This window comes from Citrobacter sp. ANG330 (assembly GCF_047467925.1).
GTDB classification, from domain to species: domain Bacteria; phylum Pseudomonadota; class Gammaproteobacteria; order Enterobacterales; family Enterobacteriaceae; genus Citrobacter_A; species Citrobacter_A amalonaticus_G.
In genome coordinates this window covers 1-459,204 of record NZ_JASJUI010000002.1, presented here as the reverse complement: position 1 = coordinate 459,204, position 459,204 = coordinate 1, and the positions used below count along the sequence as shown (strand labels likewise).

Here is a 459,204-nt window from a genome sequence, read left to right as displayed (position 1 = left end):
CCTGGCGCGGCAATGTTCACGGTGCTGGTGCCGAGCCCCGTATTGCCTGTGGTGGACTGTGAGGTGGTGGTGAGCGTGCCGCCGTTAATCTGGGTGGCACCGTTGAAGGTGTTCTCTTTGCTCAGGACCGTATGGCCTGCGTCCTGTATCACGGTACCGTTGCCGGTAATCAGCGGAGTGAACTGGTAAGCGCCCGCCGTGGTCGGGTCCGTCTCGGTATGGTTAAACACCAGGGTGGCGCTGCCGGCCCCCATGTTCACACTGTCAGCACCGGTGATAAACCCGGCACCTGCTGCCGACTCACCATGAGCCGCACCGATATTGAGTGTGCCGCTGCTGCCAGCCTGCATCGCCAGCGCTATTGGATTGTTGGTATCCAGCGTACCGCTGTTGCTCAGGGTGAGGGTGCCGGTGCCTGCCATTCCCAGGTAAACGAGCGGGGATCGAAGCAGGGAGCCCGCGCCGTCCACCGTGATAGTGCCGTTGGTGGTCGCCAGTGCCCCGACGCCGACGACGGTTTGCTCACTGACTACGCCTCCGTTACGGATATTCACGAAGCCGGTTCCTGCCTGCCCGACGGCCAGGCCAACCACACCGTTCTGGATAAGCGTCGAACCTGGCCCCTCCACATTCAGGACACCGGTGCCGGCCCCAGGTTGGGCTGGGCCATTCAGTCCCCCAAGGATGAGACCGTTATTACTGTTTACAGTCCCTCCCTCAGTGATATTCAGTGTGCCGTTACCATACTGCCCTATGACCGCCAGACCATCCATATCCAGATGACCCGTCTGACTGACGTTAATCACACCCGTACCGCCGGCTTGCGCACCAGCCGTAATATCATCAGCAGTGACGCTACCGCCAGCGGTAATAGTGAGCGTCCCGGTTCCTGCATCGCCCACAATCAGCGGGGACAGAGTGCTGCCATCAATAGTCCACTGTCCGTCACTGCTGACAATGACAGAGCCATGACTGCCAGCAAATTGCCCAAGCGAGCCGCCTTTTGATGTCATCAGGCCGCCATTGCTGACCTGTACATCGCCGGTCCCCCTATATCCCACCGCCCAGATCGGGCCTGAAGCGACTCCGGTATTCAGTACGGCATCAGCACCGTCTACAAGGACAGTACCTTCACCTCCGGCACTTACCCCGACCGCGAAGCTGTCTGTGTTTACCGTCCCACCCGCATTGATATTAAGAGAGCCGGTTCCCGCATCGCCAACCTCAATGAGGTTCGTGCTGTCGTTCCACACCGCACCGGAACTGACATTAACCGTGCCATTCCCCCCGGCTGATTTGCCCAGGGAAGCATAACCACTCTGCAGTAACGCGCCATCAGTGAGCGTTACGGTACCGCTACCTGAGCCCCCCACAATCAGGCTGTTAGAAATCCACTGAGAATTCGCTCCTTCCACCGTGGCAGTGCCGTTACCGCCTGCTCCTGCCCCGATTGTACTGATATTAGTGACACTGACTTTGCCACCATTCGTGATGTCCAGTGAGCCCGTACCGGACTGGCCTACCGTCAGGTCAGCGGTATTCAGTACTGAGTCCTGGCCGTCTACCGTCACGGATCCATCGCTGGTTGCGGCATTCCCCAGAATAGCGGAAGAAGACTCAACGACACCGCCGTCATGAATATTGATAGCGCCGGTTGCAGCATTGCCCACCATGAGGCTGGCGCTCTGTCCCGCCGCTAATGCAGTGCTGTCCCACACGGCACCGTTACTGACATCCACCGAACCGTTACCGGCCCCGGTATTACCGACAAAGCCGCCCACGCTGGTCACTACGGCCTCGTTCGTCAGGGTCATGGTTCCGTTACCAGCGGCCCCTGTGGTCAGACTACCGGTCAGGTTCCACTGCGAACCCGCACCGTCGACTGTCACGGTACCGGTACTGCCTGCGCCACTGCCTGTGATGCCGGTGCCGGTCGTATTCACCACTCCTCCATCATTGATGGCAAGTGTGCCCTGACCACTGGCGCCTGTAGTCAGCGATGTCATGTTCATCACGGCATTCACACCGCTGACATTTACCGTACCTGTACCCGCCGCGGCGTTGCCGATCGTGGTGTTACCTGCCGTCACTGTACCGGTCGTGTTGACATTAAGGATGCCTGTACCCGCATCACCGACCTTCAGCGCGCCGATACCGTTATTCCACAGACTACCCGAGCTGATATTCACCGTACCGGTTCCGGTTTCGGTACTGCCCACGATGCCGCCGTTGCTGGTGACGCTGGCGCTATTTGTCAGCGCCATCGTGCCGGTTCCTGCCGCGCCTGAAGTCAGGACGCCGGTCAGGTTCCACTGAGAATTCGCGCCATCAACGGTAACTGCACCGCTACCGTCTGCGGCGTTGCCGATGGTGCCCGTGCCGGTACTGTTCACAACGCCGCTGTCAGTGATGGTGAGTTCACCCTCGCCATTCACCCCCATTATGAGGGCTGCAGTATTCAGTACGGCATCTTCACCTTCCACATTTACAGTACCCACACCGGTCGCCGCATAACCTATATTGGCATTGCCAGCCGTAACGGTAGCGGTGGTGTTGATATTGAGAGTCCCGGTGCCGCCACTGCCCACCGTCAGCGTTTGTCCGGCGCCAGCAGCATTCACTAGATTCCACTGGCCGTCGCTGCTCACATCAACGTCACCCTGGCTACCCGTATCCTGACTGACCACGCCAGCACCTATGCTGTCCACCATACCGCTGTCAGTAATGGTGAGAGTACCTGTACCTGCTCGTCCCACTGTCAGGGCCGCAGTGTTCAGCACGGCATCGGTTCCGGCCACCTTCACCACGCCAGTCCCCGTCACAGTGGCGCCAAGAGCGACAGTCCCGGCAGTGACCGAGCCGGTGCTATTCACGTTGAGCGTACCGGTACCGTTTTGGCCCACATTCAGTGACTGTTTTGCTCCGCTGGCATTGATAAGATCCCACTGAGAATGACTGCTGACATTCACAGTACCTGCGCTGTTCGCGCTGTAGCTGGCATTGAGGGCATTACCGATATAGCTTGCACCGGCGCTCTGTACCAGACCACTGTTGGTAATGTTCAGTGTGCCAACGCCCACGTAACCATTGCTGCCGACGTTCAGGGCGACGGTATTCAGCACCGCATTAGCACCATCCACATTCACGATGCCTGTGCCAGCATCACCATAATAGCCGCTGCCAATATGTGTGGCCCCGGCAGTGACGCTGCTGTCGGCATGGATATTGAGTGTGCCCGTGCCGCCGCCGCCAACTCTCAGACCCTGAAGTGCGCCACTGGCATTAACGGCATTCACAGTGGTTTCACCACTCACATCCAATATGCCTGTGCTGCCTTTCTGCGCGCCAATCGTGATGCCGCCACCGGCAGTCATCAGCGCACCATCCGTTAATGTCACGGTACCAGAACCCTGAAGTCCAATGTTCGTCGTTGATGTTGTCGTCCAGGTGGAGCCATTACCCTCTACCGTAACGCTGGCAATATCCGTCGCAAGCCTGCCAATGTTAATGGTATAGGTACTCAATGCCCCGCCATTAGTGACCTGTATGGCGGTAGGGTCTGCCGGGTTTTTACCTTCCATGTAAAAGGTTCCGCCCGTGATGAGACGAGATCCTGTGCCATCAATCGTAATGAGAGTACGGGAGGTCGCGTCATTAGCCCGCATTTGACCGCCTGCCGTAAGATTGACGACACCTCCGTTTGTAATGGCTATGGTGGAAGTGGTACCTGTTACGTTCCCCATGAAAAAGTTGCCACTGTCCGTCCATACGGAACCAGCACCGTCCACCGTCACCGTACCATTGATCGTATCGCCGGAATTGCCGTGAGAAGCAACATTGCCTCCGTTAGTCACTGCCATTAAGCCGCCGGCAGCCACATTAAAATTTCCGGAGGTCAGTTTAGAATCTATGCCGTCGACCATGAGCGTGCCGCCGCTGCTAACATTGGTTGGGCTAAGATTATTTAAGCCAATGACTTGCCCGCCATCGGTGATAGCGAGGTCGCCATCAATCAGCAGGCCACCGTTTCCGTATGACAAACTGGAACCTGTACCCTCAATAGTGGCTTTACTGCCAGCACCTACTGACGTACCGCTATTACCGGTAATCACTGAACTCCCCCCGGAGATGTTCAGCGTGCCCGTGCCTGCGCTGCCCACAATCAGCTTTTGTCCCGATAAATTCCACTGGCTGCCGCCGCTGACATCAACCACACCTTTGCTGCCTGCCAGTAATCCAATCGTGCTGCCGGCAGTGCTGTTTACAACACCACCGTTCGTAATGGTTAACATCCCCTCACCGGCATGTCCCACTGTCATGGAAACCGTGTTCAGTACCGAGCCTATGCCGTCTACCGTGATGGTTCCTGAGCTTCCGGCTGACAATCCAGCCGTACTGGCACCACCCGTGACGGTGCCACCATTACTGATGGTGAGTTCTCCCGTCCCGCCACTGATACCGCCCACAATAATGTTTCCGCCATCTGCATAAGGATTATCCTGGGTGATGGTCAGATTAGGGGTGCCCAGACTGCTGTCCACGACCAGCTCAGCAAAAGAGGTACCGGGCAGGGCCATCAATACCAGTAGAGAAAGCACACGCAGTCGTGAAGGAAGAGGGTCCGCAAAGAGGGTATTCTTTAAGCAGGGAAGAGGGGAGACCGTCTGGCTGACGGATGAAACCTGATGTTTCCCGTTCACCAGTTCAGAGCAGACCTGGAAGACCCGTAGTGTGTGGTTCCAGATAACACGATAGATTTTGTTCATTGCAGCAACCTCTTACGCCGCATCAGTACGGGGTGTTGGAATTCCGCATTTACCCTAAATTCTTTTGTGGTCTTCACAACGTGATGACCGGGTATTCGTACTTACCGCGAGCAATTCATTAACTTTCCTGGTGAATTTGACCTGAGCAATTCTGTACTCCGGCAGATATGTATTAACCGGACTGGCCTGCATATCGATATATGTTTTATGCATGTTGCGCGCTCATTAATTGTTCAAATCTGTCTGGTGTCGTTGTTTGTTTTTTTTGTAAAAAAATAGGAATATTCGCGTCTCTTCGCTGAACGACAGGAAATACCAACCTTTTCAGTAATATTTTCTGAAAGGCATTTTAGAAAAATGGATAATGACAAAGAATGAGGTGGTTTATTTACTCTCCCCGTTAACAGCTGATACGGATAAATAAAGAACAGGCAGATTACGTGGTAATTTTCCGGTTCTTATTCTGTTGTCTAATCTCTTGATACTTAAACGCTATCACTGGCGAAGCCTTGACGCTACGCAGAAAAAATTAACATAATGGAGACATTGGTATTGTCTGATAGTCTCTGAAAGGTAAACAATTTCAGGGCAAACCCGGCAATATTTCTGAAGCTCTCCAGACTGGCTTCCAGCAGGTATCTTTAGATATAAAGTGGCTACTGGATAACCTTCTGTCATTTTTTAAGCTCAGTGTTGCATTGCGTAAAAAGCCAGTCAATATGCCGGGTTCTTGCCTCGGGAGCACTTACATTTGCGGCTGAATGAGGGATGAGCATAAAATCTTAGATTCGCTTATTCAAAGATCTTGTTTTATCCGGTATTAATTCTAAAGACTTCTCTGCATTCCAGGATATTTATATTTAACGATAAGAATTTTAGACGTTATATTAGCCCCGCTAATTATTTCCCGGATAGCACGTTTTGTTAATTGCAGGGGGCTGAAAAAAAAGATTTTCAATATCCCATTGAATTTAATGGTTATTTTTCCTAACTGCGGATTAGGGGAGCTCGCCATGCTACTGGTTCGGAGGACTCGGCTTTTCGGAAAGGATGTCGGGCAAGAGACAGTCTGGTGAGACGCTCATTCAACGCTTGCCTGTCTGTCAGTAATGAAGAGCGTAAACAACGAACAATGAAGAGGGCGCCAGTGAATCGACGACGCGATCCACTGGCGAGAGGGGAATTAAAGAACCATGCTGGCGAGCAGAATAAATATCAGTCCGCAGATGGATAACAGCGTGGACATCAGCGTCCAGGACAATAGCGTCTCTTTGGTGGTCAGGCCGAAGAAGTCTTTAATCATCCAGAAGCTGGCATCGTTGACGTGGGAACAGATACAGGAGCCTGCCCCGGTGGCCAGCGTAATCAACGCCAGGTTAGTACCGGGATGCACCGCCAGCAGCGGGATAACCAGTCCGGCGGTAGAGATTGCCGCAACGGTGGCAGAACCCAGACAAATGCGCAGGAACGCGGCAACGCCCCAGGCCATCAGAATCGGATTAATATCCATACCTGATACCAGCGTCGAAATGTACTGACCCACGCCAGAATCGATGAGCACCTGCTTGAATGCGCCGCCGCCACCGATAATCAGCAACAGCCCGGCGATACCCGCAATGGCTTTCCCACAGGAATCCATCAGTTCAGGAATTGTCTTTCCGCGCCCCAGACCCATGGTATAAATCGCGAACAGCAGCGAGATCAGCATCGCAATCGTCGAGTTGCCTAAGAACAGCAATACGTTATAGAACGTGCCGGATTCCGCGGCGTTTTTAGCATGAGTCATCTGGATAATGGTGACGACCGCCATCAGGATCACCGGTAGCATCGCCGTGAGAAAACTGATGCCAAAGCCGGGCATTTCGTTTTCGCTGAACCGGCGGGTTGAACCGAGGGAGGCAATATTTCCTTCTTTTTTAAACGCGTCAGGAATAACCCGCTGACAGAATTTATTCAATATCGGCCCGCAAAGAATAAAGGTCGGAATGCCGACAATAATGCCGTAGATCAATACCAGTCCTACATCTGCACCATATTCACGGGCGATGACGGTTGGGCCGGGGTGGGGGGGTAAAAATCCATGTGCGACCAGCAAACCGGAAAGCATGGGGACACACATATACATGGGCGATATTTTTGCTTCGCGAGCAATGGCGAATAAAATAGGGACCAGAAGAATTAAGCCAACTTCGAAAAAAAGCGCAATACCGACGATAAAGGCTGAACAGACGACCGCCCAGTCAAGTCGCTTTTTACCGAAATAATTCAGCATGGTCAGAGCGATTCGCTGCGCGCCACCCGCGTCAGCGAGTAAGCGGCTGAGCATGACGCCAAAGCCAAATATCAGACCAATATGGCCCAGCGTACCGCCAAGACCGGATTCGACCGAGGTGACGACTTTATTCAGATCCATTCCACTGGCGATGGCGACAACAATCGAGACAATAATTAAAGAGACAAAGGTATTGAGTTTAATTTTTATAGTTAAAAGCAGGAGTAAAGCAATCCCTGCCACAACGATAATTAGCGGCATAACGTCCTCTCATTGTAGGGTTGCGACCTCTCATAGCCCGGCTACGCAAAATATAAATACTGCGTAGCGGAGTTATTCAGTGGTCTGGATATTATTATTTTTGCTTTAAGGTGTTATTTAGGTAATCGCTCAGGGCCGCGCCGATTTTATTTACATCGTAAATACAGCCCGTCCATGTTCCGCCGCTCACAGCCTGGAGCATCGCCCAAAGCCGGGTATCATCTGGCAGTTCAGGGTCAGGAAGTAAATCCTGATGGCTGGGTCTGGCGTTTAATATTGCGGTAGCGTCCTCCCGTGATGGTAATGTTTCATCGTTACGGGTTCCGAGGAAATTGACTTCGCCCTGTAGCTCGCGGCAATCAATTTTAATTTCAATAATATCCCCGGTGCGTAATTTACTGATTGGCCCTCCGGCCAGGGCTTCTGGTCCTACATGGCCAATACACGCGCCAGTCGAAACGCCTGAGAAACGTGCATCCGTAATCAGTGAAACATGCTTCCCGTATGACAGATGCTTCAGGGCGCTGGTGACCTGGTAGGTTTCTTCCATCCCGGTGCCGGAAGGGCCAACGCCGATAATGACCAGAATGTCGCCTGCTTTAATCTTGTCGTGCTTGATATCGTAAATTGCGGTTTTCTCGGACAGATAAACCTTCGCCACGCCTTTATGGTAATAGATACCCTGATCATCAATTACCGAGGGGTCAATGGCGGTAGACTTGATCACCGATCCTTGCGGGGCAATATTGCCCACCGGGAAGGTGATCGTTGAGGTGAGATCACGCTCTTTCGCCCGCTGTGGCGACATGATCACCTCGTCGGCGTCGATCTGTTCCTGGTCGCGCAGAAGCTGTTTGAATCGCTGCCGCCGTTCGGAGTGCTCCCACCAGTCGAGGTTCTCCTTCAGAGTGCTGCCGGTGACGGTCATCACGTCTTCATGCAGCAATCCGAGGTTGCGCAGATGCAACATCACTTCCGGCACACCGCCCGCCATGAAAGCATTCACCGTCGGGTGATAAACCGGACCATTAGGGAGTACGCTCACCAGTCGGGGCACACGCTTATTGATGCGGATCCAGTCGTCCACGGTCGGGATATGACAGCCGGCCTGATGGGCAATCGCCGGAATGTGCAGCAGCAGGTTTGTTGAACCGCCGAACGCCGCATGAACCGTCATCGCATTCTCAATCGCTTTATCCGTGAGGATTTCCCGGGTGGTGATACCTTGTTTGCACAAGTTCAATGCCGCCCTTGCGGAGGCTCTGGCGATCTCTTGCCACACTGGCTCACCGGAAGGGGCCAGCGCAGAGTGCGGGATGGCCAACCCCAGTCCTTCGGCCACCACTTGCGATGTCCCGGCGGTGCCCAGAAACTGACAGCCGCCGCCAGAGGAGGCACAGGCCTTACAGCCAGCGCGACGAGCGTCCTGTAGCGATAACTCGCCATTGGCGAAGCGTGCGCCGATGGTCTGCACTTTGCCGTTATCTTCTCCATCCTTCGCGGGCAGCGTCGCGCCACCGGGTACCAGCACTGTCGCTTTGTCATGCTGCGAGGCGAGGGCCATCATGGTGGCCGGGAGTCCCTTATCACAACTCGCCACGCCAATGACGGCTTTCGCATCGGGCAGGGAGCGAATAAGGCGGCGCATCACCATTGCGGCGTCATTGCGGTACGGCAGTGAGTCAAACATTCCCGTTGTACCCTGAGTGCGTCCGTCGCAGGGATCGGAAACATAGACGGCGTAGGGCAGGGCGCGGTTCGCTTTGATCACTTCCGCCGCCGCCTTCATCTGGATGTCCAGCTCGTAGTGGCCCTGATGCAGCGCCAGCGCGATGGGCTTACCGTCTTCTCCGCGTAGCCCTCCCAGCGTGCTGAGCAGCAAAATGCCGTCCCGATCCAGCTCATCCGGAGACCAGCCCATTCCGGCATTCATCGTCATCCCGAACAGGTCCCCGCTCGGGCGGTTGATGAGCATCTCCGCCGTGAGCGGCAGTTCTCCGTCAGGGCCATCAGCGTGCGTTCTGACGGTGTAGATATCGTGATTTTCGTCAGCAAAAATAGAGCGAACAGACATGATTTTCTCCTCAGTCCGATAAAATGCCCTGCGCAACCAGCAAAGCATGGACCTTTTCTTTGGCTTCGTCCGACACGTCAAGAATCGGCGGCAAGCAATACGTCTCCACCGGCAATCCCACGCACTGCATGCTGTATTTGATCAGTGAGACGAACGGCGTTTCCAGAGCATAAATCGCCGGCAGCTGCAGCAGCTTTTTATTCAGGGTGAAGGCGGTTGTCAGATCGCCCTCGCCCCAGGCGCGGTAGATACCCACAGAGAGCTCCGGAGCAAAGTTTGCACTGGCGGATATCGCGCCATCACCGCCCAGTTGCAGGGTGTTCAGTAAATGATCGTCGAAGCCGCAGAACACTGAAAATGAGGGGCGCACAGACTTAACGGTGTTGATCATCGTGCGCAGGTGGCCGACGCTGTCGATGGTATCTTTGATCCCGACGATGTTCTCATTTTGCAGCGCCAGACGCTTCACGGTCTCCGGGGTTAAGTCCTGACCGGTCAGGTCCGGAAAGTTATACAGGATCACCGGCAGCGTGACGCTACGGGCGATCTGCTGGTAATAGTCGTCAAGATTTCGCGGCGCAACCTTCCAGTAATAAGGATTAATGGCAACGACGCCGTCAGCGCCGCAGGCCTGCGCATGTTGCGCCAGTTTGACCGCTTCGTCAGTGGAAGGTGAACCGACGCCAATCAATACCGGAACCCGCCCGCCGACAACGGCAACGGCCTCTTCGGCGAGTGCCATTCGCTGGGCGGTATTCATCTGGCTAAATTCGCCCCCGGTGCCCAGATAAAACAGCCCGTCTACGCCTTTATTGATCAGGAAGTCGGCAACCTGACGCATTGCCGTTTTATCAAGGGTTCCGTCACGATGAAACGTGCTGGAGACCGGTGGAATTATGCCGCTGAATTTTCTCATTACCTCAGTTTCCTTTTCGTAAATACTCATTTTCGTTTCTGTAGCCCAGCCCATAGGATATTTGGCCGGCGCATTTGCGGAGCAATTCCAGATAGCCGTCGATCTTATTTCCTGAATAAACGACCGGATCGCCTGAAAGCGAAATTGCATAGTTAACGCGGTTATACATATTGAATACCGGCATACTTAAACAGACCGCGCCATAGGTTGATTCTTCGCTATCGATCGCCCATCCCCGAAGTCGCGTTTTTTGCAATTCTTCCAGAAATAACTTTTTATCGGTAAACGTATTGCGTGTGTGCGGCGTCAGTGTGATCGCGTCTAAAAAATAATCCAGCTCTTCCCGCGTTTTCCAGGCTAATAACGCCTTACCCAGCGCGGTGATATGTAATTCCAGTTTTTTACCAATCCAGCTCTTGCTTGTTGGCACTGAGTCCGGACTCTCAATTTTGTCGAGATAAATCGCAGAATAGCTCTCCATTGCTCCCAGATGGCAGACCAGACCGCTTTTCAGCGACAACTCCTGCATGGGCCGCTTCGTCACCTCAAAGATGTTTTGACGATGTAGCGCCTGACAACCCAGCTCATAGTTTTTTATTCCCAGCGAATAATGGCCGTTTTTATTTTTAATTAAAAAGCCACACTCCACCATGACATTCAATAAATTGAGCAGGCTGCTTTTGGGATACTGAAATTCTTTTAATAATTCCATATAACTCGCCACGCCGACCCACGCGATGTGGGTGAGTATTTTTTCGGCACGGACTAATGAATTACACCCTTTGCGAACCATCGTGAAACCCTCTTGCTGGTAGAATAAATATTATCGGCATTGCCAGGATCAAAATAGACCTTGTTCAACATGCTGAACCGTAATGCGGTAATTAAATGTGATCGCGTGCGCATTTTAAGGTGCAGTATTATCTCACGGACATTACGCTGAATCGGAATACCTGAAAATGAAAAGACGACAGGACGTCGTGGCATGATAGAGTGGAAGTGCACAAAAAATAATTCGAGGTTTGCACGATGCAACAAATTGATTTCTACATGATCGATGCCTTCAGTACCACGACCTTTGGCGGCAATGCCGCGGCAGTATGCCCGCTAACCGAATGGTTGCCCGATGAGACATTACTGAAGATGTCTAAACAGCATAACCAGTCAGAAACGGCTTTTTTTGTCCCAAATGAAAACGGCTTCGAGTTGCGCTGGTTTACCACGCAGGGCGAAATCAATCTGTGCGGGCATGCTACCCTCGCAGCCGCGCATGTCATCTTTGAGCATTTGAATTTTCCGGGCGACATTATCCATTTTACTACCCGGTTTGTTGGCCCACTGAAAGTCACCCGCAGCGGTGAATGGTTGACACTGGATTTTCCGGCCTGGGAAAGCGAGCCCGTCACGCCGCCGCCTTTACTTCTGAATGCGTTGGGTATCACAGAATATAAAGAAGTGCGCGTGGCACGTGATTACCTTGTGGTGCTGGATAATCAGCAGCAGGTTGACGCGCTGCGCCCGAATATCAACGCTATGCTCCCGCTGGGAAAAATGGTTTGTGTCACCGCGCCGGGCGAAGGGAAATACGATTTTGTCAGCCGTTTCTTCTGTCCTGGAGAAGCCGTCGCGGAGGACCCCGTCACCGGTTCAGCGCATAGTATGCTCATTCCTTACTGGGCGAAAAAACTGAACAAAACGGAGATGCTGGCGTATCAGGGAGCCGAACGCGGTGGGGAGTTACGCTGTCAGAATGTCGGGGAGCGTGTTCATATCGGTGGACAGGCAACCACGTATCTGCTGGGTAAGGTCTTGTTGCGCCAGAACTCGCGGTGATGACGATTTGATATTTATCCTTTCTGATGCGATTCGCGCTGATGCAATCAGACGTGAGCTGATGAGGAGAGGGTGAAATTAATTTCCTGGTGGGATATCGGGTCCCACTGAGATCTTGTTAATATATGTCGCTATCAGCGTCCTGAAATCGGTGTTATTTTTACAGTTTTATAACCGAAAATTCCGAAATATCAGTGCTTGCATGAAGTAAAAATTAGCAAGTCTACAATGCCATAAATGTTAATTAACCTGATGACAACAGCACGGTTCATTTCATCTTATTGAATTTATTTATTTATTCTCTTTATATGTATATTTTATGATATCGGAGAAAAGCGTTTTATATAAAATTCTGAGTATTTTGTTCATTGTGCAGGACGCTGCTTTTTCGTGCGCTGACGATAATATATGAGTTAAAATAATTATCAATTTATTGTTAGTCGCCCACAATAAATAGCTGGATGATCGCTGGCGTTTGACGTAACCCTTAAGGAAAAGGATATCAATGCTAATGGACTATACATCTATACTTCGTTGTTTTAGAAAAAGTTGCCATATTTCTGCTATTGCATTAGCCGTCAACGCTGCCCTGGCATCGTCTCAGGTTCATGCGGCGGTGACCACAACGGTCATCGCCGCGAGTGGGCAGGATATTACTTTAACCACCGGTGAGCAGCACACTACTGATGATCGGTTGGTTTTAAGCGCTTCAAATACGGGGACGATTAGGGGGGAAGATGTGCTTCTCTCTACCACTTACCGCAACAGTGGTCGGTCCGTTATTGCCGCTTATGCCGGGGGACAGGTTATTCTCAAAGGGGCAACGATAAATCATTTAAATGCTATGACGGGTTTTGACCCTGACCGTACGCAAGCTATTCAGGCATATGGCCTGGGTTCGCTTGTTGATATTTCTGACTCCAGAATAGAGAGCTTCAATTATATTGCGCAATTATCGGATGGTGCGACGGCCAGGTTCCATAATACGGAGATGATTGCGCATATGCATGGATTGACCGCTAAGGATATTGGCACAAGCATTCTTGTGACGGATTCTGATATCACGTTCCTTGGCCAGTCGACCGGTTTCAATGCCCGCAATGGTGCACAAATCACTGCCCGGAATACCTATATCCATGGTGATGTCAGTTATGGCTCGGCGGTATCCTGGGATTCAAATTATGCGGTACCCAACCAGACGCTGGCGTCAAAAGGCATTTATGATCATGTTACTATCGAAACGCAACGCAATAACAACGTGGGTTACGGTATCTGGCAAATTGGTCGTTCCCAGGTTTTGATGAACGATTCGCATATTATTACGCATGGTAGTAATACCAGTGGAATATTTGCGGATAAAAGTCAGGAAGTATCAGAAATTCGCAACACAAAAATTGAGACGCTTGGTAGTACAACTACTGCGGTTTCCATGAGAAATGGTAGCCAGATTCTGCTGGCAGATAACAGTGAAATTACCACCTCCGGCAATAACAGTTACGCATTGTATGCCCACCATAATAATAGCGATAACGTTGCGCCTACTACCATTACGGCATCTGATACCACTATTACGCTCAACGGTACAGACAGTTATGGTGCAAGCGTTGAATCTGCGGGGTCACAAATTTATCTCGATAATGTTTTGCTCACTACACAGGGTAATAAATCTACGGGATTGTTGGCGAAAACCGCAGGGAGCATTTTACATACGAACCGTCTTAACGCGAGAATTCAGGGTGATAATTCACTCGGTATGCGGGTACAGAATGGGGCTGATGCTCAACTGAATAACAGCGTATTGAATGTATCCGGGAACAACAGTCATGGCATTGTTTTTAATACCGCGAATACAAACGATAGCAACAGCATGCAAATAACGGGCAGCCATATCGAGACGAACGAGGGTTACGCTATCCTGAATGAAAGCGGGATACTGGATCTGAACCTTAATGGCTCCACGATCGTTGGCCGTTCGGGAGGCGAAAACGGTGTAGCCATCAACGTTAAGGATTTGAGTTCAACAGTTCGGTCAGGCGCGGTGGCTATTACAGCGGATGACTCACATATCGTTGGTGATATTATCTCGCAGTCAAATAATGCGGGTGCAGCATTCGATGTGACATTAAACAATGCCTCATCATTCACCGGCCGGACGCCCGATGTTGACAGTATGACCATCAATGATACCAGCCAGTGGAATATGACTGACAGTTCGACAGTCTCCATGCTGGCAAATAACGGTTCGGTCGTTTTTATGTCCCCAGGCAATAGTGGTGCATTTAAGACATTGACGGTAAACGGCGATTATCACGGTGGTGGTAATGTAGTCATTAACACCACCCTGGAGGATGACGCTTCTCAAACCGATAAACTGGTGATAGAGGGAAGTACCTCGGGTACAACGGGTCTTTTTGTCAATAACCATAATGGCAGTGGCGCACAAACAACAGAGGGCATTGAAGTCATTACTGTCGCGGGCGAATCCGATGGTATTTTCGCACTAAGAAATCGCGTCGTTGCCGGTGCTTATGAATATCACGTCGCGAAAACGGGTAAGAACTGGTACTTAACCAGTTCTGTCTATGAAGAACCGGCTGACCCGGTTACGCCCACAGAGCCGACACCGCCTCTTATTCCATCAGAACCGGCCGCGCCAGCAACACCTGGTACCCCCACTGAACCGGCAGCCCCTTACTATCCGGCTCAGCCCGTAGAGGATAATGGCGATAAGGAAGATGAGGGCGTCAGAGTAATACGTCCGGAAGCCGGGGCTTATGTTGCAAACCTTGCACAAGCGAATACCCTGTTCCTTACCCGTTTACACGATCGGCTCGGTGAAACACAGTACACCGACTTTTTAACCGGTGAGGAAAACGTGACCAGTCTGTGGTTGCGTCAGGATGGGGGGCACAATCGTAGTAACACTCGGTCGGGCCAGTTAAAAACACAGTCCAATCGCTACGTGGTGCAAATCGGTGGGGATATCGCGCAGTGGAGTCAGTCTGGCCTGGATCGTTTTCATTTAGGTGCGATGGCGGGGTATGGCTATGTTCAGGGTCATACCGATGCTAAATACAGTGCGTATCGCGCAAAAAACCGGGTCGATGGCTATTCTCTGGGATTATATGGGACATGGTATGCCAACCAGCAGGATAAGTCCGGATTATATGTCGATAGTTGGGTACAACATGCCTGGTTTAGTAACTCCGTTCAGGGTGAGGGATTATCGGCCGAGAAATATCCTTCACAAGGATGGTTAGCGTCAGTGGAAGCGGGCTACAGTTTTAATCTGAGCCAGAACGATCGCGTAAGTTACTGGCTTCAGCCTAAAGCTCAGGCAGTCTGGATGGGGATCCATGCCGATAAACATATTGAAACGAATGGTACAAGCGTCACGGGCAATGGCGATAATGTGTTGACGCGTTTAGGTCTGCGCGCTTATCGCCAGCAGACAGATGCTGGCTCCGGTCGCACACTGCAACCGTTTATTGAAGTTAACTGGCTACACAATACGAAACACTTCGGCGTCACAATGAATGATGTGTCTGATTATCAGGCCGGTGCACGTCATATCGGAGAGGCTAAAGTCGGTATTGAAGGCAACATCAGCCCAGGGTTGAGCGTTTGGGGAAGTGTCACTCAGCAAATCGGTGACAAAGGATATCGTGATTCTCAGGCATCGTTTGGTTTCAAATACAGTTTCTGATGTGTGGATAAACGTTCCATTGTGCCGCATCGCTGGATTGTCAGGGATATGAGTTCAATCAATCTTTATCGCAGTATTGACCTGATCCATTGATCTGACGCCTCTAACGCCTCGTCATCGTTCTGTATGTTAATTAGACATAGGTAACCTGATGGCAACGCCCGCGGGGAGTCAAAAAGCGGATAATCTCTGCGACAGCAAAAGGAGGAGGGGAATGTTTTCTTACGTCATGCTGGGTACAAACGATTTACCACGCGCGATCGATTTCTACGATCCGTTAATGGAACTGCTTGGGCACCCGAAGGCTGGCCGGGGCGAAGAAGGCGCATCGTGGGGGACGTTCAGTGAGAACCACACCACCGGGCTGTGCGTTGGCAAACCCTTTGATGGTCGAACTGCTGGCGTCGGGAATGGTACGATGGTGGCGCTGAATGCGCGATCCGTCGAACATATCCAGCAACTTCATGCGCTCGCGCTTCGCCTGGGCGGCGCGGATGAAGGCGCGCCGGGTCACAGACCGCAGTATGGACAAGGCTTTCATAGCGCCTATGTCAGAGATCCCGACGGCAATAAGCTGGCGTTTGTCTATTACGCAAACGCGGGCTGAACGAAGCAGGGGATATTCAACATACAGGTCTCCGGTAATGGCCTTTCAATGCTGACTTAGCACAACTGCTGGTGCTCTGCCCATTAACGGCTGTATCGCCACGTCTGCGCTTGTGCACCGGGAGCCAACCCGGCATGAGCGCGATTTCGATATCGATCACATTTTTCCGACCTGTAAATATCCCTGCTGACATTATGTGTTACCATTCACCGCGTAAATACCTTTCAACTCAACCCGAGGCTTTGATGCTGGAGAATGTAATCATCTGATAATCAGCTCCCCGACCTTACAGGCCGGACTGATTATCAATGCGCTGAAATCGAATGCGGACACCGCTGTGTGTTTGCACGTTTTGCACATGATGATTAAACAGGTTTTCCAGTATGAATTTATCCCGTCAGGAACAACGTACCTTACACGTTCTCGCTAAAGGTGGTCGCATTGCGCACGTCCGCGATGCGTCAGGCCGCGTCACCGCCGTTGAATGCTACAGCCGCGAAGGGCTGCTGCTCGCCGACTGTACACTCGCCGTCTTCAAAAAACTCAAAACCAAAAAGCTTATCAAATCCGTGAACGGTCAACCCTACCGCATTAATACCACCGGGTTGAACAATGTTCGTGCTCAACCCGATAACCGCTAAGGAGAGCGTTATGACAACACGCAACTTCACGTTACATATTACCGATGAACGCGATGCCAACGACATCCGGGAAGTCGAAACCCGTGCCTTTGGCTACAGTAAGGAGGCCTGTCTGGTGGCTTCTTTGCTCCAGGACGAAACTGCGCGTCCAACGTTATCGCTGCTGGCCAGAGAAGAGGGCAATGCCGTCGGGCATATTTTGTTTACCCGGGCGACATTCAAAGGAGAAAGAGATTCACCGCTGATGCATATCCTTGCGCCTCTGGCGGTCATCCCGGAATACCAGGGGAGAGGCGTAGGCGGATTATTGATTCGTACTGGCATAGAACATTTACGATCGATGGGGTGCCAGCGCGTCTTTGTTCTCGGTCATGCCACTTACTATCCGCGACATGGATTCGAACCCTGTGCCGGAGACAACGGCTATCCCGCGCCTTATCCCATTGCGGAAGAACACAAGGCCTGCTGGATGATGCAATCCCTCTCAGCACAGCCATTTTATCGTACCGGCCCTGTTCAGTGTGCGCAGGCCTTAATGAAACCGGAACACTGGCGTGAATAACTATCAAACTGAACGATCTCTTATTTACTTCGTGATGAAAGGAATTAACTAATGGATATCCCACGTATTTTCACAATTAGCGAAAGCGAACACCGCATTCATAATCCGTTTACGCCGGAAAAGTACGCCACGCTTGGCCGGGTGCTACGCATGAAACCGGCGACGCGCATTCTCGATCTCGGCAGTGGTTCAGGTGAGATGCTCTGCACCTGGGCGCGCGATCACGGCATTAACGGTACCGGTATTGACATGAGCCCGCTCTTCACCGCGCAGGCAAAACAGCGTGCTGAAGAGCTCGGCGTCAGCGAGCGTGTCCATTTTATTCATAACGACGCGACGGGTTACGTCACGGATGAAAAATGCGACGTGGCAGCCTGTGTTGGCGCAACATGGATTGCTGGCGGCGTTGCCGGAAGTGTCGAATTGCTGGCAAAAAGTCTCAAACCTGGCGGAATGATCCTGATCGGGGAACCTTACTGGCGTCAGGTTCCTGCGACACAAGAGATAGCCCAGGCCTGCGGCGTCTCGTCTATGGCCGATTTTCTCACTCTTCCCGGGCTCGTCGCTTCTTTCGACGAACTCGGTTATGACGTGGTGGAAATGGTACTGGCAGATCAGGAAGGTTGGGACCGCTATGAAGCGGCGAAATGGCTGACGATGCGTCGTTGGCTGGAGGCTAACGCAGAGGATGATTTTGCCGATGAGGTCCGCGCGGAGTTGACGATAGCGCCCAAACGCCACGTCACCTACGCCCGGGAATATTTTGGTTGGGGCGTATTTGCGTTAATCGCACGATGAAGTGAGGACTACGGTATAGCTGCAGGGCTATACCGTTTTTCTCCCTACTTTCCACCTTGAGTTTTCTTCGCTGTTGTTCGCAAGCCTGTTCCGATGGTTCAGTAGCCATTAATTATCAAAGTGCTTTACATCTATCGTTCTTTTGTGTCGAGGCTATACTCTTTTTAATAGTGAGGAAGAGGTGTTTTTAGGATTTTAAATAATGATGGTGTTTTTCATTTAATGCGTTTCATTCTCTTTCTTACTTTTTCAGGATTATTCCTTCATTATAGAAAAATCTTAAAATATATTTTAAGTGATGACTTGAATGAGTGGGAGTGATTTATTTTTTTCGCTAAGAAAGATTAAATAATCCTGATTTTTTAATGAAATAACTGTTCTAAAAGTAAACGCGTCGTTATATGGTTTTTAAATTTATGTTGACGATGTATAAATTTTTCGTCTGGTAACTCATTGATGTTTATAAGTGATATTTCATTTCTGTTAATAATCTGATCTAATGTGACGATGAAAATAAGAATAGTGATAGTTTTTTCCTATCATGAAGTGTTGAATTGAACAGTTATATCATTTGGCAGTTTTTTTTAAGATAAGTGTATATTTGCGAATAGCGATACAAGGAGGGATAACGTGGTTGTCGAAGATAAAGTTTCTCCACTGATCGCTCTTGCGCTAAGTGAAATAATAAAGATGGCAGCGAGGCCGTCAGATCGGAAACCATTCTGTTTTTTTCCTGCTATGTGGGTACAAACACGATGTTGTTGTGACATGCTTTCTGAATATACAGTAGTAAGTATTTCCGAAAAGAAAGATAATTTGTTCCTGAAACAACATATCAATTATTGTGATTCCATCCAGAGGATTATTGAAAAACTTCAGGATGCGCAGGATAACAGTGATGTTCAGACGTGTGAGTTTTGCCAGTTTATGGCAAAGATGAACCGGGCTGACAAGCACACGCTCAATGCGATTGTTTGTCTGGAAACCTATGCTGACGCTTCGCAATATCTGGGGTTGAGTCAGAAGTCGATATATTCAAGATTGTACAGCATCCTTGAACGTATCAATGTCAACGATCGGCGGTTATTTTTTCGCTGGTATAAACATATGTTGATCCATTCAACAACATTCCGCCCTCAAGGCCTGAATATTGTCCTTTCCGTGGCGGATTTACCACCAGGCGAAGAGATGAATGGGATGATCCACGGTTGCTGAAACGTAACAGGAAAGGGAATCTTTACGGATTCCCTTTTCGCGAATAACGCTCCGCTTTTTACAGGGGGCGATCAAAGTTGTTTTTCGTACAGGCGATAACGCTTATAGGCAACCCCGCCGATGCGTTCCAGTATCGTGCGCATTCCGCTGTTGGATTCCAGAATCCAGGACATCTCCAGCGCGTCAATATGGTGTCTGGCAAATGGCTCGCGTAATGCCTCTATTAACAGCAAAGCCATAACTGGGCCAATGCGGCTGAACTGATATTCCTGACGAACGCCCATCAAAGGCACCCGCGCGGTTCGCACGCCGCTCACTTTCAGTCGCCAGAGCAGCCGGGCCCAGCCAAACGGCAACAGCCGACCATTGAGATCGGCGATAGCCTCATTAATATTGGGCAGCCCAACGATAAATGCACAGGGGACGGAATCAATTTCAGCGATGTAAATCATATCGTTCGGGACCAGGAACCTGAGCTGATCACCCATGGTGGCGAATTCGTGTTCCGTGAAGGGGACAAATCCCCAGTTGTGCTGCCATCCGGAGTTGAAAATTTCACGCAGAATCTGTATTTCTTCACTAAACCGCTTACGGTTGATGCTGCGGATGGTCACCTTTTGACGTACCTGATCCATTAGCCGACTCAGCGACGGCGAGAAGAATAAATCCGTCCTCTGCATCCAGTAGGCCAACAGATCGATTCCTTTGGTGTATCCCTGCAGCTTGACGTGGCTTCCATACCAGGGTTTACCGTGCGGCATCAGCGCGCAGGGTGGTGTCCCGAAACCTTCAACCAGCAGACCGCTTTCCTGGTTAATGTTCAGGTTAAAAGGGCCGGTAATTTTTCGTGCACCGTGGGCTTTCAGCCATGTTTCAGCGGTCGCAAACAGCGCGCTAAAGACCTCGGGGTCGTCGATGGCATCGAGCATACCAAAGTGCCCGGTATCGTTGCCGTACAGCTGGCGGTGAAGGGTATCAATCTGTGCCGTGATTCGCCCGACGACCCGTCCTGCTTTTTTAGCGACCCATGCCTGCCATTTAATATGCCCGGAACCCGGATTTTTCGCTGACAGATGCTCTGCGCGTTCAAGGTGCAAGGGTTCGATCCAACTGTCGTCGGCGCAATAAAGTGAAGAAGGGAAAGAGATAAACGCGTTGAGGTCATGTTTATTCATGACTTTTTGTATCTGAATCATAGCTGGCCTTAAATAAAAAGTGCAGAAATAAACTTAATGACATTTATTTGCTTACGGTAACGTCGATACCCCAAAATGGAATAAATTACTGAAGGATTATTTCTTTCTTTTACCACTCTATGCGGTTGATGATAAAACAGGAAGAGAAAAGGTAAAATAATGATCTCCAGAGCGTGGAATGATAAATTTTAATGTTGAAAAAGAAATGAGGTATTATTGTTGAAAATATCATCATTATAAATGTTGGAATGCTTTAATTTATTTGTGTTAATTATGATTCTTTTCAAAAAAAGAAGTATTGTTTAATGGCTATTTAATTTATATTACCTGCTTCTGTTTATTTGTTTCGTATAACCCGCGATTTTAAATTCAAACATTTTCATGGTGTATATGTCCAATAGAATCTCAACTCATTCTCTTCCTATGCGTTATGCTGACTTTTCAACCCTGGTGGAAGCTCTGGACTATGCCGCTTTGGGAAGTGCGGGAATGAATTTTTATGATCGACGCAATCAGCCTGAAGCAGCACTGGAATATCGCCAGCTAAAATGTCGAGCAATGGCGGGAGCGCGGCGCTTACTTTCACTGAATCTGAACAAGGGCGATCGCATCGCGCTGATTGCTGAAACCAGCGTCGGTTTTGTCGAAGCTTTTTTTGCCTGCCAGTATGCAGGCCTGGTGGCGGTACCATTAGCCATTCCGATGGGCGTCGGGCAACGCGATTCCTATTCCGCGAAATTGCAGGGCTTGCTCGCCAGTTGTCAGCCTGCGGCTATTATCAGCAGCGATCAATGGTTGTCGCTGATTAATGTTGTCAACGAACATCAGGCGGGTATCCATATTCTCAGTAATGCGCACTTTAATGCATTACCGGAAAAGGATATCGAGCTGCCATTACCGTCGCCTGACGATATTGCCTATCTTCAGTACACCTCCGGCAGCACGCGCTTTCCTCGCGGCGTCATTATTACCCATCGTGAAGTCATGTCGAATCTGCATGTGATTAGCCATGATGGGATCAAATTACGTGACGGCGACCGCTGTGTTTCGTGGCTGCCCTTTTATCACGACATGGGGCTGGTGGGTTTTCTGCTTACACCTGTGGCGACTCAGCTATCCGTGGATTATCTGCGCACGCAGGATTTTGCCATGCGACCGCTACAGTGGCTGAAATTAATCAGTCAGAACCGCTGCACAGTCTCCGTCGCGCCGCCTTTTGGCTACGATTTGTGCTTGCGTCGTATCAATGACCACGAGCTTGCCGGGCTGGATCTCTCCTGCTGGCGCGTCGCCGGCGTGGGGGCAGAACCCATTTCTGCCGGGCAACTTAATCAGTTTGGCGAATGTTTTGAGCGCGCGGGATTTGACAGCAAGGCCTTCATGCCCTGTTACGGTCTGGCTGAAAATGCGCTGGCGGTCAGTTTTTCTGACGAAGCGTCAGGTGTCCTGGTGAACGATGTCGATCGCGACATACTCGAGTACCAGGGAAAGGCGGTTCCTCCAACGAGCAGTAGCCGGGCAATTTCCACTTTTGTGAATTGTGGCAAGGCGCTTCCCGGCCATCGCATTGAAATTCGTAATGAGATCGGGAACCCTCTGCCTGAGAGGGAAGTCGGCCATATCTGTATCTCCGGTCCGAGTCTGATGAGCGGTTATTTTCAGGATCCGATTTCGCAAAAGGAAATTCAGTCAACGGGATGGATGGATACCGGGGATCTTGGCTATTTGCTTGATGGTCACTTGTATGTGACGGGGCGTATAAAAGATCTGATCATCATTCGTGGTCGGAATATCTGGCCTCAGGATATTGAGTACATTGCGGAGCAGGAACCGGAAATTCATTCCGGCGATGCGATAGCGTTTGTGACGTCTCAGGAACGCATTATTTTACAGATTCAGTGCCGGGTCAGTTGTGAAGAGCGCCGGGCACAGATCGTCCATAGCCTGACCGCCCGGGTACAGAGCGAGTTTGGCGTTTCTGTCAGCATTGAGCTACTGCCACCGCACAGCATCCCGCGGACATCATCCGGTAAACCGGCGCGTGCGGAAGCGAAAAAACGCTATCTGAACCTGTTTGCTGAAACGCTAAATTCACCGATTCCTGTGACGAGTTATTCGCAATGAGTACCACGGTTGCGGTAACCGGCGGAACGGGCTTTATCGGAAGGCATATCATTGATGACCTGCTGTCCCGTGGTTTTACCGTTCGGGCATTAACCCGAACCCCTCACCACGACGAGCGGGATAATCTTGTGTGGAGCTTGGGTTCGCTGGAAGAAAGCGAATCGCTGGCGCAGCTGGTCGCCGGGGTGGATCATGTAGTCCATTGCGCGGGGCAGGTTCGCGGACATAAAGAAGAGGTCTTTACCCGCTGCAATGTCGAAGGCAGCCAACGACTGATGCAGGCTGCGAAAGAGAGCGGCAGTTGTCAGCGTTTTCTGTTTATCTCGTCGCTTGCCGCACGTCACCCGGAACTCTCGTGGTATGCAAATTCCAAATATGTCGCCGAACAGCGGCTAACGGAGATAGCAGGCGGGATTACGCTGGGGATTTTTCGTCCCACGGCAGTGTACGGACCTGGTGATAAAGAGTTAAGCCCATTGTTTCGTGCGATGCTACACGGTTATCTCCCGCGATTTGGGGCTGCGGATGCCCGACTGTCATTTTTGCACGTGAGCGATTTAGCACAAGCGGTCAGTCAATGGCTCCTGGCCGACCAGACGCCGGTTTCTCCTTATGAGTTATGCGACGGTGTTGCTGATGGCTATAACTGGCAGCGTCTTCAGGACATTGCGGTCGCGATACGTAACAGGCCGGTTCGGGTCGTGAGCATTCCGCGGCCGTTACTAAACCTGATGGCGGACACGAGTTCCTTAATCAGTCGACTCGCCGGAAAAGAACCTATGTTAACCCGCAGTAAAGTTTGTGAATTAACCCACGCTGACTGGTCGGCAAATAACAAAGATCTTTACGAGATAATAAATTGGTCTCCCCGAATTAGCCTGGAATATGCATTGCGGCAGGGGTTATTTTAAATATTAATATTACAGGTGTGTTATTTTCTATGTTAAATCATGAAGAAGTAATGGATTACACCCTTCATTGTCTGCAGGGTATGGTTGAAAGCGGCGTAGATATCCATCCGGACAGCGACCTGGTTAATGACCTTGGGCTGGAATCAATTAAAGTCATGGATTTATTAATGTTACTGGAAGATAAATTCGATATTTCTATTCCAATTAACATTTTGCTGGATGTCAGAACACCTGCGCAATTAATGGAAGCATTAATTCCTTATCTGGAGAGCATCAATGAGTCTTTATGATAAATTCTCGCGCCTGGCCAGTGAGCGGGAACAATTTAGCATGACCGGGATTAATCCCTTTGGCACCTGTATAGATGAGGTGTTTTCCGCAACGGAAGGGCGGATAGGCAATCAAAAAATCATTCTGGCGGGAACCAATAATTACCTGGGGCTCACTTTTAACGCGCAGGCGATAGCCGAGGGGCAGGCGGCTTTAGCCCATCAGGGGACAGGCACGACCGGTTCGCGAATGGCGAACGGCAGTTATGGACCGCATTTAGCCCTGGAGCAAGAAATTGCCGAGTTTTTTGACCGACCATCGGCCATTGTCTTCTCCACGGGTTATACCGCCAATTTAGGGATAATCAGCACGCTTGCCAGTCACAATGCTGTGGTATTACTGGATGCTGACTGCCACGCCAGTATTTATGATGCCTGCGCGTTAGGCGGAGCTGAAATTATCCGCTTTCGCCATAATGACGCAAAAGATCTGGAGCGCCGAATGGTGCGTCTCGGCGAGCGCGCCAAAGACGCCATCATTATTGTCGAGGGCATTTACAGCATGCTGGGCGACATTGCGCCACTGGTCGAGATTGTCGATATCAAAAAACGACTGGGGGGGTTTTTGATTGTCGATGAAGCGCACTCCTTTGGCGTGATGGGCGCGAAGGGACGGGGACTGGCGGAAGCCGCCGGTGTGGAGCAGGATGTCGATATTATTGTGGGAACCTTCAGTAAGAGTCTGGCTTCCATTGGGGGTTTTGCCGTGGGCGGCCAGGGAATGGATGTCCTGCGTTACGCCAGTCGTCCTTATATTTTCACCGCTTCCCCATCGCCGTCGAGTATTGCAACCGTCCGCTCTGCGTTGAAAACGATCGCAACACAACCGGAGTTGCGCCAAAAGCTGTGGGATAACGCAGCGCGACTGTATGAAGGGCTTGAGAAACTGGGCTTTGAGCTGAGTTCGCACATCAGCCCTGTGGTGCCGGTGATTATTGGCGCAAAAGAAGAGGGACTGCGTGCCTGGCGCAAATTGATTGACGCAGGCGTTTACGTAAATCTCATTTTGCCACCGGCCGCACCCGCCGGGATCACGCTGTTGCGCTGCAGTGTTAACGCCGCGCATACCTACGAGCAGATTGATGAGATTATTCAGGCCTTTGCACAGCTGAAAAAATAAGGCGCTCTACGCAGCAGATATTCTCAGTAAGTTTATCTGCTGCGACTTTTTACCCCTGCCCATCACGCCGTCTGATAAATGTTGCGATATCAGGGTTGGCGATCGAATCGATAAACCAGTATTAATGCCACCGCCAGGAGCAATATCGGCGGGCCCAGCGCTATCAGTTGTGCATTCAGGGAATAGAGCAGTCCCAGGTTGACGATGATCTGATCGCAGACGTAGGTCAACAGACCCACGATCACGCCGACGGCCAAGCGACTTCCCACTCCGGGAGCGCGGGGGGCGCTAAAGGTGAACGGGATTGCCAGTAAAATCATCGCCAGGATCAAAAGCGGATGACCCAGCTTTAGCCATAACGCCAGCGTAAATTCGAGACTGGGTTGACCTGTGCGCTTCAGATAAGAAATATAATGACCGAGCTGCGTAACCGAAAAACTACTGCCAGGCAGGGTAAGTTCCTCAAGACTCATGCCCGCGAACAGGGGTGACCACATGACGCTCTCTTTCGTCTCTGTTGTCTCCTTGCCGTTGGTCCACTCTTTTTGATTGACGCCCTCAAGCCGCCAGGCACCGTTATCTGAAATGGTGGCGGTTCGCGCATAAATATACCGTTGCAGAGAGTGGTCCGCCCGGTAGTAGAACAGCTCAATGCCCTCAGGCTGATGATGCGCATCCAGCGATTTTACCGTCACAAACTCATTGCCGCGCCGGGCCCACAGAATGTTTCCTGCCATATCGTAATTGTTATAGCGCGTTTTAATCTGCAACGCCTGCTGCTGCATCGGCGAGGCAATCCATTCATCAATGACGCCGAGGGCAACGATTAGCATCACTCCCGCGCTTAGCGTCACCATGGCGATTTTGAAAATTGAACATCCCGTACTGCGTATTGCGGTTAATTCCCCGCTTTTCGACAGCTGTCCCAGCCCAACGATGCCACCGAGCAGGGCAATAAAGGGACCAAGATCGATAAGGGTTCTTGGCAGTGTCATCAACATGACTGTCACCGCCTGCGTCCAGCGATACCCATCAGGATTCACATCATCGAGTTCGCCGATCAGATTAAAGGTGGTAAACAAAGGAAGCAGTAACCCCGCTGCCGCTGAAAATCCCAAAAAGAGATGGCGTATCAAATAGCGGCTGAAGAGGCTCATCGATGTATCTTCCGCAGCAGAGTGCCATCATGGATCAGCAGAAAAAACAGGCCAGTCAGCATAAAGAGGGGAATCAGCCACAGACCTGGCGTCACAGGCAATGCGCCGTTGGCAACCAGCGTGCGGCATATATTGCCACCATAAAAAATGATGACAAATAACAGCGTGAGGGGGAGGAGCGTGGTAAATCGTCCCTGGCGTGGCCTGACGCGGCTAAGTGGGATCGCCAGTAGCGCCATTAGCAATGCGCAGACTCCGCGACTTTCCCGCCATTGCAGTTCAGCGGCATCAGCCGACTCAGAGGAGCGCGAGAGCAATTCCAGAGATTTCGCTTTGCGTTTGACGTCATCATTCCGGGCGAACGGCTTCAGATTCAGTTTGAGATGGCGGAAAACTTGCTCATTATCATCACTGCCCTGATGATCCAGGATATAGGCGGTACCGGAGTGCAACATTACTGAGGGCGTCGTGGGGGAGGGATCAACAACGTCCACGCTGTTGGCCCTGAAGATACTGGTTTTGTTGCCAGAGGCGGTGTAGATCAGCGCATTATTCAAATGAGCCGCGTCGGGGTCAATCTGCCAGGCGAGGATCATCCGTCCATTGTTGTTGACGTTAAACTTTCTTGCCTGCAGGTGACGGACATCCAGCTCTGACTGCGATTGTTGTTCTAACTGATAAATTTGCGCGTAAGCCCAGGGTCTGCCGTAAAGGGACAGCAGCGTCACCAGAATACTCAATGGAATGGCGAGGAACATGACGGCGCGATAAAGGCGTGAAGGTGCGGCGCCAGCGGCGGATATCGCCGTGATTTCCGAATCGGTGTACATTTGTCCGAGGGTGACGCCGACGGCGACATACAGGCCGACAGGGAGCAACATCTCCAGCGCAATCAGCACCTTGTAGAAGACAACATCCAGCACGACGCTCAGGGCTAAAGTACCATTGGCTGCTTCGGTCAGGTAGCGCTGCGCGCAATAGCTGGCGAAAATAACGATCAGAAAACCCACGAGGGTGACGACCAGTCGTTGAATGCCGGCCATGATGTAGTGTTCAATGATTGTCATCACAGGCCTGTGATTCGTTAACCATTTTTTGCACCATCGCGATGACCTGGTGCACCTCTTTCGGCGTCAGATCGCCATCCTTTGCCCACAGAACGCGTCCTTCTTTATCGAGCACCAGAATGGTCGAACTCATTTCATTGAGTTGCCAGGTTTTGCGCCCCAGGCCGCTGCTGTCGATGATAAATTGCGCCCACGGGTAGCGGCGTTTGTTTTTTTCTATCTTGCTGAGGACGAATAAACCGGTGCCAAAAATCACATCATCGGTATTCACGATGGTGGTCGGTTGAAAGCGGTCCTGGGGAAAATTGGCGGCTTTAACCGCTTTAATCAGCATTGCGTTTTTCTTTTTCGCCGATTTCCGCCCGGCGATATACTGAACAATGCGCACCTTTCCCGCCAGTTCGCCGCTACTCCAGTTGCGGTAACTAAACGCATCGTGAGTATCCAGTAGCAATTCGCCGCGATCCGTAATGACAATTGGCTTAACCGGCTGACCGTCGACAAAGTTATGCGCTGACGCCAGCCATGGTGAAAGCAGAAGTGAAATCAACAATAATTGACGTAGCAGCATCGCCGATCCTTTATTTCGCTGGGCCGCAATGGGGAGCCCTGTGCTGTTCCATCTGGAGAGGATAATGGTCGAGCCATTGCTCTATACGTCCGCGGATTTCGCTATCCAACGTGCAGGGCTCGTCGTACGGTGTTCTCATTTCCATTGCAGCGGTCACCATTTCGTCATGTCGGTCCCCCATCAGACCATTAATGGTCGCCAGAAAGCGGGAGATGGCGCGAGCGTTGTGATTGTCCGGATCGAGAGCGCGCAGCGTGTCGAAATAGGAAACCTGTTGGCTGATGATTTTTCGCATGGTGTGGAATTCACTACCGGTCAGTTGTGGTTGGGCAATGAGGTCCCGCAGCGTACGCATTTGCGTCTGGCAATAGAACGCAAATCCGTTTGCCGACTCTGGCTGGCTGTGGCGAAGGGAATACTGGACCACCCACCAGACGGGGCGGCTCAGACACACACGCAGCCGCCTTCCATAAGTGGCAATAATCGTTCTATTCCCGTTACGAAACCCGTCCTGAAAGTGGCCGAGAAAAACAGTGGTTTTGCCAAAAATGAGGCCTGACTGGTGGGTCTTGCGGTAGAGACGCAGCGCAAAACGTAAATGCTTATAACGTGCGCGAATGTATTTGTACTGCATCCGTTCGTTTTCTGACAGCTCGCCGCCTTGTAATTGCTTAAGCACCAGCCGCAGTAACTCGCTGCGGGTAAAACCCTCCTGCCAAAACTGCAGGCAGAGATCATAACAGCGACGCAGAGTGTCCTCCGTGGAGTAAGGGGGAATATGCTCCGGTAGCGCGGCATGGCGATCAATAATGTCATCTTCTTCCACCGCCACGAACAGGCGCTGGAGAACGTCTGGCGAGAATTTTTCGTGCTTCATGAGTGAGTCTCTTTACCCGTGGTAAATGGCAAGCGCTGCCGATGGCGATAGGCGTGTAGCGTCGGGATCAACGAGAGCAGCACATCCAGGCTTTGTCCGGCGAAATAGGCAAATGCCGCGCCGATCACACCGAAGAGATGCGACAGTCCCGGCAACAGGATCATGTAGCCGAGGGAAGCAAGGGTCTGCGCGGTGAGAAAAGCCCGCTGTTTACCGGACATAAGCAGCAGCGATTCCTGAGGAAAACCCAGCATCGACACGATAATCGCGCCGAGCATAATCTGGATGAGGTCATACGCCTGGAGATATTTAACGCCAAAAACCAGCGAAATGAGCGGCTTACCGACAATCACCACCGCAAGCGCCACGATGATGCCAATGCCGCCAGCCAACAGCGCTGATTTAACGCCCAACTGCCACGGCTTTTTGCTGCGCGGATCCAGGCGCATGACTTCGGGATAAAAGCTTTTGGCAAGCAGTTGCGCCGGCGTTCCTGCCGCATCGAAAAAAGTCATCGCAATTTTGAACAGCCCGGCGGCGGCGGGGCCAAGAACAACTCCAACCAACACCGTGCTGCAGGAGTTTCTCGCAGACCAGATCGTGTGAGCAAAATTGGTTGCCCAGACAAAATTCCATGCGCCCGGGAGGCGACGCGCTGATTCAAACAGACGCGGGCGGAGCGCACCGTGAATGTTCCGGCTACGCAGTTCGCGGGCGGCAAACCACCAGTACATTGTGCCGCCGACCAGGCTGGAGGCGTACCAGGCGAACACAAAACCGGCAAACCCAAAGTCGCCGAAATAGGCGACAACGCTGCCAAGTGCGCGCAGGAAAGGTTTGGTCGCCTGCTGGACGGCGATTAAATCAAAGCGGTTCACCGCCCGCAAAATCCCCGTTGGGGTTGATGAGGCCATTGACGGGATCAGCGTACAGTACAACATTGCCAGCCAGAAGCTGTCGGCATCGAGACCTAATGAATGCGAGAGAAACGGCAGTAACCCCATCCCGCAGAGGATCGCTGCCGCGCCGCTGGCAATATCAAGACCGAAGGAAAAAGAGATCACATCGCGAAACTGCTGCAGATTATTGCTTTCCAGCGCGGGTGTCCCGTACTGAACAACCAGTTGCCATGTCTGGAATTTGGCAAAATCGCTGATAGCTTTGGTATACGACTGAATAATGACTAACACGCCAAACATCGCCGGCGTCACCCCTTTACCGGCGCAGGAGAGCGCCAGTAAACCCAGCAGGGCGCTCACTACATTGCTGGAGCCTAAATAGGCACTGTTACGAATGATGGTGCGAAACGCGCCATCGGCAAACCACTTTTTCATGTGTAAAAACCAGCCAGACCAGGTTAATCATCACTCAGCAGGAGCAAACCCGCCCAGCACTAATCTCAGGCTGGCGAATAGCGCAGCGCCTGAGTTCACCGTTTCTTTCGTTATGGGTGCTGCTCCCTGATGTCGGGTGGAGCGCAGGTGTGTGGTGATAAAACGCCTTTGCGCTGAGAATCCCGGGCGACAACGTATGTGGCTGCCAGCGCCTGTTCCAGTACCTCGCGGTAGGGTGCTCTGGAATCCAGTTCAAGAATTCTTGAGCCGTTGTACGTGAGCTTCACCATGACGTCGATTTTGTCGCGCAGCTCGTTGTAGTCGTGGTCGGGTTTACGGGCAAATGCGGTATCAATATCGATGTCAAGACGAATAATGAGTTCAGGCCGATATCGTGCCATCTCCTGATACAGGCGGATTTCGCGTTTCGCCATGCGTGTTTTCACCCAGCCTGCTACGCGCTCAACGCCAATACCGGGTCCGTCATAATGAAAGCCGGAAATTTCAGCCTGAGGGTAACGATCGCTGATCACCAGCACGCCGCTTTGCGCCAGTCTCCGGACCTTACGTAAGTTAGCCATCCGGCGTAGCGAGAACCCGTACATAATTAACGCCGCCCAGAGCGCGGGCGCCCGGGTGCTCATGCTCTGGGTTTTTGATGATTTCTCCGCCAGCCGCCGTTCAAGCCATGATCCGATAAGCGGCAAACGCTTGACTTTGTTGCCATCCTCTCCAGAGACAAGCCCTAAATAGCGACGTTCGGTCACCCATCTCTTTTGCAGGTGTCTGACCAGATCCGCCGTCAGCGTGGATTTACCGGTGCCATCGCAGCCAACCACGGCAATCAGTCCAGGAATGTATTCTGGTAACGACGCATTCAGGGGGGGGAAGTTCTCTGTGTCCATGTCGTTCCGTCTTAAAAAGGACTCGCAAATCCGATCTGGTGCTCGCGAAGTGAGGTTTGAATTGAGTGTAATGACTCAATAAGGATTTTATCCGCAGGTTCCCGACCATTCAGTTCGAGGATCGTCGCCCCGTTGAATGTCAGATGCGGCGTGACCGCGATCTTCTCGTGGAGAACGGACAATGGATGGTCAGGCTTACGTGAGAATGCCGTTTCTTCATCGATATCCAGCCTGATCATCAGCAAAGGACGCCAGGAGGCCATCCACCGGTACAACTGGAGCTCGCGCGCTTTCAGGATGCGCACCCACCAGTTACCGTCAGTGGCTTTGGCCAGTTGCGGCCCGTCAAAGCGAAATCCGGGAACTTCCATCTGAGGGTAACGATCGACGATGAATAACGTACCTTGCCGACTTTGGATCAGCATGTTGCGGAATTTGTACGCTCTCCAGCAGGAGAGGAGGAAGATCACCAGCGCGGCTACGTTTCCTGGCGGTGACGAGGGGCGTTGGTGCACACGTGCCGCTTTACTCCGCAGGTAACGACCCACTGAAGCCCCAATGACCGGCAAATGTTCGATCCATTCGCCAATCCGACCTGAAGACTGCCCGAGATAAAGTTGCTTTGTTGGCAATTGTGATGCCAGAAGAGTGGTCAGGCTGGCAGCCAGGGTTGATTTACCTGAACCATCGCAGCCGACTATGGCAATCACCCGCACGAAAGGGGGATTAATAGTGGAAATAGTAAATTGACTCACGAAAGATCCAGTTTAAATAATTGATTGTATATTGACTGTTGTGTGCTCAGAATATCTGTTCAATAAAGTTGTGACAATATCTAATTAGCGTTTTAGTATTAATAATTATATCTGAAGAGATATCACTTTCATTAAATATTCATGATAAGGATTTTAAGTTGAGGGTATATTTATGGTGTCAATAAAACCTCCGCTAATAGCCGTCATTGGCAGCGATGGTTCGGGGAAAACAACAGTCTGCGAACACCTTGTTCTCTGTTTACAGAAATATGGGCCGACAGAAAAAGTTCATTTAGGTAAACAAGCCGGAAATGTTGGGCGCGCCGTGGTTAAATTACCGTTAATGGGTAATTCATTAGGTAAAGCCATTGAGCGTAATAAAGTTAAAACCGCCAGTAAATTACCAGGGCCTGTACCCGCATTAGTGATTATGTCTTTCGTGCTACGCCGACTATTGCGGTTCCGTCATATGCTGGCGTGCCGACGCCGTGGGTTAATAGTGTTAGCCGATCGATATCCTCAGACGCAAATTCCCGGTGCGTATGATGGTACGGTATTTCCAGCCGATGCTGATGGGAGTCGCTTCGTTTCCTGGCTGGCCGAATTAGAACGTTCGGCGTTTCGCTGGATGGCCAGCCATAAGCCGGATTTAGTGATAAAACTTAACGTTGATCTTGATGTGGCCTGCGCACGTAAACCCGATCACCGAAGAGAAGCGCTGGCAAAAAAAATAGAGATAACGCCGCAACTGACTTTTGGTGGCGCACCGCTGGTGGATATTGATGCTAATCAGCCATTGGGTGATGTGCTGGCAGATGCACAAAAAGCGATAACGGAGTTTATGGTGGCCCGGGGCTATCATTACGCTGGCGGTGATGCTGCCATCGTTGACCTTAACCCTCAGTAAGCATTGATGCCCAGTCTGACTGGGCATTTTCATGCGGGATTTTGCTTATCCGCAACCGCCAATCGGTTCAGAGAAGTTGCAGAGACGTCCAATACAGACACCCGGACAGCAGAATTGCCGCAGGCAACGTGAATATCCAGGCCATCGCGATGCTGGTGACGGTTTTCCGCTGTAATCCCCCGCCATCGACAATCATCGTTCCCGCGACGGCGGAAGAGAGCACATGCGTAGTAGAAACCGGCATCCCGATATAGCTGGCAAGACCGATTGAGATGGCTGCGGTGATCTGCGCGGACATTCCCTGAGCATAGGTCATCCCTTTCTTACCAATCTTCTCGCCAATAGTCGTTGCCACGCGACGCCAGCCGGTCATCGTCCCCATACCCAGCGCCAGCGCGACCGCCATAATTATCCAGATCGGCGCATACTCGATGGTGCTCAGTAAATCAGTCTTCAGTTTCTTCAGCAGATGCACATCGCTACGGCTGATTTCCGGCAGTTTCGCCACTTTATCCGCCGTATCGGAGATACACAGCATGATGCGTCGTAACTGGCTGCGTTGCGCCACGCTTAATGCGTCGTAACGCTCAAGATTGGCGGGCAGCAGCGTTTTGACGCGGCCAATAGCCTCCATCGTGTTCGACGGGTGGCAATGAAACTCCGTCGAGAGCCTGCTCTCTGCGGCAAGCGGCTGAGCCTCGTCAGCGACCTGTTTTAACGAGGCGGAGTGTTGTTGAAAGTACATTTCAAGATTGCTGACAGCATCGCGCGTACGGGTGATTTCGTAACCTGAAGCGTTCATGTTCACCACGAAACCGGCAGGCGCAATCCCCACCAGTACCAGCATCACCAGGCCGATCCCTTTCTGGCCATCGTTCGCGCCGTGAGAGAAGGCCACGCCAGCCGCTGAGGTGATGAGAGAAATGCGTGTCCAGAATGGCGGTTTCTTTTTACCGCCTTTCTTTTTCCGCTCTTCAGGAAGGCGATGGATGCGATCGCGTTTTTTGGTGCCGCTCCAGTAGCGGCGTAGCAGGAAGATCAGGCCGCCTGCGATCACCATTCCGACGACGGGAGACGCGATCAATGATGCAAAAATATTGACCACCGCCGGGATGTTTAATGCATCGACCACCGAGTCTCCAGTCATCAGCGCGTTGGTTAACCCGATGCCAATAATTGCGCCGATCAGGGTATGGGAACTGGAGGCGGGTAAACCAAAATACCAGGTTCCCATGTTCCAGATAATCGCTGCCAGTAACATAGAAAAAATCATCGCGAGGCCATGAGACGACCCCATATTGAGTAGCAAGTCGGTTGGAAGCATATGCACGATGGCATAGGCAACGCTGAGACCGCCCAGCAAAACGCCAAAGAAATTAAAAACCGCCGCCATCATCACCGCCAGTTGGGGTTGCATGGCACGGGTATATATGACGGTCGCGACCGCATTCGCGGTGTCGTGAAATCCGTTAATCGCTTCGTAAAAAAGGACAAAAACCAGCGCAAGTAAAAGCATCAAGCCGGTATATAAATCCAGACCAGCAAATAAATGTAGCATACGGAATATACCGCCATTTTGAGGAGACGAACGGGCGCATTATCAGTGACTTTAACTATTCGGGCAAAGTGAAAAATCACCTTTTTTTGATATGACATCCGGGTTGCGTTATGTTGGAAATGATTATTATATTAAATTCAATCGGATAGGTGATGATTAATCAATGATGCCTGTGTTTATTGAATTGAAATAACGCGGAGAATGCAATAAGCATCTTGATGTGAATCTGCATAAATTCTCAACAATATAAAGACGGGGTCTATAAAAAAATTATAAATATTTATTATATGAATAATTGAGGAGGGTAATTCCTGTTTCGTGGTGATGCTTTTTCGGTATATAATTAATTATTCCATTCAGAATCATGCTGCTTAGAAAAAGGACCGAATAAAATGGATTTCAGGTCAGTAATAATATCATGTGTCACGCTCTCTGTTTTGACGGGGTGCGCATCTCACTCCTCTATTGATGCGAAGAAAACGACATCGCAGGCGGAGAGTCGTACTCTAAATTCGACGTCAACCCCCTTGCTGGAGGATAAGGATATTTTTGGCAATGAAACCACGCTGGTGGTTTCTGAAGATGATATTCAGGCGGCACTGGCAGAGGATAATTTTCGTGTACCGTTGAATTCGGCAGTCATACTGGTTCAGTCTGGCAGTCGGGCACCAGAGACTGTCATGCAGCAGGAAATGAGCCGCTATTACACGATTGCGACGTTCTCAGGCATCCCGGACAGACAAAGAAAAGCGCTTTGCAATAAAGATAAAAGCAAAGACGAAAATCAGGACGCCGCGGTTGCTGAGAATACCAACTGGATGCAGGCGCTACGCTATGTTGCGGCGAAAGGGCATCAGAAAGCGATTATCGTTTATCAGGAGACGTTGCAGTCCGGCAAATTTGACGCCGCGACAAAAAGCATGGTCTGGGCGGATTTCAAAGCAGGGAAACAGCCTGACAGCACCTCGCTACGTTATCTGGTGCGTTTCACGCTGGTGGACGTGGCGAGCGGCGATTGGGCCACCTGGTCACCCTCTAATTATGAGACAAAACTGCTAACCCCGAAGCCTGGTCAAAAGGATACCGCAGACGCGATGACGGAACAGCAGATCACTCAACTTAAGCAACAAACGTATACCGCAATGGTCAAGGACCTTGTGACGCGTTATCAGTAATACACGCCGTCTGCCGCTGGTCATCCCGATGGCAGACGGTTGCTGCCCTGTTCTCGCCACTGTCTATGCTGCGGTCCAGAGAGGCAAACGCAATCTCTTTTGGTCAAACATTGAACACCATCATATTTTGAAAGTGAAGCGCTGGCGGGCGCTTTTCTTCCTGCGGGCTTTGTAAAATCCGCAATCAGTCCTATAGTCCACAGAGTTTCTTTGTTTACAGGATCCTCTGATGCGTTTTAACGGACTGAATAAAGGCTTTTTCCTTTTTCTTCTCGCCATGGTGACATGGGCTTTCTTCGACGTGCTGTCACCGTACTTTTCCGCCATCTTATGGGCCGCGATTCTGACGGTCATCTTCTATCCGGTTAAAAATAAGCTGCGTTCGGCATTGGGAGAGCGCAACGGTGTGGCGTCTCTGCTGACGCTGGGTATTATCTGCCTGATTGTGTTCATCCCGTTAATGCTGATCCTCTCCTCGCTCGCCGTTGAACTGAACGTGGTTTACAACAAATTGCAGCATAACGACGCCCAGTTCCCGGAAGTGGTGGCGAGTTTGTTTGCTCATTTGCCGGAGTGGGCGCGAGCGTTTCTTGCCGATCACTCCCTCGATAACGCCGCTAAAATTCAACAGAAACTGTCTGATGTGGCGCTCAAAGGTGGGCAATATCTGGCGGGCAGCGCCTTCCTGATTGGCAAAGGGACCTTCGGTTTTGCGATCAGTTTCGGCATCATGCTCTATCTGCTCTTTTTCCTGCTCAAGGATGGCCCGTTTCTGGTTCGGCAAATCCTCGACTCGCTGCCGCTGTCAAATTTTGTTAAGCAACATCTGTTCGCCAAGTTTGCGGCGGTCTCCCGGGCGACGGTAAAAGGCACCGTGGTAGTGGCGATCGTTCAGGGGACGCTCGGCGGGATAGCATTTTACATTGTCGGTATTGAGGGCAGCATATTGTGGGGAGCATTGATGGCGTTTCTGTCACTGATCCCAGCCGTAGGTTCTGCAATTATCTGGGTACCTGCGGCTATCTATCTTTTTTCGACGCAGCAACTGTGGCAGGGCTTTTTCATTGTCGGTTTCTTCGTGGTGGTTGTCGGACTGGTGGATAATATTTTGCGCCCCATTCTGGTCGGCAAAGATACCAAAATGCCGGATTACCTGATTCTTATCACCACGGTGGGGGGCATGGAGATTTATGGCATCAATGGTTTTGTCATTGGTCCACTCGTTGCCGCGCTGTTTATCGCCTGCTGGAACATTCTTTCCGGGCGCGATCACGCGGGGAATGCTGAAGAGCTTGATAAAGATTTTATTGAGGATGGCATCGCGGAGGATAATAAATCCAAGTGATGCAAATCCGGATGGCGGCAGATGCCCCATCCGGTCTCCATTAATGACCAATCATTCTTGCTTGCGGAATCAAGCGGAAGTAGAGGTTTTCCGGCACCGGGCTGTCCCAGACGCCCATCAGCATCGCGAATGCGATAATGGCAAACATTATGCCGAGTACCAGCAGCGTCATCGCCATGCCCGATAACGTTCCTCGACGTGTTTCAGCCTTTCCCGTTGGTGTCCGCAGGGAAAATGTCAGCGTAGAGGCCACCGGGCAGGATTCCACGCAGGTCATACAGCCTGTGCATTCAACCGTTCGCACCTGAATCAGCTTATCCACCGGGATCTGCGACGGGCAATTTTTGGCACATTTTCCGCAATCAATACAGCTTTGCGCATTGCGGCGGATTTTGAACGGTGAGAGCAGGGAAAGCAGCCCGAGCAAGGCGCCATAGGGACACAAATAACGGCACCATGCGTTGCGAATGAACAGGCTTATGACCATCAGAAGGGCGACGCTCAGCAGGGTGGTCGTGCCGATATTGCGAAAGAAATCGAGCATCTTCACATCGATGATAATCCCGTAGGCCGACATTAAAAAATACTGAATACCCTGGGCCGGCATCGACAGTGAAATGTAGAGAAAAAAGGCCAGCAGCAGATATTTCAGGCCGCGCAGAGGGATATCCAGCCAACGGGGCAACGTAAAATTACGACCAAACAATTTCTTACCCACATCGGCAATGAGCTCAGACAGCGTACCTACCGGGCACAGCCACGAGCAGAACGATTTTTTGAGTAGCAGACTTACCAGCATAAACGCGACCAGCAACAACATGGCGGCGGCGTGGATCGGAGGAAGCACACCGGTTTCCAGGGTATAGCGAAGGTTCATCAGCCCCGCAATAGGTAGCCAGCCTTCGATACCGCCGGGGCGGGGAAGAGGCAGACTCGATCCGCCGGTTTCGTAGTAACGGACCCAGTAATAAAACGTCACGCCAATATAAATATTGATCGCCAACAGCAGCCACTGCGTGGCTTTACGCCAGGTGGAGGCATTACGCCAGTCGTTCCAGGGCAATTTACCGCCCGTTGTTCCAGGGCGGCCTTGCCAGCGCGTTCGGCTTTTCATACTCATTGCCTGTGGATTTCCATAAAGTGGCATTTTATATGCCACTATCGTACGGCTATCCCTTCAGGCCAGCGTTGATTTATATCATTGCCTGATGAATGGGCGGCGTATGCTGCCCTGAACTTATAGATGATTAATAAAGCGAGCAAGTCGCTGTTGCAACAGGCGGTTTTCCTGGCGTAAACGGGTATTCTCTTCCAGCAGCGTCAGCGCCACGGCGATGCCCGGCCAGTCGAGCGCCAGCTCTTCCCGCAATCGCAAGGCGCGCTGGACCACGGTGGCCGCATGATCGTCAAACTGCCAGCTGTCCGCGGTTTCGGCGTAAGGTTCGATGACGCCCAGACCCACGATCTCGTTCAGGTCTTCCTCCGTCACGCCGGTATGCAGGCAAAACTCGGTAACCGTAAAGGTGATGGTGACGTTAGCCATTATGCTTTCCCCCAATCTTTGCGCGGATCAAAACCTGACTGTGCTTCTGCCAGTTGCTGCCACAGCGTCGTTGCGCGTTCGTCCGGTTTCGGCGGCATCACTATCTTCAGCACGACATACAAATCACCGGTCTGTTTTTTACTGACCAGACCTTTCCCTTTAATGCGCAGACGTTGTCCGGCCTGGCTGCCGGGGGGGATGGTGACCAGAATGCTCTCTTTCAGCGTGGGGACGGCAATCTTCGCGCCCAGCGCCGCTTCCCACGGGGCGAGCGGTACCACAATTTCCAGATCCTGATTTACGATATCGAACAACGGATGCGGCGCGATGTGAATGACCAGCCATAAATCGCCGTTCGGTCCGCCGTTTTCACCCGGCGTCCCCTGGCCTTTCAGGCGAATGCGCTGACCATTGCCGACGCCTGCCGGAATTTTCACGTTCAGGGTTTTTGGAATTTCACGTTCAATCATGCCGAACGCATTATAGACCGGCAGGTTATAGCTAATGGTTCGGCTGTGTTCAGCGAGCGTTTCTTCAAGAAAAACCGCGACTTCAATTTCAATATCATGTCCACGGCTGGCATGGCGCTGGCGCGACTGACGCGCGTGCTGCCCAAAAATGGAGGAGAAGATATCGTCGAAGTCTTCGGCGTTGTAACTCTGGTTCTCGCCCTGCTGGAACTGACGGTTGAATTGCGGGTCATTGCGGTGTTGCCAGAGCTGATCGTATTCGGCGCGTCGTTGTTCATCGCTCAGCACTTCCCAGGCTTCGGCAACCTCTTTAAAGCGGGCTTCCGCATCGGATTCTTTGCTGACATCGGGATGGTATTTACGGGCCAGTCGGCGGTAAGCGGTCTTGATAGTCTTGAGATCGTCCGTCGGTTTCACGCCCATGATGGCGTAATAATCCTTTAATTCCATAGCGTTCTCTCGGGTTAATCAATACAGGCTGAAGGGATCCCTTAAAAGGTGTCACCAGTAAGTGTAGGGTAATCCCGTCGCGAGCGAATGCCAACCAGCGAAACAACATATCTTTACAGCCCAGAGGTTGCGTAAAACACGCCAGCCGCTAAGATAACTCGCGTCAATGAGTGAGGGTGCGATGGCGAAACGTCAACGGATGGGATGGTGGTTTCTCTGCCTGGCATGTGTCGTGGTGATGGTCTGTACCGCGCAGCGCATGGCGGGCCTGCATGCGTTGCAGATGGAGACAACCGCGATCGCGGCGACGGCATCGTCGACATCTGTGACAGAGGAAGCGTCCCCCGTGACCCCGTGCGAGCTTAGCGCAAAGTCGCTGCTGGCCGCGCCGCCGGTGATGTTCGAGGGCGCCATTCTTGCACTCTGTATACTCCTCGCGTTGTTAACGCCGTTCAGATCGGTACGTTTACCGTTCTTTCCGCAACGGGTTATTTCTCCTCCCCGGCTTCGGGTCCATCTCAGATTCTGTGTTTTCCGTGAATGACAGACCGGCTGTTGCAGTCAGTTAATTAATCATTTATGGAGAAAAATCATGATATTTGCCATCAGGCAGGGACTGCTCTGCCTGTTATTCCTCTGGCTGCCTTTGTCATGGGCGGCTGAGAGCGGCTGGCTTCGTTCTGAACAGAACGATCATGCCAGCGTACGACTGCGTGCTGATACGTCCGCACAGGGGGAAACCCGTCTACTCATCGACGTTAAACTGGAAGACGGCTGGAAAACCTACTGGCGTTCGCCGGGGGAAGGTGGCGTTGCGCCATCGGTGAGCTGGAAAGGCGATGTGCCTGCGGTGGACTGGTTCTGGCCGACGCCCGCCCGTTTTGACGTCGCTGGGATCACCACGCAGGGCTATCACCAGCAGGTTACCTTTCCGCTGGTGGTACGTGGACGAGCCCCCGCCAGCCTTTCCGGCGTGCTGACGCTCTCCACCTGTAGCAACGTCTGTTTGCTGACCGACTACCCGTTCTCGCTCACGCCTTCGCAGGAGGATGCCGGGTTTGCGCATGACTATGCACAGGCGATGGGGCGCGTGCCTCTGGCGCATGGTCTGACGCAAACGCTGAGCGCCGGTGCGCGCGATGGTGAGTTGATCATCGAGGCACAGCGCAGCGGTGGCTGGAGTGCGCCGGCACTCTTTCTTGATAGCGCTGAGGATGCGGATTTCGCCAAACCGCTTATCCGGGTCGATGGCGACAAACTCCGTGCGACGGTCCCGGTTCACGATAGCTGGGGGGAAGGGGCGCCGAATCTGCGCGGCAGGACACTCTCACTGGTGCTGGCGGATAACGGCGTGGCGCAGGAAAGCCAACTTATCGTTGGCGACGCGTCGGGGGCGGATCCCGCCGGACAGCCGTTCTGGCAGGTGATTCTGATGGCGTTGGCGGGCGGTCTGATCCTCAATCTGATGCCCTGTGTGCTGCCGGTGCTGGGGATGAAACTGGGATCGATTTTGCTCGTCGAAGAGAAAAACCGTCAACAGGTCCGCCGCCAGTTCCTCGCCTCGGTAGGCGGTATTTTGTTCTCCTTTATGGCTCTGGCGCTGCTGATGACCGTGCTTCGCCTGAGTAATCAGGCGTTGGGCTGGGGGATCCAGTTCCAGAATCCGTGGTTTATTGGCGCGATGGTCCTGGTGATGCTTGCCTTCAGCGCCAGTTTGTTCGGCCTGTTTGAATTTCGCCTGCCGTCATCCATGTCCACCCGACTGGCGACTTACGGCGGCGAAGGCCTGGCGGGGCATTTCTGGCAGGGCGCGTTCGCCACGCTGCTGGCGACACCGTGCAGCGCGCCGTTTCTCGGTACGGCGGTGGCGGTAGCGCTGGCGGCGTCGCTGCCCGTGTTGTGGGGGCTTTTCTTCGCCCTCGGCGTTGGGATGAGCCTGCCGTGGTTGCTGGTCGCCCTGCGTCCGGGTCTGGCGCTTCGTCTGCCGAAGCCGGGACGCTGGATGAACGGACTACGACGCCTGCTCGGCTTAATGATGCTCGGTTCGGCCCTCTGGCTGGCAACGCTGCTTCTGCCGCATCTGGGCTTTACTTCTCAGAGTGCGGCGAAAGAAAGTGTCCGCTGGCAGCCGCTGAGCGAGCAGGCGATCACTGACGCGCTTACGCAGCATCAGCGCGTGTTTATCGACGTGACCGCTGAATGGTGCATTACCTGCAAGGTCAATAAATACAACGTATTGAATACACCTGAGGTGCAAAAAGCGCTACAGCAGTCGGACGTGGTGGCCCTGCGCGGCGACTGGACGCTGCCATCTGATGACATCACCGCGTTTCTGAAATCCCGCGGCCAGGTCGCCGTACCGTATAACCAAATTTATGGCCCCGGCTTACAGCAAGGTCAGGCGCTGCCAACGTTATTATCGCGCGACGGTCTGTTAAAAACGCTGTCCGACGCGAAAGGAGAAACGCCATGAAATTCCTGATAATCCTCCTGTTTTCTCTGTTCAGTCTGTCCAGCGCCGCCAAAGAAGCCGCGCCGTTTACCCCGGAACAGGAAAAACAGATAGAAGCCCTTATTCATGAAGCGTTGTTTAACGATCCGGCCAGCCCGCGCATAGGTGCAAAACAGGCAAAACTGACGCTGGTGAATTTCACGGATTACAACTGTCCGTACTGCAAACAGCTTGATCCGCTGCTGGAGAAAATCGTGATGAAATACCCTGATGTGGTGGTGATCGTCAAACCGCTGCCTTTCAAAGGCGAAAGTTCAGTACTGTCTGCCCGAACGGCGCTTACCACCTGGCGTGAACATCCGCAGCAGTTCCTCGCGCTGCATGAAAAGCTGATGCAAAAGAAGGGATATCACACTGACGTCAGCATTAAGCAAGCGCAGGAGAAAGCGGGAGCCAGCCCGGTCACGCTGGATGAAAAAAGCAATGAAACGCTGAGTACCAATCTGCAACTGGCACGTCTGGTTGGCGTCCAGGGCACACCGGCGACAATCGTTGGCGATGAATTGCTCCCCGGAGCGGTCTCCTGGGAGGTGCTTGAAGAGGTCGTCAAGGAAAAGCTGGCGGTGGCAAATGATCAGTAAGTTACGGCGCTGGCTGCGTGAAGGGCTGATTTTTCTGGCCCTGTTAGCGGGCGGGATGCTGCTGATGGATGCCTGGCGCGCGCCGCAGGCACCGGCTTCTTTCGACAGTACGCCGCTCACCACGCTGGATGGCGAACAGGTGACGCTGGCGGCATTAAGCGAGGAAGAGCCGCTACTCATCTATTTCTGGGCGACCTGGTGCGGCGTCTGCCGTTATACCACGCCGGACGTGGCACGCTTGCAGGCGCAAGGGGAAAACGTGCTGACCCTCGCGCTGCGTTCGGGAGATGACCGGATGCTCGCGGACTGGATGGCGCGTAAAGGGCTCTCTTTCCCGGTGGTCAATGACGTCAGCGGCACGTTCGCCCGCAACTGGGATATCAGCGTGACCCCCACGCTGGTCGTGGTGTCCAAAGGGCAGGTCGTATCAACGACCAGCGGCTGGACCAGCTACTGGGGCATGGTCTTGCGCCTGTGGTGGGCGAAAATGCGTTGAGTGAAGGCCGGGGAAACCCGGCTTTTTTTACACCATAAATAGTCGTAACAACATGCGATTAAAATATTTAAGGCAGAAAGTAAACGGGCTTAATCAATATTTTCTCGGCTTTTGTCATTGCAAATGACGATGAGTGATGGCATATCATGTGGCGATATAACGATGTTAATGCTTACAGGGATTATAAAGAAATGCGCAAAACTAAAATTATTATTGCATCAATGATGGTGCTTTGTGTCCTTATTTTTTTGACCGCGATCGCCTGGTTTATGTTGTTCCAGGGGGAAGTGACTGCGCCGACGGAAGAGGAAAAAAAAGTCGCTGTTTTACAGGCTGCGGGCTTATTTAAGACGGATTCTCAGGGTAAAAAATCGATCGAGAGTTTATATCAGCGCGCGATTGTCATGCGAACGCTGAATCTGGATTCTGGCGAGTGGGTGACGGATAAAACAGCTGCACAGAGTTGTAAAAAACTTATACCGGAGCAGGACCCTGCACAGATTCGTCAGCGCTGTACGCTGGCGGAAGTTTATCTGGTAAAAGATAAGTATAATAAGATTCAGCAGGTTATCATTCCTGTTTCGGGCAAAGGGGCGAAATCGATGATGCACGCATTTCTCTCTTTGGGACTGGACGGCCGTACGGTGAACAATCTGTATTATTATCAGCAGAGGGAGACGCCATTTCTGGGGGCCAGAGTGAAAGATGAAAGCTGGCGTCAACAATGGCCGGGTAAAAAAGTGGCTGATGATAATGGAAGTCCGGCGTTGAAAATAGTTCAAAAAAAATCAGTGAAGCATAACGAATATACCGTTGATGGTATTTCTGGGGCGACGCTGACGTCAACGGGCGTTGAGAGAAGTATTAACTACTGGATCAGTGAACAGGGCTATGGCCCATTTTTGCAGCGACTGAAACAAGACCCGGAGATGTTGTATCGCTGAATAATGTGCGCTTTTGATTAATTTACTTTAAGCCACCAGGCGCAGTATGATTATTTTTTCGGATTCACGCAACGTAATCATTCAATTCCTGACGGTAGGGTGGCGTATATTATCCGCCGTCAGATTTCGCCCTCCATCACATATCGATGAAATAAATTTACATAACTTGTCACCCGTTGACATTTTTATGATCCAGGTCATGTACAACGCCAATAAAAACCGATAATGATAATAATTATCATTTGTGTTATTTGGTGCGTATCGTGCGTAAGTTTTGCCTCTCACTGCTGGTGACTCTCTTCAGTCTGCTCATATGCTTTAGCGTATGGGCTGCGACAAACTATGCTCCGTTTATTGAGGATATTGAGCAACGTCTTGATAAAACAGCAGAACTTTATTCTCAACAGCACACCGATGAGGCGCGACGAACGGTGCAAATGGCCTACTTTGAGGTGTTTGAAAATCTTGAAGGTCCCATCCGTATTAATATTTCCGCCAGTAAAAGTTACGAAATGGAGAGCGCTTTCGGTGAAATCCGGCGGATGATTGGCGAGAAAAAACCGCTCGCTGATGTGCAGTCGCGAATCGACTGGCTGAAGGCATCGTTACGTGAAGTCGAACCGGTGCTGGACGGCGGACACCGACTGGTGGCGGAAGAGCAGCACACCGCGCTGACCCGAATGGATATCGCGGTCCACTGGCAAGAGAGCTTCCGTATTATCGACGATCTGCTGGCCCAGGCGGTGAATGACTATCAGGCCGGGAACTACGCTACGGCCAGTCAGCACGTTCAGCAGGCGCACTATCAGGGATTCAAAAACTCTGAGATGGAAATGTCGGTCAGGCAGAATCGCTCGGCCAAAGATGCCTCCGCCATCAACCAACAGTTTTCCGCACTGATTGCCCTTGCCGCCCAACCGGATCGCCTCAACGACGTCTCTTATCAGGTCACTACGCTGTTACAGGACATTGAGGATATTCTGCCTGGCTTACCGACGACCCGCGACGATCAGCAGATTGCGGCTCCACAAACTGCGGACAACGGTCCGGCGGTGGAGGAGGAGAGCTCGCGCGCAAACTGGGGTGAGGTGGCGGGTGGAATCAATCAGAGCATTCAGGACGCCATTGCTCGGTATCAACGCGGCGAGACACAGAATGCCATTCTGGATGTTCAGGATAGTTATTTCGATCGCTTCGAAGCCAGCGGCATGGAAAACAAAATCGGCTCCCGTGATTCGGCGTTCAAAACCACGCTGGAAGCCTACTTCACCCGTCTGGTCAGCTTAATGAAAGTCGGTCAGCCGGCAGAAAGACTCCAGTCCGAAGCGAGTGCGCTCGAGCTGGATCTGCAAAAAGCGGTGACGATGCTTGGTGAAGGTGAAGAGACGCAATGGAGCCTACTGCTTTACAGCCTGATGATCATCGTCCGTGAAGGGCTGGAAGCCCTGCTGATCGTGGCGGCGATTGTCGCCTACATGGTGAAAAACAATCATCAGGATAAGCTGCCGCTGATTCGCCAGTCGGTGATCGTAGCTCTGGTCGCCAGCGTGATCACCGCAGTGATTTTCCAGTTGCTGTTCACCAACTCGGGCGCCAGTCGGGAACTGCTGGAAGGTATTACGATGTTGATTGCGGTCGTGATGCTGTTCTTCATGAGCTACTGGCTGCTGTCCAAAGTGGAAGCCCGACACTGGAAGGCCTGGCTGGAAGGCAAGCTGTCTCACTCGCTGACGAAAGGGTCGCTGGTGGGGTTGTGGCTGACCAGTTTCCTCGCTGTCTATCGCGAAGGCGCCGAAACGGTTCTGTTCTACTACGCCCTGATCGGCGATGCCAAAGATGTCGCCGGACACATGGCGATTGGCGCGGGCTTTGTCATTGGCTGTGTCGTATTACTGGCAGCGTGGCTGGTCATGCGTTATTCGGTGGTGCGTTTGCCGCTGAAACCCTTCTTTATGTTTACCGGCAGTTTCATGTACCTGATGGCCTTCGTGTTTGCGGGCAAAGGCGTACTGGAGCTGGTGGAAGGCAAACTTTTCCAGCCAACGTTGATTAACGGTTTCCCGGAAATCAGCTGGCTGGGGATTTATCCCTATGTGGAAACGCTGTTACCGCAGGCAGTATTGCTGCTCGCTGCGCTGGTTGCGCTGTGGGTCATGCGGCGAAAAAGCGCCGTTCCAGGGGAAACAATAAAAAACACTCTGTAGTTGTGATTTTAGACGAGAGGATATGTCTGATGACCATGAAGAAAACCCTGATTGCCAGTGCAGTAATGGCCGGAATTTTTACCGCACCAGCAGCGTTCGCCTTTAAAGAGTATCCGGCGGGCGAGCCTGTTGTGATGAATGAAATGGAGCTGGCTGCCGTTTATCTGCAGCCAATTGATATGGAACCGCGCGGCATGGGTTTACCGGCAGCCAAAGCCGATATTCACCTTGAGGCGGATATTCACGCGGTCGAAGGCAGTAAAAACGGCTTTGGCGCAGGTGAGTGGATCCCGTATCTGACCATCAGCTACACCCTGGTCAACAGCGATACCGGTGAAAAACAGGAAGGAACGTTTATGCCGATGGTCGCCAGCGATGGCCCTCACTATGGCGCGAACGTCAAGATGATGGGCGTGGGCAACTATAAAGTGACTTACCACATTGAACCACCGTCAAAAGCGGGGATGCACCGTCACACCGACAGTGACACCGGCGTCGGTCGCTGGTGGAAACCGTTTGATGTGAGCTACGAATTTAAATACGTCGGTCTGAACTAAGAAAACCGATGCGCCGGGATGCTAACTCATCCCGGCCGAGTCAATCCGCTGTTCAGAGTCGATGTCATGAGTTACTTTTTCGTCACCACGTTACAGGTCTTTTTCTGCATCGCGTTACTTTCCGGTGTTCTCTGGAGTCGAAACGCTCCCCCTTCCTTACGCCCTCTGGGCTGGACGCTGCTTATTAGCCTGGTGGCCGGCGTGCTGGCAGGACTGACGCTGCGCGGTTCACAGCCGGTACAGCTATTACTGGTCGGAACGGAAGTGATGGTCACGTTGCTGTTTGTGCTCAGCTTCTGGTGGGCGGGAAACCGTGTGCGCTATCTGTGGCAGGGGATTATGGTCTTTGGCGCAGCGCGTCACTGGGCGCTCGATCCGAATCTCGGTGGCTTAACCAGCACGCATGTCCTGAATACTGAACTGCTGCTGAATTTGACGGCAGTGGTCCTTGCCTTTGCGATCCTCTGTCTGGCGGGTGCGCTTTGCGCCATGCTGCTGCGCCGAATCCGCGTGCTGTACTGGCCGTTCACTCTCATTCTGCTGGTCATGCTATGGCTGCCGTTAAGCGGTAATTTGCTGTTGCTGTTGATGAAGCTACAGGTACTGCCGCTGGCGAAATCGCTGCTGAGCTTTGTGGCGAAAGTGACCAATAATGCGCCAGCCTATAACTGGATGGCGGTGGGATTACTGCTGATTCTGGCGCTGTGCTGGCTGCCGTCGTTGCTAAGCGCCCATCGTCAGACGCGGGCAACAGAAGAACCGATTGCTCATCGCCTGGCGCTGGCGCAGCGGCGTAATGCGCTGCGACTTTGGCTCGTCACCTTCGGCTGTGCCGTGGTGGTGATTGCCGGGCAACTGTGGTGGGACAACGTTGCGTCACAACCGCCGCAGCTTTCGCAAGCCATCCCGGTAACGCTCGCCAGCGATGGCAGTGTCCACCTGCCTGTTGAACAACTGCGGGATGGTAAACTGCATCGCTTTGTCTGGGTGGCTGACGATGGCAAAGCCGTACGCTTTTTCATCATCAACCGTTATCCCGATAAACTGCGCTTTGGCGTGGTGTTTGATGCCTGTCTGCTGTGCGGCGATCAGGGCTATGTGATGGAAGGAAATCAGGTCATTTGCGTCGCCTGCGGGGTACACATTTTTATCCCTTCCATTGGCAAACCCGGCGGTTGCAATCCGGTACCGATTGAAAACTGGCACAACGATGAAAAAGAGTTAGTGATCCCCGGTAAAGAACTGGCCGCTGGCGTGAACTACTTCTCGACGGTGATGACCATTCAGGTCACCGATCCGGTTGACGGTTCAACTCTGACCAATACCTCTGCGGACTTCAAATACAGCTACGGCGGTAAGACCTGGTTCTTCTCCTCCGAAGCAAACTATGACCGTTTCCGTAAAACGCCGGAACAGTTTGTTCCTGCTGAACTGAGGGAGGAGTAACGATGCTGTGGCGAATGTTACGACAATCCTGGGGACGCAACCTGCGGCGTAAAGGACTGGCGATTATCACGGTCTTTCTTGCAGCCAGCTTGATCTCGGCGCTGCTGGCGGTATCGATCGACATCGGTGACAAAATGTCGAGGGAGCTCAAATCCTACGGCGCGAACATCCTGATTGAGCCTGCCGGACAAGCGGCATTGCCTGCGCTGTTTAGTGAAAGCAGTAATCCGCTCTCGGGGCAAGATTTCCTTGATGAAGCTGAATTGCCAAATATCAAAGATATTTTCTGGCGCAATAACATTGTCGGTTTTGCGCCGATGCTGGGCGGTGAAGTCACGATGAACGATAACGTGGTGCGCATTCTGGGGTCGTTCTTCAGTCAGCCGGTCGATATTCCGGATGAAGAGGGATATGAAACCGGACAGAAAACGGTCAGCCCGTTCTGGCAGGTGACCGGCGACTGGCCGCAGGAAGGCGAGAACAGCCCACCGCAAACGCTGGTGGGGCACGCGCTGGCGCGACAAACAGGATGGAAAGCGGGTGATACGCTGGCGCTAAACAACGCGGGTACAACAGTTCATGTCACCGTCAGCGGGATCCTCTCCAGCGGCGGCGAGGAAGATAACCAACTGGTGATGCCGCTCGCGACGGCGCAGACGTTGCTGGGGTTGCCCGGCAAGGTGCAGGCCATTCGTGTTTCGGCGCTCACGGTACCGGAAAATGAGCTTTCACGTCGCGCACGGGAAAATCTGGATGCACTCAATGCGGAAGAGTACGACCTCTGGTACTGCACTGCTTATGTTTCTTCCATCGCCCACCAACTGGAGGAGGCGATCTCCGGGGCGGAGGTACGCCCGGTCTGGCAGGTCGCCGCATCTGAAGGGGTGGTGATTGATAAAATTCAGCTGCTGATGGCGGTGGTGACGATTGCTGCGCTGGCGGCATCGGCAATGGGGATTGCCTCGCTAATGACCAGCACCATTATGGAGCGCGCCAAAGAGATCGGTCTGATGAAGGCGCTTGGCGCGCGCCAGTGGCAGATCATGTTGCTTTTTTACCTCGAAGCCGCCTCCAGTGGGCTGGCAGGCGGAGCGCTGGGCTGCGTTGCCGGATGGGGGCTGGCGAAAGCGATTGGCGTTATGTTGTTCGACGCGCCGCTCGATTTCGCCTGGATTGTGGTGCCGTGTGTACTGGTGGTTGCGGTGTTGATTGCCCTGATCGGAACCTGGTTCCCGGCACGACGTATTGCGCGACTCTATCCCGTGGAGGTGCTCTATGGCCGCTAAACAGACAATGCTCTGGCTGCTGGTGTGGCGGGCGCTGCGCCTGCGCTTTCAGCGGGTCAGCGTGGTTTTTGCCGCGCTGATGGTGGGGGCAACCATCGTGACGGCGCTGAGCGCGGTATGGTTCGACATCAATACTAAAATGAGTGAAGAGTTGCGCACCTTCGGTGCCAACTTCTACATCGGGCCGGGGCACGGCGCGAGTATGCCGCAGCAGGAGCTACAGACCCTTCTGGATGATGCGCCACCAGGGCTGGTTCACGGTGCCAGTCCGTGGTTATACGGCATGGCGCGTACCGAACTGGAAAAAGTGGTGATCGTCGGTGTCTGGTTTGAATCGTTACAAAAACTGGTGCCTTACTGGCAGGTTCAGGGCAGCTGGATTGGTGTCAGCTTCGACGATCGCAACGCGATGATTGGCGTCAAGCTGGCGGAGCGCCTCAACGTTCAGCCCGGCGAGAACGTTACGCTGGTCGATCATAACCAGCGGAAAAATTTGCAGATTAAAGGCATTGTTGAAGCCGGTGACGCCACGGACAACATGCTGATCGTCAGCCTTGACGTGGCGCAAGCCTGGCTGCATCAGCCGGGGAAAATCAGCCACGGCCTGTTGAGCGTAAGTAATGATGTCGGCCAGGTTGATCGCTATGCCAGCCGGCTGCAAAGCCAGTACCCGGATCTGGAGATTCGCCCGGTGCGTAAAGTCTCCGCCTCAGAAGGGCAGGTGCTGGATAAGATCAAAGGGTTGATGGGGCTGGTATCGCTGGTGATTCTGGCGCTCTCTTCCCTGTGCGTGAATACCACCCTGATGGCGATAGTCGGCGAGCGTGCCCGCGAGTTCGCTCTGCAAAAAGCGCTGGGTGCGAGCAATGGCGACATCGTACGGCAAATCTTGCTGGAAACCTGCATTATCGCCCTTGCGGCCGTCGTGTGCGGCTGGTTGTTGGGTTATTTGCTGGCGCAACTGTTGGGACTGACGGTATTCAATGCGGCAATCTCGTTGCGTCTGCCGGTGCTACCCATCACCCTTGTATTGTCTTTACTGGTCGCCATTCTGGCGGCGATTGTTCCGGTACGGCGTGCGGTCAGCGTCGAACCCGCTAACGTGCTGAAAGGAGAGTAGCGCCATGTCCGTGACGCAAATTCCACAGGTAGCGATCGAAACTCGTCATCTTTATAAACGGTTTGGCGATGTTACCGCCCTGGATGATATTAACCTGCGAATTACACAAGGGGAGTTTGTCGCCATTATGGGAGCCTCCGGTTCCGGGAAAACGACGCTGATGAACATTCTCACCTGTCTGGATACCGCAACGGAAGGTCAGGTGTTCCTTGATGGAACGGACGCCGCCGCACTGGACGAAGAAGGAAGGCGTCGTTTTCGCGCCGAGAAGATTGGTCTGGTGTTCCAGCAATTCCATCTCATTCCTTTTTTAACCGCGCTGGAAAATATCATGCTGGCGCAGCACTATCACAGTGTGGTGGATGAAGCTGCGGCCAGAAAAGTACTGGAACAGGTCGGTCTTGGGCACCGCGTCACCCATTTACCCAGCCAGCTTTCCGGTGGGGAGCAGCAGCGTGTCTGTATTGCGAGAGCGCTGGTGAATGAGCCGCCGGTCATTTTTGCGGATGAACCGACGGGCAACCTTGATGAAGAGAATGAACAGCGGGTGTTGGATTTGCTTACCGATTTGCACCGCCAGGGGCGCACGATAGTCATGGTGACGCATAACCCGGCGCTTGGACAGTTTGCCGATCGCATTTTGCGTCTGCAACACGGAAAGTATCAGGGAGAGGAGGCGATGCAACATGCGCTGGCTTAACGTTTTCATTCTCTCACTGGCGGTATTGCTCAGTGGCTGTAAAGAGGAAAAACTGGCCGTTGGCGAGACGGCTCCGGCGCTGGCGGCCTTTGATTTGCAAGGCCAGGAGTCCGGACTGGACCGCTGGCAGGGAAAATCCATCTACCTGAACTTCTGGTCGGCAGGCTGCGGTGGCTGTCTGGCGGAGATGGATTCGCTGGAAACGCTCAGCCAGAAATGGGGCGATAGCGTGGTAGTGGTGGCGGTGAATACCGATCCGGGTACGGTCAGCCTGGATGCGCTGCTGGCGAAGCATCAGGTGTCGTATCCGGTCCTTCGCGATCAGATGAAGATCACTCAGGAACGATATCAGGTCATCGGCACACCGACCTCGGTCCTGATTGACCCCCAGGGCCGGGTGCTGGAGTGGCATCAGGGAATGCGTAAACCGGCGGAATTAGCCGCCACGTTCGCTCGTCTCGCGGGGCGATAAGTTTTCGCTGGAGGGATACCGCTGATGGCATTTATCTGGAACGACGAGAGCCTGGCTCTCCTGTGTGAAAACGCGGGCGTCCTCTCGACGCAACACATTGCGCAGATGCTGTGCACCAATGTGACAGTGGTGCGCAATATGGCTTACCGGCTGAAACTCAGTTTGCGTGTGTCGGCGTATAACCAGAAGAGAATTCAACAGGTTCAGGCATTGTATGAATCCGATGAACCGTTGACCCTGAAGGAGATTGCCGTGCGAACCGGGCTCACGTTCAGCACGGTGCAGTACATCGTCTATGTCAAACTGAAACATAAACCCTATGCCACCCGCGAGTTTATCGCATTCGAAACACAGGATGCGGTGCATTACCGCGTGCAAAAAGAGTTTGTCGATACCGAGCGTTCGCAACTGCAGCAACCGATGGACAACAGCCGTTTTCAGGAATTATATCTCAAAGACGGGACCGCCTACTGCGCGCGTAACATCCGCCATGAAGTCATTATCTCTGAATAGCTGAAACCACATTTCGTTCGCTGGCGAAGCAAGTATCTTCGTGAGCATTCAGGATGGGTCATCTTCTCCTTACAGGACGCTGAAGCATGACCCTTCTTTTTGCATTCGACCCCGACCAGGTTTTGATGATTGCCTTGACCTTTGTTCTTGCGGGGATAGTGAAAGGCGTTACCGGCATGGGTCTGCCCACCGTGGCGATGGGGATCCTCGGTTCATTGATCTCGCCGGTCGCGGCGGCGGCTATGCTGTTACTGCCTTCGCTGGTCAGTAATCTTTTTCAGTTTGGCGGCGGCGGAAACACCCGAACGTTACTGAAGCGGTTATGGCCGATGCTGCTTACCGTAGTGATTGCCACATTGTTAGCCAGCGCCTGGCTAACCGGTGGCGATACCTCCCGTACCCAGTTCGCACTTGGGCTTGCGCTGATAGTCTATGCGCTCTGGACGCTGGCAGGGAAACGGATCGCGGTCAGCCCAAAGCGTGAAAAACCGCTTTCGCTGATTGTCGGATTCACCACGGGGTTGTTGACCGGAGGGACCGGCGTCTTTGTGATGCCGGCGGTGCCGTGGATCCAGTCACTGGGCTTTGAGAAAGATGAACTGGTGCAGGCGCTTGGGATCTCATTTACTTTTTCCACGCTGGCGTTAGCGTTTGGACTATGGTGGCATGGCGCGCTCCCCGTACAGTCGCTAAGCGTGTCGGCCTTCGCCATTATTCCGGCGCTGATCGGTCAGTGGGCTGGCACGCGTATCCGGCGGGTCATCTCCCCCGTGGTCTTTAAGCGCTGTTTCCTGTTTTGTCTGATGGGGCTCGGTGCGGAAATGATACTCCGTGCGGTGACTTAATCAGCCATTCATGCCATCGTTACTTTTTCCCACAGGCACCGAGGCCACCATGACATTATCAGGAATGAATGAAGAAGAGGGCGAACTCGAATCACGAATGGCGCTGACAGCGGCGGTGATGGCGGACAAGTCACGCTCCCGGATGCTGTGCGCGTTAATGGATGGTCGGGCATGGACGGCGACAGAACTGAGTGCGGTGGCGGATATCTCAGCTTCAACCGCCAGTGCGCACCTGGCCCGTCTGTGCGAGCAGCGGTTTGTTGTTTCTCTCGCCCAGGGGCGACACCGCTATTTTCGCCTCGCAAGCGCAGACATAGCGGAACTGCTGGAGCGTCTGATGGGCGTTGCCTGGGCATCAACGGCCTCGCGAAAAATCACCACGCCGCTGAGTTTACGTCAGGCCAGAACCTGTTATGACCATCTGGCCGGAGAAGTGGCGGTGAGACTGTTTGATACGCTGGTCTCCCGACAGTGGCTGACGGCGGATGGCGAAACCCTGACGCCTCTGGGTGAGGAAAAACTGGCGGCGCTGGGGGTCGTGGTTCAGACCGGCTCGTCACGACGCAAATTCAGTTGCGGGTGTCTGGACTGGAGCGAGCGACGTTATCATCTGGGCGGGGTTCTGGGCGCTGCGTTGCTGGACTGGTTTATTGCGCTGCGCGGGATCAAAACGACGCCGGGAAGCCGCCATGTCACCTTTACACCTTCCGGGATCCGCAGGCTGGAGTCGGCATTTGGCATTAAAACGACAGGCTAATCCCTCATTTTGCGGTCTCGTTCCCAAAAAAGTGTCATATATCTGTCACACTTATGAATGACGAATAACAACACGAGGTCGTAGGGATGAACAAATCGTTAATTGCCGCCGCTGTGGCAGGGGTTGTGATGATGTCTTCTGCCGCGCAGGCGCAGACAGCGCCGGAAGGCTATCAGCTACAGCAAGTATTGATGATGAGTCGACATAACTTACGTGCGCCGCTGGCGAATAACGGTAGCGTGCTCGAGCAGTCCACTCCGAATAAGTGGCCTGAATGGGAGGTGCCGGGCGGGCAACTCACCACCAAAGGTGGCGTACTGGAAGTGTACATGGGTCATTACATGCGGGAATGGCTGGCTGAGCAGGGGATGGTGAAGACCGGCGAATGCCCGGCACCGGATACGGTCTATACCTACGCCAATAGCCTGCAGCGTACGGTGGCGACCGCCCAGTTCTTTATCACCGGCGCGTTCCCAGGTTGTGATGTTCCGGTACATCATCAGGAAAAAATGGGCACGATGGACCCAACCTTTAATCCGGTGATCACCGATGACTCGGCGGCTTTCCGCGAGAAAGCCGTGCAGGCGATGGAAAAAGAGCGTAGCCAGATGCAACTTGATGACAGCTACAAGTTGCTGGAACAGATGATCAACTACAAAGACTCGCCATCGTGCAAAGAAAAGCAGCAGTGTTCACTGACCGAGGCCAAAGACACCTTTAGTGCGAACTATGAGCAGGAACCCGGTGTTTCCGGGCCGCTGAAAGTGGGTAACTCGCTGGTGGACGCCTTCACGCTGCAATACTACGAAGGTTTCCCGATGGATCAGGTGGCCTGGGGTGAAATTAAGTCCGATCAGCAGTGGAAGGTGTTGTCGAAACTGAAGAACGGCTACCAGGATAGCCTGTTTACCTCTCCGGAAGTCGCGCGTAATGTGGCGAAACCGCTGGTGAAATACATCGACAAAGCGCTGGTGACCGAACAGGCGAAAGCGCCGAAAATCACTGTGCTGGTAGGCCATGACTCCAACATCGCCTCACTGCTTACCGCACTGGAATTCAAACCCTATCAGCTACATGATCAGAACGAACGCACGCCGATCGGCGGGAAAATTGTCTTCCAGCGCTGGCATGACAGCAAAGCCAACCGCGATCTGATGAAAATTGAGTATGTCTATCAGAGTTCAGATCAACTGCGTAATGCGGATGTGCTGACGCTGAAAGCGCCGGCGCAGCGAGTGACCCTTGAGCTGAAAGGGTGCCCGATTGATGCCAACGGTTTTTGTTCGATCGACAAGTTCGACACGCTGTTGAATGAGGCCGCGAAATAAGGAGTTTCCCCCGCGAAAGCGGGGGAAGTGACGGACTAAACGTTTTTGCGCTCGATGGTTTGTTCGCCCCAGAAGAGCGAATCTTTATCTGTTTTATCAAAGGCTTTGATCAGCACTTCATCACTGCCTTCTTCCCAAATCTTTTCTGCCAGTTTCTCGTCATATCCGGCAACTTCAAATATGGCTTCGGCTATTTCTGGCGACGTATTGCGCAGACTTGCCCACTCACCGACATGATGAGCCTTCGCTTCTTGAGTTGGCATGCTTGTCCTCCTGTTGAAGATTAGCCGTTGAGCTTCACTGCCAGACCGGCAACGTATTCGCCCTGATAACGTGCAATTGAAAGTTCTTCCTGGCTCGGCTGGCGTGAACCGTCGCCGCCAGCAATGGTGGTTGCGCCATAAGGCGTGCCGCCGCGAACCTGTGAAACATCAAAAAGTTCCTGCGCGGCGTAGCCGATGGGCACAATCACCATCCCATGATGGGCAAGTGTAGTCCATGTGGAGGTAATCGTTTGTTCCTGACCGCCGCCGGTGCCAGTGGAACTGAAAACGCTGGCGAGTTTGCCATACAGCGCACCTGACGCCCATAAGCCGCCCGTCTGATCCAGGAAGGTACGCATCTGTCCTGACATATTGCCAAAGCGCGTTGGCGTACCAAAAATAATGGCGTCGTAATCCGCCAGTTCCTGCGGGGTGGCGACGGGGGCGTTTTGCGTTTTGCCGCCGGCTTTGGCAAAAACTTCAGCTGGCATGGTTTCCGGTACACGCTTAATTACGACCTCTGCGCCGTCCACTTTGTTTGCCCCTTCCGCTACCGCGTGCGCCATCGTTTCGATGTGTCCGTACATGGAATAATAAAGCACCAGAACTTTAGCCATTTGTACTACTCCTCGTATTAACCGTGTCTGTAGCGATTCGCTACCCTCTTTAAAGATATGACGTGGCGCTCAGAGTGCAAATATCACTACCATTTCTTTGATTTATAACAAATTTTACGACTACTTGTTTTGTAGCAAAATGATACATTTTTCGTCGCTCAATTTTGTTAATCATAAGAAAGGCTTATTGATTAAGTGTGGCGATTATTCCTTAACGCGGACTTAAGCTGTTGCAGGATATTACCAGCAGCGGGTCAAACGCTCTGTATTGCCTAAGCTTAGGTTCACGCAGCGAGGTGAATGGCATCCGCCATCCGCGGCGTGAGGAGTCACTCCTCAGTACCTATGCAATATGATGTCTAATCAATGACGGAGGTCAGTAATGGCAAACCATCGAGGCGGTTCCGGTAATTTTGCCGAAGACCGTGAAAGAGCATCAGAAGCAGGTAAGAAAGGTGGTCAGCACAGCGGGGGGAATTTTAAAAACGACCCGCAGCGTGCCTCTGAAGCAGGTAAGAAAGGGGGCAAGAGCAGTGGTGGCAGCCGTAATAGCTAGCATTGCCGCACTTGCCGATCATCACGTTCAGCCTCCCCTTACTGCGTGATGACGCCACCGCCGCCGGAAAATCCGGCGGTTTTTTTTGCCCGTCAGGTTGAACTGGAAGGAAACGCCACGCAGACTATGCGCCACTGACAGATTCACCGAACAAGGAAAGGGCATGGCCGAACGTGCTGAGAAAAAAACAGGTAAGCGCTCGCAGGCGGTCAGCGCGAAACGCGAAGCGATTCTGACAGCGGCATTAAATACGTTTTCACAATATGGCTTTCACGGCACCCGCATTGAACACATTGCCGAACAGGCCGGGGTGTCCAAAACCAATCTCCTGTATTACTACCCGTCAAAAGAGGCGCTCTATGTGGCCGTCCTGCGCCAGATTCTGGATATCTGGCTTGCACCTCTGAAAGCGTTTCGGGAAGATTTTGCGCCACTGGCCGCCATCAAAGAATACATCCGGCTGAAGCTGGAGGTGTCCCGTGACTACCCGCAGGCCTCGCGCCTTTTTTGCATGGAGATGCTGGCCGGTGCGCCGTTGTTAATGGATGAATTGACGGGCGATCTGAAAATGCTGATTGATGAAAAGTCTGCACTGATTGCCGGGTGGGTGAAGAGTGGCAAACTGGCGCCGATCGACCCGCACCATTTGATCTTCATGATTTGGGCTTCAACACAGCATTACGCCGACTTTGCGCCTCAGGTTGAGGCGGTGACGGGCGCAACGCTGCGTGATGAAGCCTTTTTTAATCAGACGGTTGAAAACGTTCAGCGCATGATTATCGAGGGGATCCGCGTCCGTTAATTGGCTGGTGGCAGCGGGCAGCTCATATCGCCTTCTTCACACTGTAGCAAAGAGGCAAGAAACGCTTCACGTTCGGCGGTTTTATCCGCCAGGCACTGACTGGCGATCATCGCCTGGGCGCTTCCACCTTCGGTGCCGGAACTGATGAGCGCACAGTCGGCATCACGCACGGCGATCCACGCCGTTTGCGCCTTTTTCAGCAGTTCACGCTGCGGCGGGGCCGCGCGTTTCAGCGCATTCTGGTATGTCTCATTCAGTTCTTTGTCTGCCGTCTTGTATTGCGCGGCGGCACAGGTGTTCATCTCGGTTTGTGTGTTGGCATTCGCGCAATCATCGGCCAGCGCCTGAGCGCTAAGCAGGAGTGCTGCGCAGGTGAGTAGTATTCGTTTCATCATTCCCTCTGGATGTAAAAAGGCCCCGTTTCCGGAGCCTTAATTAACCACAGCCTTAGCCAATTGTCATCAGGCTTGCGTTACCTCCTGCGGCGGCCGTGTTCACGCTTAACGAACGTTCGACGTACAGCCTTTCCAGCAGAATATTGCTTTCCCCGCGGGCAAAACCTTGCACCGAAACAATCGCGCCGTCGCGGGCAGCAACCGCTTCACACAAGGCGCGAAGCTGATCGGAATCACCGTGGAAGATCACCGCATCAAACGCCTGCGTCGTCAGACCGTCGGTTTTCGCAAACGTAATGCGGGCGGAAACCGCTGCCGGCAAACGTTTTGCCAGCTCACGGTGGAAGGCATCGTCCGGCCACAAAATCAGACTACCGACCGAGGTGACGGCGGCAAGTTGCACCAGCGCGTCCTGCTCATCATCGGCAATACAGAGCACGCGCTCACGTGGTAACAGCGTCCAGGTGTTACGTTCTCCGGTAGGGCCTGGCAACAGACGCTGGGTACCGGCCTGCGCCAGTTCGCCAAACTGCTGGCAGAGATGGCGCAACGCAGGACGATCGGCGGCCCACTCACTCAGTGCTTCCAGCGGCTGGATAAGTGCGGCTTTGAGCTGGGCATCCACCGGGTAATCCGCATCCTGACGCGCCAGGGTAATGGACAGCGCATTTTCCGGACGGTTGGCGAGCAGACGGTAGAGATAGAGCGGACCACCGGCTTTCGGCCCGGTCCCCGACAGCCCCTCACCGCCGAACGGCTGAACGCCGACGACCGCCCCCACCATATTACGGTTAACGTACAGGTTGCCTACGTGCGCCGAACCGGTAACCTGGGCGATAGTCTCATCAATGCGGGTGTGAACGCCCAGCGTCAGACCGTAGCCGGAGGCGTTAATCTGCGCAATCAGCGCGTCCAGATTATTGCGGTTGTAACGTACAACGTGCAGAACCGGACCGAAGACCTCTTTTTGCAACTCGTCAATGCTTTCCAGCTCGATAAGCGTTGGCGCCACGAAGGTACCGCTCTGCCATTCACGGACATCTTCACTGTTTTCACGCGCCGCCTGGAACACAGGGCGACCTTTCGCACGCATGGACTGGATATGTTGCTCAATATTGGCTTTGGCTTCACTGTCGATAACCGGACCGATGTCGGTGGTCAGTCGCCCTGGATTGCCCATCCGACATTCAGCCATCGCGCCACGCAGCATTTTCAGCGTGTGGTCAGCGATATCATCCTGCAGACAGAGTATACGCAGTGCGGAGCAGCGCTGCCCGGCGCTGTCAAACGCCGAGGACAGCACATCGACCACCACCTGTTCGGTGAGGGCAGACGAGTCAACGATCATCGCGTTCATGCCGCCCGTTTCGGCGATCAGCGGAATCGGACGCCCCTGTGCATCCAGTCGCGTGGCAATATTGCGTTGCAGCAGCGTCGCCACTTCGGTCGAACCGGTAAACATCACACCACGTACGCGGCTGTCGGAGGTCAGTTGCGCACCCACCGTTTCGCCGCGTCCCGGCAGCAGTTGCACCACGCCCGGCGGTATACCCGCTTCCAGCAAGATTGCAATGCCCTGGGCTGCGATAAGGGGAGTCTGTTCCGCCGGTTTTGCCAGCACGCTGTTGCCTGCCGCCAGCGCGGCGGCAATTTGTCCGCTGAAGATTGCCAGCGGGAAGTTCCACGGGCTGATGCAGACCACCGGGCCGAGCGGACGGTGAGTCTCATTATCAAAATCGTCACGTACCTGACCGGCGTAATAGTGCAGGAAGTCCACCGCTTCACGCACTTCGGCAATGGCGTTAGCGAAGCTCTTACCGGCCTCGCGTACCAGAATGCCGATCAGTTGTTGCATCTGGCCTTCCATCAACACGGCTGCGCGATGGAGGATGGCGGCACGCTCTTGCGGCGGCGTCGCAAACCAGATTGGAGCGTTGTTCACCGCATTTTGTAGTGCCTGTTCCACTTCGGCTTCACTGGCTTCGCGGACAAAGCCAACGATGTCTTTCGGCTCTGCCGGGTTGATGACCGGGCTCATTTCACCCTCGGCTACCGGTGTTTCGAGCATCGGCAACGCCCGCCATTTTTGCAGCGCGCTGTTGAGCAGGGCAGAGGAGAGTGAGGCCAGACGATGTTCGTTGGAAAGATCCAGCCCCGCAGAGTTTTCGCGCCCTTTGCCGTACAGATCGCGCGGCAGCGGAATTTTCGGATGCGGCAGACCGGTCTGACCTTCCTGTTGTGCCAGCTTTTCGACGGCTTCGACCGGATCGGCCACCAGTTCGTCCAGCGGCAGCGTGGTATCCGCAATCCGGTTAACAAAGGAGGTGTTGGCGCCGTTTTCCAGCAGACGACGCACCAGATACGCCAGCAGCGTTTCATGGGTGCCAACCGGCGCATAAATGCGGCACGGACGATTCAGTTTGCCATCCGCCACTTTCCCCGTCACCTGCTCATACAGCGGTTCGCCCATCCCGTGCAGACACTGGAACTCATATTGTCCCGGATAGTAATTCTGCCCGGCCAGTTGATAAATAGCCGCCAGCGTATGGGCGTTGTGAGTTGCAAATTGCGGGTAGATCAGATTCGGCACGGCGAGCAGTTTTTTCGCACAGGCGAGATAAGAGACATCGGTGTAGACCTTGCGCGTGTAAACCGGATAGCCTTCCAGACCGTCCATCTGGGCGCGTTTGATCTCGCTATCCCAGTAGGCGCCTTTGACCAGACGGATCATCAGACGACGACGGCTACGGGTGGCAAGATCAATCAGATAATCAATGACGAACGGGCAGCGTTTCTGGTATGCCTGAATGACGAAACCAATCCCGTTCCAGCCGGCCAGTTCCGGCTCGAAACACAGTTTTTCCAGCAGATCGAGGGAGATCTCCAGACGGTCGGCCTCTTCGGCATCGATATTGATGCCGATATCATACTGGCGCGCCAGCAGCGTCAGCGATTTCAGACGTGGGTAAAGTTCTTCCATCACCCGATCGTACTGGGCGCGGCTGTAGCGAGGGTGCAAAGCGGAGAGCTTGATTGAAATCCCCGGCCCTTCATAGATCCCGCGTCCGTTCGACGCTTTGCCAATCGCGTGAATCGCCTGCTGATAGGAGACCATATAGGCCTGCGCATCGGCTGCGGTCAGCGCCGCTTCACCCAGCATATCGTAGGAGTAGCGGAAGCCTTTTTCTTCCAGCTTACGGGCATTCGCCAGCGCTTCGGCAATGGTTTCTCCGGTGACGAACTGTTCGCCCATCAGGCGCATTGCCATATCGACGCCTTTACGGATCAGCGGTTCGCCGCTCTTGCCGATAATGCGGTTCAGCGAACGCGAAAGACTGGCTTCGTTATGGGTCGAGACCAGACGACCGGTAAACAGCAGGCCCCAGGTTGCCGCGTTGACGAACAGCGACGGACTGCGACCGATGTGCGATTGCCAGTTGCCGTTGCTGATTTTGTCGCGGATTAAGGCATCGCGGGTCGCTTTATCCGGAATACGCAGCAGCGCTTCCGCCAGACACATCAGCGCCACGCCTTCCTGTGAGGAGAGAGAGAACTCCTGCAACAGCCCCTGCACCATACCGGCGCGGCCGCTGGCTGATTTCTGATTACGCAGTTTATCCGCTAACTGGTATGCCAGTTTATGAGCCTGTTCAGCCACCGGTTGTGGCAGACGTGCCTGCTCCATCAGCATCGAAACCGCGTCCGTTTCAGAGCGGCGGTATGCGGCAGTGATGGCAGAACGCGAGACGGACTGAGGGAGGATCTGCTCGGCAAATTCCAGGAAAGGCTGATGGATCTCTTCCTGCGGCGCCGTGGACTCATCGCCTTCGTTGGCGGCGCCAGCTAATAGCGCAGGAAGTTCAGGCAATGCGTCATCGTTTTCCAGCTTTTCCAGGTAATTAAAGATTGCCTGCTTTATCAACCAGTGCGGAGTGCGATCAATACGTGTTGCCGCTGACTTAATCCGCTCGCGCGTGGCGTCGTCCAGTTTAACCCCCATCGTGGTGGTTCCCATGCCTTCTGCTCCTGTTGTTCAGTGAGGTACTGCTTATCGTTATCGAGAAATATCCACTATGTTGCAACTTTGTGCAACCACGTTAAATGTGACCTGTATAACAAGCTTAAAAATGAATGAAATGTTAATAAAAGAAAGATGTATGACGTTGGGAAAAATAATAACGCTATCTTTTTCTCTGCGGCAGTTAACACTTTTAAAAGGTGCAACCGCGAAAAATGTGAGAGAGTGCAACCTGCCAGAAAATAGTGTTCATCTGCATTTAAATTTGATGTAAATGATGTGTTAAATCGATTGTGAATAAACCGCGCTTCCGGCAGGATACGGTCGCCCGGGAAATACAACATGCTTTGCCACGTTCCGGCAGAGCAATAAAACAGAAGAGTCTGGAGATTTTATGGCAATTAGCACACCGATGCTGGTGACGTTTTGTGTCTATATTTTTGGCATGATACTGATTGGTTTTATCGCCTGGCGTTCAACCAAGAACTTTGATGATTATATTTTGGGGGGCCGCAGTCTCGGGCCATTTGTCACCGCATTATCTGCGGGTGCGTCGGATATGAGCGGCTGGCTGCTGATGGGCTTACCGGGCGCGATTTTCATTTCCGGGATTTCAGAAAGCTGGATTGCCATCGGCCTGACGTTAGGGGCGTGGATCAACTGGAAGCTGGTGGCCGGGCGTCTTCGTGTGCACACCGAGCATAATAATAATGCCCTGACGCTGCCGGACTACTTCACCGGCCGCTTTGAAGACAAGAGCCGGGTTCTGCGCATTATCTCCGCGCTGGTGATTCTGCTTTTCTTCACCATTTACTGTGCATCCGGCATTGTGGCCGGGGCGCGTCTGTTTGAAAGCACCTTTGGCATGAGCTACGAAACCGCACTATGGGCAGGCGCGGCAGCGACCATCCTTTATACCTTTATTGGCGGGTTCCTGGCGGTGAGCTGGACGGATACTGTGCAGGCCAGCCTGATGATTTTTGCGCTGATCCTCACGCCGGTAATCGTCATCATCAGCGTCGGGGGCTTTGGCGACTCGCTGGAAGTTATCAAGCAGAAGAGCATTGAGAACGTCGACATGCTTAAGGGGCTGAACTTCGTCGCCATCATTTCCCTGATGGGCTGGGGGCTGGGCTACTTTGGTCAGCCGCATATTCTGGCGCGCTTTATGGCGGCGGATTCCCACCACAGTATCGTTCATGCTCGTCGTATCAGCATGACCTGGATGATCCTCTGTCTGGCAGGCGCGGTGGCGGTTGGTTTCTTCGGCATCGCTTACTTTAACAACAATCCGGCGCTGGCGGGTTCAGTGAATCAAAACGCGGAGCGCGTGTTTATCGAACTGGCGCAAATCCTGTTTAACCCGTGGATTGCCGGTATCCTGCTGTCTGCGATTCTCGCGGCGGTCATGTCGACGCTGAGCTGTCAGTTGCTGGTGTGCTCAAGCGCGATTACCGAGGATCTGTACAAAGCGTTCCTGCGTAAAGGTGCCAGCCAGCAGGAGCTGGTCTGGGTAGGGCGCATTATGGTGCTGGTGGTCGCGCTGGTGGCGATTGCTCTGGCGGCGAACCCGGATAACCGGGTACTGGGTCTGGTGAGCTACGCCTGGGCTGGATTTGGCGCCGCGTTTGGCCCGGTGGTACTGTTTTCTGTGATGTGGTCGCGCATGACCCGCAACGGCGCACTGGCCGGGATGATTATCGGTGCCGTGACGGTAATCGTCTGGAAACATTTCGGTTGGCTGGATCTGTACGAAATCATTCCGGGCTTTATCTTCGGCAGCGTCGGAATCGTCGTCTTCAGTCTGTTGGGTAAAGCGCCATCATCGGCGATGCTCAAACGCTTTGCTGAGGCGGACGCGCACTATCATTCCGCACCACCGTCACGTTTGCAGGAAGGCTAACGCCTCAATTCACTGACGAATCAGGCCCGCTTCGTGCGGGCCTTTTTGTTTTTTTCAGCCATCGCTTCGTGCAATAACCATTAACCCGCTAAGTGTTTACATTCTGACATCATTATCATTACATTCTGCTTGAGTTTTCTTTTGCCGTAATGATAATCACTATCACTGTAATTTACCTTTCTTTGCATCAGTTGACTAAGAATAACGTTTAAGGGTGTCTGGCATGTTTGTTCCGTTTCTAATTATGTTGCGTGAAGGGCTGGAAGCCGCGCTGATAGTCAGCCTGATTGCCAGCTATCTGAAGCGTACCCAACGAGGCCGTTGGATTGGCGTTATGTGGATTGGTGTCTTTCTGGCGGCGGCGCTGTGCCTGGCATTAGGCGTTTTCATTAATGAAACCACCGGCGAGTTTCCGCAGAAGGAGCAAGAGCTGTTCGAAGGTATCGTCGCGGTCATTGCCGTGGTGATCCTCACCTGGATGGTGTTCTGGATGCGTAAAGTGTCACGTAACGTCAAAGTACAACTGGAGCAGGCCGTCGACAGCGCGTTACAGCGCGGCAATCATCACGGCTGGGCGCTGATCATGATGGTTTTTTTCGCCGTAGCACGTGAAGGGCTGGAATCGGTCTTTTTCCTGCTGGCGGCCTTTCAACAGGACGTCGGGATCTGGCCGCCGGTTGGGGCCATGCTGGGACTGGCGACGGCGGTGGTTCTCGGTTTCTTACTCTACTGGGGCGGTATTCGCCTCAATCTGGGCGCGTTCTTTAAGTGGACCAGCCTGTTTATTTTGCTGGTGGCGGCAGGCCTTGCCGCGGGGGCAATTCGCGCCTTCCATGAGGCGGGACTGTGGAACCACTTTCAGGATGTGGCGTTAGATATGAGCGCCACTCTTTCGACGCACTCGCTGTTTGGTACTCTGATGGAAGGCATTTTTGGTTACCAGGAAGCTCCAAGCGTCAGTGAGGTTGCGGTCTGGTTTATCTACTTAATACCCGCGCTGGTGGTATTTGCATTGCCACCGCGTACAAGCACAACCGCGTCACGCACCGCACCTTAACGCTTTGCGACGCAGACGTTTACTTATAGTTACAACATACTTATTTAAAGGGATGGTCATGACGAATCACTTTCGCCGTAGTGCGCTGCTGCCTGGCATGGCTGCGCTGTTTGCTTCTGCTTTTACTGCCCATGCTGCGGATATCCCGCAGGTTAATGTCACAGTAACCGATAAACAATGCGAGCCGATGAGCATTACGGTTAATGCCGGCAAAACGCAGTTCATCATTCAAAACCACAGTCAGAAAGCGCTGGAATGGGAGATCCTGAAAGGCGTGATGGTGGTTGAAGAGCGCGAAAACATCGCGCCGGGATTCAGCCAGAAGATGACCGCCAATCTGCAACCGGGTGAATATGACATGACCTGCGGCCTGCTGACTAACCCGAAAGGGAAGTTGATTGTTAAGGGCAACGCAACGGCCGATGCCGCGCAGAGTGACGCCTTATTGAGCCTGGGCAGTGCCATTACCGACTATAAAGCCTATGTGACCGAAGAGACCGCGCAACTGGTGGCGGGAACCAAAGCCTTCACCGCTGCCATTAAAGCGGGCGATCTGGAGAAAGCGAAGTCACTGTATGCGCCAACCCGTCAGCATTACGAGCGTATTGAGCCAATTGCCGAATTGTTCTCCGATCTCGACGGCAGCATCGATGCCCGTGAGGACGACTACGAACAAAAAGCCGCCGACCCGAAATTTACCGGCTTCCACCGTCTGGAAAAAGCGCTGTTCGGTGATAACTCCACCAAAGGGATGGAGAAGTATGCCGATCAACTTAACAGCGACGTGCTGGATCTGCAAAAACGCATCAGTGAACTGGCATTCCCGCCGTCCAAAGTAGTGGGCGGAGCGGCTGGACTGATCGAAGAGGTCGCAGCCAGCAAAATCAGCGGTGAAGAAGACCGCTACAGCCATACCGATCTGTGGGATTTCCAGGCGAACGTTGACGGCGCGCAAAAGATAGTAGACCTGCTGCGTCCGCAACTGCAAAAAGAGAACAGCGAGCTCTTAGCGAAAGTGGATGCGAACTTCAAAAAAGTGGACGCTATCCTCGCCAAATATCGCACCAAAGACGGTTTTGAGACTTACGATAAACTGACCGATGCGGACCGCAATGCGCTGAAAGGGCCGATTACAACGCTGGCGGAAGATCTGGCGCAATTACGCGGTGTACTGGGTCTGGATTAAGCACTATGCAGCATGATGATAAAAACGGCGTGAGCGAACCGTCACGCCGACGTTTGTTGAAAGGAATGGGCGCGCTCGGTGGCGCGCTGGCACTGTCCGGCGGTTGCCCTGTCGCCCACGCGCAAAAGCCACAAAGCGCGCCGGGAACGCTGTCGCCGGATGCCCGCAGCGAAACGCAGCCTTTTTATGGCCCTCATCAGGCGGGGATTTTGACACCGCAACAGGCCGCAATGATGCTGGTGGCGTTTGACGTACTGGCGTCCGATAAAAGTGAGCTCGAACGCTTATTCCGTCTGCTTACGGCACGTATCGCCTTCCTGACTACCGGCGGACCAGCGCCGGAAACGCCAAATCCGCGCTTACCGCCGATGGATTCCGGGATCCTCGGCGCCTTCATCGCGCCGGATAACCTGACCATGACGTTGTCGGTGGGGCATTCGCTGTTTGATGAGCGCTTTGGATTACAGGCGCAGAAGCCAAAGGCGTTGCAAAAAATGACCCGTTTTCCTAACGATTCACTGGATGCGGCGTTATGTCACGGTGACGTGTTATTGCAGATTTGCGCTAACACCCAGGACACGGTGATCCACGCTCTGCGCGATATCATCAAACATACACCGGATTTGCTGAGCGTACGCTGGAAGCGAGAAGGGTTTATCTCCGACCATGCGGCGCGCAGTAAAGGCAAAGAGACCCCGGTCAATTTACTGGGTTTCAAAGACGGGACGGCGAACCCCGACAGCAGCGATGAAAAGTTGATGCAGGATGTGGTGTGGGTGACGGCAGAGCAGGGGGAACCGGCGTGGGCCATTGGCGGATCTTATCAGGCCGTACGTCTGATTCAGTTTCGCGTCGAATTCTGGGACCGCACGCCGCTCAAAGAGCAGCAAACCATTTTCGGCCGCGATAAGCACACCGGCGCCCCGTTGGGGATGCAGCACGAGCATGATGTGCCAGATTACGCCAGCGACCCGGACGGCAACGTCATTGCGCTGGATAGCCACATCCGTCTGGCCAATCCTCGCACCGAACAGACGCAGTCGAGCCTGATGATGCGCCGTGGCTACAGCTATTCGCTTGGCGTAACCAATTCCGGACAACTCGATATGGGATTACTGTTTGTCTGCTATCAACATGACCTGGAAAAAGGGTTTCTGACGGTGCAGAAGCGATTGAATGGTGAAGCGCTGGAAGAATACGTTAAGCCGATCGGCGGTGGCTATTTCTTCGCACTCCCGGGTGTTAAGCAGGCCGATCGTTATCTGGGGCAGTCTCTGCTTGAAGCCTGACAGCATTACCCCGTCTGCGGGCGGGGGCGTGTTGTGTCTCACGCTGATGAAAATATTCTTTTTTTATATGATCCGTTTTTTGAAATAATTTTGTAGTATTTCCGTAAGAGACTGTTGCCAGCAGGAAATGAGAATTTAGTTAACGCCAGGTGAAAATATTGTTGCGTTATTGCTAAGTTCTGATGTAATTATACGTAATAGCGGTAGTTCCCGGCTGTGATGTTCATTCACTATGGAGATCGCGAATGGTAAAGTCCTCTTGTGGACTCGTTTCTGATAGACGTTGCAGTTCCAGGCGCGGAAGTCTCTCCTCCGGTTGTACCCGTGTCACCGCAAAATTCCTCACCCTTTCCCGACCTATTCCAGATACTGATGCCCTGTTCGGTGCGCGTAGCCGCGTATGGCGTCTTTTCAACCGGCAAGATATGGCTTACAAGGGAGCCACTCCTCGGATGTTTGTGCGCATAATCGCGCTGTCAGCAGCGCGTGTAATGAATACCAACAACTCAAGGTGCTATCCATGGGAAGACAAAAAGCAGTGATCAAAGCTCGTCGTGAAGCAAAACGTGTGCTGAGACGGGACTCGCGCAGTCATAAACAGCGTGAAGAAGAATCGGTCACCTCGCTTGTGCAGATGAGTGGCGTAGAAGCGATTGGCATGGCGCGCGACAGTCGCGACACCACCCCAATCATGGCGCGTAATGAAGCTCAATCGCACTACCTGAATGCTATCGAGAGTAAACAACTGATTTTCGCTACGGGCGAAGCCGGGTGCGGCAAAACCTGGATCAGTGCGGCAAAAGCAGCAGAGGCCCTGATACATAAAGATGTCGACCGGATCATTGTCACCCGTCCTGTTCTGCAGGCCGATGAAGATCTGGGATTCTTACCTGGGGATGTCTCGGAGAAGTTTGCCCCGTATTTCCGGCCGGTTTATGACGTGCTGGTAAAACGACTCGGTGCATCTTTTATGCAATATTGCCTGCGACCTGAAATCGGTAAGGTGGAAATCGCGCCGTTCGCCTATATGCGCGGACGTACATTTGAAAATGCAGTGGTCATTCTTGACGAGGCTCAGAACGTCACTGCTGCGCAAATGAAGATGTTTTTGACGCGCCTCGGGGAGAATGTGACGGTTATCGTGAATGGGGACATCACCCAGTGCGATTTACCCTCTCATGTTCAGTCAGGGCTCAGTGACGCGCTGGCCCGCTTTAAAGAAGACGAGATGATAGGCATTGTCCGCTTCAGTAAAGATGATTGTGTTCGCTCGGCGCTCTGCCAGCGGACGCTGAATGCGTATAGCTAAGTTAGCCACATTTTCGCTCAGAGCCCGGGACGACCGGGCTTTGTTTTTTTAGACGAATGTTGCCGGATGGCGGTGGGGGCGTTAACTCGCTGCGCTCGCCCTGCGGGCAGCCCGTTCACTGCGTTCGCGGTCCGTCCAACGGGCTGCGCCCGTTGTCGAACCCCGGTCGGGGATTCTCATCCCCCCATTGGGGAATATAAAAGAAAAGAGCCGATACATAAGTACCGGCTCTCATCTGAAATATGGCGGTGAGGGGGGGATTCGAACCCCCGATACGTTGCCGTATACACACTTTCCAGGCGTGCTCCTTCAGCCACTCGGACACCTCACCATATTGTTGTTCCGCAATAACTGGAACGGGCGCTAATTTAGGGAAATACACCGCCTGCGTCAATTAACTTTTCTAAAAAATCGTGCATTTACACAAACTTCAAACAACCTGTCGCTTAATTAAGCGGAAAACGCTTTTTTTGCCAGCGCCCGTGAATTTGCTATGCTGATGATCCCTTTGAAAACGATGATAATAAGTGCGCAAAATTCCGCACAACAACCCGCAGGAGTCAATATGGATATCATTTTCTATCACCCTACGTTTGATACCCCCTGGTGGATTAACGCTCTGGAAAAAGCCCTTCCCGGTGCGAAAGTTCGCGAGTGGAAAGAGGGCGATAACGATCCGGCAGATTATGCGCTGGTCTGGCATCCGCCGGTAGAGATGCTGGAAGGCCGCAAACTGAAGGCGGTGTTTGCGCTAGGCGCGGGTGTGGATTCGATCCTGAGTAAACTGAAAGCCCATCCCTCTATGCTTGATATTTCCGTGCCGCTCTTTCGGCTGGAAGATACCGGCATGGGCCTGCAAATGCAGGAGTACGCGGTCAGCCAGGTGTTGCACTGGTTCCGTCGTTTTGATGATTACCAGGCGCAAAAAAATGAAAGCCAGTGGCAGTCGCTACCGGAATATACGCGCGAGGAATTTACCGTGGGGATTATGGGTGCGGGCGTGTTGGGGGCAAAAGTGGCTGAAAGCCTGCAGCCCTGGGGCTTTCCGTTACGCTGCTGGAGTCGCAGCCGCAAGTCCTGGCCGGGCGTTGAGAGTTTTGCCGGTACGCAAGAGTTGGACGCATTTCTGAGTCAGACTCGCGTGCTCATAAACCTGCTGCCCAATACGGCGGAGACGGTCGGCATTATCAATGGCGAACGGCTTGAGCAACTGCAGGACGGCGCGTATCTGCTCAATCTTGCACGGGGTGTTCACGTCAATGAAGATGATTTGCTGGCTGCGTTGAACAGCGGAAAACTAAAAGGCGCGATGCTGGATGTCTTCAGCCGCGAACCGCTGCCAGCGGATAGCCCACTGTGGAAACATCCTCGCGTGGCAATGACGCCGCACATTGCGGCAGTCACACGTCCTGCAGAAGCTGTTGCCTATATATCCCGCACCATTTCACATCTTGAAAACGGTGAAGCGGTGACAGGGCAGGTTGATCGTCAACGCGGTTACTGATCCCCACCCGGCCTCTGCCGGGTTTCGACTAATAAACGCTGGCGATTCCTGCTATCCTTGTCGAAAAATGACTACAGGAGAGAAACATGTATCCCGTTGACCTGCACATGCATACCGTCGCCAGTACCCACGCCTATAGCACCCTGAGCGATTACATCGCGCAAGCGAAACGCCAGGGGCTAAAACTGTTTGCGATTACCGATCATGGCCCGGACATGGCGGATGCGCCTCACCACTGGCATTTCATTAATATGCGGATCTGGCCGCGCGTGGTGGATGGCGTCGGGATCCTGCGAGGCATTGAAGCCAACATCAAAAATATCGAAGGTGAAATTGACTGTACCGGTCCGATGCTCACTTCACTGGATCTGATTATCGCGGGCTTCCATGAACCGGTTTTTGCCCCTCACGATGAAGCCACCAACACGCAGGCGATGATTGCCACCATGGCGAGCGGCGTTGTGCATATCATTAGCCACCCCGGCAACCCGAAATATCCTGTTGATATCACCGCGATTGCCCAGGCCGCGGCGAAATACAATGTTGCGCTGGAGATTAATAACTCTTCCTTCCTTCATTCACGCAAAGGCAGTGAAGCAAACTGTCGCGCGGTGGCGGCAGCGGTGCGCGATGCGGGCGGCTGGGTGGCGCTGGGTTCAGATTCCCATACCGCCTTTACGATGGGGGATTTTAGCGAGTGCCTGAAAATCCTCGAGGCGGTGAACTTCCCGGAAGATCGAATTTTAAACGTGACGCCGAAACGACTACTCAATTTTCTCGAATCGCGCGGCATGCCGACGATCCCTGAATTTGCTGAACTTTAATCACTACGAGCTGGAATATTTGATGAACGAGTTTTCTATCCTGTGCCGCGTCCTGGGATCGCTATATTACCGCCAACCGCAGGATCCTTTATTGGTTCCGCTCTTTACCCTGATTCGCGAAGGTAAACTCCCGGCAAGCTGGCCGCTCGAGCAGGATGAACTGTTGGGGCGTCTACAGAAAAGCTGCGATATGGCTCAACTGGCGGCAGATTACAATGCGTTGTTCGTCGGCGCGGAGTGCGCGGTGCCACCGTATCGCAGCGCGTGGGTAGAAGGGGCGACAGAATCAGAGGTGCGGACGTTCCTCTCCGCACGCGGAATGCCGCTTGCCGACACACCTGCCGATCATATTGGTACGTTGTTGCTGGCAGCATCCTGGCTGGAAGATCAGTCGACAGAAGATGAAAGCGAGGCGCTGGAAACCCTGTTCGCGGATTACATCCTTCCCTGGTGTGACACCTTTCTCGGCAAAGTTGAAGCGCATGCCACGACGCCTTTCTGGCGGACAATGGCACCGCTAACACGCGATTCTATTGGCGCGATGTGGGACGAACTGGAAGAAGAGACAGATGCCTGAATGTGATTCAAATCACATTGCAATGCAACGTGAGTGATTCATTGCATAAATTGTGTGCGTGATCTCATTCACATTGCGCTTTTCTGCTATCATTCGCAGCATGAACATACTTCTTTCCATAGCAATCACAACGGGCATTCTCTCCGGTCTCTGGGGATGGGTGGCCGTCTCTCTTGGCTTACTGAGTTGGGCTGGGTTTTTAGGCTGTACTGCCTATTTCGCCTGTCCGCAGGGTGGGTTAAAGGGGTTGGCCATTTCGGCCTCCACGCTGTTGAGCGGCGTGGTGTGGGCGTTGGTCATTATTTACGGAAGTGCGCTGACGCCACATCTGGAACTGGTGGGGTATGTGATCACCGGCATTGTGGCCTTTCTGATGTGTATTCAGGCAAAGCAAGTTTTATTGTCATTTGTGCCTGGCACCTTTATTGGTGCATGTGCGACGTTTGCCGGACAAGGGGACTGGAAACTGGTTCTGCCTTCTCTGGCGGTCGGTTTGCTCTTTGGCTATGCCATGAAAAACAGCGGCCTGTGGCTGGCGGCACGACGAGAAAGACAAAGCACGCGAACGGTCGCGGAAAACAAAAAAGCGTGAGGTAATCCTCACGCTTTTTTTTATCCTGATGATCAGGATTCCGGTGGTACCGACATATGGCGGTATTTCACCAGGATGTCGTTCTGGCGATCGGTGGTATTCTGCAAATCCCACAGCCCTCTGTCGATACCATCATTGATGAGGAAGATGACGCCCGTTTCAATAGCGGACATCAGGCACAACATCACCGGTTCGTTGGAGGTGTAGCCAATTTCACCTTCCAGCAGTCTCTGGTAATCAATAAAGCGGAACACGCCTGCCTGCACTTCATAAGACAGAATGGTTTTACTGGTGTTGACCGAGGAGAGGATCTCACCGGTGCTGACGTTGACTACGCGCAGGTTCACCGCAATCTGGTCAAGCTGGTACTGCGTGTCGGCGCCAATACCGAAGTAACGGGCACCGACCCCGCCGGATTTCACGTTACTTTCATAACCAATAATCGACCCTTCAACCATGATGTTCGCCGCCGTCAGCGACTGCAACGGAATACGGTTGTTGATGGCGACGGTCCCGTTTTCCTGGGCGGCACGAATGATTTTTCGCTCGTTAAGCAGGTTCTGCAGTCCCTGACGCTCCAGTGGGATAAACCAGCGGGAATCTTTCAGGGCCGTGACCAGCATCGCGGTAGCGCTTTGTGGGACAGCTGTCGAGAAGTTACTGGCCGGATAAGGTTTAAACTGTCCGGTTTCATCCTGAATGTTATACACCGAGACAAAAATTTTGCCCGTTGGCATCGGTAAATGCGTTAAGTCCTTATAACTTTGCGCACGGGGCATTAATGTCGGTTTCGCGGCTTGTTTTGGCGGTGCGGTTAAGCATCCGCTCAGTAAAATAACGGCGACGAATATAAGTAAGCGCTGCATGATGATTGTCCTTACGTTGCGGTGCTTAAAAATCGGTGGATTGCGACTGTAAACCCGACACTTCTATCGTCGATGTTTTCCCCGTTTTCCTGTCCGTCACATTGAGCTGTAACTGACCATCCCGGTTAGCAATATCAACAATGAAATCATTGGTCACCATCCTGCCAGGTTTCCCCGTGTTAATATTGGTCAACAGCCCACCTAATATTTGCGATTGAATAGCCTGAGTGAAGTTATCCAACGCGGAGGGAGTTTCAATTCCGAAATCGTCGTCATAACTGGGATCTTTATACGAGTTTTGCGCCTGGGCGCTATTCAGTAAAAAAGAACCGTTATTGGGGTTTCCACCAAAGTTGGGATTACGGAACTGGAAAGTCATATTTCCGGCCCAACTTAATGGCGAAATAAGCATGAGTACTACTACTGCATGTTTGACACGCATTACAGCCTCCGGACAAAAATCACTCTTTAGAATTCGTCATGCGTTAAATCGCCGGTGCTCAATAGTGTTTGATCTATTTGTCGACGGTTTAAAGCGTCCTCGGTTTGTGCCAGCGCAAAGCCAACAGTTTTCTCGAAGTCTCTTTTCGTTGGAAATAAAAAAGTCTGGAATATAACGTCCTGATTAACCGTTATGGTGATCCAACTTCCCCAACGTGCACTGGGCCGCTCATTGATAGTCAGATTGCCTGGATATTCACTTTCCCATTTGTCGCTAAATGCACGATAAAAATCATGCCCGATAGACGAAACCGTGTGGTCAGTTAAGAGTCCAGGAACTTCAACTTCTACTGCCTGCGTCGTGCCGGCAGCCAGCAGAAACTGTGCTGCTACAAGCCAGGTTAAATAGCATTTCATGGCGTTATCGCCTGAGGTTGTCATTGGCCCACGAAACCGCCTGGGTACGGTTTTTAACGGCTATCTTTTTGAAAAGATTATAAAGATGCGTCTTAACCGTATTTTCACTGATAAACAGTGAGCGCGCGATTTCGATATTAGAGGCGCCGATACGCAGTTTATTCAGAATCTCTTTTTCACGATGAGTCAGGAGGGCAGACTCCGTGCTGTTATAGCGGTAATTGCCTGAGTGTGTGATCAGATAACTGGCCAGTTTCTGTGAGAAGTAACATTCTCCCCGCAGGATCCCCTGTAAACCGTTTACGACACGTTCTTCGTCATCCGCTACGTAAAAAACGCCATTGATATGCGGCCAGTTTTCAATATCCCGATAGGGATAATCATCGGGAGTATTCAACAATAACGTCTTTAAATTGTTGTTTTTCCGACTCAAGTTATCCTGCCAGTAATGGATGAGCTTTTTATCCGCTTCCATCATATCGACTAAAACAATGCAGCTGGAGGATATATCATCCAGAGAACGTTGAATATTATGCAGTTTTCCGGTGAGAGCCAGTGATTGTTTTAAATGCTGCAATAATGCTGTGGCTTGCAGGGATGGTTTAGTGATCAACAATAAAGTATGACCATGAATACTATGGACTTCATTAAACATGATGAAACCCCACTTTTTTAGTCGCACATCTGACAGTTGCCTGCAGAAATGAGGCACCAGAAGTACTGACAGATGTTGCACTGCTGTGTGTAGATAATAAGAATCAGCCCGAACGGGTCAAAATATTAATACAAATGAACTACAACTGATTTCAATCTAGCCATTACAAATCTTAAAGCAAGTGTTAAACATGTAACAAGATGTAAAAATATATATTAATTTGTTATTCTCAGGCTTTTTTTTAGTTTTTATTTGATAGGAAAGTTGTACATCTATCCGTTATTGCACAGATTTAAAAAATCATACAAATTATATTAACTATTTGAATAAAAATAGCTAAATGAAAATTCCGCTAACGATTGCGTTGCTTAAAAATTGCTGCATGATGACTTCCATCGGCGTTGTGCATTTTGGTGACGAAAAAAGTGGTGCTTGTCACGACTTGGTCCATTTCCTCTTCTCAGGCTGCGCAACTGAGCCTGGAAAGCCCACTGTACAGTGGCTGACTGACGGCGCACATATGTATCAACCCTTGACATGAAGAAAATAAAATAAGCGTAAATAACAGCATATTCCCGCCCTGTTTAGTACTTTGGTGTGAGCAAAAATATAAAAATACCACTGGCGGGTGAGTTATTTAAAATGTTTCCGCAGACATACTCTTCATCGTAACGCGGCGTTAACAAATTACGTTCTGCGTTAACAACGAAATTGATGAAAAAGTTATTTTCTCAATGTACATCCAGGTCCAGGGTGACAACATGAAAAACAAATTGTTATTTATGATGTTAACAGTACTGGGTGCGCCTGGGATTGTTTCCGCAACAAGTTATGATCTGGCGAATTCAGAATATAACTTCGCGGTAAATGAATTAAGCAAGTCTTCATTTAATCAGGCAGCCATTATTGGTCAAGTTGGTACTAATAATAGTGCAAAAATACGCCAGGACGGCTCAAAACTTTTGTCGGTTGTTTCTCAAGAAGGTGGAAGCAACCGGGCCAAAGTTGACCAATCAGGAGTTTATAACTTTGCGTATATTGCTCAGTCGGGTAATTCCAATGATGCCAGTATATCGCAAAGTAATTATGGTAATACTGCGATGATTATCCAGAAAGGCTCTGGAAATAAAGCAAATATTACTCAGTATGGTACGCAGAAAACAGCAGTTGTAGTGCAGAGACAGTCGCAAATGGCAATTCGCGTAACTCAACGCTAATACATTGACGACGCTTAAATCAATCCGATGGGGGTTTACCATGAAACTTTTACAAGTGGCAGCATTTGCAGCAATCGTGGTTTCTGGCAGTGCTCTGGCTGGTGCAGTTCCACAATGGGGCGGCGGTGGTGGCGGTGGCGGCGGAAGCAGCTCCGGCCCGGAATCGACCCTGAGTATTTATCAGTCAGGGGTCAACAACGCCGCGCTTGCGCTGCAAAGCGACGCTCGTAAATCCGATACGACCATTCATCAGAATGGCTTTGGTAACGGCGCTGACGTGGGCCAGGGCGCAGATAATAGCACCATCGATCTGACTCAAAGCGGCTTCCAGAACAATGCCACCATCGATCAGTGGAACGGCAAAAACTCGGACATTACTGTGAGCCAGTATGGTGGACATAACGGCGCGTTGGTAAACCAGACTGCGTCTGATTCCAGCGTTCTGGTGCATCAGGTTGGTTTTGGCAACAACGCCACGGCTAACCAGTACTGATTCAGTTAATGTGCTGAATATAAACAGGGCGAAAGCCCTGTTTTTTTTCGGGGGGCATCATGAATACTTTTTTACTCCTTGTGGCGCTTTCTAATCAGATAACCTTCGCGACAACCCAGCAAGGTGACATTTATACCATTACCCCGCAGGTCACTCTGACGCAACCCTGTGTGTGCCAGATTCAGATTTTAGCCCTTCGCGAAGGCGTCGCGGGGCAAAGTCAGTCACGACAGAAAAAGACCCTATCCCTGCCTGCTAATCAGGCCATTGATTTGACCAGACTCAGTTTAAATATCTCAGCACAAGACACCGTCAAAATCGTGGTGACGGTTTCTGACGGTGAGTCGCTGCATTTATCACAACAATGGCCGCCCTCTGCGAAATCGTCATAACGGACTGATAATTTGTGCGTTGATGCTGGCAGAAGCGAGGCAGCTGAACTATGAATAGAGTGACGCAGAATGCGTGACTCCCGGGCTCAGTCGCCGTCAGGGAAAACACTGTCCCTCAAGGATGAATGTTCATTGAGGAAACCTTATGTCGTTATCTGTCGCGCGTAAAACAAGCGTTCCGCTTCTTCGTCTTCTTCTCCTCATTTCATTCACCCCGATGGCGCAAGCGAGCGGGCAGGGTGGGGTCATTCATTTCTCAGGGCAAATTGTTGAGCCTCCCTGTGAGATCAATCACGTTCAACAGCATATAGCGATGTCGTGTGATAATGAGGGGCACACGCAGACCCGCAATTATTCAACGCAGGAGTTGCAAAAGGCGCCAGAGCACTTTAAACAAATCGCTGCAGTCAACCTGCGTTATCTCGACGAAAAGAAAAAACTGGCGGTGATAAACATCGATTACCGCTAAAACGGCAGGTCAGACAAATAGATGAAAAAAGCGATTTCAGGATATCCCCTGCTGTACACTTACAGAATAGAGTGACGTAAGGAGGTACTATGGAATCGCGTATTCATGTTATCCAGGGGGATATCACCACCGTTCCGGTCGATGTGATCGTCAATGCCGCAAACTCGTCATTGATGGGCGGCGGCGGGGTTGACGGCGCTATCCACCGCGCAGCGGGTCCTGCCTTACTGGAAGCCTGCATGAAGGTCAGACAGCAGCAGGGCGAGTGTCCGACGGGTCATGCGGTGGTAACGCTTGCCGGTAACCTTCCCGCCAAAGCGGTCATCCATACTGTCGGCCCTGTCTGGCGTGGCGGCGAGCATAACGAAGCGCAACTGCTACAGGATGCGTATTTCAATAGCCTGAATCTGGCGCTGGCCAATGGCTACAGGTCTATTGCCTTTCCGGCAATCAGTACTGGGGTTTATGGCTATCCGCGAGCGGCAGCCGCTGAAATTGCGCTAAAGACCGTTTCGGAATTTATTACCCGCCGCGCTTTGCCTGAACAGATATACTTTGTCTGTTATGACGATGAAACAGCCCGACTTTACCAGCGTTTACTTACCCAGCAAGGCGATGAATGAGCTGACCCGGCTCGCTCGCGCCACCCGTCCGCTGTGCGAAAATCATCCCGGAGAATGCGGGATCCTTGCACTGGATGACAGTCTTGACGCCTTTGCCGCCCGCTACCGTCTGGCGGAAATGGCGGAGCACTCGCTGGATATTCAGTACTATATCTGGGAAGACGACATGTCCGGCCGTCTGTTGTTCTCCGCTCTGCTGGCGGCGGCAAAGCGGGGCGTCCATGTGCGCCTGCTGCTTGATGACAACAATACGCCGGGGCTCGATGACATTCTGCAACTGCTCGACGCCCATCCCAACATTGAAGTTCGCCTGTTTAATCCCTTCTCTTTTCGCATGCTACGGATGCTCGGTTATCTGACTGATTTCGCCAGGCTCAATCGGCGCATGCATAACAAAAGCTATACCGTAGACGGTGTCATCACGCTGGTGGGCGGGCGAAACATTGGTGATGCCTATTTCGGTGCCGGTGAGGAGCCGCTGTTCTCTGATCTGGACGTCATGGCGATAGGACCCGTGGTCAGGGAGGTGGCGGAGGATTTTGAACGCTACTGGCATTGTGCCTCGGTCTCGACGTTGAAGTCGGTACTGGCGTTGTCGGAACAAGAGATCAGCGAGCGCATCGAGTTACCCGACGCGTGGTACAACGACCCCATCACCCGGCGATACCAGCATAAACTGCAAACCAGCCCGTTTATGACTCATCTCGAACGCGGTGCGCTGCCGCTTATCTGGGCGAAGACCCGGCTGTTGAGTGACGATCCTTCCAAAGGCGAAGGGAAAGCGCAGCGCCACTCTTTACTGCCACAACGACTGTTTGACGTAATGGGATCGCCGACGGAGCGGATTGACATTATCTCTGCCTATTTTGTCCCGACCCGGGCAGGTGTCGCGCAGTTGCTGAAACTGGTGCGTAAAGGTGTCAAAATTGCGATCCTCACTAACTCATTAGCGGCCAATGATGTCGCGGTGGTGCATGCCGGCTACGCGCGCTGGCGCAAAAAATTACTCCGTTATGGTGTCGAACTCTATGAACTGAAGCCCACGCGTGAACGCCAGGTGGTACTGCATGACAGGGGGATTACAGGGAATTCTGGCTCCAGTTTGCATGCCAAAACGTTCAGTATTGACGGGCGGAAGGTGTTTATTGGTTCACTTAATTTTGATCCTCGCTCTACGTTGCTGAACACAGAAATGGGCTTTGTGATCGAAAGCGAGACGCTGGCGACGCTTATCCACCGACGCTTCACCGAGAGTCAGCGCGATGCGGCCTGGCAACTGCAACTCGATCGCTGGGGGCGAATTAACTGGGTGGATCGCCAACAGGACGACGTGCAGGTGCTAAAAAAAGAACCCGCCACAGGATTCTGGAAGCGGGTTCTGGTGCGACTGGCAACATTACTGCCGGTTGAATGGCTGCTTTAGTGTTAACCAGCCACCTTTGTACTTTGTTATTGTCTGACTGGCTTACCGGAGAACAAGAACTTGAGCAGCGGAATGCGCAGATGAATTTCGTATAATACCAGCGCGATGCCAACGACAAAAATCAGTCCGCAGAGAAAGCCCAACAGATTCGACGTAATATGCGGCGTGATCCACGCACCGTAAAACAACGTTAACGGATGATGCACCAGATAAATAAACAGCGACGCATTGACAAAATAGGTCACGCGGGCTGACTGGAAATTAAGCAAGCGGTGGCCAAGGGAAAACACCACATTGACCATCCATAATCCAAGCACCATGGTGATGACATATTCCGTTTCGTACATCCAGGCGTCGCCGCTGCCGTAGCGCTGATTCAGCAAATAAGCGATGAAGGCGAAGGCGGCTGCCAGCGTACATCCCCGGGAAGGCGTGGTAAACAGCGCCTTCAGTTCGGGTGAGATAAAGGCCAGCGCGCCCAGCATAAAGAAAGGCACATAAAACAGCGTTTGCATCACGACGAAATTAAATAAGCCGTCGCTGAGAATCGGCGGGAAAAAAATGAACAACGTCCGGCGTATTACCGCGTAGCCAATACCCAGAAAGAAAAAGATCAGCGTCAGTTTACCCATTGACACGGCGGCAAGGCATTTTTTATCCGCTTTTTCCAGGTTTTTCCTCATCTGGCTAAATACCCACAGACTGACCGTTGTTAATACCACCAGTACCAGTAAAAACCAGAGGTGAGAAATTAACTCCCAGACCAGCGTGTTGTATTTTTCATACAGTGTGAGCGTATGCCAGCTGTCGACCTTTCCCTTAACATATTGCAGCATTATAAATTGCGGCAACGTTAACAGAGGAATAGCGGTGAGCATCGGAATGCCCACGCGTTCAACGCGTACTTTCCACCAGCGTTTCAACGGGTAACGCAGGAATAACATGTACGAAAAATAACCGGAAATAACGAAGAAGACCTGCATTCGAAAGGAATGGATAAAATCGTTAAACAGGGTCAGCCACCATGAAGGTTCGGCGCTGTTGACATGCCAGGTGTGACCGGAATAGATCAATGAGATATGGAAGGGAATACCCAACAACATCAGCCAGGCGCGGATGGAGTCAAGAAAATATTCACGCTGTGCGGGTACGGGATTCATAGAGGTTTCGTATTCTCAGATTCTCAGACTAATCGTCTTATCCTTAAGGCGATGAGTAGTTACAGTCGGGAGCAACCCTACACGAAGTACAACAACCTGTCTCCAGGATAAGCACGCAAAGTGAAAAAGGGCCCGTCGGGGTGCTTAAACCATAAGCCAGCGTGCCGAACAATGGAGGGATTCAGTTGTCCTAATGCCTGATTATCCATTAAAATAGATCGGATCGATATAAGCACACAAAGGGGGAAGTGCTTACTAATTATGAAACATAAATCACAAATGATGAAAATGCGTTGGTTGGGTGCGGCAGTCATGTTAACGCTGTACACGTCGTCGGCCTGGGCCTTCTCCATCGATGACGTTGCAAAGCAAGCTCAATCCTTAGCCGGTAAAGGCTATGAGGCGCCAAAAAGCAACTTGCCCTCCGTTTTCCGCGACATGAAATATGCGGACTATCAGCAGATCCAGTTTAATCGCGATAAAGCTTACTGGAGCAATCTCAAAACCCCATTCAAGCTCGAGTTCTACCACCAGGGTATGTACTTCGACACGCCGGTCAAAATCAATGAAGTCACGGCAACCACGGTTAAAAGAATCAAATACAGCCCGGACTACTTCAATTTCGGCGACGTTCAGCATGATAAAGACACGGTAAAAGATCTTGGCTTCGCGGGTTTCAAAGTGTTGTACCCGATCAACAGCAAAGACAAAAACGATGAAATCGTCAGCATGCTTGGCGCAAGCTACTTCCGCGTTCTGGGCGCAGGGCAGGTGTATGGCCTCTCTGCACGCGGACTGGCCATTGATACCGCGCTGCCTTCAGGTGAAGAGTTTCCCCGCTTCCGTGAGTTCTGGATCGAACGTCCAAAACCGACTGACAAACGCCTGACGATTTATGCCTTACTGGACTCTCCGCGCGCGACCGGTGCCTATCGTTTTGTGATAATTCCTGGGCGTGACACTGTCGTTGACGTACAGTCGAAAGTCTATCTGCGCGACAAAGTCGGCAAACTGGGCGTGGCGCCGTTAACCAGTATGTTCCTGTATGGGCCAAACCAGCCTTCTCCGGCGACAAACTACCGTCCGGAACTGCATGACTCCAACGGCTTGTCGATTCATGCCGGTAACGGCGAATGGATCTGGCGTCCGCTGAATAACCCGAAACATCTCGCGGTGAGCAGTTTTGCGATGGAAAACCCACAAGGGTTTGGTCTGTTGCAGCGCGGCCGTCAGTTCTCTCGTTTTGAAGATCTTGACGACCGTTACGACCTGCGCCCAAGCGCCTGGATCACGCCGAAAGGCGAGTGGGGTAAGGGTAAGATTGAACTGGTTGAAATCCCGACCAATGACGAAACCAACGATAACATCGTGGCTTACTGGACGCCGGATCAACTGCCTGAACCGGGCAAAGAGATGAACTTCAAATATACCCTGACGTTCAGTCGCGATGAGGACAAACTTCATGCGCCGGATAATGCCTGGGTGCAGCAGACGCGTCGTTCAACCGGCGATGTCAAACAGTCTAATCTCATTCGCCAGCCTGACGGCACGATCGCCTTCGTGGTGGACTTTACCGGCACAGATATGAAAAAACTGCCGTCGGATACCCCGGTCACCGCGCAAACCAGCATTGGCGATAACGGCGAGATTGTGGAAACAACGGTGCGTTACAACCCGGTCACTAAAGGCTGGCGTATGACGATGCGGGTGAAAGTGAAAGATGCGAAGAAAACCACTGAAATGCGTGCTGCATTGGTCAATGCCGATCAGCCGTTGAGTGAAACCTGGAGCTACCAGTTACCTGCCAATGAATAAGACAACTGAGTACATTGACGCTCTGCCGCTCTCGGATATCGAGAAAGCGGCTTTGCCGACTACTGACATCCGCGCGGTGCATGAAGCGCTGGATGCCGAGCATCGCCGTTACTCGCGAGAAGACGACTCACCGCAGGGTTCTGTTAAAGCACGTCTGCAACAAGCCTGGCCAGACTCGCTGGGCGAAGGGCAGTTGATCAAAGATGACGAAGGACGCGACCAGCTTCAGGCAATGCCGAAAGCCAAACGATCTTCGATGTTTCCCGATCCCTGGCGTACTAACCCGGTGGGGCGTTTCTGGGATCGTCTGCGTGGACGTGATGTCACGCCGCGCTATCTGGCGCGACTGACCAAAGAAGAACAGGAAAGCGAGCAGAAGTGGCGTACCGTCGGCACTGTTCGTCGCTATACGCTGCTGCTGCTGACGCTGGCGCAGACGGTTGTCGCGACCTGGTATATGAAGACGATTCTGCCGTATCAGGGCTGGGCGCTGATTAATCCGGCGGATATGGTCGGGCAGGATCTGTGGGTTTCGTTCATGCAGTTGCTGCCGTACATGCTGCAAACCGGCATTTTGATCCTCTTTGCGGTGCTGTTCTGCTGGGTTTCCGCCGGGTTCTGGACCGCGCTGATGGGCTTCCTGCAATTGTTGATTGGGCGCGATAAGTACAGCATTTCGGCGTCAACGGTCGGTAACGAACCGCTGAATCCGCATCACCGCACCGCGCTGATTATGCCTATTTGCAATGAAGACGTTGATCGCGTTTTTGCTGGCCTGCGTGCCACATGGGAATCGGTAAAAGCGACCGGTAACGGCGAGCATTTCGATGTCTATATTCTCAGCGACAGTTACAACCCCGATATCTGTGTTGCAGAACAAAAGGCGTGGATGGAGCTGATTGCTGAAGTGCAGGGCGAAGGGCAGATTTTCTATCGCCGTCGTCGTCGCCGTGTGAAGCGTAAAAGCGGTAACATTGATGACTTCTGCCGTCGTTGGGGCAGCCAGTACAGCTACATGGTGGTACTGGACGCTGACTCCGTAATGACCGGTGAATGCCTGAGCGGTCTGGTGCGTTTGATGGAAGCGAACCCGAATGCCGGGATCATCCAGTCATCGCCGAAGGCGTCCGGCATGGACACCCTGTATGCGCGTTGTCAGCAGTTTGCGACGCGTGTATACGGGCCGTTATTTACCGCCGGTTTGCACTTCTGGCAGTTGGGTGAGTCTCACTACTGGGGTCACAACGCCATAATCCGCGTTAAGCCGTTCATCGAGCACTGTGCGCTGGCGCCACTGCCGGGTGAAGGCTCTTTCGCCGGTTCTATCCTGTCGCATGACTTCGTGGAAGCGGCGTTGATGCGTCGGGCCGGGTGGGGCGTGTGGATTGCTTACGATCTGCCGGGTTCCTATGAAGAGCTGCCGCCGAACCTGCTGGACGAACTGAAGCGAGATCGCCGCTGGTGTCATGGCAACCTGATGAACTTCCGGTTGTTCCTTGTGAAAGGGATGCACCCGGTTCACCGCGCCGTCTTCCTGACCGGGGTGATGTCTTATCTTTCCGCGCCGCTGTGGTTTATGTTCCTTGCGCTGTCAACCGCGTTGCAGGTCGTCCACGCGCTCACCGAGCCGCAATACTTCCTGCAACCGCGCCAGCTGTTCCCGGTCTGGCCGCAGTGGCGTCCTGAACTGGCGATTGCGCTGTTTGCCTCGACGATGGTGCTGCTGTTCCTGCCGAAGTTGCTGAGTATTCTGCTCATCTGGTGTAAAGGTACCAAAGAATACGGTGGATTTATTCGCGTAACGCTGTCGCTGCTGCTGGAGGTGTTGTTCTCCGTATTGCTGGCGCCGGTGCGCATGTTGTTCCACACCGTCTTCGTGGTGAGCGCCTTCCTTGGCTGGGAAGTGGTCTGGAATTCGCCGCAGCGTGACGATGACTCTACGCCGTGGGGTGAAGCGTTTATGCGTCACGGTTCGCAACTGCTGCTGGGTCTGGTATGGGCGGTCGGTATGGCGTGGCTGGATCTGCGTTTCCTGTTCTGGCTGGCGCCGATTGTCTTCTCGCTGATCCTGTCACCGTTTGTCTCGGTGATCTCCAGTCGTTCAACGGTCGGTTTGCGTACTAAACGCTGGAAATTGTTCCTGATCCCGGAAGAATATTCGCCGCCGCAGGTGCTGGTGGATACCGACAAGTATCTGGTGATGAACCGCAACCGTTCGCTTGACGATGGCTTTATGCACGCGGTGTTTAACCCATCGCTTAACGCGTTGGCCACTGCGATGGCGACGGCTCGTCACCGTGCAAGCCAGGTGCTGGAGATTGCCCGCGATCGTCACGTTGAGCAGGCGCTGAACGAGACCCCAGAAAAACTGAATCGCGACCGTCGTCTGGTCCTGTTGAGCGATCCGGTGACGATGGCGCGTTTGCACTATCGTGTCTGGAACTCGCCAGAGAAGTACTCGTCGTGGGTGAGTTACTATCAGGGGATCGCCCTGAACCCGCAGACATTGAAAACGCCTTAAGCGCCATCCGGCGAAATCGTCTGAAAAATACCGGCTTGCGCCGGTATTTTTTTATACTGAAGAAAACGAATGAAAGGGCATTACATGCGACTGATTGCGGTGGGCATCATGGTCATGCTGTTAAGCGGATGCGGCAGCATTATTAGCCGGACAATCCCCGGACAGGGGCATGGCAACCAGTATTATCCGGGCGTGCAGTGGGACGTCCGGGATTCAGCATGGCGCTATATTACAGTCCTCGACCTGCCGTTTTCACTGGTGTTTGACACGCTGCTATTGCCGCTTGACATACACCACGGTCCTTATGAGTAATCAGCGCTCATCCCACTCATCGGCTGCGGTTTGTCCTTCTTCCGTATCCAGCGGGGGGTCAAGCTGAAATTCGCCTTCATCCCATTCATGTAGCGTATTCTCTTCCAGCCACTCCTGGCGGATTTCTATCTCATCATAATCGCCGTCAAAGACGCTTTGCGCGGCCTCGCCACTAAGCATCGGCAGGCATTCGCCTTCTTCGCCTTCGTCGGCAAAAAACTCGACCTGCCACATGATGTCGCCATCCTGTAGCACGTACTTCTGCACGTTGAACTGCTGTACATTGGCTTCGTCCTGTTCAAGCTCAGGATGGTCCGCCATAAATTCTTCACGGGCTGAGTCAATGGCTTCTTCCAGCGTTGCATACATGGTCATCTGAGTCTCCCTTTGATTTGATGAGGTATTCAGGGAAAGAATAGCTGATTCTCCGGTTATGCAAGTATGAATGGTGAAAAATCATCCCGCTGTTCGTGAGAGAGCACGGCGACGCAGGCTGTTCCAGGAATAAATGGCGTTAAACAATACCACCCCGGCAGTGACCAGAAAAACGGCGCGAAAACCATAGTTAGCAGAAATTGCTGCACCCATGAGCGGGCCGGTGACGTTGCCAATATCGCGGAACGACTGGTTATAACTGAAGATGCGCCCGGCGATTTGGTTTGTGGAGTTATAGACCAGCAGCGTCTGGACCGCCGGCAGTAACGCGCCGTCGGCAGCGCCCAGTAAAAAGCGTAATACCGCCAGTTGCCACGGGGTCTGAACAAAAGACATCGGGATCAGCAGCAGAACGGAGAAGATTAGCGCCACAATGAGGATTTTCTCCGGCCCGATACGGTCCCCCAGCTTGCCTAATCTCGGCGCGCTGAGCAATGCGGCGACGCCAGGTACGGAGGCAATCATCCCGCTGATAAACGCAATATTGCTGACATTGCCTGCCAGTTCCCGCACATAGAGCGTCAGAATCGGTGCAATGGAACCGGTCGCCACCTGAATAATCAGCGTGGTGACGAACAAGCTCAGGACCAGTTTCGGATTTTTAAGCGTGGCGACGACTTCGCGCACGCGCAGCATCTCTTTTTTGCTGATCGGTTTGAAGTTCTCGCGAATAAAAAACAGCGTCAGTAAAAAACAGATAACCAATACTGTGGCGGTAATGAAGAACACCGGACGCAGGCCATACTGGTCGGCGAGCAGGCCACCTGCCAGCGGGCCAAGTAACGCACCGCTCACGCCGCCGGTAGAAAGCGTCCCCAGCGCCCAGCCGCTTTTATTGCGCGGTACCTGGGTGGCGATCAACGCGTTCGCATTGGGAATGAATCCCCCCAGCAACCCGAGCAGCGCACGTAGCACCAGAAACTGCCAGATGTTCTGGGCAAGGCCCATCAACAACATCACGACTGCCATCCCCAGCGCGGAGCGCAGCAGCATAATCTTTCTGCCTTTGCGGTCGGCGAGGCCCCCCCAGAAGGGGGAGGCGATAGCGGAGAAAAGAAACGTAATACTGAAAACCAGCCCGGACCACATATTGAGCGCACTGTGGCCCGTTACGCCGAGTTGCTCGACGTAGAGCGGTAAGAATGGCATCACCAGGCTGAATGCGGCACCCGTTAAGAAACAGCCGAGCCAGGCGACGGTGAGATTACGTTTCCAGTTTATGGGTATCTCTGAGGGTGACATAGCGATCCGCGTGTGACGCGCTGTTGGCGCGATCGGGCAAAAAACGAATATAAATTAAGCATATTCATTATGCGCCTGTATGCTGATGGTCGCAATGTGGGCAGCTTTAATCGCTAAAAGCGGTGAAAAAGCAGTCCGGAAGGACTGCTTTGCAGGATTTAATAGCGGGAAGGCACTCCGGCAGGACGTGTTTTGAAGCGACGGTGCAGCCACATGTACTGTTCCGGTGCCATCATGATGCACTTCTCAATAACCTGGTTCATCCAGGCAGCTGTGGTCTCAGCGTCATCCAGGGGCGGTGAGCACTCTGGCGGTAACATAATCAACTGGTAGCCTTTACCGTCGGGTTTGCGACGCGGTACAAAGGGTACCAGGCAGGCATTAGACATCCGGGCGAGCATCCAGGTACCGGAGGTGGTGGCGGCCTGCTCTACGGCAAAAAAGGGGACAAAGACGCTGGCGCGTGGGCCATAGTCGTGATCCGGTGCATACCAGACCACTTCACCTTTCTTCAGCGCTTTAATCATCCCTTTGAGGTCTTTACGATCGAGCATCGATTTATTCGAGCGCATACGTCCCCAGGTCTGAAGCCAGTCGATCAACGGATTATCATTCGGACGATAAACGCCGATGCCGGGTTCCTGCAGACCAAACTGACGCGCTCCCAGTTCCAGGGTCAAAAAGTGCAGACCGACCAGCAATATACCGCGCTTTTGCTGCTGAACATCGCGGATATGCTCCATGCCGATCACTTCCGTCCAGCGGGAAACACGACGATCGGACCAGAACCAGGCCATCCCGGTTTCTATCAACCCCATACCGACGGATTCGAAGTTTTTGACTACCATCGCCTGACGCTCTGCTTTGCTCATCTCGGGAAAACAGAGTTCAAGATTTCGCTCCACAATGACGGCGCGACGCTTCATCAGATGACGCGCCAGATGACCCAACATATGGCCTGTGCGGTAGAGTATGGGATAGGGCAATTGCACGATTAACCAAAGAGCGCCAATACCGAGCCAGGTTAACCAATACCGTGGATGCAGTAATGCTGTGGAGAACTTAGGTAAATTCGTCATGTCTTTCCTGTTAAAAATCTTAAAACGGACAATTCTGACCATTGTTGCATTTTTTCGCGCGCAGAAAAAATTTACGGCTCAGAGATGGCGATAAAAGCAACGAATGTTGTTAAATTTTTAGTTAGAAGAAAGAAATGTAGCGCAAAATGTGTGGATGTAAATTGGCAACATTTGCTATATGATGCCGCCCGATTTGATTTTCACTCATTGCAGGACTCGTACACCATGCCAGTGTTACATAACCGCATTTCCAATGACGCCCTCAGAGCCCAGATGCTGGCTGAAACTGAGCCGCGCACAACCATTTCATTCTACAAATATTTTACCATCACCGATCCGAAAGCGACACGCGATGCGTTGTATCAAAAGTTAACAGCGCTGAATGTTTTTGGTCGTATCTATCTGGCGCATGAAGGGATTAATGCCCAAATTAGCGTGCCCCAAAGCCAGGTGGAGGCATTTCGCCAGCAGTTGTATGCTTTTGATCCGGCACTTGATGGCGTACGTCTGAACATCGCACTGGAGGATGACGGGAAATCTTTCTGGGTGCTGCGCATGAAGGTACGCGAGCGGATTGTGGCGGATGGCATTGAAGATGCGAGCTTTGATGCCAGCAATGTCGGCGATTACCTGAAGGCCGCCGAAGTAAATGCAATGCTCGACGACCCGGATGCGCTATTCATCGATATGCGTAACCATTACGAATACGAAGTGGGTCATTTTGAGAACGCGCTGGAAATTCCGGCCGACACCTTCCGTGAGCAATTGCCAAAAGCGGTCGAGATGATGCAGGAACACAAAGATAAAAAGATTGTGATGTACTGCACCGGCGGCATTCGCTGCGAAAAAGCCAGCGCCTGGATGAAGCACAACGGCTTCAGCAAAGTGTGGCACATTGAAGGCGGTATCATTGAATATGCGCGCAAGGCCCGGGAGCAGGGGTTACCGGTGCGTTTCATCGGCAAAAACTTTGTGTTTGATGAGCGTATGGGCGAGCGTATTTCGGATGAGGTAATTGCCCATTGCCACCAGTGCGGCGCGCTGTGTGACAGCCACACCAACTGTAAAAACGACGGCTGCCATCTGCTGTTTATTCAGTGTCCGGCGTGTGCTGAAAAATTCAACGGTTGCTGTAGCGAAGCCTGCTGTGAAGAGAGTGCGTTACCGGAAGAGGAACAGCGTCGTCTCCGTGCGGGGCGCGAAAACGGCAATAAAATCTTTAATAAGTCTCGTGGGCGACTGAATACGAAACTGGGTATTCCCGACCCTTCGCAGTAACAGAACAGGAGAGGGGACTTCCCCTCTCACCATCATTACTTCTGCTGTACACCTTCCACCGAGATAATCAACTCCACCTCCTGCGAGGCAGGACCCAAATCGGTTGTGATGTTGAAGTCCTTCAGCTTAATTTTCCCTTCGGCCTCAAAGCCCGCGCGTTTACCGCCCCACGGATCGTCACCCTGACCGATCATCTTCGCTTCCAGCGTTACCGGTTTCGTTACGCCGTTTAGCGTCAGGTTCCCGGTGATGTCCAGTTCGTCACCGTCTTTCTTCACGCTGGTGGAGGTAAAGGACGCCTGCGGGAATTTCGCAACGTTGAGGAAATCGGCGCTGCGCAGATGCTTATCACGCTCGGCGTGGTTGGTATCCACGCTGTTGGTGTTGATGGTCACATTCACTTTATCTGCGGCGGGATCCTTTTCATCAAAGGTAAAGGTTCCGTCGAAGTCTTTGAACGTTCCGTATAACCAGCTATATCCCAGGTGCTGAATGCGGAAATTAACAAAGGCATGTTGTCCTTCTTTGTCAATTTTATAATCCGCCGCGACGGCAGAACCGGTGGTGAACAGCAGTGAGGCGAGAGTTAAACCCAGCAGGCTTTTTTTCATTTTTGAGCTCCATAGTCAGATGACGACTTACCCAACATGCGATTCAGGGTGTCGTCTTTATCGATAAAGTGGTGTTTAAAGGCCATCAGGCCATGCAGTACGGAAAGAATGACAACGGTCCAGGCCAGCCACAGGTGTACGCTTCCGGCAAGATCGGCCTGAACGGCGGCATCCGCGAAGGTCGCCGGGATATCGAACCAGCCAAAAACGCTGATAGGTTTCCCGTCGGCGGTAGAAATCAAATAACCGCTGATGACAATGCTGAACAGCAGCAGGTATAACGCGAGATGGCCCAGCGCTGCGCCGGCCCGCGTCCATGATGAATAGCTTGTTAATGGCTTCGGCGGCACAGAGAACAGACGCCAGATGACCCGTATGACCAGACCCATCATCAGCAGGATCCCGATGCTCTTATGCAGTTCTGGCCCGCGGTGATACCAGCCATCGTAATAGCTCAGCGTTACCATCCAGAGACCGAGAGCAAACATGCCATACACCGCGATGGCTGTGAGCCAGTGCAGCGCGATGGAAATAAGACCATATCGTTGAGGAGTATTTGAGAACTGCATAAACACACCAGTTTATATTTCAGGAGTGAATGAAAATGGCCTGACGGAGACATAAATGCAACTAATAATTAACAGTGAGACTGATATTTAAAGTTGATTCAATTATTTTGTATTTACTCAGAAATTTGATTCAATGAATTCGGCATAAATGACTGTCTGGTGACAATCGACGGGAAGTGCAGGGGAGACAGGTTATTCAAAAAATCACACAGAAATTTAGATAACTTTCAGTTTTTGTCAATATTTGTCAGTGGTGCTGGCTCAGTAAAACAGGATGTAAATGACATCCAGAATGGCCAGTAACGACCATAAAATAACGTAGAGCATAAAATGCTCGCGAATATTGTTGACCAGATAAAGAAACAGACGACGCATATTTAAATTACCTTAAAAGGCCTCATTGCGAGGCCATTAAACGATTATGCCGTAAATCGGGAGAGGCGGAAGGGGGCCAGGTCAAAGGCGGATGGCTTTCCCTGGGCAAAGTCAGCGGCAATTTCACCCAGCACAGAGGCAAACTTAAAGCCATGACCGCTCAGGCCAGTGACAACCAACGTGTTGTCGTGGCCGGGCAAGGTATCAATGATGAAGTCTTCATCTGGCGAATTGTCATAGGTACAGGCAGCTCCGTGCAGACAGCAACCCACTCCCGGAAGAACATTGCGCAGGAACGGGAACGCTTCAGAACCGTCACTGGCGACGCTGGCAAAGGGTTTACGTTCAGCTTCTGAATGGATAAGTTGCCCACCGTTATGTTTACCGATTTTCAGTTCGTCGTTCTCCGCCGGGAAACCGTAGTACTGATCGCCGTTGGGCAGCTCACCGGTGAAGGCCGGGAATTTATTCTTGATGCTATAGCGCCCATCGGCCTGATACCAGGCAAACACTTTTCGTACTGGCTGGATCGGGAGTTCGGGGAGCAAAGCCTGCACCCAGGTCCCGGCGCTCACCAGCGCTTTCTTCGCACTGTATTCGCCGTCAGCCGTTTCAACGGTGACGCCGCCGTCATCATCATGGTGAATGGCCGTGACCGGACAGTTGAAGAGCTGTGCGCATCCCGCTTCTTCCGCCAGACGGATCCAGGTTTTTATCGCCAGTTCGCTGCGTAAAAAACCGGAATCAGCTTCGAACAAACCGGTGTAATCAGCAGGGACGCGAATTTCAGGCCAGCGTGCCATAATGGCCGAAGCATCCAGTTGCTCAACGTTTAATTGCCACTGCTTCGCGCTGTTGGCGACGTTCGCCAGGAAAGCAGAATTGGCGGGGCCAAGGTTGATGACGCCGGAGCGGACGAAAATCGGCTCTTCATTTTGAGTGGAGAGTTCGTCCCATAGTGCCTGCGCGCGCAGCACCAGCGGAACGTATTTTTCACCTTCGCCATAGGCGTGGCGGATCAACCGGGTGTCACCGTGATGGCTACCCTGTTGATGCGGTGGCATATGCGCATCGGTCATCAAAACGTTTAACCCGGCGCGAGTGGCATAATAACCTGCGGCTGCCCCAACGGACCCGCTGCCTATAATGATTAAGTCGTATTTCATTGGTTTCTCTCTGCTGTCGCGTTTGATGCAGAGTAAATAAGTGAAATGCGTAATACAACCCAGAAATAGCAAAGGCACCCAGAAGGTGCCTTTTTAAGTGAGAATGTCCGTCTCGTTAGTGCCGACGGTATTCGTTGGCCTGGTAATCGCCGGATTCGATTTTGGCTATGCCGGCTTCTAATATCGAAATAAATTGTCTGGCAACATCGGTGGTTAACCAGAGCGTCTGACCGACTTCTGTACCATCGGGTTCGGGACGATTTGGAGTCTGGTAATGCAAACGCAGCATCAGCGCGTCATAGCTATCTACGGTGCTGATGTCCCATCCCACAAGCGGATGAGTCTGAATGACTTCATTATTCTTTTCCATCATGCCCCCTAATTCGTGTTACAAGACAACGGCTTTCGAGGTTCAATGCGTTTTTATCTGAAGCAACTTCAGTATATCAATAAATAAGGGTATTCACTGAGATTTTAAAGAGGGGGGAGCATAAATTTCTGCAAATTAAGAATTTATGAGTAATTAATCGCCATCTTATTCACACTTTTTAAGTATGTTGTGCAATATTTTTGAGCGACCGGTGAAAATATAAACAATTCTTAAGGTTGTAGAGAAATTTAAAATGGATGAAAAATGACAGATTAAAAAAGCCGGGGCGACCCGGCAAAAGAGACTACGGCATAGCATTTTTATTCTTTAATGAACCAGTCGTCGGCGCTTTCCCAGGTTTCCTGAAGAATTTCACTGATCCGTTCTTTATCTTCTTTCGTCGCACCAATGACGGACAAATTATTGGCTGCAGCGTAACGGACGGTGACATTACCGTCATTGTCGGGAAAGGAGTGAGTAATACGGCGGGAGAGTTCGCCTGCCAGGGCATCAATGGCACCGGCAGGCAAAGGTGAAGTTTTAGCAATAGTGACTTCAATACGCATAATAGCCCCCTGTTGAATATACTGTTTATTTATACAGTTGATCTGACCGAATTACAACAGGGAGCGCTGATTTTTTTACTTTTTCATCGTCCAGTGTACCGTTTCGCCTCCGAGGAACGGCACCAGCGTATCGTCGGAGAGCGCAATGCTCTCCGGCACCTGTTGCTCTTCACGTACCAGCTCAATAAAGGTGTCATTCACTGGCAGGCCGTAGAATCGCGGACCGTTAAGAGAACAAAAGGCTTCAAGGTGCGCCAGTGCGTTCATCTCTTCAAACACGGTGGCATAGCTTGCCAGCGCCGTCGGCGCATTAAAGCAACCCGCACAACCGCAGCTTGCCTCTTTACGATGACGGGCGTGCGGCGCGGAGTCGGTGCCGAGGAAGGCGCGTTCAAATCCGCTGGCAACGAGGTCTCGTAGCGCCTGCTGGTGGACATTGCGCTTCAGAATCGGCAGGCAGTAGAGGTGAGGACGAATACCGCCAACCAGCATATGGTTACGGTTAAACATCAGGTGTTGCGGAGTAATCGTCGCGGCCAGTAATTCATTGCCGTCACGGACATACTCCGCCGCATCTTTCGTGGTGATATGCTCAAAGACCACTTTCAGCGCAGGCAGGCGCTGGCGCAGAGGCTCCATCACCGTCTCAATGAAACGCGCTTCGCGGTCAAAGATGTCGATATCGGCGTGGGTGACTTCGCCGTGAACCAGCAGCGGCATCCCGAGTTTTTCCATACGCTCCAGCACAGGCATGATGGCATCAATGGAGGTGACGCCGTGACTGGAGTTGGTGGTGGCATTCGCCGGGTAGAGTTTTGCCGCCGTGAACACACCTTCGCGAAAGCCGCGCTCCAGTTCAGCGGGATCCAGTGTGTCCGTTAAATAGCAGGTCATCAGCGGGGTGAAAGTGTGTCCGGCAGGAACGGCATCAAGGATGCGTTGACGGTAAGCGATAGCCGCATCCACCGTGGTGATCGGCGGCGCAAGGTTGGGCATCACAATCGCACGTGCATAAATGCCGCTGGTGTAGGGCACGACTGCTTTTAACATTTCGCCATCGCGAAGGTGAAGGTGCCAGTCGTCTGGGCGGCGGATCTTTAAAACCTGGGAGGGTGCTATCATCAATATGCTCCGGCTGGGGGATGTCATTTTTGCCGGAAACAAAGGATATGCGGAAACGTTTTCGTTTGCACGTAAAAAAAGGCGCCGTAGCGCCTTTGAGAATGACGACAAACCTCATCCCGATACTGGACAAGCAGAAACAACCTAATTAAAAACGAGGAAAATCAATTGATTGATTTTCGGCTGCTTATCACAAAGAAGGAAAAACCACGTTTTTTCCTTCTTTGCCAGCGATCTGAAAGGCGCCGTAGCGCCTTTGTCGTTTAATCCGTGAACGGGATGATAATTTCACCCGGTTTCACTTCGATTCCTTTGGCATATTTTTTCGCCAGCGCTTCGCCTTTGCTACTGTCTTCGCGCAGAATGTACGCCGGTTGCTGGTTAAAGTAATTGCGCAGCGACTGGTTCAGATAGGGCATTAGCGTTTGCAGCACCGACTGCATTTTTTCCGGCGTCACGGTGGCGTCCACCACTTCCATTTCCTGCAGGAAGATGGCCCCTTTTTCTTTATTAAAGACGGGCAGCGCTTTCAGTTTGAGCTTGATGGTCGCTTTCTGGCTGCCAAACAGGGAATTCATATCCAGATTGGCATCGCCGGTCAGCGTCACTTTGTTCGGCTCTTCACGGCCGATCTGGCTGGAGAGGTTGTTCAGGACGATATGCGCATCGGCGACGCCCGGGAGACCAATATCTTTGGCAAAGTTGTTACGCTTTTCGAGCGCCTGATTAATTTCTTGTTCGCTTACGGTGTACTGCGTGAGCTGATTACAGCCGGTCAACAGGCCGCCAACAATCAATGCGGCAGCAAAAAAAATCTTCTTCATGAGGGTCCTCTACATGATGCGGTCATCATAATCCCGACATAACGCAGCATGTGTTACCAGCGCGAACATCGCCAGTAGAAAAAACTGAAAATAGCGGTGGCCTGGGTCACCCTGCCACCGCCGGTGAACGTTAAATCGCCATAGATGATAACAGATTGACCTGCGTCTGTTTCGCCATATTGTCGCGATAGTCAGCAACGCGTGTCGGCCAGGTGATACCGGCTACCAGCGTCAGATTACGCAACAGGGGAAATAGCTGAATGTCATCTTCGGAAAGTTCACCGTTCACGCCATTAGGCTGCACAATGAGCTTATCGAGTGCGCGCAAATCATCACTGATTTTTTTGGTCAGGCCAGCGGAATGGGCAAGATGGTCGGCAAAACTGCCAATCATCGCCTCTTTCTTCTCAGTAAAGTATTTGCGTGCCGAAGGGGTGGCAAACTCATCAAACGCAGATTTTGCAAAACGCGGCAGCAGCAGGTGATTGGCGTAGCTGTTTACTTTGCGCAGCCACTCGTCAATGGCCGGGTTTTTCTTGCCGGTGAGCAGCGGTTTGCCATCCAGCTTATCGACGTAATGGACGATGTCCATGCTTTCCGGCAGATAACGACTGTCGTCTTTTTGCAGAATGGGCACCATTTTCTGACCAATCATTCGGGTCGGGGTTTCGTCATCATCATTGGCTAAGACATTCAGTTCGACGGGGATATTCTTGAGGCCGAAAATCATGCGGGCTTTGATGCAGAAAGGGCAGTGATCGTAAATATAAAGCTTCACGTTTCTCCTCCATTTGACTGTCAGTTCCCTTTCAGTATGGAGGAGACACGCGCAGGCATCAAATCAGGCGCCGGGTTCCAGCATGCCGCGCGGCGTGCGTTTGTGGCTGAATTGCCAGCCCAGCGCCAGGAAAGTAATGACGCCAATAATCCCCAACATCATCCACGGCAACTCCGGCTGCTGGAGCAGTTTCCCCATATCAAACAGCCAGCCTCCGCCGATATAACCAATTGCGCCACCAATGGCTAAGCCCAGGCGACTAAAGCCCATATAACTTCCGCGCGCACGCGCATCGGCCAGTGAAGCGCTGAGGGTCTCTCGGGCGGGTTCAGCAATAATCGAACCAATATAGAAGGTACAGATCAGCGTAAACAACTGCTGTAAGTCACTCACCAGTCCCACCGGTAACATACTCAGTGACATCAACAGTAAACCCGCCATCAGGCGATGCTCAAGACGAAAACGCTTCTCGCTCCAGCGTGCAATAGGATAGAGCAGCGTTAGTGAAAGGCATGCCTCAATGGCATACATCCATTTCACCGCGGCAGGCGAACCGGCAATGTCATTAACCATAATCGGCAGCATCAGCATCACCTGCACCGCCAGCATGTAATAACCCGCCAGCGTCAGCACGTAGGTGACGAAGCGTTTATCGCTGAGCACCCGACTCATTCCTTCCCGTACCGGAATACGCACGGTAGAGAGTTTCCACGCGGGCAGCAGCCAGGCGTTAAAGGCGGCGCAGAGCACGAACAATAGTGCCCCGGTTGCGCAAACCAGACGGAAGTCATACTGCAACAACCAACTGCCTAACAACGCGCCGATAACGGCCCCTGCGCTGTCCTGCATCATTAATATTGAGAAGAAGCGACCCCGCTGATGCGGGCGAATCAGCTTCACCACCAGCGCCGAGCGCGGTGGATCGAACAACGTCCCGCCGAGACCAGAGAGGAAACAGGAGAACCACAAAAGCCAGGGTTCATGGGCGATACCCATCGTGGCAAACCCGGCGGCGCGCATCAGCATGCCGGTGACGATCATTGGTTTTGCGCCAAAGCGATCGGCAATCGCGCCGCCAAAAATGCCCAGACCCTGTTGAATAAGCTGGCGCAGACCCAGCGCAATGCCGACCATCACGGCGGCCCAGCCCATTTGGTCGACGAAACGAATGGAGATCAGCGGGAACACGACGAAGAAGCCCAACACGACCAGCATATTATCGATGAGCAGGAAAGTTTTACCCAGGTTCCTGGCCTGCGAGACACGCGACATTTCCCCTCCCGGGAAACACTCGTCATTCTTCGGGTTGCGCGGAATTTGCGGCAATCGAATGATTGAGAGTAGACAGAGCGAAGTAACTTCTATTCTGCGGCTTCGCTGCCTTTTTGCCCACCCTCGCCGGGACAATATTTTTTTATCAAAAGTCCGTCTTGATAGAGAGTTTTCATCAAAATGCAGGAATAATTCAAAAAATGGCAAATTGCACTTTTCACAGGGTGGTTTTGCACAGGTATAGTAAGTCAATCAGGGTGTAACGGCGATTCGGGAAGGAGTAGGAATAAATATGTTTGGCTATCGCAGTAACGTGCCAAAAGTGCGCTTAACCACCGACCGTCTGGTCGTGCGTTTAGTGCATGAGCGTGATGCCTGGCGTCTGGCAGATTATTACGCGGAAAATCGTCATTTTTTGAAACCCTGGGAACCGATTCGTGATGAAAGCCACTGCTATCCCTCCGGCTGGCAGGCGCGGCTGAGCATGATTGCCGAATTTCATAAGCAAGGTTCCGCATTCTACTTTGCATTGTTAGATCCCGAGGAAAAAGAGGTCATTGGCGTGGCGAATTTTTCTAACGTGGTGCGGGGATCTTTCCATGCCTGTTATCTGGGCTATTCCATCGGGCAGAAATGGCAGGGGCAGGGGCTGATGTTTGAAGCGCTGAGCGCCGCCATTCGCTATATGCAACGCACGCAACATATTCATCGTATTATGGCCAACTACATGCCGCACAATAAACGCAGCGGCGATTTACTCGCGCGACTCGGCTTTGAAAAAGAAGGTTACGCGAAAGATTATCTGTTGATTGACGGGCAATGGCGCGACCACGTGCTGACGGCGTTAACGACATCAGAATGGACCGCAGGGCGGTGAGGATACCTTATGAAATATGAATTAACGGCCGCTGAAGCGCGCGTGATTGGCTGTCTGCTCGAAAAACAGGTCACGACGCCTGAGCAATATCCGCTCTCGGTTAATAGTGTCGTCACCGCCTGCAATCAGAAAACCAACCGTGAACCGGTAATGAATCTGTCGGAACATGAAGTGCAGGAGCAGCTCGACACGCTGGTGAAGCGTCATTTCCTGCGCACGGTCAGCGGTTTTGGCAACCGCGTCACTAAGTATGAACAGCGTTTTTGTAACTCAGAATTTGGCAATCTGAAGCTGAGCCCGGCGGAAGTCGCGCTGGTTACCACACTCTTACTGCGTGGCGCGCAGACGCCGGGCGAATTGCGCAGTCGGGCATCGCGGATGTATGAGTTCAGCGATATGGCCGAAGTGGAAGCAACGCTGGAACAACTGGCGAACCGCGACGATGGCCCTTACGTTGTCCGTCTGGCGCGTGAGCCGGGTAAACGTGAAAGCCGTTATATGCATCTGTTCTGTGGCGAGGTCGATGAACAGGCGATCGCTGCCGATGCGCCGCAGGCCGCCTCCGGGGATTTACAGGCTCGCGTCGAGGTACTTGAAAGCGAAGTCGCGGCACTCAAACAGCGCCTCGAATCGCTGCTGGAACATCTGGGAGAGTAACGTGACAACATTACGTATCGGGGTCGTCGGTCTTGGCGGCATCGCTCAGAAAGCCTGGCTCCCCGTGCTCGGCACCGGCAGTGACTGGACGTTACAGGCCGCCTGGTCGCCGTCGCGTGAAAAAGCGGAGAAAATCTGCGCAGCCTGGCGTATTCCGTATGCCGGTTCGCTGACGGACCTTGCCGCAGACTGCGACGCCGTGTTTGTCCACTCTAGCACGGCATCGCATTATGAGGTGGTCAGTGAGTTGCTCAATGCCGGCGTGCATGTTTGCGTTGATAAGCCGCTGGCGGAAAATTTGCGCGATGCCGAACGGCTGGTGGCGTTAGCGGCGAAGAAAAATCTGACGCTGATGGTCGGTTTCAATCGTCGCTTTGCACCATTGTATCGTGAGCTGAAGGCGGGTCTGGGGACAGCGACGTCTCTGCGGATGGATAAACACCGCGCCGACAGCGTGGGGCCTCAGGATCTGCGGTTTACGCTGCTGGATGATTATCTGCATGTGGTTGACACGGCGCTGTGGCTGGCAGGCGGCAACGCGCAGCTCAGCAGCGGGACGCTACTTACCAACGACGCGGGTGAGATGCTGTACGCAGAGCACCATTTCGCGACCAGTCAGCTGCAAATCACCACCAGTATGCATCGTCGGGCGGGGAGCCTGCGTGAATACGTGCAGGCGGTGACCGACGGCGGGCTGATTGATGTGACGGATATGCGCGAATGGCGTGAAGAGCGCGGGCAGGGCGTATTGCACAAACCGGTTCCTGGCTGGCAAACCACGCTTGAACAGCGTGGATTCGCCGGCTGCGCGCGCCATTTTGTGGAATGTATACAAAATCAGACGGTTCCGGAAACCGCGGGCGAGCAGGCGATCCTTGCCCAACGCGTGGTGGAAAAGCTCTGGCGCGAGGCAATGAGCGAATAATCCCCCGTAACATCTGGCGGTAGTAATTCACCGTAATCCAGGTAGACTAAGCGCCTCTTCCAACGCCTGCCTTGCAGGCGTTTTGCCGTAGGGTCTGGAATAAAAAAGCAATGAATCTATTAAAATCGCTGGCGGCCGTCAGCTCAATGACGATGTTTTCACGTGTTCTGGGTTTTGCACGTGATGCGATTGTCGCCAGAATCTTTGGTGCCGGGATGGCGACCGATGCCTTTTTTGTGGCATTCAAATTACCCAACCTGTTACGTCGCATTTTTGCGGAAGGGGCCTTTTCTCAGGCTTTTGTCCCTATTCTGGCTGAATATAAAAGTAAGCAAGGTGAGGACGCCACCCGTGTGTTTGTCGCTTATGTTTCGGGACTGCTGACGCTGGCGCTTGCTGTGGTCACCGTCGCCGGGATGCTGGCGGCCCCGTGGGTCATCATGGTGACTGCACCGGGTTTTGCCGATACCGCCGATAAATTCGCATTAACCACCCAACTGCTGCGCATCACCTTTCCGTACATCTTGCTGATCTCGCTGGCGTCGCTGGTCGGGGCGATCCTCAATACCTGGAACCGCTTCTCCATTCCGGCGTTTGCGCCCACGTTTTTGAACATCAGCATGATTGGCTTCGCGCTGTTTGCCGCGCCGTATTTTAATCCACCGGTGCTGGCGCTGGCATGGGCGGTCACCGTTGGCGGCGTGCTGCAACTGGTTTATCAGCTTCCGCATTTGAAAAAAATAGGCATGCTGGTGCTGCCGAGGGTTAACTTCCGTGATGCGGGCGCGATGCGCGTTGTAAAACAAATGGGCCCGGCGATCCTCGGGGTTTCCGTCAGTCAAATCTCACTGATCATCAACACTATTTTCGCCTCCTTCCTGGCGTCAGGTTCCGTTTCGTGGATGTACTACGCAGACCGTCTGATGGAGTTCCCGTCGGGCGTATTGGGCGTGGCGCTGGGGACCATCCTGCTGCCATCGCTGTCAAAAAGCTTCGCCAGCGGTAACCATGACGAATACTGCCGTCTGATGGACTGGGGGCTGCGTCTGTGCTTCCTGCTGGCGCTGCCGAGCGCGGTGGCGTTAGGGATCCTCTCCGGGCCGCTGACCGTTTCTCTGTTCCAGTACGGCAAATTCACGGCTTTTGATGCGTTAATGACGCAACGCGCACTGATTGCCTACTCTGTCGGGCTGATGGGGCTGATTGTGGTGAAAGTGCTGGCGCCAGGCTTCTATTCACGTCAGGACATCAAAACGCCGGTGAAGATCGCCATTGTGACGCTGATTATGACTCAGTTGATGAACCTCGCGTTCATTGGCCCCCTGAAGCACGCCGGGCTGTCGCTGTCGATTGGTCTTGCCGCCTGTTTGAACGCAGGGTTGCTGTACTGGCAACTGCGTAAGCAGAACATTTTCACCCCGCAACCGGGCTGGATGGGCTTTTTCATCCGTCTGGTGATCGCTGTGCTGGTGATGTCAGCCGTGCTGGTGGGGATGTTGCATATCATGCCGGAATGGTCGCTGGGGACGATGCCGTGGCGTCTGCTGCGTCTGATGGCGGTGGTTGTGGCCGGTATTGCGGCGTACTTTGCGGCGCTGGCGGTGATGGGCTTTAAAGTGAAAGAGTTTGCGCGCCGGACGGCATAATCATGTGGCCTGATGGCGTTTTGCTTATCAGGCCTGGTTTGTGCCGCAGGCCGGATAAGTCGCAACGCCGTCATCCGGCAATCATCAGATAGAGATTTTTTTCCCGCCACGAGAGGCCGAAGAGGGTTGACCGTTCGCACCGTACAGTGACGGTTCCTGATACGGCTTTAAAACCTCAAGCGCTTGTCGATTGCGCGCAATCTGATCTTCCAGCAACCAGCCGTTGTGCTGGTTCAGGTCGCGTAAGTGCTGCGTTTTATCGGTAATCGCTTTCCAGCGCTCGGCAACGTTATCGTTCGCGCTACGCTGCGGGTCCTGTTCCTGCCGGCGCTGTTGTTCCAGATAGTCCAGGGTCGCCAGCAGAGAACTTTTTTCTTCTGTAATACGCTGTAGCTGGCTTCCGTGAATGTGACCCATAGAAAGTTGCTGTTGTTCGGCGTCCATAACCGTTTTCAGGTCATTGAGGACCGCCGTCATCTGATCGAGTATTTCTGACAAGCGTGTCATACGGTCAGTTATCCCGGAGATAGCTCTGCGTCTCGCGGATCAGCGAGTCGGCGATTTTGCCAGTGTCCATCTTCAGCTCACCGTTACGAATAGCCGTTTTCAGCGCTTCAACGCGTTCCATGTTGATATCGCCTGCGCCTGGCTGCATCAGTTTTGCCTGAGCATCGCTTAACGTCACGCTGGTGCTGTTTGCCGTGGAGGCTTTTTCCTGACGCGCTTTGAGAACCGGCACATCCGTGGTTTCACGCGCCTGGACGGTGCTAACGGGCTTCAAGGGTGAAGTACGGTCAATGCTCATTTTATCATCCTCATCGAGGGGTTATGCTGTAGCGGCCAGCTATCATTGAATGTGTAATCACTATCGGCAGCCGCAACAGAATCTTTAACTCATTATAGGTTAATAAGAATATTCCCATCAGGATCGACAATACCGCTCACGATCTGACCCGATAACATTCTCACTCGTGCGTTCTGCGCTATCGCCGCATTGTTCAGTGCCTTACCTTCTGCATTGACGCTAAATCCCTCTCCGTTGGCAACGACCTGTACGCGTTGCCCGGCTTTAATGCGCCACGCCTGACGCAACATATTGAGCTGAATGGCCTGTCCTGGCGCGAGATCGCGCAGACTCACCGCGTCCTGAACCTGGCTGATATCCAGCACAGTACGAGGCGGGAGCTGATCAAGGCGTCCACGTTTTTGCGTGACGCTGGCTGGGCCAAGCGTCCCGCCACGGGAAACAGGCACGGCCGCGACGACGTAGTTTCCCGTCGCCTGCACGTTGACCTGCAGATAACGTTTTTCATTGGCGCAACGTGCCAGCACATTCACGTTCCCCCACAGTTTTGCCCCGGTCATGCTGAACGCTGGCGTTTCGCAATGTGGCAACAAATTGGGGGGAGTACGCACGGTCACGACCACATCGTCGCTGAATCCGGCCAGACGCTGAGCGAACCAGTCGTTCAGTTGCGCAGTTAAATCCTGAGCGAACGTCAGGGGGCTGACCAGTAGCGCCAGTATGGCTACTGCGTGTTTTAACGTTTGCATTGTCACCTCCCTTCGTTTTTGCAATGACAGGATTCTACCCGTGTGACGCCACCATCAACGCAACAAATAGCGACCCATTTTGCGTTTATTCCGGCGATAACGCGCGCGTAATGGGATTTAAGCTGTCGGCTGAATTTTGTTATCTGCGGAGGAGATATGCTCGATAAGCTCGACGCCGCCTTACGTTTTCAACAGGAAGCGCTGAATCTGCGCGCCCAACGGCAAGAGGTGTTGGCCGCCAACATTGCGAACGCCGATACGCCGGGGTATCAGGCGCGCGATATGGATTTTGCCAGTGAGTTAAAAAAAGTCATGGTGCGTGGACGCCAGGAAACCAGCAGTGTGTCGCTGGCCTTAACCTCCGCACAGCATATTCCCGCTCAGGCCATCACCGCACCGTCTACGGATCTGCTCTATCGCATTCCCGACCAGCCTTCGCTCGATGGTAATACCGTCGACATGGACCGGGAACGCACGCAGTTTGCGGATAACAGCCTGAAATACCAGATGAGCCTGACCGCATTGAGCGGGCAGATTAAAGGCATGATGAACGTGCTACAGGGAGGGAACTAATCCGTGGCGCTGCTGAATATTTTTGATATTGCCGGTTCGGCATTAACGGCGCAGTCCCAACGTCTGAACGTGGCAGCCAGTAACTTGGCCAACGCCGACAGCGTCACGGGACCGGATGGTCAACCGTATCGCGCGAAGCAGGTGGTTTTCCAGGTGGATGCCGCACCGGGTGCGGTAACCGGCGGCGTCAAAGTGTCTGACGTCATTGAGAGCCAGGCGCCGGACAAACTGGTCTATGAGCCGGGTAATCCACTGGCCGATGCCAATGGCTACGTGAAGATGCCTAACGTCGATGTGGTCGGTGAGATGGTTAATACCATGTCAGCTTCCCGCAGCTATCAGGCGAACGTCGAAGTTCTCAACACCGTTAAAAGCATGATGCTTAAGACGCTGACACTGGGCCAGTAAAAGGAGACAGCCATGTCTATTGCGGTAAACGTTAACGATCCGACAAATACCGGTGTGAAAAGCGCCAGCAACGGGAGTTCCCTGTCGGGGAGCAATGCGGCCGATCTGCAAAGCAGTTTTCTGACGCTGCTGGTGGCGCAACTGAAAAACCAGGACCCGACCAACCCGATGCAAAACAACGAACTGACGACGCAGCTTGCGCAGATCAGCACTGTTAGCGGTATTGAGAAACTTAATACAACCCTCGGGTCGATTTCCGGGCAGATCGACAGCAGCCAGTCATTACAGGCCAGTGCGCTGATTGGCCATGGCGTGATGATCCCGGGTACTACCGTTCTGGCGGGCAAGGGCACCGAAGAGGGCGCCACGACCACGACGACACCGTTCGGCGTCGAGCTGCAACAGCCGGCAGACAAAGTCACCGCGACCATTACTGACAAAGAAGGCAATGTGGTGCGCACGATTGATATTGGCGCGCTGAAGGCCGGTGTTCACACCTTTACCTGGGACGGCACCCTGACGGATGGCACCACGGCGGCGAACGGCTCGTATAACGTGGCGATTCACGCCAGCAACGGCGCGACGCAACTGGTGGCGCAACCCTTGCAGTTTGCGCTGGTGCAAGGGGTGATTCGCAGCAATGGCGGTAACACCCTGGATCTGGGCACTTATGGAACCACCACCCTCGACGAAGTACGGCAAATCATCTAAGCCTTCACACTAATCAGGAGTCATCATGGCTTTTTCTCAAGCGGTTAGCGGCCTGAATGCCGCCGCCACCAATCTCGATGTCATTGGTAACAACATCGCCAACTCCGCGACCTATGGTTTTAAATCCGGTACGGCGTCTTTTGCGGATATGTTTGCCGGTTCAAAAGTCGGTCTGGGCGTAAAAGTCGCGGGCATCACTCAGGACTTTACCGATGGCACGACCACCAACACTGGTCGCGGTCTGGATGTCGCTATCAGCCAGAACGGTTTCTTCCGTCTGGTTGACAGCAACGGCTCGGTTTTCTACAGCCGCAACGGCCAGTTCAAACTCGATGAAAACCGTAACCTGGTCAACATGCAGGGCATGCAACTGACCGGCTATCCGGCAACCGGCACACCGCCGACCATCCAGCAAGGGGCGAATCCGGGTCCGATCACCATCCCGAATACCCTGATGGGGGCGAAAAGCACCGACACGGCGGCGATGCAGATCAACCTGAACTCGACGGACAAAATTCCGGCGAACACGCCTTTCAAACCAACCGATGCTGACAGCTACAACAAACGCGCACCCGTGACGGTGTTCGACAGCCAGGGTAACCAACATGACATCAACCTGTTTTACGTTAAAACGGGTGATAACACATGGGATATCTGGACGCAGGATTCCAGCGTCGCCAACTCGCCGCTGGTAAAGTCCGCACAGATGACATTCGACAAGAACGGCGGTCTGGATAACGTAAAGGAATATACTGAAGTTGCGCCTGTCCCTCCCGCCACCGAACCAACCTGGACGCTTGGCGCGGCGAATGCCACACCGTCATTCTCCATTACCACCGGTACAGTCAACGGCGCGGTTCCTGCGACCTTCACCCTCAGCCTGCAAAACTCCATGCAGCAGAACACCGGGACTAACGCCGTTATCGCCACTACGCAAAACGGTTACAAGCCGGGCGATTTGGTCAGCTATCAGATTAATGACGATGGCACCGTGGTCGGTAACTACTCCAACGAACAGAAACAGGTGCTGGGGCAGATCGTGCTGGCGAACTTTGCCAATAACGAGGGTCTGGCTTCTCAGGGCGATAACGTCTGGGCCGCTACCCAGGCGTCCGGTGTGGAACTGCTGGGAACGGCGGGGACCGGTAACTTCGGTAAGTTGACTAACGGCGCGCTGGAGTCTTCGAACGTGGATCTGAGTAAGGAACTGGTGAACATGATCGTCGCCCAGCGTAATTATCAGTCGAACGCGCAGACCATCAAGACCCAGGACCAGATCCTCAACACGCTGGTTAACCTGCGCTAAGCGCCTGACAGGATAACGTAATGGATCACGCAATCTATACCGCGATGGGCGCGGCCAGTCAGACGCTGAACCAACAGGCAGTGACGGCCAGCAACCTGGCCAACGCCTCGACGCCGGGATTCCGCGCGCAGCTTAATGCGCTGCGTGCCGTTCCCGTCGAAGGGCTGTCATTGCCGACGCGTACGCTGGTCACGGCCTCCACGCCGGGGGCGGACATGACGCCTGGCCAGATGGATTACACCTCGCGTCCGCTGGACGTGGCGTTACAGCAGGATGGCTGGCTGGCGGTACAGACCGCGAACGGCAGCGAAGGGTATACCCGTAACGGCAGCATTCAGGTGGATCCGACCGGACAGTTGACCATCCAGGGGCACCCGGTGATTGGTGAAGCCGGGCCGATTGCGGTGCCGGAAGGGTCGGAAATCACCATCGCGGCGGACGGCACCATCTCAGCGCTGAATCCTGGCGATCCGGCGAATACCATCGCGCCGGTGGGACGTCTGAAGCTGGTGAAGGCCGAAGGGAATGAAGTGCAGCGTGGCGACGACGGAATGTTTCGTCTGACCGCCGCCGCACAGGCCACCCGTGGCCCGGTGCTACAGCCTGACCCGACCATCCGCGTGATGTCGGGGGTGCTGGAGGGCAGCAACGTCAACGCCGTGTCCGCGATGAGCGACATGATCGCCAGCGCCCGCCGTTTTGAAATGCAGATGAAGGTTATCAGCAGCGTGGATGATAACGCTGGCCGCGCTAACCAACTGCTGTCGATGACTTAATACAGGACACTTTATGATCAGTTCATTATGGATCGCCAAAACCGGCCTGGACGCGCAACAAACCAACATGGATGTGATTGCCAACAACCTGGCAAACGTCAGCACCAATGGTTTTAAGCGTCAGCGCGCGGTGTTTGAAGATCTGCTTTACCAGACCATTCGTCAGCCTGGCGCTCAGTCTTCTGAGCAGACCACGCTGCCGTCCGGTCTGCAAATCGGTACCGGCGTGCGCCCGGTGGCGACCGAGCGTCTGCACAGCCAGGGCAACCTGTCGCAAACCAACAACAGTAAAGATGTCGCCATCAAAGGACAGGGATTCTTCCAGGTTCTGCTGCCGGATGGCACCTCCGCGTATACCCGCGATGGCTCATTCCAGGTCGACCAGAATGGTCAACTGGTGACAGCCGGCGGCTTCCAGGTTCAGCCGGCGATAACCATTCCGGCGAACGCGCTGAGCATCACTATTGGCCGTGACGGCGTGGTGAGCGTGACCCAGCAGGGACAGGCGGCGCCCGTTCAGGTGGGCCAGCTTAATCTGACCACCTTTATGAATGACACCGGTCTGGAGAGCATCGGCGAAAACCTGTACACCGAAACCCAGTCTTCCGGCGCGCCGAATGAGAGCACACCGGGTCTGAATGGAGCCGGTCTGTTGTACCAGGGCTATGTCGAGACCTCCAACGTCAACGTCGCCGAAGAACTGGTCAATATGATTCAGGTTCAACGTGCTTACGAAATCAACAGCAAAGCGGTCTCAACGACCGACCAGATGCTGCAAAAACTGACGCAACTTTAAGGCGTTGTCCGGTGAGGCTTGTGTCTCACCGGCACCCTGATTCAGAAGATAAAGGCAATGCAAAAAAACGCTGCGCACACTTACCCGATCATGGCCCTGCTGGTGGTTTCACTGTCAGGATGTGCCTGGATACCTTCCACTCCGCTCGTCCAGGGCGCGACCACGGCGCAGCCGATTCCTGGCCCGACGCCGGTGGCAAATGGTTCGATTTTTCAGTCCGCGCAGCCCATCAACTATGGCTATCAGCCACTGTTTGAAGACCGTCGTCCGCGCAACATTGGCGATACGCTGACCATCGTGCTGCAGGAAAACGTCAGCGCCAGCAAAAGCTCTTCCGCCAACGCCAGTCGAGATGGCAAAACTAACTTTGGTTTCGATACCGTCCCGCGTTATCTGCAAGGTTTATTCGGCAATGCGCGGGCGGACGTCGAGGCTTCTGGCGGCAACACCTTTAACGGTAAGGGCGGGGCGAATGCCAGCAATACCTTTAGCGGCACGCTGACCGTGACCGTCGATCAGGTGCTGGTCAATGGCAATTTACATGTTGTGGGTGAAAAACAGATTGCCATCAACCAGGGCACCGAGTTCATCCGCTTCTCCGGGGTTGTGAATCCGCGCACTATCAGCGGCAGCAACTCCGTTCCGTCTACGCAGGTGGCGGATGCACGTATTGAATATGTCGGTAACGGCTACATCAACGAAGCGCAAAATATGGGCTGGCTCCAGCGTTTCTTCCTTAACTTGTCGCCGATGTAAGCGAGGTCTTCCATGTTGAAATCTGTTATTGGACTGGTTCTGGTCCTCGCCGCCACGCTGGCTCATGCCGATCGCATCCGCGATCTGACCAGCGTGCAGGGTGTCCGTGAAAACTCCTTAATCGGCTACGGCCTGGTAGTGGGGCTGGACGGGACGGGTGACCAGACCACCCAGACGCCGTTTACCACGCAAACGCTCAATAACATGCTCTCGCAGCTCGGGATCACCGTGCCGACCGGGACGAATATGCAGTTGAAAAACGTCGCGGCGGTCATGGTAACCGCCTCCTTCCCGGCGTTTGGTCGCCAGGGGCAGACCATTGACGTAGTGGTGTCTTCGCTGGGGAACGCGAAAAGTCTGCGCGGCGGTACGCTGCTGATGACGCCGCTAAAAGGGGTTGATAGTCAGGTATATGCGCTGGCGCAGGGCAACATTTTAGTTGGCGGCGCCGGGGCGTCTGCGGGCGGCAGCAGCGTACAGGTGAACCAGCTTAATGGCGGGCGGATCACCAACGGGGCGACAATTGAGCGTGAATTGCCCAGTCAGTTCGGTGCGGGTAACACGCTGAACCTGCAATTGAATAATGAAGATTTCACCATGGCGCAGCAGATTGCTGACACCATCAACCGCTCGCGCGGCTTCGGCAGCGCCACCGCACTGGATGCGCGCACGATTCAGGTTCGCGTACCGAGCGGCAACAGCTCACAGGTGCGCTTCCTGGCGGATATTCAGAACATGGAAGTGAACGTGACGCCGCAGGATGCGAAAGTGGTGATCAACTCGCGTACCGGTTCGGTGGTGATGAACCGCGAAGTGACGCTGGATAGCTGTGCCGTGGCGCAGGGGAATCTCTCGGTTACCGTGAATCGTCAGGCTAATGTCAGCCAGCCGGATACGCCGTTTGGCGGCGGACAGACGGTGGTGACACCACAAACGCAGATCGATCTGCGTCAGAGCGGCGGTTCGCTGCAAAGCGTTCGCTCCAGCGCCAATCTGAACAACGTGGTGCGTGCGTTGAATGCGCTGGGCGCCACGCCGATGGATCTGATGTCTATTCTGCAATCCATGCAGAGCGCGGGCTGCTTGCGCGCCAAACTGGAAATCATCTGATGATAAGCGACAGCAAACTGATGGCCAGCGCCGCCTGGGATGCGCAATCGCTGAATGAATTGAAGGCGAAAGCCGGTCAGGATCCGGCGGCGAATATCCGCCCGGTGGCCCGTCAGGTGGAAGGCATGTTCGTCCAGATGATGCTGAAAAGCATGCGTGAAGCCCTGCCAAAAGATGGCGTCTTCAGCAGCGATCAGACGCGTCTGTATACCAGCATGTATGACCAGCAGATTGCGCAGCAGATGACCGCCGGGAACGGGCTGGGGCTGGCGGAAATGATGGTCAAACAGATGACGCAGGGACAGGCGCAGCCTACGGAAGAAACGCCGCAGGTGCCGATGAAGTTCCCGCTGGAAACGGTGACCAGCTACCAGAACCAGGCGCTGACACAACTGGTGCGTAAAGCAATGCCGAAAACGCCGGAAAGCAATGATGAACCGCTCTCCGGCGACAGCAAAGACTTCCTGGCGCAACTGTCATTACCGGCCCGTCTGGCCAGTGAGCAGAGCGGCGTGCCGCATCACCTGATTCTGGCGCAGGCGGCGCTGGAGTCTGGCTGGGGGCAACGTCAGATTCGCCGGGAAAACGGCGAGCCGAGTTTCAACCTGTTTGGCGTGAAGGCTTCTGCTAACTGGAAAGGGCCGGTGACGGAAATCACCACGACTGAATATGAAAACGGCGAAGCGAAGAAAGTGAAGGCCAAATTCCGTGTGTACAGCTCGTATCTCGAAGCGCTGTCGGATTACGTCGGTCTGCTGACCCGTAATCCACGCTACGCGGCGGTGACCACGGCGGTTACCGCAGAACAGGGCGCACAGGCGTTGCAGAGCGCCGGCTATGCCACCGACCCGAACTATGCGCGTAAATTGACCAGCATGATCCAACAGCTGAAGTCGATGAGCGAGAAGGTGAGCAACGCCTACAACACGAATCTCGACAATCTCTTCTAAATGCCTCAAGTCCCGTGACCTGCTGCCGATAATAATTTGTAACTGAAGGATTAAAAGGAACCTCCATGTCCAGCTTGATTAATAACGCCATGAGCGGGCTGAGCGCGGCTCAGGCGGCGCTGAATACTGCCAGTAACAACATTTCCAGCTATAACGTTGCGGGTTATACCCGTCAGACGACGATTATGGCGCAAGCCAATAGTACGCTGGGTGCCGGCGGTTGGGTGGGCAATGGTGTCTATGTTTCCGGTGTACAGCGCGAATATGATTCGTTCATCACCAATCAACTGCGCGCGGCGCAGAACCAGAGCAGCGGGCTGACCACCCGTTATGAGCAGATGTCCAAAATCGACAACCTGCTGGCCAGCAAAACCAGCTCTGTCTCCGTATCCATGCAGGATTTTTTCACCAGCCTGCAAACGCTGGTAAGTAATGCCGAAGACCCGGCGGCACGCCAGACGTTGATTGGTAAAGCCAATGGACTGGTTAACCAGTTTAAAACGACCGACCAGTATCTGCGCGATCAGGACAAACAGGTCAATATCGCGATCGGCTCCAGCGTCGATCAGATCAACAACTACAGTAAGCAGATTGCCAGTCTGAACGACCAGATCTCCCGTCTGACCGGCGTGGGGGCAGGGGCATCGCCGAATGACCTGCTGGATCAGCGTGACCAGTTAGTCAGTGAGCTGAATAAAATTGTCGGCGTGGAAGTCAGCGTACAGGACGGCGGCACCTATAACATCACGATGGCGAACGGCTATTCACTGGTGCAGGGAAGTAATGCCCGTCAGTTAGCGGCGGTACAGTCGCAGTCCGATCCTTCACGAATCACCGTTGCCTATGTCGATTCCATCGCGGGTAATATCGAAATTCCGGAAAAACTGATCACGACCGGTTCGCTCGGCGGTCTGCTGACCTTCCGTTCTCAGGATCTGGATCAGACGCGCAATACGCTGGGACAACTGGCGCTGGCGTTCGCCGACGCGTTTAACCAGCAGCACCGCGAGGGGTACGATGCAAACGGCAAAAATAATGTCGATTTCTTTAGCATCGGCGACCCGGCAGTGTATGGAAATAGCAAGAATACCGGCAGCATCAGCGCGAACGTTAAGACTGCTTCTGAAGTTCAGGCGACTGACTATAAAATGGTCTATGACGGTGCGAAATGGCAGGTGACGCGTCTTGCGGATAACACCTCTTTTGAAGTCACCGAGAGCGCGGGCAAACTGACCTTTGATGGCCTTGAGATTACCGTTGATACCGCTGCCGATAAAAATGACAGCTTCATCGTCAAGCCGGTCAGCGACGCCATCATCAATATGGGCGTTCTGGTGACCAACGAGTCGCAAATTGCGATGGCGAAGGACGCAACGGCGGGTGAAAGCGATAACCGTAACGGTCAGGCGCTGCTGGATTTGCAAAAGGACAGCACAACGGTAGGTGGTTCAAAATCGTTTAACGACGCCTACGCCACGCTGGTCAGCAACGTGGGCAGTAAAACGGCAACGCTGAAAACCAGCAGCACCACCCAGGGCAACGTGGTGACGCAGTTGAGCAATCAGCAACAGTCTATTTCCGGCGTCAACCTCGACGAAGAGTACGGCAACCTGCAACGCTTCCAACAGTATTACCTGGCCAATGCCCAGGTGTTGCAAACCGCCAACTCGCTGTTTGATGCACTGCTGAGTATTCGCTAAGGGAGCAGGAAACGATGCGTATCAGTACCCAAATGATGTACCAGCAGAACATGCGCGGTATCACCAATTCCCAGGCGGAATGGATGAAATACGGTGAGCAGATGTCGACGGGGAAGCGGGTAATCAATCCGTCTGACGATCCCATCGCCGCATCCCAGGCCGTGGTGTTGTCACAGGCGCAGTCGGAAAACAGCCAGTTCGCCCTGGCGAGGACTTTTGCCACGCAGAAGGTTTCGCTGGAAGAGAACGTGTTAAACCAGGTGACGACGGCGATACAAAGCGCGCAGGAAAAAATCGTCAGCGCCGGTAACGGAACGCTGAGTGACGATGACCGCGCCTCGCTGGCGACGGACTTACAGGGTATCCGCGATCAGCTGATGAACCTGGCAAACAGTACTGACGGTAACGGTCGCTATATTTTTGCCGGTTATAAAACGGAAACGGCTCCGTTTGCTCAGGCTGACGGTACCTACAACGGCGGTACGGAGAACATCACTCAGCAGGTGGATGCCTCCCGTTCGATGACCATCGGCCACACCGGCAACAAAATTTTCGACAAGATCACCAGTAATGCGGTTCCGGAACCGAACAACGGGACGTCCGAAACCAACCTGTTCAGAATGCTGGACTCGGCGATTGACTCGCTGAAATCGCCGGTAGGTGATGATCAAACGCTGAAAGAACAGGCAAAAGCGGTGATTGATAAAACCAACCGCGGTCTGAAAAACTCGCTCAATAATGTACTGAGCGTGCGTGCGGAACTGGGGACGCAACTGAAGGAACTGGAGAGTCTGGACTCGCTGGGCACCGATCGCGCACTAGGACAAACGCAGCAGATGAGTAATCTGGTGGATGTGGACTGGAACGCGGCGATATCGTCGTACGTCATGCAGCAGGCGGCGCTTCAGGCATCCTATAAGGCCTTCACCGATATGCAGGGGATGTCGCTGTTCCAGCTCAACCGCTAATACCGATTTGAAACATATCATGAAACTGGGTATGTTTTGTCTGCCCGCTCCAGCTCACCCCGGAGCGGGCATTTTTTTCCGTTCAGACTCGCACCCGCTGATGGGCCGATGAGCGTTTTCCCGCCAGTCTGATGACCAGCGCAATGGCACCACTCAGCGTCGCCAGCGTGACCACGCCCTGCCAGTTTGCCAGTGCATAGGCCTGACTACCGAGCACCGACCCAAGCGCCATGCCAATAAAAATGACGCTGAACAGCAGCGCGTTCAGGCGCCCCCGGGCCTGCGGTTCCAGGCGATAGACCAGGTTCTGATGCGCCACCAGGCTCGATTGCAGCCCCAGATCAAATCCGACGGCGGAGAGCGCAATCAGCACCCACTGACCGTGTACGGACAGGGCGGGTAACAGGAACATCAGCGCAAAAGAAACCGTCACCAGCAACGCCCCCAGTTGCGTCACTTTTTCTGCTCCTGTCTTATCTGCCAGATGACCGGCCAACGGCGCGGCCAGCGCTCCGGCAGCCCCGGCGAGACCAAATGCCCCCGCGGCGGCGCTCCCCATCTGATAGTTTTCTGCCAGCATCACGGCCAGCGTCGACCAGAACGCACTGAACGCGATGGACAGAAAACCTTGCGCCAGGGCGGCACGCCGCAGTGCCGGATAGCGACGCCATATCTGTGCCAGGCTTACCATCAGCGCGGGATAACGCAGCGCGGAATGGACGGCAAACGGGGGCAGAACTTTCCACAGCAGCGCGCCAACCAGCACGATGCTGAGCGCCGCGAGTTGATACATTTCGCGCCAGCCAAAGGCTTCACCCACCAGTCCACTGACGGTGCGTGACAGCAAAATGCCCAACAGCAGGCCGGTCATCACCGTCCCGACCGTTTTCCCCTGCTTGCCTTCTGGCGCGAGAATGGCCGCCGCCGGGACAATATCCTGCGCCATTGTCGCGGCCATCCCCAGTAGCAGACTTACCGCCAGCAGAGAATGTACCTGCCCGGTGATGCTACAGGCCAGCAACAGCAGGGCAAGTGCCGCGCTTTTTGCCAGAATAAGCGTTCGCCGATCATAGCGGTCACCGAGCGGCAATAAAAACAGGATCCCCAACGCATAGCCAGCCTGCGTTAAGGTGGGGACCAGCCCCATACTGGTAAGGCTAAGTGCCAAATCAGTGCCCATTAATGGCAACAGCGGTTGTGCATAATAGATAGCGGCAACGCTAAAGCCCGCGCCCAGAGCCAGAATAAAGATGAGCCAACGAGACGGTGTGTTCATTTAAAAATCCTCAATCACAGGTGTGAGGCTATTTTTCGCTGAACGGCAGTGGTCTGGTAGCCAGTGAAGTGGTAAAACTGTTATACGTAACGCGTATGAGCATCCTGAAAATGATAAAAAACGAGCGTATAGACAGAGTGGAACTGATGCGAACGTTTGTGCGTATCGTAGAAGCGGGTTCGTTGTCGGCCGCCGCCCGTCAGCTAAATACCACTCAGGCGACAATCAGCCGACGATTGCAGTCGCTGGAGACGATGCTCGGGGTAAAACTGATATTACGTACCACGCACGCCATGAAACTGACGGACGACGGTGAGCGCGGGTATCAGCATGCCAAACAGGTTATTGATGCTTGGCTGACGCTGGAAGACGCTCTCAACGTGACGGAGGATGAGCCTGTCGGAACGCTGCGGGTAAGGGCGCCACATGCTTTTGGTCAACAACAACTGCTCACGCCGTTACTGAGCTTTTTAGCTCGCTATCCCAGTCTGTCAGTAGAGTGGATGCTCAATGATAAGACGGTTGATTTTCTTAGTGACAACATCGACTGCGCAATCCGCGTCGGCGCAGAGATTGATCCGGCGACGGTTTCTGTTCTTTTAGCGGAAGTGCCACGTAGCGTGGTGGCGACGCCTGCGCTACTGGCGCAGTTTGCTACTATCACTGTGCCAGAACAGCTTTCGTCACTGCCCTGGATTGCGGTCAACACGTTCTACCAACACACTGTCTCGCTAACCCGCCGCGATAGTCGCGAACCGGTGACCTTTCCGATTACACCGCGGTTAAGTACCGATAGTATTTACGTAGCGCGCAATGCGGCGCTGGCGGGGTTAGGCGTGGTGGTGGTATCAAGCTGGACGGTGACCGAAGACATCGCGCAAGGGAGGCTGGTCGAGTTAGTCCCTGACTGGCAGGCTGCGCCTTTACCGGTACATCTGGTCTATCCGTGGGCGCGTTATTATCCCACTCGCCTGCGTAAATTTCTGGAATTGATGAAAAAGGTGATGCCGGAACTGGCGGGTATGCGGCGACCCGAAGGGGAATAAAAAAAGCCGACCCTGAGGTCGGCTTTTTGGCGCTCTCGATTTTACTCGACAGACTGAGGGCGTGTCGGGCCTGCAGACGCGTGGTGCGTTGCGCTGTGACCACCAGCAGCTCCTTTGCCATCAAAGTCAAAAGCAGGGCGCTGCCAGTCACTGTGGCGCGGCGCTTCCGGTACGTATTCCGGCGCGGGGGCGCGGGTCATCGGTGCCGCTGCATGGCTGTGTTCAGCAACAGGCTCTGCCGCTGACGGTGCTGCGGTTTCTGCGACCGGCGCAACCTTAACGGGCTCCGCGACTGGCGTCGGCGCTGTTGGCGCTTCAACGACCACTGGCGCTTCAACGGGTTCTGCAATGACTTCAGGCTCAACGGCGACAGGTTCAGCCGCAACCACGTCAGGCTCTGCAGTCACTGTTTCAGGCTCTACTGCAACCACGTCAGGTGTTTCTTCAACGACCGGAGCGGTTTCCTGCGCGTCAGCGACAGGTTCTGCCTGAGAGGCAACCTCTTCAGCGACCGGCACATCGGCGTCGGCAATCACCTGCGGCTGTTCAACCACCGGGGCGGCAATCACTTCCGGATGCGTCGTTTCAACTACCGCTTCAGCCTGAACCGGTGCTTCTGCTACCGTTTCAACGACGGTTTCAACGGCTGGTTCGACTGTGGCAACGGTTTCAACGGCGGCTGCCGCGGTTTGCGGTTCGCTCACGACAGGCTGTGCCTGTACCTGTTCGATCTCCTGTGCTTCTGGCTGCGCATCCTGAGAACGGGCTACCGGGTAGCGGATCCACACTTTGCCGGACGCCATTTCTGGCGAGGCGCAGGCGACTGTCAGCGGCATCGGCGACTGCAGCGGGTAACGTTCGTCACGATAACGACGACGACGCTGGCCACTCACACGCAGATGACGTGGGGATCGACGGGAACGACGCGGCATGCCGGCGTTATCACGTGCTTCACCATTGTCGTCCTGCTCCGGGGCTGCTTCTGTCACGACAGGCAGTGGCACTTTCACCAGTTCAGTGCTTTGCGCTGGCGCAGTCTGTGCTGCAACCGGTGCGACAACGCTCTCTTCTGCGGTGGCGGTTTCGACCTCTTCCACTTCCGATGCTTTGTCGTTATAACGAACTTTCTGGTTCAGCTGGCGCTGTTTACGGCGCGGCTGAGGCTGACGAACGCGCTCTTCCTGCTCGGTCTCCGGCGTTTGCTGCTCATCAAGATTCAGCGCTTTCACTTCCTGCTGAGCCTGACGTTTGTCTTCGCTGCGACGGCGGTTACGTTCACGACGCGGCTGTTGCTGCTCGTCACCAGACTTCGCTTTATCCGCTACGTCGCTCGATTGCTGACGGTTATCACGGTTTTCGGCATTCTGCTGCGCGTTGCGGCGGTTACGACGGTTCTCATCGCGGTTATCACCGTTCTCAGAACGCTCGCCACGGTTATCGCGGTTGTCACGACGTTCGCTGCGATCGTTACGGTCACGGCGGTTGTTCTGACGTTTACGGCGATCCTGCTGGCGCTCCGGCTTTTCCGCGGCTTTCGGCGCAGGCTGCTCGGCAGGTTTCACTTCTTCACTACCGCTGAACAGCGATTTCAGCGCACCAAAGAAACGGCTCAACAGACCCGGCTCCGCAGGAGCGGCTGGCGCTGCTACCGCTTTCGGCGCAGCGGCTTTCACTGGCGGTTCGGCAGGCGTCGGCGCAGGCGGAACTTCTGGCATCGCGAAGGTGGCAAGGGCCGGTTGTTCAGGGAGTTTACGCTCGGCGAACTCTTCCTCAGACGGTAACGCCATCGCTTCTTCATGCAGCTTCGGCAGCATGTAGCTTAGGGTTGGGGTTTCTTCACCTTTACGTACGCGCAGCACCGAGTAGTGCGGTGTTTCCATCTGATCGTTTGGCACGATCACACAACGTACGCCGTCCTGACGGGTTTCAATGGCGTTGACTGCCGTACGTTTTTCGTTGAGCAGATACGAGGCGATTGGCACAGGGACAATCGCATGGACTTCCTTCGTATTCTCTTTCAGCGCCTCTTCTTCAATCAGACGCAGAATAGACAGGGACAGCGATTCGTTATCACGTACGGTGCCGGTGCCGCTACAGCGCGGGCAGACGTGATGGCTGGACTCGCCCAGCGACGGACTCAGACGCTGACGGGACATCTCCAGCAGGCCGAAGCGTGAAATATGGCTGATCTGGATACGCGCACGATCCTGACGAACCGCTTCACGCAGACGATTTTCCACCGCACGCTGATGGCGCACCGGGGTCATATCGATGAAGTCGATAACGATCAGGCCGCCGAGGTCGCGCAGGCGCAACTGACGGGCGATTTCATCGGCCGCTTCCAGGTTAGTGTTAAACGCCGTTTCTTCGATATCACCGCCGCGGGTGGCGCGAGCGGAGTTGATGTCGATGGCGGTTAACGCTTCAGTACTGTCAATAACGATGGAGCCGCCGGACGGCAGACGCACTTCACGCTGGAAGGCAGATTCAATCTGCGACTCGATTTGATAGTGGCTAAACAGCGGGATTTCACCGGTGTAGAGCTTGATTTTGCTGCTGAAATCCGGACGACCTAACGCCGCGATATGCTGGCGCGCCAGTTCAAGCACTTTCGGGTTATCAATGAGGATTTCACCGATATCCTGACGCAGATAGTCGCGGAAGGCGCGAACAATCACGTTGCTCTCCTGGTGGATCAGGAACGGAGCAGGGCGGCTTTCAGCGGCTTTCTGAATGGCTTCCCAGTGTTTCAGACGGAAGCTTAAGTCCCACTGCAGCGCTTCGGCAGATTTGCCTACGCCTGCGGTGCGCACGATAAGGCCCATGCCATCAGGCAGTTCAAGGCTTGCCAGCGCTTCTTTTAATTCAGTACGGTCATCACCTTCGATGCGACGAGAGATGCCACCCGCACGCGGGTTGTTTGGCATCAGAACCAGATAGCTGCCCGCCAGACTGATAAAAGTGGTCAGCGCGGCGCCTTTATTGCCGCGTTCTTCTTTATCAATCTGCACAATGACTTCCTGGCCTTCACGCAGTACATCTTTGATGTTGGGGCGACCATGAGCGTTGTAATTGGCGGGGAAATATTCGCGGGCAATTTCTTTTAACGGGAGGAAACCGTGACGTTCAGCGCCGTAATCAACAAAAGCGGCTTCGAGACTCGGTTCAATACGGGTAATTTTGCCTTTATAGATGTTCGCTTTTTTCTGCTCATGTCCAGGACTTTCAATATCCAGGTCGTACAGACGCTGCCCATCTACAAGGGCAACACGCAACTCTTCCTGCTGAGTTGCGTTGATTAACATTCTTTTCATCGTAACTTACTCATTATTCTTACATTGACGACTAAGCTGCGGGCAGAGTATTGCCTTTCCGGGTGTGAACCGATGGCCTCGTGTCTATTCGCGTCGCCAACCTCACGGTTATCGTCAGCTCAAAGAGGCGCAGAGTGTCGGTTGCCTGCATTTCATACGGAAACGCAGCGCAATTATCAGGGGAACCGCCTGGGTATTACTCTCCAGAGAAGATCCGATCTACCGGTAAGGACTGCAACCCGCAGCCCGCTAACTGTCTGAAAGATCAATACGTCTTACGCCATTGCTGCGTGGATGATCGTTCGGACAAAATGGGTCTTTCCGTAAAATTCCTTGTTTTAACAAGATTCAGCACGGAAGCGGTGACATTATTCCACTGCTAACCTCGTTATAGCAAGATGACTTTTACCATTTATCACCCGCTTACTCACAGTTTTTTCACTTATGCGCGGTGATTGGTTTAATAACCACCAAATCAGGCATGAAGCTCGTGAGTGACGACGGATAAAGATAAATATAAGCATAGAAAAATGAGTGGCGCTAATCCTTATGGCTATTTAGAATCGGCCCCCATGAAAACAGAGACTCCATCCGTAAGAATTGTTGCTATTACTGCTGACGAAGCGGGGCAACGCATCGATAATTTTTTGCGCACTCAGCTTAAAGGCGTGCCGAAAAGTATGATTTATCGCATTTTGCGTAAAGGCGAAGTGCGGGTGAATAAAAAACGTATCAAACCCGAATACAAGCTGGAAGCGGGTGATGAAGTGCGTATTCCGCCCGTTCGCGTGGCGGAACGTGAAGAAGAGGCCGTTTCGCCGCATCTGCAGAAAGTGGCGGCGCTGGCGGACGTTATCCTTTATGAAGACGACCATATCCTGGTGCTGAATAAGCCGTCGGGGACGGCTGTGCATGGCGGCAGTGGGTTAAGTTTTGGCGTGATCGAAGGGTTACGTGCATTGCGGCCGGAAGCGCGTTTTCTTGAACTGGTGCATCGCCTTGACCGCGATACCTCGGGCGTGTTGCTGGTGGCGAAAAAGCGCTCGGCGCTGCGTTCTCTGCATGAGCAACTGCGCGAGAAGGGAATGCAGAAAGATTATCTCGCCCTGGTTCGCGGGCAGTGGCAGTCGCATGTCAAAACGGTGCAGGCACCGTTATTAAAGAACATTCTGCAAAGCGGTGAGCGTATTGTACGGGTGAATCAGGAAGGTAAACCGTCGGAAACGCGTTTTAAGGTGGAAGAACGTTACGCGTTCGCCACGCTGGTCCGCTGTAGTCCGGTGACAGGCCGCACGCATCAGATCCGTGTCCATACCCAGTATGCGGGGCATCCTATTGCTTTTGACGATCGCTATGGCGACCGCGAGTTCGATAAGCAACTGGCGGGAACCGGGCTTTCGCGTTTGTTCCTGCATGCAGCCGCTCTGAAATTTACCCATCCGGGTACGGGTGATGTACTGCGCATTGAAGCGCCGATGGACGATCAACTGAAGCGCTGTTTGCAGAGGCTACGTAAGCCGGCCTGATTGCCGCGAACGCAGCTTATCAGGCCTACAAATCATGTGTAGGCCTGATAAGCGTAGCGCCATCAGGCAAGACACGGTTATGCCTTCAGCGGATTCATCTCTTCCCGGCGTAACATTTGGCACAATGCGATCAGCGGTAAACCAACCAGCGTGTTGGGGTCGCGACCTTCTAACCGTTCAAAAAGCGCAATCCCCAGACCTTCGCTTTTAAAACTCCCCGCACAGTGTAGCGGGCGTTCTTTGCGTACATAGTCTTCAATTTCCGTCTCGCTGAGATGGCGGAAGTGAACGTCAAACGGCTCCACCTCGGTTTGCAAATGTCCCGTTGCGGAGTTATACAGCGCCAGACCGGTATAGAACGTAATGATATTGCCGCTGGCTTTAGCTAACTGCTGGCAAGCTTTTTCTTCCGTTAATGGCTTACCGGTGATTTCGCCATCCAGTACACACACCTGATCGGAACCAATAATAAGATGCGATGGAAAGCGGTGAGCCAGTGATTGCGCTTTCTCTTGCGCCAGACGATTGACTAAGTGGCGAGGACTCTCTGCGGGCATCGGCGTTTCGTCTACCTCAGGAGCTGCGCATTCAAAGGGCATCGCCAGTTTTTCCAGCAGGGCGCGGCGCCAGGGAGATGTGGAGGCAAGAATGAGATTCGGCATATTTTTTCCACCAGATATAGCGTATTGATGAGAGCCATTTTAAACTATGCTCTTCGTCTTTCAGGTGTGCCGCTTTGGCGTCTCCTGAGCGAAAATAAGTCTGTAAACCGCAATGTGTGCGAATTATTAGCAAAAGGCAACCGCAGGCTGCCTTTTTCTTTGACTCTATGACGTTACAAAGTTAATATGCGCGCCCTATGCAAAAGGTAAAATTACCCCTGACTCTTGATCCGGTTCGTACGGCTCAAAAACGCCTCGATTATGAAGGTATCTATACTTCTGATCTGGTAGAGCGCGTCGCCGATTCTGTAGTCAGTGTGGACAGTGATGTGGAATGCGCCATGTCGTTCGCTATCGATAACCAGCGACTTGCCGTTATTACCGGTGATGCGAAGGTTTCGGTAACGCTCGAATGTCAGCGTTGCGGTAAGCCGTTTCCTTATCATGTTCACACAACGTATTGTTTCAGTCCGGTTCGTTCTGACGAACAGGCTGAAGCACTCCCGGAAGCGTATGAGCCGATTGAGGTTAACGAATTCGGTGAAATCGATCTGCTTGCAATGGTGGAAGATGAGATTATCCTCTCCTTGCCGGTAGTTCCGGTGCATGATTCTGAACACTGTGAAGTGTCCGAGGCGGACATGGTCTTTGGTGAACTGCCTGATGAAGCGCAAAAACCAAATCCATTTGCCGTATTAGCCAGCTTAAAGCGTAAGTAATTGAGGAGTAAGGTCCATGGCCGTACAACAGAATAAACCAACCCGTTCCAAACGTGGCATGCGTCGTTCTCATGACGCTCTGACCGCAGTCACCAGCCTGTCTGTAGACAAAACTTCTGGTGAAAAACACCTGCGTCACCACATCACTGCCGACGGTTTCTACCGTGGCCGCAAGGTAATCGCTAAGTAATCACGCTTTTGCGTGATGAAGCTTAGTGAGGAACTTCCCCGTTACGACGGGGAAATACCAAACCAGGCGGCGAAACGACTTTGACACGTCTAACCCTGGCGTTAGATGTCATGGGGGGAGATTTTGGCCCTTCCGTGACAGTGCCTGCAGCACTGCAGGCACTGAATTCTAATTCACAACTCACACTTCTTTTAGTCGGGGATCCCGATACAATCACGCCATTACTTGCTAAAGCTGACTTTGAACAACGTTCGCGTCTGCAGATAATCCCTGCACAGTCAGTTATCGCCAGTGATGCCCGGCCTTCGCAGGCAATCCGCGCCAGTCGCGGTAGCTCAATGCGTGTGGCGCTGGAACTTGTGAAAGAAGGGCGAGCACAAGCTTGTGTCAGCGCCGGAAATACCGGGGCGCTCATGGGGCTTGCAAAATTATTGCTCAAACCGCTGGACGGTATTGAGCGTCCTGCGTTGGTGACGGTTTTGCCTCACCAGCAGAAGGGAAAGACGGTGGTCCTCGATTTGGGGGCAAATGTCGATTGCGACAGCAACATGCTGGTGCAATTTGCCATTATGGGCTCGGTGCTTGCGGAAGAAGTGGTCGGAATTAACAACCCACGCGTGGCCTTGCTCAACATCGGCGAAGAAGAAACCAAAGGACTCGACAGCATTCGGGATGCCTCTGTGGTGCTAAAAACAATCCCCTCCATCAATTACATCGGCTATCTTGAAGCCAATGAGTTATTGACGGGGAAAACGGATGTTCTGGTCTGTGACGGTTTTACCGGCAATGTCACATTAAAGACGATGGAAGGCGTTGTCAGAATGTTCCTTTCACTGCTGAAATCTCAGGGTGAGGGTAAAAAACGGTCGTGGTGGCTGCTGATATTAAAGCGTTGGCTACAAAAGCGCCTGGCAAGGCGATTCAGTCACCTCAACCCCGACCAGTATAATGGCGCCTGTCTGTTAGGATTGCGCGGCACGGTGATAAAAAGTCATGGTGCGGCCAATCAGCGAGCGTTTACCGTCGCGATAGAACAGGCAGTGCAGGCGGTGCAGCGACAAGTTCCTCAGCGAATTGCCGCTCGCCTGGAATCTGTATACCCAGCTGGATTTACAATGCTGGACGCTGGCAATGGCGACACATCCCAGCCACACTGATTACGGTGTGGTGTGAGAGCCCCAGCCTCTTAGCCGTTGTGATGCGCGGTATATAACTAAAAAGTGACTGAGCGTACATGTATACAAAGATTATTGGTACTGGCAGCTATCTGCCTGAACAGGTGCGGACTAACGCCGATCTGGAAAAAATGGTCGAGACGTCTGACGAGTGGATTGTCACCCGTACAGGTATCCGTGAACGCCATATTGCTGCGCCGAATGAAACCGTCTCAACGATGGGGTTTACGGCGGCTCAACGTGCGCTTGAAATGGCGGGCATTGATAAAGAACAGATTGGCTTGATTGTGGTAGCAACCACCTCAGCGACACATGCGTTCCCCAGCGCAGCATGCCAGATTCAGAGCATGCTGGGCATCAAAGGTTGCCCGGCGTTCGACGTCGCTGCAGCCTGCGCCGGCTTTACTTATGCGTTAAGCGTCGCCGACATGTACGTTAAATCCGGCGCGGTCAAATATGCGCTGGTTATTGGTTCCGATGTTCTGGCCCGAACCTGCGATCCAACCGATCGCGGCACCATCATTATTTTTGGCGATGGTGCCGGTGCCGTGGTGCTGAGCGCCTCCGACAAGCCGGGCATTATCTCTACCCACCTGCATGCTGATGGTTGTTATGGCGAACTGCTGACGCTGCCAAATGCCGATCGCGTGAATCCGGAAAATTCGATTCATTTGACGATGGCCGGCAACGAAGTGTTCAAAGTGGCGGTAACTGAGCTTGCGCACATTGTTGACGAGACGCTGGAGGCCAATAATCTTGACCGTTCAGAACTCGACTGGCTGGTTCCGCACCAGGCTAACCTGCGTATTATCAGCGCGACGGCCAAAAAACTGGGCATGTCGATGGACAATGTGGTGGTAACTCTGGACAGACACGGCAACACCTCTGCGGCCTCCGTCCCTTGTGCGCTGGATGAAGCCGTGCGTGACGGACGTATCAAAGAAGGTCAGTTGGTGTTGCTTGAGGCCTTTGGCGGTGGATTCACCTGGGGCTCCGCGCTGGTTCGTTTCTAGTATAAGGATTTAAACATGACGCAATTCGCATTTGTGTTCCCTGGACAGGGTTCCCAGACTGTTGGGATGTTAGCCGATATGGCGGCTGAGTATCCTATCGTTGAAGAGACGTTTGCCGAAGCTTCTGCGGCGCTGGGCTATGACCTGTGGGTGCTGACCCAGCAAGGGCCGGCTGAAGAACTGAACAAGACCTGGCAGACGCAGCCTGCATTGTTAGCTGCGTCCGTTGCGCTGTATCGCGTCTGGCAACAGCAGGGCGGTAAAGCGCCAGTGCTGATGGCGGGCCATAGCCTGGGTGAATATTCTGCGCTGGTTTGTGCCGGCGTCATTAATTTTGCTGATGCGGTGCGTCTGGTTGAACTGCGTGGTAAATTCATGCAGGAAGCCGTTCCTGAAGGTACAGGCGGCATGTCTGCTATCATTGGTCTCGATGATGCGTCGATTGCGAAAGCCTGTGAAGAAGCGGCAGAAGGCCAGGTCGTTTCACCGGTGAACTACAACTCACCGGGGCAGGTTGTTATCGCCGGGCATAAAGAAGCCGTTGAACGTGCCGGTGCAGCCTGTAAAGCAGCCGGCGCGAAACGTGCGCTGCCGTTACCCGTGAGCGTACCGTCTCATTGCGCGCTGATGAAACCGGCTGCCGAAAAACTGGCAGTGGAATTGGCTAAAATTACCTTTAACGCGCCATCTGTACCGGTTATCAACAATGTGGATGTGAAGTGCGAAACTGACGCAAATGCCATTCGCGATGCGCTGGTGCGTCAGTTGTACAGTCCGGTGCAGTGGACAAAGAGCGTCGAATTAATGGCCTCCCAGGGTGTTGAACACCTGTATGAAGTGGGACCGGGTAAAGTGCTTACGGGCCTGACGAAACGTATTGTTGATACCCTGACTGCCTCGGCTCTGAATGAACCGGCGGCGATGTCGGCAGCACTTGCGCAATAAAAGAGGAACACCATGAGTTTTGAAGGAAAAATCGCGCTGGTTACCGGTGCAAGTCGTGGCATTGGCCGCGCAATTGCAGAGACGCTCGTTGCCCGTGGCGCGACCGTTATCGGTACGGCGACCAGCGAAAGCGGCGCTCAGGCCATTAGCGATTACTTAGGTGCGAAGGGCAAAGGTCTGATGCTGAATGTGACTGATCCAGCATCTATCGAATCTGTTCTGGAAAAAATTCGCGCAGAATTTGGTGAAGTGGATATCCTGGTCAATAATGCCGGTATCACACGAGATAACCTGCTGATGCGAATGAAAGATGATGAGTGGAACGATATTCTCGAAACCAATCTTTCATCTGTTTTCCGCCTGTCAAAAGCGGTAATGCGCGCTATGATGAAAAAGCGTCATGGGCGTATTATCACTGTCGGTTCTGTGGTTGGTACCATGGGAAATGCGGGTCAGACTAACTACGCTGCGGCGAAAGCGGGTCTGATCGGCTTCAGTAAATCGCTGGCACGTGAAGTTGCGTCCCGCGGTATTACGGTGAACGTTGTTGCTCCGGGCTTTATTGAAACGGACATGACGCGTGCGCTGACTGATGAGCAGCGTGCGGGTACGTTGGCGGCAGTTCCTGCAGGTCGTCTTGGCTCTCCGAAAGAGATAGCCAGCGCGGTTGCATTTTTAGCCTCTGACGAAGCAGGTTACATCACGGGTGAGACTTTGCACGTCAACGGCGGGATGTATATGGTTTAACCACGAGATACGCAAAATCATCCAGATTGTATCACGTCGGCAAGACCGAAAAGCCAGCGAGCATAGATGACTATGTGACCAGGGTTTGAGGACGCAGCCAACACTGAGACACAATTTTAAGGATGACGCGTAGAAAAATATTTGCGTTATTATAGGTCTTGGCCTCAAAATAACGTAAAATCGTGGTAAGACCTGCCGGGATTTAGTTGCAAATTTTTCAACATTTTATACACTACGAAAACCATCGCGAAAGCGAGTTTTGATAGGAAATTTAAGAGTATGAGCACTATCGAAGAACGCGTTAAGAAAATTATCGGCGAACAGCTGGGCGTTAAGCAGGAAGAAGTTACCAACAATGCTTCTTTCGTTGAAGACCTGGGCGCAGATTCTCTTGACACCGTTGAGCTGGTAATGGCTCTGGAAGAAGAGTTTGATACTGAGATTCCGGACGAAGAAGCTGAGAAAATCACCACCGTTCAGGCTGCCATTGATTACATCAACGGCCACCAGGCGTAAGTGAACATCTCCAGGCGGTCATTCGACCGCCTGAGTTTTATCTTTTTGTCCCACTTGAATCAATTATCCCTCCCTGGAGGACAACCGTGTCTAAGCGTCGTGTAGTTGTGACCGGACTGGGCATGTTGTCTCCTGTCGGCAATACCGTAGAGTCTACCTGGAAAGCTCTCCTTGCCGGTCAGAGTGGCATCAGCCTGATCGACCATTTCGATACTAGCGCCTATGCAACGAAATTTGCTGGCTTAGTAAAGGATTTTAACTGTGATGACATTATCTCGCGCAAAGAACAGCGCAAGATGGATGCCTTCATTCAATATGGAATTGTCGCTGGCGTTCAGGCCATGCAGGATTCTGGCCTTGAAGTTACGGAAGAGAACGCATCCCGTATTGGCGCCGCTATCGGCTCCGGTATCGGTGGTCTCGGACTGATTGAAGAAAACCACAGTTCCCTGGTGAACGGTGGGCCGCGTAAAATCAGCCCCTTCTTCGTTCCGTCGACGATTGTTAACATGGTGGCGGGTCACCTGACCATTATGTATGGCCTGCGTGGGCCAAGCATCTCTATCGCGACCGCCTGCACCTCAGGCGTACATAACATCGGTCATGCCGCACGTATCATTGCATACGGCGATGCGGACGCGATGGTCGCGGGTGGTGCTGAAAAAGCCAGTACGCCACTGGGCGTAGGCGGCTTTGGCGCGGCACGTGCGTTGTCTACCCATAATGAAAACCCGCAAGCGGCCAGCCGCCCGTGGGACAAAGCGCGCGATGGCTTTGTACTGGGCGACGGTGCAGGCATGGTTGTACTGGAAGAGTACGAGCATGCAAAAGCGCGCGGCGCAAAAATTTATGCTGAAGTCGTTGGCTTCGGGATGAGCAGTGACGCTTATCACATGACGTCACCGCCGGAAAACGGCGCAGGCGCTGCCCTGGCGATGGTTAACGCGCTGCGTGATGCGGCGATTGAACCGGGTCAGATTGGCTACGTTAACGCCCACGGGACCTCCACACCGGCAGGCGATAAAGCCGAAGCTCAGGCCGTGAAATCGGTCTTTGGCGATGCGGCAAGCCGCGTGATGGTGAGTTCTACCAAATCTATGACCGGTCACCTGTTGGGTGCAGCGGGCGCGGTGGAGTCAATTTACTCTATCCTGGCACTGCGCGATCAGGCTATTCCACCGACCATCAACCTGGATGACCCGGATGAAGGTTGCGATCTGGACTTCGTTCCTCACGAAGCGCGTCAGGTCAGCGGAATGGAGTATACGCTGTGTAACTCCTTCGGTTTCGGTGGAACTAACGGTTCATTGATCTTTAAAAAGGTCTGATCGTCGTTCTGTTCCAGGCTAAAAGGTCCGCTTGTCGGGCCTTTTTTATTGCGTCTTCTTCCCTTGTCCTGCGCCATCCATCCTGCGACACTAACGGGCCATGCATAAGGAGCCACCATGTTCTTGATCAATGGCCGTGAACAAGAATTTCTCCCCGCGAGCGATCGCGCCATTCAGTTTGGTGATGGTTGTTTTACTACGGCGCGTATTGTCGATGGCACGGTTTCGCTGCTGGCGGCGCATCTGCAGCGTTTGCAGGCGGCTTGCGCAACATTGCTGATTGCCTTTGATGACTGGGATGTGCTTGAGCGGGAAATGACCGTGCTGGCCGCTGGCCATTCGCGAGCAGTACTGAAGGTGATCATCAGCCGTGGCAGCGGAGGACGAGGGTACAGCGGTGCGAGTTGTCATGACAGTACCCGTATTCTTTCTGTCTCCGCATATCCGCAGCATTACGACCACTGGCGCGAACAGGGGATCACGCTCGCCTTAAGTCCGGTTCGTCTTGGGCGTAACCCTCTGCTTGCCGGTATTAAACATCTGAATCGTCTTGAGCAGGTGCTGATTCGCTCTCATCTTGAGCAGACGGATGCCGATGAGGCGGTGGTTCTTGACAGTGAGGGTTGGCTTACGGAATGCTGTGCGGCTAATTTATTCTGGCGAAAAGACAATGTAGTCTACACGCCGCGCCTCGATCAGGCGGGAGTGAACGGTATTATGCGACAATTCTGCATCCGGAAACTGGCACAATCGTCTTTTCAGGTTGTCGAACTGAATGCACGCGAAGACGCACTGCACCACGCTGATGAAATAGTGGTCTGTAATGCGCTGATGCCGATCGTGCCTGTGCGGGCTTATGGCGCGAATACATTGTCTTCACGTGCATTATTTACGTTTCTGGCCCCACTTTGTGAGCATCCGAATTAGTCATGAAAAAATTGTTTCGCGTTGTCCTTTTACTGGCTGTTGTAATGGGAATTGCCGCTGGTGCGGGAATGTGGAAGGTTCGTCATCTGGCCGACAGTAAACTCCTGATTAAAGAAGAAACTATTTTTACCCTCAAACCGGGAACCGGTCGTTTGGCTCTGGGCGAGCAACTTTATGCAGACCGGGTTATTAACCGCCCTCGCGTGTTTCAATGGTTGCTCCGTGTCGAGCCGGATCTTTCCCACTTCAAGGCGGGTACGTATCGCTTAACACCGGAGATGAGCGTGCGCGAGATGCTGCAACTGCTGGAAAGCGGTAAAGAAGCGCAATTCCCGCTGCGGCTGGTCGAAGGTATGCGCTTAAGCGACTATCTCAAACAGCTGCGCGACGCGCCGTATATCAAACATACCCTGAGCGACGACAGCTACGAAACCGTCGCAAAAGCGCTGGGTCTTGAGAGTACTGATGGGCTGGAGGGCTGGTTCTGGCCCGATACCTGGATGTATACCGCCAATACCACGGATGTTGCCTTACTTAAGCGCGCACATCAGAAGATGGTAAAGGCGGTAGATCGCGTCTGGGAAGGGCGTGCGGAAGGGCTGCCGTACAAGGATCAAAACCAACTGGTGACGATGGCCTCGATTATTGAGAAAGAGACGGCCATTGCCAGCGAGCGCGATCAGGTCGCCTCCGTCTTTATCAACCGCCTGCGTATCGGAATGCGTCTACAGACCGATCCAACGGTGATTTACGGGATGGGGGAGCGTTATAATGGCAAGATCTCGCGTGCGGACCTGGAAACGCCAACGGCCTATAATACCTACACGATCACCGGACTCCCGCCAGGACCGATTGCGATGCCGGGTGAAGCCTCGCTGAACGCGGCGGCGCATCCGGCCAAAACGCCGTATCTCTATTTTGTGGCCGACGGTAAAGGCGGCCATACGTTTAATACTAATCTTGCCAGCCATAACCGGTCAGTGCAGGACTATCTGAAAGTGCTTAAGGAAAAAAATGCGCAGTAATTATATCGTCATCGAGGGGCTGGAAGGCGCCGGTAAAACGACCGCAAAGAATGTTGTGGTTGAGACGCTTGAACAACTCGGCATTCGCGACATGGTTTTTACCCGCGAGCCGGGCGGTACACAGCTGGCGGAAAAACTGCGTAGCCTGGTGCTGGACATTCGTTCAGTCGGTGACGAAACCATTACCGTAAAAGCCGAAGTGCTGATGTTCTATGCTGCGCGAGTGCAGTTAGTTGAGACGGTTATTAAGCCCGCGCTCGCAGAAGGTAAATGGGTGATTGGCGACCGTCACGATCTCTCAACGCAGGCATATCAGGGCGGTGGTCGCGGGGTCGATCAGCAGATGCTGGCGACGCTGCGTGATGCCGTGCTGGGGGATTTCCGCCCGGATCTCACCCTTTACCTGGACGTCACGCCAGAGGTGGGCCTGAAGCGCGCCCGTGCCCGTGGTGAACTAGACCGTATCGAACAGGAATCGTTTGACTTCTTTAATCGTACGCGCGCTCGCTATCTGGAGCTTGCGGCGCAGGACGCCAGTATCCGCACCATTGATGCGACACAGCCGCTGGAGAACGTGATGAACGCTATCCGCACGACTGTCACCGAATGGGTGAAGGAGCAGGGCGAATGAAATGGTATCCATGGTTACGACCTAACTTCGAAAAACTGGTAGCGAGCTATCAGGTGGGAAGGGGTCACCATGCGCTACTGATTCAGGCTCTACCGGGGATGGGCGACGATGCATTGATCTATGCGTTGAGTCGCTACCTGCTTTGCCAGCAACCGGATGGACATAAAAGCTGCGGTCATTGCCGTGGTTGCCAGTTAATGCAGGCAGAAACACATCCGGACTACTATTCACTGTTCCCGGAAAAAGGGAAAAGCACGCTGGGCATTGATGCCGTGCGTGAGGTGAGTGAAAAACTGTATGAGCGTGCGCGACTGGGCGGAGCCAAAGTGGTCTGGATCCCGGATGCGGCGTTGATGACTGATGCCGCCGCCAATGCCCTGCTCAAAACGCTGGAAGAACCGCCAGCGCAAACCTGGTTCTTTCTCGCCAGCCGCGAGCCCGCACGACTACTGCCGACGCTGCGTAGCCGGTGCCGTTTACATCATCTTGCGCCACCGGCTGAAACATACGCGGTATCGTGGCTTGCGCGGGAAGTGACGGCGTCACAAGAAGCATTGCTGACCGCGCTACGTCTGAGTGCCGGTTCTCCGGGCGCGGCGCTGGCTTTGCTGGAGTCCGAAAGCTGGGCTCAGCGTGACGCGCTGTGTCAGGCGCTGGCGAGCAGCATTCCCGCTGGCGACTGGTATTCATTATCGACGGTGTTGAATCATGAACAGGCGCCTGCCAGATTGCACTGGCTGGCGACGTTAATGATGGATGCGCTTAAACGTCAGCACGGGGCCACCGTGATAACCAACGCGGATGCCGGGCAACTGATCGCCACGATTGCCGGTCAGCTTTCTCAGACGCGTATTCAGGCAATCCTCAATGCCATCTGCCACTGCCGTGAACAACTGCTTAATGTGACCGGAATAAACCGTGAACTGGTATTAACCGATCTTCTTCTGCAAATCGAGCATTACCTGCAACCAGGCACTGTGTTGCCTGTTCCCCACCTGTAAGAGAGACATTATGTTTTTAGTCGACTCGCACTGCCATCTTGATGGTCTGGATTATCAAACGCTACATAAGGACGTGGATGACGTGCTGGCGAAAGCCGCTGCGCGTGATGTGAAATTCTGTCTGGCAGTGGCAACGACGCTGCCGGGTTACCGCGAAATGCGGAAATTGGTAGGCCAGCGCGATAACGTCGTTTTTTCCTGCGGCGTGCATCCGTTAAATCAGGATGAGCCATACGAGGTCGAGGAATTGCGTCGTCTGGCAGCCGAAGAGGGCGTCGTGGCAATGGGCGAGACGGGGCTGGACTATTTTTATACCCCAGAAACGAAAGTACGCCAGCAGGCGTCGTTCATTCATCATATCCAGATCGGCCGTGAACTAAACAAGCCGGTGATCGTCCACACGCGCGATGCCCGCGCCGATACGCTGGCAATTCTTCGCCATGAAAACGTGACGGATTGTGGCGGCGTACTACACTGTTTTACAGAAGACAGAGAAACGGCGGGTAAACTTCTGGATCTGGGGTTTTATATCTCCTTTTCCGGGATTGTGACCTTCCGTAATGCTGAACAATTACGTGACGCTGCGCGGTATGTGCCGCTGGACAGACTGCTGGTGGAGACGGATTCTCCGTATCTCGCGCCGGTTCCGCATCGGGGTAAAGAGAACCAGCCTGCGATGGTCCGCGACGTAGCGGAGTACATGGCCGTATTGAAAGGGGTGGCCGTTGAAGAACTGGCGCAGATCACCACCGATAATTTTGCCCGCCTGTTCCATATCAACGCTTCCCGCCTGCAGTCAGTGTCGTAGTTGAGTTTTTTTAAAGCTCGTAATTAATAACTAAAGCGAGTAAAGTTCACCGCCACAAAGTGGGCGGTGAATGAGCGATCTGACACATTCTGATACCTTTTTTGTCAAAATGTGCAACTTAACGCGCTGTCCAGAGTTGAAACGTGATAGCCGTCAAACTATATTTCGCCGATTTATTTTACTCTGTGTAATAAATAAAGGGCACTTAGATGCCCTGTCCACGGCGGGGTTCTCCCCCCTCGCCAATGCGTGTGAACGTAGAAAGCACAAATACTCAGGAGCACTCTCAATTATGTTTAAGAATGCATTTGCTAACCTGCAAAAGGTCGGTAAATCGCTGATGCTGCCGGTATCCGTATTGCCTATCGCAGGTATCCTGCTGGGCGTCGGTTCCGCAAACTTCAGCTGGCTGCCAGCCGTTGTATCACACGTGATGGCAGAAGCCGGCGGTTCTGTTTTTGCAAACATGCCGCTGATTTTTGCTATCGGTGTTGCGCTTGGTTTTACCAATAACGATGGCGTTTCGGCTCTGGCTTCGGTTGTCGCCTATGGCATCATGGTGAAAACCATGTCCGTGGTTGCGCCGCTGGTGCTGCATTTACCTGCTGAAGAAATCGCAGCAAAACACCTTGCGGACACGGGTGTACTCGGGGGGATTATCTCCGGTGCGATTGCAGCGTATATGTTTAACCGATTCTACCGAATCAAGCTGCCTGAGTATCTGGGCTTCTTTGCTGGTAAGCGTTTCGTGCCGATCATCTCTGGTCTGGCGGCGATCTTTACCGGTGTGGTCCTGTCCTTCATTTGGCCGCCAATCGGTACTGCTATCCAGACATTCTCTCAGTGGGCTGCTTATCAGAACCCGGTCGTAGCGTTTGGTATCTATGGTTTCATCGAGCGCTGCCTGGTACCGTTTGGTCTGCACCATATCTGGAACGTTCCTTTCCAGATGCAGATCGGCGAATACACCAACGCGGCAGGTCAGGTTTTCCACGGCGATATCCCTCGCTACATGGCGGGCGATCCGACGGCGGGCATGTTGTCCGGCGGCTTCCTGTTCAAAATGTACGGTCTGCCGGCGGCTGCGATTGCTATCTGGCACTCTGCGAAACCTGAAAACCGCGCCAAAGTGGGCGGTATCATGATCTCCGCGGCGCTGACCTCGTTCCTGACCGGTATCACCGAACCGATCGAGTTCTCCTTCATGTTCGTTGCGCCGATCCTGTACGTTATCCACGCGATTCTGGCTGGCCTGGCGTTCCCAATCTGTATTCTGCTGGGTATGCGCGACGGTACATCGTTCTCACACGGTCTGATCGACTTTATCGTACTGTCCGGTAACAGCAGCAAGCTGTGGCTGTTCCCGATTGTTGGTGCGGGCTACGCGATTGTTTACTACACCATCTTCCGCGTGCTGATTAAAGCGCTGGATCTGAAGACTCCGGGTCGTGAAGATAATACCGATGACGCGAAAGCGGGCGCGACCAGTGAAATGGCTCCTGCGCTGATTGCGGCATTTGGTGGTAAAGAAAACATCACTAACCTGGATGCGTGCATTACCCGTCTGCGTGTCAGCGTGGCTGACGTGGCGAAAGTGGATCAGGCTGGCCTGAAGAAACTGGGTGCCGCAGGTGTGGTGGTCGCAGGCTCCGGTGTTCAGGCTATCTTCGGTACGAAATCCGATAACCTGAAAACTGAGATGGATGAATACATCCGTAACAGCTAAGACCTAAGAAGTTGGGGAGAACTAAGGCAGCCGAATGGCTGCCTTTTTTACATCCGGTCATGCCCGATGGCGCGATGCTGATCGGGCCTACAGCCGGAAATGATCCGGTATTGACATCAGAACTGATAGTTTGCGGTGATGCTCACATTGCGTGGCTCACCATAAACAATCGACCCTTCAACGTTGGTATCGTAGGTTTTGTCGAACAGGTTATTGACGTTACCCTGCACGGAGAAGTTTTTGGTCACCTGGTAGCGGGTGAACAGATCCACCAGCGCGTAACTGCCTTGCTCTGCTCGGAATGTACCGTATGGCGTCGCGGTGTCGGTGTAGACGCGGTTCTGCCAGTTCACGCCACCTCCCACGGTCAGGTCTGGCATCACCGGCAAACGGTAGCTGGTGAATAGCTTGACGCTGGTACGGGGCAGGTTTGGATTGACGGCGTTGCCTTCATTGTCTTCTGCGACGTAGCGCGTTGCGCCAAAGGTCATCTGCCAGTTATCGGTAATCGCCCCGTTAACTTCGAATTCAACCCCTTTGCTGACGGTCCCGTTCGCCGTTTTATAGGCGACTTCGCCATTGCTACCCGGAATCGGTGAACCGGTCGACTGGGCAACGTTATCCTGCTCAATGCGGAATATGGCGAGAGTCGTGGTCAGTCGGCTGTTCATCCAGTCAGACTTGAGGCCGACCTCATAGTTGTTACCGGTGATGGGCGTGAGGTACTTCCCGCCGCGATCGCGTTTATTCTGCGGCTGGAAGATGGAGGTATAGCTGGCGTAAGTAGACCAGTTATCATTGATGTCATAAACCAGCCCGGCATAAGGCGTGGTGTGGTTTTTCTCCATGCTGTAGCTCAGGGTATCGATACGCCAGTTGGTATAACGCGCGCCGAGGATAAGATGCAGCGGATCAGCCAGCGAGATGCGCGTCGCGGCATACAGCGACTTCATGTGCGTGGTGTCGTCCTGGGCCAACGACTGCGGTGCCCAGTCGGTTTGCGGGAAATTGCCGTTGAAGTTATTGAAACTGCCGATCTCATCCGGGAAGACGTTTGCCCATGAACTGTAATAGCGGTTGTTCTGTTTGCTGTAGCTGCCGCCAAACATCAGATTGTGCTGACGACCGAACAGGTCATAGCCGCCGTCGGCGAAGAGATCCAGCGCATCCACTTTACGTTTACCGCTGTTCCAGCCTGTGCCACCTACGTAGTCATAACCCGGTCCGTAGCTGCTGTAAGGGCCGACAAGCATGCCATCTGCCTTATTCACATACGCATCGACATACATCGTTTTACTGTCGAATTTGATTTCCGAATGGGTTGCATTCAGCGTCGCCTGCCAGGTGTCGGCAAAGCGCTGTTTGAGCGTGAGAAAGACTTTATTAATCTCTTTATCGTTATAAGCCCAGTCTGGCGCGGTACTGCGGGCACGGTCATAGCTATTTTTGCTGCCGTCGGTGTTCCAGCGCGGCAGGCCCCCCCAGGTCGGGCTGTCCACTTTGATTTTTTGGTACTCATACCCGGCGGCAAGGCTGGTGGTTTCCCCCAGGTCAGCATCAATGATGCCCGAGAAGAAGTTTTTCTCGTTGTGATAGCGATCGAGCCACGAATCGTTATCCTGATAGCCTGCCACAATGCGTGCGCGTATGTTGCCATCATCGGTGAGCGGGCTTTGCAGATCCATCACATAGCGCTGTTTATTCCAGCTGCCATATTCCGCCGATACATTGCCTTTAAATTCACGGCTGGTGGCGTGTTTACGGATCATGTTGATGGAGGCCGACGGGTTGCCGGTGCCGGTCATCAGGCCGTTTGCGCCGCGCACCACTTCCACGCGATCATAGAGCGCCATGTCGGTTAGCGCATCGCCCAGATTCCAGCGCGATTCAAACCAGGTCGGAATGCCATCGACCATATAGTTATCTATCTGAAAACCCCGAGAGTAGTAGCTCACGCGATCGGAGTCTGCCTGACTTTTGCTGATCCCCAGCGTGCTGTCCATCACGTCGCCCAGCGTTTGCAACTGCTGATCTTCCATACGTTGTTCACTGATGATGCTGACCGACTGCGGAATATCGCGCTGGGTCATCATCATTTTGGTTCCGGCGGTAGTGGATTTGACGCTGTAATCCTGTTCGTCGCTGTTCGCAGAGGTTGCTGGCGCAGAACCGTCAACAATGACGGTCTCTTCCGGTGTGGTCGCCGCGAAACTCATGGATGGCATCAGTGCCATCGCAATGCAGGCTGCCAGCAAAGAGGGTGTTGCGCCAGCCTGGCGTTGTTCATCCCTGTTGTGTGTTGTAAAAGACATCAGAAAGTCCTTAATAGTGAACGAATCCTGGCTCAGGCCGTGTAAGGTGGCGATGAACCCCTTTTTATTTTTCTAACCATTTAACGTGCATGAAAATGCAAATGCGAAATATACGCATTCATATTTACTCTGTAAACAGATGTAACTTGCTTTCTGAAATCTTGTTTCATAACTTTTTGGCACAGGAGAGGGGATAAATGATTATAAGTGCGCCACTGTGATGGTTTTTTGCTTAAGAAATCGTGGGTTAAGGTTGAAAGAGCGGGTTTAAGTCGATCATACTCTATACTCGCAGTGTGGCTCAGCGTAGCATGACATCACGCATGGCTATTTTTAGAAAAGGAAAACGTCGTGGCAGAAGAGACTATATTCAGCAAGATTATTCGTCGTGAAATTCCTTCCGATATCGTTTACCAGGATGACCTGGTGACGGCATTCCGGGATATTTCACCCCAGGCGCCTACACACATCCTGATCATTCCTAACGTTCTGATCCCGACGGTCAATGACGTCAGCGCAGAGCATGAGCAGGCGCTGGGACGGATGATTACCGTTGCGGCAAAAATTGCTGAGCAGGAAGGCATTGCCGAAGATGGCTATCGCCTGATCATGAATACCAATCGTCATGGCGGCCAGGAGGTGTATCACATCCATATGCATCTGCTGGGCGGCCGTGCTCTCGGTCCTATGCTTGCGCACAAAGGGTTGTCATGATGACCAGAGGATGCATTGCGCTGTCGCTGGGTCTGCTCTTACTTGCCGGATGCCGTTCTCATCCTGAGATCCCGGTAAGCGATGAACAGTCGCTGGTGATGGAATCGACGCTACTGGCGGCGGGGATCACGGCGCAAGAGCCCACGTTGACCACGTCTGATATTCAGCCTTCTGCATCCTCAACGTTGTATAACGAAAGGCAAGAACCCGTTACCGTTCACTATCGCTTTTACTGGTATGACGCCAGAGGGCTTGAGATGCACCCTCTGGAAGCGCCGCGCAGCGTGACGATCCCGGCGCATTCGTCAGTCACGCTGTATGGCAGCGCCAATTATCTGGGGGCGCACAAAGTCAGACTTTATCTTTATTTGTAAGGGGTGAATCTTGAAGACAAAAATGAGTCGCTACGCATTGATAGCCGCGCTGGCGATGTTCCTGTCCGGTTGTGTGGCGCAACGTGAACCCGCACCGGTTGATGAGATAAAACCCGCGCCGGAACAGCCCGCGCAGCCGCAAGAGCCCGCTCCGGTTGTGCCAACGGTTCCCTCCATTCCTGGACAGCCGGGTCCCATTGAGCATGAAGATCAAACGGCAGCGCCGGCACCTCGCGTACGGCATTACGACTGGAATAGCGCGATGCAGCCGATGGTGGGCAAAATGTTGCAGGCCGATGGCGTTACGGCGGGGAGCGTTTTGCTTGTCGATAGCGTGAATAACCGCACGAACGGTTCGCTGAACGCAGGTGAAGCCACAGAAACGCTGCGCAATGCGCTAGCGAATAATGGCAAATTCACTCTGGTATCGGCGCAGCAGTTGTCGATGGCGAAACAGCAGCTAGGGTTGTCTCCTCAGGACAGTCTGGGAACGCGCAGTAAAGCGATTGGTATTGCCCGCAACGTTGGCGCGCACTATGTGCTGTATTCCAGCGCCTCGGGTAACGTCAATGCGCCATCGCTGCAAATGCAATTAATGCTGGTACAAACTGGCGAGATAATCTGGTCAGGTAAAGGTGCCGTTCAGCAGCAATAGCATACCAGGGCGCGACGCGGTGCTGTCGCGCTACTTTCCGCACTATCGTCCCGTAGCCGAAGGTCAGAGTGGCCTTAGCGGCGCAAGTGTGATCATCGAAGGTCCAGCCCAGCGGCTGGTTCTTCGCCATCATCACGATCCTGATGCGCCGCAAGCGCATTTTTTACGCCAGTACCATGCCTTATCACAATTACCCGATGATCTGGCGCCGAAGCCACGGTTCTACGTACCTGGCTGGATGGCGGTGGAGTACATACCGGGTGAGATAAAAACCGGCCTGCCAGATGCCGACGAACTGGCGGGCTTACTGTATTATCTTCACCAGCAGCCCCGTTTTGGCTGGCGTATCCATCTGTTAGCGTTGCTGGAGCAATACTGGCTGGGGAGCGATCCGGCGCGGCGTACGCCATCCTGGCTGAGAACGCTGAAGCGTCTGCGCAAAGAGGGCGAACCGCGGCCTCTGCGCCTTGCGCCGTTGCATATGGATGTCCATGCTGCAAACATCGTTCATGGCCCGGCAGGGCTGCGCCTGATCGACTGGGAATACGCCGGAGACGGTGATGTCGCCCTTGAACTGGCGGCGGTGTGGGTGGACGATGTTCAACAGCATCAGCAACTGGTGCAGGCTTACGCCGTGCGTGCGCGTATGGACGGTCAAAAATTATGGCAACAGGTCAGACGCTGGTATCCGTGGATACTGATGCTGAAGGCCGGTTGGTTTGAATACCGCTGGCGACAGACCGGCGAACGACAATTTATCAGCCTGGCCGATGCAACCTGGCGGCAACTGGCAACAAAGGATTAAGGAGAGCAGTGTGGGCCCAGTCATGTTGGATGTTGAAGGGTTTGAGTTGGATGCGGAAGAGCGGGAGATTCTGGCCCATCCGCTGGTCGGTGGTTTGATTCTGTTTGCACGCAATTATCATGATCCGGCACAGTTACGTGAACTGGTGCGTCAGATCCGTGCGGCATCGCGCAACCATCTGGTGGTTGCCGTCGATCAGGAAGGCGGACGCGTGCAGCGTTTTCGCGAAGGATTTACCCGGTTGCCTGCCGCACAGTCTTTTGCGGCGCTGCACGGGCTGGAAGAGGGCGGCAAACTGGCGGAAGAGGCCGGATGGCTGATGGCCAGCGAAATGATCGCGATGGATATTGATATCAGTTTTGCGCCGGTACTGGATGTCGGGCATATCAGCGCCGCTATTGGCGAGCGTTCCTATCATGCCGACCCGCTCAAGGCGCTGGCGATGGCGACCCGTTTTATTGACGGTATGCACGCGGCAGGAATGAAAACCACCGGCAAACATTTCCCCGGCCATGGCGCGGTAACCGCCGATTCGCATAAAGAGACGCCGACCGATCCGCGTCCTGAAGCAGAAATTCGGGCGAAAGATATGTCCGTGTTCCGCTCACTGATTACCGAAAACAAGCTGGACGCTATCATGCCAGCGCACGTCATATACAGTGATGTCGATCCCCGCCCGGCGAGCGGTTCTCCGCACTGGCTGAAAACGGTTCTGCGCCAGGAGTTAGGTTTTGACGGCGTGATTTTCTCTGATGATCTGTCGATGGAAGGGGCGGCAATCATGGGCAGCTATGCCGAGCGTGGGCAGGCATCGCTGGATGCGGGTTGTGATATGATTCTGGTCTGCAATAATCGTAAAGGGGCGGTCAGTGTGTTAGATAATCTGTCGCCGATCAATGCAGAGCGTGTTACACGTTTGTATCATAAAGGTTCATTTTCGCGTCAGGAACTGATGGATACTGCACGCTGGAAAACGGTCAGCGCGCAGCTCAACCAGTTACATGAACGCTGGCAGGAAGAGAAAGCAGGTCATTAACGCACGTTTGGTGAGGATGCGATGATTATCTATCTACACGGTTTCGACTCTAACAGTCCGGGAAACCACGAAAAAGTCTTGCAGCTGCAGTTTATCGACCCGGACGTCAGACTGATAAGCTACAGCACGCGTCATCCGAAACATGACATGCAGCATCTGCTGAAAGAAGTGGACAAAATGTTGCAGCTTAATGTTGATGAGCGGCCATTGATTTGCGGCGTGGGCCTCGGCGGTTACTGGGCTGAACGCATTGGTTTTCTCTGCGATGTTCGCCAGGTGGTGTTTAATCCTAACCTGTTTCCGTATGAGAACATGGAAGGCAAGATCGATCGTCCGGAAGAGTATGCGGATATCGCCACTAAATGCGTGACCAACTTCCGCGAGAAGAATCGCGATCGTTGCCTGGTCATTCTCTCACGTCATGACGAAGCCCTGAACAGTCAGCGTTCGTCTGAAGAGCTGCACCATTTCTATGAGATTGTGTGGGACGAAGAGCAGACGCATAAGTTTAAGAATATTTCGCCGCACCTGCAGCGAATTAAAGCGTTTAAGACATTAGGCTAAAACCTTTGTTAGCCGGAGTCGTCGAATCAGGCCAGCCTTCGGGCTGGTTTTTTTTGCCTGTCTTTCCTGCGTTGTCTATCTTTTCAGCAGCAAAACTTGATACATATCAATTTTGGTATGACCAATGCACCGCATGTGTTATTCTCATTCTCGAAGGACATTTTCATTGTCGTAACTTGTTGTTAATTAAAGGCTATGTTTATAACGTTTAATTAACAATTGGTTAATCACTTTAAGGGGGTCACGTTGACTACACCACTGAAAAAGATCGTGATTGTCGGCGGGGGAGCTGGCGGGCTGGAAATGGCGACGCAACTGGGGCACAAGCTGGGTCGCAAGAAAAAAGCGAAAATTACGTTGGTTGACAGAAATCACAGCCACCTGTGGAAACCCCTGTTGCACGAAGTGGCGACCGGTTCGCTGGATGAAGGCGTGGATGCTCTGAGCTATCTGGCACATGCCCGTAACCACGGCTTTCAGTTCCAGTTGGGTTCTGTAATGGATATCGATCGGGAAGCGAAAACCATCACCATCGCGGAACTGCGTGATGAGAAGGGCGAGTTACTGGTGCCTGAGCGCAAAATTGCTTATGACACGCTGGTAATGGCGCTGGGCAGTACCTCCAACGACTTCAACACCCCGGGCGTGAAAGAACACTGCATCTTCCTCGATAACCCGCATCAGGCGCGTCGTTTCCATCAGGAAATGCTGAACCTGTTCCTGAAATATTCCGCCAATCTGGGCGCGAACGGTAAGGTGAACATTGCCATCGTCGGCGGCGGCGCGACGGGCGTAGAGCTGTCAGCAGAACTGCATAACGCAGTGAAACAGTTGCACAGCTATGGTTACAAAGGGCTGACCAACGACGCGCTGAACGTGACGCTGGTGGAAGCCGGTGAACGTATCCTGCCAGCGCTGCCACCGCGTATTTCTGCAGCCGCGCATAACGAGTTAACAAAACTCGGCGTGCGCGTCCTGACCCAGACGATGGTGACCAGTGCGGATGCCGGTGGCCTGCATACCAAAGACGGCGAATATATCGAAGCCGACCTGATGGTCTGGGCGGCGGGGATCAAAGCACCGGACTTTATGAAAGAGATTGGCGGTCTGGAGACTAACCGGATTAACCAACTGGTTGTGGAACCGACGTTGCAGACGACCCGCGATCCTGATATCTACGCGATTGGCGACTGCGCTTCCTGCGCGCGTCCGGAAGGGGGCTTTGTGCCGCCGCGCGCTCAGGCTGCGCATCAGATGGCGACCTGTGCGATGAACAACATTCTGGCACAAATGAACGGCAAGCCGCTGAAAGCGTATCAGTACAAAGACCACGGCTCGCTGGTGTCTCTCTCCAACTTCTCGACCGTCGGGAGCCTGATGGGCAATCTGACCAAAGGGTCGATGATGGTGGAAGGGCGCATCGCTCGCTTTGTCTATATCTCGCTCTACCGTATGCATCAGATCGCACTGCATGGCTATTTTAAAACCGGTCTGATGATGCTGGTGGGCAGTATTAACCGCGTGATCCGTCCGCGCCTGAAACTGCATTAATCCCCTCTGACTCAGCATCGCCCGCTGGCGGTGCTGAGTGTCTTCTCTGCCTTGCCTCCGCCTTCAGAGTTCTCTGAATCATCCTGTTTTAACAATGATTAGCGATATTTTCATCCACAGTCTGATGGGCATCTGTGTGCATGGGTTGCAAAATGGTAAGCAATAGCAAAGAAGGAGGATCTCCCGTGAATAAATCGATGTTGGCGGGTATAGGGATTGGCGTAGCTGCTGCGCTGGGTGTGGCGGCGGTTGCCAGTCTGAACGTGTTTGATCGTAGCCCACAGTATGCTCAGGTGGTTTCTGCAACACCGATTAAAGAGACGATTAAGACGCCGCGTCAGGAGTGTCGCAACGTGACGGTGACGCATCGTAAACCCGTCCAGGATGAGAACCGCATTACCGGTTCGGTACTGGGGGCAGTCGCCGGTGGCGTGCTGGGGCATCAGTTTGGCGGTGGACGAGGTAAAGACGTCGCAACGGTGGTCGGGGCATTGGGGGGCGGTTACGCCGGTAACCAGATCCAGGGGTCGATGCAGGAAAACGACACCTATACCTCCACGCAGCAGCGTTGCAAAACTGTCTATGACAAGTCGGAAAAAATGCTCGGTTATGACGTCACCTATAAGATTGGCGACCAGCAGGGCAAGATTCGCATGGATAAAGATCCTGGCACGCAGATCCCACTGGATAACAACGGCCAGTTAATTCTGAATAACAAAGCGTAAAAAAGCTGTACTCTGCACGTTAGCCCCTCATTCGCTCAGGCTGAGGGGCTTTTTTTATCAGAAGGTCAACGCGTAGTTCAGGCCAAAGGTCCGACCCCGACCCTTATACTCGTACAAGGACGGGCTGCCATAGGTTGGGCTGTACAGCAACGGTGCGCGCTGTCCCCACAGGGTGGTGTAATCTTCATCCAGCAGGTTTTCAATGCTGAAGGTCAGTTTACCCAGTGGGAGTTGATAACTGCCAATGAAGTCGACGGTGTTATAGCCATCCAGCTTGTTACCGCTGGCGTCGCTGAGATCAAACGACTGCTGAGTCTGAACTCGCAGCGACCACGGCTCGGGCGCCCAGCCGACCCAGGCGGTGGCTTTGGACGGCGACGCGAGCGTGACATCCCATTTTTCCCATTTTCCGTTCTTTTTCACTTCAGATTTCAGGACGTTAAAGTTCGCCCCAAGACTCCAGTCGCTGTCAGGGATGAAGTAATCTGCTGCGCCTTCCACGCCGTAAATCCGGCGATCGTCAGGCTCCACGCGGATGGTCATGTCGCTACGATTGATGACAATCGACTTATCAGAGGTGGAATAGTACGCCGCCAGTTGGGTACGCAGATTATCGCCGGTGTAGCGCCAGCCCAGCTCATACGAATTGACCTTGATCCCTTCAAGGCGCGAATCCGCCACGTTCACGCTGCGCTGGAGTTGGTAATGATCGCCCACCAACTGGTAAGTACCGTTGCCGTAGTATTTCCCGGGATCCGGCAGCTCAACGCCCTGGGAGAAGTTAAACCACGCCTGCTGGCGTTCAGTTAGATGCGCCAGCAGCCCGGCATTGAACAAGAAGTTGTCGTAATCGGTTTTGCCGCCAGGGATGACATCGGCAGAACTCGCTAAACCGTTGGCAATCCCCTGCTGTTGCGCATAACCGACAAAATCATCAACCCGATTTTCCGTCCACTGATAGCGCACACCACCGCTCAGGGTGAAGATGTCGTTAATGTCGTAACTGCTTTGCAGGAACGGCGCGAAGTTGGTGATGCTGTAGCCCGGATAACGTCCGGTCGTGTAGGCCGTGCGGTTGTCCATTCCGCCTGACGGTACGGACCAGGCCAGATCGAAGAATTTCTGGTTGGAATCGAAAGTTTCATGATCCGCATCGATACCCCACGTCAGCTCCCAGTTATCCATCAACTGGCTGTTGAGGGTGATTTTGGCGCCGAACTGATCGGTATCCTGCTGCGATGCTGAGAAACTGGTCACCTGGCCTTTGCTGAGCGTCGGGAAGGGATAGAATGTTAGCGACTCATCGCGGTAATAGATCTGGCTGACCAGATTCTGACCGAAGAAGTCCGCGTCGGAGTATTGCAGGCTGATCAGATGGCGCTCCGTCCCTGGAATACGGTCAGAGCTCAGCCCGCTGCGGGTGCTGGCGGTTCCGCTACCGGTAACGGCGGACATATTTTCGCCCAGGTACAGTCCGTAGTCTTCATCGCCCTGGCTCTTGTAATACTGGGTGACGACCTGTATCTGACGATTATCATCGATGTCGAGGGTGCCGGTACCCATCACATCCAGACGATCGGAGTGCTGCAGGCCGGTTTGCGTGTTGTCCAGCATCAGGGCGTCGCCATTGCCGTCGTACCAGCCGCCAAAGCGCTGATAGGCCACAGACAGTCGGCCAGACGCGCGATCCGTTCCTCCGCTGACCGCGGCGGCGACGCGCTCGTCGTGATCGTTGCTGTTGTTAAAACCCGATTTGCTGCCCAGTTCAAGATCCACCTGGCGGTCCGGCTGGCCTTTTTTGGTCACAACGTTGATTAAGCCGCCGGTGCTGCCTCCGCCATACAGCGAGGTTGCGCCTGAAATGACCTCAATATGGGCAATGTTAAACGGGTCGATCGCATCCAGTTGGCGGCTGTCGGTACGCGAGGAATTCAGGCGTACGCCGTCGATCAGCACGACAATCGCACGTCCGCGCATGTTCATACCATAATTGGTGCGTCCCTGGCTGCTGACATCGATGCCGGGGATCAGCTGTGCCAGCACATCTTTGAACTCTTTACCGCCCTGAATCTGTTGCTCAATCTCCTGGCCTTCAATCACCCAGGTTGTTTGGGCCATTTCGGCGACGGTTTTCTGGCTGCGGTTGGCGCTGACGATGAGGTTATCTTCTTCTGATTGCGCCGCCGCAGCGGGTAGAGTCAGGGCTAACAGGATCGGGTTGAGGGCCCAAAGACGCTTATTCATTCGCATTCCTTTCAAAATATCTGTGCAGGTGAGTATGGTTATTACCGGACGGATACCGGCTGTTACATTGTGAAACAGATGTAAAATCAAATGCGGATTTTGCTGATAATAATTCCTATTATCAAATGATTTTTGCGAAAATTTGATGCTAACCCAGTGATAGCACTGGTATTTGTAGGGGGATTACGGGGGGCTTAACCGGGAAACGCCGTTTCCCGGTCAATAAAACGATCAGGCTTTAAGCAGTTCAGGCCATAAGCGAAGGGTAGTGCGGGTGATTTGCATCAGTTTGTCGAAACCGGCACCTTCCCGGGCGCTGATGGACATCCCCTGCAAAATGCAGCTCAGATACTCGGCAAGATGTTGCACATTGCAGTGTGCCGGGATCTCACCGCGCTCCTGTCGCTGGCGTAAAAATTGCGTTAGCGTCTGTTCCTGCATGGCGTGACGTGATTTCACCGTATGCGCAATGTCGCGTGACGCGGCGGCAAGCGTCGCGGAGGTGTTAATCATAAAGCAACCCGCGGGAGTGTCCTTACTGGTAAAACAGGTTGCCACCGCGGTGAAGTAATCCTCAAGCGCCGCCTCAACGCTTTTCTCTTCGCAGAATAACTGCGCTTCATGTTTTGCCGCGAAGCGGGCGATGTATCTGTCCAGCACTGCGCGGAATAGTCCCTCTTTATTGGTAAATTCCGCATACAGCGTTGGCGCTTTCGCACCTGTTGCTTCAACAAGATCAGAAAGCGATGTCGCCTCATAACCGTGCTGCCAGAAGAGTGTCATGGCCTTATCAAGCGCGGCTTCCCTGTCGAACACTTTTGGTCGGCCACGGCTTTTTTTAACACAACTTGTCGATTCAGTTGTCATGATGCCGTTGTACCTTAATGGGTTTAGTGAACAACCATTATAAAAATAAACCCGCATGGGCTCCAGCGCATTCGCGAGAAAAATATTTCCAGCTTAGTCGTATGAAAGATAAGCGCTTTTGATTTTATATAACGATCGTTATAAAAAATGGGTTGACGTGTGACCTGGATCACATCTATCATTTACCTATCGATCGTTAAGTAAATGCTTACGACGCCCAATCATCTGCAAAAGGTCACTATTATGAAAAACGTAAAAACACTCATCGCTGCTGCTGTTCTGAGTTCACTGTCATTCGCAAGCTTCGCGGCTGTAGAAGTTCAGTCCACCCCTGCCGGCCAGCAAAAAGTCGGCACCATCTCGGCTAACGCAGGGACTAACCTGAGTTCACTGCAGGATGAGCTGGCGCAGAAAGCGGATGCTATGGGGGCGAAATCTTTCCGTATCACTTCTGTGACGGGTCCGAACAACCTGCACGGTACTGCGGTCATTTACAAATAAGCATTAACCCTCATTAATGCCTGCTACTGCTTAAACGCGACATAAAAAAGCCCCGCTGGATACACAGATTCAGCGGGGCTTTTTCATATCCGGAACGGTTACATCGACTGCTGTTCCACCTCACGATGGCGTCTGACATCGACCGGCATCCCGGAGCGAACATCCATTACATGCTGCATCACCGCTGCGTCTGTTTGTGCAGAATCCTTAAACGCCTGCAGGGTGCTGTTCAGCACAATAGGCAGAACCTGCGGGTCATCATCAATATTCTTCGACAGTGGCTGGTGGACTTCAACCAGACGCGTCCCGTCCGGCTCAACCGAGGCTTTGATCGGGGTATTGATGATATTCACTTTGGTGCCAGGCGTAACCTGTCTGAACAGTGTCTCGATGTCGCCATCTCGCAGGCGAATACAGCCAGAGCTGACGCGCATGCCAATACCGAAATCGGCGTTGGTACCGTGAAGCAGATAGACACCGCCGTACGCGGCTAAGCGAATAGCATGGTGTCCCATTGGGTTATCCGGACCAGCAGGGACAACTGCGGGCAGGTCGATGCCTTGCGCTTTATAGCGGGCGCGAATATTCGCCGTCGGCGTCCAGGTTGGGTTGGCGCGCTTGTCGGAGACGGTCGTGACCATCGTCGGGGTCAGGGTATCACCGCCCAGTTGGCCAATACCGATAGGGTAGACGGTGACCGAATTTTTCCCAGGAGGGTAGTAATAAAGGCGCAGTTCAGCCAGGTTGATGACAATGCCTTGACGCGGGGCATCCGGCAGTAGCGTCTGCAATGGAATGGTCAGCACGCTGCCCGCACGGGGAACGTAAGGATCCACGCCAGGATTCGCCTGCAACAGCGCGAGAAAACCGACGTTATATTTTTTCGCGATGGCTTCCAGCGAACCGCCGTTATTTTCGACAACGTGGTACTTATTTTCTCCGACCACTTTGCTGCCAGGTGGAGGAAGAGGCCAGGTATTCGCCTGTGCGGGAAGCGCAAACGTAATGCTGGCGGTGAGCGCAAAAAATGCCAGCCAGCGGGAGAGTCGCATCTTGTTCATTATCATCACAAATCAAAGGGTTATTATGCCAGAGGAGTCCAATGATAATTATGGCGGGGCGGTGTGTCTTTAAATGCAAGTGAAGTGCAAAGAGTTGTAAAGATCGCGGAGATTTGCCTGATGGCGCTGCGCTTATCAGGCCTACGAACAGGAATCGATGTGTAGGCCGGATAAGGCGAAACCGCCATCCGGCACCACACAATTACGCTACGGCGTTTTCTTCCAACTGCTGCATAAACTGACGCACCCAGTCCATCCGCGTTTTCCGTTCGGTCAGATCCTGGATGAATTTCAGTCGGGTCGGCCCGTCAAGACGGAAGTGCTGCGGCTGTTTTTGCAGCAGTCCAATCAGCCAGCTCGGGTTGACATGGTTCTTCTCGGCAAATTCGATAGTGCCGCCTTTCTCGTTGCCTTCCAGTTTACGAATACCCAGCTTCTGCGCCTGTTGACGCAAGCGGGCGATATCCAGCAGGGTACGCGCCGGATCGGGCAGCAGACCGAAGCGGTCGATCAGCTCCACTTTGATCTCTTCAAGTTCATTCTCGCTCTTCGCGCTGGCAATGCGTTTGTAGAACGACAGGCGCGTGTTCACATCGGGGATGTAATCATCCGGCAGCAGCGACGGCATTCGCAATTCAACTTCGGTTTGCTGGCTGGTGAGATCTTCCAGCGACGGTTCGCGTCCGGCTTTCAGGGCATCGACGGCGTTTTCCAGCAGTTCCATATACAGTGAGAAGCCGATGGTTTCCATCGAACCACTCTGTTCTTCCCCGAGCAGTTCGCCCGCGCCGCGGATCTCCAGATCGTGAGTCGCCAGCGCAAAGCCCGCGCCCAGGTCCTCCAGCGAGGCAATCGCTTCCAGACGTTTTTGCGCGTCGGTAGTCATCGCTTTGGGATGTGGAGTCAGTAGCCAGGCATACGCCTGATGATGTGAACGCCCCACGCGGCCGCGCAACTGGTGTAACTGCGCCAGACCGAAGTGATCCGCACGCTCGATAATAATCGTGTTGGCGGTCGGGATATCGATCCCGGTTTCGATAATGGTGGTACAGACCAGCACGTTAAAACGTTGATGGTGGAAGTCGTTCATCACGCGTTCCAGTTCGCGTTCGCGCATCTGTCCGTGACCAATGGCGATCCGCGCTTCCGGCACCAGTTCCGCCAGCCTGTCGGCGGCTTTCTGGATGTTTTCCACATCATTGTAGAGATAGTAAACCTGGCCGCCGCGCAGCACTTCACGCAGAATCGCCTCGCGGACCACCAGCGCATCGTACTCGCGAACAAACGTTTTCACCGCCAGACGGCGCGCTGGCGGCGTGGCGATAATCGACAGATCGCGCATGCCGCTCATCGCCATGTTCAGCGTCCGTGGGATTGGTGTGGCGGTCAGCGTCAGAATGTCCACATCGGCGCGCATCGCTTTAATGCGCTCTTTATGGCGCACGCCGAAACGGTGCTCTTCATCGACGATCAGCAGCCCCAGATCTTTCAGTTTCACATCGCTTTGCAGCAGTTTGTGCGTGCCGATCAGAATATCAATTTTGCCCTCGGCGACCTGTTCCAGGATCTGCGCCTGTTCTTTGGCGCTGCGGAAGCGGGAAAGCATCTCGATGCGCACCGGCCAGTTGGCAAAACGGTCGCGGAAATTATCAAAGTGTTGCTGAGCGAGCAGGGTGGTCGGCACCAGAACTGCCACCTGCTTGTGGTTTTCGACCGCGAGAAACGCGGCGCGCATCGCCACTTCGGTTTTCCCAAATCCAACGTCGCCACACACCAGACGGTCCATCGCCAGCGGCTGACACATATCGCTGAGCACCGCGTTAATCGCCTGCGCCTGGTCGGGAGTGGTTTCGAAAGGGAAGCCGTCGCAGAACAGTTGATACTGCTCGCGATCGTGTTTGAAGGCAAACCCCTCTTTTGCCGCGCGCTGGGCGTAAATGTCCAGCAGTTCGGCTGCCACATCGCGGACTTTTTCCGCCGCTTTTTGCCGGGCGCGCGACCAGGCGTCGCCGCCGAGTTTATGCAGCGGCGCATTCTCTTCAGCGCCACCGGCGTAACGGCTGATAAGATGCAAAGAGGAGACCGGGACGTAAAGTTTGGCGTCATTGGCGTAGGTGAGCATCAGATATTCACCTTTGATCCCGCCCGCTTCCAGCGTGGTCATCCCGGCATAGCGTCCAACGCCGTGCTCCAGATGCACCACGGGCTGACCCGGATGCAACTCCGCCAGGTTGCGGATCAGCGTATCCGGGTTAATGGTACGGCGCGAATCCTGACGACGGCGCGCCACGCGCTCGCCCAGCAGGTCGCTTTCACAGATGAGTGCCAGATTGCGCGTCGTATCGATAAACCCGTGCTCGGCGGCGCCAATCATCAGATAGCGTCCAACATCCGTCGCTTCATCCAGACGCATAATGCGTTTCGGCGCGACTTTGATTCGGGCGAGCAGTTCACCCAGCGCTTCACGGCGACCTTCACTCTCAACCGAGAAAATCACCGGCCCGTTGAAGGACTCAAGGAATTTACGCAGCGCATCCAGCGGTGATTTTTGCTGCGCCTGAACCGCGAGGTCCGGCAGCGACTGGAAGCCTAAGTTGGTATTTGCCGCTTTGGCGGGAAGGTTGTCGGTTTTGAGCTGCACACGGGGCCAGCGCTTGAGTTCAGAAAAAAGCTCATCCACGCGTAGCCAGAGCGATTCCGGCGGCAGCAGCGGACGCATCGGATCCACGCCACGGTTTTCGAAACGCGCCAGCGTATCGGCCTGAAAACGCTCAGCGCTGTTTTCTAAATCGCCGGTATTGACCACCAGCGTATTGGCCGGGAAATAGCTAAACAGCGGCGGCAGCGGCTCGCTGAAAAACAGCGGCTGCCAGTATTCGATCCCCGCCGGTAAGGTGCCTTTGCTGACCTGCTGATAGATATGCTCAGCGTCGCGCTTCACCTCGAAGGTATCGCGCCACTGGCTGCGAAACAGCTCGATCGCCGTTTTGTCGGTCGGGAACTCGTGGGCAGGCAGCAGATTGATGGCGTCGACTTCTTCCAGCGTGCGTTGGGTATCCGCGTCAAACAGGCGCAGACTGTCAATTTCATCGTCGAAGAAATCCAGACGATAGGGCTGTTCGCTGCCCATGGGGTACAAATCCAGCAGCGCGCCGCGAGTGGCGTATTCGCCATGTTCCATGACCTGATCAACGTGCCGGTAACCCGCGCTGTCGAGCTGTAAACGCAGGGCATCGCGCGATAAACGCTGACCTTTTTTCATCACCAGCGCATGGCCGTGCAGATAGCTGTGCGGGCAGACGCGCTGCATCAGGGTATTGACCGGCACGATCAGCACGCCGCGCTGCATTGACGGCAACTGATACAGCGTGGAGAGACGTGAGGAGATAATTTCCTGATGCGGAGAGAAACTGTCGTAGGGCAGGGTTTCCCAGTCCGCGAGGCTCATGACCATTTGATCGGTAAACTGACGAATTTCATCATGCAGGCGCAGCGCGTTTTGCATATCGGGCGCCACGAGCACGACGGGGCCGGTATGACGTTCGGCAATTTCCGCCACCAGCGTGGCGCAGGCAGCCCCGGTCAGTTCACCCAACAGGCGCTGGTCGCCCGCTTTCACGGGCAGCGTATAACGTTGTTGTACAGGCATTCGGTTGTCAGAATCTCTTGTAGGTAGTCGTCTGATAGCAATGCCCTTTATTATCCGTGATCGCTCCTCATTAGCAAATTGAATCGCCCCCACATGAGGGCGAAAGGTTTAGCGGGAATAGCTAACGGCTTGCGGGCGGGAAGGCGGAGAGAAGAGGATATCGCCGAACAGGTGATGAGACAGTTTACGTACCGCAAGACCTGCCAGTGTACAGATCAACAGGCTGGCAAAGGGATAGATCAGCAACAGAGCCAGTTCCAGTTCGGGGGACCAGACGGCGGCATTGATTTGTGGGATCAATAGCAAGCTGAACGCCTCCACCAGAATGCGGTGCGTGGTATAAATCGCGATGGTGTTCGAACCGATCACATTAAGCAGGCTGGATTCACGCATACCGAAGCGTTGCTCATACTGATAAAACAACTTCATGATCAGCACAATCGAAACCAACGACAGCAGCAATGAGACATTAAACAGCCATGCCGCGAAAGCCAGCACGAAGACTGCCGCGCTGGGCAGCGCATAACGGCGCAACGGCACCTCTTTAATCCATGCCATCAGCGGGACGCCAAACCAGGCGCCGAGGCTGTAATAGGGCAGGTTGCGGATCACGCTGTTCATTCCCCACCACGGTGTGGCAACAAAATTGACCGTCACGCTCAGTACGACAAACAGGGTGAACAGCGGTACAGCCCAGCGGCTGAACATTTTGCAGACCACGAAATAGACAATGAGTGCGTACAGATACCAGAGGCTGGTGCTGGCAGTCAGCATGCCGTGAAGGAACTGGCTGACGGAACCGGCATAAGCCGCGTTGGAGGCGTTATGCAGATCCCGTTCCGGCGCGAGCAAGTTGTTCAGGGCGCTGAGCGCCATCCACTGGGCCACCCCCCACAGCGCCAGCACCCAGAAGATACTCCAGACTCGCTTGTTGACGCTCGCTTTCCAGCTCACGCTGTCGATATAGCGGCGTATCAAAAACCCTGAAATAAAGAAAAATACCGGCATGCGAAACGGGGCGAGATAGAGATTAACGTAAATCCAGCATTTCGACAGCAGTTGTGAAAGGGGCAACTGGAAGTGGGTCAGGTGGGGGTAGAAGGTGATGACCGAGTGATAGATGACGACCAGACAGATACATAATCCTTTGATTTGGTTGATCCACAGTTCTTTTTGTTTCATCAGGACAGCGTGCTCGCGTTATTCAACATAGCCTGTGATCCTGCGGGGTGACGCGGGTGCTGTAATGCGTAACATTCTGCATTTTGATTTTTTAAGAAAAGGATCAGGGTCGGTGAGGACGATATCCTGCGTCTGTCGCACGGTGGATCATTTTCGACTGTGTACTGACGAACACTTACGGTTCAGGCGTTTACCCATGCGGCTTTCGCTTATATACTCGTGACTTTGCTAACAGCAACCAGACGGATTTCATGTACCAACCTGTCGCTCTATTCATCGGCCTGCGTTACATGCGCGGGCGTGCAGCAGATCGCTTCGGTCGCTTTGTCTCCTGGCTTTCCACCATCGGCATTACCCTTGGGGTGATGGCGCTGGTCACGGTTTTGTCAGTGATGAACGGTTTTGAACGTGAACTGCAAAATAACATCCTGGGGTTGATGCCTCAGGCCATTCTCTCTGCGGAGCAAGGCTCCCTGAATCCTCAGCAACTGCCCGAAAGCGCCGTAAAACTGAACGGTGTGAATCGTATTGCGCCTCTGACCACCGGCGATGTCGTGCTGCAAAGCGCGCGCAGCGTGGCAGTCGGAGTGATGCTGGGTATCGATCCGGCACAAAAAGATCCACTGACGCCGTATCTGGTCAATGTGAAGCAAACCGATCTGCAGCCAGGCAAGTATAATGTCATCCTCGGTGAGCAGCTTGCCGGTCAGCTCGGAGTGAATCGTGGCGATCAAATTCGCGTGATGGTGCCGTCAGCCAGTCAGTTCACGCCGATGGGCCGTCTGCCAAGCCAGCGTCTGTTTACGGTGATCGGCACCTTTGCGGCGAACAGCGAAGTCGATGGCTACCAGATGCTAACTAACATTCAGGATGCGTCACGCATCATGCGCTATCCGGCCGGAAATATTACCGGCTGGCGTTTGTGGCTGAATGAGCCGCTGAAGGTGGATTCGCTCAGTCAGCAGACGCTGCCGGAAGGGACGAAATGGCAGGACTGGCGCGAGCGTAAAGGTGAACTGTTTCAGGCCGTGCGGATGGAAAAGAACATGATGGGGCTGCTGTTGAGCCTGATCGTGGCGGTTGCCGCGTTTAATATTATTACCTCGTTAGGTCTGATGGTGATGGAGAAGCAGGGAGAAGTGGCTATTTTGCAGACGCAGGGGCTGACGCCGCGACAGATCATGATGGTCTTTATGGTGCAGGGGGCCAGCGCCGGGATTATTGGCGCGCTGCTGGGGGCCGCGCTGGGTGCGCTGTTGGCCAGTCAGCTCAATACCCTGATGCCGGTTATCGGTATCCTGCTGGACGGTGCGGCGCTGCCGGTGGCGATCGAGCCGCTGCAGGTCATCGTTATTGCGCTGGTGGCGATGGCCATCGCGTTGCTTTCCACGCTTTATCCTTCCTGGCGCGCTGCCGCCACCCAACCCGCTGAGGCTTTACGTTATGAATAATATCCTGTTGCAATGCGACAAACTGTGCAAACGCTATCAGGAAGGTTCCGTGCAAACTGACGTATTGCACGATGTCAGCTTCAGCGTGGGCGAAGGCGAAATGATGGCGATTGTCGGCAGTTCCGGCTCCGGCAAAAGTACACTGCTTCATCTGCTGGGTGGGCTGGATACGCCGACCTCCGGCGATGTGATTTTCAGCGGCCAGCCGATGAGCAAACTGTCGTCGGCGGCGAAAGCGGAATTGCGTAACCAGAAACTCGGCTTTATCTATCAGTTTCATCACCTGCTGCCGGATTTTACCGCGCTGGAAAACGTGGCGATGCCCCTACTGATTGGCAAGCACAAACCGGCCGAAATTGACACAAGGGCGCGTGAAATGCTGAAAGCGGTAGGACTGGATCATCGTGCCAGCCACCGTCCGTCTGAACTCTCCGGCGGTGAGCGTCAGCGTGTGGCGATTGCCCGTGCGCTGGTGAATAACCCGCGCCTGGTGCTGGCGGATGAACCGACCGGTAACCTGGATGCGCGCAACGCCGACAGTATCTTCCAGCTTCTGGGCGAGCTGAACCGCTCGCAGGGCACCGCTTTTCTGGTCGTTACTCACGATTTGCAACTGGCGAAGCGCATGAGTCGCCAGCTGGAAATGCGTGACGGACGCCTGACGGCAGAACTGAGCCTGATGGGAGCGGAGTAATGGCCTCGCCTTTATCGTTATTAATCGGCCTGCGCTTTAGTCGGGGACGGCGGCGCGGCGGCATGGTATCGCTGATCTCGGTGATCTCAACCATCGGTATCGCGCTGGGCGTGGCGGTTCTGATCGTCGGTTTGAGCGCCATGAACGGCTTTGAACGCGAACTGAATAACCGCATTCTGGCCGTGGTGCCGCACGGCGAGATTGAAGCGGTTAATCAACCGTGGACCCACTGGCGCGATGCGCTGGAGAAGGTGCAGAAGGTGCCTGGTATTACGGCAGCCGCGCCGTACATTAACTTTACCGGGCTTGTGGAGAGCGGGGCGAATCTGCGCGCCATTCAGGTGAAAGGCGTGGATCCGCAGCAGGAACAGCGCCTGAGCGCGCTGCCTTCGTTTGTGCAGAATAACGCCTGGGCTGATTTTAAAGCTGGTGAACAGCAAATCATTATCGGTAAGGGAGTGGCTGACGCGCTGAAAGTGAAGCAGGGGGACTGGGTTTCTATCATGATCCCCAACGCTAATGCCGATCATAAGTTGATGCAGCCCAAACGCGTGCGCCTGCACGTTGCCGGGATTTTGCAGTTGAGCGGTCAGCTTGACCACAGCTTCGCGATGATCCCGATGGCCGATGCCCAGCAGTATCTGGAGATGAACAACACGGTTTCCGGCATTGCGCTGAAGGTTAATGACGTCTTCAATGCCAACAAACTGGTGCGTGATGCAGGCGAAGTGACCAACAGCTATGTCTATATCAAGAGCTGGATTGGCACCTATGGCTATATGTACCGGGATATCCAGATGATCCGCGCCATCATGTATCTGGCGATGGTACTGGTGATAGGTGTCGCCTGTTTTAACATCGTTTCAACATTAGTGATGGCGGTAAAAGACAAGAGCGGCGATATTGCGGTATTAAGAACGCTGGGGGCGAAAGATGGCCTGATTCGCGCCATTTTTGTCTGGTACGGCCTGCTGGCGGGGCTGTTTGGCAGCCTGATCGGCGTAGTCATTGGCGTGGTGGTATCGTTGCAACTGACGCCAATTATTAACGGTATCGAAAAACTGATCGGCCATCAGTTTCTTTCCGGGGATATCTATTTTATCGACTTCCTGCCATCCGAATTACATTGGCTGGATGTGATTTACGTGCTGGTCACCGCACTGTTGCTGAGTTTGTTAGCGAGTTGGTATCCGGCGCGTCGCGCCAGTAACATCGATCCTGCAAGAGTACTCAGCGGCCAGTAACCCTAATGGCGTGAGAGATAAACAACATCCTTTATGCCGCCGCACAGAGGTCGCCTGAAGGATGAAGTGCATAAAACAAGGAGCGGCAATGTACTACGGGTTTGATATTGGTGGGACAAAAATTGCGCTGGGCGTTTTTGACAACGAGCGGAAATTACAGTGGGAAAAGCGTGTTCCCACCCCGCGCGATAGCTATGACGCATTTTTAGAGGCCGTATGCGAACTGGTGACCGAAGCCGACCTGCGATTTGGCGTGAAAGGTTCGGTGGGCATTGGCATTCCGGGTATGCCGGAAACCGAAGATGGCACGCTGTACGCCGCGAATGTCCCCGCCGCCAGTGGCAAACCCCTGCGCGCCGATCTCAGCGAGCGACTGGATCGCGACGTGCGGCTCGACAACGATGCAAACTGTTTTGCCCTGTCTGAAGCCTGGGATGACGAGTTCACCCGCTACCCGTTGGTGATGGGGCTGATCCTCGGCACAGGCGTCGGTGGCGGTTTGATCCTCAACGGAAAACCGATCACCGGGCGGAGTTATATTACCGGCGAGTTCGGTCATATGCGTCTGCCGGTTGATGCGCTCGCGCTGATGGGGCTGGATTTCCCGCTGCGTCGCTGTGGATGCGGTCAACTTGGCTGCATTGAAAATTATCTCTCCGGGCGGGGATTTGCCTGGTTGTATCAGCATTACTATCATCAACCGCTACAGGCGCCAGAAATCATTTCGCTGTGGGAACAGGGAGATGAGCGGGCGCGGGCGCACGTTGAGCGTTATCTGGATTTGCTGGCAGTGTGTCTGGGAAATATCCTGACTATTGTCGACCCGGATCTGGTCGTCATCGGCGGTGGATTGTCGAACTTTACGGCCATTACCACCGAACTTGCGGACAGACTGCCGCGTCATCTGCTTCCTGTGGCACGAGTGCCCCGCATCGAGCGAGCACGACACGGTGATGCCGGTGGGATGCGTGGTGCTGCCTTCTTACATCTTACCGATTAATCAAAAGAGGTTGCTATGCTGTCGCGTCGGGGTCATCGGTTAAGTCGATTTCGGAAAAACAAACGCCATCTGCGCGAGCGCCTTCGTCAACGGATCTTTTTCAGAGACAGAGTGGTACCGGAAGTGATGGAAAAACCAAGAGTTTTGGTGCTTACAGGAGCAGGGATTTCTGCGGAGTCTGGTATTCGTACCTTCCGTGCCGCAGATGGTCTGTGGGAAGAGCACAGGGTTGAAGATGTGGCGACGCCGGAAGGCTTTGCGCGTAATCCCGCGCTGGTGCAGTCTTTCTATAATGCCCGTCGTCGGCAATTGCAACAACCTGAAATCCAGCCTAACCCGGCGCACATCGCGCTGGCAAAGCTGGAAGAGGCGCTGGGCGACCGCTTTCTGCTGGTGACACAGAATATCGATAACCTGCATGAGCGAGCGGGCAACCAGAATATCATCCATATGCATGGCGAGTTGCTGAAAGTGCACTGTTCGCAGAGTGGGCAGATTCTGGAGTGGACGGGAGATGTGACGCCGGAAGACAAATGCCACTGCTGTCAGTTCCCGGCACCGTTGCGCCCGCACGTGGTGTGGTTTGGCGAGATGCCGCTCGGAATGGATGAAATCTATATGGCGCTGGCGATGGCGGATGTATTTATCGCCATTGGCACCTCCGGACACGTTTATCCGGCGGCCGGGTTTGTTCATGAAGCGAAACTGCACGGCGCGCATACCGTTGAACTGAATCTGGAACCGAGCCAGGTCGGCAGCGAGTTTGAAGAGAAATATTACGGGCCGGCCAGTCAGGTGGTGCCAGAGTTTGTGGAGAAGTTACTGAACGGGCTGTGACGGAATTACTGTGCCGGATAAGCGAAGCGCCTTATCCGGCATCAACAACACTACGCGCGTTTCGCCGTTAATTCAGCAATTCGCACAATCACCTGCACCGCTTTCTCCATACCTTCCAGCGTCACAAACTCATGTTTACCATGATAATTGTAGCCACCGGTGAACAGGTTAGGGCATGGCAATCCCATGAAAGAGAGCTGCGCGCCGTCTGTACCGCCGCGAATCGGTTTCATATCCGGCTGAATATCGCAGTCTCGCATCGCCTGCTGCGCGATATCCAGAACATGCGGATGTTCAACCACTTTTTCGCGCATATTGTAGTAACTATCTTCGATCACCAGTTCAATGTAGCAGTCCGGATGCAACCCTTTTCCAACCTTCCTTGCGATTTCCATCATCTTACGCTTGCGCGCTTCAAACTGTTTGCGGTCGAAATCGCGAATGATGTAGTGCATATCAGCGCGATCCACGGTGCCTTTCATGCTCGCCAGGTGATAAAAACCTTCATACCCTTCCGTCATTTCAGGGCTTTCATCCGCCGGAACCTCGGCGTGAATGCGCGCCGCCAGAGATAATGCGTTAACCATGACGCCTTTCGCCGTTCCCGGATGCACGTTATTGCCGACAATTTTGATATTCACCGAAGCCGCATTGAAGTTTTCAAACTCCAGTTCACCCACGCCACCGCCGTCAACGGTGTAGGCCCATCTGGCGTCAAAGGCTTCTACATCAAAGTGCTTCGCCCCTTTACCAACCTCTTCATCCGGCGTAAAGGCGACGCGAATATCGCCATGCGGAATATTTTTATCCTTCAGCACCGCCAGCGCGGTCATGATTTCCGCTACACCCGCTTTGTCATCCGCCCCCAGCAGCGTTTTACCATCGGTGGTGATCAGCGTTTGTCCGAGCAACTGATGTAGCACCGGGAACATCACCGGCGACAGCACTTCATCACCGATGCCCAGGGCAATATCTCCGCCGCGATAGTTCTCAACGATCTGCGGATTCACGTGCTTACCGCTGAAATCCGGTGAGGTATCCACATGGGAAATGAAACCGATAGCAGGGATATCGCCAGGGACATTCGCTGGCAAGGTGGCCATCAACGTCCCTTTGTCACTTAATGTCACATTGACCAGCTCCATCTCTTCGAGCTGCTGTTTGAGCAAATTTAATAACTTCCATTGTCCCTCAGTACTGGGAACCTGTCTCACACCCGCTTTCGATTGGGTATCCAATGAAACGTAGTGTAGAAAACGCTCAAGTAGTTTATCCATGCAGTCACCCTCACTATTTGTGACAACATTATCAGTAAGCCACAAAAGACAAATATTGCGTCAGGTCACTTTTATCCCCGCAAACGAGAATATTTCGCTTCAGACCCGCCTTATTCACGAAATGTATACAAAACGTATCAGGCAGCATTACAGCGCCAGGCCCCGAACGGGCCGGTAACATGCAGCCAACAAACAGGCAGCCTGAAGAATGAAGTGTAGAGTAATTGGCAACAAACATTGGCGATGACAACGGTTTGCCGTAGAATTACGGCCCTCATTAAGAGTCACCAAGGTGGTCAACCACAAACCCCGCATCGGTCAGCCATCCGTTGCGTCTACATGGGACAGAGTAAAAAATTGAATAAACAACCGCGTTCGCTTTCACCGCTGGTTCTTTTGTCAGGTATCAGCAAAAGCTTCGATGGAAAAGAGGTCATTTCTGAACTGGATTTGACCATCAATAATGGCGAGTTCCTCACGCTGCTTGGCCCTTCTGGCTGCGGTAAAACAACCGTTTTGCGCCTGATTGCCGGTCTGGAAACCGTAGATTCCGGGCACATCATGCTCGATAACGAGGATATCACCCACGTACCGGCAGAAAACCGCTATGTGAATACCGTCTTTCAAAGCTATGCGTTATTCCCCCACATGACTGTTTTTGAAAATGTGGCGTTCGGTTTGCGCATGCAGAAAACGCCTGCGGCAGACATCACGCCGCGCGTACTGGAAGCGCTGCGGATGGTGCAACTGGAAGAGTTTGCCCAGCGCAAGCCACATCAACTCTCCGGCGGCCAACAGCAGCGCGTGGCGATTGCCCGTGCGGTGGTGAATAAACCCCGCCTGTTGCTGTTAGATGAATCGCTCTCTGCGCTGGACTATAAGCTGCGAAAGCAGATGCAGAACGAACTGAAAGCCTTGCAGCGTAAGCTCGGCATCACGTTCGTGTTCGTGACGCACGATCAGGAAGAAGCCCTGACGATGTCCGATCGCATCGTCGTGATGCGCTATGGGCGCATTGAACAGGACGGCACGCCGCGTGAAATTTATGAAGAGCCGAAAAACCTGTTTGTCGCTGGATTCATTGGCGAAATCAATATGTTTAACGCCACGGTGATCGAGCGTCTGGACGAACAGCGCGTCCGTGCTGACGTCGAAGGCCGTGAATGCAATATCTACGTCAACTTTGCCGTTGAGCCAGGGCAGAAACTGCACGTTCTGCTACGCCCGGAAGATCTGCGCGTGGATGAAATCAACGACGACAACCACATTGACGGCCTGATCGGCTACGTTCGTGAACGTAACTATAAGGGCATGACGCTGGAGTCCGTGGTTGAACTGGAAAATGGCAAGATGGTGATGGTCAGTGAATTCTTCAATGAAGATGATCCGGACTTTGACCACTCTCTCGATCAGAAAATGGCCATTAACTGGGTAGAAAGCTGGGAGGTCGTACTGGCTGATGAAGAGCACAAGTAAATTCCAGAATGTGGTGATTGTCACTATCGTCGGTTGGCTTGTGCTGTTTGTCTTTCTGCCCAACCTGATGATCATTGGCACCAGCTTTTTGACCCGTGACGATGCCAGCTTCGTTAAAATGGTCTTTACGCTGGACAACTACGCACGCCTGCTCGATCCGCTCTATTTCGAAGTGCTGCTGCACTCGCTGAATATGGCGCTGATCGCCACTCTCGCCTGTCTCGTGCTCGGCTATCCATTTGCCTGGTTTCTGGCGCGATTGCCACAAAAGGTCCGTCCGCTATTGCTGTTTCTGCTGATTGTTCCTTTCTGGACCAACTCACTGATCCGTATCTATGGGCTGAAAATTTTCCTCAGTACCAAAGGGTATCTCAATGAATTTCTGCTCTGGCTGGGCGTTATTGATACGCCGATGCGCATTATGTTTACCCCGAGCGCGGTCATTATCGGTCTGGTGTATATCCTGCTGCCGTTTATGGTGATGCCGCTGTATTCCAGCATTGAGAAACTCGACAGACCGTTGCTGGAAGCGGCAAAAGATCTGGGTGCCAGTAAATTGCAGACCTTTATTCGGATAATCATTCCGCTGACCATGCCAGGGATTATTGCCGGCTGTCTGCTGGTGATGCTGCCGGCGATGGGGCTGTTTTACGTCTCGGATCTGATGGGCGGTGCAAAGAACCTGCTGATCGGTAACGTGATTAAAGTTCAGTTCCTGAACATTCGCGACTGGCCGTTTGGCGCGGCGACCAGCATTACGTTGACGATCGTGATGGGTCTGATGCTGTTGGTTTACTGGCGAGCCTCCCGACTGCTGAATAAAAAGGTGGAACTCGAATGATCGGTCGACTGCTTCGCGGCGGTTTTATGACCGCTATCTACGCGTACCTGTATATTCCTATCATCATTTTGATTGTGAATTCCTTTAACAGCTCGCGCTTTGGCATCAACTGGCAAGGTTTTACCACCAAATGGTATGGCCTGTTGATGAATAACGACAGCTTGCTCCAGGCCGCACAGCACTCGCTGACAATGGCCATTTTTTCCGCGACGTTTGCCACGATGATCGGTTCGCTGACCGCCGTTGCGCTATATCGCTACCGTTTTCGCGGTAAGCCGTTCGTCAGCGGAATGCTGTTTGTGGTGATGATGTCGCCGGATATCGTCATGGCGATTTCACTGCTGGTGCTGTTTATGCTGCTGGGTATCCAGTTAGGCTTCTGGTCACTGCTGTTCTCGCATATCACTTTCTGTCTACCTTTTGTGGTGGTCACGGTCTATTCGCGGCTGAAAGGGTTTGACGTACGGATGCTGGAAGCGGCAAAAGATCTGGGTGCCAGCGAAATCACCATTCTGCGAAAAATCATTCTGCCGCTGGCAATGCCCGCCGTCGCGGCAGGCTGGCTGCTGAGCTTTACCCTGTCGATGGACGATGTGGTGGTTTCATCGTTCGTCACCGGGCCTGGCTATGAAATTCTACCGTTGAAGATCTACTCAATGGTGAAAGTCGGCGTTTCACCAGAGGTGAATGCGCTGGCGACCATTCTGTTGGTGTTATCGCTGGTTCTGGTGATCGCCAGCCAACTTATTGCTCGTGATAAAACAAAAGTTCAGGGGACGTTAAAATGATGAAATGGTCACGCCACCTGCTCGCGGCAGGCGCTCTCGTAATGGGTATGAGCGCTGCGCACGCGGACGACAGTAAAACACTCTATTTCTACAACTGGACCGAGTATGTTCCGCCAGGACTGCTGGAACAGTTCACTAAAGAGACCGGCATCAAGGTTATTTACTCGACCTACGAGTCGAATGAAACCATGTACGCCAAGCTCAAAACCTATAAAGACGGCGCATACGACCTGGTCGTGCCCTCGACGTATTACGTCGATAAAATGCGTAAAGAAGGCATGATTCAGAAGATTGATAAGTCGAAGTTATCCAACTTTAACAATCTCGATCCGGAGATGCTGAACAAGCCGTTCGATCCCAACAATGACTACTCCATTCCGTACATCTGGGGCGCGACGGCTATCGGCGTGAACAGCGACAGTATTGACCCGAAAACTGTCACCCGCTGGGCTGACCTGTGGAAGCCGGAATACAAAGGCAGTCTGCTGCTGACCGACGATGCGCGCGAAGTGTTCCAGATGGCGTTGCGTAAACTGGGCTATTCCGGCAACACCACCGATCCAAAAGAGATTGAAGCGGCCTATAACGAGCTGAAAAAGCTGATGCCTAACGTTGCCGCGTTTAACTCCGACAACCCGGCGAATCCGTATATGGAAGGCGAAGTGAATCTGGGGATGGTGTGGAACGGCTCTGCGTTCGTTGCGCGCCAGGCCGGTACGCCGCTGGAAGTGGTATGGCCGAAAGAAGGCGGCATCTTCTGGATGGACAGCCTTTCAATTCCTGCAAACGCCAAAAACAAAGAGGGCGCGCTGAAGTTGATCAACTTCCTGCTGCGCCCGGATGTCGCGAAAGAGGTGGCAGAGACCATCGGCTACCCGACGCCAAACCTTGCGGCACGTAAGCTGTTAAGCCCGGAAATCGCCAACGATAAATCGCTCTATCCGGATGCGGAAACCATCAGCAAAGGCGAATGGCAGAACGATGTGGGCTCCGCCAGTGCGATTTATGAAGAGTATTATCAGAAGCTGAAAGCAGGACGCTAACTCAGCGCTATGCCGGGTGACGACGTCGCTTTACCCGGCCTACATGTAATGCGTGTGTCAATGGGCACTGCGCCATAGGCCGGATAAGACGCGTTAGCGTCGTCATCCGGCCTGATTTCAGTCTTACCCTTCGAAGAACCAGTATCCGCTGTTGACCAGGGCGGCCAGCATGGCGAGAAACGACGGGTCTTCCAGCGCGTCACCAAAGTTTTCGGCAGTCAACACAATATGGCTGGCGAGCGCTTCCAGCGCCGGACGGTGCGGCGAATCAATTCTCTCGCCATTGGCATAAACGTCATCCCCCACACGCAGAACCCGTAATCCCCCAAGACGCACCAGCACATCGCCTTGTTTCAGGGCATCGTAGATTTCATCAGGCTGATACGGCGGCTCCGGCGGCGCAATATCCAGTTCATGACGCGACTGGGAGATAAACTCACCAAACCACTGTTTAAAATGCTCCGGCTGATTAATCAAATCCAGCATCATAGTGCGCAGTTTGTCCATCTCCTGCGGCAGGATGTCAGCAGGATGCTCACGCGACGGCAGGTCCGGGTCGCTGTAATAAGTACTGCCCAGCTCACGTTGCAGGACGTAGTCGGCAAACCCGCTGATCAATTCGCGGGTATTCGGCGCACGGAAGCCAACGGAGTAGTTCATCGCATTTTCCAGCGCATAGCCTTCATGCGGGAATCCCGGTGGGATATAGAGAATATCACCTGGCTCCAGTTCTTCATCGATGATGGCTTCAAACGGATCGACCTGCAGCAGGTCCGGATGTGGGCAGTGCTGTTTCATCTGCAACTTTTCACCCACGCGCCAGCGACGACGACCGGTTCCCTGAATGATAAACACATCGTATTGATCGAGATGTGGACCTACGCCGCCGCCGGGAACCGAGAAGGAGATCATCAGATCGTCAATTCGCCAGTCGGGCAGGGCGCGGAAGGGGCGCATCAGCGCGGCAGTCGGCTCATGCCAGTGGTTCACCGCCTGCACCAGTAACGACCAGTTATTCTCGCCGAGATGGTCATAGCTTTCGAACGGGCCGTGGCTGACCTGCCATTTGCCATCCTGATGGCTTACCAGACGGCTGTCGACTTCGCTTTCCATCGCCAGTCCTGCGAGTTCGTCAGGGGAGAGGGGATCGATGAAGTTATTAAAGCCGCGTTTTAACACCACCGGGCGCTTTTGCCAGTGACGTTCAAGAAATTCGGGCCAGTTGAGTGTTAATTGGTATTCCATATTGAGCTTCCACAGGCTGGGGCGGGTATCTGTCACCGATTATAACGGATGCTTAACCAGATGCGTGCAGTTGGCTCATATTTATTACATTTTGGTTTAGTCGTCTTTCTGTCCCGGCTGTTGATGACCAAAAATGACTTCCATACGCGCACCGCCGAGCAGGCTGTCGCTGGCAGTAATTTTTCCGTCGTATTGCTCGGTAATTTCTCGTGCTACTGCCAAACCGACCCCTTGCCCCGGACGCATCGTATCCACACGTTGACCGCGGTCAAAGACCAGATCACGCTTGCTGTGCGGGATACCCGGGCCGTCATCTTCCACCACGATGTACAGATGATCGTCGGTCTGGCGGGCAGAAATCTCGACAAACTCCAGACAGTATTTACAGGCGTTATCCAGCACATTGCCCATCACCTCGACAAAGTCGTTCTGCTCGCCGACAAAGCTGATTTCCGGCGAGATATCGAGGCTAATGTTCACCCCTTTACGCTGATACACTTTGTTCAGCGCCGAGGTGAGATTATCCAGCAACGGCGCAACCGGATGTAGTTCGCGGCTCAGCAATACGCCCCCGCCGCGCATACTGGCGCGATGCAGATAGTAGCCAATTTGCTGAGAAATCCGGCTGATCTGTTCGAGCATTACCGGTTCAGCCTCACTGACGCTCATCTTGTCGCTGCGCATTGAGCGCAACGTACTTTGCAGTACGGCCAGCGGCGTTTTCAGGCTGTGAGTGAGATCGGTCAGCGTGGTGCGGTATTTGTCATAACGCTCGCGCTCGCTTTTCAACAGGCGGTTCAGGTTACGTACCAGGCTGGTCAGTTCACGCGTCGTCGCCGGGTTAAGCTGTTCGCGGTGGTGCTCTTCCAGTTCCCGCACTTCGCGTGCCAGCGCTTCGATAGGTCGCAGGCTCCACCAGGCCGCGACCCAGAGCAGGGGAATGACCAGCAGCAGATTGGCCGCCAGCACATAGATAAACCAGCTCCAGACCATATACGAGCGTTTAAGCTCAATCGGAATGGTATCCACCACCACAATCGTCAGTTGCGGCATGCGCGCAGTGGCCGGGTAGACGTTCACCGCTACCGAGTGAGTCATTTCGGCGTCGTCGTCGTCCTCGCGTACCTCTTTCAGGCGTTCCTGAACGGAGTGATCGTCATTAAGCAACGAGCTGGTGGCGCTGATGTCGGCTTCTATCTCATGAAAACCATTACTTTTCAGCCAGTCGGGCTGTATCAGTCTGACCAGCCAGGGGACGTCACGCTGAGCCCACAGCAATTTCCCGTTTTCATCATAGATGAGCGACATTGTGGGACTCTGCATGTCGAGGTGCTCGGGAAGTTCGACGTGGATCGTGTTGTCTTCCCATTTTGCAAGCGTATAGAAGAGGTTGCTCTCGCCGCGCAGCAGGCGAAACGTGGTTTTATCAAAGCTCACGCTATAACCGACCAGCGCGACCATGCCATAAGCCAGAGAGAGCACCAGCACGACACCGGCGGTAGCCAGCAGAAAGCGCAGACGCAGTGACAGCGGGAAAAGATGACGCAACAGTTTATTCATCAGCGCAATTCAAAAAGATAACCCTGACCGCGCACGGTGGTAATGACTTCATCCGGATACTGCGCCTGTATTTTTTTACGCAGGCGACCCATCAGCACATCAATGGTGTGACTTTCGCGTAGCTCGGCGTCAGGGTACAACTGCAACATCAGCGAGTCTTTGCTGACCACTTTGCCATTATTGCGGATTAGCGTTTCCATGATGGTGTACTCAAACGCGGTCAGTTTAATCACCTCATCATTAACCGAAAGCTCGCGGCGAGAGAGATCAACCTGGAAGGGGGGGATAGAGATAATCTGTGAGGCATGGCCGCTGTTACGGCGCATCAGTGCCTGTATCCGCGCGGCGACTTCCTCAATATGGAACGGCTTGGTGACGTAGTCATCCGCACCCGCACTCAGCACTTCCACTTTATCCTGCCAGCTTTCACGGGCGGTCAGCACAAGGACCGGGAGGGACACGTCATTACTCCGCCAACGGCGGATCAGTGAAAGCCCATCTTCATCAGGAAGACCCAAATCGACGATAGCGATGTCAGGCAGGTGTTCGTTAAGGTAATAGTCGGCCTCTTTGGCATCTTCAGCATCGTCAACCTGATGTCCGGCATCCTGAAGCTGAACTTTCAGGTGATGGCGTAATAACGCATTATCCTCAACAACCAGTATACGCATCATCTCTTCTCACTTTATTTACGGTATGAATAGTTTAACGCTGATTATGTAAGTTGGAACCAGCGCAATGAAATTAAATGACTTTTTTTCATCAGTACCCGCCCTTGGGGGCACCTGGGGGCAATGCTGTTGGCATTTGATTATTTAGCATGCTGACCTGGTCCTCGTTCATGTCACCAATCCACTTAGCATAAACCTCGTACACTATGCGGGGATTTTTGAGCCTCGATATATATCCATAAGGTGCATCTAATATAAACTGACTTCTGTTCGCAAGCTTTAGTATTTCCGATAAAACTGCCATTTGTTTATTTACTGTTGAAGGGGAGCGATCTTTTTGATGAGGTCTGACATTGCAAGGTTACCTTATATTAGCACGCAGACGGCCAGGCATTATGAGCAGAACTGTCCGGGGAAACATACGGTCAGGTTACAGCATTCACGGTTACTTAATTTTTCTCACAGATAACTGAGGGAGTGAAACTTCATCGTAAAATCTCACCTGGTTCTCCAGGATTTAGAGGTTGTGGTGAGAGTGGTAAGATCATCAAAGTATGCTGGCTGCCACTTATCAGCGACAGCCCAGCAGATATTGTTGGCTGGTAATTAAAAGAAGAAAGTCACAGCACCATTGATAAATGAATAATCTTTTCCAGTTTTAAACTCCGGCGATACACGATTAAAAGATAAGGTGAAAGCTACAGGAGAATAACCTAAAGTGGCTCCGATCCGATATTCATCAACGGTATGATTAAGGGAGACGGTTTCATTTTTAGTCTGAAGCGTTTTTCCTTGTAATGTATAGTTACGGTCAACTTCGCGGCGTTCCATTCCGGCAAATATCTTGTATATTAAACCATCATTTTTTGATGTGTGCATTAACCCACGAGTTGCAAACAGACCATACCCATTATCTGAGTTCAGGGTTTTGTCATTACCTATGGCAAGCGTTGCACCGTACCCTACATATTCAAAAAGATTTCCACTTACCGCTGATATTTCGGGATAAATGCCAATATTTGTTCCCATGATATCCACATTAGGAGTAAGTGATAGCATTCCTTTAACGGTGTATCCATAACGATTTTCGATTTGATCATCCCATGCCTGGTATTTTTCAGCATTTATAATTTGATGAGCTTTATTCTGGACTTTTTGACCGCCAGCATCCGGTCCTATTACGCCGAAGTCTGTACCCAGGCGATAGCGAAACCAACTATTCGCTAAGGAATTCCATTCAACACCAGTGTATAGAAATGCACTAAAAGCTCTGTCTCCACGTATAGCTGTTGATAACCTCTTATTGTCTCCTGAAGGTGAGTAAATGTCTTGTGCTATATGAAGCGATAACTGGCTTGACTCTGTAACATCATGACTATAACCCAGGAAGAGACCTTGAGTATAATCATCGCGAGCTTCATCTTTATGACTATATATTTTGTTAAGCGCAGTCTGAAAGACACCTGCATCATCATTTGACAATGATAATGCGATGCTATCAGCCTGAACAATGGGGGTCATTAAAAACATTGTGAATAACGCAATGCTGGTTAATGACTTATTCATAAGCATCCTCCTGAAAATTTACCTTTTTTATTAATCGGCCAGGTATTACTTTGTTCATAAATTAACATAAAATAAACATCCTATTTTCTGCAATAAAATGTTGCGAATGTGTTATTTTTTTATCATTTTATATGCCTGATGTGTGGTAAAACAGTATTCAGGTGAGATGTATATGAACAGTAATGCACTTTTGATAAACTCCTGAATATTTATTGCATTTATGGGGTGTCCAGGAGGGTGGGGGCATATTTAAACGGTTGGGTATTCATTTTTCTGTAAGTCAGAAAGATAATAGAGTGTTACTTATGTCCTGAAGAGCAGGATATAATGTATGTTATCGACTCTACTGCAATGATCAGGTTCAATTTGGTTATGCTTTTTTATGCAAAAAAAACCGCATATTACTATGCGGTAAACCATTGGGAAGAATATTAAACACATCTGAATTTCGCAAGTACACTGTAATAAATAACTAAAGTTTGTTCAATATGCCATATGCTCATTGTGATGATCTTTGCATATTATTATCATCTTGTATCTTTTTTATGCGATTATAGGGTGTAACATGAGCACGAGTACAAACTATTTTATCAATCCGTACGGGCAGATGGCTATTCTGCAGTGTATAGCACTTGTACATCGGACTCCTTTAATGCTTGTTCTTCCAGGACATTCATTACTTTGTTCGATTATTTTCCAAAAGGTTTTGTTAAAGGGCGTGACATTATAAATTGTCAATGGAAAGAATTTTCCGTCAATATAAATTCCTGAGTCAGTCTGCATGACACTGGAACCAGGAGGAAGAAAAACATCAGATTCATACCAAATAATGAGCTTTATTTTACACCAAAGGGTTGAAAATGAAATACCACTGGAAGAACATACAATAGTATCGACAACTAACCATTCCATATTAGATACCTTAGCATTGTTAATGGGAGTCTTTCATAGAGGAAAAGTGTAGTTGTTTTTCTTATAACTCATTGAAAAAGATCGATTTTTCTATGTCCTTCTTGTTCGTGAGTTATTGATTTTCTTATTATAAGGATCCTGTGTTGAATCTTTTTGTTTCACTTTTTTAATTTTTGTGTTCATTTTTTATAAATGATTATAGGATCATTGGTTAAATCGTAAGCATCAGTTTTGTCATCATGAGATGAAATTATTCAATCTATGGTATCTATATTTGTTATTGTGTATAGTTACATTCCTGATTATTTTAATCCTTTCCTTCAGAAGCCTGTATTTTTAAGAGCTATTCTCATAACCAGTAGAAACTATGTCAAACCTGGGAGGCCAGTTATCTCAATGAATCGTGGTTATGTCTCTCGTGTGCAACGATGGAAAAGTTTTCGTTTAGTGAAAAATAACGAAGTTGGATTGGTAGTGGTCTTACTTTTTTATGCGATGAGGTTCATTGGAAAAGTGGCGTGGTATGAATGTTTATGTGATAAGATGATTATACAGTGATACCTATGTTAACTATTTATGGTTTATTAACTATAAGGTTGGCTGGCAATGAATACACTACTTTTTCGATTATTAATGTTTATTCTCATGTTTGGTTCTTTCCCATTACAGGCGGAGGTGCCAGATGAAATGAAGCTTGAACGAGTTGTGATAGTAAGTCGCCACGGTGTAAGAGCACCCACAAAGTACACACCATTGATGCAGGAAATCACACCTTACCATTGGCCGCAATGGGATGTTCCGCTAGGCTGGTTGACGACTCGGGGTGGTGAGCTCGTCACCGAATTGGGACGATATCAACAAAAAGTCTTAATCGATAAAGGCGTTCTGGAAAGGAACGGATGTCCGTCACCAGAGCAGGTGGCAGTTATAGCAGATACCGATCAGCGCACTCGTAAAACCGGTGAGGCATTTCTGGCTGGATTTGCGCCGGGATGTAAAAATAAGGTTCATTATCAAAAAGAGCACGATAAAAAAGATCCTCTTTTTAATCCAGTAAAAATGGGGCTGTGCTCTTTTAATGTTTTAAAAACTCAGGAAGCGATTTTGACACGTGCCGAAGGGAACATTGAACGGTACACTCAGCGTTATGACTCTGCATTCCGTACTCTGGAACAGGTTCTCAATTTCTCCCGGTCAGCAGTATGCAGATCAACAAAACAGTCTGGTTGTACGCTACCAGGTGCCTTACCTTCAGAACTTAGGGTTTCTTCGGATAACGTTTCATTATCTGGCGCATGGAGTCTTTCTTCCATGCTGACGGAAATATTTCTATTGCAAGAGGCGCAGGGAATGCCAGAGGTTGCATGGGGGCGAATTCACGGGGAGAAAGAATGGACAGCGTTATTAAGTCTGCATAATGCTCAGTTTGACCTTTTGCAAAGAACTCCCGAAGTTGCCCGTAGTAGAGCAACACCATTACTCGATTTGATCAGTGAAGCATTAGTGAGTAATGAGTCAACAGAAAACTATTACGGAATTAAATTACCCGTCTCATTATTATTTATTGCTGGTCATGATACCAATCTGGCAAATCTCAGTGGGGTATTCGATCTCAACTGGTCTCTTCCTGGGCAGCCTGATAATACACCTCCTGGCGGGGAGCTGGTTTTCGAAAGATGGAAGCGAGTGAGTGACAACACTGACTGGATTCAAATTTCGTTTGTTTATCAGACTCTTCGACAAATGCGTGAATTTAAACCTTTTTCATCTTCATCTCTCCCAAACAAGATTGTGCTTACGCTGCCCTCTTGTCAGGATAAAAGTCCTGAGGGGATGTGTTCATTAAAACGCTTTATTGACCTGGTGCAGACAGCACGTGTTCCAGAATGTGCAGTAATGGCTGATATGAGCCATTAAATATAATGCGCAGAGCGTTGGGTGATCAAGAACGGTAATGACAGACAGGTGAACGTTTAAAAGCGAATTTTGGGGGATTTAAGGTGTGCATCTTCGGGGCTGATTTGAGGGCAAACTATACCTCAAGGGGAATGGGAAAAGTAAATGCCGGATAAGCGTCTGCGTTATCCGGCACAGGTGGTGTATTTACTTCAGCTCATCCACCATCATGACGGCACGGCCAATGTAGTTGGCCGGGGTCATGGCTTTAAGACGGGTTTTTTCGTCTTCTGGCAGCGGCAGGCTATCGATGAATTGCTTCATTCCTTCAGCGTCAACGCGCTTACCGCGAGTTAACTCTTTCAGCTTCTCATACGGTTTTTCAATTCCGTAACGACGCATCACGGTCTGGATCGGCTCAGCCAGTACTTCCCAGTTGTGATCCAGTTCGTCCAGCAGATGGTCGCGGTTCACTTCCAGTTTGCTCACGCCTTTGAGTGTGGACTGGTAGGCGATCAGCGCATAGCCAATACCCACGCCCAGGTTACGCAACACGGTGGAGTCAGTCAGATCGCGCTGCCAGCGGGAAACCGGCAGTTTGCTCGCCAGATGCTGCAGGACCGCATTGGACAAGCCCAGGTTACCTTCGGAGTTTTCGAAGTCGATAGGGTTCACTTTGTGCGGCATGGTGGAAGACCCAATTTCACCGGCAATGGTTTTCTGCTTGAAGTGGTTCAGCGCGATGTAACCCCATACGTCACGATCGAAGTCGATCAGAATGGTGTTAAAGCGGGCGATGCAGTCAAACAGTTCGGCAATGTAGTCGTGCGGCTCGATCTGTGTGGTGTACGGGTTCCACTGAATACCCAGTGAGGTGACGAACTCTTCGCTGAACTGATGCCAGTCCACCTCCGGATAGGCGGCGATGTGGGCGTTATAGTTACCGACGGCACCGTTGATTTTACCGAGAATTTCCACCTGGTTAAGCTGGCGGAACTGACGCTCCATACGATACACGACGTTCGCCATCTCTTTACCCAGCGTTGACGGCGTAGCCGGCTGACCGTGGGTGCGGGAGAGCAGAGGGATATCGCGATACTGCACGGACAGATCTTTAACCGCGTCAATCAGTTGACGCCAGTAAGGCAGAACCACTTCATCACGGGCGGTCTTCAGCATCAGCGCGTGAGACAGGTTGTTGATGTCCTCAGAGGTGCAGGCGAAGTGAATAAATTCGGAAACCGCGTGCAGTTCCGGGACATTCGCCACTTTTTCTTTCAGGAAATACTCAACCGCTTTGACGTCGTGGTTGGTGGTGCGCTCGATAGTTTTAATCCGCGCGGCATCTTCTTCATTAAAATTCGCGACGATAGCATCGAGGAAACCGATTGCGTCGGCAGCAAAAGCAGGAACTTCCTTGATCGCTGCGTGCGCGGCCAGTTTTTGCAGCCAGCGTACTTCTACCTGTACACGGTATTTCAGCAAACCGTATTCGCTGAAAATCCCGCGCAGCGCGCTGACTTTATCGCCGTAGCGTCCATCGACAGGGGAAACGGCGGTCAGTGAGGATAATTCCATAGATCACAACTCCGGGGTTAAATGAGCAAGAATTTGTTTTGCCTGAGTGGTCAGGCGATTACGAGAAAACATGAGCTGCAGACGGCCACCGCCAACCTGATGCCAGAGCACCGCGGCGCGAATGCCAGCGAGAAGGGAAGCGCGAACTTTGGCCTGCACCTGCGGGCTCTGCAACACGGCAGGAGAACCAGTCACCTGAATGCGCGGACCGAGCGGGCTGATGACATCGACATAGATACCGGCCATGGCGCTCATCAGTGTTTCAGATTGCAGATCAAAGTGATCGAGCTGGCGTTGCAGACCGTTGATTCGTTCGCCCAGGGTATCGAGCGCGCCTTTGGCGGCGCTAAGTTTACGTTCGAGCACCATCAGGCTAAGTGTGTAGCGGGTCAGCTCCGCATTCAGCCCCTGACGGCTACTGGCGTTCAGCACGCCGAGCAGGGTTTCCAGGCCGAGGCGCAGATTCGCCTCGCTGCCGCCAAACACGCCCAGCGTAGAGCTGGGGTTCATATCGATAACGCTGTTCAGTGAGACGTGGAGCGCATCGGCATCACAATGTCCCTGGTGCGCCAGTTGTTGCACCAGGCGTGCTGACTGGCAGATCCCAGCCAGTGCGAGGGTGATGTCATAATAATTCTTTGCCACGGTCACTGCTTCCTTGTATCAGTCTGTTAAGAATAATTATACCGGCAGGGGCAGTCGCTGCTCGATAATACCGCCGCCGAGGCACACTTCGCCGTCGTAAAAGACCGCTGACTGGCCCGGCGTAACGGCGGAAACCGGCTCGTCAAACATCACTTCGACGCGTTCGGCATCCAGCGCTTTGACGGTGCACGGAATGTCAGTCTGGCGATAGCGGGTTTTCACCGTACAACGCATTGTGCCGGTAAAAGGCAGGCGATCGACCCAGTGAAGCTGCTGCGCAATCAGGCCGACAGACATCAGACGAGGATGCTCATGACCCTGAGCAACCACCAGAATATTGTTCTCGACGTCTTTATCCACCACGTACCACGGATCTTCTGTGCCTTCTTTGGTGCCACCGATGCCCAGACCTTTACGCTGACCCAGCGTGTGGTACATCAGCCCCTGATGCTGACCAATCTCTTCGCCGTCCACGGTAATGATTTTGCCCGGTTGCGCCGGCAGATAACGGCCCAGAAATTCGCGGAACTTACGTTCGCCGATGAAGCAAATGCCGGTCGAATCTTTTTTCTTGGCCGTGACCAGCCCCAGCTCTTCGGCAATTTTACGCACCTGCGGTTTTTCCAGCTCGCCCACCGGGAACAGACTTTGTGCGATCTGCTCATGGCCCAGCGTGTAGAGGAAGTAGCTCTGATCTTTATTGCTATCTAAGCCGCGAAGCAGGCGACTTTTGCCATCGACATCCGCCCGGCGAACATAATGCCCGGTAGCGATATAGTCAGCGCCCAGATCTTCTGCGGCGAACTCCAGGAAGGCTTTAAATTTGATCTCTTTGTTGCACAGAATATCCGGATTCGGCGTACGGCCCGCTTTATACTCTTCAAGGAACAGTTCAAAGACGTTATCCCAGTATTCCGCCGCAAAGTTTACGGTGTGCAGTTCAATGCCGAGCTTATCGCAGACGGCCTGAGCGTCGGCCAGATCGGCAGCCGCTGTGCAATATTCCTCACCGTCGTCCTCTTCCCAGTTCTTCATGAACAGGCCTTCTACCTGATAACCCTGTTGTTGCAACAGCCAGGCGGAAACGGAGGAATCGACACCGCCGGACATGCCGACGATCACTTTTTTTGGGCTTTCAGACATTGGAATACTCACGACATTGAACTTCAAGGCGGCGTATTCTATCACGCCCCCCTTTTAGTTGACACCCTCTGTAAACGGCCAGTTAAATTCGCCGATGACCTCCAGCGGATAACGCTTGCCGCTTTGATAGCAGCGGATACTTTCGGCAACCAGCGGAGAGCGCAGGTTTGGCGCGGTCAGAATCGTTTCGGCGCTCACCCAGTGACAGCAATCGATATCACTGTCTTGAGGTCTGGTGTCGCACATATTGGCAAGTTCAATGGAAAACAGGAAACGCAAAAATGGCGTGTTGTCTGGCGCGATCCACTGATGCATGCGGATAAGGTGCTGAGGCAGCGCCTTAATGCCGGTCTCTTCCCACAGCTCGCGCGTGGCGGCCTGGATTAACGTTTCGTCGGCTTCCAGATGTCCGGCAGGCTGATTCCATAGTGCTTTACCGTTGATTGTTTCTTCAACGACGAGGAATTTATCTTCTGCATGAACGATGCAGGCGACCGTGACGTGCGGTTTGAACATGACTTATCCTTTTTTCTCATCAGTAACATCCCGCCATTCACCGTTGGCCAGGTTTTCCAGAGTGTAATTACCCATCGCGTAGCGGATCAGCCGCAGCGTGGGGAAACCAACGTGCGCGGTCATTCTTCGCACCTGGCGGTTACGCCCTTCATATAAGGTCACTTTCAGCCAGGCGGTGGGGATGCTTTTACGTTCGCGAATTGGCGGGTTGCGCGGCCACAGCCATTCAGGTTCCTCGACAACCTCCACACCGGCGGGCAGGGTAGGGCCATCATTTAGCGTCACGCCATTGCGCAACGCTTCCAGCGCTTCCGCGGTCGGTTCACCTTCCACCTGAACATAGTAAATTTTACCGGTGCGTTTGCCGGGCTGCGTCAGTCGTGCCTGCAATGCGCCGTCATTGGTGAGCACCAACAGTCCTTCGCTGTCTCTGTCGAGACGACCTGCGGCATACACGCCCTGCACAGGAATAAAATCTTTTAGCGTGCGGCGTCCGGCCTCGTCAGTAAATTGTGGCAAAACATCGTAAGGTTTATTGAACAAAACCACGCGTTTTGGCGGGTTATCTTTGCGGCGCTTAGTGACTTGTCGCTGGCTGAATCGCTCAACCCGGTGATTTCTAAAAGAAGTTTTTTGCATGGTATTTTCAGATCTTATCAATTGCCGCATTATAGCCTAATAACGAGTGTCTTTCATGGCAGCGAACATTAGGGTAGTATTGACATGCTCATTACAAAACATTAACAAAAAATTGCTCTAACGCAGTCGTGCAGCAGGACGCAAAGGCACATGCAGCGCGATGACAGACGAGCAAACCAGAAGCGCTCGAAGGAGAGGTGAATGGAAAGCAAAGTAGTTGTTCCGGCGGAAGGTAAGAAGATCACCCTGCAAAACGGCAAACTCAACGTTCCTGAGAATCCGATTATCCCGTTTATCGAAGGCGACGGTATCGGTGTTGACGTAACCCCTGCCATGCTGAAAGTGGTCGATGCCGCTGTCGAGAAAGCCTATAAAGGCGAGCGTAAAATCTCCTGGATGGAAATTTACACCGGTGAGAAATCTACCCAGGTCTACGGTCAGGACGTCTGGCTGCCAGCTGAAACGCTGGATCTGATTCGTGACTACCGTGTGGCGATAAAAGGCCCACTGACCACCCCAGTTGGTGGCGGTATTCGCTCTCTGAACGTTGCGCTGCGACAGGAACTTGACCTGTACGTCTGCCTGCGTCCTGTTCGTTACTATCAGGGCACCCCAAGCCCGGTTAAACATCCGGAACTGACCGACATGGTTATCTTCCGTGAAAACTCAGAAGACATTTACGCTGGTATCGAGTGGAAAGCGGACTCTGCAGATGCAGAAAAAGTGATCAAATTCCTGCGTGAAGAGATGGGCGTGAAGAAAATTCGCTTCCCTGAACACTGCGGTATCGGTATCAAACCGTGCTCCGAAGAAGGGACTAAGCGTCTGGTTCGCGCGGCGATCGAATATGCGATCACTAACGACCGTGACTCTCTGACCCTGGTTCACAAAGGCAACATTATGAAGTTCACCGAAGGCGCGTTCAAAGACTGGGGTTACCAGTTAGCGCGTGAAGAATTCGGCGCTGAACTGATCGATGGCGGCCCGTGGATGAAAATCAAGAACCCGAACACCGGCAAAGAGATCGTGGTGAAAGACGTGATCGCCGATGCGTTCCTGCAGCAGATCCTGCTGCGTCCGGCGGAATATGATGTGATTGCCTGTATGAACCTGAATGGTGACTACATTTCTGACGCCCTGGCAGCGCAGGTAGGCGGTATTGGTATCGCCCCAGGCGCTAACATCGGTGACGAGTGTGCGCTGTTCGAAGCAACGCACGGTACAGCGCCGAAGTATGCAGGCCAGGACAAAGTGAACCCGGGCTCTATCATTCTGTCAGCTGAGATGATGCTCCGCCACATGCAGTGGTTCGAAGCCGCAGACCTGATTGTTAAAGGGATGGAAGGCGCGATTGCCGCGAAGACCGTGACCTATGACTTCGAACGTCTGATGGAAGGCGCTAAGCTGCTGAAATGTTCAGAATTTGGTGACGCGATCATCGCGAATATGTAATCGCGATAATTGTTAAATCTATTAACGGGAGCTTAGCGCTCCCGTTGTTTTTTGTCAGGCTGCTAACGGCTATCAAAATTTTATCAAAACTAGTTATCAAAACCCCCTTGTTGTTGGGGGAGGCTGGTTGGTCTGAAGGCAGTACTATTCCCAGGTTCCCATTAGGCATTCATCAGCTTTTTAGTATTGTTGTGAGCGCTCGTTAATATTTGAGGTCCGCTCCGTGCCAATAGCGGACGTTGCTAACTTCTATCTGCAGCAATTTGTGGGGAGCAGGCTAGCGTTATTATTGCATTTTAAAAGTTTTTCTATGCTTTAAATAAATTTTGAGCTTGATAAGCTTTTGATGTTATGCTTTGGCATAAGAAGTATTTTACAGGTCTGGAGGAAATTTATATGACGCCAAAAGAAATACTTTGCCAATGGGTTGATGCATTTAATAATGCAGATGTAGAAATTATTTCAGAATTATATGATGACAATGCAATAAACCATCAGGTAGCCAATGAGCCAGTTATTGGGAAAGAGGCTATAAAGAAAATGTTTGAACAAGACTTTTCTATTCCAGAAATGGTTTGTATCGTTGAAAATATTTTCGAAGATGGACAGTGGGCAATTTTAGAGTGGCGTGCCCCATTGGGGTTGAGAGGTTGCGGTTTTTTTCAAATAGTAAACAATAAAATTGTATTTCAAAGAGGATATTGGGATAAGCTATCTTTCTTAAAACAGCACAATTTGCCTATTGTGTAAAATACTCATATACCTGATATGAATAGTTTTCGAATTTCATAAAGTGTGCATTAAGGGAAGCATAATAACTTCCCTTAAAAGTTTCTATAATATCTTTTTCGTCGAGTCAATGACTGGTGGCAATTGACAGTTACTCTAAGTGCGGGCGATTCCCTAAGCCCATGCTGATGTTGAATAAATAGTTTGAAGGTCCTCTCCTCGCTCACAGCAGACTATCAATCATACAAGAGGACCGCAATGGCCGGGATATTTGTATATTGAGGTTATAAGGAAACTAAGAGCTGTAACCTGGGATAACGTTCCAACCACTGCTTTGTCGTGACCCGTTGTTTAAAAGAGTCCAATTTTTCACGTTCAAATGCTGGAGTCGGTCGTAAACGCAGTTCAAATAAGTCAGATAGTCCGTAAGGCGCAGTGATATCGAGACCTTCCTTCCCCAATCTGACAGCTACGGCCGTAGCTGTTTCAGGCCAGTGCAGTAAAGCATTTCCCGTTGAGGTGTAGGGATGATCACCATTACGTTGATGCATTCTGGCTTGATTCTTAACCGACCAGTCTAGCGAAGGTAATTGTTGCTTAAGCCTGTCTTCCAGATAACTATCATGGTCTGGGCTACAGTGCTCACAGTCAAACCAGACGACATCTACATCACCAGAAACAGGACTTAGCCCATACCCATGTAAGTGATCCCAGACAGCGTCTCGTACAAATCCCGCGCCAATCCAACCGTCATTGAGTTCCAGTGCTCGAACCGCATATAGGATCTTCATTCTTACAGGGTCATCTGACAATATTTTCTGCAATGACTTTTGGTATTCCATTCTTCCCCCTGTTGGAAACAGTAATCCACTGGTGGAAATATTATCAGCATCCTCCTGTCCATGTCCGCTCCTCGCTCAGAGCGGACCTTCTGCTCAGTGCGTTAGTCCGCTCCGTGCCAGGAGCGGACATAAAATTGTCAGTGCAAGTGGTTAAAAAGATGGCAGAATGAAAGAAGAATGTGCCAATATTGCTGAGGTTTAAAGGGATTGAGAGGCAAGAAATGGGATTGTCTAAAACGGTAAAGAAAATCGTTATGCTAACCATTGCGGTCAGCCTGGTCGCGGGATGCGCACCGTTGCATCCTTCCGACTGCCATAAGACCACAGCTACGGGTAATTGCAGTTCAGGGCGCTGGGATGATCAGGATGAATGGGGTGCGCAAGCGCGGGCAATCAGGGCGGCAATAAATGCAAAAATTGATGAGCCACAGAACTGGAAGGGAAAAAAATGCAGGTTGCATATTGAATTTGCTCAGGATGGCACGGCTTTAAATATATCAACCAGCAATGGTAATAAAGCCTATTGCGAAGCGATTGAATCAGCAGCCCATAAAGCTAAATTCCCGGCCTTCAACAATCCGGAAGTCTACAGAGATTTTCAAAAATCCGGCTTTAATATGGGCGGATAGCAAGGCGACGCCTATCTAAATGTCCGCTCATTGCGCATGGCGGACCTATAGCTTAATTAGTTTGTGCGCTATTTGCCAAAAGCGGACGTCTTAATGTTTTTTTAGTTAACACAAGTTGATCGTTTCATAATGATATCTCTTTGCAGATCAGTCCCAACCTGGAAGATATGTTCACCCACCTCGATAAACCCAAGCTTACGGTAAAAAGAGATTGCCCTTGGGTTATGTTCCCAGACACCTAACCAGACAACGTCCGATCCCTTTGCCTCAAATTCAGCAAAGCACTTTCGCATAAGTGCTTGTGCAAATCCTTTGCCGTGATAAGGGTCATCGACATACAGACACAGAATTTCCCCGGCGTGAATGCTATTTATACAGGGTGGAAACTCCTCCCACCTCAGTTGGGCGTACCCTATTATTTTGCTCTCGTATTCGCAGACTAATGTAATCCAGTCTTGTCTGAGGATTTCTTTCAACTGAATTTCTGTTGAATAACTTGCCTGGCAGTGGAGCTCCATATCCTCCTGAGTATTACCATCCTCAAAAGTTTTTCTGAACGTTCGTTCGGCTAAAATGGCAAGTTCTTCTGCATCAGTGGGACCGGCTCTACGGATTAACATTTGTCATTACTCTCTGGAAGATATTCTTATTTTTGTCCGGGTTTACGATAAATATCGGGTCGATTGATTTGCCAGACAAAGTCTGGTCGGTTCAATGGGTTATATCCCAGCTTCTGGTATAGCCAGGGTGCGCTGTCGGTTACCAGCATTATCCGTCGCAGGCGTGACAACAGCGGATGGGCGTGACAGCATTCAATCAGCCAACGGCCGAGACCGCTCTTCTGATAATCATTTAGCACGTAGACGTCGCACAAATAACCAAAAGTGGCATGGTCTGTGACCAGACGGGCCAAGCCGATTTGTCTTGTTCCATCCAGAAGCGCAAAACAAAGGCTGTTCTGGATGGATATTCTGACCGTTTCAGCATCAATACCAGGAGCCCAGGACGATTGCGAGAGGTAATCGTGAATGGCTTCCAGTTGAAAAAAAGCGGGATCGGTTGTGACGGTAAACGGGCCGTTGGTAAAACTCAGATGCTGATTATCCACTGAACCACTCCTTGCAAACTCACTCTGATAAGCATACCGGGTAACACTCAGGATGCTTTCTCATGTACTGTCATGATGAAAACCAGTGGACTTTCCTCCCGGTTTTCATAGAAATGAGGAACGTCCGTTCTGGCCGTTGCTGAACAGCCAGTTTTTACCTGATACAGATGGTCCTGTACGCCCAGTGTGAGCGTACCCGTCTGAACATAAAACAGTTCAAGCGTTCCTTCCGTATGGCCGGGTGACGCAAACTGTTCCCCTGGCTGCATTTCCCACATCCAGAGCTCGGTCATCTCCGGGCCACCCGACCCAGCAAGTAACCTTGCTCTCCCACCTTTTTCACCTGCCCACAATTCAGGGATCTCATCTTCAGCAATGAGATGTACGGTCGGTTTGGAACTGACATCCACAAAATCAGCCACCGAAACGCCCATCGCGGCAGCCAGGCGGCATAACAGGGCTATGCTGGGATTCGCCCGGCATCCCTCAATCTCAACCAGCGCTCCTTTGCTGACGCCTGCCCGACGGGAGAGTTCATCGAGGGAAATTTTCTTTTGCTTACGATACAGTTTAATTCGCTGAGATACGGCTTCATTCACCGTGTTGACGATCGCATTTGCATCGGTCATTAAATTGACTTTTTTGGTCATCGGTCATTATCATAGAATAAATTGGTCATTACAGGATTATCACGTGATAATAGTATCTCCGTCAATTACCCCTGAAATTTATCGTATTGCTCCAGGTTTTCGGGCACTCAGTATCTGCGTAAAAGCTGCGCCAGTGCTTAATCCCGACACTGGAGAAACGGCTCTGCGAGAAGCCTGTAAAGCAGTTCTGGCCGGTGAACCTGAATGGGCAGAATCTCATCTGGCCGCATGGGCAGACGTTTTTCAGAAGTTTGGTGCTAAACCGAAACGTACCCCTTGCTCAGCTGATGCGCTACGTAAGCGCGTATTACGTGACGGAACGATGCCAGCGCTCGATCCCATCGTTGATCTTTATAATGCTGTTAGTCTCCGCTACGCCGTACCGGTTGGTGGAGAGAATATTTCTGCCTATCAGGGTTCGCCACGTCTGGCTGTGGCAAAAGGAACAGAGCCTTTTGATACCGTTAAAGAGGGTGAAACGGTCATTGAATATCCTTCACAGGGTGAGGTTATCTGGTGTGATGACATCGGCGTTACCTGTCGCCGCTGGAACTGGCGACAGGGGATCAGAACCCGTTTAGACGTGGAAGCTCAGCAAATGTGGTTTATTCTGGAAAGCCTGCCGCAGATGCCGCTGGAGAGACTTCACGAAGCAGGGAAGATGCTGACCGACGGCCTGGAAAAAATGATGCCTGGTCTGTGGTTTGATGTTGCTCTCATCGAAGAACAGCACCAGTAATATCATTCAGGAGAAACATGTATGTTTACCGGTTTGTCGGCGTTTCCATTAACCCCAGTTACCGCCAGCGGCGTCGATGAACAGGGGTTCATTAAAATTCTGGCCCGCCTTACGGCGGCACGTGTTGATTCTATGGGCATCCTGGGGTCAACCGGCAGTTACGCTTATCTGACCAGGGAGCAGCGCAAGCGCATCGTTACGCTGGCAAAACAGCATGCCGGGGATATCCCAATGATGGTGTGTGTGGGGGCGGTCAGTACCGATGCTATTTTGCATCTGGCAGATGATGCGCAGGCAGCTGGCGCGAATGCCCTGTTACTCCCGGCGGTTAGCTACCAGCCACTGCGTGACGAAGAAGTCTTCTCACTCTTTGAGACTGTTACCCGGCACGTGTCTGTACCGGTGTGTATCTATGATAATCCGGGCACTACGCATTTTACCTTTACGGACGAACTACACGGTCGTCTCTCATCACTTGAGGGTGTTCGCTCAGTCAAGATCCCTGGTGTCCCGGATAGCCCCGCTGCAGCAACTGAGCGGGTGAATGCGTTACGTCAACATCTGCGCCCTGGCGTAACCATCGGTATCAGTGGCGATGCGTATGCGGGGCTGGGATTAAACGCCGGTTGTGAAGTCTGGTACTCCGTGTGCGGTGGGCTGTTTCCTGAAATGGCGAAACAAATCACTGAAGCTGCGGCGGCAAACGCTCATCAACGCGTTACTGCCCTGACAACCCGCCTTGAGCCATTGTGGTCGCTGTTTCGTCAACATGGCGGAAGTCTCCGCGTTATTGCCGCTGCTGCTGGTGTGCTTGGGCTTACCGACATAGATTGCCTGCCTCGACCTCTGCAACCGTTGTCAGCAGGCGATATCGCGGATATTGCCCATGTGATAAGGGCGCTGGATCTGAAATAACCTACCCGCAGGACTGGCAGTTTGTCGGTCTTTTGAAACCAGGCAGGAGATCAATCATCATGAAACAACATCTTTAGGGCCGTTTTTCGCTCATAAGGGACTATCCCGCTCATATCTCCCACATTGCAGGAGACTGAAGTATGAACACCGCCACTCAGGATGAGGTCACGGACGGGTGATGGCATCAGGGGTGGTGAAAGACCAGCGAATAACCCTGCTCGTGCCAATGCTGAAGCAATTCCTGCTGGCGGCGGGTCGGTTCGATGCCGGTCCAGACAAACAGCTGTTGTCCAGGAAAGAGCTCCGGACGTGGAGAATCCAGCGGCTCAGCCAGTACGGCGATGTGCCAGCCTTGCTGAGACAAACGCCAGGCTTCCAGCCACAGACGTGCGCGGTCTTCGGTATCCCAGCCAATCAACAACGCATCTTTGCCTGCTTTTTTGCGGGCTTCGGACAAACAGGCGGTCACAAATTCAATCAGTACGCCATCAAGCAAACTGCACATGATGCGGGCCGTATTATGGTCGAGGCTAAGGCGTTGGCGTACGGGAACGAAAATGTGATCGATAAGATCGTCTGAAGTATGCTCACGGGCAAGCGCACTGATTTTGGCCCGCAGCCTGTCCGGATGAGCAAAACGCAGCACGCCCATCATTTCTTCCTGCAGAGTGGTCCAGTCATTATTAGTTGCCACAGTGCTTTGTTCCAGCAACGCTTTGACTTTGCTTACCGGCACACCGCTTTTAATCCATCGCTTGATCTCTTCAATGCGCTGGATATCTTCTTCATCAAACTGACGATGGCCGCCTTCGCTGCGCTGGGGCTTTAACAATCCGTAGCGCCGTTGCCAGGCGCGCAGGGTAACGGGGTTGATACCGCATCGTTCTGCGACATCGCCTATGCTGTAAAATCCCATAGTGTCCCTCATACGTGAACCGAAACGTTCCTTGCAAACTAACGAATCAGCCGTCTTTGTACAATTTATTATTTATTGTACAGCAGCCTCGTTGTTAGCATAGCTAAAAATATTGAACGTCAGGTAAATAAGACTGATGAAGGAGTAAACTTGTACAGCATCCCCCTGATGGTGTAGCGAGGTTCACCTGCCGCTATGAATACAGCAGGTGAAATAAGAGGATTACAGCGGTGTTTTTTTCTCCGGCCATGCAACCGGTGGAATTCCACAGAAGCAAGGCGCTGCAAAAAGATGCCCCTGGAACTGAGAAATTCCCGCCGATTCCAGCCACATCCACTCTTCGGGCTTTTCAACGCCGACGGCTGATATCGCAATTTCCAGAGATGCACAGCACTTAATCATTGCCTGGATGATGGCCTGTCGTGGGCCGCTTTTATGAACATCGCAAATGAGGTCGCGATTAATTTTGATGCGATCGGGTTGGAACTGCGCCAGCAGTCGCAGACCGCCAAAACCGGCACCAAAGTGATCGAGGGCGATACTGATGCCAGAGGATTTCAGCGTTCTTACCGTCTCCGTAAAGGCTTCAAACTCGGAGATAACCTCGCGTTCAGTGAACTCAACGATGATCTGTTCCGGAACAAGACCACTGTCAGCAATTGCATTGAGCAAATAGCTGGCGGCATCCGGTACCTTCACCAACGTCATGGGCAACAGATTCACGGACAAAACCTGATCGCGCAGACCCAGTGAGGTTGCCAGTGTAAAAGCGACTTTCTTACTTTCCAGGTCGGCCAGATAAATATCGTCGCCCTTAATATTGTCAAAATAGCGCTGCGGCGAATCACCCGAACGGGTACGCAGCAGCGCTTCCAGAGAGACAATTTCCTGAGCAAAAGGATCGATTATGGGCTGAAATGCAAAGCTGCAATTGGCCTCTTCGCTGACTGACGTCAGGGGGATCGTACGAGCGGATTCGGTCGCGATAAAATCCCACGTGTCAGCGGGAGGGATCTCAAAATAGTTCTCTTTTTCAGTGGCTTCCACGAAGGTGCGGAAGAACTGCAGCGCACGGTCGTTGTAGGTTAGTTGATATCGGGATGTGCCCTTATCGAGAATGGTCTGTAACACCTCCTCCCGATCATGTTCCCGTAAATCAAAGAGCTCCATTCCCACTTTCCCAAAGCGGCGGGAGGGACCGTGATCGCACAGCAGTTCGACCACATTATAGTGGCGCTTGTCTTCACAAATGGCCTGATAAATAGCCTTTACGTTTTGATCAGGGCCTTCAAGCAGCTGAAAAAAATGTGTGCCGTTAAACAGCAAAATGCCTGTCACATCAGCACGCCCATTTGTAAGGTTAGCGGCGGCGACCATACTTTCGAGCGCTTTCACCGGGACGTCATCACAGAGATGACTGCGGTAGATAATGGTAGTGAGCATGATTTTCCGGCATTGAGGAGTGATGTTTAACCCTAACAGAATGGAGGTGATATAACACATTAAATTAACGAAAATTTTACTTAAAAGTGGCAGGTGCTGTTGGAAGTGAAGGATAGCGATGGCATCACCAAAAATGAGCATCAAAGTAGTGTACAGATAACTTTCAGAATAATACCCATGTATAGTTTGTAACTGATTGAAAATAAAAGCTTAGCACTTTTTGGTAAAAATGCAATCATGCATTTGTACAAGTTTTGTGTACAATTTTTCTAACTTTGAATAACGCAGCATTAACCTTTTACTGATTCGCACAGGAGAGACCCATGCAGCAAAATGGTTACATTTCAGATACAGCTAACGCCATTGCACAGTATTTCAGTAAGGCCAATTTGCCGACTCAGCAGGAAACATTGGGGCAGATTGTGGTGGAAATTCTAATGGACGGGCGCAATCTGAATCGCAAAACCCTGTGTACAAAACTACTTGGTCGTCTGGAAAGAGCGACCTGTGTAGAAGAGGAGGGTCATTATAATGCGCTGATTGGTTTGCTTTTTGAGCGCTGAACCCTCGTATTAAAGTCGTGAATCAATATGATGCTATGTTCCAGATCCTGGCAACACGGCAGAAGAGAGAATGATGATGAACAGAAGTGACATTGAACAACTCACAGACGAACTTATCGGCCAGGCAGTGTTGACGCTGCTGAAACGTAAAGCGGCGGTGAATTCAATGGCCCTGGTCACTCAACTCCGCGTTATGCAGGAAACTGAAATGGATGCCCGTCGTCGAGAGGTTTTGCCGCAAATCATTGCTTATATCGAAGCGGTGATGGCTGATAAAGCGACGTCAGCACCGACATCCAGACGCAGCGGTCAAATGGACACCGTCCGCTCGCTTTCAGGGACAACCCTGAAGCCGGGAAAAGGAAAAATTCACTAAACGCTTAACTTTTAATGATGGTGGAAATGATGAATACAGCAATCACACAACAACCTGATATTTATAGTGCTTTGCCTGATCACGTCCTTTCAGATTATTTTCGTCATGCCGGCGATGCCCTTGCTGAAGAAGCAATGGTTTTGGGCGCGGCTATACGCCATATTCTCATTAAGGGTGAGTATATTAATAACAAAAATATCATTTTATCTTTGATACAAACGCTGGAAGCCACAGATGACGTCGTACATGCAGATGTGATAAGAAAAACCCTGGAAATTGTTGTCGGACATACTATAGACGATATTTAATGTATTTAACGGGGGAGTCAATTTTCTGCTCTATTTAAATGCTCAGCGGTGGGGCAGTCGAACATAGCCGACCTTATCTTCCTGGGTTTCCTGAACTGGAAAATAAATGATGCGTAGCGAAAACTATGTGCAGTGAGCGCATGCAGACCTAATGGAAGCGTTAAGGATATATTCTAACGCCTCCATTGAGCCTGCCACTTTGGTGAGGTAATTCTACCTTAAAAAAGACTTCGGGGGGGATTTTACTCAGCTAAATAACCGCCATCGATTGGATAAACTCCTCCGGTACAGAACGCTGAATTGTCAGACAGCAAAAACAATATGAAGTCTGCTATTTCTTGCATTTTAGCCATCCTTTTCATAGGGTGGCTATCTGCGAAACTCCTTACGATATTTTCAGGGAACTCACTCATTCGTTGAGTCTGGACATAGCCCGGAGCGATTGCATTGATTCGAATATTTTGACATGCAAACTCTAGCGCTGCGGTTTGAGTTAAACCGATTATACCATGTTTAGCCACGGTGTAAGGGGCTAATCCAGGAATACCAACCAGACCATTTACTGCAGATAAATTAACTATAGAACCACCAAACTTCATCATCTGGGGTATTTCATATTTTAGGCAGTAAAAAACTCCACTCAATGAGGTGGCAATAACCTTATCCCAGTTTTCAACTGTCTGCTCTGTTATATTTTTACCATGTTCACCCGTTAGGCCTGCATTATTTACAGCATAATCAAGTCTGCCAAAATGTTTGATAACCTCATCTATCATTTGCCGCACTTGCTCGGGTTGTGACACATCACATCCGATCCCCATGGCTTGTTGCCCCAGTGAAGATAATTGTTCCGCTTTTTGTTTAGCCTGTTCTGACGAGCGGGATACAATGACGACTTTTGCACCATGCTTATGTAATTGCTCTGCGACAGCCTCACCTATACCGGTAGTGCTTCCTGTTATGACAGCAATTTTATTCTGGAAATTCATAACCACCCCTATGAAGTAGATTTGAGTCTTTCATCCGGGATAGTATACAAACCAGTTGTGACAGTTTTTGTCAGTACTCTTTCCCCTCGCAGATCCCTTCTTTTATTCTCCATTTTTTTAATAAAACTGTCCTGCTTTCACCATATGTGGTGTCCAATTGCACAATATCTTCAATTTTATCAGTCCTGAAATGACGAAAATCATTTCTCATCTCGCACCATGCAACCAAAAGCCAACACGACTCCATGTATACCAATCCGATGGGCCATATGACTCGAGAAGTATAAGTATCTTTCTTATCACAATACTTTATTTTGATTCTCTTTCTATTTTTAATGGCATTGCGAATGTCTTCAAAAAAAACCTCATTGTTTTCTGAAGGACCGATCAGATAGGATTGACTCTCAATAAGATTTTTTAATCCACTGGGAATGACAGCGTGTATTTTTGCAAGCGCATTCTTTGCGGTAATTTTGAAATTATAATCCGTATTATGAGATACCCAATTTAACCCTAGTGTAATAGCATTGATTTCTTCATGAGAAAGGTTTAAGGGCGGCAAATGAAAGTCCGATTTAATGATATAACCAATTCCAGCACCGCCCTCAATGCATACGCCTTGATGCTGCAGCGTTTTTATATCTCTGTAAAGGGAGCGTACACTTATTCCCAATCTTTCTGAGAGGATCGATGCGGTGATCGGATATCTTTGTGCCCTTAATATCTGTAGTAATTCGAGCAGCCTTTCTGTTCTGGTCATGTTGATAAATCCATCTTGAGACGATTTCTTAAAGCATCTGCTTGATAAGTATCTTAGTACAAAGCAAGTGTACATTGCTAAATTGAACTGCTACCGATGATCAATACAGCGCTATGTTCGTGATGCGTACATAAGGGTGATCATGAGTGTGAATGTCTGCTCCTCGTTGTGAGTTCAGCTCAGGTAACTTGTCCGCCCTGTGCCAGGAGTGGATATTGTTTTACCAGAAAGCAGCATGCAGGAAAGCGCTTCACCTGTGAGAATAAATGCCTGAATGCATACCTGTTTCCCACTTTGATCGTAAGGATGTTAAAGAAGGCATTATGGATACGCTCAGGCTAAAACCCTGCCAAGTCGCTGGAACCTCATTACTTATGGCACCCTGAATGAGACCTACTAAGAGGGGGCCAAAAATCAACGTGTTTGACGGTGACGGCCTGATTCGACGAATCGCTCCCCTCTCAAAAAGAAGGAAGGAAAACTGGTATTTCAGGTATACAAGTACCGGTGGGTATGAAAAGAACCAAAATAAGCTCTGGGACATATCCTTACCTTTCCCACGCAAAAGCCAGAGTCTACGTGATGAATAAACACCTCTCTTTACTGGCAAATGGCATTGTTCGCCAGGTCGATCATAATATTAAAGCTAATGATTTAAAGAGTGCCACTACCACTTTCGCTACTTCTCCCCATTCTTAAACCACCAGTGAGTCCAGCATAAAAGACCGTGAATTGTCGAAACCTTAAACTAAAAACTTTAAATCCCCTTAAATAACAGAGTAACAAGCCTTATTTTAAAATAAGAGTATTTCACTCGAAAGTTTTCTAGCTAAAGAAGAAAATGACAGGGTAGAACAGTAACCTCGCCAGTAAAGGTTAAAACCCGACGGTGTTCCTGTCTCCACATAGATATCTGAATACTCCGGCTGAATTTCATTATAGCCTACGAGTTCTGAATTAGCGGGTTCAGTGATGCATCAGTGTTAATATATGGAATAGCTTCAGATGAGTAACAAATTTCGGGCTAAGCAATAACAAATGAAAACAAGAATATAAAATATAGTTCTGAAAATTCCAATGGTGTCAACAATCTCCTGACAAGGAATGTCACTATGAGGGATGTCAGCGATTAAACCAATATCATGATATAAATAACTCAGTGGTACATACATTATCTGAGCATAACACGCCGGTTAAAAATTGTTACTACCGGTATTACTGCCATTACTCATTATAAGTTGAGCACGATATTTATTTTGTGGGTGATGTTTATCGGAACGGTTTTATCTTATTGCACCTACCAACACATAAAATAATATATGTAAAGCGGTTCAATTTTAAATAGATATGGATACTATGTTTAAATTAAAATCTATTGCACTTTTTGTTAGTGCAGCATTACTGGTACCTGGCGTTTACGCCGCAAATGGAACCGTCCGGAATACAACCACTATCGATGACCATTCGGTAATAAGCTCATTCACGGAGGTTATTTCGGGTGATTCTCTTATCGTGGATGGAAGCGCGGTTTTTAATTATGAGAGCACATATGCGCTCCCCGGGGCGATATATATTTATGGGAACGCTGATCTTGGCAACGGTTCGAAAATAAACTTCTCAAGACCTGTGTGGTACGATGCAACGAGTGCCTACAGAGGCGCGATAATGGTTAGGGCAGGAGCTAAACTTGTCGCGGAAAATCTAACGCTGGAAAGCAGCGGATTTAGTATGGATGGAATTGACGGATATGGTGATGCCCACATTGAGCTTAAAGGTACCACCAATATCATTATGCATGCCACGCAGCAGGATGATAGCTCCCAACAGCAGTGGTACGGAATTGGCTATGGCTCCTTCGTTAGTGAGCCATATAATAATATGTCGCTCAAGGCAGAGGATCTTAACATTACTTTTGAGACTAATGGGCTGGACGATACTGATAAGATGAATGCATCCGGTATTTCGCTCGGGAATAATGAAGGCACCATCTCCCTTACCGGAAAAACTAATATTGATTTGCAGACAAAATTTGATGGTGATTTGACAGGTGTTGATTTAAATAGCGCTTCTTCCGCCATCCCAGCTAAGCTGGTTTATATGAATGATGTAAATGTAAAATTGCGAAGTGATGTTGCTTATAAAACCACCAGCAATCCAACACTGAATAAAATGAGTGGAGTTCTCATATCATTAGCAAAAACAGATGCGCTTATTAATAAACTTAATATAGATCTGTATGGCAATCAGAATGTAAACGGTGCTGATATATACATTGATGATGACTCGCAAGATACCAGCGGCATGGTAATTAATGATGCTTATATTCATGTTGCGGGTGGAGAAAAGGCAGCACTGACAGGCCTGACTGTTGGTGGAAAGGTAACCATAGGCAATTTAAAAGTCGATTCTGAAGGTGGAAAAAACACCATATTGCTTACCTCATACTATAACTCAATCTATCCCTACCGAATTTTAGGCGATGTTATTTTAGGTAGTCAGAAAGCCTACGATACGGTTAATGAAACCTTATATGCAATAGATGGTTCAGTGACGTTATCCGACAATAAGCTGGTTTCCTGGGGAAGGATATATGCGGCTGGTTCTGATAATTTGATAACGATTAACACCAGAGATAATTCTTATATCTTTGGTGACATCCAGGCAGAAGCTAATGGTCAGATCAATCTGGCGCTGAACGGTAGCAATAGTCGCTGGGACATGGTAGCGGATTCGAATCTGACCAACCTGACGTTGAAAGATTCTACACTAAACTTTTTATCCGCCGGCACGAATACTTATAAGCTGACGCGAAGCCCTTCTATCTTCAAGACTCTGACGGTAAATGGCGATTACACTGGCGACAACGGTAATATCGTGATGAACGCCCAACTGGGTGACGATACTTCTCCGACCGACCGTTTAATTATCGCGGGTAATACCACAGGCACCACCCGTGTGACGGTGGTGAACGCGGGCGGCATGGGCGAACGGACCACTGACGGCATTGAACTGATCAGTGTGGCGGGAAATTCCGACGGTGTGTTTACCCAGAACGGGCGTATCGTGGCGGGGGCATATGATTACACCCTGTCGCGTGGCGAAGGCCAGAACGAGAAAAACTGGTATCTCACCAGCGGTCTGACTCCGGAACCACAACCGCAGCCGGACCCGGTAGATCCGGTTGAGCCCATAATCCCGCGCGGCCCGGCACAGCCAGCTCCGGCCCCGCGCGAGCATGCGGTACGTCCGGAAGCGGGCCTGTACGGTATGAACCTGCAGGCGGCCAACACGATGTTCAATACCCGTCTGCATGACCGCCTTGGCGAGATTCACTATGTCGACGTGTTGACCGGCGAGAAAGCCGTCACCAGCCTGTGGCTGCGTAACGTTGGCGGCCACGCCCGTCAGCAGGACGGCAGCGGCCAACTGGGGATGCAGGCTAACCGCTACCTGATGCAGCTTGGCGGCGATATTGCGCAGTGGTCTTCCGACAACACTGACCGTTTCCACCTCGGACTGATGGCGGGCTATGCCAGCCAGAAAGCGCAGGCGGAAAACCGGCGTAACGGCAACCGCGCCGACAGCCGCATCAGCGGTTACAGCATCGGTCTGTACGGCACCTGGCTGCAGGACAACGCCACGTATGAAGGCGCGTATGTCGATTCCTGGGCGCAGTACAGCTGGTTTGACAACACCGTTTCCGGTCACGGCGTGGAAACGGAAGAGTATGACGCGAAGGGCTTTACCGCGTCGGTGGAATCCGGCTACACCTGGAAACTGCTGGATCTCAGCGAGCGTAGCGCGCTGTACATCCAGCCGAAAACGCAGGTCACCTGGATGGGGGTGAAGGCAGATGAACACCGTGAAACCAACGGTACCCGTGTAACCGGCCACGGCGACGGCAACGTGCAGACTCGCCTCGGCGTGCGTCTGTTCGGCAAGGGCCACAATAAACTGGACGACGGCAAAGATCGTACCTTCCAGCCGTTTGTGGAAGCGAACTGGATCCACAACAGCAAAGACTTCGGCACCGCGCTGAACGGTCAGAACGTGAGTCTGGACGGCACCCGCAACGTGGGCGAACTGAAGGCCGGTGTGGAAGGGCAGTTGACGAAGAGTGTCACCCTGTGGGGCAATGTCGGTCAGCAGGCTGGCGACAAGGGTTACCGCGATACCGCGGCGATGATGGGTATTAAAGCGTCGTTTTAACGGCACAGCCCGGTGGCGCTAACGCTTACCGGGCCTACAAAGCCGCAAATAGCGCGAGCCTGTAAGCCGGATAAGTTGCAACGCATCTATAAATATTTATAGACCTGCAACAACAATGCAGGATGATTCCAGAAACAACCCTTACAGCTTCTCCATACATTTGCTTAATCGTGACCGGGGTTTACCCTCCGCATTCACGGACCGACCGTCCGGCAGCCAGCGCCCGGTCTCTCTTTTAAGCTTTCCCTGTTCATAATATTATCGCAGCGCTCGAGAGCCGTCGGGATAGAGCTGTTCACTGTACTGACGCGGCCTTCAGCAGTCGTGAAGAAGCTTATCATCAGCTCAGACAGGTTGTGACGCACCGAACCGCACAGCCCGGTACCTTATCTGCTACAGCGCGCCTTCGCGTGGGGCATACGCCGCTGCCGGAACTGATGTAAACGTCCGGTGAATTCGCATTGCGCGAACATCGGTGTTATGGCAGGGAGTATTCTGTCCTCCAGCGTGCTCACCGGCAGTTGTACTCCTTCACGGGCATCTGACTTCGGCTGCGCCACATGAAGTGGTTCGAAGCTGCAAACCTGATTGTTAAGGATATGGAAGGCGCTTAGCTGCTGAAATATTCAGAGTTTGATGATGCGATCGTCAAAAACATGTCATCCAGATTCTGGGTTTAATAAGAACGGGCGCCAATGGGTTCCCGTTTTTCATGTTTCAGGCCGGTATTCAGGACACGCTTCTCACGAGGATATTCCGTTTATCCTCTTGAGACGCTTTGGTGTCGTTACGCTTTTTGTTGGGGAAAGGAGAGTAAGTTGACGATTCTCTCTGTGAGTTTTTCCTCATAGCCTTCCTGAACGGGGTGGTTGAACTTCACAAGGGGCGCTGAACTTCTGGTTTGCTCGTACGATCGCTCAAGCAAACCCGGTTCACCGCTCATGCTGGTTATTACCGTAGATAAAACGTTGATAGCAACCTTTGATGCGTGAAGATCGAGATTCATGTCATCAAGGGTTCTCTCAAGGATTTCAATGCGTTCGTTTAAGTCAGCCATTTGATCTCCTGGGTGTCGGGAATGGATTGTGTTATTGCGGATTGCCCGGCAGGCAGGTAGTTGAAAGCGGCAACCGGACCTTTCCACGCATAGCAGTCGCACGGTCAATGTCTGAATCACCATCAGTGATGAATCCTTTCCTGCCAGTAAGCCTGCCGCTTCCCTGCCAGCGTTCTTCACTTGCGCCGGGACGATGTTGCATTTTTCCGGTCAGAACTACTAAGCGTAGAACAAAATGATGACTATTTTCCCCGGAAAGCAAAAACGGGAACCGAAGGGTTCCCGTTTATCCGTTCATTGCGCTAGCCAATCGCCTCGCAAAGTCGCGTTTTCATGTCACGATAGCTCTGCGCGGCATAGCGTTCGGCCCATGTCTGATCGTCGATCTTCTCGACTTTAACCGCACAATACTTGGTTTCAGGCGTCTTTGAGATAGGGTCGAGATTATCCTGCGTCAGTTCATTACACGCGCCAATCCACCATTGATAGGTCATATACACCGCACCGTGGTTGATGCGCCCGGAGACATCTGCCCGACTGATGACTTTTCCCCGACGTGAACTGACCCACACCAGATCGCGATGGCGAATACCCGCTTTTTGCGCATCGAACGTGCTGATCTGCACATAACCGGGCTCATCGGCAAGTGCCTGCAGGGCGGCACAGTTGCCGGTCATCGAACGGCAGGAGTAGTGACCGACTTCGCGCACCGTGCAAAGAACCAGCGGATAGGCGTCGTCAGGCACTTCTGCCGGCGCGCGCCATGGGGCGGCAAACAGCTTGCCTTTACCGTCTGGTTTATCAAAGCGGCTGTTTTCATACAGATAGGGTGTGCCGGGGTGGTCGAGGTCGGGGCAAGGCCACTGGATGTGCCCCATATCGCCCATCTTTTCCCAGGTGACCCCATAGAACAGCGGGCACAGTTCACGCATTTCATCCCAGATCTGCTGATTGTTTTCATAGTGCATGGGATAGCCCATTTCACTGGCGAGCAGGCTGATGATTTCCCAATCGCGCTTCACGTCGCCAGTGGGGTCGATGGCTTTTTCAAAACGCTGGAAGCCGCGATCGGCGCAGGTGAATACGCCGCCGTGCTCACCCCAGGAGGTGGCGGGTAGAATGACGTCCGCCATCTCGGCGGTTTTGGTCATAAAGATATCCTGCACCACGACAAAATCCAGCGCCGCAAAACCGTCGCGTACCAGTCCCAGATCGGCTTCCGTTTGCAGCGGATCTTCCCCCATGATGTAGTAGGCTTTGATTTTCCCTTCCAGAGCCAGATGCGGGACTTCGGTGATACGTGTACCGACCTTGTCATCCATCCGGTTGACGTCGATCCCCCAGGCCTTCGCGAACTTCTCTCTGACCGTCGCATCGGTGACATCCTGATATCCCGGAAAGAGGTTGGGTAATACGCCCATATCGCAGGCTCCCTGGACATTGTTCTGACCACGAACCGGGCCGACGCCTACATGAGGGCGACCCAGATTACCGGTCAGCAGGGCAAGGCTCGATAATCCGCGCACCACGTCCACGGCCTGGCCGAACTGCGTCACGCCCATTCCCCACATCACGGTCGCCGAAGGGGCGGATGCAAAGGTTCGCATCGCCTGACGTACCTGTGAGGCCGGAACACCGGTCAGCTGCTCGACAGCTTCCGGGGCATAGTTCTTAACCGTCTGCCAGTAGGCATCCAGGCCTTGCGTATGCTTGCGGACGTACTCCTTGTCATAAAGCTGTTCGTCAATGAGGACATAGCCAAACGCATTCACCAGCGCCATATTGCAACCGTTGTTGAGTTGCAGATGCTGGTCAGCAATACGGGCGGTTTCTATGCGGCGAGGATCGCAGACGATAATCTTCGCGCCATTCTGCCGCGCCTTGATCACCCGACGCGCCACAATTGGGTGGGAATCAGCGCAGTTGTAGCCGAAGATCAGCAGACATTTTGAATTTTCAATGTCGCTGATGGAATTACTCATCGCGCCATTGCCCAACGTTTCCTGGAGACCCGCCACAGAGGGGCCGTGGCACACGCGGGCGCAGCAGTCCACGTTGTTAGTGTTGAGGACCGCACGCGCAAATTTCTGCATCACATAGTTGGTTTCATTGCCGGTACCGCGTGAGGAACCGGTGGTCATAATGGCGCGGGGGCCTTCGCTGTCGCGAATTTCCAGTAACCGTCGGGCGGTATAGCGGATGGCTTCATCCCAGGTCACCGGGGTTAATTTGCCGCCTTTTTCATAGCGGATCATTGGGCGGGTGAGGCGGGGAGTCAGAAGGCGGGTATCGTTAAGGAAATCCCAACCATAGTACCCTTTCAGACACAGCTGGTTCTGGTTGGTTACGCCCTCCGCCGCTTCGGCGCGGAGGATTTTGTTATTTTCAACGACAAGCTTGAGCTTGCACCCGGCCCCACAATAGGGGCAAACACTGGTGATTTTTTTCATCAATAACAGACCTGTTAAAAGCTGAAATAGCGCGAATTGTGGCGAAGCCTGAGCGCAAAGGCGGAAGCTTCGGTTGTCATCTTGACGCAGGGGATAAGCACAATACGTGCCAGAGTGGCAAAGCTAGCGCTGACGCGAAACGAGACACAAGCAGCAGGAAAAATGACACTCGATTCGACATAAATGACGAGCTGATGGCAAAAAAAAGCCCGCACAGAGGCGGGCAAGAAATACTGGAAGCAATGTGAGCAATGTCGTACTGAATACCTGAGTTATTTACTCAACTACTCAGTGATGAGAAAGATAATCTTTATCATCTAAGTTTGCAACCCCATCTTTTATGGGAGAAATCATTACGCTCAATTAAGTGATGTTCATCACAAATCTCAATTTCCTGATGATGTGCTATCCTTTTTAACGGCGAATAAACCGCTACTGTAAAATCGATAAGTGAGGAAAAAATGGGCATTATTTCATGGATTATTTTTGGTTTGATTGCAGGTATTCTGGCGAAGTGGATTATGCCTGGTAAGGATGGTGGTGGATTCTTTATGACGATCATCCTGGGGATCGTCGGTGCTGTGGTAGGGGGCTGGATCAGTACGCTGCTTGGCTTTGGGAAAGTGGACGGCTTTAATTTTGGCAGCTTCGTGGTGGCGGTTATTGGCGCGATCGTTGTACTGCTTATCTATAGAAAAATCAAAAGTTAAGCTGCAAAAATTGACTGACAAAGGCGACCTGAGGGGGGCCTTTGTCATTTTTAGCCTGGCGCTACCACCAGCCCAGTTCCGTACCCAGCACCACGACAACGGCAACAACAATCATAATCAACGTTGTTTTTTTCATAATTTACGCCCCCGGCGCGGCATAGCCACCGATAAAAAACCAGGCCAGAAAAACCACAGCCGTAATGAAAATGACGACGGGAAACAGTATGCCCAGTCTCATGCGATCACCTGTCTGAATTATGCAAAGAGGTGCAAGGATAACAGGGGTTAATGGGTGACAAAAGGAGTTTTGTCCTCGCGTTTTCGCTTATTCTACAAGCCATCCGGGCGTGACAAGTGAGCGTCCGGCAGGCTATTATTTCTCGGAATTATCTTAACCAGAGTCGCAAAAGCGCAACGAGAAAAGTATGTTCCAGCTAAAGCCGGGTTCCCTGGCGCTCATTATTGGTGCGAAAACCCAAACCGGGCGCAGCAACATAGGCAAATCGGTCGAATTATTTCATCTCTGCCAGCCAGGTGAGGTGTTTATTAACCCTGTGAATGGATTTACCACGATGCTGCCGCAAGAGACGCCGCGCGCGCTCTGGCTGGTGACGGGGAACGTGGTATCGGCAAGCGGACAGCAGGGTTTTGCCTGGGTGCGAGCGGAACACCTGATGCCGCTAATACCCGATACTCAGCCTGATTCCGCAGATACCCGCGATTCACAGCTCGCGTAGCCACTCGGCCAGCACCAGAGCGTGATTCTGCTCACGTTCTTTTGCGGCGTACAACAGGGTGAGTGTCTGCTGGCGGGCAATCTGCGCCAGCCGTTCGCCTTCCTTCTTCTGCCTGGCCAGTTCCGCGCGGTACAGCTCAGTAAAGTGATGAAAATCGAGCGTTTCTGCGTGAAAGGCTTTGCGCAGTTCTGTCGAGGGAGTGAGTTCTTTGACCCACTCATCGAGCACGAGATCCGCTTTTTTGATCCCGCGTGGCCACAGTCGGTCAACCAGAACCCGGTAACCGTCACTCTCCTCTGCCGGGTCGTAGACGCGTTTACACTGAATATTCATGCTTGTCTCTCTCCTCAATCCAGGCGCAAAACTCATCGAGCTGTTGGTCGGAAAAAACCGTTATTCCGTGCTGGCGTAGCAGCGCCGTGGCAACTCCCATGCCGGGATGACGCTGTCCGCTGAAGCTGCCGTCGTAGATAAACTGACTGCCGCAGGTTGGGCTGCCGTCGGTGAGTAGTGCTACGTCACAACCGGTCTCCAGCGCAGTGCGAAGGGCCAGCCAGGCGGCAAGCTGATAGTGCCCGGTGACATCTTGACCGCTTTTTTCCACAATGGACGCACGTCCTTGCATGACATCGTTGCCATTAGCCTGGACAATTTCTGCCGGTGGGCGCGGTGTTGGCAATCCCGCAGCCAGTTCAGGACAGTGGACAACCAGACGCTGTTCTGCCTGTAGGTGAGCTAACGTCACCGCGAGCTGCGCTTTCTCACTCCCGTTATAACGCACCTTCAGCCCCATCAGGCAAGCGCTCACTAAAACCTTATTTTTCATCGCATTTGCCGTCGCCACGCAAAAAATCGTTCCCGATCACTATATCACTTCGCACGCGTTCATCCCTAAATTAAGGGATTGTGATGGCAGTAAAAGATCGGTAGGCTGAGGTTCCTTATGTTGTCCCCAATTGTTCTGACGTAAGGAATTCTCCATGGAAATATCCCCTGTAAAAGATACGCTGCGGATTGCGCTGGTGGGTGATTATAACGCTGGCATCACGGCGCATCAGGCGATTCCTCTGGCCATCGACGACGCCGCTGCGGTTCTGGAACTGGTGGCGGATTACGACTGGCTTTCCAGCACCGAAATCACCAGTACAGAAGATCTGGTTGGCTATGACGCCATCTGGGTGGTGCCTGGCAGTCCATACAAAAATACCGAAGGTGCGCTGATTGCCATTCGTTATGCCCGCGAAAACAGCATTCCCTTCCTGGGAACCTGCGGCGGTTTTCAACATGCGATTCTGGAATATGCCCGTAATGTGCTGGGCTGGACGGATGCCGCCCATGCGGAAACGGATACCACAGGCCGGATGGTCATTGCGCCGCTTACCTGTTCGCTGGTGGAAAAAACCGATGATATTGAACTGCGCCCCAACACGCTGATCGCTAAAGCCTATGGTCTGCCGGTGATTTCGGAAGGTTACCACTGCAACTATGGCATTGCTGAGGCGTTTGCAACTGAACTGGAAAGTGGCGATCTGCGGGTGACCGGCTGGGATGAAAACGGGGATATTCGTGCGGTCGAGTTGCTCACTCATCCTTTTTTTGTGGCGACGCTCTTTCAGCATGAACGCGGCGCGCTGGCAGGGAAACCGGTTCCTCTGGTGCAGTCGATGCTGCGCGCTGCCCGAGGCTAATGAGCAGGGCAGACTCAGCGTCTGCCCTGAGTTCATCAGGCGGTAATCTCTTTCTGACGCCCGGCATAGAGGCCGAATATCGCCATCACGATCGCCAGGGCAGCAACAGCCAGCAGCGGGGTTTGCCAGTCTCCCTGGGCGTCATGGATCCTGCCCATCAACGGTGGCCCGCAAGCGGCTAACAGATAGCCGACGGATTGCGCCATGCCGGAAAGCGCCGCGGCCTGATGAGCCGAGCTGGCGCGCAGGCCGATGAAGGTCAGCCCCAGAATCATCGTGGCGCCGGAGCCGAAACCAAACAGCATTGTCCACAGCACCGCCTGTTCCGGCATAAACCAGAAGCCGGCGGCACCGGCAGCGCACATCAACGATACCAGTGCGGCGATACTGCGCTGATCGTGAAAGCGGTGCAGCACCAACGGGATAAGCAAGCCGGGAGCGGCGGTCGCCAGTTGCAACAGACCGTGCAGCGAACCAGCCTGCGCTTCGCTGTAGCCGTGGCTGATTAATATCGCCGGTAGCCAGCCGATAATCACGTAATAGATAAGTGAGTTAATCCCCAGAAACAGCGTCACCTGCCAGGCCAGCGGTGAACGCCAGATGCCGCGCGCGTGCAGGGTGCGTGAAGTCGTGAGGTTCGTGTGGGTAGTACTGCGCCACTGCGGCAGCCACACCAGCAACGCCAGCAGAGGGAACACCATCAACATCAGCAGCGCACCGTGCCAGCCAAACCCGCTCAGCGCCAGAGGAACCACCAGCGCGGAGCCCAGCGCGGCGGCCGCGCCCATCGTCAGGGAATAGGCACCGGTCAGTCTGGCGACATGTTGTGAAAAATCGCGCTTGATAAGCCCCGGCAGCAATACGTTACCGAGGGCGATACCACATCCGATGATGGCGGTACCGAGAAACAGTAATGAGACGCAGGGCAGTGAACGCACGGTAATACCGGCGCAAATCAGCAGCATCGCGGCACAAAGGCTGCGCTCCATGCCAATACGTCGGGCGATGCCCGCCGCAAGCGGTGAAATCAGCGCAAATGCGAGCAGCGGCAGGGTTGTTAACAAGCCGGTCTGAGCGGTCGTAAGACCATAGTCGGTGCGGATGGCATCCAGTAGCGGTGCAACACCGGTAAACGTCACGCGCAGCGTGGTGGCAATCATCAGGATACCCGCAATCAGCAGGGCACCGCGGTTGCCGCGTGGTGAAGAAGACGTCATTGTTATCTCATGTCAACAGGTGAGGCCGTACCTTACCGCGTTTATCTGTGTTGTGAATCAAGCTAAAATGACAGTTTATCGCTAAATTCGGACAAAATAATGTACAGCCTGCACCTCGACGGATATGAACCTGATCTGCACCATGACGCCGCCGTGGCGTTTCGTATTCGCGCTCGCGCAGATGAGCTGTTCAGCGCACAGCATCAGCATCGTAAAGGGCAACTGATCATGGCGCTGCATGGAGCGATTACCTGTGACGTTGAGCGCGCGATGTGGATGGTGCCGCCGCAGTACGCGGTCTGGATCCCCGGCGGCGTTCCTCATAGTAACCACGTAACGGCAGGCGCGGAGCTCTGCTTTCTCTTTATCGAACCGGATGCAGTCACTCTGCCGGGACGTTGCTGTACGTTAAAAATTTCTGCACTTTGCCGGGAGCTGATCCTCTCTCTGGCAGCGCGTAGTGACGCTCAGCGGGCAGAGCCGCAGACCCAGCGGCTGATACAGGTGTTATTCGATGAACTCCCGCAGCAGTCGCAGGATCAGATGCAACTGCCGGTTTCTGCGCATCCGAAAATTCGCAGGATGGTTGACACGATGGCGCGCGAACCTGCGCAATGGCAAACGCTGGGGCAGTGGGCCAGCGTATTTGCAATGAGCGAACGCAATCTTGCCCGACTGGTCGTTAAGGAGACGGGACTGAGCTTTCGCCGTTGGCGGCATCAGCTCCAGCTTATTCTGGCTTTACAGGCTCTGGTCGGCGGACTCAATGTCCAGCAAGTGGCGCAACTGTTGGGGTATGACTCGACCACAGCGTTTATCACCATGTTCAAAAAAGGCCTGGGACAGACGCCAGGCCGTTATCTGGCGGGGTTGACTACTGCCTTCCCACAATAAGCGAGACGAGGCCCGCGGCAATAAGCGGCCCGACAGGTACTCCACGAAACAGGGCCACGCCAAGTACAGTGCCGACAAGCAACCCTGCGACCAGCTGTGGCTGACTGCCCATCAGCGTCACGCCGCGACCGCCGAGCCATGAGACCACCACGCCAACCACAATCGCCACCAGTGATTTCCAGTTAAGGAAAGAGTGGATCAAGGTGGAAGGGGGCAGCGTCCCGCTGGCGATGGGCGCCATCACGCCAATCGTCAGGATGATAATCCCGATGGTCAGCCCCTGTTTTTCAATCCAGGGGAAAAAGGTATTGAGAGGGGTAACGCGGACAATGATCAACACCAGAATTGAAACGGCGACAGTGGTGTTGTGGCTGACAAAGCCCAAAGCTGCCAGTCCAAGCAGGATCAGCAGAGTGACATCAAACATCGTGATTTCCTTGCCAAAAAAGTTAAGCCTGCTTACTTTACGCCCAAACGCAAAGGTGAACAGACTTTTTTCAACGCCGCCGCGATTTCAGGCAAATGCATGATGACGAAAAAACAGCGCATGCCGGTCTCACTGTCATCAAATTGCCATTATCGCGGGCTATCAATAACAGGTGAGCCGTTATCCCTATGACGAGGTGCTGCCATGTACGATCAAATGTTCGTTGAAACGCTGATCATTACCTCATCGTTCTTTGCCATTGCCGCGGTGATTGTGATTTCTGTTCTGATTCTCGAACGCGGTAGCTAACGCTTACGAGGTGCGACGAAATACCCGCTGCTCAGGCTGGGCAATACGCAGGTAATCGTCAGTGTTAAGAATGATCGATTTCGTAAGCACACCGGCGTTAAAGGCGATTTCGTTATAGCGCTCGAACAACAGCGGATCGGCGATCAGCTTGAGCGCTGGATGAAAACTGAAAGGCGGGATCGCGCCAAATACGCAACCGGTGAGTGCGTCCACTTCTGCCGGGCTGGCGAGGGATGCCCGCAGGCCGCCAAGGTGCGCCGCCAGTTGACTGAGATCGGCCTGTTGATCGGCTGGCAAAATTGCCAGTACATGCTGATTCATGCCATTCCCTTTGACCTTGCAGACCAGCGCTTTTGCTCCCTGACCCAGTGCAGTGCCCCGAATTTCAGACACAGCCTCGCATTTCCCTACGGCCTCATGGCTGACTACACGAAAGCGTGCACCCTCCAGAGACAGCAAATCGAGTAAACGCTGGTGGGTCTCGCTGCCTTTCTCCATTTCGCTCATTTATCACTCCTGTTTGCGCGAAAAAACACGCTAAAGAGTATCATGACCGCTGGCGGTTTTGGTGTTTGTTGAGGTAAAGCTGTTCGTCAGACGCAGTGTAGGCATTATGCAGCGTATCGTTCGGTTTCATGCTGTAACTTCCTGATGAAAAACGAATATCCTTTTCCGGTGCAACGGTACGCAGATGGCTGGCAATCCGTTCCGGCAGGCGTGTGTCCATGTCAGGTTCGGCATCAACAAGAATGACGCAAAACTCATCGCCGCCCAGGCGGATGGCGTAATCGCTTTTACGTATCGACGCCTCAATCGCATTTGCCAGCAGGGTGATCGCGATATCGCCCTCATGATGTCCCAGCGTATCGTTAATCATCTTCAGTTTGTCGAGATCGATGGCGATAAAGGTCACCGGCGTTCCGGTGCTCACAAGACGTTGCAATCGCTGTTCAAGCGTCGGGGTTAAGATTTTACGGTTATACAGGCCTGTCATCGCATCGCTGATATTTTCGCGAGTCACATTATGATAAAGGCGGAAATGCAGACGGACCATATTGAGGAGCAGAGCGGTCGCCAGCAGATAAAACAGAAAGAGTTTCCAGGAGGTGACAATAAAATACAAAATATCCAGCGACAGTTCGACGTGCAAACCGCCAGGAAGATCGCTGATGTAATTGACGTACGGGAAAAGATTATTCTCGCTTTGATGAATAATAATCGTCTTATTCGAGTCGGTATCCGTGACGCTGGCATCGAGATAACGCCAGACCCGCGGGCGGTCATGAGTAAAAACAATATTCTGCAAATTGTGCTTATTAATATCCACCATAACGATGCCTTTTAACTTCCCGTCCAGATAGACTGGCGTTAAAAAACTCATCACGTTAAGTTCAGTGCGATCATCCTGATAGATACTTGAAAGAACCGTGCGACCGGTAAACACATTATCAATATCGGCCTGATGAAGCCCCAGCGAGCCTTTTTGTAAAAAGGTCCAGTGATGCATGGCAAACTGGTGGGTATTAATCAACGAGAAAAAGTAAATATAATGATTCTGCAAATCCACATAATAACGAAATTTATCCTCTGAGGTGGCAAGCCCTTTACCGTAATCAGCCTGTTCGCGGTTAATGATGACGGCCTGATCGAAAGCAGGCAGCAGCAGGGCGTCACGGGCAATACTGTCGCAATCTGGCAGGGAGGTTTGCAGCGTGCCGTGGAGGGCGGGATAATTATGCGCGACCAGGTTGAGCCCATAAACGCCATCGACACTGTCGAATGCCTGACATACCGCCTTACGTTTTTCTTCAGGAAGGGGATTAGCCGCCGTGGGGAATGTGCGCATCAGGTGAGTGGCAATACTCTGATTCTGATATTTATCATACAAAAAAGAGGAGTCTGCTTTTTCGATGATATAACGCATATAGGCATTCATTGCCTTATGGCTGGCAATCAGTTCATAAATTAAAAAGGATGAAGTCAAAACAACAACCGTCGCGGAAATAAAGAGCCTTAGCGCTTTATGAGGCAATTTCATGATTTACGGCAACCCTCCAGGTCAGATAATGAATGTTATCACATGGCGCAGGGGCAACCTAATGGCCCGGAGGTAGCGGGTTACAAAAAGCATCCTGTGAACCAGCCAGGCTCTGCTGCTACCTGACTGGTCATCATTTAATTGGCGCTGGTGGCACCTTGTTTATGAAAAAGCTCGCGGAACACCGGATAAATATCATCCTGATCGCGAATATGTTGCATCGCAAAATTATCAAAAGTGGCTTGCAGATGCTCATATTCGCGCCATAAGGTCTGATGCGCGCGGCGGGTAATTTCGATGTAACTGTAATAGCGAACCATCGGTAGCAGTTTTTTCGCCAGAATCTCATGGCACAACGGGGAGTCATCCGCCCAGTTATCCCCATCCGACGCCTGCGCCGCGTAAATGTTCCACTGTGCAGGATCGTAGCGCGCTTTCACCACCTCATCCATTAGCTTCAGGGCGCTGGAAACAATCGTGCCCCCGGTTTCCTGAGAGTAGAAGAACTCATGCTCATCGACCTCTTTCGCCTGGGTGTGGTGACGGATGTAGACGACTTCCACGTTCTTATAGGTTCGGCTTAAGAACAGATAGAGCAGAATATAAAAGCGCTTGGCCATGTCTTTTGTCGACTGATCCATGGAGCCGGAGACGTCCATCAGGCAGAACATGACCGCCTGGCTGGAAGGGTCCGGGCGTTTCTCGTAATTTTTGTAACGTAAATCAAAAGTGTCGATAAACGGTACGCGTTCGATTTTGGCCCGCAGTTCGGCAATTTCTTTGCGTAGCCGCTCTTCTTCCAGCAGTTGCGCCGGTTCGCTCTTACTGATGATTTCGAGGTTGTCTTCAAGCGCGTGCAGTTCGCGTCGTTTGCCCGCCGTCATCGCGGTGCGTCGCGCCAGCGAATTTTGCAGCGAGCGCACCACGCTGATATTGGCCGGCACGCCATTCGAGGTGTATCCCGCACGGTGCGTTTTATACTCCGTCAACTGGCGTTGCTGATTTTGCTTCAGGTTAGGCAACGCTAAATCTTCGAAAAGCAGATCCAGGTATTCATCTTTGGAGATCTGAAAGACGAATTCGTCCTGACCTTCACCGTCCTGGCTGGCCTGGCCCTGTCCGCTTCCTGAGCCGCCACCCTGGCCCTGTGGGCGTTCAATACGGTCATTCTGCACGAAATGATCGTTTCCCGGGTGTACGCGATGGCGCAGGCCGCCGCGTCCCTGATGAAACATCGGTTCGCTGATATCTTCCGTCGGAATGGAGACAGATTCACCGCTGTCTACATCGGTCACCGAACGCTTGTTAATGGCCTCGGAGATCGACTGTTTAATTTGTGCTTTATAACGGCGCAAAAAGCGCTGGCGGTTAACCGTGCTTTTATTTTTGCCGTTAAGTCGTCGGTCAATGAACCAGGTCATATGCCCCCCGTACTGCATTTGCCAACTTTACGCTTCATCCTTCAAGTTATCCCGGCGTTGGCTGCATTCGCTCACCCCAGTCACGTACTTATGTACGCTCCTGGGGATTCACTCATTTGCCGCCTTGATACGCCTTGAATGATTTCGCGTACAAACGAATTATTGGCCCGGTAAACGGATAAAATCTTCCGGGTCATTTATGTTGCTAAGACGATTTACGTACGCGCAGATACCATTCGCACAGTAAACGCACCTGTTTACGGGTATAGCCTTTCTCCATCATTCGATCGACAAAGTCGTCGTGTTTCTTCTGCTCGTCGGTTGAGGTTTTGGCATTGAACGAAATCACTGGCAGCAGCTCTTCGGTATTGGAGAACATTTTCTTCTCAATGACCGTACGCAGTTTCTCATAGCTGGTCCAGTTCGGATTGCGGCCGCTGTTGTTCGCTCTTGCACGCAGCACAAAGTTGACGATTTCATTACGGAAATCTTTCGGATTGCTGATCCCCGCCGGTTTCTCAATCTTCTCCAGCTCGGCGTTCAGTGATTCACGATCGAACAACTGGCCGGTATCCGGGTCACGATACTCCTGATCCTGAATCCAGAAGTCAGCATACGTGACATAACGGTCGAAAATGTTTTGTCCGTATTCTGAGTAAGATTCGAGATAAGCCGTCTGGATCTCTTTACCAATAAACTCGGCGTATTTCGGGATCAGATAGCCCTTCAGGAACTCGAGATAGCGTTCAGCCTGCTCTTGCGGGAACTGTTCGCGCTCGATCTGCTGTTCCAGCACATAGAACAGATGAACCGGGTTAGCGGCGACCTCAACATGGTCAAAGTTAAAGACGCGTGAGAGGATCTTAAACGCGAAACGGGTCGACAGACCGTTCATGCCTTCATCGACGCCGGAGTAGTCGCGATACTCCTGGTACGACTTCGCTTTCGGATCGGTATCTTTCAGGCTTTCACCATCATAAACGCGCATTTTGGAGTAAATGCTCGAGTTTTCAGGATCTTTGAGGCGAGAAAGAATCGAGAAGCGCGCCAGCGTTTCCAGCGTCCCCGGCGCGCATGGCGCATGGGTCAGTTCGCTGTGATTCAGCAATTTCTCGTAGATTTTAATCTCTTCGGAAATGCGCAAGCAGTACGGCACCTTCACGATGTACACACGGTCGAGGAAGGCTTCGTTGTTCTTGTTGTTGCGAAACGTCACCCATTCCGATTCGTTCGAGTGGGCGAGGATAATACCGTTAAACGGCAGGGCAGAGATCCCCTCGGTGCCGTTATAGTTACCTTCCTGTGTGGCGGTCAACAGCGGATGCAGGACTTTAATCGGGGCTTTGAACATCTCCACGAACTCCATGATCCCCTGGTTAGCCCGGCACAGGGCGCCGGAATAACCATACGCATCCGGATCGTTCTGCGCGTGATGTTCGAGCTTACGAATATCCACTTTCCCGACCAGCGCGGAGATATCCTGGTTGTTCTCATCACCTGGTTCTGTTTTAGCAATCGCTATCTGTTCCAGGATCGACGGCCAGACTTTGACCACGCGGAATTTGGTGATATCGCCGCCGAATTCATGCAGGCGCTTGGCGGCCCACGGCGACATAATCGTGCCGAGATAGCGGCGCGGGATACCATACTCTTTTTCCAGAATCTGAGCGTCTTCCTGCGGATTGAACAGACATAACGGGTGGTCATTCACCGGGCTGCGTTCCCCGTTGGCGCTCAGTACGTAAATCGGGACGCGCTGCATCAGCGCTTTCAGCCGCTCGGCAAGCGACGATTTCCCGCCCCCAACAGGCCCCAACAGATACAGAATCTGTTTCTTCTCCTCCAGCCCCTGAGCCGCGTGTTTCAGATAAGAGACAATCTGTTCGATCGCGTCTTCCATGCCGTAAAACTCTTCAAACGCCGGATAACGTGCGATGACCCGGTTTGAGAAGAGTCGAGAAAGTCGGGGTTCCTGGGCAGTATCGACCATGACGGGGTCACCAATAGCCATCAATAGCCGTTCTGCCGCATTGGCATAAGCACTGCGATCTTGCCGACAAGTGGTAAGAAACTCCTGCAGTGTGAACTCTTCGTCCTTGGCAGCTTCATAACGCTGGCGATAGTGATCGAATATATTCATGATATGCCGTCCTTTCGTTTTTTAGCACAGGATAAGAGCCGTTCATATGAATAGTAGAGGCTCCCGGAAGAGGTAGACTGAACGACGTCATTGACTGTCTCGTATCAAAAAAACAGCAACTCTCATGCCAGCTTTCACAGCGTGAGACCAACGTGCCCGGCGATACAACTTCTAAAGTAAAGCGTAGATGGCATTTGCAAAACTTGCATGCACTGGCAAATGATTTTCAATGGCATATCAATAACTCATCCGCAAAAAGTGCATAGGTAATGTAAAGAATGCCGCCGGAGATCACACCATTTTCATCCCGCTGTAAGGCGAATGTCATCTCAGCCTGCAAAATTAGACGGTTACATTCTTTTATTAATTTGTAAAATGGTTGGGCTATAACCTATTGGCGGTTACACTTTTGCCGCTGAACATTTGAATAAGGAAAGATGGATTGTGACCAAACTCAAACTTCTGGCACTTGGCGTGCTTATCGCATCGTCTGCTACCGTGGCGCACGCTGAAAGCAACCTGACGCTTGGCGCTGGCGTGGGTGTGGTTGAACACCCTTATAAAGATTACGACGCGGATGTTTACCCGGTTCCGGTGATCAACTACGAAGGCGACAACTTCTGGTTCCGCGGTCTGGGCGGTGGGTACTACCTGTGGAATGATACAGCGGATAAGCTGTCGATCACCGCCTACTGGTCCCCGATGTATTTCAAGCCGGGCGACAGCGACGATCGCCAGATGCGTCGTCTTGATAAGCGTAAGAGCACCATGATGGCGGGCTTGTCTTACTCTCACCATACCGAATATGGTTTCCTGCGCACCACGCTGGCGGGCGATACGCTGGACAACAGTAACGGTATCGTCTGGGATCTGGCCTGGTTGTATCGCTATACCAACGGCGGCCTGACGTTGACGCCGGGTATCGGTGTTGAATGGAACAGTGAAAACCAGAACGACTACTACTACGGCGTGTCGCGTAAAGAGTCTTCCCGTAGCGGTATGCGCGGCTATAACCCGGACGACAGCTGGAATCCGTACCTGGAGCTGAGCGCGAACTATAACTTCCTCGGTGACTGGAGCGTTTACGGTACTGCCCGTTACACCCGTCTGTCCGACGAAATTACCGACAGCCCGATGGTCGACAAATCCTGGACTGGCCTGATTTCAACCGGGATCACCTATAAGTTCTGATTCTGCATTCTCGCATTGCAATCGATAAAAGCCCGCAGCGCGGGCTTTTTTGTCACAGGCTCATTCGTCCTCTTTGGCATGTTGCTTTGCTTTTTCAATGGACTGCCTGTCAAATATAAAGTGCTCATAGCCATCGGTGATGTTTTTGACTCTATAGATTTTCCATCTCCGATCTTCTTTCTTCAGGTAGACGCCTATTTGATAGGTTTGGTCGTTTTCGCATCCAAGCCAAACATTAACGTATTTACCACCGTCAACGTCTTGTGCTTTGCCCACCTTCAATAAAGGGATCCAGTCGACTGAATAGTCCTGCGCGTACGTATAATAGTCAGTATCGATGATTTCTTGCTCATAAATATGTGAAATAACATCAAGTTGAGTTAACGTTTCGCGGGAGACGTAATCATGCATTTTCTCAGGATCTGGCTTTATTTTGCCGGGGCTATTGGCAAAAACAGGTAAATAGTAGTGATAAAAATCAGCTACGCGTTTTTCGGCATCATCGCTTCCTGAAACGCAGGATATGAGTAAATACACCATGAATACGACATAAAAGAGACGCATCAATTTTTCCTGTACATTTGATAAGGCGGTTTAGATGAGCGATAGCCTGGGCCTCCCCCAAATCCTTTTGCCTGAAGCGAAAGCGTGCGGGATTAAACACTAAACCTCATCGCTAACGAGCACCGTTAATCATTTTGTGCCGGATGGTATTATGGGGGATGATCGTGATAAAAATTGCCAACATAAATAGAGCTCCCCTGGAAGTGTGAATATGCCTAAGTTTTAACCGAGCCCTGGGAGTGCAATCTATGCATCAAAACAGGGCGCTTGCGCCCTGTTTTGCATTACGGTGGTGCACAACACAGGAGGATGTGATGACAGATAAACAGATTATCTTTACCAAAGAGGTGACGCTGCCCGCTATTGGGCAGGGAACGTGGTATATGGGTGAAAATGCCAGCTATCGACGAGCGGAAGTTTCCGCGCTCAGAGCCGGCGTGGAGCACGGGCTGACGCTCATCGACACCGCCGAAATGTATGCCGATGGCGGTGCGGAAGAGGTAGTTGGCGAAGCGCTGAACGGCATTCGCGACCGCGTTTTTCTGGTATCGAAGGTTTATCCGTGGAATGCGGGTGGGCGAAAAGCAATTGCCGCCTGCGAGGGCAGCCTGCGACGTCTGCGCACCGACTGTCTGGATCTCTATCTTTTGCACTGGTCGGGCAGTTTTTCCTTTGAAGAGACGGTCGAGGCAATGGAAACGCTGATTGCGCAGGGGAAAATTCGCCGTTGGGGCGTCTCTAATCTCGACGTCGATGAGATGCAGGCGTTGTGGCAGGTGGCCGGAGGCAATCAGTGCGCGACAAACCAGGTGCTGTATCATCTGGCATCACGCGGCATTGAATACGATTTGCTGCCGTGGTGCCAGCAACATCAACTGCCGGTCATGGCCTACAGTCCACTGGCACAGGCCGGGCGACTTCGTAGCGGATTACTGAACCATCCTGTTGTGAATGATATTGCCCGATTGCACAGTGCGACGGCGGCACAAATCCTGCTGGCGTGGGTCATCAGCCATCAGGGCGTAATGGCGATCCCTAAAGCGGCGAGTGTGGAGCATGTGCAGCAAAATGCGGCAGCGCTGAGCATTACGCTCTCTGCGCAAGAACTTGCCGCACTGGATAAGGCGTATCCTGCGCCGAAAGGAAAAACGGCGCTGGATATGGTGTGATGAAATCCGGTTTTGACTCGTAGGCCGGATAAGATGCGCAAGCATCGCCATCCGGCAAACAAGGCCTGATAAGGCTAGCGGCTTATCAGGCCTGTGACGTCTTAAAAAGCATTCTTAACGCTTCGTGACGCGAATCGTCTGCGCCAGGCGAGAAGGCTTCTCTTCGGTGGTTTTCTGCGATGCGGTAGCGCAGGCTGTTTCCACACACACAAAGGTTTTGTAGCCATCATCCGGCATATCACCCATGCTGACAGACAGCGCCGGGCCTGGGTTCCAGCCAACAACGTTCAGGTGGTGATGGTGCACCACGTCGATGTTGCGATTGAGTGCGGCATCATGGATCACGCTGCAGGCTTCCGGGTTCAGATAGACACGGTCAGTGCGATCCGGGAACGTCTGTATGCCATCGGTCAGGACGTCTTCTTTCGCATCATTCACTTTATCGATGAATCGATCGCCCAGTCCGCTGACTTTTACCGCCGCGATATCGCCAACGTTAAAATAGGTGTGCAGCGCTGAGGTGGTTTCAAACTCACCGTGCGCCTCCAGTTCGATCTCGCAGGTTTTGCCCACTTTAAAGCGTGCCAGCAGAGTGAAATCATGCGGCCAGTACTGGCGAGTCGCATCACTGCTTTGCAGCTCAAACGTCAGCACGGCGCCATTGTCGTCTTCATTATGCGCTTTCAGCGTCCACGGCAGGTTACGGGCAAAACCATGAGACGGCAGACCCTGCTGTGCCGCTGGGCCAAACCACGGCCAACAGATTGGCACGCCGCCGCGCAGCGCGACGCCATTTTTAAAGGGAGTGTTGTCGCTTAACCAGAGAACTTCTTCTTCTCCCGCGGGTTTCCAGGAAAGCAGGTGCGCACCCTGCAAAGCGAAAGAGGCTTTGACCTGCGGATGGTCGACGACAATCACCTCAAGCTCGTCAAGCTGGCGGCGGGAGAGGACAGGGGTAATGTGTTCAATTACCGGAAGTGCAAAAATTTTAGTAATCATGATGCAATCCTTGTTTCAACCGTAGCGAAAACCATAAAAAAAGGCGACCGAAGTCGCCTTTTTGGATCAGTGTCTCATCTCAACTTATTTGGAGATGTGAGCGATCAGGTCCAGAACTTTGTTGGAATAACCGGTTTCGTTGTCATACCAGGAAACCAGTTTCACGAAGTTGTCGTTCAGTGCGATACCCGCTTTAGCATCGAATACGGAAGTGCACACTTCGCCGTTGAAATCGGTAGAAACAACGTCGTCTTCGGTGTAGCCCAGAACGCCTTTCATTGCGCCTTCGGAAGCAGCTTTGATTGCTTTCTTAATTTCTTCATAAGAAGCAGCTTTTTCCAGACGAACAGTCAGGTCAACAACGGATACGTTCGGAGTCGGAACGCGGAACGCCATACCGGTCAGTTTGCCATTCAGTTCTGGCAGTACTTTACCTACAGCTTTAGCTGCGCCGGTAGAGGACGGGATGATGTTCTGAGCCGCGCCACGGCCGCCGCGCCAGTCTTTGTGAGACGGGCCATCAACGGTTTTCTGCGTAGCGGTGGTTGCGTGAACAGTGGTCATCAGACCTTCGATGATGCCGAAGTTGTCGTTGATAACTTTAGCCAGCGGAGCCAGGCAGTTGGTGGTGCAGGATGCGTTGGAAACGATGTCCTGGCCAGCATATTTGTCAAAGTTAGCGCCTTTAACAAACATCGGGGTGTCATCTTTGGACGGGCCAGTCAGTACGACTTTTTTCGCACCAGCGGTGATGTGTTTACGTGCTGTTTCGTCGGTCAGGAAGATACCGGTCGCTTCAGCCACTACGTCAACACCCACTTCGTCCCATTTCAGGTTAGCCGGATCACGTTCAGCGGTAACACGGATTTTTTTACCGTTAACGATCAGATGACCGTCTTTCACTTCAACGGTACCGTCGAAACGGCCGTGAGTGGAGTCATATTTCAGCATGTAAGCCATGTATTCAGCGTCTAACAGGTCGTTGATTGCAACGATCTCGATGTCAGAACGTTTCTGAGCAGCACGGAAAACAATGCGACCGATACGGCCAAAACCGTTGATACCTACTTTGATAGTCATATATTCCACCAGCTATTTGTTAGTGAATAAAAGGTTGCCTGTAAAATTACAAAAACCTTACGCAGCGTCAAGCGGAATCGTGTCAATCATTGCGACAAATCAATCCTCTGTACAAGCTTTGCACGGCTGACTCGCCTCACTCTTCCATTGGGCTTGAAACCACATGGGGGCGGCGCCCCGAATTTTAAAGGGCAACTGAGATAAAAATGTGATTTTTGTCACGATTCGCAAGCTGCCATTTCGCAAGGATCAAGTTTAGAACAAAAGTCTGCACTGAGGTGTTAATGTTTTGTTAGAATCTGTCGTGCAATGTCAGCGTCATGAAAAGTGAGATGTGAGCAAATGGCGAACAAACCTTCCGCAGAAGATCTGAAAAAAAACCTGTCTGAAATGCAGTTCTACGTAACGCAGAATCACGGCACAGAACCGCCATTTACCGGGCAGTTGCTGCATAATAAGCGTGACGGCGTCTATCACTGTTTGATCTGCGACGCGCCGCTGTTTACCTCCGGAGCCAAATACGATTCAGGCTGCGGCTGGCCCAGCTTTTACGAGCCGGTAAGTGAAGAGTCGATCCGTTACATCAAAGATTTTTCACACGGTATGCAACGTATTGAAATTCGCTGTGGAAACTGTGATGCGCATCTGGGGCACGTCTTCCCCGATGGTCCACAGCCCACCGGCGAACGTTACTGTGTCAATTCAGCTTCTCTGAGTTTTACCGACGATGAAAACGGCGACCAGATTAAGGGTTGAAAAAACGATTCAGCAAATTATTCCACAGGAGCGGACTTATCGTGAATCTTGATGAGATAGTTAACAGCATGACGTCGGAAGTGTATCAGCGTTTATCCACCGCCGTTGAGCTGGGAAAATGGCCGGATGGCGTCGCGCTGACCCCGGAGCAAAAAGAGAACAGCCTGCAACTGGTGATGCTCTGGCAGGCGCGCCACAATACTGACGCTCAGCATATGACGATCGATACCAACGGTCAGATGGTAATGAAGAGTAAACAGCAGCTGAAGGTGGATTTTGGCATTACGCCAGCACCGATTGCGACGTTTAAATCCTGATAGCGCACTGAGGCCCGGCATTCTGTCGCTCTGCCGGGCTAACGCGGCAGATTACTTTTTATTCAACATGGCTTTCAGATCGGCAAAAGGGTTGTACGTGGCTTCGCCGACGCTTTTTTGCGCATCCTCACCCGCTACCACCGTAGAACCATATTGATCGGCTTCCGTGTATTTGGAATGCTCATGATCGTGGCAGTACAGGCACAGCATCTCCCAGTTACTGCCGTCTTCCGGGTTGTTGGAATGATCGTGATCGATATGATGTACCGTCAGTTCGCGAAGATTGGAATAGACAAACTCGCGGGAGCAGCGACCGCAGACCCACGGGAAGAGCTTAAGCGCTTTTTCCCGGTAGCCAACTTCCAGACGGGCGTAATTTTTAGGGATAAAAGCCATACAATCCCATGCCTCCAGTTGAAAATGAAACGATGCGTCAAACGCTGACGCAACGGGTTAGCGCTATCATAACCGATCCTGCACTGTAAATGCCCTGCAAAAAGCGCAGGCCCTCATCTCGCGAGAGGTTAACTCTGAGTTTCTTCCCAGTCAGCGAGGGTATAGAGCGTGGCGCCTGTGGCGGCCATCTCCATGAAGGCACGAGCACTGTCCTGTGGCTGAATGTTCACGCCACGGCAGCCATCGGTAATCACGTTCACCTTGTAGCCCAGTTGCAGTGCATCCATGACGGTAAACCTGACGCAATAGTCGGTCGCCAGCCCCATGACGATCAGTTCATTCACGTCATGCTGGCGAAGCCATGCGTCGAGACCGGTTTTCTGTCGGCGTCCGTTGTCAAAAAAAGCACTGTAGCTGTCGACTAACGGGTTTTCCCCTTTGTGGAAGACCGCCGCAATGGCTTTATGATTCAGCAGCGGATGAAACGCCGCGCCCTCGGTTTCTTGCACGCAGTGATCGGGCCAGAAGGTTTGCGGCAGGCCGTCGAGTTGCCCCTGGCTGTAAGGTTCTGCCTGATGCTGACTGGCGAAGCTCCCGTGGTTTGCCGGGTGCCAGTCCTGACTTGCGATCACCGAAATACTGCGCGACTGACACCAGTCAATCAGGCGATTAGCGATATCAACCGTACTGTCGCCCTCCGGGACCGCCAGCGCGCCGCCGGCGCAGAAATCGTTTTGTAAATCGACCAGTAACAATGCACGATGAGTCATCGGTTCCTCCTTAGTCATCCGGCGTGAGTTCGCCACGGAGATTTTGCGTCATTGCCTTGCGAATCGCATCCGTATCCAGCCCTTTGCTGAGCAGGTAATGCAGTTTGGTCAGGGTCGCTTCAACGGTCATATCCGCGCCGCCAATCACGCCCGCATGCGCCAGCGCGTTGCCAGTGGCATAGCCGCCCATGTTCACTTTTCCCGACATGCACTGCGTAAGATTAACCACCACGATACCGCGCTCGCTGGCCTCACGCAGTTCCTGCAAAAACTCTTTATTCTGTGGGGCATTCCCGACGCCGTAAGAGCGCAGGATCAGCGCTTTTACTGGCTGGCGCAGGAAATTGCGCACCACATCGGCGGAGATCCCAGGATAAATGGTAACGACGCCAATCGGCTGGGGCGTGATAGGGTGAACAGTCAATTCACCTTCACCACGAGGAGCCGATGGCGTACCCAGACGGCGGATATGAATACCCGCTTCCAGCAGCGGCGGCAGGTTAGGGGAGGCGAAAGCGTTAAAACCGTCGGCGTGCGCTTTTGTTGTGCGGTTGCCGCGAAACAGGCGGTTGTTGAAAAAGAGGGTGACTTCGCTAATCGGATAATTTGCCGCCACGTACAGCGCATTGAGCAGGTTTATTTGACCATCAGAACGCAGCTCTGCAAGCGGGATTTGTGACCCTGTCACAATGACCGGTTTACCCAGATTCTCCAGCATAAACGAGAGTGCAGAGGCTGTGAACGCCATCGTGTCGGTGCCATGTAGGATCACAAAACCATCGTACTCATCGTAATGGGTTTTTATGTCATCGGCGATATGCTGCCAGTCTTCCGGCGTCATGTCCGATGAATCCATCAGCGGAGCATATTCATGAATGGTGAAGTCGGGCATTTCAGGGCGGTGGAATTCGGGCATCAGCGCTAACTGGCGCTGAAGATGCCCGGAGACCGGAATATAACCCTGTTCGGAGCGCTGCATACCTATGGTCCCGCCGGTATAGGCAACGTAAATCGATTTTTTCTGCATGGCTGTAATCTTGTCGCTCAGAGAAAAATCCCTCTTCGCCGGAAGAGGGATTGGGGATTAACGCACGTTTGCGCAGGTCAGGCAGAACGCATAGCGGTTTTGCGGATCGTTGAATGCCGCGAGCTTATCGCCCTCCGCTTTAACTGCGCTAGCCGCGGAGGCCAGTGGTGCAGGGAGTATCGCCTGAATGGCCTGCGGTAGCATCGCGCGGATGGAACCTGACATATTGTCCATCACCATATCGAAAAAGGTTGGTGCATCCTGATAATAGTCGATATGCCACTGTTTGAGTTTCGCCAGCTCAGCGGCTTTAGCGACCGCGTCGTCGAAGTCACCCAGGCTGTCGACCAGACCGTTGGCTTTGGCGTCCTGACCAGTCCAGACGTGGCCCTGGGCGATTTTATCAATCTGTTCCGGCGTGGATTTACGCGCCTGCGCGACCAGAGTGATAAAGCGCTTATAACCATTCTCAATGCTCAGTTGCATCATTTGCTGCGCTTCTGGCGGCAGCGCTTTGGTGACAGAAATATCCGCCAGCGGCGAGGTCGCTACGCCGTCGGTGTGTACGCCGATGGAATCAAGGCTGTTTTCGACGGTGTTAATCACGCCAAAGATGCCAATCGAGCCGGTCAGGGTGCTCGGGTTGGCGACAATGTAACTGGCCGGCGTAGAGATCCAGTAGCCACCAGAGGCCGCCATTCCGCCCATCGATACCACGACAGGTTTGCCGGATGCACGTGCGGCGGCCAGTTCTGAACGAATCACTTCAGAGGCCGTCACGCTACCGCCAGGGCTGTTGACGCGCAGGACAATGGCTTTCACTTTCGGATCCAGACGCGCATCGCGAATCTGCGAAGCGGTAGTATCTCCGCCGACATTCCCCGGCGTTTCTTCACCATCCATGATGGCTCCGTTAGCAAAGACGACAGCGATGGAACTGCCTGTATCCGCAGGAGGATTAAGCGTGTAATCGTAGTAGCTGATCGCGCGATAGTTATTTTCAGCCTTGCTCCAGCCAAACTGTTTGGTCAGCGCTTTTTCCACTTCGGCGCTGGAAAGCAGGGCGTCAACCAGTTTGCTGTCGAGGGCATACTTCGCCGTATCACCATCCGCTTTCGTCAGCTCATCCAGAACGCCCTGAGCGCCAGGGAAGACCTGTTCCGCCGGGATTTGACGGTTGGCAGCAATGGTATTCAGGTAGTTCTGCCACAGCTCGCCAATCCAGCGGCTGTCAGCTTCCCGCGCGGCAGGCGACATGTCGTCACGAATAAACGGCTCGACGGCTGATTTATAGGTGCCGACGCGGAACACATGGGTGGACACTTTCAGCTTATCCAGCAGGGATTTGTAATACAGCCCGTTGGTGGCAAAACCGTGGATATCAACGGAACCCTGCGGCGACAACCAGATTTTATTGGCGAAGCTGGCGAGGTAATACTGGCCCTGGCTAAAGTTATCGCCGACGGCATAGACAGGCTTGCCGCTGTCGCGAAATTCGCGCAGCGCTTTGCCGATGTACTGCATTGACGGCTGATCGGCACCCGCGAAGTTTTTCAGATCCATCACAATACCGGTGATATTGCGATCGTCTTTGGCCTGACGAATGGTATTGACGATATCGAACAGGGAGTTTTCCTGCAGACGATCGGAACTGGCGCCCAGCAACTGGCGGCTCAGAGCGCCGAGACGACTGGCACTGGACGGTTTATCGACGATCACCCCGGAAATATCTAACAGCAGGGCACCACGACCGACTTTATCGCTGGTGTTATTGCTGCTGACCTGCATCCAGATCCCCACGCCGACCAGGACAAGGAAAATAAAGAACAGGTTAAGCACCATCTCGCGGACAAAATTAAGCAGTCGCCACGTCCATTTAAAAAAACCGGCAATGAATCGCCACAGGGTTCGCATGTATTCTCCCTACCGTTACCAATACTACGCCTGAGTCAGGCGTATGAGATGTGGCTATCCTAATGACCCTGCCGTCTCTTGTCAGCAGGAATCACCGTCTGCGCTGTAACAAAATCTGCTCTCGTGTTAATTTTGTGAATATTCACCCTGACAGGAGTTAACCAAATGGATGCACTTGAATTACTTGTTAACCGCCGTAGTGCTTCTCGCCTGGCCGAGCCTGCACCTGCCGGTGAGCAACTGCAAAATATTCTCCGCGCGGGGATGCGCGCGCCGGACCATAAAACCCTGCAGCCGTGGCACTTCTTCGTCATTGAAGGCGAAGGTCGCGAACGCTTCAGCGCCGTGCTGGAAAAGGGGGCAATCGCTGAAGGAAGCGATGAAAAAGGGATCGAAAAAGCGCGCAGCGCCCCGTTCCGCGCACCGCTGATCATCACTGTGGTCGCTAAATGCGAAGAAAATCATAAAGTTCCGGTCTGGGAACAGGAGATGTCTGCCGGCTGTGCGGTCATGGCGATGCAAATGGCAGCCATCGCCCAGGGCTTCGGCGGGATCTGGCGCAGCGGTGCGTTAACCGAAAGTCCGGTAGTGCGCGAGGCGTTTGACTGCCGCCCACAGGATAAAATTGTCGGTTTTCTCTATCTCGGCACACCGCAACTGAAAGCCTCCACCACCATTAGCGTGCCGGATACTGTGCCTTTCGTGACAAAATTTTAGTTAACCAGGCAAAACTGTCTGGATTCTGAGCAAAGACGCCGGAATTCGGACACTCTCTCTTACCACTTCATGGAATGAGCGCTACCATAGCCCGATTGCAATGACAGGAGATGTCCATGAGCGAGCATGCTATTCGTTTAACGCAGTACAGCCACGGAGCAGGTTGCGGTTGTAAAATTTCCCCGAAAGTGCTGGAGACTATCCTGCACAGCGAGCAGGCGAAGTTTGTCGACCCGAACCTGCTTGTGGGCAATGAAACCCGTGACGACGCGGCGGTATACGATCTGGGCAACGGCACCAGCGTCATCAGTACCACCGACTTCTTTATGCCGATTGTCGATAATCCGTTTGATTTTGGCCGCATTGCGGCGACCAACGCCATCAGCGATATTTTCGCTATGGGCGGCAAACCGATTATGGCGATCGCGATTCTGGGCTGGCCCATCAGCAAACTCTCCCCGGAAATTGCCCGAGAAGTGACTGAGGGCGGGCGCTTCGCCTGTCGGCAGGCGGGCATTGCGCTGGCGGGCGGCCACTCCATTGACGCGCCGGAACCAATCTTCGGCCTCGCCGTCACCGGCATTGTTCCCACTGAACGCGTGAAGAAAAACAGCACCGCCCAGGCGGGTTGTAAACTGTTCCTGACCAAGCCGCTGGGGATTGGCGTACTGACCACCGCCGAGAAAAAATCGCTGCTGAAACCCGAGCATCAGGGGCTGGCGACGGAAGTGATGTGCCGGATGAACATCGCCGGGGCCTCCTTTGCTAATATCGAAGGTGTCAAAGCGATGACTGATGTCACCGGTTTCGGTCTGCTGGGACACCTCAGTGAGATGTGCCAGGGCGCAGGCGTACAGGCGCAAATCCGCTACCAGGACATCCCGAAACTGCCGGGCGTAGAAGAGTACATTCAGCTTGGCGCTGTACCGGGCGGCACCGAACGTAACTTCGCCAGCTATGGGCATCTGATGGGCGAAATGCCGCAGGCGGTACGCTCTCTGCTTTGCGATCCGCAAACCTCCGGTGGGCTGCTGCTGGCAGTGACGCCAGAGGCCGAAGACGAAGTGAAAGCCACCGCCGCCGAGTTTGGCATTGAGCTGACGGCGATTGGTGAACTGGTTGAAGCCCGTGGCGGTCGCGTCATGGTTGAGATCCGTTAACATAATGCGGTTGTTTATTGCCGAAAAGCCGAGTCTGGCTCGCGCCATTGCCGATGTGTTGCCTAAACCGCACCGCAAAGGCGATGGCTTTATTGAATGCGGTAACGGTCAGGTGGTGACCTGGTGTATTGGTCACCTGCTGGAACAGGCGCAGCCTGATGTCTATGACAGTCGCTATTCGCGCTGGAACCTGGCCGATCTGCCGATCGTGCCTGAGAAGTGGCAATTGCAACCGCGTCCTTCCGTGACTAAACAGCTCAACGTGATCAAGCGCTTTTTGCATGAGGCCAGTGAGGTTATCCATGCAGGCGACCCCGATCGCGAAGGGCAGTTGCTGGTGGATGAGGTGCTGGATTACCTGCAATTGGCGCCGGAAAAGCGTCAGCAGGTGCAGCGCTGTTTAATTAACGATCTCAACCCGCAGGCCGTTGAGCGCGCGATTGAACGTCTGCGCTCAAACAGTGAATTTGTGCCGCTGTGCGTGTCGGCGTTGGCCCGCGCTCGTGCGGACTGGCTTTACGGTATCAACATGACCCGTGCTTACACCATCCTCGGGCGCAACGCCGGTTACCAGGGCGTGCTCTCTGTCGGCCGTGTACAGACGCCGGTGCTTGGGCTGGTGGTGCGGCGTGACGAAGAGATCGAAAACTTCGTCGCCAAAGATTTCTTTGAAGTGAAAGCGCATATCGTGACCCCTGCGGATGAACGCTTTACCGCTATCTGGCAGCCGAGCGAAGCGTGTGAGCCGTATCAGGATGAAGAGGGGCGGTTGCTGCATCGTCCGCTGGCGGAGCATGTTGTCAACCGCATCAACGGGCAGCCAGCCATTGTCACCAGCTATAACGATAAACGGGAATCAGAATCCGCGCCGCTGCCGTTTTCTCTGTCAGCCTTGCAGATAGAAGCGGCAAAACGCTTTGGCCTGAGCGCACAGAATGTGCTCGATATCTGCCAGAAACTGTATGAAACCCATAAACTGATTACCTATCCGCGTTCTGACTGCCGCTATTTGCCGGAAGAGCACTTTGCCGGTCGTCACGCGGTAATGAACGCCATCGGCGTGCATGCGCCGGATCTGCTGCCGCAGCCTGCCGTTAATCCTGATACCCGAAATCGATGCTGGGATGACAAAAAGGTCGATGCGCACCACGCCATCATTCCTACCGCACGCAGTAACGCCATCAATCTGACGGAAAACGAAGCAAAAGTGTACAACCTGGTCGCCCGTCAGTATCTGATGCAGTTCTGCCCGGATGCGGTATTCCGTAAATGTGTGATTGAACTGGATATCGCAAAGGGTAAATTCGTCGCCAAAGCACGGTTCCTTGCAGAAGCGGGCTGGCGAACGCTGCTCGGCAGTAAAGAGCGTGATGAAGAGAACGACGGCACGCCGCTGCCGGTAGTCGCGAAAGATGATGAACTGCTGTGTGAAAAGGGCGAAGTGGTTGAGCGTCAGACCCAGCCGCCGCGCCATTTTACCGACGCCACGCTGTTGTCAGCGATGACCGGTATTGCACGCTTTGTGCAGGATAAAGATCTGAAAAAGATCCTGCGCGCAACGGACGGGTTGGGTACTGAAGCTACCCGTGCCGGGATCATCGAACTGCTGTTTAAGCGCGGTTTTCTGGTCAAAAAAGGGCGCTATATCCACTCCACCGATGCCGGAAAAGCGTTGTTCCATTCGTTGCCGGAGATGGCAACCCGTCCGGATATGACCGCCCACTGGGAGTCGATACTGACGCAAATCAGCGAAAAGCAGTGCCGCTATCAGGATTTTATGCAGCCGCTGGTGGGAACGCTGTATCAGCTTATTGATCAGGCGCGGAGCACGCCGGTGCGTCGGTTCCGTGGCATTGTGGCGCCAGGCGACGGCGAGAAGAAAAAGAGCGCGCCCCGCAAACGCGCGGCGAAAAAAAGCCCGCCATCAGCAGAGGCGGGCCTGTAAACCGGCATCGGGCGGTGAATTAAATCACGCCCTGGCCAAACATCGCATCGGCAATCTTCACGAAGGCAGAGATGTTCGCCCCACGGACATAGTTAGTCTGCTTGCTTTCGCCGCCGTACTCGACGCAGGCATGGTGAATATCCAGCATGATGTGGTGCAGACGGGCATCCACTTTTTCCGCCTTCCAGCTCAGACGCGCCGCGTTCTGCGCCATTTCCAGACCGGAGGTGGCGACGCCACCGGCGTTCGCCGCTTTACCTGGCGCAAACAGCACGCCGGCTTCGAGGAACAGATCGGTCGCTTCGATGGTGGTTGGCATGTTTGCCCCTTCCGCCACGGCCTTCACGCCATTAGCAATCAGCACGCGAGCCGCTTCGACGTCGAGCTCGTTCTGCGTGGCACACGGCAGAGCGATATCGACCGGCACTGACCACGGTTGTTTGCCTTCCAGATAGGTCAGGCCAAATTCCCGGGCGTAGTCCGCCACGCGACCGTCGCGGCTGGCTTTGATTTCGCACAGACGCGCCAGTTTTTCTTTCGTAAAGCCGCTTTCATCCACGACGGTGCCGCTGGAGTCGGAGGCCGTCACTACGCGAGCGCCAAATTCCATCGCTTTTTCGATGGCAAACTGCGCCACGTTGCCGGAACCGGAAACCGCTACGCGCATCCCTTCAAAGCCCAGACCATGACGCTTGAGCATCGCTTCGGTGAAATAGACCAGACCGTAACCGGTAGCTTCCGGACGGATCAGACTGCCGCCGAAGGAGAGGCCTTTACCGGTAAACACGCAACTGCTGTTGTTGGAAAGCTTACGCATCATCCCGGCCATAAAGCCCACTTCACGGCCACCCACGCCGATATCACCGGCAGGAACATCCGTATCCGGGCCCAGATGGCGATACAGTTCCGTCATCAGCGCCTGACAGAAACGCATCACTTCGCCTTCACTTTTGCCTTTCGGATCAAAATCGCTACCGCCTTTACCACCGCCCATCGGCAGGGTGGTCAGTGCGTTTTTAAAGGTTTGTTCAAAACCGAGGAACTTCAGGATCGACAGGTTAACGGAAGGGTGGAAGCGCATCCCGCCTTTGTACGGGCCAATCGCCGAGTTGAACTGTACGCGCCAGGCACGGTTAACCTGGACCTGATTACGATCGTCCAGCCACACGACGCGGAACTGAATCACACGCTCTGGCTCAACCAACCGTTCCAGCAACGACATTTCACGATAGCGCGGGTTTTGCTCAATGAACGGCCACAGGGTGGTCATAACTTCACGGACGGCTTGCGCGAACTCGGTTTGATTCGGGTCGCGCTTTTGTACATGGTTGAGGAATGATTCCAGAGAGCATGTCTGATCCATAGATATAAAAGCCTCTTATATTTAAATGTGGTTGTAATTGTGTTTTTTGTGGATATGTGTTTGCAGTTTTTGACTATACCATCAGGAATGTGACGGATAGCAAGAAAAAAATGCCGGTGCCAGACAAATTAATAACCAGACGGCTCTCATAACAAAAAGCGATGGCAGAAGAGAGTAAAGTTTCCCGCACGGGTTACCGTTATACTAAGAACAGTCCCGGAAAAGTAAGGAAACCCTATGCGTTATATCGCGATGGCGGCAGCGCTGATGACATTCTCATTATCCACCCAGGCAAATCAAAACATTCGCCCGGACGTTCAGGTGAACGTGCCGCCTGAGGTGTTCAGCTCAGGCGGACAGCGGGCGCAACCCTGTAATCAGTGCTGCATTTATCAGGATCAGAATTATTCAGAAGGGGCGGTGATTAAAGCCGATGGCGTGCTGTTGCAGTGCCAGCGTGACGAGAAAGCCATTAGCACGAATCCGCTGGTCTGGCGTCGCGTAAAAGCATAAAGGCGTTAAGCAAAGGGATATCGGCAGGAGCGAGCGGGTAATCCAGCGCGGCGTGCGGCTCGCACCACACCAGTTGCTGATGCTCATGCGCCATCATTTCTCCGCTGAACGCGGGCACATGCCAGGCATACAGACGAATCATCCGCCCGGAGACTTCGCGCTGATGGCTGGCAATATAGCGTCCCACCGTGGCCTCAATGCCTAACTCTTCGCGCAGTTCGCGGACCAGCGCCTGCGGCTGCGTTTCTCCCGCTTCCACCTTGCCGCCGGCAAACTCCCATAATCCAGCCTGATCCGCCTGCGGCGGGCGCTGGGCGAGCAAAATTTTGCCATCACGTTCAATAATCGCGGCAACAACGTCGAGGGTTTTCATCATATTCGTCAATGTTCAACAGCAGAAAGTGACATACTATCGTCATCTTTGATTGACCTGAAGTCCCAGGAGTCTTCCTTGAACGATCCGCAATCATGGGTCACGCCGTTGACCCGTCTTCCTGCCACCCTTAAGCCTCTCGTGATGACACAAAAAAAACACTACGGCGAGGTATTGCATCCGACGCGCTGGTGGGGACGTGTGCCGTTTTTGTTCTGGCTGGTCGCGCTGTTTGTCGGTTTTCTTGAGCGTAAACGTGCCCGTCTCACGCCGGTGATGCGGGCGCTGTTAATGACCCGCGTGTCGCAGGTCTGCTGCTGCGCATTTTGCGTGGATGCCAACAGTCTGCGGCTGGCAGAACGCTGTGGCGCGATGGATAAAGTGCTGGCCGTGGCGGACTGGCGGACATCGCCGCTTTTTACCCCAGAAGAGCGCGTTGCGCTGGCCTATGCTGACGCGGTGACCGCCACGCCTCCGCAGGTTGATGAGACCCTGAAAGTGCAGATGAAGCAACACTTCAGTGATGACGTCATTAGCGAGATGACCGCGCTGCTGGCGTTCCAGAACCTCTCGGCGCGTTTCAATGCTGCGCTGGACATTCCTTCGCAAGGGCTGTGCAACAGCCTGAAAGGAGAGCCGCGTGCTTGACAGACATCTCCATCCGCGGCTTAAACCGCTGCTGCACCGCTGTGTGGGCGTGCTCGACAGACCGGGGATTTCCCCGGACGGCCTGACGCTGGTTGGCTTTGCCTTTGGCGTCCTGGCGCTGCCGTTTCTGGCGCTGGGCTGGTATCTGGCGGCACTGGTGGCGATTGTCCTGAACCGATTGCTGGACGGGCTTGACGGCGCGCTGGCACGGCGTCGTGGGCTTAGCGATGCGGGCGGTTTTCTTGATATCTCGCTTGATTTTCTGTTTTACGCGCTGGTGCCGTTCGGCTTCATTCTGGCCGACCCGCAGCAGAATGCGCTGGCAGGGAGCTGGCTGTTGTTTGCGTTTATCGGCACCGGCAGCAGTTTTCTCGCCTTTGCCGCGCTGGCCGCGAAGTACAACATTGACAACCCTGGGTACGCGCATAAATCGTTTTATTATCTGGGGGGATTGACCGAGGGAACGGAAACGATCCTGGTGTTTGTATTGGCGTGTCTTTTCCCGGAGAAGTTTGCCGTGCTGGCATGGATCTTCGGGGCGCTGTGCTGGATGACGACGTTGATGCGCGTCTGGAGTGGCTATCTGACGCTGAAGGGGTTACAGGGGAAAAAGGCGGGGTGAATGCCGGATGGCGGCAAAATACCTTATCCGGCCTACGTACGCGCAATGTGTAGGCCGATAAAGCGCAAGCGCTGCCATCCGGCAATCCATTACAGAGTGCTGTCCGGGCCGCGTTCGCCGCTTGCGACCGGGTTTTTTGGATCGCTGCTCCACTCATACCAGCCGCCATCATAAACGGAGACGTTTTTCCAGCCCATCGCGCGGGCATACATAAATGTCTCTGAGGCGCGCCAGCCGGTGCCACAGTAAAAGGCAACCTGCTGATCCGGCAGAATGTGCCACTGCTTCCACATATTGGCGATATCCTGCGCGCTGCGCATGGTGCCGTCCGGATTATGGAAATCTTCCATATGCGTCGAGTCGCTGCCGGCATGTCCCCAGCGCGCCCCGGCAATCTCACCTTTTGGTTTGATATAACTATAGCCGCTGGTGGTGCCGATAAATTCCGGCCAGGAGCGAATACTGACCAGCGACGCGTCCTGACGATGCAATAGCCCGCGAGCCTGCTTCATATCCAGCATCAGCTGTGGTTGCGCCGGAAGGGGCACGCCAAAATCGGGCTCCGGTTTAACTTTCGCAGGGGTGCCGCGCTCGACCGGTAATCCGGCGTCGGACCAGGTCTGCCAGCCGCCATCGAGCAGACGGACGTCTTTCACACCGGCATACAGCATGATTTGCGCCACCCGCGCGGCTGCGTATACATCGCGTCCGTACAGGATCACCGTCGTGTCATGACGAATACCGTGTTTCGCCAGCATCGCTTTCAGAGCGTCGTCAGGCACTTTGTTCCATAGCGGCTCGCTTTCCACCTCGTTGGTGTCGATGTAATCCGCACCCGGAATATGGCTCAGCAGATAAAACTTCGGCGCGCCCCAGGCCGCTTCGATAACCTTCCAGTCGCCGGCAGGTTTCGCGGTGACCTCTTTGCCCTGTTGCAGGTCATGCAACCATTGCGGATAAACCAACTGCTCGAAATGCGCCAGTCGTTGCAGACGCGCCGGATCCTGCAGCGCATCGCTCAGCGTGGCAATCTGTTGCAGTCCTGCCTTTTGCAGTCGGCTTTTCACCGCCTGGATGTCGCTTTCGTTACCGTACAGCGCGACAAGGGAGTCAGTCTTGAGTTGATGCTGTTGGATCCAGGCCGCAAGCTGTTCGTCGCTCATGTTATCGAGCCAGCGGGCAGAGAGGTTGAGGGCGGAAGGTTCGTGTCCGGACGGACCGTTTACTGACTGCGGCCAGCCATTGTAAAACGCGGAGGGACGGGTATCGATTGATGTCCCCTGTTTTTGCGCCAGTTGTTGGAAGTTGAGCGCCTGTGCCATATCAGCAGCCCAGGTGGAAGCGCAAGCGAGCCCTAAAGCCAGAGCCAGCGCGGTCATTTGAGAAACACGTTTCATCGAATTGCCCGACGTTGAAATAAGGAGGCGCCATTCTGTGCTCGCTGTAGCGGAAAAACTTTGCGTTAACGCAGTATGTGCGCAGTTTCATGAGGCGGGAGGGAGTTGCAAAACGAGGCCGCCTGGCGGGACATCCTGCGCGTCATGGGTTACCTGAACAACGGGAATGTCCAGCCGACGCACTTCGTCAAAGACCCACTGACGAAAGTCTGCCCGCCGGTCTGCATCAAGACGGCTGAACGGCTCATCCAGCAGCAATGTTTTAGGCTGCGCCAGCAGGGCGCGAAGCAACGCAACCCGTGCGCGCTGACCACCGGATAGTGTGGCGGGATCGCGAGAAGATAATCCCGCCATGCCCGCTCGTTCAAGCGCGTGTGAAACCGCATCCTGTCGCGCTGTGCCTTTCAGACTGGCAGGAAGCGCTAATAGCAGGTTTTGTCCCACCGTAAAGTGATCAAACAGCAAAGCATCCTGGAATAAAATGCCGGTTTGCCGCCGTGCCGTAGGCATCTGATCCAGGCGTTGTTCATCCCGCCACAGTTCACCGCTGGCGTGCAGGGGGGATGGCAGTGCACCCACCATCCAGGCCAGCAGTGAAGACTTACCGCAACCGGAAGGTCCCATTAAGGTGACAATGTCACCTTTTGCCACATCAAAGGTTAGCGGACCCAATAGCCGGGTCTGGTTAAGAAACAGAGAAAGATGGCGAACGGTGAGCATCAGCGCAGTCCTTGTCGGCGGTGGCCGATCCATAATGAAAGCCCTGCCATTAGCGTGAACACTAACAGCGGTAAGAGCAATTGCCAGAGCGCCTGCGCGGCCAGAATGCCGGTGCTGCCGCCGCTGCTAAGGGCCACTGCTTCTGTCGTCAGCGTCGGAAAACGGCCTGCACCCAGCCACAGCGTCGGCATGTATTGCGCGATACTGACGGAGAAGCCCACCGCCAGTGATACCAGCGCAGGACGTAAAATCTGCGGACATTTCACGAGACAAAAAATTTTTACCGGCGACCAGCCCAGCGTTTGCGCAATCACGAGCAGACGACAATCAATACGCTGCCAGGCTGGTTTGAGGACAAACAACATCCACGGCACTACCCACAGCAGATGCCCCCAGATGATCGTGGCAAACTGACCATCCTGTTTGAGTTGCAACGCCAGCGTATATTGCCCCATCACCAGCGGCAGCGCCGGAAGAAGGATCGGCAGCCAGACCCAGCGATGCCCGCGCTGCGGTCCCCATTCCAGCCAGAGCAGTAAAATGACAAGCCCCAGCACGCTGGCGGCCACGCCTGCCACGACGCTGTGGATTAACGCCTGAGAATGAAGTGCAGATTGCTGTGCGAGCAGGGCCAGTAATACCGTGCACAGTACACCTGTTGCGGGGAGCGACAGTGACAGCGTTAGCCCCGATACGGGCGAAACCCGGCGTTGACGCACGCCGCTGACGTCGGGAAGCGTGCGCCGCCAGCCACGCCAGAGCAAATAACCCGCAAGGGCGAAAAGAGCGAGCAGCGCCAGCAGAAGCAGGCTCGCCAGCGCGCCTTTGGTCTGCTGTTCGCCGTCCCCCTGACTGAGCCATTGCCAGGCAAGGACCGCCAGCGTCGGCGGGTTACCGGGGCCGAGGATTATGGCAACATCCACCGCTGAAATCGTCCACGCCACCACGGCCAGCATCACCGCACCCAGTCCCGGAGCGATGGCGGGCAATAACACCAGGCAGAGCGCCTGTCGGCGGTTATAGCCCAGCGAATCCAGTACCATGACCTGCTGTGTAAGCCGCTTCTCACTCAGCAGGATCGACAAAATCCACAGCACGAAGGCGCTCTCTTTTATCGCCATCGTCACGCCCAGCCCAATACCGTAGCGATCAAGCGCAGGTGAGAGAAACGGCAGCCCGCGCCAGAGCAGCCCGCCTTCGGCGAAAAGCAACAGCGCGGCGCTGGCAAACGCCACATGCGGAATGGCTAACAGCCACGGCAGGCGAGTACTCAGTCGGCGCCAGCGCGCACCGGGCCAAATCGCTACGATAACCGTTAGTGCAATAAGCAACGCACCCGCGGCGGCAATGAGCACCGACACCACGGTCGCCAGCAGCGCCTGCGGCAACTGGGGATCGGCAAAAAGTGCCTGCCAGTTCGCCAGTGACAGCGCGGGCGCGATCAGCAACATACCGGCAGGCAGTATTGGCGCGTAAATCGCCGCCATACCCAGCCAGGCGAGAAGCGTTAGCGCGAGCCGTAGCGGCGAAGCCATTCTTGCTCCAGCCTGTTTACCCAGCCGGCATGAGGCTCAGGCAGCACGGCGGGCAGTCCGTCCGGAACGCGTGCCTCCAGTGCCGCTTGCTGAGCGGCAGGCAGTTTTTTTGCATCCAGAACTGACGGATCGCCCCAGACTGCCGGATCGGCCTTACGCAACTGGGCTTCAGGCGAGAGCAGGAAGTTGGCGACCAGCCTGGCTCCGGCGCTGGCACGGGCGTTAGCCGGAATCGCGACAAAGTGCACGTTGCCAATCATTCCGTCGGTAAAACCAAAGCTGTAGCTGCTTTCTGGCAGATCGCCGCTGGCGACTTTTTGCTGAGCGTGCGCGGGGTTGAAGGTCAACGACAGACGCAGCGTCCCGCTTTTCAGTAAGGCATCCATGCGTGCCGGAGACGGCGGGAAATCCTTGCCTTCCCGCCACAGACTCGGATGCAGCGCGTCAAGATAGCGCCACAGCGGCGCGGTCACATCGGCAAAGGTGGCGGCATCCGGCGCGACGGTAAGGGCATGCGGATCGTCAGTCAGTAAGATCAGCAGTTGTTCGAGAAACGCCGTGCCGGTAAAGTCCGGCGGACGCGGGTAGGTCACGGTGCCCGGATGTGCCTGAGCAAATGTCAGCAGCGCCTGTGGACTCTGCGGCGGCTGTGGCGTCACGTTGCGATCCGCAATAAACGTCAGCTGCGCGCCGCCCCAGGGAGATTCAGCCCCGTCAGTGGGAATCGAGAAATCTTCACGCACCGGTTTTTGGGTATCAACATAGCGCCAGTTGGGCAGCGTTTCCGCCCACCGGGTCTGCAATAATCCCGCTTCTTTCAACGTGCGGAAGTTTTCGCCGTTGACCCACAGCAGGTCGACAGAACCGCCGGTTTTTCGCCCGGCGGCCGCTTCCGTCTGGATGCGCTTTACGGCATCAGCGGCATCGGCTAAGCGCACGATGTTAACATTGACCGCATAGTGGGTTTTCATTTCATTGCTGACCCAGTCAAGATACTGGTTAACGGCGGTATCACCACCCCAGGCGTTGAACCAGACGGTCTGGCCTTTGGCCTCATTTTTGATCTGTTGCCAGTTTTGTTCAGCGTGTCCTGGTGCGGTAAGCAACAGGCCCGCGAATAGTAATCCCCAACGCATCGTTACTCCTGAAAAAAACGTGTCACCAGCCAACGGGAGGCCAGTGGTAATAACCCCAACAGGGCAAAGGCGGCCAGCATAGCGGGAGAAATAATGTCACGTATGGATGTTAACTGGCTTAGCTGGCGTCCTGCATTCAGATAGACCACCGTGGCAGGTAGCATTCCCAACTGGCTGACCCACCAGTAACGGCGCACGCCAACGGCGGTGAGACCGGCCAGCAGGTTAACGACAACAAACGGAAACAGGGGCATCAGTCGTAATGCAAAAAGATAATAGGCGCCGTCTCGCGCCATTCCATGATTCACTGTAGTCATATGCCGGGCAAAACGCCGTGACACCCAGTCACGCAACAGATAACGGCTGGTGAGCATGGCGAGCGTGGCGCCCAGCGTCGACGCAAAAGAGACCAATAGCGTGCCTTGCACGAGGCCAAACAGTGCACCACCCAGCAGCGTCAGTAACGCCGCGCCGGGAATCGACAGCGACGCGACGGCGGTATAAAGCAGGAAATAGAGACTGGCACTGAGAAAAGGGGACTGGCGTTGCCAGTCCGCCAGCAGTAAATGTTCGCGCTTAAGCGTCTGCAGCGTGAGCAAACCGGGAGGTAACGCCCAGAGGACGCCGACGAGACAGCATAGCAGTACGCCTGTTAACGCAATTTTTCTGGCGATCACGACGGAACATCAGACCTTGAATGTTGCCCACACGGGCGCATGGTCAGACGGTTTTTCCATGCTGCGAATGTCATAATCAATACCGGTTTCCACGCAGCGCTCTGCCAGCGGATGGCTTGCCAGCAGCAGGTCGATACGCAGACCCCGGTTATCATCGAACCCTTTCGAGCGATAATCAAACCACGAGAATTTATCGGCGGTTTCCGGGTGCGCATGGCGGAAGGTGTCAACCAGCCCCCAGCCCATCAGGCGGTCCATCCATTCACGTTCTTCCGGCAGGAACGAACATTTACCGGTGCGCAGCCAGCGCTTGCGGTTCTCTTCGCCAATGCCGATATCCCGATCGGATGGGCTGATATTCATATCGCCCATGATCAGTACCGGGTTGTCGCGCTTCAGTTCGTTGTCGAGATAGTTTTGTAAGTTCTGATAAAACTGCGCCTTGGCCGGGAACTTAATCGGATGGTCACGGCTTTCGCCCTGCGGAAAATAGCCGTTAATCACCGTCACGTTACCGAGTGGCGAGGGGATCTCCGCCATAATGATGCGGCGCTGAGCCTCTTCGCCATCACCGGGAAAACCCCGGCGCACGGCGATGGGAGTATCTTTGGTCAACAGCGCGACGCCATAGTGACCTTTCTGTCCATGATAGAAAACGTTGTAGCCAAGTTTTGCGACATCTTCGAGTGGGAACATGTCGTCGTGAACTTTTGTCTCCTGCAGGCCAATTACATCGGGTTGGTGTTTTTCGACGATGGCTGCCAGTTGATGAGGTCTGGCGCGCAGGCCGTTGATATTAAAAGAGACAAATTTCATAGTCGCTGCCACTTTGCTGGATGAATAGTGCATGGATGGTAGCAGAATTTCCGCAGACTGACTGCCCATAATGGTGAGATTCCTGCAATGGGTGCGAATGGTATTAACAATGGGGCAATGCCTGCCCTTTTTTAGGGCAGATTGCGTCAGAATGGCGCAGTAATTTCCTGTAAATTTCGTATATGATCACATTTCCAGAATTATATCTGGGATGTGCATAATTTTGCGGTTTTTCCTCTATTTTACTCTCGTTAATGCAAACATATTCACTTTCTATGCACGCATAGTGAATACCGATGGGTTGTAACTCATTGATTTTCCGTTTCACACAACCGTTTATGCATTTTTTGCGCTGGCTGGCACGAAGAGTGCAATCTACATTTACAGCGCAAACACTACTTTTTATTAACATATAAATAACTATTCATTTACCGATGAGGTCGCTATGTCTCAGTCAATTACGCGTGAAAATTTTGATGAATGGATGATGCCCGTTTATGCGCCGGCGCCTTTTATTCCGGTTCGTGGCGAAGGTTCACGCTTGTGGGATCAGCAGGGTAAAGAGTATATCGACTTCGCGGGCGGCATTGCCGTCAACGCGCTGGGACATGCGCATCCGGAACTGCGTGAAGCGCTGAATGTACAGGCGAGCAAATTCTGGCATACCGGCAACGGCTATACCAACGAGCCGGCACTGCGACTGGCGAAAAAGTTAATCGACGCCACCTTTGCCGATCGCATCTTTTTCTGCAACTCCGGGGCGGAGGCGAACGAGGCGGCGCTGAAACTGGCGCGCAAATATGCGCACGACCATCACGGCAGCAATAAGAGCGGTATTGTGGCGTTTAAGAACGCTTTTCACGGTCGTACGTTGTTCACCGTGAGCGCCGGGGGGCAGCCCGCCTATTCGCAGGATTTCGCGCCGCTGCCGCCGGATATCCGCCACGCCGTCTATAACGACCTTAACTCTGCCAGCACGCTGATTGACGATACCACCTGTGCGGTCATCGTCGAGCCGATGCAAGGAGAAGGTGGCGTGGTGCCTGCGACCCAGGCCTTCCTGCAAGGACTGCGCGAGCTGTGCGATCGGCATAACGCGCTGCTGATTTTTGATGAAGTGCAGACTGGCGTAGGGCGCACCGGCGAACTCTACGCTTATATGCACTACGGCGTGACGCCGGATCTGCTGACGACTGCCAAAGCGCTGGGCGGCGGTTTTCCGATCGGCGCGCTGTTGGCCAGTGAAAAATGCGCCAGCGTCATGACCGTTGGCACACACGGCACTACTTATGGCGGAAACCCTCTGGCAACCGCAGTCGCCGGAAAAGTCCTCGATATCGTTAATACCCCGGCGATGCTGAACGGTGTGAAACAGCGCCATGACTGGTTTGTGGAGCGTCTGAACGCCATTAACCTGCACACCGGTCTGTTCAGTGAAATTCGCGGGCTGGGTCTGCTGATTGGCTGCGTACTGAACGACACGTTTGCCGGTAAAGCCAAACAGATCTCCCAGGAAGCGGCGAAAGCGGGCGTAATGGTACTGATTGCCGGGGGCAACGTGGTGCGTTTTGCACCGGCGTTGAACGTCACGCAGGAAGAGGTTTCCAGCGGTCTCGACCGTTTTGCGCTGGCCTGCGAACAGATTAAAGCCGGAGGTTCATCATGATGGTGATCCGCCCCATTGAACACGCCGATATCGGCGCGCTGATGCTACTGGCCAGTAAAACCGGCGGTGGACTGACCTCATTGCCCGCTAACGAAGCCACGCTGGCGGCGCGTATTGATCGCTCCCTGAAAACCTGGCGGGGCGAGTTGCCGAAAAGTGAACAAGGCTATGTCTTTGTGCTGGAGGATCTGGAGAGCGGGACCGTGGCGGGGATCTGCGCGATTGAAGTCGCCGTGGGACTTAACGATCCCTGGTACAACTATCGCGTCGGGACGCTGGTGCATGCCTCAAAAGAGCTGAACGTCTATAACGCGCTACCGACGCTGTTTCTCAGTAACGATCACACCGGCAGCAGTGAATTATGCACCCTGTTCCTTGACCCGGACTGGCGCAAGGAGGGCAACGGTTATCTGCTGTCCAAATCACGCTTCATGTTTATGGCGGCGTTTCGCGACAGATTCAATGAAAAGGTGGTTGCGGAAATGCGCGGGGTGATTGACGAGCACGGCTATTCTCCGTTCTGGCAAAGCCTGGGGAAACGCTTTTTCTCGATGGAATTTACGCGAGCTGATTTTCTCTGCGGCACCGGGCAAAAGGCGTTTATCGCCGAACTGATGCCCAAGCACCCGATTTATACCGACTTTCTCTCCAACGAGGCGCAGGCAGTCATTGGCCAGGTGCACCCGCAAACCGCCCCGGCGCGAGCGGTGCTGGAGAAAGAAGGGTTTCGCTATCGTAACTATATCGACATTTTTGACGGCGGTCCGACGCTGGAGTGTGACATTGACCGGGTGCGGGCAATCCGCAAAAGTCGCCTGATAGAAGTTGTCGAAGGGCAACCCGCAACCGGCGATTTTCCGGCCTGCCTGGTGGCGAATGAAAACTACCACCACTTCCGCGTCATGCTGGTCCGCGCCGATCCGAATACACAACGTCTGGTGCTGACCGCCGCGCAACTGGATGCCCTGAAATGTCATGCGGGAGACAGGGTGCGTTTTGTCCGTCTTTGCGCTGAGGAGAAAACGGTATGACTTTATGGATTAACGGCGACTGGGTGACCGGTCAGGGTGAGCATCGGGTAAAAAAGGATCCGGTACGAGGCGACGTGCTCTGGGAAGGCCAGGATGCCGATGCCGCACAGGTGATGCAGGCGGCTCGCGCTGCCCGCGCGGCGTTTCCGGCCTGGGCACGACGCCCCTTCAGCGAGCGGCAGGTGATTGTGGAAAAATTCGCCGGGCTGCTGGAGAACAATAAGGCGGATCTGACCGCCATTATTGCCCGTGAAACCGGCAAGCCGCGTTGGGAAGCGGCGACGGAAGTCACGGCGATGATCAACAAAATCGCGATTTCCATCAAGGCCTACCACGCCCGCACCGGTGAACAGCAGAGTGAGTTGCCCGACGGCGCGGCGACGCTTCGCCACCGTCCGCATGGCGTGCTGGCGGTATTTGGCCCCTATAACTTTCCGGGACATCTGCCGAACGGGCACATTGTGCCGGCATTGCTGGCGGGTAACACCTTACTCTTCAAGCCCAGCGAACTGACGCCGTGGACCGGGGAAGCGGTGATTCGACTCTGGGAACAGGCGGGTTTGCCGCATGGGGTGCTGAATTTGCTACAGGGCGGGCGGGAAACCGGGCAAGCGCTCAGCGCGCTGGACGCCCTCGACGGACTGCTTTTTACCGGCAGTGCGAATACCGGTTATCAACTGCATCGCCAGCTTGCCGGACAGCCGGAAAAAATCCTTGCCCTCGAAATGGGCGGCAACAACCCGTTGATTATTGAAGATCCGGCCGATATCGATGCGGCGGTGCACCTGACTATTCAGTCTGCGTTTGTCACGGCGGGACAGCGCTGCACCTGCGCGCGTCGGCTGTTGGTGAAGAAAGGCGCGCAGGGCGATGCATTTCTCGCTCGCCTGGTGGAGGTTAGCCAGCGTTTACAGCCGGGACGTTGGGATGATGAACCGCAGCCGTTTATGGGTGGACTTATCTCCGAACAGGCGGCGCGTAATGTGTTTGACGCGTGGCAACAGTTTGAATCACTCGGCGGACAGACCCTGCTGGCGCCGCGCTTGTTACAGCCGGGTACCTCGCTGCTAACACCGGGGATTATTGAACTGACGGGCGTGACGAATTTGCCTGACGAAGAGGTCTTCGGACCGTTGCTTGGTGTCTGGCGCTATGAGCGCTTCGACGAGGCGATCGCGATGGCGAACAACACCCGCTTTGGCCTGTCCTGCGGCCTGGTCTCGCCCGACCGCGCACAGTTCGACCAGTTACTGTTGGAAGCGCGGGCGGGGATCGTCAACTGGAATAAACCGCTCACCGGCGCCGCCAGTACCGCGCCGTTCGGTGGGGTAGGCGCATCCGGAAATCATCGCGCCAGCGCGTGGTATGCCGCCGATTACTGTGCATGGCCGATGGCCAGTCTGGAATCCCCGGCACTGACGCTGCCCGCCACGCTGAGTCCCGGCCTCGACTTTTCGCGTGAGGCGTCCATATGAAAGCACATGAGGTTAATTTCGATGGGCTGGTGGGGTTAACGCACCATTATGCCGGCCTGTCGTTTGGCAATGAGGCGTCCACCCGGCATCGTCATCAGGTTTCGAACCCGCGCCTGGCGGCGAAGCAAGGGTTGCTTAAAATGAAGGCGCTGGCGGACGCAGGATATCCGCAGGCTGTGATCCCGCCGCACGAGCGTCCTTTTATTCCGGCGCTGCGCCAGTTGGGTTTTAGCGGTAGCGATGAGCAGGTGATCGAGAAAGTGGCGCGTCAGGCGCCGCACTGGCTCTCCAGCGTCAGCTCCGCGTCGCCGATGTGGGTGGCGAACGCGGCGACCGTAGCCCCGTCGGCGGACACGCTGGATGGCAAAGTGCATCTGACGGTCGCAAACCTCAATAATAAGTTCCACCGATCGCTGGAAGCGCCTGGTACGGAGGCGCTGCTACGGGCAATCTTCCGTGATGAGCGATATTTCGCGGTGCACGCTGCGCTGCCGCAGGTGGCGATGCTCGGTGATGAAGGCGCGGCAAACCATAATCGCCTCGGCGGTGAATATGGCGAGCCGGGGATGCAGCTCTTTGTTTACGGGCGGGAAGAGGGCGGTAATACTCGGCCTTCCCGCTATCCGGCGCGGCAGACCCGTGAGGCCAGCGAGGCGGTGGCTCGCCTGAATCAGGTGAATCCGAAGCAGTGTATTTTTGCCCAGCAGCATCCGGAGGTGATTGACCTCGGCGTGTTTCACAACGATGTCATTGCAGTCGCGAACCGGGAAGTGCTGTTCTGCCACGAACAGGCCTTTGCGAGGCAGGAAGACGTTTTACAACAACTGCGCGAACGCGTGCCAGGCTTTACCCCCATTGTGGTGCCAACGTCTGACGTGTCGGTCCCGGATGCGGTCGCGACGTATCTGTTTAACAGCCAGTTGTTGAGCCGAGACGACGGTTCGATGATGCTGGTTTTGCCGCAGGAGTGCCGCGAACACGCGGGCGTGTGGCGTTATCTGACGAATCTGCTGGAAGCCGATAACCCGATCCGCGACATGCGGGTGTTTGACCTGCGCGAAAGTATGTCAAACGGCGGTGGGCCCGCCTGTCTTCGCCTGCGGGTGGTGTTGACCGCAGAAGAATGCCAGGCGGTCAATCCGGCGGTAATGATGAATGACGTTCTGTTTACTTTGCTCAACGACTGGGTGGATCGCTACTATCGCGACCGCCTGACCGCAGCGGATCTTGCCGACCCGCAACTGCTGCGAGAAGGCCGTGAAGCGCTGGACACGCTGACACAGCTGTTACAGCTTGGATCTGTCTATCCGTTCCAGCAATCGGGAGGCGGACATGGATGATTTCCTCGCCACCACGCTGGCGACCGGGATACCAGCGAGTCAGGAAGGTGAAAGGCCAGGCTTTCGCTGGCGCTGGGTGGAGGCGGGGATACTTGAACTCTCACCTGTAGCCCCGCCTGCTGGCGCACTGGTGATCTCTGCCGGCATTCACGGCAATGAAACTGCGCCGGTGGAGATGTTAAACGCGCTGTTGAAAGCTCTTTCAACGGGACAGATTACGCTGCGCTGGCGATTGTTGCTGATCCTCGGTAACCCACAGGCGCTGGCGGAAGGGAAGCGCTTTCTCCATAGCGATATGAACCGGATGTTCGGCGGGCGCTGGCAACTCTTTGCTGAAAGTATTGAGACGCAGCGCGCCCGGCAACTGGAACAGTGTCTGGAGGATTTCTTTTCGCAAGGTCAAGAATCGATACGCTGGCATCTGGATCTGCATACCGCCATTCGTGGTTCTCACCATTTGCGCTTCGGCGTGTTGCCGCAACGCCAGATTCCCTGGGATGAGACGTTTCTCGGCTGGCTGGGTGCCGCCGGGCTGGAAGCTTTAGTGTTTCATCAGGCGCCGGGGGGCACCTTTACCCACTTTAGCGCGGAACATTTCGGCGCGCTCGCCTGCACGCTGGAGCTGGGCAAAGCGTTGCCGTTCGGTCATAACGATCTCCGTCAGTTTGCGCCGACGTCTGCCGCACTGACTTGTTTACTGTCAGGGCAAATTGACCAGGCAGACGGCACTCCGCCAGCCCGCTACCGTGTGGTATCGCAGATCACCCGCCGCAGCGACGCGTTTGTGTTGCACATGGACAGCCAGACGCTCAACTTCACCCCGTTTACCGCAGGAACGCTGCTGGCGGAAGAGGGTGACGAGCGTTTTGTCGTCACCCATGATGTGGAGTACGTTTTATTTCCCAATCCCGGCGTGGCACTGGGATTACGTGCGGGTCTGATGCTGGAGAAGATAAACTGATTTATTTCCCGCAGTTGAAGGACTGCGGGTTTTATTTCATCGTGCGGCAGGGAATAAATCCGGATAATTCCTGGAAAGCTGCTTTATTTATCATCACTGCTCAGGTATAGTTCTCCATATTTCCTGCAAAATCATCAGGTTGTCATTTTTTCTTTCAACTCTTCGCAATAATTTCTTTTTTTCTCCACAATTGGCGAAAAAATGTTTTTTACCCTTTCATTGTTTTACCGATGCTCTGACAAATTGACGATTAAGTCGTTAAAGTTAATCTCGTCAACACGGCACTGTACTTCTTCGGAGGTGACAAGAAAGCCGTAAAATAACTGAAAGGAAGGATAAAGATTATGCGTAAATTAACTGCACTGTTTGTAGCTTCAACTCTGGCACTGGGCGCTGCGAACCTGGCTCATGCAGCGGATACCACCACCGCCGCACCGGCAGACGCCAAACCGATGATGCAGCACAAAGGCAAATTCGGTCCACATCATGACATGATGTTTAAAGACCTCAATCTGACCGATGCGCAGAAACAACAGATCCGTGACATCATGAAAGGCCAGCGTGACCAGATGAAACGTCCGCCAGTTGAAGAACGCCGCGCAATGCACGACATCATCGCCAGCGATACCTTTGATAAAGCGAAGGCAGAAGCGCAGATTGCGAAGATGGAAGAGCAGCGCAAAGCTAACATGCTGGCGCACATGGAAACGCAGAATAAGATCTACAACATTCTGACCCCGGAACAGAAAAAGCAGTTTAATGCCAATTTTGAGAAGCGTCTGACAGAACGTCCGGCGCGTGACGGTAAAATGCCTGTGCCTGCTGAGTAATCGCTTAGCAGACCCATTCGAAGACCGCCGGTCTTGTCCATCCTCTCCACTGAGGCGATGGGCAGGATCGGCGGTTTTTTCTTTTTAAGGCCCTAAGGAAAATCATTGTATCTGCCGATAACAACGTTGTGCTTTATTGTGCCGCGCGATGCTTATCAGGAGCGAAGATGGAATACTTTGATATCCGCAAGATGCCGATCACTCTCTGGCGTAACGGCGCCGGGGAAACGCGTGAAATTTGCTGTTTTCCACCGGCGACTCGCGATTTTCACTGGCGTGCCAGCATTGCGTCTCTCGCCGGTAATGGCGAATTTTCGCTCTTTCCTGGTATTGAGCGGGTGATTACGTTGTTGGAAGGCAGCGAAGTGACGCTGGAAAGTCAGGGCGCGTTCAGCCACACCCTCAGGCAGCATCAACCATTTAGCTTTGCTGGCGAGCGCGTGGTGAAAGCGACGTTAACCGAAGGGCAGATGTCGATGGATTTTAATATCATGACCCGGCGCGACTCCTGTCAGGCGAACGTTCGGGTGGCCGATCGCACTTTCACCACCTTTGGCTCGCGTGGCGGCGTGGTGTTCGTGATTAGCGGCGCCTGGCAACTGGGCGATAAACTCCTGACTGCCGATCAGGGAGCCAGCTGGCACGACGGAAAGCATACGATTCGGCTACTGAAGAGAGAGGGAAAGCTGCTGTTTAGCGAGATTACCTGGCGTCAGGGACATTCCCCGGATTCAGTTCAATAATCTCACAGGCACCGGAAACAAGCGGCTTACAGAGAATTTTGTAACCGTCATGATCAAATCCCGCGGGGGTTTGCACCAGGGTTGCTGCATCCTCCAGTGATTCCACCGCCCCCAGCCATAGCCAGTTGTTAATGATGTGGTATTGCGTCATTTGCGCACGACTCTCTTTAAGCGCAATGGCGTTTTTCCACGGCCAGCAGATAACCCGCAGTTTTTCCAGCGATGCCAGTAAACGGGCGTCGTGCTCCTGCGGATGCTCTTTGCCACAGCAAACACCGGCGCAGCGTTTTAGTGCAGAGCGAAAACAGGCGCGACCACGGTTCAGTGGCTCAAGCCCCAGCCTCCCGTAACACAATTTCTGTTCATCAGCGAGTGACTGCAAAGCGGCAAGCGCGGCGCGGCGATTGGCAAAAAGGCCGAACAGATCCGGTGCGTGGGAGAAATCAACGTCGCGGGAATAGACGACGTCTACCTTTCCCTCTGCGAGCTTTAGCGCACAGAGCTGGCGATTTCGGCGCAGACGTTTATTAAACAGCGGCTGCTGTTCCTTGATTAGACGAGCCTCGAGTAACAGCGCGCCGATTTCACCGGCAGTGCCGATCCAGGAAATCCGTCGGGACTGGCGCAGCATGGCGGCTTCTTCTGGCGTGCGTAAATGCGACAGTACCCGACTGCGGATATTGACACTTTTACCAATGTAGAGCGGCAGGGTGTCGCTGTCGCTGTGAAACAGATAAACACCGGGTACGGTCGGAAGTGACTCCAGGAAGGGGCGCAAGTGTTCGGGATATTCATAAACTGCTGCTGCTTCAAACTCAAGACGAGGAACTGATTGACGCCGTGCCACTGTAAACTCCGGATGCTGGTTATTCATCCAGTATAGCAGTGCGGTTACGATTAAAAAAGAGGCGAAGCGGTCAATGGCGAGGTGAAGGCCGGATGGCGTTTCCACCCGGCCGGTTTGACTTTACTGCTTCCAGAAATCGTCAAAGACGGTAATCGGCGGACGGCGCTTATGCTCCGTCTTCAGATACCAGCCTTCGATCGTTTTGGCGATAGCGGGATCGACCGGTTTACCTTCCAGATAGTCATCGATGTTTTCGTACGTGACGCCCAGAGCGGCCTCATCCGGCAGAGAAGGGCGATCGTCTTCCAGATCGGCGGTAGGGGCTTTCTTATAAAGATGTTCCGGGCAACCTAATGTCGCCAGCAGTTGTTTACCCTGGCGCTTGTTGAGGCGAAACAGTGGGTTGATGTCCGTACCGCCGTCACCGTACTTGGTGAAGAATCCGGTGATGGCTTCCGCGGCATGATCGGTGCCAACCACCACACCGCTGGTCATGCCGGCGATGCTGTACTGCGCTTTCATGCGCTCACGGGCTTTTTCATTGCCGCGGACAAAATCACTCAGTTCGATCCCCGCTTCACGAAGAGCTTGTTCGCTTGCCAGCACTGAGGCTTTGATATTGACGGTCAGCACGCGGTCCGGCTGGATAAAAGCAAGGGCATCCTGACAGTCCTGCTCGTCGAACTGCACACCATAGGGAAGGCGAACGGCAATAAATTGCAGCGCGTCATTCCCGGTCTCTTCGCGCAGTTCGCTAATTGCCATCTGGCATAGTTTGCCAGCCAGCGTTGAGTCCTGTCCGCCGCTGATGCCTAATACCAGGCTTTTCAGGAAGGGATAGCGTTGCAGATACGCTTTAAGGAAATCGACGCTACGGCGAATTTCCTCTTCTGGATTAATGTGCGGTTTTGCGCCAAGCGCTTTGATGATCTCGTGTTGCAGAGTCATTTACCCCCTCCCCAATCGTTAAAGAATAAAATCAAACAGTGATAAAGCTAACTGTTTGCAGTGAAAACGACAAGGGAACACAGCCTGAATGGCGCTTAAAACGACATCCTGCCGCCTGAATGGAATCTGACGAAATATTCGCGTGCTAAGCGTTGGCTTGAAAAATGTCATAATGTATTCCAGGCTTATATAACACGCTGATAAACAAGAGGACGGAAAATGAACAAGAACATAGCAGGAATTTTAAGTGCAGCGGCGGTAATGACGATGCTGGCAGGATGTACGGCGTACGATCGTACCAAAGACCAATTTGTCCAGCCTGTGGTCAAAGATGTGAAAAAAGGCATGAGCCGTGCGCAGGTTGCACAGATTGCCGGGAAACCGTCGTCTGAGGTGAGCATGATCCACGCGCGTGGTACGTGCCAGACCTACATCCTGGGTCAACGTGATGGTAAAGCTGAAACCTATTTCGTGGCGCTCGATGACACTGGCCATGTGATCAACTCAGGCTATCAGAGCTGCGCTGAGTACGATACCGACCCGCAGGCAGCTAAGCAGTAATAACTGTCTACTGCCTGTACAGCTTAACGAACCGGCCACTGGCCGGTTTTTTTGTAACGAAGATGATCTTATTTATTGATGCGAATTATTTGCCCGAAGTGTGAGGGGAGTCATAACGCCAGGTCAATGAGAGACAATTTAGTGGGTCAAGGAAATACCATCAGCCTGTGCGATGCCGTATACTCATTTCAGACACAGAAATAAGTTTTCGGTTACGCAGGTTATCCAGAGCATAGAAGCAGGTAGAGACTTGCGACGTGTCTGGTTGACAGATAATCGCACATGAGGAAGGTCTTAATGGAAAAGAAACACATTTATCTGTTTTGCTCTGCGGGTATGTCTACCTCTTTGTTAGTGTCAAAGATGCGTGCGCAGGCGGAAAAGTATGAAGTCCCGGTTATTATTGAAGCATTCCCGGAAACGCTGGCTGGTGAAAAAGGACCCCATGCTGACGTCGTATTATTAGGTCCACAAATTGCTTATATGTTGCCCGAAATTCAGCGTTTGTTACCCAACAAGCCTGTTGAAGTGATTGACTCGCTGCTGTATGGCAAAGTCGATGGTTTAGGCGTGCTTAAGGCTGCGGTTGCAGCAATTAAAAAAGCCGCGGCAAATTAATATTTTAAATTTTCCCGTCAAAGAGTTATTTCATCTACATATACCGCAATAATTAATTGCGGTTTTTAAGGGTATTTTTCTATGAGTAACGTCATTGCTTCACTTGAAAAGGTACTCCTTCCTTTTGCTGTCAAAATAGGAAAGCAGCCACACGTTAATGCAATCAAAAACGGTTTTATTCGTTTAATGCCATTAACCCTCGCGGGGGCCATGTTTGTATTAATTAATAACGTTTTCCTGAGCTTTGGGGAGGGGTCGTTTTTTTATTCCCTCGGTGTTCGGCTGGATGCTTCTACTATTGAAAACCTCAATAGTCTGAAAGGCATCGGCGGAAACGTCTATAACGGTACGCTGGGCATTATGTCACTGATGGCGCCATTCTTTATCGGGATGGCACTGGCGGAAGAGCGCAAAGTCGACGCCCTGGCGGCCGGTCTGTTATCGGTCGCGGCCTTTATGACCGTCACGCCTTATAGCGTGGGCGAAGCTTATGCGGTAGGGGCGAACTGGCTGGGCGGCGCGAATATCATCTCCGGTATTATTATCGGTCTGGTTGTCGCGGAAATGTTTACCTTTATTGTCCGTCGCAACTGGGTCATTAAATTACCCGATAGCGTACCGGCATCCGTTTCTCGTTCATTCTCAGCACTGATTCCTGGCTTTATTATCCTCTCTATCATGGGGATCATCGCCTGGGCACTGACGACCTGGGGAACTAACTTCCACCAGATCATTATGGACACCATTTCTACACCGCTGGCCTCGCTGGGCAGTGTCGTTGGCTGGGCGTACGTGCTTTTTGTTCCGCTGCTGTGGTTCTTTGGTATTCATGGTTCCCTGGCGCTGACGGCGCTTGACAGCGGCATCATGACGCCCTGGGCGCTGGAAAACATCGCCATCTATCAACAGTACGGTTCGGTGGATGCTGCACTGGCTGCCGGTAAGACGTTCCACGTCTGGGCGAAGCCGATGCTCGACTCCTTTATCTTCCTCGGCGGCAGTGGTGCAACGTTGGGTCTGATCCTTGCCATCTTTATCGCCTCTCGTCGTGCGGATTACCGTCAGGTGGCCAAAATGGCACTGCCACCCGGAATCTTCCAGATTAACGAACCGATTATGTTTGGTCTGCCTATTATCATGAACCCGGTGATGTTCATTCCGTTCATCCTGGTACAACCCATCCTGGCCGCGATTACGCTGACTGCCTACTACCTGGGCATCATCCCGCCGATTACCAACATCGCGCCGTGGACCATGCCAACCGGGCTGGGGGCCTTCTTTAATACCAACGGCAGTATTGCAGCGCTGCTGGTCGCGTTGTTCAACTTAGGGGTTGCGACGCTGATTTACCTGCCGTTCGTGGTCGTTGCGAACAATGCGCAGAATGTTATTGACGAAGAAGAGAGCGAAGAAGATATCGCTAACGCACTGAAATTCTAAGTTTAACCCGGCATGTGGCAACGCATGCCGGGCCGTCAAAGAGGAATGATTTATGATGGATCTCGATAATATTACCGATACGCAGTCCGAAGCCGAAGAGCTCGAAGAAGTGGTGATGGGGCTAATCATCAACTCCGGGCAGGCACGTAGTCTGGCCTATGCGGCGCTAAAGCAGGCGAAGCAGGGTGACTTCGACGCGGCGAAAACGATGATGGAGCAGTCGCGCATGGCGCTTAACGAAGCGCATCTGGTGCAGACGAAACTGATTGAAGGCGATCAGGGTGAAGGTAAAATGAAAGTCAGTCTGGTGCTTGTTCATGCGCAGGATCACCTGATGACGTCAATGCTGGCACGCGAGCTGGTGGCAGAGTTGATTGAGCTTCATGAGAAGCTGAAATAGTAAGGAGATGATGATGCAACACCAGGCGAGCGCACCGGAAATCACCATTGCCCGTGAACAGCAGTTGTTTAACGGTAAAAATTTCCATGTCTTTATTTACAACAAGACAGAGAGCGCCTGTGGCCTGCATCAGCATGATTACTATGAATTTACGCTGGTGCTAACGGGTCGCTATTACCAGGAGATTAACGGTAAGCGCGTGCTGCTGGAACGGGGGGACTTTGTGTTTGTTCCGCTCGGTTCGCACCATCAGAGCTTCTACGAGTTCGGCTCGACGCGCATTCTCAACGTTGGCATCAGTAAACGTTTTTTTGAACAGCACTACAGCCCGCTCATGCCGTTCTGTTTCGTGGCATCGCAGGTTTATCGCACCAACAGCGCATTTTTAACCTATGTCGAGACGGTTATCGCATCGCTCAATTTTCGTGATACCGGGCTGGAAGAGTTTGTGGAAGTGGTCACCTTCTACATTATCAACCGCCTGCGCCATTATCGTGAAGAACAGGTTCTGGATGATATTCCGCAGTGGCTGAAAGCCACCGTGGAAACTATGCATAATAAAGCGCAGTTTGGTGAAAATGCGCTGGAAAATATGGTTTCCCTGTCGGCAAAATCTCAGGAATATTTGACGCGAGCGACCCAGCGTTATTACAGAAAAACGCCGATGCAGTTAATTAATGAAATTCGCATTAATTTCGCCAAGAAACAGCTGGAGATGACAAACTACTCCGTCACGGATATTGCGTATGAAGCGGGATACAGTAGTCCAAGCCTGTTTATTAAGACGTTTAAAAAAATGACGTCATTTACACCCAATAGCTATAGAAAAAAACTCACGCAATATAACCAGTAATTTTTTTACTCAACAACCAGGTTTACGCTTGCCCATTATAGACGCGGGACGCCCGCGTCATACCTGACAGAAGGGCAGAGCATCATTCACGCCAGTGTTAAGCACTGAAGGGAGAAACGATGAGCCAGAAATTAAAAGTCGTCACTATTGGTGGCGGGAGCAGCTACACCCCGGAATTGCTGGAAGGTTTTATTAAGCGCTATCACGAATTGCCGGTTTCCGAATTGTGGCTGGTTGACGTTGAAGGCGGTGAAGAGAAACTGGATATTATTTATCAACTTTGCCAGCGCATGATCGAAAAAGCGGGCGTGCCGATGAAGGTGTTTAAAACCCTGGACCGCCGCGAAGCATTGAAAGATGCCGATTTCGTGACCACACAACTGCGTGTTGGCCAGTTGAAAGCTCGCGAGCTGGATGAGCGTATTCCGCTGAGCCACGGCTATCTGGGCCAGGAAACCAATGGTGCCGGTGGTCTGTTCAAAGGGCTGCGCACCATTCCGGTAATTTTTGACATCATTAAAGATGTGGAAGAACTGTGCCCGAATGCCTGGGTGATCAACTTTACCAACCCCGCGGGCATGGTGACGGAGGCGGTCTATCGTCATACGAACTTCAAACGCTTTATTGGCGTATGCAACATCCCGGTGGGCATGAAAATGTTTATCCACGATGTGCTGGCGCTGAAAGAGAGTGACGATTTATCGATCGACCTGTTTGGCCTCAACCACATGGTGTTCATCAAAGATGTGATCGTCAATGGCCAGTCACGCTTTGCTGAACTGCTGGACGGCGTGGCTTCGGGTCAGCTCAAGGCGTCTACGGTGAAAAACATTTTCGATCTGCCGTTCAGCGAAGGGTTGATTCGTTCACTGAATCTGTTGCCATGCTCGTATCTGCTGTATTACTTCAAGCAAAAAGAGATGCTGGCGATTGAGATGGGTGAATACTACAAGGGCGGCGCACGGGCGCAGGTCGTGCAACAGGTTGAGAAACAACTGTTCGATCTGTATAAAAACCCGGAACTCAACGTTAAGCCGAAGGAGCTGGAACAGCGCGGAGGGGCGTACTACTCTGACGCCGCCTGTGAAGTCATTAATGCGATTTTCAATGACAAGCAGACCGAGCATTACGTCAACATTCCGCATCACGGCCACGTCGATAATATTCCGGCTGACTGGGCGGTGGAAATGACCTGTACGCTGGGCCGCGACGGGGCAACGCCGACGCCGCGTATCACTCATTTTGACGAGAAAGTGTTGGGTTTAATCTATACCATCAAAGGCTTTGAAGTGGCGGCCAGCAACGCGGCGCTGAGCGGCGAGTTTAACGACGTGCTGTTGGCACTGAACCTGAGCCCGCTGGTGCATTCGGACCGCGATGCTGAAAGTCTGGCGCGTGAGCTGATTCTGGCGCACGAGAAGTGGCTGCCGAACTTTGCCCAGTGCATTGCGAAGCTGAAAGGCGCACAACACTAAAAGAGGCTGGCTATGGAACGCTTATTGATAGTAAATGCGGACGATTTTGGCCTGAGCAAAGGGCAAAACTACGGCATCGTCGAGGCCTGCCGCCACGGCGTGGTAACCTCGACCACGGCGCTGGTAAACGGTGAAGCCATTGAGCATGCGGTTACCTTAAGCCGCGATCTGCCAACGCTTGCGGTGGGTATGCATTTTGTTCTGACGTTAGGTAAACCGCTGACCGCGATGCCGGGGTTAACCCGCGAAGGACGTCTGGGAAAATGGATCTGGCAGATGGCAGAAGACGATACGCTGCCGCTGGACGAAATCGCCCGTGAACTTGCCTGTCAGTACCAGCGTTTCATCGACCTGTTCGGGCGGGAGCCGACGCATCTGGATAGCCATCACCATGTGCATATGTTCCCGCAGATCTTCCCTCTCGTTGCCCGTTTCGCCGCCGAGCGCAATATTGCGTTGCGTATTGACCGTCAGCCGGCATTGCAGGCTGAGAAACTTCCGCAGACGCTGCGCAGCTCGCAAGGGTTCAGCAGTGAGTTTTACGGAGAAGAAATTACGGAAGCGTTGTTTTTGCATGTTCTCGACGAATCCGTAAAGCGTGGAGAGTCCTCACTGGAAGTCATGTGTCACCCGGCGTTTATCGACAATGTTATCCGTCAGAGCGCCTATTGTTACCCCCGTTTGACTGAACTGGACGTGCTGACGTCGGCATCGCTTAAATATGCGATCGCTGAACGTGGTTACCGTCTGGGCAGTTTTCTTGATGTCTGACTCCTGAGTTTGCGGCGCACGGGTGCGCCGCATTTTTTTACCAGGACCCGCCTCAGGCTGGTACGTTCGGGATTTTCGGTGTGCGTGACCAGACGCGATGGGCAGCCATTAGCGTGAACAATTCATCCATAAAATGGTTGTCCGCGCTGTCCGCTTCAACCACGCCTTCTTCCCCCTGACTCTCTACGTTCAGTACCGCTTTAAAGCGTCGGGCATCACCCGCGAGGGCAATGGGTTTGAGGTGCTTATACGCCTCCAGCAGGTAGTAACGAGCGTCACCGCTGTCTTCGATATCGGCGATATCGCCACACGGCACAATTACCGCATCCACCGTAAGCGAAGGCGCTCCGGCAAAGGTGGCGGCAATGGTGAGCGTCGAACCATCATCGGCAACCACCTCGCCCATTCGCGAATAGAGCAATTTCGCATGGACACCCTTTGCCTTAAGCGCCTGGAGTATAGAAAGCAGATCGGCGGATTTCACCTTGTCGTTAAGCAAAATCCCGACCACGCGACCTTTGATATCGCCGTCCGGCACGGCATAGAGGCTAAGCGAAGGATCTTTGTTCAGTCCGTTGACCTCTTGCGGCGGCGCAATTTGTGTCTGTTCATCGGTTAACGTGATGCCGAGATTTTTCCCGACCGCCTGTGCGAGCTTAATGTCGATATGCGCCAGCTGATCGACCACCCGTTCGCGAATGTAAGCACGGACCACTTTACTCAGCTCAAAGCTGAAGGCATCAATAATATGCAACTGCTCAACGGGCGTCTGGCTAAGCCAGAACAGGCGAGGGTGAGCATAATATTCGCCGAACGAAGGGCTGCGCTCGCGGACTTTATTACCATCCACGCGCTCCTGATAAGACTCAAAGCCACCGCGCTTCGGCCCCGGCGGCGTTTCGCGCGGCCAGTTGTCGTTAATCGAGTTGGGTTCGTAATTCGCTGGGTTGGTATCAATATCCTGGCGGTGCATGCCGTCGCGCTGGAAATTGTGATACGGGCACGTCGGGCGATTGATTGGGATTTCGTGGAAGTTAGGCCCACCAAGACGGCTAATCTGCGTATCGGTATACGAGAACAGACGCCCCTGCAGCAGCGGATCGTTAGTGAAATCAATACCGGGGACGATATGACCCGGGTGGAAGGCAGCCTGTTCGTTCTCGGCGAAGAAGTTGTCAGGGTTACGGTTTAGCACCATTTTGCCGACACGTTGTACCGGAACCAGCGCTTCCGGGATGAGCTTGGTGGGATCCAGCAGGTCGAAGTCGAACTTAAATTCATCTTCCTCCGGGATAAGCTGTAAACCCAGCTCATATTCCGGGAAGTCACCGGCTTCAATCGCCTCCCACAACTCCCTGCGATGGAAGTCCGGGTCACGACCGGTCAACTTTTGGGCTTCATCCCACACCAGCGACGCTTTGCCCGCCAGCGGTTTCCAGTGAAAACGAACGAAGGTGGCTTTGCCTTCAGCGTTAATCAGGCGGAACGTATGGATACCGAAACCTTCCATTGTGCGATAACTGCGTGGGATACCACGATCGGACATCGCCCACATGACGTTGTGCAGGGTTTCTGGTTGTAGCGAGACGTAATCCCAGAAGGTATCATGCGCGCTTTGTCCCTGAGGGATGGCCCAGTGCGGCTCCGGTTTTACGGCGTGGACGAAATCAGGAAACTTGTGCGCATCCTGAATAAAAAAGATCGGGGTGTTATTGCCAACCAGATCAAAAATCCCTTCCTCGGTGTAAAACTTGGTGGCAAAACCACGGATGTCACGCACTGTATCCGCCGAACCCGCGCCGCCCTGAACGGTAGAGAAGCGTACGAAAACCGGCGTAATTTTATCCGGATCACAGAGAAAATCGGCTTTGGTGATATCGCTCAGATTTTTATAGGGCTGGAAATAGCCGTGGGCTGCAGAGCCGCGCGCATGGACGATCCTCTCAGGAATGCGCTCATGGTCAAAATGGGTGATTTTTTCACGCAGGATGAAGTCTTCAAGCAGCGTCGGACCACGGCTGCCCGCACGCAATGAATTCTGATCGTCAGCAATGCGTACGCCCTGATTAGTGGTGAGCGCAAAATTTTCGCTGCCCTTGCGTACCGTTTCCAGATCGCTCAGCTTTTTATTCCCGGTCTCCGGGGCTTTCAGACTGCCGGGCGCTGTGGGTTGCGCGCCTGGAGGCGTCGGTTCAGGTGTAGGGCGGTGTGACCCATCGTCAGGCGCCAGAGAGTCCAGACCAGGTTTTGCTTCACGCTGATCGTGTACCGGTGATTGATGCGGATGGGGATTTTTCTCGCTATGCGACATTGAACTCGTCTCCTTTTTTCATTGCTGAAAGGGTCGTTGCTTTTGTCAAAACCCTCTAACTATAGTCCACACGCGTGATCCCGCCGGGCAGAATGCGGATGACGATGTCGGCAGACAGCGCAAAGCGCACGGCCAGAGCAGGACGGGCGGGGGTAAAATCGGCTAAGATAGTTCTTTTCTGATTTTTGAATTTGTCTTAGTGAAGCTATTAATGATGAAACCTCTTCGCCAACAAAATCGCCCGGTTATTAGCTATGTTCCGCGTGTTGAACCTGCACCGCCCGAACATGCGATAAAAATGGACGCGTTTCGTGACGTGTGGATCTTGCGCGGGAAATATGTCGCGTTTGTCTTAATGGGGGAGTCGTTCAGGCGTTCGCCAGTGTTCAGCGAGGCGGAATCGGCCCAGCGTTGGGCAAATCAGATTCGTCAGGAAAACGAAATAGCAGATTAATTCCGACATAAAAAAACCGCCCTGATGGAATAGCCTCGCCCTGGGAGACAACTTCTCCCCCCCACGGCGAGGTCTGTCCATGCTTCCCGTTAATCCTCCTCCTGGTGCTCAAACTTCCAGAACAGAGCGCTCTCAGGGCTCAGAGGCTCTCCACTTCACCATTATCTCTGTTACCTAATCGGGGGCCAGAAAGGCCGGACGTTGGAAACAAAAGCGCACTATGCCGCGCAAGCAGTGTGGTACATAAAATAATCTATACAAAGTGTATAAAATAATACATAGTGTATTAAACATGACGCGCAGGAGAGCCGCATATGCACCCGGATATCACAGTAAACTCAACGTCCTGTGGACTTCCCCCCGCTGGTCACTACTCGGCGAGCGTGACAGCAGGGGGATTTGTTTTTATCTCAGGACAACTGCCCGTTACCCGGCTCGGTGAGAAAAAGGCGGAGGCCTCTTTTGACGAACAGACCAGACTCGTTCTGGCAAATATTGATGCCTGCCTGGAAGGCGCTGGCGTATCCCGTCAGCATCTGGTTTCTGTCCGTGTCTATGTGACAGATATCAGTCTCTGGCCGACGTTTAATGAAATCTACGCCGAATGGATTGGTGATTTCCGTCCATCTCGTGTCGTTGCAGGGGTTGCAGAGCTGCATTACGGCTCTGCCTTAGAAGTGGAAGCTATCGCGCTGGCGCAATAAGCCCGACGCTTAACGTTATACAGGTGAAAATATGACTGAGACGACACGCCCGGAATATGCTGATATTGCCGCTGCCGCCGAACGCATTGAAGGATATGCAAACAAGACGCCGGTGATGACCTCCCGGACCGTCAATGAGGCGTTTGGCGCCGAGGTTTTCTTTAAATGTGAAAACTTCCAGCGTATGGGGGCCTTTAAGTTTCGCGGGGCGATGAATGCGTTACGCCAGTTTACGCCGGAACAGCGGGCTGCTGGTGTGGTGACATTTTCTTCCGGAAATCATGCCCAGGCGATAGCGCTGTCAGCAAAATTGTTGGGTATTCCGGCGACCATCATCATGCCCCATGATGCGCCAGCTGCGAAAGTGGCGGCGACCAAAGGATATGGCGGCAACGTTGTGATGTACGATCGCTATACGGAAGATCGTGAACAGATTGGCCGCGAACTGGCTGAAAAACAAGGCTTGACGCTCATCCCTCCTTACGATCATCCCCATGTTATCGCCGGTCAGGGCACTGCAACCAAGGAGTTAATTGAAGAGGTTGGCTCACTGGATGTTCTTTTTGTCTGCCTGGGTGGCGGTGGGTTGCTTTCTGGTTCAGCGCTGGCCGCCCGGCAACTCTCGCCAGATTGCATTGTTTATGGCGTGGAACCTGAAGCCGGTAATGACGGACAGCAGTCTTTCAGAAGTGGCAAAATCGTTCACATCGATACGCCAAAAACCATCGCTGATGGTGCACAGACGCAACATCTGGGGCACTATACATTCCCTCTGATTCAAAAATACGTGAATGACATTCTGACCGTTTCAGACGATGAATTAATTGCCGCGATGACGTTTATGGCCGAGCGTATGAAAATTGTCGTGGAACCCACCGGCTGTCTTGGTTTTGCCGCGGCAAGGGCGAGAAAAACAGAACTCCGTGGGAAGAAAGTCGGCATTATCATCAGCGGCGGCAATGTGGATATCGCGCGCTACGCTGAATTCCTGGCCAGGAAAGCCGTCTCGTGAGGCTGTAAACGGAGAGCAATAATGACAACGGGCATCACTGTGGGAGACCGGCATGCCAAAAAACGACGAGAATTCGCTTCTCAGCCAACTTGACACGATCGCGAAGGGATTAAGCGAAACGTTTTCTCCCTTTTGCGAAGTCGTTGTGCATGACCTCCAGGATCCTGAGCACGCGATTATGTCGATACATAATAATTTATCCGGACGTGAGGTTGGGCAACCGGCCACGGAACTCGGGCTGGCAAGGATTGCGTCTTCTGATTTCCCTGAAATTATTGCGAACTACGGCAATCAGTTTGCCGATGGACGTCCGGTAAAAAGTACGTCCATTGGGATTAAAAATGAAAAGGGCAAATACGTTGCAGCGTTATGCCTTAATGTCGATATGACGCTTTTCCGGGGGATGCAGAGCGCGCTGGCGCGTTTTACCGAAACAGCGAGCTCACCGGTGCGTGAACATCTTGACCCCGGGAGTACGGAAGTTATTCGCCAGCGAATCGATGATTTTGCCGCAAAGCGCGCCACCACAGCGCGCGCACTTAAAATGGAAGACAGAAAGATTCTGATCCAACAGTTACGCAAAGAAGGGCTGCTCAATGTCCGTAAATCTATGGATACGGTGGCGCAATATTTAGGCGTCTCTCGGGCGACAGCCTATCTTTATGCGCGACAGTCCGGGTGAATACGCTGGTGTGCAATATATCATCTCCTATTTATTGTCCTGCATGAATAATGAGCAAACGAACGGTCGTAATAAGGGAAAGTCATCCACACCTATTGCAGGGGTAATTTGAGTTATGTATTATCTCGCCCGCTTCTGATAATGAGTAGATTCTCAATCAGAAATAAAAACCGACAGACCGCCATTAGCTCATCTGGAAGAGCGAACGACTTTTGTTGTAGGGAACGGGGTTCGAGGCCTCGATGGCGGCCCAAATTTGAAGGCCCGGACGTTTGTCCGGGCTTTTTGCATCTTATTCTGCTTGCGTCACAATCTTCGCGGCGGCGGCCAGAACATCTTTACGCCCTTTGGCATCCTGCTGCGGCTGTGTAAAGTAGGTGACGAGGATCAGCGGCGCACGACCTTCGGGCCAGATCACCGCGATATCATTGGTTGTGCCATAGTCGCCGCCTCCGGTTTTATCGCCAACCACCCAGTTTTCAGGCAGTCCGGCACGAATACTTTGCCCACCGGTCGTGTTGCCTTTCAACCACGCAACCAGCTGCGCGCGCTGTGCATCTGCCAGCGCATCGCCCAGCGTCAGCTTGCGCAGGCTTTGCGCCATCGCCAGCGGTGATGTGGTATCTCGCTCATCACCAGGGAGAGCGGTGTTGAGTTCAGGTTCTGTTCGATCCAGACGAAAGGTGGTGTCGCCAATTGAGCGGGCAAAGGCCGTAACGTTGCCGGTTCCACCCAGATGCTCAAGCAATTTATTCATTGCCGTATTATCGCTGTATTGCAGTGCGGCTGCGCTTAATTCCGCCAGGGTCATCTCTTTATTGACGTATTTTTCCGTCACCGGATTCCAGTTCGTCAGATCGGAATTTTTGATGGTCATTTTCTGCTGCAAAATATCATGCCGGGTTTCACTTTGTTTCAATACCGCAGCGGCGACCATCGTTTTACTGGTACTGCACATAGGAAAGCGTTCGTTACCACGATAAAGGATTTGCGAACGATCGGCGGTATTAATCAGCGCAACGCCCAGTCGACCACCTGATTGTTTTTCTAATGCAGCCAGCTTTTGTTGAACGGGGGTGAAGTCTCCCTTATCACGAGCCAAAAGCGGTGAACTAACGGTAAAGCAAGCGAGCAGGATGGGAAGTAGTACAATCTGATGGAGTCGTTTTTTTAGCATAAGTCACTACCTTAATAATCAGTAAATTAATAAACACATGCACTTTATTTTTCCCACTCAGACGGACAAAAAAGAAAGAGAGTTAAAGGCGCATGATATGTCTGCAATGCCAGAACTATCCGCTCACGGCGCTTGCTTAACAAGCGAGAAGAATTTACCCTGGGTTAAAGAAAATCTTATGAGTCTTTATTATGCGCTCTAATCTTCCGCTTAATGCCCTACGGGCCTTTGAGGCTTCGGCTCGCCATTTGAGTTTCACTCGTGCGGCACTGGAACTTTGTGTCACGCAGGCCGCCGTCAGCCAGCAGGTGCGTATTCTGGAAGATCGCCTGAACAGAGTGCTGTTTAAACGTCTCCCCAGAGGGCTGGAGATGACGGATGAGGCGCAGGCGCTGTTTGCCGTCCTGACCGACGCTTTTAGCCAAATCGATACTATTTTCCGTCAGTTTGAGGGCGGAGAGTATCGTGAAGTGCTTACGGTCGCTGCGGTCGGTACTTTTGCCGTTGGCTGGTTACTGCCGCGTATTGAGCAATTCCGCCAGGCGCATCCGTTCGTTGAGTTACGCTTGCGCACAAATAACAATGTTGTGAATCTGGCGGCAGAGGGGCTGGATTTCGCCATTCGCTTTGGCAGCGGCCAGTGGCCTGCAACCCATAACGAAATATTGTGTGATGCCCCGCTGACCGTCCTGTGTACGCCAGAGACCGCGCAACGGCTTAATCATCCAGCCGATCTCCTGCAAGAGAATCTTCTGCGTTCATATCGGGCAGATGAGTGGGATAGCTGGTTTGCGGCTGCTGGCGTGTCGGCAGAGCGGATCAATGGCGCCGTTTTTGATTCCTCACGCCTGATGATTGAAACGGTCATTCATACCGGCGGCGCGGCACTGGTTCCGGCAATGATGTTTGCCAGAGAACTAACGGCCGGACTACTCGTTCGCCCCTTCGCGATTGAGATCAATATGGGCAGTTACTGGCTCACCCACCTGAAGTCAAAACCGATGACACCCGCGATGGATATTTTCCGCGACTGGATCGTGAAAATGACATGAACGGGAGCCAGCAGGCTCCCGTTTGCGGCTCAGCGAACGACCAGAACCGGACAGTGCGCGTGGCGCACGACGGCTGCGGCGGTAGAACCCAGCAGGTATGTAGAGATCCCGGGCCGGTGTGATGCGATGATCACCAGGTCAGCACTGACGGAATCCGCCAGTTTCAGGATCTGATCTTTAGGGGGGCCGTATACCACATGCTGCTGTATCCGACCTTCAGGGATATCGAATTGTTTCACAATCTCGTTGAGTTTTTGCGATGCTTTCGTCTGCAGCCCATTTTTATCCGGGAGTTCGCCAGAGTAAGCGAGCCCCAGGGAGGCATAAAAGGGGACTGAGGGAATGACCGCCAGGAAATGGACTTTCGCCGTTTTAGCGTGGGTTTTAACCTGAGGAATAAGTTGCCGGGTGAGATCGGCTTCTGAGATATCAATGGGTACCAGAACAGAACGATACATAGTCATTACCTCCTGTTTTTTGTCTCCGGTTTCAGTATATCGAATCTCTTTTTTGCATAAAAAGTGACCAGATCAAGTTTCCTTCATTTACGTCAACGGTGTTGAATAAATTGCATTGTTATAATATAACATTTCATCTTATTCATCTGATTGAGGGTACGACGTTGGCAATTCATTGGAAAAAATTATCTGTTTCTCTGGGAATGTTGTGGTTTAGCAGTTATGCCTTCGCCCACGGCGATCACGCGCATGGCGTGCCGTTGACGGAGATGGAACAGAAAGCGGCGGAAGGCGAATTTGCAGATAGCAATGTTAAGGACAGGGCGCTTACCGACTGGGATGGTATGTGGCAATCCGTATATCCGTATCTGGTTAGCGGTGAGCTGGATCCGGTTTTTAAACAGAAGGCAGAAAAGGGTAAGGGCAAAACGGCAGAGGAGGTGAAAGCCTATTACCGGAAAGGCTATGCGACGGACGTTGATACCATTGGCATCGAAAATGGCGTGATGGAGTTTCATACCGGTAAGCAGGTGGCCTCCTGCCAGTATGACTACGCCGGGTACAAGATCCTGACCTACACCTCAGGGAAAAAAGGAGTGCGTTATCTGTTTGAATGCAAAGACGCAAACAGTAAAGCACCGAAGTTTGTGCAGTTCAGCGATCATATCATTGCGCCGCGGGCGTCGGCCCACTTCCATATTTTTATGGGCAATACCTCACAACAGGCACTACTGGAAGAAATGGACAACTGGCCAACCTACTATCCTTATCAGCTCAAGGCGCAGGCCGTGGTGGACGAAATGCTGCACCACTAAATTCAGGCTCAGCTCGCTGCTTGTCGGCGGGCTTCCTGTCGCGCTAAGGTGACTCCAGGCAGAAATGGTATGTTGACGGTGAGGCAATGACATTGAGGATTGCGGATACCCTTAGGGAACAACTGGAAAAGGTGAAAGCCATCATTGAACGGATCCTTGAAGAGGATCTGTTGGCCATTCATTTGTACGGTTCTGCCGTTGAGGGTGGGTTAAAACCGCACAGCGATATTGATTTGCTGGTCACCACGCGTGTGCCGCTGACGACGGCAAAGCGAGAAGCGCTGATGCAGGAACTCCTGTCGGTGTCAGCCTGGCCTGGCACGTCGACGCTCTGGCGGGCGCTTGAGGTGACGGTTGTGGTGCATGCTGATGTGGTACCCTGGCGTTTTCCTCCCCGACGAGAAATGCAGTTTGGCGAGTGGTTACGCGAGGATATTCAGGCGGGGAAGTATGAACCGGTACAGCAGGATAGCGATCTGGCGATTTTATTGACCCAGGCACGTCATGCCAGCATAGCCCTGACCGGCGAGCGCGCGGATTCGCTTTTTGAGCCGGTGCCGCAAAGCGACATTCGGGAGACGTTCCGTCAGACGCTGATGCTCTGGCAGGACAGCTGGGATTTGCAGGGCGACGAGCGCAATATCATGTTGACCCTGGCGCGCATCTGGTACAGCGTGGCGACAGGCGGTTTTACCGCGAAAGACCGCGCTGCTGACTGGTTAATGCCTTATCTCCCGGATGAACACGCTTCTCTACTTGCGACCGCACGGCTCGACTATCTGGGGCAGGTAAGCGTTGACTGGGCAAAGATTATGCCCGCCGTCTCGCGCTTTGTCTGCTATGCAAAAGCGAAAATAGCCGAACAGTTATCGCTCGTGGATAAGTGACAACCTGTTTCAGACATCGTGATTCCCGCAACAGGAAAATGGCTGATAATAATAAAGGCAGATCGCTCTGCCTTTTTTTCCAGGAATTATCTCACTAAAGCGTTTATTTCGACTCTTCAGCTTCCGGCAAGGTAACGTTAAGTTCAAGAATGGAAATATCACCGTCTTTTTGTTCAAGCTGAACGGTGACCATTTCCGGATCAATTTGTACGTACTTACAAATGACTTCAAGAATATCTTTACGTAACTGCGGTAAATAATGTGGCTCGGCGTCACTACGACGACGCTCGGCGACAATAATCTGTAATCGCTCTTTCGCGATGTTCGCTGTACTCTTTTTCCGCGAGAGAAAAAAATCCAGTAATGCCATAACTTATCCTCCGAACAGGCGTTTGAGGAAACCTTTCTTCTCTTCGTCAATGAAGCGGAAAGGACGTTCTTCTCCCAACAGACGGTCTACCGTATCGGCATACGCTTTACCTGCGTCTGCATTGATGTCCAGAATGACCGGTTCGCCCTGGTTAGAGGCGCGCAGAACAGACTGATCTTCCGGGATAACTCCGACGAGTTTAATGCGCAGGATCTCCAGCACATCTTCCATACTGAGCATGTCGCCACGGTTAACACGGCCTGGGTTGTAGCGCGTCAACAGCAGATGTTCTTTAATCGGATCTTCACCGTTTTCGGCACGGCGAGATTTAGACGCCAGAATCCCCAGGATACGGTCAGAGTCGCGTACCGAGGAGACTTCCGGGTTGGTGGTGATAATCGCTTCGTCGGCGAAATAGAGCGCCATCAGCGCGCCGGTTTCAATCCCCGCAGGGGAGTCGCAAACGATAAATTCGAAATCCATTGCTTTCAGATCGTCGAGAACTTTTGCAACGCCTTCGCGCGTTAATGCGTCTTTATCGCGCGTCTGAGAGGCCGGAAGAATGAAGAGATTCTCAGTACGCTTGTCCTTGATGAGCGCCTGATTGAGCGACGCATCGCCCTGAATGACGTTGACGAAATCATAAACAACCCGACGTTCACACCCCATGATCAGATCGAGGTTACGCAGGCCGATATCAAAATCAATAACGACAGTTTTCTTTCCCTTCTGGGCCAAACCAGTAGCGATGGCCGCGCTGGAGGTGGTTTTGCCAACGCCCCCTTTACCCGAAGTAACTACAATAATGCGTGCCATAGAAATTCCTTGTTAAAAAGGGATCAATTCAACGGTTGAACTGTCAAAGCGTTATCTGCCAACTGCAGACGTGCCGCTTTGCCATAAAATTCTGCTGGGATTTTATCACTCAGCCAGTAAACACCTGCAATAGACACCAGCTCTGCCGTCAGATGGGTACAGAAAATTTGCGCATCACGGTCGCCACTTGCGCCCGCCAGCGCGCGGCCTCTCATCATGCCATAGACATGAATATTGCCATCGGCGATCAGCTCAGCGCCAGCACTGACGTGACTTGTAACAATCAGATCACATTGTGGTGCATAAATGCGTTGACCGGAACGAACCGGTATATCAATAAATCGCGTTTTTGTGACGGGAGTAGCGTTTTGCGCTACAGCGGCGGGAGCAACGGGTTCTGACGGCGCACAGCGGACCACTTTCTCTTTACCTTCAGTGAGTAAAGGAAGGCCCATCTGGTCGATTTCGGCTTTCAGTCGGGCATCTTTGCAACCGCTGACGCCAATAATACGCAACCCCGTCGACGCCACGATCTTCTGCAACTGCGGCCAGTTCACCGGCGCGTCAAGATTACTGACATTCACGACCACAGGAGCATGTTTTAAAAAAGCAGGAGCCTGAGCGATTTTGTCTTCTAACGCCTGACGAATAACCTCGGGTTCTGCTTCATGTAAATGAACCACTGATAAGGTGAAGCTACTGCCTTTAAGTTCGATGGGCGTGTTTGACATCCTGGCCTTACTCAATTTGCTATTTATCATCCCCGGTGTGGAGTGATATTCCGAAGTCCAGAAGGCATGTTATAGTCACTATTATATTGAGGCAAGTCGCCATCCGTTTAATTCAGAGTAAAAAGTATGTTTTGTGTGATCTACAGAAGTGCTAAGCGTGACCAGACCTATTTATATGTCGAAAAAAAAGACGATTTCTCACGTGTGCCTGAAGAACTGATGAAAGGATTTGGTCAGCCGCAGCTGGCAATGATATTGCCGCTGGATGGCAGCAAAAAGTTAGTTAACGCCTCGCTGGATAAAGTTAAACAAGCCTTAACGGAGCAGGGATATTATTTACAACTGCCTCCGCCGCCCGAAGATTTATTGAAGCAACATCGTTTCAACGCCTCACAGAACAATCCAGAAACCGATAAATAAACGGTGCCCGGCGTCATGCCTGTCGGTGCCATTCCTGAAGTCGACGATGACAAATTAGGGGAAAATGAATGTATCAACATCATAACTGGCAGGGTGCGCTGCTTGACTACCCGGTAAGTAAAGTGGTGTGCGTGGGCAGCAATTACGCCAACCACATAAAAGAAATGGGCAGCGTCACGCCGGATGAGCCGGTGCTGTTTATCAAGCCGGAAACCGCCCTGTGCGATTTGCGCCAGCCGCTGGTCATTCCGACGGATATGGGCTCGGTGCACCATGAAGTCGAACTGGCGGTGCTCATCGGCGCAACGCTGCGTCAGGCGACCGAAGAACATGTGCGTAAGGCTATCGCCGGATATGGCGTGGCGCTCGATCTGACGTTACGTGATATCCAGGGCAAAATGAAGAAGGCCGGGCAGCCGTGGGAGAAAGCGAAAGGATTCGATAACTCATGCCCGCTGTCCGGGTTTATTCCAACTGCGGAATTTAACGGCGATCCGCAGGCGACCCCCCTGGGGCTGACGGTCAATGGCGAGGTTCGCCAGCAGGGTACAACGGCGGATATGATCCATAAGATCGTCCCTTTAATCGCCTACATGAGCAAATTCTTTACGCTCAAAGCCGGCGATGTCGTGCTGACCGGCACGCCGGAAGGTGTCGGGCCGCTCGCCAGCGGCGACGAGCTGATGGTCAGTTTTAACGGTCACTCCCTGACGACCCGCGTCCTGTAACGCCTGCTTGCCGCCTTTTTAGGCGGCAAAACTTGCATCAGCGTGCCAGACTGGTTATAAGGTGCAGCTTTATAGCAATGGCGGATACCCTGATGAGCGATTTACCTTTCTGGCAACGTAAAACCCTGGATGAAATGACCGATGCCGAGTGGGAGTCGTTATGTGATGGCTGCGGTCAGTGCTGCCTGCATAAACTGATGGACGAAGACACCGACGAAATTTACTTCACCAACGTCGCCTGCCGCCAGCTCAACATCAAAACCTGCCAGTGTCGCAATTACGAACGTCGGTTCGAGTACGAGCCTGACTGCATCAAGTTAACGCGTGATAACCTGCCGACCTTTGAATGGCTGCCAATGACCTGCGCCTATCGGCTACTGGCGGAAGAGAAAGGGCTGCCGAAATGGCACCCGCTGCTGACGGGGTCGAAAGCGGCAATGCACGGCGAGCGAATTTCGGTACGTCATATTGCCGTGAAAGAGTCAGAAGTGCATGACTGGCAGGACCATATTTTAAACAAACCGTCATGGGCGGACTGAACTGCATGGTCTGATTTCAGGCTTACGGCAAAAAAACGCTCCCGGCAGGGAGCGTGAGGGTGATGACAAACCTCATCACTATACTGGACAAGCAGAGATCACCTTATTTAAAACCAGGAAAATCAATTGATTGATTTTCGGCTGATAACCACAAAGAAGGAAAAACCACGTTTTATCCTTCTTTGTCAGCAGTTAGACGCTCCCGGCAGGGAGCGTCTGAGATTAGCGACCAAACAGATCGCGTCTTTTCGGTTTAAGCGGCTGAGCAATCAGCACCAGAACCGCGACGACCAGATAGGCCACGAAAATGCCCAATAGCCATTGCGGCATTTCCAGCGACAAGAATTCCCACTGACGCTCAGCGCAATCACCAGAGGCGACAAACACCTGCGGCAACCATTTGTCCAGCGGCAACCAGCTCGGGAAGCGCGCCATAAAATCACATGTCATGAACGGAGAAGGATGCAACTGGATCATGGTGTGTTCCCATGTCAGTTGCACACCGCGCCATGCGCTGTAAATCCAGATAATCAGCGCTACATAACGCAGCGACGTTTTAGGCGCGATCGCACCCACCAGTCCGGCACCCATGATGCCAAACAGCGCACAGCGCTCATAAATGCACAGTACACACGGCTTAAGCAGCATAACGTGCTGAAACCACAGCGCGACAAGTTCAAGCGCCAGGGCAGTAAAAGCCATCAATAACCAGGCGCCGCGACCCCGTGAGCACTGGTTTAAATATCGCAACATAATCATTTCCCTGCAACATGCGTAGACACGGCAGTGTAAACCAATTCGATCACAGCGCCACCAGGAGAAACTTAAATATTGTGTAATTGGATAAATATCACGCAAAAAGGCAAACCGGGCAGTGAAATGCCCGGTAAGTTGTTATGAAAGTGTAGCTAACCAACCGGTTTGCATCATCCACTCGGTCATCGGCGTCAGGGTAAATTCAACGCACAGCAGACCGACCAGTGTCAGTACAATGGTATAGGGCAGCGCCATCCAGACCATCCGACCATAGGAGAGACGAATCAGCGGCGCCAGTGCGGAGGTGAGCAGGAACAGGAATGCCGCCTGACCGTTTGGCGTCGCGACGGACGGCAGGTTCGTCCCGGTGTTGATCGCAACGGCTAACAGCTCGTACTGCTGCAGGGAGATCGCGCCGCTTTCCATGGCCGCTTTGGCCTCGTTAATGTAGATAGTACCGACGAAGACATTGTCCGAGATTGACGAGAGCAGACCGTTGAAGAGATAGAACAGCGTCAGCTGCGCGTGCTCTGATGCCTGCAACACATACTGAATAATCGGCGAAAAGAGATGCTGATCGATGATCACCGCGACAATGGAGAAAAAGACCGTCAGAAGCGCAGTGAATGGCAGAGATTCGGTGAACGCTTTGCCGATCGCATGCTCATCAGTCACGCCGGTCAGCGACGTGGCGAGGATAATCACAGAGAGGCCAATCAGACCCACTTCCGCCAGATGCAGCGCCAGGGCAATCACCAGCCAGACGCCGATTATCGCCTGCACAATCAGTTTGACTCTGTCCTGACGGGAACGCTGATGGCGGCTCTGATCGTCAAACTGCTGCAATACGTCACGCACTTTTTCCGGCAACGTTTCGCCGTAGCCAAACCAGCGCATTTTTTCCACCAGCACGCAGGTGAGCAGGCCACAAATCAGCACCGGAATGGTGACCGGGGACATCCGCAGGAAGAAATCACCGAAGTGCCAGCCAGCGGCTTTGGCAATAATCAGGTTCTGCGGTTCCCCCACCATCGTCATCACACCACCCAGTGCGGTGCCGACCCCGGCATGCATCATCAGGCTACGCAGGAAGCCCCGGAACTGCTCAAGCACAGTTTTGTAGTGTTGATCAATATGGCTGTCATCCAGGATGTCGCTATCATCGCCGCGGGAAGAGGCCACGCGGTGATAAATGCCGTAGAATCCGACAGCGACGCTTATCACCACTGCGACCACGGTCAGCGCGTCCAGGAAGGCGGAGAGAAACGCCGCCGCCACACAAAACGCCAGCGACAGTAGGGTTTTGGAACGAATGCTCAGCAGCAGCCGGGTAAAGATAAACAGCAGTAACTGCTTCATGAAATAAATGCCCGCGACCATAAACATCAGCAGCAGCAAGACTTCAAGATTGTTTGCCACCTCTTCGCGAACGTGCGCGGCGCTGGTCATCCCAATAATAACCGCTTCGATGGCCAGCAAACCGCCCGGCAGCAGCGGGTAACACTTCAGGGCCATCGCCAGCGTGAAGATGAATTCGGCTACCAGCAGCCAGCCGGCGACAAACGGATTGATAATGAAAATCAGCGGGTTAACTATCAGGAAGATCAGTAGTGCGAGTTTGTACCAGTCAGGGGACTGACCTAAAAAATTGCGCCAGATGGCACGGCCCCATGAGAGTTCCATTATGGTTTCCCTTACCTTATTTATTGAAATGATGTTTTTATGGTTAGCCACAAAGAGTAACGGTCAGTCTGAAAGCAGGCAAGCCTTTACCCCTCAACAGTTTGTGTTATCAAGAAAATGAAGCCTTGATCCCCTTTTTCTTCATTGCGTCTGCTATCGGGCGTGAAACCCGTCTGGTATGATGAGTGTAACTATGTTTTGCTGTGTAATGGAAATCTCACTATGGTCATTAAGGCGCAGAGCCCGGCGGGTTTCGCGGAAGAGTATATCATTGAAAGTATCTGGAATAACCGCTTCCCTCCTGGCACTATCCTGCCTGCAGAACGAGAACTCTCTGAGCTTATCGGAGTGACGCGTACCACGTTACGTGAAGTGCTGCAGCGTCTGGCGCGAGACGGTTGGTTGACTATTCAACATGGCAAACCGACGAAGGTGAATAACTTCTGGGAAACGTCCGGGCTTAATATTCTTGAAACGCTGGCGCGTCTCGATCATGAAAGCGTTCCGCAACTGATTGATAATCTGCTGTCGGTGCGCACCAACATCTCCACCATCTTCATTCGCACCGCGTTTCGTCAGCATCCCGATAAAGCGCAGGAAGTGCTGGCGACCGCGCAGGAAGTGGCCGATCACGCCGATGCGTTTGCCGATCTTGATTACAACATTTTCCGTGGTCTGGCGTTTGCCTCAGGCAACCCGATTTATGGCCTGATCCTGAACGGGATGAAAGGGCTGTATACCCGCATTGGCCGTCACTACTTTGCCAATCCGGAAGCGCGTAGCCTGGCACTGGGTTTCTATCATAAACTGTCGCAACTGTGTCTGGAGGGCGCGCACGATCAGGTGTACGAAACGGTGCGTCGTTATGGACATGACAGTGGTGAAATCTGGCACAGAATGCAGAAAAACCTGCCTGGTGATTTAGCCATTCAGGGCCGCTAAAAATGGACCCCCTCATCATGAGGGGGTTCTTGTATTACAGGCTGTTCATCCTGGGAGGACAGCGCTCCAGCAGTTCTATGCTTCCGTCCTCGTTTTGCTGTTCCAGCATCACATCAAATCCCCACAGCCGATGCACATGCTTGAGCACCTCTTTGCGGCCTTTATCCAGCGGCGCGCGATTATGCGGGATATAGCGCAGGGTAAGGGAACGATCGCCCCGCAGATCCACGTTCCAGACCTGAATATTCGGCTCTACATTGCTCAGATTATATTGTGACGAGAGGCGGTTACGGATTTCACGGTAGCCTTCTTCGTTATGAATGGCGGAGATCTCCAGATAGTTATGGCGGTCGTCATCCAGCACCGTGAAGAGACGGAAATCACGCATCACCTTCGGCGACAGGAACTGGCTGATGAAACTCTCATCTTTGAAGTCACGCATGGCAAAATGCAGCGTTTCCAGCCAGTCAGAACCGGCGATATCCGGGAACCAGTATTTATCTTCTTCCGTCGGCGACTGGCAAATCCGCTTGATGTCCTGGAACATGGCGAAACCCAACGCGTACGGGTTAATGCCACTGTACCACGGGCTGTTGTAAGGCGGCTGAAACACCACATTGGTATGGCTGTGCAAAAACTCCAGCATAAAGCGTTCAGTGACTTTTCCTTCGTCATACAGGTGGTTCAGGATGGTGTAATGCCAGAAGGTGGCCCAGCCTTCGTTCATCACCTGCGTCTGTTTTTGCGGATAGAAATACTGGCTGACTTTGCGCACAATGCGCAGGATTTCACGCTGCCATGACTCCAGCAGCGGGGCATTTTTTTCCATAAAGTAGAGCAGGTTTTCCTGTGGCTCGGAAGGATAACGCCGCGCTTCGGCAATCGTCTTCTCTTCCTCTTTCTTTGGCAGCGTACGCCACAGCATGTTCACCTGGCTTTGCAGATACTCTTCGCGGCTCTGTTGGCGGGCCTTCTCTTCCTGCAACGAGATTTTCTGTGGGCGTTTATAGCGGTCAACGCCGTAGTTCATCAGCGCGTGGCAGGAGTCGAGCAATCGCTCAACCTCATCCACACCGTATCGCTCTTCGCACTGGGTTATGTAGTTACGTGCGAAAATCAGGTAATCAACAATGGAACTGGCGTCCGTCCAGCTACGGAACAGATAGTTGTTTTTGAAGAAGGAGTTATGTCCATAACAGGCGTGCGCCATCACCAGCGCCTGCATGGTAATGGTGTTCTCCTCCATCAGATAGGCGATACACGGGTTAGAGTTGATGACAATCTCGTAGGCCAGTCCTTGCTGACCGTGCTTATACAGCCGTTCGGTCTCAATGAATTTTTTGCCAAACGACCAGTGAGGATAGTTAATCGGCATCCCGACGCTGGAGTAGGCATCCATCATCTGCTCGGAGGTGATGACCTCAATCTGGTGCGGGTAGGTGTCCAGTCTGTAGAGTTTTGCCACCCGGTCAATTTCGGCCAGATAGACATCCAGCAGATCAAACGTCCAGTCGGGTCCATCGCTCAACCGTGTGGTGTCCTTGTTCATGGAATCAATCGTAGCCATTCGCGCACCCTCATTGTTGGCGGCACTCTCTGTGTGGAGCACCTCATTTCAAGCATAGAACACCCGGTTAAAAACCGTGTCAGTGAAGAAATATTTTCTTTGGGATTTCCGCTGGTCAGCTCGCCAGATTTCGGGAATATGACGACATTTTATGCTGGATAAAAATAAGCCACAGCAGGAGATGCCAAAGCAGAGAGTTCAATGATCTGCCTGCTATCTGTGAAGTGTGTCACCATAAAAAAGCCATATGTTGAATAATATTTTCAACTGAGTTATCAAGATGTAATTAGATGATTGTTCTTTTACTGTTAACGGAGTGGCTATGCGAGTTGTCATACTGGGAAGTGGCGTCGTTGGCGTGACCAGCGCCTGGTATCTGAGTCAGGCTGGACATGATGTCACCGTCATCGATCGTGAACCGGGTCCGGCGCTGGAGACCAGCGCGGCGAATGCGGGGCAGATCTCTCCGGGCTATGCCGCGCCCTGGGCAGCACCAGGTGTCCCGTTGAAAGCGATTAAATGGATGTTCCAGCGCCATGCGCCGTTGGCGGTTCGTCTGGACGGCACACAGTTCCAGTTGAAGTGGATGTGGCAAATGCTGCGCAACTGCGACACCAGCCACTATATGGAAAACAAAGGGCGGATGGTGCGTCTGGCTGAATACAGCCGTGACTGTCTGAAAGCGCTGCGTGCGTCGACGGGTATCCAGTATGAAGGGCGGCAGGGCGGCACATTGCAACTGTTTCGCACCGAACAGCAGTATGAGAATGCCACGCGCGACATCGCCGTACTGGAAGACGCCGGCGTGCCGTATCAGTTGCTGGAAGCCAGTCGACTGGCGGAGGTTGAGCCTGCGCTGGCTGAAGTGGCGCACAAACTGACCGGTGGCTTACGTCTGCCGAATGACGAAACCGGCGATTGCCAGCTCTTTACCCAGCGTCTGGCGCAAATGGCCGAACAGGCGGGCGTCAAATTCCGCTTTAATACGCCAGTGGATAAACTGCTCTGCGAAGGTGAGCAGATTTATGGCGTGAAATGTGGTGATGAAATCATCAAAGCAGATGCGTACGTGATGGCGATGGGATCTTATTCCACGGCGATGTTGAAAGGGATTGTTGATATCCCGGTCTATCCGCTGAAAGGTTATTCGCTGACGATTCCGGTAGCGGAAGAGGATGGCGCGCCGGTTTCGACTATTCTTGATGAAACTTACAAAATCGCCATTACCCGTTTTGATCAGCGTATCCGCGTTGGCGGTATGGCGGAAATTGTCGGTTTCAATACGGAATTACTCGAGCCTCGTCGGGAAACGCTTGAGATGGTGGTACGCGATCTCTACCCGCGTGGGGGACATATTGAACAGGCGACGTTCTGGACCGGTCTGCGGCCGATGACGCCAGACGGAACGCCGGTCGTGGGGCGTACCCGCTTCAAAAATCTTTTGCTGAATACCGGACACGGAACGCTGGGATGGACGATGGCCTGCGGTTCAGGACAGTTGCTGAGCGATATTCTGTCGGGTCGCACGCCCGCCATTCCCTATGACGATCTGAGCGTGGCGCGTTACCGCGCAGACTTTACGCCTTCGCGTCCCCGGCATCTGCATGGCGCACATCACTAAGAAGGACGATAAATGACCCGCCCTATACTGGCCAGCATTGACCTGCAGGCGATGAAACAAAACCTGAGCATAGTGCGTCAGGCCGCACCGGACGCCCGCGTCTGGTCTGTAGTGAAAGCCAATGCTTATGGACACGGCATAGAACGAATCTGGAGTGCGCTCGGTAGCACCGACGGTTTTGCTCTCCTCAATCTGGAAGAGGCAGTTACCCTGCGTGAGCGCGGCTGGAAAGGGCCTGTCCTGATGCTGGAAGGTTTTTTCCACGCTGAAGATCTGGAACTGTACGATACCTGGCGTTTGACCACCTGCGTTCACAGTAACTGGCAACTCAAAGCGATTCAGAATGCAAAGCTAAAGGCGCCGCTGGATGTCTACGTGAAAGTCAACAGCGGCATGAACCGTCTGGGCTTTCTGCCGGATCGACTGCAAACGGTCTGGCAGCAACTGCGCGCGATGCCGAACGTCGGTGAAATGACTTTGATGTCGCACTTCGCCGACGCCGAGCATCCTGACGGGATCAACAATGCAATGGCGCGTATCGAGCAGGCAGCGGAAGGGCTGGAATGCCGTCGTTCACTGTCAAATTCTGCGGCCACGCTGTGGCATCCCGATGCGCACTTTGACTGGGTACGACCAGGCATTATTCTCTATGGCGCTTCGCCGTCAGGTCAGTGGCGTGATATCGCCAATACGGGGCTGAAACCGGTGATGTCGCTCAGCAGTGAAATCATTGGCGTCCAGACGCTGAAAGCGGGAGACCGCGTCGGTTACGGCGGGCGCTATACCGCCAGGGGCGAACAGCGTATTGGTATCGTGGCGGCAGGCTACGCGGACGGCTATCCACGCCATGCGCCGAGCGGTACGCCGGTGCTGGTGGACGGTGTGCGCACTACAACCGTAGGGACGGTGTCGATGGATATGCTGGCGGTTGATTTGACGCCATGCCCGCAGGCAGGCATCGGAACGCCGGTAGAACTGTGGGGGAAAGAGATCAAAATTGACGACGTGGCGCAATCAGCAGGAACGGTGGGTTATGAGCTGATGTGTTCACTGGCGCTGCGTGTGCCTGTTGTGACAGTGTAACTTAATGTATGTTGCCGGATGGCGACGCGATGCGCCTTATCCGGCCTACAGCAAACTCTACGCGGAGTCTTCAGTAGGCCGGATAAGCGTAGCGCCATCCGGCAGGGCCACTATTCTTCGTCTTCTTCCCCGGCGACGCGGACACCGACTTTACGCACCTGATTGTCCTCTTTTTCTGCGACCGTCCAGATCATGCCAGCAAATTCGACCTGGTCGCCAACAACCGGGGCGGCGCCCAGCAGTTGCTGAACAATTTCGCCCAGCGTTTGCTGCTTATCGCGATACTCTGCCCCATCTTCCAGACCATAAATCAGCGCCACATCGGCATACCTGGCACTGGCTTCCAGAATAAAGTCACCAAAGAAGCGCTGATCCAGCGCCACCGGAGGCGACTGGCTGAACAGCTTACCCAGTGCAGGGAGGTCACGTTCCCGGCCGATGACGCACAGCACGTCGCCCTCACGCAGACGGGTGCTGCCGGTAGGGTGAAACAGCTCATTGTCACGAAACAGCGCCGCAATACGCGTTTCCTGGGGCATATGCAGATCGCGCAGCGCCGCGCCGACGCACCATTTATCGGCGCTGAGCTGATAGATAAACTGCTCCCACGGATTGTCCGGATGAATATCCAGACCCACGCGTGAAACCGGCCAGCCGACGGGCGGAACCACCACCTTCGCTTTTTTCGCCGCCCAGGAGAGGGACGTCCCCTGCAACACCAGTGAAACCAGCACCACGAAGAAAGCGACATTAAAGAACAGGCGGGCGTTTTCCAGACCCGCCATCATCGGAAAGACGGCGAGGATGATTGGTACGGCGCCGCGCAGACCCACCCAACTGATGAACATGCGCTCACGCAGATTAAAACCGCGGAACGGCAGCAATCCAATAAACACCGAGAGAGGACGGGCAATGAAAATCATCCCGGCGGAGAGAATCAGAGCCGGAATGGCGATCGGCAGCAGGTCGGAAGGATTCACCAGCAGTCCGAGCACAAGGAACATGCCGATCTGTGCCAGCCAGGCCAGGCCGTCAAAGTTTTGCAAAATGCCATAGCGGTTGCGGATTGGGCGATTGCCCAGCAAAAAACCGCACAGATAGACCGCGAGAATCCCACTGCCTTCCAGCGCCGTGGTCAACGCAAACACCAGAATCCCGCCGCTCAGGGCTAACAGCGGGTAGAGTCCGGCGGGCAGGGAGATACGGTTAATCATCTGCTGCAGCAAATAGCCACCGCCTAATCCCAGCAAAATACCCAGGCCGAACTGCTGAACAATGTGCACTGCGAACATCCAGCTTAAGCCGGTTTCGTGCTGCTGAATCATCTCGATCAGCGTAATGGTCAGGAACACCGCCATCGGATCATTACTGCCGGATTCGATTTCCAGTGTTGCGCCGACACGCTCGTTCAGCCCTTTGCCGCCAAGCAGGGAAAAGACTGCCGCGGCATCTGTTGACCCCACAATGGCGCCAATTAACAGACCCTGAATCAGATCGAGATTAAACAACCAGGCGGCGATCATACCGGTTAAACCGGAGGTGATCAGGACGCCAACGGTCGCCAGTGAAAGCGCCGGGCCCAGCGCGACGCGAAACGAACTGGCTTGCGTACGCATCCCGCCATCAAGCAGGATAATCGCCAGCGCAAGGTTACTGACCATATAGGCAAAAGGATAATTATCGAACGGAATGCCGCCGACGCCATCGACGCCAGCCAGCATACCAATTGCCAGGAAGATAACCAGAATCGGAATGCCAAGGCGTGATGAAAATGAACTGAGTAAGATACTGCTGGTAACGAGGACGGACCCCAAAATGAAAAGACTGATTATTGCCGCGGCGTCCAACGTTCGGTTACTCCTCAATTACGCATTTTCTTATTTATTGACATTAACATATTAACGGCGACATACGGGCGTTACTTAGCCCCTGTGCCCGTTTTTTTTACGATTTAAGAAAGGGATGACCCGAGACGGTGAGCTGGGTGCCCGCTTGATCGTGTTGCAGCACAGCATGCGCACCTAACGCCAGCGTGACGGTTCGCTGCTCATGGCCAAAATCGAGTCCGGTAATCAGCGGAACAGACAGACGCTCACGTAAAAACGCATATACGGTGTTGAGATCGTAACCCGCATCATACTCATTCGGGGTGCTACCGCTAAAACTGCCCAGCACAATGGCGCTCTGCCGGTTCAATATACCGGCGTCAACCAGTTGCAATAACATGCGCTCGACGCGAAAAGGGTGCTCGTTAATGTCTTCCAGTACCAGAACACCGTTTTCTATTTTGGGCATCCACGGAGTGCCAATCAGCGAAATCAGCATCGCCAGATTACCGCCCCACAGCGTTCCTTCGGTGTGACACGCCGGGCCATCGCCGTTCCATTCCACCGTGTACTGCGCGTTGCGCAGCGCCTGCCAGAAATGGGTTTGCGTAAACGTATTCAGCTCCGGCGCGCCAAAATTTGCCGCCAGCATCGGACCGCTGAAAGTGATGACATTACCCAGCGCCAGCAGACCGCACTGAATTGCCGTAAAATCGCTGTGCCCGCAAATGAGTAGCGGATCCTGTCGTTGCCGGGCGATCAAGGCCTGCCAGTCGATGTGCCCCAGCAGGCGACTGGCACCATAGCCGCCGCGTACGGGCATCACAATCGTGTCGGTTGCCGTGAGCGTCGCAAGGCGGTTCACGTCCGCCAGACGCTCTGATTCCGTACCCGCAAAGCGTTGATCGCGGCGACTGATCACTGCCGTATTATCGACCTGGTGCCCCGCCTCCTGAAGGCGCTGGATACCAAGCAAAGCCGCGTGCTGATTGATGCAATAGCCCGAGGGGGCAATTAAGTGAAACCGGGACATGGCAATTCCTTGCTACAACAGAAACCAAATGTATATCATGCCGCCTATAGTAGAACGTTTTGCCGGATGGCGCTTTGCTAATCCAGCATACAACGGTGATTATAGTAACGAAGCGTTGCGGTGATAAGGACAGAAGACGTGAAATTGAGATGGTTTGCTTTTTTGATTGTGTTGCTTGCGGGTTGTAGTTCAAAACAAGATTATAAAAATCCGCCGTGGAACGCGGAAGTGCCGGTGAAGCGGGCCATGCAATGGATGCCGATCAGCGAAAAAGCCGGTGCGGCGTGGGGCGTTAGCCCACAATTGATTACGGCAATCATCGCGATTGAGTCAGGTGGAAATCCCAATGCCGTCAGTAAATCGAATGCAATAGGGCTGATGCAGCTGAAAGCGTCGACGTCAGGGCGCGATGTCTATCGTCGGATGGGCTGGAGCGGTGAACCCTCCACCAGCGAACTGAAAAATCCGGAACGTAATATTTCTATGGGGGCCGCCTACCTGAGTATTCTGGAGACGGGTCCGCTCGCTGGTATTGAGGATCCGCAGGTGATGCAGTACGCGCTGGTGGTCTCCTACGCAAACGGTGCGGGCGCGCTGCTGCGTACGTTCTCCTCTGACCGGAAAAAGGCGATTAACAAGATCAACGATCTCAGTGCCGACGAGTTTGTTGAGCACGTTGCCGATAACCATCCGGCCCCCCAGGCGCCGCGCTACATCTATAAATTGCAGCGTGCGCTGGATGCGATGTAATCAGCCGCGCACTTTGTTCGACCTCTCCCGTGCTTCGCGCTCAAGGGAAAAGATAATCCGCTGAAGTTCCCTCTCCGCCGCCGGGCCTACGTTGAGAAAACGAAAGCTCAGGCGGGGAGTGGAAATTGTTTCATTTTTCCCGTCAATCACTTTGCGTTCTGTCACAGAGATCAACTGTGCATCAAAGTGAAACAGGCCCCATTCCCCCATATCCAACGCCATCTGCGAAAAACGCATGCCTTCCGCGAGCCCTGGTGGCCTCGGACCTTCCAGCAGTGCGCCCATTCCGCCGAGAGAAAGATCGAACAAACGAAAACGCAGGGTGCTGTTATCCGGCATCTGCGCTGTACACCCGTAGGGAGGATGAAGCGGCGCGCTGATGCGAAAGTATTCCCGTCGCTGCACAAACCACAACGCCGGTGGAAGCGGGGTAATAAAGGCCGGAAGCTGCTGATATTCACCGCTCTGCAACTGCTCAAGGGTAAATTCGACCTTCGCACCCTGGGTTTCGGCAGTGATGGTAATATTGCGCGCCTTCTGCACGGCGAGGTTTTCGTTTTGCTGACTGCCAAAGTCCATCACCAGTCTTTGTGCCGAGACGTCAAGGATCTTGCTGATGAATTGCCCGCCGGACCAGGAAATGCGCAATGGCACCTGGTTACTGTTTACGTCGCGAAGAACGCCCAACACCGCTAACGGATTTTGCTTCAGGAACTGCTCATTATAATGACTCACGCGAAATGACCCCTGGATGCCTGACAGTCTATCGAACGTTTATCGGCAAGACGCAAAAGAACTTAATACAAACGCGTGATTTTTTTACCAAAGACAAATAATTCAGTCCCAAAGAAACAGCGAGGATCAAGGGGTTGCCTATACTTAACGGACAAGCGCAAGAATCTGTTGCGTATGGTTTCCCTGAAAAGAGGGTCTGAATATGGGAATTATTGCCTGGATTGTATTTGGTCTGATTGCCGGTGTTATCGCCAAATTGATCATGCCGGGGCGTGATGGCGGCGGCTTCATCCTGACCTGTATTCTCGGCATCGTGGGTGCTGTGGTGGGCGGGTGGCTGGCGACCATGTTTGGCATTGGCGGCACGATCAGTGGCTTTAATCTTCACAGCTTCCTGGTCGCCGTGGTCGGCGCCATTGTGGTGTTGCTGGTGTTCCGACTCGTGCGCCGTGATTAACAACCCGATTTCGGCGGGAGTAATGCCAGCCAGCTAAGCCGCGGGCTGGCAGTATTACCCGCTTCGCTCTATTCCTCAGAACGCTTACACAGCCACAGGGGCGGCATTACGTCCGCGGACGCGCTTTTTTACGCCTGCGCCCGGGGTTGCGTGATGCGTAGACCGCTCACTACCGCGGCCACGGTCGCCAGAATCCCTGCCGCCAGCAGAGAAACGTGCGTGCCGTTATCCCCAAACTGGTTCAACAGCAGTGCGACCAATGCTGCGCCTGAGCTTTGTCCCAGCAGACGGGCGGTTCCCAACATACCGCTGGCGCCACCGCTGCGTTCGCGCGGCGCAGAAGTAATGATCGTGTGGTTATTGGGGGATTGAAATAAGCCAAACCCGGCACCGCAAAGGATCATTGGCCAGATGATATTGAGATCGGAGGGTATAGCAGGTAGCAACACCAGAGCAAAAAGTCCGCTTGCCATCACCAGCAGGCCCAGCGCGCCCAGCAAACCGGCATGGACGCGTTCAATCAGATACCCGGCCAGCGGAGCCATAACCATCGTTGCCAGTGGCCAGGGAGTGAGTAGCAGTCCCGTTTCAACTTCGCTACGTCCCAGCACCGTTTGCAGATAGAAGGGAAGGGAGACCATCGCCAGCATCTGTGCGCAGAAGGAGCAGATTGACGTGCCTATCGACAGTGAAAATAGCGGAATACGCAGCAGGTCGATCGGCAATAACGGCACCGGTAATGAAAGTTGACGGCGGATAAAGAAGAAGCCCACCACGATCAGCGCCACCAGTTCAGCACCGACCAGCGTCAGGGACTGCCCCTGTGCAAAACCGCTCAGCGCGGTGATCAACAAACCAAACGTCAGTGCGTTCATCACGGCGCTGGGGATATCAAAACGTGGTTTATGGTTGCGCGAACCATTGGGAGGAAGAAAGCGCATGGCCAGAATCAACGCAATAACCCCTAACGGCACATTAATCAGAAACAGCCATTTCCAGGAAGAAATGGAGAGGATCGCCGCGGCAATGGTTGGGCCAGCGGCCGCAGAGACGGCGACGATAAAAGAATTGATGCCCATCCCACGCCCCAGATGGCGCTGAGGATAAATCAGACGGATTAAGGCGGTGTTGACGCTCATCAGCGCCGCGCCGCCAAACCCTTGCACAACGCGCGCCATCGTCAACATCTGTAGCGAGTCCGCGAGTGCGCAAAACAGTGAGGCCAACAAAAAAACCACCAGTCCGCATTTGTAGATGCGTCGATAGCCAAACATATCGCCCAGAAATGATAGAGACAGTAATGAGACGACAATGGCTATCTGATAGGCGTTGACGACCCAGATTGAGCTGGCAGCCGAGGCGTGCAAATCAGTGGCTATGGTGGGGAGCGCCACGTTGGCAATGGCACCGTCCAGCACCGCCATCGAAATACCGATAACGATGGTTAAAATTGCGCCATATCGCTGCGGAAGCGGCAGACCGTCGGTCTGGGATTTATTCATATGATTGATGGTTTTTGCGAAGAATATGATCAGGGTAGTGATTTTAGCATTGATATTCAGGCGTTATATCGCAGATTTGTAACGAAGTAAGCAAAGATGGATTGCGGGCGCCATGCCATGAAATTATAATAAAAAATCGTTCTGATTTTTATAAAACACTCGTAATGAGGTGATAGATGGCTAACGCAGATCTGGATAAACAGCCTGATTCTGTATCTTCCGTGCTGAAAGTTTTTGGCATTCTGCAGGCGCTGGGTGAAGAGCGCGAAATAGGGATTACCGAGTTATCACAACGCGTCATGATGTCAAAAAGCACCGTTTATCGCTTTTTACAGACCATGAAAACACTGGGATATGTGTCACAGGAAGGGGAGTCTGAGAAATATTCTCTGACGCTGAAGCTGTTTGAACTGGGCGCTCGCGCGCTACAGAATGTTGACCTTATCCGCAGTGCGGACATCCAGATGCGCGAACTCTCTCGTCTGACGAAAGAGACGGTGCACCTCGGCGCGCTGGACGAAGACAGCATCGTTTACATTCATAAGATTGATTCGATGTACAATCTGCGCATGTATTCTCGTGTTGGCCGCCGTAACCCGCTCTACAGCACCGCGATTGGTAAAGTGTTGCTGGCCTGGCGCGATCGTGATGAAGTGAAACAGATTCTGGATGGCGTCGAATACAAACGCAGTACCGGGCGTACTATCACCACCACGGAGGCATTGCTGCCGGTGCTGGATAAAGTCCGCGAACAGGGTTATGGCGAAGATAACGAAGAACAAGAAGAAGGTTTACGCTGTATTGGCGTACCGGTATTCGATCGTTTCGGCGTGGTGATTGCCGGTCTGAGTATCTCGTTCCCGACGCTGCGTTTTTCCGAAGAAAACCTGCATGACTACGTATCGATGCTGCATACTGCGGCGCGCAAAATTTCAGAACAGATGGGTTACAACCATTATCCGTTCTGATGACGTCATGGGATCGACAGTAAAAGAAACGGCCGGCATTTTCGCCGGCCGCTTTAATCCTGCTTAAGAAAACCGTATAGCGCTGATCGCGTTGTCGGGATATTAACCGTTATCAACGACCACGGTACTCTTACGCAATATCGGACAATCCGTTAACCCGATGATGCCGCTATCGGTATGAACATATTGCGCAGTTGCTGTGCCTCGCGCGGTGAGATACTTGCATTGCAAACCCAGTCCGGCCGCATTCTCCTGACTGCCTATCAGAACACCATACCCACTGAGTAATAATCCAATCCAGACAAGCGCAAACAATACGATAGCGCGAACAATCAAACGCATTATGACCTCTTTTCTTCTATAAGTTAGACTGAGCTTAGCGCTTACGCTCACTGATACAAGTAAATGATTCTTAAAAAAACGCGAATGTCTACTGTAGTTAGCCCTGGTTTAAGATACGCATGATAATTTGGTGGCATAAGATGTTGATGCGGAGAGTGGAGTGAAAAAGTTTCGATGGATAATCCTGGTCGTGGTGGTGCTCGTGTGCCTGCTGTTGTGGGCCCAGGTGTTCAACATTATGTGTGACCAGGATGTACAGTTTTTCAGCGGAATTTGCGCCATCAATAAATTTATCCCCTGGTGAGATGATTTTTTCATCCGTTGATTTCCTTCCTGTGGCGCGGTGGTAAAATGGCGCGTCTACATTGAGGTGGTGAAATGAACGAAGTAGTGAATTCCGGCGTGCTTAATTTTGCGTCGTTGATTGTATCGGTGGGGGTTCTGGTTATTGGGCTGGTGCTGTGGTTCTTTATCAACCGTGCGAGCTCGCGAACCAATGAGCAGATTGAGCTGCTTGAAGCGTTGTTAGACCAGCAGAAGCGACAAAATGCATTATTGCGTCGTCTCTGTGAAGCGAACGAGCCGGAAAAAGTGGCTGGGGTGTCGGCTGAGGCCAATAACCCGCAAGAGGATGAGGATATCATCCGTCTGGTCGCAGAACGTTAATCTCCTTGTCAACAGGAAGCGAATGGGCTGGCGCCTCGCCGGTCTTTGCTTCCTGTTTTGTTATCCTGCACGCTATTAGTGCAGTCGCCTGTCGCTTCGCTATATCCGTTCCTTCTTATCCATTGCGCGGGTTATTGTCTGCACACACTTAATTATATTTATCCATACGTTATAAATGTGATCTTCTCCGTTTTGTGAGAATGATCGGTTTTATAATAAGCGAAACGTTTCTTTCCCTATTTTTGTGCATTGTCATCATTCTTTCATTAAATGAGTGCATAAGAACAGTGGATATCAAGATGGAGCGAAATGCGGCGTTATTATGATACCGGGTCATTTTGCGTTGAAACAAATTAGGCATAACAAAGCAGAATTTGTGATAACGGTAGATCGCCACATTTTGTCATCGCGACTACCTGGAATTCGCGAGCTTATTGAGCTATGGTTGAAAAGTCCCCGCTGCGTTGCGGGTCTGACACGGGTTCAGCACGGGCGCGGGAATATATCGGTTTAGAATTGACGCATAACTATGCTGATGTTCTGTATCGACTGGCGAGATTTGTGCGACCGATCGAGACACGTTTAAAAATGGCTTGCCATAATTAACGTTGTATGTGATAACACGTTTTGGGTTAAACGAGGTACAGTTCTGTTTATGTGTGGCATTTTCAGTAAAGAAGTCCTGAGTAAACACGTTGTCGTTGAATACCGCTTCTCTGCCGAACCTTATATTAGTGCCTCAAGCAGTAATGTCTCAGTTTTATCTATGTTATGCCTGCGGGCGAAGAAAACACTCTAAGGAATTTTGCAAATGGCAAAGATTAAAGGTCAAGTTAAGTGGTTCAACGAGTCTAAAGGTTTTGGCTTTATTACTCCGGCTGATGGCAGCAAAGACGTGTTCGTACACTTCTCCGCTATCCAGGGTAATGGCTTCAAAACTCTGGCTGAAGGCCAGAACGTTGAGTTCGAAATTCAGGACGGCCAGAAAGGTCCGGCTGCTGTTAACGTAACAGCTATCTGATCGACACCACTGATTTGAAGCGCATCTGCGCATCAACCTCAGATTTAAAGCCTCGCTGATGCGGGGCTTTTTCATTCATCTTCCTTCAAAGTATGTCTGAATGCCTCCTTCGTTAGCGCTTTGTTGCAAAGCCGTGATGTTATTAGCATAGTTTTCACCGCTTTTCCGCCGTTATTCCCGTTAAATCAGTCACCTGAATATCATTTTTCCGGAGAACAGGTGAAAAAGAAAAGTGATGGTACGGTGCGAAGTTTCACACCGCTACGCTTTGCACTACTTTGTATCGCCATACTGCTGAGTCTGGGGTTACTCCTGGGACGCGTCGCATGGTTGCAGATTGTCGAACCCGATCGCCTGGTCAGGCAAGAAGATATGCGCTCATTGCGTGAAGTTACCATAGCATCGCCGCGGGGAATGATCACTGACCGACAGGGGCGGCCACTGGCGGTCAGTGTACCGGTAAATGCGGTCTGGGCTGACCCCAAAACGCTGTTGAGCAAAGGGGGCGTTGGCGTCAACGAACGCTGGCAGGCGCTGGCGAATACGCTGCATCTTTCGCTCACGACCCTGGCGGCACGCGTTAACCACAATCCGTCGGCACGGTTTATCTATCTTGCACGCCAGGTCTCTGCGCAACAGGCAAAATGGATCGATAAGCTGGATCTGCCAGGGATTAACCTGCGCGAAGAGTCCCGGCGGTTTTATCCGGCAGGGCATGTCGCGGCGAATCTGATTGGCTTCACGAATATTGATGGGCAGGGTATCGAAGGGGTTGAGAAAAGCTTTAACGCCCAGTTAACGGGAAAGCCAGGTTCTCGACTGGTGCGCAAGGATAAATTCGGTCACGTGATTGAAAACATCACGGAAGTGAATCCTGTGCCGGCACATCAACTACAACTTAGCATCGATGAGCGCCTGCAGACGGTCACCGAGGATGCGCTGGACAACGCGGTTAGCTGGAACAAAGCGGAGTCCGGCGCTGCTGTGCTGGTAGACGTTGCCACCGGCGAGATTTTATCGATGGCCAGTTACCCTGATTTTAATCCAAACAACCGCGAGGGGGCGGGGCTTGATGATTTTCGCAATCGTGCGATTAGCGACACCTTTGAGCCGGGTTCGACGGTGAAACCGCTGGTTGTTATGACGGCGTTAGAGCAGGGGATTGTCCAGCCAGATAGCGTGATCGACACGCATCCGTTTTTCCTCGACGGGCATCGCATTCGCGACGTAGGCTTTTACCCGGAACTGACGCTGACCGGTATTTTGCAAAAATCGAGCGACACCGGGGTTTCGCATCTCTCATTAGCGATGCCCATCCAGCGATTAGTGGATACGTATCAACGGTTTGGCTTCGGACAGCCCACAGGTCTGGGACTGACCGGCGAGAGCCAGGGGCTAATGCCACAGCGTCGCTACTGGAGCGACCTGGATCGCGCAACCTTTGCCTTCGGCTATGGCCTGATGGTGACGCCGCTGCAACTGGCGCACGTCTATGCCACGATTGGCAGTTTTGGCCTGTATCGTCCGCTCTCAATTACGCGTATCGATCCGCCCGTCATTGGCAAGCGTGTGATGTCGGAAGCGCTGGTCAGACAGGTAGAACATATGATGGAAAGCGTTGCACTGCCGGGTGGCGGCGGGACGAAGGCGGCGGTCCGGGATTATCGCGTGGCGGTTAAAACCGGGACGGCGAAGAAAATCGGCGATGACGGGAAATATGTGGACAAATATGTGGCTTACACCGCAGGAGTGGCACCGGCAAGCAACCCGAAGTTTGCGCTGGTGGTGGTGATCAACGATCCGCAAAACGGGGCCTATTACGGCGGCGCGGTGTCGGCACCGGTTTTTAGCCAGATAATGGGCGATGTGCTGCGACTGGAAAACGTTAAACCAGATGGCATGTCCGCCGACTCCCGTCATCTGCTGGTGATGCAGGGCAATCCACAGACATTCCACATGCGCTAAGTGATTCTCCCAGGGCGTAAATCGCGTTACACTTGCGGCCTGAATTTACCTGCCGGAGTTGTTATGTCGTTTTCCTGCCCACTTTGTCACCAACCCCTTGCGCACGTAACGAACAGCTTTGTCTGTCCGCAGCGGCATCAGTTTGATGTGGCTAAAGAAGGCTACGTCAACCTGTTGCCGGTGCAGCATAAACGTTCGCGCGACCCGGGTGACAGCGCGGAGATGATGCAGGCGCGGCGTGCGTTTCTGGATGCCGGACACTATCAGCCATTGCGTGACGCCATCGTTGAACACCTTTCCACACGCCTCGACGCGTCGGCGACCTCGATTCTCGACATCGGTTGTGGGGAAGGGTATTACACGCATGCTTTTGCTGATGCGCTGCCGACGGCGACTACCTATGGGCTGGATGTGGCGAAGGTTGCGATTAAAGCGGCGGCCAGACGCTATCCGCAGGTGACATTCTGCGTCGCCTCGAGTCATCGTCTACCGTTTGCGGATGCCTGCCTGGACGCGGTTGTGCGGATTTACGCGCCGTGTAAAGCTCAAGAGCTGGCGCGCGTGGTTAAGCCGGGCGGTTGGGTAATCACGGCAACGCCGGGACCGCGGCATTTAATGGAGTTGAAAGGGCTGATTTACGACGAGATCCGGCTCCATGCGCCGCATACAGAGCAACTGGAAGGCTTCACCCTACAGGAAGACATCACGCTGGCATACCCGATGGGCCTGAGCGGGAAGGAAGCGGTGGCGTTATTGCAGATGACGCCGTTTGCCTGGCGGGCGAAGCCGGCGGTCTGGGAACAACTGGCGAGTAGAGAAACGTTTGACTGCCAGACGGATTTTCGACTTCACCTCTGGCAGCGTGCGGATTAACCGTGAAAGTGCGTCCAGAGGATTTGGACGCCGATACCGATCAGTACCACCCCACCGAGGATTTCAGCGCGTTTGCCAAGCAGCGGGCCAATGAAGCGACCGACCATCATCCCCAGTGTGGACATGATCAGCGTGGCACAACCGATAGCTAATGCGGTAGCGATAATGTTGACCTGCAGGAATGCCAGCCCTACGCCGACCGCCATAGCATCGAGGCTGGTGGCGATGGCGGTAGTGACCAGTAACCAAAAACCGTGACGGCGCAATGGTTCGTTGTCTTCATCATCCGCGCCGCGCAATCCCTCAATAATCATACGCCCACCCAGAAAGACCAACAGAATGAAGGCAATCCAGTGATTCCATTCCAGCACGAATTTGCTGGCTAACATCCCCAGCGCCCAGCCGATCAGCGGCGTCAACGTTTCGACTGCGCCGAAAATCAAACCTGTGCGCAACGCTTCAGAGAATTTAGGTTTATGCAGGGTGGCGCCTTTGCCAATTGATGCCGCGAAAGCATCCATCGACATGCCAAAAGCGAGAATAATGGTGGCGGTGATATTCATAGCAGCGTCCTGACCGGGGTTTCCATAAAACACACCACTGCCCCCAGTAAACATGCGCACCTGAACTTGCGTTCATATGGTATGCATAGCAGTTGATGTGCCTATGGTCTCGCCTGACTGAAAGGGATTTCAGTCCGTACGTGCCACGTTTTGCAACGAGTATGTTGACACGTACATTTCCGGAGTCTGGAAATCGGCTACTCCCCAAATGACGGCGCAACCTTAACATATTTTGAGAATATAAAACAACTGCGGAGAAATATTATTTGACTCCTTACTGAAAACGATTTTCATTTAGGTTTGTGGGTTGCCAGAACGTTAAAATAAATAACTTTACTGTGGCTGGGTTATAGCCTTAGCTATGTTTTTAATTGTATTTAAATCGTGAAAAACAAAGCACAGGCTATGTTACTAACTCACTGAGATGAAACAAGAAGCTTATATATCTTTTCCAGATCGTCGATATTTCGTACGCGAATAAGCAGGCGCCGTTGTTCTAATTGCATCACCAGAACACCATCTTCCGATAAATTCATCTCTTTAATACGGTTATATTCTATCCAGACGTTGGCGAAGAAAAATCCATCCTGTTTGAAGAGGATCTTAGGAACCCTAATCCAGAAAATATAAAACCCCATCAACGCCAGTGCACATAATAGCCAGGTAGTTATGATCGCCCCATGGCTGGTGACATTGTTATAGATAAGGATCGCGATGAGGCCGATGAAAATGACGCTGTCGACGCGGCTTCGACGCAGCAGGGGGATGGCAAGCAGTGTCGGGCCATTGCGGCGTGGCATGATGAACTGATCGTAAATGGCGTAAGCCAGTAACGCGGTAATAAAGAAAACCAGCACCAGGTCCGTGATAGTCATTAATCCTTGTTCCTCCAGATAAAAAACGGGGCCTTATAGGCCCCGGGAGAGTGATGACAAACTTCATCCCGATACCGGGCAAGCAGAGATCACCTAATTAAAAACCAGGAAAATCAATTTATTGATTTTCGGCTGATAACCACAAAGAAGGAAAAACCACGTTTTTTCCTTCTTTGTAAGCAGTATGACGGGGCCTTACAGGCCCCGGTAGTGTACTACAGTCTTACAGACCTAACAGGCCAACCGCGTAACCCGCGATACCGATGACGAAGAAGCCAACGATAATCCACAGCGGGTTCACTTTCTTACGCAGCAACCACATACAGGCGAAGGTAAGGAGCAACGGAACCAGACCCGGCATCAACTGGTCGAGAATGGTCTGTACGGTGGTGACACGTGTCTGACCATCCTGACCGGTGATGGTTGAAACCACCAGTGGGATGTTCACGTGTGTCCACTTGTTCACCAACGCCCCCATGACAAACAGGCCGAGGATTGACGCCCCCTCAGTCAGTTTCTGCAGGAAGCCGCCGCCCATATCCTTAACGATATCGACACCTTTACGGTAACCGTAGGCAACACCGTAGTAGCGGGTCAGCAGACGGACGGCGTTGAACAGGATGAAGAACAGCAGTGGGCCGAGCAGGCTGCCGCTCATCGCGATACCCGCACCTAACGCGGCGAATACCGGACGCACAGTCCCCCAGAAAATCGGGTCGCCCACACCTGCCAGCGGACCCATCAGACCGACTTTGATACCGTTGATGGCACCATCGTCAATCTCTGCGCCGTTAGCACGCTGTTCTTCCATCGCCAGGGTTACGCCGAGAACCGGTGCCGCAACGTACGGATGGGTGTTAAAGAATTCCAGGTGACGCTTAATGGCTTGCTTACGCGCATCGTTGTTCTCTGGGTACAAGCGACGAATCGCCGGTACCATGGAGAAGCAAAAACCCAGCGCCTGCATACGTTCGAAGTTCCATGAACCCTGAAACAGGTTAGAACGAATGAACACGCCACGAATGTCACTCTGTGTGAGTTTTTTCTCAGTGGTAGTTTTAGTCATATCAACCATTTCGCTCACCTGTTAGTCCAGTTCGTTATCGAGGTCGTTATTACCAGCAGCCTGCGCTGGTGCACCTGCCACGCGGTTATATTTCGGGCTCAGTTGGATGTAGAGGATGGCCATTACTGCACCAATCACACCCAGAGCAACCAGGTTGAAGTTAGTAAATGCGGCGGTCACGAAGCCAAGGTAGAAGAACGGCATCAGGTAGCCTGCACGCATCATGTTGATAACCATCGCGTAACCGACCACAACGATCATGCCACCGGCGATGTTCAGACCGCCAGTTACCACTTCCGGAATCGCATTCAGCATGCTCTGAACTTCGCTGGTGCCGACGGAAATCGCAACAATAACGGCCGGGATAGCGATACGCATCGCCTGCAGGAACAGGGAGGAGACATGCAGCCAGGAGAGCGCTGTCAGGTTACCGTTTTCCGCCGCTTTATCCGCCGCGTGCTGGAATGCCACGGTGATAGTACGAACGATAATGGTCAGAACCTGGCCTGCCGCCGCCAGCGGAATCGCCAGCGCGATACCGGCACCGATGCTTTGGTGGCCTGCGATAACCAGAACGGTAGAGATAATGGACGCCAGTGCGGCATCAGGTGCAACGGCTGCACCGATGTTCATCCAGCCCAGAGCGATCATTTCCAGGGTACCACCGATGATAATACCGGTTTTCATATCCCCGAGAACGGCGCCAATCAGCGTACAGGCCACCAGTGGGCGGTGGAACTGAAATTCATCGAGTACCGACTCCATACCCGCGATACATGCGACGATGAACACCAGCACAATCTGAAGAGTGGTAATCTCCATTGTACTTCTCCTATTGCTATAACAGCCTTAAGTGTGAAAGCTCATTCAATGCCAGGGGTTACTTGCCCACTTTGGCAATCAAATCCATCATTTTCAGTTTCTGATCGGTTGACACTTTACGCGCCTCAAGCTCAATACCGCGGGCATTGAGTTTGTTAAAGGCCTCGATGTCCTTCTCATCGACAGAGATGGCGTTGTTGACCTGCGTTTTACCCTGACGGTAAGCCATACCGCCAATGTTCACCGAAGTGATTTTCACGCCGCCTTCGACAATGCGCTCAACATCGGTCGGGTTAGTGAACAGCAGCATCACACGTTCGCCAGCATATTTCGGGTTGTTGTAGACGCGAATCATCTTGGCGACATCGACCACGTGAGCGGTTACGCCAGGAGGCGCTACCTGCGTCAACAGCGTCTTACGCACGTTGTCTGCGGCCACTTCATCGCTGACCACGATAATGCGGGTCACATTGGTTTCTTTAGTCCAGCGGGTAGCCACCTGACCGTGGATTAAACGGTCATCGATACGCGCAAGACCGATTTTCATGTAATCGTTCGGTCCCATTGGTTTCGCCGGAGATGCGGCTTTGGGGGTAGCTGCGACAGGGGCAGGAGCCGCTTTTTCAGCCGGTTTCGCTTTCAGCGCCTTCACGCCTTCGCGACCGGTTTCAACGGCCAGCGCTACCAACTCATCGAAGCTCGGGTTATCGTCACGCGCCATCAGCGTTTCGACCAGCATGGGGATGTTGACTCCAGCAATCACTTCATACTGTTCTTTATCGACGACAATGCGGCTGGCAGCGTTGAACGGACTGCCTCCCCAGGTATCAACGAGAAACAGCACGCCTTTACTGGTATCGAGTTTTGCTAACTGAGCGTTGTACTTTTCAATCAGCGTTTCAGCATTCTCGCCGGGCACGAAATCGATCCAGCCGACGTTCTCCTGCTCGCCTAACAGCATTTCTGCTGTCTTGAGTAACTGCTCTGCAGCCCAACCATGTGTGCCTATAACAATAGCAATGGTCACTTGCTACCTCCTTTATTATCGTTAACACATCAACGTGAGAGATGTATTTGAATCGCCGTCCGCAACAGAATCGATTCAGATAAGGGTTACAATGAAAAACATATGATGTCCGTGAATTATTTTAGATATCGAAAAAAATATTTTATGTGATGAAGATCCGTAATTTAGCTTTCGCCAATGAGAAATTTCGTAGAGTAAAATATCCCTGTTACAACTCTTTGCAAAGGAAGGTAAATCTTTGCCAAAAACCCGTTGCCTCTGTTATGTTTACGTTCTGTTTAACTTACCAGGAGTATAGGGCACTAGCCCGCTGTATGGATCGTCACCGACGTCATTTCATCTTAAGGTCGCATCGCGCCTGCCAGTCTGGCATGTCTTGCCACACGTTTTGTCTGCACTGTGTTTCATCGCCTGTTAACCATTCCTTAAGCAGGAGCTTGTCATGGAATTCTTAATGGACCCCTCGATTTGGGCGGGTTTGCTCACGCTTGTTGTCCTGGAAATTGTTCTGGGTATCGATAACCTGGTTTTTATTGCGATTCTTGCGGATAAGCTGCCGCCAAAGCAGCGTGACAAAGCGCGCCTGATTGGTTTATCCCTGGCGCTCGTTATGCGTCTGGCCCTGCTGTCCATTATTTCGTGGATGGTCACCCTGACTAAACCGCTGTTCAGCGTCATGGATTTCACCTTCTCCGGTCGTGATTTGATCATGCTGCTGGGAGGGATCTTCCTGTTATTTAAAGCCACTACCGAACTACATGAACGGCTGGAAAACCGTGAACATGACGCCGGGCACGGTAAAGGGTATGCCAGCTTCTGGGTCGTTGTGACGCAGATTGTGATTCTGGATGCGGTGTTCTCGCTGGATGCGGTAATTACGGCCGTCGGCATGGTAAACCATCTGCCTGTGATGATGGCGGCGGTAGTCATTGCGATGGCGGTAATGCTGTTAGCGTCCAAGCCGCTGACACGGTTCGTCAACCAACATCCGACGGTGGTGGTGCTCTGTCTGAGCTTCCTGCTGATGATTGGTCTGAGCCTGGTCGCCGAAGGTTTTGGTTTCCATATTCCGAAGGGTTACCTGTACGCCGCGATTGGCTTCTCGATAATCATCGAAGTGTTTAACCAGATTGCGCGTCGTAATTTTATTCGCCATCAGTCAACGCTGCCGCTGCGTGCGCGTACGGCTGATGCGATCCTGCGTCTGATGGGCGGAAAACGTCAGGCTGTGGTTCAGCAGGAAAGCGACAGCCAGACGGCGATACCGATCCCGGAAGGGGCATTTGCGGAAGAAGAACGTTATATGATTAATGGTGTTCTGACGCTGGCACAGCGCTCGCTGCGCGGCATTATGACACCGCGAGGCGAAATCAGTTGGGTGGATGCCAGTCTGAGTGTTGATGAGATCCGCGAGCAACTGCTCTCCTCGCCGCACAGCCTGTTCCCGGTGTGTCGTGGCGAACTGGATGAGATCATCGGTATCGTGCGCGCAAAAGAGCTGCTGGTGGCGCTGGAAGAGGGCGTTGACGTGGCGGCTATCGCGTCGGCATCACCGGCCATCGTGGTGCCGGAAACGCTGGATCCTATCAACCTGCTGGGTGTTCTGCGTCGCGCGCGCGGTAGCTTTGTTATTGTCACCAACGAGTTCGGGGTGGTGCAGGGGCTGGTTACGCCGCTGGATGTGCTTGAAGCCATTGCCGGTGAGTTCCCGGATGCTGATGAAACCCCGGAAATTACCGTTGACGGCGATGGCTGGTTAGTCAAAGGCGGCACCGATCTGCATGCCCTGCAACAGGCGCTGGCGGTGGATAACCTGGTTGATGAAGATGAAGACATCGCCACGGTGGCGGGACTGGTGATTGCAGCGAATGGGCACATTCCCCGCACGGGTGATGTGATTGAGGTTCCTCCGCTGAGCATTACCATTGTCGACGCCAATGATTACCGCGTGGATTTGGTCCGAATTGTTAAAGAGCAACCTGCGCAAGACGAAGAGGAGTAATCTCCTCTAGCGCAAGGGTATAACGGGCGTCATGCGTCCGTCATGCCTGGGCGGCGGCGGGCAACTGCCCGCCAGCCACTGCGGAAAGTCGCGCAGCGGCATGGGTTTCGCAAATAAAAATCCCTGCAGTAAATCCACACCGTGGCGGCGCAGATACTGCGCCTGCTCTTGTGTCTCAACCCCCTCCGCAACCAGTTCGATATGCAGACGCTGTCCGAGCGCGATGATGATGTCGGTCACCGTCGAGTTGACCGCATCAGTGCCAATTGCGTTAGTAAATGACTTATCAATTTTCAGAATGTCAGGACGCAGCTTTTCCAGCCATGACAGCGAACTGTTGCCGGTACCAAAATCATCGATCGCCAGCTTGATATTTTGCTGTTGTAACTCACGCACGACACGATAATCGACCTCCCGCAACGCATCCCGCTCGGTAAGTTCAATCACCAGTTGCTGAATGGGCTGCTGACTGAACCAGTACTGGTCGAGATCTTTCAGTAACTCACCCCGCTGAAAATGGCTGGCGGCGACATTAATGCCAATATGAAACTGACTACTCATGGGGAAAAAGTGACGTTGTCGAAGGGTCTCTGCTATCACGTAGCGCGTCAGGGGTGCGATTTGATGCTGCTCCTCGGCAATCGGAATAAACACGTCCGGTGAAATCCACCCCTGACGAGGGTTATTCCAGCGCAGCAGGATTTCCACTCCCATACATTGTTTAGTCTGTGCGTTCAGCAGCGGCTGGCAAAACAGCTCAAATTCGCGCTGTGCCAGGGCGAGATTAATCTCCCAGGAAAAACTCATTCGGTTAGCGGTGGCCAGCCACGCCAGATATCCCACCAACAGACTGAGCATCAATGCCAGCGGCAATTGCGCAGGCAGCGCTTTGAGCGCCAGTGTGTCTGCATCAGGTCCGGTAACGCTAATGGTAAAAGGATAATGTTGCGAGGCGAGCTGATAGCGTTGTTCATCGTTGAGCGCGGGCAGCGTTTCGACCACGCCTTTCCCGTAAATCAAATGTCGGTTGCCGACCGTTAGGCTGGCACCGGTAATCAGCGGCTTACGCGGTTCCAGCAGCATCCTGGTAAGCAGATCGATATTGACAACTTCCAGTATACCGTCCTTACCGTCAGGAGTGGCCGGGTACCACTGGATAAGAATCGGACTGCCTTTAATCAGCAGCGGATCGGTGGACAACAGCAGTCGCGCATTCACAGTGGGGAGCTCTGGCTGAAGCTGATGAACCGGGATATTGCGATAACCAAAAACGCTTGAACAGTAGAGTATGCCGCGCTGGATAAGGGCAATTGCGCGTACCGTTTGCAGCCTGGCGGCCTGTTTTCGCAAAGGAAGATGCGTAACCGAACAGGGAAGACCAATCAGCGGTAACAGAATTTCGCGGCCATTTTGCAACGGGCGCAACGCTTCATCGAGCGTGGCAACGGCCCTGGAGGCAAAGGAAACCGTGTAATGATGATTTAAATTGCGCTGTGAAATAAATCGGAAGCCCAGGGTAAGGATGAGCGTCATTAGCGCGCAAAGTACGCAGAGGATAAAACGTTTGCGACGATATTTTTTAATGATCCGTTGTGCTGTCTGCATGCGGGCCGCCTGATAACCGTCAGCCACAAAAGCCAACCGTAACAGAGCAAGTGTAGTGGGGAAACGGCGAGCAGACGAGAAAGGAGGCAAAATTTCGCCCATCCGTTGCAGATGGGCGAAGAAAAGCATTAGTGTGGCCAGGTCACTTATTTAGTCACACTGAACTTTGATCGCCAGACCGCCGCGCGAAGTTTCGCGGTATTTGGCGTTCATATCCTTACCGGTTTCGTACATCGTTTCGATGACTTTATCCAGTGACACGCGCGGTGCGCTGGTACGACGCATCGCCATCCGCGCGGCATTGATCGCTTTTACAGAGGCAATCGCATTACGTTCAATGCACGGAACCTGCACCTGACCGGCAACCGGGTCGCAGGTCAGTCCCAGGTTATGCTCCATGCCAATTTCAGCCGCGATGCACACCTGTTCCGGGCTTGCGCCCAGCAGTTCTGCAAGACCCGCCGCCGCCATTGAACAGGCCACGCCGACTTCGCCCTGACAGCCAACTTCCGCACCCGAAATCGAGGCATTCATTTTATATAACGCACCGATGGCGCCCGCGGCCAGGAAGTAACGGGTATAGATATCCGGGCTGACGGATTCGATAAAGTGATCGTAGTACGCCAGTACGGCGGGCACGATACCGCACGCGCCGTTAGTGGGCGCAGTGACCACCCGGCCACCGGCGGCGTTCTCTTCGTTGACCGCGAGGGCGAACATATTCACCCAGTCGATCACGTTCATTGGGTCGCTAGAGAGCTTATCGCTGGAAACCAGCATCCGACGCAGCGCAGAGGCGCGACGGGGGACGCGCAGCGGACCCGGTAACACGCCTTCGGTATTCATACCGCGATCGATACACGCCTGCATGGTCTGCCAGACGTGACCGAAATATTCTTCAATCTCTTTTTTGTCGTGCAAGGCCAGTTCGTTTTGCATCGCCAGCCCGGAAAGGGACAGGCCGGTACTGTTGCAGTATTCCAGCAACTCGGTTGCGGATTTGAACGGATAAGGGACACTCACCTCATTCGCTGCATCCTGGCCGAAGTGCTCTTCATCGACGATAAAACCACCGCCGATGGAGTAGTAGGTTTTGCTGTAAACAACGGCATCACCGTTATACGCATGGATCTGCATGCCGTTTTCGTGCAGCGGCAGGTTGCCGTTATGAAAACGCATGCCGTCATTGTGCGGGAAATCGACCTCATGCTGACCATGTGCCAGCAGCAGGCGACCGCGCGTTTCTACGTCGCGAATGAAGCCCGGGATACTGTCAATATCCACGGTGGCTGGCTCATTGCCTGCCAGACCCATAATAATGGCGATATCGGTGTGGTGACCTTTACCCGTGAGCGACAGTGAACCATACACGTCAACGGCAACACGAGTAACGCTGTCCAGTAATCCTTTTTCGACCAGGTCATCGACGAACTGTTTACCCGCCTTCATAGGCCCTACAGTATGGGAAGATGAGGGACCAATCCCCACCTTAAACATGTCGAATAGACTAATCACGATAATACTCCTGACAGGGTGACTGGAAACTTCCAGAAACGATGTAATAACTGCGCATAGTGTAAGAGGGAACGCGGGGATCGGCTTAACTATTCACATGAATTAAACTAATGAGTAACCGCGTTTTTACTAATGTTGTGACGGGAGTTTCAGGTTGTGTCTGTTGCGCGTAAAGATAAGTATAGTCAGGGCTTCACGCCAATTTGTAGCGCCAGTTCACGAATAATTCCAGCGGTCATGCCCCAGACGAAATAATGCTCATACCAGGAAAGCCACACGCGATGGGAATCACCGCGACGCCACACATCCAGCGGGTGATAGCGGCCTAAATGCAGCGCCTGCGCCAGCGGCATTTCAAAAACAGCAGACACTTCGTCTTCGCTGGCGCGGTAAGGCAGATTTGGCGGGATAATGCCAACCACCGGTGTAACCTGGAAGCCGGTCACGCTGTCAACCGGCGGTAGTACGCCGATCACCTCAACGGCCTCGGGCGGGATCGCCACCTCTTCTTCGGCTTCACGCAGCGCGGCGGCGATGAGCGAGGCGTCTGTACTGTCAACGGCGCCGCCGGGAAAGGCCACCTGTCCGGCGTGCTTGCGTAAATGCACCGAACGCTGGGTCAACAGCAGTCCAGGTTGTGGTCGGCGAACCACGGGAATGAGCACGGCGGCCTGGCGCAGATTCAGCGACTCACGGTTAATTTGCGGGCGCAAAAGCTGGAAACGCGATAAAAAATCATCCAGCGTCAGACTCTTGTTTTCCACGTCTCAGTTCTCCAGTTGTTGCAGGATACGATTAACTTTATCAAAGGTTTCCTGATATTCCGCCTGCTCCTCGCTATCCGCCACAATACCGCCACCTGCGGAACAGTACAATTGACCGTCGACGGCAGTCAGAGTACGGATGGTAATGCTGGTATCCATATTGCCGCAGACGCTCAGATACCCGATGCTGCCACACCAGGCGCTGCGCCGATGGGGCTCCAGTTCATCAATAATTTCCATCGCACGCACTTTCGGCGCACCGGTAATCGATCCGCCCGGAAACGCGGCGCGAAGCAGGTCGCAGGCATGCCGTGTGGGTGGCAAGCGCGCAGTCACGGTGCTGACCAGATGATGCACCGCCGGGAAGGGTTCAACCACAAACAGCTCCGGCACTTTCACGGAACCAGGTAGCGCCACACGACCAATGTCGTTGCGCATCAGATCGACAATCATTAAATTTTCAGCCCGGTCTTTCGGCGAGTTCGCCAGTTTCTGCGCCTGTTCCCGGTCCGCCGCGTCCTGTGGGAGTCGCGGCAGGGTGCCTTTAATCGGGCGAGTCTGAATGTCGCCGTCCGCCAGCAGAATAAACCGTTCTGGCGACAGGCTCAGAATAGCGCCTTCTTCCAGGCGTAAAAAGGCGCTGAACGGGGCGCGGTTCGCCTGATTGAGCCGCTCGAAGGCCAGCCACTCATCGCCCTGATAAGACGCCTGAAAACGCTGGGCCAGATTGACCTGGTAGCAGTCGCCACTGTGCAGATACGCCTGCACCTGGCGGAATTTCTCGCCATATTGCCCACGCGTCATATTTGAGCGCCAGTCGGTGGTTAATCTGAACGGTACTCGCGCAGGGGATTGCTGGCTTTCCAGCCAGGCGAGTCTGGCCTGGGCATCTGTGTGGCTGAGCAGGCTCACGGTCTGGTGCTGATGATCGACAATCAGCGCCCAGTCGTAGAGGCCCACCGCCATGTCCGCCAGCACGATATCCTGCCGGGCATGGCTCGGCAAGGATTCGAAGCGGCGTCCCAGATCGTAGCCAAATAACCCCAGCGCACCGCCCTGGAATGGTAAATCGGCGTTCACTGGCGGCTGAAGATTCAGCGCCATCAAGGCGTTTTGCACTACGGCCAGCGGATCGTCGTGAGTGGACCGGCTGCCCTGAGCATCGCAAATCTGCGTGGTTTCGCCATACGTTTTCACGGTGCAAAGCGGATCGGCGACCACAATGTCAAAACGGCTGTACGGGTGATCCGCATGACCGGAATGTAGCAGCATCGCCCACGGCAGATGGCTTAATGATGCAAAGTAGTGTTCTGCGGCGTCGTGACGCCAGGGGAGCGTAATAATCGCGGGAGATAACGTCTTCATTGATCCTGACTGTACTGGCTATGTTGCGGGTAGCATGAAATAATTAGCGCAAACAATTTAGCAGGAGTTAACGATGTTTGCAGGTTTACCTTCACTCAGTCACGAACAGCAGCAAAAAGCGGTCGAACGTATTCAGGAACTGATGTCCCAGGGAATGAGCAGCGGTCAGGCGATTGCGCTGGTGGCAGAAGAGTTGCGCGCCACCCATACCGGCGAGCGGATTGTGGCGCGTTTTGAAGACGAAGACGAATAGCGCGGGCTTATACCGCCGCGATAATCTTAATTTCCACTTTGTATTTCGGGTTCATTAACCCAGCCTGAACGGTACAACGCACCGGCGCATGGCCCGCGACAACCCAGGCGTCCCAGGCTTTGTTCATCGCCGCAAAATCGCTTTTATCGGCAAGAAAAATGGTGGCATCCAGAATACGAGACTTGTTGCTGCCTTGCTGTTCCAGCGCGGCATCAATTTGCGCCAGCGTGTTGGCGGTCTGCTCGAATGCATCGGCATCAAGGTTTGCCGGCACGCCGGTGTAGTAAAGCGTGTTGTTGTGGATCACGACGTCAGACCAGCGATCTTCAGCATCGATACGGATGATAGTCATAAAGCCTTCCTCTTTAACGTTTGGCGTAAAATGGCAAGACTGCCATATTGTCAGGGCGTCGTCACCTCTTCAACTGGCGTAAGCCGCTGCAGCCTGACATAATCCCTGTTCAAATCAACAGGGGGTAGTGTGACGGACGATTTTGCACCAGAGGGCCAACTGGCTAAAGCGATACCGGGATTTAAACCGCGCGAACCGCAGCGGCAGATGGCAGTGGCCGTCGCTCAGGCCATAAAAAAAGCACAGCCTCTGGTGGTCGAAGCCGGAACGGGAACCGGGAAAACCTACGCCTATCTGGCACCGGCGCTACGCGCCAAAAAGAAAGTCATCATCTCAACGGGCTCTAAGGCGCTGCAGGATCAGCTTTACAGCCGCGATCTGCCGACGGTGGCGAAAGCGCTGAAGTACACCGGACGGCTGGCGCTGTTAAAAGGGCGGTCAAACTATTTATGCCTCGAGCGCCTCGAACAGCAGGCGCTGGCGGGCGGCGATCTGCCCGTTCAGACCTTAAGCGATGTTATCCTGTTACGTTCGTGGTCGAATCAGACCGAAGATGGCGACATCAGCACCTGTGTCAGCGTAGCGGAAGATTCCCAGGCCTGGCCGCTGGTCACCAGCACAAACGACAACTGCCTCGGCAGTGACTGCCCGCTGTATAAAGACTGTTTTGTGGTGAAAGCGCGAAAAAAAGCCATGGATGCCGATGTCGTGGTGGTCAACCATCATCTGTTTCTGGCGGATATGGTGGTCAAAGAGAGCGGATTCGGCGAACTGATCCCGGAGGCAGAGGTGATGATTTTCGACGAAGCCCATCAGTTGCCGGACCTTGCCAGCCAGTATTTTGGTCAGTCGCTTTCCAGCCGCCAGTTGATGGATTTGGCAAAAGACATCACCATTGCCTATCGTACCGAGCTGAAAGATACCCAACAATTGCAGAAATGCGCCGACCGTCTGGCGCAAAGCGCGCAGGATTTCCGTCTGCAACTGGGCGAGCCGGGATATCGCGGCAACCTGCGTGAACTGCTGGCCGACCAGCGAGTGCAGCGCGCTTTTTTACTGCTCGATGATACGCTGGAGCTGTGTTACGACGTGGCGAAACTGTCACTCGGACGTTCGGCATTGCTCGATGCCGCCTTTGAACGTGCCACGCTCTATCGCGCCCGTCTCAAGCGGCTGAAAGAGATCAACCAGCCTGGCTACAGCTACTGGTATGAATGTACCTCGCGTAATTTCACCCTTGCCCTGACGCCGCTGACGGTGGCGGATAAATTCAAAGAGGTGATGGAACAAAAGCCCGGAAGCTGGATTTTCACCTCCGCGACGCTGTCGGTGAATGATGATTTGCACCACTTTACGGCGCGTCTGGGGATTGAACAGGCGGAATCGATGTTGCTGCCGAGTCCGTTTGATTACACCCGTCAGGCGTTGCTCTGTGTGCCGCGAAATCTGCCACAAACCAACCAGCCGGGCGCGGCACGACAACTGGCAGCAATGTTAAGACCGATCATCGAAGCGAATAACGGGCGCTGCTTTATGCTTTGCACCTCGCATGCGATGATGCGCGACCTGGCGGAGCAATTTCGTGCCACCATGACGCTGCCGGTATTACTGCAGGGCGAAACCAGCAAAGGTCAGCTTTTGCAGCAGTTCGTCAGCGCGGGCAATGCCCTGCTGGTGGCAACCAGTAGCTTCTGGGAAGGGGTGGACGTACGCGGCGATACGCTTTCGTTGGTGATTATCGACAAGCTGCCGTTTACCTCGCCAGACGATCCGCTACTGAAGGCGCGGATGGAAGACTGCCGTTTACGCGGCGGCGACCCGTTTGACGAGGTGCAGTTGCCCGATGCGGTCATTACGCTTAAACAGGGTGTCGGCCGTTTGATCCGTGATGCCGATGACCGTGGCGTACTGGTGATTTGTGACAACCGCCTGGTGATGCGGCCTTACGGTGCGACGTTTCTTGCCAGCTTGCCACCTGCGCCGCGCACCCGGGATATCGCCCGTGCCGTGCGATTCCTGGCGATACCGACAGCCGAGTAATTTGTGACTGAGTATGTTAAGATGCGGGCCATTTTCTTGATCTAAGCACGAAAACTCATGCGAATTCTGGCTATCGATACCGCCACAGAAGCCTGTTCTGTGGCGCTGTGGAACGACGGTACTCTCTCAGCTCATTTTGAGCTTTGCCCACGAGAACATACTCAACGCATCCTGCCGATGGTGCAGGATATCCTTGCCGCCAGCGGCGCCTCCCTGACAGAACTTGATGCACTGGCCTACGGTCGTGGACCGGGCAGTTTTACCGGTGTGCGTATTGGCATTGGTATTGCGCAGGGACTGGCGTTAGGCGCAGACCTGCCGATGCTGGGCGTCTCCACGCTGGCGACGATGGCGCAGGGCGCCTGGCGTAAAACCGGCGCGACCCGCGTTCTGGCGGCCATTGATGCGCGAATGGGGGAAGTTTACTGGGCCGAGTATCAGCGCGACGATAACGGCGTCTGGCACGGTGAAGAGACCGAGGCCGTGTTAAAACCTGAGCAGGTAACCGGGCGTTTGCAACAGCTTTCTGGCGAATGGGTGACCGTAGGAACCGGATGGCCCGCCTGGCCTGAACTCGGCAAAGAGAGCGGACTGGCGCTGCGCGACGGGGACGTCCTGCTGCCCGCCGCGGAAGATATGCTGCCGATCGCCTGCCAGATGTTGGCTGACGGCAAAACCGTCACGGTCGAGCAGGCAGAACCGGTTTATTTACGTAACAATGTGGCCTGGAAGAAACTTCCCGGAAAAGAGTGAATCTCAGTAGTATGACCTGTAAAAGATCGGGTCAGACGTTTGAGAGAAGGAGTCGCAGTATGGCGGTTCAAAAACAAGTTGTGAAAGGCTTGCTCGCGGGCGCCATCGCCCTCATGTTAAGCGGGTGCGTTACGGTTCCGGATGCGATTAAGGGCTCCAGTCCCGCGCCGCAGGACGATCTGGTGCGGGTGATGAATGCCCCGCAGCTGTATGTCGGACAGGAAGCGCGCTTTGGCGGTAAAGTGGTGGAGATTCAAAACCAGCAGGGCAAAACCCGTCTGGAAATTGCCACTGTTCCGTTGGATAGCGGCGCGCGACCGATTCTGGGCGAACCGTCGCGTGGCCGTATTTACGCCAGTGTGAACGGGTTCCTCGATCCCGTCGATTTCCGCGGTCAACTGGTCACCGTCGTTGGGCCGATTACCGGAACTGTCGACGGTAAAGTGGGCAGCACGCCATACAAATTCATGACGATGGACGTGACGGGCTATAAACGCTGGCGTCTTGCCCAGCAGGTGGTGATGCCACCGCAGCCGATCGACCCGTGGTTCTACGGCGGGAGAGGGTGGCCATACGGCTACGGCGGCTGGGGATGGTATAACCCAGGCCCGGCACAGGTTCAAACGATAGTCACAGAGTAACCCTTTGTATTATCAGTAAAAGAAACAGCGGCTGGTCCGCTGTTTCTGCATTAGTCATGTCATAACAAAAATAAATAGTGACGCGCTTCGCAACCTTTCAGATGAGTAATTAATAAACTGGTACGCTGAGTTAATATTATGTTAACGACTTGTTTATTATCTGGGGTTGAGATGACGACGAACACTCATTTTAGAGGTGATGCAGTGAAGAAGGTTTGGCTAAACCGTTATCCCGCAGATGTGCCTGCGGAGATCAATCCTGACCGTTATCAATCCCTGGTAGAACTGTTTGAACAGTCTGTCGCGCGTTATGCCGATCAACCTGCCTTCGTTAACATGGGGGAGGTGATGACCTTCCGTAAGCTGGAGGAGCGCAGCCGCGCCTTTTCTGCTTACCTGCAACAGGGACTGGGGCTGAAAAAAGGCGACCGCGTCGCGCTGATGATGCCGAACCTGTTGCAATATCCGGTGGCGCTGTTTGGTATATTGCGTGCCGGGATGATCGTGGTGAACGTCAACCCGCTTTACACTCCGCGTGAGCTGGAGCATCAGCTAAACGACAGCGGCGCGGCGGCGATTGTAATTGTCTCCAACTTTGCCCATACCCTGGAAAAGGTGGTAGACAAAACCAGCGTGAAGCACGTCATTCTGACGCGAATGGGCGATCAGCTCTCGACAGCCAAAGGCACCCTGGTGAACTTCGTTGTGAAGTACATCAAACGCCTGGTGCCGAAATACCATCTGCCGGATGCGATCTCTTTTCGCAGTGCGCTGCACGCCGGTTACCGTATGCAGTATGTTAAGCCGGAAGTGGTTTCTGAGGATCTGGCGTTTTTGCAGTACACCGGCGGAACGACCGGGGTGGCGAAAGGGGCGATGCTGACGCACCGCAACATGCTGGCCAACCTGGAACAGGTGAAAGCCACTTACGGACCGCTTTTGCATCCAGGTAAAGAACTGGTGGTGACTGCGTTGCCGCTGTACCACATTTTTGCCCTGACCATGAACTGCCTGCTGTTCATTGAGCTGGGCGGGCAGAATCTGCTGATCACCAACCCGCGTGATATTCCGGGTCTGGTAAAAGAGTTGGCGAAGTACCCGTTTACCGCGATGACTGGCGTCAACACCCTGTTTAATGCGCTGCTGAACAACAAAGAGTTCCAGCAACTGGATTTCTCCACGCTGCATCTTTCTGCGGGCGGCGGCATGCCGGTACAACAGGCGGTGGCAGAACGCTGGGTGAAGCTGACGGGACAATACTTGCTTGAAGGATATGGACTGACCGAGTGCGCGCCGCTGGTCAGCGTTAACCCGCACGATATTGATTATCACAGCGGCAGCATTGGCCTGCCGGTGCCATCGACCGAAGCTAAACTGGTGGATGACGATGACAATGAAGTCTCACCGGATCAGCCGGGAGAACTGTGCGTAAAAGGGCCACAGGTGATGCTGGGCTACTGGCAGCGTCCGGATGCGACTGATGAAATCATTAAAAACGGCTGGCTGCACACCGGGGATATCGCCGTGATGGACGATGAAGGCTTCCTGCGCATTGTCGATCGTAAGAAAGATATGATTCTGGTCTCCGGCTTTAACGTTTATCCGAACGAGATCGAAGATGTGGTGATGCAGCATCCGGGCGTGCTGGAAGTGGCTGCGGTCGGTGTCCCCTCCGGCAGCAGCGGTGAAGCGGTGAAGATTTTTGTGGTCAAGAAAGACGCGTCGCTGACCGATGAGGCGCTGGTTACGTTCTGTCGCCGCCAGCTTACTGGCTATAAAGTGCCGAAGCTGGTGGAATTTCGCGATGAACTGCCGAAATCAAACGTCGGCAAAATTTTACGTCGAGAATTGCGTGACGAAGCCCGCGCCAAAGTGGACAATAAGGGTTGAGCGTTTAACCACAAAGAAGGAAGAACCACGCTTTTTCCTTCTTTATCAGCAATCTGACGCCGGGTGAATCCGGCGTTTTTTTTGGCGTAAACCGAAGAGAATGCAATTTGAATTACCAAATGATCACCACTGACGACGCACTGGCGACCCTGTGCGAAGCGGTCCGTGCGTTTCCTGCGATTGCCCTGGATACCGAATTTGTTCGTACCCGCACCTATTATCCGCAACTGGGTCTGATCCAGCTGTTTGACGGCGAACATGTCGCACTGATCGATCCACTCGGCATTAACGACTGGTCGCCACTGAAGGCGATTCTGCGCGATACCGCCATCACCAAGTTTTTGCACGCGGGCAGTGAAGATCTGGAAGTCTTTCTGAATGCATTTGGCGAACTGCCGCAGCCGCTGATCGACACCCAAATCCTGGCCGCATTTTGCGGCCGTCCGCTGTCGTGGGGATTTGCCTCGATGGTAGAAGAGTACACCGGCGTGGCGCTGGATAAGAGCGAGTCACGTACCGACTGGCTGGCGCGTCCGCTCAGTGAACGTCAGTGCGAATATGCTGCTGCCGATGTCTGGTATTTGTTACCGATTGCCGGGAAACTGATGGCGGAAACCGAAGCCGCAGGCTGGCTGCCTGCGGCGCTGGATGAGTGTCGCCTGATGCAAACCCGGCGTCAGGACATCCTGGCGCCCGAAGAGGCCTGGCGCGATATCACCAACGCCTGGCAGTTACGCACGCGTCAGTTGGCCTGTCTGCAACTGCTTGCCGACTGGCGTTTACGTAAAGCGCGCGAGCGCGATCTGGCCGTTAACTTCGTGGTTCGTGAAGAGCATCTGTGGGCCGTGGCGCGCTATATGCCGGGCAGCATGGGCGAACTCGACAGTCTGGGGCTTTCCGGTAGTGAAATTCGCTTCCACGGCAAAACGCTGCTCTCGCTGGTTGCCAAAGCGCAGGCGTTGCCGGAAGAGGCGCTACCGGAACCGCTGCTGAATCTGATGGACATGCCGGGTTATCGCAAAGCGTTTAAGGCAATTAAAGCACTGGTGACCGACGTGAGTGCGGAACATCACGTCAGCGCAGAGCTGTTGGCCTCGCGTCGCCAGATTAACCAGTTACTCAACTGGCACTGGAAATTAAAACCGCAAAGTACGCAACCCGAACTGATCTCTGGCTGGCGGGCGGCGTTAATGGCAGAGAAGCTCACCGCGTTGCTGCAGGAGTATCCGCAGTAAGCGACTCTTGCCGCCGGATGCCGTTAACCGCATCCGGCGCGATGGCTTTACGACGTCAGCACCTTACAAATCGCCTCGCCGACCTGCTGCGTTGAGGCGCTGCCCTTCAGATCCGGCGTTTTCGGTCCGTTGGTAATCACCTGTTCAATCGCGGCCAGAATCCCGTCATGCGCGGCGGTGTATTTCGCTTCTCCTGCGCCGAGGAAATCCAGCATCATCGCCCCCGCCCAGATGGTCGCAATCGGATTCGCGATATTCTTGCCGTAAATATCTGGTGCTGAACCATGCACCGGTTCGAACAACGACGGGAACGCGCGTTCAGGATTCAGGTTGGCCGAGGGGGCAATGCCGATGGTGCCGGTACAGGCCGGGCCGAGATCGGAAAGAATGTCACCAAACAGGTTCGAGGCGACCACCACGTCGAAGCGCTCCGGCTGCATCACAAAACGGGCGCAAAGAATATCAATGTGCTGCTTGTCCCAGCGGATATCGGGATAGTGCTGCGCCATGGCCTCTACGCGTGTATCCCAGAACGGCATACTGATTGCCAGACCGTTGGATTTGGTCGCCGACGTCAGCGTTTTCCGCGGGCGACTTTGGGCTAATTCAAACGCATAGCGCAGAATGCGATCCACGCCCCGGCGGGTGAACACGGACTCCTGAATGACCACCTCATGCTCGGTGCCCGGGTTAATATGTCCGCCCAGCGAAGAGTATTCCCCTTCGGTGTTTTCACGCACGACGTAGAAATCGATGTCGCCCGGTTTCTTCCCGGCCAGCGGGCAGGGCACGCCGGGGAAGAGGCGGACCGGGCGCAGGTTCACGTATTGATCAAATTCCCGACGAAATTTCAGCAGTGAGCCCCACAGGGAAATATGGTCCGGAACCGTCTCCGGCCAGCCGACGGCACCAAAGTAAATGGCGTCAAAGGAGGATAACTGCTCGCGCCAGTCATCCGGCATCATTTTCCCGTGCTCAAGGTAATAATCACAGCTGGCCCATTCGAACGTCTCAACGCTGAGCGAGAGGTCCCAGCGTCTGGCGGCGGCCTGCAATACGCGGAGGCCTTCAGGCAGCACTTCCTTACCGATTCCATCACCGGCAATGGCGGCAATACGACAGGTTTTCTTCATACCAGTTCTCACTTGTAGGGTAGCGAAATTGACTTCTCCCTTATCCTATAATTGACTGAACGACAGTTAATCTCCCTAACTGGTGAAACATAAAACACAGATCATGAATAATCCTCCTTTGCTGACTGATTTACGCGTCTTTCTTCTGGTCGCCCGTCGGGCAGGATTCGCTGCCGTCGCCCAGGAGCTGGGCGTCTCACCAGCGTATGTCAGTAAACGCATTGCGCTGCTTGAGCAGAACCTGAATGTGGTTTTGCTGCACCGCACCACGCGTCGCGTCACCATTACGGAAGAGGGGGAGCGTATCTATGAGTGGGCGCAGCGTATTCTGCATGATGTCGATCAGATGATGGATGAACTCTCTGATGTCCGTCAGGTTCCGCAAGGGATGCTGCGAATCATCAGTAGTTTTGGTTTTGGTCGACAGGTTGTGGCACCTGCGCTGTCCGCCCTGGCAAGACAGTATCCGCAACTGGAGTTGCGCTTTGATGTGGAAGACCGGTTGGTGGATTTGGCCAATGAAGGTGTCGATCTCGATATCCGTATTGGCGATGACATTGCGCCGAATTTAATCGCCCGCAAGCTGGGGACTAACTATCGAATCCTCTGTGCATCCCCCTCGTTCCTGGCGCAGCACGGTACGCCAAAGCAGCTTGCCGATCTTGCTACCAGTTCCTGCTTAGTGATCAAAGAGCGCGACCATCCCTTCGGGATCTGGCAATTGCAGAATAAAGAGGGGGCGCACGCCATTAAGGTGACCGGGCCGCTGTCATCGAATCATGGTGAGATTGTGCATCAATGGTGTCTGGACGGACAGGGGATTGCGCTGCGCTCCTGGTGGGATGTCTGCGATAACATTGCCAGCGGTCATCTGGTGCATGTCCTGCCGGAGTATTACCAGCCGGCCAATATCTGGGCGGTGTATGTTTCACGACTGGCGACGTCGGCCAAAGTGCGTATTACGGTGGAATTTTTGCGCCGCTATTTTGCCGAGCGCTATCCGACATTCTCGCTGAAATAAAGCTGCTGGCGTAAGCGCTTCCCTTGAGCGGGTGCATCCGTTAGCATATTGTTTCGCGGCTAAGCGCAAAAGTGGTCTAAGGAAGAAGAGGTTAACGTGTTTGCAGAGTATGGCGTACTGAATTATTGGACTTACCTGGTCGGTGCTATTTTTATTGTCCTGGTTCCGGGGCCGAACACGATATTTGTGCTGAAAAACAGCGTCGGACGTGGCGTGAAGGGCGGTTACCTGGCGGCAAGTGGTGTATTTATTGGCGATGCGGTGCTCATGTTTCTGGCGTATGCCGGAGTGGCGACACTGATTAAAACGACGCCAGTGCTGTTTAATATCGTCCGTTATCTCGGTGCCTTTTACCTGCTCTATCTGGGGGCAAAAATCCTCTATGCCACGCTTAAAGCCAAAGCCGGCGAAACGGCGGAGGAAGCGGTTCCTTTTGGCGCCATTTTTAAACGCGCGCTGGTCTTGAGCCTGACGAACCCAAAAGCCATTCTGTTCTACGTCTCTTTCTTTGTGCAGTTCATTGATGTGAATGCCCCCCATGCGGGACTGTCATTCTTTATTTTAGCGATCACGCTTGAAGTGGTGAGCTTCTGCTACCTGAGTTTCCTGATTATCTCAGGGGCTTTTGTCACCCAGTACATTCGTACCAAAAAGAAACTGGCGAAGGTCGGAAACTCACTGATCGGCCTGATTTTTGTCGGTTTCGCTGCGCGACTGGCAACTCTACAGTCGTAATCCTTGTGGCCCGCCTGGCGGCGGGCTATCGTATTGTTCGCTCATAAATTCCTCCCCTGCTATGTAAAAATAGATAACTAATAAAAGGTATTTTAAATGCCATTTATGAAGCGTAACCTTTCCGGAACAGCGGTTTACTCACGACCGCATCATACCGACGGGAAGAGGGAAGGACATGCTTCAGATTCCACAAAACCATATCCACACACGAGCTACTCCGTTCTGGAACAAAGAAACGGCACCTGCCGGAATTTTCGAACGCCACCTTGATAAAGGAACCCGACCGGGCGTTTACCCACGTCTGTCGGTGATGCAGGGAGCGGTCAAATATCTCGGGTATGCGGATGAACACAGTCCAGAAGCCGAAACAGTGATGATCATCGAAGCGGGCCAGTTTGGCGTGTTCCCACCACAAAAGTGGCACAACATTGAAGTGATGAGCGATGACACGTATTTCAATATCGACTTTTTCGTCGCGCCGGAAGTTCTGATGGAAAGCGCGAATCAACGAAAAGTCATTCATAGCGGGGAAAAATAATCATGAGTAAAGCAACCTATACCGTCACCGTGACGAATAACAGCAATGGCGTCTCTGTTGATTACGAAACCGAAGCACCAATGACTTTACTGATACCTGACGTCGCCGCTGAAGTGGTGAAAGATCTCGTCAATACCGTGCGTTCCTACGATACGGAAAATGAGCACGACGTCTGCGGCTGGTAAGCGGCGCCACGCAGAAAAATCCAACGTGGCAACTGCCGTGATAATGCGATGGCAGAAATATTCTTCAGTTCACTCAAAAAGAACGTATCCGCAAGAGGATAGATAAAACCCGGGACATGGCCCGGGCGGATATTTTCGAAAACATTGACTGTGTTATAACCGGTCCCGACGCCACAGTCACCCTGGTGGCGTCAGCCAGGAGGCCTTCGAAAAGGCCTCAGCGTGAGAACAGAAACGGCCTGGCGGAGCGAGGTTACTCTTCAGGGCGGTTTTCTGTTTCAGGGACGTTTAGTGATGCGCCAGTTCGGCGTCGTCTTCACTATCCAGAATGGCTTTATCGGTTTGCTTCAGCCACTGGCTGGCCAGCGTACCGGCAGTCATCGAACCGCTGACGTTCAGCGCGGTACGTCCCATGTCGATCAGCGGCTCAACGGAGATGAGCAGCGCCACCAGCGTGACAGGCAATCCCATCGCCGGCAGAACGATCAGCGCCGCGAAGGTGGCGCCACCACCGACACCCGCTACCCCGGCGGAACTTATCGTCACAATCCCGACCAGCGTTGCAATCCAGACAGGATCCAGTGGGTTAATGCCTACCGTCGGCGCCACCATCACTGCCAGCATCGCCGGGTACAAACCGGCACAGCCGTTCTGACCAATCGTCGCACCAAAGGAGGCCGCGAAGCTGGCGATAGATTCTGGCACGCCCAGGCGGCGGGTTTGCGCTTCCACATTCAGCGGAATAGAAGCCGCGCTGGAGCGGCTGGTAAAGGCGAAGGTCAGAACCGGCCACACTTTGCGGAAGTACTTGAGCGGGCTTACGCCGTTTACGCCCAGCAGTATGCCGTGGACGACGAACATAATGCCCAGACCGAGATAAGAGGCGACGACAAAGCTGCCCAGCTTAATGATGTCCTGCAGGTTGGAACCGGCCACCACCTTAGTCATCAGCGCCAGGACCCCGTAAGGGGTTAACTGCATGACCAGACGAACCAGTTTCATCACCCAGCTTTGCAGTGTGTCGATTGCGGTCAGCACGCGTTCGCCTTTCGGCGCGTCATCTTTCAGTAATTTCAGTGCCGCGACACCGAGGAAGGCGGCAAAAATGACCACGCTGATGATAGACGTCGGGTTCGCGCCAGTCAGATCGGCAAACGGGTTTTTCGGTACAAACGAAAGAACCAACTGCGGGACACTGAGATCGGCCACTTTGCCGACATAGTTCGTTTCAATGGCATTCAGACGCGCCGTTTCTGCGCCGCCCTGAACCAGACCTTCAGCAGTCAGACCAAACAGGTTAGTGACCAGCACGCCGACCAGCGCCGCAATCAGCGTGGTAAAGAGCAGAGTACCGATGGTCAGGAAGCTGATCTTACCTAACTGCGAGGCGTTATGCAGACGGGCAACCGCGCTCAGGATCGAGGCGAAGACCAGCGGCATGACGATCATTTGCAGCAGTTGAACATAGCCGTTACCGACAATGTTGAACCACTGAACGGAATCTTTCAGAACCTGACTGTCGGAACCATAAATGGTATGCAGGGCAAGGCCAAAGACCACACCCATTACCAGACCGACCAGTACTTTCTTTGCCAGACTCCACTGTTTGTGGCGGGTTTGCGCCAGCACAAACAGCAGAATAACGAACACCACGATGTTCGCGATTAATGGAAAATTCATCCCCGTTCTCCTGATTTTATTATTCGTCTCGCTGTGTCACAGCGATCCTGTTGCCGCAAGGTTAGCAGAACTGTGACCTGGCTCTTATATTCAAATGGAATTGTTTATATCAAAAACGCGTATTTCGCCGATTTACTCATCAATTTGATGCTTTATAAAGCGATTGAACTGCCATTGCAGTGTGTTAATCATATCGGAAGACCAGCGAACTGCACTGTTCTGGGGCAGAGTTTGTGGCATCCATACCGCCCAGGCAAACAGCGCCATACAGAGAAATCGCTCCAGTTGATTGCCTTTCTGCGGGACCAGAATGGGCAGGCGAAAGCGCCAGCGGCAGGGCCATAGCAGGGGGACACCGGCAGGCGTCAGCATATCCGCGGCAATGTGGCTCAGATAACCCACCACCATCCCCTGTAGCGCATCGGCAGGGATAACCCAGGTCTCCGGGACTTTCAGATAGAAGGTAGCCAGCAGCGCAAAGACCGCCAGCAGGCTGTGAGTGAAGCCACGGTGCCCGAAGGCGCGCGCGATCGGTTTCGAAACCCATTTCAGACGCTGTCCAAGAAACGACTTTGGGTGATCGATATCCGGCAGCAGACAGGTCAGAATAGCGGAGGGAACAATATGCCACCAGTCACCCTGTGCAAGCACGGGCGTTAGCTCCGCGTTTTTAGCGAACACCGCGCAGGCAATGGAAAAGAGGAGGTGACCTTCCGCCGTCATGATAAAACCTGATAAACTGTGAATTCGTACAGTATAGGATTTTTATACAGTGGGCGGAAGTGGTGACGTTGTAACTCTTTGTCAATAATGCGCGTTTATCGCGCTAACCAACCGCCGTCGACGGCAAGCGTAAAGCCGTTAATGTAATCTGCTGCCTTCGAGGCGAGGAAGACGACCGGGCCCTGGAGATCGTCCGGCGTTCCCCAGCGACCTGCCGGGATCCGATCGATAATCTCTTTATTGCGTTCTGCATCTTCCCGTAGCTGTTGGGTATTGTTGGTCGCCATATAGCCGGGGGCAATGGCGTTAACGTTAATCTGATGCTGCGCCCACTCGTTGGCTAACAATCGGGTAATGCCCAGCACGCCGCTCTTTGAGGCCGTATAAGACGGAACGCGAATGCCGCCCTGAAATGACAGCATCGATGCAATATTAATGATTTTACCGCCCTGACCTTGCGCGAGGAACTGCCGCGCCACGGCCTGAGAGAGAAAAAAGAGCGACTTGAGATTCAGGTTCATCACGTCGTCCCAGTCCTTTTCACTAAAATTGAGCGCGTCTTCGCGACGAATGGTTCCGGCGTTGTTCACCAGAATGTCGATGCGCCCGAATTTCTCTACCGCCTGGGCGACAACGCTCGCAATGACTTCCTGCTGGCTTAGATCGGCCTGGATGGCAAAGAAGCGGCGCCCCAGCGCTTCTACCCTGGCGGCGGTGTCATGGGGAACCTTGCGGTTTACGCCAACGATGTCACAACCGGCTTGCGCCAGTGCAACCGTCATCCCTTGTCCAAGTCCGGTATCGCAACCCGTGACAACAGCGACTTTACCTGCAAGACAAAATGCATCCAGAATCATAATGACCTCGGCTAACTGTTTTTATCTGTTATGTGCCCTGAAAGAAGGATAGGAGAGGCGCGTGAGGAATGCAATTAAAATGAAACGCTGTTTTAATTTTAATTGAGAAAACGGGCAAGAGTAACATTGCCCGTTGCCGATCAGCCGCGTAAATCGGTGACGGTCAATTCCGTGAGTGAATTAAGTTTGACGTCAGCAAGAATGTACCGTGGATCGTGCCGTACTTCTTTGTCGGGTACGACGATGGAGCGCATCCGTGCGGCTTTAGATGCCACCATACCGTTGACGGAATCTTCCAGCGCCACACAGCATAACGGGTCAACGCTCAGTTTAGCCGCGCAGTCGATGTAAACCTGTGGATGCGGTTTGCTGTAGGGCAGTTTTTCCGCCGAGGCGAGGGCATCAAAGCTTTCCCGCAGGTCGAACATAGCCAGAACTTTTTCCAGCATATGCAGAGGAGACGCTGATGCCAGTCCCACCTTCAGTCCTTGCGCTTTACACAACGCGATAGCTTCTTTGACGCCCGGTAACAGTGGACGTGTCTCTTCGACCAGAGCAATAGCACGCGTAATAACGCGATCGGTCACCTCCTGGCGACTCGGCCCGTTCCACGGTTGCTGAGCAAACCAGAGATCGACAACCATATCGATGCGCAGCCCCAGCGTATCCGGGAGCTCATATCGACGAGTGATATCGACGCCGACACTGGCCAGCACCTCCAGTTCTGCACGATCCCACAGCGGTTCGGAATCAATCAGCAATCCATCCATATCAAAGATTGCCGCAAGAATTTGACGCGGGGTTGACATCACAACCTCTCCTGTTAAGCATTTTATGTAAGGTATTCGGCATTAAAGCCTATCATAACGTTTTTAAAGATCGGGCGAAAACGGTAATCACCGGGTAGACTTAAGCCAAAACGACGCGTCTTTATCAAGGGGAACTCATGACGTATCAACAAGCTGGACGCATAGCAATACTAAAAAGGATCTCAGGATGGGTGATATTTATTCCGGCGCTTCTTTCCACGCTCATTTCAGCCCTGAAATTTATGTATGCGCACAGCGAAAAGCAGGAAGGGATTAACGCAGTGATGCTCGATTTTACCCACGTCATGATTGATATGATGCGGGTAAATACGCCGTTTCTGAACCTGTTCTGGTACAACTCGCCGACACCGGATTTTCAGAATAGCCTGAACATTCTGTTCTGGTTGATATTTGCGCTGATTTTTGTCGGGCTGGCGATGCAGGATTCCGGTGCGCGGATGAGCCGCCAGGCGCGGTTTTTACGGGAAGGCGTCGAAGATCAGTTGATTCTTGAAAAAGCCAAAGGCAGCGAAGGACTTACGCGCGAACAGATCGAATCACGGATCGTGGTGCCGCATCATACGATTTTTCTGCAATTTTTCCCGCTCTACATTTTGCCAGTGATTATCATCATTCTCGCCTATGTGTTCTTTTCTCTGTTAGGGTTTATCTAAGTGCGAAGGCCGCCAGCAGGCGGCCTTATATGGCTTCGGGATTTGCCTATGCGGCTAACAGCCTGTCCATGGCCTTCTGCGCGATCACCAGATGTTGACCGCCAAACAGTCTTGCCCGATTGAGTAAGGTATACAGTTGATACACCGGTTGCCGGTCGAGAAAATCTACCGGCAGCGGCGATACCGACTGATAACCATCATAAATCTGCGGCGGCTGTTCGGTATGCAGCGGCAACATCGCCAGATCGCACTCTCTGTCGCCCCAGTAACAGGCCGGATCAAACAGATACGGTCCGTCCGGCCCCAGCGCGCAGTTACCGGACCACAAATCGCCGTGCAACAACGACGGCTGTGGCTGATGGGAGGAGAGACGCTGCTGAACGTGTTCTACGATGGCGTCAATATTGCCAAAGGCAATGCCTTTTTCCGCTGCTAGCTCAAGTTGCCAGCCAATACGCTGTTCGGCAAAGAAGGTCGACCAGCGGCGCTGCCATGCATTGGGTTGTGGGGTAGTGGAGAGCGCGTTATCAAAATCTAGCCCAAACTGCGGCTGATCGCTCCATTCATGCAGGTGGGCAAGCTGCTGCCCCAGAATAAACGCGCTATGCGCATCCAGCAGGCGGGGAGGGAGATAATCCATCACCAGAAAGCTGTAATCACGGTCTGCGCCCACCGCCCACACTTTGGGGACCGTCACCGTATGGCTGCGTGATAACAGTTCTAATTGATCGGCTTCTGCCGTGAAGCCAGGAAGCAGTTCCCGCTCATCACATTTAACGAAGAAATCGCGTCCCGCGTAGCGCAAATGCCATGCGGCATGAATTTCTCCGCCAGGCAGTTCGTTACGCAGTTCGATTTCGCCTTCACCGAGTTGCTCGCTTAAAAGACGACTGATAGCCTGCCACATGATGTCTCTCCCCATGTTGTCTGCCAGATCATAAGGTTAGCGCAAAGATGCGGTTAAAAAACACGAACTAACGCACACCGTGGACGTGTTTTCGTGGTAATGGCATTTATTTTTCCCCGGGCTCCCACTCTTCCCATGTTTCAACGGTTAACTCTGGCGCTTTCTTTAGCGCGCTTTCTGCAAGGCCGGCAGCGAGCGCTTTTACCTCTTCTTTGCTCTGGGCGCTAATTAGCCCAAAGGTATTGGTTCCCAGCTCATGAATATTTCCCTCATCGTCCGTAAGGGTGAGCAGGAAACCGGCGCGGGTGAGATGGTTATTCAGTTCGTTAATTTCCGTTAAGGAGTCTTCGTGAAACCTGACGGTAATGACATATCGGGTAACATCGCCACTGGCCATTTGGCACCTCTTTGTAATCTCATGAGTTTGTAGCATAGACGCTGAACGCGTATGCCGACAGGTTTGGCTGAGATTCCCCCTCGAAAAGAGGGGGATACATTATGGCTGATTCAGGTAAGCGTAGATTTTTTGCGTATCGTCGTGGGAACACAGACGCGTTCCCTGGTTGAGGGTCGCGGCACTGCCAGCCGCAACGCCAAAGCGCACCATCTCCTCAAGCGAGGCGCCTTCAGCCAGTTTGAGGGTCATCGCGCCTACCATGCTGTCGCCCGCGCCAACGGTACTCTGGCTTTTTACCGGCGGGGGAACCACCTGCACACAGGTTTTGCTGTCCACGCCGAGCGCCCCCTGAGGACCGAGGGAGACGACAACGCGCTTTGCTTTACCACTGTGGATGATTTCCTGCGCCGCTTTACGGACATCGTCAGGTTGCGTCAGTTCACGATTAACCAGCGCACTCAGCTCTTTCTGGTTGGGTTTCACCAGTTCAATGTTGCCAATCGCCAACGCTGCCGTCAGCGCGTCGCCGGAACTGTCTATGATGCAGCGAATCCCCTGTTTCTGTGCGGCGGTAATTAACTGGCTGAGCTTTTCGACTTTTATACCCGGCGGTAAACTGCCGCTGATCACCAGAATGGCGCCGGACTCAATTTCCAGCACCTGTTCTTCTATCTGGCGAAACTCATCATCATTCAGCGCCGCGCCGGGCATCACAAAGCGATACTGCTCGCCGCTGGATTCAACATGAACGTGCAGGTTCTGACGCGTCCAGTCTTTTGCATCAATGGTCGCGACCGGAACGTTTTCATCAGCGAGCAGGGCCACCAGATGTTCACCGGTTGCGCCGCCAACGGGGAAAATGGCGGTCGCCGTTCCGCCCAGATGGGCAATAGCGCGGGCGACATTAATGCCACCGCCGCCAGGTTCAAATACCGGGGCCGTACAACGGAGTTTCCCTTCGGGATAGATTTGCGGGGTGATCGTTGCGCTATCGAGAGAGGGCGCAAGCGTCAACGTATAGATACGTACCATGGTTACCTCCTGTTAGGCTGCATTCAGTCTGGCACCGAATAGCCCCAAAGTGAAGACATTAACAATATGATTAATTAAAGCTTATTTATTTAATTTGCCGTAAGGTTATATAAATATTTAATTGTTTTGAGAGCGTTCTTATTCAAAAAATGAAATAAGAATTCATTGCTATGTTATTCGAGCCTTTTTATAATTTGTTACCTTTCCTGGGTCGTTTGTCATTGATCCCTCTGAAAGTTTCCGGGACCGTTATGGTCTCTTTTTTTGTTGTACGGACTCTTTATAAATGAAGCTTTTAAAGACAGTTCCCGCTGCCGTTTTGCTGGCGGGGGGCGTGTTTGCGTCGTTGTATGCAACTGCCGATGATTCCGTTTTTACTGTCATGGATGACCCCTCAAGTGCGAAGAAACCTTTCGAAGGCAATCTCAACGCCGGTTACCTTGCACAGTCAGGCAACACGAAAAGTTCTTCCTTGACCGCAGACACTACGATGACCTGGTATGGACAAACAACAGCCTGGTCACTGTGGGGAAATGCGAGCAATACGTCTTCCAACGATGAACGCTCTTCAGAGAAATATGCAGTGGGGGGGCGTAGCCGTTACAATGTGACCGATTATGATTACCTTTTCGGCCAGGCGAGTTGGCTGACGGACCGTTATAACGGCTACCGTGAGCGCGACGTCTTCACCGCCGGTTATGGTCGCCAGTTCCTTAATGGTCCTGTACATAGCTTCCGTTTTGAATTCGGTCCGGGTGTACGTTACGACGAACATACTGATGGCACGACGGAAACGCAGCCGTTGGGCTATGCTTCTGGCGCGTACGCATGGCAGATTTCAGACAACACGAAATTCACGCAAGGCGTGTCGGTATTTGGTGCCGAAGATACGACGCTGAACTCCGAAACGGCGCTGAATGTGGCAATTAACGAGCATTTTGGCCTGAAGGTGGCGTACAACGTGACGTGGAACTCCGAACCGCCGGAAACGGCGCCAGAGCACACAGACAGACGTACAACCGTCTCTCTGGGCTATCGGATGTAAGCTGAGGCCAGACTGTTCTCCAGTCTGGCTTTTTTTATTACAGAGCACGGATGATGAGTTGCTCATCATTACCTGATATCCAGAATGTCTACTTCGCCAGAATCTTAACAACTGACACCACGGGTCGTAGTTCCGACTCTATCCCCAAATCATTGCCGCCCAGCGTAGTAATAACATTGCGCCACAGATGACGATCAGGACGACCACCATTTTCCAGTGTTTTTTGGCGAAGCGATTTGATGGCATCATTTATTTCCTGACGGTTTCAGACGGTTAATCCTAGTGTAACAAATCTGTCAGGCCAGCAGTGAAGGGATATGCATGTTGTCTCCTGGCAAATTGTGAGGAAAACGAGAGAGACAGCGAAAACGTCATGATTCAGCCCAATATAAAACAGAAGGGTGCATTCTCCCTTTTTTTAGTGTTACCATCGTTCGACCACATTACCTTATTCGCGCAGCGAAAGCGGATGTGTTCCAGATTGTGTACCAATTTAGCAATTGTTGGTTAGATGGCTGCACAACTCACTGTAAACAAATAAATTTTCTCTTTGTATGTGATCTTGCGTATGGGTCACCACTGCAAATAAGGACATAACATGCCAGTTATTACTCTTCCTGATGGCAGTCAACGCCATTACGACCACGCTGTAAGCCCTATGGATGTTGCGCTGGACATTGGTCCAGGTCTGGCGAAAGCTACCCTCGCTGGCCGCGTTAATGGCGAGCTGGTTGATGCTTCTGACCTGATCGAAAATGATGCGACGCTCTCTATCATCACCGCAAAAGATGAAGAAGGGCTGGAGATCATTCGTCACTCCTGTGCGCACCTGTTAGGTCATGCGATCAAACAACTTTGGCCGAATACTAAAATGGCTATCGGTCCGGTTGTCGACAATGGTTTCTACTATGACGTGGATCTTGACCGAACGTTGACCCAGGAAGATATCGATGCGCTCGAGAAGCGGATGCACGAGCTCGCTGAGAAAAATTACGACGTCATTAAGAAGAAAGTCAGCTGGCACGAAGCGCGCGAAACCTTCGTGAAGCGTGGCGAGATTTATAAAGTCTCTATTCTTGATGAAAACATTGCCCATGATGACAAACCTGGTTTGTATCATCATGAAGAATATGTCGATATGTGCCGCGGTCCGCACGTGCCGAATATGCGCTTCTGCCATCACTTTAAACTGATGAAAACCGCAGGCGCGTACTGGCGTGGCGATAGCGACAACAAGATGCTGCAGCGTATCTACGGAACGGCCTGGGCAGATAAAAAGGCCCTCAGCGCTTATCTGCAACGTCTGGAAGAAGCGGCAAAACGTGACCACCGTAAAATCGGTAAGCAGCTTGACCTGTATCACATGCAGGAAGAAGCGCCGGGTATGGTGTTCTGGCATAACGACGGCTGGACTATTTTCCGCGAACTGGAAGTCTTTGTGCGCTCCAAGCTCAAAGAGTATCAGTATCAGGAAGTGAAGGGCCCGTTCATGATGGACCGTGTGCTGTGGGAAAAAACCGGGCACTGGGACAACTACAAAGATGCGATGTTCACCACCTCTTCTGAGAACCGTGAATACTGCATCAAGCCGATGAACTGCCCGGGTCACGTGCAGATTTTTAATCAGGGCCTGAAATCCTACCGCGACCTGCCGCTGCGTATGGCGGAGTTCGGTAGCTGCCACCGTAACGAGCCGTCAGGCGCGCTGCATGGTCTGATGCGTGTACGTGGCTTCACCCAGGATGATGCGCATATCTTCTGTACTGAAGAGCAAATCCGCGATGAAGTTAACGCATGTATCCGTATGGTCTACGATATGTACAGTACATTTGGCTTCGAGAAGATCGTCGTCAAACTTTCCACTCGTCCTGAAAAACGTATTGGCAGCGACGAAATGTGGGATCGTGCTGAGGCGGACCTGGCTGTCGCACTGGAAGAAAATAATATCCCGTTTGAATATCAACTGGGTGAAGGTGCGTTCTACGGTCCGAAAATTGAATTTACCCTGTATGACTGCCTCGATCGTGCATGGCAGTGCGGTACTGTACAGCTGGACTTCTCTCTGCCGTCTCGTCTGAGCGCCTCTTATGTGGGCGAAAACAACGAGCGTCAGGTGCCGGTAATGATTCACCGCGCAATTCTTGGGTCTATGGAACGTTTCATCGGTATCCTGACTGAAGAGTTCGCAGGCTTCTTCCCAACCTGGCTTGCGCCGGTTCAGGTAGTGGTCATGAACATTACCGATTCACAGTCTGAATACGTTAACGAATTGACGCAGAAACTACAAAATGCGGGTATTCGAGTAAAAGCAGACTTGAGAAATGAGAAGATTGGCTTTAAAATCCGCGAGCACACTTTACGTCGTGTCCCTTATATGTTGGTCTGTGGTGATAAAGAAGTGGAAGCAGGCAAAGTTGCCGTTCGCACTCGCCGCGGGAAAGACCTGGGCAGCCTGGACGTAAGTGAAGTGATTGAGAAGCTGCAACAAGAGATTCGCAGCCGCAGTCTTCAACAACTGGAGGAATAAGGTATTAAAGGCGGAAAACGAGTTCAAACGGCACGTCCGAATCGTATCAATGGCGAGATTCGCGCCCAGGAAGTTCGCTTAACAGGTCTGGAAGGTGAAGCTCTGGGTATTGTGAGTCTGAGAGAAGCGATCGAAAAAGCTGAAGAAGCTGGAGTAGATTTAGTTGAAATCAGCCCTAACGCCGAACCGCCAGTTTGTCGTATCATGGACTACGGCAAGTTCCTTTATGAAAAGAGTAAATCTTCTAAGGAACAGAAGAAAAAGCAAAAAGTTATCCAGGTTAAGGAAATCAAATTCCGTCCTGGTACCGACGATGGCGATTATCAGGTAAAACTCCGCAGCCTGATTCGCTTTCTGGAAGATGGCGATAAGGCCAAGATCACACTGCGTTTCCGCGGTCGTGAGATGGCCCACCAACAGATTGGTATGGAAGTGCTGACGCGCGTCCGTGACGATCTGAGTGAACTGGCAGTAGTCGAATCCTTCCCAACGAAGATCGAAGGCCGCCAGATGATCATGGTGCTCGCTCCCAAGAAGAAACAGTAGGCCTTCAAGTAGTATTTCCTGTGGAGCCTTTGGGCTTCACAGGTTTTTCTCGCCTGGGTTTCATTTATTAACAATGCGAAGTGGAAGTTATTAAAATGCCAAAAATTAAGACCGTACGCGGTGCTGCTAAGCGCTTCAAAAAAACCGGTGGTGGTGGATTTAAGCGTAAGCACGCAAACCTGCGTCATATTCTGACCAAAAAATCAACTAAGCGTAAACGTCACCTGCGTCCAAAAGGCCTGGTTTCTAAAGGCGATCTGGGTCTGGTTATCGCGTGCCTGCCGTACGCATAAGCCGTTAACGATTTTTTAATTTTTTACGCCCAATAGATTTCGCATTATCGCAAGGCAGTCAACGCCGCGAGAATGTGAAGGATGAAGGGCAAATCAGAATAGATACAGGAGAGCACTATGGCTCGCGTAAAACGTGGTGTAATTGCACGCGCACGTCACAAGAAAATTTTGAAACAAGCCAAAGGTTACTACGGTGCGCGTTCTCGCGTATACCGCGTTGCCTTCCAGGCCGTCATCAAAGCAGGTCAGTATGCTTACCGTGACCGTCGTCAACGTAAGCGTCAGTTCCGTCAACTGTGGATTGCGCGTATCAACGCAGCAGCACGTCAGAACGGTATTTCTTACAGCAAATTCATCAACGGCCTGAAAAAAGCCTCTGTTGAAATCGACCGTAAGATCCTGGCTGACATCGCCGTATTCGACAAAGTAGCGTTCACCGCGCTGGTCGAAAAAGCGAAAGCAGCTCTGGCTTAAGCCAGTGAAAAGAGGGAGCCTGGCTCCCTCTCTTTTATTTGTTGTGCCGTCAATGAGTTGACAATTGATCCGTAACCCTTTTCAATAAAGGTTCTCCGGTTTTACCATACAAGGTAACGCAAGCATGAATGCTGCTATTTTCCGCTTCTTTTTTTACTTTAGCACCTGACTCCGGGAGGCTAGCGCGTGAAAGAAGAAACGAAAAACAGCGCAAAAAGCCTCCTGATGGAGGCTTTTTTTGTGCCCGAAATAGAGAGATTACGTTCAACGAACCGGTGTCTTCACCGACACAATGAGGAAAACCATGTCACATCTCGCAGAACTGGTAGCCAGTGCGAAGGCGGCCATTAACCAGGCGTCAGATGTTGCCGCATTAGACAATGTGCGCGTCGAATATTTGGGCAAAAAAGGGCACCTGACCCTTCAGATGACGACTCTGCGCGAGCTGCCAGCTGAAGAGCGTCCTGCAGCCGGTGCGGTGATTAACGAAGCGAAAGAGCAGGTACAGCAGGCGCTCAATGCGCGTAAAGCGGATCTGGAAAACGCCGCGCTGAATGCGCGTCTGGCAGCGGAAACCATTGATGTTTCACTGCCGGGTCGCCGCATTGAAAACGGCGGCCTGCATCCGGTTACCCGTACCATCGATCGCATTGAAAGCTTCTTTGGTGAGCTTGGCTTTACCGTGGCAACCGGCCCGGAAATCGAAGATGACTACCACAACTTCGATGCGCTGAATATTCCTGGTCACCACCCGGCTCGCGCCGATCACGACACCTTCTGGTTTGACGCGACGCGTCTGCTGCGTACCCAGACATCCGGCGTACAGATCCGTACCATGAAAGATCAGCAGCCGCCGATTCGTATTATCGCGCCGGGTCGCGTGTATCGTAACGACTATGATCAGACGCACACCCCGATGTTCCATCAGATGGAAGGCCTGATTGTCGATACCAATATCAGCTTTACCAACCTGAAAGGGACGCTGCACGACTTCCTGCGTAACTTCTTTGAAGAAGATCTGCAGATTCGCTTCCGTCCTTCTTATTTCCCGTTCACAGAACCGTCTGCAGAAGTGGACGTGATGGGTAAAAACGGCAAATGGCTGGAAGTGCTGGGTTGCGGGATGGTGCATCCGAACGTACTGCGTAACGTCGGTATCGACCCGGAAATCTACTCAGGCTTTGCGTTTGGGATGGGGATGGAGCGTCTGACCATGTTGCGTTACGGTGTCACGGACCTGCGTGCGTTCTTCGAAAACGATCTGCGTTTCCTCAAACAGTTTAAATAAAGGCAGGATAAAACAATGAAATTCAGTGAACTGTGGTTACGCGAGTGGGTTAACCCGGCTATCGATATCGACGCGCTGTCGAATCAAATCACCATGGCAGGTCTGGAAGTTGACGGTGTTGAAGCGGTCGCCGGTGCATTTAACGGCGTCGTCGTGGGTGAAGTGGTTGAATGCGGCCAGCACCCGAATGCGGACAAACTGCGCGTGACGAAAGTTAACGTTGGCGGTGAGCGTCTGTTGGATATCGTTTGCGGCGCGCCAAACTGCCGCCAGGGGCTGAAAGTGGCCGTGGCGACCATTGGCGCAGTTTTGCCGGGTGATTTCAAAATTAAAGCGGCTAAGCTGCGTGGTGAACCGTCTGAAGGCATGCTCTGCTCCTTCTCCGAACTGGGTATCTCCGACGATCACAGCGGCATTATTGAACTGCCGGCCGATGCGCCGATCGGCACCGACATCCGCGAATACCTGAAGCTTGATGACAACACTATCGAAATCAGCGTCACCCCGAACCGTGCTGACTGCTTAGGCATCATCGGTATCGCCCGTGACGTGGCGGTGCTGAACAAAGCGCCGCTGGTTGAGCCGGAAATCACGCCAGTTGCGGCAACCATCAGCGATGTTCTGCCGATTACCGTAGAAGCCACCAACGCCTGCCCGCGCTATCTGGGCCGCGTAGTGAAGGGCATCAACGTGAAAGCGCCAACACCGCTGTGGATGAAAGAAAAGCTGCGTCGCTGCGGTATCCGCTCCATCGATGCGGTGGTTGACGTGACCAACTATGTGCTGCTCGAACTGGGCCAGCCGATGCACGCCTTTGATAAAGACCGCATTGAAGGCGGGATTGTCGTTCGCATGGCGAAAGAGGGTGAAACGCTGGTGCTGCTTGATGGCAGCGAAGCGAAGCTGAATGCGGATACGCTGGTGATTGCCGATCATAATAAAGCGCTGGCGATGGGCGGCATCTTTGGTGGTGAACATTCTGGCGTGAATGATGAAACGCAAAACGTGTTGCTGGAATGTGCGTTTTTCAGCCCGTTGTCGATTACCGGTCGTGCGCGCCGTCATGGCCTGCATACCGATGCGTCTCACCGCTATGAGCGCGGTGTGGATCCGGCTCTGCAGTACAAAGCGATGGAACGTGCCACCCGTCTGCTGATTGACATCTGTGGCGGCGAAGCTGGCCCAATCATTGATATGACGGATGAAGCGACGCTGCCGAAGCGCGCCACCATTACGCTGCGTCGTAGCAAACTGGATCGCCTGATTGGTCATCATATTGCCGATGAGCAGGTGAGCGACATTCTGCGTCGTCTGGGTTGTGACGTGACGGAAGGCGAAGGCCAATGGCAGGCTGTGGCGCCGAGCTGGCGTTTCGACATGGAAATTGAAGAAGACCTGGTTGAAGAAGTCGCCCGCGTTTATGGCTACGACAACATCCCGGACGAACCTATTCAGGCTGGCCTGATCATGGGGACGCACCGTGAGGCGGACTTGTCGCTCAAGCGTGTGAAAACGCTGTTGAATGACAAAGGCTATCAGGAAGTCATTACTTACAGCTTTGTTGACCCGAAAGTGCAGCAGTTGCTCCATCCGGGTGAAGAGGCGCTGTTGCTGCCAAGTCCAATCTCCATCGACATGTCGGCCATGCGCCTGTCGCTGTGGACAGGATTACTGGCAACGGTAGTGTATAACCAGAATCGCCAGCAGAACCGTGTGCGTATTTTTGAAAGCGGCTTGCGCTTTGTGCCAGATACCCAGGCCAACCTGGGCATTCGTCAGGATCTGATGCTGGCGGGCGTTATTTGCGGTAATCGTTACGATGAACACTGGGACCTGGCAAAAGAGACCGTTGATTTCTATGATTTGAAAGGCGATCTGGAAGCCGTGCTGGATCTGACCGGTAAACTTGCTGACGTTCAGTTCCGTGCAGAAGTCAATCCGGCACTGCATCCTGGACAGTCTGCAGCGATTTATCTGAAAGGTGAACGCATTGGTTTCATTGGTGTTGTTCATCCTGAGCTGGAACGTAAGCTGGATCTCAACGGTCGTACACTGGTGTTCGAACTGGAGTGGAACAAGCTCGCAGACCGCGTGGTGCCTCAGGCGCGCGAGATTTCACGCTTCCCGGCGAACCGTCGCGACATCGCTGTGGTCGTCGCAGAAAACGTTCCCGCTGCCGATATTTTATCCGAGTGTAAGAAAGTTGGCGTAAATCAGGTAGTTGGCGTAAACTTATTTGACGTGTACCGTGGTAAGGGTGTTACGGAGGGGTATAAGAGCCTCGCCATTAGCCTGATCCTTCAGGATACCAGCCGTACACTCGAAGAAGAGGAGATTGCCGCTACCGTCGCCAAATGTGTAGAGGCATTAAAAGAGCGATTCCAGGCATCATTGAGGGATTGAACCTATGGCGCTTACAAAAGCTGAAATGTCAGAATATCTGTTTGATAAGCTTGGGCTTAGCAAGCGGGATGCCAAAGAACTGGTCGAACTGTTTTTCGAAGAGATCCGTCGTGCTCTGGAAAACGGTGAGCAGGTAAAACTCTCTGGTTTTGGTAACTTCGATCTGCGTGATAAGAATCAACGCCCGGGACGTAACCCGAAAACGGGCGAAGATATTCCCATTACAGCACGGCGCGTGGTGACCTTCAGACCCGGACAGAAGTTGAAGAGCCGGGTCGAAAACGCTTCGCCCAAAGATGAGTAATCAGATCTAACTAAAAAGGCCGCTTTTGCGGCCTTTTTTCTTTTCTGCGGGGATGTCGCACCGTAGAATCAATGACATCCTTTTCAGTTGAACGGAAATCATGCTGACTTTTGCCCGTCAACAACAGCGACAACATGTGCGCTGGATCCTGAGCCTGTCGGTACTGATGTTACTGACATTGTTGTTAAGCCTGTGTGCCGGAGAGCAGTGGATATCACCGGCTGACTGGCTGACGCCGCGTGGTGAACTTTTTGTCTGGCAAATACGCCTTCCGCGGGCGGTAGCTGTTTTGCTGGTGGGCGCGGCGCTGGCTTTGTCCGGCGCAGTGATGCAGGCGCTGTTCGAAAATCCGCTCGCAGAGCCGGGGCTACTTGGCGTCTCCAACGGTGCGGGCGTGGGGCTGATCGCTGCCGTGCTGTTAGGCAAGGGCATACTGCCGCACTGGGCGCTGGGGCTCTGTGCGATTGCCGGTGCGCTGGTTATCACCCTGATCCTCCTGCGCTTTGCCCGCCGTCATCTTTCGACCAGTCGCCTGCTGCTTGCCGGGGTGGCGCTGGGGATTATCTGTAGTGCCCTGATGACCTGGGCCATCTATTTTTCAACGTCATTTGATCTGCGCCAGTTGATGTACTGGATGATGGGCGGATTTGGTGGCGTTAATTGGGAGCAGTCCTGGCTAATGCTGGCCCTGATCCCGATGCTGGTGTGGATCTGCTGTCAGTCGCAGGCGATGAACATGCTGGCGCTGGGGGAAACGTCTGCCCGACAACTGGGACTTCCTCTGTGGTTCTGGCGTAATCTGTTGGTGGTTGCCACCGGATGGATGGTCGGCGTGAGTGTGGCGCTGGCCGGAGCGATTGGCTTTATTGGGCTGGTCATTCCCCATATTTTACGCCTGTGCGGCTTAACGGACCATCGCGTTCTGCTGCCCGCCTGCGCGCTGGCGGGCGCGATTGCGCTGTTGCTGGCGGATGTGGTCGCTCGCCTGGCGCTGGCCTCCGCGGAGTTGCCAATTGGCGTGGTCACCGCAACGCTGGGAGCACCGGTCTTTATCTGGTTATTGCTCAAAGCCGGGCGTTAGAGGCGGCAAGACGGTCTATGATTAGAAGCTGGTAGTGAAACACTCATGATTCTGGAGAGGCTATGCAAGACTCGATTCTGAACACGGTAGTGACAACGATTGATGGCGAAGTGACCACGCTTGAGAAATACGCAGGAAATGTTCTGCTGATTGTTAATGTGGCCTCAAAATGTGGCCTCACCCCACAGTATGAGCAACTGGAAAATATTCAGAAAGCGTGGGCCGATCGTGGCTTTATGGTGCTGGGCTTTCCCTGCAATCAGTTTCTTGGGCAGGAACCTGGCAGCGAAGACGAGATCAAGACTTACTGCGCGACAACCTGGGGCGTGACCTTTCCGATGTTCAGCAAGATTGAGGTAAACGGGGAGGGGCGTCATCCGCTGTACCAGAAGCTGATTGAGGCGGCACCGACGGCAGTGGCCCCTGAAGAGAGCGGCTTCTATGCGCGAATGGCCAGCAAAGGGCGTGCGCCGCTTTATCCGGACGATATCCTGTGGAACTTTGAGAAGTTCCTTGTAGGCCGTGACGGCAAGGTGATCCAGCGTTTCTCTCCGGACATGACGCCGGAAGATCCGATTGTGATGGAAAGTATCAAACTCGCCCTGGATAAATAATGTCTTCACTGATGCAGTTACAGGATGTGGCGGAATCGGGCCGGTTAGGGCCTCTGTCCGGCGAGATTCGGGCAGGAGAGATCCTGCATCTGGTGGGGCCGAACGGCGCCGGGAAGAGCACGCTGCTGGCGAGAATGGCAGGGTTAACCAGCGGAGCGGGCGCGATCACTCTGGACGGTACGGATCTGGCATCGTGGCCCGCAGCCAGACTTGCCCGCCATCGCGCTTATCTGGCGCAGCAGCAGAATCCGCCCTTCGCGATGCCGGTATGGCACTTCCTGACGCTGCATCAGCCGGACAAAACGCGCACTGACCAGCTTACAGCAGTGGCCGAGTCGCTGGGGCTGGCAGACAAACTCGGGCGTAATGCGAAGGAACTCTCCGGCGGTGAATGGCAGCGCGTACGTCTTGCTGCGGTGATCCTGCAAATCGCGCCGGAAACCAATCCGCAGGGGCAGCTCCTGCTACTCGATGAGCCCATGAACAGCCTTGACGTCGCGCAGCAAAATGCGCTGGATCGCATTCTGAGCCGCCTGTGTCAGCAGGGAATTGCCATCGTGATGAGCAGTCATGACCTGAATCATACTTTACGTCATGCGCACCGGGCGTGGCTGCTCAAACATGGGGAACTGCTCGCCAGCGGTCCGCGTGATGAAGTACTAACCCCTGTACATTTAACGCGTGCTTATGGTCTGCACTTCCGACGCCTTGACATCGAAGGCCACAGAATGCTTATATCAACCACTTAAACGAAATGGTTTCTTGAAAAACCGCGTAATGACCCGCCATGACGGGTGAAGAATAAAAATACAGAGGATTCGCCTGAATGCGTTTCTGGTTTCTTTTTTGCACAGCACTGTTGTTGGCAGGATGTAGTAGCCACCGAGCGCCGCCACCCAATGCCCGGCTCTCTGATTCCATCACCGTGATTGCCGGGTTAAATGACCAGCTCCAGACCTGGCGCGGAACACCTTATCGTTACGGCGGTATGAGCCGCGGTGGCGTGGATTGTTCTGGCTTTGTACTGATGACCATGCGTGACCAGTTCTCTTTGCAATTACCGCGTGAAACCCGTCAACAGGCAAAACTGGGGACGCAAATTGATAAAGACGAATTACTGCCCGGCGATCTGGTCTTTTTTAAAACCGGATCGGGAGAGAGTGGTTTACATGTGGGTATTTATGATACCAACGGTCAGTTTATTCATGCCTCAACCAGCCGTGGTGTGATGCGCTCGTCGCTGGATAATGTGTACTGGCGGAAAAACTTTTGGCAGGCGAGACGGATTTAGTCGCAGGCCGTTATTTCTGATTAAGGGCGCACCTCGCTTTTATTGTCGGGAAAAGAACAATACTGGATAAGCGTTTATAATCAGGATAAGCTCAAAGCTAAGGAACCGGGTCTCCGGGTGAAAAGGACAACATGAACATTTCTCCTCTGGCATTAAAAAAGATGGATGACGACATCCTGTGTAATAGGTTGCCGAATCACTCCCTGTGTGTGGGGCTGCCGTGATGAATATTTCACTGGATAATGTGTATCATTCTGAACTCTATTTTCAGCCCGCCCGCAATGTTCAACGTAAACTTGTCGGTTTAAGTATCATCGCAAACTTTGTCAGTGAAGATAGCCAGATTCGCATTCCAACGGAACTGGTGCTCCCGCGGCTTTCTCCCGAAGAACAATGTCAGCTTTTTATCGAAAAACTGGCCCTGCTCGAAACGTGCCAACATTTTTTTATTCAGCATAAGCTTACTGCCTGGATTTATATAACCCCGGAGGTTGTGCCGTTATTAATAATGGATAACGAAAGCATTTCTGCCGTCAAACGATTTTCATTTCTTGAACTCATGATTAATGAGAGTTTTCCCGAACTGGTTAACGGGAAAGCGAATAAAACGCTGAATGCGCTGGCCGAACGTTTTCCGCTGGTACTGGCCAATTTCGGTGCAGGAGAAAGTACCAACAAAGCCATATTTGATGGATTATTTAAACGTATTATCCTGGACAGGAATTTTGTCCATCGTCGGGCCACGCAACTCTCTTTCGAACCGTTCATGCGCGCTATCCTCACGCAAGTTTCCCCCTATTGTGAATCGCTGATGATTGCGGGTATCGACAGCGAGGCGATGTTGACCCGCGTAACGCCATTTGGTTTTGGTGCGATGCAGGGCGGTTTGTGGCCAGCCGTCACCGCCAGTCAGATAACCCAGTTACTCCACGGATAACCTTTCTGTTTGCTGGTGTTTATGCCGGTATTAACCGTCTACACTACAGACAGGAGGCCCTATGACCCTGTCTTTTACCGCCCGCTGGCGCGATGAACTGCCGGCAACATTTACCGCCCTGTCGCCAACGCCGCTGCAGAACTCGCGGTTGATTTGGCACAATGAAGCACTTGCCGAAAAACTGGGCATTCCCGATTCACTTTTTCATCCTGACAGCCCGGCGGGTGTCTGGGGCGGCGAAGCGCTGTTGCCGGGGATGTCTCCGCTGGCGCAGGTCTATAGCGGTCATCAGTTCGGCGTCTGGGCGGGACAACTGGGCGACGGACGCGGCATTCTGCTCGGTGAGCAGCTGCTTGCCGATGGCAGCACGATGGACTGGCATCTGAAAGGCGCGGGTCTGACGCCGTATTCGCGTATGGGCGATGGCCGTGCGGTATTGCGTTCCACGATCCGTGAAAGCCTTGCCAGTGAAGCGATGCACTACCTGGGGATCCCGACCACCCGTGCGCTGGCAATGGTTACCAGTGAGACGCCGGTGTACCGCGAAACGGTGGAGGCGGGGGCGATGCTGATGCGACTGGCGCAAAGCCACCTGCGCTTCGGTCATTTTGAGCATTTCTATTATCGCCGCGAGCCGGAAAAAGTTCAGCAACTGGCGGATTTCGCCATTCGCCATTACTGGCCGCATCTCCAGCAAGACGCCGATAAGTACATTCTCTGGTTTCGCGACGTGGTCGCGCGGACCGCGTCACTGATCGCAGACTGGCAAACCGTGGGTTTCGCGCACGGGGTGATGAACACCGATAACATGTCGATCCTCGGGCTGACGATGGACTACGGTCCGTTTGGTTTCCTGGATGACTATGAGCCGGGGTTCATCTGTAACCATTCTGACCACCAGGGGCGCTACAGCTTTGATAATCAACCGGCGGTAGGTTTATGGAATCTCCAGCGCCTTGCGCAAAGCCTGTCGCCATTCATCACCGTTGAGGCGCTCAATGATGCCCTCGACGGGTACCAGGTGGCGCTACTGACGCGCTACGGTCAGCGGATGCGCCAAAAACTGGGCTTCATGACCGAACAAAAAGATGACAACGATCTGCTGAACGAATTGTTCAGCCTGATGGCCCGCGAGCGTAGCGACTATACCCGTACTTTCCGCATGCTCAGTGTCACCGAACAGCAGAGTAGTGCATCGCCCCTGCGTGATGAATTTATCGATCGTGCTGCCTTTGACGACTGGTTCTCACGTTACAGAACGCGCCTGCAGCGTGATGGCGTCGATGATGCCGAACGCCAGTCGCTGATGCTGAACGCCAATCCGTCCGTGGTACTGCGCAACTGGCTGGCGCAACGCGCCATTGAGACGGCGGAAAAAGGCGATATGAGCGAGCTACATCGCCTGCACGTCGTACTGCGGGAGCCTTTTCGCGAACGCAATGATGACTACAGCCATCGTCCGCCGGACTGGGGCAAACGTCTGGAAGTCAGTTGTTCAAGCTGAGCAATGAGATGATGAGCGAAAAGGGGGGGAAGCGTTGCCCACCCTGGCCGGATGGGCAAACGTTCAGAAGCGGCTGTCCACCGCTGAAGCCAGTTTGCTCAGCAGCAGTTCAGTGTCTTCCCAGCTAAGGCAAGGATCGGTGATCGACTGACCGTAGACCAGCGGTTGCCCGCTGACGATTTTCTGCGTACCTTCGCGCAGGAAGCTTTCCGCCATAATTCCGGCAATGGCCGTTGAACCGTTACGGATCTGCTGGCAAATGTCATCACAGACCTCCAGTTGGCGGCGGTGCTGTTTCTGGCAGTTGCCGTGGCTGAAATCGACGACCAGATGCTCCGGCAAATCGAACTCATGCAGCGTATCGCAGGCTGCGGCAATATCGTCAGCGTGGTAATTCGGTTTTTTGCCGCCGCGCATGATGATATGACCATACGGGTTGCCGCTGGTCTGATAAATGGTCATCTGCCCGGTTTTATCCGGCGAGAGGAACATATGGCTGGCGCGAGAGGCACGGATCGCATCAACGGCAATACGGGTATTTCCGTCGGTGCCGTTTTTAAAGCCGACCGGGCAGGAAAGTGCGGAGGCCATTTCACGGTGGATCTGGCTTTCGGTGGTACGCGCGCCAATCGCGCCCCAACTGATCAGGTCTGCAATAAATTGCCCGGTCACCATATCGAGAAATTCCGTGGCGGTCGGGATGCCGAGCTCATTGACCTGCAACAGCAGTTTGCGCGCCAGTTCAATGCCGTGGTTCACGCGATAGCTGCCGTTGAGGTCCGGGTCGGAGATGAGACCTTTCCAGCCGACAACAGTACGGGGCTTTTCGAAATAGGTGCGCATGACGATTTCAAGACGCGCCTGATGCTGCGTGCGCAGTGCCTGTAAACGCGTGGCATACTCCAGTGCGGCATCGAGATCGTGAATGGAGCATGGGCCGACAATAACCAGCAAGCGGCGGTCTTCACCATTCAATATTTTTTCTATCCGGCGTCGGGAGTCAGTGACGTGGCTGGCGACGGCGGACGACACAGGATGCCGTTGCGCAAGCTCAGCGGGCGTGACCAGACTGTCTATACGCGCGGTACGCAGTTCATCGGTTCTGTTCATGACAATTCTCAGAAATTTGTGGCTTCTACGGCAGAGGTACCGGGAAGTGATGGGCACAACCTTAAACCAATCCCTGCTGATTTCAAGTGCGAGGTGTGTCACACCTCGCGGCAGAACAGTATGATAACAAAAAAACAGAACTCGCGAACTAGTTTGTTAGTACATGCGTCGACTCAGACCCATGATATCGAGGATTTTGGTAGCGATCTCTTCAACCGAATAGTTGGTACTGTTCAACCATGGGATCTGGTTCTTACGATAAAGCGCCTCGACTTCAGCCACTTCCATACGGCATTGACGCAGGGAGGCGTAGCGACTGTTTTCCCGGCGCTCTTCGCGAATGGCGGCCAGACGTTCAGGGTCAATCGTCAGGCCAAACAGCTTATGCTGCAGGGGTTTTAACGATGCAGGCAGAACCAGATTGTCCATGTCGTCGGCTATAAAAGGATAGTTCGCCGCACGGATGCCAAATTGCATCGCCAGATAGAGGCTGGTGGGCGTTTTTCCACAGCGTGAAACACCTAACAAAATCACCTGCGCCTGGTCGAGGTTGCGCAACGAGATGCCATCATCGTGGGCAAGGGTGTAATCGATGGCGGCGATACGCGCATCGTACTTGTTCAGGTTACCCGGGTTCAGCCCATGCGTGCGATGCGCAATCGGCGTGGGGTAGAGCTTCATTTCGTGTTGCAGGGGGGTGATCAGCGCCTGCACAATATCCTGACAAAAACCCTGGCTTTGCAGGATGATGGCGCGAATTTCTGGCAACACAATCGAATAGAACACCAGCGGACGCACGCCCGTTTGTTGAAAAATCGCGTCGATCTGGTCCTTAACGGCACGGGCGCGGTTCTCATTTTCGACAAACGGCAGCGTAATGCTGCTGATAGTGACGGGAAATTGTGACATTACCGCATGACCCAGCACTTCAGCGGTAATAGCCGTTCCATCAGAAATATAAAATACATGACGATCTACAGCATTATCCATTTTCACACCCTGAAAGGCAGTCATAATTCTCTGAAAGCATAAATTAAAATTCCTCTGAAGCGTAGAAAATAACGCTTATTTTGAAAATGAAATGGTATTTTTATATTTTATGAAAAGTACATTTCATTCTCTGGAACAGAAGTTTATACCGACACATTTTGTGGGGATCGCCCGTCATTCGCGGGTTTGCGCAAATGGGTAAACTGTCCGAAAAAATAAAAAAGTTATTTGCTTGAACGATTCACCGTTTTTTTCAGCGGATTAAATATGCAAAGATAAATAGGTAATTAAGCTTTTCCTAAACTCGTTCATTTATCACAAAAGGATTGTTCGATGTCCAACAATGGCTCGTCACCGCTGGTGCTTTGGTATAACCAACTCGGCATGAATGATGTAGACAGAGTTGGGGGCAAAAATGCCTCCCTGGGTGAAATGATTACTAACCTTTCCGGTATGGGCGTTTCGGTACCGAATGGTTTTGCAACCACCGCCGATGCGTTTAACCAGTTCCTGGACCAAAGCGGTGTAAACCAGCGCATTTATGAACTGCTGGATCAGACGGATATTGACGATGTTACTGCGTTAGCGAAGGCTGGCGCGCAGATCCGCCAGTGGATTATCGACACTCCTTTCCAGCCGGAGCTGGAAAATGCCATCCGCGATGCCTACGCGCAGCTCTCGGCGGATGATCAACATGCGTCTTTCGCCGTGCGTTCTTCCGCAACGGCGGAAGATATGCCGGATGCCTCTTTTGCCGGTCAGCAGGAAACCTTCCTCAACGTCCAGGGATTTGATGCCGTACTGGTCGCCGTGAAGCACGTGTTCGCCTCGCTGTTTAACGACCGTGCGATCTCCTATCGTGTTCACCAGGGTTACGATCACCGTGGTGTAGCGCTCTCTGCGGGGGTTCAGCGGATGGTGCGCTCCGATCTGGCCTCCTCCGGGGTCATGTTCTCTATCGATACCGAATCCGGTTTTGATCAGGTAGTGTTCATCACCTCGGCATGGGGTCTGGGTGAGATGGTGGTGCAGGGCGCGGTCAACCCGGATGAGTTCTATGTCCATAAACCGACCCTGGCGGCTAATCGTCCGGCGATAGTGCGCCGCACAATGGGCTCGAAAAAAATCCGTATGGTCTATGCGCCGACCCAGGAACACGGTAAGCAGGTCACCATTGAAGATGTGCCGCAGGAAAGCCGCGACATTTTCTCCCTGACCAACGACGAAGTGCAGGAACTGGCGAAGCAGGCGGTACAGATCGAGAAACACTACGGTCGTCCGATGGACATCGAGTGGGCGAAAGATGGTCATACCGGCAAGCTGTTCATCGTCCAGGCGCGTCCGGAAACCGTGCGTTCTCGCGGTCAGGTGATGGAGCGTTATACGCTGCACGCGCAGGGCAAAATCATTGCTGAAGGGCGTGCTATCGGCCACCGTATCGGGGCGGGTGAAGTTAAAGTTATCCATGATATCAGTGAGATGAACCGCATTCAGCCTGGCGATGTGCTGGTCACCGACATGACCGACCCGGACTGGGAACCGATCATGAAAAAAGCGGCGGCGATTGTGACCAACCGCGGCGGTCGTACCTGTCACGCCGCGATTATCGCCCGTGAGCTGGGGATCCCGGCGGTCGTGGGTTGTGGCGATGCGACCGAACGCATGAAAGACGGTGAAAAAGTCACCGTTTCCTGTGCGGAAGGGGATACGGGCTACGTCTATGCAGACCTGCTCGACTTCAGCGTGAAAAGCTCCAGCGTCGATACCATGCCGGATCTGCCGCTGAAGGTGATGATGAACGTCGGTAACCCGGATCGCGCGTTTGACTTCGCCTGTCTGCCAAACGAAGGCGTTGGCCTTGCGCGTCTGGAATTTATCATCAACCGTATGATTGGCGTCCACCCGCGTGCGTTGCTGGAGTTTGACGATCAGGATGCCAAACTGCAGAACGAAATCCGCGAGATGATGAAAGGTTTTGATTCTCCGCGTGAATTCTACGTAGGTCGCCTGACGGAAGGGATCGCCACCCTCGGCGCCGCGTTTTACCCGAAACGGGTGATTGTGCGTCTGTCAGACTTTAAGTCGAATGAGTACGCGAATCTGGTGGGGGGTGAAAGCTACGAGCCGGAAGAAGAGAACCCGATGCTGGGCTTCCGCGGCGCGGGCCGTTATGTCTCAGACAGCTTCCGTGACTGCTTTGCGCTGGAATGCGACGCGGTGAAACGCGTGCGTAATGACATGGGGCTGACTAACGTCGAAATCATGATCCCATTCGTACGTACCGTTGAGCAGGCCAAAGCGGTAGTGGAAGAGCTGGCGCGTCAGGGGCTGAAACGCGGCGAAAACGGACTGAAGATCATCATGATGTGTGAGATCCCATCCAACGCCCTGTTGGCTGAACAGTTCCTGCAATACTTCGACGGTTTCTCGATAGGCTCAAACGACATGACGCAGCTGGCGCTGGGTCTGGATCGTGACTCTGGTGTGGTGTCTGAGCTGTTTGATGAGCGTAACGATGCGGTGAAAGCGCTGCTGTCGATGGCGATTCGCGCTGCGAAGAAGCAGGGCAAATACGTCGGGATTTGCGGTCAGGGCCCGTCTGACCACGAAGACTTTGCCGCATGGCTGATGGAAGAGGGGATCGACAGTCTGTCGCTGAACCCGGATACCGTCGTCCAGACCTGGCTGAGCCTGGCGGAACTGAAGAAGTAACATAATGCCTGATGGCGCTACGCTTATCAGGCCTACAGCGATTCACCTCGATGCCTGATGGCGCTACGCTTATCAGGCCTACAGTGATTCACCTCGATGCCTGATGGCGCTACGCTTATCAGGCCTACAATGATTCACCTCGATGCCTGATGCGCTACGCTTATCAGGCCTACAGTGATTCACCACGATGCCGGATGGCGCAACACCGCCATCCGGCAATTTATCCCTCAACAGGTTCTGCCGCTAATCGCTGAATGATGTCCTGGCGCAACAGAAACTTCTGGATTTTCCCGGATGCCGTTCTGGGTAATTTATCAACCACCACGACGTGTTCCGGATACTTATATTTCGCCACCCGTTTACGGCTAAAGAAGGCAACCACTTCTTCCAGCGATAATGAATGATGCGGCGCTTTTAGCACGATGTAAGCACAGGAACGCTCGCCTAATCGCTCATCCGGCATAGCAACCACACAGGCATCGTGAATGCGGGGATGCTGCAACAGAATGTCTTCCACCTCGCGACTGCTGATGTTTTCACCGCCCCGAACGATAATATCTTTCTTGCGACCGGTTATCTTAATGTAACCCGCCTCGTCCATGCGACAAAGATCGCCGCTATAGTACCAGCCCTCACTGTCCAGCGCCCTGGCGGTTAATTCTGGCTCATCGAGATAGCCCATAAACACGTTCGGCCCACGCGACGCCTCTTCCCCTTCAACGCCCGCCGGGACGGGGTTACGCGCGTCGTCAACAATCCTGATCTCCACGCCCGCCGCCGCATAGCCGTCGGAATTCATCACACGGGACGGCGGATCGTCAAGATTCACCACCGCATGCGGTGAGCTTTCGGTTGAGCCATAGACGCTGAGCAGTTTGATGCCGCGCTGTTGGCAGTCGCGTGCAATGCGCTTCGGAATAGTCGTTCCGCCGCACAAAAAGAAACGCAGCGAAGAGAGATCGGCTGGCTGTTGTTCCATAACGCACAAGAGATCGTAAACGAACGGCGTAGCCCCTAACACGCAGGTACAGCGCTGTTGTTCCAGCAGATCAAGGCAGGCTTTTGGGCTAAATATATCCAGCAGCACGCTGCGCGCGCCGATCAGAAACGGTGCCGTCACGCCATGTAAAAAACCGGTGGCGTGTCCCAGCGGCGCCGGCATCAAAAAGACATCAAGCCAGGTCAGATTCAGCCGGGCGCAGTAGGCCCGCTCGCTGGCGAGAATATTGTTGTGGCTGAGCATGACCCCTTTTGGTAATCCCTCGGTGCCAGAGGTAAACAGCACCGCGGCCAGTTGGTCACCGTGAACCTGAATGTGACGGGCAAGTGGCGCGTTGTTCGCCACTATCTGGCTGAGGGCGAGCGAGGTCGTCGCCGGCGCCAGTTTGTCGACGCCAACCACGTGTTGCAGATGGGGCAACTGGCTTTGCAGAGGCAGGATCAAATCGACCGGACGCGTCTGTTTAAACACGGTCGGGGTGAAAAACAATCTTGCCTGACACTTGTTCAGCACCCAGACCAGCTCGGCTTCACGCCAGGCGGGCAGAAGGGGAACGGATACCGCGCCGGTTTTCAGGCAGGCGAGATAGATAACGGTAAATTCGCACCAGCCAGGAAGTTGAAAAGCGACGCGATCGCCGGGCTGAATGCCATTCGCCAGCATCCAGCTCGCCAGACAGCTTGCCGCATGATCGAGTGCGGCGTAGGTGAATGTCGTACCGTGGTTATCCACGACGGCGATTTTATCTGGCACGCTGCGCGCGGTATGCTGCCAGTAGTCTCCCAGCGAGGCATCGCCCCAAAAGCCAAGCTTGCGGTATACGTCACGCCGCCCGGCATTAAACGTTAATGTGACACTCATCGGAGGTTCCCGGTCAATCCAGTGGGTAAAAAGGTCTCTGTCAGCCGGATAAGACGCCAGGCGTTACTTTCCGGCATGAGTGTTCATCAGCCGTAGCGGAAATCCACGCCAAAGGTACCAGCGGGATATTCCCATTTTTCGAGGATCGTCTCACCACACAGCACCCGGCAGGTTCCGCACTCCAGACAGCCTGCGTAATCGAAGTGAATCGTGCCCGCTTCATCCTGCTTATAGAGTCCGGCTGGGCAGGCGTTCAGCAATTTTTGAAACTCTTTGTTGTCCGGGTTTGCCGCCAGAATGATGTGCGGATGCCCCTCATCCACATGGAATTTATTGACGCCAAGTTTGACGTCGACGTTAACGAGATTTTCCTGACTCATAGTGCCGTGACTCCCTTAATGCCATCTTTCAGCAGATTCATCAGCCCGACCTGCTTTGCATGCGACAGGATCATTTTGCGCATCGGCTGATTCGGGCTGCCATCTATGGTGAACATGTCATTCATGATGTCCGCCACCATTCGCGGGTACTGGGTGAACAGGCGCGGATTCTCCATCAGCGCCGGGATCTTACGGAAATGCTGCATATCACGCATAACGCACCCTTTCTCCAGCTCGCGTTTGTAGTGCGCCAGCGTGCGGGCTGAGAAGTCCTTGCGCTCTTTGGCGGTAATCGCTGCCTGTGCCGCCGCTTCGGCAGAGGCGATGGCTAAATCCATTCCGCGCACCGTGAATCCGAGGTTCAGGCAAAAGCCTGCGGCATCACCGACAATCATCACGCCGTCGCCGACCAGTTCCGGCACCATTGCCAGCCCGCCTTCCGGCACCATGTGCGCCGAGTACTCCAGCAGCTTGCCACCCTGAATCAACGGACGAACGGCAGGATGTTGTTTAAAATCTTCCAGCATCTGCGGCACGCTTTTCTGCGCGTGAGCCATGTCGCCCAGTCCGCATACCAGCCCGAGAGAGACGGAGTCGCGATTGGTATAGAGAAACCCGCCACCCATCAGGCCGTTTGACGGTGAACCGGCGAACAGCCACGCCGCGCCTTCATTTCCGGACAGGTTAAAACGGTCGTTGATTTGCTCCGGGGAGAGGCCAATCAACTCTTTTACGCCCACGGCGTAATGGTGCGCTGACGAGGCCGGAACCATGCCCAGCGAACGCCCCAGCATCGAATTGACACCATCGGCGAGGATCACCACGTTGGCTTCGAGGATATCGTCCCCGGCCTGCACGCCCGTCACCTGGTTGCCCTCACGAATCAGCGCGTCCACGCGCACGCCGGGGATGAACTGTGCGCCAGCCGCTTCGGCTTGCTCCATCAGCCATGGATCGAGACGGTTGCGCAACACGGTGTATGATGCCTGCGCAGGGGCATCTGCCTGTTCGCGATGGTAGTCCAGCGTGGTCGCGCTTTCCTGCGTCATAAACGAGATTTTTTCGCGGGTGACGGTGCGTTCAACGGGTGCCTTCTCGCCAAATCCGGGCATAATGCGCTCAATCACGTGGGCGTAGAGGCGACCTCCGGTCATATTTTTACTGCCCGCGCTATTGCCGCGCTCGATGACCAGAACATCGAGTCCGGCTTTTGCCATGATGTACGCCGCCACCGTTCCCGCTACGCCAGCACCGACGACGATGGCATCAAATTTTTCATCCGACATGTTTTGCTTCCTTCCCGCCGGGAGTCCGGCGGGATATCTGGGTGAGAGTTAGCGCAACTGCGCGATCAGGGCAGGGACCACTTTGTAGATATCGCCCACCAGCCCGTAATCGGCATAGTTGAAAATTGGCGCGTTCTTATCTTTATTCACAGCGACGATCACTTTGGCGCCGTTGCCGCCAACCATGTGCTGGATCTGTCCGGAGATACCCAGCGTCAGATACAGTTCGGACTTCAGCAGCACGCCGGAAACACCGATATAACGCTCGCGTTCCATCCAGTTTTCCCCTTCGGCGATAGGACGTGAGCAACCCACTTCCGCACCGAGTACGGCGGCCAGTTCACGCACCATGTTCAGGTCATCCTGCGCCACCAGACCGCGACCCACACCCACCACGCGTTTGGCTTTACTCAGATCAACGCTGCTGAGCGATTTAGCACGACGCTCCTGACAGGTGATTTCATGTTGCGGAGCAATCCATTGCGCGGAGACCATCGGGCAGTCATGCGTGGGATCCGCCGCGATCGGCTCCAGCACGCCCGGCGCAAGGGTGATAATCGCCAGCGGGCTGTTCAGCTTTTCTTTGCCAAACGCCAGCCCGCCATACATACGATGCTCGGCAAACAGCGCATTCTCTTCGACACTGATTGCCGTCGCATCGTTAACCATCGCCGCATCCAGTTGAATACTCAGACGCGCGCCCAGCGCTTTGCAGCGTTTGGTTGCCGCCATCAGCAGCAGCCCGTTGCCTTTTTCCCGGATCTGGGCGGCCAGCGTTTCGGCGTAATTTTCGATTCGCTGCAGGTCGGAGGTCTTATCCAGTACGATGATGCCGTCAGCGCCGAGCGGTTTAACCTGTGCCGCCTGTTCACCGCCCTGAACAATGGCATAAACCTGTTGACCCCACTGACGCGCACCGGTCATCAGCTCTGCGTAGCGTTCAACGTTATCGCTAAATACCCAGACATGGGTTAATTGACTCATGATTATGTTCTCCGTTGGGCTCAGTTCAGGGCTTTTTTCAGGTGTTCAGCCAGTTCGGCAATGGCTTCCGGTGAATCGTTATCCAGAATGATGTGCTTACGCGCCGTTTGCGGCGGGACGCTAATGGCGACCAGTTCTGCCTGTGGCGTACCCCGGCTCCAGCCGATGTCGCTTGCCTGCCAGGTATGTACCGGCTTTTTTCCGGCGCCAAGGATGGCTTTCATGGAGGGGATGCGCGGGGCGTTAATATCCGAGGTGACGCAGATAACTGCAGGAAGTGACAGCGAGATCACTTCAACGTCCTCTTCCAGCGTACGTTCCACAATCAGCTTATCGCCCTGGCGCTGGAGGTTGCTGACAGCGTTAACCGTTGGCAACTGCAGGATCTCACCGACCAGCAGGCCAACCTGCTGCGCGTAAAGGTCGCCAGACCCTTCGCCAAACAGGATCAGATCGAAGCCGATTTTTTCTACCGCGGCGGCGATGGCCTGAGCGGTATCTTTTGGCAGGGCATGCTCCAGCTGCGCATCCTGCATCAAATACAGTGCGTGCGGCCCACGGGAGAGCACATCCTTACGTACTTTCGAGTTCTGCAATAACGAACCGCCCACCGTCAGCGCCGCGATCTCATCCTCCGCTTCGGTGGCCAGTTGCGTTGCGGCCTCGACCGCATTGAGGTCGAATGGGCTGATTTTGGTGTCCGCATTGTCAAAGCTGAGCGCTTGCTCTGGCGTAACAACAATGTCCTGTTCTTCTGGCACCAGCTTAAAGCAGGTTATTATTTTCATGGCATCTCCTGTGAATCGCATACCGACAGTGACCATCAGGCCACTCCGGCGGAAAGTGAAAATTAACTGGAAGTAGTGTGCGACAGACGGGGGCTTTTTATCGACGGAGCAATCTGTTTTCGTTACCAGGTATCTTGCAAAAAAAGTGGGATCGCGGATGCAAAAGAAATGAGCTGAAAATCATTTGAGAAAATTAAACATATTATCTTGCAGGTGAGGGAAATAATCTTGTTTTACCCTTACTAAATACAGTTGTATAACCGCCGTACTCGCTTTATTTTATCCTTATTATATTGTTCAGGATGATTATCTGTTTGTGGAGGTTGTCATGTATCAACGCTGTTTTGATAATGCCATGGAAAGCCTTTTTGACCAGGGCAAAACCCCGCGATTTTCCCGTTTTGTGATTAGTGATGATCCCCGTTGGGAGTCTGGTCATCATGTTCATGACAATGAGACGGAGCTGATTTACGTTAAAAAAGGGATTGTCCGGTTAATCATCGACTCTTCACTTTATGTGGCTCATGAGGATGATATCGTCGTTGTGGAGCGGGGACGGCTGCATGCGGTGACATCGGACGTGAATGCGCCGGCAACCACTTATACCTGCGCGCTGTATGGCTTTCGCTTTCAGGGCTGGGAAGAGAATCAGCTGCTGCAATTGCATTCCTGTCCGGTGGTTTCCGTCGGCCAGGGAAAAGAAGTGATCAAAAGTATTTTTAATGAACTCAGCGTAATGTTGCCACAGAGTAAAAATGGGCTGACGTCGTCCGTCTGCGATGCTTTTGCCTATGCGTTGACGGTGCTTTTCTTTGAGAACTTTAAAAATGCGTATCGTTCGGAACAAGGACATATTAAAAAAGATGTTTTGATTAAAGATATTCTGGTCTATCTCAATAATAATTATCGGGAGAAAATTACGCTTGAGCAGTTATCAAAAAAATTTCGTGCCAGCGTCAGCTATATTTGTCACGAATTCACCCGCGAATACCATATTTCACCGATCAATTATGTGATTCAGCGGCGAATGACCGAAGCGAAATTTGCCCTGACCAATACCGACGCTTCGCAGGCTGAAATTTCCTGGCGCGTTGGCTATGAGAACGTCGATCATTTCGCGAAACTGTTTTTGCGTCACGTCGGCTGTTCGCCAGGCGATTACCGGAAACAGTTTAAAAACAGCCTGGCAGAGCAGGCCTGCCTGTTATCCGATGCCTGAGTTTATGTTTCATCCTCGGTAAGCGTATGAATTGCCGGATACGGTGTAAGTACCGTATCCGGCCTGTCGCTTACTTGTTCTGATAATCCTTCAGGATCTGCCGACCTGCGACATAAATCATGATCTCATCCGTCCCGCCGCCGATCCGTTCACAACGTACATCGCGCCAGAACCGGGAAACACGCGCCTCGTCGGTATAGCCCAACCCGCCCATAATCTGAATCGCATCATCGATCACTTCCATCGCGGTACGGGCGCAGTACAGTTTCGCCAGCGCGGCGCTGGTACGCAGAGACTGCTCCTGATCGGCCTGCCAGGCCACCTTCAGCACCATATTGCGCATGTTGTCGACTTTGATTGCCATCAGCGCCAGTTTTTCCTGGATCATCTGGTTGTGTCCAATCGGCTTGCCAAACGCAATGCGCTGGTTGGCATAACGCGCGGCATCCTCAAAGGCACATTCGGCGAAGCCGGTACTGCGCGCAGCGTTGATCAGACGTTCCATCTCAAAGTTGTACATCACGTTGAGAAAGCCCATGCCTTCTTCGCCCACCATGTCGCTTTCATCCACCTCAACATTGTCGAGATAGACTTCGCAGGTGCTGAGCATATGCCAGCCGATTTTGTGCAGCGGGTTGATTTTAATGCCCGGTTTGTTGGACTCCACCCACCAGAGGGTAAAGGCTTTCTTCGGATCTTTCGGCTCCGGATCGCGCGCCAGCACCAGCATGTACGGGTACTCTTTGGCGCCGGTAATAAACGTCTTCTGACCGTTCAGGTACACCTTGCCGTCTTTGCGCGTGTAGCTGGTGGTGGCGCTGTTGTTGTCAGAACCTGCACCTGGCTCGGTTAACGCCAGGGCATAGGCCGGGTCGCCGGTCTCCAGCGTGCTTTCCGCCGTTTTGCGTAACTGCTCCGGCGAACCGAAACGACGCATGCTGTGAATACACTGCCCGTTGGTGATCAGAAAGGCCGGGGCGCCGCATTTTGACACTTCCATCAGGGCCAGCATTTGCGTCACGTAATCTGCCGGAATGCCGCCGAACTCTTCCGGTACGCCCAGCATGGAAATCCCGTTATCCGCCAACGCACGCATAAATTCTCTGGGGTAGGTTGCCGTCTGATCGCAGGTGCGAAAATACTCTTCCGGAAAATTGCTGGTGATCAGTTCCCGGATACTGGCAAGCAGCAGCTCTTGCTCTTCGGTTAAAGAAAAGTCCATCATCGTACTCCTTTTAATTCGCCGCTTCCGGCAGTTCAAAACCCATGGTGGCGTCGATAAATAATCTTTCATCCATCAGTTTCAGGTCTGGTGAAATAACCGGTGCGAAATCCATTTTCGCCAGAATATCGCGTTCGAGATCGACTCCAGGGGCAATCTCAATAAGATGCAGGCCGTCTTCTTTTAGCGTAAATACGGCGCGCTCGGTGATGTACCGCACGTCCAGCCCGCGTTCGAGGGCGATCTTTCCGCTGAAGGTAATTTCCGGCAGCTCATGGATGAATTTATTCACCCGGCCTTCCTGGACGATGGTTAATTTACCGTCGGCGACCTCAGTTTTCAGACTGCCGGCGGTTAGCGTGCCGCAGAAAACAATTTTCTTCGAGGTGGCGCTGATATCGATAAAGCCGCCGGTACCCATGATTTTACCGTTGAATTTATGCACCCCGACGTTGCCGTGGCGATCCACTTCCGCAAAGCTCAGATAGCAAACGTCCAGCCCTCCACCGTGGTAGAAGTCAAACTGTGAGGTCATATCAAGAATGGCGCGGGTGTTGACGTTCGCACCGAAGGCGACGCCCTGAGAAGTGATACCGCCAACGGGGCCGGTTTCAACGGTCAGTACAAAGTCATCTGCACAACCTTCCTCACGGGCTACCAGTCCAATGCCATCCGCGATGCCGACACCGACGTTACCCACGGCACCTTTACGCATCTCAAACAGGGCGCGGCGGGCAACCAGTTTGCGCTGGTTAAGGGGCAGGGCAAGTTGCGTGCTGTCGTCAAGGGTGAAATCGCCCGAGATAAACCGGTTCACCGGCGCGCCGCCATACAGTTGCGTCTGGTCAGGGTCGACCACCACAATATCAACCAGATAGCCGGGTATACGCACGGATTTAGGATGCAGCGTGGCTTTTTTGACCATCTTCTGCACCTGCATCATCACAATACCGCCGTGGTTGTGTACCGCCTGGGCCAGCACCAGCGCGTCAAGGTACATCACCTCGTCTTCAAACGAGGCATAGCCTTCGCTGTCGCAGGTAGTGGCGCGAATAAATGCCACGGTGGGCGCAATCGCCTTGTAATAAAGATATTCTTTGTTATCAATCTCAACCAGCTTGATAAGGTCCTCTTTGGTGACCTCATTAAGCTTGCCACCCTGTTGGCGCGGGTCGACGAAGGTACCGATTCCGATATCGCTGAGGATCCCCGGCTGGTGGGCGGCAGAGGCGCGCAGAGCCTGGGTCAGCACCCCTTGCGGATAGTTATAGGCGGCAATTTTATTTTGTTCCGCTAAGTCCGAAATCCGCGGCGACTGCCCCCAGTGCCCGCAAAGAGCCCATTTCACCAGGCCTTCCTGGGCCAGCGGGCTGATTCCGCGATCGGCGCGATCGCCCAACCCCGTCGGACTAATAATCGATAAATTCCGCGGCGTTTGCGTTTGCTTATATTTATCGGCTAAAGCGGTAATTAAGGTGGTGGCTTCCAGAATGCCGCCGCCTGCCCCTAATATACACAGTACATCTTCATCTTTAATATAATTTACCGCGTCCTGGGCCGAGAGCACAGGCACGCGACCATTAACGCGTGGTGGTCTTTCAGGTTTCATATTAACTCCTGATATCCGGCAGAAACCTTGCGCCGCTGTGTTCAGGCGCAGGCCTCCGCTGAATATTCATGTGGAATATTCACTGGGGAATAAAATTTATATTTACTGGCGGGAGGGAATCCTTCCCGCCTTTATTTCGCGTATTACGCCTGATGTAATATCGTTAATACTGTACGCAGGTCGCTAACGGATATTTGTCCGGGCGCCGACGCTTTTTTAACCGCGCCAAAGGTCGCCGCGGAGCCGAAGACTTCACCAGCCAGACGCGAAATCACACCGGTTTTCGACATCGACATGGTGATCACCGGACGGTCAGCGTACTGTTCCTGCATTTTCAGCGTGGCGGAAAGCAGCGTCAGAACATCGCTGTGGTTTTGCGGCATAAGGGCGATCTTCGGAATATCGGCGCCCAGTTCCTGCATTTTGCGCAGCCGTGCAACAATCTCGTCTTCTGCCGGCGTCTTGTGGAAATCATGGTTAGACATGATCACGCTGACGTTTTTGCTGTGCGCGTAGTCTACCGTCGCCTTGACCTGCTCATCACCGGTAAACAGTTCGAGATCGATCATATCCACCAGGCCGCTGTCGATCGCCGCGCGATTCAGCGCGAGATAGGCGTCGGTTGAAATAGCCTGTTCACCGCCTTCATTCGCGCTGCGGAACGTAAACAGCAGGGGAGTCTGGGACATTTCAGCGCGGATCGCGCGGACAGCCTCCAGCACGGCATCGGCAGAAGCGACATCGGCGAAATGGTCAACGCGCCATTCCAGAATGTCGAAATCCGCGTCGCGATAGGCCTGCGCTTCTGCGCGGACGCTGGCGATATCTTTGCCCATCAGCGAAACGATTATTTTTGGAGCCCCTTCGCCAATCACGAGGTTTTTTACGGTTACGGTTTTCATTTAATACCTTTTATCAGTCTGAGTGCCTGGCCGTCAGGCGGCAAACCCCATCACCTGTTTTACGTATTCCAGCGGGAAATCTTTGCCGGTCCACAGTTTGAACTGTTCAGCCCCTTGCCACAACAACATGCCGTAACCATCGATTGTTTTGCAACCGGCTTGTTGCGCCTGTTGCAATAACTTCGTCATATGCGGATTGTAAACGCATTCGGTAACCAGCAGTTCCGGACGCAGCAGGCTCACGTCGCTCACGATGGATTCATTCTCCAGCGGCTTCATGCCGACTTTGGTGCCGTTAGTCAGGATATCCGCCGTCGCCAGCGCATCGGCGAAGGCCTGCTGGTCGGCAAGATCGGTCACCGTCACCACGCAGTCGGTGTTTTCATTTACCCGTTTAGCGAAGTCCAGCGCTTTCTGGAAGAACTCATCATTGCGGTTAAAGAGTTTAATCGCTTTGATCCCTTCAATGGCCGCCTGTGCGCCGATTGCCGTAGAGGCGCCACCCGCACCCAGTAATACCATGGTTTTACCCTTGATATCGAAACCGCTCTCTTTAATCGCGCGAATGTGACCGGTGCCGTCGGTATTGTAACCACGCAGGTAGCCGTCATCATTGACGATGGTATTAATGGCGCCCACCAGTTTTGCCGCCGGAGTCAGTTCATCAACAAACTCACAGGCCAGTTGTTTATTGGGCATCGATACGCCGGTACCGCGCATTTTCAGGGCTTTCAGCCCCTCAATTGCCCCTGCGAAGGTGCTGTTATCGACTTCAAAGGCCATATAGGTAAACGGCAATCCTGCTTTCTCTAACGCCTTATTTTGCATTTCAGGCGATAAACTGTGTCTGATGGGATAAGCCATTAAGCCGATCAGTTCATATTTCGCGGTGACATCCATAACATAACTCCTTAAATTGTCGCTTAACTTTTTGTTGAAAAATAACGTTCACCCAGACGGATATCGTTTTGTGGAATATTGAAGACCCGGTAATAGCGAACAAAAACGATAATGGCGGTGATAAAGGCCAGCAGGGCAAAAGCGAAATCCAGTAAAATGATGTATTGCAGGCCGATGGTGGAGAGGTAGCCGGTAATCAGCGGAATCACAAAATTCGCCAGGCCACCCATCATCATGTACACGCTGGTGACTTTGGCTTTGCTCTTCGGAAAGAACTCCGACATTACCGACACACCCAGTTGTAAAATCCCGCCGGCCGCGGAGAAGCCAATCACAAACGCGCCAGCGTTACATACCAGCGGTGACGGCCAGAGATAAATGACGGCGGCGGTCACGGTGGCCAGTCCGGCATTAAAGACGTTAGCCCAGATGGGGCGGACCTTTTTCTTCAGCAACGCGGCAAAGATAAAGACGCAGACCAGGGAACCCAGGCTGTAATAGGTGATGGTTTTCAGCGCATCCGCTTCTTCCATTCCGGCGAAGGCCATGGCGTATTTCGGCATCCAGACCACGATGACATAGAAGGTAGAAAACGCCGCCACGCCAAACATGACGGAAGCCACGCCTTCCAGCCAGACCAGCGGTTTGCTGTTCATCTGTGGTAACTCTTTAGCGACGCTGGCATCTACCAACTGACCGGGGAATTGACTGCGCAGCAGCATCAGGGTGATCAGCACAAACAAAATGCCAGGAATGATCACGCCGTAGCCGTACCAGATGTTGTTGAGCAGCATATAGCCGACCAGCATCGGATAGAGCATCTGCCCGAAAGAGACCATTGCTTTGACCAGGATCACCGCCGAACCTGACGCTTTCGGGAAACATTCCATCAGCGCCGGATAGCCTCCGGTATCAAGCGCAGAGTTAGCCACGCCAACGCAGACGGCGAGTATAAAGGCCACCATCAGGTTGGGGCTGGCGGGGATGCCAAAGAAAAAGAGGATATATAACGCCACACCCAGCAGAATGATCGCCCGACGGCCAAATTTATCTGACAGCACGCCAAAAAAGAGAATACTCACCAGCCGACCGAGCCCGATACCGGAAATTAAATAGGCGATCCCCGCGCTGTCGGTCGAAAACTTCGCAGCGAGTGAAGTCATATTTTGCGCCAGCGTAATGACGCTAATGCCGTGGAGAAAATAGCTGAGATAAATACAGATGACCGCCAGGATAAATGGCGAGCTGAAAGCCTTATTCTGAGACATTTTTCAAAGCTCCTTGCCGGTTAATTTAATTCTTTTTTCGTCGGCATTTTTATATCCGGCGATTTTTGATTAATATACGGCGGTGAAACGGCATGAACCACATAACATGACGTTTTCATTACCAGGTATATTGCAGACAAAAGTGTGAAAGCCCACTTTTCCTGCGATGTTTTGTTGATGCTTTTGACGTTATACAAACTATATTGCATTCAGCGATAACAATATTGCATTCGCCGAATACCGGCCTATTCCGCTAAAGGTGAAATGAGTAACTGACGTTTGGTTTCGAGACGACTGCGATAGCCGATAAACAGCGCCAACAGGAAACCCACGGCGGCAATACCGGTATCAAACCACATAATATCGGCGATGCTCCTTTGCGCAAGGTGGGCTGTCACCAGCGGGATAGTGAAGGTCGCAATGCTGCCTGCACTGTAATAAATACCGGTGGCTTTGCCTTTGGCATACGGAAAACGGGCTGCCATCAGGGTCAGACCTATTTGCACTACGCCCCCGGCTGACGAAAAGCCGATCACAAAGGCGAAGACAATGACGACATAGACCGTGGGATGCAGACACACTGTCAACAGCGCGACAAACGAAACAAAGGTGTACAGCATCAGCAAGGTGGTTGAACGCACCGTTTTGCGTACCAGCGGAGCGGTGATGAATACACAAAGTAGCGAACCGCAGGTGTAGATGCTCAGCAGTTTGATCGACAGGGTATACGACATCCCGGCGACAAACTGACCGTACTGCGCCAGCCACTGGCTGATGAGATAAAACGTGGCCATTGAGATGTAGCCGTACAGCGTATAGCTGGCCAGGTCGATAAATGCGCAGCGATGCTTTTCTGTCAGGGGCCGTTCGTGCGCCGGGGTGATCGGCGCGACGCGACGTCCAGGATGCGGTGGAAAAGAGCAGCGCAGTAAAAACAGTCCGTTAATCAGCATGATTGCGGCGGCAACAATAAATGACCAGCCAAACCACAGTTCTGCCCAGACGAGAAGACTGATGATAAGGGGCAGTAAAAACTGGCCGCCGGAGACAAAGGCCTTAATCAGAATGTTGGCGGTACTCGGCGAAGAGGGAAAGGCCTCCATCAGACTTGGGTAAGTCCCGGCGTCCAGAAAGCTATTTGCCATCCCCGCAAGGACGCCGAACGTATAAGCGATAATGATGTTGTGGGTCGTCAGAATACCGAAAAAGAACGTCATATAGCAGAGCATCCCCAGAATAATAAAGGGTCTGCGACCAAACCGGTCGGATAATAATCCGGCACAAAACAGCACGCTTAAGCGTCCGATACCTAATGAGGAGATCACGACAGATACCCCAGCGGCATTTGTCTGCCACTGTTGCTCGAGCGATGCCATGTTGAGACTCATCAGGATGACGCCCATCCCGTGCACCAGGTAATTGAGATACAGCCCCATCGCAGTGGGGAAATAGTGATTTTTCATGATGCCTGCTCAGCGAAATTGCTCATTATTTTCCCTGGTGCGGGTTAAATGCCCGCGCCATAAAAGTACAATTAATCTGTATATTTGTTGTGTCTTAGTCAGCGTCGCCAGTGGCAGGAAATATGTGGTTTAGCACAATTGTTCCAGGTCGTGGGCATAGAGTTCGGCAGCAACGGATTGATAAATTTTCCAGTCAAGAAAACTGCCATCACGATAGACTGACTGGAAGTCTCTTAAATCAGAAAAGAAACGCATGGTATTATTGCCAATCCGATTGTTTATCTTCTCAATAATGGCATTAATACGTAATTTTCTTTTTCTACGCATATCCAGCAGTGTTTCAACAACGGCAGAAGGAGGCTCACTTTCGCCATTTTCCCACCGCTGCCAGTCGGCGACATTATAATCTGGTGCGATCCATGACACGCACTCCTCAATGGTCATTGCAAATACATGCCGTAATGCCTGTAGTTCATAAGCATTCATTATTTAATGACCTCTACGAAAAAATGATAAAGCATAAATAACATTATCAGGCTGATTTCGGCGTGAAGAGAGTCGCAGTATCTTGTGCAATATTATTTGTTATCGGCATGTGAAAAAGGGGATTTCCCTGGAAAAAAGAGGGATACAGGTGAAGGGAAGGATTATTTTGCGGTTAGACAGACGCAATGTCAGAACAAAAAAAAAAGCCCATCGTGGGAGATGGGCAAAGACTACACACAGCAATTCGTTGTTTCACTCAGGGGATTTCCATACTTATAAATCAATGTCTTGATCTATAACCGTGAGCTAATAGTAGGGCATGGGGCGTTTTAGCGTCGATCAGATTCGTCTCAATAGTTTAAAAACTGTAAAGAATTTGCGACACAAATCAGGGATAACGAAGCGGGAATAAGGGGGACAGAGTCAACGCGCTACGCTATTGATTAGCTGCGCTTAACATTCAGGCGACCGAAGTCGCCTGTCATTGCGTTATTTTTTGAGGTTTTCGATTTCACCCAGTTCTTCGAGGATCTCTTCGGGTTCGCTGGACGGCACAGGCGCTTCGTTAACCCAGGCGGAGAATAGTCGCCATGAAACGGCCAGCAGTACCGGACCGATAAACAGCCCTATCATACCAAATGCAATCAGCCCGCCAATGACACCGGAGAGGATCAGGATCAGCGGTAAATCGGCACCCATACGGATAAGCATTGGGCGAATCACATTATCCAGCGTCCCCACCACGCAACTCCAGGCCAGCAACACGCTGCCCCAGGTGGTATCGCCGGTCCAGTAAAGCCAGATAATGGCCGGAATCAACACCGGCAGCGGCCCCAGTTGAACCAGGCAGGAGAGGATCATCACCACGGAGAGCAGTGTGGCGTAAGGTACGCCGGAAACCGCCAGACCAATCCCGCCGAGCACCGCCTGCACCAGAGCAGTGACGACCACGCCCAGCGCCACCGCACGGATCGCCTGGGCGGCCAGCAGCATCGCCGCGTCGCCACGTTTTGCTGCCAGACGGTAGGCGAAATGGCGAATACCTAGTGCTACGGTCTCACCACGCCAGTAAAGCAGGGCGCTAAATAACAGCATCAGGCCACAGTGCATCATAAAGCGGCCAATGTGAGCGGCCTGGCCAACAAACCAGGTCGTCGTCGTGCCGATGTACGGACGAACCTTCGCCATAATAGCCGTACCGCCCATATCCAGCAGGTTATGCCAGCCGGCATACAGTTTCGCCCCGACCAGCGGGATGCTGTTCAGCCAGGCCAGGTCCGGCAACGTCATATCCCCGCTCGTGACGGCGTGAATCAGCGGTCCGCTGCCATCAACGATACTGTTGACCAGCAGCGCAATCGGGATCACAAACAACAAAACCAATAAAAGCGTCATCACCAGAACCGCCAGTGAACGGCGACCCCAGAGTAATTTTTGCAGGCGCAGTAGAACCGGCCAGGTCGCAATGACGATCGTCCCGGCCCAGGCAAAGCCCAGAATAAAAGGTTGAACAATCCAGAGACACGCCACAATCATGATGGCTAAAAACAGCGCCGACAGCAGCACTTGCGCGATATCCCTGGGCTGACGAATATTGACCATAAACACTTTCACCTATGTAGTGCGTCAGAACGTTGACGCGACGCGACCGCGTGAAACACGTCTCATAATGATGAGCAATTTCAGCGGTTTTTGACAGGCGGATTCTGCCAGTATTTCTGTTGGGTGTATTAGAAAAAAATGTGATACAACAATAAGCAAACGATTAACTCTCACAACACACAGACCGCAGGAAAGGGTCACGATAATGATTCCACAAATTTCTCAGGCACCCGGCGTCGTTCAACTGGTGCTCAATTTTTTGCAAGCGCTGGAGCAGCAAGGATTTACCGGCGATACGGCAACCAGTTATGCCGATCGTCTGACAATGTCGACAGATAACAGTATCTATCAACTTCTCCCCGATGCCGTGGTTTTTCCCCGATCAACGGCCGATGTGGCGCTGATTGCCCGCCTGGCAGCAGAGCCGCGCTTTTCCTCACTGATTTTCACTCCGCGTGGCGGCGGCACCGGCACCAACGGACAGGCGCTTAATCAGGGCATTATTGTCGATATGTCCCGCTATATGAGCCGCATTATTGAAATCAACCCGGAAGAGGGCTGGGTGCGGGTGGAAGCGGGGGTGATTAAGGATCAACTGAATCAGTATCTGAAGCCGTATGGCTATTTCTTTGCCCCGGAATTGTCCACCAGTAACCGGGCAACGATTGGCGGGATGATCAATACCGACGCCTCCGGGCAAGGGTCGCTGGTCTATGGAAAGACGTCCGATCACGTGCTGGGCGTGCGGGCTGTGCTGCTCGGCGGCGATATTCTCGACACGCAACCGTTGCCGGTTAATCTTGCGGAAACGCTTGGTCAGAGCAACACCGCGATTGGCCGTATCTATCGCACTGTGTTTGAGCGCTGCCGCGATAATCGTCAGTTAATCATTGATAAATTTCCCAAACTGAACCGGTTCCTGACGGGCTACGATTTGCGTCATGTCTTTAACGATGACATGAGCGAATTCGATCTGACCCGTATTCTCACCGGTTCGGAAGGGACGCTGGCGTTCATTACTGAAGCGCGGCTGGACATTACGCCGCTGCCGAAAGTGCGCCGGCTGGTGAACGTGAAGTACGACTCTTTTGACTCTGCCTTGCGTAATGCGCCGTTTATGGTGGATGCGCGCGCGCTGTCAGTGGAGACGGTTGACTCAAAAGTGCTGAACCTGGCGCGTGAAGACATCGTCTGGCACTCGGTGAGTGAACTGATTACCGATGTCCCGGACAAAGAGATGCTCGGTCTGAATATTGTCGAATTCGCCGGGGATGATGAAACGGTTATCGACGGACAGGTGGCTTCCCTGTGCGAACGGCTTGATGAACTGATTGCCCGAGAAGAGGCGGGCGTGATTGGCTGGCAGTTATGTACTGAACTGGCGGGCGTTGAACGTATCTATGCAATGCGTAAAAAGGCGGTGGGCCTGCTGGGTAATGCGAAAGGGGCGGCAAAACCGATTCCTTTTGCCGAAGATACCTGCGTACCGCCGGAACATCTTGCTGATTACATCGCGGAATTTCGCGCTTTGCTTGATGGCCACGGACTGAGCTACGGTATGTTCGGTCACGTCGACGCCGGGGTGCTGCACGTGCGTCCTGCTCTGGATATGTGCGACCCGCAGCAGGAGATGCTGATGAAGCAAATCTCCGATGAAGTGGTGGCGCTGACGGCGAAATATGGCGGTCTGCTGTGGGGGGAACACGGCAAAGGCTTTCGCGCCGAGTACAGCCCGGCGTTTTTCGGCGATGAACTTTTCGCGGAACTGCGTAAGGTGAAAGCCGCGTTCGATCCGCAAAACCGGCTGAATCCAGGGAAAATTTGTCCGCCGGAAGGCATCGACGCGCCGATGATGAAAGTCGATGCGGTCAAACGCGGCACCTGGGACCGACAAATTCCGCTGGCCGTGCGTCAGACCTGGCGCGGCGCGCTGGAATGTAACGGCAACGGTCTGTGCTTTAATTTCGATGCGAAGAGCCCGATGTGTCCGTCGATGAAAATCAGCCTCAACCGCATCCATTCGCCAAAAGGACGCGCAACGCTGGTGCGTGAATGGCTTCGCCTGCTGGCAGATCGCGGTGTCGATCCGGTGCGACTGGAAAATGCGCTGGCAAGCAAACGACCCAGCCTGCGTTCACTGATCGCGCGCACTCGTAACACCTGGCATGCCAGGAAAGGTGAATATGATTTCTCGCATGAAGTGAAAGAGGCGATGTCAGGCTGTCTGGCCTGCAAGGCATGTTCGACACAGTGTCCTATCAAAATTGACGTGCCGGAATTCCGCTCGCGCTTCCTGCAGCTTTACCATACCCGCTACCTGCGTCCGCTGCGCGACCATCTGGTGGCGACGGTCGAAACCTATGCGCCGCTGATGGCGCGGGCGCCAAAAACCTTTAACTTCTTTATTAATCAACCGCTGGTGCGCAAGCTGTCGGCAAAGCATATCGGCATGGTCGATCTGCCCCTGCTTTCGGTGCCATCATTGCAACAGCAGATGGTCGGGCATCGCTCGGCGAACATGACGCTGGAACAGCTTGAAGCGCTGACAGATGCGCAGAAAGCCAGGACGGTGCTGGTGGTGCAGGACCCGTTTACCAGCTATTACGACGCGCAGGTGGTGGCCGATTTTGTCCGGCTGGTGGAAAAGCTGGGGATGCAGCCGGTTCTGCTGCCGTTCTCGCCAAACGGCAAAGCGCAACATATCAAAGGCTTTCTGACCCGTTTTGCAAAGACCGCCAAAAAAACGTCCGAGTTTTTGAACCGCGTGGCGAAACTGGGCATGCCGATGGTTGGTGTCGATCCGGCGCTGGTGCTCTGTTATCGCGATGAGTACAAACTGGCGTTGGGTGAGCAACGTGGCGATTTCCATGTGCAGCTCGCCAATGAGTGGCTGGCAACCGCCCTGGCGTCGCACGAACCGCGCGATGTCAGCGGTGAGTCATGGTATTTCTTCGGCCACTGTACCGAAGTGACTGCGCTGCCTGGCGCCCCTGCGCAATGGGCATCGATCTTTGCCCGCGTTGGCGCAAAGCTGGAAAATGTCAGCGTGGGCTGCTGCGGCATGGCCGGTACTTACGGTCATGAAGCGAAGAACCACGCGAGTTCGCTGGGTATCTACGAATTGTCATGGCATCAGGCGATGGAACGGCTGCCGCGTAGCCGTTGCCTTGCAACGGGATATTCCTGTCGCAGTCAGGTGAAACGTGTGGAAGGTACTGGCGTGCGCCATCCTGTACAGGCATTACTGGAGATTATTGGATGATCTGGAAACGTAAAGTGACCCTCGATGCGCTCAATACGATGGGCGAAGGTAATATGGTGGGTCTGCTGGATATTCGCTTTGAGCATATCGGTGACGATACGCTTGAGGCGTCAATGCCCGTCGACGGGCGTACGAAGCAGCCGTTTGGTCTTCTGCACGGCGGCGCTTCCGTTGTGCTTGCAGAGAGCATGGGGTCTGTTGCCGGTTACCTGTGCACCCAGGGGGAGCAGAAGGTGGTGGGACTCGAGGTTAACGCTAACCATGTTCGTTCGGCGCGGGAAGGGCGCGTGAAGGGGATTTGTAAGGCGATTCACACCGGCGCCCGGCATCAGGTCTGGCAGATCGACATCTTCGATGAGCAGCAGCGACTATGCTGTACCTCACGGCTGACCACGGCGATTGTGTGACGTTGTCACCAAAAAAAGTGTGATCAGTATTGCTTTTGGTCATAATCTGCACAGTAAAAGGTGATATACTGTGCAGGTTTTGACCCTAAGCGAGGATGATATGACTAGCCAACTAGACCCGGCCCAACTGGCAATTGAGTTTTTACGTCGTGATAAAACAGCGCTCTCTCCAGCCCAATATCTTAAAAAATTAAAACAACTCGAGCTTGAGTTTGCCGATTTACTGACGCTCTCTTCCACTGAGCTAAAAGAAGAGATCTATTTTGCCTGGCGCCTTGGTGTGCATTGATTCTGCGATTGTTCGCGTAACGAGAAACCCGACCCTGTTGTCGGGTTTTTTGTCTGTCAGTCTCAGACGGCCTGTGAGAATACAACGTACTAAAAATTGATCTGACGTATAAATCGCTCGATAGCAATTTGTGTTAAAAATGATTTTCGTCAGCATGAGACTATTCTTATCGCCCCTTCAAGAGCTAAGCCATCGTGAGTGCCGGAGATAAGCGCCGGATGGGGCTGGAACCCTTAAGGTTGTTACTGACAACCTTAAGGGTTTTTTTGTAGTTCCCCTTCGCCACGTCTTTCCTATTCCTGAAATAGTCATTTTCTATACATCTTTACGATTTTGACCAGTTGAGTCGATGACTAATTTTAAAGTCATTATTAATCAATGCATTGAACAAATTCATCCATTCCTTTTAACCCGCGTGGCAGGGTCTATGCTTAATAAAAGCGGTCAAAACAGATGAAACACCGTAATGCCCCTGCTGTTGAGGGGTTGAAGTGAGAATCGTTATCACTAACATGGTGTTATAGCCTGATGGCTCATTTTGCGAGGTAACTCTATGGAATTGCATTCAGGAACATTTAATCCGGGCGATTTCGCCTGGCGCGGATTGACGCTAACCCCAGCGGCTGCGGCGCATATTCGCGAACTGGTCGCAAAACAGCCGGGCATGCTGGGCGTGCGCCTGGGTGTTAAGCCGACGGGATGCGCGGGTTTTGGCTACGTGCTTGATACCGTCAGCGAGCCGGAAAAAGACGATCTTCTGTTTGAGGCTGAGGGCGCGAAGCTTTATGTCCCGTTACAGGCGATGCCGTTTATCGACGGCACGGAAGTGGATTACGTCCGCGAAGGATTAAACCAGTTATTCAAATTTCATAACCCGAAAGCCCAGAACGAATGCGGCTGTGGCGAAAGCTTTGGGGTATAGGCGGTACTATGTCTCGTAATACTGAAGCAACTGATGATGTGAAAACCTGGACCGGCGGCCCGTTGAATTATAAGGAGGGGTTCTTTACCCAACTGCAGACGGACGAACTGGCGAAAGGGATCAATGAAGAGGTGGTTCGCGCCATTTCGGCCAAACGTAATGAACCGGAGTGGATGCTGGAGTTTCGCCTTAATGCGTACAGAGCCTGGGTCGACATGCCGGAGCCGCATTGGCTGAAGGCGCACTACGAGAAGCTGAATTATCAGGATTACAGCTACTATTCTGCACCTTCATGCGGCAATTGCGATGAGACCTGCGCCTCCGAACCCGGTGCGGTTCAGCAAACCGGGGCAAACGCCTTTCTCAGTAAAGAGGTCGAAGCCGCATTTGAACAACTCGGCGTACCGGTACGCGAAGGCCGCGAAGTCGCGGTGGATGCCATTTTTGACTCCGTCTCCGTTGCCACCACCTATCGTGAAAAACTGGCTGAACAGGGGATCATTTTCTGCTCTTTTGGCGAGGCGATTCACGATCATCCCGAACTGGTGAAACAGTATCTTGGCACCGTCGTACCCGGCAACGATAACTTCTTCGCCGCGCTGAATGCCGCCGTCGCCTCTGATGGCACCTTTATCTACGTGCCGAAAGGCGTGCGCTGCCCGATGGAGCTTTCAACCTACTTTCGTATCAACGCCGAAAAGACCGGGCAGTTTGAACGTACGATCCTGGTGGCGGATGAAGGCAGCTATGTAAGCTATATCGAAGGCTGCTCTGCGCCGGTACGCGACAGCTATCAGCTTCACGCGGCGGTCGTGGAGGTCATCATCCACAAAGACGCCGAGGTGAAGTACTCCACCGTCCAGAACTGGTTCCCTGGCGATAATAACACCGGCGGCATTCTGAACTTCGTCACCAAACGCGCGTTGTGTGAGGGGGAGAACAGCAAAATGTCCTGGACCCAGTCGGAGACGGGATCAGCCATCACCTGGAAATACCCCAGTTGCATTCTGCGCGGCGACAACTCCATCGGCGAATTCTATTCGGTGGCATTGACCAGCGGTCATCAACAGGCGGACACCGGCACCAAGATGATCCACATCGGCAAGAACACCCGCTCGACCATTATCTCGAAGGGGATTTCCGCCGGACACAGCCAGAACAGCTACCGCGGGCTGGTCAAAATCATGCCGACCGCCACCAATGCCCGTAACTTTACCCAGTGCGACTCGATGCTGATTGGCGCCGACTGCGGAGCGCATACCTTCCCGTATGTCGAATGCCGCAACAACAGCGCGCAACTGGAGCACGAAGCGACCACCTCGCGGATTGGTGAAGATCAGCTGTTCTACTGCCTGCAACGCGGCATCAGCGAAGAGGATGCGATCTCAATGATCGTCAACGGATTCTGTAAGGACGTGTTCTCCGAGTTGCCGCTGGAGTTTGCCGTCGAAGCACAAAAATTACTAGCCATCAGCCTTGAACACAGCGTCGGTTAAGGAAGCAACATGTTAACGATTAAAGATTTACAGGTCAGTGTGGAAGAGAAAGCGATCCTGCGCGGGTTGAGCCTTAACGTTCGTCCGGGGGAAGTGCATGCCATTATGGGACCGAACGGCTCCGGGAAAAGTACGCTCTCTGCGACGCTGGCAGGGCGTGAAGATTACGAGGTCACCGGCGGGTCGGTAACGTTTAAAGGCAAAGATCTGCTGGAGCTGGCGCCGGAAGAGAGAGCGGGGGAAGGCATTTTTATGGCCTTCCAGTATCCCGTGGAAATCCCCGGCGTCAGCAACCAGTTTTTCCTGCAAACGGCGCTCAATGCGGTACGAACCTATCGTGGCCAGGAATCGCTCGATCGCTTCGATTTTCAGGATTTGATGGAAGAGAAAATCGCGCTGCTGAAGATGCCGGAAGATCTGTTAACTCGCTCGGTGAACGTCGGGTTTTCCGGTGGCGAGAAGAAGCGCAATGACATTCTGCAAATGGCCGTGCTGGAGCCGGAATTGTGCATCCTCGACGAATCGGACTCCGGGCTGGATATTGACGCTTTAAAAGTGGTTGCTGATGGCGTTAACTCCCTGCGTGACGGTAAACGCTCGTTCATTATTGTCACCCACTATCAGCGAATTCTTGACTATATCAAACCGGATTTTGTCCACGTCCTGTATCAGGGGCGAATTGTGAAGTCTGGCGATTTCACGCTGGTCAAACAACTGGAGGAGCAGGGATATGGCTGGCTTACCGAACAGCAGTAATACGCTGCAACAATGGCACCATCTGTTTGAAGCGCAGGGTGAGGAGCGTTCTGAACAGGCGCAACAGCATCTCCAGCAGGTTTTGCGCCTGGGCCTGCCCACGCGCAAGCATGAGAACTGGAAATACACGCCGCTGGAAGGCCTCAGCAACAGCCTGTTCGTCAGCCGTTATGCCGATGTCACCCCGGCGCAGCGTGATGCGCTAGCGCTTAACGTTGAGGCGTTGCGGCTGGTATTTGTTGACGGTCAGTTCAGCCCGGCGCTCAGCGACAGTATGGAAAACAGCGGCTTTGAGGTGACAATTAACGACGAACGCCAGACCCTGCCAGCGGCGGTGCAACCGGAGGTGTTTTTGCATCTTACCGAAAGCCTGGCGCGTCGCGTGACCCATATCCGCGTTAAGCGTAACCAGCGCCCGGCAAAACCGCTGCTGTTGATGCATATCACGCAAGGGGTGAGCGCAGAAGAAGTGAACACGGCGCACTATCGCCACCACATTGAACTGGCGGAAGGGGCGGAGGCGACGATTATCGAGCATTACGTCAGTCTGAATGATGCCCGACATTTCACCGGCGCGCGCCTGACCATGAGCGTGGCGGCAAACGCGCACCTGCATCACATCAAGCTGGTATTTGAAAACCCGCTCAGCCATCACTTCGCCCATAACGATATTTTGCTGGCAGCGGATGCGTCGGCGCACAGCCACAGCTTTCTGCTTGGCGACGCGGTGTTGCGTCACAATACCAGCACACAACTGAACGGCGAGAACACGACCCTCAGGATCAACAGCCTGGCGATGCCGGTGAAAAATGAGGTCTGCGATACCCGCACATGGCTTGAGCACAACAAGGGCTATTGCAACAGTCGACAGTTGCATAAAACCATCGTCAGCGATAAGGGGCGGGCGGTATTTAACGGACTGATTAACGTCGCTCAGCACGCGATCAAGACGGACGGGCAGATGACGAACAACAATCTGCTGCTCGGCAAGCTCGCGGAGGTGGACACCAAACCGCAACTGGAAATCTATGCCGATGACGTGAAGTGCAGCCACGGGGCGACGGTAGGGCGCATTGACGATGAACAGATGTTCTACCTGCGTTCGCGCGGGATTGCTCAGCAGGATGCACAACAGATGATCCTTTATGCCTTTGCCGCTGAGTTGACGGAAGCGATTCGCGACGAGGCGCTGAAACAACAGGTGCTGGCGCGAATCGGCCAGCGTCTGCCGGGAGGCGTAGCATGACATTTCCCATCGACAAGGTGCGTGCGGATTTCCCCGTTCTCACGCGTGAGGTGAACGGTCTGCCGCTGGCGTATCTCGACAGCGCCGCCAGCGCGCAAAAACCGGCGCAGGTGATTGACGCGGAAGCCGAGTTTTATCGTCACGGCTATGCGGCGGTACACCGGGGGATCCACACCCTCAGCGCTCAGGCGACCGAAAAAATGGAGAACGTGCGCAAGCTGGCATCGCTGTTTATTAACGCACGCTCTGCGGAAGAACTGGTGTTTGTGCGCGGTACGACGGAAGGCATTAATCTGGTTGCCAACAGTTGGGGGCCAGAGAACGTCCACGCGGGCGATAACATTATCATCAGTGAGATGGAGCACCATGCCAATATTGTGCCGTGGCAGATGCTGTGCGCGCGGGTGGGCGCCGAGCTGCGGGTGATCCCGCTGAACGCTGACGGCACACTGCAACAGGAGATCCTGCCCACGCTGTTTGATGAGAAAACCCGGCTGCTGGCGATTACCCACGTCTCAAACGTGTTGGGCACGGAAAATCCGATTGCGGAAATGATCGCGCTGGCGCATCAGCATGGCGCGAAGGTGCTGGTGGACGGTGCGCAGGCGGTGATGCACCACCCGGTAGATGTTCAGGCGCTGGACTGCGATTTTTACGTCTTCTCAGGTCACAAGCTGTATGGCCCGACCGGTATTGGCGTGCTTTATGTCAAAGAGGCGCTGTTGCAACAAATGCCTCCCTGGGAAGGGGGCGGGTCGATGATCGCCACCGTCAGCCTGACGCAGGGTACAACCTGGACGAAAGCGCCGTGGCGTTTTGAAGCCGGGACGCCGAACACCGGCGGGATTATCGGTTTTGGTGCCGCGCTGGAGTATGTTTCAGCGCTGGGGCTGGAGGTGATTAGCGAATATGAACAGAACCTGATGCACTATGCGCTGGAGCAACTGAAGGCGGTGCCGGATCTCACGCTGTATGGCCCCACTGACCGGCTGGGCGTAATCGCTTTTAATCTCGGGAAACATCACGCCTATGATGTCGGCAGTTTTCTTGACAATTACGGGATTGCCGTGCGAACCGGACACCACTGCGCGATGCCGCTGATGGATGTTTATCAGGTGCCGGCGATGTGCCGGGCGTCGCTGGCAATGTATAACACCCATGAAGAAGTGGATCGCCTGGTGACAGGTTTGCAGCGGATTCATCGCTTACTGGGATAACAGGGAGGCACTATGGCTGCGTTGCCGGATAAAGAAAAATTGTTGCGTAATTTTCAGCGTTGCGCTAATTGGGAAGAGAAGTATCTGTACATCATTGAACTGGGACAGCGACTGCCAGAGATTTCCGCGGCGGATCGCTCCCCTGAGAATACGATTCAGGGATGTCAGAGCCAGGTCTGGATAATCATGCGCCAGAATGCGCAAGGCGTTATCGAACTGCAGGGCGACAGTGATGCTGCCATTGTGAAAGGACTGATTGCGGTCGTCTTTATTTTGTATCATCAGTTGACGGCTCAGGATATTGTGAATTTTGATGTGCGCCCGTGGTTTGAACAATTGGCACTCGCGCAGCATCTTACCCCGTCTCGTTCACAGGGGCTGGAAGCGATGATTCGCGCGATCCGTACCAAAGCAGCCACTCTTAGCTAAACTCAACAGACAGCTTTCATCCTGTCAGGTAAGGCAGCAGGGCTGTCTTACAGGATTATCAGCATTCTGGCTATGCCAGTGAATACAGGAGGTTGGGTATGAAACGCGCGTCTCTTATTACATTACTGCTTATCGGCGCTTACAGCGCCGTACAGGCCGCCTGGGCGGTGGATTACCCCTTACCGCCAACGGGCAGCCGTCTTGTCGGGCAGAATCAAACGTACACGGTGCAGGAAGGTGATAAAAACCTTCAGGCGATCGCCCGTCGTTTTGACACTGCCGCCATGCTTATTCTGGAGGCGAATAATACCATTGCTCCTGTGCCAAAGCCGGGCACTTTAATCACGATTCCTTCGCAACTCTTGCTGCCCGATGCGCCACGTGAAGGCATTATCGTTAATCTGGCAGAACTGCGGCTGTACTACTATCCGCCGGGAGAAAACATTGTCCAGGTGTATCCGATCGGCATCGGTTTGCAGGGACTGGAAACGCCGGTGATGGAGACCCGCATCGGACAGAAAATCCCGAATCCGACCTGGACGCCCACCGCAGGCATTCGTAAGCGCTCTCTGGAGCGTGGGATTACGTTGCCGCCGGTGGTCCCCGCGGGGCCGAATAACCCGCTGGGGCTCTTTGCACTGCGTCTGGCGCACGGGAACGGTGAGTATCTCATTCATGGCACCAGTCAGCCTGACAGCGTAGGGCTGCGCGTCAGCTCCGGTTGTATCCGCATGAATGCCCCGGACATCAAAGCGCTGTTCTCCCAGGTCAGATCGGGAACGCCGGTGAAAGTGATTAACGAACCGGTGAAATATTCTGTGGAGCCGAATGGTTTGCGCTACGTTGAGGTCCATCGTCCACTGTCGCCAGAAGAAGAGCAAAACGTGCAGACGATGCCGTATGTGCTGCCTGCCGGGTTCAGCCAGTTTAAGGCGGAGAAAGAGGTGGATGACGCTCTGGTGGATAAAGCGCTTTATCGCCGCGCGGGTTATCCTGTTGCGGTTTCCGCCGGACAAACGCCCACTGCCGTAACAACACCGGCTGTACAGTCAGCGCAAAATGGTTCAGTACAAGCAGAGACGCAGACGCAGTAGTGGTGAGAAAAACAAGAGGCAAAAAAATGGCGCACAATGTGCGCCATTTCTATTACACAGGTACTATTACTTACGGTATTTAGTAGCCTGGTTGTCCAGACGCTGGTTAGCGCGAGCTGCGTCGTCTTTAGCAGCCTGAACGTCGGAACGCATTGCGTTCACGTCGTTGCTCAGCTGGTCAACTTTAGCGTTCAGAGTCTGAACGTCAGAAGACAGCTGATCGATTTTAGCGTTGCTGGAGCAACCAGCCAGCAGAGTAGAACCCAGGATTACCGCGCCCAGTACCAGTTTAGTACGATTCATTATTAATACCCTCTAGATTGAGTTAATCTCCATGTAGCGTTACAAGTATTACACAAACTTTTTTATGTTGAGAATATTTTTTTGATGAGAAGACGCTTATTTTTGATCGTTCGCTCAAAGAAGCATCGAAATGGACAAAAAGGGCTAAAAAACTGAGTGAAAACAGGCTGCTTCCATCGGATTCGTCTTAGATAATCAGCAATTAGATAGCTCAATCCGATTTGCTTTTTTATTAATAGTAGCTATTGGAAAAATAAAAAAAGCGCCGCGAGGGCGCTTTTATAATCGAATTAATTCACACGGGAATTATTACAGTACGTGAACAGATGCCGTGTTAGTCGTGCCGCTCGGTACCAGTGCACCAGAAACCATCACCACAACGTCACCTTTCTGAGCCAGACCGCTCTGCTGAGCAACCTCTTTACCCAGACGGTAGAAATCATCAGTAGAAGCGATTTCTTTTACCAGATGCGCCACAACGCCTTTGCTCAGAACTAACTGACGAGCTGTCACTTCATTGGTAGTCAGCGCCAGAATGGTGGCGTCCGGGAAGTATTTACGCACAGCGCGAGCCGATTTACCGCCCTGGGTGGCAACCACGATCAGCGGCGCTTCCAGTTTTTCAGCGGTTTCAACAGCGCCACGGCAGACGGCTTCGGTGATGCGCAGTTTACGGCTGTCGTTGTTGAAGTCCAGACGGCTGGTCATCACGCGGTCGGTACGCTCACAGATGGTTGCCATGATAGAAACGGCTTCCAGCGGATACTTACCTTTTGCGGATTCGCCAGACAGCATCACTGCATCGGTGCCATCGAGGATGGCGTTCGCCACGTCGCCCGCTTCAGCGCGAGTCGGACGCGGGTTTTTGATCATGGAGTCCAGCATCTGAGTCGCGGTGATAACCACTTTACGTGCGCGGATACATTTTTCGATCATCATCTTCTGCGCGAAGATAACCTCTTCAACCGGGATTTCAACGCCCAGATCGCCACGTGCAACCATGATGCCGTCAGAGGCTTCGAGGATTTCGTCGAAGTTGTTCAGGCCTTCCTGGTTTTCAATTTTGGAGATGATTTGGATCTTCTCGCCGCCGTGCGCTTTCAGGTGCTCACGGATTTCAACCACGTCTGAACGCTTACGGATAAAGGATGCCGCAACAAAGTCAACGCCTTGTTCGCAGCCAAAAATCAGGTCCTGTTTGTCTTTTTCAGCCAGTGCCGGCAGGGCGATAGAGACGCCAGGCAGGTTAACGCCTTTGTTTTCGCCGAGGTCGCCGTTGTTCAGAACCTTACAGACCACTTTGTTGCCTTCGATCGCGGTAACTTCCATCCCGATCAGACCATCGTCAACCAGTACGGTGTTACCGACAGACAGGTCGGAGGTGAAACCTTCGTAGGTGACTGCAACGATTTCGTTGTTACCGACTACGGATTTGTCAGTAGTGAAGGTAAAGGTCTGACCGGCTTTCAGGGAAACGTCGTTGCCGCCTTCCAGCTTGATGGTGCGGATTTCCGGACCTTTCGTGTCGAGCAGAATTGCGGCTTTCTTGCCGGTTTTGCTCATTACGTTGCGCAGGTTCTGGATACGCTGACCGTGTTCTGCATAATCACCGTGAGAGAAGTTCAGACGCATGACGTTCATGCCCGCGTCCAGCATTTTGGTTAACATCTCTTCAGATTCGGTTTTCGGACCGATGGTGCAAACAATTTTCGTCTTTTTCATGACAGTCTTAGTCTTTAAGTTGAGAAGGATTGGAGAAGCTGACTTCCGGGGCGTCTTGCCTGGAAGTTAAACCGGTACTACGAAAGTGGTGATGCCTCGCACTAAGGATAGGTGACATCGTTAGAGCGTGCAGAGGAATGTGTGCTCGACGTTCAGCCCGACAAAAAGGGACGTTTTGTAGTCTCTGAGTATGACAGGTCAATGTGCTGAAACCATTCAAGTGACAATTGTCACGCATTATACGCTGAAACGGACGCAAAAGGAAAATGGAAACAGCGTTTCAGAATATATCAAGACAGTTGCACAACAATTTGTTATTAAACAAGTCGTGACTGCCAATTGCGCAAACGCAAAAAGCGGGATCTGTTGCGCAACTCAACTTATTCCTTCGAGTTATAACAAATGACTTTTAAATCATTTCAAATCTAAACTACCCTGATTACACTCGTTTAGACATCCATACTGCTAAATAGCCGAAAGCGCTGGCAGGATAACAATAAGCAGCAGCGGATACCCAACGACATGATTGTCCTGAAAAATATTTCGAAAGTGTTCACACCAGGCCGGCTCGCCATTACTGCGGTGGATAACGTTAATCTGACCGTGGAACAGGGGCAGATTTACGGGATTATTGGCTACAGCGGTGCCGGGAAAAGCACCCTGATTCGTCTGCTCAACGGCCTGGAAAAGCCGACTGCGGGCAGCGTGACTATAAACGGTCATGACATTTCTGCCGCCCGTGGCGAATCGCTGCGTCAGGCGCGCCTGAAAATCAGCATGGTATTTCAGCATTTCAATCTGCTGTGGTCGCGTACCGTGCGCGAAAACATTGCCTTTTCCATGCAAATCGCCGGCGCGCCAAAAGCGAAAATTCAGGCACGTGTGGCGGAACTGATTGAGCTGGTGGGGCTGACGGGGCGCGAGAACGCGTATCCGTCACAGCTAAGCGGTGGGCAAAAGCAGCGCGTCGGGATTGCGCGTGCGCTGGCGAACAGCCCGGATGTGTTGCTGTGCGATGAAGCCACGTCGGCGCTGGACCCGCAAACGACCGATCAAATTCTTGATCTGCTGCTCGATATCAACCGTCGCTTCCAACTGACGATCGTACTGATCACCCATGAAATGCACGTGGTGCGCAAAATCTGCGATCGCGTGGCGGTAATGGAGAACGGCCAGGTAGTAGAAGAAGGCGATGTGTTGAGCGTTTTCACCCATCCGCAGCAGCCGATTACGCGTCAGTTTGTCCGCCAGGTGGGGCAGTACGCCGATGAAGAGGCCTTCAACCCGCAACTGGCGAGCGAGCTGGGCGGCACGGTGATTAAATTAACCTTTACCGGGCACAGCACCCATCAGCCGATTGTTGGCGAACTGACGCTTCGCTACGGTCTGCCATTCAATATCCTGCACGGCAAAATGACCCAGACGGCGCACGGCGTGTTCGGTCAGCTGTGGTTGCACGTGGTGGCGTCGGAAGAGCAACTCAATAACATTCTGGACGACCTGCAAAAAAGCGGTATTGACGGTGAGGTGATTCAACATGGCTGAGAATCTGTTTCCCCATCTGAAATGGGATCAACTTTTTGCCGCCACTCAGGAGACGCTGTACATGACCGCGCTCTCCGGGATTGCGACCTTTATCCTCGGTATCGTCCTCGGACTGGCGCTGTTCCTTACCGCGCGCGGCGGGCTGTTCCAGAACCGTGCGCTGTACAGTGGTATATCGCTGGTGGTGAACATCTTCCGTTCGATCCCGTTCATCATTTTGATCGTCTTACTGATCCCGTTTACCAAAGCGATTGTCGGCACCATTCTTGGCGCTAATGCCGCCTTACCGGCGCTGATAGTCGGTGCTGCACCATTCTATGCGCGCCTGGTTGAGATCGCCCTGCGCGAAGTGGATAAGGGCGTCATTGAAGCCACACGTTCAATGGGCGCTCGTCTTGGCACCTTAATTTTTCGGGTTTTGTTACCTGAATCGTCACCCGCTCTGGTGTCCGGTATCACCGTGACGCTGATTGCGCTGGTCAGTTACAGCGCGATGGCTGGGGTGATCGGAGCAGGGGGTTTAGGGAATCTGGCTTATCTGGAAGGATTCCAGCGCAACCACAACGACGTCACGCTGGTGGCGACAGTGACTATTCTGGTCATCGTCTTCATTATCCAGTTCTGCGGCGATGTGATCACTTCTCTGTTAGATAAACGCTAATAAAATACGGAAACCATTATCATGAAAAAATCACTGACACTTCTCGCCGCAGCTACCTTAAGTGCCCTGAGCTTCGCCTCCTGGGCGGACACGCTGACCGTGGGCGCGTCCAACGTACCGCATGCCGAAATCCTTGAGCAGGCCAAACCGATTCTGGCGAAACAGGGTATCGATCTGGAGATTAAACCGTTCCAGGACTATATCCTGCCGAACACTGCGCTGGCGGGCCGTGAGATTGATGCCAACTACTTCCAGCATATTCCCTATCTGAACAGCGTGCTGAAAGACCATGCCGGGGATAAGACCTACGATTTCGTCAGCGCGGGTGCTATCCACATTGAACCTATCGGTATCTATTCGAAAAAGGTGAAATCGCTGAAGGATCTGCCGGAGGGCGGCAAAATTATCATGCGTGATGCGGTGTCGGAAGAGGGGCGTATCCTGTCTATCTTTGAGAAAGAGGGCGTGATCAAACTGAAGCCGGGCGTGGACAAAGTGACCGCACGCATCAGCGATATCGTCGAAAACCCGAAGAAGCTGAAGTTCCTGCCTAACGTTGAAGCCGCACTGTTACCACAGATGTATAACAACGATGAAGGTGACGCGGTGGTGATTAACGCCAACTACGCCATTGATGCCGGTCTGGATCCAGTACACGATCCGATCGCGGTGGAAAGCGGTGAGAACAACCCGTATGCCAATATCATTACCGTGCATCGTGGCGACGAGAAGAAAAAGGATATCGTCGCACTGGTTGACGTCCTGCACTCAAAAGAGATTCAGGACTGGATCCGCACCAAATACAAAGGCGCGGTCATTCCGGTGAATAACTGATTCGCTTTTGCCGGGAGACGGCTTCGCCTTACCCGGCCTACAGGACATCGTAGGCCGGATAAAATGCGCGAGTCCTGTAGGCCGGATAAAACGCGTTAGCGTTGCCATCCGGCGCGAGTGTCAGACCCGCTCAATTCTCGCAGGCAGCCCCTGGCGTACTGCGGAGCCGGACACCCAGTCCAGCCAGGTGTTGGTCACTTTTCGCGTTGGATCGGCAAACCCCAGATCGTTCAGGTTAATACCCGATTTTACTTTTTCATCAAACGCCAGCGGCTCCCCGTCGAGCGTATGCGAAGCCGCCCCCATCTCCCGGTGCCCGTAGCCGTGCTCAATAGCAATGACTCCCGGCATCACCCCTTGCAGCAAACTGATTTGTGCTTCAACCTGCCCACCCGGCGTGGTGATTCGTACCCTGTCACCATGCGACAAACCGTAACGCTGCCCGTCCTGCGGATTCAACGCCACCAGGTTGAGCGGTTTGACGTGGTGCAAGCGCGGGATCACCGTCGACGCACTGGCCATAGTGTTTGATTTAAACGAGATAAGTTTGAGCGGCCACTGTGCCAGCGGGAAAAGCTCGTCCACCGGGCGTCCGTCAGACAGCCTCGCCGGATACCATGCCGGACAACCGCTGTAGCGCTCGCCGGTGATGGCGTGGCGATGAGCGGCGACCCCGGCATTCCAGATTTGCAGCGGCTTTTCCCAGGCATTGCCAACCCGATTTTCAGTCCGTCCGCTTTTATCCGGTGCGAAACGTCCACCGCGTGAGTAGATAAACGCCACCCGACGAACTTCTTCCGCTTTCAGCGTCTGCTCAATGACAGGCATAATGCGGCTGACGCCCGTGAGTTCAATGTCTTCTGCCACCGCCTCGGCGACCGGGGATTTCCCCATAAAGGCGATATTGGCGGCGACGCGCAGATAGTAGTCTTCTGCACGATTCAACGGGTAGTGGTTCCCTGCGCTGTCGGAGATTGCATTGTCACCAAATCCCGGCAGATTGAGTTGTCTGGCCACGGCAATACAAAATGCCTCCATCGAAACCGGCTGACCGTCGGCGGTTGTGGCGGTGGCGGAGTCGACAATGGGCCAGCGTGCGGTCGTCGCTTTACTGGCGACACCGGCCCACGGCGCGCTGAATCCCCAACTTTCGAAGTTATGCGTGTCCGGTACGATGTAATCCGCCATGGCGGTGGTCTCATTCATATACGCATCGATAGCTACAAAAAGGGGTAACCGCGCCGGATCCTTGAGTTTTTCCTCGGCAACGGCGCGCAGACCGGGTATGCCATACAGGGGATTGGTCATATTGGAGATCCACGCCTTGAGCGGGTAGGGATAACCCTCCAGTGCGGAGCTGAGAAGCTCGGTTAGCTGACCGGCGACAAACGGATACCACGGCGCTTTAGCCGGATAGGGTGACACTCCGGCGGCGACTTTATTCCGATACTCTTCGGAAGATTCATACGCTGTTTTGCTTCGCGCAATACTCAGCCCTTTGGGTTTTACCTTGCCCGGAAAACTTGCCATGTTGTAGCGTGGGCCGTCTGTTGCGCCGTTAAACTTGCCGCCGCCGACAAAAACGCCGCCTTCCAGGCTGAGGTTGCCGATCAGCGCATTCAGCATCATCACCGCCCAGGCATTATAAAAGCCATTTCCTGCCATCATCCCGCCGTGGGTGATGACCGCGGCTTTACGTCCGTGGCGGGTAAAAGCATCTGCCAGCGCGATGATTTTGTTCTCAGCTACGCCGCATTGTTGGCTGTACCGGGCGAGCGTCATTTTTTGCGCAGACTCTTTCAGGCACTGAAAGCTGCTTTTCACCGTTACGTTGCGACCGTCGGCGAGCGTGACCTGGCGCGTGACAAACAGCGCAGCGCGCAGACAATCCCTGGCGGGAACCAGTTCGTTGTGCTCATTTACGACCAGAGGATCATTGGTCGCGGAAGGGTCCAGATGTGTGTGTGTCAGGTGCTGTCCGGCCAGCCCGGGGAGATCGTCGGCGATCACCAGATGCGTGGCGTTGGTCCAGCTTTTCTCATCAGCATGCTGCATCGCCAGTGCGCCCGGCAGCGCCAGATAATCGGCGTTATAGCGCTGATTGTCGATAATCCAGCGGATCATCGCCATCGCCAGCGCGGCGTCGCTGCCGGGGATCACCGGTACCCAGTGTCCGTGGTCGTCTGCAAGCACAGTGGTTAAGGGCAGCGCCGGAGCGACGACCACATAACTGAAATTATCGCGCAGTCGCGCGCTGGAAAGCTGTCTGGCCTGACGTTTAAACGGGTTACCGGACTGTGCGGGCGAGGTGCCCATAAACAACGCGAACTCCACATTGTCCCAGTCAGGTTTCACGTGCGTGTTTTTATCAAGATCGCCCATCAGCGCGCCGGATCCGGCGCGATAGGCCAGTCCACAATAGGAGCCGTGTGCGCCAAAGTTTTTGCTACCGAAACTGTTGAGGGCAAAGCGACGCAGGAAGGTGTCTCGCCCGTCGTCGCTGGTATTGGTGACCAGAAGCTGATTGGATTTTGGACCGAACCCCGGATGCTGAGGATCAATCGGGGTTGTCGGGGCGTAAATGGCGCGCAGGCCGTCGACATGACCCTCGCCAAACAGATCGCCGCCTTCCACCACCTCAGTGACCAGTTGTTCAAAGCTGATGCGCTGCCATTTGCCTTCGCCGCGTTTGCCCACGCGCTTCATCGGCTCCAGAATACGCAGCGGGCTGTAGAGTCCTTCCAGTTGCGTTGCGCCCCTGGCGCAGGCCGTCGAGCGGGCATCAAGACCGCTCTCGCCCGCCAGTTGCGCCATCGCCGTGCTGAAGGGGACTGACGCGTCAATATGATGTTCATGAGAAAGCGGATGATAGGGATTGCCGGCAATGCGCAGCACCCGGTTGGTTTGTTGATCGACGCGGACTCTGACGCCGCATTGTGTCCAGCAGCCGAAACACTGGGTCATGGCGATGGTTTGTTGCGTATTTTGTTGCCAGCGCGGGTGTGCGCTGGCTTCCGGGATCAGCGCGTTGCCTGTGATGTGGTCGCGGGTGATTTTGCCGGAGGTGCCGTTGATCAAGCCATCAATGGCACGTTTTGCCACGTCACGATAGCTGAGGGCGAACGTCGCCATACCGCCTACGGCCAGGCCGACTTTGAGCCACTGACGACGGGTTAAATTAGCCATGTTGCAGTCTCCTTGCGAGTCCGTTCACGCTTTCGCGAACAATAATAAGCAGCGCAATCCACAGGCCGAAGGTGCCGAGGATGGCAAGCCATCCGTCAGTCCCGCCGGGCAGGGTGTACGGGTTAAACTGAGCGTTAAATTTCGGCAGCGTCTGCCCCTGAATCAGCAGCGTCCAGCGCATGAGCCAGCACAGCGCCATCGCACTCAACGCCAGCAGGCTTCGCAAAGGCAATGACAGCGGACGACGCTGGGCGATAACGTTAAACAGCAATGAGAGCAGCCAGAATGCCAGCCAGCCTGAGGCGTAATGGCGCGCCGATGCGGAGATTGCCAGCCACTGGCGGATGGCCATACCGGAAAGCGTATCGCCGCTGACCCAGAAAACGATGACGACCGCGAGGGCAAGCAACGACAGCAGTTGTCCGAGTGCGAGACGCTTTTGCGTCGGGAAATCATCACGCATTCCGACGATTAACAGGGCAAAAAAGGTCTGCAGGGCGCTCAGGAACATTGCCAGCACAAAGGCATAACTGAACCAGACGGGGCGAGCCTCAATCACGGAGACTTCCCGCCCGGTATAGAGCAACAATCCCGTTGCGGCGAGCGCGCTGGCAAAAGCGAGCCATTTTGTGACCATGTAACTTTTACCGGTAAGCTGACGGTAAACCTGCGCCAGAAACCAGAGTCCGAGGAATGTGGTGAACAGCGGTAAAAAAAGGGCGCCCCATGGCATCCATGACCAGGGTGTTGGATATGCATAGAAATGCCAGACGCGGGCCGTCTGATGGAGATCGGCGGTCAGCGCCAGCGGTGCGGTGATTGCGCAGGTTAGCGTAATCAGCAGCGTCAGGCTTTCCAGCGCGGGATTCTCCTTTTTCCGCCAGTGCAGTATGCAACCCAACAGCGCGCCACAGGCGGCAATGCCGATAAAAAAGAAATACTGTACTGCCCAGGGAAGCCAGCTTACCGCCTGCGGACGGGCTAACACCTCTTCGATGAGTAAAGGTTGCATTCTCAGACCTCCTGCCAGAGTGCGGGTTGCGCGCGTCCCATCAACGGGGTGACAAACGCCTCGTCCAGTCCCAGATAAAAGACGTGGGGCGTGGTGTTATTTTCCGGCTTAAGGACCTTGATGGTGTCGTGATGGGTGCGGATCAATTGCGATATCCGGCTTTGCGGATCGCGGATGTCGCCGATAATGCGTGCGCCGCCTACGCAGGACTCCACGCAGGCGGGGAGAAGGCCGACTTCAAGACGGTGGACGCAAAACGTGCATTTATCGGCGGTCTGTGTCTCATGATTGATAAAACGGGCGTCATAAGGACACGCCTGAACGCAGTAGGCGCAGCCAACACAGCGGGTATTATCGACCACCACGATGCCATCTTCGCGCTGAAATGTGGCCTGCACCGGGCAAACCGGCACACAGGGCGGATTGTCACAGTGATTACAAAGACGCGGTAACAGCACGTTGGTCACTTCATCCGCTATCCGGACCTGATATTGATTCACATGGGTACGAAACTCACCCTGTGGCGTCTGATTTTCTATCGCACAACTGACGGTGCAGGCCTGACAGCCTATGCAGCGGCGAAGATCCACGAGCATCGCGTAACGTTGCTGCGTGGAACCGCCGTGGCGTTCAGGTGAAAAAGGAAATTTCGCCTGCGCCAGTGGAACCAGTGAAGCGCCTGCGGTCAGGACGCCCAGCTGCTGGAGAAACTGCCGTTTACTGTTGTCCATTTTTTCTCCCGTCTCAAGGCAACAACGAAACATTTGTCACGCCGTTGGGTTGCGTGTGATGAATAAAGAATGTCGATGATTTACAGTGTAAAAATCGTGGCGGGGGCAGCTCTATTGTGGTTAACCACATACCCGGCGGGTTGTTGATCTAAAACAACATAATCAACAGGGATATCGGCGTGAGAGGTGAAACGGTAAAGAGGCTGGCGCTGCTGGTGTCGGCCTTAATGTTCAGCAGTAGCACGCTGGCGGGCTCATGGCATATCGGGATTCTGGCGATGCGTGGAGAAGTCGCTACCCGCAGCCACTGGCAACCGCTGGAGGAGCTGCTTAATCAGCAGCTTCCCGGAGAACAGTTCCACATTGTACCGCTGGATCTGCACCAGATGCAGGCGGCGGTCAATAACGAAAGCGTGCAATTTGTGGTAACCAACCCGGCGCAGTTTGTGCAACTGAATAGCCGTGCGCCGCTGCGCTGGCTGGCGTCTCTGCGTTCTGCGCGCGGAACAGGTAATGTCATTGGCAGTGCGATCCTTGCCCGACGCGACAGCGGTATCACTGGCGCGCACGATCTGATCGGTAAAACAGTGGGGGCCATTGACCCTCAGGCGTTCGGCGGCTACCTGCTGGGATATAAAGCGTTGAGCGACGCCGGTCTGCGCCCGGAGCGCGACCTCAACCTGCGTTTTAGCGGTTTTCCAGCCGATGCGCTTCTTTATTTACTCCGTGAAAATGCGGTGCAGGCGGTGATTGTTCCGGTCTGCCTGCTGGAAAAAATGGACGAAGAGGGACTGGTTGATAAAACCGATTTTGTTGCGGTGCTCAACCGTCCCGGAAATATTGCCTGTTTAGCCAGTACGCCGCTCTATCCTGACTGGTCGTTTGCCGCGTTGCCTGCAGTCAGTGATACGCTGGCCGATCGTGTCACCCGTGCGCTGCTGGCTGCGCCTGACACCTCCGCGTTCCATTGGGGCGCGCCGGCGTCGACCAGCCAGGTAGAGGCGTTACTGCGCGACGTTCAGCAGCATCCACAGCAGCGACGCTTATGGCTGGATGTGAAAAGCTGGCTGATACAGCATCAGTGGCTGATGGGCGGGACTGCGCTGATCCTGCTGCTGCTGACCCTGAACTATATCTGGGTGATGTTGCTGGTGCGTCGTCGTGGTAAACAACTTGAACGCAACGGCGTCCAGTTGCGCCAGCAGGAGCAGGCGCTGGAAACGGCCAGGCAGATGAGCGTTCTCGGCGAAATGACCTCGGGATTCGCGCACGAACTGAATCAACCGCTTTCGGCCATTCGCCATTACGCGCAGGGCAGTCTGATTCGCTTGCAGTCGCAGGATCCGGCGCACGCGTTACTGCCTGCGCTCGAGCATATTGATAGGCAGGCACAGCGTGGGGCTGAGACGCTGCGTAATCTGCGGCGCTGGGTGAGTCAGGCCCAGGGAAGCCCGATCCGCACGGAAGAGTGGGAGAACATCAACATCCACGAGGCGGTTCAATATGTCTGGCAACTGTTGCGCATGGCGCAGCAGTTTCCGATGTTAACCTTACACAGCAATATCGATCGCGCGTTGACGATTTTGCTGCCGCCGGTTTTGCTCGAGCAGGTGCTGGCTAATCTGCTCCTCAATGCGGCGCAGGCGGGTGCCACCACACTGTGGATTGATGCCTCAGCGTCGACACAGGGCGTACGCATGACGTTGCAGGATAATGGCGGCGGCATCAACGATGCCTTATTGCATCAGGCGTTTCAGCCCTTTAAAACCAGTCGGAAAGAGGGGATGGGACTGGGGCTGGTGATTTGTCAGCGGCTGGTGCGTTACGGTCAGGGAGAGATTCATCTGCGAAATCAGACCGCGCCTGACGGGCAGTCTGGCGTGGAGGTGGTACTGGATTTTACTCAACAGCAGGACAGGAGCAGCAATGGCGATAGTTCATTTACTGGATGATGATGCAGCGGTCACCGACGCCTGCGCCTTTCTGCTGGAGAGCCTGGGCTACCCGGTCACGTGCTGGGAAGAAGGGGCGGTTTTTCTTGAGCAGGCTGATTTGTATGACACGGGCGTGCTGTTGCTGGATATGCGGATGCCGGTGATGGATGGTAAGCATGTCCATACGGTGTTGCGCCAGCGCGAAAGTACGCTGGCAGTGGTGTTTCTTACCGGACATGGCGACGTGCCGATGGCCGTCGAGCAGATGAAACAGGGTGCGGTAGACTTCCTGCAAAAACCGGTCAGCGCCAGACCGTTGCAAACAGCGCTGGAGCGTGCGCTGGTGGTTTCACAACAGGCCGTAGTCCGACAACAGATCGCCTCCTGTTACCGGACCCTTACGGCAAAAGAACGTGAGTTAGCGGGTTTTGTCGTTAAGGGATTGATGAACCGCGAGATTGCGCAGGTGATGAACATCGCGGTACGCACGGTAGAAGTCCATCGCGCCAGGGTGATGGAAAAAATGCAGGCGGCCAATCTGGCGGAACTGGTCAACAAATGGCAACAATTGAAAGAAACGCATATCGTTGAATAGTACCGTGAGTTATTTATTTGATTTTCTTTGTTTTTTGTCATCCCCTCCAGTCTGATATATGCTGTTTAACTGGACCTGCAATGAGAGACAATAATGGGAAACCTGACAAAAGACGATGAACTGTACCGTGAGATGTGCAGAGTGGTTGGCAAAGTGGTGTTGGAAATGCGCGATCTGGGACAGGAACCCAAACATATCGTGATTGCCGGGGTACTGCGAACTGCACTGGCGAACCAGCGTATTCAGCGTAGCGACCTCGAAAAGCAGGCAATGGAAACGGTAATCAAAGCGCTGGCCAGCTAACCGCAATAGGGGATGAACACATCCCTTATTTCCTGTAACTCGAATTATTCAGGGGACAGTATTACTGCTATGGGTAATTCGCTATATTTTTAAATATATCACGAACGTTTTTTAATTTATAGTTGGGAACAAATTCACATTTATTTGTAATCTGGCGGAACAGTGTTTCACTGTCTTTATGATAATAAATATCACTACGCATTTAATATTTTTCTTCCCGTTTTTAATTGATGACGATCAAAGTTATACCCGCCAATAACTCACATTATTTATTTCGCCTAACCCTAAAGGATTAGTTTATTTGCGTTAAGTTGCGTTATTTATGCAATCCGGTTAAGGCGGAACTTCAGCTGTGGGAGGCAACATCAGAGGCTCTGTTTCAGCATAATTAGCATCAGCCTGGGACGTGTTGTCGGCACTGCGTTTGCGAAGAGGATGCAAAATAAATGAACCAGGTTGATCGTCCATTATTAGATACGGGCTTAACGCGGCTGGAATTTCTGCGTATATCGGGAAAAGGCCTGGCAGGGTTAACCCTCGCGCCCGCGTTATTATCGCTTTTTGGCTGCAAGCAAGAAGATATCGATAGCGGCACTGTCGGGTTAATCTCCACGCCGAAAGGGGTGTTAGTCACCCAACGCGCCCGCTGTACCGGGTGTCATCGCTGTGAAATTTCCTGTACCAACTACAATGACGGCGCAGTCGGCACCTTCTTTTCCCGCATTAAAATTCACCGTCACTTCTTCTTCGGCGACAAAGGTCCAGGCTCCGGCGGCGGCCTGTATGGCGATCTGAACTACACCCCGGACACCTGTCGACAGTGTAAAGATCCGCAGTGCATGAAGGTTTGCCCGATTGAGGCAATTACCTGGAACCAGGAAGACGGTTGCATTGCCGTTGATCACCGACGTTGTATCGGATGCAGCGCCTGTACCACCGCGTGTCCCTGGATGATGGCTACCGTTAATACCGAAACGAAGAAATCATCGAAATGTATTTTATGCGGTGAATGCGCCAGTGCCTGCCCGACCGGGGCATTAAAAATCATCGAGTGGAAAGATATTACTGTTTGAGTCTTGCAAAGGAAAACATTATGGCTAACGGTTGGACAGGTAATATTTTACGGGTCAATCTTACAACAGGCGATATTACCCTTGAAGATTCCAGTAAATTTAAAAAATTTGTCGGCGGTATGGGGTTCGGCTACAAAATTATGTACGACGAAGTTCCCGCTGGTACTAAACCCTTTGATGAAGGCAACAAATTAGTCTTTGCGACGGGACCGCTTACCGGATCCGGCGCCCCGTGCAGTTCTCGCGTTAATATCACGTCGCTCTCTACATTTACAAAAGGCAATCTGGTTGTCGATGCGCATATGGGCGGTTTTTTTGCGGCACAAATGAAATTTGCAGGCTATGACGCCATCATCATTGAAGGCAAGGCGGCATCCCCCGTCTGGCTCAATATTAAAGACGACAAGGTCACACTTGAAAAAGCCGATTTCCTGTGGGGGAAAGGTACCCGTGCAACCACAGAAGAAATATGCCGAATGACCTCGCCGGAAACCTGCGTGGCGGCAATTGGCCAGGCGGGTGAAAACCTCGTGCCGCTATCCTGCATGCTCAATAGCCGCAACCACAGCGGTGGCGCGGGGACGGGCGCGGTGATGGGCTCGAAAAACCTGAAAGCGATCGCCGTGGAAGGGACCAAAGGCGTCAACATTGCCGACCGCAAAGAGATGAAGCGGTTAAATGATTACATGATGACGGAGCTGATTGGCGCCAATAACAACCATGTTGTACCCAGTACCCCGCAGGCATGGGCGGAATATTCCTCTCCCGCTTCCCGCTGGACCGCACGCAAAGGACTGTTCTGGGGCGCGGCAGAAGGCGGGCCAATCGAGACTGGCGAGATCCCGCCGGGTAATCAGAATACCGTTGGTTACCGGACCTACAAATCGGTCTTCGATTTAGGTCCGGCGGCAGAAAAATACACCGTTAAAATGAGCGGTTGCCACTCCTGTCCGATTCGCTGTATGACACAGATGAACATTCCCCGCGTGAAGGATTTTGGCGTGCCGAGCACCGGCGGAAATACCTGCGTGGCGAACTTTGTCCATACCACCATTTTTCCGCATGGCCCCAAAGACTTTGAAGACAAAGACGATGGCCGCGTCATTGGCAATCTGATTGGCCTGAATCTGTTTGATGATTACGGCATCTGGTGTAACTACGGGCAGTTGCACCGCGACTTTACGTACTGCTACAGCAAAGGGGTGTTTAAACGCGTCCTGCCGGCAGAAGAGTATGCTGAAATCCGCTGGGATCAACTGGAAGCGGGCGATCCAAATTTCATCAAGGATTTCTATTATCGCCTGGCGCATCGTGTCGGTGAACTCAGCCACCTGGCGGACGGTTCGTATGCTATTGCCGAGCGCTGGCAACTGGGTGATGAATACTGGGCGTATGAAAAAAACAAACTGTGGTCGCCGTTTGGTTTTCCGGTTCACCACGCCAACGAAGCGTCGGCGCAGGTGGGGGCCATCACCAACTGCATGTTTAACCGCGACTGTATGACCCACACCCACATCAATTTCATCGGCTCGGGTTTGCCTCTGAAACTGCAGCGCGAAGTGGCGGCGGAACTGTTTGGCTCGGAAGACGCCTATGATGAAACGAAAAATTACACGCCAGTCAACGCGGCAAAAATCAAATATGCCAAATGGACGCTGCTGAAAGTGTGTCTGCATAACGCGGTTACGTTGTGTAACTGGGTCTGGCCGATGACCGTGTCACCGCTGAAAAGCCGCAACTATCGCGGCGATCTCGATCTGGAAGCCAAATTCTTTCAGGCCGTAACCGGTGATGAAACCACTCAGGCCAGTCTCGATTTAGCCGCAGAACGTATCTTCACGCTGCACCGCGCTTATACGGTGAAACTGATGCAGACCAACGATATGCGCAATGCGCACGACCAGATCTGCTCATGGGTGTTTGATAAGGATCCGAAGATCCCGGCCTTTAGCGAAGGCACCGACAAGATGGATCGCGATGACATGCGTGAATCCCTGACGCTGTTTTATAAAGAGATGGGCTGGCACCCTGAACTGGGCTGTCCGACGCGCGAGACGTTGAATCGACTGGGTCTCGAAGATGTCGCTGATGACCTGGCCGCGCAGAATCTGTTGCCGGCGTAAGGAACATCACATGAACCAACCAGAGGATGTGAGTCAACTTGCCGCGCCGGAGGTCGATCTCGAAAAGCGGCAGTGGCTGCAGGGGCGACGTGAGCCAGTAGCCTGCGAGGATGAACAGGCGGAAGAAAGCCCCGTGGAGATACTGGCGGATTTTATCCGCCAGCATTCGGCGAACGGTCAGCTCGTTGCACGCGAATTGTTCTTGCAGCCGCCTTATTCGCTGGAAGAAGCGGAACTTACACCGCTGCTGGAGACGCTCAATGAGGGGCTTGCCGGGGAGGATATCGCCCGGGTGCAGGGCTCTTTGGATGAATATTACTACTCAACCCAGACCATGACCGCCAACTATGCCGATATGTGCGTTCAGGTGGTGGAAAAGGATATCTGTCGGGCAATTGCGCAGGCGGTGCGCTTTGACTGTCAGACTTATCCGCGTCCGTACAAAGTCGCCATGCTGGAACAGTCGCCTTACGGTTTCGCGCCTGAGCAGATAGAAGCCGCGTTGGCTGCGATTGAAACGCATCCCGACTATGCCGATATTCGCCCGGTCGCGTCGTCGAACGAGGTGCCGTACTTATTCAGCGAACGCTTTATGAGTTATGGCAAAGCGTACGGTTTGTGTGAATGGCTGGAAGTTGAGCAGTTTCAGAATCCCTGAATTCATGGAAAGCGTGGACGAGCGCGATCACAGCATTAGAGGATAACAAGATGTCCTTCACTCGACGAAAATTTATGCTTGGCATGGGAACGGTCATTTTTTTCAGCGGACCCGGCCAGACGCTGCTGGCGAAAACATCGGCCAGCAGCTCCGTTCGTTACGTCATGATCCATGATGAATCGCGATGTAATGGCTGTAACATCTGTACCCGCGCCTGCCGCAAAACGAATCATGTTCCTGCGCAGGGGAGTCGCTTGTCGATCGCGCATATTCCCGTTTCAGATAATGACAACGAAACGCTGTATCACTACTTCCGTCAGTCCTGTCAGCACTGCGACGATGCGCCCTGCATTGAGGTGTGCCCGACCGGCGCGTCGTGGCGTGATGAGAACGGGATCGTTCGCGTCGACAGTTCTCGCTGCATTGGCTGCAGTTATTGCATTGGTGCCTGTCCTTATCAGGTGCGCTACCTGAATCCGCAAACCAAAGTGGCGGACAAATGCGATTTTTGCGCCCAGTCCCGGCTGGCGAAAGGGTTCCCACCTATCTGTGTGTCGTCCTGTCCGGAGCATGCGCTGTTGTTTGGTCGCGAGGATAGCCCGGAGATCCAGCGCTGGCTTCAGGAGAATAATTATTATCAGTATCAACTTCCGGGCGCGGGTAAGCCCCATCTGTATCGTCGGTTCGGTCAACATTTGATTAAAAAGGATAATGTATGAACGCGTCGCAGAATGCTGAACAGTTCCAGGCGCAACTGGCAAACTATGTGCCGGTGTTTTCCCCCGAGTATTGGCCCGTCTGGCTGGTGATCGCCGGACTGCTGCTGGTGGCGATGTGGCTGGTGTTGGGATTGCACGCCTGGCTGCGTTTTCGCTCAGCCAACAAAGCTGCCGCCGGACATGGCGAGAAAGTCTATCTGTACTCGAAAGCGGTTCGCTTGTGGCACTGGTCGAATGTGCTGTTGTTTGTGCTCCTGCTGGGCAGCGGGCTCGTCAATCACTTTTCACTGGTCAGCACAGCGGCGATCAAAAGCCTGCTGACGGTGCACGAAGTCTGCGGGTTTCTCCTGCTGGCGTGCTGGGTCGGGTTTGTACTGATTAACGCGCTGGGTGGCAACGGCCACCACTACATTATTCGGCCAGAGGGCTGGATAGCACGGGCGCAGAAACAGACCCGCTTTTATCTGTACGGCATTATGCAGGGCGAAGCGCATCCGTTTCCGGCTACGCCGCGTTCGAAGTTTAATCCGTTACAGCAGGCGGCCTATGTCGGCGTGATGTACGGATTATTGCCGCTGTTGTTGTTGAGCGGTCTGTTATCCCTCTATCCGCAGGTTGTGGGGGATGTGCTTCCCGGTGTGCGCTACTGGTTGCTGCAGGCGCACTTCGCGCTGGCAATCATTAGCCTGTTCTTTATTTTCGGCCACCTCTACCTGTGCACTACGGGGCGCACGCCTGGCGAGACGTTCCGCTGCATGGTCGACGGTTATCACCGGCATTAACGTATGCTGATCACACGAGAGGACTTACGCAACTGGCGGGTTGGCGCGGTGATGTACCGCTGGTTTCTGCGCCGTTTTCCCGAGGGCGGCAACTACGCTGATGTGCATCGGGCGTTGAGTCGCGAAGGGTATCTCGACTGGGCGAACAGTCTGGTGGAATACGCCTGGTCGCGCTGGCTGGATGAAGAGAACTTTGCTCGCCAGGACATCTCTGCCATGTCGCGACTGGCACGACCTGACGCCTTAATAGGCGATCAGCAGGTGGCAAACGCCGGTGATAACGCGAATCTGGGCTGTGCCGGCGATAACATGAAGATTGCCAGCGCAGGGTACGCGTCACAAATTGCCAGTGCGGGCTACTGCGTGCGCATCGGTAGCGTAGGCTATAACAGCCATATCAGTAGCTCGGGCGATCGCGCGCGGCTGGCTGTCGCAGGAAACTCTACGCGTATCAGCAGCGCCGGTAACGGAACGCGGATCGCCTGCAGCGGTATGCGTGTGCGGGTGAGTACCCTGGGTGAGAGAAGCCATATCGCCAGTAACGGTGATCTGAGCCAGATAGTCAGTTTTGGTGCAGATGCAAAAATCGCCAACAGCGGCGACAATGTGCATATCATCTGCAACGGCGACAATGCGATTGTTGCCAGTACAGGTACGGTGGACTCCGTGGTGCTGGGGCCGGGTGGTTGCGCGGCGCTGGCGTATCACGACGGCGAACGTATGCGCTTTGCCGTTGCGGTTGAAGGGGAAAAGGGGATCCGCGCCGGCGTGAAATACCGACTCGACGACGCGCATCAGTTTATTGAATGTTAACAGGTTAGCACGGGGCAAATCGCCGCCGGGTCGTTTTCTCCAGTCCGTAGCAAAGCAGATAGTAGACCAGACCCGTAAAGATGAAGATAGCCGCCGGGTAAATCTGTTCCCGGCTGTTAACCTGTCCCGCCACCGTCGTCAGTTCCGGCACGTTGACGATAAATGCCAGCGAAGTGTCCTTCAGCAGTCCAATGCATATCCCGGTCAGGGAAGGCAGGACATGACGTAAAACCTGCGGCAGTAAAACCCCTCTCAGGGCCTGAACAGGACTGAATCCCTGTGATACGGCTGCATCATATTGTCCGGTGGGCAACGCGTTGAGCCCTGCGTACACCGAATGCATCACCGACGCGGTGGTAAACCAGGCCAACGCCAGCGTCACGGTTGCCGCACCGGGGAGATCGCTGCCGGTCAGCATGGGCAGCAAATACCACATCCAGAAAATAACGAAGATCAGCGGGATCCCGCGTATAAATTCTGCCCAGATGAACAATCCTTTACGGATAACGCCGGGAAAACGCCAGGCGATAGCGGCAAGGGCAATACCGCCTGGTAAGGCCAGCACCGCCGCACCCAGCGCCATCATCAGGGTCAGCAGCACGCCGCCGGGTTGACCGTCGGCCAGTCGTCCCCACAGGAGATAATCCAGGTTGTCGGTTATCACCGTAATATTAGCGATCATGCTGGGGACTCCTGAACCGGAACCGGCGGGTTTGCGGTTTTTTCTCCTGTCGGGGAGCGGGCCCCAGATGGGTCAACAGCAGACCGAGCGCCACGCCGGTAAACAGATAAAGCGCAGTGCCCACGGCAAAGGCCTCCAGCGCATGGGCGTTATAGCTTTCAATCTGGCGAACCTGGTAGGTCAGTTCCGCAAAGCCAATACCGCTCGCTAATGACGACAGTTTCATCAGATTGAGATATTGTCCCACCACCGGTTGCCAGGCGTTGGTTAAACCCTGTGGCAAGAGGATGTGGCGAAAGGTCAACCACGCGGAGAACCCTTGGGAGACGGCGGCTTCGCGCTGTCCCGCGGAAACCGCGTGTAAACCGGCGGCGATCTCCTCAACCAGAAACGCCGAGGTGAACACCCCGAGTCCCCACGCTGAGCAAAGAAACTCAGGCGTCAGCCACCAGACGTTGCCGGGCAGGATTGACCAGCCATGCTCTGCGTTGACAAAAGCAATAAAACCGCGCGGCAGCAGGTTCCAGCCTGCGAAGTACCAGAACAGCAACTGGACCAGCAGCGGGGTGTTACGAAACAGCGATACCCAACCTGCCACCAGGCGACGGCCCGTACGATGGCCGGAAAGACGAAGGGCTAACAAAAAAATGGCCAACAGCGTGGCGAGGAAAATGCCTGCGGCGCTGACCCACAGCGTGGTGAGAAATCCGGAGAGGATCCATTGCAGGGGCAGGCCGGTAAGCACTCCCTGCCAGTCCATTGATAGCATTATCGTGATAACTCCTGATGCAACGGATCTAACACTTTTTGCAGAAAACGCTGGGTGCGCGGATGCTGTGGTCGGGTAAAAAAGTCACCCGGAGGCGCGACCTCGAGAATATCGCCGCCGTCAATAAACACCACCCGGTCAGCAATTTCGCGGGCAAAATGCATCTCGTGGGTCACCACTATCATCGTAATACCGCTGTGAGCCAGACGTTTCATGACCTGTAACACCTCACCGATCATTTCCGGATCGAGTGCAGAGGTCGGCTCATCAAACAGGAGAATTTGCGGCGAAGAGGCCAGCGCGCGGGCAATCGCCACCCGCTGCTGTTGGCCGCCGGAAAGTTGCGCCGGATAAGCGCCAGCTTTCTCTCTCAGCCCGACTTGCTCCAGCAGGGCATACGCGCGCTGGGTCGCGTCGGTTCTATTCCAGCCGTGGACGTACTCCAGCGCGAGGGTGATATTCTGCTGCGCCGTCAGGTGCGCATACAGATTAAACTGCTGGAAAACAAAACCGATTCGGCTGCGTAGTTGTCGCAACGCACGGCCCTTAAGTTGACCGACGGGTTTATCATCAATAAAAATATCGCCGCCACTCAATGATTCCAGTTGGTTAATCAGGCGAATCAGGGTTGACTTGCCCGATCCCGAGGGGCCAAGAATAGTCACAACTTCACCGGGGTCGACGGTAAGGCTGACGCCGTTGAGCACCCGGTGATCGCCGTACGTTTTCACCACCTCGCGTAATTCAACCCGTGCCTGGCGTAACTGGCTGAAATCCGCAGCGCCGGCTGCACAAGGGGTGAATAAACCAGCCAACATCTTATCTGGCCTCTATTTTAAAGGTGCGCGGCTGCGGATTTTTCGTTTCCGGGTCAAACCAGACGTCATAAATTTTGCCTGCCTGCCCGCTGGATTCGAGTCGCAATAATTCATCGTTAACCGCTTTCAACAACGCCGGTTCGCCTTTCTTCACCCCCACGCCAATCTCCTCTTTGCTGAGTAAATCCGGCAGGATTTTGAACTGGGCTTTGTCCGGTGCTCCGCCGAGTAAACCCGCCAGAATGGTGGAGTCCTGCGTAATAGCCTGTACGTTGCCGTTGCGCAGGGCGGTCAGCGCCAGCGGAATATCGTCATAGGCCAGCACGCGGGATTGAGGGAAGCGCTGATGTAACGCCTGTTCACCGGTGGTTCCCTTCACTGCGCCAATGCGGGCACGGCTGTATTCCTCCAGTTTATCGGGAGACGAAACCGGCACCAGGAACTGTTGCCCGGTAACAAAGTAGGGCACGGAGAAGTCGATAACCTGAGCACGCTCAGGGGTTATCGTAATATCAGCGACGATCAGATCGGCTTTTCCCGATTGCAGCAGCGGAATACGGTTAGCGGGATTGGTGGCGACCAGTTCCAGCTTCACGCCCAGTGACTTCGCCAGCGCCTGGGCAAAATCAACATCGTAACCAACGATCTGATGGGTTTTCGCATCGACGGAGCCAAACGGCGGGTTAGCGTCAAACGTCGCAACCTTGACCACGCCTGCTGCCTTGATATCAGCGAGCTGATCGGCCTGCGCCTGAACGCTCATAAAACTCGTGGCGAGTATGACGCCGAGGGCGAGAATCGTTTTTTTCGTACTTTGTGTTTTCGTTGCCATCATTTTCTTTGATATCCCTGGAATTATTGGTTTGTCCTTTTACGCTCCCACAACCCGAACCCGCTGCAAAAGAAGAAAAAAGTCTTATTTATATGCAAAAAGTTATTAGTGAACAGTGTGTTAACGAAGGGTTGCTAATGAACAAAAACAGATAACGGCGCGCAGAATTCGCATTTCATTTTTTGTGCGGTTTGCGCTGCAATGAAAGGCACCTGACAAAACAGAGGAGCGGGAGATGGAGAAGATAAAAATGCGGATGGCGCGTCTTTGGGCGCGTGTAGTCATCATGCCTGACCCGACCCGACAGCCCGGTGCAGAGGTCAATCTGCAGCGCGTTGTGGAGTCTGTTCTTCCTGTCGCCAGCCTGTACGGCGTGGACATTGCCAACATTGACCCGGAGTGGTTTCGTGATCAAACAACACGCTGAACATCGTCGGACGCGGGAGGTGTACTGGAATGAAATCTGCACTCACCGGCCAAATAGTGAGGCATTAAAAAGACGTTGACAGAACTGCCGCGCAAAATTGCGCGGCAGGTTGAATCCAGTCAGATTTTGCAGGCGTCGCCGCAGTCATCATCGGCGATCACCGATTCTGCTTTTTTATCCGCATCTTCCAGACGTTCTGCATTACGTTCCTGGGCTTCTTCCAGTCCGTTAAAGACCAGATTGTCGAGATCAATTTCCATTGTTCACCTTACTGTATGCATTTTTGACATCCGATAAGTATAGGGCAAGAGAGGGGTCTGATGCATCCACAATGCGTGCGGCGTTACCGATCATAAAGGGATAAACGTCTGCGCAGTCGGGAAGCGGGTTTTGATACTGCCCTGGCCATCGCCATGCCAATTTCCTGGCAAGCGACTAACCCCTGGATAAAGGGCCGGTCATGCATTAAATAGGGCAAGGCGCCGAAGGCAATTCGCCCACGAACGTTCTCTGGCGCCTGAAGCGTGTAATCATCGCCAACGTCCGGAATCGCATCCCCACACGACAGTAACTGTCTGCGCAATCGCGGGAAGGGCAAGTCTGTTGTCTTCAGCGGCTTTTGCCCTCGCGCGTCAATGAAAACGTCAAACGTCAGGCGATCGTTGTGTGTTGTAATCTCGGTTCGATCCGCTTTTATCTCTTTCTCGTAATCCTGTCCCAGTGCAAGAACGCGCAGAATACCGGCTTTGTGCAGCGCCAGCATGCGGCGAATTGACTCTGACGGGATTGCCGCATAATTATCAATAAACACCCGAGCAAGTCCCGAACTGAATCGCTGACTATCCTTTTCATCCAGGTGGGCAACAATATCCTGAACAACTTCATGTAAACGCAGCAGGGTATAGCGCCAGGCAACGGTGCGTTTGTCACGCTTATTTGCCTCGACCTCTTTCAGATTTGCGGCCGCCCATTCGAACGGATCGCTGTGCGCTCTGTCGGCAAACAATGCCACTGGAAAGCTATCCGCATCCAGTGAGGAGAGCGAGATTTGCTCTGCCCATTTAGGGTCGGCTAAGGCGAGTTCTTTCTGCATCAATCTAAAAACGCGATCGAGAAGTTCTGTTGAACCCGCATCGATCTCGCGCTTAATGGCCTCATCGGTAACGTACTCTAGTGGTTCATAGGGGATGGGGCAGTAAAAGTCGGCTTCCGGCAAAATGCCGGAACGGGACATCAGCGTAATCTCCAGCGCTTCACTGTCTTTATTCAGTGAGAAATGAACCTGACTTTCCTGCGTTTCGTGAAACATTCCGTGTTGTACCGCAACCGCCATTGCCGCATCCAGGCCGCTTAGTGAAGTCCCAAGAATACCCACTCTGACGGCTGGTACCTTAGCTTCCATCAAGCCGGACCAGGGGCTGGGATAAAATGCGCGTGTTGATTCGTCTTCGTCCGGCCAGACGTGACCCGTGGCGATAACCGCGAAGTCGACATGCAGCGGCACCGTGTGTTGATCGGTCCAGAGTTGTACGCCAGCGGGCGTCGCTTCAACATCTGTGACTTCACAAGATTCATACAGCGTGACCATAAAACCACGATCCTGGGCGTGGCGAACGGCTTGTAAAAACTGCGCGCGGAAATAATCCCCCAGTAAAATGCGCGGCAGAAACTGACGCTGGTGTAGCGTTTCCTTGTTTACGCCATACTGCGCCAGATAATGGTCGTCCTGGGCCTGCAACCACGCAAGCCAGGTGTCAAAAAGCGGAGGAACCTCGATACTGGCAATATTCGCCAACATCATTGGGTTATTTTCAGAAAGACTATAAGGCATGCCAATTCCCGCTTTATTCCCGCGTTCAAAAACGGCGATCTCCAGTGTCTGCGCCTCTTTGAGCAATGAATAAAAGGTATAGACCCCCGTTGGGCCAGCCCCGATAATCGCGATTTTTTTCATGTCCTTATCCATCCTGTTATTTTTATTGCCATCGATACTTCAGTTACATCCTGTAAGTGTAGATGAGGAAGGTAAGGATGCTTCGGTCTGGCAAAGCCGCGTTCTGCCATACTTAACGCATTTCTTATCAGATCAGGAGAGACGATGATAACGCTGTGTAAAACCTGTGGCACCTCGTATGACGACAGTCAGAACCCCGTCGAAGGCTGCAAAATTTGTCAGGATGAGCGCCAGTATGTACCCGTTTCCGGGCAGGCGTGGATAGACTTTGACGAGCTTATCGCCAGCCATACCAATAAGTGGCAGCAGCACACGCCGCAACTTTTCAGCCTGAAAACGGTTCCTTCCTTTGCCATAAACCAACGGGCGTTTCTGCTCAGAACGCCGGTGGGAAATATTCTTTGGGATTGCATTGCGAATCTGGACCCGGCAACGCATACGCTCATCCGCGCATTGGGCGGATTGAGCGCCATTGCGATTTCGCATCCTCATTACTACACCACAATGCAGGACTGGGCGAATGCGTTTGACGCTCCCGTCTGGCTCCATGCGGCTGACCGCGCCTGGGTAATGCGCGACAGTCCCTGGATTCGGCTATGGGAAGGCGAAGAACACAACGTCCTTCCAGGCGTCACCTTAATGCGTCTGGGCGGTCATTTTGCGGGGGGAACGGTTTTGTATCTGGAGGAGGGGGAAGGGACGATCCTCGCCGGAGATATCTTGCAGGTCACTCCTGGAGCTGACGCGATTTCGTTTATGTGGAGCTATCCGAACATGCTGCCGCTGTCATCGAAAACCGTCGCCGGGATCATACAGCGGTTAAACACGGTGACGTTTTCCAGTCTGTACGGGGCATTTGAAGGGCAGAATATTACCCGCAATGCCAGTCAAATCGTGCAACGTTCGGGAGAAAAATATCTCTCCAGCCTGGCGTCACGTTAAATGCGCAGAGGGGAAAATCCCCCTCTGCGGCATTGCTAACCCACTCTGGCGTTGTTGATTTCGCTCAACGGAATATTCACGTCAAACACTTTCGCGATGACTTCGTCAACGCCAAGATTTTTTAAACGTGCGGTATGTTTATCCAGATAAGCCCGCGCAGTCTCCTCGCTTTCGAAAAGATAGATCCCGCCCGCCTCCTGATTTTGCTCGCTTTCCGTCCACACCTTCCAGATAAATCCCGGCTCCTGGTTAATCGACTCCGCCAGCCCCCGCAGTTGCTCAGCCATTTCAGCGCCAAACGGGCCAGTAAAAGCAAAGTGAAGTTGTAATAATTTCGGCATATCCATTCTCCATTCAACAACGTAATGATCATTCACAGTGACAATGAACTGGACTCTTCTCCCTGACACTATTTATGGGATTGTACCAGAATCAGGACGCTCGAAACCCATTCATGCTGCGGTGGAGGGAATGGCAAGCGATGAGTGAAAGTCGTTAACAGGCTGAATCAGTATATGGCGGTTAATGGGAAGATAAGCGAAGACTTCCCCACATCAGCAAGTCAGGAATAAAAATCAATGAACGGGTAATTTACTGATTTGCATAACGCGAAGCTGAATGACGAGAAATAATTGCAGAGAAAATAAGAAAATAGCGAAAGGAAAACAGGCACCGTATCACCAGACGGTGAAATGGTGCGTCCGAGTGGACTCGAACCACCGACCCCCACCATGTCAAGGTGGTGCTCTAACCAACTGAGCTACGGACGCAGAATGGTGCGTTCAATTGGACTCGAACCAACGACCCCCACCATGTCAAGGTGGTGCTCTAACCAACTGAGCTATGAACGCAATGTTGTGTGTGACAACGGGGACGAATATTAGCGGCAGAGCCGGGAGGTGGCAAGAGGGAAATGGTAATTTTCTTCCGGATTTCACTCGATTGCGGAGGAAGTGCGCAAAATGTCGAGAGAATAGCCGCCAACAGGCGGCTATTGCCGTTTTATCGCGCAGCGCGTTGCAGAATCACCGTGGAAGGCTGACGTTGCAGGAAGCGCATGCGCAGCATCATCATTATCGCCGCAGACGTCAGGCCGATGATAAAGCCCATCCAGAATCCAGCCGGCCCCATCCTGTCCACCACCAGGTCGGTCAGGGCAAGAATATAACCGCTCGGTAATCCCAACACCCAGTAGGCGGTAAAGGTAATAAAGAAAATCGAACGCGTATCCTTATAACCACGCAGGATCCCGCTGCCGATGACCTGGATGGAGTCCGAAATCTGATAAACCGCCGCCAACAGCATCAGTTGCGCCGCCAGCGTCACCACTTCAGGATTGTCGTTATAGAGCAGGGCGATGTGCTCACGCAGCGTTACGGTAAAGATAGCCGTCAGGCACGCCATGCAGACGCCAACGCCTAAACCGGTACGCGCGGCGGTTTGAGCATCCAGCGTTGAGCCTTGTCCCAGACGATAGCCCACGCGAATGGTGACCGCCGCCGCCAGCGACATCGGCAAAACAAACATCAGCGAACTGAAATTCAGAGCGATCTGGTGACCGGCGACATCCACAATGCCTAACGGCGATACCAGCAGCGCCACCACGGCGAACAAGGTGACTTCAAAGAACAGGGCCAGCGCAATCGGCAAACCCAGTTGTACCAGGCGCTTCATCACCACGTTATCCGGCTTGCTGAAACGCTGTTCATTGCGGATATCGCGCATTGAACGCGCATGCTTCACGTACCAGAGCATGGCGCTAAACATCACCCAATAGACCGCCGCAGTCGCCACGCCGCAGCCGACACCGCCGAGTTCCGGCATGCCGAAGTGACCATAGATAAAGATATAGTTCACCGGGATGTTGACCAGCAGCCCAAGAAAACCCATCACCATGCCGGGTTTAGTTTTCGCCAGACCTTCACACTGGTTACGCGCAACCTGGAAGAACAGATAGCCCGGCGCCCCCCATAACAACGCACGAAGGTAACCGACGGCTTTATCCGCCAGGGCCGGATCGATGTTATGCATCGAGCGGATGATATAACCGGCGTTCCACAGCACAACCATAATCAGCACCGAGACGAAACCCGCCAGCCAGAAGCCCTGGCGCACCTGATGCGCAATGCGATCGCGGCGCCCTGAACCGTTGAGCTGAGCAATCACCGGAGTCAGCGCCAGTAGCAATCCGTGACCGAACAGAATAGCCGGCAGCCAGATGGAGGTCCCAATAGCGACGGCCGCCATGTCGGTGGCGCTGTAACCGCCTGCCATCACGGTATCGACGAACCCCATTGCGGTTTGGGCGATTTGCGCAAGAATCACCGGTATTGCCAGAGCCAATAACTGACGCGCTTCACTGATATACTTCTGCACGTGTACACCTATCATTTTGTTTTTATTTGAGAGACTAAAAAAGCCGCCACGGGTGGCAGCAAGAAGAAGATGTAAGGGGAAATTTCAGTCTATTGTAGCGATGAATGCTAATTTCACCAGTGAAAAAACAGGTCAAGGGGCACTTCACTGGCAACCTGATTTTCCAACTGCTATTGTGGCAGGCAGAAATGGCTTAACTGAATTCAGGAGTTGCAGGTATGTTTACAGGTATTGTGCAGGGCACCGCAAAACTGGTGTCGATCGATGAAAAACCCAATTTTCGCACCCATGTAGTGGAATTACCTGAATACATGCTGGACGCGCTGGAAACGGGCGCATCGGTGGCCCACAACGGTTGTTGTCTGACCGTGACCGAAATTAACGGTAATCACATCAGTTTTGATCTGATGAAAGAGACGCTGCGTATTACCAATCTGGGCGATCTGCAAGTGGGCGATCTGGTGAACGTCGAACGCGCGGCAAAATTCAGTGATGAGATCGGCGGGCATCTGATGTCCGGTCACATCATGACCACCGCGGAAGTGTCAAAGATTTTAACCTCTGAGAACAACCGTCAGATCTGGTTCAAAGTTCAGGATCCGGCGTTAATGAAATATATCCTGTATAAAGGGTTTATTGGCATTGATGGCATTAGCTTGACCGTCGGAGAAGTCACCGCGACGCGCTTCTGTGTGCATCTCATTCCGGAAACACTGGAACGCACGACGCTGGGTAAGAAAAAACTGGGCGCGCGCGTTAACATTGAAATCGATCCGCAAACGCAGGCGGTGGTGGATACGGTAGAACGCGTGCTGGCTGCACGTGAAGCGGCGGTAACGAAAACCGCCAGCGAAGCGTAAGACAATCCAGCCCCCGCGAGACGGCGGGGGCATGAGAAGGTTTAGCGGGCTACGCGCAGGCCGTCTTCAACGCCGCGCGAGAACACCACCTGCCAGAGCTGAATATCGCGAGCGCGAAACGCCCCGGCGCAGGCATTCAGGTAATAGCTGAACATCCGTTTAAAGCGCTCGGAATAATTATCGGCAATTTCAGGCCATGCGGCGAGAAAACGCTCGTACCAGGCCATCAGCGTCGTGTCGTAATCCGCGCCGAAGTTATGCCAGTCTTCCATCACAAAATGCGCTTCGCTGGCGTTGGCTATCTGGCGCACTGACGGGAGACAACCGTTCGGAAAGATATACTTATTGATCCACGGGTCGACATTATTGTCGGTTTTTTTCGAACCGATAGTATGCAGTAAGAACAGACCATCCGGTTTCAGATTGCGATCAACCACTTCAAAATAGGTCGGGTAATTTTTAGGGCCGACGTGCTCAAACATGCCCACGGAAACAATGCGGTCGAACTGATCGTGCAAATCACGATAATCTTCCAGCAGAATCGACACATCCAGCCCGGCGCAACGTTCCTGCGCCATTTTTTGCTGCTCGGCGGAAATCGTCACACCCACCACGCTGACGTCATAATTCGTCGCCATGTAATGCGACAACCCACCCCAGCCGCAGCCAATATCCAGCACCCGCATACCCGGTTGCAGCTGCAATTTTTCGCAGATTAGCTTCAGTTTGGCCTGTTGCGCCGCTTCCAGGGTATCCGCGTCTTTCCAGTACGCGCAGGAATACTGCATATAGGGGTCAAGCATACGACTGAACAGATCGTTACCGAGATCGTAATGCTCTTTACCGACTATCCACGCGCGTTTTTTACTTTGCAGATTGAACAGGCGGGCGGTCGCGATGCGAAGGGTATCCTTGAAGTGGTGTGGAAGTTGGTTTTCCAGCCCTGCTCGCAGGACTTTACTAAAAAACTGGTCCAGCCGATCGCATTCCCACCAGCCATCCATGTAACTCTCACCCAGACCGAGCGACCCCTCTCGTAAAACACGTTTAAAAAAATCGGGGTTTTTGACGCGTATATCTGCTGGTGAAGAGCCGTTGATGGCAATGCCCGCGCGGCTTAATAATTCGTTAGTGATACGGTACCAGTCGTCATCCGGTACGCTGACTTCTTCTATACACGATGAACTCATAGTTTCTCCATCACTGGTCGGTGATCAGAACCTTAAAACAGCGTAGACGCTTTTTGGGCTTTGTGAGAAATCTCACGGAAACATTCCGCGAGTCTATTATCCGACGTAGAACAGAGGAAGGGAGAACCCCTTGCCGAAAAGGCCATCCATGGGGAAACGGGAACGCTCCGGTTCCCGTTAGCACATAATAATTATCGTAATTTTTAACAACCGAAATTTAGTATAGGCCTCAAAAAACGATGATACAACCAAAAATTGTTAGCCGACTAATTAACGATGATTATGAGTGATATCAATGGGATTCGCCGTGGGCAATCTCGCGATCCGTCTGAGGTTCATTGGTTTCTGACTGCTGCAGTTGCATCTTATAACCCAGCCCCGCCAGGACAACCGTCGACAGCATTACGCTGGTCGTGGTCAGCAGCGGTGTGCTGATAAGCCAGGAAACCACCAGGCTTGCCAGGAAGCACAGACCCAATTGCAGAGTATTTTGTAGCGCAGCGGCACGACCTGTCGCCTGCGGGAATGGGCGCAGCGCCTGAGCGACCACAATCGGGTAGATAGCCCCATTGGCTACCGCCATCACGCAGAAGGGGATCAGGATCTCTGCAAGCGTGATGTGATGGATAAAGCTTGCCGCCCAGGTTGCCACTACGCTCAGCGCATAGATAACTAGCAGCCAGGGCAGGAGCTGTTGACCCTGCCATTTTTGCAGTGCGGCGCGACAGCCGTAGCCACCCACCAGAAAAGCGATGGTCTGCGGCACATAGCTCAGTCCAATTACCGCCGGACTGTAGCCCATATCACTCAGAATAAATGGCGAACCGGTCAGCCATGCAAAGAAGCTGGCAGAACAGGCGGCGTAGATCAGGACGTTGCCACGGTACGCTTTTGCGCGCAGCAAGGTGGTGAAGGTCAGTTTGTCCTTGCTGTCGTCACGCGCCCGGGGGCTGGGTTTTAAAAACAGCGCAGGCACCATCAGCAGCAGCGTGATGAAAAATAGCGTGGCAAAGATCGCCTGCCAGGAAAGATGAGTCAGGATCCAGCTGCCTAATAAGGGCGCCAGTGCAGGGGACAGCCCGACCAGCGGCATTATCGTCGCGAAAATACGGTTAATTTTATGCGAAGGATAGTAATCAGTCACCAGCGCCTGCCAGATGACGGTCGCTGCACAGACACCCACCGCCTGAATAAAGCGCAGAACTAACAGGCCGGTTGCGCTTTCGACCCACAGCATACCCAGACTACCCAGGGCAAAGACAGACAGCCCCAGCAGCAGGATCGGTTTACGTCCGTAGCGATCTGAGAGCGGGCCCCACAGCAGTTGTGCGATGGCAAAACCCGCTAAAAACAGACTCAGGCTGGCGCTGACGGCAGATGCCGGTGTTTGCAGGTCAGATTGAATGGTGGCAAAAGCGGGCAAATACATGTCGGTCGCCAGAAAACCCAGCACGCTGAGTCCTGCCAGCCAGACTAAAAACCCTTTTCCAGGTTGCATAGTTGTTCTCTAATTTTTGATTAATCACACTGGCGCAGAGTGTAGGGAGTGAATTTCGGCTTGTGAAACGCTAATATTTGTTTATTGCATTCAAAAATTTTGTAGGCAGATTATGTGGTCAGAATATGCGCTGGAAGTGGTCGATGCCGTGGCGCGCAACGGGAGTTTCAGTTCCGCGGCCCAGGAGTTGCACCGGGTACCCTCGGCGGTCAGTTATACGGTTCGCCAGATGGAAGAGTGGCTGGCCGTCCCGCTTTTTGAACGCCGTCATCGTGATGTCGTGTTAACCCCGGCAGGCGCCTGGTTTTTGAAAGAAGGGCGTTCTGTCATCAAAAAAATGCAGATCACGCGCCAGCAGTGTCAGCAAATCGCCAATGGCTGGCGGGGGCAACTCCCCATCGCGGTGGATAACATCGTGCGCCCGGAACGCACGCGGCAATTGATCGTCGATTTCTATCGCCACTTTGATGACGTAGAGCTGCTGGTCTTTCAGGAAGTGTTCAATGGCGTCTGGGACGCGCTGTCAGATGGCAGGGTTGAACTCGCTATCGGTGCGACCCAGGCGATCCCGGTCGGCGGACGATATACCTTCCGCGATATGGGTAAACTGAGCTGGTGTTGTGTTGTTGCCAGCACACATCCACTGGCCGCCATGAGTGGACCCTTAAGCGATGATACGTTGCGCAACTGGCCGTCACTGGTGCTGGAAGATACTTCCCGCACTCTGCCGAAACGGGTGACCTGGCTGCTGGACAACCAGAAGCGGGTGGTGGTCCCGGATTGGGCATCCTCCGCAACCTGCATCAGCGCCGGACTTTGTATCGGCATGGTGCCGACACATTTTGCCAGGCCATATTTTAATAAAGGACAGTGGGTGGCGCTGAATCTGGAAAACCCCTTCCCGGATTCGGCCTGTTGCCTGACCTGGCAGCAGAACGATATGTCACCTGCGCTAATCTGGCTGCTGGATTATCTGGGAGATAGCGAAACGCTGAACAAAGAATGGTTGCGGGAGCCTGACGAGGCTCCCGCAGAAGAGGCTTAACGACGGTAATCGCGGAAGGGGCCATCGGCAACAGAGCGGCGCTCAACCAGACGCGGGTGAACTTCAATGGATTGTGACTCTTCACGTTTATTGACGATGCGGTCAAGCAACATGTTAAAGGCCGTCTCACCCAGTGAATCTTTCGGCTGGTGGATGGTGGTCAGAGCTGGCGTAAAGAAGCGGGCGTTGCGCACGTTGTCATAGCCTATCAGCGACACGTCCTGAGGGACGCGCAGACCCATTTCATCAGCGGCGCAAAGGGCACCCATTGCCATGACATCGCCACCGCAGAAAACCGCTGTCGGGCGATGCGCCTGTGACAGAATTTGCTGCATCGCACGGTAGCCGGATTCTGGTTCGAAGTCGCCTTGCACAATCCAGTTTTCAGGCACTTTAATCAGCGCTTCTTCCATCGCTTTCATAAAACCGGCCAGACGGCCTGCGCCGGTGTTGCGCTCCATCAGTCCCGGGATCACGCCAATTTCGCGATGTCCGCGTTCAATAAGGTAACGGCCAGCCATATAACCGCCCTCAAAGGCGTTATCAATCACGGTATCAGTGAAATCGGCTTTGGCCTCGCCCCAGTCCATCACAACCATCGGGATATGACGATACTCTTCCAGCATCGAGAGCAGAGGGGCGGGATATTCGGAACACATCACCAGCAGGCCATCCACGCGTTTTTGCGCCATCATGGACAGATAGGCACGTTGCTTTTCCAGGTTGTTCCAGACATTACCGAGGATCAGGGTATAGCCTTTCTGAAAGCAGTTTTTTTCAACTGCTTCAATAATTTCAGCAAAGTAGGGGGCTTCGCTGCTGGTCGCCAGCAACCCGATAGACTTGGTATGATTCACCTTCAGACTACGGGCTACCGCGCTGGGGGAATAGTGCAATTCTTTGATTGCCGCCCACACTGCATTGCGTGTTTCTTCAGCGACGAAACGCGTTTTGTTAATTACGTGTGATACGGTTGTAGTGGAAACGTTTGCGCGCTTCGCTACATCTTTAATTGTTGCCATTAAATCTCACTCCAGACCCAACCTGAACAGTCAAATATGCTAAGTAAACGTTTGCCTTTACTCATCCTGTGCGCAACGTCAGGGTTGCAGCATGCCGGGAAAACGCAACAGAGCATCAGGAAGGGGTCAATGGCCGGTACGCTAATCAAGTAAGCGTCGAATTTTGGCTGATCTTAACGAAAAGGGGAAGTATTAAAAGCACATATCACGCTAAATCGTGGGAGATTTTCGCACGCAAGTGTGCAAAAATGCGCTATATCACTTTTTGTGTGGGAATAAAAAGGAGAAAAGTTGATGAGCACCGATCTTAAATTTTCATTAGTAACTACGTTTATCGTTCTGGCTTTAATCGTTGCTGGCGGTCTGACAGCGGCACTGCATTGATTTCCCGTCGGGGGAGTCTCTGCTCCCTCGTCACTCCCGCCATATTGTTATTGAATCTGCAAAAGTCTTTTGTATTTTTGTTAACTTCTCTTTTTTTGTGATTGATGTCATGCTTTTGACTCTTAGTTACGCATCGCGCCTCGACGCGAAGAGCCGGAGTCATCACTGCATGAAAATTAATTATCCTTTACTGTCGCTGGCTATCGGCGCGTTCGGCATCGGTACGACCGAGTTTTCGCCAATGGGTCTGCTACCCGTCATCGCGCGTGGCGTCGATGTGTCTATTCCCGCAGCAGGTATGCTAATCAGCGCCTACGCTGTCGGTGTGATGGTCGGGGCACCGCTAATGACGCTGCTGTTGTCACATCGCGGACGTCGCAATGCGCTGATTTTTCTGATGGCTATCTTTACGCTTGGCAACGTGCTGTCGGCCATTTCCCCGGACTACACAACACTGATGCTGTCACGCATTTTGACCAGCCTTAACCACGGCGCGTTCTTTGGCCTGGGCTCCGTTGTGGCAGCCAGCGTGGTGCCGAAGCACAAGCAGGCCAGCGCGGTGGCGACCATGTTTATGGGGCTGACCATCGCCAATATTGGCGGCGTTCCGGCGGCAACCTGGCTGGGTGAGACCATCGGCTGGCGGATGTCGTTTATGGCAACGGCCGGTTTGGGCGTCATTTCGATGCTGAGTCTCTTTTTCTCGTTGCCGAAAGGTGGGGCTGGGGCACGTCCGGAGGTGAAAAAAGAGCTGGCGGTACTGATGCGTCCCCAGGTGCTTTCTGCTCTGCTTACCACGGTACTGGGGGCGGGGGCCATGTTTACGCTGTACACCTATATATCGCCAGTCCTGCAAAGCATCACTCATGCCACGCCGGCCTTTGTGACCGGAATGCTGGTTCTGATCGGCGTGGGCTTCTCCATAGGTAACTATTTGGGTGGCAAACTGGCCGATCGCTCGGTTAACGGTACGCTAAAGGGCTTCTTGCTGCTGCTGATGGTGATTATGCTGGCTATTCCCCTGTTGGCGCAGAATGAACTGGGCGCGGCGATAAGTATGGTGGTCTGGGGGGCAGCGACCTTCGCGGTGGTTCCTCCGCTGCAAATGCGCGTTATGCGTGTGGCTCACGAAGCACCGGGTTTGTCATCTTCCGTGAATATCGGCGCTTTTAACCTCGGTAATGCTTTGGGTGCCGCTGCGGGCGGGGCCGTCATTTCTGGTGGGTTAGGCTACAGTTTTGTTCCTGTCATGGGCGCGATTGTGGCAGGTATGGCGCTGTTGTTGGTGTTCATCTCGGCGAGAAAACAGCCTGAACAGGTGTGTGTCGCAGGTTAATGGCAGGGCAAAAACGCAGAAGGGTGCCCCTTCTGCGTTATCTCTCTTACGCGGCGAAGTTCTTCGCGACAAACTCCCAGTTTACCAGCGCCCAGAAGTGCTCCAGGTAACCAGGACGCGCATTACGGTAGTCAATGTAATACGCATGTTCCCACACGTCGACGGTCATCAGCGGCGTGGCGTCGGTGGTCAGCGGTGTACCGGCGTTGGAGGTTGAAACGATAGCCAGCTTGCCCTCTTTTCCTTTTACCAGCCAGGTCCAGCCTGAGCCGAAGTTTTTGATAGCCGCATCGGTAAACTGCGCCTTGAAATCCGCAAAACTGCCGAAAGAGGCGACAATCGCGTCAGCCAGTTTGCCCGTCGGCTCGCCACCCGCATTCGGTGCCAGGCAGTTCCAGTAGAACGTGTGGTTCCAGACCTGAGCGGCGTTATTGAACACACCACCTTCCGAGCTACGCACGATCTCTTCGAGTGATTTCCCTTCGAAGGCGGTGCCTTTGATCAGGTTGTTCAGATTGGTGACATAAGTCTGGTGGTGTTTGCCATAGTGATATTCCAGCGTCTCGGCGGAAATGTGCGGCGCAAGCGCATCTTTGGCATACGGTAGTGCAGGTAATTCGAACGACATTGCTTCTCTCCTTATTATTAATAGTATTTCGCGCAATAACCTTATTGTGCGTAAGGATAGGGTAGCAAATTGAAAGGTTATACAAAAGATGAACTTACCCTGTTGCGTTAACAACAGGGTAAAGTTTTAACGAATGGTTTTGGGCGTCATGACCCGGCGAGCGCCGACGTAGTGGCGTTGCCAGTAATCTTCGCTGAGAGACGTTATCTGGATTTCCTGACCGCTGCGTGGTGACTGGATAAATTTGCCGTTGCCGACATAAACGCCGACGTGATCGGCGGTTCCCCGCCCCTGAGTGCGGAAGAACACCAGATCGCCATTTTTTAATTCACCCCGATCAATCGGCGCGGCATCACGCAGGTGATACATTTCATTTGCTGTGCGCGGAATACGGAATTTAACCAGATCTTTATAAGCGTAATAAACCAGACCGCTGCAATCGAAACCCGTGCGCGGAGACGTACCTCCCCAGCGATACGGCTTGCCAATCTGACTCATTAATTTGTTCATCGCCGTGCTGGTCGCTTTTTGCACTTTCACTTTATGCGCATCCGCAACCTTTGTTGGCGCCATGTTCTTAACTTTTACGCACGTCGGCTTGTGCCCTTTACGCGAGGTGCACTTTTCGCTCCAGCTGACAGCGGCCGTCTTTTTCGCAGTAACAGTTTTTCCTTTGCGACTGGCTGTTTTGCTGGTTTTTGCCGCAGTGGTGAGTTTTTTCTTAGCAGAGGAGGCGGTTTTCGTGTTGGTTTTGTTGGTGGTTTTCTTGACGGTTTTTTGACTGGTTTTATTCGATTTTTTCGCTGTTGCCGTACTTTTCTTTTTGTTGCTGGTTTTCTTACTATCCGTAAGACCAGCCGTATCCCTGGCTTGCTTGGACGCATGCGCCATCGGCATAAAGGGAATGGTTGTAAATAGTAAAGCACAGAGCGTGAGGGAAAGTCGGTTTATCCGCGCCACTGAGCATTCCTCTGTTAAGGCAGGTCGCAATCATACCTGCGTGTGATTTACAAAACCTGATGATTCTAATCTATAGAAACGAATAAAGTTAATAGCTTTTATTGTTAAAAATGCGGTTTCGTTATTGAGTGCAAAAAAAAACAGCAGCCAAAGCTAAATCTGGTTACTTGCCGCACACTTCGGAATATGCCGCGGGGAAACAATTATTGCGAATGCAACTTATGTATTCAGAGGTTAAAATAATAAAGCGTAATGAAAATGTTATTTTCCGATGTCGCTCTGAACCGCTACAATGTCAGACGACTGCCGTAAAAGAAGTTAAGGAAGCAAGACAATGAGCACCACTATCGAAAAAATCCAGCGCCAGATCGCTGAAAACCCGATTCTCCTGTACATGAAAGGTTCTCCAAAACTGCCAAGCTGCGGCTTCTCCGCCCAGGCTGTGCAGGCGCTTTCCGCCTGTGGTGAGCGTTTCGCCTATGTGGATATCCTGCAAAATCCGGATATTCGCGCAGAACTGCCGAAATACGCAAACTGGCCAACCTTTCCCCAGCTGTGGGTTGACGGTGAACTGGTTGGCGGCTGTGACATTTTGATCGAAATGTACCAGCGCGGCGAACTGCAGCAGTTGATCAAAGAGACCGCTGCAAAATACAAATCTGAAGAATCTGATGCTGAGTAATCAGTAGACGGTAAAAGGGGAGCTTTTCCTGCCTCAGGTTAAGCTCCTTTTTATTTCTGATTTCCTACCCCCAGTCCAGACCTTGTGGCGAACTGGAAAACCCAACCTCCCGCAACAGAGTAAACAGACTGGTTTGCCGTACCGGTTTATCGTTGACTTCCGACAGCGTGAAACGAAGTCGCGGTTCACGGCGTAAGGCACTTGCCAGCGCCCTGAATATCTCTGGCGACGGGGTCTCTTCATCTTTCATCCAGACCATCATCTTCTTCCCACCCTGCGCGAGATATAGCCGCAATTCACCGGCGGAAATCACCACAAATGCGCCATTCCGCCGGCCGGGAACCAGAGATGACGGATGCGCTGGCCACGGCAAAAGCGAGCCCCAGGGACTGGCCGGGTCGTTTGCGGATAGCGCCACTGCCGTAAATGCCTGTGTCTCAGTATTTGAAGCGCTCAGATCGCGCAGTCGATCGATGGTATGTCGTTCGGCAAACTGTGCACCGCCCATTCCTTCAACGAAACGCCCGCGCAGAATACGTCCCGAATCCTCCATGCTCCGGCACAGTGTCTGCATGGCGGGGAAGCCCCCCGGGATATTCTCGGCAATCACCGCCTGGCGACCGATCACACCGTAGCGATCGAGCATATTCTCCGCGCAGGCCAACATCCGCTCGGTATCATTTAGCTTCTCTCGGGGCAGCAGTGACCAGCGTCCAGCCAGTGCAGGGGTGGTGTAAGAAACCGGGATAGTGGTGGACGGAAGGCGCGGGGCGCTATAGGTCGGACGTCCACGACGCATACGCGGCGAGCGTCGTGACGGCTGGCGCGATGCGGCGACCGTGCGCGACAAGCCACGTAATGGAGCCCAGATATCGGTCGTGATGTACCCTTGCCAGACCAGCCCCCAAAGCGCCTCATGTAACATCGCTGGCGTTATCCACTCATCACCGCCAGATCCTTGCTTCCGGGTCTGAATCAACGTGCTGAGTTGTTGCGCAAACCATGCGCCACCGCCTGAGAGCACGTCTAAAATTGCACGCTGTAAGTCTGTAAGCGCCTCGCTGTCCCCAGTGGGTGGGGACAGCGTTTCCGCCAGGTAATCCCGCAAATGCAGCACCACCCGTCCATCATCGTCGCCCATTTTCTTTTGCCCTGACCAGATAACTTCACCCGTCGCCAGCAACTCATCGAGCATATCCGGTGAATAATCGCGAACACGAGCAGGCAAAATCTGGCTTTCCCATAACGAAGCGGGCAGACCGACGCCGGCCAGTTGCTCAATCACTCTCGTGACACCGTCACTTCCTTCGAGCGTACCTGTGGAGACCGCCGGAAGGCGTGCCGGGCTGCCATCAGCGGGTGAAAGAAGTCCCTGGCGTTCCAGCAGCAGTCGGGTATAACTCGCCGCCGGGACCGGGCGAGTGGCTTCCCTGGCGGCATGCAGCGAACGGATGCGCAGCCGGTGAAATACGTCTTCATTCACCCACGTTGACGCTTCGTCAGGCGTGGATGACGTACCTGTACGCAACGAAATAAGAACACCTTCATCGCGTAACTGGCGCAGAAAGTCATCGGCGACGGCCACCCCTAATCCGAACGCCTGTGCGACCTGAGCGCCGGTAAATAGGGTATGAGTACGGCTGAAGCGCAAGAAGAGATCCCGCAACGGCGCGTTTACCGGATGTAGCCACGCGGGCGAAATCGTCGCGGGCAGGCGGACACCCAGCGCGTCACGAAGCCTGGCCGCATCGTCCATGCAGGCCATCTGCGCCGTGTCAGCAATCATAACCGGGAAAATCCGCTTGTCAGCGGAAAGGTCATCAAGCCAGCCCTGGATGTCAGCGGGCGTTCCCTCGTGCCTGGCGGCAATATCCTCGACGGTCATTGGCCCCAGTTCACGCAATAAGTCGTAAATACCTTCTTTACCCTGAGCTTTTCTGTCCGCCGCCCGTCGCTGAAGTTCATCTTCAACCTGGCGGATAATTTCCGGGTCGAGTAACTCCAGTGGATCGCCCTGACCTAAGAGGTTGCCAAGAAGTTCACTGTCCAGCGCCAGTACCGAAGCCCGACGTTCCGCCAGCGGCGCATCGGTGGCGTACATAAATTCCGCGACATAACCGAAGAGTAGATCGGTGGCGAACGGCGAGGGGGTGAGCGTGGTGACTTCAGAAATCTGGATCTCGCCGGTGTTCAACCGGCGTATGACCTGCTCAAGTGCGTCAAGATCGTACACATCCTGGAGACATTCACGGGCGGTTTCCAGGATAACAGGAAAATCAGGATAGCCCGCCGCGATTTCCAGAAGCTGGCCGGCGCGCAGACGCTGCTGCCAGAGTGGTGAACGGCGCCCTGGCGTTCGGCCTGGCATCAGCAGGGCGCGGGCGGCGCATTCTCTGAAGCGGGCGGCAAACAGCGCTGTGCTGCTGACGGCTTCCCTGACTATTCGCAGCAGTTTTTCCGGTTCAAACAGGAAAATGGCGGCATCAGGCAGTTTGCCGTCGCTATCCGGAATGCGGGCGACAATCCCGTCATCACTGGCGACAATCGACGCATCTGCTCCCCACTGCGCGTGGAGACGTCCGGCAATTGCCAGCGCCCAGGGGGCATGCACCCGTCGGCCATACGGAGAATGCAGAATAACCCGCCAGTCACCGACCTCGTCGCGACAGCGCTCAAGTACCAGATGACGACTCCACGGGAGTGCGCCGGTGGCATTTTTCTGATCGGCAATTAATCCCTTGATATTCGAAAGAACATTGTCATCGCGCAGTCTCGGGGAGAGCGTCAGCTCTGCGTTATCTTCGGACATCGCATGGATAAAATCACCAATGCGTTCCCCCAGTTCAGCCGGACGCCCAACGCCTTCGCCGTGCCAGAACGGGAGTCTCGCCGAGCGTCCGGGCGCCGGGACGACGATAACCTGGTCGCGGGTAATCTGCTGAATACGCCATGAACTGGCACCGAGCGTGATGATGTCGTTGACGCGTGACTCATAGACCATTTCTTCATCCAGTTCGCCCACGCGCCGCGATCCGGCTTGTTCATCCCCTTCGGGGAGCAGTACGCTGAACATGCCGCGGTCCGGGATGGTTCCGCCGCTGGTCACCGCCAGAAGCTGAGCACCAGGGCGGGCGGATAATAATCCGCTTTCTCGGTTCCAGATAATACGCGGTCTGAATACCGCAAAATCGCCAGAAGGATAGCGTCCTGCCAGCATATCCAGCGTGGCGTCAAACGCGCTTCTCGGCAGATCTTTCCACGGAGAAGCCCGGCGCACGAGAGCATACCAGTCATCAACATTGACGGGATCCATTGATACGGCGGCAACGGTCTGTTGCGCCAGAATATCCAGCGGGTTGCGTGGCGGCGTCAGCGTTTCCAGTTGCCCGGCATACATACACTCGACAATGACGGCAGAGTCAATCAGATCCCGTCGGGTTCGTGGGTAAAACAGCCCCTTTGATACGCCACCAACCTGATGACTGGCCCGCCCGATCCGCTGCAGGCCGCTGGCAACGGAAAGGGGCGTTGCCACCTGAATCACCAGATCGACCGCGCCCATGTCGATCCCCAGTTCCAGACTTGACGTCGCGACCACGCAGCGAAGTTCACCCGATTTCAGAGCATGCTCCGTCACCGCCCGTTGCTCTTTAGACACTGAACCATGATGCGAACGGGCAATGTATTCTGCGGCGTCCTGTACCCGATTGCTGGAGGAACCGGTAAACGAGTCGTAATGCACCGGTTCCGCCTGGGGTTCCGGGCGCGTTTGTTGTCGCGAGCGATACAGTTCGTTCAGACGGGCTGTCAGTTTTTCTGCCAGGCCGCGTGAATTAGTGAAAACAATGGTAGAGCGATGGCTAAGGATTTGATCGAGAATAGCGGATTCAATGCGCGGCCAGATGGAGCCTTCTCTGCCTTTGTGAATGGCCTCGCTGCTGTCGAGATTATCGGCCTGCACGTCATCGAGATTGGCGGCAGGTGCGACAATATGGATATCCGGGTGACGGGTCGCGGGTGGATTCACGACAGTCACCGGGCGATCGCCGCCCAGAAAAGCGGCAACTTCAGTCACCGAACGCACGGTCGCCGAAAGACCGATGCGCTGTGCCGATCGTGCCAGAAGCGCATCCAGCCGTTCGAGGCTGAGGGCGAGGTGCGCACCGCGTTTTGTACCGGCCACAGCGTGCACCTCATCAATGATCACCGTTTCAACTCCGCGCAGAGTCTCTCTGGCACGGGAGGTGAGCATCAGATAGAGCGATTCCGGCGTGGTGATCAAAATATCGGGCGGATGACGAGTGAGCTTTGCACGCTCCTGTGGCGGCGTATCTCCCGTGCGAATACCCACCCGGATGGCGACTTCTGTTGCACCACAGTTCTTGCGTGCTTCGCTAATTCCATGAAGGGGAATTTGCAGGTTACGTTGGACATCGGTACCCAGGGCTTTTATCGGGGAAATATAGAGGATCCGGGTGATTTTCTTTTCTTTGGCGCAGGGGGCCGTCGCCTGCTTTTCCTCACCTTCACGAAACAGGCGATCCAGCGCATAGAGAAATGCCGCAAGCGTTTTCCCCGAACCGGTCGGGGCGATCACCAATGCATGCTGATTCGCCGCGGTAACCGACCACGTTTGCGATTGCACCGGTGTGGGGTGCTGAAATGCTGAGGTAAACCAGTCGCGTGTCGCCTGCGAGAAAATATCCGGCAGCGGAGGCGGCGCATTTTTTGCTGACATGTTCCCTGTCCCTTTTGCGGTATTGACGGATCAAGACACTTTTAAAGAATAGCGGGAAATGCGCGGGCTGTATTGATACTGGTCAAATATACAGTGTTGGCGAGGGTGAGGCAGGGCCTGATAAATCGCGTTATCAGGCCCTTTAAATCAGGATTCTTCAGGCAGGGGTAACGGCCAACCGCCCAGACGCTTCCAGCGGTTGACTATTTCACAAAACAGCACGGCGGTGCGCTCGGTATCGTACAGCGCTGAGTGCGCCTGAGTACCGTCAAACTCCATGCCAGCCGCCAGGCACGCTTTGGAGAGTACCGTTTGTCCCAGGGCCAACCCGCTCAGCGCAGCAGTATCGAATGTCACGAACGGATGGAAAGGGTTGCGTTTGAGCGAGGCGCGCTCGGCTGCAGCCATCATAAAGCTATGATCAAATGTCGCGTTATGGGCAACCATGATAGCGCGGCTACAACCGCTGTCTTTAATACCTTTGCGGACCATTTTGAAAATGGCATGCAGGGCGTCATATTCACTGACCGCGCCGCGCAGTGGGTTAGACGGGTCGATGCCGTTGAAGGCCAGCGCTTCGGGCTGTAAATTCGCGCCTTCAAACGGTTCCACGTGGAATTGTAGCGTGCTGTCCGGCATCAGCCAGCCTTGTTCATCCATTTTCAGCGTGATGGCGGCGATCTCAAGCAGCGCATCGGTTTTGGCGTTAAATCCGGCCGTTTCAACATCAATGACGACAGGATAGAAACCACGAAAACGGTCGCACAGACCGGTAAGTTGAGCGTTATCGGACATCAGGGTCTCTTAGTACGGAAAAATTGCAGCGCGCATTATGCCAAAAAAAGCGGAGTGATGCAGTAAAACTACGGGCGCAGAAAGTTACTGCGCCCGGCAGGAATCAGTTACCGAGACCTTTCCCGGCGTCTTTTTCTTCAATCAGTTCGATTTTGTAACCGTCCGGATCTTCAACAAAAGCAATCACGGTCGTGCCGCCTTTGACCGGGCCGGCTTCACGAGTGACGTTACCGCCATTCTGACGAATGCGCTCGCAGGCTTCAGCCGCGTTATCCACGCTCAGGGCGATATGACCGTAAGCGTTACCGAGGTCGTAGTGATCGACGCCCCAGTTATAGGTCAGTTCAATCACCGCCTCGTCACTCTCTTCACCGTAGCCGACGAACGCCAGAGAGTATTTGTATTCGGTGTTTTCACTGGTGCGCAGCAGCTTCATGCCCAGCACTTTGGTGTAAAAATCAATAGAACGTTGCAGATCGCCGACGCGCAGCATCGTGTGAAGTAAACGCATGTTTTGTCCCCTTAAAAATGGTCAATACATTCAAAATGTTGTTTTAGTATAGCGGCGTTTTTACGCCGCTATCAATGAAGGAATCCGAAGGCGGGAGATCAAAGGGTCGGATAATCGGTATAGCCTTCCGCGCCGCCGCCGTAGAAACTTTCGCTACGCTGCGGATTGAGTTCGGCTTTACGTTGCAGGCGTGTGACCAGGTCCGGGTTAGCGATGTAATCGCGACCAAAGGCAACGGCATCGATCAGGCCTTTCTCAATTAAGGTTTCTGCTTTTTCAGGCGTATAGGCACCGGCACCGATGATTGGTCCGTGGAAACGGGCACGTACTTTTTCACGGAACGCGTCATTGTATGGCTTGCCGCCCGCCCAGTCGGGTTCCGACATGTGCAGATAGGCGATGCCGCGTTTACCCAGTTCCTCAATCAGATACAGGGCGTCGGCTTCTTCGTTCGGACCATTGTCGACATTCTGGAAGGTGCCAACAGGCGAAACGCGAATCCCGATACGATCCGCACCCCATTCCTTAATGCCTGCATCAACCACTTCCAGCACCAGACGTGCGCGGTTCTCCACGCTACCGCCGTACTGATCGGTACGATGGTTGGAAGAAGGGGAAAGGAACTGATGCAGCAGATAACCGTGAGCGGAGTGCAGTTCAACCAGATCGAAACCGGCTTCACGCGCGTTGGCGATCGCCTGGCGGAAATCATTGACGATTCCTGGGATCTCATCGGTTTCCAGCGCACGCGGCATGGAGGTATCCACACGAATTGCCTGACCCTTTTCATCGCGCAGGGAAGTACGAGTACCGGCGCTGATTGCCGACGCCGAGACCGGCGGTTGACCGCCTGGTTGCAGACTGGAGTGAGAAATACGGCCTGTGTGCCACAGCTGAACGGCAATATGGCCGTTTTCAGCATGGACGCCGGCAGTAATTTTCTTCCATGCGGCGATCTGCTCATCGCTGTGCAGACCCGGGGCGCCAGCGTAACCCTTTGCCTGCGCGGAAATCTGCGTGGCTTCACTGATAATAAGACCTGCACTGGCGCGTTGGCGATAATATTCGGCCATCAATGGAGTCGGGATGTCGCCGGGCTCAATGCTGCGCAGACGCGTCAGCGGGGCCATGAAGATACGGTTTGGTGCGGTGATCGCGCCCACTTTCAGTGGGGTAAACAGTTTATCAGATGACATAGTGTTTTCCGTTATGAATAGACCGGTCGTCTAGTGAGAAATTAAATAAAACGCCTGTTAAGCACCAGGCGTTGCGATGATACTTTTCACGTGTGCCAGCGCATTTTCCAGCGGGGTGGCACTGCGAGAAATTTTGGCCTGCAGATTCGCCCCCAGCCACAGCGCATAAAGAATTTGCGCCTGCTGTAACGGCTCACCTGCAAACGTCAGGCACTGACTGTCACGACCTTTTTCCAGCGCCTGCGCCAGGATGACCATAATTTTCCCGGCCCCCTGGTCCATCGCGGTACGCATATCCTCCGACAGGTCGCACACTTCGGCGGAGAGCTTGACGGTCAGACAGCCGCTGATGATCCCTTTTTGGCAGAACTGGTTCAGTGTTTCCTGATAATAAGCCAGAATGCGATCCCGATAATTGCCCGGCCCCGTCTCAAAATGTACCGTCAGTCGCTGATGATAACCGGCAAAATGCCGTTCCAGCATCGCGACGCCAAAGGCTTCTTTGGAACGAAAATAGTGATAAAACGATCCTTTCGGCACCCCGGCGGTTTTGAGCAGTTCGCTCAGTCCCATGCCGGTAAAGCCTCGCTGCATACAAAGATGCTCACCGGTCGCCAGTAAGTGTTCGCGGGTATCGTATTCAGTTTGCTTGTTCATGCCAGGAGTGTAATAGACCAGTCGGTCTAATGCAAGTCAGGTTGCCAGAAAGCGCGTTTACGTCTTCAATAGAGTGAAGACCTTGAGAAGAGGAAAGGGCGTGGCAGAGCAGTTAGAGTTTTTCCCCGTACAGAGCCCGTGTCGGGGAATATGCCAGTCAGATGAACGCGGTTTTTGCCGGGGATGCCTGCGCAGCAGGGATGAGCGGTTCAACTGGCAAAAGATGAGCGACGGGCAAAAACAAGAGGTGCTGCGGTTATGCCGCCAGCGTCTGCTGCGTAAATTACGCGCAAATAAACCCGCCGCGCCGGAAGAACCTCAACAGCCTTCACTCTTTTAAGCCACTAATTGTATATACTCGCTGTAATTTACTTCACGAGGAAGCAGTTATGGTTCAGCGTATTACTCTTGCGCCACAAGGCCCGGAATTCTCCCGCTTTGTCATGGGATACTGGCGACTGATGGACTGGAATATGTCCCCCCGGCAGTTGGTGAGTTTTATTGAAGAGCACCTGGATTTAGGTGTCACGACCGTGGACCATGCGGATATTTACGGCGGCTATCTGTGTGAGGCCGCATTTGGCGAAGCGCTGAAACTGGCTCCTCATCTGCGCGAGCGCATGCAGATCGTCACTAAATGCGGTATTGCCACCACTGCCCGTGCGGAAAACGCTCTCGGTCATTACATCACCGATCGCGATCATATCGTGAAAAGCGCGGAACAGTCGCTGACCCACCTGGCGACCGACCATCTGGATCTGCTGTTAATCCACCGCCCGGACCCGCTCATGGATGCCGATGAGGTGGCGGAAGCCTTCAAACATCTCCACCAGAGCGGAAAAGTGCGTCACTTCGGCGTTTCCAACTTTACACCTGCGCAGTTTACGCTGTTGCAGTCGCGACTGCCTTTCACGCTGGCGACTAATCAGGTAGAAATTTCCCCGGTACATCAGCCGTTGCTGTTGGACGGTACGCTCGATCAGCTTCAGCAACTGCGCATTCGCCCGATGGCCTGGTCCTGCCTCGGTGGCGGACGTTTGTTTAATGACGATGCGTTCCAGCCGCTGCGTAACGAACTGGCGGTGATTGCAAAAGAGCTTAACGCCTCCTCTATTGAGCAGGTGGTTTATGCCTGGATCCTGCGCCTGCCGTCACAGCCGCTGCCAATCATTGGCTCCGGTAAAATCGAACGCGTGCGTGCGGCGGTGGAAGCGGAGTCTCTGAAAATGAGCCGTCAGCAGTGGTTTCGTATCCGTAAAGCCGCGCTGGGTTACGACGTACCGTAAGCGTAAAATCGCGGATCTCCGTTCAAAATGGTGTCACTGGTTTACACTTAACCGACATACATACAGAACGGAGGTCCTATGAAACGATTGAGTCTGGCTGTGTTAACCCTGTTAGCCTGTGCGGGTGCGCAAGCCGCCAGTGAAAAAGTGGAGATGAATCTGGTGACTTCGCAAGGCGTCGGGCAGTCTATCGGCGAGGTGACCATTGCGGAAACAGAGAAAGGGCTTGAGTTTACGCCCGATCTGAAAGCGCTGCCGCCGGGCGAGCATGGCTTCCACATTCACGCCAACGGCAGTTGCCAGCCCGCCATTAAAGACGGCAAAGCCTCTCCTGCTGAGTCTGCTGGCGGACACTATGATCCCCACAAAACCGGTAAACATGCCGGACCGGATGGCGAAGGCCACCTGGGCGATCTGCCCGTGCTGGTCGTGAATGACGAAGGTAAGGCCATTATTCCCGTCACGGCAACGCGCCTGAAATCCCTTGATGACATCAAAGACAAAGCGCTGATGATCCATGTCGGCGGCGATAATATGTCCGATCAGCCCAAACCGCTGGGTGGCGGAGGGGCGCGCTTCGCTTGTGGCGTGATCAAGTAATCAGGATGTCAGCGTGCCTTCTGGCGGTGCTTGTTCCAGTTGGGAAAGCGAGCAATACAACCGCCAGACAATCGCCGCCAGTTCCCGCGCGGCCGGTTGATGATGATGTGACAGCGTCTGGCAAATCCTCAGGAGTTCGGTTAGCGTCGCGGCAAGCGAGCGCTGCTGAACGCCGCGTTCACTCATCACATCATGCAGTAGTGAAATACAGATATCCCTGACCCGCGACAGCGGATCGGAGCGCGCTTCCCAGCCGCGAAGTTGCCAGACAACGTGCGAGCAGTTGAGTAACACCACGCCCCAGCGCAGTAACCATCGGCGTGCCAGCGCATCCTGGCTGTTGCTTAACTGGCTGATATGGTGATAGGTCAGCGATTCGTACTCGTTTTCGCTGTATGTCGGATAACGGCTCAACTGATCGACAAAGCTGCGGCGCAGCGCCCGAATATGGCGGCGACTCTTACGCTTATCGGAACCGGGACGCAAAATCGCGAAAGCCAGCCAGGAGAATGCCACGCCGACGATCTTCGCCGTATTGTCATTCAGAAAATCGGCAAAGTCATAAACAGGGGGATTGGTGACAGCGATAAACGAGCCCATAAACACGATCAGTTGCCCCCAGAGTCCCGCCAGTTTGGGCATCTGCAGTTTCAGCAATTGCATGGTCGTCAGCAGAGGGAACAGAAACAGCAGGAATTGCCAGAGATCGCTAATCTGCACCATCAGCCCAAACTTCACTACGAAACTGAACAGCGAAAGCAGTACCAGCGTGCGCATCAGCAGTGAGAGTGATTTAAACGGCGTGGCGACGACTGAGTAAAGCACGCTGCTGATGGCCGCCAGCGTCAACGCCGCCGATCCGGATTCCCACTGTGAAACAATACTCCAGGAGCCAATGACCACCAGCGTGACGAAGGTGCGCAGTCCGCTCCAGAGCGCTTCCGCGTGGTCGGTATGTCTCGCCAGCGCCGGCGTGCGGGGAATGTTTACTGTGGTCAGCGGCTCGCCATTTTCGATCAAGCGAAGCTGATGACTGGTTCGCAGATAAAGGCGGCAGAAGTAGCGCAGCCGCTGCCAGAAGGCGACATGACGATAATCGGCCATATTTTCAGGAGCAAGCGGGGCAATAATTCGCGCGACGGTGTAACCATCAGTTTGTGAGCGGGCCAGTGCCGTCAAAAGTTGGTCAATGATCTCCCGCGTGTGGGCAGGAGGATTTGGCCAGTTCAGCAACATTCTGCGCAGGCTTGAGATGACGCTGGTCAGGCGCAGCTGTTGATGCAAAAGGGCATTCAACAGCGCGTTCTGGCGACGAAAACGATAATGACTCCAGAATGCCTGAATACGCAGTAAGTTCATGGTCAATATTTGTCCGATCACGCCTTCATGGGCAGAGCGGATAGCATCGGTTGTCTCGGGCTGCCACAGCAGGCTGGCATGTTCGAGCAGGCGCGCATGCATATTTTTCAACGCCGTCAGCAACGCCGTGCCGTCGGAAGTGCTGGGCAGAATCATCATCATCGTGCCGCCGCAGAGGATCCCAACAATCACTTCACAGACACGCGCCTGTGCGATATCCCAGAGTTGCGTGATTTCGACGATATTGACCATGGGAAAGGCGATGATCGCCGCCGTGTATCCCGCCAACTGGAAAGCATAGGCCACATTATTGGTAAATTGCGCGCAGGCCCAGGTACAGAAGCCAATCCAGGCGGACATGCTCAGCAGAAACAACCATGGCTCATTGAGCGTGTGACCGGCGAGAATCAACGCGGCGGTTGCACCGAGCAGACTGCCGGCAATGCGCCCGAGGCTTTTGCTTATCACGCCGCCGACGGTGGGAAAACTGACCACCGCGGCAGATGTCATCGCCCAATAGGGTTCATCCAGATTGAGATAATAGGCAAACGTCAGCGCCAGACACATGGCGAAGGTATTACGCAATGCATATCGCCATTGCCCGCTCGTCGCTTTCAACCAGGGCGTGTTGCCCAGGCTCAGGTGCAGACGCTTCATTTACTTGCCGATCGCGACGCTACAGGTCGTGCCGGAAACGAGCGTCACGTCATGCGGAAGCTGGTCAAACTCGATGCGCACGGGCACACGCTGCGCCAGGCGAACCCAGGGCACGTTAGGCTTGATATCCGGTACCAGTCCGGAATCGCTCTCCACACTTTGGTCATAGATGGCGCGACCTATACTGGACACGTGACCCTGTAACTTAATATTGCCGCTATAAAGGGTGATTTGCGCAGGTGCGCCCTCGCGGATATGACGCAGCTTGGTTTCCTCAAAATATCCCATCACATAGAAAGAGTGGCTATCCACCAGGGCGAACAGCGGTTGTCCGGTCGTGGCGAAGTTACCGGCACGCGTCGACAGGTTAGTGATCCAACCAGAAACCGGGGCATAGACATCCGTCTGCGCCAGTTGCCACTGCGCTTGTCTGAGCGTCGCCTGGGCGACGTCTACGCTTGCCTGCATCGCTTTGACATTCAGATTGGCGGTGTCCAGCTCTTCTGCGGAGATAAAATTCTGCGATAAGTGACGGCGGCGATTGGCTTCGTTGTTGGCTTTCGCCAGTTCAGATTGCGCTTTAGCCAGTTGTGCCTGCGCATTAAGTTCGGCGATATGAAAAGGGGTCTTATCGATACGAAAAAGCAGATCGCCGGCGTTGACGAACTGGTTATCCTTAACCTGGAGATCAACGATGGTGCCGGATACCTGGGGCGTAATGCTGACTTGTTCGGCACGCACCTTCCCGTCACGCGTCCAGGGGGATTGCATGTAATAATTCCACATAAACCATCCCGCCAGAACGGCGAGGGCAGCAATCAAAATTGTGGAGAAATACTTTATTGTTTTCAGCGACATAATTACCACGCAACCAATAGCAAAAGACCCGAACAGACGCAGAGAGCAAAAATCGACAGATCCATTAATAAAGGGTGCCAGATTTCGCCGGAATAGATGTGCTCACGCAGCAGGCGATGGATGAAAAGCCAGAGGAGAAAGCCCAGCGCAAAGGCTTTAAACAGCGGCGGGAAGTAAACAGATGCGCCAATCATCATGTCTTGTAAGGGCATCCCTGTTGTATTGAGTGTGGAGGTCACAAGCAATCGTCCTTTGCGTCAGGCTACGTGTATACAGGTTTAGCAAAAACCGGTTCGACGCGCGCTTTTTTCGCGTAATGTCTGAAAAATATGTCTGTCAGTAACCAATTGCAGCAATACATTTGTTTTAGCAATACAATTGCTGCACACTATTCTAAAATCAGTATAATATCTTAGCAAGCTAATTATAAGGAGATGAAATTGGAATCGCCATTAGGTTCTGATCTGGCACGGTTGGTGCGCATTTGGCGTGCTTTGATAGACCACCGTCTTAAGCCTCTGGAATTGACGCAGACACACTGGGTAACGCTGCATAATATTCATCAACTGCCACCGGATCAATCACAGATACAACTGGCAAAAGCGATTGGCATTGAACAGCCGTCACTGGTACGTACGCTGGATCAGCTCGAAGAAAAAGGGCTCATTTCACGTCAGACCTGTGTCAGCGATCGCCGTGCCAAGCGTATTAAACTCACGGAAAAGGCAGAGCCGCTGATTGCCGAAATGGAAGCGGTTATCAATAAAACGCGTGGTGAGATTCTGGAAGGGATTTCTGCACAGGAAATTGAGCTGCTGATTAAACTGATCACCCGACTTGAACACAATATTATTGAGCTCCAGTCGCACGATTAATATCATGAAACGTGTGGTCAGCACCTGACCACACGTTAATTCACTTAGCGCGGAGAGACGGTTACCTGACGACCGTTGCTGGCCAGCACGACACGCTGTCCTGCGGAGAAACGCGTATCGCCTTGTTTCTGAACAACCATGATGGTGTTGCCATCATCTTTACGGATTTCCAGCTCGACGCCCTGCGTTTTGTTCATCGCGCCCTGTACGCCTTGTCCAGCGACGCCACCGGCGACAGCACCGGCCGCAGTTGCCAGGGAACGACCTGTACCGCCACCGACAGTATTACCCAGGAAGCCGCCGAGAACAGCGCCGCCAATGGCGCCGATCACGTTTTCATTATCACCAGCCTGAATTTTTACCGGACGGACGTTTACAATCGTACCGTAGGTGACATTCTGTACCTGCTTTGCTTCTGATGCGGTGTAGACATCGCCAGAAAGGCTGTCAGTGTTAGAACAACCTACCAGGGACAAGCCTGCCAGTGAAACGATCAGCACACGTTTAATCATCTAAAAATCTCCTGTTCACCATGAAACGCTACCCAAGCATCCCTCATGGTCAAATTATATGGCATATATGCGTTTAAGGTCACATGTTCTGTCTTAACGATGCAGAAATCATAATAACAGCCTGGTTAACCAACTTTAAACGAACTATTCAGTGAATTTATTAAATCAGCACGGCGAGGGCGCTTTCGGGAAAACATGAATGAAGCGTAGCATTGACTGCGCGTTTATGATGGAGTGTTAGCGCAACGTTATGCTTAAAAAGGAACACGTATGAAATCGGGCCGTTATATTGGCGTGATGTCCGGCACCAGCCTTGATGGTGTCGATGTTGTACTGGCGACGATAGATGACACGATGGTGGCTCAACAGGCGAGCCTCACTTGGCCGATGCCGGTATCCCTCAAACAGGCGATTCTCGATATCTGCCAGGGGCAATCCCTGACGCTTTCTCAGTTTGGTCAGCTTGATGTCCAACTGGGCAGGCTGTTCGCAGACGCAGTTAACGCGCTTCTGGCACAGGAAAAACGGCGTCCGCAGGAGATCGTCGCTATCGGCTGTCACGGGCAAACGGTGTGGCATGAACCCACCGGCGCTGCGCCGCATACGCTGCAGATTGGCGATAACAACCAGATTGTTGCCCGTACTGGTATCACGGTGGTCGGCGACTTCCGCCGTCGGGACATCGCGCTGGGCGGGCAGGGGGCGCCACTGGTGCCCGCATTTCATCAGGCACTGCTCGCGCATCCGACAGAGCGCAGAATGGTGCTCAACATTGGCGGCATTGCGAATCTGTCGCTGCTGATACCGGGGCAACCCGTTCGTGGATACGACACCGGGCCGGGCAATATGCTGATGGATGCCTGGATCTGGCGGCAGTGCGGTAAACCCTATGATAAAGATGCGCAATGGGCAAGCGGTGGAACGGTGATTATTCCCCTGCTGCAAAATATGCTCAGCGACCCCTGGTTCTCGCTACCCGCGCCGAAAAGTACCGGGCGGGAATACTTCAACTACGGCTGGATTGAACGCCAGTTGTCGGCATTCCCGGGAATTGCCCCTTGCGACGTGCAGGCGACGTTAACAGAACTGACAGCGGTTTCCATCTGCGAACAGGTGTTGTTGAGCGGAGGCTGTGAGCGTCTGATGGTTTGTGGCGGCGGCAGTCGTAATCCTTTGTTAATGACCCGACTGGCGAGACTGCTGCCGGGAACCGAAGTGACCACCACCGATGAGGCCGGGATAAGCGGCGACGACATGGAAGCGCTGGCGTTTGCCTGGCTGGCGTGGCGCACGCTGGCTGGACTTCCGGGCAATTTGCCCTCGGTGACCGGTGCCTCTGAAGCCAGCGTTTTGGGCGCTGTTTTTCCCGCCAACCCGCGAACTCAGAGTTAACTGAATTTTTCTTTCGTCTTCTGCCGTTACACTGTGGAGATTACGGAGGGGGAATTCTCCCTCCCGGACCAGGAAAGTCTTCAGGATACGGCTATGAAAAAACTGTTACTCATCTGTTTCCCGCTTATGTTGTCCGGTTGCAGCGTCTACAACCAGTTTGTGGAACGCATGCAGACGGACACGCTGGAATACCAGTGTGATGAAAAACCGCTGACGGTGAAATTGAATAATACCCGTCAGGAGGTGAATTTCGTTTATGACAACAAACTGCTGAATCTGAAGCAGGGTATTTCGGCGTCAGGCGCGCGCTATACCGACGGAATCTATGTGTTCTGGTCGAAAGGCGACGGCGCGACCGTCTATAAACGTGACCGTATCGTACTGAATAACTGCCAGTTACAAAACCCGAAGCGTTGAGATTTCCAGCAGGGCGGCGCACAATAGCGCCACCCACTGACAATCCGTAGCGAACCCCATGTCTGATAACGACGAATTGCAGCAAATCGCGCATCTGCGCCGTGAATACACCAAAGGCGGTCTGCGCCGCCGCGATCTTCCCGCTGAGCCGTTAACGCTTTTCGAACGCTGGCTGGCTCAGGCATGTGACGCCAGACTGGCGGATCCCACCGCCATGGTCGTGGCGACCGTTGACGAAAATGGCCAACCGTATCAGCGTATTGTGTTACTGAAACACTACGATGAAAGAGGGCTGGTGTTCTACACCAACCTCGGCAGTCGTAAAGCGCATCAAATCGAAAAAAATCCGCGCATCAGCCTGTTGTTTCCCTGGCATATGCTGGAACGGCAGGTGATGGTGACAGGCAAAGCCGAACGCTTATCGACGCTGGAAGTGGTGAAGTACTTCCACAGCCGTCCGCGTGACAGCCAGATCGGCGCCTGGGTCTCGAAACAGTCCAGCCGCATTTCCGCGCGCGGGATCCTCGAAAGTAAATTCCTCGAATTAAAACAGAAATTCCAGCAAGGCGAAGTGCCGCTGCCCAGTTTCTGGGGTGGATTTCGCGTCAGCATTGAACAGATGGAGTTCTGGCAGGGCGGCGAACACCGACTGCATGACCGCTTTTTATACCAGCGTGAAAATAACGCATGGAAAATTGACCGTCTCGCGCCATAAACCCGGAAAATTGTTGTGTTAAGCGCTAGCGCTGTGTGCGCCAGCGCTTTATTCTATAGAACTTTCGCGTCTGGCGAAAAGTCGTGTACCGGCAAAGGTGCAGTCGTTTTATACATGGAGATTTTGATGGCAAGCAGTAACTTGATTAAACAATTGCAAGAGCGGGGGCTGGTCGCCCAGGTGACGGACGAGGAAGCGTTAGCAGAGCGACTGGCGCAAGGCCCGATCGCGCTCTATTGCGGCTTCGACCCTACCGCTGACAGCTTGCATTTGGGGCATCTGGTTCCCTTGTTATGCCTGAAACGCTTCCAGCAGGCAGGTCACAAACCTGTGGCGCTGGTCGGTGGCGCGACCGGTCTGATTGGCGATCCGAGTTTTAAAGCTGCCGAGCGTAAACTGAACACCGAAGACACCGTTCAGGAGTGGGTAGACAAAATCCGTAAACAGGTTGCTCCGTTCCTGGATTTCGACTGCGGCGACAACTCCGCTATCGCGGCGAATAACTATGACTGGTTCGGCAACATGAACGTGCTGACCTTTCTGCGCGATATCGGTAAGCACTTCTCTGTAAACCAGATGATCAACAAAGAAGCGGTGAAGCAGCGTCTGAACCGTGACGATCAAGGGATCTCCTTCACCGAGTTCTCTTACAACCTGTTACAGGGTTATGACTTTGCCTGTCTGAATAAACTGCATGGCGTGGCGCTGCAAATCGGCGGTTCCGATCAATGGGGTAACATTACCTCCGGGATCGACCTGACGCGTCGCCTGCATCAGAATCAGGTCTTCGGCCTAACCGTTCCTTTGATCACCAAAGCGGATGGCACCAAGTTCGGGAAAACCGAAGGCGGCGCAGTATGGCTGGATCCGAAGAAAACCAGTCCGTACAAATTCTACCAGTTCTGGATCAACACGGCGGACGCCGACGTGTATCGCTTCCTGAAGTTCTTCACCTTCATGGACATTGAAGAGATCAATGCGCTGGAAGAAGAAGACAAGAACAGCGGTAAAGCGCCGCGTGCGCAGTACGTGCTGGCCGAACAGGTCACGCGTCTGGTGCATGGCGAAGAGGGCCTTATCGCGGCAAAACGCATCACCGAGAGCCTGTTCAACGGTACGCTGAGCGATTTGAGCGAAGCGGACTTCGAACAACTGGCGCAGGATGGTGTGCCGATGGTTGAGATGGAAAAAGGCGCAGACCTGATGCAGGCGCTGGTGGATTCCGAACTGCAACCGTCTCGTGGTCAGGCGCGTAAGACTATTGCGTCAAACGCGATCACCATTAACGGTGAAAAGCAGTCAGATCCGGAATACACCTTCGTCGAAGGCGATCGTCTGTATGGCCGCTACACGCTGCTGCGTCGCGGTAAGAAGAATTACTGTCTGGTGTGCTGGAAGTAATCGAAAGTCAGCAGGGGCGTGGGAAACCACGCCCCTTTCTATTTTCAGGGTTGTGGTAAGTAAAAAATGAAGAATATTCTCGCCATTCAGTCCCACGTTGTTTTTGGACATGCTGGCAATAGTGCCGCGGAGTTTCCGATGCGCCGCCTTGGTGCCAACGTCTGGCCCCTCAATACGGTTCAATTCTCTAATCACACACAGTACGGCAAATGGACCGGCTGCGTTATGCCGCCCTCGCATCTGACCGAGATTGTGCAGGGTATTGCCGATATCGACCAACTCAAGCGCTGCGATGCGGTGCTAAGCGGTTATCTGGGGTCAGCGGAGCAGGGCGAGCATATTCTGGGGATCGTGCGTCAGGTGAAAGCGGTTAATCCGGCGGCAAAATATTTCTGTGACCCGGTGATGGGACATCCGGAAAAGGGGTGCATTGTCGCGCCTGGCGTCGCTGAATTTCATGTTCGCCACGCGTTACCTGCCAGCGATATCATCGCCCCGAATCTGATTGAGCTGGAAATTCTCTGTGAGCACGCGGTGAACAGTGTGGATGAGGCGGTTGCCGCCTCCCGCGAGCTCATTGCACAGGGGCCGGAGATTGTGCTGGTCAAACACCTGGCGCGCGCGGGTTACAGTCAGGATCGTTTTGAAATGCTGCTGGTTACTGCCGATGACGCATGGCACATCAGTCGGCCGCTGGTGGATTTCGGTGCCCGGCAACCGGTGGGCGTTGGTGATGTGACCAGTGGCTTGTTGCTGGTGAAGTTGCTGCAGGGCGCGACCATCCAGCAGGCGCTGGAGCATGTTACTGCGGCGGTGTATGAGATTATGATTGCCACCAAATCGATGCAGGAATATGAACTGCAGGTAGTGGCCGCACAGGATCGTATCGCTCAACCAGAACATTACTTTAGCGCCACACAGCTCTGACTCTCTTGCCGGATGACGGCCTTTACCGCCGCCATCCGGTCTGATTTGGTTACTGTATTCCTTCCGCCTTCAGCGCAGCCGCAACGCCCGGACGTTCAGTCATTCGCTTCATATATGCCGCAATATGGTCTACTCCATCCATATTAAGTTTCACCGCATACGCCCAGCGCAGTACGGTGAAAAGATAGGCATCCGCGATAGTGAAACGCGAGCCACAAATCCATTGTCCCTCTTTGAGCGCGGCATCAACGTACTGCATTTTCTTCTCAAGAAGCGCACGAACGGTCGGTTTATACTCTTCTGGGGTGTCAGGGCGAAACAGCGGCGTGAAGCCTTTATGCAGTTCAGTCGCAATGTAGTTAAGCCATTCCAGCGTCTTATAGCGTGAAATGCTGCTCACGGGAGCCAATAACTGGCGGTCAGGAACGCTGTCGGCGAGATATTGCATAATTGCCACGCCTTCGGTCAGCAGCGTACCATCATCGAGCAGCAGGGCGGGAACCTGTCCTTTTGGGTTGACTGCGAAAAAATCATCGCCGTTTTCCAGGCGCTTCTTCATCAAATCCACGCCTTCCAGCGTGAAATCTTTTCCACTCTCGCGAAGGGTAATATGGGAAGCAAGAGAGCAGGCGCCTGGCTTGTAGAACAGTTTCATCGATAACTCCTTTCAACTGAGGTTTAACGTATCCTGGTTCGGGTTCAGGCAAAAAAAAAGCCGCTAACGCAAAGTTAGCAGCTTCATTATGCGTTTCCCAGAAATTTACGCGGCAGCGGTTTTAGACGCTTCTTCGCGGGGTTCGTCGTCCTGAGTCATGCGGTTCAGTTTCGGCGCCGTCAGCAACATCAGAACAGCGATCACTGCGGTCGCCACGCCAATCTGCAGGAACACACGACCATACACTTCCAGAGACATCAGCGGGTCGGTTACGTTTTCCGGAACAGCCATCATGCTGGCGACATAACCACCAATGATGTTGGCGCCGGCAGTGGTCAGGAACCAGCTACCCATGATGAAGCCCATCAGACGTTGCGGAACCAGCTGTGCCACCATGGCCAGACCCAGACCGGAAATCATCAGCTCACCGATACTTTGCAGACCGTAGCAGATGATCAGCCAGTTAACGGAAACGATACCCGCATCGGTCGCGAATTTGGCACCCAGCGGCAGGATCAGGAACGCCCCTGAACAGAGCACCATACCAATGGCAAACTTCGTCGGCATCGGCAGGGTGTCACCCATCTTGTTATAGATAGCGGCGAGGATAGGGCTACCAATGATGATCCAGAACGGGTTCAGCGCCTGATACTGTTCAGGTTCGAACGCGATGCCAAGAATGGAGTGTTCAACGTTACGGATAGCGAAGAAGTTCAGCGATGTCGGCATCTGGCTGTACAGCACGAAGAAGATGATCGCTTCCAGCATCAGAATGAACGCCACAATCATTTTACGACGAGCCGCACCCTGCATAGAGAAGGCTTCTTTACCGAAGATAATCACAATACCCAGCGCGATGACACCCAGAACCATGCGGGCGATTTGCTGGTTGTGCAGCAGCCAGGTGGCGATCGCGATGAGTGCGACAACGCCGACGATGGTCAGCAGCAGGTTGCGGAAGTTGATCGGCTCGAAGTCAGGTTTAGAACCGTAGTTTTTCACCCAGCGCTGGCAGAACGCGAAGTTCACTACGGTTATCAGCATACCGACAACGCTCAACGCGAACGCGGTGCTCCAGCCGTAATGGGCGGCCAGCCACGGCGTTGCCAGCATAGAGAAGAATGAACCAATATTGACGGACATGTAGTACATCGTAAATGCACCATCAAGACGCGGGTCATCTTTTGCATAGCAGGTCGAGAGCAGCGAGGACGGGTTAGCTTTAAACAGACCATTACCCACGGCAATGGCGGCCATCCCCATATAAACGACGCCGGCGTCGTGCCCGGACCATGCCACCAGGGCATAACCAATGGCCAGTACCACCGCACCGAGCATAATGACGCGCTTGGTACCCAGAACTTTATCGCCTAACCAGCCACCAATGGCGACCAGACCGTAAACCAGGGCGCTAAAGGACGAGAAAAGAGTGATTGAATCCGCTTCAGACATACCCAGTTGTTTAACCAGGTAAACGGCCATAATTCCTTGTAAGCCGTAATAACCGAAACGCTCCCAGAGCTCAATCGAGAAGATGAGATAGAACGCCTTCGGTTGTTTGAAAGCGTTAAGACTGACGCTTTCCGTTGGTTTCTTGTTTGCAGTAGACACTTTAGCCTCTTTTTTTACATCCCATATTAACGGGGGTGTTCTGTCACGTGATACCACTGGGTAGCCGTGAATTGTTATAGTGGGAGGGGGAAACGGCGAGTAATGTTCACTATCTTGCACTTTCAGACAAGTCTTTTGTAATAACCTGTTACATATCTCTCGCGTGGTGGATTCGACGGGGTTGATAAATGTTAGCCAGCGTTAAATTTCTCTAAATGCATAATGGCAGTTTTTTACGCTATCGTGAGGCCCTGAAAATCGCTGTATGGCGATATGTTCTGCTATTTCAGGTGTGATGCAGTGATAAAGGCCAGCATCTAAAAAATAGCCAGTGTAATGTTTTGTGTATAAAAACTGACTCATTGTCATTTGATTGTAGAATTAACCAAAATGAACACAAAATTTTACATGGGTTTATCACTATGATCGGGATCACAGTTGGATAGAAATTTTCGTTATTAAAAAAATGATTAACCTGAATAAGCGCTAATCACCAGGATTATTCATTTGTCTACGCCGATGAGAGTGGAATCATTAACGGGCTGAGAGGAAAGAAGCAGAGGATAACAAAAAGTGATGGCGGGGCGGATGGGGTTGCCCCGACTGGTCAGATATCGACCTTCTCTTTGAACTCACAAAGATCTTCGATGATACAGGAGCCACAACGCGGTTTGCGGGCGATACAGGTGTAACGACCGTGCAGGATAAACCAGTGGTGGCAATCGACCTTAAACTCTGCGGGGACCACTTTCAGCAGTTTCTCTTCCACCTGCTCAACGTTCTTGCCGGGCGCAAACTGGGTACGATTGCAGACGCGAAAGATATGCGTGTCGACGGCGATGGTGGGCCAGCCGAAGGCGGTATTCAACACGACGTTTGCCGTCTTGCGACCCACGCCTGGCAGAGCTTCAAGCGCAGCGCGATCTTCTGGCACCTCGCCATGATGCTGCTCAAGCAGGATGCGGCAGGTCTTAATCACGTTTTCGGCTTTACTGTTAAACAGGCCAATCGTTTTGATATAGGACTTCACGCCCTCAACGCCGAGTTCCAGCATGGCGGCGGGGGTATTGGCAACCGGATAGAGTTTCGCCGTGGCCTTGTTCACGCTGACATCTGTCGCCTGCGCCGATAACAGCACGGCGATCAGCAGTTCAAAGGGCGAGCTGAAATTCAGTTCGGTCGTCGGATGCGGATTGTTCGCGCGTAATCGGGTTAAAATTTCTAACCGCTTTGCTTTATTCATGAGACATTCCCTGGTTCACCGGAGGGCAACTCCGTTGTGACAGACGCACTGGCGCGACGTTTTTTCATCTTCTCATCAATGAGATATTTTACCGCCAGCATGAGTCCCAGGCCAATAAAGGCGCCGGGTGGCAACATTGCCAGCAGGAAAGGAGAGTCGGTGTGGAAAATTTCCACGCGCAGAACCTTCGCCCAGTTACCCAGCAGCCCATCCGCGCCGTCAAACAAGGTTCCGTTGCCGATGATCTCACGCAGAGAGCCCAGCACAAACATAGCGCCGGTTGCGCCCATCCCGATGGAAAACCCGTCGAGCGCAGAGAGCGCCGGACCCTTTTTAGCGGCGAAGGCTTCAGCACGTCCCACCACGATGCAGTTGGTGACGATGAGTGGAATAAAAATCCCCAGCGACTGATAGAGGCCAAAGGCATAGGCGTTAATCAGCATCTGTACCACACTGACGACCGACGCGATAATCATTACATAAATTGGGATACGAATTTCTGCCGGCGTCCAGCGACGTAATGTCGAGACCGCCAGGTTAGTCAGGGTCAACACCAGCGTGGTGGCAAGACCCAGCCCCAACGCATTGGTCGCCGTAGAGGTTACCGCCAGCAGAGGGCACAGCCCCAACAGTTGCACCAGCGCCGAGTTGTTTTTCCACAATCCCTGAACGATGACGTCTTTTATTTCGCTCATGGCTTATTCTCCACAGGCCGGAAGTTGAGAAAGTTGCGCCGGTAGCGTGCGGGCATATAGCCCCGCACGCTTGACGGCATTCACCACTGCACGCGGCGTGATTGTCGCGCCGGTGAACTGGTCAAAATCGCCGCCGTCTTTTTTCACCGCCCAGTGACTGTCATTATCACCCTGAATCTTTTTACCGCTGAAACCGGTGATCCAGTCAGACAGTCGCAGTTCAATTTTATCGCCCAGACCCGGCGTTTCATGGTGTTCCGTCACGCGGGTGCCCAATACCGTGCCGCTGAAATCGGCACCGACCAGCAACTGGATAGCGCCGGAATAGCCATCCGGCGCTGTCGATTCAAGTACGGCCGCCACGGGCGTACCGTCCTGCTCAGCAATATAGACGCGATGTTCACCTTTCCCCAACGCGGGCGCGCTCACCACGAAGCAACGATCCTGCAAGCGGTTATTGTAGCGATTGGCCGGCAGGACCTGATCAAACAGCGCTTTTTGTTGAATGGCTGCCTGCTCATCAATGGTGGTTTTAGTCATCAGGTTAATGGCGGCGGTCAGTCCGGTCGATCCTGCCGCAAACAGCGCCAGGGTGATGCCATGTTTACGAATCGTTTTCAGCATGGATTATCCTTTGCGGTGTCCGTACACGCGAGGACGCGTGTAGTAGTCAATCAGCGGGACCGTAATATTGGCCAGCAGCACGGCAAAAGCCACGCCATCCGGATAGCCGCCGAAGCTGCGGATTAACCATACCAACAAGCCCGCCAGCGCGCCGAACACCAGACGACCGCGATTGGTCGTCGAGGCCGTCACCGGATCGGTCAAAATAAAGAAGGCGCCGAGCATCGTCGCGCCCGAGAGCAAGTGAATTTGCGGGGAAGCAAGCGCATCAGGCGCAAATAGCCAGCCCAGCGTCGCACAGACGCCCAATGAGAGCAGGAAGCTTACCGGAATATGCCAGCGAATGGCTTTTTGCTGTAGCAGGAAAATACCGCCCGCCAGCCAGGCCAGGTTGACCCATTGCCAGCCCGCACCGGCAAAGATGCCGCTATAAATGGGGTATTGCATGATCTGCGCAACGGAATGACCTGCATGAAGGGACGTCTTGAACGTATCCAGCGGTGTCGCCTGGCTTACCCCGTCAATCCCCATGCGTAATGTGTTCATGTCGCCGCCGCTTACCGTGTGGCCGGTAAAAATGACCTGCAAAGCGTCAATCAGACCAGGCGTGTTTGCGGCAATCTCATGCGGTGGCAGCCAGCTTGTCATCTGAACAGGGAAGGAGATCAGCAGCACCACATAGCCAATCATCGCCGGGTTGAACGGGTTTTGTCCCAAACCGCCATATAACTGCTTGGCAATGACCACGGCGAATACCGTACCGAGGATAACCATCCACCACGGTGCGAGCGGGGGAATACTGACGGCAAGCAGCAGACCGGTCAGCAGCGCGGAGTTGTCTTTTAAAATTGTCAGCACCGGTTGCTTACGTAATCTGAGCACGGCGGCTTCCGCCAGCAGCGCACTGGCGCAGGCGAGGATGATCTGAAACAGCGTTCCCCAGCCGAAAAACCACCCTTGCACAGCAATGCCCGGCACCGCGGCCACTAAGACCAGCAGCATAATGCGCGAGGTTTGACGCTGATTATGCGTATAGGGAGAGCTTGCGATTCTGAATACCATTTATTCCTCGTTAACAACCTGCTGCAGAGCGTCTTTTTTAGCTTTAGCGCGAGCAATAGCGGCGGCAATGGCGGCTTTGCGCGGATCCACGGGTTCAGCCGGAGCGGCGGGTTCCCTGCTGGCCTGCTGCTCCTGTTTACGCGCTTTGGCACGGGCGATAGCGGCTTCGACAGCGGCTTTGCGCGGATCCACCGGTGCGGCGGGTTCACTGGTGGCCTGCTGTTCCTGTTTACGCGCTTTCGCACGGGCGATAGCGGCTTCGACAGCGGCTTTGCGTGGATCCACTGGTGCGGCGGGTTCACTGCTGGCCTGCTGCTCCTGTTTACGCGCTTTGGCACGGGCGATAGCGGCCTCGACAGCGGCTTTGCGTGGATCCACCGGTGCGGCGGGTTCACTGCTGGCCTGCTGTTCCTGTTTACGCGCTTTTGCACGAGCGATAGCGGCTTCGACAGCAGCTTTGCGCGGATCGGCGTCAACCGCGGTTGTATTCTCTGTCTGTTTTGCCCGGGCCAGCGCTTTACGCGCTTCGCGAGCGGCAATCACCGCGCTATTGTCTGGTTTTTCACCGGCTTTGATCATCACCGGTTGCGTCGCCTGCGCCTGTTTCTCTTTGACGCGAGCCAGGGCGGCGGCAATGGCATCCTGATCTTTTGCCGCAGGTTGTACGGCCGCTTTTTTATGACGTTCCAGACGCGCCGCTTTTTCCCGCTCCAGACGAGCCTGCCGCGCTTCGAAACGCGCTTTAGCCTCTGCTGCGCGTTTCTCTTCCTGGCTTATTGCATTAAGTTCGGCTTTTTCCTGACGGAAATATTGCACCAGGGGAATATTACTCGGGCAGACCCAGGCGCAGGCACCGCACTCAATGCAGTCGGCGATATTGTGCGCCGTGGCTTTGTCATGCTGCTGCCCCTTACTGAACCAGTAAAGCTGCTGGGGCAAAAGATCGGCCGGGCAGGCGTCGGCACAGGCGCTACAGCGAATGCAGCCTTTCTCTTCCTGAGGTTCACCCATCTCTGTCGCTGACGGCGCCAGCAAACAGTTGGTGATCTTTACTACCGGCACATCGAGCCAGGGCAGGGTGAAGCCCATCAGCGGACCGCCCATAATCACCATCTGATCGGCAGACGGGCAGAAACCGGCATCATTTAACAGATGTTTCACCGGTGTCCCGAGTCTTGCCCAGACGTTGCCCGGACGACTGACCGCCTCACCGGTGAGGGTCACAACGCGCTCGGTAATCGGTTCGCCGTCAACGATGGCGCGTTTCACCGCATACGCTGTGCCAACGTTTTGCATCAGCACGCCGATGTCGGAGGACCGACCGCCGTGCGGAACCTGCTTACCGGTCAGGATTTGGGTTAACTGTTTAGCGCCGCCCGACGGATATTTCGTCGGGATCACCCGCAGCGCAATGTCCTGCGCGTCGGCCAGCACCGCACGCAGCATTGAGATCGCCTGCGGTTTGTTATCTTCGATACCGATCAGGACTTCACGCGGTTGCAGAATATGCGCCAGGATGCGGATACCCTCAACGACCTGCGCCGCGCAATCCTGCATCAGACGATCGTCGGCGGTGATATAGGGTTCACATTCCGCCGCGTTAATGATCAACGTTTCAATTTTGTCGCCGCCACCCTGCAATTTATTGCCGGTTGGAAAGCCAGCGCCGCCGAGACCCGCCACGCCAAACTGGTGAATGCGGGTAATGAGTTCTTCACGGGTACGGGCGCGGTAATCCTGCCAGCCGTCACGTTCCGTCCAGCGGTCTTCGCCGTCGGCATCGATGATCACGCTCAGCTCGGCCAATGCCGAAGGATGCGCCGTTGAGTGGGGGGCAATCGCGACGACCGTCCCGGAAGTCGGCGCATGAACAGGGAGCATTCTTCCCCAGCCACGGGTTAACGGCTGTCCGCGCAAAACGTGTTGCCCTGCGGCGACGCACAGTTCACCTTCGGCACCGATATGTTGTTTGAGCGGAATCACAAAGCGCTGCGCGAGGGGAACCTGACGCAACGGCGTACCGTTTGACTGGGATTTCATTTCCGGCGGATGGATACCACCGTTGAAATCCCAGATCTTATCTTTTCTGAAAGCAGAGAATAACTTAAGCATGTTGTTCCACGGGGATATTACGCACGGGGATCGTGTTCAAATCCCACTTCCAGCTGTCAGGTGTTTCGGCGACCGGGCGCAGTTCAATGCAGTGAGTCGGGCAGGGGTCAACACACAGATTGCAGCCCGTGCACAGCTCGCTCATTACTGTGTGCATTGCGCGCGTTGCGCCAATAATGGCGTCCACCGGACACGCCTGAATACATTTAGTGCAGCCGATACAGTTGGCTTCATCAATCACCGCCAGCATGCGGACCGGCGCAAGTTCTTGCTCACCGCCATCAATCGGCTGGGGGTCCACGTTGAGCAATTCCGCAATTTTGAGCATGACGGCTTCGCCACCAGGCGCACAGCGGTTAATTTTTTCACCCTGACTACCAATCGCCTCCGCATAGGGGCGACAGCCAGGATAACCGCATTGCGCACACTGGCTCTGCGGCAGAATTTCGTCAATTTTTTCAACAACAGGATCATCCTCTACCGCGTAACGGCGGGAGGCGTAACCCAGGATAGCGCCGAACACCAGGCCCAGCAGGCTCACGGCGGCAACGGCAATCCAGATAGCATTCATTACAACTTCACCAAACCACTAAAGCCCATAAAGGCCAGAGACATTAACCCGGCGGTAATCAGCGCAATGGCGTTACCACGAAAAGGAGCAGGAACATCCGCGACGGCAAGACGCTCGCGGATCGCCGCAAACAGCACCATCACCAGCGAGAAGCCGACAGCGGCGGAAAAACCGTACAGCGCCGACTGTAAAAAATTATGACCGAGATTGATATTCAGCAGCGCCACGCCGAGAACCGCACAGTTGGTGGTGATCAGCGGTAAAAAGATCCCCAACAGGCGATAGAGCGCCGGGCTGGTTTTACGCACCACCATTTCAGTAAATTGCACCACGACCGCGATAACCAGAATAAAGGCCAGCGTGCGCAGATAAATAAGATCGAGCGGAATCAGGATCCAGGTGTCAATCAACCAGGCGCAGATTGAGGCCAGCGTCATCACAAATGTGGTCGCAAGCCCCATTCCCATTGCGGTTTCCAGTTTTTTGGAAACGCCCATAAAGGGACAAAGGCCCAGAAACTTAACCAGTACAAAGTTATTGACCAGTACAGTTCCGACAAACAGCAGCAGGTAATCAGTCATTTTTCGGCCTGAAATAAAAAAGCCGCCTATTATCTGACAATCTACAGCAGGCGACAACAGGTTAACTGTAGGGTTATTACGGGTTCACAAAGGTGCTTTTCACACGCCTTGAGCGTTTGAAATAGGGCACCAGGAGCGCCGCAGCCAGCAAAGGGAAAATCAGCTGACGCACCGCTAACGCATCGGGTACAGGCGAAAAGGCGAACGCTTTGATCGCCAGCAAGACCGAGACGAGTAGCCAGATAATATAGTGTTTGGGCACACTGCGTCTGCGCTTGAAGAACGCAATCGTCAGCCACAGGGTGTAATACCACATGGCGATCGCGGTGAGAAAAGAGACGCCCCACAACAGCAGATTGCCGGTACTTTGCTCGGCCAGCATCGCAAACGTTTTGGGCGAGGCGAGAGCAGTGGCATACAGAAACAGGGCCAGCGTTGCGCTCAACAAGGCGACTAAAAGCCAGGCCAGTGGGCCCAGTAACCAACCGCCAATGCGCTGTGCCGGTGTTGTGGTCATAAAATCTCCGGAATTGCCAGACGTACCGTTCTTTTTGGGGCAATTATTATAAAGCTTTTACCGGCAAGCGCTACTTTCTTATTGCACGTAGTGCCAGACGGATTTCGGTACCTGGCCGACATCAAAAAGGCGACCGCCGGAGACCAGTTCTGCGCGGCGATGATCGGCTGCGCGATACATATTGATAATGTCACGATCGTCGGTCAGGGTGTAATGCAGATGGTCAAACAGTTTTTCCAGGCTTTCCAGTGAGCTAATTTTGCGAAATTTTAATAAATAATCCTGAACAGTCATAAACAGGGATCCCTATTATAAAAATAAAGCTTACGTGTGGTGAACGAAAATAAACCTTCGGTGATGAAAACCGACAGGTAAATGCAAATAAGTATTTTCTAAAATGGTGTTTGACGTGTCAGACGACATCAGAACGAAGGGTAACGTGCTTCGCCATGACTGGCAACATGCGCAGGCCCAGGAAGGCGCACAATCGGCTTTTTCAGATAATTTTACCGCTTTTTTTTACACTCAACAGGGAAAACAGACTCGCCAGGCGACAAACGCCGCCTGGCTTGTTATTTCTGCTGTACTGCGGCGGTGGGTTCAGGGGGCTGATAATTATCAATATGATTAGCGACGCCCAGGAGGACCACGGAGACCGCAAGAACCACCCAACCTGTTAATTCAATAAGACGATCGATGACTGACGACATTTGCGTTGATTTATCCTTAAATACAGGTTGCAGATGTTACTCAGCAATAATTTTTCCGGCAAGTGTTTTGGGAACGATTTCAGTGACTTTATAATGGCAAAATGCGCGAAAGTGACATTTATTTGACTTAAGTTAATTAACGGCCTTTTTCGCTGCGGGGTGATTAAACTATTGTGAGTGGTTCATGGATAGTGTGAAATAGTTGCAGACTGAAACGAGAGGCATAGATATGAGTGACAACATCCGTGTAGGACTGATTGGCTACGGATACGCCAGTAAAACCTTCCATGCTCCCCTGATTGACGGCACGCCGGGACTGGAACTGGCGGTAATATCCAGTAGCGATGCAGCGAAAGTGAAGGCGGACTGGCCTTCCGTGGCCGTTGTCTCTGAGCCGAAGCATCTGTTTAACGACCCTAATATTGATCTGATTGTTATTCCCACGCCTAACGATACCCACTTCCCGTTGGCCAAAGCGGCGCTGGAAGCGGGTAAACATGTCGTTGTGGATAAACCTTTTACCGTGACACTGTCACAAGCGCGTGAGCTGGATGCGCTGGCGCGCAGCCTGGGGCGGGTGCTCTCTGTTTTTCACAATCGTCGCTGGGACAGTGACTTTTTGACCCTGAAAGCGATGCTCGCAGAAGGTGTATTGGGTGAGGTCGCCTATTTTGAATCCCATTTCGACCGTTTTCGTCCGCAGGTACGCGATCGCTGGCGTGAGCAAGGGGGACCGGGAAGCGGTATCTGGTACGATTTAGCGCCGCATCTCCTTGATCAGGCGATCAATTTGTTCGGTCTGCCGGTCAGTATGACGGTGGATTTAGCCCAGTTGCGACCCGGCGCTCAGTCAACCGACTACTTCCATGCCACGCTTTCCTACCCGCAGCGCCGGGTTATCTTGCACGGAACGATGCTGGCGGCGGCGGAATCTGCTCGTTACATCGTACATGGTTCGCGCGGCAGCTACGTGAAGTACGGTCTGGATCCGCAGGAAGAGCGCCTGAAAAATGGCGAACGCTTGCCGCAGGAAGACTGGGGCTATGATATGCGTGATGGCATTGTCACACGTGTTGAAGGCGAAACGCGGGTAGAAGAGACCTGGCTGACCGTGCCGGGAAATTATCCGGCGTATTATGCCGGGATCCGTGATGCGTTGAACGGTAACGGTGAAAACCCGGTGCCGGCGAGCCAGGCCATCCAGATTATGGAACTGATTGAGCTGGGAATTGAGTCGGCGAAACATCGTTCGACATTATGTCTTGCCTGATGTCAGAAAAACCCGATGAAGTTCATCGGGTCTCCTTTCTTTATGCGGCCGCGACTTTTTCACGCAGCGCTTGTTTATCCGCCGCGCTCAGGAAGGCGCTTTCCAACCCGTTAATCTGCGCCTGGCGAATCTGCTCGCGGCTCAGTCCTGCTGCCGGCGCCGCGACCGTATATTCATGAATAATATCCACGCCCTGGACGGCCGGGTCGTCTGTGTTCAGGCTGGCGATGACGCCATGTTCCAGGAATGTTTTCAGCGGATGGGCGGACAGCGACGCCACGGTGCTGGTCTGAATATTTGACGTCAGACAGGATTCGATCCCGATACGCTGTTCCGCGAGGAAATCCATCAGCGCCGGATCCTCAACTGCTTTCACGCCGTGACCGATGCGCTCTGCACCCAATTCGCGAATGGCCTGCCAGATACTTTCCGGACCGGCGGCTTCACCGGCGTGCACCGTAATATGCCAGCCCGCGTCACGCGCGCGGTTGAAATGGGACAGGAACAGACTGCCCGGGAAACCCAGTTCATCACCGGCGAGGTCGAGCGCGGTGATCCGATCGCGGTGCGCCAGTAGGGCGTCGAGTTCCTGCAGGCAGGCGGCTTCGCCGAAGGTCCGGCTCATGATGCCGATCAGTTGCGCCTGCACGCCAAAGGTTTTGCAGCCTTCACGCACACCGGCAATAACGGCCTCCACCACGCCCGCGACCGGCAGTTGATGCGTCATCGCCATATAACCCGGCGAAAAACGCAGTTCAACGTAGTGCAGACCATTGCGTGCAGCATCTTCAATATTTTCAAATGCCACGCGGCGGCAGGCGTCGAGAGAGGCTAAGACTTTAACGCCCCAGTCCAGTTTCGACAGAAAGCTCACGAGATCGGGTTCCGTTGCCGTAACCTGCACATGCGGGATCAACGCGTCAAGGGTTTGTGCGGGGAGAGGTAAATTGAACTGGCGGCCTAGATCCAGAATGGTTTGTGCCCGGATGTTACCATCAAGGTGGCGATGAATATCAGTTAACGGCAGGGAAGTATCAATCATGGTCGCACTCTTTATTCGTATGTAAAAGTGCGCGCTATTATAAAAACAAAAGCAGGGGAAAAGCTATGTTGCGCAATGATTAATTCCATTGCGCAACGTTCGGTCAGCGTACTGAACGGATCGCGTTAATTAATCCATTCACGCCTTTTTCCAGCTTTGAACGGGGACATCCGGCATTCAGACGTACAAAACCGCGTCCTTCATCGCCGTAGGTATCGCCCGGCATAATGGCGACTTTTTCCTGTTGGATCAGCGCATTTTGCAATGCCTTATCGTCAATGTTCAATGCGCGCAGATCGATCCAGGCCAGATAGGTTGCCTGCGGTATCTGCCAGTTGAGTTCAGGAAACGCGTGGTTCAACGTATCCGCAATGTAGCGCAGATTCTCCCTGAGATACTCCCGCAGCGCATCCAGCCACGCCGCGCCCTGTTCGTAAGCGGCAATATGCGCGGTCAGCGCCAGTACGGCGGGAGAGGACAGGCCATCGCGGCCTTTTAACGCATTGAGATACGCATCGCGACTGTCTGCGTCTTCGATCAGCCCCCAGGCGCCGGTCAGTGCCGGAATATTGAAGCTCTTGGAGGCGGAGGTGAACAACGCCCAGTTGCCACGTGCCACGTTGCTCCAGGGAATATGCGCCTGTTCGCTCCAGACCATATCCATATGGATTTCATCGGAAATAACCCGTACGCCGTGGCGCTCACAAAGCGCTGCCATCGTGTCCAGTTCTGCACGTGTCCAGACTTTGCCGGTCGGGTTATGTGGGCTGCACAGCAGCAGGATCTTGCTTTCCGGGCGTGCCAGCGCCGCTTCCAGTTTGTCCATGTCGCAATGCCAGTCTCCATCTCGCTGTTCCAGCGCCACCGGGATAGCACGGCGCTGATTGCCATCGATGGCTTTATAAAATGCGTCATAGGCCGGAGTATGGAGGACCACGCCATCACCAGCAGCAGACCACTGACGGATAAGCTGTGACACCATATAGATCACGGAAGGACCATACACCAGCGATCCGGTATCGATGCGCGTATTGTGACGTTGTGCAAGCCAGTGGGCGACCGCGCCGAGAAATTCGTCGTTTTTCCAGCGACTGTATCCGAGCACGCCATGAGCGAGGCGCTTATTCAGCGCCTCCAGGATGCAGGGAGCCGTCGCGAAATCCATATCAGAGATGGTAAACGGCAGCAGGTCGGCAGTGCCGAAGCGATCGGCCACGTAATCCCATTGCGTGCACCACGTACCGTGACGATCAACGACCTTTGAAAAATCAAACATGCTCGCGTCCTTATGCCTGAACGGTGTTCATCAGGCCTGCCATTTCGTCTTTAACCGACTGGACCTGAGGGCCAATCACTACCTGAAGATTATGCTGATTCAACTGTACGACACCAATCGCACGGTTGTCTTTCAGCGCCTGCACATCGACCCGCGACATATCCTTAACAGAAAGACGCAGGCGGGTAATACAGTTATCAAGGCTGACGATATTATCCGCACCGCCCAACGCGGCCAGAATGGCTGGCACGTTATAACCTGATTTACCCGGCGTACCGGCAACGACTTTTTCAATAGAACTGGCGACTTCACTGTCGCGACCCGGCGTTTTGAGATTAAAGCGTGTAATCGCGAAACGGAAGATGGCGTAATACACCACGAACCACACCGCCGCCACAACCGGTACGAGATACCATTTCGTCGACAAGCCGTGCAGGATACCGAACACCACGAAGTCAATAATATTGCCGTCGGTGTTGCCGATAGTCACGCCCAGAACTGACATGATGGTAAAGCCGAGGCCAGTCAGCAATGCGTGAATGACATACAATACCGGAGCGACAAACAGGAACAGGAATTCCAGCGGTTCCGTGGTCCCGCCAACGACGCAGGCGATCAGCCCAGAAATCAGCAGTCCTTTGATTTTATGACGATTTTCAGGGCGCGCGCAGTGATACATCGCTAACGCCGCACCGGGCAAACCACCCAGAAACGCGGGCATTTTACCCTGCGACAGGAAGCGGGTGGCGCTTTCTGAGAAGCCCTGAGTGGTCGGGCAACTCAGTTGCGCCTGGAAAATGGTTAATGCACCGCTTACCGTATGACCACACACTTCTTGTGTACCGCCAGCATCGGTAAAGCGAATCAGGGCGACCAGAATATGGTGCAAACCAAACGGCAGCAGCAGGCGTTCGCCCGTACCAAACAACATCGGACCAAAATCACCCGCGCTGTTGATCATATGACCCAGGCCGCTGATACCCATCGCGAAAACCGGCCACACCAGAGGGATCACCAGACCGACCAGACCCATCACCACCGAGGAGACGATCGGGACAAAGCGGGTGCCACCGAAAAAGGCCAGCGCATCCGGCAGACGGATGTTATGGAAACGCTCGTGCAGCATCCAGACGATGATGCCGGCGATTACCGCACCGAGGATCCCGGTGTCGATAGACTGAATGCCGAGGATATTCTGGATGTTATTGGCTTTCAGAACCGCCGCATCGGTGGTGGGCAGGATACCTTTTGCGGTCAGCCAGAAGTTGACCGCCAGGTTCATCACCGCGTAACCCACAAAACCGGCGAACGCTGCCACGCCTTTGTTTTCGCGCGCCAGCCCGAGCGGGATAGCGATACAGAACATCACTGGCAGGAAGCTAAAAGCAAAGGAGCCGACTTTACTCATCCAGATAAAGATGGCCTGAAGCACCGGATTTCCCAGCGCCGGGAGCAGGGTTACTACATCGTGACTGCTTAACGAACTGCCGATCCCGAGCATAATCCCGCAAAACGAAAGCAGCGCCACGGGCAGCATGAACGTTTTCCCTAACTGCTGGAAAAATTCCCACAGCGTAATTTTTGGTGTTGTTTTCGCCGTCATCTAACGACTCCTTGTGCAAATCCATGGGTAATGAGAAAATTTGAGCAAGAAGATAAAACGTTTTACCCAATTTTAGTGCGGCAGAAATCACATTATCGACGGATGATAGCGCGTATAAATATAAGTTATAGGTAAAACGTTTTATCTGTCACATTCTCAGGGAGTCTGGCGTTTTTATGGCTATAGCCAAAAAAATTACTATCCACGATGTCGCTCATGCGGCAGGCGTCTCCGTCAGTACGGTTTCACTGGTGCTCAGCGGAAAGGGGCGCATTTCAACCGCCACCGGCGAACGGGTCAATGCGGCAATAGAAGAACTGGGCTTTGTGCGTAATCGTCAGGCCTCAGCGCTACGGGGCGGACAGAGCGGCGTGATTGGGCTGATTGTCCGCGATCTCTCGGCACAGTTCTATGCGGAACTAACGGCGGGGTTAACGGAAGCGCTGGAAGCACAGGGCCGGATGGTATTTTTGCTGCACGGCGGTCAGGATGGTGAGCAACTGGCGCAGCGCTTTTCCATGTTGCTGAATCAGGGCGTTGACGGCGTGGTGATTGCCGGAGCGGCAGGCAGTAGCGACGACCTGCGCGTGATGGCGGAAGAAAAGGGCATTCCGGTCGTTTTTGCCTCGCGGGCCAGCTATCTGGACGACGTGGATACCGTGCGTCCGGACAATATGCAGGCTGCGCAACTGTTGACGGAGCATCTGATTCGTCACGGTCATCAGCGTATCGCCTGGCTGGGAGGACAGAGCTCTTCCCTGACCCGTGCGGAACGTGTCGGCGGCTACTGCGCGACGTTGTTGAAATTCGGTTTACCGTTTCACAGTGAGTGGGTGATGGAATGCGCCTCCAGCCAGAAGCAGGCCGCCGAGGCAATAGGCGCGCTACTCGGCCGAAATCCTACCATCAGCGCCGTGGTGTGTTACAACGAAACCATTGCGATGGGGGCGTGGTTTGGCCTGATGCGTGCAGGACGGCAGAGTGGTGAAGTGGGGGTTGATCGCTACTTTGAACAACAGGTCTCATTAGGCGCTTTTGCTGACGTGACGGAAAGCGCACTGGACGATCTGCCGATAGTCTGGGCAACAATGCCGGCGCGGGAAATGGGGTACAGCCTGGCGGAGCGGATCCTGCAACGTGTTGCGAACGAAGAGAATCACTCCCGCACGCAAACCTTATCAGCACGACTGGTGGTGCAAAAATAACCCCCCTCATGGAGGGGGGGCGCATTACTGCTGCGGCAGAACCATGCCGAACATACCAACAAACTCGTCCAGCGGCATTTTCTTACCGTTTAAGGTCACCTGACCGTTGGCGTACTGCAGGCTGGTGCCAATGGTGTTGTCCTCAAGCGTAGTGATACGGAACATCTGTCCCATCGCCGCCAGACCATTCACCTGCTGGTTGGCCAGCTTAGCGGCTTCATCCTGTTGATAGCCTTCCAGTTTCGCCACCTGCGTCATGAATTCAACCGCCATGTCCACCGGAATGGAGAGCTTACCGTCGAGCGATTTCACCGAACGGTCGACTTCGTCTGCCAGCGTCTGCGGCTCGCCCTGCGCGGTGGACGGATCCTTCAGGAACAGGGATAAATTCAGCGCTGTTTCGCCCTTCGCGTTTTTCCAGCTCAACGGCGCAATGGTAATGACCGGTTCGCCTTTCATGAGCAGCGGCAGGGAGCCGAAGAAAGCTTCGGTCACTTTTTGCTGATACAATTCCGGGGTGTCCGCCACTTCTGGCTGCGACAACAGCGCCTGGGTCTGGGCGTTATACTGCTGGCTGAACTGATGCCAGGCCGCACCGTCAATCTGACCAACCTTCAACGTCAGCTTGCCGCTTCCCAGATCCTGATTCTGAACCTTCAGGCTGTTCAGGACGTAATCGAGTTGGCTGTTGATGGTTTTACCGTCATTTACGAGATCGGTTTTACCGCTGATCTCCATGCCTTCCAGTAACGCCATCTCTTTACCTTCGACGGTGATCGCCATTTTGCCAATCGTGACTTTCTGATCGCCGACGCGCTCACCAAAGCTGGCTAACGTGCTGGAGCCTTCCGTTTTCAGGTCGTTAAAGGAGACCTGAACTTTCTGATCGTACTCATTCACCGCATCGACCAGACCGCTCTTCGCTTCACCGGAAAGGGAAACCACTTTGCCTTCTTTATCGGCATTGAAGATAAATTCGCCGCCGCTGAACGCGACTTTCTCTGCCCCATTTTGGTAGTTCAGCGGTTTTAGCGACAGTGCAGAACGGGTATCTCCGCTGTAGCTAATACGCGAGTTGACCTCAAACGGCGTTTCACCTTTCGCCATCTCAAACAGCGGTTTGCTGACGTCATTGTTCACCAGGGTGGTTTTCACCGAGGCCATCGCCGGCAGGAGATTAAAGGTTTTCAGCTGAGCAAACGGGAAGGGACCATGATCGACCGATTCGTCAAACACCACACTCTGACCGGCTTTCAGCCACGGATTCTCTTTTCCGGCAACCGGTTTAAGCACCAGCTGCAACTGGCTGCTGAAGATGCCGCGCTGATAGTTCTGATAAGCCAGTTCCACGTTTGCTTCCGGCGCGGTGAGTTTAATCTGCGCGTTGGCCTGGCTTACCATTTCAGCAAGATGGGTTTCCAGCTTTTTACCTGTATACCATGCACCGCCCGTCCAGACGACGCCGAGTGCGACAATCACACCTGCAGCTACCAGCGATTTCTTCATATTGTTTGTCCATAAAATGAAGCCAGGCGGTAAGAACCGCCTGGCAAAGTCATAAGCCGTTTACAAGCTTAGCAAGAGTGACTAAAAAATTCAGTAAGTTGCTAGAGTTTGTTGTAAACCCGCGCCACACGGCCGACACCGCTGACGCTCACCGGCGACTCTTCGGCGCTAATGAACGCTGATTCACCCGGTTTTAGCACCAGACGCTGCTCGCCTTTGCTCAGGATAGCTTCGCCCTCGACACAGAAGAGTATCGCGGCGCTTTGCTGGTCAATCGTGGTTTCTTGTGCAGACAGGTCGTGCAGGGAAAATGCGAAATCATCGACCGGAATGGGAAAATCGAGTTCCGCGCCGTTTTTCACCGGTGTGGTCAACAACTGATTTGCCGGTTTCGCTTCGAACTTCACGTTGGCGACCAGTTCCGGGATGTCGATGTATTTCGGCGTCAGCCCCGCACGCAGCACGTTATCGGAGTTCGCCATCACTTCCAGCGCCACGCCCTGCAGATATGCATGCGGCGTTTCGGCGAACAGGAACATCGCTTCACCCGGGTTCAGCTTCACGACGTTCAGCAGCAGAGGAGAGAAGAGGCCGCTGTCGTCCGGGTAAAACGCCGCGATAAGACGGATAGTCTGCCACGGCTCGCCTTGTTGGGTTTCCAGCGCTGCTTTCAGAATTGCCAGCGCACGGGATTTTTCCTCGCCCTGCATATTCAGCAGACCTGCAAACAGCTGGCTCAGACGCTCAGCGTTGGGTTGCTCAAGGAAATGAGCGATGGCGGTGTGCGCGCCAGCTACCGGTTGCAACAGTGAAACGATCTCAGAAAACTCGCGAAACGCGTTCATGGCAAGGAACGGCGTCAGCGCAAAAACCAGTTCCGGCTTGTGATTGGGATCTTTGTAATTGCGTTCTGCGGCATCCATCGGGATACCGGCGGCGTTTTCTTTAGCAAAGCCAATTTCAGAATTACGCTTGTTCGGGTGCACCTGAATGGACAGCGGTTGTGCGGCGCACAACACTTTAAACAGGAACGGCAATTCGCCGAAGCGCTTTGCCACGGCATCGCCGAGCAGCGCGGATTGATTCCCGTCAATCACGTCACGCAACGAGACAACCTGGCCGCTGGCGTCTTCCACTTTTGAACTGCTTTTTGGGTGCGCGCCCATCCACAATTCGGCCATGGGTAACTGTTGCGGATTCGCCAGACCATAGAGTTCCGTTAGCGCCGTTTTACTTCCCCAGGCGTAGTTCTGCACGGAGTTGATGAGTTTTTGCATGTTCAATGCCCTGTTTCAATATGGAATTTGGTGGAACTTAATTCGGTTATTAAAGCAAGAAACCTGCGGGAAGTAACCTCCGGGTGCAAAAAGTCGTACTTGTCTCAGTTTTTGTTAAAAAATTGTGTAGGATAGTGTAACTCGCTTTTAACGAGGGCAATGGAACATCTGCCCTGAAGCCTAAGAAAATCAGACCGAGCAGTAAGTGAGAGAACAATGTCAAACAAACCCTTTCATTATCAGGATCCTTTTCCCCTTAAAAAGGATGATACCGAATACACCCTGCTGACCAGTGAATACGTTTCCGTCGCCGAATTTGAAGGACAAGAGATCCTTAAAGTCGACCCGGAAGCATTGACGCTGCTCGCGCGTCAGGCCTTCCATGATGCCTCATTTATGCTGCGTCCTGCGCACCAACAGCAGGTGGCCGATATTCTGCACGACCCGCAAGCCAGCGAGAACGACAAGTATGTTGCACTGCAGTTCCTGCGTAACTCCGACATCGCGGCGAAAGGTATTTTGCCAACCTGTCAGGACACCGGCACGGCGATTATCGTCGGCAAAAAGGGCCAGCGTGTCTGGACCGGCGGGGGTGACGAAGCGGCGCTGGCGCGTGGGGTGTACAACACCTACGTCGAAGATAACCTGCGCTATTCGCAAAACGCCGCACTGGATATGTATAAAGAGGTGAACACGGGCACCAACCTGCCGGCACAAATTGATCTCTACAGTGTCGATGGCGATGAATACAAATTCCTTTGCATCGCGAAGGGCGGCGGCTCTGCGAATAAGACCTATCTTTATCAGGAAACCAAAGCGCTCTTAACCCCAGGGAAACTGAAAAACTACCTGGTTGAGAAGATGCGTACGCTGGGCACTGCAGCGTGTCCGCCTTACCACATCGCCTTTGTGATCGGCGGAACGTCAGCGGAAGCGAACCTGAAAACCGTGAAACTGGCATCGGCGAAATACTATGACGAACTGCCAACCGAAGGGAATGAGCACGGTCAGGCTTTCCGCGATGTTGAACTGGAAAAAGAACTGCTGGTGGAGGCGCAAAATCTCGGTTTAGGTGCCCAGTTCGGTGGCAAGTACTTTGCCCACGATATTCGCGTGATCCGTCTGCCACGTCACGGCGCGTCCTGTCCGGTTGGGATGGGCGTCTCCTGCTCGGCGGATCGAAACATCAAAGCGAAGATCAACCGCAAAGGCATCTGGATCGAGAAACTCGAGCACAACCCGGGCAAGTATATCCCGCAAGAACTGCGCCGGGCGGGCGAGGGGGAAGCGGTACGCGTTGACCTGAACCGCCCAATGAAAGAGATCCTGGAACAGCTCTCGCAATATCCGGTGTCGACCCGTCTTTCTCTGAACGGCACAATCATTGTCGGTCGTGATATCGCGCACGCTAAATTAAAAGAGCGGATGGATAATGGCGAAGGGCTGCCGCAGTATGTGAAAGACCACCCGATTTACTACGCCGGCCCGGCGAAAACACCGGAGGGCTATGCCTCAGGTTCGCTCGGTCCGACCACCGCCGGGCGTATGGACTCGTATGTTGATCAGCTTCAGTCGCAGGGCGGAAGTATGATCATGCTGGCGAAAGGCAATCGCAGCCAGCAGGTCACCGACGCCTGTAAAAAACATGGCGGATTCTACCTTGGCAGCATTGGCGGCCCGGCCGCCGTTCTGGCGCAGGGCAGTATTAAGAGCCTGGAGTGTGTGGAATATCCGGAACTGGGAATGGAAGCTATCTGGAAAATCGAAGTCGAAGATTTCCCGGCCTTTATTCTCGTTGACGACAAAGGAAACGATTTCTTCCAGCAGATTCAGACGTCGCAGTGCGCACGCTGCGTTAAGTAACGTCAGCCGCCCTTCGGGGCGGTTTTTTTATCGCACGAACCACCAAACGGTGGTGCTGTCATCGTTAATACTCATAAGACCGCAAGCAAGTGGGCAATGTCGAACATCACCTAATCAATTCATTCTTTAAGGAGCAGGTCATGGTAACGGTACGCCGCGAGAAAGATTCGATGGGCGCGATTGATGTCCCGGCAGATAAGCTGTGGGGCGCGCAAACCCAGCGTTCGCTTGAGCATTTTCGTATTTCCACCGAGAAAATGCCCGTCTCGCTGATCCACGCGCTGGCGCTCACCAAGCGTGCAGCGGCAAAGGTTAACGACCATTTAGGTCTGCTGGACGCCGACAAAGCCGCCGCTATTATGCAGGCTGCCGATGAGGTGCTGGCAGATAAACACGCAGAGGAATTTCCTCTGGCTATCTGGCAAACCGGGTCAGGTACGCAAAGCAATATGAACATGAACGAAGTGCTGGCGAACCGGGCCAGTGAACTGCTTGGCGGCGTCCGTGGCATGGAGCGAAAAGTCCATCCTAATGATGACGTCAACAAGAGCCAGAGTTCGAACGATGTCTTTCCAACGGCGATGCATGTCGCTGCGCTACTGGCGCTGCGCAACCACCTTATTCCGCAGTTGCAGGTGTTAACAAAGACGCTGAATGAAAAATCACATGCCTTCGCCGATATCGTCAAAATTGGCCGTACTCACCTCCAGGACGCCACGCCGCTGACGCTGGGGCAGGAGATTTCCGGCTGGGTGGCGATGTTAGAACATAACCTGCGGCACATCGAAAACAGCCTGCCGCACGTGGCGGAACTGGCGCTGGGCGGGACGGCCGTCGGCACCGGGTTGAATACGCATCCGGAATATGCCCGCCGTGTCGCCGACGAACTGGCGGCGATCACCGGGGCACCTTTTGTCACCGCGCCGAACAAGTTCGAAGCGCTGGCGACCTGCGATGCGCTGGTTCATGCCCACGGCGCGCTGAAAGGGCTGGCGGCGTCACTCATGAAAATCGCCAACGACGTGCGCTGGCTGGCGTCGGGGCCGCGCTGCGGCATTGGCGAAATCGCCATTCCGGAAAATGAACCGGGCAGTTCAATCATGCCGGGCAAGGTCAACCCGACCCAGTGTGAAGCGTTGACGATGCTATGCTGTCAGGTGATGGGGAACGATGTGGCGATCAATATCGGCGGCGCATCAGGCAATTTCGAGCTGAACGTCTTCCGTCCGATGGTGATCCATAATTTCCTGCAATCGGTGCGTCTGCTTGCCGATGGTATGGAGAGTTTTAACGAACATTGTGCGGTCGGTATCGAACCTAATCGTGAGCGTATTCATCAGTTGCTCAATGAGTCGCTGATGCTGGTCACCGCGTTGAATACCCATATCGGCTACGACAAAGCGGCGGAAATTGCCAAGAAAGCGCATAAGGAGGGGCTGACGCTGAAAGCGGCGGCGCTGGCGCTGGGCTATCTCACCGACGCGGAGTTCGACAGTTGGGTGCGACCAGAGCAAATGGTCGGCAGCATGAAACCCGGCCTTTAATCTGCTACATACAGGTGCAGCCGTGGAATCATCAGACGCAGCGGCTGCGCCTGCGGTTTAAAGCGATGCTGTACGTTTTCGGCATCGTAGTTCAGTAGCTCGCCAATATCCGGCATGCCTGCGCCGTTTTCCGTATTAATTAGCGCGATAAGCGGCGTCGGGCAGGCATGTTGTACCTGCTTTTGCTCACCTTTGTACCAGACCCGGGCGATGGGCTGGACCTTTACCGGACGCTTAATTTTGAGTTTTGCCTGCTGTGGCAGGGCGGCGATGTCCTGATATTCACGCTCCAGTTTTGCCTGCCACTCCTCACGAGTCCAGGGATGTACGCTGCGCGGCGTGTTCAGACTCTTTTCCAGTTGCGCCAGCACCTCATCGCGTCTCAGATTCTTGATGATATGTTTGTTTGCCCAGCCAAAACGCAGGGTTGCCGGATCGTTTATCACCGTCAGCGTCCGGTAGGCATTGAGCGTAATCAGCCCAGGCAGATGGCGATGGACCCATTCAAAGCGCGCAGCAGACGGCAAACCGGATTCCACGGTGACAATATGCTCAAAGGTGGTTTTCAACTGATTGATGCGCTGTACCTGATTTTCCAGCGCGGCCTGGCTGGTACTGTCAACCTGATAACACAACACGCCAGGAAGACGTACCGCTGCTTTACTGCTGCGATTTTCGGACTGCTGCTGAATAAACAGGTGGCGATAGTGCGCCAGCGCCAGCGCTTCGGCCTCCTGTCCCAGATGTTGCTTCACCGCAATGGTATCCAGCGGAGCATGCTCGGCCTCTTTGGTCACTTCCGGCAATGAAAAGACGCGGCCAATCATCAGATGATGTTCAGCGAGCGTTTGCGTCAGTTCAGCCAGCGTCTGCTCCATCTGGCGAAACGTGGTATTCAGTCTGTCGACAAGATCGTAACGGGCCATTGCGCACCTCAGTAGTTACAACATACTTTATATATAGCACCATTTTGCATCTGCGGCTACGGTGCCAATGGCGTCAGCCAGCGGGAAATTCCGCAAGTGTGTGCCAGATCGGCCAACAAAAGCTGAAGCGGGCACCGCCCAGTTCGCTTTCCCCGCAACTCACTGTGCCACCCATCGCCTGGCCGATGGAATAGACAATCGCCAGACCCAAACCGCATCCGCCGGTGGCGCGATCCCGACTCGGGTCCAGACGAACGAAAGGCTCAAAAACAGTCTCCCTGGCTTCCGGGGCGATGCCCGGCCCGTCATCTTCGACGGTCAGCGTGGCGAAACGATCGCTGAGCTGCAGGCTTATCTGCACAGTGGACTGACAGTAGCGCAGTGCATTGTTTAACAAATTATCCAGCACGCGCTCCATGAGTCGCCTATCCAGCGCGCCGTAATCGCCGCTGTCGAGGTGTGAAATCTGAAGCGTCCGTTCAGGGTTCACGCTTTGCACATCGTCAATATGCGCTGTGAGCCAGAGGGGAAGATCAGGCTTACTGAGATGCAGTTCATTCTGCGGCCTGTCGAGGCGAGCGTAAGTTAACAGTTCTTCAATTAACGCTTCGAGTTGCCCGATATCGCGATTGAGCGCCAGAGACTCCTGTTCACTCAGATTCTCGCTCATCTCGAGTCGATAGCGAAGGCGCACCAGCGGGGTCCGAAGTTCATGGGCAATCCCGTCAATCAGCTGTTTTTTACTGACGATCAGCGCATTGATATTGTCCGCCATCTGATTAAACGCAATACCCAGACGTTCAAAGCTTGAGCCGCTATCAAAATGCAGACGTTCGCTGAGATGACCTTTACCAAACCGCTGTGCGGCGGCCTCCAGGCGCAGCATTTCCTGCCAGTGGGGACGCATCCAGATAAACACCGGAAAGGCCAGGGAGATGGCGATAAACGCCATCAGCGCGATATCCAGCAGGCGCATTTGATGGAGAAAATAGAGATACGGCACGGGACCTACGGCCAGCACATAATGGCTGCGTGGAATACGCTGGATGAAGGTGTACTGATCGTCGAGCGCAATGATGTCGCCTTCACGCAGGCGCTGCATACTTTGGGCATCCAGCGTGAATTTCGTCAGCGGCTCAACGCGCAGGTCAAAAGAGAGATTAAGGTCCATCTCTTTGAGCGTTTTACCCCAGTCTCGCGGCGGGATCTCGCGCAATTCGCTGCGCATCAGATAGAGCGAGCTTTTCATCAAATCATCAAGCGATTGCCTGCCAGCCCGCTCCGCGGTGAACTTATATACCAGGCCGACCAGCAGGGTCATCACCAGAAAGCAGACAAACAGCAGGAGATAAAACTGCACGAACAGTTTTTTCATTCATATCCCCGGTGAAGTGACGGTTCATCATCCCAGGCATGCGGGGCAAACAGATAGCCCTTGTTTCGCACGGTTTTAATCCGGTAAGGCTCTGCCGCATTATCAAGCAGTTTCTTACGCAGACGTGAGATGGCGACGTCCACGCTGCGGTCCATGCCATCGTAGCTCACGCCGCGCAGATTTTTCAGCAGCGCATCGCGGTCCATAATCTGACCGGCGTGGGTGGCGAGTTCCCATAACAGTTCAAAGTCGGCGGTAGACAGGATGATCTGCTCACCGCCGAGCAAGACGACACGGTTGATGGGATCGATAGTCAGGGAACCAAAGCGCAGCGTTTTATGCGGCGTGACGCTGGCAGGCTGAAACCCTTTGCTTTGACCAGACTGATCGCTCTGGCGCAGGTGGAGTCGCAGGCGGGCCAACAGAACCGCCGGCGGTGTGGTTTTCAGAATATAGTCGCAGGCGCCCATTTCCAGCGCCAGAATGTGGTTCATGTCACTGTCCAGCGAGGTGAGCAGGACGATCGGTCCCTGCCATTGTCCTTGCAGGTCTCGACAGAGGGTCATGCCGTCTTTGCCGGGGAGCATAATATCCAGCAGCACCAGGTCCGGCTGAATCTGCAGGATCCGCGCCTCCGCCAGATCGCCACGCGGTTCGACGACCACGTCAAAATCATGTTTTGCCAGATAGGCCGCAATAAGCGCGCCGACCTCAGGATCGTCTTCAACAAATACAATCGTGTTCATCGTCTTGATTGCCGAACAGAAAACGTCAACATACACCGCCGGGACGTTGCCTTCCATTAATCTTTCCTAAACGTCGATGCTTCCGCTATGCTGGTTGCCGATGTTATTGATGTGTAAAGGCAGGGTAATGGGACTCGTGATTAAAGCCGCGCTGGGTGCGCTGGTGGTGGTGTTGATTGGGTTGCTCGCAAAAACGAAGAATTACTACATCGCAGGATTAATCCCGCTGTTCCCGACATTCGCGCTGATCGCCCATTATATCGTGGCCAGCGAGCGGGGCATTGAGGCCCTGAGAACGACTATCGTGTTCAGCATGTGGTCAATTATTCCCTATTTTGTCTATCTCGTTTCACTGTGGTATTTCACTGGTTTTCTGAAGTTACCGGTGGCGCTGGGCGGGGCGGTGATCTGCTGGTGCCTGAGCGCCTGGCTGCTCATTTTTTGCTGGGTCAAACTGCACTAACGCAGATGACGGCCGCCGTCCACGGCGAAACTGCGACCGGTCACAAAGCAACTGGTCAGCAAATAATCGATTAAATCGATCACCTCTTTTTCGCCCGGTGCCGTTTTCATCAGCGATTTGTTCAGTGCCTGCTGACGGTATTCGGCGTCATCGCCTTCGTTAAACAGGATCAGCGAGGGGGCAATGGCATTTACCTTCACCTCTGGCGCGAGCTTGCGGGCAAATGAGCGGGTCATGTTATCCAGTGCCGCTTTGCTGGCTGCATAGGCAATATGCTTGTCGCTGCCTTTTTCCACAACGTAATCGGTAAAATGAATAATGTCACCGGCGGCGTGTCCGTGCCCACGCAGCATGCCTTCGAGTGCATGATTGAGCAGATAAGGGGCATTGACGTGGATTTGCATCATGCAGGCCAGTACATCAGAGAGCGGCGTTCCGGGCTTCTCTGCCATCCATGCGCTGGCATTGTGTATTATGGCGCGCAGACCGCGAGCTTGCGCTTTCACGCTATCGGCGAAAGCCAGAATGCCTTCATCGGTGGAGAAGTCGGCCTGAATACACAGGGCGCCCGCTTTAGTCAGCCCGTCAATCGCCGGGTAATGCGTACGGTAGCTGACGATCACCGGCTGTTTCTGGTTGAGAAAGTGCCAGGCAATGGCGAGGCCGATACGGCGGCCACCACCGGTCACTAAAATGGGCAGAGGGTGTTGGGTTCCCATCGAAAAACTCCTCATGCGCCTGCAAATCAGGCTATTAGCGTCAAACGATGGGGTGCGTTTACCCCACCAGCAGCCAGGTCGCCGGTACGGCGGCAACCAGCAACAGACCAATCAGAACCATTTCCTGTCGGTTCAACACGTTATCATGCGTATGCGTTTTGCGTGCATACAGGAACACCAGCAGACCCGGCGCATAAAGCACCACGGAGAGCAGCAGGTGCATCGGGCCAGAGGCGTACAATAACCATAAGCCATAAATGCACGCACCGACACCTACCGCCTGATGAAGCGGACGGGTGGCGATTTTCAGCAGGAAGGCGCCGACGAGGAAATAGGGGACCAGAATCATCTCTGAGGCGATGGTCAGCAGTGTGTTGTAATCCGAACCGGTTAGCCAGATCAGCACCAGACAGACCTGAACGCAGAGGTTGGTGAGCCACAGCGAAGCCGATGGCGCGCCTTGCACATTCTGACGGGCAAAAATGCGTGGGAAGGCCTTATGCGTTGAGGCAAGGAACGGGACTTCCGCCGCCATAATCGTCCAGCTCAGATAGGCACCACAAACGGAGACAATCAGCCCCGCGGCAATGATAATCTCACCCCACGGTCCCATCATTTTGACCATCAGGCCCGCCATTGACGGGTTACGGATTTCTGCCAGTTCTGGACGGGCAACCACGCCAAGCGAGAGCAGGGTGACCAGCAGATAAACGGCAAGCGCGGAGAGCACCGCCAGCAGCGTAGCGCGACCCACATCATGCTTGTTGCGTGCCCGCGCTGAAACCACCACCGCACCTTCCACACCGATGAAAACCCACAGCGTGATGAGCATTGTGTTCTTAACCTGTTCCCAGACCGGGACGCCCAGCGCGAGACCGGTAAAGTCGAGGCTAAAGACTTCAAGCTTAAACGCCATAAAGGCCAGCAGGATAAACAGACCGAGCGGCAGCAATTTAGCCAGCGTCGCCACCAGATTGATGCTGGCTGCCGTCTGCACACCGCGTAGCACCAGAAAGTGCACCACCCACAGCAGCACCGAGGCGCCCACGATGGCCTGCCAGGTATTGCCGTCGCCAAACAGACGCAACGACGGCGTATCGGTAAAGAAGCTGAGGGCAGAGAAAACGATGACGAGGTAGGAGACGTTGGCAATTACTGCGCATAACCAATAACCCCAGGCAGAACAAAAACCGATCAGCTCACCGAAGCCTTCGCGGGCATAGGTGAAGATACCACCGTCAAGTTCGGGGCGAATACGGGTCAGAATCAACATGGCAAACGCCAGCAGCAATATCCCGGCCCCGGTAATCGCCCAGCCGATAAGTAATGCCGACGGGCTGGCGACAGCGGCCATATTCTGCGGCAGACTGAAAACACCTGCGCCAAGCATTGAGCTTAAAACCAGCGCGGTGAGCGCGCTCAGTCCCAGTTTTTTTTCCATGGTTATCCCGTGGTACAAACGATCGATGGAGAATAATTATTGTGGCAAAGCGCATAAAAATGGTGAAAGCCACTAAGGCGCGGGATTTTACGGAGAGAAGAGACTGCATGCAATGGCAAGCGGGATATTTGTGACTAATAAAGCGAAAGGCGGCATAAAGCCGCCTTGAGAGTGATGACAAACCGCATTCCAACACAGGATAAGCAGAGATCACCTCATTAAAAACAAGGAAAATCAATTTATTGATTTTCGGCTGATAACCACAAAGAAGGAAAAACCACGTTTTATCCTTCTTTGTCAGCAGTCAGAAGGCGGCATAAAGCCGCCTTATTTTTACAACCGGAGCGCGTTACTTATACAGATCGGCGCTGATGGTCATGTTATTACCACGTTCCTGCCACTGGCGGGTGATGTGATAATACTTAGCCCCTTGCTTCGCGGCACGCTTAGCGACCTGATAAGAGACATCGGTCATGCTGCTGTAATTGCCAGTGAACTTGATACTGTCGAACGGTACCATCATCGCTGCGGTGGCTTTATTGAGTTCTTCGACCTTGGTGCCATCCGGAAGGGTGACAGTGTAACGTCCGCCTTTAGTGGATTGTGTTTCGAAGAAACGGCCCACTTCAGAACTCGGAGACGCGGTGGTGGCGACGCCTGGAATTTCGACGTTCTTCGCGGCTTCACCGCCGGCGGCTAACGCGGCGCGACCAGCATCAGAATCTGCCGGGATCGCATCAGGGCTCTGCACTACGCGTTTCTTCGCATCTTCTTTGTAGATAAAGGCGGTTATACGCTGGTTGCCACCCTGGTTTGCATCAATCTGACGCACGATATAGAAGGAGTACGCGCCTTTTTCACGTGCAGCTTTGGTGATGGCGTCATTGACTTCCGGCTGGCTACGGTAGAAACCCTGTACCGTAACGGTATCAAACGGTTCCAGCATCACCGCTTCTGATTTCGGCAATTCCACCACGCCATTGATTACGCGGTTTTTGCTGACTTCCGCTTTCTCGGCGTCGGCTTTGTAGAAGTCTGCAACAACACGCCAGTTACCGCTGTTACCAAAATCAGATGTATCAACGACATAAAATGAGGCGGCGCCTTCTTTATCTGCGCGGCGGTTAACGGCCTTCACCGCATCGCCAATCGCATTAAAACGGCCTGTGACCGTGACACGGTCGTAAGGTTTCAGTGCTGCCGCTTGCTCCGGCGTCAATTCTGTTGCTGCGTTTACGGAAAAAGCCGTCGCAGAAAGAAGTGCGGACGCCAGGAGAGTGTTCTTAAGCTTCATAAAAATAATCCTTCGCCTTGCGCAAACCAGGTACTGGTATTGTTATTGACTAGAAACGTGGCTGATTATTGCATTTAAACCCGGTGACTGTCTGCGTGATTTTTCAATCGACACAGCAGATGAGGTCACAAGGTCGATAACAAATTATGATATGTCGAAAAAATGGTCATTTCACAGTAAAAACTGATGAACAGACTGAATTTTATAAGTTAATTTAATGTTAATTAGTTGATCTGCGGTGGCGCTTAATCATGTTTTGCTGCGTTCTCTGAGCGATTTATGGGCCTTTCGTAGGGAATTGGAGGTCATTATCCCGGCCAGAGGGCTGAATCGTTCCTGTTTTGCTGATAAACCGACAAATACTGTTTTTTGGCGCTAGATCACAGGCGCTATTTTCAGTACGTTATATGGAGTTTGTTACTGTTTTATTTTACCGGGGTAACCTATACCTCCTGCGTGGAATTGCCTGTGTAATTTCACGTTAACTGGCAAACCATCATCAAAAATACCGATGGAAGGGAACATTATGCGAATTGGCATACCAAAAGAACGGTTTACCAATGAAACCCGTGTAGCAGCAACGCCGAAAACGGTTGAGCAACTGCTAAAGCTGGGTTTCACCGTCGCGGTAGAGAGCGGCGCGGGTGGACTGGCGAGTTTTGACGATAAGGCTTTTGTAGAAGCGGGCGCGGAAATTGTCGATAGCAGCGCAGTCTGGCAATCAGAGATCATTCTGAAGGTCAACGCACCTGAAGATGAGGAAATTCCGTTACTCAATCCGGGCACCACGCTGATTAGTTTCATCTGGCCTGCGCAGAATCCAGAGTTAATGCAAAAGCTCGCCGAGCGTAATGTCACGGTGATGGCGATGGATTCCGTTCCGCGTATTTCACGTGCGCAGTCGCTGGATGCCTTAAGCTCAATGGCGAATATTGCCGGTTATCGGGCGATCGTGGAAGCAGCGCACGAGTTTGGTCGCTTCTTTACCGGGCAAATCACCGCGGCGGGTAAAGTGCCGCCTGCCAAGGTTATGGTGATTGGGGCAGGGGTTGCGGGTCTTGCCGCCATTGGTGCGGCGAACAGCCTGGGCGCAATTGTGCGTGCCTTTGATACCCGCCCGGAAGTCAAAGAGCAGGTCCAGAGTATGGGCGCTGAATTCCTTGAACTGGATTTCAAAGAGGAAGCGGGCAGCGGTGACGGTTACGCCAAAGTGATGTCCGAAGCGTTTATCAAAGCGGAAATGGCGCTGTTTGCCGCACAGGCAAAAGAGGTCGACATTATTGTCACTACCGCGTTGATCCCGGGCAAACCGGCACCGAAGCTGATCACCCGTGAAATGGTTGATTCGATGAAAGCGGGCAGTGTCATTGTCGATCTGGCCGCCCAAAACGGTGGTAACTGTGAATACACGGTTGCCAATCAGGTCACAACCACGGCTAACGGTGTTAAGGTGATCGGCTATACCGACTTGCCTGGGCGTCTGCCGACACAGTCTTCGCAACTCTACGGCACCAACCTCGTTAATCTGCTCAAACTACTGTGCAAAGAGAAAGACGGTAATATCACCGTTGATTTCGATGACGTGGTCGTGCGTGGCGTAACGGTGGTGCGTGACGGTGAAATTACCTGGCCTGCGCCGCCGATCCAGGTGTCTGCGCAGCCACAGGCCGCCGCGAAAGCCGCGCCGGTCGCAAAAGAGCCGGAGAAACCGGCATCGCCGTGGCGTAAATACGCGCTGATGGCGCTGGTGATCATTCTGTTCGGCTGGCTGGCAGACGTCGCGCCAAAAGAGTTCCTCGGTCACTTTACGGTGTTTGCCCTGTCCTGCGTGGTGGGCTACTACGTGGTCTGGAACGTTTCTCATGCTCTACATACGCCGCTGATGTCCGTGACCAACGCCATTTCAGGGATCATCGTGGTTGGCGCGTTATTGCAGATTGGCCAGGGCGGCTGGGTTAGCTTCCTGAGCTTTATCGCGGTACTGATTGCCAGCATCAATATTTTCGGTGGCTTCACCGTGACTCAGCGCATGCTGAAAATGTTCCGGAAAAACTAAGGGGTAACACATGTCTGGAGGATTAGTTACAGCTGCATACATTGTTGCCGCGATCCTGTTTATTTTCAGCCTGGCGGGACTTTCAAAACATGAAACGTCTCAGCAGGGTAACAACTTCGGTATTGCCGGGATGGCGATTGCGCTGATTGCCACGATTTTTGGCCCGGATACAGGCAACGTTGCCTGGATTCTGGTGGCGATGATCATTGGCGGCGCGATTGGTATTCGTCTGGCGAAGAAAGTCGAAATGACCGAAATGCCGGAACTGGTGGCGATTCTGCACAGCTTTGTTGGTCTGGCGGCGGTGCTGGTCGGCTTTAACAGCTATCTGTATCACGAAGCGGGCCTTGAGCCGATTCTGGTCAATATTCACCTGACCGAAGTGTTCCTGGGCATCTTCATCGGTGCGGTGACCTTCACCGGTTCGGTGGTGGCGTTTGGCAAACTGCGCGGCAAGATCTCTTCTAAACCGCTGATGCTGCCGAATCGTCACAAAATGAACCTCGCAGCGCTGGTGGTCTCTTTCCTGCTGCTGGTGGTCTTTGTCCGTACCGAAAGCGTGGGGCTGCAGGTTCTGGCGCTGTTGGTGATGACCATTATCGCGCTGGCATTTGGCTGGCATCTGGTTGCCTCCATCGGCGGTGCGGATATGCCGGTCGTAGTCTCTATGCTGAACTCCTACTCCGGTTGGGCGGCAGCGGCGGCGGGCTTTATGCTGAGCAACGACCTGCTGATCGTGACCGGTGCGCTGGTGGGTTCTTCGGGGGCGATTCTGTCTTACATCATGTGTAAGGCGATGAACCGCTCATTCATCAGCGTGATTGCAGGAGGATTTGGTACAGATGGTACGGCCTCCAGTGGCGATGAAGAAGTGGGTGAACATCGTGAGATCAGTGCGGAAGAGACCGCAGAGATGCTGAAAAACTCACAAACGGTGATCATCACTCCGGGCTACGGCATGGCGGTCGCGCAGGCGCAATATCCGGTGGCGGAAATTACCGAGAAACTGCGTGCGCGCGGCATCAAGGTCCGTTTTGGCATCCACCCGGTGGCGGGACGTTTGCCAGGCCACATGAACGTACTGCTGGCGGAAGCGAAAGTGCCTTATGACATCGTGCTGGAAATGGACGAAATCAACGATGATTTCGCCGATACTGACACCGTGCTGGTCATTGGTGCGAACGATACCGTCAACCCGGCGGCGCAGGATGATCCAAACAGCCCGATTGCCGGTATGCCCGTGCTGGAAGTCTGGAAAGCGCAGAACGTTATCGTTTTCAAACGCTCAATGAATACCGGTTACGCCGGCGTGCAGAACCCGCTGTTCTTTAAAGAGAACACCCATATGCTGTTTGGCGATGCCAAAGCCAGCGTGGATGCGATTCTGAAATCGCTGTAATCGGCGTATAAGTGAAACGGCCTCTGCGCAGGCCGTTTCTATTTTCATCACTCTTTGTTTGCGTCGCCTAGCAGGATGGCGATACTTTGCCCGCCAACAGATTGTTCCAGTGCAATCTTGACGATAATGGTCAGCGGTACTGACAACAGCATACCCACCGGACCTAACAGCCAACCCCAGAAGATCAACGACAAAAACACCACCAGTGTAGACAGCCCCAGACCACGTCCCATGATGCGAGGCTCAAGGATATTACCAAACACCAGGTTGATGATGAGATAACCCGCCAGCACCACCAGCGCATCGTACAGGCCGCCAAACGCCAGCACCTGGATGATAGGGGGGATCGCAGCCAGCACCGAACCGATATTCGGGATATAGTTCAGCGCAAAGGCCAGCAATCCCCAGATAAAGGCGAAACGGACATCCAGCGCGGACAGCATGCCCCAGACGATCAGCCCGGTGACCAGACTGATTGCCGTTTTCAGCACCAGATAATGCGATACGCTATCAATGGCGCGTTGAATGGCCGCCATCCCTTCAACTGGACGGATCATGATTTGCTGAAATTTAGTGGGCAGTTGCGGCACTTCCAGCAACATAAATACCACCGTCAGCAGTAGCAAAAATATTGACGACATGGCATTAGTTAACTGCGTCAACAAATTGGTGATAAGCGTCATGGCCGCATTGGGATCGATGTACTTCACCATCTCATCCACAGAAACACCGATCCCCAGTCGAACGAGCCAGGGCTCGAGATTTTTCAGGGGGATGACCAGTGAGGAACGATATTGGGGCAGCGTGCGCGCCAGTTCGTTAAGAGACGTTCCGAGGTAGGCCAGCAGAAGGACCATCGCCATAACGATAATGATCACCAGTAAAGAGATCGCCAGCACGCGGGGAACGCGCAGTTTCACCATCCGCTGTACCAGAGGGTTAAGGACAACGGCAATAAACAGGGCCAGAATAAAGGGAACAATAATATCCGCCGCAAAACGGATACCGGTAAGAATGATCACCAGCATTCCCAGCATAATGACGATCTTGAGACCGTTTAGCGTGATGATTGGTTTTGCCATGGAGCGTCCTGTATTTTTTTGCTTGCCGCGTATAATAATGTGATTGCTGTCGAGTCGTCCCGAAAAAAATCAACCGATTCGGGTAAAGAAGTGAAAAGGTTTTGAGTTAATTCCTGGCCTATGGTACAAATCAGGCGTGTTCAACTACCGAGGACAATTATCATCCGCGATGACGAGAAGCAACACTGCGGATAATTGTAATATTATGGACAATATGTTCAGGACGTTTTTTTCTACCCAAACTCTTCTTCGCACTTCCTCCTCTTTCCTGCTGGCAGGTGAGCAGCACTGGCGTAACGCGCTGTAGTCCCTTCTTCTGTCGAGCTAACGCTGCGCGTTTAGCTAACTGATTTTATTTTCTGGTTTGCTGCATCCGGCAAGCCCAAAGGATTATATTCTCAAGCAGGAGAAGTATCATGTTTTACTGGATTTTATTAGGTCTGGCGATTGCCGCTGAAATTACCGGCACATTGTCGATGAAATGGGCAAGCGTGAGCGAGGGTCACAGCGGATTTATTTTAATGCTGGTGATGATCGCGGCCTCCTATATTTTTCTCTCTTTTGCCGTAAAAAAAATTGCCCTTGGTGTGGCGTATGCCCTGTGGGAAGGTATCGGTATTTTATTTATTACGCTGTTTAGCGTGCTGTTATTTGACGAACCCTTGTCGGTGATGAAAATTGCCGGGTTGGTGACGCTGGTTCTGGGGATTGTGTTGATTAAATCCGGTACCCGCAAACCACGTAAGTCAGCGAAAGAGGTGTCCCATGCAACAGTTTGAATGGGTTCACGCCGCCTGGCTTGGGATGGCGATCGTGCTGGAAATCGTGGCTAACGTCTTTTTAAAATTCTCTGACGGTTTTCGCCGCAAACTGTACGGCATTCTCTCGCTGGTTGCGGTTCTCGCCGCGTTTAGTGCGCTTTCTCAGGCGGTAAAAGGCATTGATCTGTCCGTGGCGTATGCGCTGTGGGGTGGATTTGGTATCGCCGCGACGCTGGCCGCTGGCTGGATACTGTTTGGTCAGCGTTTAAATCACAAAGGCTGGATCGGCGTCATCCTGCTGCTCGCAGGCATGGTGATGATTAAGCTCGCGTGACGTCCTGCTGCCCGCGGTGGCGGGCAGCGTGAAATCCTATTGCTGCTCCGCCAGCGTCGCCAGTTTGTCCCGAAAACCGGTGACTGAAATTGCCCGATTATCTGCCCGCCAGCGATCCTTTGCCGCTGGCGCGGAACTCTGTACGCCAATCAACTGCCAGCCCGCCTCGGTTTTCAACATAAGCGGTGAGCCGCTGTCGCCCGGCAGGGTGTCACACTGATGTGATAAAACAGAATTTTGCGCCCAGCCGGTGACGATACAATCCTGATGAGAATAGAGCGTATCCAGATGATCTTCCGGGTATCCTGACTGCGTCACTTTACGCCCCGCATCCTTGAGCGCAGCAGTCAGCGCGGCTTTATCACCCTCAAAAAGCGGTAACGGCGTGATGCCGGAAGGGGGATAGCGCAAAACAATGAGACCAAAATCCCACGGTGCGGCAGCCGGCGGCACAATCCAGCCGTCACCATCGGGTTTGAGACGCTTTCCCAGACCCGCATCAACCCGACCCTCAATACCATGTATTTCGTAACGCCAGAGCCCTTTTTGCGAGATAAAGCGCAGCACCATGGCTTTATCCGGTTTCCCTTTAGGGGGCGTTAACAGGCAGTGTCCGGCGGTAAGCGCCAGATGCGGGGAGATCAACGTCGCGGTGCACAGGTTTCCGCTGGCGGTTTCCAGTTGCCCGATAGCATCCCACGGCGATTGCGTAGGATTGCTCACCGGCGCGCGATCGTCCTGACCAAAAAATAACGTTTTGACTTCACTGGTTCCGGTATCCGCCTCAGGCTTATCCGCATGCGCAATACCCGATGAAAAGCACAACGAACCCAGTAATACAGCAACGGTTTTACGCATATCACACTCTGTGTGGGTAATTATGATTATTAAAAGAGAACCCTCAGCCATAACTATAGACGCAACGGTGGGAAAGTGAGAGTAAAATCAGAGTACTACGATCAGGAAAGATAAAAGCGGGCTGTTATGAGGGCACATAAAATAAGCGTGATAAGAATGAACTCAAAACGATAACGGCGCACCCTGTTACCTCCGAAAAGACGGCGCTAAACCGGAAAGGCGTTCAGCGCCGTTGAAGAATGGCGCGAGGGGGCGCGCCAGTTTACCGTTTCAGGACTTAAGCGGCGGGTTGAGCTGCAGGTTTAGCGGCCAGCTTTTGGCTGTGTTTTTTGGTGTGCTTTTTCGCGGCTTGTGCCTTTTGCTCTGGCGCTTTTTGCTCAGTGGTGGCCTGGGCTTTTTTCGGGTGTTTTTTAGCGGCCTGCGCTTTTTGTTCAGGCGCTTTCTGGGTAGTCGCTTTGTGATGTTTTTTATGGTGGGTAATTTTTGCCGGAGCCGCTTTTGCAGCAGGTGCGGCAGCCGGTGCTGTTGTTGTGTCAGCGGCAAACGCAGCAGAAGACAGACCCATAGCAGCGGCAACAACCAGAGCTAATACTTTTTTCATTCTCATACCCTCGATTTGGTTTTTCATTCAACCCCACTGCGGGGCCGTTGAAATGACTATATCGCTGGAATGAAAGGGCTTCCGTGAGTCATTGGTTTCGGCGTGTAACGATATGTACAAAGCCGGGCACAGCGGCCCGGCAAGGTTATTTACAAATAGCGAGATTCAAGATGGGCGCGGAAATGGCGGCTGCTCAGGGCTTCTCCTGTCGCCTGAGTGATCAATTGCTCCGTAGTAAAGCGACTGCCGTGCTGCCAGATATTCTGGCGCAGCCAGTCAAACAGCGCACTGAAATCGCCATCGGCAATCTGCTGACTGAGCCCCGGTAACGCGCGATTCGCGGCGCTGAACAACTGTGCGGCATACATCGCGCCCAATGTGTAAGAAGGGAAGTAGCCAAACCCGCCATCGGTCCAGTGAATATCCTGCATGCAGCCGTCGCGATAATTCCCTTTTGTCGACAAGCCCAGCCATGCCTGCATTTTTTCATCCCACAAAGCCGGAATATCCTCCACCTCAATGTCGCCATTGATTAAGGCGCGTTCAATTTCATAGCGCAGGATGACGTGTGCCGGGTAGCTGACCTCATCTGCATCCACGCGGATAAAACCGGGTTTTACCCGCTGGTTCCAGGCGATAAAGTTTTGTTCTTCAAAGGCGGGCTGATCGCCAAAATGGCGCTTCACGGCAGGTAGCAACTGCCTTAAAAACGCATTGCTGCGACCTACCTGCATTTCAAAAAACAGGCTCTGGGATTCGTGGATCGCGGTGGAGCGGGCAAGGGCAACCGGTTGACCCAGCCAGTTACGCGGCAGGTTTTGCTCATAGCGGGCGTGTCCGGTTTCGTGAATCACGCCAAACAGGGCGCTGAGTAACTCGTTTTCGTCATAGCGTGTCGTGATCCGCACATCTTCCGGCACGCCGCCGCAGAATGGATGCGCGCTGATATCCAGGCGACCGGCGTTAAAATCAAAACCGAGCACAGACATCGTCTCCAGCCCCAGCTCGCGCTGAATGGCTGTCGGGAAGGGACCGACGGGGGCCACCAACGACTGTTTCGATTGTCTGGCAACCACGCGGCTGAGCAGGTCCGGCAGCCATGATTTGAGATCGGCAAACAGGCTATCCAGTTGTGCGCTGGTCATGTCCGGCTCGTAAATATCCAGCAGTGCGTCATAGGGCGAACAACCTTTCACCTCGGCGCGCAGTCTGGCCTCTTCGCGGCTCAATTTCACGACTTCTTTTAAATTCGCAGAGAATCCCTGCCAGTCGTTGGCAGGACGCTGGCTGCGCCAGGCGTGCTCGCAGCGACTCCCGGCGAGAGATTTGGCCTCTACCAGCGACGCCGGTAAAAGCGCGGCCTGGGTATGCAGTCGCGTCATTTCCCGCAGGTTGGCCTGCTCCACATCATTGAGATCCTCCGCGGCAGCAGCGGCAAGCCATTGCGCCACTTTCGGTTCGGTCAGGACGTGATGTTCCAGTACGCTCAGTTCTGCCAGCGCTTCACCCCGTGCTGCGCTGCCGCCTGGCGGCATCATGGTAAACATATCCCAACTGGCGATGGCAGAAAGGTGAGAGAAGCGGGAGAGCCGCAGGAAGGTATGAGCAAGTTGTTGATAGTTTTTGTTATCCATGTAACCTCTTCGACAAAACGGGCAGGTTGAGCTCCCCACCATAATGGGTAGTTATGTTAATCGATAGCCTTTTTTATAGTAGCCGACGGGAACATCGTACCCGTTCAATAACAATAAACACACACAGCAAAATGAATCCACTCCACTGGGTTGTCTTTGCTCTTCTGGCGCTGGATGCCGTCAGAGAATTGATGGGGTATTCATCAATCTTAGGAATTTGGTAACCACTGTTGGTCGAGAGACGAGAAGCCCGGTGACCCCGGGCTTTTCTTTCAGGCTAGACGTGAAGACGATGATGCAGACGTGTACCAACCAGAATGGCCAACACCAGCATCATCGCGATAAATCCCCCGACGCCATTCCAGCCATAGTTATGCCAGAACACGCCACCGAGCGTACCGGCGATACTGGATCCCAGATAGTAACTGAACAGATACAGCGAAGAGGCCTGGCCTTTGGCGCGACGCGCACGCGGACCAATCCAGCTACTGGCGACAGAGTGAGCGCCAAAGAAACCCGCAGAAAAGAGCAGCATGCCGGCGAAAATCAGCCACAGCGAACTGAATAAGGTCATTAGCAGACCGATCAGCATCACGGCGGTGGAGAAGAGCATTACCGGGCCGCGCCCGTAGCGCACTGTCATCGAACCGGCTTTCGGCGAACTCCAGGTACCGGTCAGATAGGCGACAGAAAGCAAGCCTACCACCGCCTGGCTGAGTTCCCACGGTGAAAGCATCAGGCGATAGCCGATGTAATTAAACAGGGTGACAAACGACCCCATCAGCAGAAAACCTTCGGCAAACAACAGCGGCAGCCCCTGATCGCGCCAGTGGAGTCGGAAGTTAATAAACAGTGTTTTGGGGCGCAGCGACGTCGGACGGAAATGGCGTGATTCCGGCAGGATTTTCCAGAACATCAGGGCCGATGCCAGTGCGAAGCAGCCAATGGCAGCCAGCGCAATGCGCCAGCTAAAGAAATCAGTAAACACACCGCTGATTAAACGTCCACTCATCCCGCCAATCGAGTTTCCGCTGATGTACAACCCCATTGAGAACGCGACGAAGCTGGGATGGATCTCCTCACTCAGATAGGTCATCCCAACCGCCGCCACGCCGCTGAGTGAAAGGCCAATCAGCGCACGCATCACCAGAATGCCGTGCCAACTGGTCATCATCGTTGAAAGTAGCGTACAGCAGGAAGCGAGGAGCAGCGCGGTCACCATGACCGGTTTGCGCCCAATGGCATCCGATAGCGGGCCGGTAAACAGCAGGCCAACGGCTAACATGCCAGTGGAGATCGACAGTGAAATACTGCTGCTGGCGGGGGACACGCCAAACTCATGGGACAGCACCGGCAAAATAGGCTGAACGCAGTAAAGCAGGGCGAAGGTCGCCAGTCCGGCAGAAAAGAGCGCCAGCGTGACGCGCATGAAGGCAGAAGTACCGCGTTGAATAAACTGAACCGGCTGAGAAATGCGTTGGTCGTCAATATCGCTCGCCGTGGCGTCATTGACTGTAGTTGTACGACTCACTGGAAATCCTTGCGCAACAAACCCGTGTTTTGAGGGGACGGGCATAACCTTGTTAAATAGAGTAGGAAAACCCAAATATTCTGTCTAATATATTAATAGTCTTAAATAATACTTTTAAAATATGAATATTGAACTGCGTCACCTTCGCTACTTCGTCGCTGTGGCGGAAGAACTGCACTTTGGGCGCGCCGCGGCCCGGCTGAACATCTCGCAGCCGCCGCTAAGCCAGCAAATTCAGATGCTTGAGCAACAGGTCGGCGCACGTCTGCTCGCGCGAACGAACCGTAGCGTCGCGTTGACCGCCGCAGGCAGGCAGTTTCTTGCCGACAGCCGCCAGATCCTTGGCCTGGTCAACGATGCCGCCGCCCGTGCGGAGCGTCTGCATCAGGGTGAGGCCGGAGAACTGCGAATCGGCTTTACCTCCTCGGCGCCGTTTATCCGTGCGGTGTCGGATACCCTGTCGCTGTTCCGGCAGCAATACCCGGGCATGCATTTGCAGACCCGTGAAATGAACACCCGCGAGCAGCTGGCACCGTTGAGTGAAGGGGCGCTGGATCTGGGGCTGATGCGCAATACGCCGTTACCAGAGAGCTTACATCATGAGGTGATTTTGCATGAACCGCTGATGGCGATGATCCCGCGAGTGTATCCGTTGTCGCAAAAGCCGGTGGTCACGCTGGCTGAACTGGCGAAAGAACCGTTTGTCTTCTTTGATCCGCACGTTGGAACCGGTCTTTATGACGATATCCTCGGCATGATGCGCCGCTATCAGTTGACACCCATGATTACTCAGGAAGTCGGTGAGGCAATGACCATTATCGGACTGGTCGCTGCCGGCCTGGGCGTGTCGATACTGCCGGCGTCGTTTAAAAAAGTGCAGCTCAATGAGATGTGCTGGGTACCGATTGCGGAAGACGATGCCGTCTCGGAAATGTGGCTGGTCTGGTCGGCGCATCATGAACAGAGTCAGGCGGCGCTGCGCTTTCGGCAGCAACTCATTCAGGCCGTCAGGCGTGCTTAAATTAATTTAATAACGACTGAAAATGTGCAGTTAATCACACGGCTAAGTAAAAAGTTGACGTTGTGTATTGAAGTACTTCACCATAGCCTACAGATTATTTCGGAGCGCGAAAATAAAGGGAGTCAGAGGTGGTTGCTGATAGTCAGCCTGGGCACATCGATCAAATAAAGCAGACCAATGCGGGGGCCGTTTACCGCCTGATTGATCAGCTGGGACCGGTATCGCGTATTGATCTTTCGCGTCTTGCGCAGCTGGCGCCCGCCAGCATCACAAAGATAGTGCGCGAAATGCTTGAAGCGCACCTGGTCCAGGAACTGGAGATTAAAGAAGCCGGTAGTCGTGGACGCCCTGCGGTCGGTCTGGTTGTGGAAACAGAAGCCTGGCACTATTTATCCCTTCGTATCAGTCGTGGGGAAATTTTTCTCGCCCTGCGCGATCTCAGCAGCAAACTGGTGGTGGAAGAGTGTCTTGAACTGCCGCTGAATGATGAGATGCCGCTGTTGACGCGTATTCTTACGCTGGTCGATCAGTTTTTTATTCGCCATCAGCAAAAGCTCGAACGTCTGACCTCTATTGCCATTACCTTACCCGGTATTATCGATACCGAGAACGGGATCGTGCATCGCATGCCGTTTTATGCCGATGTGAAAGAGATGCCGCTTGGCGATACGCTCGCGCAACACACCGGTGTGCCGGTCTATATTCAGCATGATATCAGCGCCTGGACGATGGCAGAGGCGCTTTTTGGCGCGTCTCGCGGTGCACGAGATGTGATTCAGGTAGTTATCGATCATAACGTCGGGGCCGGGGTGATCACCGACGGTCATTTACTGCATGCGGGCAGCAGCAGCCTGGTGGAGATTGGTCATACCCAGGTCGATCCTTACGGAAAGCGCTGCTACTGCGGCAACCATGGCTGCCTGGAAACCATTGCCAGTGTGGAAAGCGTGCTGGAACTGGCGCAACTGCGACTGACGCAATCCATGAGCTCCATGCTCCACGGCCAGCCGTTGACGGTCGATTCGCTGTGTCAGGCGGCGATACAGGGCGATCTGTTGGCTAAAGACATTATTAGCGGCGTGGGAACCCACGTCGGCCGTATCCTCGCTATCATGGTTAATCTGTTTAACCCGCAAAAAATACTGATTGGATCGCCGCTCAACCAGGCGGCTGATGTGTTGTTCCCGGCCATTGCGGACAGCATTCGTCAGCAGGCGCTACCGGCCTACAGCAAAAATATGGTTGTGGAGAGCACGCAGTTTTCTAATCAGGGAACAATGGCAGGGGCCGCGCTGGTAAAAGACGCGATGTATAATGGTTCTTTGTTGATTCGTCTATTACAGGGTTAACATTTTTAAACTGTTCTACCAAAAATTGCGCTAACTCAAGCTGATTCTACCTGGCATACCTTAGACTTTCTCCACTGTATTATTTTCCTGGCTTATATTTTCGAAGCATAACGGTGGAGTTGGTGATGCTGAAGCGTTTCTTTATTACAGGTACAGACACTTCTGTCGGGAAGACGGTTGTTTCCCGCGCATTGCTACAAGCGTTAGCATCGGGTGGTAAAAGCGTAGCGGGATATAAACCGGTCGCGAAGGGCAGCAAAGAAACCCCTGAAGGGTTGCGCAACCGGGATGCGCTGGTACTGCAAAACGTATCAACGCTGGATTTACCCTATGAGGTCGTGAACCCCATCGCACTCAGCGAAGATGAAAGTAGCGTAGCCCATAGTTGCCCGATCAATTACACCTTACTGTCTAACGGGCTGGCTAGTCTGAGCGAGAAAGTTGATCACGTTGTGGTTGAAGGCACCGGCGGCTGGCGCAGCCTGATGAACGATCTGCGTCCATTATCCGAATGGGTGGTGCAGGAACAATTACCGGTATTGATGGTAGTGGGGATTCAGGAAGGTTGCATTAATCATGCGCTACTGACAGCCCAGGCCATTGCTAACGACGGCTTACCGCTGCTCGGCTGGGTCGCCAACCGTATCAACCCGGGTCTGGCGCACTATGCGGAAATTATCGATGTTCTCAGCAAAAAGCTGCCTGCGCCTTTGATTGGTGAACTGCCTTATTTGCCGCGTGCCGAGCAGCGTGAGCTGGGGCAGTATATTCGTCTCTCAATGCTGGGGAGCGCGCTGTCAGTAGACAGAATCTCTGCCTGATGGGCACATTATAAAAACGGGGAGTCCTGATGGCTCCCCTTTTTTTTCGCAATTAATTGCTTTCGTGAATGTTCAGCGCCCGGCGGGTGCGTCCCGAGCTGAGATAATCGGCAATATAATCCTGTGAGATCTCGCCGTTGTAGCGGCCATCCTCGTCAACGATCGGCATCCAGCTGGTATTACTTTCATACAGTTTAGACAGCACAATACGCAGGTTATCTTCGGCCTTGCCGGTAATGCGGAAGGGATGAAGAATATCGGCGCAGGTGCCGGTAGCCTGTCGCGCTTCGCGGCGTTTCACAAAGCCCAGCGGTTTACCATCGACATCGACCACGGTAATCGCGCGAATATCATGGTCATCCATAATGCCAAAGGCGTCATTCAGCGACGTAGAGGGTCTGGCGGTCAGCGTCGGTTGCTGATCGGTCACGTCGCCCGCCGAAACCAGCAGCAGACGCTTGAGCGTGCGGTCCTGACCGACGAATGAGCCGACGAAATCGTTGGCGGGTTTGGCAAGCAACTCATCCGGGCTGGCGCACTGGACGATGCGCCCCTGGCGAAAGACGGCAATGCGATCGCCGAGCTTCAGGGCTTCATCGATATCATGGCTCACCAGCATCACGGTTTTTTTCAGTGCGCGCTGCATGTCAAGGAACTGATTCTGAATGACTTCGCGGTTGATGGGGTCGACGGCGCCAAACGGCTCATCCATCAGCAGAACCGGCGGATCCGCTGCCAGGGCGCGAATGACACCAATACGCTGCTGCTGACCACCGGACATCTCTTTCGGATAGCGATGCAGAAACTTCTTCGCATCCAGCGCCACCATTTCCATCAGCTCTTCGGCACGGCTTTTACAACGGGCTTTGTCCCAGCCCAGCATACGTGGAACGACCGTGATGTTCTCTTCAATTGTCATATTTGGAAACAGGCCAATCTGCTGGATCACATAGCCAATGTTGCGGCGCAGGGTCACGGTATCCATCTGATTGGTATTTTCGCCGTTAATCAGAATGTTGCCGCTACTTGGCGTAATCAGGCGGTTAATCATCTTCAGGGTAGTGGTCTTGCCGCAGCCCGACGGCCCCAGCAATACGCACATTTCGCCTTCTGGTACGTTCAGATTGACGTTATCGACGGCCTTCAGCGGCTGTCCCTTTTTCTGCGAAAATTGTTTGGTGAGGTTTTCCAGTTTTATCATTATCGTATCCCCTTAGGTGTCAGGACGACTTGCAGGCGGTGTAACAGCCAGTCGAGCACAATGGCTAAAAGACAAATCATTAATGCGCCGGCAACAAGCATACGGATGTCGCTGCCGCCGATGCCGTTCAGTAACAGTAATCCCAGACCACCAGCGCCAATGACCGCAGCAATCGCCATTACGCCGATATTCATAACCACCGCAGTGCGGATCCCACCGAAAATTACCGGTAGTGCCATCGGGATCTCCACCCAGCGCAGACGCTGCCAGAACGTCATGCCAATTCCGCGGCCCGCTTCACGTAAGCCAGGCGGAATACTGTCCAGCGCGGTATGGGTGTTTCGCACGATAGGCAACAGCGAGTAAAGAAACACGGCGGTAATTGCAGGCAGTGCGCCAATACCGTGACCGATCAGCGAAAACAGGGGGATCATCAGGCCGAACAGGGCGATGGAGGGAATCGTCAGCAGCAGCGTGGCGATACTCAGAACCGGGGTTGCCAGCCATTTGTGGCGGACAATCAGGATCCCCAACGGCACGCCAATCACAATCGCCAGCCCAACCGCCAGCGCCACCAGCCAAAGATGCTGAAAAGTGAGCGTCGCCAGATAACCTGCGTTCTCTGTCATGTAGTGAATCGTATCCATATGCGCTCCTTACAGCAGGTTCTTTTGTTGCAGGAATTCACGAGCGACCTGCTGCGGTGACTGATGATCGATGTCGACCTTCGCATTCAGGGTGCTGATCACGTCATTGTTCAACTGAGCAGAGAGGGTATTGAGCGCCTCGGCGAGTCCCGGATTGGCCTCAAGCGTATCTTTGCGCACCACAGGCGTGACAGCGTAACTTGGGAAGAAACCTTTATCATCTTCCAGTACTTTGAGATCAAAACCCTTCACGCGACCGTCAGTGGTGTAGATGAGACCAGCGTCTACGAAGCCATCACGCACGGCGTTGTAGACCAGTCCGGGGTCCATCTGACGGATTTGCGGTCGGTCGAGATCCATCTGATAGGCCTGCTGCAACGGTTTCATCCCGTCGCTGCGTCCGGCAAACTCCAGGTCGAGTCCCAACAGCCAGTTGTTATCGGGATCGGTCTGGCGGATATGTTCAATTTTCGCCACCATCTCTGACATAGTATTGATGTTCTCCGCTTCGGCACGCTTGCGTTGCATGGCGAAGGCGTAGGTGTTGTTCATCTCTGCCGGTTTCAGCCAGACCAGGCCCAGTTTGGCATCAAGACGTTTTACCGTGTCGTACGACTCCTGCGGGCTCATACGCTTATTGATGTGGTTGAAAATAATCAGTGACGTGCCGGTGTATTCCCACGTCATATCAATCTGCTTATTGATCATCGCATTACGTGAGATCACTGTGGCGATATTGGTCTGCGGCTGAACCTGAAATCCTTTTTTTTGCAGATACTGAACGGTCATGGCCGAGAGAATGTGCTGCTCGGTAAAACTTTTGGTTGCCAGAATAAGGGGAGCCGCCTGGGCCTGTGTGCTGATGAACAGTGCGGCGGCGAGCCATCCCAGCCATTTTTTCGTATGTTTCATTGATCGCTCCTTGTTTTTATCGTTGCCATCAGGCCGTGTGCGGGCTCATAACACGCCCAAGCCAGGCGAGCAGGCAGTCGAGGATCAGGGCGAACAGTGCAGTAGCGGTGGCACCCAGAATCAATGTCGGGAAGTCGTTAAGATAGATGCCAGGGAAAATCAGTTCGCCGTAGCTGCTGGCGCCAATCAGAAACGCCAGCGGGGCCGTACCCACGTTAATCGCCGTGGCAATGCGGATCCCGGAAAGCATCACTGGCCAGGCATTGGGGATTTCGACCTGACGCAACCGTTGCCATTTCGTCATACCAATGCCGTTTGCCGCTTCAATCAGTGACGGCGGAACAGAACGCAGCCCCGTATAGGTGTTACGTACAATAGGCAGTAGTGACGCCAGAAACAGCGCAATGATGGCAGGCAGGTCGCCAATCCCGATAACGACCATTGCCAGCGCGAGAACGGCCAGCGGAGGTAACGTATTGCCAATATTGAAAATCTGCATGACATATTCGGCAACGCCTCTGGCGGCGGGGCGACTGAGCACGATACCGCCTGGAATGCCGACCAGCAGGGCGAAGAACATTGAGGTAAGGACTAAAATCAGGTGCTGTTGACCGAGATAAAGTAAATCGACCTGACGCGCTTTCAGGGTGTCTATGCCAATTCCCCAGACCAGCAGCGTCAGTAGCAGAATGATGACAAAACTAAAGCCCAGCACGCGTGTTAACGTGGATGTGTGCATTGCAGTGTGTCTCCCTGTTTGCATGCGTTATGGCGGCGAAAAATCGTCGCATGTTGTTATGCCATGTTTCGGCAGGGTGTTTTGAGCTATAGCAACAGGTTGGGAAGGATTCCAGCGTGGCGGTAAATTAGATTCGCAGACGATGAATCGCCAAAAGCAATTGAGCCTTATGGCGTAAAGGTTAAGCCGGGTATGTAAAGAATTGTCTTAAAAACCTGAAATAAAAGTGACGGTGTAACATTTTAGGATAATGCAGATAGCAGAAAAGGCAGGAAAAACCTGCCTTCAGAAGTTTAGCGGTACAGCGTTTTTTCTGCCACCGGCGTGAGCAACTGAGACCGCCACTGTGCCAGGGTGTGATGGGCCAGTTTACCGAGCGCCTGGTAAAAAGGATGCCCAGCGTTCTCAATAAATACCTCAAGAAAGCGCGATGACCAGGGAAACAGATGCCACGCCAGCAGTTGTTCACATTCGCGGTGTCGACCGCTTTCAGCCAGCCATGCCGCCATCAGCAACAATGAGCCAAAATGATCCTCGGGTTCATTTTGCTCTGTCTCGACGTGAATACCGTTATCGCGCATCCACTGACGCAGGGCCAGCGTGGACTCGCCAAACAGGACATTTTCACGATCTAACCAGACGGATCCCCAGGGCGGTGACGGTAACGCATACGGCCCCACGAAAAGACGCTGGAATGCCTCGGGAAGGGATTCTTCGCTGTCGCGTGTAAAATCAGTCGCCAGCGGGGCCAGTGTCTCTGCTGCCAGCGGCCATTGTGCCTGCCAGCCATCAGCGGTTAACGCCGACACCAGCGGAGTGGCTTCGGCGCTGTCGGGGGCGTAGTAAAACAGAGCCCCGAGCACGCGTGCCGTCATCGCAAAATCATCACGTTGAGTAAAATCAGTCATCTGAAACATCCTGAAAAGTGCGGGTTTCCCCGCACGGATTCGTTAACCTGCCACCGCCATACCGACGGTCATATGCAGGCCATAAAACAGGCCGCGGCCAATGATTTCGCCGCCGAGCACGAGGAGCAACCCTAACAGCAACCCGGCGACATGCGGTTCTTTACGGCGCACCAGCGGGCATATCCAGCAGCCGAGACCGGCGGCAAGCAGCACTACGCGCCATACCTGCAAAGAGGCATAATCCGGCACCAGCGCAGAAGCCTGCTGAACCGAACTGTGAATCGTCGCCAGCGACATGCCTTGCAGGACGATAACCGCTACGCTGACCAGCAGCGCCAGCACGCTGATACTGGCGAACAGGGTTCCATTAAAGGTGACGCGGGACGCCCGCAGCAGTAATGCTGCGAACAGGGGGCCGCTAAGCAACACCGTCATGAAGAACGCCAGTGTCGTATAGCCAGTATACCAGGTCGGCACCGTATCGATCAGGTAAACGCGGGTCATTGCCCATACGAAGACGATCCCCAGTACCATGCTGACCAGCAGCCAGAGTTTGCCCAGTGCGGGTGGCATTTTACCCAGAACGGCGATCAGCCACCAGATTCCGCCTACGGCGAAAAAGAGGGAACCCGCGGCGATTTCATTGCTCAACCCGGATGCGCCAATGCGGTTGAGTGAGTTGAATGCCCGCATCGGCGATCCCAGGTGCATGATGGATGCCAGGAAACCCAGCCCCATTACCAGCCAGAGAAAGAACATGCTGCGAACCAGACGCTGCCGGGCGGCAGCATCGTCTTTCATCGCCAACCAGCCTGCTCCACAGACAATCAGCGCGCCCACGACGCACTGGCCGAGTACCGTAAACAGCACCAGCGGCCATTCATGCCATCCAT

Annotated in this window: 448 protein-coding genes, 4 tRNA genes, 1 other RNA gene, 5 pseudogenes and 1 other annotated feature (1 of these 459 only partly in view); of the genes and pseudogenes, 246 read left to right on the top strand and 212 right to left on the bottom strand. The window is 53.3% G+C overall.

The window, feature by feature from the left end:
• From QNN88_RS07960 to QNN88_RS07940, 5 genes are all read right to left on the bottom strand, one after another.
• On the bottom strand, nt 1–4,766 hold the 5' portion of the coding sequence (locus QNN88_RS07960; RefSeq protein ID WP_414239730.1) for an autotransporter outer membrane beta-barrel domain-containing protein. It extends 4,393 nt beyond the left edge of the window; 4,766 of the gene's 9,159 nt are visible here — the first part of the coding sequence; the start codon lies at nt 4,764–4,766; its stop codon lies beyond the left edge, outside the window.
• A 1,183-nt stretch (nt 4,767–5,949) separates the two neighbouring features.
• Nucleotides 5,950–7,299 carry a GntP family permease gene (locus QNN88_RS07955; protein WP_414239729.1) on the bottom strand — a complete coding sequence of 450 codons (1,350 nt, stop codon included), beginning with the start codon at nt 7,297–7,299 and terminating at the stop codon, nt 5,950–5,952.
• 94 nt (nt 7,300–7,393) lie between these two features.
• Nucleotides 7,394–9,373 carry a xylonate dehydratase YjhG gene (gene yjhG / locus QNN88_RS07950; protein ID WP_414239728.1) on the bottom strand — a complete coding sequence of 660 codons (1,980 nt, stop codon included), beginning with the start codon at nt 9,371–9,373 and terminating at the stop codon, nt 7,394–7,396.
• Between the two features lie 10 nt (nt 9,374–9,383).
• Nucleotides 9,384–10,289: a dihydrodipicolinate synthase family protein gene (locus tag QNN88_RS07945; protein ID WP_414239727.1), complete on the bottom strand. Its 906-nt coding sequence runs from the start codon at nt 10,287–10,289 to the stop codon at nt 9,384–9,386.
• A 4-nt stretch (nt 10,290–10,293) separates the two neighbouring features.
• A complete protein-coding gene (locus tag QNN88_RS07940; RefSeq protein ID WP_414239726.1) occupies nt 10,294–11,082 on the bottom strand; it encodes an IclR family transcriptional regulator in 789 nt (262 codons plus the stop codon).
• A 236-nt stretch (nt 11,083–11,318) separates the two neighbouring features.
• On the opposite strand from QNN88_RS07940, the gene QNN88_RS07935 reads away from it, so the two are divergent.
• The 7 genes and pseudogenes from QNN88_RS07935 to QNN88_RS07905 all read left to right on the top strand — a co-directional run bounded on the left by QNN88_RS07935 (nt 11,319) and on the right by QNN88_RS07905 (nt 19,651).
• Entirely contained in the window at nt 11,319–12,122 is an 804-nt protein-coding gene (locus QNN88_RS07935) for a PhzF family phenazine biosynthesis protein (RefSeq protein ID WP_414239725.1), read from the top strand.
• A gap of 511 nt (nt 12,123–12,633) precedes the next feature.
• Nucleotides 12,634–15,828, top strand: a complete 3,195-nt coding sequence (locus tag QNN88_RS07930) for an autotransporter outer membrane beta-barrel domain-containing protein (RefSeq protein ID WP_414239724.1) — start codon at nt 12,634–12,636, stop codon at nt 15,826–15,828.
• Between the two features lie 214 nt (nt 15,829–16,042).
• Entirely contained in the window at nt 16,043–16,435 is a 393-nt protein-coding gene (locus QNN88_RS07925) for a VOC family protein (protein WP_414239723.1), read from the top strand.
• A 383-nt stretch (nt 16,436–16,818) separates the two neighbouring features.
• On the top strand, nt 16,819–17,076 hold the full coding sequence (locus QNN88_RS07920; protein WP_043001077.1) for a YjhX family toxin: 258 nt from the start codon (nt 16,819–16,821) through the stop codon (nt 17,074–17,076).
• Between the two features lie 10 nt (nt 17,077–17,086).
• Nucleotides 17,087–17,634: pseudogene (locus QNN88_RS07915) on the top strand (GNAT family N-acetyltransferase).
• A 55-nt stretch (nt 17,635–17,689) separates the two neighbouring features.
• On the top strand, nt 17,690–18,436 hold the full coding sequence (locus QNN88_RS07910) for an SAM-dependent methyltransferase (protein WP_414239722.1): 747 nt from the start codon (nt 17,690–17,692) through the stop codon (nt 18,434–18,436).
• Nucleotides 18,437–19,066: 630 nt separating this feature from the next.
• Nucleotides 19,067–19,651, top strand: a complete 585-nt coding sequence (locus tag QNN88_RS07905) for a hypothetical protein (protein WP_414239721.1) — start codon at nt 19,067–19,069, stop codon at nt 19,649–19,651.
• 71 nt (nt 19,652–19,722) lie between these two features.
• On the opposite strand, the gene QNN88_RS07900 is transcribed toward QNN88_RS07905, so the two are convergent.
• The gene (locus tag QNN88_RS07900; RefSeq protein WP_414239720.1) at nt 19,723–20,847 is read right to left on the bottom strand and encodes an N-acetyltransferase; all 1,125 of its coding nucleotides are present in this window, start codon (nt 20,845–20,847) and stop codon (nt 19,723–19,725) included.
• A gap of 390 nt (nt 20,848–21,237) precedes the next feature.
• On the opposite strand from QNN88_RS07900, the gene QNN88_RS07895 reads away from it, so the two are divergent.
• From QNN88_RS07895 to spt, 4 genes are read left to right on the top strand one after another with little or no spacing between them, the layout of a single operon-like run.
• Nucleotides 21,238–22,971 carry a fatty acyl-AMP ligase gene (locus QNN88_RS07895; protein ID WP_414239719.1) on the top strand — a complete coding sequence of 578 codons (1,734 nt, stop codon included), beginning with the start codon at nt 21,238–21,240 and terminating at the stop codon, nt 22,969–22,971.
• Nucleotides 22,968–23,882, top strand: coding sequence for an NAD-dependent epimerase/dehydratase family protein (locus QNN88_RS07890; protein WP_414239718.1), 915 nt, complete (start codon nt 22,968–22,970; stop codon nt 23,880–23,882). The genes QNN88_RS07895 and QNN88_RS07890 overlap by 4 nt, the downstream gene beginning before the upstream one ends.
• A gap of 29 nt (nt 23,883–23,911) precedes the next feature.
• Nucleotides 23,912–24,172 (top strand): acyl carrier protein, encoded by a 261-nt coding sequence (locus tag QNN88_RS07885; protein ID WP_046497751.1) that lies wholly within the window; start codon nt 23,912–23,914, stop codon nt 24,170–24,172.
• Complete coding sequence (spt, locus tag QNN88_RS07880; protein WP_414239717.1) at nt 24,159–25,331, top strand: serine palmitoyltransferase; 1,173 nt, start codon at nt 24,159–24,161, stop codon at nt 25,329–25,331. The genes QNN88_RS07885 and spt overlap by 14 nt, the downstream gene beginning before the upstream one ends.
• An 89-nt stretch (nt 25,332–25,420) precedes the next feature.
• Here spt and lptG read toward each other — a convergent pair whose 3' ends face one another.
• The 7 genes from lptG to QNN88_RS07845 form a co-directional block, all read right to left on the bottom strand.
• Nucleotides 25,421–26,488 (bottom strand): LPS export ABC transporter permease LptG, encoded by a 1,068-nt coding sequence (gene lptG / locus QNN88_RS07875; protein WP_414239716.1) that lies wholly within the window; start codon nt 26,486–26,488, stop codon nt 25,421–25,423.
• Nucleotides 26,485–27,555 carry an LPS export ABC transporter permease LptF gene (lptF, locus tag QNN88_RS07870; protein ID WP_414239715.1) on the bottom strand — a complete coding sequence of 357 codons (1,071 nt, stop codon included), beginning with the start codon at nt 27,553–27,555 and terminating at the stop codon, nt 26,485–26,487. The genes lptG and lptF overlap by 4 nt, the downstream gene beginning before the upstream one ends.
• Nucleotides 27,542–28,126, bottom strand: a complete 585-nt coding sequence (locus QNN88_RS07865) for a YtfJ family protein (protein WP_414239714.1) — start codon at nt 28,124–28,126, stop codon at nt 27,542–27,544. Before QNN88_RS07865 ends, lptF begins: the two co-directional genes overlap by 14 nt.
• 10 nt (nt 28,127–28,136) lie before the next feature.
• Nucleotides 28,137–29,003 carry a hypothetical protein gene (locus tag QNN88_RS07860; protein WP_414239713.1) on the bottom strand — a complete coding sequence of 289 codons (867 nt, stop codon included), beginning with the start codon at nt 29,001–29,003 and terminating at the stop codon, nt 28,137–28,139.
• Nucleotides 29,000–30,337 carry a lipopolysaccharide biosynthesis protein gene (locus QNN88_RS07855; protein WP_414239712.1) on the bottom strand — a complete coding sequence of 446 codons (1,338 nt, stop codon included), beginning with the start codon at nt 30,335–30,337 and terminating at the stop codon, nt 29,000–29,002. Before QNN88_RS07855 ends, QNN88_RS07860 begins: the two co-directional genes overlap by 4 nt.
• Before the next feature lie 110 nt (nt 30,338–30,447).
• Nucleotides 30,448–31,242, bottom strand: a complete 795-nt coding sequence (locus QNN88_RS07850; protein ID WP_414239711.1) for a hypothetical protein — start codon at nt 31,240–31,242, stop codon at nt 30,448–30,450.
• An 11-nt stretch (nt 31,243–31,253) separates the two neighbouring features.
• On the bottom strand, nt 31,254–31,997 hold the full coding sequence (locus tag QNN88_RS07845) for a hypothetical protein (protein ID WP_414239710.1): 744 nt from the start codon (nt 31,995–31,997) through the stop codon (nt 31,254–31,256).
• A gap of 172 nt (nt 31,998–32,169) precedes the next feature.
• Between QNN88_RS07845 and QNN88_RS07840 the strand changes: the two genes are divergently transcribed.
• Nucleotides 32,170–32,904 carry a dTMP kinase gene (locus QNN88_RS07840; RefSeq protein WP_414239709.1) on the top strand — a complete coding sequence of 245 codons (735 nt, stop codon included), beginning with the start codon at nt 32,170–32,172 and terminating at the stop codon, nt 32,902–32,904.
• Between the two features lie 67 nt (nt 32,905–32,971).
• Here QNN88_RS07840 and pitA read toward each other — a convergent pair whose 3' ends face one another.
• Nucleotides 32,972–34,462: an inorganic phosphate transporter PitA gene (gene pitA / locus QNN88_RS07835; protein ID WP_414239708.1), complete on the bottom strand. Its 1,491-nt coding sequence runs from the start codon at nt 34,460–34,462 to the stop codon at nt 32,972–32,974.
• A gap of 392 nt (nt 34,463–34,854) precedes the next feature.
• On the opposite strand from pitA, the gene QNN88_RS07830 reads away from it, so the two are divergent.
• A complete protein-coding gene (locus tag QNN88_RS07830) occupies nt 34,855–35,637 on the top strand; it encodes a hypothetical protein (RefSeq protein ID WP_414239707.1) in 783 nt (260 codons plus the stop codon).
• Nucleotides 35,638–35,866: 229 nt separating this feature from the next.
• Entirely contained in the window at nt 35,867–36,982 is a 1,116-nt protein-coding gene (locus QNN88_RS07825) for an AI-2E family transporter (protein ID WP_414239706.1), read from the top strand.
• Between the two features lie 40 nt (nt 36,983–37,022).
• Here the strand turns inward: QNN88_RS07825 and QNN88_RS07820 are convergent, their stop codons facing one another.
• From QNN88_RS07820 to cbpA, 3 genes are all read right to left on the bottom strand, one after another.
• Nucleotides 37,023–38,102, bottom strand: coding sequence for a 4Fe-4S binding protein (locus tag QNN88_RS07820; RefSeq protein WP_414239705.1), 1,080 nt, complete (start codon nt 38,100–38,102; stop codon nt 37,023–37,025).
• Nucleotides 38,103–38,219: 117 nt separating this feature from the next.
• The gene (cbpM, locus tag QNN88_RS07815; protein ID WP_414239704.1) at nt 38,220–38,525 is read right to left on the bottom strand and encodes a chaperone modulator CbpM; all 306 of its coding nucleotides are present in this window, start codon (nt 38,523–38,525) and stop codon (nt 38,220–38,222) included.
• Nucleotides 38,525–39,445, bottom strand: a complete 921-nt coding sequence (cbpA, locus tag QNN88_RS07810) for a curved DNA-binding protein (RefSeq protein WP_414239703.1) — start codon at nt 39,443–39,445, stop codon at nt 38,525–38,527. Before cbpA ends, cbpM begins: the two co-directional genes overlap by 1 nt.
• A gap of 181 nt (nt 39,446–39,626) precedes the next feature.
• Between cbpA and QNN88_RS07805 the strand changes: the two genes are divergently transcribed.
• The 16 genes from QNN88_RS07805 (at nt 39,627) to agp (ending at nt 55,206) form a co-directional block, all read left to right on the top strand.
• Entirely contained in the window at nt 39,627–39,989 is a 363-nt protein-coding gene (locus QNN88_RS07805) for a copper resistance protein (RefSeq protein ID WP_414239702.1), read from the top strand.
• A gap of 48 nt (nt 39,990–40,037) precedes the next feature.
• Nucleotides 40,038–41,918, top strand: coding sequence for a protein-disulfide reductase DsbD family protein (locus QNN88_RS07800; protein WP_414239701.1), 1,881 nt, complete (start codon nt 40,038–40,040; stop codon nt 41,916–41,918).
• Complete coding sequence (locus QNN88_RS07795) at nt 41,915–42,538, top strand: DsbA family protein (protein ID WP_414239700.1); 624 nt, start codon at nt 41,915–41,917, stop codon at nt 42,536–42,538. The genes QNN88_RS07800 and QNN88_RS07795 overlap by 4 nt, the downstream gene beginning before the upstream one ends.
• Nucleotides 42,528–43,034 carry a protein disulfide oxidoreductase gene (locus QNN88_RS07790; RefSeq protein WP_414239699.1) on the top strand — a complete coding sequence of 169 codons (507 nt, stop codon included), beginning with the start codon at nt 42,528–42,530 and terminating at the stop codon, nt 43,032–43,034. The genes QNN88_RS07795 and QNN88_RS07790 overlap by 11 nt, the downstream gene beginning before the upstream one ends.
• A gap of 191 nt (nt 43,035–43,225) precedes the next feature.
• On the top strand, nt 43,226–43,978 hold the full coding sequence (nqrC, locus tag QNN88_RS07785; protein WP_414239809.1) for an NADH:ubiquinone reductase (Na(+)-transporting) subunit C: 753 nt from the start codon (nt 43,226–43,228) through the stop codon (nt 43,976–43,978).
• 263 nt (nt 43,979–44,241) lie between these two features.
• On the top strand, nt 44,242–46,182 hold the full coding sequence (locus QNN88_RS07780) for an FTR1 family iron permease (protein ID WP_414239698.1): 1,941 nt from the start codon (nt 44,242–44,244) through the stop codon (nt 46,180–46,182).
• Nucleotides 46,183–46,211: 29 nt separating this feature from the next.
• Entirely contained in the window at nt 46,212–46,739 is a 528-nt protein-coding gene (locus QNN88_RS07775; RefSeq protein WP_042319779.1) for an iron transporter, read from the top strand.
• Between the two features lie 66 nt (nt 46,740–46,805).
• A complete protein-coding gene (locus QNN88_RS07770) occupies nt 46,806–48,185 on the top strand; it encodes a Fe-S-containing protein (protein WP_414239697.1) in 1,380 nt (459 codons plus the stop codon).
• Nucleotides 48,186–48,187: 2 nt separating this feature from the next.
• Nucleotides 48,188–49,471, top strand: a complete 1,284-nt coding sequence (locus tag QNN88_RS07765; RefSeq protein WP_414239696.1) for an ABC transporter permease — start codon at nt 48,188–48,190, stop codon at nt 49,469–49,471.
• Nucleotides 49,461–50,591 (top strand): ABC transporter permease, encoded by a 1,131-nt coding sequence (locus tag QNN88_RS07760; protein WP_414239695.1) that lies wholly within the window; start codon nt 49,461–49,463, stop codon nt 50,589–50,591. The genes QNN88_RS07765 and QNN88_RS07760 overlap by 11 nt, the downstream gene beginning before the upstream one ends.
• 4 nt (nt 50,592–50,595) lie before the next feature.
• Nucleotides 50,596–51,291, top strand: a complete 696-nt coding sequence (locus QNN88_RS07755) for an ABC transporter ATP-binding protein (RefSeq protein ID WP_061077124.1) — start codon at nt 50,596–50,598, stop codon at nt 51,289–51,291.
• The gene (locus QNN88_RS07750; RefSeq protein ID WP_414239694.1) at nt 51,278–51,763 is read left to right on the top strand and encodes a TlpA family protein disulfide reductase; all 486 of its coding nucleotides are present in this window, start codon (nt 51,278–51,280) and stop codon (nt 51,761–51,763) included. The genes QNN88_RS07755 and QNN88_RS07750 overlap by 14 nt, the downstream gene beginning before the upstream one ends.
• A gap of 24 nt (nt 51,764–51,787) precedes the next feature.
• Nucleotides 51,788–52,276, top strand: coding sequence for a hypothetical protein (locus QNN88_RS07745; protein WP_414239693.1), 489 nt, complete (start codon nt 51,788–51,790; stop codon nt 52,274–52,276).
• Between the two features lie 86 nt (nt 52,277–52,362).
• Nucleotides 52,363–53,121, top strand: coding sequence for a sulfite exporter TauE/SafE family protein (locus tag QNN88_RS07740; RefSeq protein ID WP_414239692.1), 759 nt, complete (start codon nt 52,363–52,365; stop codon nt 53,119–53,121).
• Between the two features lie 49 nt (nt 53,122–53,170).
• On the top strand, nt 53,171–53,878 hold the full coding sequence (locus QNN88_RS07735) for an ArsR/SmtB family transcription factor (protein ID WP_414239691.1): 708 nt from the start codon (nt 53,171–53,173) through the stop codon (nt 53,876–53,878).
• An 86-nt stretch (nt 53,879–53,964) separates the two neighbouring features.
• Entirely contained in the window at nt 53,965–55,206 is a 1,242-nt protein-coding gene (agp, locus tag QNN88_RS07730; RefSeq protein ID WP_414239690.1) for a bifunctional glucose-1-phosphatase/inositol phosphatase, read from the top strand.
• A 35-nt stretch (nt 55,207–55,241) separates the two neighbouring features.
• Here agp and QNN88_RS07725 read toward each other — a convergent pair whose 3' ends face one another.
• Together QNN88_RS07725 and wrbA are read right to left on the bottom strand one after the other, a co-directional pair.
• Nucleotides 55,242–55,469, bottom strand: a complete 228-nt coding sequence (locus tag QNN88_RS07725; RefSeq protein ID WP_336218631.1) for a YccJ family protein — start codon at nt 55,467–55,469, stop codon at nt 55,242–55,244.
• A 20-nt stretch (nt 55,470–55,489) separates the two neighbouring features.
• Complete coding sequence (gene wrbA, locus QNN88_RS07720) at nt 55,490–56,086, bottom strand: NAD(P)H:quinone oxidoreductase (RefSeq protein WP_414239689.1); 597 nt, start codon at nt 56,084–56,086, stop codon at nt 55,490–55,492.
• Nucleotides 56,087–56,468: 382 nt separating this feature from the next.
• Between wrbA and QNN88_RS07715 the strand changes: the two genes are divergently transcribed.
• Together QNN88_RS07715 and rutR are read left to right on the top strand one after the other, a co-directional pair.
• Nucleotides 56,469–56,642 (top strand): general stress protein, encoded by a 174-nt coding sequence (locus tag QNN88_RS07715; protein WP_043001044.1) that lies wholly within the window; start codon nt 56,469–56,471, stop codon nt 56,640–56,642.
• Between the two features lie 163 nt (nt 56,643–56,805).
• The gene (gene rutR, locus QNN88_RS07710; RefSeq protein WP_414239688.1) at nt 56,806–57,444 is read left to right on the top strand and encodes an HTH-type transcriptional regulator RutR; all 639 of its coding nucleotides are present in this window, start codon (nt 56,806–56,808) and stop codon (nt 57,442–57,444) included.
• On the opposite strand, the gene QNN88_RS07705 is transcribed toward rutR, so the two are convergent.
• Nucleotides 57,441–57,836 (bottom strand): lysozyme inhibitor LprI family protein, encoded by a 396-nt coding sequence (locus tag QNN88_RS07705; protein ID WP_414239808.1) that lies wholly within the window; start codon nt 57,834–57,836, stop codon nt 57,441–57,443. The two genes, rutR and QNN88_RS07705, sit on opposite strands and share 4 nt — an antisense overlap.
• Before the next feature lie 55 nt (nt 57,837–57,891).
• The gene (gene putA, locus QNN88_RS07700; RefSeq protein WP_414239687.1) at nt 57,892–61,854 is read right to left on the bottom strand and encodes a trifunctional transcriptional regulator/proline dehydrogenase/L-glutamate gamma-semialdehyde dehydrogenase; all 3,963 of its coding nucleotides are present in this window, start codon (nt 61,852–61,854) and stop codon (nt 57,892–57,894) included.
• 397 nt (nt 61,855–62,251) lie between these two features.
• Between putA and putP the strand changes: the two genes are divergently transcribed.
• From putP to phoH, 5 genes are all read left to right on the top strand, one after another.
• Nucleotides 62,252–63,760, top strand: coding sequence for a sodium/proline symporter PutP (putP, locus tag QNN88_RS07695; RefSeq protein WP_414239686.1), 1,509 nt, complete (start codon nt 62,252–62,254; stop codon nt 63,758–63,760).
• Nucleotides 63,761–63,983: 223 nt separating this feature from the next.
• Nucleotides 63,984–64,817 (top strand): iron uptake transporter permease EfeU, encoded by an 834-nt coding sequence (gene efeU / locus QNN88_RS07690; protein WP_414239685.1) that lies wholly within the window; start codon nt 63,984–63,986, stop codon nt 64,815–64,817.
• A gap of 58 nt (nt 64,818–64,875) precedes the next feature.
• A complete protein-coding gene (gene efeO / locus QNN88_RS07685) occupies nt 64,876–66,003 on the top strand; it encodes an iron uptake system protein EfeO (protein ID WP_414239684.1) in 1,128 nt (375 codons plus the stop codon).
• Nucleotides 66,004–66,008: 5 nt separating this feature from the next.
• A complete protein-coding gene (gene efeB, locus QNN88_RS07680) occupies nt 66,009–67,292 on the top strand; it encodes an iron uptake transporter deferrochelatase/peroxidase subunit (protein WP_414239683.1) in 1,284 nt (427 codons plus the stop codon).
• 520 nt (nt 67,293–67,812) lie between these two features.
• The gene (gene phoH / locus QNN88_RS07675) at nt 67,813–68,601 is read left to right on the top strand and encodes a phosphate starvation-inducible protein PhoH (RefSeq protein ID WP_414239682.1); all 789 of its coding nucleotides are present in this window, start codon (nt 67,813–67,815) and stop codon (nt 68,599–68,601) included.
• 243 nt (nt 68,602–68,844) lie between these two features.
• Here the strand turns inward: phoH and QNN88_RS07670 are convergent.
• Nucleotides 68,845–68,932, bottom strand: a tRNA-Ser gene (locus QNN88_RS07670).
• Between the two features lie 234 nt (nt 68,933–69,166).
• Between QNN88_RS07670 and ghrA the strand changes: the two genes are divergently transcribed.
• From ghrA to QNN88_RS07650, 4 genes are all read left to right on the top strand, one after another.
• Entirely contained in the window at nt 69,167–70,105 is a 939-nt protein-coding gene (gene ghrA, locus QNN88_RS07665; RefSeq protein WP_414239681.1) for a glyoxylate/hydroxypyruvate reductase GhrA, read from the top strand.
• 86 nt (nt 70,106–70,191) lie between these two features.
• Nucleotides 70,192–70,929 (top strand): phosphatase, encoded by a 738-nt coding sequence (locus QNN88_RS07660; RefSeq protein WP_414239680.1) that lies wholly within the window; start codon nt 70,192–70,194, stop codon nt 70,927–70,929.
• Between the two features lie 22 nt (nt 70,930–70,951).
• The gene (locus QNN88_RS07655) at nt 70,952–71,506 is read left to right on the top strand and encodes a molecular chaperone (RefSeq protein WP_414239679.1); all 555 of its coding nucleotides are present in this window, start codon (nt 70,952–70,954) and stop codon (nt 71,504–71,506) included.
• 100 nt (nt 71,507–71,606) lie between these two features.
• Nucleotides 71,607–72,098 carry a DUF1097 domain-containing protein gene (locus QNN88_RS07650; protein ID WP_414239678.1) on the top strand — a complete coding sequence of 164 codons (492 nt, stop codon included), beginning with the start codon at nt 71,607–71,609 and terminating at the stop codon, nt 72,096–72,098.
• A 32-nt stretch (nt 72,099–72,130) separates the two neighbouring features.
• Here the strand turns inward: QNN88_RS07650 and csgG are convergent, their stop codons facing one another.
• The 4 genes from csgG to csgD are packed head-to-tail and all read right to left on the bottom strand — an operon-like array spanning nt 72,131 to nt 74,477.
• Complete coding sequence (gene csgG / locus QNN88_RS07645; protein ID WP_414239677.1) at nt 72,131–72,964, bottom strand: curli production assembly/transport protein CsgG; 834 nt, start codon at nt 72,962–72,964, stop codon at nt 72,131–72,133.
• A 25-nt stretch (nt 72,965–72,989) separates the two neighbouring features.
• Nucleotides 72,990–73,406 carry a curli production assembly/transport protein CsgF gene (csgF, locus tag QNN88_RS07640; RefSeq protein WP_414239676.1) on the bottom strand — a complete coding sequence of 139 codons (417 nt, stop codon included), beginning with the start codon at nt 73,404–73,406 and terminating at the stop codon, nt 72,990–72,992.
• Between the two features lie 26 nt (nt 73,407–73,432).
• Nucleotides 73,433–73,822, bottom strand: a complete 390-nt coding sequence (gene csgE, locus QNN88_RS07635) for a curli production assembly/transport protein CsgE (protein WP_414239675.1) — start codon at nt 73,820–73,822, stop codon at nt 73,433–73,435.
• A gap of 4 nt (nt 73,823–73,826) precedes the next feature.
• On the bottom strand, nt 73,827–74,477 hold the full coding sequence (gene csgD / locus QNN88_RS07630) for a biofilm master transcriptional regulator CsgD (protein WP_414239674.1): 651 nt from the start codon (nt 74,475–74,477) through the stop codon (nt 73,827–73,829).
• 761 nt (nt 74,478–75,238) lie between these two features.
• Here csgD and csgB point away from each other — a divergent pair.
• From csgB to QNN88_RS07600, 6 genes are all read left to right on the top strand, one after another.
• Nucleotides 75,239–75,694 carry a curli minor subunit CsgB gene (gene csgB, locus QNN88_RS07625; protein ID WP_414239673.1) on the top strand — a complete coding sequence of 152 codons (456 nt, stop codon included), beginning with the start codon at nt 75,239–75,241 and terminating at the stop codon, nt 75,692–75,694.
• A gap of 40 nt (nt 75,695–75,734) precedes the next feature.
• Nucleotides 75,735–76,187: a curli major subunit CsgA gene (csgA, locus tag QNN88_RS07620; RefSeq protein WP_414239672.1), complete on the top strand. Its 453-nt coding sequence runs from the start codon at nt 75,735–75,737 to the stop codon at nt 76,185–76,187.
• 59 nt (nt 76,188–76,246) lie between these two features.
• Nucleotides 76,247–76,579 carry a curli assembly chaperone CsgC gene (gene csgC, locus QNN88_RS07615; protein WP_414239671.1) on the top strand — a complete coding sequence of 111 codons (333 nt, stop codon included), beginning with the start codon at nt 76,247–76,249 and terminating at the stop codon, nt 76,577–76,579.
• A 145-nt stretch (nt 76,580–76,724) separates the two neighbouring features.
• Nucleotides 76,725–77,048: a type 1 fimbrial protein gene (locus QNN88_RS07610; RefSeq protein WP_414239670.1), complete on the top strand. Its 324-nt coding sequence runs from the start codon at nt 76,725–76,727 to the stop codon at nt 77,046–77,048.
• An 89-nt stretch (nt 77,049–77,137) separates the two neighbouring features.
• Entirely contained in the window at nt 77,138–77,671 is a 534-nt protein-coding gene (gene ymdB / locus QNN88_RS07605) for an O-acetyl-ADP-ribose deacetylase (protein WP_414239669.1), read from the top strand.
• The gene (locus QNN88_RS07600; RefSeq protein WP_414239668.1) at nt 77,613–79,094 is read left to right on the top strand and encodes a phospholipase D family protein; all 1,482 of its coding nucleotides are present in this window, start codon (nt 77,613–77,615) and stop codon (nt 79,092–79,094) included. Before ymdB ends, QNN88_RS07600 begins: the two co-directional genes overlap by 59 nt.
• A gap of 26 nt (nt 79,095–79,120) precedes the next feature.
• On the opposite strand, the gene mdoC is transcribed toward QNN88_RS07600, so the two are convergent.
• Complete coding sequence (gene mdoC / locus QNN88_RS07595) at nt 79,121–80,254, bottom strand: glucans biosynthesis protein MdoC (RefSeq protein WP_414239667.1); 1,134 nt, start codon at nt 80,252–80,254, stop codon at nt 79,121–79,123.
• A 279-nt stretch (nt 80,255–80,533) separates the two neighbouring features.
• On the opposite strand from mdoC, the gene mdoG reads away from it, so the two are divergent.
• The 3 genes from mdoG (at nt 80,534) to QNN88_RS07580 (ending at nt 84,902) form a co-directional block, all read left to right on the top strand.
• Nucleotides 80,534–82,069, top strand: a complete 1,536-nt coding sequence (gene mdoG / locus QNN88_RS07590) for a glucans biosynthesis protein MdoG (protein WP_414239666.1) — start codon at nt 80,534–80,536, stop codon at nt 82,067–82,069.
• Nucleotides 82,062–84,590, top strand: a complete 2,529-nt coding sequence (gene mdoH / locus QNN88_RS07585) for a glucans biosynthesis glucosyltransferase MdoH (RefSeq protein ID WP_414239665.1) — start codon at nt 82,062–82,064, stop codon at nt 84,588–84,590. The genes mdoG and mdoH overlap by 8 nt, the downstream gene beginning before the upstream one ends.
• 84 nt (nt 84,591–84,674) lie before the next feature.
• Nucleotides 84,675–84,902, top strand: a complete 228-nt coding sequence (locus tag QNN88_RS07580; protein ID WP_414239664.1) for a YceK/YidQ family lipoprotein — start codon at nt 84,675–84,677, stop codon at nt 84,900–84,902.
• Here QNN88_RS07580 and QNN88_RS07575 read toward each other — a convergent pair whose 3' ends face one another.
• From QNN88_RS07575 to QNN88_RS07565, 3 genes are all read right to left on the bottom strand, one after another.
• On the bottom strand, nt 84,903–85,277 hold the full coding sequence (locus tag QNN88_RS07575; RefSeq protein WP_414239663.1) for a MysB family protein: 375 nt from the start codon (nt 85,275–85,277) through the stop codon (nt 84,903–84,905). It lies immediately after the preceding gene.
• Between the two features lie 81 nt (nt 85,278–85,358).
• Complete coding sequence (mdtG, locus tag QNN88_RS07570; protein ID WP_414239662.1) at nt 85,359–86,579, bottom strand: multidrug efflux MFS transporter MdtG; 1,221 nt, start codon at nt 86,577–86,579, stop codon at nt 85,359–85,361.
• Nucleotides 86,580–86,737: 158 nt separating this feature from the next.
• Nucleotides 86,738–87,658: a Kdo(2)-lipid IV(A) acyltransferase gene (locus tag QNN88_RS07565; protein WP_414239661.1), complete on the bottom strand. Its 921-nt coding sequence runs from the start codon at nt 87,656–87,658 to the stop codon at nt 86,738–86,740.
• A gap of 225 nt (nt 87,659–87,883) precedes the next feature.
• On the opposite strand from QNN88_RS07565, the gene QNN88_RS07560 reads away from it, so the two are divergent.
• A complete protein-coding gene (locus QNN88_RS07560) occupies nt 87,884–88,936 on the top strand; it encodes a rhodanese-related sulfurtransferase (protein WP_414239660.1) in 1,053 nt (350 codons plus the stop codon).
• A gap of 35 nt (nt 88,937–88,971) precedes the next feature.
• Here the strand turns inward: QNN88_RS07560 and QNN88_RS07555 are convergent, their stop codons facing one another.
• From QNN88_RS07555 to mdtH, 10 genes are all read right to left on the bottom strand, one after another.
• Entirely contained in the window at nt 88,972–89,547 is a 576-nt protein-coding gene (locus tag QNN88_RS07555; RefSeq protein WP_414239659.1) for a YceI family protein, read from the bottom strand.
• Entirely contained in the window at nt 89,544–90,116 is a 573-nt protein-coding gene (locus QNN88_RS07550) for a cytochrome b (RefSeq protein WP_414239658.1), read from the bottom strand. Before QNN88_RS07550 ends, QNN88_RS07555 begins: the two co-directional genes overlap by 4 nt.
• Before the next feature lie 261 nt (nt 90,117–90,377).
• On the bottom strand, nt 90,378–90,491 hold the full coding sequence (locus QNN88_RS07545; RefSeq protein WP_043001014.1) for a YceO family protein: 114 nt from the start codon (nt 90,489–90,491) through the stop codon (nt 90,378–90,380).
• A 44-nt stretch (nt 90,492–90,535) separates the two neighbouring features.
• On the bottom strand, nt 90,536–91,657 hold the full coding sequence (solA, locus tag QNN88_RS07540) for an N-methyl-L-tryptophan oxidase (protein ID WP_414239657.1): 1,122 nt from the start codon (nt 91,655–91,657) through the stop codon (nt 90,536–90,538).
• A gap of 115 nt (nt 91,658–91,772) precedes the next feature.
• Nucleotides 91,773–92,027 (bottom strand): biofilm formation regulator BssS, encoded by a 255-nt coding sequence (gene bssS, locus QNN88_RS07535; RefSeq protein WP_414239807.1) that lies wholly within the window; start codon nt 92,025–92,027, stop codon nt 91,773–91,775.
• 320 nt (nt 92,028–92,347) lie between these two features.
• Nucleotides 92,348–92,593, bottom strand: coding sequence for a DNA damage-inducible protein I (gene dinI / locus QNN88_RS07530; RefSeq protein ID WP_414239656.1), 246 nt, complete (start codon nt 92,591–92,593; stop codon nt 92,348–92,350).
• A gap of 75 nt (nt 92,594–92,668) precedes the next feature.
• Nucleotides 92,669–93,715 (bottom strand): dihydroorotase, encoded by a 1,047-nt coding sequence (pyrC, locus tag QNN88_RS07525; RefSeq protein ID WP_414239655.1) that lies wholly within the window; start codon nt 93,713–93,715, stop codon nt 92,669–92,671.
• 263 nt (nt 93,716–93,978) lie between these two features.
• Entirely contained in the window at nt 93,979–94,539 is a 561-nt protein-coding gene (locus tag QNN88_RS07520; protein ID WP_414239654.1) for a lipoprotein, read from the bottom strand.
• A gap of 130 nt (nt 94,540–94,669) precedes the next feature.
• The gene (gene grxB, locus QNN88_RS07515; protein ID WP_414239653.1) at nt 94,670–95,317 is read right to left on the bottom strand and encodes a glutaredoxin 2; all 648 of its coding nucleotides are present in this window, start codon (nt 95,315–95,317) and stop codon (nt 94,670–94,672) included.
• A 63-nt stretch (nt 95,318–95,380) separates the two neighbouring features.
• A complete protein-coding gene (gene mdtH, locus QNN88_RS07510) occupies nt 95,381–96,589 on the bottom strand; it encodes a multidrug efflux MFS transporter MdtH (protein WP_414239652.1) in 1,209 nt (402 codons plus the stop codon).
• A gap of 292 nt (nt 96,590–96,881) precedes the next feature.
• Here mdtH and rimJ point away from each other — a divergent pair, with 292 nt between their 5' ends.
• From rimJ to murJ, 4 genes are all read left to right on the top strand, one after another.
• Nucleotides 96,882–97,466: a ribosomal protein S5-alanine N-acetyltransferase gene (gene rimJ / locus QNN88_RS07505; RefSeq protein WP_414239651.1), complete on the top strand. Its 585-nt coding sequence runs from the start codon at nt 96,882–96,884 to the stop codon at nt 97,464–97,466.
• Between the two features lie 9 nt (nt 97,467–97,475).
• A complete protein-coding gene (locus tag QNN88_RS07500; protein ID WP_414239650.1) occupies nt 97,476–98,123 on the top strand; it encodes a YceH family protein in 648 nt (215 codons plus the stop codon).
• Between the two features lies 1 nt (nt 98,124).
• On the top strand, nt 98,125–99,048 hold the full coding sequence (locus QNN88_RS07495) for a Gfo/Idh/MocA family protein (protein ID WP_414239649.1): 924 nt from the start codon (nt 98,125–98,127) through the stop codon (nt 99,046–99,048).
• Between the two features lie 110 nt (nt 99,049–99,158).
• Complete coding sequence (murJ, locus tag QNN88_RS07490; RefSeq protein ID WP_414239648.1) at nt 99,159–100,694, top strand: murein biosynthesis integral membrane protein MurJ; 1,536 nt, start codon at nt 99,159–99,161, stop codon at nt 100,692–100,694.
• A gap of 84 nt (nt 100,695–100,778) precedes the next feature.
• Here the strand turns inward: murJ and flgN are convergent, their stop codons facing one another.
• The 3 genes from flgN to flgA form a co-directional block, all read right to left on the bottom strand.
• Nucleotides 100,779–101,201, bottom strand: coding sequence for a flagella biosynthesis chaperone FlgN (flgN, locus tag QNN88_RS07485; protein WP_414239647.1), 423 nt, complete (start codon nt 101,199–101,201; stop codon nt 100,779–100,781).
• A gap of 4 nt (nt 101,202–101,205) precedes the next feature.
• Nucleotides 101,206–101,499 (bottom strand): flagellar biosynthesis anti-sigma factor FlgM, encoded by a 294-nt coding sequence (gene flgM / locus QNN88_RS07480; protein WP_414239646.1) that lies wholly within the window; start codon nt 101,497–101,499, stop codon nt 101,206–101,208.
• Nucleotides 101,500–101,591: 92 nt separating this feature from the next.
• Nucleotides 101,592–102,248 carry a flagellar basal body P-ring formation chaperone FlgA gene (flgA, locus tag QNN88_RS07475; RefSeq protein ID WP_414239645.1) on the bottom strand — a complete coding sequence of 219 codons (657 nt, stop codon included), beginning with the start codon at nt 102,246–102,248 and terminating at the stop codon, nt 101,592–101,594.
• A gap of 156 nt (nt 102,249–102,404) precedes the next feature.
• On the opposite strand from flgA, the gene flgB reads away from it, so the two are divergent.
• The 11 genes from flgB to flgL all read left to right on the top strand — a co-directional run bounded on the left by flgB (nt 102,405) and on the right by flgL (nt 112,302).
• A complete protein-coding gene (gene flgB / locus QNN88_RS07470; protein ID WP_414239644.1) occupies nt 102,405–102,821 on the top strand; it encodes a flagellar basal body rod protein FlgB in 417 nt (138 codons plus the stop codon).
• 3 nt (nt 102,822–102,824) lie between these two features.
• Complete coding sequence (gene flgC, locus QNN88_RS07465) at nt 102,825–103,229, top strand: flagellar basal body rod protein FlgC (RefSeq protein ID WP_414239643.1); 405 nt, start codon at nt 102,825–102,827, stop codon at nt 103,227–103,229.
• A 12-nt stretch (nt 103,230–103,241) separates the two neighbouring features.
• A complete protein-coding gene (gene flgD / locus QNN88_RS07460; protein ID WP_414239642.1) occupies nt 103,242–103,940 on the top strand; it encodes a flagellar hook assembly protein FlgD in 699 nt (232 codons plus the stop codon).
• Between the two features lie 25 nt (nt 103,941–103,965).
• Entirely contained in the window at nt 103,966–105,246 is a 1,281-nt protein-coding gene (flgE, locus tag QNN88_RS07455) for a flagellar hook protein FlgE (protein ID WP_414239641.1), read from the top strand.
• Nucleotides 105,247–105,266: 20 nt separating this feature from the next.
• Nucleotides 105,267–106,022 carry a flagellar basal-body rod protein FlgF gene (gene flgF, locus QNN88_RS07450; protein ID WP_414239640.1) on the top strand — a complete coding sequence of 252 codons (756 nt, stop codon included), beginning with the start codon at nt 105,267–105,269 and terminating at the stop codon, nt 106,020–106,022.
• Nucleotides 106,023–106,035: 13 nt separating this feature from the next.
• Nucleotides 106,036–106,818, top strand: coding sequence for a flagellar basal-body rod protein FlgG (gene flgG, locus QNN88_RS07445; RefSeq protein WP_042319653.1), 783 nt, complete (start codon nt 106,036–106,038; stop codon nt 106,816–106,818).
• A gap of 57 nt (nt 106,819–106,875) precedes the next feature.
• Nucleotides 106,876–107,574 carry a flagellar basal body L-ring protein FlgH gene (flgH, locus tag QNN88_RS07440; protein WP_414239639.1) on the top strand — a complete coding sequence of 233 codons (699 nt, stop codon included), beginning with the start codon at nt 106,876–106,878 and terminating at the stop codon, nt 107,572–107,574.
• 12 nt (nt 107,575–107,586) lie between these two features.
• Nucleotides 107,587–108,684 carry a flagellar basal body P-ring protein FlgI gene (locus QNN88_RS07435; protein ID WP_414239638.1) on the top strand — a complete coding sequence of 366 codons (1,098 nt, stop codon included), beginning with the start codon at nt 107,587–107,589 and terminating at the stop codon, nt 108,682–108,684.
• Entirely contained in the window at nt 108,684–109,634 is a 951-nt protein-coding gene (flgJ, locus tag QNN88_RS07430) for a flagellar assembly peptidoglycan hydrolase FlgJ (RefSeq protein ID WP_414239637.1), read from the top strand. Before QNN88_RS07435 ends, flgJ begins: the two co-directional genes overlap by 1 nt.
• Nucleotides 109,635–109,699: 65 nt before the next feature.
• Nucleotides 109,700–111,334, top strand: coding sequence for a flagellar hook-associated protein FlgK (gene flgK, locus QNN88_RS07425; protein WP_414239636.1), 1,635 nt, complete (start codon nt 109,700–109,702; stop codon nt 111,332–111,334).
• A gap of 14 nt (nt 111,335–111,348) precedes the next feature.
• On the top strand, nt 111,349–112,302 hold the full coding sequence (gene flgL, locus QNN88_RS07420; RefSeq protein WP_414239635.1) for a flagellar hook-associated protein FlgL: 954 nt from the start codon (nt 111,349–111,351) through the stop codon (nt 112,300–112,302).
• A gap of 82 nt (nt 112,303–112,384) precedes the next feature.
• Here the strand turns inward: flgL and QNN88_RS07415 are convergent, their stop codons facing one another.
• Nucleotides 112,385–113,578: an MFS transporter gene (locus QNN88_RS07415; protein WP_414239634.1), complete on the bottom strand. Its 1,194-nt coding sequence runs from the start codon at nt 113,576–113,578 to the stop codon at nt 112,385–112,387.
• 110 nt (nt 113,579–113,688) lie between these two features.
• On the opposite strand from QNN88_RS07415, the gene QNN88_RS07410 reads away from it, so the two are divergent.
• Nucleotides 113,689–114,624: a LysR family transcriptional regulator gene (locus QNN88_RS07410; RefSeq protein WP_414239633.1), complete on the top strand. Its 936-nt coding sequence runs from the start codon at nt 113,689–113,691 to the stop codon at nt 114,622–114,624.
• A gap of 41 nt (nt 114,625–114,665) precedes the next feature.
• Here the strand turns inward: QNN88_RS07410 and rne are convergent, their stop codons facing one another.
• Complete coding sequence (gene rne / locus QNN88_RS07405; RefSeq protein WP_414239632.1) at nt 114,666–117,938, bottom strand: ribonuclease E; 3,273 nt, start codon at nt 117,936–117,938, stop codon at nt 114,666–114,668.
• Nucleotides 117,939–118,510: 572 nt separating this feature from the next.
• Between rne and rluC the strand changes: the two genes are divergently transcribed.
• Nucleotides 118,511–119,464: a 23S rRNA pseudouridine(955/2504/2580) synthase RluC gene (gene rluC, locus QNN88_RS07400; protein ID WP_414239631.1), complete on the top strand. Its 954-nt coding sequence runs from the start codon at nt 118,511–118,513 to the stop codon at nt 119,462–119,464.
• Nucleotides 119,465–119,541: 77 nt separating this feature from the next.
• On the opposite strand, the gene QNN88_RS07395 is transcribed toward rluC, so the two are convergent.
• A complete protein-coding gene (locus QNN88_RS07395) occupies nt 119,542–120,126 on the bottom strand; it encodes a Maf family protein (RefSeq protein WP_414239630.1) in 585 nt (194 codons plus the stop codon).
• Nucleotides 120,127–120,323: 197 nt separating this feature from the next.
• Here QNN88_RS07395 and yceD point away from each other — a divergent pair, with 197 nt between their 5' ends.
• From yceD to ptsG, 14 genes are all read left to right on the top strand, one after another.
• On the top strand, nt 120,324–120,845 hold the full coding sequence (gene yceD, locus QNN88_RS07390) for a 23S rRNA accumulation protein YceD (protein WP_414239629.1): 522 nt from the start codon (nt 120,324–120,326) through the stop codon (nt 120,843–120,845).
• Between the two features lie 16 nt (nt 120,846–120,861).
• Nucleotides 120,862–121,035, top strand: a complete 174-nt coding sequence (gene rpmF, locus QNN88_RS07385) for a 50S ribosomal protein L32 (protein ID WP_000290724.1) — start codon at nt 120,862–120,864, stop codon at nt 121,033–121,035.
• An 80-nt stretch (nt 121,036–121,115) separates the two neighbouring features.
• Nucleotides 121,116–122,192, top strand: coding sequence for a phosphate acyltransferase PlsX (gene plsX / locus QNN88_RS07380; protein WP_414239628.1), 1,077 nt, complete (start codon nt 121,116–121,118; stop codon nt 122,190–122,192).
• A gap of 77 nt (nt 122,193–122,269) precedes the next feature.
• Entirely contained in the window at nt 122,270–123,223 is a 954-nt protein-coding gene (gene fabH / locus QNN88_RS07375; protein WP_414239627.1) for a beta-ketoacyl-ACP synthase III, read from the top strand.
• Nucleotides 123,224–123,238: 15 nt separating this feature from the next.
• Nucleotides 123,239–124,168, top strand: a complete 930-nt coding sequence (gene fabD, locus QNN88_RS07370) for an ACP S-malonyltransferase (protein WP_414239626.1) — start codon at nt 123,239–123,241, stop codon at nt 124,166–124,168.
• A 12-nt stretch (nt 124,169–124,180) separates the two neighbouring features.
• Nucleotides 124,181–124,915 (top strand): 3-oxoacyl-ACP reductase FabG, encoded by a 735-nt coding sequence (fabG, locus tag QNN88_RS07365; RefSeq protein ID WP_414239625.1) that lies wholly within the window; start codon nt 124,181–124,183, stop codon nt 124,913–124,915.
• Nucleotides 124,916–125,194: 279 nt separating this feature from the next.
• Nucleotides 125,195–125,431, top strand: coding sequence for an acyl carrier protein (acpP, locus tag QNN88_RS07360; RefSeq protein WP_000103754.1), 237 nt, complete (start codon nt 125,195–125,197; stop codon nt 125,429–125,431).
• Nucleotides 125,432–125,517: 86 nt separating this feature from the next.
• The gene (fabF, locus tag QNN88_RS07355; RefSeq protein ID WP_414239624.1) at nt 125,518–126,759 is read left to right on the top strand and encodes a beta-ketoacyl-ACP synthase II; all 1,242 of its coding nucleotides are present in this window, start codon (nt 125,518–125,520) and stop codon (nt 126,757–126,759) included.
• A gap of 117 nt (nt 126,760–126,876) precedes the next feature.
• Entirely contained in the window at nt 126,877–127,686 is an 810-nt protein-coding gene (gene pabC / locus QNN88_RS07350; RefSeq protein ID WP_414239623.1) for an aminodeoxychorismate lyase, read from the top strand.
• 2 nt (nt 127,687–127,688) lie between these two features.
• Entirely contained in the window at nt 127,689–128,711 is a 1,023-nt protein-coding gene (yceG, locus tag QNN88_RS07345) for a cell division protein YceG (RefSeq protein WP_414239622.1), read from the top strand.
• Nucleotides 128,701–129,342, top strand: a complete 642-nt coding sequence (gene tmk / locus QNN88_RS07340) for a dTMP kinase (protein WP_414239621.1) — start codon at nt 128,701–128,703, stop codon at nt 129,340–129,342. The genes yceG and tmk overlap by 11 nt, the downstream gene beginning before the upstream one ends.
• A complete protein-coding gene (gene holB / locus QNN88_RS07335) occupies nt 129,339–130,343 on the top strand; it encodes a DNA polymerase III subunit delta' (protein ID WP_414239620.1) in 1,005 nt (334 codons plus the stop codon). Before tmk ends, holB begins: the two co-directional genes overlap by 4 nt.
• A gap of 10 nt (nt 130,344–130,353) precedes the next feature.
• Entirely contained in the window at nt 130,354–131,151 is a 798-nt protein-coding gene (locus QNN88_RS07330; protein ID WP_414239619.1) for a metal-dependent hydrolase, read from the top strand.
• A 292-nt stretch (nt 131,152–131,443) separates the two neighbouring features.
• Nucleotides 131,444–132,877 (top strand): PTS glucose transporter subunit IIBC, encoded by a 1,434-nt coding sequence (ptsG, locus tag QNN88_RS07325; RefSeq protein WP_414239618.1) that lies wholly within the window; start codon nt 131,444–131,446, stop codon nt 132,875–132,877.
• 116 nt (nt 132,878–132,993) lie between these two features.
• Here ptsG and fhuE read toward each other — a convergent pair whose 3' ends face one another.
• Entirely contained in the window at nt 132,994–135,189 is a 2,196-nt protein-coding gene (gene fhuE / locus QNN88_RS07320) for a ferric-rhodotorulic acid/ferric-coprogen receptor FhuE (RefSeq protein ID WP_414239617.1), read from the bottom strand.
• A gap of 351 nt (nt 135,190–135,540) precedes the next feature.
• Between fhuE and hinT the strand changes: the two genes are divergently transcribed.
• The 8 genes from hinT to QNN88_RS07280 all read left to right on the top strand — a co-directional run bounded on the left by hinT (nt 135,541) and on the right by QNN88_RS07280 (nt 141,613).
• Nucleotides 135,541–135,903 (top strand): purine nucleoside phosphoramidase, encoded by a 363-nt coding sequence (hinT, locus tag QNN88_RS07315; protein ID WP_043000975.1) that lies wholly within the window; start codon nt 135,541–135,543, stop codon nt 135,901–135,903.
• A complete protein-coding gene (locus tag QNN88_RS07310; protein WP_046479573.1) occupies nt 135,903–136,277 on the top strand; it encodes a YcfL family protein in 375 nt (124 codons plus the stop codon). The genes hinT and QNN88_RS07310 overlap by 1 nt, the downstream gene beginning before the upstream one ends.
• A 22-nt stretch (nt 136,278–136,299) precedes the next feature.
• On the top strand, nt 136,300–136,932 hold the full coding sequence (gene lpoB, locus QNN88_RS07305) for a penicillin-binding protein activator LpoB (protein WP_414239806.1): 633 nt from the start codon (nt 136,300–136,302) through the stop codon (nt 136,930–136,932).
• Nucleotides 136,913–137,737 carry a thiamine kinase gene (gene thiK / locus QNN88_RS07300; protein ID WP_414239616.1) on the top strand — a complete coding sequence of 275 codons (825 nt, stop codon included), beginning with the start codon at nt 136,913–136,915 and terminating at the stop codon, nt 137,735–137,737. Before lpoB ends, thiK begins: the two co-directional genes overlap by 20 nt.
• A 10-nt stretch (nt 137,738–137,747) precedes the next feature.
• Nucleotides 137,748–138,773, top strand: coding sequence for a beta-N-acetylhexosaminidase (gene nagZ, locus QNN88_RS07295; RefSeq protein ID WP_414239615.1), 1,026 nt, complete (start codon nt 137,748–137,750; stop codon nt 138,771–138,773).
• A 21-nt stretch (nt 138,774–138,794) separates the two neighbouring features.
• Nucleotides 138,795–139,337, top strand: coding sequence for an alpha/beta hydrolase YcfP (gene ycfP / locus QNN88_RS07290; RefSeq protein ID WP_043000970.1), 543 nt, complete (start codon nt 138,795–138,797; stop codon nt 139,335–139,337).
• Between the two features lie 246 nt (nt 139,338–139,583).
• Nucleotides 139,584–140,888: an NADH-quinone dehydrogenase gene (gene ndh, locus QNN88_RS07285; RefSeq protein WP_414239614.1), complete on the top strand. Its 1,305-nt coding sequence runs from the start codon at nt 139,584–139,586 to the stop codon at nt 140,886–140,888.
• 185 nt (nt 140,889–141,073) lie between these two features.
• On the top strand, nt 141,074–141,613 hold the full coding sequence (locus QNN88_RS07280; protein ID WP_414239613.1) for a glycine zipper 2TM domain-containing protein: 540 nt from the start codon (nt 141,074–141,076) through the stop codon (nt 141,611–141,613).
• A gap of 57 nt (nt 141,614–141,670) precedes the next feature.
• On the opposite strand, the gene QNN88_RS07275 is transcribed toward QNN88_RS07280, so the two are convergent.
• Both QNN88_RS07275 and comR read right to left on the bottom strand, forming a co-directional pair.
• Nucleotides 141,671–143,857: a TonB-dependent siderophore receptor gene (locus QNN88_RS07275; protein WP_414239612.1), complete on the bottom strand. Its 2,187-nt coding sequence runs from the start codon at nt 143,855–143,857 to the stop codon at nt 141,671–141,673.
• A 231-nt stretch (nt 143,858–144,088) separates the two neighbouring features.
• Entirely contained in the window at nt 144,089–144,724 is a 636-nt protein-coding gene (gene comR, locus QNN88_RS07270; RefSeq protein ID WP_414239611.1) for a TetR family copper-responsive transcriptional repressor ComR, read from the bottom strand.
• A gap of 243 nt (nt 144,725–144,967) precedes the next feature.
• Here comR and bhsA point away from each other — a divergent pair, with 243 nt between their 5' ends.
• Complete coding sequence (bhsA, locus tag QNN88_RS07265; protein ID WP_043001950.1) at nt 144,968–145,225, top strand: multiple stress resistance protein BhsA; 258 nt, start codon at nt 144,968–144,970, stop codon at nt 145,223–145,225.
• A 98-nt stretch (nt 145,226–145,323) separates the two neighbouring features.
• Here bhsA and ldtC read toward each other — a convergent pair whose 3' ends face one another.
• The 3 genes from ldtC to QNN88_RS07250 all read right to left on the bottom strand — a co-directional run bounded on the left by ldtC (nt 145,324) and on the right by QNN88_RS07250 (nt 151,117).
• Nucleotides 145,324–146,289, bottom strand: coding sequence for a L,D-transpeptidase LdtC (gene ldtC / locus QNN88_RS07260; protein WP_414239805.1), 966 nt, complete (start codon nt 146,287–146,289; stop codon nt 145,324–145,326).
• A gap of 199 nt (nt 146,290–146,488) precedes the next feature.
• On the bottom strand, nt 146,489–149,935 hold the full coding sequence (gene mfd / locus QNN88_RS07255; RefSeq protein ID WP_414239610.1) for a transcription-repair coupling factor: 3,447 nt from the start codon (nt 149,933–149,935) through the stop codon (nt 146,489–146,491).
• 108 nt (nt 149,936–150,043) lie between these two features.
• The gene (locus tag QNN88_RS07250; RefSeq protein WP_414239609.1) at nt 150,044–151,117 is read right to left on the bottom strand and encodes an acyltransferase family protein; all 1,074 of its coding nucleotides are present in this window, start codon (nt 151,115–151,117) and stop codon (nt 150,044–150,046) included.
• 251 nt (nt 151,118–151,368) lie between these two features.
• Between QNN88_RS07250 and lolC the strand changes: the two genes are divergently transcribed.
• From lolC to cobB, 5 genes are all read left to right on the top strand, one after another.
• Nucleotides 151,369–152,568 carry a lipoprotein-releasing ABC transporter permease subunit LolC gene (gene lolC, locus QNN88_RS07245; RefSeq protein WP_043000963.1) on the top strand — a complete coding sequence of 400 codons (1,200 nt, stop codon included), beginning with the start codon at nt 151,369–151,371 and terminating at the stop codon, nt 152,566–152,568.
• Entirely contained in the window at nt 152,561–153,262 is a 702-nt protein-coding gene (lolD, locus tag QNN88_RS07240) for a lipoprotein-releasing ABC transporter ATP-binding protein LolD (RefSeq protein ID WP_414239608.1), read from the top strand. The genes lolC and lolD overlap by 8 nt, the downstream gene beginning before the upstream one ends.
• Nucleotides 153,262–154,506: a lipoprotein-releasing ABC transporter permease subunit LolE gene (gene lolE / locus QNN88_RS07235; protein ID WP_414239607.1), complete on the top strand. Its 1,245-nt coding sequence runs from the start codon at nt 153,262–153,264 to the stop codon at nt 154,504–154,506. The genes lolD and lolE overlap by 1 nt, the downstream gene beginning before the upstream one ends.
• A gap of 88 nt (nt 154,507–154,594) precedes the next feature.
• Entirely contained in the window at nt 154,595–155,506 is a 912-nt protein-coding gene (gene nagK, locus QNN88_RS07230; RefSeq protein ID WP_414239606.1) for an N-acetylglucosamine kinase, read from the top strand.
• Nucleotides 155,507–155,521: 15 nt separating this feature from the next.
• Nucleotides 155,522–156,343 (top strand): Sir2 family NAD+-dependent deacetylase, encoded by an 822-nt coding sequence (gene cobB, locus QNN88_RS07225; protein ID WP_414239605.1) that lies wholly within the window; start codon nt 155,522–155,524, stop codon nt 156,341–156,343.
• A 50-nt stretch (nt 156,344–156,393) separates the two neighbouring features.
• Here cobB and pepT read toward each other — a convergent pair whose 3' ends face one another.
• A complete protein-coding gene (gene pepT, locus QNN88_RS07220; protein ID WP_414239604.1) occupies nt 156,394–157,620 on the bottom strand; it encodes a peptidase T in 1,227 nt (408 codons plus the stop codon).
• A 339-nt stretch (nt 157,621–157,959) separates the two neighbouring features.
• Between pepT and potA the strand changes: the two genes are divergently transcribed.
• The 4 genes from potA to potD are packed head-to-tail and all read left to right on the top strand — an operon-like array spanning nt 157,960 to nt 161,768.
• Complete coding sequence (gene potA / locus QNN88_RS07215; RefSeq protein ID WP_414239603.1) at nt 157,960–159,096, top strand: spermidine/putrescine ABC transporter ATP-binding protein PotA; 1,137 nt, start codon at nt 157,960–157,962, stop codon at nt 159,094–159,096.
• The gene (potB, locus tag QNN88_RS07210) at nt 159,080–159,937 is read left to right on the top strand and encodes a spermidine/putrescine ABC transporter permease PotB (protein ID WP_414239602.1); all 858 of its coding nucleotides are present in this window, start codon (nt 159,080–159,082) and stop codon (nt 159,935–159,937) included. Before potA ends, potB begins: the two co-directional genes overlap by 17 nt.
• Nucleotides 159,934–160,725: a spermidine/putrescine ABC transporter permease PotC gene (potC, locus tag QNN88_RS07205; protein WP_414239601.1), complete on the top strand. Its 792-nt coding sequence runs from the start codon at nt 159,934–159,936 to the stop codon at nt 160,723–160,725. Before potB ends, potC begins: the two co-directional genes overlap by 4 nt.
• A complete protein-coding gene (potD, locus tag QNN88_RS07200) occupies nt 160,722–161,768 on the top strand; it encodes a spermidine/putrescine ABC transporter substrate-binding protein PotD (RefSeq protein ID WP_414239600.1) in 1,047 nt (348 codons plus the stop codon). Before potC ends, potD begins: the two co-directional genes overlap by 4 nt.
• A 123-nt stretch (nt 161,769–161,891) precedes the next feature.
• Here potD and roxA read toward each other — a convergent pair whose 3' ends face one another.
• The 5 genes from roxA to iraM form a co-directional block, all read right to left on the bottom strand.
• Nucleotides 161,892–163,013, bottom strand: coding sequence for a [50S ribosomal protein L16]-arginine 3-hydroxylase (gene roxA, locus QNN88_RS07195; RefSeq protein WP_414239599.1), 1,122 nt, complete (start codon nt 163,011–163,013; stop codon nt 161,892–161,894).
• 96 nt (nt 163,014–163,109) lie between these two features.
• Entirely contained in the window at nt 163,110–164,573 is a 1,464-nt protein-coding gene (gene phoQ, locus QNN88_RS07190; RefSeq protein ID WP_414239598.1) for a two-component system sensor histidine kinase PhoQ, read from the bottom strand.
• Complete coding sequence (gene phoP / locus QNN88_RS07185) at nt 164,573–165,244, bottom strand: two-component system response regulator PhoP (RefSeq protein WP_414239804.1); 672 nt, start codon at nt 165,242–165,244, stop codon at nt 164,573–164,575. Before phoP ends, phoQ begins: the two co-directional genes overlap by 1 nt.
• A gap of 606 nt (nt 165,245–165,850) precedes the next feature.
• Entirely contained in the window at nt 165,851–166,774 is a 924-nt protein-coding gene (locus tag QNN88_RS07180; protein ID WP_414239803.1) for a lipid A deacylase LpxR family protein, read from the bottom strand.
• A 618-nt stretch (nt 166,775–167,392) separates the two neighbouring features.
• Nucleotides 167,393–167,722: an anti-adapter protein IraM gene (iraM, locus tag QNN88_RS07175; RefSeq protein ID WP_414239597.1), complete on the bottom strand. Its 330-nt coding sequence runs from the start codon at nt 167,720–167,722 to the stop codon at nt 167,393–167,395.
• A gap of 606 nt (nt 167,723–168,328) precedes the next feature.
• On the opposite strand from iraM, the gene QNN88_RS07170 reads away from it, so the two are divergent.
• A complete protein-coding gene (locus QNN88_RS07170) occupies nt 168,329–169,639 on the top strand; it encodes an AppA family phytase/histidine-type acid phosphatase (RefSeq protein ID WP_414239596.1) in 1,311 nt (436 codons plus the stop codon).
• A gap of 186 nt (nt 169,640–169,825) precedes the next feature.
• Here the strand turns inward: QNN88_RS07170 and purB are convergent, their stop codons facing one another.
• Genes purB through rluE form a run of 5 tightly spaced genes read right to left on the bottom strand, consistent with a single transcriptional unit; the run spans nt 169,826 to nt 174,169 of the window.
• A complete protein-coding gene (gene purB / locus QNN88_RS07165) occupies nt 169,826–171,196 on the bottom strand; it encodes an adenylosuccinate lyase (RefSeq protein ID WP_414239595.1) in 1,371 nt (456 codons plus the stop codon).
• Between the two features lie 3 nt (nt 171,197–171,199).
• Nucleotides 171,200–171,841, bottom strand: coding sequence for a high frequency lysogenization protein HflD (gene hflD, locus QNN88_RS07160; protein ID WP_414239594.1), 642 nt, complete (start codon nt 171,839–171,841; stop codon nt 171,200–171,202).
• Nucleotides 171,842–171,877: 36 nt separating this feature from the next.
• The gene (gene mnmA, locus QNN88_RS07155) at nt 171,878–172,984 is read right to left on the bottom strand and encodes a tRNA 2-thiouridine(34) synthase MnmA (protein WP_414239593.1); all 1,107 of its coding nucleotides are present in this window, start codon (nt 172,982–172,984) and stop codon (nt 171,878–171,880) included.
• A gap of 54 nt (nt 172,985–173,038) precedes the next feature.
• On the bottom strand, nt 173,039–173,500 hold the full coding sequence (locus QNN88_RS07150; protein ID WP_414239592.1) for an NUDIX hydrolase: 462 nt from the start codon (nt 173,498–173,500) through the stop codon (nt 173,039–173,041).
• A gap of 3 nt (nt 173,501–173,503) precedes the next feature.
• Nucleotides 173,504–174,169: a 23S rRNA pseudouridine(2457) synthase RluE gene (gene rluE / locus QNN88_RS07145; protein WP_414239591.1), complete on the bottom strand. Its 666-nt coding sequence runs from the start codon at nt 174,167–174,169 to the stop codon at nt 173,504–173,506.
• 171 nt (nt 174,170–174,340) lie between these two features.
• Here rluE and icd point away from each other — a divergent pair, with 171 nt between their 5' ends.
• On the top strand, nt 174,341–175,591 hold the full coding sequence (gene icd, locus QNN88_RS07140) for an NADP-dependent isocitrate dehydrogenase (RefSeq protein WP_042319560.1): 1,251 nt from the start codon (nt 174,341–174,343) through the stop codon (nt 175,589–175,591).
• Nucleotides 175,592–175,987: 396 nt separating this feature from the next.
• Nucleotides 175,988–176,341, top strand: coding sequence for a nuclear transport factor 2 family protein (locus QNN88_RS07135; protein ID WP_414239590.1), 354 nt, complete (start codon nt 175,988–175,990; stop codon nt 176,339–176,341).
• Between the two features lie 263 nt (nt 176,342–176,604).
• Here QNN88_RS07135 and QNN88_RS07130 read toward each other — a convergent pair whose 3' ends face one another.
• Nucleotides 176,605–177,162, bottom strand: coding sequence for a nucleotidyltransferase family protein (locus QNN88_RS07130; protein WP_414239589.1), 558 nt, complete (start codon nt 177,160–177,162; stop codon nt 176,605–176,607).
• Nucleotides 177,163–177,383: 221 nt separating this feature from the next.
• On the opposite strand from QNN88_RS07130, the gene QNN88_RS07125 reads away from it, so the two are divergent.
• Nucleotides 177,384–177,791: a cell envelope integrity TolA C-terminal domain-containing protein gene (locus tag QNN88_RS07125; protein WP_414239588.1), complete on the top strand. Its 408-nt coding sequence runs from the start codon at nt 177,384–177,386 to the stop codon at nt 177,789–177,791.
• Between the two features lie 101 nt (nt 177,792–177,892).
• Here the strand turns inward: QNN88_RS07125 and QNN88_RS07120 are convergent, their stop codons facing one another.
• Genes QNN88_RS07120 through QNN88_RS07110 form a run of 3 tightly spaced genes read right to left on the bottom strand, consistent with a single transcriptional unit; the run spans nt 177,893 to nt 179,549 of the window.
• Complete coding sequence (locus QNN88_RS07120; protein WP_414239587.1) at nt 177,893–178,411, bottom strand: N-acetyltransferase family protein; 519 nt, start codon at nt 178,409–178,411, stop codon at nt 177,893–177,895.
• A 26-nt stretch (nt 178,412–178,437) separates the two neighbouring features.
• Nucleotides 178,438–178,899: a GNAT family N-acetyltransferase gene (locus QNN88_RS07115; RefSeq protein ID WP_414239586.1), complete on the bottom strand. Its 462-nt coding sequence runs from the start codon at nt 178,897–178,899 to the stop codon at nt 178,438–178,440.
• Between the two features lie 47 nt (nt 178,900–178,946).
• On the bottom strand, nt 178,947–179,549 hold the full coding sequence (locus QNN88_RS07110) for a helix-turn-helix domain-containing protein (RefSeq protein WP_414239585.1): 603 nt from the start codon (nt 179,547–179,549) through the stop codon (nt 178,947–178,949).
• A 43-nt stretch (nt 179,550–179,592) separates the two neighbouring features.
• Between QNN88_RS07110 and QNN88_RS07105 the strand changes: the two genes are divergently transcribed.
• Together QNN88_RS07105 and QNN88_RS07100 are read left to right on the top strand one after the other, a co-directional pair.
• Nucleotides 179,593–180,288, top strand: a complete 696-nt coding sequence (locus tag QNN88_RS07105; protein ID WP_414239584.1) for a B3/4 domain-containing protein — start codon at nt 179,593–179,595, stop codon at nt 180,286–180,288.
• Between the two features lie 21 nt (nt 180,289–180,309).
• Nucleotides 180,310–181,203, top strand: coding sequence for a dihydrodipicolinate synthase family protein (locus tag QNN88_RS07100; protein ID WP_414239583.1), 894 nt, complete (start codon nt 180,310–180,312; stop codon nt 181,201–181,203).
• 184 nt (nt 181,204–181,387) lie between these two features.
• Here the strand turns inward: QNN88_RS07100 and QNN88_RS07095 are convergent, their stop codons facing one another.
• Together QNN88_RS07095 and QNN88_RS07090 are read right to left on the bottom strand one after the other, a co-directional pair.
• Nucleotides 181,388–182,119, bottom strand: coding sequence for a MerR family transcriptional regulator (locus tag QNN88_RS07095; protein ID WP_414239582.1), 732 nt, complete (start codon nt 182,117–182,119; stop codon nt 181,388–181,390).
• A gap of 222 nt (nt 182,120–182,341) precedes the next feature.
• A complete protein-coding gene (locus QNN88_RS07090) occupies nt 182,342–183,562 on the bottom strand; it encodes a diguanylate phosphodiesterase (protein WP_414239581.1) in 1,221 nt (406 codons plus the stop codon).
• A gap of 323 nt (nt 183,563–183,885) precedes the next feature.
• Here QNN88_RS07090 and ycgZ point away from each other — a divergent pair, with 323 nt between their 5' ends.
• The 3 genes from ycgZ to QNN88_RS07075 all read left to right on the top strand — a co-directional run bounded on the left by ycgZ (nt 183,886) and on the right by QNN88_RS07075 (nt 184,809).
• Entirely contained in the window at nt 183,886–184,125 is a 240-nt protein-coding gene (ycgZ, locus tag QNN88_RS07085) for a regulatory protein YcgZ (RefSeq protein ID WP_414239580.1), read from the top strand.
• A 70-nt stretch (nt 184,126–184,195) separates the two neighbouring features.
• Nucleotides 184,196–184,501, top strand: a complete 306-nt coding sequence (locus tag QNN88_RS07080; protein ID WP_414239579.1) for a hypothetical protein — start codon at nt 184,196–184,198, stop codon at nt 184,499–184,501.
• Nucleotides 184,502–184,542: 41 nt separating this feature from the next.
• A complete protein-coding gene (locus QNN88_RS07075) occupies nt 184,543–184,809 on the top strand; it encodes a biofilm development regulator YmgB/AriR family protein (protein ID WP_414239802.1) in 267 nt (88 codons plus the stop codon).
• Between the two features lie 242 nt (nt 184,810–185,051).
• Here QNN88_RS07075 and QNN88_RS07070 read toward each other — a convergent pair whose 3' ends face one another.
• Nucleotides 185,052–185,798 (bottom strand): SDR family NAD(P)-dependent oxidoreductase, encoded by a 747-nt coding sequence (locus tag QNN88_RS07070; RefSeq protein ID WP_414239578.1) that lies wholly within the window; start codon nt 185,796–185,798, stop codon nt 185,052–185,054.
• A 70-nt stretch (nt 185,799–185,868) separates the two neighbouring features.
• The gene (locus QNN88_RS07065; RefSeq protein ID WP_414239577.1) at nt 185,869–186,558 is read right to left on the bottom strand and encodes a helix-turn-helix transcriptional regulator; all 690 of its coding nucleotides are present in this window, start codon (nt 186,556–186,558) and stop codon (nt 185,869–185,871) included.
• Between the two features lie 386 nt (nt 186,559–186,944).
• Between QNN88_RS07065 and QNN88_RS07060 the strand changes: the two are divergent.
• The 3 genes and pseudogenes from QNN88_RS07060 to QNN88_RS07050 all read left to right on the top strand — a co-directional run.
• Nucleotides 186,945–187,227 (top strand): annotated as a pseudogene (locus tag QNN88_RS07060) (integrase arm-type DNA-binding domain-containing protein); the annotation flags it as partial.
• A gap of 1,941 nt (nt 187,228–189,168) precedes the next feature.
• Nucleotides 189,169–190,767: an autotransporter outer membrane beta-barrel domain-containing protein gene (locus tag QNN88_RS07055; protein WP_414239576.1), complete on the top strand. Its 1,599-nt coding sequence runs from the start codon at nt 189,169–189,171 to the stop codon at nt 190,765–190,767.
• A gap of 545 nt (nt 190,768–191,312) precedes the next feature.
• Nucleotides 191,313–191,381, top strand: a pseudogene (locus tag QNN88_RS07050) (hypothetical protein); the annotation flags it as partial.
• A gap of 173 nt (nt 191,382–191,554) precedes the next feature.
• Here the strand turns inward: QNN88_RS07050 and QNN88_RS07045 are convergent.
• Nucleotides 191,555–191,824, bottom strand: coding sequence for a hypothetical protein (locus QNN88_RS07045; protein ID WP_414239575.1), 270 nt, complete (start codon nt 191,822–191,824; stop codon nt 191,555–191,557).
• A gap of 302 nt (nt 191,825–192,126) precedes the next feature.
• On the bottom strand, nt 192,127–194,274 hold the full coding sequence (fdhF, locus tag QNN88_RS07040; protein ID WP_414239574.1) for a formate dehydrogenase subunit alpha: 2,148 nt from the start codon (nt 194,272–194,274) through the stop codon (nt 192,127–192,129).
• Nucleotides 194,275–194,735: 461 nt separating this feature from the next.
• Here fdhF and QNN88_RS07035 point away from each other — a divergent pair, with 461 nt between their 5' ends.
• Nucleotides 194,736–194,984, top strand: a complete 249-nt coding sequence (locus QNN88_RS07035; RefSeq protein WP_043000937.1) for a GlsB/YeaQ/YmgE family stress response membrane protein — start codon at nt 194,736–194,738, stop codon at nt 194,982–194,984.
• A 139-nt stretch (nt 194,985–195,123) separates the two neighbouring features.
• Here the strand turns inward: QNN88_RS07035 and QNN88_RS07030 are convergent, their stop codons facing one another.
• Nucleotides 195,124–195,222 carry a YoaK family small membrane protein gene (locus tag QNN88_RS07030; RefSeq protein ID WP_042287604.1) on the bottom strand — a complete coding sequence of 33 codons (99 nt, stop codon included), beginning with the start codon at nt 195,220–195,222 and terminating at the stop codon, nt 195,124–195,126.
• A 187-nt stretch (nt 195,223–195,409) separates the two neighbouring features.
• Between QNN88_RS07030 and QNN88_RS07025 the strand changes: the two genes are divergently transcribed.
• Entirely contained in the window at nt 195,410–195,721 is a 312-nt protein-coding gene (locus tag QNN88_RS07025; RefSeq protein WP_414239573.1) for a hypothetical protein, read from the top strand.
• Here the strand turns inward: QNN88_RS07025 and QNN88_RS07020 are convergent.
• A complete protein-coding gene (locus QNN88_RS07020; RefSeq protein ID WP_414239572.1) occupies nt 195,707–196,054 on the bottom strand; it encodes a DUF488 domain-containing protein in 348 nt (115 codons plus the stop codon). The genes QNN88_RS07025 and QNN88_RS07020 overlap by 15 nt on opposite strands.
• Nucleotides 196,038–196,547, bottom strand: a complete 510-nt coding sequence (locus QNN88_RS07015; protein ID WP_414239571.1) for a DUF523 domain-containing protein — start codon at nt 196,545–196,547, stop codon at nt 196,038–196,040. The genes QNN88_RS07020 and QNN88_RS07015 overlap by 17 nt, the downstream gene beginning before the upstream one ends.
• A 154-nt stretch (nt 196,548–196,701) precedes the next feature.
• Between QNN88_RS07015 and QNN88_RS07010 the strand changes: the two genes are divergently transcribed.
• Nucleotides 196,702–197,409, top strand: coding sequence for a CTP synthase (locus QNN88_RS07010; protein WP_414239570.1), 708 nt, complete (start codon nt 196,702–196,704; stop codon nt 197,407–197,409).
• Between the two features lie 35 nt (nt 197,410–197,444).
• Here QNN88_RS07010 and QNN88_RS07005 read toward each other — a convergent pair whose 3' ends face one another.
• Nucleotides 197,445–198,626, bottom strand: coding sequence for a CynX/NimT family MFS transporter (locus QNN88_RS07005; RefSeq protein WP_414239569.1), 1,182 nt, complete (start codon nt 198,624–198,626; stop codon nt 197,445–197,447).
• Between the two features lie 99 nt (nt 198,627–198,725).
• Between QNN88_RS07005 and QNN88_RS07000 the strand changes: the two genes are divergently transcribed.
• Entirely contained in the window at nt 198,726–199,520 is a 795-nt protein-coding gene (locus QNN88_RS07000) for an AraC family transcriptional regulator (protein WP_414239568.1), read from the top strand.
• Here the strand turns inward: QNN88_RS07000 and QNN88_RS06995 are convergent.
• Nucleotides 199,501–199,947, bottom strand: coding sequence for a DUF441 domain-containing protein (locus QNN88_RS06995; protein ID WP_043000929.1), 447 nt, complete (start codon nt 199,945–199,947; stop codon nt 199,501–199,503). The genes QNN88_RS07000 and QNN88_RS06995 overlap by 20 nt on opposite strands.
• A 204-nt stretch (nt 199,948–200,151) precedes the next feature.
• Here QNN88_RS06995 and yoaI point away from each other — a divergent pair, with 204 nt between their 5' ends.
• Complete coding sequence (yoaI, locus tag QNN88_RS06990) at nt 200,152–200,256, top strand: small membrane protein YoaI (RefSeq protein ID WP_414239567.1); 105 nt, start codon at nt 200,152–200,154, stop codon at nt 200,254–200,256.
• A 3-nt stretch (nt 200,257–200,259) separates the two neighbouring features.
• Here the strand turns inward: yoaI and QNN88_RS06985 are convergent, their stop codons facing one another.
• The 4 genes from QNN88_RS06985 to yeaG form a co-directional block, all read right to left on the bottom strand.
• Nucleotides 200,260–200,763 carry a YbaK/prolyl-tRNA synthetase associated domain-containing protein gene (locus tag QNN88_RS06985; RefSeq protein WP_414239566.1) on the bottom strand — a complete coding sequence of 168 codons (504 nt, stop codon included), beginning with the start codon at nt 200,761–200,763 and terminating at the stop codon, nt 200,260–200,262.
• A gap of 40 nt (nt 200,764–200,803) precedes the next feature.
• A complete protein-coding gene (gene dgcJ, locus QNN88_RS06980) occupies nt 200,804–202,294 on the bottom strand; it encodes a diguanylate cyclase DgcJ (RefSeq protein ID WP_414239565.1) in 1,491 nt (496 codons plus the stop codon).
• 137 nt (nt 202,295–202,431) lie between these two features.
• Nucleotides 202,432–203,715, bottom strand: a complete 1,284-nt coding sequence (locus QNN88_RS06975) for a YeaH/YhbH family protein (RefSeq protein ID WP_414239564.1) — start codon at nt 203,713–203,715, stop codon at nt 202,432–202,434.
• A gap of 205 nt (nt 203,716–203,920) precedes the next feature.
• On the bottom strand, nt 203,921–205,855 hold the full coding sequence (yeaG, locus tag QNN88_RS06970; protein ID WP_200050628.1) for a protein kinase YeaG: 1,935 nt from the start codon (nt 205,853–205,855) through the stop codon (nt 203,921–203,923).
• A 444-nt stretch (nt 205,856–206,299) separates the two neighbouring features.
• Here yeaG and QNN88_RS06965 point away from each other — a divergent pair, with 444 nt between their 5' ends.
• Complete coding sequence (locus QNN88_RS06965; protein ID WP_414239563.1) at nt 206,300–207,046, top strand: MipA/OmpV family protein; 747 nt, start codon at nt 206,300–206,302, stop codon at nt 207,044–207,046.
• 60 nt (nt 207,047–207,106) lie between these two features.
• Here the strand turns inward: QNN88_RS06965 and QNN88_RS06960 are convergent, their stop codons facing one another.
• Nucleotides 207,107–207,610 (bottom strand): YbjP/YqhG family protein, encoded by a 504-nt coding sequence (locus QNN88_RS06960; RefSeq protein ID WP_414239562.1) that lies wholly within the window; start codon nt 207,608–207,610, stop codon nt 207,107–207,109.
• 314 nt (nt 207,611–207,924) lie between these two features.
• Between QNN88_RS06960 and QNN88_RS06955 the strand changes: the two genes are divergently transcribed.
• Complete coding sequence (locus tag QNN88_RS06955) at nt 207,925–208,779, top strand: aldo/keto reductase (protein WP_414239561.1); 855 nt, start codon at nt 207,925–207,927, stop codon at nt 208,777–208,779.
• 114 nt (nt 208,780–208,893) lie between these two features.
• On the opposite strand, the gene QNN88_RS06950 is transcribed toward QNN88_RS06955, so the two are convergent.
• Complete coding sequence (locus QNN88_RS06950) at nt 208,894–209,778, bottom strand: D-hexose-6-phosphate mutarotase (protein ID WP_414239560.1); 885 nt, start codon at nt 209,776–209,778, stop codon at nt 208,894–208,896.
• Nucleotides 209,779–209,862: 84 nt separating this feature from the next.
• Nucleotides 209,863–210,858, bottom strand: a complete 996-nt coding sequence (gene gapA / locus QNN88_RS06945; protein ID WP_414239559.1) for a glyceraldehyde-3-phosphate dehydrogenase — start codon at nt 210,856–210,858, stop codon at nt 209,863–209,865.
• Between the two features lie 342 nt (nt 210,859–211,200).
• Between gapA and msrB the strand changes: the two genes are divergently transcribed.
• Complete coding sequence (msrB, locus tag QNN88_RS06940; RefSeq protein ID WP_414239558.1) at nt 211,201–211,614, top strand: peptide-methionine (R)-S-oxide reductase MsrB; 414 nt, start codon at nt 211,201–211,203, stop codon at nt 211,612–211,614.
• Nucleotides 211,615–211,655: 41 nt separating this feature from the next.
• Nucleotides 211,656–211,931 carry a YeaC family protein gene (locus QNN88_RS06935; RefSeq protein WP_414239557.1) on the top strand — a complete coding sequence of 92 codons (276 nt, stop codon included), beginning with the start codon at nt 211,656–211,658 and terminating at the stop codon, nt 211,929–211,931.
• Between the two features lie 51 nt (nt 211,932–211,982).
• Here the strand turns inward: QNN88_RS06935 and yajD are convergent, their stop codons facing one another.
• The 4 genes from yajD to sppA all read right to left on the bottom strand — a co-directional run bounded on the left by yajD (nt 211,983) and on the right by sppA (nt 216,038).
• Entirely contained in the window at nt 211,983–212,327 is a 345-nt protein-coding gene (gene yajD, locus QNN88_RS06930) for an HNH nuclease YajD (protein WP_042319478.1), read from the bottom strand.
• A 128-nt stretch (nt 212,328–212,455) separates the two neighbouring features.
• The gene (gene pncA / locus QNN88_RS06925; protein WP_414239556.1) at nt 212,456–213,097 is read right to left on the bottom strand and encodes a bifunctional nicotinamidase/pyrazinamidase; all 642 of its coding nucleotides are present in this window, start codon (nt 213,095–213,097) and stop codon (nt 212,456–212,458) included.
• A 10-nt stretch (nt 213,098–213,107) separates the two neighbouring features.
• The gene (gene ansA / locus QNN88_RS06920; protein WP_414239555.1) at nt 213,108–214,124 is read right to left on the bottom strand and encodes an asparaginase; all 1,017 of its coding nucleotides are present in this window, start codon (nt 214,122–214,124) and stop codon (nt 213,108–213,110) included.
• Nucleotides 214,125–214,181: 57 nt separating this feature from the next.
• Nucleotides 214,182–216,038, bottom strand: coding sequence for a signal peptide peptidase SppA (gene sppA / locus QNN88_RS06915; protein WP_414239554.1), 1,857 nt, complete (start codon nt 216,036–216,038; stop codon nt 214,182–214,184).
• A 165-nt stretch (nt 216,039–216,203) separates the two neighbouring features.
• Between sppA and QNN88_RS06910 the strand changes: the two genes are divergently transcribed.
• The 3 genes from QNN88_RS06910 to topB all read left to right on the top strand — a co-directional run bounded on the left by QNN88_RS06910 (nt 216,204) and on the right by topB (nt 219,860).
• Nucleotides 216,204–216,755, top strand: coding sequence for an NAD(P)H nitroreductase (locus tag QNN88_RS06910; protein WP_414239553.1), 552 nt, complete (start codon nt 216,204–216,206; stop codon nt 216,753–216,755).
• Nucleotides 216,756–216,871: 116 nt separating this feature from the next.
• Nucleotides 216,872–217,915 (top strand): selenide, water dikinase SelD, encoded by a 1,044-nt coding sequence (gene selD / locus QNN88_RS06905; protein WP_414239552.1) that lies wholly within the window; start codon nt 216,872–216,874, stop codon nt 217,913–217,915.
• 4 nt (nt 217,916–217,919) lie between these two features.
• A complete protein-coding gene (topB, locus tag QNN88_RS06900; protein WP_414239551.1) occupies nt 217,920–219,860 on the top strand; it encodes a DNA topoisomerase III in 1,941 nt (646 codons plus the stop codon).
• Nucleotides 219,861–219,879: 19 nt separating this feature from the next.
• Here topB and gdhA read toward each other — a convergent pair whose 3' ends face one another.
• Nucleotides 219,880–221,223: an NADP-specific glutamate dehydrogenase gene (gdhA, locus tag QNN88_RS06895; RefSeq protein ID WP_414239550.1), complete on the bottom strand. Its 1,344-nt coding sequence runs from the start codon at nt 221,221–221,223 to the stop codon at nt 219,880–219,882.
• Nucleotides 221,224–221,475: 252 nt separating this feature from the next.
• Here gdhA and QNN88_RS06890 point away from each other — a divergent pair, with 252 nt between their 5' ends.
• The gene (locus tag QNN88_RS06890) at nt 221,476–221,736 is read left to right on the top strand and encodes a YnjH family protein (protein ID WP_414239801.1); all 261 of its coding nucleotides are present in this window, start codon (nt 221,476–221,478) and stop codon (nt 221,734–221,736) included.
• Here QNN88_RS06890 and QNN88_RS06885 read toward each other — a convergent pair.
• Nucleotides 221,696–222,109: a pyrimidine (deoxy)nucleoside triphosphate diphosphatase gene (locus tag QNN88_RS06885; protein ID WP_414239800.1), complete on the bottom strand. Its 414-nt coding sequence runs from the start codon at nt 222,107–222,109 to the stop codon at nt 221,696–221,698. The two genes, QNN88_RS06890 and QNN88_RS06885, sit on opposite strands and share 41 nt — an antisense overlap.
• Nucleotides 222,110–222,187: 78 nt before the next feature.
• On the opposite strand from QNN88_RS06885, the gene QNN88_RS06880 reads away from it, so the two are divergent.
• Complete coding sequence (locus QNN88_RS06880) at nt 222,188–222,757, top strand: carboxymuconolactone decarboxylase family protein (RefSeq protein WP_414239549.1); 570 nt, start codon at nt 222,188–222,190, stop codon at nt 222,755–222,757.
• The gene (locus tag QNN88_RS06875) at nt 222,750–223,379 is read left to right on the top strand and encodes a CDP-alcohol phosphatidyltransferase family protein (RefSeq protein ID WP_414239548.1); all 630 of its coding nucleotides are present in this window, start codon (nt 222,750–222,752) and stop codon (nt 223,377–223,379) included. Before QNN88_RS06880 ends, QNN88_RS06875 begins: the two co-directional genes overlap by 8 nt.
• 89 nt (nt 223,380–223,468) lie before the next feature.
• Here QNN88_RS06875 and QNN88_RS06870 read toward each other — a convergent pair whose 3' ends face one another.
• From QNN88_RS06870 to xthA, 6 genes are all read right to left on the bottom strand, one after another.
• Nucleotides 223,469–224,776 (bottom strand): sulfurtransferase, encoded by a 1,308-nt coding sequence (locus QNN88_RS06870; protein WP_414239547.1) that lies wholly within the window; start codon nt 224,774–224,776, stop codon nt 223,469–223,471.
• A gap of 87 nt (nt 224,777–224,863) precedes the next feature.
• Nucleotides 224,864–225,496, bottom strand: a complete 633-nt coding sequence (locus QNN88_RS06865; RefSeq protein ID WP_414239799.1) for an ATP-binding cassette domain-containing protein — start codon at nt 225,494–225,496, stop codon at nt 224,864–224,866.
• Nucleotides 225,496–227,031, bottom strand: a complete 1,536-nt coding sequence (locus QNN88_RS06860) for a thiamine ABC transporter permease (RefSeq protein WP_414239546.1) — start codon at nt 227,029–227,031, stop codon at nt 225,496–225,498. The genes QNN88_RS06865 and QNN88_RS06860 overlap by 1 nt, the downstream gene beginning before the upstream one ends.
• Entirely contained in the window at nt 227,004–228,167 is a 1,164-nt protein-coding gene (locus QNN88_RS06855) for an ABC transporter substrate-binding protein (RefSeq protein WP_414239545.1), read from the bottom strand. Before QNN88_RS06855 ends, QNN88_RS06860 begins: the two co-directional genes overlap by 28 nt.
• A 2-nt stretch (nt 228,168–228,169) precedes the next feature.
• Entirely contained in the window at nt 228,170–228,844 is a 675-nt protein-coding gene (locus QNN88_RS06850; protein WP_414239544.1) for a TVP38/TMEM64 family protein, read from the bottom strand.
• A gap of 9 nt (nt 228,845–228,853) precedes the next feature.
• Nucleotides 228,854–229,660: an exodeoxyribonuclease III gene (xthA, locus tag QNN88_RS06845; protein WP_414239798.1), complete on the bottom strand. Its 807-nt coding sequence runs from the start codon at nt 229,658–229,660 to the stop codon at nt 228,854–228,856.
• A gap of 445 nt (nt 229,661–230,105) precedes the next feature.
• On the opposite strand from xthA, the gene QNN88_RS06840 reads away from it, so the two are divergent.
• The 7 genes from QNN88_RS06840 to ves all read left to right on the top strand — a co-directional run bounded on the left by QNN88_RS06840 (nt 230,106) and on the right by ves (nt 237,706).
• On the top strand, nt 230,106–231,326 hold the full coding sequence (locus tag QNN88_RS06840) for an aspartate aminotransferase family protein (protein WP_414239543.1): 1,221 nt from the start codon (nt 230,106–230,108) through the stop codon (nt 231,324–231,326).
• On the top strand, nt 231,323–232,357 hold the full coding sequence (gene astA, locus QNN88_RS06835) for an arginine N-succinyltransferase (protein ID WP_414239542.1): 1,035 nt from the start codon (nt 231,323–231,325) through the stop codon (nt 232,355–232,357). Before QNN88_RS06840 ends, astA begins: the two co-directional genes overlap by 4 nt.
• Entirely contained in the window at nt 232,354–233,832 is a 1,479-nt protein-coding gene (gene astD / locus QNN88_RS06830) for a succinylglutamate-semialdehyde dehydrogenase (protein WP_414239541.1), read from the top strand. Before astA ends, astD begins: the two co-directional genes overlap by 4 nt.
• Nucleotides 233,829–235,172: an N-succinylarginine dihydrolase gene (gene astB / locus QNN88_RS06825; protein WP_414239540.1), complete on the top strand. Its 1,344-nt coding sequence runs from the start codon at nt 233,829–233,831 to the stop codon at nt 235,170–235,172. The genes astD and astB overlap by 4 nt, the downstream gene beginning before the upstream one ends.
• Nucleotides 235,165–236,133, top strand: a complete 969-nt coding sequence (gene astE / locus QNN88_RS06820) for a succinylglutamate desuccinylase (protein WP_414239539.1) — start codon at nt 235,165–235,167, stop codon at nt 236,131–236,133. Before astB ends, astE begins: the two co-directional genes overlap by 8 nt.
• Nucleotides 236,134–236,477: 344 nt before the next feature.
• Complete coding sequence (spy, locus tag QNN88_RS06815) at nt 236,478–236,963, top strand: ATP-independent periplasmic protein-refolding chaperone Spy (RefSeq protein WP_414239538.1); 486 nt, start codon at nt 236,478–236,480, stop codon at nt 236,961–236,963.
• A gap of 167 nt (nt 236,964–237,130) precedes the next feature.
• The gene (gene ves / locus QNN88_RS06810) at nt 237,131–237,706 is read left to right on the top strand and encodes an environmental stress-induced protein Ves (RefSeq protein WP_414239537.1); all 576 of its coding nucleotides are present in this window, start codon (nt 237,131–237,133) and stop codon (nt 237,704–237,706) included.
• Here the strand turns inward: ves and cho are convergent.
• Together cho and nadE are read right to left on the bottom strand one after the other, a co-directional pair.
• The gene (cho, locus tag QNN88_RS06805) at nt 237,666–238,553 is read right to left on the bottom strand and encodes an excinuclease Cho (protein WP_414239536.1); all 888 of its coding nucleotides are present in this window, start codon (nt 238,551–238,553) and stop codon (nt 237,666–237,668) included. The two genes, ves and cho, sit on opposite strands and share 41 nt — an antisense overlap.
• 120 nt (nt 238,554–238,673) lie before the next feature.
• Entirely contained in the window at nt 238,674–239,501 is an 828-nt protein-coding gene (nadE, locus tag QNN88_RS06800) for an ammonia-dependent NAD(+) synthetase (protein WP_414239535.1), read from the bottom strand.
• A gap of 219 nt (nt 239,502–239,720) precedes the next feature.
• Here nadE and osmE point away from each other — a divergent pair, with 219 nt between their 5' ends.
• From osmE to chbG, 7 genes are all read left to right on the top strand, one after another.
• The gene (gene osmE / locus QNN88_RS06795; protein WP_414239534.1) at nt 239,721–240,062 is read left to right on the top strand and encodes an osmotically-inducible lipoprotein OsmE; all 342 of its coding nucleotides are present in this window, start codon (nt 239,721–239,723) and stop codon (nt 240,060–240,062) included.
• Between the two features lie 297 nt (nt 240,063–240,359).
• Entirely contained in the window at nt 240,360–240,680 is a 321-nt protein-coding gene (gene chbB / locus QNN88_RS06790; RefSeq protein WP_414239533.1) for a PTS N,N'-diacetylchitobiose transporter subunit IIB, read from the top strand.
• A gap of 81 nt (nt 240,681–240,761) precedes the next feature.
• A complete protein-coding gene (gene chbC / locus QNN88_RS06785) occupies nt 240,762–242,120 on the top strand; it encodes a PTS N,N'-diacetylchitobiose transporter subunit IIC (protein ID WP_414239532.1) in 1,359 nt (452 codons plus the stop codon).
• A 52-nt stretch (nt 242,121–242,172) separates the two neighbouring features.
• Nucleotides 242,173–242,520: a PTS N,N'-diacetylchitobiose transporter subunit IIA gene (gene chbA, locus QNN88_RS06780; protein ID WP_414239531.1), complete on the top strand. Its 348-nt coding sequence runs from the start codon at nt 242,173–242,175 to the stop codon at nt 242,518–242,520.
• Nucleotides 242,521–242,530: 10 nt separating this feature from the next.
• On the top strand, nt 242,531–243,373 hold the full coding sequence (gene chbR / locus QNN88_RS06775; protein WP_414239797.1) for a transcriptional regulator ChbR: 843 nt from the start codon (nt 242,531–242,533) through the stop codon (nt 243,371–243,373).
• A 119-nt stretch (nt 243,374–243,492) separates the two neighbouring features.
• The gene (locus QNN88_RS06770) at nt 243,493–244,848 is read left to right on the top strand and encodes a 6-phospho-beta-glucosidase (RefSeq protein WP_414239530.1); all 1,356 of its coding nucleotides are present in this window, start codon (nt 243,493–243,495) and stop codon (nt 244,846–244,848) included.
• 12 nt (nt 244,849–244,860) lie between these two features.
• Nucleotides 244,861–245,619 carry a chitin disaccharide deacetylase gene (gene chbG, locus QNN88_RS06765; RefSeq protein WP_414239529.1) on the top strand — a complete coding sequence of 253 codons (759 nt, stop codon included), beginning with the start codon at nt 244,861–244,863 and terminating at the stop codon, nt 245,617–245,619.
• A 52-nt stretch (nt 245,620–245,671) separates the two neighbouring features.
• Here the strand turns inward: chbG and katE are convergent, their stop codons facing one another.
• Entirely contained in the window at nt 245,672–247,930 is a 2,259-nt protein-coding gene (gene katE, locus QNN88_RS06760) for a catalase HPII (protein ID WP_414239528.1), read from the bottom strand.
• A 199-nt stretch (nt 247,931–248,129) separates the two neighbouring features.
• Here katE and cedA point away from each other — a divergent pair, with 199 nt between their 5' ends.
• The 5 genes from cedA (at nt 248,130) to QNN88_RS06735 (ending at nt 251,035) form a co-directional block, all read left to right on the top strand.
• The gene (gene cedA, locus QNN88_RS06755; protein WP_414239527.1) at nt 248,130–248,384 is read left to right on the top strand and encodes a cell division activator CedA; all 255 of its coding nucleotides are present in this window, start codon (nt 248,130–248,132) and stop codon (nt 248,382–248,384) included.
• A 314-nt stretch (nt 248,385–248,698) separates the two neighbouring features.
• Complete coding sequence (locus QNN88_RS06750; RefSeq protein WP_414239526.1) at nt 248,699–249,088, top strand: RidA family protein; 390 nt, start codon at nt 248,699–248,701, stop codon at nt 249,086–249,088.
• A gap of 31 nt (nt 249,089–249,119) precedes the next feature.
• On the top strand, nt 249,120–250,100 hold the full coding sequence (locus tag QNN88_RS06745) for a threo-3-hydroxy-L-aspartate ammonia-lyase (RefSeq protein WP_414239525.1): 981 nt from the start codon (nt 249,120–249,122) through the stop codon (nt 250,098–250,100).
• Nucleotides 250,101–250,152: 52 nt separating this feature from the next.
• Nucleotides 250,153–250,782 carry a transcriptional regulator gene (locus QNN88_RS06740; protein ID WP_414239524.1) on the top strand — a complete coding sequence of 210 codons (630 nt, stop codon included), beginning with the start codon at nt 250,153–250,155 and terminating at the stop codon, nt 250,780–250,782.
• Nucleotides 250,783–250,960: 178 nt separating this feature from the next.
• Nucleotides 250,961–251,035 (top strand) — tRNA-OTHER (locus tag QNN88_RS06735).
• A 39-nt stretch (nt 251,036–251,074) separates the two neighbouring features.
• On the opposite strand, the gene blaSED is transcribed toward QNN88_RS06735, so the two are convergent.
• Entirely contained in the window at nt 251,075–251,959 is an 885-nt protein-coding gene (gene blaSED, locus QNN88_RS06730) for an SED family class A beta-lactamase (RefSeq protein ID WP_414239523.1), read from the bottom strand.
• Nucleotides 251,960–252,150: 191 nt separating this feature from the next.
• Here blaSED and QNN88_RS06725 point away from each other — a divergent pair, with 191 nt between their 5' ends.
• Entirely contained in the window at nt 252,151–253,011 is an 861-nt protein-coding gene (locus QNN88_RS06725; protein WP_414239522.1) for a LysR substrate-binding domain-containing protein, read from the top strand.
• A gap of 29 nt (nt 253,012–253,040) precedes the next feature.
• Here QNN88_RS06725 and uspF read toward each other — a convergent pair whose 3' ends face one another.
• On the bottom strand, nt 253,041–253,469 hold the full coding sequence (gene uspF / locus QNN88_RS06720; RefSeq protein ID WP_414239521.1) for a universal stress protein UspF: 429 nt from the start codon (nt 253,467–253,469) through the stop codon (nt 253,041–253,043).
• Nucleotides 253,470–253,633: 164 nt separating this feature from the next.
• Between uspF and zinT the strand changes: the two genes are divergently transcribed.
• Complete coding sequence (zinT, locus tag QNN88_RS06715; protein ID WP_414239520.1) at nt 253,634–254,284, top strand: metal-binding protein ZinT; 651 nt, start codon at nt 253,634–253,636, stop codon at nt 254,282–254,284.
• Nucleotides 254,285–254,370: 86 nt separating this feature from the next.
• Nucleotides 254,371–255,171, top strand: a complete 801-nt coding sequence (locus QNN88_RS06710) for an aminoglycoside adenylyltransferase family protein (RefSeq protein WP_414239519.1) — start codon at nt 254,371–254,373, stop codon at nt 255,169–255,171.
• Nucleotides 255,172–255,274: 103 nt separating this feature from the next.
• On the opposite strand, the gene minE is transcribed toward QNN88_RS06710, so the two are convergent.
• Genes minE through minC form a run of 3 tightly spaced genes read right to left on the bottom strand, consistent with a single transcriptional unit; the run spans nt 255,275 to nt 257,088 of the window.
• Nucleotides 255,275–255,541 carry a cell division topological specificity factor MinE gene (minE, locus tag QNN88_RS06705; RefSeq protein WP_001185666.1) on the bottom strand — a complete coding sequence of 89 codons (267 nt, stop codon included), beginning with the start codon at nt 255,539–255,541 and terminating at the stop codon, nt 255,275–255,277.
• Between the two features lie 3 nt (nt 255,542–255,544).
• A complete protein-coding gene (minD, locus tag QNN88_RS06700) occupies nt 255,545–256,357 on the bottom strand; it encodes a septum site-determining protein MinD (RefSeq protein ID WP_043000437.1) in 813 nt (270 codons plus the stop codon).
• A gap of 23 nt (nt 256,358–256,380) precedes the next feature.
• Nucleotides 256,381–257,088 carry a septum site-determining protein MinC gene (minC, locus tag QNN88_RS06695; RefSeq protein WP_414239518.1) on the bottom strand — a complete coding sequence of 236 codons (708 nt, stop codon included), beginning with the start codon at nt 257,086–257,088 and terminating at the stop codon, nt 256,381–256,383.
• 126 nt (nt 257,089–257,214) lie between these two features.
• On the opposite strand from minC, the gene QNN88_RS06690 reads away from it, so the two are divergent.
• From QNN88_RS06690 to QNN88_RS06680, 3 genes are all read left to right on the top strand, one after another.
• Nucleotides 257,215–257,508, top strand: coding sequence for a YcgL domain-containing protein (locus QNN88_RS06690; protein WP_043000439.1), 294 nt, complete (start codon nt 257,215–257,217; stop codon nt 257,506–257,508).
• A gap of 68 nt (nt 257,509–257,576) precedes the next feature.
• Nucleotides 257,577–258,236 (top strand): fumarylacetoacetate hydrolase family protein, encoded by a 660-nt coding sequence (locus tag QNN88_RS06685; protein WP_414239517.1) that lies wholly within the window; start codon nt 257,577–257,579, stop codon nt 258,234–258,236.
• 92 nt (nt 258,237–258,328) lie between these two features.
• Entirely contained in the window at nt 258,329–258,775 is a 447-nt protein-coding gene (locus QNN88_RS06680) for a YcgN family cysteine cluster protein (RefSeq protein ID WP_414239516.1), read from the top strand.
• A gap of 222 nt (nt 258,776–258,997) precedes the next feature.
• On the opposite strand, the gene dsbB is transcribed toward QNN88_RS06680, so the two are convergent.
• Nucleotides 258,998–259,528 (bottom strand): disulfide bond formation protein DsbB, encoded by a 531-nt coding sequence (gene dsbB, locus QNN88_RS06675; protein ID WP_414239515.1) that lies wholly within the window; start codon nt 259,526–259,528, stop codon nt 258,998–259,000.
• A 141-nt stretch (nt 259,529–259,669) separates the two neighbouring features.
• Nucleotides 259,670–261,214: a Na(+)/H(+) antiporter NhaB gene (nhaB, locus tag QNN88_RS06670; protein WP_414239514.1), complete on the bottom strand. Its 1,545-nt coding sequence runs from the start codon at nt 261,212–261,214 to the stop codon at nt 259,670–259,672.
• Nucleotides 261,215–261,436: 222 nt separating this feature from the next.
• Here nhaB and fadR point away from each other — a divergent pair, with 222 nt between their 5' ends.
• Nucleotides 261,437–262,156, top strand: coding sequence for a fatty acid metabolism transcriptional regulator FadR (gene fadR / locus QNN88_RS06665; RefSeq protein WP_414239513.1), 720 nt, complete (start codon nt 261,437–261,439; stop codon nt 262,154–262,156).
• Between the two features lie 34 nt (nt 262,157–262,190).
• Here the strand turns inward: fadR and QNN88_RS06660 are convergent, their stop codons facing one another.
• Nucleotides 262,191–263,723, bottom strand: a complete 1,533-nt coding sequence (locus tag QNN88_RS06660; protein WP_414239512.1) for a SpoVR family protein — start codon at nt 263,721–263,723, stop codon at nt 262,191–262,193.
• Between the two features lie 322 nt (nt 263,724–264,045).
• On the opposite strand from QNN88_RS06660, the gene QNN88_RS06655 reads away from it, so the two are divergent.
• Nucleotides 264,046–265,344, top strand: a complete 1,299-nt coding sequence (locus QNN88_RS06655) for a D-amino acid dehydrogenase (RefSeq protein ID WP_414239511.1) — start codon at nt 264,046–264,048, stop codon at nt 265,342–265,344.
• A 12-nt stretch (nt 265,345–265,356) separates the two neighbouring features.
• Nucleotides 265,357–266,427: a catabolic alanine racemase DadX gene (dadX, locus tag QNN88_RS06650; protein WP_414239510.1), complete on the top strand. Its 1,071-nt coding sequence runs from the start codon at nt 265,357–265,359 to the stop codon at nt 266,425–266,427.
• 110 nt (nt 266,428–266,537) lie between these two features.
• On the opposite strand, the gene QNN88_RS06645 is transcribed toward dadX, so the two are convergent.
• Both QNN88_RS06645 and ldcA read right to left on the bottom strand, forming a co-directional pair.
• Complete coding sequence (locus tag QNN88_RS06645) at nt 266,538–268,274, bottom strand: potassium/proton antiporter (protein ID WP_414239509.1); 1,737 nt, start codon at nt 268,272–268,274, stop codon at nt 266,538–266,540.
• Between the two features lie 97 nt (nt 268,275–268,371).
• Nucleotides 268,372–269,286: a muramoyltetrapeptide carboxypeptidase gene (gene ldcA, locus QNN88_RS06640; protein ID WP_414239508.1), complete on the bottom strand. Its 915-nt coding sequence runs from the start codon at nt 269,284–269,286 to the stop codon at nt 268,372–268,374.
• Between the two features lie 138 nt (nt 269,287–269,424).
• Here ldcA and emtA point away from each other — a divergent pair, with 138 nt between their 5' ends.
• Complete coding sequence (gene emtA, locus QNN88_RS06635) at nt 269,425–270,036, top strand: membrane-bound lytic murein transglycosylase EmtA (RefSeq protein WP_195293670.1); 612 nt, start codon at nt 269,425–269,427, stop codon at nt 270,034–270,036.
• Here emtA and ycgR read toward each other — a convergent pair whose 3' ends face one another.
• Nucleotides 270,037–270,771 carry a flagellar brake protein YcgR gene (ycgR, locus tag QNN88_RS06630; protein ID WP_414239507.1) on the bottom strand — a complete coding sequence of 245 codons (735 nt, stop codon included), beginning with the start codon at nt 270,769–270,771 and terminating at the stop codon, nt 270,037–270,039.
• A gap of 202 nt (nt 270,772–270,973) precedes the next feature.
• Here ycgR and QNN88_RS06625 point away from each other — a divergent pair, with 202 nt between their 5' ends.
• Nucleotides 270,974–271,228, top strand: a complete 255-nt coding sequence (locus tag QNN88_RS06625) for a GlsB/YeaQ/YmgE family stress response membrane protein (RefSeq protein ID WP_414239506.1) — start codon at nt 270,974–270,976, stop codon at nt 271,226–271,228.
• 128 nt (nt 271,229–271,356) lie between these two features.
• Here QNN88_RS06625 and QNN88_RS06620 read toward each other — a convergent pair whose 3' ends face one another.
• On the bottom strand, nt 271,357–272,730 hold the full coding sequence (locus tag QNN88_RS06620) for an MFS transporter (protein ID WP_414239505.1): 1,374 nt from the start codon (nt 272,728–272,730) through the stop codon (nt 271,357–271,359).
• 176 nt (nt 272,731–272,906) lie between these two features.
• Between QNN88_RS06620 and kdgR the strand changes: the two genes are divergently transcribed.
• Nucleotides 272,907–273,698 (top strand): DNA-binding transcriptional regulator KdgR, encoded by a 792-nt coding sequence (gene kdgR / locus QNN88_RS06615; RefSeq protein ID WP_046481145.1) that lies wholly within the window; start codon nt 272,907–272,909, stop codon nt 273,696–273,698.
• A 102-nt stretch (nt 273,699–273,800) separates the two neighbouring features.
• Here the strand turns inward: kdgR and QNN88_RS06610 are convergent, their stop codons facing one another.
• Nucleotides 273,801–274,040: a YobH family protein gene (locus QNN88_RS06610; RefSeq protein ID WP_414239504.1), complete on the bottom strand. Its 240-nt coding sequence runs from the start codon at nt 274,038–274,040 to the stop codon at nt 273,801–273,803.
• A gap of 160 nt (nt 274,041–274,200) precedes the next feature.
• On the opposite strand from QNN88_RS06610, the gene mgrB reads away from it, so the two are divergent.
• The 6 genes from mgrB to rlmA all read left to right on the top strand — a co-directional run bounded on the left by mgrB (nt 274,201) and on the right by rlmA (nt 278,565).
• Nucleotides 274,201–274,344: a PhoP/PhoQ regulator MgrB gene (gene mgrB, locus QNN88_RS06605; RefSeq protein WP_042318479.1), complete on the top strand. Its 144-nt coding sequence runs from the start codon at nt 274,201–274,203 to the stop codon at nt 274,342–274,344.
• A gap of 74 nt (nt 274,345–274,418) precedes the next feature.
• Complete coding sequence (locus QNN88_RS06600) at nt 274,419–274,706, top strand: YebO family protein (protein WP_414239503.1); 288 nt, start codon at nt 274,419–274,421, stop codon at nt 274,704–274,706.
• Between the two features lie 655 nt (nt 274,707–275,361).
• A complete protein-coding gene (locus tag QNN88_RS06595; protein WP_043000402.1) occupies nt 275,362–275,505 on the top strand; it encodes a DUF2627 domain-containing protein in 144 nt (47 codons plus the stop codon).
• Nucleotides 275,506–275,517: 12 nt separating this feature from the next.
• A complete protein-coding gene (cspE, locus tag QNN88_RS06590; RefSeq protein ID WP_001062678.1) occupies nt 275,518–275,727 on the top strand; it encodes a transcription antiterminator/RNA stability regulator CspE in 210 nt (69 codons plus the stop codon).
• Nucleotides 275,728–275,946: 219 nt separating this feature from the next.
• Complete coding sequence (ftsI, locus tag QNN88_RS06585; RefSeq protein ID WP_414239502.1) at nt 275,947–277,692, top strand: peptidoglycan glycosyltransferase FtsI; 1,746 nt, start codon at nt 275,947–275,949, stop codon at nt 277,690–277,692.
• 63 nt (nt 277,693–277,755) lie between these two features.
• Nucleotides 277,756–278,565: a 23S rRNA (guanine(745)-N(1))-methyltransferase gene (rlmA, locus tag QNN88_RS06580; protein ID WP_414239501.1), complete on the top strand. Its 810-nt coding sequence runs from the start codon at nt 277,756–277,758 to the stop codon at nt 278,563–278,565.
• On the opposite strand, the gene mntP is transcribed toward rlmA, so the two are convergent.
• The 5 genes from mntP to manX form a co-directional block, all read right to left on the bottom strand.
• Nucleotides 278,562–279,128 carry a manganese efflux pump MntP gene (mntP, locus tag QNN88_RS06575; protein WP_414239500.1) on the bottom strand — a complete coding sequence of 189 codons (567 nt, stop codon included), beginning with the start codon at nt 279,126–279,128 and terminating at the stop codon, nt 278,562–278,564. The two genes, rlmA and mntP, sit on opposite strands and share 4 nt — an antisense overlap.
• Before the next feature lie 416 nt (nt 279,129–279,544).
• Entirely contained in the window at nt 279,545–280,003 is a 459-nt protein-coding gene (locus QNN88_RS06570; protein WP_414239499.1) for a DUF986 family protein, read from the bottom strand.
• 223 nt (nt 280,004–280,226) lie between these two features.
• Nucleotides 280,227–281,078 (bottom strand): PTS mannose transporter subunit IID, encoded by an 852-nt coding sequence (locus QNN88_RS06565; RefSeq protein ID WP_042318485.1) that lies wholly within the window; start codon nt 281,076–281,078, stop codon nt 280,227–280,229.
• Between the two features lie 12 nt (nt 281,079–281,090).
• Complete coding sequence (gene manY / locus QNN88_RS06560) at nt 281,091–281,891, bottom strand: PTS mannose transporter subunit IIC (RefSeq protein ID WP_012906092.1); 801 nt, start codon at nt 281,889–281,891, stop codon at nt 281,091–281,093.
• A gap of 58 nt (nt 281,892–281,949) precedes the next feature.
• Nucleotides 281,950–282,918 (bottom strand): PTS mannose transporter subunit IIAB, encoded by a 969-nt coding sequence (manX, locus tag QNN88_RS06555; RefSeq protein WP_414239498.1) that lies wholly within the window; start codon nt 282,916–282,918, stop codon nt 281,950–281,952.
• Nucleotides 282,919–283,067: 149 nt separating this feature from the next.
• On the opposite strand from manX, the gene QNN88_RS06550 reads away from it, so the two are divergent.
• Together QNN88_RS06550 and yoaE are read left to right on the top strand one after the other, a co-directional pair.
• The gene (locus QNN88_RS06550) at nt 283,068–283,373 is read left to right on the top strand and encodes a protein YoaL (protein ID WP_414239796.1); all 306 of its coding nucleotides are present in this window, start codon (nt 283,068–283,070) and stop codon (nt 283,371–283,373) included.
• Nucleotides 283,361–284,920 (top strand): CNNM family cation transport protein YoaE, encoded by a 1,560-nt coding sequence (gene yoaE / locus QNN88_RS06545; protein ID WP_414239497.1) that lies wholly within the window; start codon nt 283,361–283,363, stop codon nt 284,918–284,920. Before QNN88_RS06550 ends, yoaE begins: the two co-directional genes overlap by 13 nt.
• A 6-nt stretch (nt 284,921–284,926) precedes the next feature.
• On the opposite strand, the gene QNN88_RS06540 is transcribed toward yoaE, so the two are convergent.
• The 4 genes from QNN88_RS06540 to pabB all read right to left on the bottom strand — a co-directional run bounded on the left by QNN88_RS06540 (nt 284,927) and on the right by pabB (nt 290,169).
• Nucleotides 284,927–286,525, bottom strand: a complete 1,599-nt coding sequence (locus QNN88_RS06540; protein ID WP_414239496.1) for an EAL domain-containing protein — start codon at nt 286,523–286,525, stop codon at nt 284,927–284,929.
• 150 nt (nt 286,526–286,675) lie between these two features.
• Nucleotides 286,676–288,040 (bottom strand): L-serine ammonia-lyase, encoded by a 1,365-nt coding sequence (gene sdaA / locus QNN88_RS06535; RefSeq protein ID WP_414239495.1) that lies wholly within the window; start codon nt 288,038–288,040, stop codon nt 286,676–286,678.
• A 185-nt stretch (nt 288,041–288,225) separates the two neighbouring features.
• A complete protein-coding gene (locus QNN88_RS06530) occupies nt 288,226–288,804 on the bottom strand; it encodes a CoA pyrophosphatase (protein WP_414239494.1) in 579 nt (192 codons plus the stop codon).
• Nucleotides 288,805–288,807: 3 nt separating this feature from the next.
• Nucleotides 288,808–290,169 carry an aminodeoxychorismate synthase component 1 gene (gene pabB / locus QNN88_RS06525; protein ID WP_414239493.1) on the bottom strand — a complete coding sequence of 454 codons (1,362 nt, stop codon included), beginning with the start codon at nt 290,167–290,169 and terminating at the stop codon, nt 288,808–288,810.
• Between the two features lie 73 nt (nt 290,170–290,242).
• On the opposite strand from pabB, the gene QNN88_RS06520 reads away from it, so the two are divergent.
• Nucleotides 290,243–290,422 (top strand): YoaH family protein, encoded by a 180-nt coding sequence (locus QNN88_RS06520; protein WP_043000413.1) that lies wholly within the window; start codon nt 290,243–290,245, stop codon nt 290,420–290,422.
• Between the two features lie 7 nt (nt 290,423–290,429).
• Here QNN88_RS06520 and QNN88_RS06515 read toward each other — a convergent pair whose 3' ends face one another.
• Entirely contained in the window at nt 290,430–290,774 is a 345-nt protein-coding gene (locus QNN88_RS06515) for a RidA family protein (protein ID WP_414239492.1), read from the bottom strand.
• A 129-nt stretch (nt 290,775–290,903) separates the two neighbouring features.
• Here QNN88_RS06515 and QNN88_RS06510 point away from each other — a divergent pair, with 129 nt between their 5' ends.
• The 5 genes from QNN88_RS06510 to rnd all read left to right on the top strand — a co-directional run bounded on the left by QNN88_RS06510 (nt 290,904) and on the right by rnd (nt 297,333).
• Nucleotides 290,904–292,814, top strand: coding sequence for an ATP-dependent DNA helicase (locus QNN88_RS06510; RefSeq protein WP_414239491.1), 1,911 nt, complete (start codon nt 290,904–290,906; stop codon nt 292,812–292,814).
• Between the two features lie 57 nt (nt 292,815–292,871).
• Nucleotides 292,872–293,567, top strand: coding sequence for a tRNA (adenosine(37)-N6)-threonylcarbamoyltransferase complex dimerization subunit type 1 TsaB (tsaB, locus tag QNN88_RS06505; protein WP_414239490.1), 696 nt, complete (start codon nt 292,872–292,874; stop codon nt 293,565–293,567).
• Between the two features lie 59 nt (nt 293,568–293,626).
• Nucleotides 293,627–294,208 (top strand): Slp/YeaY family lipoprotein, encoded by a 582-nt coding sequence (locus tag QNN88_RS06500; RefSeq protein WP_414239489.1) that lies wholly within the window; start codon nt 293,627–293,629, stop codon nt 294,206–294,208.
• Between the two features lie 204 nt (nt 294,209–294,412).
• On the top strand, nt 294,413–296,098 hold the full coding sequence (gene fadD, locus QNN88_RS06495; protein WP_414239488.1) for a long-chain-fatty-acid--CoA ligase FadD: 1,686 nt from the start codon (nt 294,413–294,415) through the stop codon (nt 296,096–296,098).
• A gap of 107 nt (nt 296,099–296,205) precedes the next feature.
• Nucleotides 296,206–297,333: a ribonuclease D gene (rnd, locus tag QNN88_RS06490; RefSeq protein WP_414239487.1), complete on the top strand. Its 1,128-nt coding sequence runs from the start codon at nt 296,206–296,208 to the stop codon at nt 297,331–297,333.
• A 47-nt stretch (nt 297,334–297,380) separates the two neighbouring features.
• Here the strand turns inward: rnd and QNN88_RS06485 are convergent, their stop codons facing one another.
• Nucleotides 297,381–298,466, bottom strand: coding sequence for a tartrate dehydrogenase (locus QNN88_RS06485; RefSeq protein ID WP_414239486.1), 1,086 nt, complete (start codon nt 298,464–298,466; stop codon nt 297,381–297,383).
• A gap of 103 nt (nt 298,467–298,569) precedes the next feature.
• On the opposite strand from QNN88_RS06485, the gene QNN88_RS06480 reads away from it, so the two are divergent.
• The 5 genes and pseudogenes from QNN88_RS06480 to QNN88_RS06460 form a co-directional block, all read left to right on the top strand.
• The gene (locus tag QNN88_RS06480; RefSeq protein WP_414239485.1) at nt 298,570–299,487 is read left to right on the top strand and encodes a LysR substrate-binding domain-containing protein; all 918 of its coding nucleotides are present in this window, start codon (nt 298,570–298,572) and stop codon (nt 299,485–299,487) included.
• A gap of 96 nt (nt 299,488–299,583) precedes the next feature.
• Nucleotides 299,584–300,222: a leucine efflux protein LeuE gene (gene leuE / locus QNN88_RS06475; RefSeq protein ID WP_414239484.1), complete on the top strand. Its 639-nt coding sequence runs from the start codon at nt 299,584–299,586 to the stop codon at nt 300,220–300,222.
• A 175-nt stretch (nt 300,223–300,397) separates the two neighbouring features.
• Entirely contained in the window at nt 300,398–300,760 is a 363-nt protein-coding gene (gene yeaR, locus QNN88_RS06470) for a DUF1971 domain-containing protein YeaR (RefSeq protein WP_414239483.1), read from the top strand.
• A 2-nt stretch (nt 300,761–300,762) separates the two neighbouring features.
• Nucleotides 300,763–300,945, top strand: coding sequence for a DUF1869 domain-containing protein (locus tag QNN88_RS06465; protein WP_414239482.1), 183 nt, complete (start codon nt 300,763–300,765; stop codon nt 300,943–300,945).
• Between the two features lie 21 nt (nt 300,946–300,966).
• Nucleotides 300,967–301,171, top strand: a pseudogene (locus QNN88_RS06460) (IS3 family transposase); the annotation flags it as partial.
• A gap of 62 nt (nt 301,172–301,233) precedes the next feature.
• Here the strand turns inward: QNN88_RS06460 and tcyP are convergent.
• From tcyP to hxpB, 4 genes are all read right to left on the bottom strand, one after another.
• A complete protein-coding gene (gene tcyP, locus QNN88_RS06455) occupies nt 301,234–302,625 on the bottom strand; it encodes a cystine/sulfocysteine:cation symporter (protein ID WP_414239481.1) in 1,392 nt (463 codons plus the stop codon).
• Between the two features lie 132 nt (nt 302,626–302,757).
• Nucleotides 302,758–303,348, bottom strand: a complete 591-nt coding sequence (locus tag QNN88_RS06450) for a metal-dependent hydrolase (protein ID WP_414239480.1) — start codon at nt 303,346–303,348, stop codon at nt 302,758–302,760.
• 95 nt (nt 303,349–303,443) lie between these two features.
• Complete coding sequence (gene kduD / locus QNN88_RS06445) at nt 303,444–304,205, bottom strand: 2-dehydro-3-deoxy-D-gluconate 5-dehydrogenase KduD (protein WP_414239479.1); 762 nt, start codon at nt 304,203–304,205, stop codon at nt 303,444–303,446.
• Between the two features lie 140 nt (nt 304,206–304,345).
• Entirely contained in the window at nt 304,346–305,014 is a 669-nt protein-coding gene (hxpB, locus tag QNN88_RS06440) for a hexitol phosphatase HxpB (protein ID WP_414239478.1), read from the bottom strand.
• Nucleotides 305,015–305,151: 137 nt separating this feature from the next.
• On the opposite strand from hxpB, the gene QNN88_RS06435 reads away from it, so the two are divergent.
• Nucleotides 305,152–305,688: a YniB family protein gene (locus QNN88_RS06435; protein ID WP_414239477.1), complete on the top strand. Its 537-nt coding sequence runs from the start codon at nt 305,152–305,154 to the stop codon at nt 305,686–305,688.
• Nucleotides 305,689–305,734: 46 nt separating this feature from the next.
• Here the strand turns inward: QNN88_RS06435 and QNN88_RS06430 are convergent, their stop codons facing one another.
• From QNN88_RS06430 to pfkB, 3 genes are all read right to left on the bottom strand, one after another.
• Nucleotides 305,735–306,595: a fructosamine kinase family protein gene (locus QNN88_RS06430; protein WP_414239476.1), complete on the bottom strand. Its 861-nt coding sequence runs from the start codon at nt 306,593–306,595 to the stop codon at nt 305,735–305,737.
• A gap of 106 nt (nt 306,596–306,701) precedes the next feature.
• Nucleotides 306,702–306,992 (bottom strand): type V toxin-antitoxin system endoribonuclease antitoxin GhoS, encoded by a 291-nt coding sequence (gene ghoS / locus QNN88_RS06425; RefSeq protein ID WP_414239475.1) that lies wholly within the window; start codon nt 306,990–306,992, stop codon nt 306,702–306,704.
• A 99-nt stretch (nt 306,993–307,091) separates the two neighbouring features.
• Entirely contained in the window at nt 307,092–308,024 is a 933-nt protein-coding gene (pfkB, locus tag QNN88_RS06420; RefSeq protein ID WP_414239474.1) for a 6-phosphofructokinase II, read from the bottom strand.
• A gap of 286 nt (nt 308,025–308,310) precedes the next feature.
• Between pfkB and QNN88_RS06415 the strand changes: the two genes are divergently transcribed.
• Nucleotides 308,311–309,069, top strand: coding sequence for a YdiY family protein (locus tag QNN88_RS06415; protein WP_414239473.1), 759 nt, complete (start codon nt 308,311–308,313; stop codon nt 309,067–309,069).
• Between the two features lie 138 nt (nt 309,070–309,207).
• Here the strand turns inward: QNN88_RS06415 and yniD are convergent, their stop codons facing one another.
• Nucleotides 309,208–309,315: a small membrane protein YniD gene (gene yniD, locus QNN88_RS06410; RefSeq protein WP_086512613.1), complete on the bottom strand. Its 108-nt coding sequence runs from the start codon at nt 309,313–309,315 to the stop codon at nt 309,208–309,210.
• Between the two features lie 352 nt (nt 309,316–309,667).
• On the opposite strand from yniD, the gene thrS reads away from it, so the two are divergent.
• From thrS to selO, 14 genes are all read left to right on the top strand, one after another.
• Nucleotides 309,668–311,596: a threonine--tRNA ligase gene (gene thrS / locus QNN88_RS06405; protein WP_043000876.1), complete on the top strand. Its 1,929-nt coding sequence runs from the start codon at nt 309,668–309,670 to the stop codon at nt 311,594–311,596.
• Nucleotides 311,597–311,599: 3 nt separating this feature from the next.
• A complete protein-coding gene (gene infC / locus QNN88_RS06400; RefSeq protein WP_071843507.1) occupies nt 311,600–312,142 on the top strand; it encodes a translation initiation factor IF-3 in 543 nt (180 codons plus the stop codon).
• 95 nt (nt 312,143–312,237) lie between these two features.
• Complete coding sequence (gene rpmI / locus QNN88_RS06395; RefSeq protein ID WP_003030583.1) at nt 312,238–312,435, top strand: 50S ribosomal protein L35; 198 nt, start codon at nt 312,238–312,240, stop codon at nt 312,433–312,435.
• A 117-nt stretch (nt 312,436–312,552) separates the two neighbouring features.
• Nucleotides 312,553–312,909, top strand: a complete 357-nt coding sequence (rplT, locus tag QNN88_RS06390; protein ID WP_000124850.1) for a 50S ribosomal protein L20 — start codon at nt 312,553–312,555, stop codon at nt 312,907–312,909.
• A gap of 119 nt (nt 312,910–313,028) precedes the next feature.
• Nucleotides 313,029–313,151: a sequence feature (Phe leader region), on the top strand.
• Nucleotides 313,034–313,078, top strand: a complete 45-nt coding sequence (gene pheM / locus QNN88_RS06385; RefSeq protein ID WP_001386830.1) for a pheST operon leader peptide PheM — start codon at nt 313,034–313,036, stop codon at nt 313,076–313,078. (Overlaps the previous feature by 45 nt.)
• A gap of 62 nt (nt 313,152–313,213) precedes the next feature.
• A complete protein-coding gene (gene pheS / locus QNN88_RS06380; protein ID WP_044265459.1) occupies nt 313,214–314,197 on the top strand; it encodes a phenylalanine--tRNA ligase subunit alpha in 984 nt (327 codons plus the stop codon).
• A 15-nt stretch (nt 314,198–314,212) separates the two neighbouring features.
• On the top strand, nt 314,213–316,600 hold the full coding sequence (gene pheT, locus QNN88_RS06375; RefSeq protein WP_414239472.1) for a phenylalanine--tRNA ligase subunit beta: 2,388 nt from the start codon (nt 314,213–314,215) through the stop codon (nt 316,598–316,600).
• Nucleotides 316,601–316,604: 4 nt separating this feature from the next.
• Nucleotides 316,605–316,904: an integration host factor subunit alpha gene (gene ihfA, locus QNN88_RS06370; protein ID WP_001229265.1), complete on the top strand. Its 300-nt coding sequence runs from the start codon at nt 316,605–316,607 to the stop codon at nt 316,902–316,904.
• A 100-nt stretch (nt 316,905–317,004) separates the two neighbouring features.
• Nucleotides 317,005–317,985 (top strand): vitamin B12 ABC transporter permease BtuC, encoded by a 981-nt coding sequence (btuC, locus tag QNN88_RS06365; protein WP_414239471.1) that lies wholly within the window; start codon nt 317,005–317,007, stop codon nt 317,983–317,985.
• A gap of 62 nt (nt 317,986–318,047) precedes the next feature.
• Complete coding sequence (locus tag QNN88_RS06360; protein WP_414239470.1) at nt 318,048–318,599, top strand: glutathione peroxidase; 552 nt, start codon at nt 318,048–318,050, stop codon at nt 318,597–318,599.
• Nucleotides 318,599–319,348 (top strand): vitamin B12 ABC transporter ATP-binding protein BtuD, encoded by a 750-nt coding sequence (gene btuD, locus QNN88_RS06355; RefSeq protein ID WP_414239469.1) that lies wholly within the window; start codon nt 318,599–318,601, stop codon nt 319,346–319,348. The genes QNN88_RS06360 and btuD overlap by 1 nt, the downstream gene beginning before the upstream one ends.
• Nucleotides 319,349–319,425: 77 nt before the next feature.
• Nucleotides 319,426–319,890, top strand: coding sequence for a C40 family peptidase (locus QNN88_RS06350; protein ID WP_414239468.1), 465 nt, complete (start codon nt 319,426–319,428; stop codon nt 319,888–319,890).
• Nucleotides 319,891–320,113: 223 nt separating this feature from the next.
• Nucleotides 320,114–320,827, top strand: a complete 714-nt coding sequence (locus QNN88_RS06345; protein ID WP_414239467.1) for an EAL domain-containing protein — start codon at nt 320,114–320,116, stop codon at nt 320,825–320,827.
• A 61-nt stretch (nt 320,828–320,888) separates the two neighbouring features.
• Nucleotides 320,889–322,331, top strand: coding sequence for a protein adenylyltransferase SelO (gene selO / locus QNN88_RS06340; RefSeq protein WP_414239466.1), 1,443 nt, complete (start codon nt 320,889–320,891; stop codon nt 322,329–322,331).
• A 63-nt stretch (nt 322,332–322,394) separates the two neighbouring features.
• Here the strand turns inward: selO and aroH are convergent, their stop codons facing one another.
• Nucleotides 322,395–323,441, bottom strand: a complete 1,047-nt coding sequence (aroH, locus tag QNN88_RS06335; protein WP_414239465.1) for a 3-deoxy-7-phosphoheptulonate synthase AroH — start codon at nt 323,439–323,441, stop codon at nt 322,395–322,397.
• A 156-nt stretch (nt 323,442–323,597) separates the two neighbouring features.
• On the bottom strand, nt 323,598–324,431 hold the full coding sequence (ppsR, locus tag QNN88_RS06330) for a posphoenolpyruvate synthetase regulatory kinase/phosphorylase PpsR (RefSeq protein WP_414239464.1): 834 nt from the start codon (nt 324,429–324,431) through the stop codon (nt 323,598–323,600).
• A 333-nt stretch (nt 324,432–324,764) separates the two neighbouring features.
• Between ppsR and ppsA the strand changes: the two genes are divergently transcribed.
• Nucleotides 324,765–327,143 carry a phosphoenolpyruvate synthase gene (gene ppsA, locus QNN88_RS06325; RefSeq protein WP_414239463.1) on the top strand — a complete coding sequence of 793 codons (2,379 nt, stop codon included), beginning with the start codon at nt 324,765–324,767 and terminating at the stop codon, nt 327,141–327,143.
• 220 nt (nt 327,144–327,363) lie between these two features.
• Here ppsA and fadK read toward each other — a convergent pair whose 3' ends face one another.
• From fadK to QNN88_RS06300, 5 genes are all read right to left on the bottom strand, one after another.
• Nucleotides 327,364–329,004 carry a medium-chain fatty-acid--CoA ligase gene (fadK, locus tag QNN88_RS06320; protein ID WP_414239462.1) on the bottom strand — a complete coding sequence of 547 codons (1,641 nt, stop codon included), beginning with the start codon at nt 329,002–329,004 and terminating at the stop codon, nt 327,364–327,366.
• An 86-nt stretch (nt 329,005–329,090) separates the two neighbouring features.
• Nucleotides 329,091–329,384 (bottom strand): ferredoxin family protein, encoded by a 294-nt coding sequence (locus QNN88_RS06315; RefSeq protein WP_414239461.1) that lies wholly within the window; start codon nt 329,382–329,384, stop codon nt 329,091–329,093.
• A complete protein-coding gene (locus tag QNN88_RS06310; RefSeq protein ID WP_414239460.1) occupies nt 329,381–330,670 on the bottom strand; it encodes an FAD-dependent oxidoreductase in 1,290 nt (429 codons plus the stop codon). The genes QNN88_RS06315 and QNN88_RS06310 overlap by 4 nt, the downstream gene beginning before the upstream one ends.
• Nucleotides 330,671–330,718: 48 nt before the next feature.
• Nucleotides 330,719–331,654, bottom strand: coding sequence for an electron transfer flavoprotein subunit alpha (locus tag QNN88_RS06305; RefSeq protein ID WP_414239459.1), 936 nt, complete (start codon nt 331,652–331,654; stop codon nt 330,719–330,721).
• 20 nt (nt 331,655–331,674) lie between these two features.
• Nucleotides 331,675–332,442 (bottom strand): electron transfer flavoprotein, encoded by a 768-nt coding sequence (locus QNN88_RS06300; RefSeq protein WP_414239458.1) that lies wholly within the window; start codon nt 332,440–332,442, stop codon nt 331,675–331,677.
• Between the two features lie 328 nt (nt 332,443–332,770).
• Between QNN88_RS06300 and QNN88_RS06295 the strand changes: the two genes are divergently transcribed.
• Entirely contained in the window at nt 332,771–333,661 is an 891-nt protein-coding gene (locus QNN88_RS06295) for an AraC family transcriptional regulator (protein ID WP_414239457.1), read from the top strand.
• Between the two features lie 70 nt (nt 333,662–333,731).
• On the opposite strand, the gene QNN88_RS06290 is transcribed toward QNN88_RS06295, so the two are convergent.
• From QNN88_RS06290 to ydiK, 9 genes are all read right to left on the bottom strand, one after another.
• Complete coding sequence (locus tag QNN88_RS06290) at nt 333,732–334,883, bottom strand: acyl-CoA dehydrogenase (RefSeq protein WP_042319326.1); 1,152 nt, start codon at nt 334,881–334,883, stop codon at nt 333,732–333,734.
• A gap of 13 nt (nt 334,884–334,896) precedes the next feature.
• On the bottom strand, nt 334,897–336,492 hold the full coding sequence (locus tag QNN88_RS06285; RefSeq protein ID WP_414239456.1) for an acyl CoA:acetate/3-ketoacid CoA transferase: 1,596 nt from the start codon (nt 336,490–336,492) through the stop codon (nt 334,897–334,899).
• Between the two features lie 143 nt (nt 336,493–336,635).
• A complete protein-coding gene (gene aroD / locus QNN88_RS06280) occupies nt 336,636–337,394 on the bottom strand; it encodes a type I 3-dehydroquinate dehydratase (RefSeq protein WP_414239455.1) in 759 nt (252 codons plus the stop codon).
• A 33-nt stretch (nt 337,395–337,427) separates the two neighbouring features.
• Nucleotides 337,428–338,294 carry a quinate/shikimate dehydrogenase gene (ydiB, locus tag QNN88_RS06275; protein ID WP_044328161.1) on the bottom strand — a complete coding sequence of 289 codons (867 nt, stop codon included), beginning with the start codon at nt 338,292–338,294 and terminating at the stop codon, nt 337,428–337,430.
• Between the two features lie 23 nt (nt 338,295–338,317).
• Nucleotides 338,318–339,562: an MFS transporter gene (locus QNN88_RS06270; RefSeq protein ID WP_414239454.1), complete on the bottom strand. Its 1,245-nt coding sequence runs from the start codon at nt 339,560–339,562 to the stop codon at nt 338,318–338,320.
• Between the two features lie 245 nt (nt 339,563–339,807).
• On the bottom strand, nt 339,808–341,025 hold the full coding sequence (locus tag QNN88_RS06265; RefSeq protein ID WP_414239453.1) for an MFS transporter: 1,218 nt from the start codon (nt 341,023–341,025) through the stop codon (nt 339,808–339,810).
• A gap of 129 nt (nt 341,026–341,154) precedes the next feature.
• Complete coding sequence (locus tag QNN88_RS06260) at nt 341,155–341,511, bottom strand: YdiL family protein (protein WP_414239452.1); 357 nt, start codon at nt 341,509–341,511, stop codon at nt 341,155–341,157.
• Between the two features lie 195 nt (nt 341,512–341,706).
• An RNA gene (rprA, locus tag QNN88_RS06255) (antisense sRNA RprA) lies at nt 341,707–341,814 on the bottom strand.
• Between the two features lie 186 nt (nt 341,815–342,000).
• Nucleotides 342,001–343,113 (bottom strand): AI-2E family transporter YdiK, encoded by a 1,113-nt coding sequence (gene ydiK, locus QNN88_RS06250; RefSeq protein ID WP_414239451.1) that lies wholly within the window; start codon nt 343,111–343,113, stop codon nt 342,001–342,003.
• A gap of 205 nt (nt 343,114–343,318) precedes the next feature.
• On the opposite strand from ydiK, the gene QNN88_RS06245 reads away from it, so the two are divergent.
• The 10 genes from QNN88_RS06245 (at nt 343,319) to ldtE (ending at nt 354,231) form a co-directional block, all read left to right on the top strand.
• Entirely contained in the window at nt 343,319–346,375 is a 3,057-nt protein-coding gene (locus QNN88_RS06245; RefSeq protein ID WP_414239450.1) for an FAD-binding and (Fe-S)-binding domain-containing protein, read from the top strand.
• The gene (menI, locus tag QNN88_RS06240; RefSeq protein ID WP_414239449.1) at nt 346,372–346,782 is read left to right on the top strand and encodes a 1,4-dihydroxy-2-naphthoyl-CoA hydrolase; all 411 of its coding nucleotides are present in this window, start codon (nt 346,372–346,374) and stop codon (nt 346,780–346,782) included. Before QNN88_RS06245 ends, menI begins: the two co-directional genes overlap by 4 nt.
• 100 nt (nt 346,783–346,882) lie before the next feature.
• Nucleotides 346,883–347,071, top strand: coding sequence for a YdiH family protein (locus QNN88_RS06235; protein WP_285922655.1), 189 nt, complete (start codon nt 346,883–346,885; stop codon nt 347,069–347,071).
• Nucleotides 347,072–347,624: 553 nt separating this feature from the next.
• Entirely contained in the window at nt 347,625–347,993 is a 369-nt protein-coding gene (gene sufA, locus QNN88_RS06230) for a Fe-S cluster assembly scaffold SufA (protein WP_414239448.1), read from the top strand.
• A gap of 8 nt (nt 347,994–348,001) precedes the next feature.
• Entirely contained in the window at nt 348,002–349,489 is a 1,488-nt protein-coding gene (gene sufB / locus QNN88_RS06225) for a Fe-S cluster assembly protein SufB (RefSeq protein WP_044254746.1), read from the top strand.
• 9 nt (nt 349,490–349,498) lie between these two features.
• Nucleotides 349,499–350,245, top strand: a complete 747-nt coding sequence (sufC, locus tag QNN88_RS06220; protein WP_414239447.1) for a Fe-S cluster assembly ATPase SufC — start codon at nt 349,499–349,501, stop codon at nt 350,243–350,245.
• On the top strand, nt 350,220–351,491 hold the full coding sequence (sufD, locus tag QNN88_RS06215) for a Fe-S cluster assembly protein SufD (protein WP_414239446.1): 1,272 nt from the start codon (nt 350,220–350,222) through the stop codon (nt 351,489–351,491). Before sufC ends, sufD begins: the two co-directional genes overlap by 26 nt.
• Complete coding sequence (gene sufS / locus QNN88_RS06210; RefSeq protein ID WP_414239445.1) at nt 351,488–352,708, top strand: cysteine desulfurase SufS; 1,221 nt, start codon at nt 351,488–351,490, stop codon at nt 352,706–352,708. The genes sufD and sufS overlap by 4 nt, the downstream gene beginning before the upstream one ends.
• Nucleotides 352,709–352,720: 12 nt before the next feature.
• Nucleotides 352,721–353,137: a cysteine desulfuration protein SufE gene (gene sufE / locus QNN88_RS06205; RefSeq protein ID WP_414239444.1), complete on the top strand. Its 417-nt coding sequence runs from the start codon at nt 352,721–352,723 to the stop codon at nt 353,135–353,137.
• Between the two features lie 98 nt (nt 353,138–353,235).
• Nucleotides 353,236–354,231, top strand: coding sequence for a L,D-transpeptidase LdtE (ldtE, locus tag QNN88_RS06200; RefSeq protein WP_414239443.1), 996 nt, complete (start codon nt 353,236–353,238; stop codon nt 354,229–354,231).
• A 66-nt stretch (nt 354,232–354,297) separates the two neighbouring features.
• On the opposite strand, the gene lpp is transcribed toward ldtE, so the two are convergent.
• Both lpp and pykF read right to left on the bottom strand, forming a co-directional pair.
• Nucleotides 354,298–354,534 (bottom strand): murein lipoprotein Lpp, encoded by a 237-nt coding sequence (gene lpp, locus QNN88_RS06195; protein ID WP_001082307.1) that lies wholly within the window; start codon nt 354,532–354,534, stop codon nt 354,298–354,300.
• A gap of 309 nt (nt 354,535–354,843) precedes the next feature.
• Nucleotides 354,844–356,256 carry a pyruvate kinase PykF gene (gene pykF, locus QNN88_RS06190; RefSeq protein WP_414239442.1) on the bottom strand — a complete coding sequence of 471 codons (1,413 nt, stop codon included), beginning with the start codon at nt 356,254–356,256 and terminating at the stop codon, nt 354,844–354,846.
• 522 nt (nt 356,257–356,778) lie between these two features.
• Between pykF and QNN88_RS06185 the strand changes: the two genes are divergently transcribed.
• The 3 genes from QNN88_RS06185 to QNN88_RS06175 are packed head-to-tail and all read left to right on the top strand — an operon-like array spanning nt 356,779 to nt 359,296.
• On the top strand, nt 356,779–357,801 hold the full coding sequence (locus QNN88_RS06185) for a methionine ABC transporter ATP-binding protein (RefSeq protein ID WP_414239441.1): 1,023 nt from the start codon (nt 356,779–356,781) through the stop codon (nt 357,799–357,801).
• A complete protein-coding gene (locus QNN88_RS06180) occupies nt 357,794–358,462 on the top strand; it encodes a methionine ABC transporter permease (protein WP_414239440.1) in 669 nt (222 codons plus the stop codon). The genes QNN88_RS06185 and QNN88_RS06180 overlap by 8 nt, the downstream gene beginning before the upstream one ends.
• Before the next feature lie 21 nt (nt 358,463–358,483).
• A complete protein-coding gene (locus tag QNN88_RS06175) occupies nt 358,484–359,296 on the top strand; it encodes a MetQ/NlpA family ABC transporter substrate-binding protein (RefSeq protein WP_042319287.1) in 813 nt (270 codons plus the stop codon).
• 120 nt (nt 359,297–359,416) lie between these two features.
• Here the strand turns inward: QNN88_RS06175 and ttrA are convergent, their stop codons facing one another.
• Genes ttrA through ttrB form a run of 3 tightly spaced genes read right to left on the bottom strand, consistent with a single transcriptional unit; the run spans nt 359,417 to nt 364,225 of the window.
• Nucleotides 359,417–362,482, bottom strand: a complete 3,066-nt coding sequence (ttrA, locus tag QNN88_RS06170; RefSeq protein WP_414239439.1) for a tetrathionate reductase subunit TtrA — start codon at nt 362,480–362,482, stop codon at nt 359,417–359,419.
• Entirely contained in the window at nt 362,475–363,494 is a 1,020-nt protein-coding gene (ttrC, locus tag QNN88_RS06165; RefSeq protein ID WP_414239438.1) for a tetrathionate reductase subunit TtrC, read from the bottom strand. The genes ttrA and ttrC overlap by 8 nt, the downstream gene beginning before the upstream one ends.
• Before the next feature lie 2 nt (nt 363,495–363,496).
• Nucleotides 363,497–364,225 (bottom strand): tetrathionate reductase subunit TtrB, encoded by a 729-nt coding sequence (ttrB, locus tag QNN88_RS06160; protein ID WP_414239437.1) that lies wholly within the window; start codon nt 364,223–364,225, stop codon nt 363,497–363,499.
• Nucleotides 364,226–364,404: 179 nt separating this feature from the next.
• On the opposite strand from ttrB, the gene ttrS reads away from it, so the two are divergent.
• The 9 genes from ttrS to ydhT all read left to right on the top strand — a co-directional run bounded on the left by ttrS (nt 364,405) and on the right by ydhT (nt 373,225).
• Complete coding sequence (gene ttrS / locus QNN88_RS06155; protein WP_414239436.1) at nt 364,405–366,177, top strand: tetrathionate respiration histidine kinase TtrS; 1,773 nt, start codon at nt 364,405–364,407, stop codon at nt 366,175–366,177.
• Nucleotides 366,152–366,754: a tetrathionate respiration response regulator TtrR gene (ttrR, locus tag QNN88_RS06150; RefSeq protein ID WP_414239435.1), complete on the top strand. Its 603-nt coding sequence runs from the start codon at nt 366,152–366,154 to the stop codon at nt 366,752–366,754. Before ttrS ends, ttrR begins: the two co-directional genes overlap by 26 nt.
• Before the next feature lie 93 nt (nt 366,755–366,847).
• Nucleotides 366,848–367,057 carry a fumarate hydratase FumD gene (gene fumD / locus QNN88_RS06145; RefSeq protein WP_044254724.1) on the top strand — a complete coding sequence of 70 codons (210 nt, stop codon included), beginning with the start codon at nt 366,848–366,850 and terminating at the stop codon, nt 367,055–367,057.
• A 446-nt stretch (nt 367,058–367,503) separates the two neighbouring features.
• Entirely contained in the window at nt 367,504–368,130 is a 627-nt protein-coding gene (locus QNN88_RS06140) for a ferredoxin-like protein (RefSeq protein ID WP_414239434.1), read from the top strand.
• Between the two features lie 20 nt (nt 368,131–368,150).
• On the top strand, nt 368,151–370,253 hold the full coding sequence (locus QNN88_RS06135) for an aldehyde ferredoxin oxidoreductase (RefSeq protein WP_414239433.1): 2,103 nt from the start codon (nt 368,151–368,153) through the stop codon (nt 370,251–370,253).
• A 10-nt stretch (nt 370,254–370,263) separates the two neighbouring features.
• Complete coding sequence (locus QNN88_RS06130; protein ID WP_414239432.1) at nt 370,264–370,911, top strand: YdhW family putative oxidoreductase system protein; 648 nt, start codon at nt 370,264–370,266, stop codon at nt 370,909–370,911.
• A 50-nt stretch (nt 370,912–370,961) separates the two neighbouring features.
• On the top strand, nt 370,962–371,630 hold the full coding sequence (locus QNN88_RS06125; RefSeq protein ID WP_414239431.1) for a 4Fe-4S dicluster domain-containing protein: 669 nt from the start codon (nt 370,962–370,964) through the stop codon (nt 371,628–371,630).
• A complete protein-coding gene (phsC, locus tag QNN88_RS06120; RefSeq protein WP_414239430.1) occupies nt 371,627–372,412 on the top strand; it encodes a thiosulfate reductase cytochrome B subunit in 786 nt (261 codons plus the stop codon). Before QNN88_RS06125 ends, phsC begins: the two co-directional genes overlap by 4 nt.
• A 3-nt stretch (nt 372,413–372,415) precedes the next feature.
• Nucleotides 372,416–373,225, top strand: coding sequence for a protein YdhT (ydhT, locus tag QNN88_RS06115; protein WP_414239429.1), 810 nt, complete (start codon nt 372,416–372,418; stop codon nt 373,223–373,225).
• A 4-nt stretch (nt 373,226–373,229) separates the two neighbouring features.
• Here the strand turns inward: ydhT and QNN88_RS06110 are convergent, their stop codons facing one another.
• Genes QNN88_RS06110 through QNN88_RS06095 form a run of 4 tightly spaced genes read right to left on the bottom strand, consistent with a single transcriptional unit; the run spans nt 373,230 to nt 376,329 of the window.
• Nucleotides 373,230–373,907, bottom strand: a complete 678-nt coding sequence (locus QNN88_RS06110) for an amino acid ABC transporter permease (RefSeq protein ID WP_414239428.1) — start codon at nt 373,905–373,907, stop codon at nt 373,230–373,232.
• Nucleotides 373,897–374,676 carry an amino acid ABC transporter permease gene (locus tag QNN88_RS06105; RefSeq protein ID WP_414239427.1) on the bottom strand — a complete coding sequence of 260 codons (780 nt, stop codon included), beginning with the start codon at nt 374,674–374,676 and terminating at the stop codon, nt 373,897–373,899. The genes QNN88_RS06110 and QNN88_RS06105 overlap by 11 nt, the downstream gene beginning before the upstream one ends.
• Complete coding sequence (locus tag QNN88_RS06100) at nt 374,676–375,494, bottom strand: amino acid ABC transporter ATP-binding protein (RefSeq protein WP_414239426.1); 819 nt, start codon at nt 375,492–375,494, stop codon at nt 374,676–374,678. Before QNN88_RS06100 ends, QNN88_RS06105 begins: the two co-directional genes overlap by 1 nt.
• 1 nt (nt 375,495) lies before the next feature.
• On the bottom strand, nt 375,496–376,329 hold the full coding sequence (locus QNN88_RS06095) for an ABC transporter substrate-binding protein (RefSeq protein ID WP_414239425.1): 834 nt from the start codon (nt 376,327–376,329) through the stop codon (nt 375,496–375,498).
• A gap of 232 nt (nt 376,330–376,561) precedes the next feature.
• Between QNN88_RS06095 and QNN88_RS06090 the strand changes: the two genes are divergently transcribed.
• Nucleotides 376,562–376,753, top strand: a complete 192-nt coding sequence (locus QNN88_RS06090; protein ID WP_414239811.1) for a hypothetical protein — start codon at nt 376,562–376,564, stop codon at nt 376,751–376,753.
• A 119-nt stretch (nt 376,754–376,872) separates the two neighbouring features.
• Here the strand turns inward: QNN88_RS06090 and QNN88_RS06085 are convergent, their stop codons facing one another.
• Both QNN88_RS06085 and QNN88_RS06080 read right to left on the bottom strand, forming a co-directional pair.
• Nucleotides 376,873–377,013, bottom strand: coding sequence for a hypothetical protein (locus tag QNN88_RS06085; protein WP_152404854.1), 141 nt, complete (start codon nt 377,011–377,013; stop codon nt 376,873–376,875).
• Nucleotides 377,014–377,096: 83 nt separating this feature from the next.
• Entirely contained in the window at nt 377,097–378,707 is a 1,611-nt protein-coding gene (locus QNN88_RS06080; RefSeq protein WP_414239424.1) for an FAD-NAD(P)-binding protein, read from the bottom strand.
• A gap of 144 nt (nt 378,708–378,851) precedes the next feature.
• On the opposite strand from QNN88_RS06080, the gene QNN88_RS06075 reads away from it, so the two are divergent.
• Nucleotides 378,852–379,649, top strand: coding sequence for an MBL fold metallo-hydrolase (locus QNN88_RS06075; RefSeq protein WP_414239423.1), 798 nt, complete (start codon nt 378,852–378,854; stop codon nt 379,647–379,649).
• A gap of 35 nt (nt 379,650–379,684) precedes the next feature.
• Here the strand turns inward: QNN88_RS06075 and QNN88_RS06070 are convergent, their stop codons facing one another.
• The 4 genes from QNN88_RS06070 to mdtK form a co-directional block, all read right to left on the bottom strand.
• Nucleotides 379,685–379,990 carry a monooxygenase gene (locus QNN88_RS06070; protein ID WP_414239422.1) on the bottom strand — a complete coding sequence of 102 codons (306 nt, stop codon included), beginning with the start codon at nt 379,988–379,990 and terminating at the stop codon, nt 379,685–379,687.
• A 352-nt stretch (nt 379,991–380,342) separates the two neighbouring features.
• Nucleotides 380,343–380,419, bottom strand: a tRNA-Val gene (locus QNN88_RS06065).
• A 4-nt stretch (nt 380,420–380,423) separates the two neighbouring features.
• Nucleotides 380,424–380,500 (bottom strand) — tRNA-Val (locus QNN88_RS06060).
• 151 nt (nt 380,501–380,651) lie between these two features.
• Nucleotides 380,652–382,025 carry a multidrug efflux MATE transporter MdtK gene (mdtK, locus tag QNN88_RS06055; RefSeq protein ID WP_414239421.1) on the bottom strand — a complete coding sequence of 458 codons (1,374 nt, stop codon included), beginning with the start codon at nt 382,023–382,025 and terminating at the stop codon, nt 380,652–380,654.
• Nucleotides 382,026–382,243: 218 nt separating this feature from the next.
• Between mdtK and QNN88_RS06050 the strand changes: the two genes are divergently transcribed.
• Nucleotides 382,244–382,885, top strand: coding sequence for a riboflavin synthase subunit alpha (locus QNN88_RS06050; protein WP_414239420.1), 642 nt, complete (start codon nt 382,244–382,246; stop codon nt 382,883–382,885).
• A 41-nt stretch (nt 382,886–382,926) separates the two neighbouring features.
• Here the strand turns inward: QNN88_RS06050 and cfa are convergent, their stop codons facing one another.
• Nucleotides 382,927–384,075, bottom strand: a complete 1,149-nt coding sequence (gene cfa, locus QNN88_RS06045) for a cyclopropane fatty acyl phospholipid synthase (protein WP_414239419.1) — start codon at nt 384,073–384,075, stop codon at nt 382,927–382,929.
• Between the two features lie 292 nt (nt 384,076–384,367).
• Nucleotides 384,368–385,573: a purine nucleoside transporter PunC gene (punC, locus tag QNN88_RS06040; protein ID WP_414239418.1), complete on the bottom strand. Its 1,206-nt coding sequence runs from the start codon at nt 385,571–385,573 to the stop codon at nt 384,368–384,370.
• 112 nt (nt 385,574–385,685) lie between these two features.
• On the opposite strand from punC, the gene punR reads away from it, so the two are divergent.
• Nucleotides 385,686–386,618 carry a DNA-binding transcriptional activator PunR gene (punR, locus tag QNN88_RS06035; RefSeq protein ID WP_414239417.1) on the top strand — a complete coding sequence of 311 codons (933 nt, stop codon included), beginning with the start codon at nt 385,686–385,688 and terminating at the stop codon, nt 386,616–386,618.
• Here punR and purR read toward each other — a convergent pair.
• Nucleotides 386,615–387,640, bottom strand: a complete 1,026-nt coding sequence (purR, locus tag QNN88_RS06030) for an HTH-type transcriptional repressor PurR (RefSeq protein ID WP_414239416.1) — start codon at nt 387,638–387,640, stop codon at nt 386,615–386,617. The genes punR and purR overlap by 4 nt on opposite strands.
• Nucleotides 387,641–387,934: 294 nt before the next feature.
• Between purR and QNN88_RS06025 the strand changes: the two genes are divergently transcribed.
• Together QNN88_RS06025 and QNN88_RS06020 are read left to right on the top strand one after the other, a co-directional pair.
• Nucleotides 387,935–388,024 (top strand): YnhF family membrane protein, encoded by a 90-nt coding sequence (locus QNN88_RS06025; protein WP_086512609.1) that lies wholly within the window; start codon nt 387,935–387,937, stop codon nt 388,022–388,024.
• A 109-nt stretch (nt 388,025–388,133) separates the two neighbouring features.
• Nucleotides 388,134–389,360 (top strand): MFS transporter, encoded by a 1,227-nt coding sequence (locus QNN88_RS06020; RefSeq protein WP_414239415.1) that lies wholly within the window; start codon nt 388,134–388,136, stop codon nt 389,358–389,360.
• Nucleotides 389,361–389,406: 46 nt separating this feature from the next.
• Here QNN88_RS06020 and sodB read toward each other — a convergent pair whose 3' ends face one another.
• Nucleotides 389,407–389,988, bottom strand: a complete 582-nt coding sequence (gene sodB, locus QNN88_RS06015) for a superoxide dismutase [Fe] (RefSeq protein WP_414239414.1) — start codon at nt 389,986–389,988, stop codon at nt 389,407–389,409.
• Nucleotides 389,989–390,114: 126 nt separating this feature from the next.
• Nucleotides 390,115–390,948: a C40 family peptidase gene (locus QNN88_RS06010; protein WP_414239413.1), complete on the bottom strand. Its 834-nt coding sequence runs from the start codon at nt 390,946–390,948 to the stop codon at nt 390,115–390,117.
• Between the two features lie 334 nt (nt 390,949–391,282).
• Between QNN88_RS06010 and grxD the strand changes: the two genes are divergently transcribed.
• Nucleotides 391,283–391,630, top strand: coding sequence for a monothiol glutaredoxin 4 (gene grxD / locus QNN88_RS06005; RefSeq protein WP_042319226.1), 348 nt, complete (start codon nt 391,283–391,285; stop codon nt 391,628–391,630).
• Between the two features lie 64 nt (nt 391,631–391,694).
• On the opposite strand, the gene QNN88_RS06000 is transcribed toward grxD, so the two are convergent.
• The 5 genes from QNN88_RS06000 to QNN88_RS05980 form a co-directional block, all read right to left on the bottom strand.
• Nucleotides 391,695–396,368 carry an ATP-dependent helicase gene (locus QNN88_RS06000; protein WP_414239412.1) on the bottom strand — a complete coding sequence of 1,558 codons (4,674 nt, stop codon included), beginning with the start codon at nt 396,366–396,368 and terminating at the stop codon, nt 391,695–391,697.
• A 147-nt stretch (nt 396,369–396,515) separates the two neighbouring features.
• Nucleotides 396,516–397,163, bottom strand: a complete 648-nt coding sequence (rnt, locus tag QNN88_RS05995; RefSeq protein WP_414239411.1) for a ribonuclease T — start codon at nt 397,161–397,163, stop codon at nt 396,516–396,518.
• 103 nt (nt 397,164–397,266) lie between these two features.
• Complete coding sequence (gene gloA, locus QNN88_RS05990; RefSeq protein WP_414239410.1) at nt 397,267–397,674, bottom strand: lactoylglutathione lyase; 408 nt, start codon at nt 397,672–397,674, stop codon at nt 397,267–397,269.
• A gap of 98 nt (nt 397,675–397,772) precedes the next feature.
• Complete coding sequence (locus QNN88_RS05985; RefSeq protein WP_414239409.1) at nt 397,773–398,870, bottom strand: alkene reductase; 1,098 nt, start codon at nt 398,868–398,870, stop codon at nt 397,773–397,775.
• Between the two features lie 57 nt (nt 398,871–398,927).
• Nucleotides 398,928–399,527 carry a TetR/AcrR family transcriptional regulator gene (locus QNN88_RS05980; RefSeq protein ID WP_414239408.1) on the bottom strand — a complete coding sequence of 200 codons (600 nt, stop codon included), beginning with the start codon at nt 399,525–399,527 and terminating at the stop codon, nt 398,928–398,930.
• A gap of 100 nt (nt 399,528–399,627) precedes the next feature.
• On the opposite strand from QNN88_RS05980, the gene QNN88_RS05975 reads away from it, so the two are divergent.
• The 3 genes from QNN88_RS05975 (at nt 399,628) to sodC (ending at nt 401,413) form a co-directional block, all read left to right on the top strand.
• Nucleotides 399,628–399,867, top strand: a complete 240-nt coding sequence (locus QNN88_RS05975; protein WP_414239407.1) for a DUF1289 domain-containing protein — start codon at nt 399,628–399,630, stop codon at nt 399,865–399,867.
• 49 nt (nt 399,868–399,916) lie between these two features.
• Nucleotides 399,917–400,813 carry an aldo/keto reductase gene (locus QNN88_RS05970; protein WP_414239406.1) on the top strand — a complete coding sequence of 299 codons (897 nt, stop codon included), beginning with the start codon at nt 399,917–399,919 and terminating at the stop codon, nt 400,811–400,813.
• A gap of 78 nt (nt 400,814–400,891) precedes the next feature.
• The gene (gene sodC, locus QNN88_RS05965; protein WP_414239405.1) at nt 400,892–401,413 is read left to right on the top strand and encodes a superoxide dismutase [Cu-Zn] SodC; all 522 of its coding nucleotides are present in this window, start codon (nt 400,892–400,894) and stop codon (nt 401,411–401,413) included.
• Here the strand turns inward: sodC and QNN88_RS05960 are convergent.
• The 3 genes and pseudogenes from QNN88_RS05960 to QNN88_RS05950 all read right to left on the bottom strand — a co-directional run bounded on the left by QNN88_RS05960 (nt 401,356) and on the right by QNN88_RS05950 (nt 404,499).
• Nucleotides 401,356–403,429 (bottom strand): annotated as a pseudogene (locus tag QNN88_RS05960) (FUSC family protein). The gene sodC and the pseudogene QNN88_RS05960 sit on opposite strands and share 58 nt — an antisense overlap.
• On the bottom strand, nt 403,430–404,287 hold the full coding sequence (locus QNN88_RS05955) for an efflux RND transporter periplasmic adaptor subunit (protein WP_414239404.1): 858 nt from the start codon (nt 404,285–404,287) through the stop codon (nt 403,430–403,432).
• Between the two features lie 2 nt (nt 404,288–404,289).
• Nucleotides 404,290–404,499, bottom strand: a complete 210-nt coding sequence (locus QNN88_RS05950; RefSeq protein ID WP_414239795.1) for a DUF1656 domain-containing protein — start codon at nt 404,497–404,499, stop codon at nt 404,290–404,292.
• 222 nt (nt 404,500–404,721) lie between these two features.
• Between QNN88_RS05950 and slyA the strand changes: the two genes are divergently transcribed.
• Entirely contained in the window at nt 404,722–405,162 is a 441-nt protein-coding gene (slyA, locus tag QNN88_RS05945; RefSeq protein ID WP_414239403.1) for a transcriptional regulator SlyA, read from the top strand.
• Nucleotides 405,163–405,206: 44 nt separating this feature from the next.
• On the opposite strand, the gene slyB is transcribed toward slyA, so the two are convergent.
• Nucleotides 405,207–405,674 carry an outer membrane lipoprotein SlyB gene (slyB, locus tag QNN88_RS05940; protein ID WP_046480503.1) on the bottom strand — a complete coding sequence of 156 codons (468 nt, stop codon included), beginning with the start codon at nt 405,672–405,674 and terminating at the stop codon, nt 405,207–405,209.
• Nucleotides 405,675–405,944: 270 nt separating this feature from the next.
• Here slyB and anmK point away from each other — a divergent pair, with 270 nt between their 5' ends.
• From anmK to pdxY, 5 genes are all read left to right on the top strand, one after another.
• Nucleotides 405,945–407,066, top strand: a complete 1,122-nt coding sequence (gene anmK / locus QNN88_RS05935; RefSeq protein ID WP_414239402.1) for an anhydro-N-acetylmuramic acid kinase — start codon at nt 405,945–405,947, stop codon at nt 407,064–407,066.
• Nucleotides 407,067–407,159: 93 nt separating this feature from the next.
• Entirely contained in the window at nt 407,160–407,483 is a 324-nt protein-coding gene (mliC, locus tag QNN88_RS05930; protein WP_044254665.1) for a C-type lysozyme inhibitor, read from the top strand.
• A gap of 58 nt (nt 407,484–407,541) precedes the next feature.
• Nucleotides 407,542–408,198, top strand: coding sequence for a pyridoxamine 5'-phosphate oxidase (gene pdxH, locus QNN88_RS05925; RefSeq protein ID WP_414239401.1), 657 nt, complete (start codon nt 407,542–407,544; stop codon nt 408,196–408,198).
• 126 nt (nt 408,199–408,324) lie between these two features.
• Nucleotides 408,325–409,599 (top strand): tyrosine--tRNA ligase, encoded by a 1,275-nt coding sequence (gene tyrS, locus QNN88_RS05920; protein WP_061077409.1) that lies wholly within the window; start codon nt 408,325–408,327, stop codon nt 409,597–409,599.
• A gap of 66 nt (nt 409,600–409,665) precedes the next feature.
• Nucleotides 409,666–410,526, top strand: coding sequence for a pyridoxal kinase PdxY (gene pdxY, locus QNN88_RS05915; RefSeq protein WP_414239400.1), 861 nt, complete (start codon nt 409,666–409,668; stop codon nt 410,524–410,526).
• Nucleotides 410,527–410,575: 49 nt separating this feature from the next.
• On the opposite strand, the gene gstA is transcribed toward pdxY, so the two are convergent.
• The 12 genes from gstA to blr all read right to left on the bottom strand — a co-directional run bounded on the left by gstA (nt 410,576) and on the right by blr (nt 420,895).
• On the bottom strand, nt 410,576–411,181 hold the full coding sequence (gene gstA / locus QNN88_RS05910) for a glutathione transferase GstA (protein WP_414239399.1): 606 nt from the start codon (nt 411,179–411,181) through the stop codon (nt 410,576–410,578).
• Nucleotides 411,182–411,286: 105 nt separating this feature from the next.
• Nucleotides 411,287–412,792, bottom strand: a complete 1,506-nt coding sequence (dtpA, locus tag QNN88_RS05905) for a dipeptide/tripeptide permease DtpA (RefSeq protein ID WP_414239398.1) — start codon at nt 412,790–412,792, stop codon at nt 411,287–411,289.
• A gap of 607 nt (nt 412,793–413,399) precedes the next feature.
• Complete coding sequence (gene nth / locus QNN88_RS05900; RefSeq protein ID WP_414239397.1) at nt 413,400–414,035, bottom strand: endonuclease III; 636 nt, start codon at nt 414,033–414,035, stop codon at nt 413,400–413,402.
• Nucleotides 414,032–414,730, bottom strand: a complete 699-nt coding sequence (locus QNN88_RS05895) for an electron transport complex subunit E (protein WP_414239396.1) — start codon at nt 414,728–414,730, stop codon at nt 414,032–414,034. The genes nth and QNN88_RS05895 overlap by 4 nt, the downstream gene beginning before the upstream one ends.
• Nucleotides 414,731–414,733: 3 nt before the next feature.
• Complete coding sequence (rsxG, locus tag QNN88_RS05890; RefSeq protein ID WP_414239395.1) at nt 414,734–415,354, bottom strand: electron transport complex subunit RsxG; 621 nt, start codon at nt 415,352–415,354, stop codon at nt 414,734–414,736.
• A 3-nt stretch (nt 415,355–415,357) separates the two neighbouring features.
• Nucleotides 415,358–416,416 (bottom strand): electron transport complex subunit RsxD, encoded by a 1,059-nt coding sequence (gene rsxD, locus QNN88_RS05885; protein WP_414239394.1) that lies wholly within the window; start codon nt 416,414–416,416, stop codon nt 415,358–415,360.
• Nucleotides 416,417–418,528 (bottom strand): electron transport complex subunit RsxC, encoded by a 2,112-nt coding sequence (gene rsxC, locus QNN88_RS05880; protein WP_414239393.1) that lies wholly within the window; start codon nt 418,526–418,528, stop codon nt 416,417–416,419.
• Nucleotides 418,521–419,099, bottom strand: coding sequence for an electron transport complex subunit RsxB (rsxB, locus tag QNN88_RS05875; protein ID WP_414239392.1), 579 nt, complete (start codon nt 419,097–419,099; stop codon nt 418,521–418,523). The genes rsxC and rsxB overlap by 8 nt, the downstream gene beginning before the upstream one ends.
• Entirely contained in the window at nt 419,099–419,680 is a 582-nt protein-coding gene (gene rsxA / locus QNN88_RS05870; protein ID WP_005121199.1) for an electron transport complex subunit RsxA, read from the bottom strand. Before rsxA ends, rsxB begins: the two co-directional genes overlap by 1 nt.
• 76 nt (nt 419,681–419,756) lie before the next feature.
• Nucleotides 419,757–420,197, bottom strand: a complete 441-nt coding sequence (locus QNN88_RS05865) for a DUF2569 domain-containing protein (protein ID WP_414239391.1) — start codon at nt 420,195–420,197, stop codon at nt 419,757–419,759.
• A 78-nt stretch (nt 420,198–420,275) separates the two neighbouring features.
• Entirely contained in the window at nt 420,276–420,491 is a 216-nt protein-coding gene (gene ydgT / locus QNN88_RS05860; RefSeq protein ID WP_061077420.1) for a transcription modulator YdgT, read from the bottom strand.
• A 278-nt stretch (nt 420,492–420,769) separates the two neighbouring features.
• Complete coding sequence (gene blr / locus QNN88_RS05855) at nt 420,770–420,895, bottom strand: division septum protein Blr (RefSeq protein WP_061078033.1); 126 nt, start codon at nt 420,893–420,895, stop codon at nt 420,770–420,772.
• A gap of 241 nt (nt 420,896–421,136) precedes the next feature.
• On the opposite strand from blr, the gene QNN88_RS05850 reads away from it, so the two are divergent.
• Entirely contained in the window at nt 421,137–422,177 is a 1,041-nt protein-coding gene (locus QNN88_RS05850; RefSeq protein WP_414239390.1) for an oxidoreductase, read from the top strand.
• A gap of 40 nt (nt 422,178–422,217) precedes the next feature.
• Here QNN88_RS05850 and add read toward each other — a convergent pair whose 3' ends face one another.
• The 3 genes from add to malX form a co-directional block, all read right to left on the bottom strand.
• On the bottom strand, nt 422,218–423,219 hold the full coding sequence (add, locus tag QNN88_RS05845) for an adenosine deaminase (RefSeq protein ID WP_414239389.1): 1,002 nt from the start codon (nt 423,217–423,219) through the stop codon (nt 422,218–422,220).
• 103 nt (nt 423,220–423,322) lie between these two features.
• On the bottom strand, nt 423,323–424,495 hold the full coding sequence (locus tag QNN88_RS05840; RefSeq protein WP_414239388.1) for a MalY/PatB family protein: 1,173 nt from the start codon (nt 424,493–424,495) through the stop codon (nt 423,323–423,325).
• A 10-nt stretch (nt 424,496–424,505) separates the two neighbouring features.
• Nucleotides 424,506–426,098 (bottom strand): PTS maltose transporter subunit IICB, encoded by a 1,593-nt coding sequence (gene malX / locus QNN88_RS05835; protein WP_414239387.1) that lies wholly within the window; start codon nt 426,096–426,098, stop codon nt 424,506–424,508.
• 176 nt (nt 426,099–426,274) lie between these two features.
• Between malX and QNN88_RS05830 the strand changes: the two genes are divergently transcribed.
• On the top strand, nt 426,275–427,303 hold the full coding sequence (locus QNN88_RS05830) for a Mal regulon transcriptional regulator MalI (protein WP_414239386.1): 1,029 nt from the start codon (nt 426,275–426,277) through the stop codon (nt 427,301–427,303).
• A 24-nt stretch (nt 427,304–427,327) separates the two neighbouring features.
• Here QNN88_RS05830 and QNN88_RS05825 read toward each other — a convergent pair whose 3' ends face one another.
• Nucleotides 427,328–428,809, bottom strand: a complete 1,482-nt coding sequence (locus QNN88_RS05825) for a YdgA family protein (protein ID WP_414239385.1) — start codon at nt 428,807–428,809, stop codon at nt 427,328–427,330.
• Between the two features lie 101 nt (nt 428,810–428,910).
• Nucleotides 428,911–430,086, bottom strand: coding sequence for a mannose-6-phosphate isomerase (manA, locus tag QNN88_RS05820; protein ID WP_414239384.1), 1,176 nt, complete (start codon nt 430,084–430,086; stop codon nt 428,911–428,913).
• 216 nt (nt 430,087–430,302) lie between these two features.
• Here manA and fumB point away from each other — a divergent pair, with 216 nt between their 5' ends.
• Both fumB and fumC read left to right on the top strand, forming a co-directional pair.
• Entirely contained in the window at nt 430,303–431,949 is a 1,647-nt protein-coding gene (gene fumB, locus QNN88_RS05815; protein WP_414239383.1) for a class I fumarate hydratase, read from the top strand.
• Between the two features lie 140 nt (nt 431,950–432,089).
• Nucleotides 432,090–433,493: a class II fumarate hydratase gene (gene fumC / locus QNN88_RS05810; protein ID WP_414239382.1), complete on the top strand. Its 1,404-nt coding sequence runs from the start codon at nt 432,090–432,092 to the stop codon at nt 433,491–433,493.
• On the opposite strand, the gene tus is transcribed toward fumC, so the two are convergent.
• From tus to rstA, 3 genes are all read right to left on the bottom strand, one after another.
• Nucleotides 433,490–434,419: a DNA replication terminus site-binding protein gene (gene tus, locus QNN88_RS05805; RefSeq protein WP_414239381.1), complete on the bottom strand. Its 930-nt coding sequence runs from the start codon at nt 434,417–434,419 to the stop codon at nt 433,490–433,492. The two genes, fumC and tus, sit on opposite strands and share 4 nt — an antisense overlap.
• Nucleotides 434,420–434,492: 73 nt before the next feature.
• Entirely contained in the window at nt 434,493–435,794 is a 1,302-nt protein-coding gene (gene rstB, locus QNN88_RS05800; protein WP_414239380.1) for a two-component system sensor histidine kinase RstB, read from the bottom strand.
• Nucleotides 435,791–436,540, bottom strand: coding sequence for a two-component system response regulator RstA (rstA, locus tag QNN88_RS05795; RefSeq protein WP_414239794.1), 750 nt, complete (start codon nt 436,538–436,540; stop codon nt 435,791–435,793). Before rstA ends, rstB begins: the two co-directional genes overlap by 4 nt.
• 127 nt (nt 436,541–436,667) lie before the next feature.
• On the opposite strand from rstA, the gene QNN88_RS05790 reads away from it, so the two are divergent.
• Nucleotides 436,668–437,003 (top strand): GlpM family protein, encoded by a 336-nt coding sequence (locus QNN88_RS05790; RefSeq protein ID WP_414239379.1) that lies wholly within the window; start codon nt 436,668–436,670, stop codon nt 437,001–437,003.
• Here the strand turns inward: QNN88_RS05790 and folM are convergent.
• The 3 genes from folM to ydgH form a co-directional block, all read right to left on the bottom strand.
• On the bottom strand, nt 437,000–437,722 hold the full coding sequence (gene folM / locus QNN88_RS05785) for a dihydromonapterin reductase (RefSeq protein ID WP_414239378.1): 723 nt from the start codon (nt 437,720–437,722) through the stop codon (nt 437,000–437,002). The genes QNN88_RS05790 and folM overlap by 4 nt on opposite strands.
• A 58-nt stretch (nt 437,723–437,780) precedes the next feature.
• Nucleotides 437,781–439,163, bottom strand: coding sequence for an amino acid permease (locus QNN88_RS05780; protein WP_414239377.1), 1,383 nt, complete (start codon nt 439,161–439,163; stop codon nt 437,781–437,783).
• A gap of 349 nt (nt 439,164–439,512) precedes the next feature.
• On the bottom strand, nt 439,513–440,457 hold the full coding sequence (gene ydgH, locus QNN88_RS05775) for a DUF1471 family protein YdgH (protein ID WP_414239376.1): 945 nt from the start codon (nt 440,455–440,457) through the stop codon (nt 439,513–439,515).
• 526 nt (nt 440,458–440,983) lie between these two features.
• On the opposite strand from ydgH, the gene pntA reads away from it, so the two are divergent.
• Together pntA and pntB are read left to right on the top strand one after the other, a co-directional pair.
• On the top strand, nt 440,984–442,513 hold the full coding sequence (gene pntA, locus QNN88_RS05770) for a Re/Si-specific NAD(P)(+) transhydrogenase subunit alpha (protein WP_414239375.1): 1,530 nt from the start codon (nt 440,984–440,986) through the stop codon (nt 442,511–442,513).
• Nucleotides 442,514–442,523: 10 nt separating this feature from the next.
• On the top strand, nt 442,524–443,912 hold the full coding sequence (gene pntB / locus QNN88_RS05765; RefSeq protein WP_414239374.1) for a Re/Si-specific NAD(P)(+) transhydrogenase subunit beta: 1,389 nt from the start codon (nt 442,524–442,526) through the stop codon (nt 443,910–443,912).
• Nucleotides 443,913–443,959: 47 nt separating this feature from the next.
• Here pntB and QNN88_RS05760 read toward each other — a convergent pair whose 3' ends face one another.
• Entirely contained in the window at nt 443,960–444,994 is a 1,035-nt protein-coding gene (locus QNN88_RS05760) for an AI-2E family transporter (protein ID WP_414239373.1), read from the bottom strand.
• A gap of 413 nt (nt 444,995–445,407) precedes the next feature.
• On the opposite strand from QNN88_RS05760, the gene mdtJ reads away from it, so the two are divergent.
• Together mdtJ and mdtI are read left to right on the top strand one after the other, a co-directional pair.
• Nucleotides 445,408–445,773, top strand: coding sequence for a multidrug/spermidine efflux SMR transporter subunit MdtJ (mdtJ, locus tag QNN88_RS05755; RefSeq protein ID WP_414239793.1), 366 nt, complete (start codon nt 445,408–445,410; stop codon nt 445,771–445,773).
• Nucleotides 445,760–446,089, top strand: coding sequence for a multidrug/spermidine efflux SMR transporter subunit MdtI (gene mdtI / locus QNN88_RS05750; RefSeq protein ID WP_414239372.1), 330 nt, complete (start codon nt 445,760–445,762; stop codon nt 446,087–446,089). The genes mdtJ and mdtI overlap by 14 nt, the downstream gene beginning before the upstream one ends.
• 36 nt (nt 446,090–446,125) lie before the next feature.
• On the opposite strand, the gene QNN88_RS05745 is transcribed toward mdtI, so the two are convergent.
• From QNN88_RS05745 to QNN88_RS05730, 4 genes are all read right to left on the bottom strand, one after another.
• Nucleotides 446,126–446,947 carry a trypsin-like serine peptidase gene (locus tag QNN88_RS05745; RefSeq protein ID WP_414239371.1) on the bottom strand — a complete coding sequence of 274 codons (822 nt, stop codon included), beginning with the start codon at nt 446,945–446,947 and terminating at the stop codon, nt 446,126–446,128.
• Nucleotides 446,948–447,048: 101 nt separating this feature from the next.
• Nucleotides 447,049–447,129, bottom strand: coding sequence for a hypothetical protein (locus QNN88_RS05740; protein ID WP_414239792.1), 81 nt, complete (start codon nt 447,127–447,129; stop codon nt 447,049–447,051).
• A 95-nt stretch (nt 447,130–447,224) separates the two neighbouring features.
• Nucleotides 447,225–447,548 carry an acid resistance repetitive basic protein Asr gene (gene asr / locus QNN88_RS05735; RefSeq protein WP_414239791.1) on the bottom strand — a complete coding sequence of 108 codons (324 nt, stop codon included), beginning with the start codon at nt 447,546–447,548 and terminating at the stop codon, nt 447,225–447,227.
• 149 nt (nt 447,549–447,697) lie between these two features.
• A complete protein-coding gene (locus tag QNN88_RS05730) occupies nt 447,698–449,182 on the bottom strand; it encodes a carboxypeptidase M32 (RefSeq protein ID WP_414239370.1) in 1,485 nt (494 codons plus the stop codon).
• Between the two features lie 53 nt (nt 449,183–449,235).
• Here QNN88_RS05730 and QNN88_RS05725 point away from each other — a divergent pair, with 53 nt between their 5' ends.
• On the top strand, nt 449,236–449,406 hold the full coding sequence (locus QNN88_RS05725) for a KPN_01571 family protein (RefSeq protein WP_414239369.1): 171 nt from the start codon (nt 449,236–449,238) through the stop codon (nt 449,404–449,406).
• 53 nt (nt 449,407–449,459) lie between these two features.
• Here the strand turns inward: QNN88_RS05725 and QNN88_RS05720 are convergent, their stop codons facing one another.
• Nucleotides 449,460–450,713: an MFS transporter gene (locus QNN88_RS05720; RefSeq protein ID WP_414239368.1), complete on the bottom strand. Its 1,254-nt coding sequence runs from the start codon at nt 450,711–450,713 to the stop codon at nt 449,460–449,462.
• Nucleotides 450,714–450,834: 121 nt separating this feature from the next.
• Between QNN88_RS05720 and QNN88_RS05715 the strand changes: the two genes are divergently transcribed.
• From QNN88_RS05715 to bioD, 3 genes are all read left to right on the top strand, one after another.
• Nucleotides 450,835–451,734: a LysR family transcriptional regulator gene (locus QNN88_RS05715; protein ID WP_414239367.1), complete on the top strand. Its 900-nt coding sequence runs from the start codon at nt 450,835–450,837 to the stop codon at nt 451,732–451,734.
• A 128-nt stretch (nt 451,735–451,862) separates the two neighbouring features.
• Entirely contained in the window at nt 451,863–453,083 is a 1,221-nt protein-coding gene (gene mlc / locus QNN88_RS05710) for a sugar metabolism global transcriptional regulator Mlc (protein ID WP_414239366.1), read from the top strand.
• A 125-nt stretch (nt 453,084–453,208) separates the two neighbouring features.
• Complete coding sequence (gene bioD, locus QNN88_RS05705; RefSeq protein ID WP_414239365.1) at nt 453,209–453,904, top strand: dethiobiotin synthase; 696 nt, start codon at nt 453,209–453,211, stop codon at nt 453,902–453,904.
• A 52-nt stretch (nt 453,905–453,956) separates the two neighbouring features.
• On the opposite strand, the gene osmV is transcribed toward bioD, so the two are convergent.
• The 6 genes from osmV to QNN88_RS05675 all read right to left on the bottom strand — a co-directional run.
• Nucleotides 453,957–455,105 carry an osmoprotectant ABC transporter ATP-binding protein OsmV gene (gene osmV / locus QNN88_RS05700; RefSeq protein ID WP_414239364.1) on the bottom strand — a complete coding sequence of 383 codons (1,149 nt, stop codon included), beginning with the start codon at nt 455,103–455,105 and terminating at the stop codon, nt 453,957–453,959.
• Nucleotides 455,105–455,752: an osmoprotectant ABC transporter permease OsmW gene (gene osmW, locus QNN88_RS05695; protein ID WP_414239363.1), complete on the bottom strand. Its 648-nt coding sequence runs from the start codon at nt 455,750–455,752 to the stop codon at nt 455,105–455,107. The genes osmV and osmW overlap by 1 nt, the downstream gene beginning before the upstream one ends.
• 9 nt (nt 455,753–455,761) lie before the next feature.
• Nucleotides 455,762–456,664: an osmoprotectant ABC transporter substrate-binding protein OsmX gene (gene osmX, locus QNN88_RS05690; protein WP_414239362.1), complete on the bottom strand. Its 903-nt coding sequence runs from the start codon at nt 456,662–456,664 to the stop codon at nt 455,762–455,764.
• 28 nt (nt 456,665–456,692) lie between these two features.
• Entirely contained in the window at nt 456,693–457,403 is a 711-nt protein-coding gene (gene osmY / locus QNN88_RS05685) for an osmoprotectant ABC transporter permease OsmY (RefSeq protein WP_414239361.1), read from the bottom strand.
• 293 nt (nt 457,404–457,696) lie between these two features.
• On the bottom strand, nt 457,697–458,311 hold the full coding sequence (gene dmsD / locus QNN88_RS05680; RefSeq protein ID WP_414239360.1) for a Tat proofreading chaperone DmsD: 615 nt from the start codon (nt 458,309–458,311) through the stop codon (nt 457,697–457,699).
• A 42-nt stretch (nt 458,312–458,353) separates the two neighbouring features.
• On the bottom strand, nt 458,354–459,204 hold an 851-nt coding region (locus QNN88_RS05675; protein WP_414239359.1), incomplete at its 5' end, for a dimethyl sulfoxide reductase anchor subunit family protein.

Coding starts and splice junctions, on each gene's coding strand:
- ptsG (WP_414239618.1), top strand. CDS start 131,444: ATGTTTAAGAATGCATTTGCTAACCTGCAAAAGGTCGGTAAATCGCTG.
- sufE (WP_414239444.1), top strand. CDS start 352,721: ATGGCTGCGTTGCCGGATAAAGAAAAATTGTTGCGTAATTTTCAGCGT.
- flgB (WP_414239644.1), top strand. CDS start 102,405: ATGCTCGATAAGCTCGACGCCGCCTTACGTTTTCAACAGGAAGCGCTG.
- QNN88_RS07550 (WP_414239658.1), bottom strand. CDS start 90,116: ATGCAGTTCTCAAATACTCCTCAACGATATGGTCTTATTTCCATCGCG.
- solA (WP_414239657.1), bottom strand. CDS start 91,657: ATGAAATACGACTTAATCATTATAGGCAGCGGGTCCGTTGGGGCAGCC.
- QNN88_RS07000 (WP_414239568.1), top strand. CDS start 198,726: ATGTACAGCCTGCACCTCGACGGATATGAACCTGATCTGCACCATGAC.
- QNN88_RS06655 (WP_414239511.1), top strand. CDS start 264,046: ATGCGAGTTGTCATACTGGGAAGTGGCGTCGTTGGCGTGACCAGCGCC.
- iraM (WP_414239597.1), bottom strand. CDS start 167,722: ATGGAATGGTTAGTTGTCGATACTATTGTATGTTCTTCCAGTGGTATT.
- kduD (WP_414239479.1), bottom strand. CDS start 304,205: ATGATTCTGGATGCATTTTGTCTTGCAGGTAAAGTCGCTGTTGTCACG.
- QNN88_RS06725 (WP_414239522.1), top strand. CDS start 252,151: ATGCGCTCTAATCTTCCGCTTAATGCCCTACGGGCCTTTGAGGCTTCG.
- ycfP (WP_043000970.1), top strand. CDS start 138,795: ATGATTATCTATCTACACGGTTTCGACTCTAACAGTCCGGGAAACCAC.
- QNN88_RS07765 (WP_414239696.1), top strand. CDS start 48,188: ATGCTGTGGCGAATGTTACGACAATCCTGGGGACGCAACCTGCGGCGT.
- rsxA (WP_005121199.1), bottom strand. CDS start 419,680: ATGACTGATTACCTGCTGCTGTTTGTCGGAACTGTACTGGTCAATAAC.
- ihfA (WP_001229265.1), top strand. CDS start 316,605: ATGGCGCTTACAAAAGCTGAAATGTCAGAATATCTGTTTGATAAGCTT.
- osmV (WP_414239364.1), bottom strand. CDS start 455,105: ATGATAAAACTGGAAAACCTCACCAAACAATTTTCGCAGAAAAAGGGA.
- QNN88_RS07500 (WP_414239650.1), top strand. CDS start 97,476: ATGAAATATGAATTAACGGCCGCTGAAGCGCGCGTGATTGGCTGTCTG.
- efeO (WP_414239684.1), top strand. CDS start 64,876: ATGACGAATCACTTTCGCCGTAGTGCGCTGCTGCCTGGCATGGCTGCG.
- QNN88_RS07725 (WP_336218631.1), bottom strand. CDS start 55,469: ATGCCAACTCAAGAAGCGAAGGCTCATCATGTCGGTGAGTGGGCAAGT.
- blaSED (WP_414239523.1), bottom strand. CDS start 251,959: ATGCTAAAAAAACGACTCCATCAGATTGTACTACTTCCCATCCTGCTC.
- yceG (WP_414239622.1), top strand. CDS start 127,689: ATGAAAAAATTGTTTCGCGTTGTCCTTTTACTGGCTGTTGTAATGGGA.
- QNN88_RS07800 (WP_414239701.1), top strand. CDS start 40,038: ATGATATTTGCCATCAGGCAGGGACTGCTCTGCCTGTTATTCCTCTGG.
- csgG (WP_414239677.1), bottom strand. CDS start 72,964: ATGCAGCGCTTACTTATATTCGTCGCCGTTATTTTACTGAGCGGATGC.
- rutR (WP_414239688.1), top strand. CDS start 56,806: ATGGCCGAACGTGCTGAGAAAAAAACAGGTAAGCGCTCGCAGGCGGTC.
- QNN88_RS05950 (WP_414239795.1), bottom strand. CDS start 404,499: ATGCCCTTACAAGACATGATGATTGGCGCATCTGTTTACTTCCCGCCG.
- QNN88_RS06110 (WP_414239428.1), bottom strand. CDS start 373,907: ATGATCGCTAATATTACGGTGATAACCGACAACCTGGATTATCTCCTG.
- mdoC (WP_414239667.1), bottom strand. CDS start 80,254: ATGAATCCCGTACCCGCACAGCGTGAATATTTTCTTGACTCCATCCGC.
- ansA (WP_414239555.1), bottom strand. CDS start 214,124: ATGCAGAAAAAATCGATTTACGTTGCCTATACCGGCGGGACCATAGGT.
- selD (WP_414239552.1), top strand. CDS start 216,872: ATGAGCGAGCATGCTATTCGTTTAACGCAGTACAGCCACGGAGCAGGT.
- QNN88_RS07650 (WP_414239678.1), top strand. CDS start 71,607: ATGAACATACTTCTTTCCATAGCAATCACAACGGGCATTCTCTCCGGT.
- QNN88_RS07940 (WP_414239726.1), bottom strand. CDS start 11,082: ATGGTTCGCAAAGGGTGTAATTCATTAGTCCGTGCCGAAAAAATACTC.
- flgD (WP_414239642.1), top strand. CDS start 103,242: ATGTCTATTGCGGTAAACGTTAACGATCCGACAAATACCGGTGTGAAA.
- bhsA (WP_043001950.1), top strand. CDS start 144,968: ATGAAAAACGTAAAAACACTCATCGCTGCTGCTGTTCTGAGTTCACTG.
- ves (WP_414239537.1), top strand. CDS start 237,131: ATGGAATACTTTGATATCCGCAAGATGCCGATCACTCTCTGGCGTAAC.
- purR (WP_414239416.1), bottom strand. CDS start 387,640: ATGGCAACAATTAAAGATGTAGCGAAGCGCGCAAACGTTTCCACTACA.
- QNN88_RS05780 (WP_414239377.1), bottom strand. CDS start 439,163: ATGGAAAAAAAACTGGGACTGAGCGCGCTCACCGCGCTGGTTTTAAGC.
- ttrR (WP_414239435.1), top strand. CDS start 366,152: ATGGCGATAGTTCATTTACTGGATGATGATGCAGCGGTCACCGACGCC.
- QNN88_RS07080 (WP_414239579.1), top strand. CDS start 184,196: ATGATGATGAACAGAAGTGACATTGAACAACTCACAGACGAACTTATC.
- QNN88_RS06625 (WP_414239506.1), top strand. CDS start 270,974: ATGGGAATTATTGCCTGGATTGTATTTGGTCTGATTGCCGGTGTTATC.
- pykF (WP_414239442.1), bottom strand. CDS start 356,256: ATGAAAAAGACGAAAATTGTTTGCACCATCGGTCCGAAAACCGAATCT.
- mnmA (WP_414239593.1), bottom strand. CDS start 172,984: ATGTCTGAAAGCCCAAAAAAAGTGATCGTCGGCATGTCCGGCGGTGTC.
- QNN88_RS06135 (WP_414239433.1), top strand. CDS start 368,151: ATGGCTAACGGTTGGACAGGTAATATTTTACGGGTCAATCTTACAACA.
- slyB (WP_046480503.1), bottom strand. CDS start 405,674: ATGATTAAACGTGTGCTGATCGTTTCACTGGCAGGCTTGTCCCTGGTA.
- chbB (WP_414239533.1), top strand. CDS start 240,360: ATGGAAAAGAAACACATTTATCTGTTTTGCTCTGCGGGTATGTCTACC.
- QNN88_RS06570 (WP_414239499.1), bottom strand. CDS start 280,003: ATGACTATCACGGACCTGGTGCTGGTTTTCTTTATTACCGCGTTACTG.
- pyrC (WP_414239655.1), bottom strand. CDS start 93,715: ATGATAGCACCCTCCCAGGTTTTAAAGATCCGCCGCCCAGACGACTGG.
- QNN88_RS06245 (WP_414239450.1), top strand. CDS start 343,319: ATGATTCCACAAATTTCTCAGGCACCCGGCGTCGTTCAACTGGTGCTC.
- flgH (WP_414239639.1), top strand. CDS start 106,876: ATGCAAAAAAACGCTGCGCACACTTACCCGATCATGGCCCTGCTGGTG.
- QNN88_RS06075 (WP_414239423.1), top strand. CDS start 378,852: ATGATAACGCTGTGTAAAACCTGTGGCACCTCGTATGACGACAGTCAG.
- acpP (WP_000103754.1), top strand. CDS start 125,195: ATGAGCACTATCGAAGAACGCGTTAAGAAAATTATCGGCGAACAGCTG.
- mdtG (WP_414239662.1), bottom strand. CDS start 86,579: ATGTCACCCTCAGAGATACCCATAAACTGGAAACGTAATCTCACCGTC.
- QNN88_RS07015 (WP_414239571.1), bottom strand. CDS start 196,547: ATGAAAAATAAGGTTTTAGTGAGCGCTTGCCTGATGGGGCTGAAGGTG.
- QNN88_RS06960 (WP_414239562.1), bottom strand. CDS start 207,610: ATGCGTCTCTTTTATGTCGTATTCATGGTGTATTTACTCATATCCTGC.
- QNN88_RS07555 (WP_414239659.1), bottom strand. CDS start 89,547: ATGAAAAAAAGCCTGCTGGGTTTAACTCTCGCCTCACTGCTGTTCACC.
- pheS (WP_044265459.1), top strand. CDS start 313,214: ATGTCACATCTCGCAGAACTGGTAGCCAGTGCGAAGGCGGCCATTAAC.
- uspF (WP_414239521.1), bottom strand. CDS start 253,469: ATGTATCGTTCTGTTCTGGTACCCATTGATATCTCAGAAGCCGATCTC.
- QNN88_RS06485 (WP_414239486.1), bottom strand. CDS start 298,466: ATGAAGAAAACCTGTCGTATTGCCGCCATTGCCGGTGATGGAATCGGT.
- QNN88_RS07250 (WP_414239609.1), bottom strand. CDS start 151,117: ATGAAACAAAAAGAACTGTGGATCAACCAAATCAAAGGATTATGTATC.
- QNN88_RS06140 (WP_414239434.1), top strand. CDS start 367,504: ATGAACCAGGTTGATCGTCCATTATTAGATACGGGCTTAACGCGGCTG.
- QNN88_RS05840 (WP_414239388.1), bottom strand. CDS start 424,495: ATGTTTGATTTTTCAAAGGTCGTTGATCGTCACGGTACGTGGTGCACG.
- QNN88_RS07180 (WP_414239803.1), bottom strand. CDS start 166,774: ATGTTTTTAATGACCCCCATTGTTCAGGCTGATAGCATCGCATTATCA.
- QNN88_RS07860 (WP_414239713.1), bottom strand. CDS start 29,003: ATGAAGCACGAAAAATTCTCGCCAGACGTTCTCCAGCGCCTGTTCGTG.
- minC (WP_414239518.1), bottom strand. CDS start 257,088: ATGTCAAACACGCCCATCGAACTTAAAGGCAGTAGCTTCACCTTATCA.
- QNN88_RS07910 (WP_414239722.1), top strand. CDS start 17,690: ATGGATATCCCACGTATTTTCACAATTAGCGAAAGCGAACACCGCATT.
- QNN88_RS06265 (WP_414239453.1), bottom strand. CDS start 341,025: ATGAAAAATCACTATTTCCCCACTGCGATGGGGCTGTATCTCAATTAC.
- QNN88_RS06360 (WP_414239470.1), top strand. CDS start 318,048: ATGCAAGACTCGATTCTGAACACGGTAGTGACAACGATTGATGGCGAA.
- mdtH (WP_414239652.1), bottom strand. CDS start 96,589: ATGTCGCGTGTCTCGCAGGCCAGGAACCTGGGTAAAACTTTCCTGCTC.
- sufB (WP_044254746.1), top strand. CDS start 348,002: ATGTCTCGTAATACTGAAGCAACTGATGATGTGAAAACCTGGACCGGC.
- spy (WP_414239538.1), top strand. CDS start 236,478: ATGCGTAAATTAACTGCACTGTTTGTAGCTTCAACTCTGGCACTGGGC.
- QNN88_RS07740 (WP_414239692.1), top strand. CDS start 52,363: ATGACCCTTCTTTTTGCATTCGACCCCGACCAGGTTTTGATGATTGCC.
- aroH (WP_414239465.1), bottom strand. CDS start 323,441: ATGAACAGAACCGATGAACTGCGTACCGCGCGTATAGACAGTCTGGTC.
- QNN88_RS05865 (WP_414239391.1), bottom strand. CDS start 420,197: ATGACCACAACACCGGCACAGCGCATTGGCGGTTGGTTACTGGGCCCA.
- potA (WP_414239603.1), top strand. CDS start 157,960: ATGGGACAGAGTAAAAAATTGAATAAACAACCGCGTTCGCTTTCACCG.
- potD (WP_414239600.1), top strand. CDS start 160,722: ATGATGAAATGGTCACGCCACCTGCTCGCGGCAGGCGCTCTCGTAATG.
- QNN88_RS07520 (WP_414239654.1), bottom strand. CDS start 94,539: ATGAAGAAGATTTTTTTTGCTGCCGCATTGATTGTTGGCGGCCTGTTG.
- QNN88_RS07825 (WP_414239706.1), top strand. CDS start 35,867: ATGCGTTTTAACGGACTGAATAAAGGCTTTTTCCTTTTTCTTCTCGCC.
- QNN88_RS06415 (WP_414239473.1), top strand. CDS start 308,311: ATGAAGCTTTTAAAGACAGTTCCCGCTGCCGTTTTGCTGGCGGGGGGC.
- QNN88_RS06620 (WP_414239505.1), bottom strand. CDS start 272,730: ATGAATAAATCCCAGACCGACGGTCTGCCGCTTCCGCAGCGATATGGC.
- manA (WP_414239384.1), bottom strand. CDS start 430,086: ATGCAAAAACTCATCAACTCCGTGCAGAACTACGCCTGGGGAAGTAAA.
- QNN88_RS06175 (WP_042319287.1), top strand. CDS start 358,484: ATGAAAAAATCACTGACACTTCTCGCCGCAGCTACCTTAAGTGCCCTG.
- QNN88_RS06270 (WP_414239454.1), bottom strand. CDS start 339,562: ATGTCTCAGAATAAGGCTTTCAGCTCGCCATTTATCCTGGCGGTCATC.
- QNN88_RS06890 (WP_414239801.1), top strand. CDS start 221,476: ATGGCGGCAGCGCTGATGACATTCTCATTATCCACCCAGGCAAATCAA.
- yoaI (WP_414239567.1), top strand. CDS start 200,152: ATGTACGATCAAATGTTCGTTGAAACGCTGATCATTACCTCATCGTTC.
- QNN88_RS06770 (WP_414239530.1), top strand. CDS start 243,493: ATGAGCCAGAAATTAAAAGTCGTCACTATTGGTGGCGGGAGCAGCTAC.
- QNN88_RS06295 (WP_414239457.1), top strand. CDS start 332,771: ATGTATCAACGCTGTTTTGATAATGCCATGGAAAGCCTTTTTGACCAG.
- mdoG (WP_414239666.1), top strand. CDS start 80,534: ATGATGAAAATGCGTTGGTTGGGTGCGGCAGTCATGTTAACGCTGTAC.
- QNN88_RS06450 (WP_414239480.1), bottom strand. CDS start 303,348: ATGACGGCGGAAGGTCACCTCCTCTTTTCCATTGCCTGCGCGGTGTTC.
- mliC (WP_044254665.1), top strand. CDS start 407,160: ATGAAAAAACTGTTACTCATCTGTTTCCCGCTTATGTTGTCCGGTTGC.
- QNN88_RS06180 (WP_414239440.1), top strand. CDS start 357,794: ATGGCTGAGAATCTGTTTCCCCATCTGAAATGGGATCAACTTTTTGCC.
- QNN88_RS07575 (WP_414239663.1), bottom strand. CDS start 85,277: ATGACCATGTATGCAACGCTGGAAGAAGCCATTGACTCAGCCCGTGAA.
- rlmA (WP_414239501.1), top strand. CDS start 277,756: ATGTCGTTTTCCTGCCCACTTTGTCACCAACCCCTTGCGCACGTAACG.
- rsxG (WP_414239395.1), bottom strand. CDS start 415,354: ATGCTGAAAACGATTCGTAAACATGGCATCACCCTGGCGCTGTTTGCG.
- QNN88_RS07820 (WP_414239705.1), bottom strand. CDS start 38,102: ATGAGTATGAAAAGCCGAACGCGCTGGCAAGGCCGCCCTGGAACAACG.
- QNN88_RS05790 (WP_414239379.1), top strand. CDS start 436,668: ATGGGACTCGTGATTAAAGCCGCGCTGGGTGCGCTGGTGGTGGTGTTG.
- chbG (WP_414239529.1), top strand. CDS start 244,861: ATGGAACGCTTATTGATAGTAAATGCGGACGATTTTGGCCTGAGCAAA.
- rsxC (WP_414239393.1), bottom strand. CDS start 418,528: ATGCTTAAGTTATTCTCTGCTTTCAGAAAAGATAAGATCTGGGATTTC.
- QNN88_RS07745 (WP_414239693.1), top strand. CDS start 51,788: ATGGCATTTATCTGGAACGACGAGAGCCTGGCTCTCCTGTGTGAAAAC.
- chbR (WP_414239797.1), top strand. CDS start 242,531: ATGATGCAACACCAGGCGAGCGCACCGGAAATCACCATTGCCCGTGAA.
- QNN88_RS07275 (WP_414239612.1), bottom strand. CDS start 143,857: ATGAATAAGCGTCTTTGGGCCCTCAACCCGATCCTGTTAGCCCTGACT.
- QNN88_RS06860 (WP_414239546.1), bottom strand. CDS start 227,031: ATGGCTTCGCCGCTACGGCTCGCGCTAACGCTTCTCGCCTGGCTGGGT.
- ppsA (WP_414239463.1), top strand. CDS start 324,765: ATGTCCAACAATGGCTCGTCACCGCTGGTGCTTTGGTATAACCAACTC.
- QNN88_RS07090 (WP_414239581.1), bottom strand. CDS start 183,562: ATGCTCACTACCATTATCTACCGCAGTCATCTCTGTGATGACGTCCCG.
- phoQ (WP_414239598.1), bottom strand. CDS start 164,573: ATGAATAAACTGTTGCGTCATCTTTTCCCGCTGTCACTGCGTCTGCGC.
- QNN88_RS07330 (WP_414239619.1), top strand. CDS start 130,354: ATGTTTTTAGTCGACTCGCACTGCCATCTTGATGGTCTGGATTATCAA.
- menI (WP_414239449.1), top strand. CDS start 346,372: ATGATCTGGAAACGTAAAGTGACCCTCGATGCGCTCAATACGATGGGC.
- rluE (WP_414239591.1), bottom strand. CDS start 174,169: ATGCGGCAATTGATAAGATCTGAAAATACCATGCAAAAAACTTCTTTT.
- yajD (WP_042319478.1), bottom strand. CDS start 212,327: ATGGCTTTTATCCCTAAAAATTACGCCCGTCTGGAAGTTGGCTACCGG.
- rne (WP_414239632.1), bottom strand. CDS start 117,938: ATGAAAAGAATGTTAATCAACGCAACTCAGCAGGAAGAGTTGCGTGTT.
- phoH (WP_414239682.1), top strand. CDS start 67,813: ATGGGAAGACAAAAAGCAGTGATCAAAGCTCGTCGTGAAGCAAAACGT.
- lptF (WP_414239715.1), bottom strand. CDS start 27,555: ATGACAATCATTGAACACTACATCATGGCCGGCATTCAACGACTGGTC.
- mdtI (WP_414239372.1), top strand. CDS start 445,760: ATGCAACAGTTTGAATGGGTTCACGCCGCCTGGCTTGGGATGGCGATC.
- astE (WP_414239539.1), top strand. CDS start 235,165: ATGGATGATTTCCTCGCCACCACGCTGGCGACCGGGATACCAGCGAGT.
- QNN88_RS07150 (WP_414239592.1), bottom strand. CDS start 173,500: ATGTTCAAACCGCACGTCACGGTCGCCTGCATCGTTCATGCAGAAGAT.
- yniD (WP_086512613.1), bottom strand. CDS start 309,315: ATGCCATCAAATCGCTTCGCCAAAAAACACTGGAAAATGGTGGTCGTC.
- QNN88_RS07395 (WP_414239630.1), bottom strand. CDS start 120,126: ATGCCGAATCTCATTCTTGCCTCCACATCTCCCTGGCGCCGCGCCCTG.
- QNN88_RS06855 (WP_414239545.1), bottom strand. CDS start 228,167: ATGCGTTGGGGATTACTATTCGCGGGCCTGTTGCTTACCGCACCAGGA.
- QNN88_RS07025 (WP_414239573.1), top strand. CDS start 195,410: ATGTTCCAGCTAAAGCCGGGTTCCCTGGCGCTCATTATTGGTGCGAAA.
- ydiK (WP_414239451.1), bottom strand. CDS start 343,113: ATGGTCAATATTCGTCAGCCCAGGGATATCGCGCAAGTGCTGCTGTCG.
- QNN88_RS07715 (WP_043001044.1), top strand. CDS start 56,469: ATGGCAAACCATCGAGGCGGTTCCGGTAATTTTGCCGAAGACCGTGAA.
- rpmF (WP_000290724.1), top strand. CDS start 120,862: ATGGCCGTACAACAGAATAAACCAACCCGTTCCAAACGTGGCATGCGT.
- QNN88_RS05955 (WP_414239404.1), bottom strand. CDS start 404,287: ATGTCGCTGAAAACAATAAAGTATTTCTCCACAATTTTGATTGCTGCC.
- add (WP_414239389.1), bottom strand. CDS start 423,219: ATGATTGATACTTCCCTGCCGTTAACTGATATTCATCGCCACCTTGAT.
- topB (WP_414239551.1), top strand. CDS start 217,920: ATGCGGTTGTTTATTGCCGAAAAGCCGAGTCTGGCTCGCGCCATTGCC.
- fumB (WP_414239383.1), top strand. CDS start 430,303: ATGTCAAACAAACCCTTTCATTATCAGGATCCTTTTCCCCTTAAAAAG.
- QNN88_RS06000 (WP_414239412.1), bottom strand. CDS start 396,368: ATGTCAGCAAAAAATGCGCCGCCTCCGCTGCCGGATATTTTCTCGCAG.
- QNN88_RS07005 (WP_414239569.1), bottom strand. CDS start 198,626: ATGACGTCTTCTTCACCACGCGGCAACCGCGGTGCCCTGCTGATTGCG.
- sufA (WP_414239448.1), top strand. CDS start 347,625: ATGGAATTGCATTCAGGAACATTTAATCCGGGCGATTTCGCCTGGCGC.
- rsxD (WP_414239394.1), bottom strand. CDS start 416,416: ATGGTATTCAGAATCGCAAGCTCTCCCTATACGCATAATCAGCGTCAA.
- QNN88_RS07130 (WP_414239589.1), bottom strand. CDS start 177,162: ATGGAATACCAAAAGTCATTGCAGAAAATATTGTCAGATGACCCTGTA.
- QNN88_RS06565 (WP_042318485.1), bottom strand. CDS start 281,078: ATGGTTGATATGACTAAAACTACCACTGAGAAAAAACTCACACAGAGT.
- QNN88_RS06285 (WP_414239456.1), bottom strand. CDS start 336,492: ATGAAACCTGAAAGACCACCACGCGTTAATGGTCGCGTGCCTGTGCTC.
- dinI (WP_414239656.1), bottom strand. CDS start 92,593: ATGCGTATTGAAGTCACTATTGCTAAAACTTCACCTTTGCCTGCCGGT.
- grxD (WP_042319226.1), top strand. CDS start 391,283: ATGAGCACCACTATCGAAAAAATCCAGCGCCAGATCGCTGAAAACCCG.
- QNN88_RS06600 (WP_414239503.1), top strand. CDS start 274,419: ATGAACGAAGTAGTGAATTCCGGCGTGCTTAATTTTGCGTCGTTGATT.
- csgD (WP_414239674.1), bottom strand. CDS start 74,477: ATGTTTAATGAAGTCCATAGTATTCATGGTCATACTTTATTGTTGATC.
- QNN88_RS06130 (WP_414239432.1), top strand. CDS start 370,264: ATGAACCAACCAGAGGATGTGAGTCAACTTGCCGCGCCGGAGGTCGAT.
- QNN88_RS06105 (WP_414239427.1), bottom strand. CDS start 374,676: ATGCTATCAATGGACTGGCAGGGAGTGCTTACCGGCCTGCCCCTGCAA.
- QNN88_RS06740 (WP_414239524.1), top strand. CDS start 250,153: ATGCCAAAAAACGACGAGAATTCGCTTCTCAGCCAACTTGACACGATC.
- QNN88_RS07545 (WP_043001014.1), bottom strand. CDS start 90,491: ATGCGTCGTCTGTTTCTTTATCTGGTCAACAATATTCGCGAGCATTTT.
- yeaG (WP_200050628.1), bottom strand. CDS start 205,855: ATGAATATATTCGATCACTATCGCCAGCGTTATGAAGCTGCCAAGGAC.
- QNN88_RS07580 (WP_414239664.1), top strand. CDS start 84,675: ATGCGACTGATTGCGGTGGGCATCATGGTCATGCTGTTAAGCGGATGC.
- QNN88_RS07100 (WP_414239583.1), top strand. CDS start 180,310: ATGTTTACCGGTTTGTCGGCGTTTCCATTAACCCCAGTTACCGCCAGC.
- fumD (WP_044254724.1), top strand. CDS start 366,848: ATGGGAAACCTGACAAAAGACGATGAACTGTACCGTGAGATGTGCAGA.
- comR (WP_414239611.1), bottom strand. CDS start 144,724: ATGACAACTGAATCGACAAGTTGTGTTAAAAAAAGCCGTGGCCGACCA.
- QNN88_RS06020 (WP_414239415.1), top strand. CDS start 388,134: ATGCTTTTGACTCTTAGTTACGCATCGCGCCTCGACGCGAAGAGCCGG.
- murJ (WP_414239648.1), top strand. CDS start 99,159: ATGAATCTATTAAAATCGCTGGCGGCCGTCAGCTCAATGACGATGTTT.
- hxpB (WP_414239478.1), bottom strand. CDS start 305,014: ATGTCAACCCCGCGTCAAATTCTTGCGGCAATCTTTGATATGGATGGA.
- pepT (WP_414239604.1), bottom strand. CDS start 157,620: ATGGATAAACTACTTGAGCGTTTTCTACACTACGTTTCATTGGATACC.
- sufC (WP_414239447.1), top strand. CDS start 349,499: ATGTTAACGATTAAAGATTTACAGGTCAGTGTGGAAGAGAAAGCGATC.
- slyA (WP_414239403.1), top strand. CDS start 404,722: ATGAAATTGGAATCGCCATTAGGTTCTGATCTGGCACGGTTGGTGCGC.
- QNN88_RS06710 (WP_414239519.1), top strand. CDS start 254,371: ATGACATTGAGGATTGCGGATACCCTTAGGGAACAACTGGAAAAGGTG.
- nadE (WP_414239535.1), bottom strand. CDS start 239,501: ATGACTCTGCAACACGAGATCATCAAAGCGCTTGGCGCAAAACCGCAC.
- ycgZ (WP_414239580.1), top strand. CDS start 183,886: ATGCAGCAAAATGGTTACATTTCAGATACAGCTAACGCCATTGCACAG.
- lolE (WP_414239607.1), top strand. CDS start 153,262: ATGGCCTCGCCTTTATCGTTATTAATCGGCCTGCGCTTTAGTCGGGGA.
- spt (WP_414239717.1), top strand. CDS start 24,159: ATGAGTCTTTATGATAAATTCTCGCGCCTGGCCAGTGAGCGGGAACAA.
- sufS (WP_414239445.1), top strand. CDS start 351,488: ATGACATTTCCCATCGACAAGGTGCGTGCGGATTTCCCCGTTCTCACG.
- rnt (WP_414239411.1), bottom strand. CDS start 397,163: ATGTCCGATAACGCTCAACTTACCGGTCTGTGCGACCGTTTTCGTGGT.
- ydgT (WP_061077420.1), bottom strand. CDS start 420,491: ATGACTGTTCAGGATTATTTATTAAAATTTCGCAAAATTAGCTCACTG.
- QNN88_RS07750 (WP_414239694.1), top strand. CDS start 51,278: ATGCGCTGGCTTAACGTTTTCATTCTCTCACTGGCGGTATTGCTCAGT.
- yjhG (WP_414239728.1), bottom strand. CDS start 9,373: ATGTCTGTTCGCTCTATTTTTGCTGACGAAAATCACGATATCTACACC.
- asr (WP_414239791.1), bottom strand. CDS start 447,548: ATGAAAAAAGTATTAGCTCTGGTTGTTGCCGCTGCTATGGGTCTGTCT.
- malX (WP_414239387.1), bottom strand. CDS start 426,098: ATGACGGCGAAAACAACACCAAAAATTACGCTGTGGGAATTTTTCCAG.
- QNN88_RS07120 (WP_414239587.1), bottom strand. CDS start 178,411: ATGTTAATCCGTAGAGCCGGTCCCACTGATGCAGAAGAACTTGCCATT.
- QNN88_RS06300 (WP_414239458.1), bottom strand. CDS start 332,442: ATGAAAATAATAACCTGCTTTAAGCTGGTGCCAGAAGAACAGGACATT.
- QNN88_RS06955 (WP_414239561.1), top strand. CDS start 207,925: ATGACAGATAAACAGATTATCTTTACCAAAGAGGTGACGCTGCCCGCT.
- QNN88_RS07790 (WP_414239699.1), top strand. CDS start 42,528: ATGATCAGTAAGTTACGGCGCTGGCTGCGTGAAGGGCTGATTTTTCTG.
- nqrC (WP_414239809.1), top strand. CDS start 43,226: ATGCGCAAAACTAAAATTATTATTGCATCAATGATGGTGCTTTGTGTC.
- QNN88_RS07310 (WP_046479573.1), top strand. CDS start 135,903: ATGACCAGAGGATGCATTGCGCTGTCGCTGGGTCTGCTCTTACTTGCC.
- astA (WP_414239542.1), top strand. CDS start 231,323: ATGATGGTGATCCGCCCCATTGAACACGCCGATATCGGCGCGCTGATG.
- QNN88_RS06995 (WP_043000929.1), bottom strand. CDS start 199,947: ATGTTTGATGTCACTCTGCTGATCCTGCTTGGACTGGCAGCTTTGGGC.
- QNN88_RS06690 (WP_043000439.1), top strand. CDS start 257,215: ATGTTTTGTGTGATCTACAGAAGTGCTAAGCGTGACCAGACCTATTTA.
- QNN88_RS06910 (WP_414239553.1), top strand. CDS start 216,204: ATGGATGCACTTGAATTACTTGTTAACCGCCGTAGTGCTTCTCGCCTG.
- ppsR (WP_414239464.1), bottom strand. CDS start 324,431: ATGGATAATGCTGTAGATCGTCATGTATTTTATATTTCTGATGGAACG.
- QNN88_RS07925 (WP_414239723.1), top strand. CDS start 16,043: ATGTTTTCTTACGTCATGCTGGGTACAAACGATTTACCACGCGCGATC.
- manY (WP_012906092.1), bottom strand. CDS start 281,891: ATGGAGATTACCACTCTTCAGATTGTGCTGGTGTTCATCGTCGCATGT.
- QNN88_RS07795 (WP_414239700.1), top strand. CDS start 41,915: ATGAAATTCCTGATAATCCTCCTGTTTTCTCTGTTCAGTCTGTCCAGC.
- QNN88_RS05985 (WP_414239409.1), bottom strand. CDS start 398,870: ATGTCATCTGATAAACTGTTTACCCCACTGAAAGTGGGCGCGATCACC.
- cspE (WP_001062678.1), top strand. CDS start 275,518: ATGGCAAAGATTAAAGGTCAAGTTAAGTGGTTCAACGAGTCTAAAGGT.
- msrB (WP_414239558.1), top strand. CDS start 211,201: ATGGCGAACAAACCTTCCGCAGAAGATCTGAAAAAAAACCTGTCTGAA.
- QNN88_RS07415 (WP_414239634.1), bottom strand. CDS start 113,578: ATGAACACACCGTCTCGTTGGCTCATCTTTATTCTGGCTCTGGGCGCG.
- QNN88_RS06305 (WP_414239459.1), bottom strand. CDS start 331,654: ATGAGTCAATTAACCCATGTCTGGGTATTTAGCGATAACGTTGAACGC.
- QNN88_RS06095 (WP_414239425.1), bottom strand. CDS start 376,329: ATGATGGCAACGAAAACACAAAGTACGAAAAAAACGATTCTCGCCCTC.
- cfa (WP_414239419.1), bottom strand. CDS start 384,075: ATGAGTTCATCGTGTATAGAAGAAGTCAGCGTACCGGATGACGACTGG.
- nagK (WP_414239606.1), top strand. CDS start 154,595: ATGTACTACGGGTTTGATATTGGTGGGACAAAAATTGCGCTGGGCGTT.
- xthA (WP_414239798.1), bottom strand. CDS start 229,660: ATGAAATTTGTCTCTTTTAATATCAACGGCCTGCGCGCCAGACCTCAT.
- QNN88_RS06315 (WP_414239461.1), bottom strand. CDS start 329,384: ATGAGTCAGGAAAATCTCGTTAACGTCGACGTCAAACTTGGCGTCAAT.
- QNN88_RS06260 (WP_414239452.1), bottom strand. CDS start 341,511: ATGAATGCTTATGAACTACAGGCATTACGGCATGTATTTGCAATGACC.
- QNN88_RS06515 (WP_414239492.1), bottom strand. CDS start 290,774: ATGACTATCATCCGTATCGATGCTGAAGATCGCTGGTCTGACGTCGTG.
- tyrS (WP_061077409.1), top strand. CDS start 408,325: ATGGCAAGCAGTAACTTGATTAAACAATTGCAAGAGCGGGGGCTGGTC.
- pntA (WP_414239375.1), top strand. CDS start 440,984: ATGCGAATTGGCATACCAAAAGAACGGTTTACCAATGAAACCCGTGTA.
- QNN88_RS07955 (WP_414239729.1), bottom strand. CDS start 7,299: ATGCCGCTAATTATCGTTGTGGCAGGGATTGCTTTACTCCTGCTTTTA.
- QNN88_RS06520 (WP_043000413.1), top strand. CDS start 290,243: ATGTTTGCAGGTTTACCTTCACTCAGTCACGAACAGCAGCAAAAAGCG.
- fabD (WP_414239626.1), top strand. CDS start 123,239: ATGACGCAATTCGCATTTGTGTTCCCTGGACAGGGTTCCCAGACTGTT.
- QNN88_RS06685 (WP_414239517.1), top strand. CDS start 257,577: ATGTATCAACATCATAACTGGCAGGGTGCGCTGCTTGACTACCCGGTA.
- wrbA (WP_414239689.1), bottom strand. CDS start 56,086: ATGGCTAAAGTTCTGGTGCTTTATTATTCCATGTACGGACACATCGAA.
- efeB (WP_414239683.1), top strand. CDS start 66,009: ATGCAGCATGATGATAAAAACGGCGTGAGCGAACCGTCACGCCGACGT.
- astD (WP_414239541.1), top strand. CDS start 232,354: ATGACTTTATGGATTAACGGCGACTGGGTGACCGGTCAGGGTGAGCAT.
- QNN88_RS07840 (WP_414239709.1), top strand. CDS start 32,170: ATGGTGTCAATAAAACCTCCGCTAATAGCCGTCATTGGCAGCGATGGT.
- QNN88_RS07660 (WP_414239680.1), top strand. CDS start 70,192: ATGTATCCCGTTGACCTGCACATGCATACCGTCGCCAGTACCCACGCC.
- bioD (WP_414239365.1), top strand. CDS start 453,209: ATGCTGAAGCGTTTCTTTATTACAGGTACAGACACTTCTGTCGGGAAG.
- QNN88_RS05850 (WP_414239390.1), top strand. CDS start 421,137: ATGAGTGACAACATCCGTGTAGGACTGATTGGCTACGGATACGCCAGT.
- QNN88_RS07110 (WP_414239585.1), bottom strand. CDS start 179,549: ATGACCAAAAAAGTCAATTTAATGACCGATGCAAATGCGATCGTCAAC.
- QNN88_RS06080 (WP_414239424.1), bottom strand. CDS start 378,707: ATGAAAAAAATCGCGATTATCGGGGCTGGCCCAACGGGGGTCTATACC.
- selO (WP_414239466.1), top strand. CDS start 320,889: ATGACCCTGTCTTTTACCGCCCGCTGGCGCGATGAACTGCCGGCAACA.
- sufD (WP_414239446.1), top strand. CDS start 350,220: ATGGCTGGCTTACCGAACAGCAGTAATACGCTGCAACAATGGCACCAT.
- flgG (WP_042319653.1), top strand. CDS start 106,036: ATGATCAGTTCATTATGGATCGCCAAAACCGGCCTGGACGCGCAACAA.
- QNN88_RS06465 (WP_414239482.1), top strand. CDS start 300,763: ATGAGTAAAGCAACCTATACCGTCACCGTGACGAATAACAGCAATGGC.
- QNN88_RS07890 (WP_414239718.1), top strand. CDS start 22,968: ATGAGTACCACGGTTGCGGTAACCGGCGGAACGGGCTTTATCGGAAGG.
- dsbB (WP_414239515.1), bottom strand. CDS start 259,528: ATGTTGCGATATTTAAACCAGTGCTCACGGGGTCGCGGCGCCTGGTTA.
- btuC (WP_414239471.1), top strand. CDS start 317,005: ATGCTGACTTTTGCCCGTCAACAACAGCGACAACATGTGCGCTGGATC.
- QNN88_RS06090 (WP_414239811.1), top strand. CDS start 376,562: ATGGAGAAGATAAAAATGCGGATGGCGCGTCTTTGGGCGCGTGTAGTC.
- ttrA (WP_414239439.1), bottom strand. CDS start 362,482: ATGGCTAATTTAACCCGTCGTCAGTGGCTCAAAGTCGGCCTGGCCGTA.
- pdxY (WP_414239400.1), top strand. CDS start 409,666: ATGAAGAATATTCTCGCCATTCAGTCCCACGTTGTTTTTGGACATGCT.
- rsxB (WP_414239392.1), bottom strand. CDS start 419,099: ATGAATGCTATCTGGATTGCCGTTGCCGCCGTGAGCCTGCTGGGCCTG.
- QNN88_RS06975 (WP_414239564.1), bottom strand. CDS start 203,715: ATGACCTGGTTCATTGACCGACGACTTAACGGCAAAAATAAAAGCACG.
- folM (WP_414239378.1), bottom strand. CDS start 437,722: ATGGGAACCCAACACCCTCTGCCCATTTTAGTGACCGGTGGTGGCCGC.
- QNN88_RS06840 (WP_414239543.1), top strand. CDS start 230,106: ATGTCTCAGTCAATTACGCGTGAAAATTTTGATGAATGGATGATGCCC.
- QNN88_RS07065 (WP_414239577.1), bottom strand. CDS start 186,558: ATGACCAGAACAGAAAGGCTGCTCGAATTACTACAGATATTAAGGGCA.
- QNN88_RS07030 (WP_042287604.1), bottom strand. CDS start 195,222: ATGAGACTGGGCATACTGTTTCCCGTCGTCATTTTCATTACGGCTGTG.
- QNN88_RS07895 (WP_414239719.1), top strand. CDS start 21,238: ATGTCCAATAGAATCTCAACTCATTCTCTTCCTATGCGTTATGCTGAC.
- QNN88_RS05980 (WP_414239408.1), bottom strand. CDS start 399,527: ATGAACAAGCAAACTGAATACGATACCCGCGAACACTTACTGGCGACC.
- purB (WP_414239595.1), bottom strand. CDS start 171,196: ATGGAATTATCCTCACTGACCGCCGTTTCCCCTGTCGATGGACGCTAC.
- QNN88_RS07805 (WP_414239702.1), top strand. CDS start 39,627: ATGGCGAAACGTCAACGGATGGGATGGTGGTTTCTCTGCCTGGCATGT.
- ttrC (WP_414239438.1), bottom strand. CDS start 363,494: ATGCAACCTTTACTCATCGAAGAGGTGTTAGCCCGTCCGCAGGCGGTA.
- sppA (WP_414239554.1), bottom strand. CDS start 216,038: ATGCGAACCCTGTGGCGATTCATTGCCGGTTTTTTTAAATGGACGTGG.
- QNN88_RS06430 (WP_414239476.1), bottom strand. CDS start 306,595: ATGTGGCAGGCTATCAGTCGTCTTTTAAGCGAGCAACTCGGTGAAGGC.
- potB (WP_414239602.1), top strand. CDS start 159,080: ATGAAGAGCACAAGTAAATTCCAGAATGTGGTGATTGTCACTATCGTC.
- thrS (WP_043000876.1), top strand. CDS start 309,668: ATGCCAGTTATTACTCTTCCTGATGGCAGTCAACGCCATTACGACCAC.
- chbC (WP_414239532.1), top strand. CDS start 240,762: ATGAGTAACGTCATTGCTTCACTTGAAAAGGTACTCCTTCCTTTTGCT.
- yoaE (WP_414239497.1), top strand. CDS start 283,361: ATGGAATTCTTAATGGACCCCTCGATTTGGGCGGGTTTGCTCACGCTT.
- flgM (WP_414239646.1), bottom strand. CDS start 101,499: ATGAGCATTGACCGTACTTCACCCTTGAAGCCCGTTAGCACCGTCCAG.
- QNN88_RS07125 (WP_414239588.1), top strand. CDS start 177,384: ATGGGATTGTCTAAAACGGTAAAGAAAATCGTTATGCTAACCATTGCG.
- flgE (WP_414239641.1), top strand. CDS start 103,966: ATGGCTTTTTCTCAAGCGGTTAGCGGCCTGAATGCCGCCGCCACCAAT.
- QNN88_RS07760 (WP_414239695.1), top strand. CDS start 49,461: ATGGCCGCTAAACAGACAATGCTCTGGCTGCTGGTGTGGCGGGCGCTG.
- QNN88_RS06070 (WP_414239422.1), bottom strand. CDS start 379,990: ATGCCGAAATTATTACAACTTCACTTTGCTTTTACTGGCCCGTTTGGC.
- icd (WP_042319560.1), top strand. CDS start 174,341: ATGGAAAGCAAAGTAGTTGTTCCGGCGGAAGGTAAGAAGATCACCCTG.
- QNN88_RS07775 (WP_042319779.1), top strand. CDS start 46,212: ATGACCATGAAGAAAACCCTGATTGCCAGTGCAGTAATGGCCGGAATT.
- flgF (WP_414239640.1), top strand. CDS start 105,267: ATGGATCACGCAATCTATACCGCGATGGGCGCGGCCAGTCAGACGCTG.
- gapA (WP_414239559.1), bottom strand. CDS start 210,858: ATGACTATCAAAGTAGGTATCAACGGTTTTGGCCGTATCGGTCGCATT.
- QNN88_RS06290 (WP_042319326.1), bottom strand. CDS start 334,883: ATGGACTTTTCTTTAACCGAAGAGCAAGAGCTGCTGCTTGCCAGTATC.
- QNN88_RS06480 (WP_414239485.1), top strand. CDS start 298,570: ATGAATAATCCTCCTTTGCTGACTGATTTACGCGTCTTTCTTCTGGTC.
- pabC (WP_414239623.1), top strand. CDS start 126,877: ATGTTCTTGATCAATGGCCGTGAACAAGAATTTCTCCCCGCGAGCGAT.
- minD (WP_043000437.1), bottom strand. CDS start 256,357: ATGGCACGCATTATTGTAGTTACTTCGGGTAAAGGGGGCGTTGGCAAA.
- roxA (WP_414239599.1), bottom strand. CDS start 163,013: ATGGAATACCAATTAACACTCAACTGGCCCGAATTTCTTGAACGTCAC.
- QNN88_RS07070 (WP_414239578.1), bottom strand. CDS start 185,798: ATGAATTTCCAGAATAAAATTGCTGTCATAACAGGAAGCACTACCGGT.
- fabG (WP_414239625.1), top strand. CDS start 124,181: ATGAGTTTTGAAGGAAAAATCGCGCTGGTTACCGGTGCAAGTCGTGGC.
- QNN88_RS07865 (WP_414239714.1), bottom strand. CDS start 28,126: ATGCTGCTACGTCAATTATTGTTGATTTCACTTCTGCTTTCACCATGG.
- QNN88_RS06610 (WP_414239504.1), bottom strand. CDS start 274,040: ATGCGTTTGATTGTTCGCGCTATCGTATTGTTTGCGCTTGTCTGGATT.
- QNN88_RS05825 (WP_414239385.1), bottom strand. CDS start 428,809: ATGAAGAAATCGCTGGTAGCTGCAGGTGTGATTGTCGCACTCGGCGTC.
- tsaB (WP_414239490.1), top strand. CDS start 292,872: ATGCGAATTCTGGCTATCGATACCGCCACAGAAGCCTGTTCTGTGGCG.
- QNN88_RS06745 (WP_414239525.1), top strand. CDS start 249,120: ATGACTGAGACGACACGCCCGGAATATGCTGATATTGCCGCTGCCGCC.
- QNN88_RS07735 (WP_414239691.1), top strand. CDS start 53,171: ATGACATTATCAGGAATGAATGAAGAAGAGGGCGAACTCGAATCACGA.
- ydiB (WP_044328161.1), bottom strand. CDS start 338,294: ATGGATGTCACCGCGAAATATGAACTGATCGGCTTAATGGCTTATCCC.
- QNN88_RS05830 (WP_414239386.1), top strand. CDS start 426,275: ATGGCTATAGCCAAAAAAATTACTATCCACGATGTCGCTCATGCGGCA.
- osmY (WP_414239361.1), bottom strand. CDS start 457,403: ATGCACACATCCACGTTAACACGCGTGCTGGGCTTTAGTTTTGTCATC.
- aroD (WP_414239455.1), bottom strand. CDS start 337,394: ATGAAAACCGTAACCGTAAAAAACCTCGTGATTGGCGAAGGGGCTCCA.
- QNN88_RS07020 (WP_414239572.1), bottom strand. CDS start 196,054: ATGAATATTCAGTGTAAACGCGTCTACGACCCGGCAGAGGAGAGTGAC.
- osmX (WP_414239362.1), bottom strand. CDS start 456,664: ATGAAACATACGAAAAAATGGCTGGGATGGCTCGCCGCCGCACTGTTC.
- dmsD (WP_414239360.1), bottom strand. CDS start 458,311: ATGACTGATTTTACTCAACGTGATGATTTTGCGATGACGGCACGCGTG.
- fabH (WP_414239627.1), top strand. CDS start 122,270: ATGTATACAAAGATTATTGGTACTGGCAGCTATCTGCCTGAACAGGTG.
- ldcA (WP_414239508.1), bottom strand. CDS start 269,286: ATGTCCCGGTTTCACTTAATTGCCCCCTCGGGCTATTGCATCAATCAG.
- QNN88_RS07930 (WP_414239724.1), top strand. CDS start 12,634: ATGGACTATACATCTATACTTCGTTGTTTTAGAAAAAGTTGCCATATT.
- gdhA (WP_414239550.1), bottom strand. CDS start 221,223: ATGGATCAGACATGCTCTCTGGAATCATTCCTCAACCATGTACAAAAG.
- QNN88_RS05895 (WP_414239396.1), bottom strand. CDS start 414,730: ATGAGCGAAATAAAAGACGTCATCGTTCAGGGATTGTGGAAAAACAAC.
- ldtE (WP_414239443.1), top strand. CDS start 353,236: ATGAAACGCGCGTCTCTTATTACATTACTGCTTATCGGCGCTTACAGC.
- phoP (WP_414239804.1), bottom strand. CDS start 165,244: ATGCGTATACTGGTTGTTGAGGATAATGCGTTATTACGCCATCACCTG.
- QNN88_RS06050 (WP_414239420.1), top strand. CDS start 382,244: ATGTTTACAGGTATTGTGCAGGGCACCGCAAAACTGGTGTCGATCGAT.
- ydgH (WP_414239376.1), bottom strand. CDS start 440,457: ATGAAGCTTAAGAACACTCTCCTGGCGTCCGCACTTCTTTCTGCGACG.
- csgF (WP_414239676.1), bottom strand. CDS start 73,406: ATGCGTGTCAAACATGCAGTAGTAGTACTCATGCTTATTTCGCCATTA.
- QNN88_RS06345 (WP_414239467.1), top strand. CDS start 320,114: ATGAATATTTCACTGGATAATGTGTATCATTCTGAACTCTATTTTCAG.
- sodC (WP_414239405.1), top strand. CDS start 400,892: ATGAAACGATTGAGTCTGGCTGTGTTAACCCTGTTAGCCTGTGCGGGT.
- QNN88_RS06350 (WP_414239468.1), top strand. CDS start 319,426: ATGCGTTTCTGGTTTCTTTTTTGCACAGCACTGTTGTTGGCAGGATGT.
- QNN88_RS07705 (WP_414239808.1), bottom strand. CDS start 57,836: ATGAAACGAATACTACTCACCTGCGCAGCACTCCTGCTTAGCGCTCAG.
- QNN88_RS05760 (WP_414239373.1), bottom strand. CDS start 444,994: ATGGCAAAACCAATCATCACGCTAAACGGTCTCAAGATCGTCATTATG.
- pncA (WP_414239556.1), bottom strand. CDS start 213,097: ATGACTCATCGTGCATTGTTACTGGTCGATTTACAAAACGATTTCTGC.
- lpp (WP_001082307.1), bottom strand. CDS start 354,534: ATGAATCGTACTAAACTGGTACTGGGCGCGGTAATCCTGGGTTCTACT.
- osmE (WP_414239534.1), top strand. CDS start 239,721: ATGAACAAGAACATAGCAGGAATTTTAAGTGCAGCGGCGGTAATGACG.
- QNN88_RS05970 (WP_414239406.1), top strand. CDS start 399,917: ATGGTTCAGCGTATTACTCTTGCGCCACAAGGCCCGGAATTCTCCCGC.
- pheT (WP_414239472.1), top strand. CDS start 314,213: ATGAAATTCAGTGAACTGTGGTTACGCGAGTGGGTTAACCCGGCTATC.
- lptG (WP_414239716.1), bottom strand. CDS start 26,488: ATGAGCCTCTTCAGCCGCTATTTGATACGCCATCTCTTTTTGGGATTT.
- rplT (WP_000124850.1), top strand. CDS start 312,553: ATGGCTCGCGTAAAACGTGGTGTAATTGCACGCGCACGTCACAAGAAA.
- sodB (WP_414239414.1), bottom strand. CDS start 389,988: ATGTCGTTCGAATTACCTGCACTACCGTATGCCAAAGATGCGCTTGCG.
- chbA (WP_414239531.1), top strand. CDS start 242,173: ATGATGGATCTCGATAATATTACCGATACGCAGTCCGAAGCCGAAGAG.
- QNN88_RS07900 (WP_414239720.1), bottom strand. CDS start 20,847: ATGATTCAGATACAAAAAGTCATGAATAAACATGACCTCAACGCGTTT.
- pabB (WP_414239493.1), bottom strand. CDS start 290,169: ATGAAGACGTTATCTCCCGCGATTATTACGCTCCCCTGGCGTCACGAC.
- astB (WP_414239540.1), top strand. CDS start 233,829: ATGAAAGCACATGAGGTTAATTTCGATGGGCTGGTGGGGTTAACGCAC.
- mfd (WP_414239610.1), bottom strand. CDS start 149,935: ATGCCTGTACAACAACGTTATACGCTGCCCGTGAAAGCGGGCGACCAG.
- QNN88_RS05730 (WP_414239370.1), bottom strand. CDS start 449,182: ATGGATAACAAAAACTATCAACAACTTGCTCATACCTTCCTGCGGCTC.
- QNN88_RS07655 (WP_414239679.1), top strand. CDS start 70,952: ATGAACGAGTTTTCTATCCTGTGCCGCGTCCTGGGATCGCTATATTAC.
- QNN88_RS06985 (WP_414239566.1), bottom strand. CDS start 200,763: ATGAGCGAAATGGAGAAAGGCAGCGAGACCCACCAGCGTTTACTCGAT.
- QNN88_RS06085 (WP_152404854.1), bottom strand. CDS start 377,013: ATGGAAATTGATCTCGACAATCTGGTCTTTAACGGACTGGAAGAAGCC.
- QNN88_RS07010 (WP_414239570.1), top strand. CDS start 196,702: ATGGAAATATCCCCTGTAAAAGATACGCTGCGGATTGCGCTGGTGGGT.
- QNN88_RS07170 (WP_414239596.1), top strand. CDS start 168,329: ATGAATACACTACTTTTTCGATTATTAATGTTTATTCTCATGTTTGGT.
- kdgR (WP_046481145.1), top strand. CDS start 272,907: ATGGCTAACGCAGATCTGGATAAACAGCCTGATTCTGTATCTTCCGTG.
- ydhT (WP_414239429.1), top strand. CDS start 372,416: ATGCTGATCACACGAGAGGACTTACGCAACTGGCGGGTTGGCGCGGTG.
- flgA (WP_414239645.1), bottom strand. CDS start 102,248: ATGCAAACGTTAAAACACGCAGTAGCCATACTGGCGCTACTGGTCAGC.
- QNN88_RS06310 (WP_414239460.1), bottom strand. CDS start 330,670: ATGTCGGATGAAAAATTTGATGCCATCGTCGTCGGTGCTGGCGTAGCG.
- rpmI (WP_003030583.1), top strand. CDS start 312,238: ATGCCAAAAATTAAGACCGTACGCGGTGCTGCTAAGCGCTTCAAAAAA.
- lolC (WP_043000963.1), top strand. CDS start 151,369: ATGTACCAACCTGTCGCTCTATTCATCGGCCTGCGTTACATGCGCGGG.
- QNN88_RS07095 (WP_414239582.1), bottom strand. CDS start 182,119: ATGGGATTTTACAGCATAGGCGATGTCGCAGAACGATGCGGTATCAAC.
- QNN88_RS07410 (WP_414239633.1), top strand. CDS start 113,689: ATGATAAAAAACGAGCGTATAGACAGAGTGGAACTGATGCGAACGTTT.
- QNN88_RS05715 (WP_414239367.1), top strand. CDS start 450,835: ATGAATATTGAACTGCGTCACCTTCGCTACTTCGTCGCTGTGGCGGAA.
- QNN88_RS07945 (WP_414239727.1), bottom strand. CDS start 10,289: ATGAGAAAATTCAGCGGCATAATTCCACCGGTCTCCAGCACGTTTCAT.
- QNN88_RS07920 (WP_043001077.1), top strand. CDS start 16,819: ATGAATTTATCCCGTCAGGAACAACGTACCTTACACGTTCTCGCTAAA.
- csgE (WP_414239675.1), bottom strand. CDS start 73,822: ATGAAATGCTATTTAACCTGGCTTGTAGCAGCACAGTTTCTGCTGGCT.
- rimJ (WP_414239651.1), top strand. CDS start 96,882: ATGTTTGGCTATCGCAGTAACGTGCCAAAAGTGCGCTTAACCACCGAC.
- lpoB (WP_414239806.1), top strand. CDS start 136,300: ATGAGTCGCTACGCATTGATAGCCGCGCTGGCGATGTTCCTGTCCGGT.
- QNN88_RS07855 (WP_414239712.1), bottom strand. CDS start 30,337: ATGAAAAAGTGGTTTGCCGATGGCGCGTTTCGCACCATCATTCGTAAC.
- ghoS (WP_414239475.1), bottom strand. CDS start 306,992: ATGGCCAGTGGCGATGTTACCCGATATGTCATTACCGTCAGGTTTCAC.
- flgN (WP_414239647.1), bottom strand. CDS start 101,201: ATGACACGCTTGTCAGAAATACTCGATCAGATGACGGCGGTCCTCAAT.
- QNN88_RS07435 (WP_414239638.1), top strand. CDS start 107,587: ATGTTGAAATCTGTTATTGGACTGGTTCTGGTCCTCGCCGCCACGCTG.
- fadK (WP_414239462.1), bottom strand. CDS start 329,004: ATGAGTGTCACATTAACGTTTAATGCCGGGCGGCGTGACGTATACCGC.
- gloA (WP_414239410.1), bottom strand. CDS start 397,674: ATGCGTTTACTTCACACGATGCTGCGCGTCGGCGATCTGCAACGTTCT.
- gstA (WP_414239399.1), bottom strand. CDS start 411,181: ATGAAACTGTTCTACAAGCCAGGCGCCTGCTCTCTTGCTTCCCATATT.
- mdoH (WP_414239665.1), top strand. CDS start 82,062: ATGAATAAGACAACTGAGTACATTGACGCTCTGCCGCTCTCGGATATC.
- QNN88_RS05745 (WP_414239371.1), bottom strand. CDS start 446,947: ATGCGTAAAACCGTTGCTGTATTACTGGGTTCGTTGTGCTTTTCATCG.
- QNN88_RS07035 (WP_043000937.1), top strand. CDS start 194,736: ATGGGCATTATTTCATGGATTATTTTTGGTTTGATTGCAGGTATTCTG.
- QNN88_RS07830 (WP_414239707.1), top strand. CDS start 34,855: ATGGATTTCAGGTCAGTAATAATATCATGTGTCACGCTCTCTGTTTTG.
- QNN88_RS06235 (WP_285922655.1), top strand. CDS start 346,883: ATGACTAGCCAACTAGACCCGGCCCAACTGGCAATTGAGTTTTTACGT.
- yceD (WP_414239629.1), top strand. CDS start 120,324: ATGCAAAAGGTAAAATTACCCCTGACTCTTGATCCGGTTCGTACGGCT.
- holB (WP_414239620.1), top strand. CDS start 129,339: ATGAAATGGTATCCATGGTTACGACCTAACTTCGAAAAACTGGTAGCG.
- tus (WP_414239381.1), bottom strand. CDS start 434,419: ATGGCCCGTTACGATCTTGTCGACAGACTGAATACCACGTTTCGCCAG.
- QNN88_RS06885 (WP_414239800.1), bottom strand. CDS start 222,109: ATGAAAACCCTCGACGTTGTTGCCGCGATTATTGAACGTGATGGCAAA.
- QNN88_RS07560 (WP_414239660.1), top strand. CDS start 87,884: ATGCCAGTGTTACATAACCGCATTTCCAATGACGCCCTCAGAGCCCAG.
- fhuE (WP_414239617.1), bottom strand. CDS start 135,189: ATGTCTTTTACAACACACAACAGGGATGAACAACGCCAGGCTGGCGCA.
- QNN88_RS06435 (WP_414239477.1), top strand. CDS start 305,152: ATGACGTATCAACAAGCTGGACGCATAGCAATACTAAAAAGGATCTCA.
- QNN88_RS06595 (WP_043000402.1), top strand. CDS start 275,362: ATGTGTGGCATTTTCAGTAAAGAAGTCCTGAGTAAACACGTTGTCGTT.
- QNN88_RS06550 (WP_414239796.1), top strand. CDS start 283,068: ATGAAGATCCGTAATTTAGCTTTCGCCAATGAGAAATTTCGTAGAGTA.
- QNN88_RS06660 (WP_414239512.1), bottom strand. CDS start 263,723: ATGGCTACGATTGATTCCATGAACAAGGACACCACACGGTTGAGCGAT.
- fumC (WP_414239382.1), top strand. CDS start 432,090: ATGGTAACGGTACGCCGCGAGAAAGATTCGATGGGCGCGATTGATGTC.
- QNN88_RS06025 (WP_086512609.1), top strand. CDS start 387,935: ATGAGCACCGATCTTAAATTTTCATTAGTAACTACGTTTATCGTTCTG.
- rstA (WP_414239794.1), bottom strand. CDS start 436,540: ATGAACACGATTGTATTTGTTGAAGACGATCCTGAGGTCGGCGCGCTT.
- csgA (WP_414239672.1), top strand. CDS start 75,735: ATGAAACTTTTACAAGTGGCAGCATTTGCAGCAATCGTGGTTTCTGGC.
- pfkB (WP_414239474.1), bottom strand. CDS start 308,024: ATGGTACGTATCTATACGTTGACGCTTGCGCCCTCTCTCGATAGCGCA.
- bssS (WP_414239807.1), bottom strand. CDS start 92,027: ATGGAAAAGAATAATGAAGTCATTCAGACTCATCCGCTTGTGGGATGG.
- flgK (WP_414239636.1), top strand. CDS start 109,700: ATGTCCAGCTTGATTAATAACGCCATGAGCGGGCTGAGCGCGGCTCAG.
- csgC (WP_414239671.1), top strand. CDS start 76,247: ATGAATACTTTTTTACTCCTTGTGGCGCTTTCTAATCAGATAACCTTC.
- QNN88_RS07610 (WP_414239670.1), top strand. CDS start 76,725: ATGTCGTTATCTGTCGCGCGTAAAACAAGCGTTCCGCTTCTTCGTCTT.
- phsC (WP_414239430.1), top strand. CDS start 371,627: ATGAACGCGTCGCAGAATGCTGAACAGTTCCAGGCGCAACTGGCAAAC.
- osmW (WP_414239363.1), bottom strand. CDS start 455,752: ATGGATACGATTCACTACATGACAGAGAACGCAGGTTATCTGGCGACG.
- cbpM (WP_414239704.1), bottom strand. CDS start 38,525: ATGGCTAACGTCACCATCACCTTTACGGTTACCGAGTTTTGCCTGCAT.
- dgcJ (WP_414239565.1), bottom strand. CDS start 202,294: ATGAAATTGCCTCATAAAGCGCTAAGGCTCTTTATTTCCGCGACGGTT.
- agp (WP_414239690.1), top strand. CDS start 53,965: ATGAACAAATCGTTAATTGCCGCCGCTGTGGCAGGGGTTGTGATGATG.
- QNN88_RS06680 (WP_414239516.1), top strand. CDS start 258,329: ATGAGCGATTTACCTTTCTGGCAACGTAAAACCCTGGATGAAATGACC.
- putP (WP_414239686.1), top strand. CDS start 62,252: ATGGCAATTAGCACACCGATGCTGGTGACGTTTTGTGTCTATATTTTT.
- ghrA (WP_414239681.1), top strand. CDS start 69,167: ATGGATATCATTTTCTATCACCCTACGTTTGATACCCCCTGGTGGATT.
- QNN88_RS07565 (WP_414239661.1), bottom strand. CDS start 87,658: ATGACGAATTTACCTAAGTTCTCCACAGCATTACTGCATCCACGGTAT.
- putA (WP_414239687.1), bottom strand. CDS start 61,854: ATGGGAACCACCACGATGGGGGTTAAACTGGACGACGCCACGCGCGAG.
- ymdB (WP_414239669.1), top strand. CDS start 77,138: ATGGAATCGCGTATTCATGTTATCCAGGGGGATATCACCACCGTTCCG.
- QNN88_RS06750 (WP_414239526.1), top strand. CDS start 248,699: ATGCACCCGGATATCACAGTAAACTCAACGTCCTGTGGACTTCCCCCC.
- QNN88_RS06540 (WP_414239496.1), bottom strand. CDS start 286,525: ATGCAGACAGCACAACGGATCATTAAAAAATATCGTCGCAAACGTTTT.
- QNN88_RS07770 (WP_414239697.1), top strand. CDS start 46,806: ATGAGTTACTTTTTCGTCACCACGTTACAGGTCTTTTTCTGCATCGCG.
- QNN88_RS06865 (WP_414239799.1), bottom strand. CDS start 225,496: ATGCTCACCGTTCGCCATCTTTCTCTGTTTCTTAACCAGACCCGGCTA.
- QNN88_RS06125 (WP_414239431.1), top strand. CDS start 370,962: ATGTCCTTCACTCGACGAAAATTTATGCTTGGCATGGGAACGGTCATT.
- csgB (WP_414239673.1), top strand. CDS start 75,239: ATGAAAAACAAATTGTTATTTATGATGTTAACAGTACTGGGTGCGCCT.
- QNN88_RS07885 (WP_046497751.1), top strand. CDS start 23,912: ATGTTAAATCATGAAGAAGTAATGGATTACACCCTTCATTGTCTGCAG.
- flgL (WP_414239635.1), top strand. CDS start 111,349: ATGCGTATCAGTACCCAAATGATGTACCAGCAGAACATGCGCGGTATC.
- QNN88_RS07850 (WP_414239711.1), bottom strand. CDS start 31,242: ATGGACACAGAGAACTTCCCCCCCCTGAATGCGTCGTTACCAGAATAC.
- rstB (WP_414239380.1), bottom strand. CDS start 435,794: ATGAAAAAACTGTTCGTGCAGTTTTATCTCCTGCTGTTTGTCTGCTTT.
- QNN88_RS07600 (WP_414239668.1), top strand. CDS start 77,613: ATGACGATGAAACAGCCCGACTTTACCAGCGTTTACTTACCCAGCAAG.
- tmk (WP_414239621.1), top strand. CDS start 128,701: ATGCGCAGTAATTATATCGTCATCGAGGGGCTGGAAGGCGCCGGTAAA.
- QNN88_RS07935 (WP_414239725.1), top strand. CDS start 11,319: ATGCAACAAATTGATTTCTACATGATCGATGCCTTCAGTACCACGACC.
- QNN88_RS06500 (WP_414239489.1), top strand. CDS start 293,627: ATGGCGGTTCAAAAACAAGTTGTGAAAGGCTTGCTCGCGGGCGCCATC.
- dadX (WP_414239510.1), top strand. CDS start 265,357: ATGACCCGCCCTATACTGGCCAGCATTGACCTGCAGGCGATGAAACAA.
- pdxH (WP_414239401.1), top strand. CDS start 407,542: ATGTCTGATAACGACGAATTGCAGCAAATCGCGCATCTGCGCCGTGAA.
- minE (WP_001185666.1), bottom strand. CDS start 255,541: ATGGCATTACTGGATTTTTTTCTCTCGCGGAAAAAGAGTACAGCGAAC.
- QNN88_RS05725 (WP_414239369.1), top strand. CDS start 449,236: ATGTTAATCGATAGCCTTTTTTATAGTAGCCGACGGGAACATCGTACC.
- fdhF (WP_414239574.1), bottom strand. CDS start 194,274: ATGAAAAAAATCACCAGTGTTTGCCCCTATTGTGGGGCCGGGTGCAAG.
- QNN88_RS06100 (WP_414239426.1), bottom strand. CDS start 375,494: ATGTTGGCTGGTTTATTCACCCCTTGTGCAGCCGGCGCTGCGGATTTC.
- btuD (WP_414239469.1), top strand. CDS start 318,599: ATGTCTTCACTGATGCAGTTACAGGATGTGGCGGAATCGGGCCGGTTA.
- flgJ (WP_414239637.1), top strand. CDS start 108,684: ATGATAAGCGACAGCAAACTGATGGCCAGCGCCGCCTGGGATGCGCAA.
- QNN88_RS06870 (WP_414239547.1), bottom strand. CDS start 224,776: ATGAAACGTGTTTCTCAAATGACCGCGCTGGCTCTGGCTTTAGGGCTC.
- nhaB (WP_414239514.1), bottom strand. CDS start 261,214: ATGGAACTCTCATGGGGCCGTGCCATCTGGCGCAATTTTTTAGGTCAG.
- nth (WP_414239397.1), bottom strand. CDS start 414,035: ATGAATAAAGCAAAGCGGTTAGAAATTTTAACCCGATTACGCGCGAAC.
- efeU (WP_414239685.1), top strand. CDS start 63,984: ATGTTTGTTCCGTTTCTAATTATGTTGCGTGAAGGGCTGGAAGCCGCG.
- QNN88_RS06950 (WP_414239560.1), bottom strand. CDS start 209,778: ATGATTACTAAAATTTTTGCACTTCCGGTAATTGAACACATTACCCCT.
- fadR (WP_414239513.1), top strand. CDS start 261,437: ATGGTCATTAAGGCGCAGAGCCCGGCGGGTTTCGCGGAAGAGTATATC.
- cobB (WP_414239605.1), top strand. CDS start 155,522: ATGCTGTCGCGTCGGGGTCATCGGTTAAGTCGATTTCGGAAAAACAAA.
- ttrB (WP_414239437.1), bottom strand. CDS start 364,225: ATGGACAACAGTAAACGGCAGTTTCTCCAGCAGCTGGGCGTCCTGACC.
- mntP (WP_414239500.1), bottom strand. CDS start 279,128: ATGAATATCACCGCCACCATTATTCTCGCTTTTGGCATGTCGATGGAT.
- cbpA (WP_414239703.1), bottom strand. CDS start 39,445: ATGGAATTAAAGGATTATTACGCCATCATGGGCGTGAAACCGACGGAC.
- punC (WP_414239418.1), bottom strand. CDS start 385,573: ATGCAACCTGGAAAAGGGTTTTTAGTCTGGCTGGCAGGACTCAGCGTG.
- punR (WP_414239417.1), top strand. CDS start 385,686: ATGTGGTCAGAATATGCGCTGGAAGTGGTCGATGCCGTGGCGCGCAAC.
- pitA (WP_414239708.1), bottom strand. CDS start 34,462: ATGCTACATTTATTTGCTGGTCTGGATTTATATACCGGCTTGATGCTT.
- tcyP (WP_414239481.1), bottom strand. CDS start 302,625: ATGAATTTTCCATTAATCGCGAACATCGTGGTGTTCGTTATTCTGCTG.
- potC (WP_414239601.1), top strand. CDS start 159,934: ATGATCGGTCGACTGCTTCGCGGCGGTTTTATGACCGCTATCTACGCG.
- rluC (WP_414239631.1), top strand. CDS start 118,511: ATGAAAACAGAGACTCCATCCGTAAGAATTGTTGCTATTACTGCTGAC.
- QNN88_RS07135 (WP_414239590.1), top strand. CDS start 175,988: ATGACGCCAAAAGAAATACTTTGCCAATGGGTTGATGCATTTAATAAT.
- QNN88_RS07755 (WP_061077124.1), top strand. CDS start 50,596: ATGTCCGTGACGCAAATTCCACAGGTAGCGATCGAAACTCGTCATCTT.
- lolD (WP_414239608.1), top strand. CDS start 152,561: ATGAATAATATCCTGTTGCAATGCGACAAACTGTGCAAACGCTATCAG.
- QNN88_RS07045 (WP_414239575.1), bottom strand. CDS start 191,824: ATGGCTGACTTAAACGAACGCATTGAAATCCTTGAGAGAACCCTTGAT.
- katE (WP_414239528.1), bottom strand. CDS start 247,930: ATGTCGCATAGCGAGAAAAATCCCCATCCGCATCAATCACCGGTACAC.
- yeaR (WP_414239483.1), top strand. CDS start 300,398: ATGCTTCAGATTCCACAAAACCATATCCACACACGAGCTACTCCGTTC.
- pntB (WP_414239374.1), top strand. CDS start 442,524: ATGTCTGGAGGATTAGTTACAGCTGCATACATTGTTGCCGCGATCCTG.
- anmK (WP_414239402.1), top strand. CDS start 405,945: ATGAAATCGGGCCGTTATATTGGCGTGATGTCCGGCACCAGCCTTGAT.
- QNN88_RS06185 (WP_414239441.1), top strand. CDS start 356,779: ATGATTGTCCTGAAAAATATTTCGAAAGTGTTCACACCAGGCCGGCTC.